Raw genomic sequence first — 455,111 nt, forward strand, 5'->3', positions numbered from 1 at the left:
ACCGTGATGAGCGCCTGGGCGCCACCATCCCGTTGGGGCGCCCGGCGGATCTCGACGAGATCACTGCCGCCGTCCTGTGGCTGGCCTCCGATGCGGCGAGCTTCGTCGTCGGCCATGATCTGGTCGCCGATGGCGGCGCCAGCGCCTGACACCGAACCCGCTGGGCAGGGGCAGGCCGCCTATTGGGACCTCAGCGCAACTCGCGCGGGCAACGCCACTGCCACGAGGGACGATCTCCGCAGCCCTCACGCACGCCCCGATCAAGCGCACCTGTGAACGCCCCGTGTAGCGAACGGGAGACGGCCAGCCGCACATGAGGGCGGTCGACCGTCGAAGCAGGCGGGGGCCCAAAGGCAGGCTCTGATCCCTACCCGCCGTTCAGGGTGCGCTCCAGCAGGGGCAGCAGCCGCTCCCAGTGCACCTTCAGTCCGGCCGCGCTGAAGGTCTCGGTGTCGGCCATGGTGAACCCGTGGACGGTGCCGGGATAGATCTCGGAGGTGTACGCGACCCCCGCGGCATCCAGCCCACGGTTGAGCTCGCCCAGCGCATCGGGCGTCAAGTCGCCCTCGGCGTGCCCGAGGTGGACCTGCGCGGTGACGGTCTCGAAGAGCCCGGGGCCGTCGACGCTGACAGGCGCGTGGAACGCGGCGAGGGCGCCGACCCGACCCGGATGGGCCGCGGCGGTACGCACGGCGTACAGCCCGCCGATGCAGTACCCGGTCACCCCGAGGGGCCCGGCGGCGACCTCGGCCTGGGCGCCGAGAAACCCGAGGTAGCCCTCGGCATCGCGCAGGACACGCTCGAGGGTGTGCGCCTGGATCAAGGGCATCACCGCGCCCATGACCCGCTCCCGGTCCCGCGCCCCGACGAACTCGGGAAGCTCGGCCACCGGCGCGGGCCCGTTTCGGTAGAAGACATTCGGCACGAGCACGTAGTACCCGTGCCCCGCCAACTCCGCGGCCATCTCCCGCAGTACGGGCCGAATCCCGAACCCGTCCGGGTACATCAGTACGCCTGGGTGCTTCCCGCCGCCCTCGGGGAAGGCGGCGAACCCGTCGGCCACGCCGTCCGCGGTCGGAATCTCCAGTGTCTTGACTGTCATGAACTCTCTCTTCGTCGTTGCCAGTTGAACCTGTGGTCAACACGACAAAGGTGGAGCTCGTGCAACGGGGCCCGCGTCGGCCCGTACGGCGCTCAGCGGAGCACCGGGTCACCGATCCGTGCGTGGCGCGAAGCCGTCCCGGTAGTCATGGTCGTGGAGCCTAGCCCACAGGATCAGCCTGACGCTACGGCTTCCACGGGCGGGCTACGTGGCCAAGGCCCGTTGGCTCACCAGGGGCTCAAAGACAGTCTCTGGCGGAGCGCGGCCGTCCTTCGGGTCGCCCCGGGCCCGCGGCGGCCACTGCCGCGACTTAAAGGCTCTAACAAAAGCTGCTGATCATGAGTGTTTCGGTCTGTCTGTCCGTAGGTCTGGTCATGGGAGAGCGTCAGTCGCGGCCATGGATCGTGTCGGACGAACTGTGGTCGATGATCGAGCCGTTGCTGCCGAAGCCGGGCCCGAAGAAGGTCGAGGGCAGACCACGGGTCCCGGACCGGCAGGCACTGTGCGGGATCCTCTTTGTGCTGCACACCGGCATCCAATGGGAGTACCTGCCGCAGGAGTTGGGCTTCGGCTCGGGCATGACCTGCTGGCGCCGGCTGGCCGCCTGGAACGAGGCGGGGGTGTGGGACGGACTGCACCTGGTGCTGCTGAAGAAGCTACGGTCGGCGGGCAAGCTGGACTGGTCCCGGGCGGTGATCGATTCCTCGCACGTGCGGGCCGCTCGGCGGGGCCCAAAAGCGGGCCGAGCCCGGTCGACCGCGCGCGGCCGGGCAGCAAGCACCACGTGCTCACCGACGGCCAGGGCATCCCGCTCGCCGTATCGCTGACCGGCGGCAACCGCAACGACGTCACTCAACTCCTGCCCCTGCTCGACAAGGTCCCCGCCGTGGCAGGCACGGTCGGACGGCCACGCAAGCGGCCGGACCTGTTGTTCGCTGACCGCGGCTACGACCACGACATCTACCGGCGCCAGGTACGACAGCGCGGCATCCGCCCGGTCATTGCCGAACGCGGTCAGCCGCACGGCACCGGACTGGGCACCTTCCGGTACGTGGTCGAGCGCACCATCGCGTGGCTGCACGGCTTCCGTCGTCTCCGCATCCGCTGGGAGCGGCGTGACGACATCCATGAAGCCTTCCTCGGGCTGGCCGCCTGCCTGATCACTCATCGGCACGTCCAACGCCTTTGTTAGCACCTCTTAATGGCAGGTATCTGTGGCGGTGGCCGGGTGCATCGGCAACCAGTGAGCATTCGGGCGCAGTTGGAGACTCCGTGGTGGCGCGGTGGAGGTCACTCGATTCGGTGGTCGCCCACGCATCGACGTTCAGTGAGCGGGTGGCGGGGACAAGGTGGCAGTGAGCCGCCTCCGGGGCTCTCGGGCTGGCGGTGCCGGGTGCGAAGGAGTGGGCAATTGAATCCGCGGGCCGCCGTCCGCGCATGCGACGACGGCGTGCGCCCCGCCGTCGCTGGGACGGGCCACTTCGACACCACTGCCGCGCACGGAGGCCGGGATGACGCGCTCCGCGGTTCACCGACCGTATCGACGCGACGTTCATCGACTGCTCCTCGCGGCCCGCGATCGTCTCCGGGCAGGGGAAGGTGATGATCGCGCAGGCCTCGCTGCAGTCTTGGCTCAGGCTGCGGATGGTTTCGATGACGCCGATCCACTGCAGGCGCCAGCGTCGTGGATCGTCCGTGAGGCAGCGGCTCTCCTGCTGCGGCATGCGGATCCCGACGGTCCTACGCGGCTGACGGACCCGGACCTGCTGCGCCATCTCGCCGTCCTGGACGGCCGTGCTGTAAAGGGGCTCGTGCGGCTGCTCGACGACGTGACCACCACGCTTTCAGTGCGCCCCGTTATCGAACTGGCCCTGCCGGAACCACCTCAGACAGACGGGACGGAACAGGACTACGACCGGCACGGTGAGCCCGGCCCCGGACGGTCGGGGGTGCAGCGTGGATGAGCAGGGTGAAGCGTCGGGAATCGGCCTGCAGTGCACCTCGCCGGCGACTGGGAAGCGGAGGCCGGCATGCTCGTGATCCTGGCAGGCGTGTACGGCCTCATCGCCGGGCTAGCGGGCCTGCGCGCTTCTCTGCGCTTCACCCGGAGGGGAGGCTGCGGACAGGTGCGAAGGCTGGGGGCCGAGCGAAAAGAAGGCGCACCGTCGTGAGTGACCGGCGCCCGGTCTCCCTTCGGCGATCGTGTCGGGCGACGCCTTGAGGTCCCCGTTGAAGTCACCGTTGAGGTCCCCGTTTTGGTCTTCTCCCGTCATGATCCATAAGATCCGCCGATGATCATCAGACAACGGCTGGCGGTGGGCCTGTGTGCTCTGTTCGCCGCCTTCGCCGTCGGCGGCCTGCCGCCCACCCAGGCGTATGCCGATGGAGCCGACGAAAGACCGGTGCCTCAGGTCGAACTCGTCCTGGACGCAAGCGGATCCATGCGCGCCCGCGACATCGACGGCGGCTCCAGGATGGCCGCGGCGAAGCAGGCGTTCAACGAGGTGCTCGACGCGACGCCCGACGAGGTGGAGCTCGGGATCAGGACGCTCGGGGCCAACTACCCTGGAGACGACCGGAAGACGGGCTGCAAGGACACCGAGCGGCTCTACCCGGTTGGCCCGTTGGACCGTACCGAGGCCAAGACGGCCGTGGCCACGCTTCAGCCCACCGGTTGGACGCCGATCGGTCCCGCCCTGCTCAAGTCCGCCGACGACTTCACGTCCGGCGCCGGCGCCAAGCGCATCGTCCTCATCAGCGACGGCGAGGACACCTGTCAGCCGCTCGACCCGTGCGAGGTGGCCCGCGAGATCGCCGCCAAGGGCATCGGTCTGACCATCGACACTCTCGGGCTTGTCGCCGACGTGAAGACGCGTGAGCAGCTGTCCTGCATTGCGGACGCGACCGGCGGCACCTACACCGCCGTGCACCACAAGAATCAACTTTCCGACAAGGTGGGACAGTTGGTCGACCGGGCGGCCGATCCGGTGACCACACCCGTGGCTGTCGACGGCGCCGCGCAGTGCGCCGACGCGCCGCAGCTCAAGGCCGGCCTCTACACCGACCGTGAGAAGTTCGGCGAGCATCGCTTCTACCGCGTCGACGTCGAACCGGGACAGGAGTTGCGCGCCTCGGTGAGCGTTGCGGCCGACCGTGCGGTCAACCAGGACTACGGTGTGCTGCTGCGCGCACTCACCACGAACGGCCGGGAGATCGTGCGCGGGCAGGAGGCGGGTGACGGGCGCACCGACGTCCTCTCGACAGGCTTGCGTTACCCGAAGCCCGAGCGCGACGACGACACGGACGAGACACGGGCGGAGTCGGTCTGCCTCCAGGTCTCGCACTCCTTCTCCGCGCCCGCCTCGGTGAAGACGACACCCGGCCTGCCGGTCGAGCTGACGGTCGACCTGGTGGACGGCCCGGACCAGGCGTCCGACGTGGCCGCGTTCGGGCTCGGCAACGGCTGGTGGCTACTGGCCGCCCTGGTCGTGGTCGGCTTCCTCGCAGGTGTGATCTGGGGCTGGCTCTCGCGCTGGCGTGTCGCTGTTTGGAGGACGAACTGATGCGGTTCGCAACGTTGTTGGGGCGTAGGAGACGGCTGGCCGGAGGTCTCCTGGGCGCCGCCACCGCACTGCTGGCGCTGGCCGGACCTGCCGCCGCGGACGAGAGTGACGGCACCGCCCAGAAGGCCCCGACGGAGGCAGGCACGTCGTTCCGTACGGCGGCGCAGACGCAGCAGGACCAGAAGGCCACGGCGAGTGCGTCGACGGGCGACTACCTGTACTGGTCGTTCCCGGCCGACGCCGGTCAGCGCCCGACGGTGAAGGCGACCGTCGAGCTGCCCGAGCCGCAGGCCCGGCACGGCGCGCAGACCTGGCGCATCGACGTCTACGACGGGCTGCGGCGCCGCCAGCCCTGCCAGTACGGCATGCAGGCACGTGCCGTTGAGGCCGGGGCTGACCGCGTGGAGCTCGCCTGCACGCTGCGTACGGTGCGGGCCTTGGCGGATGCCTGGAGCAACGCCCCGCTGCCCGGCACCTACTACGTCCGCCTCACGACGGCCTCGCTCGCCGACGCCGACCTGGGCCGGCCGGTGACGGCGTCGATGGAGGCCCACTCGAAGGACATCGGCGGCGCGGCGGCGGTCGACGGCAGCCTGTCCACCCCGCTGGTCCCGGGCACGACCGCCTCCGCCGAGCAGGCCGCACCGGCGGACGGTTGGGCCTCGGCCTGGTGGACGACCCGCTGGCTGTGGACGGCGGCGGGCGCGGTGCTCGCGGCGCTGGCGGGCATCGGAGGCTACGCGCTGACCCGAGGAGGAGGCCGCCCGGCGGGGGTCTGACAGGCCTCGGAAGCGACGCGCGACGGGAGGGCGGCGCCCTCGGTGCGGTCGGCGTTGATCTTTGGCGCGCGGCGTCAGGGGCATGGGCCCCTGACGCCGGGACGGTTACGCCTTGCGCAGTCGCAGCGTCACGATCTCGAAGGGACGGAGCGTGAGCTCGATCGGCTCGTCCTGCTCCCACCAACGTACCTGTACCGCACCGTTGTCGAGGCTCGCAGAGTCGCGCTCCAGGAGGTCGGTCGTCCAGGCGCGTGCGACGGCCTCCGACACGTCGACACGGGTGGTCGCCCGTCCGCCTCGTGCTTCGTAGAGACGCACGACGAGGTCGCCGGATCGGTCCTCGGCCAGCTTGACGGCCTCGACGACGACCGCGGGCGAGGTCACCGATACCAGAGGCGCCACCGCGCCCGCGCCGGTCACCGTGCGTACCGGGAGGTTCATCCGGTAGCCGGTGTCGAGGGCTTCGAGGACGGTGGGGGCCGGCCGCACTGCGGTGCGCAGCACATGGGTGCCCTGGTCGGCCTGCGGGTCAGGGAAGCGGGGTGCGCGCAGCAGCGACTGCCGTACGAGGGTGACGGTCGAGCCATCGGCGGCCCAGCGGCGGGTGATGTCGTGCCCGTACGTCGAGTCGTTGGCGACGGCCACGCCGAAGTCGGGTTCGCCGACGTGCACCCAGCGGTGGGCAGATGTCTCGAAGCGGGCCGCGTCCCAGGAGGTGTTGGAGTGCGTGGGGCGCTGCACGTGCCCGAACTGCACCTCGGACGAGGCGCGGTCGGCGTGCACGGCGAACGGGAAGGCCAGCTTGAGGAGCTTTTCCTGCTCCTTCCAGTCGACACGGGTTTCCAGTTCCAACTCGCGTGCGTGCGCCGCCAGTTGGAAGATCTGGGTGAACGTCGAGTTCTGGAAGGAGCGCCGTACGACGAGGCCTTCGGCGGTCGGCTCGACGGCGTCGGCCTCGCGCAGATCGGTGATGTTGTGGCGGTAGTGGACGTCGACGTCCCAGGCGTCCCACTGGTTGGGGGTGTCGCGGCAGACCTGGAGCAGCGCGGCGGCCTCCCCCTCGGCGATCAGTTCACGTCCGCAGGAGAGGTCGACGAGGGAGACGAGCAGGCCTGCCGTGTCGAAGGCGGCTCGGACGATGCCGTTGTCGAGGACCCAGCCGTCTTCCCCGACCGTGGGTGCGGTCCAGGCCGGGGCGCCGCCGGGAGCGGCGCCGAGCGCGGGGGCTCCGGCGGCGGCGACCGGCGCACCGTTGAAGACGACGGGGGTCTCGCCCGGGCCGGCGAGCGTCCGCTGCGCCTGTTCGATGACACCGTCCAGCGTCCGTGCCAGGGCCGCGTAGTCGCGTTCCGCCTCCTGGTACACCCAGGCGATCGAGGAGCCGGGCAGGATGTCGTGGAACTGCAGGAGCAGGACGGTCCGCCAGATCTCGTCGAGCGACTCGTAGGGGTAGTCGGCGAGGCCGCGCCACGCGGCGGTGGCGCTCCACAGTTCGGCCTCGCGCAGCAGGTGCTCGCTGCGGCGGTTTCCCTGCTTCGTCCTCGCCTGCGAGGTGTACGTGCCGCGGTGCAGTTCGAGGTACATCTCGCCGGACCAGGTGGCGGGCGCGGGATGGGTCTTCTTGGCGAGTTCGAAGAAGTGGCGGGGGGTGTCGACCTCGACGCGCGGCGAGCCCTCCAGGGACCGGGTGCGGGCGGCGGCCTCCATCATCTCGCGGGTGGGGCCGCCGCCTCCGTCGCCGAAGCCGAACGGGACGAGCGAGACGTTGGACAGCCCCTTCTCGGCGTACTGCCGCTCGGCGCGCGCCAGTTCGGCGCCGGAGAGCTCGGAGTTGTAGGTGTCGGCGGGCGGGAAGTGCGTGAAGATGCGGGTGCCGTCGATGCCCTCCCACCAGAACGTGTGGTGGGGCATCCTGTTGGTGTCGTTCCAGGAGATCTTCTGCGTGAGGAACGCGTCGGCGCCCGCCGCTCGGGCGATCTGCGGCAGCGCCGCGCTGTAGCCGAAGGAGTCGGGCAGCCACACGTCCTGGGGCTCGAAGCCGAACTCGCGCTGGAAGAAGCCCTTGCCCTGGACGAACTGGCGGGCGAGCGCCTCGCCGCCGGGCAGGTTGGTGTCGGACTCGACCCACATGCCGCCCACGGGGACGAAGCGGCCCTCGGCGACCCGCGCGCGGGTCCGTTCGAACAGCTCCGGGTAGTGCTCCTTGACCCACGCGTACTGCTGGGCGCTGGAGCAGGCGAACACGAACTCCGGATTCTCGTCCATGAGGGCGAGCACGTTGGAGAAGGTGCGGGCGCACTTGCGGATGGTCTCGCGGGTCGGCCACAGCCAGGCCGAGTCGATGTGCGCGTGGCCGACGGCGACGACCCGGTGGGCGCTCGCGCTCGCAGGTGCGGCGAGAACCGCGGCGAGCGTCTCGCATCCGGCGGTCGCGGTCTCGGCGACGCGGTCGGGATCCACGACGTCGCACATCCGCTCCAGAGCGCGCAGGATCTCCGCGCGGCGCGGCAGCGACGCCTCCAGCTCGCTCATCAGGCCGACCAGGGTCCACACGTCGCGCAGCAGGGCGTCGACGGTGAGGTCCCGTTCGACGAGGTCGACCCGGCGCAGCGTGTAGATCGGGTCGTTGCCGGCGGTCTTCTTGTCGCCCAGCGGAGTCGGCAGGTAGAAGTGGTGGCCGCCGACATCGGGGTTGGAGGCGCCCTCGATGTACAGGTCGACAGGTCCCGGGCCGACGGGGATCGCGTTGTTGAGCGGTTCGAGGCCCTTGGCGATGGTGCCGTCCGGGCGGTAGACGAGGCCCTCGGCCTGGAAGCCCGGCTGGCGGTCCGAGAAGCCGAGGTCGACGACGAGCTCCAGAGCGAGGCCGGGCCCGCCCCAGTCGGCGGGGATGTCGCCGGTGACGTGGAACCAGGTGGTGCCCCACGGCCTGCTCCACGGTGTACCGGGTGTGATCGGCGCGTACTCCTGCTTGACGGCCTCGGCGAAGGGGACGGGCTCGTCGGGCACGTCCCACGCCGTCACGTCGAGAGCGAGGTGTCGGCGTTCCAGGGCCGGGGCGATGCGCTCACGGACGAAGCGCTCGACGCGCGACTCGATCTGCGCGGTGCTGTCGTGCATCAACTCTCCATAAGAAGAAGGCTGTTGGACGCGTGCGGGAGGGTGGCTACACCGTGGCGGCGGCCGCGCGGCTCCAGTCGGCGCAGCGCTTGCCCCACCGCTCGACCTCCGCGCGCATCTCCTCGAAGCGTTCGGGGTGGGTGGGCGCCAGGTTGTGCTCCTCAGCGGGGTCGGCGTCGAGGTCATAGAGGCCTTCGGCCACGGCGACGGCCTCCTCCATGCTTTCGCAGCCGTTCAGGACGGCCTTCCAACGCCCCAGGCGACCGGAGAGCTGACCCTCGTACTTCCAGAAGTGCCAGCGGTCGGGTCCGGCCTCGCCCGCCGCCAGTTCGGCGAGCACCGAGCGGCCGTCGAGGTTCTCGTCGATCGGCTGTGTGCCGTCGACGGCTTCGAGGACGGTGGGCAGCACGTCGGACATGCAGCCGACGACGGCGCCGTCGCCGCCCGACGGGAGGCCGGCGGGCCAGGAGATGATCGTGGGTACGCGGACGCCGCCCTCGAACAGCGAGCCCTTGTGGCCGCGCAGACCGCCGGCCGAACCGCCGTCGTAGGAGATCTCCTCGCCGTCGAGCCAGTTGCGCTCCTCGATGGAGGGGCCGTTGTCGGAGGAGAAGAGAACGAGTGTGTTCTCGCGCAGCCCCAGGCGGTCCAGGGTGGCGAGGATTCCGGCGATCGCGTCGTCCATGGCCTTCACCATGGCGGCCATCATCTGCCGCCCGGCCGGCAGGTGCGCGAACTGGGCCACGTACTCCGCGGGGGCGTGCATCGGATAGTGCGGTGCGTTGAACGGGACGTAGCAGAGGAAGGGGTTCTCCGCGTTGCGCTCGATGAAGTCGGCGGCGCGGTGACCGATCACCGTGGTGAGGTACTCGCCGTTGTACCAGACCTCGTCCTCGCCCTCCCACAGGTCGTGCAGGGGGTTGTGATCGCCCCAGTAATAGATGTGGGAGTAGTAGTCGACGCAGCCGGCGAGGAATCCGAAGTGTTCGTCGAATCCCCGCTTGAGGGGCCCGTACTCGGGGTCGACGCCGAGGTGCCACTTGCCGAATATCCCGGTCGCGTAGCCGCGCCCTCGCAACTCGCTCGCGAGGGTGGGCTGGTCGGGCAGGCCGACGGTGCGCCGGGTGCCGCCGAGGATCGCCTCGACTCCGGCGTGCGCGGGGTGGCGCCCGGTGAGCAGGGAGGCCCGGGACGGAGAGCAGACAGGGGAGTTCACGTACCACTGCGGCAGGCGCACGCCGGAGGCGGCGAGACCGTCGAGGGCGGGTGTGTCGAAGTCGTCGGCGCCGAAGCAGCCGAGGTCTCCCCAGCCAAGGTCGTCGGCGTAGATGACGACGACGTTCGGGCGGTCGGTCGGTGTTGTCATTCCTTGACGCTCCCAGCAGCCATTCCGGCGACGAGTCGTTTCTGTGCGAAGGAAAAGAGCACGATGGTCGGGACCGTGGCCACTGTGGCGGCAGCCATGATCATTCCCCAGTCGCTGGCGTACTCCCCGAAGAACGAGGAGAGCCCGACCTGGACGGTCTTGTGGTCGTTGCTTGTCATCAGCACGCTGGAGAAGAAGTACTCCTCCCATGTCGCGATGAACGTGGTGATGACCACGGTGGAAATGCCGGGCAGCGCGACCGGCACGATGACCCGGAAGATGACGCCGACTGTCGAGCAGCCGTCGATGCGTGCCGCCTCGTCCAGGGCGAGCGGGATGGTGTTGAAGTAGCTCAGCGTCAGATAGATCGCGAGCGGCAGTGTCATCGCGACGTAGACGAGGGTCAGACCCACGTACGAGTCCAGTAGGCCGAGCTCGCCGAGCGCGATGTACATCGGCGTGATCAGCACGACGAAGGGCAGGAGCTGCGTCGCGAGGACCACCATCAGGATCGAGCCGCGCAGCCGGAAGCGGTAGCGGGACAGCCCGTACGCGGCGAGGCAGGCGAGCACCACGGTGCAGGCGGTGCTCGCGACGGAGACCAGGAGGCTGTTCGCGAGGTAGCGGCCGAAGTCGGAGTCGGCGAACAACCGCTGGTAGGCGCCGAAGCCCAGGCCGTGCAGGTACTCGCCGATCGGCACCTTCGCGGCGAGCGCCGTCGAGGGCCGCAGGGAGGTGAACACCATCCACAGCACCGGAAAGACGATCACCAGCAGGATCGCGAGGGTCGGAACGACCACCAGCAGGTCGCGGGCCCGGCGGCCCGAGGCGCGGGGGCGGACGGCCGCTCGGCCGGAGGCGCCGGCCGTCGTGGTCGGCCGTGTCGTGACGTCGGTGGTCATGCGGACCGCCCCTCTCGTTCTCCGGTCATCCGCAGGTACACCATCGCGAACAGAGCCATCACCAAGGTCATGACGATGCCGATCGCGGCACCCTCCCCGAGATGATTGGAGACGAACGCCGCCGAATACAGGCGGGTGGCGAGGACCTGGGTGTACGTACCGGGGCCTCCGGCGGTGGAGAGCCACACGTAGACGAAGTTGTTGAACGTCTGGATCACGGTCATCAGGACGACGATCACCATGACGGGGCGCAGGCCGGGCAGGGTGATGTACCGGAAGGACTGGAAGCGGCCCGCCGAGTCGAGGGCGGCGGCCTCGTACCGCTCTTTGGGTATGGACTGCAGGCCCGCCATCAACACGACGATGACAAAGGGCAGTTCGCGCCAGATGATGATGGTGGCCACGGCCCACCACGCCGTGCTCGTCTGCGCGAGGAACGCCTCGCCGTGCGGCAGGATGTGCAGGGCGACCAGGAACTGGTTGAGGACCCCGGTGTCCGCGTCGAAGATCCACTTCCAGCAGGCCACCGCCACCACGGGCGGCACCATCCAGGGGACCAGGACGAGGGTGCGGCTCAGGCCCCGCATTCGCCAGCGCTCCAGGACCGGGCTCTGCAACAGCAGGGCGAGTCCCAGGCCGATCGCGAGCCGGGCCACCACGGTGACGACGGTCAACCAGACGACCGTGTTGAACGTGGCGGAACCGGTCTCCGGATCCTGGAAGAGCTTCACGAAGTTGTGGAAGCCCACCCACTTGGCATCGCTCGGCAGGTCGTAGGGGGTCAGTTTCTGGAAGGCCAGCACCACGTTGTAGATGCCGGGGAAGAGGAAGAGGACGCCGATGACAATGAGCGCCGGGAGCGTCAGCGCGTAGGGGAGGCGGTTGGCCGAACGGGGAGCGTCGGTCTTACGGGAAGCCATCGGGCGCTCAGTCCTCCAGTGCCTGGTCGAGGCCGTCGAGGATCGTGCCCGCCGCGTCCTCGCTGGATCGCTGGCCGGAGTAGACGGCCGAGAAGTTCTGGTCCACCACCTCCTGGAACGAGGTGATCGTCGCGCCCGACCCCAGATAGCGTCCGAACGAGCGGGCGTGCGGCAGCTGGTCGGTGTAGGCCTTCTGCGACGCCGGTACGTCCACGGTCTCGAGCGTCGTCTTCGACGCCGGGAGCTGGTCGTAGGTCTTGAACGTCGTGGCGCTCATCAGGTACTTGACCACCTTCCACGCCGCGCCGGGGTGCGCGGTGTTGCGGTTGATCCCGAGCGCGCGGCCGCCGAGGTGCGTGGCGCCGGTCTTCAGCCCCTCGGGCATCACGGCGGCCCTCAGCTCCGTGCCCGATTTCTTGGCCTGCTGCCGCAGGGGTGCGAACGTGGACGGCGGCAGATAGCTCATCGCGCAGCTGCCGCGGGCGAGGCCGTTGACGATGGTGGGGTCGCTGTAGTCCTGCACCGCCTTGTTGCCGGCGGGGGTGGCGCCGGAGCGGAACAGGCCGGCGAAGTAGTCGATCGTGCGCGTCAGTTGGCGACGCGAGACGCCGGTTGTCCAGTTGCCGTCCGCGTCCTTCTTCACGAGCGTGCTGCCGTGCGACCAGAGGAAGTAGTTGATGGCGAACCACTGGGCGCTCGTGACGGACCCCGAGCCGGGGAAGCAGAACCCCTTGGTCGCGCCGGAGCCGTGTGCGCTGATCCGTTTGGCGTCGGCGGCCAACTCCTCCCACGTCGTGGGCGGGTGGGTGATGCCGGCGTCGGCGAGCGCCTTCGGGTTATGGACCAGGGCCATGGTGTCCGCGGTCCAGGGCATGGCCCAGGTCTTGCCCTCGAATCGGGTCGCGTCCGTGGCGAGGAGGCCGCTCGCGCCGGCCGGCGGATCCTTGTCGAGGTAGGAGTCCAGCGGCAGCAGGATCCTCGGCCTGGCCAGGAACTGGACGTCGCTGTAGCCGATCTGGTCGATGTCGGGGCCCGAGCCCGAGTTGGCCTCGCGTGCGAACTGCTGCACGTTGTTCGGGCTGAGCGTCTCCAACTCGACCTGGATGTGCGGGTGGCGCTCGTTCCAGGTGTGGATCGCGGCGGCGAGTCCCTTGGTCTCGCTCTCCGGGTCGAACTGCCGCAGCACCAGTTTCACCGGGCCGGAACCCGAGTCCGACCCGGAGCCCGAGCAGGCAGTGAGCGGGGCGACGAGGCAGAGCGCCAGGGCGGCCAGCGTCGGTTTCGGCAGTTTCATGATGCCTCTCCCTTGAAGATCATCACTGCGCGGCGGATGCTGGAAGCTAACACAATCAATTTGATTTGTACGAGCCCCAGTTGGTGCTTCCCGCCCCGACCTGCTGGTTTCTCATCTAGGATCTGGCGCACCCCGCGCACCGTTGCGGATCAAGGATGTTCGGCCCCCGTGGAGGTGCAGATCAGGATGGAACGACGTGGCTCCAACCTTCCGCGCGTCGGCGACTACAACCAGCTGCTCGTGCTGGACCTGGTGCGGCGCGGCGCGTGCATCAGTCGCGTCGAACTCACGCGGCGCACCGGCCTGTCGGGGCAGACCGTCTCCAACATCTGTGCGCGGCTCGTCGGCGCCGGACTCATCGAGCCCGCGGGGCGCACGGAGGTCGAGACCGGGGCGCGCAGGACGATGTTCAGGGTGGTGCCCGGCGGCCGGTACTCCGTCGGCCTGCACATCGACCCGGCCCGGATGACGGCGGTCCTGCTGAACCTTGCCGGAGAGGTGGTGGACCGGGCCTCCATCGCCACCCCGACCACGGACGGCCCCGAGGATGCGCTGGACGCGATCGTCGACGCCGTCGACGACCTCGCGCGCCGCAACCGGGTCCCACGCCAGCGCCTTTCGGGCCTCGGTGTCTCAACCCCCGGTCCAGTCCTGGCCGATGCTGTCGTCGGGCCGCCCAACCTGCGGGGCTGGGGCGTGGTGCGCCTGCGCGAGGAACTGGAGCGACGCACCGGCCTCCCCGTCGTGTTGGAGAAGGACACCATCGCCGCGGCCACGGGTGAACTCTGGGCGGGCGGCGGCGCGTTCACTGACTTCGCCTTCGTCTACCTGGGCACCGGAATCGGCGCGGGCGTCGTTCTGGACGGCGAGGTGAAACGCGGCTCCTCCAACAACCTCGGCGAGATCGGCCACCTCAGCGGCGACCCCGACGGCCCGCGATGTTCCTGCGGCGGCCGCGGCTGCATCGCGCTCACTTGCGCGCCGGCCCATTTGGTCGCGGCCGCCGTCGATCTCGGCGCACTCGCCCCTGTCGATCTCCAGGACCATCTCGGCGTAGAGACCGCACTCACTCGACTCTGCGCGCTCGCCGACGCCGGTGACGCGAATTGCACAGCCATCGTCGAACGGTCGGCGCGAGCCATCGGCCGCGCGGCGGGCCAGCTCGCGAACGTCCTGGATCTCGCCACGGTCGTGCTCGGCGGACCCAACTGGTCTGCCCTGTCCGCCATTTACCTCAGGGTGGTCCCTCCCATCGCCGCGTCCTTGCTGACGGTCGGCAACGTCCACGGTGTCCAGGTGTGCGGCACGACGCTGGGCGAGGACGGCGGGGCGATCGGGGCGGCGTCTCTGGTGATGTCGTCGATGGCCTCCGCACGGTCGGAGCGGTTGTTTCTTCCTGGGTGATCGGCGGTGCGGTCGGAGGCGAGTGGACCGGGGGAGCCCTGCCGGCTCCCCGCCGACGCATTCCGGCGCGACGCCGAGGGACGTGTCCGGCACATGCAAATCGTGTGCCGCTCGAGAACTCATCGCTGCTGGTCAAGCGGAACTCTGCGCCTGCCGAGAACTCCCCGCGACGGATTTCTCAAGTTTGTCCCTGTGCGTGCCGAAACCCCGTCCAGCCAGGTCGGGCCGCTGAGCGGTGGTACTCGTGGAGGATGCCTCCGAGGCGGTCGCGGTGGCGGATGTCGAGGTGGGTGTGCGGGATCGGGTCCGTGCTTGATGCCGAGGGTGGTGAGCTCGCCGTGGATGCGGCGGTAGCCCCAGGACGGGTTTTCGCCGGCCAGGCGCAGGCCGGCTCATCTGCCGGACGCCCTGACGATCCTCCGCGCGCCTGGTGTCATGTCCGCCACCCACACCCCATCCGGCTGTGCATCGACGTGACGAGCGGGGTGCGGCGCGTACCGCGGCAGACCCCGCTCGGGGGCGGGCGATCGCTAGGCGATCACCAGGGAAGTGGGCTCGTTGCTCAAGCCCAGGGGTGTGGTTGCCGAGACCGTGTTGGTCGTCGTGTCCACGCGGATGATCGTGCTGGACGTGTTGTTGGCGACCCATATGTCGGTGCCGTCGCCGATGATGCCGGTGGGTATGTGGCCGACCGTGAGGGTGCCGGTCACGGTCGGGCGGGACGTGTCGATGATCGACAGGGTGTCGTCGTTGGCGTTGGTGACGTACGCGTGCGAGCCGTCGCCGGTGAAGGCCACGTTCCACGGGGCGAGGCCGGTGGTGATGCGTTTGGTGACCCTGCCGGTGGCGGTGTCCACCACGGCTACCCGGTTGTCCATCGGCAGGGTGACGTAGCAGAACCTGCCGTCGGGGCTCAGCGTGGCGCCGCGGGCGCGGGACAGCTCGCGCAGGACGGTCAGCCGATGGCCGTCCGCCGCGTCCAGCACGTACAGGCCGTTGCTGCAGGGAACGTACAGACGGGAGCCGTCGGGTGACACCGCGACCGTGTACGGGGCCTCACCGGCCTGGTACGTGGCGGTCACCGTGTCGGTCGCGACGTCGATCACCGAGATGTCCCGCGAGCCGCCGGAGCCGGTGTCCGGGCCGGTGTCGGCCACGTATACGCGGGTGCCGTCCGGCGAGGCGGCGAGACCGTGCGGGTACACACCCACGGTGATCTTCTTCGTGATCTTGTTCGTGGACCGGTCGACCACCGCGACCGTGTTCGTGCCGGAGTTCGCCACGTACACCTTGCCCGCGGCGGCCGTGATGCCGTACGGGTTGGTGAACCCCTTGACCGCGGCGATCAGGGTGCCGGACGACCGGTCGAGGATCGCGAGTCCGCCGCCGAGCGACGCGACATACACGGCGGGCGTGGTCGTGTCCGCCGCGGCGTCCAGGTGGCTTTGGCTGGACACCGCCTCCATGATGCCGGGGAAGTTGGTGCCCTTGCCGCGGTCGGGATAGTCGTCGCGGGCGCTGGTGCGCACCTCGTCCAGGCGGCTGGGCGAGTCGCGCAGGGCGCCGCCCCGGCGCCTGCCCGGGTTCTTCTGGGACGGCATGGGGGACGGTGACTGCTGCTGGTGCGGCGGCGTCTGGCCGGTGCCGGGAAGGGTCGGCGCGGGCAGGTTCCCGGCCTCGTACTCCGCCAGCCAGAACGACGGCAGCGTAGGCGGCATGGGCGGGAACCGCTTGTTCACCTTCATGCCGAGCGCGGACGTCAGGTCGCCGAAGGTCTCGCGCCGCCAGTCCGTGATGTTGGCCGCGCGCACGCCGGTGACCTGTTCCAGGAACTGCAGGACGGACGTGTGGTCGAACGCCTCGCTCGCCACGTGCCCGCCGCGCGTCCACGGTGAAACGATCGTGCAGGGCACCCGGAAGCCGCCGCCGATGGGCAGCCCACCCACGAACTCGTGCGGCGTGCCGGCCGGCGGCGTGGGCGGCGGCACATGGTCGAACAGCCCGTCGTTCTCGTCGTAGTTGATGATGAAGACGGTCTTGGAGAACAGGTTCGGGTCGGACGCGACGGCCTCGAGCTTGCGCGCCACGAAGTCCGCCGCGGCGGCCGGGAGATACGCCGGGTGGGAGGACTGTTCCGACGTCGGGATGATCCACGAGACGGCGGGCAGCCGGCCGCGCTTGACGTCGTACTCGAACTGATCCGCCGGGCCGATCCGCATGCCCCGCGTGTGCAGCGGCGAGCCGGGTCTGGCGTCCTGGAACGTCTGGAAGAACTCCAGCGGGTTGCAGCCGTAGTCGTCCTCGTCCTGGTAGACGCGCCAGCTCACCCCCGCCTCCTCCAACTGCTCGGGGTAGGACTTCCAGCGGTACGGCTGCGGCACGGTGTTGTTGATGATCGGGCCGCCCGCCGTGCCGTCCGGATCGATGGTGCCGGACATGAGGTAGAGGCGGTTGGGCCAGGTGGGGCCCATGAGCGAGCAGAAGTAGCCGTCGCACAAGGTGAACGCGTGGGCCAGTGCGTAGTCGAAGGGTATGTCCTGCCATTCGTAGTAGCCCATGGTGTACGGCCCGACCGCGTCGCCATCGGCTCGCCGGTGAGCGGGCAGCCAGTTGTCCATCTTGCCGTTGTTCCAGGCCTCGTGCTGCACGGACCAGGCGTGGCTGGTGGAGGGGATGGCCTGGGCGCTCGTACGGTGCGTGTCCAGGTGCCAGGGCAGCAGGTAACCATCCGGATTCTTCGGATCCGGTTGATAGAAAACGGACTTGCCGTCAGGGAGTCTCAGCGCCTGCGGGTCGTCGAATCCGCGGACCCCGGCCAGCGAGCCGAAGTAGTGGTCGAACGAGCGGTTCTCCAGCGTCAGGATGACCACGTGCTCGATGTCGCCCAGGGAACCGGGCTTGCCGGTCGCGGCTGCCGCCGCTTGCAGATTGGGCGGCAGGTACGAGGCGATGAGCGTGCCGGCGGCGGTGCCTGCCAGGGACCCGAGCAGTCGACGGCGTGTGATCTCGGGCATGGGTGAGACCTTTCTGGCACGACAGTCGGGACGCGTTTCCCCGAGCGGACAGCAGGACTTTCGATTACTCGGCCGCATGCGGATGCCTGACCTGCTCCGGTCCGCGGCTGCGGTGACGTGGGGAACGAGAGATGACTTCGATGACCATTACACGGATGTGCCGCGAGGGGCAGTTGCGTGATCGGACTTTGCGGGCTTTTTGCGCACAGGCTGAGGGCCTGTCACCTCGTGTTGTATGCGGGTCGCGGGAGTGGCCGTAACGTGCCGTTCCGGTAGGGGACTTGACGGGGCGCTCCTCTGCGGCGGCGTCGCGGCCGCTCGCGTTCTGCGACCGCTGCGGCGTCGATCGGAGTCATCCACTCCGGGCTCCGGCCCCCTTTACTCGGGTGTACGGGTTCTAGCTGATCCGGGGGTTTGCTCCGGCACCGGGATGGTGCCTGCATAGATGAACGGCCCCGGGCGTGAGCGTCACGTCGACGTGAAGGAAGAATCCTGAGGCGCGTGCGACTGAACTTGCCTCACGGTGAGGGAAGTTGCCAGGATCGGGGCCAGGGTTCGGGCATCGGGGGAGGGGCGGCGATCGTGCGTGCGTGCGTGGGTGGTCAGGGCAGGGCGGCAGGGCGGCAGGGCGAGCGCGAGGCGGAGGCTCTGGAGCAGGGGTTGGCGATCGCCGGCTGGCAGGGAGTGCCGGATCTTTCCTCGTGTGCCGGACGCGGTGACGTCCGTCGTCTTGTGCAGCGTTGCGCCTGCCGAAAACCTCATCCGTCGAGGTCAGGCAGCATGTCGGTATTCGTGGAGTATGCCTGCGAGGTGGTCGTCGGCGTATGTTCAGGTGCGCGATTCGGTCGGGGTCGGTAATCGGTTCTGGTAATGCCCGCAGCGGGGTTGCCTGATTCATCGCCTGGTGGGGCGGTGCTTGTTGTGATGGGCCTCGAACTCGCGTAGAGCGTGGCGCAGGTGGTTCTCGTTCCAGATGAGCGTGCGGTCGAGGAGTTCGTGGCGGCAGGTCTGTATCCAGCGTTCCATGATCGAGTTCATGCGCGGGACGCGGATGCCGCTGAGGACGATCGCGATGCCGGCCTGGTTGAGGATCTGGTCGAACAGGGCGGGGAACTTCGCGTCGCGGTCGCGGATCAGGTACTTGACCTTGGTGCTTGCTTGTTCGAGGTCCATGGCGAGGTTCCTCGCGGCTTGGGTGACCCAGTCAGCGGTGGGGTGGGCGGTGGTGCCGAGTATGCGGATGCGGCGGGTCGCGTGTTCGATGACGGCGAGCATGTACTGGCGCTTGCCGGTCAGGGTGACGGTCTCAATGAAATCCGCCGCCAGGAGGGTGCCGGCCTGGGAGCGGAGGAAGGCGGCCCAGGTCGTGGTGGTCCGGTCTGGGGTCGGGTCGATGCCCTCGGCTTTCAGGATTTCCCGGACGGTGGAGGCGGCGATCTTGATGCCGAGGGTGACGAGCTCACCGTGGATACGGCGGTAGCCCCAGGACGGGTTCTCGCGGACCAGGCGCAGGATGAGCAGGCGGATGGAGCGCACGGTGCGCGGCCGACCCGGCCGATGCGGCAGGGAGGCATTCGCGTGGTGTTGTTTGATCGGGTCGCGGTGCCATCGCAGCACGGTGTCGGGTCGCACGAGCAACCGCAGGCTGCGCAGGAGCCGGCGCGGGAGGGGGTGGAGAAGCGCGGCGAGGAAGGCCCGGTCTGCTGGTCTGAGCTTCACCCGGGTGTCCCCGAGTTGACGTTGCAGGACGGTGATCTGGTGGCGCAGGGTGAGGATCTCGGCGTTTTTGGCTCGGCCGCTCATGGGGAGCAGTCGTAGCAGGGCGAAGACGTTGGCCATGGTCAGGTAGGCGAGCCGGAGCCGCACGTCGATCGTCATGCTCTGATGGTCGGCGATGTCAGCGGGCTGGGTGGCCTGCGCGGACAGGGATTTCGCCAGGCGCAAGGTCAGTCGGCGATGTCGACTCCGTAGCCGCGCGCGAGGGCGTCGAGTCCGTGGTCGTAGCCCTGTCCGACGGCGCGGAAACGCCAGAGTGGACCGCGGCGGTAGAGCTCGGCCAGGACCAGTGTGCGCTCGCTGGTGGCGGCGTCCAGTGTCGCGCGTGTCAGTGGGGCGGCGCTGTCGCCGGGTGCCGTGGCGACTTGGACGGCGCCGACGTCGCCGAAGGACAGACCGTCGTCGATGGCCGCGGCGATCACCACCCGGTGTGAGGACGGGGGCAGGGAAGCGACGTCGACGGTGATGGTCTGTTCGGCCGGGCCGTTGGTGAGCAGGTGGACGGTGCCGCCGGGGTTCTCCGGGGCGCCGTAGAACACAAAGTCTTCGTCGAAGGTGACCTGTTCGTCCTCGTCGAGTACGAAGGCGACGACATCGACCTCGCCGTGTTCCCAAGGTGCCCAGGACGCGGTGACATGCCACGGCGAGGTGGGGGTGGGCAGGTCGATGACGCCGCCGCGGGGGAGGGCATGGGGTGTAGTGGCGCCGACAGGCGTCTCCGATGTCCTGCCTGCGGCCACCTCGGAATCGGCGCCGGGGAGGGGGACGGTGGCGGGCATGGCCGGATCGACGAGCCAGCGCTCGTCGTGCACCGAAAGCCCCAGTTCCGTGATGCGGGGCATACGGCGGTCGTTGTCCCCGCCGGGGAGGAAGACGACGTCCGTGACGCTGCGCGAGAGATTGACCGCGGCGGAGCCGCCGAGTTCGACGACGAGGCTGCGCGCGCCGGCTGCCTCGGTGTGTGCGGCGCCCAGGACGAGGACGCGGCGCCCTGACAGTGGCCTTGCACCTGACCCGATGGGGGCGGGCTCGGCCTGGCGGGGGGCAGGGATGACCGGTGCCGGTCCGGGCGCCTGATGCCCCGCTCCGGCTTCTACGTCGCTGAGCAGCTGGAGGAAGGTGTCCTCGTCGATGACGGGTACCCCTTCGGTGGCGGCCCGTCGTGCCTTCGCCGATTCGGTCGTGGGCTCGTTGCTGACCAGGACGCTGGTGTGGTGGCTGACCGAGCCCATCATGTTGAGTCCGGCGGCAACGCCTCGGCCGATCAACTCGGCCCGCGCACAAACGGTTTCCCCGGTGATCGCGACTTTCATGCCCTGCCTCAGCGGTGAGCCCGGAGCCAGCCGGCCGGGATTGCGGTAGGCGCAGGGTGTCTTGGGCGGCGTGGGTGTGAACTGGGACTCGGCACGGGGCGGGCAGTTCACGAGGGGCAACTGCAGTGCGAGCCGGGCCGCCTCTTGCAGCGATGCTCGCAGGATTCCGGCCAGGACTCGCGTGTCGTCCAGCGCGTCGTGCGCGTGCCGCTGCGGTACGCCGTAGTGGGCGGCCAGGGTGCCCAGCTTCATGTCGGCTGTCGGTGGGTCCACTTGCCGGTTCAGGGCGAGGGTGCACAGCCGCTGCGAGACCGGCAGCCACGTGCGGGCCCGGGCGAACTCGTAGGCCAGGAAGTCGTAGTCGAACTGTGCGTTGTGGGCGACCAGAACACGGTTCTGCAGCATTGCGCCGATGCGCTCGGCCACCTGGTCGAAGGTGGGCGCGCCGCGCAGCCGCTCGGTGGTCAGCCCGTGCACATCGACCGGCCCCGGATCACACCCCGGATCGAGAAGTGTGGAGAACTCCCCGGTCTGTTCGCCGTCCCGGCCGATGGTGACCACGGCGACCGACAGCACCCGGTCGCGCCGGGGTATCAGCCCGGAGGTCTCCACGTCGACGAGGGCCCAGTCGTGGGCGTAGCCGTCCATGGGGGTGAGGTCGAAGGAGGGCGAGGCGAGACTCATGAGGCAAGGATGAGCGGGCATACACGGCACCTTCAACCTTCATGCACTTTTGTCTTCATATTGCAATTGTGTTCGTGGCGCTGCCAGATCAGGTGGTGGTGCCGGCGCAGTACGGTGTCGGGTCGGACCAGTAACCAGAGTCGACGCAGGGCCTGGCGTGGCAGGCGGGGGTCAGCAGGGCGGCGAGGAACGCCCGGTCCGCGGGTGTGAACTTGGTTCGGTCCGTGCCGAGTTGTCGTTCCGGGACGGTGGTCTGGCGGCGTAAGGCGAGGATCTCCGTGTCCTTGTCGCGATCGTTTATTGGTAGCAATCGCAGTGCGGAGAACAGGTTGGTGAGGGTCAGGTAGGCGGGACGGAGCGACACGAAATCATCCTGTCGCACCGTCGATGACGTTCCTGATCTGCATGGATGACATTTTCGGCAGGCGCAGGCGCAGGCGCAGGGCGAGGATTTCGATGTTCTTGTCGCGGTTGTTCGCCGGGAGCATCTGCAGCATGGCGAAGGCGTTGGTCGCGGTCAGATAGGTCGATCGAAGCAGCGCGGTCGTTCATCATGCCGGGCTGTCACGGCGCGATGACGGGGTGAGTGGCCTGCGCGGATGGGGTTCTTGGCACGCACACCGCCGGATGACAGAGGAACACCTGGCTATGGCCGTCCCGGACCAGAAAGCGCGGGCTCATGTCACCATCACCGTCACGGGGCTGATCTGACCGGTCGCGGTGTTGAAGGGCCGGCCGGTCCTTGGACCGGTCCGCTCGACCAAGCCGTTGCAGGGCGGGCGCCGAATGATCAGTAGCGAGCATTCCACGGTCATGCCGTGGAGTAGGGAGGGTGACGCATGGCTGATTTCGGACAGCCCGCCACTGTGGCGAGTGCTAGCGGTGCGTTGGTGCGGTGTCGAACCCCGCCCAAGGCGCGGGCCGCGGTGCTGTTCCTGCACGGCGGCCGTGCCGATGGCCGGTCTCCGTCACGGTCCTGGCACCTCGCGGCGCTGCGCATGCGGCCCTTCGTGCGCGCGGCCGCGGCGGCCCTCGCGGATGCCCCCGTCCTCTTGGCGCGGGTGCAGTACCGGGTGCGTGGCTGGAACGGATCCGACGCCGATGCCCTGCACGATGCGAATCGGGCACTGGACGAGCTGACCCGGCTCGTCGGCGACGTGCCAGTGGTGCTCGTGGGTCACTCGATGGGCGGCCGCGCCGCTCTGCGCGCCGCACGAGCTCCCCAGGTCGGGGCCGTTGTGGCGTTGGCCCCCTGGTGCCCGGAGGACGAACCAGTCGCACACCTGAGGGACAAGGACGTCCTCGTGCTCCACGGTGACCACGACCGCGTCACCGATCCGCAGGCCTCGGCCGAGTACGTCCGACGTGCGCGAGCGTCAGGCGCGCGGGCGGACATGTCCCTTGTGCCCGGTGGCGACCACGCGATGCTGCGCAACAGCAGGTGGTGGCACCGCACCACCGCCTCGGCGGTCGTGGACTTCACCTCCCACGGGTAGTCGCGGTGGGGCACTTCGTGGGAGACGGACACCGTCCGGTGCAACGCCGTGGTGGCGCCGGGTGGGTTCGACGGTGGATGCGGTGGAGGGCCTGCTGGGGCTGCGGTGTCGGGGGGATGGTCCATTTGCCGGCGATGAGTTGGTGGTGCCGGCGCAGCACGGCGTTCTTGTGCCGCAACGCCAACATCTCCGCGTCCTAGGCCAGGCAGCTGCGCAGTACGGCAGCGGGCACCTTGATCAGATTCCGGACCACCGTGGTGACGATCGACAGCCACATCGAAGGATCATCCCAGGCGCCATTGAGGCTGTTGCCTCGCGTGGAGAAGCTGCAGGCCAGAGCAGGAATCGTATTTCCGAGCGGGACAGGCACCCTTCTGACGTCAGCGCCGGCAGCCCTGTAGAGAGTCTCTGGCGCCAATGTCATCGTGGCGCTCTGTGGGCGTCTGCGCACGTCGTCGCACGGATCGGGGCGCCGCGCACCGCGCGCCGTCGCCTTGAGGCCGAGGTCGGAAGGCATGGATTTCCCAGTGCCGGTCGCGCTCGCCCGAGCCTTCGTTCACTCGAGAAGGGCGGCCGCAACGGCCTTGGCGCGGCGGGCGGGCTGTGGAGTGCGTTCGCGCAATGCGGTCACCATCGCTCCGTCGAAGAGCAGCATGAACTGTCGTGCCAGTTCGGCGTGTTGGGGTTGCCCAGCCGCAGCCAGCAGGCCGTCGAGGTAGCGGATGACGTCCTCTTTGTGCTCGGCGGCGACACGATGGGCCGCACTGTCCGGGTCGGCGTACTCCACGATGGTGTTGATCGCGACGCAGCCGCGGAAGCCGGAATGGGTGAAACGCTCGGCCAGGGCCTCGAACACGGCCAGCGGCTCACCTCCGCGCGCCTTCACCTCGTTCGTCAGCCACCGCAGGACGCGTTCGCCGGCGCCGCGCACAACGGCCACCACGAGGTCGTCCTTGCCGGGGAAATGCCGGTAGAACGAGGCGCGTCCCACGCCGGAGGCGGCGAGCAGTCGCTCGAGCCCCACAGCGCGGATGCCTTCCGCGTAGAAGAGCTCCTCTGCGGCCTTGATCAGGCGGTCGCGTGCGTGGGTCGGCATGCCGCAAGCCTAATCGACCTTGACGCGAAACGGAACCGACCAGTACCGTCCTGCGTCAGCAAGACGGAACCAATCGGTACCACCTTGGGGGTCGCATGGCTCGTTCGCGAGGAAACGCGGGCAACGGCGAAGAGATCGCGGAGGCGGGCGAACGGGTCACGTCCTCAGCCGCCAGGGACGCTTCGGCGGCACCAGCTGCGGACGGCCCTGCGCAGCGGCCCCCTTGGCGGGCACGCACGGCGATCCTGGCGCTCGGGGCCTTCGCGGTCGGCACGGACGGGTTCATCATCGTCGGACTGCTGCCCGAGATCCGCGCCACGCTGCACGTCAGCGCGGGCGCAGTGGGCCAGATGGTGAGCCTGTTCTCCCTCGCCTATGCGCTACTGGGGCCGGTGCTCGCCGCGTTGACGGGGAAGTGGTCCCGGCGCCGGGTGCTGGTGGCCGGGGTGATGCTGCTCGCTGTGGGCAACGCCGTCACCGCCACGGCGGACAACTTCGCCCTGGTGCTGAGCTCGAGAGTGCTGGCGGGCGCGGGCGCCTCGCTGTTCATGGCGAGTGCCGTGGCGACGGCCGCGCACCTGGCCGGGGAGGTGCGACGGGGCCGGGCCATCGCCATGGTGACCGCCGGGGCGACCCTCGCGCTGGTGCTGGGCGCTCCGCTGGGCACCCTGATCGGCGGGGCCTGGGGCTGGCGGGCGGCGATCTGGTTCGTTGCCGCGCTCGCCGCCGTGGTTGCGGCTGTTCTCGCCGCGCTGCTGCCACAGGTGCACCTGAGCGTCGGCGCCTCGCTGCGGGAGCGGATCGCACCGCTGACCGACGGGCGGGTGCTGCGGGTATTGGTGGTCACCCTGCTGGCGTTCGTCGCGATCTTCCTGCCCTTCACCTACATGAGCGCGGTCTTCGAGCCGGCCGTCGGCGGAGAGCAGTCCCGCCTCGCGCTGCTCCTGCTGGTCTTCGGTGTCGCTGCCACCTGCGGCAACCTGGGCGCCGGAGCGCTTGCCGACCGGTACGACCCGCGGCGCGTCGTCATCGGCGCCACCCTCGGGATCGCCGCGGTGTTCCTGGTCATGCTGCCGATCCGGGAGAGTTTCGTCCCCGTGGTGATTGCCACGGCCTTCAGCGGCGTCGTCTCCTACTCCGTGATCGGCCCGCAGCAGCACCGCATCATCGCCTACGCCCCGCCCGGCGGTGCCCCGGTGGTGACCTCTCTCAACACCTCCGCCGCCTACCTGGGCAACTTCCTTTCCAGTGCGCTGGGTGCGGCGGTCCTCACTCGCTCCGCGGCCCTCATGCTGCCGATCGCCGCGGCCTTCGCCGCCATCGCGTCACTGCTCACCTGGTGGCTCTCGCGCGGCCACACCCCGACAGGACGGAACTCCACCGCACGATCAGCGTGACGCTGTACAGCGTTGATCGCCCGATCGTTCCCCACAACTTCTCTGTAGGTCTGTAGGATCTCGCGCTCTGCGTCATGGTGCATCGACCACAACGGGACTCTGCGGGTGCTGACTAATCATCCGGCCTGGTCAAGCAGTATGTCGGTACCCGTGGAAGGTTCCGCCGAGCCGGTCTCGTCGACGGACTTCCAGGTGTCTGGTGTGCGCTGGCACGTTGATCGGTTCGGGTGGTGGGCGAAGGGGCGCGGCTTGTCTCAGGGTTCGGTGCGGCCGGTGCGCGTTGTGGAACGTGGCGAACTCGCGCGGCGCGTGGAGGAGGTGGTGCTGGTTCCAGATCAGGGTGCGGTCCAGGAGCTTGCGCCGGCAGGTCTGTATCCACCGTTCCGTGATCGAGTTCATGCGGGGCAGGCGGATGTCACACTCGATGACCGCCGGTCCGGCATCGATCAGGGTCGCGTCGAAGGCTGCGGTGAAGTTGGAATCTCGGTCGCGGATAAGAGAGTTGGCCCTGCTGCCCTCATCCTCCAAGTCCATGGTGAGGTTGCGCCCTGGCTGTGTGACCCGGGCGGCGGTGCCCAAGATCCGGATGCGCCGGGTGGCGTGCTCGATGACTGCGAAGACGTACAGGCGCGCCCCGGTCAGAGTGCGGGTCTCGAAGAAGTCGCAGGCCGGCAGGGTATTGGTCTGACTGCGCAGAAAGTCGGCCCAGGTGGTGTGCTGACGCTGGGGAGAGGGGGCGATGCGGTGGTCTTTGAGTATCTCCCAGGCGGTGGAGGCGGTGACGTCTGCAGTGCTGAGGCGCAGGGCGGCGACCATTGATTCGCTGTCGGTTGAGGTGAAGGGGCATCAACTACAGGCTTCCGTCGTGGTGTTGGGTGTCGCCCGCGTGAGCTGAAGACGGGGGGAGGCGTTGCTTCGAGTGGTCGCCGCCGGGTGTGAGGCCAGTGACAGAGTCGTGACACAAGTCAGGGCAACGGGTATGTAATGCCACTGGTCGTACAGGGCAGTCAGACCAATCGGAACCAGCATGTATGACGGCATGCGCGAGATATGGAGAATGCGCCGATGACGAACACTGGAACCCGTAGAGGCCTGTTGGCACTGATCGTCGTGGCGGCCGCCACGACGGGCGTCGCCGTGACGGCGATGGGGACCGCCTCCGCGTCCGGCACGCCGAGGTTCCTGTCCCCGTCCCAACTGCCGCCGCACCCCTCGTCGCCCTGGTACGCGAGTCCGGTCACGGCCGGGCAGCCGGATCCGCTGCCGATGTGCGTGGGCGAGGCGCTTCCGTCGATCTCCGTGCACCGCGCGTACCACACGGACCTCGATGCCACCGCACTTCAGGTGACCGTGGTGGAGCGCAACGCGCAGCGGGCCAAGGACTTCGCGGCGTTGCTGCGCGAGGACCTGGCCGGGTGCGCCGGTTCGCTGATGAAGCAGGACCCCGAGGTGAGCGCGACGCAGAAGTACTACGGCCGGCTCCCCGTCGAGGAAGGCGCCGTCGTGTACGGCGTGCACACCACGACCACGTGGGGCGCCTCAGACATCAACCTGTTCTCGGTGGGCCGGGACGGCAACATCGTGACGGTGGTCCGCTGGGGCCAGATGGGCTCCTACCGCGACGCCAAGGTGGCCGACTTCAAGAAGACGACGGTGACGGCGGTGAACAAGCTGCGCTGAACCCTGTATTGCCGCGACGGGTGATTACTGATCTCTTCGGGGCGTTGTCGGAGGGGGCGACGGGTTGTGATCCGTGCGGTAGGCCGGTGGTATGCGGTACGCGCAGGGCGGTGGGTTGACCGCCGAGCGGCCACCTGCTCGACCGTCACACCCGGACCGCGGTTCCTCGCGACCCGCACGACGTCCTCGCGGAACTCTTCCGGATAAGGCTTGGCACTGCGACATCCTTCCCACCCGCCCCATAGGGCAAGCCAGTTCAAGATGTCACCCGATCGTGCGGCAGACCCGCTTGAAGTTCACCCCCTGTCTGGGCACTTACCTACGGCCACAAAAAGATCCACATGCTCCGGATTGTAGAAAGCGCGCCCCGCAGCTGGGAGCTGCTTGCAGACCTGCCCTTTTACCTTCTGGAGCTGTGAACGATCCGTCTCCGCGCTTCCCCCGTAGTAGACACGAACGTCCTGGGCGGGATAGCCCATGGCCAGGACGGCCTTGTAAGCCTTGGCGAAGTCGTCCCCCACCAGGGAGGGTGTGTGCGGGGCCGGCGCCCGCTCTCCCCACTTCTTCGGACAGGACTCACCGGTGAGGACCACTCCGAAGTCCACGGAGCCGGGGCCCTTTCCGGGCCTTTTGAAGCAGACCCTCCATAGCCGGGGGGCGGTTTGGTCGGTCGCGCGGTCGAGGCTGGTCGCGTCTTCGACGCTGTAGCCCTTGTTGTCCGCGACTGCGACGCGTATCTGCGAGACCAGGCTGTTCTTGGCTGCGCCCGTGGAGCTCGGAGCGGGGCGCGCCGACTTCGAACTGTCCTTGGGGGCTCCGGTTGTGCAACCGGTGACCGCCAGAGCGAGAGCTGCGACTCCGACGAGCGACCTGACCAGAGGCCTTTTCATGAATGCGTCTCCCTGGGCGGAGGCGGGGCCAGGGCCGGCCCCGCCTCCGCGATGGTAGGGGCTACGCGTACGCGCCCTGCCAGTAGCCGTAGTCCCAGACGTGGTAGCCGTTGTACTCGCCGTAGCAGTGCACCTGCCGAAAACTCCATCCGGGCAGTTCAAGCAACGTGCTGGTACTCGTGGAGGACTCCGCCCAGGCGGTCTCTCCGGCGCACCTTGAGTTGGGTGATTTCTGGGCGGGTGAGTGGTTCAGGGGTGGCGTGCAGGGGCCGCGCCTGATCGATTGCTTGGTGGGGCCGGTGGTGGTTGTAGTGCAGTTCGAACTGGCGAGGCGCGTAGCGTAGATGGCGTTCGTTCGAGATGAGCGTGCGGTCCAGCAGTTCGTGGCGGCAGGTCTGGACCCAGCGCTCCATGAGGGCGTTCATGCGCGGTATCCGGACGCCGGTTCGCACGGCCTGGACGCCGGCGTTGCTGAGGATCTCGTCGAAGAGGGCGGGGTGCTTCGTGTCCCGGTCGCGGATCAGGTACGTGATGGTGGCTTCGGTGTCCGCCAGGTCCATGGCCAGGTTTTGGGCGGCCTGGATTACCCAGTCTGCGGTGGGGTGGGCGGTGGTGCCGAGGATCCGGATGTGGCGGGTGGCGTGGTCGATGACCGCGAGGATGTATTGGCGCCTGCCGGTCAGGGTTACGGTCTCGATGAAGTCGCAGGCCAGGAGAGCGTCGGCTTGAGAGCGCAGGAAGTCGGCCCAGGTGACGGCAGCACGGTCGGGGGAGGGGGCGATGCCCTCCGACGTAAGGATCTCCCAGACAGTGGAGGCGGCAACTTTGATGCCGAGGGTGGCGAGTTCGCCATGCACCCTGCGATAGCCCCACGACGGGTTCTCTCGGGCCAGGCGCAGGACCAGCGCGTGGATTGAGCGGATGGTGCGTGGTCGGCCTGGTCTTTTCGGCCGGCAGGTACGGGCGTGACGCCGTTTCATCAGATCGCGATGCCGGCGCAGCACGGTGTCGGGTCGGACCAGTATCCGGAGCCGGCACAGAACTTCACGGGGCATGGGCGCAAGTAGGGCGGCAATGAGGGCCCGCTCCTCCGGAGCGAACTTGGGCCGGTCTGCTCCGAGCTGTCGCTGAAGGACGGCGAGTGGTGACGCAGGGCGAGGATCTCCGCGTCCTTGTCGCGGTTGCTCATCGGCAGCAACCGCAGTGCGGCGAACATATTGGTGACCGTTAGGGAGGCGAGACGAGGCAGCACGAGTGCTCATCCTGCCGCACCGTTGGAGACGCTTCTGAGCTGTGTGGACGACATATTCGGCAGCCGCAGAGTCATCGAGGGATGGCCCGCTGTGACCAATCCGGGCAGCGCTGCTGTCCGTTGGCCTCCTGCGGGCGACATGGACGGGCAGTGCGTGGACCCGTCCGCTCAGCGCGGCGGCCCCGTGGAGGCCCGGACGACGAGTTCCGTGGCGAGTTCGATGTGGTGGGACTCGACCCGCTCGCCGTTCGCCAGGCGCAGCGCGGTGCGCAGTGCGATGCCGCCCATCTCGCGCAGTGGTTGGCGCACGGTGGTCAGGGGCGGTGACACCATCCGGGCCAGGAGTGTGTCGTCGAAGCCGACCACGCTCAGGTCCTCGGGGACGCGCAGGCCGCGGGAGCGGGCGGCCTCGATGATGCCGAGGGCGATCTCGTCGTTGCCCGCGAAGAGCGCCGTCGGTGGTTCGTCCAGGTCGAGGAGCGCGGCGGCGCCGAGCAGGCCGGTGCGGTGGGTGAACTCGCCGTGCCGGACGTACGCGGCGGGCGTCGGGGCGCCCGCCGCCTCCAGGGCGGCGCGGTAGCCGTGCATACGGGCCTGGTTGCACACGGCCAAGGTCGGTCCGCCGAGATAGCCGACGCGGCGGTGGCCGAGGCGGAGCAGATGCTCGGTCGCGGCCAGGCCGCCGGCGAAGTTCGTCGCCCCGACGCTGTGCACACGGCTGTGCGGCAGGTGCAGCGGATCGAGGACGACCAGCGGAAGTCCGGCCCTGGTCAGCTCCTTGACATGCGCGGCCGTGTACATGCTGGTGACCGCGATCAGCGCGCGCCGTCCGGCCGACACCAGGTCACGCGCCCAGTGCGGGGCGGGCGCCGACTTGCTGATCACGACCGAGGCGCCCAGTTCGGCGGCGGCGTCGACGATGCCTTCCAGCGCCTCCGCCGAATACGTCTTCAGGTCGTTGTTGAACTGCACCTCGATCGTCGGGTTCTCGGCGGTCTCGGTGTGCCGGAACACGGGCGCCAGGTAGTCGTGTTCATGCAGCAGCTCCAGCACCCGGGCGCGGGTCCCCGGCGCCACATCGCTGCGGTCGTTGACCACTTTCGACACGGTCGCGACGGAGACCCCCGCCTCGCGGGCGATGGTTGCCAGGGTGGTGCGTCTAGCGTGCGGTGGCATCGGCCTCTTCCAGGGTCACATCCACCGGAGTGGTGAGTCGCCGGTCGTGGCCGACCTCCCGGGTGGGGCCCGTCAATCGTACGACAGCCAGGCAGGGCAGCTCCTGTGACGAGGCGCCGACCTGCACCTCGATCGCGCCTGGCTCGACGATCCGGGTGAGATCGCGGCCGGTGAACGCGGTCCGGTCGGCGTGCACCCGGAAGCTCACCTGTGCGCTCGCCCCGGGGGTCAGGTCCACCTGTGCGAAGCCGGTCAACTGCCGTACGGGGCGGCTGACTTGTGCGACGGGGTCGCGCAGGTACAGCTGGACGACCTCGCGTCCCGGCCTGGTGCCGGTGTTGCGCACCCGCGCCGACACCGTGAACTCGCCGTCGGTGGGGATGTCGCTCGCACTCACGCGCAGGTCACCGATCTCGAACGTGGTGTACGACGCCCCGTACCCGAAGGGGAACAGCGGCGTCGGGTCGACGCTGCTGATGCCCTGCGTGTGCGCGCCCAGCGGCGGCTGCAGATAGGTGCCGGGCTGGCCGCCCGGGCGGCGCGGGATCTGCACCGGCAGCCGGCCCGCCGGCTGGACGCGTCCGGACAGCACACCCGCGATCGCCGCCGCACCCTCCTGCCCCGGCATGAAGGCCTGGACGAGGCCGGCGGCCCGCGGGTGCACCTCGCCCAGGGCGTAGGGGCGGCCGGAGAGCACGACCACGACCACGGGCGTCCCGGTGGCGAACAGCTCCGCCAGCAACTCGTCTTGTACGCCCGGCAGTTGCAGGTCCTCGACGTCGCAACCTTCGCCCGACGTGCCGTTGCCGAACAGGCCCGCACGGTCGCCCACCACCGCGATGCACAGCTCCGCCTCGCGGGCCGCGGCCGCCGCCGCGGCGAAACCGGACCGGTCCCGCTCGCGCACGTCGCAGCCCGGCTCGAAGACGACCTCAGAGTCCGGGAGTTCGGCGCGCAGCGCCTCCACGACGGTCGGTGCCGAGATGCCGAGCGGCAGGTCGGGATGGCGCGGCAGGACGTGGTTCGGGAAGGCGTAACAGCCCATCAACGTACGCGAGTCGGCCGCGCACGGCCCCACCACGGCGACCCGGCCCGGCGCCGCGCGCCCCGCGTCCGCGTCGACGAGCGGCAGCGCGCTGCCCGCGTCGAGCAGGACGACCGATCGCTCGGCCAACTCTCTTGCCAGCTCTCGGTTTTCCGGGGAGTTCAGGTCCCTCGTCGCGGCGGAGGCGACCGAGCCCTCGGGCGTCCAGTCGGCGTCGAGAAGGCCCAACTCGACCTTCTGGGTGAGCAGTCGGCGCACCGCCCGGTCGAGCAGAGACTCCTCGAGTTCGCCCCGCGCAACCCGTTCCTCCAGGTGCCGGCCGAAGGTGAGTGTGTCCGGCAGCTCCACGTCGATGCCCGCGCCGAGTGCCATGACGCCCGCCTCGTCGAGGTCGGCCGCGACGCCGTGCAGGCCGGCGAGGAACGCGAGTGACCCGTAGTCGGAGACGACCGTCCCGGTGAACCCCCAGTCCTCGCGCAGCAGTTGGGTCAGCAGCCACGGGTCGGCGCCGGCCGGTACGCCGTCGATGTCGGAGTAGGAGTTCATGACGGAGCGGGCGCCGCCCACCGCGATCGCGGTCTCGAACGGCGGCAGGATGACATCCAGCAGTTCGCGGCGGCCCATCGGTACGGGGCCGTGGTTGCGGGCGCCGCGGGCCGCCGAGTATCCGGCGAAGTGCTTCAGGGTGGCGACGACACCCGCGCCCTCCACCCCGGCGACGTACGCGGCACCGAGCATCGACACCAGGTAGGGGTCCTCGCCCATGGTCTCCTCGACCCGGCCCCACCGGTAGTCCCGCACCACGTCCAGGACCGGTGCGAGTCCCTGGTGCACGCCGAGCGCCCGCAGGTCCCGCCCGATCGCCCCGCCGATGCGGCGCACCAGGTCGGGGTCGAAGGCCGCCGCCCAGGCGAGCGGCGCGGGGTAGACGGTGGCGCCGTACGTGTTGAACCCGGTGAGGCACTCCTCGTGGGCCAGGGCCGGGATGCCGAGCCGGCAGCCCTTGACGACGGTGTGCTGCTGCGCGACCAGGAGTGCCGCGCCCTCCTCCGCGCTCACGGGACGGCTTCCGTATACGCGCGTGAGGTGGCCCAGTCCGTCGCGCGCCGCCTCCTCGAGGGAAACGTGCCCCGCATCCTTGAACAGGTCCTCCAGGGGTGCCACTTGAGGCCGTTCGCCCTCACGGTCGTTGCTGTTGAGGCCGTCGCCATCGTCGCCCGCGTCATGCCCCATGAAGTTGCCGAGCCAGCGGCTGCCGAGCTGTGCGACCTTCTCCGCCACCGTCATCTCGGCGAGCAGCGCGTCGACCCGCTCGGAGGCGGGCAGCGCCGGGTCCTGCCAGCGCTGCGCGGCCTGCCCCGTCGTCGCATGTGAATCAGCCGTGGACATCCGCATCCTCCTGTGTTTTTGTCCGCGGCATCTCGAAATATTTTCGAAGTCTGCTGCGGTTCAATGAGGGTCCTGCTCGTCCGACGTTATGCGGAAGTCCCTTGTCCCACAACGTTGTTGCGCATGTCTTGACAGCCCTGTGGCTGCTACCTAATTTGCAGTCACAGGGCTGAAAGTCAGCCGGATTTCGAAAAGTTTTCACAGCGGCTCATGAGTGGCCGGTGGCTCTCGAGTGCGGAGAACAGACATGGAAATCCCCATCTCACGGCGTCCCGTCTCAAGACGGAGCGTCCTCGGCGTCGCCGCCGCCGTCCCGCTCTCTGCGGCGCTCACGGCCTGCGGATCGTCAGGGCCGACCAAGGACGGTGCGAACGGCAAGGCGGGAGCCACGTACTGGTACCTGAGCGGACAGCCCGACGAGGGCGTCAGGGCCGATGCGGTGAAGGCCTTCAACAAGGCCCACCCCAAGAGTCAGATCGCAGGCACCTCGTTCCAGAACGACGCGTTCAAGACGAAGATCAAGACCGCGATCGGTGCCGGGAAGGCGCCCACCATCATCAAGAGTTGGGGCGGCGGGACGCTGCGCAGCTACGTGGAGGCGGGCCAGGTCGAGGATCTGACGCCGTGGCTCGACAAGCACCCCGAGGTCAAGGAGAAGATCTTCCCCACGGCGTTCCCTGCGGCGACCGTGAAGGGCAAGATCTACGCGATGCCCGTCGAGCGCGTGCAGCCCATCTTCCTCTACTACAACAAAAAGGTCTTCGACAAGGTCGGTGTGAAGCCGCCGCAGTCGTGGGACGACATCATGGCGCTCGTGCCCAAGTTCAACGCCGAGGGCATCGCGCCGTTCTCCCTCGGCGGGCAGTCCCGGTGGACGAACATGATGTGGCTGGAGTTCCTCTTCGACCGCATCGGCGGCCCCGAGGTGTTCCAGGCCATCTTCGACGGAGAGAAGAACGCGTGGTCCGACCCCGCGGCCATCAAGGCACTCGGCATGGTGCAGGACCTCGTCAAGGCCAAGGGCTTCATCAAGGGCTTCTCGTCGATCACCGCGGACTCCAACGCCGACCAGGCCCTCCTGTACACCGGCAAGGCCGCGATGATGCTGCACGGCTCCTGGTCATACGGAATCCAGAAGAACGACGGCGGTGACTTCGTCTCCAGCGGCGGCCTGGGCTACATGAACTTCCCGCCGGTCAAGGGCGGCAAGGGCGATCCGAGCAACACCGTCGGCAACCCCGGCGAGTACCTGTCCATCTCCTCGAAGGCCGGCGCCAAGGAGAAGAAGATCGCCGAGGAGTTCTTCGCCAAGGGCATGCTGCAGGACGCCGAGGTGAAGGCGTGGATCGACGGCGGCGGCGTCCCGGTCAAGCTGGGCACGGAGAAGTTGCTCGCCGCCTCCAAGGACTCCGACTTCCTGCAGTTCACCTACGACATCGCCACCAAGGCCAAGTCGTTCAGCCAGTCCTGGGACCAGGCGCTCAGCCCGACGGCGGCCGAGACGCTGCTCGACAACATCGTCAAGCTGTTCCAACTGTCGATCTCGCCGCGGCAGTTCGCCGCCAACCTCAACGAGGTCATCGGGAAATGACCTCGCTCACCGCCCGCCCGGCCCGTCGCGGTCCGCGCAGCGTCCTGCCGTGGCTGACTGCGCCGGCGCTCGTGGTCTTCGTCGGGTTCGCCGTCGTCCCGCTCGTCGGTGTCTTCGTGCTGTCCTTCACCACCTGGGACGGAATCGGCGCCATCCATCCCTCGGGCCTTACCAGTTGGCGGTCGGTGCTCAGCAACCCGGGCCTTCCGCATGCGGTGTTGGTGACCTTCGGGGTCATGATCGCCTCCTGGGCGTTCCAGACCCCGGTGAGCATTCTGCTCGGCACCTTCATGGCAGGACGACAGCGCTACCGGGCGATCCTCGGCGTGGTGTACTTCGTCCCGCTGCTGCTCAGCTCCGCCGCGATCGCCGTCGCATACAAGGCACTGCTCAACCCCACCTTCGGACTGGGCGCGGGCCTGGGGATCGAATGGCTCAGCAAGGACTGGCTGGGACAGCCGGGGCTCGCGTTCGGCGTCGTCGTCTTCATCGTCTCCTGGCAGTTCGTGCCGTTCCACTCGCTGATCTACCAGGGCGGGGTGCAGCAGATCCCCAAGTCCCTCTACGAGGCAGCCCAGTTGGACGGCGCGGGGCGCATCCGGCAGTTCTTCAGCATCACGCTGCCCCAGCTGAAATACACCATCATCACCTCGTCGACACTGATGGTGGTCGGCTCGCTGACCTTCTTCGACCTGATCTACGTCCTGACCGAGGGCGGGCCCGGGGATGCCACCCGCGTCCTCGCGCTCGACATGTACAAGCGGGGATTCCAGGCCAACCTGATGGGCCCGGCCAGCGCCATCGCAGTCATCCTCGTCCTGCTCGGCCTCGTCCTCGCCCTGCTGCTGCGCCGGCTCGGCGGCCGGGACGCCAGTGAGAGCCAGCTTGAGGGGGCCTGACATGACCGCCACACTGACCAAGGCACAACCGCGGAAGGACGACCACCGCGAACGCCGACGCGGCCGCCCCCGGGCGACCGCCCAGCGGCGCAACTGGGCGGGCGGCCTGGCCGGATGGTGCTGGCTCGTCGTCGTCATCATCCCTCTGTACTGGACCCTGATCACCAGCCTCAAGGACCAGAGCACCTACTACAGCGGCAACGCGCTGCTGCCGTCGGGCGACTCCACCTTCGACAACTACCGGTTGGTCATCGAATCCGACTTCCTCCACTACTTCCTCAACAGCGTCGTGGTCGCCGTCGGAGCGGTGGTTCCGGCGATCACGTTCTCCTTCATGGCCGCCTACGCGATCGTGCGCGGCTGGCGGATGCGGTTCCTGCGGATGGTGAACGGCCTCTTCCTCATGGGCCTCGCCATCCCACTGCAGGCCACGATCATCCCGATCTACCTGATCATCATCAAGCTGCACCTCTACGACAGCCTTTTGGCACTCATCCTCCCCTCCATCGCCTTCGCCATCCCGCTCTCCGTGCTGGTGCTGTCCAACTTCATCCGCGACGTGCCCGAGGAGCTCTTCGACTCGATGCGGGTTGACGGAGCCACCGAGTGGTCCACGCTGTGGCGCCTCGCGGCGCCGCTCACCCGCCCCGCCCTCATCACCGTGACCATCTACAACGCCCTGACGATCTGGAACGGATTCCTGCTGCCGCTGATCCTCACCCAGAGCCCGTCCCAGCGGACCCTGCCGCTCGCCGTGTGGACCCTGCAGGGCCAGTTCCAGGTCAACGTCCCCGCGATCCTCGCCGCGGTCATCCTCACGACCCTGCCGATCCTGATCCTGTACGCGTTCGGCCGCCGGCAACTGCTCAGCGGGCTGACGGCCGGGATCGGCAAGTGACGTGATCCACCTGTTGTCCACCGTGACGTCCGCGGGCGGGGGCGGCCGGGACGGTCGAGGGGTATCCAGTGTCCCGATCTCGTGGTCGCGACCTCGCTCATCGGGAGCAGCCGCATGACGGCGAACTTGCTGGACACGGCGAGGCGGGTCGGTCGCAGAAATACGATTCGGCGCCCGCCCCGCCGTGTCCCGGTTACGGTGGGCGGGTGAACGGACCGGATCCCGCGCCCGATCGTGACGTACCCGCTCAGCCCGGGGTCCTGTTGCCTCTGTTGAGCGCCGACAGCGAGGCCGTCGCCTTCTTCGCGGGAGTCGCGGATCTCGACGCGACGGACCCGACGGCTCATGAGCTCGAGGAAGGTGTCCGGCTCGCGTCCGGGGCGCGGCTGGAGCAGTTTGCGCGGGCCGGCTCGGGTGACGCGTTCTGTTTCGTCGGCGAGGGTGGGGAGGAACGACCCGTCGTGTACATCAGCCTCGACGGGGAGGCGGAACTCATCGCTCTCGGGCTGCCGGAGCTGGTGAGGCTGTGCCTTGTGGTCCCGTGGTGGCGGGACGCTCCTGGACGCAGCACCGAAGAGCTGTGGGCGCTCATCGGTGAGTACCTGGACGACATGCCCGACCTCGATCGGCGACGGGACCGCGCGGCCCGGGCTCTCGGCCTCGACCCGGTCGCGCTCCCCAACCAGGCGGAAGTTCTGAACCGGCTTCTCTTGGACCTCCCCCGGGAACCGATCGCGGACAGCTGCCTCGTTGTTGATGACCAGGGCGTTCCGCTCGACCCCCTGTTCTGCCACGCTGGGGACCGCACCTGACGCCTGCACCGGTGCGGTGCAGGCGGCGCCCGCCTGCCGGGGGACTACTGTCGGCGCCATGACGACTGACAACGCACTGCGCAGCGTGTCCATCGAACGTTCCGGCCCGGGCCGGTTCAGCGCGACCAACGTCCGTGGGGGCACGCTGACCTTCCGTACCGGCGAGGGCACGGACTTCACCCCGGTCGAGCTCTTCCTCGCCGCGCTCGGTGGCTGCACCGCCGTCGACGTGGAGGTCGCCACGACGCGGCACACCGAGCCGGACGGGTTCGTCGTCACGGCGTCCGGGGACAAGGTCGAGGACGAGGGCGGCAACCGGATGGCGGACCTCTCCGTCACCTTCCACGTCACCTTTCCCGACGGCCCGGAAGGGGACCGGGCCCGCGCGATCCTGCCGCGGGCCGTGAAGAGCTCGCACGACCGCCTGTGCACGGTGAGCCGCACCGTCGAGGCGGGCACCTCGGTCACCGCCACCGTGTCGGACGCCTGAGCGCCACTGCATCAACGCAGCGCTTAGTTAAGGGAATTGTGTGCCGTGTCCGGCAGGTACAGCGAGCTCTCCGAAGGCCCGGGAGATGTCCTTACCGTCTGGGCCGAGAGCTCGCTCGTCCGTGCCGTGTGACCAGGTCGGTCGTCGCGCACGCCCAGCAGTACCGCCGCCCCGAGGAACGGACCGACGGCGAGGACGGCGAAGGCCGCGCGGAACGAGCCCGTCGCGCTGAACACCGGGCCGATGACCGCCGGGACGGTGACACTGCCGAGCTGCCAGACGGCGTTGCAGGCTCCCGCCGCCGAACCTGCCAGCCTCGTGCCCGACAGGACGGGGATCATCGCGGCGGTGAGCGTGGAGTAGGCGTAGGCGCCGATCCCCAGGAGGGGTGCGACGAGGAGGAACAATGCGTAGCTGTGCAGCGAGCCGAAGGCGAGCAGGGTGGCGCTGAAGAGCAGCAGGATCGCCATGGTCGGCAGGCGCATGCCATAGCCGAGCCGGTCGGTGATCCATCCCATGAGCGGCTTCACGACGACCGCGACCGACGAAAAGATCACGACCACGATCCCCGCGTCCACGGGGTCGATTCCGCTCCCCTTGATCATCAGCGTGTTGGACCAGGTGACGAAGCCGTACGTACCCCACAGGCCGCCGAATCCGGCGGCACCGAGCAGGAGCAGGTCCCGATTGCGGGCCAGCGGCCTGATGTCGGGCAACGCCCGTCTGCGGACGCTCTGTTCGGCCGACACGTCCGGCTCGGCGGTGACGGGTCCGTTGCGCAGGAACACCGCGCACAGGACGGCCAGCACCACGGTCACGGAGCCGAAGAAGTGGTACGACGCGCCCCAGCCGGCACTGCTGGACAGGGTGGGCACCACCGCGTTGGCGACGACGGTGCCCAGCGACGTCGCAGTCATGAAGATGCCGCTGGCGCGGCCGATCTCCTGGGCCGGCATCCAGGTCGTGATCAGCTTCATGCCGGCGGAGAACTCCACCCCGGCGAACAGTCCGATCGCCGCCTGCACCGCCAGCCCGACCGGGACGGAGGCGGTGGAGCCGAACGCCACCATGAGCGAGCCGGAGGCCAGCAGGCTGACGCCGAGCACGAGTCGGCTGCCGACCCAGTCGGTGAGGAAGCCGCCGATGGCGTTGGATATCGCGTAGCCGATGAAGTAGCAGGTGGCGAAGATCCCGAGGGCGGAAAGCGGAACTCCCCAGGACTCGCTGACGGCGGGTGAGGCAGGCCCCCAGGTCGAGCGGTCGACGGACGTCATGGTGAACCCGGCCCAGCACAGCAGGAGCACGACCCAGCGATAGCGGGATGGCGCGGTCGTATCAGGGCGGGGCGGGGCAGAAGAAGCGGAACTCATCGTCGAACTCCGATATCGGCAAGAGGGGCTACGGAAAGGGGGACTACGGAAGGAGAAGGCCAGGAGAGGTTACGGAGGACCCGGCACAGGCGGGTGGGCCAGGTCCGGGCGAGGTGAGGTGTGGCGGGCGGGCCGCCGGTGTCACGAGTGAGGTGGGCCGGTTCAGACGATCGCGCCTTGGCCGCGCAGTTCGGCGCGGATCGCGGGCAGGTCGTGCGGGCGGCCGGAGGCGTACTGGGCCGCGGCGACGCCCGCCGCATGCCCGGTGGCCAGGGCGGTTCCCATGACCCGCACCGAGGCGTACGCGTCGGCCTGGGCACTGGTCAGACGGCCCACCGCCCAGAGGTTGTCCGTATCGGACGAGCAGATCGCGCCGTACGGCACGTCGTACCAGCTCTGTTCGGCGAGTGGCGCGTAGCGGGTGACGCCGCGACCGGCGTGGTCCTCGACGGGCCAGCCGCAGCGGGCGATCGACTCGTCTGGCTGCTTGCGCGAGGTGAGAACGTCCTCGGCGGTCAGGCTCGTGCGGCCCACCAGGTGGCGGGTCTCGCGGATGCCCATCTGGGGCCCGGTCTCGATCAGGTAGGCGCCGGACCAGCCCGGAAGGTGCTTGCGCAGCGCCTCCAGGTAGCGCCTCGACTGGCGCCGTCCGGCGGCCTCGTCGCGGCTCAGGGCCTCCGCGTCCAGTGCGTCGACCTGTTCGTCCACCAGGATCGCCATGATCTCGCCGGTGAGCGGCAGCCGCACCATGATCCCGTAGTCGCGCGGGAGTTGGACGCCGCCGGATGTGGCGTACTCGGCGACCGCGGCCCGGGTGCCTTCGCGGGACAGGTCCGCGTCCTCGGTGACGCCGCCGAACCGGCACACCAGCGAACTGGTCTGGCGCCGTTCGACCGGCTCCACCCGGATCTCCGCACCCGCCTCGGCGAGCAGCGCGCCGTCCCCGCTGCCGTCGACGAACGCCGCGGCGCGAACCGTCTCGCGCCCGCCGCGGTGGTGGAGTTCGAGGGCGGTGACGCGGTCCCCGAGCCGCTCCGCTCCGATCAGAGTGGAGTGCAGGCGGACGTCCACCCCGGCGGCCGCCGTCACCTCGTCGTAGGCGAGCTTGGTCGTCTCGGCGTCCAGCAGGACGATGCGGTTGCCGGTCCAGCCCATGGTCTTCTCGCGGTAGGCGCCGTGTTCGCGCAGCCGGTCGAGGAGTTGGTCGGCCACGCCGGCCACGACCTTCTCGCCGCGTTGGTCGAAGATGCCGCACAGAGACAGCACGGAACTGATCGTGGCCGCCCCGCCCAGGAACGGGTACTGCTCGATCAGCAGCACCTTCGCCCCGCTCTGCGCCGCGCCCACCGCCGCCCCGACACCGCCCGCGCCACCGCCGACAACGACCACGTCGTAGTCGCTGCTGCCGTCCGCGTCGTTTTGGGAACGACCGGCACTCGGCGCCACCGGCCGGCCCATGTCCGTCGAACTCATCGTCCTCGTCCACCCTCTCCACTCGGCATTGGCGCCGTCCGCAACAGGAGGCGCCGCGACCAGTAGGCACCGCGCCCCGGCGAGAGCGCCAATATCAACTGGACACAGGGGATATACCTTGAAGGTATGGCGATGGATCTGCGGCAGCTGCACTACTTCACTGTGATCTTCGAGCAGCGCTCTGTTTCACGGGCGGCCGAGCACCTGTGCATCTCGCAGCCGGCGCTCACCCGCCAACTGCGCCAGCTCGAACGGTCCCTGGACGCCGTGCTGTTCGAGCGCCTCCCCCAAGGCGTCAGCCCGACCGCCGCCGGCCAGGCCCTCTACGGACATGCCCGGCTCCTGTTGCGCCTGGCCGACACCACCCGCGAGGTCGTCCACTCCGCCGGGCCGGTCCGCGAATCCGTCCGTACGGGACTGCCTCCCGGCACACCGACTCCATGGCTCACCCAGGTCCTCACCTCGCTCCGCGAGACGGTGCCCGAGGCCGAACTCGTCCTCACCGACGCCAACAGCACCGGTCAGCTGCGCATGCTGCGCGAGGGCCACCTCGACCTCGCCCTCGTCCACCAGCGTCCGCCAGCCCAGCTCACCGCCAGGCTTCTGTACGAGCAGCGGATCGGCCTTGCCGTCCGCCCCGGACACTCCCTCGCGGCACGTACCGTGTGCCGTCTCGAGGATCTGGACGACGTACGTGTCCTCGTCCACAGTCGCGAGCAGGTCACCGAGGAGCACGACCAGATCCTCGGTGCGGCAGCGGCCTGCGGAGTCCAACCCCAATGGATCTTCGCGTGGTTCACCGAGAACGCCCTGGCCTGCGCGACCGCCGGCGACGCGGCAGCGGCCCTGCTGACCCGCCCCAGCGCCCACCGCCTCCTGCCGGACTGGACCTGGCATCCCCTGGCCGAGCCGGCGTTCCGCCTCCCCACCTGGATCGCCCACCAGCCACAGACCCGCGCCATCATCGCTCGCGTCGCCGCGGCCTTCGCAGCCATACCTTTCCAGCATGACGACCCCGGCTCCGACAACTCATCCGGCCCGGTCCGGCAGCCGGTTCAGCAGCCGGTTCAGTCGGCGGCGATGCGGGCCGCGGCGGTTTTGAGTGCGGTCGACAAGGCGGGCAGGAGCGCTCGGGACCAACGGGCCGACGGCATGGACAGGGAGATCGCGGCGGGTGGGTAGCCGGCCGTGCCGGTGGGCAGGGCGACGCCCAGCGCCGTGAGGCCGGTCTCGGTGGCCTCCTGGTTGAGGGCGTGGCCCTCGCGGCGGGCGCGTTGGATGGCACGCCGGTGTACGCCGCGCTGATCCGGGGCGAGTCCGCAGCGCTCCAGGACCGCCTCCACGGCGGCGTCGTCGTACCGGGCGAGCAGTGCACGGCCGCCGGAGGCGGCGTAGGCGGGCAGGATGCGCCCGGTGCGGTCGCCGACGCGGAGCACCTGGTCGGCCTCCTCGGTGGCGAGGAAGCGGACCCCGGTGCCCTCTTCGTCCAGCAGGAGAAGGTTGGCGGTCTCGTGCCAGTGGTCGCGCAGCGCGCGCAGCTCCGGGCCGGCGGCCTCGCGCAGCCGGGCCACGGGTGCCCGGGAGGGGGCCTGACCCATCTGGGGGCCGGCGTCGTAGCGGCGGTCGGGCAGCTGCACGGCGAAGTCGCGGTGCACGAGCGTGGAGAGCAGCCGGTGTGCGGTCGAGACGGACACCCCGGCCCGCTGTGCGGCGTCGGTGACCCGCATCGGACCCTCCTGGCGCAGCACGATCGCCAGCAGCAGGGCGGAGTCGACGGAGCCGACGGCGTAGGCAGGTTTGTTCCGCATGGCAGAAAAGTCTATCCCTCATGGTGGGACGTGCGGAGAATCGTGGCGTCATCCTGCCTCGTCTGCCCAGGAGTTCGCATCGTGCAGTTTCATCTCGACGGATACCGTCCCGGCGACCCTTCGGTGAAGGAGGCACACCCCGCCGCCCAGGACCTGGAGGCCGGCCTGCCCGAGACCGCCGATGTGCTGATCGTCGGCTGTGGTCCGGCCGGCCTGGTCCTGGCGGCGCAGCTGGCCGCCTTCCCCGGGATCCGGACATTGGTAGTGGATCGCAAGGACGGGCCGCTGCAGGTGGGGCAGGCCGACGGGGTCGCCTGCCGCACCGTGGAGATGTTCGAGGCCTTCGGCCTGGCCGAGCAACTGAAGCAGGAGGCCTACCAGGTCAACGAGGTGACCTTCTGGCGCCCCGACCCCACCGACCGCTCCTCGATCGTCCGCACCGGGCGGATCCAGGACGTCGAGGAGGGCATCTCCGAGATGCCGCACCTGATCGTGAACCAGGCCCGCATGCTGGACTTTCTGCGCGAGCACATGGCCGGTTCGGCCGCCCGCATCGCCCCGCACTACGGGCTGCGGGTGAGTGCGGTGGAGATCACCGGTGGTGCGGGCGCAGCGGAGGGCCCGGACGGCCCGGGGGAGTATCCGGTCGCCGTGACCCTGGAGCACCCCGGCGGCACATCCGTGGTGCGCGCCAAGTACGTGGTGGGCTGCGACGGTGCGCGCAGCGCGGTGCGCACCGCGATCGGGCGCCGGCTCGAGGGCGACGCGCTGAACCAGACCTGGGGTGTCCTGGACGTCCTGGTGGACACCGACTTCCCCGACATCCGGCTGAAGTCCGTGGTCCAGTCCGAGGCCGGCGCGCTCCTGATCATTCCGCGCGAAGGCGGCTACTTGGTGCGGCTCTACATCGAGCTGGACGCGGAGCGGTACGGGGATCTGCTGCGGGAGCGTGCAGTCACCCCTGAAGTCCTGGCCGCGGCCGCGAACCGGATCCTGCGTCCCTATCGGGTCGAGGTGAAGGACGTCGGCTGGTGGGCCGTCTACGAGGTCGGCCAACGGCTGTGCGCGAAGTTCGACGACGTGCCGGACGGTGAGACGGCCGACCGGCTGCCCCGTGTCTTCATCGCGGGCGACGCCTGCCACACCCACAGCGCCAAGGCCGGGCAGGGCATGAACGTGTCGATGGCCGACGCCTTCAACCTCGGCTGGAAGCTCGCCGGTGTGCTGACCGGCACGGCCGCCCCCGAACTGCTGCACACCTACTCCGCCGAGCGGCAGCAGGTCGCCCAGGACCTCATCGACTTCGACCGCGACTTCGCTTCCAAAATGGCTGCGGGCTCGGGCACCCCCGCAGCCGCATCGGAGGACGGTGAGGAGCAGTTCGCCGACTACTTCCGCGCCCAGGGCCGCTACACCGCCGGCCTGTCCGTCCGCTACGAGCCCTCGATGATCACGGGCGGCGGCGAGCACCAGGACCTCGCGAAGGGCTTCCCGATCGGGATGCGGTTCCACTCCGCGCCGGTGGTGCGACTCGCCGATGCCCGGCCCGTACAGCTGGGGCACGCGGCCCGGGCCGACGGCGCCTGGCGGCTGTACCTCTTCGCCGACCGGGTGGGGCCCCAGGCCGCCGACGGCCCGTTCCGCCGACTCTGCGACCATCTCGCCTCTGCGGCCTCCCCGTTGGCTCGCTTCACCCCCGTAGGCGCCGAACCGGATGCGGTCCTCGACGTCCGCGCGATCCTGCAGCAGCCGCACCGCACCCTTGAGTCGACCGCGCTGCCTGCGGTGCTGCGCCCCCGCAAGGGCCGCTTCGCCCTGGTGGACCACGAGAAGGCCTTCTGCCCGGACCCACAGCACACGGACATCTTCGACCTGCGCGGAATCGACCGGGACCGCGGCTGCATGGTGCTGGTCCGCCCCGACCAATACGTCGCCCACGTCCTTCCGCTGGACGCCACCGCGCAGCTGAACGACTTCCTCGACGGTGTCCTGCGCGAAGCCGACTGAGGCTGACGGGCGGGGGAGGCGACACCACTTCCGGATCCTTCGGGGTGAGGCCCACGCCCGCGTCCGGGGCAGGGTGGGAGCCGTCAGGGATGCAACGAGGGCGACCCTCCGAAGAAGGTCGCCCTCTGAAAGAACTAGCTGTTGCGCCTCAGGTGGCCAAGGATGTTCATCCCGGCCGTGAAGTCTCCGACGATCCACGCTACGGGTGCGTCGAGGACGGCAGGAGCACGGCGAACGCGCCTGCACCCGGGGCGTCGTAGTACGTGACGGTGCCGCCCTTGCGCGGGATGTCGAGGATGACGGTCCCTGTCGCGGACTGTCCCGGCGCGTACTCCGTATCGAGGTCCGGACCGTCGACGATCTCGAGCGTGGTGCAGTCCTGAGGCGCGGTCTTCGCGTCTTGCCACATCATTGCGCCGTACGCTGCGAACCGACCGGGCGCCTTGCCGACGTTCTTCAACGTCAGCTTGAGGGCGACGTATTGACCGTGCTCCGGTTTTTTCGACGTGTCGAGTTCCGATGCCGTCACGTACTTCGCTGACTCCACCTTGACGTTCATCTGCGTCTTCACGGCGTTGCCTGAGTCGTCGTGGACGTCGAAGGGGCCGTTTGTTCCGGCGACAAGCACCGGCGCCTGGGTGGCCGGCGGTTCCTCGGCCGGCGTGGCGGCGTCCATCTCTGCGAAGGACGCAGACGCTTTCGTCGGCTTCGCCTCACCCTTGGCTGCGTCCCCGCTGGAGCATCCCGTCAGCACTGCGACGAGGACGGCCGGAACGGCCAGGAAAACGGCACGCCGAATGTAGGTGCTCATGGAATCCCCCATGGAACAGCGGCCTCCCCAGACCGCGTGAAGCGCAAGCGTATGGCGTGCACGGAGAGCAGGAGGCGCAATGGCTGCCTGATCGAGCCTGTGCGATGCGCCTGATGGGAGTTCAACCGCTGGGTGTCAGAACGATGCCGCCCGGTAGCTCGCACCGGGCGGCATCAGGCGCACTTTGATCGGGCGCTCGGCTGAGGCCTTGGTGATTACTGACTTTGTTGTCGTGGTGTCGCCAGGGTGAGTCCGGTTGCGGCGAGACACCCATCGACGAGGTCCGGCCGGTACTGGATGACGCGAAGGTGTGTACGCAGGGCGCGCATCAGGTGGTCGGGGTCGGTGAAGGAGGTGTTGCACTGCGCTGCACGGCGGAGCAACGACCAGACACCTTCCACCGGGTTCAAGTCAGGTGCATAGGACGGTAGTTGGAGGGAGGCGATCCAGTCGTGTGTGTCGATGAACCGGCGGAGCCGGGCATCCAGGTGCACGTTCAGATTGTCCCAGACGAGGACCAGCGGGACGCCGAGCTGCTGGTGTGCACAGGTGAGCAGGTCGCGGTACTCGGTCCAGGCGAAGCTGCGCCGGCCTCCGCTCTTGTGGCCGCCGCTTCCAGACGGATGTCCTCGCGAAACGTCCGCCGCTCGGCCGTCAGGTCACCGCCTTGCGGATACCGCATACACCGGGCATACCGCCATCGCCACCATCTGTCAGCCCCCACGGCAACACGCCAACAAAGTCAGTAGCGCCGGGTCGGGCAACAGGCCTACGCCTGCGGCGTCGGAGGAATCTTCGTCTTCGCTGGTGCTGCGTGGTCGATGATGCCGTCCAGCAGGGAACGGGAGCGCTGCAAATCCTCGATCATCTTGTCGATGCGGGCGCGCTCCACCGTCAGCTCACTCACCAGGAAATCGTCCGCTGTCGCGGCCGGGCCGCCGTCACTGTCGCGCATGCAGGGCAGTAGCTTTGCGATCTTCGAGCTGCACAGACCCGCGGCGTAGAGTTCCTGAATTCGCTGCACCCGGGCCACCGCCGCCTCCGCGTAATCCCGGTGCCCGCCAGGGGTCCGCTCGGCCGACAGCAGGCCCTCCTGCTCGTAATAGCGCAGCGAGCGCTCACTGACACCCGTGCGCCGGGCCAGCCCACCGATTCGCATGACGCAGATCACATCGCTTCAGCTTGATTCTCACATTGGTGTCAGATTCTACGGTAACCGCATGACCAACGAAACGACGACTTCCCCGCTCCTGACCCCCGCCCGGCTCGGCTCCCGCGAATTGGCGAACCGCCTGGTTATTGCCCCTATGACCCGCAACCGCGCCGAGAGTGACGGCACCCCCACTCCGCTGATGGCCGAGTACTACGCCCAGCGCGCCACCGCCGGAGCGATCATCGCGGAGGCCTCCACCCCGAACGCGGTCGGCCAGACGTACCCGAACATCACCGCCCTGCACACGGACGCCCACACCGCCGGGTGGCGCCAGGTCACGAAGGCCGTCGAGGCGGCCGGCGGTGGCCCGATGTTTCTGCAGATCCAGCACGGTGGACGTGTCGGCCACCCTGACAACAGCAGCCTCACACCGATCGCTCCTTCTCCGATTCCGCTGCCCGAGCCGATCTACACCCCGTCCGGCTTCCAGGAAGCGGTCACCCCGCGCGAGATGACCAACGACGACATCCGGCAGGCCATCAGCGACTTCGCCGACGCTGCCCGCCGCGCCGTCGACGCCGGCTTCGCCGGAGTCGAGGTCCACAGCGCCAACGGCTACCTGCTCCACCAGTTCCTCGCCCCCAACACCAATCACCGCACCGACGCCTACGGCGGCAGCATCGAGAATCGCATCCGCTTCACCACCGAGGTCGTCGACGCCGTCATCGACGCCATCGGCGCGGAACGCACCGGCCTGCGCATCTCTCCCGGAAACACCGTCAACGGCATCACGGACACCGACGCCGACACCCTCTACCCGGCCCTGATCGAGGCCAACGCGGGCAAGAGCCTGGCCTACCTGCACATCGCGTTCGCCGACCCCGCGCAACCGCTCTTCGCCCGGCTGCGCGAACTCTGGACCGGCACACTCATCGCCAACCCCGTCCTGCCCGCCGACCAGATCCCCGCCGACGGCGGACGGGAAGCCGCCGAACGTCTCCTCGCGACCGGCGCCGACCTCATCGCGCTCGGCCGCCCGTTCCTCGCCAACCCCGACCTCGTCCACCGGATCCGCACCGGCGCACCGATCAACGCCGTCCGCGCCAAGTACGCGATGTACACCGGCGGCCCCACCGGATACACCGATTACCCCACCCTCGCTCTCCGGGACTGATCTCAACAGCCAAGGTCAGTCATCAACTTCGGTGATCGGCATGAGCAGAAGGAGAAGATCCTGCTCGCGCTGGGCGCGCTGTCGGCCGCCAACCGTCCCGTCGTGACCGACAGGGATGACATCCACCCCGGTCTGGTCCTGCGCACCCCGGCCTGAACCAGAGGGAGCGGCCTGTCATGTCCCTTGGGGGCAGTGCTGGGGTCATGCTGACAGGCGGGTGCCGCGACGCCAGATGGCGCGGGTGTTGAGGGTGTCGCTGATGTTGCTCGTCGGGTCGCCGTCGACCATCAGGAGGTCGGCGCGGAGTCCCTCGGCGATGCGGCCCCGGTCGCTGAGGCGGAAGCGCCGGGCCGTGGTCGCTGTGGCTGAGCGCAGGGCGCGTGCGGGCGTGAGGCCGGCCGCCACGAGGCACTGCAGTTCGTGGTGCAGGCTCGCTCCGTGTGCCAGGCCTCCGAAGAACGTCTCGGGACGGTGTCCGGGTCGTTCACCAGACTTCGCTATGTCTCATGAGACAGATCAGAGCCTGTGAACAAGCATGAGGGCGCTCGGGACCTGTTGTTCTTTGGTGCATGGCGCGCATCGGCCGAGCTCCGACGACGTCAACTGTCGCGTTCCAGTTTCTTCTTCGCTTTGGGTACACGGCCCAGCGTCGGCTTCAGGACCGGTGCATGGCGGGCCAAGAAGTCCCACAACTGGTCGGCGACCGGTCCGTGTGGCCGGTCGCGTCGGCGCGCTGCCGAGAGTTCCTCGACCACACCGGGAAAGTGCTGTCCGGCGATGGAAAGCAGGCTTCCGTTGCGCAGCTCGGTATCGATCATGAATCGCGGTACGTGCCCCCACGCCATGCCGTGCAAGATCAGCTCCTTCTTCATGAGGTGGTCCGGGACCGAGGTCTGGGGCGCGCCCTCGACCAGGAAATGGCCTTGCTCGGACGGATGTCGCGCCGAGTCCCGGACCACGCATTGGGTGAGGGCCTGCATCCGCTGCGGTGTGATGTCGGTGTCCGGGGGGAAGGGCAGGAAGCCGGGCGCCACGACGGGCACCAGCGCGATGCGACCGAGATCGATGCACTCCATCCGCATGTCGCTCTTGGGGACGCGGTGCACGATGAGGTCGGCTTCGTCCTCCAACAGCCGCTCCCAGGGGCCGGTGACGGTCTCGAACTGCAGGTGGAGTCGTGTCTGCGGGCGCCGCGCGAAGAAGCTGCTGAGTATCTCCAGCACCGGTGGAAGCGGACACAGGTCCCCGAGCACCACGCGCAGCTCGGCCTCTTCGCCCATCGCCAACTGCGCGGCGTAGGTCTGCAGTTCCTCGGCCTCATGCAGCAGGACGCGCACCTTGCGGTGGAAGGCGTGCCCGGCCTCGGTGAGCTGAACCCGATAACCCGAGCGATCCAGCAGGTCCACACCCAGCTGGCGCTCCAGCTTGGCGACCGCTGCGAACACGGAAGGGTGCGAGCGGTGCAGTAGATCGGCGGCGGCCTGGAAGCCGCCGCCGCACACAACGGCGTTGAAGCACTGCAATTCGTGGAGCGTGAAGTTCGACATTGTCCAGAGAACCTACGTTGTGAGTTCGATCTTTGTAATAGATCTCTGCAGATGGCGTCCATAGGCTGAGCTCATAGCCGCTGGATCACTGGAGCTGACATGACTTCTCAAACCCGTACCGCCATCACCACCGGAGATGGTGTCCGCATCGCCTACCAATTCGACGGCGATGAGAACAAGCCCGTGCTGCTGCTCTCGAACTCCATAGGAACCGACCTCCACATGTGGGATGGCCAGGTGCCGGTGCTGGCCGAGCACTTCCGGCTGCTGCGCTACGACGCGCGCGGCCACGGCGCCTCCGATGTCCCGAGCGGCCCGTATTCCATCGACCGGCTGGGGCGCGACGTGGTGGAGCTGTTGGATGCCCTGGGCCTGCAGCGGGTGCACGTGTTGGGGCTGTCTCTGGGTGGAATGGTCGCGCAGTGGTTGGGGATCCATGTTCCGGAGCGCGTCGACCGTCTGGTGCTCTCCAACACTGCCGCGTACCTCGGCCCGGCAAGTCAGTGGGATCAGCCGATCGCCGAACTGCTGGAGGCCCCCGACATGCAGGTCACCGCGGAGAGGTTCCTGCACAACTGGTTCCCGGCCCACATGCTGCGGGGCGACAACGAGGTTGTCGAGGGTTTCCGTCGCACACTGCTCGCCACGCGGCGCGAGGGCGTGGCCGGCAGCTGGGCTGCGGTGCGCGACTACGACCTGCGCCGCACGGCCACACTCATCCACAACCCGACCTTGGTCATCGCAGGCGAGCACGACACCGTCACGTCGGCCGACCACGGCAAGGAGCTCGCCGCGACCGTCCCCGGGGCGCGGTTCACTGTCCTGCCCACGGTGCACATGGCGAACGTCGAAGGGCAGGCGGAGTTCCTGGACGCTGTGGTGGCCTTCCTTGCAGAAGGGTCTTGACGTGTAGCGAGAAGCGGAGGGTGGCGTGGGCGTGGAGAATCTTCGTCCCGGGGCGTGGCGGTCTTGGTTTCTTCGAGATCCTGCCTGTCGGAGTCGCCTACGGGGGACGTGGCCCGGAAGGGGTCGGGGAGCGTGAGCGAGGGCCAGGGCGGCGACGGCCGGGAAAATGAAGGCGACGGGTCTGCTGCACGATCAGGGGATCGCGACGTACCCGTTTCAAAGAGTGCAAGGGGCCGGTGGAAGAGGCAAGAGGGTATCCAGTTCGGGTAGTTGGGGTGCGGAAGAGTCGTATCGGAGTTGAGGACAACTACCGCGAGCAGCAGGGGGAACCATGACAGGCCAGCCGCCCCACCCAGACGAGGACGACCTCGTCCGCTTCCACAACGGCGACACTCTCAGCAACATCCCGATCGTCCAGTTGCCGCAGAGCGACGAACCGCCGAGTTGGCGTCGCGTGCCTCTCATCGCCGTCGCGGTACTCGGCGCTGCCGTGATCGGCGGCCTCGCCGCGGTCGGTGTCCTCACCCTGGTCGACGGAGGGTTCGTCGACTCCGGCAGTCGAACCGGAGGCTGCCGCGTTGGAGCAGGTTCGGGTTGTTCAAGCGCCGTCTACGGGCGGTGATGCGGGGGCTTCGTTCTGCCTGGTCTACACGGGCTCGTCTTCCGGAGCTGAACGTGACGCGATCATGTTGTTGGAGCCGCCGGCCTATCAGTGTCAGGACATGTTGCCGGTCGACCGGACGGGCCAGAGGGCGCCGTTGGCGACGGAGGCTCCGGTTTGTGAACCCCCGTCGAGGGCCGCGGTGTTGAGCTTCGCTGAGACGGGTGGGTGGGAGGGCGAGGTGATGTGCACGTGTCTCACTGAGCATCGTGGTGCGTAGTGGTGGTGAGGTCGTCTAGGGGGTTCCGGTCGGTCATCCGGTGCTGCCCCTGCTCGTGTGGGTGGGGCACTGGGGGCTGTGCAGGCTGCCGCTGGTGATGAGCCACATTGAGCAGCACGCCCCGTCGAGGGCGGGGCCGGGCGGGCGCAGGCAGTCGGCGCCGTGGGTGTAGCCGGCGGAGCGCTCGGCGAGTCGGCAGCACGGCACGGCGGCGGGGTCCTTGCGGTGAGCAGCGCGGCGGGCCTGCTCTTGCTCGGCGAGGCGCCGGCGGTGATGCGCTCGCTCGCAGGCCGCGCACCACAGGAGGACCGCGGCGACGTACAGGCAGGCGAGGGTCAGCCACCAGTGGACGGTGATGCCGAGGTAGATGCCGCCGGCGGTGAGGAGGGTGGCGGTGGTGGTGAGGTAGCGGGCGGTGCGTTGTTCGGGGGTCATGGGTAGCTCCCGGCGAGGGGGAGGTCGTGGATGTCGTCGGGGTGGGTGCCGGGTGGGATGTGCTGGTGGCAGAAGTCGGGGGTGGTTCGGGTTCGTCTTCGTTCTCCTCATCGTCCCAGTCGGGTTCGCAGTTGGGGGCGAGTTGAGCGGTCACGGGGTCTCCTGGCGCGAGTGGTTGAGGAGGGTGCACGCTGCTCGGTGGCGTGCGAGCACGGAGGCGAACGGCCGGACGAGAACGAAGCGTCTTGGCCCACTGCTGTCCAGGGGAGGGACACAGGGGTGGGTGCTGTGGATGGGAGCGGAGCTGCTCAGGCCGCCGATGAGCTGCGGGCGACTTTGCGCGTGGCGGCAGGGCCGCATGCGAGGGGGACCTGAATTGGGGCCCGGACACCCAGTCCGGGTGACCGGACCGAGTGCCTTTTCGCGACTACGGAGTCCTTGCCGATCGCTCCAGACCTTCAGCTGTGCCGGTCGTATCTTCGAGACTGAGTTCCGGTGTGGGGCGACGGAACCCGCGTGTGAGCCAGGTCAGATAGGCGCATCCGGCTGTGAGCCACACCAGTCCTATGGTGAGCGCGTCTGTACTGAGTTGGGTGATCAGGTAGGTGGTGACGCAGGCTCCGAGTGTCGGCACGACGACATGTCCGAGGAACCCATGGCTCGAGTTGCGGTGGCGGACGTAGAAGACCACGACGCTTGCGTTGACCGCGGTGAATGCTGTGAAAGCGCCGAAGTTGATGAACGACGTGGCGGTCTGCAGATCGATGTTCAGGCCGGTTAGGCACATGGCCCCGGTGAGGAGGAGGCTGAGTACGGGGGTTTGCGTCCGCGGGTGCAACTTGCCGAAGATCCGCCGGGGCAGGACGCCGTCGCGGCCCATGCTGTACAGCAGGCGACTGGAACTGAGCTGCACTGCTAGGCCAGAGGCGAAGCCACCGATGATGGTTGCCATGTTCGTCCAGTCGGCGAAGGCCTGCCCGCCTACTTCGATGGACATGGTGTATCCGGCGACGTCTGGGTTCGTGAACTGTCCGCCGGGGTGCACGAGTTGCATGATGTAGGCGACGGCGGCAAACAGCAGGCCTCCGATCGCGACCACGAGGACTACGGCGCGCGGGATGGTGCGGTGAGCGTCACGCGTCTCCTCGGAGAGCGTCGTGACGGCGTCGAAGCCGAGGTAGGAATAGGCGGCGACGGCAGCGGCGGCCGACACTCCTGCCAGTCCGCTGTCCGAGTTCCACAGCGGGGCCGTGTACGAATGCGGTTCATGGCCTGCCAGGTGGATCAGGCAGTAGGCGACGAACAGCAGCACCAAGAACACCGCGAGTGCTGTCAGGAGTTTGTTGACACGGTCGGCGAGTGACACACCGATGATGTTGACCAGCGTGGTCAGTCCGGCGTTCAGAAGCATCCATGCCCAGACCGGGATGCTGGGGATCTGGACGTTGAGATACACGGATTGGACGAGCCAGGCGACCATCGGCAGGAACAGGTAGTCCAGCAGGACGAGCCAGCCGACGAGGAACCCGGCTCGGCCTCCCAAGACCTTGCGCACGTATCCGTACGCGGAGCCGGAGACGGGGAAGTGCCGGGCCATCTTGGCGTAGCTGAGAGCGGTGAGACACATGGCTGCTGTGGCAACAAGGAATGCGGTGGGGGCGGTGCCCCCGCTCGTGGAGGCGACGACGCCGAACAGCACCATCACCAGGCTGGGCGCCATGTAAGCGAGGCCGAAAGTCACCACGGAGGCCAACGACAATTTGCGGGAGGGCCCTGCGTGGTCACTGCTCATGGCTGCCGCCGTCCTTTGCTCCGGTTTCGGCGACGCCGCTGCCGGCGGTCGGACGCAGCACGGTGGAGGTCAGGGGCGGGGTCGTCGGGCGCCAGGTGGATGGATCGATGTAGCCGTTGTACAGGGGGAGTTCGAGGAGGCTGTCTCCCTCTCGGAAGTGGTCCCACGGCCAGGAGTCTCCGCTCGTGCCGTAGGTTCGGGCTGCTCCGACCCGGTCGAAGTCGACGATGCCGACGAGAGTGGCGTCCTCCATACCGGCGGCCGGGATCTGGAAGTGTCCTTCCGGATCGACGAGCAGGCTCCCGCCATGGGCGGTCGGGGAGGCGCCGTTGACGCTGGCGACCCAGACCTGATTGACGATGGCATTTGCTTGGTTGAGCGGGATCTCTTGTGTCCGGCCGGTGGTCGGGGTCTGGACCAGGTTGATCACCAACTCCGCGCCCATCCAGGCCAGATGCCGGGTGACTTCTGGATACCAGCTGTCGTAGCAGATCGACAGGCCGACCCGTCCGTGTCCAGGCATGTCGAACACGACGAACTCGCGTCCCGGGCAGAACGGCTCGTAGGGACGCCATGTGAAGACTTTCCGGTATTGGGCCGCCCGTTCCCCGTCCGGGTTGTAGACCACGGCGGTGTTGTAGACGGACCCGTCCTCCGCGCGTTCCAGGACTGTCCCGGGCACAAGCCATATGCCCAGCTCGCGAGCGAGCGATCGTAGAGCGCGGTCGCGTGGGCCGTCGAGCGGCTCCGCGTACGCATCGACGGCTTCCTGCTCGGACATCGACTCCACGCCCAGCGAGCACAGGTGCAGCTCTGGATAGATGACGAGCTGGGCGGCGTTGGGGGACTTCATGCGTTTGCGCAGTCCATCGGAAAAGTCCCGGAGGGACTGCGCGGGCGTCTGGACCAGGGCGACGCGTAGGTGGCGGCTCATGAGCACTCCTGAGGTGACGGACGGGCCCTGTCGGAAGCAATAACGCCAGGGGGAGGACGCCAGCGGCCGTCTGCCGGACGGGCCGCAGCGTGACCTGCGCTACAGAACCCGATTCAACTTCACGTTGTCAACGGTGTTGGCAACAGTGGTTGTGCATCGTTGGTAGGGTCGTTCCTCGACCGAGAGGACCGAACTCCATGGCGAAGCACCCCGCACCACCCACCGTGGGCACTGCCGGCAATACCGGCTCGCGTCAGCGCAGGAGCGTGCGCCGGGAAGCCGCCGTGAACGCCGCGTTCCGGCTCGCAGAACGGGAAGGAGTCGCCGGCTTGACCATGCGCCGGCTGGCGCACGAGCTCGAAGTGGATGTGTCCATCCTCTACCGGCTCTTCCGCGACAAGGACGCCCTTGTTCTCGCGCTGTGCGAGCGGACGATCGAGATCGAGCTCGATGAGATCGGTGACGTCCCCACCTCAGAAACCTGGCAGGACACTCTGCGGCGCATCGCCGACATCACCTGGGCTTACCAGAACCGGTTCCCGGCCATCACTCTGCTCAGCTTCGCCCGCACAACCGGCGGACCTGCCGAGTACCGCATGGTGGAGCTCCTGCTCTCCACTTTTGAACGCGCCGGCCTCCCTGCTGCCCAGGCGGTCCTCTTCTACCGCACGTTCATTGACACGGCCCTCGGCCTCTGCGCCCACTCCGCCTCGCTCAGCACGCTTGCCCCCGAGGACCGCGAAAAGGACGACTCCGCCTGGGCCCGCGTCTATTCGCACCTGCCCGAGCGCCAGTTCCCGGTGACCGCACGGCACATCAATGACCTCACCAGTGTGAGCCAGAAGCAGATCTATACCGCTGCTGTTGAAGCCGTCCTCGCTGCTGCTGAGCGCGCTGCAAGCGAGCACGCAAGGGCCGCTCACTGAGCAGCCAACAGTCGGAACCGACGGATGTCAGCTGCCCTTGGCGGTTCGCCTGCTTTCGCCCGTGTGGTTACCGAGGCGATAGGAGTCGGCGCCAAACGCCCAGCGAGTCCAGCCTGCAAGCGCGCGGACGCGACGCCGAATTGCCTATGCCGCTCGAAAACACGATTCGTGACCTGACCTGGTAGTTCCCAGACTAGAAGACCGGCCTGCACGGCATCTGCGACGATCCTTCGATGTCGTTGTCCACCGTCACCGCGCTCTCGCGGTTGGTCTCGCGCGAGCGCTGGGGCCAGGCCTTCGCGGTCACCCCCACCACACTGCTGGCCTGGCACCGCCAACTCGTCGCCCGGAAGGCGCACCACCGCCGGATCCTCACTGCGAAGCACTGAACCTGGCGGTCGAGGTGGGCAGTACGAGGCTGATGGGGCCGCTGCACTCATGGCTCGGCAAGTACGGGCGGCCGATCGAGGAGGTCGGCTTCGCCGCGCCCGTGCGCGAAGCGGGCGAGCGGCTCGGCTACGTCCACATCGGAGAGAGCCATCGGGGCCTTCCCGGCACCGGGACGATCGACTTCCCCGCGTTCTTCGGTGCCCTCGCCGGTATCGGCTACACCGGGCCGCTGACGTTCGAGAGCTTCGCGCCGGAGGTGGTCGGGGCGCAGCGGTAGGCGCCGAGGGGTCGCGAAGCCTCGGCGGGCAAAGAGATCGCATGGTCTAGTCCAAAGCATTCCCTGGTCCAGTCCAATTCGTTGACGGGCTGCCCTGATCCTCACGAAGCTGTCCGCACTCGACTCCCCATCGAGCGCCTCGATCCCCCGTGCAGGAGGAACAGAGTGAGACGACTTCGCGCATGTCTGGGCGCTGCCACCGCCGTCACCACCGTCGCGCTGGCCGCGAGCGCGCTGGTGGCGACCAACGCCGAGGGTGCGTCCGCCGCCCTCAGCAACCGCTGGTACGCCGCCGCTCCCTATCTGATGCCGCTCGACAACGACCCGCCGGACGCGGGCGCCATCATGGACGCCAGTGGGCTCAAAGCCTTCCAGCTGGCGTTCATCCTGGCGCCCAGCGGCGGTGGCTGCTCGCCGACGTGGGACGGCACCGCGCCGGTGTCCTCCGACACGGCCGTCAAGGCGAAGATCGACGCGATCCGCGCCAAGGGCGGCGACGTGTCGGTCTCCATCGGCGGGTACGGCGGCACCAAGCTCGGCCAGGCCTGCTCCGACCCGGCGTCCACCGCGGCCGCGTACCAGCAGGTCATCACCAAGTACGGGCTGAAGGCCATCGACTTCGACCTGGAGGAGCCGGAGTACGAGAACACGGCGGCCGTCAAGAACGAGATCGGCGCCGCGAAGATCCTCCAGCAGAACAACCCCGGCCTCTACGTCTCCGTGACCACCGCCGGCACGGCCGACGGCACCGGCTGGTTCGGCAAGCAGATGCTGCTGGAGGCGAAGTCGCAGGGTTTCACGCCGAACAACTTCTCCATCATGCCGTTCGACGGCGGGTTCAACGGCGCGGCCTCGCAGACCTCCGCGCTGACCAACTTCAACTCGATCCTGCAGTCCACGTTCGGCTGGGACCAGGCCACCGCCTACGCCCACGAGGGCTTCTCCGGCATGAACGGCCGCAGCGACACAGGGGAGATCTTCACCCAGGCCGACTTCCAGACGGTCCTCGACTACGCGACCAGTCACGGCATGGACCGCTTCACCTTCTGGTCCCTCAACCGCGACCGCCAGTGCACCCCGGCCGACAACGGCGGGCGCACCTCGGGTACGTGCTCCAGCGTCGCGCAGAACTCCTGGGACTTCGCGAAGTACTCGGTGAAGTTCGCGGGCGCCACCCCGCCCACCACGACCCCGCCCACGTCCGGCGGCACCACGACCCCGCCGGCCACCGGCTGCAAGACGGCGTGGAGCGCGTCGTCCGTATACACCGCGGGCAACGAGGTGAGCTCCAACAGCCACAACTGGAAGGCCAAGTGGTGGACGCAGAACGAGAAGCCCGCCGCCACCGACGGGAACCCGTGGCAGGACGAGGGAGCCTGCTGACCCGGATCTGAAACCTGGCGGCGTCCCACGGGGGGACGCCGCCAGGTTCTCGGCGACGTATCCGGAGAAGTAGGCCGGGTCGTCGGAGTTGCCCGTCACCTTCACGTCCTGGTCGAGCAGGGCGCGGACCTCCTTGGCCTGCATGCCGTCCGTGACATACGCGTTCGAGATCGGGCACACCGTCAGGCCGGGCCCGCGCTCCTGGATCGCGGCGATCAGCGCCGGGTCCTCAAGCGCGTTGACACCGTGGTCGATGCGGTCGACGCCGATCTCTTCGATGACCTGCCGGATGTGCTCGGTGGAGTTCTTCTGGTCGATGTCGCAGCGCATCGTCAGCCGGAAGCCCTCGGCACGGGCCCGCGCGAAGACGTCACGTAGTGGTCGTCGCTCTGATCTCCGTCATCGTCGGGCTCACCTCCGGGATCGGCCTTGCCGCTCTCGGACAGTCCCCGCTCGCCGCTGTCGCTTCAGGTGGGGCGGTCGTGCCGGTCGTCTTCTCCGCCGGCATGACCGCAGTCACGTAAGTGAAGCGGCAGGCTTGGCAGGCGACTTCGTGGGGTGGCTCCTTCAGGCCATCCCGGTGGTCCGGAGCGTGACCAAGCCGGGACTCCGGGGTTGAGCAGGCGATGTCCCGTCATCGTCGAAACAGGGAGAACTCCCAGATGCACATCCGCTTCGCCACCGGCGCCCTCCTCCTGGCCCTGGCCGCCTCCGTCGCCTGCTCCACCCCGGCTCTGGCCGCCGACCCCGAGCCGGGCACCGGCACGGTCGTCCTGTCCGACGAGGCGTACGACAGCCTTGTCCGCGCCGATGAGGACGAGCAGGAGCTGATCCTGACGAACCCGTCCTACCGCGAGGCATGGCTCTTCTGCCTCGGCTCCACGGAACCCAGCCACGTGGAACGGAACGCATGGGGCCAGGGGTACGTGTGCATTCCGGACGGCGCGGTGCAGTAACCGCGCCGTCCGGCTGACGGACACCGTGGAGGTTCCACCTCCGGCCGACCGATGTCCACCCGGAGGTCCACCCATGGGTCCAGGTGGTCGAGGCCCTGCCGCAGCAGTCTTATGGGCATGACTACGACCGAGTGGATCACCGACATCGCTCTTCTCCTTGTCGTCTTCCGGCAGCTGCGGGAGGGCCGACTGGACTGGCGGACCTTCCTCATCCCGCTGGGGATCGTGGCCTTCGTGGCCCACCAGTACCTCGAATCCGTACCGACCGGAGGCAACGACCTGGTGCTGATCGGCACCCTGGTGGCCACGGGCGCCGCACTCGGCATCGCCGGCGGCGTCTACACCAGGGTCCGGGTCTCCGGGGAGCACGTCCTGATCAAGGCCGGCGCGGTCTCGGCGGCGCTCTGGGTGATCGGGATGGGCGCGCGCATGGGATTCCAGCTGTGGACCGAGCACGGCGGCGGCGACGACGTCGCCCGCTTCAGCATCACCCACCAGATCACCAGCGACCAGGCGTGGGTCGCCGCGTTCGTCCTCATGGCCCTCACCGAGGTCGTCACCCGGCTGGCCACCATCTTCGTACGTGGCCGCATGGTGGCCGGGCGGCCGACGCCGGAGACGCGTCCTGCCCTGAGCGCCGATCGCAGCGCCTGATCGTGGGTTATCGTCGCGCCGTGCCAGTACCTGAGAGCCGTCCGGACTCCGCGCCCGTCCCGGAGTCCGAGCACCCGGCGGTTCCCCGCAGAGATCCCAGGATGCACTGGGCCGTCACGCTCGTGGTCATCGCCAGCGGCTTCCTGACGGTCCGTCCCCTCGGCCTCAGCGGCCGGGGCCTCGCGGTCGCCGCGCTCCTCGTGCTGTGCTCGGTGGCGCTGCTGGTCCGTCATCTGCCCGAAGCCAGGTTCTCCCCGCGCGTCGTCCTCGTAGGGATGTCGTTGGGTGTCGTCGCGTCCGCCGCGTTGATCGGGGTCAGTCGCACCGGCTCCAGCTATCTGTTCGCCTACTTCCTCGTCGGCCACATCGGCTACCGCTTCCCGCTCAAGTGGTCCCTCCCGCTGGCCGCGTCCAGCAGTCTCCTGTGCGCCGCGGTGCTCTACTTCCACATCGGCCCGGGGCACCACCAGTTGGCGTGGGGCCTGGGACTCACCACGGGCCTTCCGGTGGTGGCGGGCATCCTCAGCCGGAGCAAGCAGCGCGCGCTGGAGGCGGTGATCGTCGCGGCCGAGTCCTCCGAGCGTGCCGCACAAGCCGAGGCCCGGACCGCCGTGCTGACCGAGCGCAGCCGGATCGCCCGAGACGTGCACGACGTGCTGGCGCACTCGCTGGCGGGGATCAACATGCAACTGGAGCTCGCCGACGCGCTGTTGGACACCGGCGACTTGGACAAGGTCCGCGAGGCGAACCACAAGGCGCACAGCATGGTCAAGGAGAGCCTCAAGCAGGCGCAGTGGACGGTGCACGCGCTGCGCGAGGACGCACTGCCGCTGGTCGAGACCCTGACCGCGATGCTGGAGTCGTCCGGCCACCGGGACGCGCTCACGGTCATCGGCCCCGTCCGGCCGCTCTCGGCACGCGGCACCCAGAATCTGCTGCGGATCGCGCAGGAGGCCCTGACCAACGCCGGGCGGCACGCCCCCGGCGGAACCGTCGCGGTGCGGCTGACGTTTGCGCAGGCGTCGACGACGCTGACGGTCCGCAACGGGGCGGCCACCCGTGAAGTGACCGCGGGACTCGGCAGCGGGATGGGACTGATCGGGATGCGCGAACGGGTCGCTCTGCTGGATGGCACCCTTACAGCGGGACCGGTGCCGGAAGGACCGGACGCAGGTGGCTGGCAGGTGGAGGCAGTGATCCCGGATGAGAGTGATCCCCGATGAGTGAACAGGCCGATCAGCAGGGCCGGTTGAGAGTGATCGTCGCCGACGACCAGGCCGCCGTCCGTGAGCCTCTGGCCGCGGTCCTCGCCCTGTCCGAGGACATCGACGTGATCTTGGCCGCGGCCAACGGCACCGAGGTGCTGGCCGCGGTGGCGGCCGGGCCGGTCGACGTGGTGCTGATGGATCTGCGGATGCCTCGGATGGACGGCATCGAGGCCACCCGCAGGCTGAGCGAGGAACACCCCGGTGTGGCGGTGGTCGTGCTGACCACCTTCGCCGACGACGACTCCATCCTGGCCGCCCTGAGCGCCGGAGCCCGCGGGTACCTGACCAAGAACGCCGGGCGACAGGACATCCTCCGGGCGATCCGCGCGGCCGCCGCCGGCCAGTCCGTCCTCGACCGCGAGGTCCAGGACCGGCTCCTGGCCACGGTACGCACCACCGCACCGGCCGCCACCCAGTCGCTGCCCGCGGACCTCACCCCGCGCGAGCGCGAGGTCCTGACGCTCATCGGCCAGGGCCTGCCCAATCGCGCCATCGCCGAGAAGCTGTTCATCAGCGAGGCCACGGTCAAGACCCACATCAACAACCTGTTCGCCAAGGCCGACATCCGCGACCGCGCCGACGCCGTCCGCCGCGCCATCGCCGCGGGCCTGGCCTGACACGCCCGCCTCGGCGCGGCCGTCGCCGCCCAGCGCGCGTGCCAGCAGGTGCCCTCGTGTGTGTCCGGCGGCTGACCCCTCCCAACCCGGCGGCTGACTATTGAGCGACGAGTCACCAAATATCTTGCTTTCCGGCCAAATTGACGACGCCCTCTCGTCGCCCATTGCCTTCCGTCACGGCGGGACTACTTTCACCCGTGGAAGCACCATCCACGGTGAACGGAAGGGATTCCACATGTCCGGATTCGCAGTCCACCCCCTCGGTGCGACGCAAGCCCCCACGGAACCACGCGGCGGAATCCGCGTACCCGAGGCGACGTGGCAGCTCGACGGAGGCTGGGGCTGGGTGTACTTCGCCCAGGGACACGACGCCATCCAGCAGCCGATCATCCTCTCGGACGGCTTCCACCCGGGTGAGTCCGACCGCAACGCGCTCTACCTGGGGTTCAACGACCCGAACGGCTACCCGCTGATCAACGAGCTGAACCAGCGGGGCTACGACGTCATCATCCTCGGCTACCAGGACTGCACCGCCTCGATCTACGACAACGCCAGGACGGCGACCACCGCGATCATGCGGGCGAACGCCGAGAACCTCACCGACACGCCGCTGGTCGTCGGGGGCTTCAGCATGGGAGGGTTGATCCTGCGCTACGCGCTGCTGCGCCTCGAATTGATGAGGATGGACCACCGGGTCTCGGTCTACTTCTCCTTCGACACCCCGCACTCGGGCGCCTGGATCCCGGTCAGCCTGCAGTCCTTCGCGTACTACATCCAGCCCCTGTACTCCGGGCTGGCCGACATGATCGACAGCCCCGCCGCCCGGCAGATGCTGTGGCGGCACAAGACGAGCCTGGCCGCGGACCCCGTCGAGCACCCGGACCGCACGGAATTCGTGGCGCAGTTGAAGCGGATGGGCGACTGGCCGATGCGCCCGATGAAGATCGGCCTGGCGAACGGCCGCGGCGACGGCCGGGGCAACGGCAACCCGGCCGGCAGCGCCGCGTTCAAAGTCACCGGCGGGCTGTACACCGGCACCGAGCTGTATCTGCAGCCCAGCGGAGATGCGGAAACCGTCGCCAAGCTCTGCAGGCTGCTCGGCTTCCCGGTCTACAAGCGCACTTCGGGCTACCCCGAGCTCGACAGCGCCGCGGGCGGCACCCTCGACTCGTTCGGTATCGCCGCCGAGACACTGAATGCCCTCGCCGGGCAGGCCGCCGAAGCGCCGTATCCGACCATCACCTTCGTGCCCAGTATCAGCGCCCTCGCCGTCGACGGCGCCGACATCGGCCAGCAGCAGGACCTCGATCTGAACATCGGCCAGCTCGACGCGGGCCGCTTCCCCTTCGACGTCTGCAAGACGTCGCCCGACAACACCGGCCACACCGAGATCACCCGCGATCTGTGCGCGTGGCTCGTCGACCAGCTCCCGGTCAAGTAGCCAGCGCACAGTCTCCTCCCTGGTGCGGGCCCGCCTGCAGCTCGGTGCCGCGCCCCTTCGCCGTCAGCTGAAGGCGGGCCCAACTCATCGCGAAGCCGCCCCTTCGGAAGGGCACTTGACTGCGCTGCGGCGGCCTCGCACCGACCGGCCCAGCCGGGTCCGCCCTGGTTCGACCGCTGTGCTGAGGCGACCGCGCCCCCGGACACCTGCCTGGCCGACGCCGAGGGGTGAGTCCCGACGGCGGTGCCCCGATCAGCGGAGGCGGCCTGCGCCGTGGTGGCCACCGGGAGCGCCATTCCTCGTGCTCAGCCAATCCCTGACGGAGCATTGACCATGCCGCGCTGTGCTGACAACGTTGTCCCGCCTGCTCGTCGGAGATCCAGTGCGGAGGTCCCACCGTGTCACTGCCCCACCCCGGTCGGCGCAAGATGCTCGGCCTGCTCGCCGCCTCCGGTGCGGGTGCCGCCCTCGCCGGGGCGATGCCCGGTACCGCGTTGGCCGCGGCTCCGCCGGCGGGCGGCCTGTGGTGGCCGCGCGAGCGGATACTGCCCGGCTTCGCCGAACCACGCGCACTGGACGTCGCGGACCTGACGACGGCGGACGCCGACGAACAACTGCTCTTCGCCACGCTGCAGGGCAACGTGAATCGCAGTCGGCCGCGGATCGCTCTGCTGCGCGAGTCCGACGAGGGGGCGACCACCTGGCTGAAGACCGCTGGCCTGTCCTTCCGCACGGCCGGCGATCCGTGGTCGCTGCTGTCGAAGTACCACTCGGAGATCAGCGGCGTCATCGTCACCGACCCGGCCCAGCCCGCGACCGTCAACCTCGCCACCACGCTGGCCGGCCTGCGCAACGCCGTGGCCGCCTCCCCCGACCAGTTGCCCAAGCTGACCGCCGCGCCGTACAACCTGAAGGTCCTGGACGACCTGCGCGACCGGTTCACCGACGAACTGTCCGCCTACCGCTGGGCGGTGGACAACCTCTGGCCGCACGCCAGCCACCGCCTGCTGGTCGGGCTCGACCCCAGCGTCGGGGCCTATCTGCGCGACTACGCGGTCGCCACCCGGGCGTTGGTGCTGTGGATCCACGCCGACCAGCCCGACTCCCGTGAGCTGGGCGCCCGGGTGATGTCCCAGATGCGGGCCGGCTCCCCCTACATGGGCTGGTTCCCCTCCGGTGTGGGCGGCGAGAGCGACGGCACCGAACTGACCTCGGAGCACGGCCTGGTGGTGCTGGCCAGCGACTGGTCACAGAACCTGACGGTCTTCGGCGGAGTGCGGGCGCCACTGGCGAGAACTCAGGTGACGCTGCCGACGCCGCGACTTGGCAACCGTATCTACGTCACCTTCACCATGACGGAGGGCGACAACCTCCAGTACAACCAGCACCGCATGCGGGTGCTGTGGGACGATCCGGCGCGCGGCGCGGTGCCGATCAACTGGTCCACCACCCCGGTGCTCGCCGACGCCGCGCCCACCTTCCTGTCCTACTACCAGCGCACCGCCACCCGGCATGACTACCTGATGGCCGGGCCTTCCGGCGCGGGCTACGCGTATCCGACGCCCTGGCCGGACGACACCTTCCGGGTCTTCACCAAGACCAGCGCCCGGTACATGCGCCGGACCGGGCTGGACAGCGCGGTGATCCTCAACCGCAAGTCCGGCTCGGACGTCCCGCTCACCGGTGCGAAGGCCCGCCAGTACCTCCACGACGTGCGTCCGCTCGGCCTGCTGGAGGAGTGGACCACCCGAACCGAGATCAGCGCCCTGGAGGGCAAAGTGCCGCTGTCCGTCAGCTACTTGACCGACTCCGTGGCGGACGCCCGGGACGCGATCGCGAAGGCATCCGCCGACTGGGACGGGACCAAGCCCCTGTTCCTGTCGATCGGCACCCTCGCCTGGAACCTGACCCCGGCGGACGTGGTCACGATCGCCGGCTCGCTCGACTCCCGCTACCAGGTGGTCCGCGGCGACCAGTACTTCCGGCTCGCCCGCAAGGCGCTGAACCTTCCTCCCGCCTGACCGGCGAGGCCGGACAGCCCACCCGAGGCCGGGGCGGGCATCGACCGTGGAGCGGCGCCGCGGCCACCCGCAGCGGCGCCTCCCCGCTGTCGGGGTGCTGCTCGTCGCTCGCGCGTCCGAAGGCCTGGCCGCGTCCGGGTGGTGTCAGCCGGTCGGCGCCACCGCGCGTCCGGTCTGCGGGGAGATCATGCCGGCGCACAGGCCCTTCGCCGCCAAGGTCTGCGCGATGCGCGGGATCGCGGCGCGCGTGTTGGCGGGCCAGTCGTGCATGAGGATGACCTGGCCATTCGTGAGCCGGGCCGCCGCCTGCACGATCGCATCGGCGCCGGCGCCGTTCCAGTCCTGCGAGTCGACATCCCAAATGATCTCGGTCAGGCCGTACTTGGCCTCGACGGTCCGCACCGTCGCGTTGGTCTCGCCGTACGGAGGGCGGAACAGCCGCGGCGTGCCACCGCCCGCGTCGGCGATGGCCTGCTGGGTCCGGGAGAGCTCGGAGTCGATCTGCGCCTGGCCCAGCTGGGTCAGGTGGGGGTGGGTGTAGCTGTGGTTGCCGACCCACATGCCGGCGGCGACCTGTGTGCGTACCAGGGACGGATTGGCGGCGGCGTACTGCCCCTCGTTGAACATCGTGGCGCGCAGCCCGTTCTGCCGGAGCGTGTCGAGCAGCGCCGGCGTGCTGCTCGACGGGCCGTCGTCGAAGGTCAGGCCGACGTATCCGGTGCAGGTGGCGGCCTGCGCCGAGGCGCCGGTGTCGACGGTGAGGGTGCATGCGCCAAGTGCCGCGACGACGGCCAGTTTCACCATGAGGGAGGGGGACGACCGGTGGGGTCGCGTGGTTCCTGGTCGGGTTCTCATGCGGGTGCTCCTGCGGCCTGAGAGGGGGACAGGGACGGGGCGTGCCGACGTCGACAGGTTGGTGCCGGGCTCGTGGACTGTCAACTGTTTCGGCATGAAGAGCGAAACTTTTGATCCACGATGTCTCTCCGCTGTGCATCAACGTCCCTGAATACAGGCTTGTTTGGCGTGCAGGTCAAGGGTGGTGCGGGGGAGTGGTCGGATTGAGACGGCATGGCGATGCGTTGCCCGGAAGCGGCGTCTGAAACTGTTTCGAACGCGGATTTTCCCGAGTCACGCCGACAACTCCCTTGCCCTGTGCATCAGTTGACGACTGTTGTGCGCGTCGTTACTGTCCACCTCCCGTCCTCCGATCCATCGATCACTACGCGGGACATCGCCCATTGGGAGCGCTCCCAGATCCGGCGTCGCGCCCGGCCACGACAAGCATCGCCTGAGCATCCCCGCCATCGGCGCGGACCCCTGGCCACCCGGCGTTCCCGCTTCCCCCTGCCCAACTCCCTCTCCTGATCAGCATCGACAGAGGAGCCGCTCATGCCCACCGTTGCTTCGTTACCCCGCCCCAGACGCCTCGCCGCCACGCTGCTGACGAGTTCCCTCCTCGTCGGCGGCCTCCTCACCACGCCCGCCGCGGCAACCGTCGTCTCCGGTGCGGCGGCGACCACGGCCGTACGCGTCAACCAGGTCGGCTATCTGCCGGACGGCCCCAAGCGCGCCACCGTGGTCACCACGGCGACGCAGCCGCTCACCTGGCAGTTGCGCGATGCGTCAGGGACGGCGGTCGCCTCCGGTGCGACCGTCCCGCGCGGGGCGGACACCCCCTCCGGGCAGTCCGTCCAAGTGGCCGACTTCTCCTCGTTCCAGGGGTCGGGATCGGGATACGTCCTGACGGTGGACGGCAGCAGCAGCGTGCCCTTCGACCTGCGCGCGAACCTGTACGACGGCCTGCGCTCCGACGCGATGGCGTTCTTCCACCACCAACGCAGCGGCATACCCATCGACGCCTCCCTGGTGGGTTCCGCCTATGCGCGCCCGGCCGGACACCTCGGTGTCGCGCCCAACAAGGGCGACACCTCCGTCCCGTGCCAGGCAGGCGTGTGCGACTACACCCAGGACGTCAGGGGCGGCTGGTACGACGCGGGCGACCACGGCAAGTACGTGGTGAACGGCGGCATTTCGACCTGGCTGATGGTCAACTCCTTCGAGCGGGCCAAGCGCGCGGGCAAGGACGCCGCGCTCGGCGACTCCTCCCTGAAGGTCCCCGAGCGCGGCAACGGCGTACCCGACGTACTGGACGAGGCGCGCTGGGAACTGGACTTCCTGATGCGGATGCAGGTGCCCGAGGGCAAGCCGTACGCGGGCATGGCGTTCCACAAGATCCACGACGCGGCCTGGACCGGCATGCCGCTGCGCCCCGACCAGGACCCCCAGCCCCGTGAGCTGCACCGTCCCTCGACGGCGGCGACCCTCAACCTCGCGGCGGCCGCGGCGCAGTGCGCCCGGGTCTACCGGGCCTACGACCCTGCGTTCGCCGACCGTTGTCTGTCAGCAGCGCGGAAGGCCTGGACGGCGGCCCGCGCCAACCCGGCGCTGTACGCGCCGGATTCGGACAGCACCGGCGGCGGCGCCTACGGTGACACCACGGTCAGCGACGAGTTCTACTGGGCGGCGGCCGAGCTGTACGCCACGACCGGCGAGAGCGGCTACCGGGACGCGGCCACCGACTCGTCCTGGCACACCTCCTCAACTGCCTTCTCCGCCTACGGATTCGGCTGGGCGGACACGGCCGCACTCGGTCGGCTCACCCTGGCCACCGTTCCCAATGGCCTGCCCGCAGCCGACCGGGACCGGATCCGGACCTCGGTCACGGCAGCCGCCGACGGTTACCTGTCGCGGATGGCCGCCCAGGGCTACGCGGTGCCCGTACCGGCGGACGGCTACTTCTGGGGCTCCAACGGCGAGGTCGCGAACGACGCGATCGTCCTCGCCGTCGCCGGAGAGTTGACCGGAAAGGAGCGCTACCGCACCGGCGCGCTGGAGACGATGGACTACCTCCTCGGCCGCAACGCCCTCGGCCAGTCCTACGTATCCGGCTACGGCGAGACGTCCTCGCAGAACCAGCATCACCGCTTCTGGGCCCACCAGTTGGACGCCTCGCTGCCCCATCCTCCGGCGGGGTCACTGGCGGGCGGGCCCAACAGCGGCCTCCAGGACCCGGTGGCGGAGGAGAAGCTGGCCGGCTGCGCGCCCGCCGCCTGCTACGTCGACGACATCGGCTCGTACTCCACCAACGAGGTGGCGGTCAACTGGAACGCCCCGCTGGCCTGGCTCGCCGCCTACGCCGCCGAGCGGACCTCCACCGGTGAACACCCACCGGTGCCTGCGCGGTGACGTACAAGACCGACAGCGTGTGGAGCACCGGCTTCACCGCGACGGTCACCGCCAAGAACCGGGGCGCGCACGGCCGTGCGGCCTGGCCCGGGGCTTCACATGTTGGCGGAATGCCGACGGCCGAAACGACCGGTCCGTCGATTTTCGCCAGTCCACCCGCAAGTTTCGACACACCTCTTGACAGGTGCACCCCACTACAGCACTTTGGGAGCGCTCCCACGACTTCAAGGCTTGCACCATCTCCCCACTAGAGTCGCGGGGGAGGGAACGGCGCGCCGTGACCGGCGGGACCCCGGTCACAGGGCTTCGGTGACGCCCCGAGCGTCCCCCCTCCCGCATTTCGGAGAGAGGAACCAGCATGACGCTGGCGCCCATACCCCCCGCCCGAAGACGGGCCTCTCGGAGCATCGCCGCCCTGTTCGCCACCCTCGCCCTCGCGGCGGCCACGATCGGGCTCACGCCTTCGACGGCGTCCGCGGCCGAGCCGCCGACGCTGCATCAGCTCGCCGACGCCAAGGGCAGGTACTTCGGCTCGGCGACCGACAACGGGGAGCTGTCCGACGCCCCGTACACCCAGACCCTGGGTTCCCAGTTCGGGCCGATCACCCCCGGCAACTCCATGAAGTGGGACAGCACCGAGCGCGCCCAGGGGCAGTTCAGCTTCACGGGCGGCGACCAGGTCGTGGACTTCGCCCGGGCGCACGGCCAGAGCGTGCGCGGTCACACCCTGGTGTGGCACAGCCAACTACCCGGCTGGGTAGGGCAGTTGCCCGCCGCGCAGGTGCGCCCCGCCATGGAGAACCACATCGCCAACGTCGCCGGCCACTACCGCGGCAAGGTGTTCGCCTGGGACGTCGTCAACGAGCCCTTCAACGAGGACGGCAGCTACCGCACCTCGCCGTTCTACAACGCCATGGGCAAGGACTTCATCGCCCACGCCCTGCGCGCCGCCCGGGCCGCCGACCCCGACGCCAAGCTGTACATCAACGACTACAACGTCGAGGGGCTCGGCGCGAAGAGCGACGCCCTCTACACCCTCGCCCGCGACCTGAAGGCGGCCGGCGTGCCGCTCGACGGCGTCGGGATGCAGGCGCACCTGGCGATCCAGTACGGCTTCCCGAACCAGATGCAGCAGAACATCCAGCGCTTCGCCGATCTCGGCCTCGACGTGGCCGTCACCGAGCTCGACGTGCGGATGCAGCTGCCGAAGGACACGGCGAAGGAGGCCACCCAGGCCGACTACTACCGCCGGGTCACCGAGGCCTGCCTGGCCGTCACCCGGTGCGTCGGGATCACGGTCTGGGACTACACCGACAAGTACTCCTGGATCCCCGGCGTCTTCGACGGCGAGGGCTCGGCCCTCCCGTGGGACGGGAACCTGCAGCCCAAACCCGTCGTCATGGATGCGATCCGCAAGGCCCTCGGCGACACCGGCGCGGTCGACACCCAGGCCCCTAGCGTGCCGTCGGGGCTGCGGGTGACCGGCACCACCTCGGCCTCCGCCTCCCTGGCGTGGAACGCCGCCACCGACGACACGGGCGTCACCGGGTACGACGTCTACCGCGGCGGCACGAAGGTGGGGACGGCCTCCGGTACGTCCTTCACCGACAGCGGGCTCGCCGCCTCCACCGCGTACGCCTACACGGTGCGGGCCCGCGACGCCGCCGGGAACGTCTCGGCGCAGTCCGCCGCCGTGAGCGCCACGACGCAGCCGGCGGGCACGGGCGGCGGCGCCCTGAAGGTCCAGTACAAGAACAACGACCAGTCCGCCGGCGACAACTCGATCAAGCCCGGGCTGCAGTTGGTCAACACCGGCGACTCGGCCGTCGCTCTCTCCAAGGTGACCGTCCGCTACTACTTCAGTGGCGAGTCCGGTGCCACGACGTACAGCACCTGGTGCGACTGGGCGGTGCCCGGCTGCGGGACGCTCACGCACCGGGTCGTCGCGATGAGCAGCCCGAAGGCCGGCGCCGACCACTACCTGGAGCTGGGCTTCGCCGCTACGGCGGGCAGCCTCGCCCCTGGGGCCTCGAGCGGCGAGGCACAACTGCGGTTCAACAAGAGCGACTGGTCGAACTTCAGCGAGGCCGACGACTACAGCCGCGGTACGAACACCTCCTTCGCGGATGCGCCGAGGATCACCGTCCACCTCGACGGCCAGACGGTCTACGGCACCACCCCCTGAACCGCGGTCCGGGCGGTCGGCTCCGCCCGCCCGGACCGTTCCAGCGTGCCGCCGTGCCGGGATGGGGAGCTGCCCCGGCACGGCACCACCACCACTCCCACCCGGACCCCCTCTTGGAGGACCTGTGTCCGCACACCCCGAGGTGCCCGAAAGATCCGAAAGATCCGCGTTACTCTCCCGGCGTTCCTTCGTCGGCGTGGCCGGCGGCGCGCTCGTAGCCCTCGGCGCCGGGCAGGCGTTCGCCCAGGCTGCCGGGGCCCCGGCCGGTTCCGCCGCACAGGCGGCGGCCGCCGCCGACGGCCCCTACACGGAGGCCTTCCTCACCCAGTACAACAAGATCAAGAGCCCGGACAGCGGCTACTTCAGCCCGGACGGCATCCCGTACCACTGCGCCGAGACCCTGATCGTCGAGGCTCCCGACCACGGCCACCAGACGACCTCCGAGGCGTTCAGCTTCTGGATCTGGCTGGAGGCGGCGTACGGCCGGGTCACCGGCGACTGGGCCCCGTTCAACAAGTCCTGGGAGGTCGCCGAGGCCTCGATCATCCCGCCGCACATCGACCAGCCCACCAACGACTCGTACACCCCCTCCAAGCCCGCCACCTACGCGCCCGAGCACCCGCAGGTCACCAGCTACCCGTCCGAGCTGACCTCCTCCGTCTCCGTCGGCTCCGACCCCATCGCCGCCGAACTCGCCTCCGCGTACGGGACGATGGACGTCTACGGCATGCACTGGCTGATGGACCTCGACAACGTCTACGGCTTCGGCAACAAGCCCGGCACCGGCGACGAGCTCGGCCCCGGCAAGATGGCGTCCTTCGTCAACAGCTACCAGCGCGGCGCGCAGGAGTCGGTCTGGGAGACCGTCCCGCAGCCCAGCACCGACCTCTTCAAGTACGGCGGCGCCAACGGCTACCTCGACCTCTTCGTCAAGGACGCCTCGTACGCGAAGCAGTGGAAGTACACCAACGCCCCCGACGCCGACGCGCGCGCCGTGCAGGCCGCGTACTGGGCGCTGACGTGGGCGACGGCGCAGGGCAAGGTGAGCCAGGTCTCCGCCTCCGTGGCCAAGGCCGCGAAGATGGGCGACTACCTGCGCTACTCGATGTTCGACAAGTACTTCAAGAAAATCGGCGACTGCACCAGCCCGACCGGCTGCCAGCCCGCCTCCGGCCGCGATGCCCAGCACTACCTGCTGTCCTGGTACTACGCGTGGGGCGGCTCCGCAGGCACCGGCGGCGGCTGGGCCTGGCGCATCGGCGACGGCATCGCCCACCAGGGCTACCAGAACCCCCTCGCCGCCTGGGCGCTGTCCACCATCCCCGCCCTCACCCCCAAGTCGCCGACGGCGAAGGGCGATTGGCAGAAGTCGCTCACCCGGCAGCTGGAGTTCCTGCGCTGGCTGCAGTCCTCCGAAGGCGGGCTCGCCGGCGGCTGCTCCAACAGCTGGGACGGCCAGTACGGCACCCCGCCGGCCGGCACACCGACCTTCTACGGCATGGCGTACGACTGGCAGCCCGTCTACCACGACCCGCCGAGCAACAACTGGTTCGGCTTCCAGGTGTGGTGCATGGAGCGCGTCGCCCAGTACTACTACGTCACCAACAACGCGACCGCGAAGGCCGTCCTCGACAAGTGGGTGGCGTGGGCCTCGAAGCAGACCACCGTCGGCTCCGACGGCAGTTACCGCTTCCCCTCCACGCTGGGCTGGACCGGCGCCCCCGACACCTGGAACGCCACGAGCCCCGGCGCCAACACCGGCCTGCACGTGTCCGTCGTCGACTACAGCGACGACGTCGGCGTGGGTGCGGCGCTGGCCATGACGCTGATCTACTACGCCGCGAAGTCCGGGGACGCCGACTCCGCCGGACTCGCCAAGTCCCTGCTCGACGCCATGGCCGAGCACGCCGACGCCAAGGGCATCGCCGTCCCCGAGACCCGCCGCGACTACGACCGCTTCGACGATCCGGTGTACTTCCCGGCGGGCTGGTCCGGCACCTCCCCGCAAGGCGTGAAGCTGGGCTCCGGCACGACCTTCATCGGGATGCGGCCGTGGCTCAAGCAGGAGCCGGGCTGGTCGAAGGTGCAGACGTATCTCGACGGTGGCGCCCCGCCGGTCTTCACCTACCACCGCTTCTGGGCGCAGGCCGCGCTGGCGCTCTCCTTCGCCTCGTACGCCGAGCTCCTCGGCGACGAGGGCGGCCCCGGCGGCGGTGGCGACACCACCGCGCCGACCGTCCCGACCGGCCTGACCGTGACGGCGACGACCGGCACCAGCGTGTCGCTGAGCTGGACGGCGTCCACCGACGACACGGGCGTCGCGGCGTACGACGTCTACCGCGACGGCACCCCGGTCGGCACCCCGACCGCGACCACCTACAGCGACACCGGGCTCTCCGCCGCCACCGCCTACCACTACCGGGTCGCCGCCCGCGACGCCGCGGGCAACGCCTCCGCACTGTCCGCCGAGGTCACCGGCACCACCAAGACGGGCGGCGGTACGGGCGGGGCCAAGGTCCAGTACAAGAGCACCGACTCCAACGCCACCGACAACGCCCTGCGCATGTCCCTGAAGGTCGGCAACACCGGCGGCGGCGCGCTCAGCCTCTCCACGGTGACCGTCCGCTACTACTTCACCGGCGACGGCGGCCCGTCCACATACAGCACCTGGTGCGACTGGGCGATGCTCGGCGCCGCCAACATCACCCATCGCGTGGTCGCCCTGAGCAGCCCGAAGACCGGCGCGGACCACTACCTGGAGGTCGGCTTCAGCGCCGGCGCGGGCAGCGTCGCCGCGGGCGGCGACTCCGGCGAGATACAGCTGCGTGTGCACAAGAGCGACTGGTCGAACTTCAACGAGGCCGACGACTACAGCCGCGGTACGAACGCGGCCTTCGCGGACGCCTCGAAGATCACCGCGTACGTCGGCGGCGAGCTCGTCTGGGGGACGGCGCCGTGACGGGACGACACCCGCGTCGCGCCCTCGCCGCCACCGCCGCGGGCATCCTGCTCGCCGGGCTCGCGCTGTTCACCGGCGCGGTCCCGGCGGCGGCCGCGTCGGTCACCGACTGCACCCAGTGGGGCACCACCGAGACGCAGGGCGGCACGTACACGTACCAGCAGAACGAGTGGAACTCCTCGGCCCGCCAGTGCGCGAGCGTGGACACCGCGACCGGCGCCTGGAAGCTGACCGAGGCGAACTTCTCGCTCACCACGGCGGGACCGCCCGCCACCTACCCGTCCAGCTACAAGGGCTGCCACTGGGGCGTGTGCACCGCGAACAGCGGCCTGCCGATCCGGGTCGGCGAACTGGGCAGCGCCCGCTCGACGTTCGACACCACGCAGGTCGCCTCCGGCGCCTGGAACGCCTCGTACGACCTGTGGTTCAACTCCACGCCCACCACCGACGACCAGCCGGACGGCACCGAGGTGATGATCTGGATCAACCACCGCGGCGGCGTCCAGCCCATCGGCTCCCGCACGGCCACGGTCACGGCGGACGGCAGGACCTGGGACGTGTGGACCGGGCCCGGCGCCTCCGGGTGGAAGGTCATCTCGTACGTGCTGCAGGGCGGCGCCACCGCGGTGACCGACCTCGACGTGAAGCGCCTCGTCGACGACGCCACCGCGCGCGGCCAGATCAACCCCGCGCACTACCTGATCGACGCGGAGGCCGGCTTCGAGATCTGGCAGGGCGGCCAGGGTCTCGGCGTGAACTCCTTCTCGTTCGAGGCCAGTAAGGGCTCGGGCGGCGGGGACACCACGCCGCCGACCGCGCCCCGCAACTTGCGGTCCACCGGGGCGAGTTCGTCGTCCGCCTCGCTGGCCTGGGACCCCGCCACGGACGACGTCGGCGTCACGTCGTACGACGTCTACCGCGGCGGCACCCGCGTCGGTTCCACCGGCGGCACGACGTACACCGACACCGGGCTGACGGCGTCCACCGCGTACAGCTACACCGTGCGCGCCCTGGACGCGGCCGGGAACGCCTCGCCACCCACCGGTCCGGTGAGCGTCACCACTGAGCCCGGCGGCGGGACCGGCACCGGCAATCTGAAGGTGCAGTACAAGACGAGCGATACGGGCCTGACGGACAACGCCATCGGGATGAACCTGAAGGTGGTCAACACCGGTAGTGGTGCGCAGAGTCTGAAGGACGTCGAGATCCGCTACTGGTTCGACGACTCGGCCTCCTCGTACACGACGTGGTGCGATTGGGCGCAGATCGGCTGCTCGAACCTGACCCACTCGGTGTCGACGAACGGCACGGCGACCGGGGCCAATCGCTACCTGAAGGTCAACGTCACCGGCGGCACGCTCGCCGCGGGCGCCTCGACCGGCGACATCCAGTTGCGGCTGCACCGGGCCGACTGGTCGAACCTCAACGAGGCCGACGACTACAGCCACGGCACCGCGAGTTCGTACACGGACGCCCCGAAGATCGGCGTCTACTCCGGCGGCCAACTCCTGTGGGGCACCGCGCCCTGATCCACCCCCAGACACCCGGTGGCGGGAATCCTTCCCGCTGCCTCCCGCCACCGGGCCGTACCCCCGCACACCCTTATCCGAGAGGAACACCACACAACGATGAACACCACCACGCACCTCAGACGCAAGAGCCGCTTCAGGAGGCTCGCGGCGCTGCTGCCTGCGCTCGCCATGGGAGCCGCGCTCAGCGTCGCGCTGCCTACCGCACCGGCCTCGGCGGCCGCGGCGGCCCGGGTCGACAACCCGTACGTGGGCGCCAAGCCGTACGTCAACCCGGACTGGTCCGCCAAGGCGAAGGCCGAGCCCGGCGGCTCCGTCATCGCCGACGAGCCCAGCTTCGTCTGGATGGACCGGATCGCCGCGATCACCGGCACCTCCAACGGCCGTGGCCTGCGCGCCCACCTCGACCACGCGCTGACGCAGGGCGCCACGCTCTTCCAGGTCGTCATCTACGACCTGCCGGGCCGCGACTGCTCGGCGCTCGCCTCCAACGGCGAGCTGAAGGCGGAGGAGCTCGACCGGTACAAGTCGGAGTACATCGACCCGATCGCGGCGATCCTCGCCGACCCGAAGTACGCGGCACTGCGGATCTCCGCGCTGATCGAGCCGGACTCGCTGCCCAACATGGTCACCAACGCGGGCAGCGCGGCCGGCGCCACGGACGCCTGCCGGCACGTGAAGGAAGTGGGGTCGTACGAGAAGGGCGTCGGCTACGCGCTGAACAAGCTCGGCGACATCCCCAACGTCTACAACTACATCGACGCGGGCCACCACGGCTGGCTCGGCTGGGACACCAACTTCGACCCGGCAGTCGACGAGTTCAAGAAGGCCGCCACCTCCGAGGGCGCGACGGTCGACGACGTCGCCGGCTTCATCGTCAACACCGCCAACTACGGTGCGCTGCACGAGCCGAACTTCAAGGTCACCGACTCGGTGAACGGCACCACCGTGCGCCAGTCCAAGTGGGTCGACTGGAACTACTACGTCGACGAGCTGGGCTTCGCCCAGGCGCTGCGTGAGCGCCTGGTCAGCCGCGGCGGCTTCAACTCCGGCCTCGGCATGCTCATCGACACCGCCCGCAACGGCTGGGGCGGCACCGCACGGCCCACCGGCCCCGGCCCGCAGACCTCCGCCGACGCCTACGTCGACGGCGGCAGGGTGGACCGCCGCATCCACACCGGCAACTGGTGCAACCAGCAGGGAGCCGGAGTCGGCGAACGCCCGCAGACCGCGCCCGAGCCGGGCATCGACGCGTACGTGTGGGCCAAGCCCCCGGGCGAGTCGGACGGCAACAGCCAGCCCATCGACAACGACGAGGGCAAGGGCTTCGACCGGATGTGCGACCCGACCTACGAGGGCAACGCACGCAACGGCAACAATCCGACCGGCGCCATGGCCGACGCCCCGCTGGCCGGCCGCTGGTTCTCCGCACAGTTCCAGATGCTGCTGACCAACGCCTACCCGCCGCTGAACGGCGGCGGCGACCCGGGCCCCGACACCGAGGCGCCGAGCGTCCCGGCGGGGCTGAAGACGACGGGCGCCACCTCGTCGTCGGTGTCACTGTCCTGGACCGCTTCGACGGACAACGTGGGCGTCGCGTCGTACGACGTGTACCGCAACGGGACCCTCGTCGGCTCCACCGGCGGCACGACGTACACCGACAGCGCTCTGACCGCCTCCACCACCTACCAGTACAAGGTGCGGGCGCGGGACGCCGCCGGGAACGCCTCGGCCCAGTCCGCGCAGGTCGCCGGCACGACGACTTCGGGGGGTGGGTCGGGCACCGGCAATCTGAAGGTGCAGTACAAGACGAGCGATACGGGCCTGACGGACAACGCCATCGGGATGAACCTGAAGGTGGTCAACACCGGTAGTAGTGCGCAGAGTCTCAAGGACGTCGAGATCCGCTACTGGTTCGACGACTCGGCCTCCTCGTACACGACGTGGTGCGATTGGGCGCAGATCGGCTGCTCGAACCTGACCCACTCGGTGTCGACGAACGGCACGGCGACCGGGGCCAATCGCTACCTGAAGGTCAACGTCACCGGCGGCACGCTCGCCGCGGGTGCCTCGACCGGCGACATCCAGTTGCGGCTGCACCGGGCCGACTGGTCGAACCTCAACGAGGCCGACGACTACAGCCACGGCACCGCGAGTTCGTACACGGACGCCCCGAAGATCGGCGTCTACTCCGGCGGCCAACTCCTGTGGGGCACCGCCCCGTAACTGAGTGTTTGACGCTGATTCACGGCGATAGATTGCGGTTTGATGGCCCGGCCAGATCGAGGCTGAGGGGCCGGTGAGGTGAGGGGCTGCGATGTGGCGGGAGAGGGCTGTTCCATTCCAGCACCTCCCGTCTCGTCCCACCTCGCCTCGTGTCCCTGGCCTTTACCCCTGGTCGGGCCGTTCGCCGCGCGGTACACCGGAAACATGACCCCGCGCGACGGGTATCCCGGCGAACTGTCCGACGAATGCCGGATGTTGATCGAACCGGACCTCACCGCCTGGCGGACCCGGCGCCGCCGCGACGCCCTGGACATCGGCCGCCCACCCGAACACGACCTGCGGCAGATCATGAACGCCATCCTGTACGTGGACCGCACCGACATCAGGCTGGAGAGTGCGGCCGGCCAGAACCGGTCGGCGGGTTCGTAGTGGACCGGGCCGGTGATCTGACGCGGGAACACCGCATTCTCGTGGCGGAGGACAAGCAACTCGGCGTCCTTCGAGGTGTCGCGGCGTAGCAGCACCGCGGGGCGGACAGCAGCTTGCGGGCCACCTTGTACAGCATCGAGAGGATCACGGCGGACATGGTCCCAGCCGGGGCCGCTCTACCATTCCACCTGCGGCGATGACTTTGCGAGCCCCACAGGTGTGGAGTTCCGGGGCCGGAACCGGTGTCATGCCTTCCGAGCTACGTCAGCCACCTGGTCGAGCAGTCCTCGCAGCTGTGCCGCCTCCTTCCGGTCCAGCCCGTCGGTGATCTGCCGCTCGATGTCGGCGATCACCCTGTCTGCCGCGCGCAGCACGTCCCGCCCGGCATCGGTGAGGTGCAACTCCTGTACGTGGCGGTGGCGGGGGTGTTCGCGTCGCTCCAGCAATCCGCGGCCCTCCAAGCGGGTCACCAGTGAGGCGACGGCCTGGGGGGTGACGTTGAGCCGGCGGGCCAGCTCGGCGCCGGTCAGTCCGGGTTCGGAGTGCACCGATATCAGGAGCATGTAGTGCGAGGCAGCCAGGCCCAGCGGGCGCAACCGCTGTTCCTTGAGTGTCTGGACAGCCAGTTCCGCGCGGCGCAACGCCCAGGTAATCCGGTCGAGGGCGTTCGGCCCGACGGGGTCCTCATCGTGTCGTGTCACTCGACAAGGCTATGACACTTCATAGCCATCAAGCGTTTGACATTGGTTCAACGCTTGAGGATGGCGGCTTGCATGACTCGTACCCTTGCTCTGATCACTGGCGCTTCCTCCGGGATCGGTGCCGCTTACGCCCGGCTCCTGGCGGACGACCACGACCTCGTCCTGGTGGCGCGACGAGGGGACCGCCTCGCCGACCTCGCCGAGGAACTGCGCGCCTGTGGGGCGGCCGTCGAGGTGCTGCCCGCCGACCTTGCGTCCCACGACGGCATCGCCGTTGTCACCGACCGGCTGGCCACCGGGGACGTGGGCATGCTGATCAGCAATGCCGGCGCCGGCGGCTACGCACCGCTCACCGAAGTCGAGCCGGCCGACATCGAGGCGCTGCTCACCCTCAACGCCGTGGCCCCCATCCGGTTGGTCCGCGCCGCGCTTCCCGGAATGCTCGCGGCGGGCGAGGGCTCGATCATCACCGTCGCCTCGCTGCTCGCTTTCAGCGCGGGCCTCACGGACCCGCGGGCGCCCCGGCGCACCCTGTACGTCGCCGCGAAGGCCGCCACCTTGGGATTTACCCGCACCCTCGCCACCGAGATCGCAGACACCCCGGTCCGCGTCCAGGTTGTGTGTCCGGGTGTCGTGGCGACGGAATGGAACAGCGGCGCAGGCCACAACATCCCCTGGGCGATGACGCCTGAGGACGTCGCGTCGGCCAGCTTGACCGGCCTACGCCTGGGTGAGACCGTCTGCGCGCCTGGTCTGGAGGGGCAGGACTCCGCCCTGGCGGAGCTGCTCGCCGCGGAGGCCGCTTTCGTCACGGGCGGCAACCAGTCCGCTCTCGCCGCCCGCTACGCGCAAGCGGTCGCTGATCGCCTTTGACGGTCATTCCGAGGTCAGGTTAATAGGCGCTGACTGCAGACCGCGAACATCGTGAGCAGGTCCTTCGGGAGAGGGGTGTGGCGCGAGGTCTTGAGGATCTTGGCGCGCGCCAAGTCCGTGCGCAGTCACGCCGTGTCCACATTGATGCCCGCGGTCCATACCGAGCCGGACACGGCCGACCACGACGCGATGACCCGGCTCGACACGGCCGCTCAGCACTTTTCCTCCGGCCCGGGTGCCGCTGCCGAAGGCGCCTGAACGGGCTCGAACGCGGCCGGGTCGAGCAGCACCATCGCGTCGTGCTCGGGGGTGCCTGGCTCGGCGATCGGCGCTCTCCTGTACGTCCACGACCGGGCGGAGCAGCGCAACCGCGGCGGCGCGTACCTCTCCGTGGGCCTGGCCATGGTCGGCATGTTCGGCCAGTTCCTGTTCCTGACCTACTTCCTGCAACTGAACCTGGGCTACTCGCCGGTGGTCACCGGCATCGCCTTCCTGCCGCTGGTCGTCTGCCTGGTCATCGGCTCCACACAGTTCAGCACCCGTCTGGTCAACCGCGTCCCGGCACGGTGGCTGATGGGCCCCGGCTTCCTGCTCGCCGCCATCGGCATGCTGCTCCTGATCCGACCGATGGTCGACAGCTCCTACGCCGCCCACGTCCTGCCCGCCGAGATCCTGATCGGCATGGGCACGGCCACCATGCCCGGCATGAACCTGGCCACCGCCCGGATCCGCCCGCAGACCGCGGGTGTGGCCTGGCTCCGCCGACGGCGAGGTCACTGATGAGCAGACCGAGGGCCTCGTCACCGCGGGCTCCTGACACACCATGAAGTCGATGAGGTGGTGTCTCACTGCACCGAGGCGGCCGGGGACGGGGCCAGCAGGCTACGGCCGGCCGTCAGGGCGAGGTGGGCGGTGAAGGTGTCCTGGTCCACCGCCTCGGTGGCGAAGTCCGCGCCGTGGGCGGTGCGGACGACGCATGCGGAGAAGATCGTGGCGAAGCACTGGCGTGCGGCCGTCTCCGGATCGGGGTGGGTGATCTCGTCGCGGACGCCGAGCAGAAGCGCGGTGAAGGTATCGGCGAGGGTGTGGACGTGGGACCGGCCGCGGCGCAGTACTTCGGGGTGGGCGCCGGACAGCAGGAGAACGGGCTTGAGGAAGGCCGCGTGTCGCCTGAAGAGATCCGTCAGTTGAGCGACGGCAGCGGTGATCAACTCGTCCGCGGGCATGCCCCGCCAGCGGTCCGGGTTACGGAAGGGCTGCTGGTCGGCGACGATGCGGGCGATGCCGTGCTCGTAGACGGCGAGGAAGAGCGCGTCCTTGTTGGTGGTGCGGTCGTACAGCGCCCGGGGAGCGACCTGCGCCTTTTCGCAGAGGGCCGCGATGGTGAACGCCTCGTAGCCGCCCTCCTCGACGAGTGAGACACCTGCGTCCAGGATGCGGGCCCACGCGCGGCGGGTGCGCTCCTGGCGCGGCTCGCGGATCTCCAGGTCGTCGGTGCGCCGTTCGGTGGTGGACATGCGGGCCATTCTCGCTCCTGCTCCCGTACTGCCGAACTCACGGCCTCCTGGCGGAAAACCTGCCCGTACCCATTGACACATGGCCCGGTCCGGCCGATCTAATGTCCCCGGAACAGAAACCGTATCGCGCACTACGCTTTTGGTCATCGGGAGACGCTATATGCCGCACACCCCTTCCGCCGCAGGCCGACCGGGCCGGGTCGCCGTTGTCGGCGCCGGGCCCGCCGGTATGGCCGCCGCACTCTCCGCCCACCAGGCGGGCCATGAGGTCACGCTCTTCGAGCGGCACGCCCAGACCCGGCCGGCCGGCAACATCCTGAATCTGTGGCCCGCGCCCATCAAAGCCCTCGGCCTGCTCGGCGTGGACATCGAGGACCTCGGAGCCCCCTGTCAGAGCGAGTTCCGCAATGTGCGCGGCAAGCGGCGGGTACGGGTCCGGCTGCCCGAACATGTGGTGCGTGACTATGGGGGCGGCTTCATCGGTCTGCTCCGCCCCGACCTGTACGAGCGGCTGCTGGCCGCGCTCCCGCCGGGCGTGCTGCGCACCGGCCACACGGTGGAGAAAGTCGAGCAGGACGACCAAACGGCCCGGCTGTACATGGACGACGGAACCGTGCACGAGGCCGACGTCCTGATCGGTGCCGACGGGATCAACTCCCTTGTCCGCCGCACCCTTTGGGGCGACTCGCCCATCCGGCCGCACCATCTGCAGCTCTACGGGGGCTACACCCTCGCCGATACCGTCTCCGCGCCCAAGGGGCTGTGCGTGCTGACCCACAGCCCCACCGTTCAGGGCGCCTGGACCGCCATCCGCAGCAAGGGCCGTGACGGCTTCCAGTGGTGGGTGCTCAGCGCCCACGACATCGACCGCCCGGTGCCGGACGATCTGCACGGCGCCGCCGCCCGCCTCGCCCGCGGCTTCCCCGACCCGCTGCCGCAGCTCATCGCCGCCACCGACCCCGCCCATGTGCAGAGCTGGCCGCTGCGGGACCGTAAGCCGCTGAAGCAGTGGTCGAAGGGCCGGGTCACTCTGATCGGCGATGCCGCCCACCCCACCTCCCCGTACGCCGCCTACGGAGCCGGGATGGCGACCGAGGACGGCTACTTCCTCGGCCGGCGCCTCGCGGGTGTCGACCTCACCGATGGGGCGGCCGTACGCCGGGCTCTCGACGCCTTCGAGGCGCCGCGCAAGCCGCACACCGCCCGGCAGTCGCAGACGGCTTGGGCGCTCGGCAAGGTGTTCCACCACGCGCCGGCTCTGCTACGTCCGCTGCGCGACGCCGTCCTCGACCACACGCCGCTGCTCCAGAAGGTCGTCGGGGAGGGAACGCCGGGGGAGATCCTCAAGCAGTTGGAGGAGATCGAACGGACCGAGCGGGCCTTCACCGCCGCACGGGGTGACGCACGCTGAACTCCGCGCGGACAGCTCAGGTGAGTTCGGCCGAGAGCCGTTGAAGGGTGGTGGCGTGGCCGAGGGGGGTGCCGCTCTCCACCCAGTGGGTGAGCGGTCCCGTGGCGAAGAGCCCCGAAGCGGCGAGGAGGCCGGCGCCGGTGACACCTTCGAGATGGTCGAGGGACGCGGCGCGCACGGTCAGGCCGGCGGTGACGAGTCGGATGCACCGCGCGCGCACCGTCGACGAGACGAGGTCGACGAACCGGGGGCCGGTGCGCAGCACGCCGCCGCCCAGGACGAGGACTCCGGGGTTGCAGAAGTTGACCAGGTTGGCGATGACGTCGGCGACCAGATGGGACCGCTTGTCGATCATCTCCAGGGCCAGCGCGTCGCCGGTGACCGCGGCCGCGCCGATCTCGCCGAGGGTCAGCCGGCCTGTCCGCTCCAGCGTCTTGGTGAGGTAGGGGCTCTCCGTCACCCGGCGGTGGGACTCCTCGAGCATGGACCAGCCGCTCGCGACGGCTTCCAGGCAGCCGGTCTGCCCGCACCGGCAGACTGCTGACGGGTCGTCGGTGACGTGCGTGTGGCCGATGTCGCCGGCCGCTCCGCGGTCTCCTCGCAGCAGGCGGCCGCCGTTGACCAGGCCCGCTCCGATGCCCGTGCCGACCTTGATGAACAGCATGTCGCGGCCGTCGCGCGGGGTTCCGCACGTCCACTCGCCCAGGGCCATCAGGTTCACGTCGTTGTCGACCCAGACCGGCGCGTCGTAGTGCTCGCGCAACCAGGACCGGACACTGAAGCCGTCCCAGCCGGGCATGATCGGCGGCGCCACCAGGCGGCCGGTGGCGAACTCCACCGGTCCCGGCACCCCGATCCCGATGGCCCACGGCCTGCCGAGCCCGGTCTTGAGGGCCAGGGCGGAGAACGCCGACTGCACGCGCTCCATCGTGGGCCGGGGTCCGACCTCGACGTCCCAGTCCTCGTGGTGCGAGGCGATGACGGCGCCGGAGAGGTCCATGATCGCGACGGTGAACTCGGATGCGCCCATGACCGCGGCGTAGAGGTGTCCCGCTCCGGCCCGGAAGCGCAGGGTCCGTGCCTGCCGGCCACCGGACGACGCGGCCAGCTCACCGTCCTCGACGAGGCCCAGTGCGAGGGCCTGGTCGACGCGCTGGGTGACGACCTTGCGGCTGAGACCGGTGGCGGTGACCAGCTCGGGCCGGGTCGTCGCGCGGCCGGAGCGGACGAGGTTGACGACGATCGCGAGGGGCGCCGCTTCGAGCGGCGGCAGGGTGGCGGCAGGGGAGAACGGCATCGGCTGTCCCGGTGGCGGAGCGCTGCCGATCGGGACCGGGCGGTCCATGTCTTCCCCGTTCGTCGTTCCGCGTTCGCCGTCAGGGCGGTTGCCTTTGACGCGATGTTACGACAGCGCCGATGCGCCCCGAGGGCGGTGTCGCGGTGGCACCGCCGGCGGGGAGTCGACTGGTGTCAGTGCTCTCTGGCCTCGCGCTCCAGCTTCCGCAGCAGCGCGTGCTGGCGGCGGACCTGTTCGAGCGAGCGGTAGGGGATCCGGTCGCCTTCGTACTCGCTGGAGAGGTAGCCGGTGTAGCCGTGCTCGACGAGTGTCGTGACGATCTCCTGCCACGGGATGTGCGGATCGGTGAGGTCTTCGGTGATGTCGAAGAACTTCGCCTGGACGAAGGCGACATACGGCAGCACCGCCACCAGATCCGCCATCGGGACGGCCAAGGGGCGGCGCCATCCGGCCTCTTGGGCCTCCTCGTCGAGCCCGGCGTGATGTGCGTCGGTCGCGGCGCGCTGGAAGACGCCGGTGTCGATGAGCAGCCGGAAGTGGTCGGTCCCGGTGCGCTCGATGAACGCGAGGTAGTCGTCGACGACTTCGTGCTTGATGGGGGTGGGCGCGTGGATCTCGGGGCAGATGACGATGCCGAGTTCGGCCGCGCGGTCCAGTACGCGCTCGATGACCGCCTCCCAGATGGGGTGCGGCTTGAGGTCCATCGAGATCACGCCGATCTTGGGGCGCAGGGTGGTGAAGCCGAGGGCTGAGGCCAGTTCCAGATCCCGGCGGAGGATGGTGACACCCTCGTCGACCGTCAGGTCGCGGTGCTGCCACATGCGTGAGTCGATCCAGGACCCGTAGTTGGTGGGGGTGAGACTGTGGCGCTCCAGGCCGGTGTGCCAGTCGTCGATCCACCGGGTGCTCGGCGTGGGGTAGCCGCTGATGTTGCCCTCGCCGAGAATTTCGATGCCACTCGCGCCGAGGTCGGCGATCTCGGCCATGGCGTCGTCGAGGGTGAGCAGGGTGTTGATGTCTCCGGTGTAGCTGTAGAGGGAGACGCCGTACTTCAAGGTGTCGTGTCCGCTGTTGAGGGTGTCGTGTCCGCGCGTCACAGGAGCGTGACCTTTCGCTCGGCGTGGAAGACCGAGGGTTGGAACTCGGCCGGGATGTACGGGGCTTGGAGGGCGATGTCGACCTCGAGGAGGTGCACGCCCGCGGGCAGGCCGCCGAGGTGGGGGACGGTGATGGTGGCCGGCTCGTCGAGCTGCCAGCGGACATCGGTCGAGGTGCGCAGTTCGGCGCAGGTGAACTCGCGGCCCTGCAGCGTCCACCGTGGTGTCTCGCGGTCCCAGCGCAGGTCGCCGACCTGTACGGAGACACCTTCGATGAGGCTGCCCCACAGTCCTCGGTAGTTGGGCATCCGCAGGCGGAACTGGAAGCCGATGGTCTCCCCGTCGGCGTCGACGTTGCGTACGCCGCGGTTCTGGATGATGTCCCGGTCGAGCATGAAGCCTCCGGTGGTACGGATCGGGCAGGGGCGGTGAGGGCGGTGAGGTCAGCTTTCGGCGGCAGCGATGCTGCGCGCGCCACCGACGGCCAGGGCGACCGAGGTCAGGGTCGGGTTGCAGGCTGTGGCGGTGGGGATGACGCCGTTGCCGGCGACGAACAGGCCGCGTACGCACCAGACTTGGCTGCTCGGGTCGCAGACCGAGGTGCCGTCGTCGGTGGCGCCCATCCGGACGGTGCCCTGGTAGTGCAGGGAGGCGCCGGGCGGGAAGAGGAGGGGCGGGGTGTCGTCGAGGGGCTCGCCGAGGGCGGCGGCCGCGTGCAGGATCTCGGTCCGGGCACCGTCGATGGCCCCGTGGTCCGCCTCGGTGAGCCGGTAGTGGATGTCCATCGCCGGCATCCCGTAGCCGTCCAACTCGTCGTCCCGGAAGGCGATCCGGTCCTCGGCGTGCAGATCCTTGGCGCAGAACCAGCCGAGCCCGACGACGGAGCCGGGTGCCAGGTCGTCGTCGGCCAGGGGTACCGGTGAGGCGTCCAGCTGCATGACCTGGCCGTGGTACGGGTGGGTGTCGGTGAAGGGCACCCAGGCCACGCCGCTGCTGGCCGTGACACCCACGTCGTCGTCCGGGGTGGGAGGGAGATCCGGCAGGTCCCGCATGCGCACGGCGTACACGAGCTGCGGCTGGTCGTTGAGGTAGCGCCCGAGGGCGGTTGGGCGGATGCCGGACGCGTACAGCAGTTGCGGGGTGCGCAGGCTGTCGCCGGCCACCACGACGTAGCGGGCCGCGACCTGGTGTTCGGTGCCCGTACGCCGGTCACGGACCCGCACGCCGCGCACGGCTTGCCCGTCCTGCCCGTCCTTGGCCAGTAGCACCTGGGTCACCAGTGCTTCCGCGTGCAGCGAGAAGTTGGGGTTGGTCCGGGTGGCGTCACCGAACACCATGTCCGCGCCACACCAGAGGAGTTGGCCGTCCGGTGTGCGACGCACGGCCATCGGCATCGGCTGGATCTGCCGGTCCCCGGCGCGGTCGTGGTCGAGGGCCACCGAAAGGCGCTTGCGGACCTCGTCGGCGAACGGCGCGTCGGCCAGCACGTCGGCGGAGACAGCGAGCAGCCGCTCGGCCTCGCCCAGCCAGTCGGTCAACTCCGGTAGAAAATCGATGACTTCGCTGTCTCCGGGGCGCGGACACGCTCCGGTCCAGTGCGCGCCCATACCGCCGACGTTGCTCGACATCGCTGCGGCGGGCAGTCCGTCCGCGGAGGCACGCTGCCGTGACTTCTCCAGCAGGAAGGTCCCCGGACGCTGCAGTGTCGGCTGGTCACTGGCGTAGTCGTCCATGGTGTCGGTCGACACGGCCTCGGCGATCGGGCGGGGCCCCTCGGAGGCACGCTGGGCGCGGGCCCGCTGCTCGGGATCGGCGATGTTCTTCACGTGCGTACCCGGCGGGTCGCTGATCAGCGGACCGGCCTCGAAGACGGCGAGTCTCAGCTGCGGCGCGAGTTCGCTCAGGGCGCGGGCGTAGGCGGCTCCGGCCGGGCCACTGCCGACGATCGCGACATCGACCTCGTCGGGGAATCCACTGGCAGAACGGGGCATCCGGGCCTCCTCTGTCTGACGCATTCACAGGCGCTCAACTTAAGTGCCTATGGGACCTAAGGCAAGAGTGATCACGTGATGGCCCGCGAAGTGTCGGTTGAAGTGCTGCGCCCGAGCGGTTCTGTCCGAAGCGTTGACTTAGGTCCGCGAGGCACACAAGATGCGCTGCAAGCCATCCAGGCAATGACGCTGAGGTGAAGGACTCGATGATGAGCACCAGGCAGCCCAGAACGCCCGGCAGGGACTCCGTTCAACCGGACCCCGCCCGAGACGATGGCGTAGCCGGTGTGCCGCTCGGCGCGGCGGACGACCCGCGCGCGGTGCGCCGCAGTGAACGGGCAGCCTTCGCCCTCGGGGACGTGGCGTCCAACCTGACGTGGACCACGATCTCCAGCTACCTGCTCTTCTTCTACACCGACGTCGCCGGAATCGTGGCGGGGGCCGCCGGCACGCTGATGCTGATCGCGCGGCTGCTCGACGCCTTCTTCGATCCGGCGGTCGGCCTGGTCGTCGACCGTACGACCTCGCGGTGGGGGCGCGCCCGGCCCTACCTTCTGTTCGGTGCGCCGCTGCTCGGCGCGCTGACCCTGCTGACGTTCCTCACGCCGGGCGGCGGCGGTACAGCCGCGATCGTCTACGCGTACGTCACGTTCGTGCTCGTCGGGCTGGCGTACTCGCTGGTCAACGTCCCGTATGGGGCGCTCATGGCCATGGCCACGCGGGACTCCGGGACGCGGATGCAGCTGGCGGGGATGCGCTCGTTCGGTGTCGGCATCGGCCTGATCGTGGTCTCCACCGCGACGCAGCCGCTGATCGGTCTGTTCGGTGGCTCGTCGACCTCACGGTCAGGGTTCGCCTGGACCATGGCGCTGTACGCCGCGATCGGCATGATCCTCTTCTGGGCCGTGTTCGGCCTCGTCAAGGAGCGGGTCCCGGCCGCTCCGATCGCCGAGGAGGGGGCCGGAATCCGGGTCTCCATCAAGGCGCTGGCACGCAACCGGCCCTGGATGACGGTCTTTTCGTTCTCGATCCTGTCGTTCGCGCGGCTCGGCATCATCACCGGTGGCGCCGTCTACTTCGCTCTCCACGTCCTGCACAAGCCGTCGGCCGTCCCGGTCATCCTGCTCGCGTTCTCGCTGTCCGCGGTGCTCGGGTCCCTGGTCACCGCGAAAACCCTGCGGCTGCTGGGGCAGCGCCGGGGCATCCTGCTGGGCCTCATGGGGTGCATCGTCCTCAGCGGTCTGCTGTTCTTCCTGCGCGACAACCTCATCGCGTTCACCGTGGTGTTCTTCGTCGCCAACCTCGTCGGAGGCCTGGGTTTCGTCGCCGGCCCCGCGCTGGTGGCCGACACGGCGGAGTGGCACGAGTGGCGCAGCCGGCGCCGCGACGAGGGGCTGCTGTTCGCCGGCTACAGCATGAGCACGAAGATCGGCGCCGCCCTCGGGTCGGCCTGTCTCGCCTGGGGGCTGTCGGGCATCAACTACCGCCCCGGCGCTGTCACTTCCGACGTGAGCGACGGCATCGCCCTGCTGTTCATCGGCCTGCCCATCCTCGTCGCGGCGCTCCAGGCCGCGGTGATCGCCACGTACTCGCTGGAAGCGAAACTGCCCGGCGTCAAGGCGGACAACCTCCGCCTCCGCGAGGGGCGTTAGTCGGCGTGTGACATGTCGAACTCGCCGTGCCGCTAACGCAGTTGGTCAACGTAGAGATTGACGGCGTCCACACAGCTGTTCAACACCAACGTGCTCTGGTTGTTCAGTGGTCGGAATAGCTGAAGTCGCCCACGGTCCAGGCTTTGACGTCTTCAATCGCGACGCGGTACATGCCGCCGGTTTCCGGGATCCCCACCGTGCCCTGCAGGATCCGGGCGACGTGGAAGTGCAGATGCGTGGGCGGTCCGTTCTTCTCCGCGGCGGTATCGAAGATGACGGAGAACTCTCCCAGGTCGGTGGAGTCCGTCAGGACCTCCGCGACACGCTGGCGCCACACTTTTTCGGGGGCCAGCCGACCGGTGATGACAGCGCCACCGGTCACGACGGTCAGGGACATCTGATTGCTCTGCCCGGTCTCCACCAGGGCGGCCATGGCAACGAGCAGCTCATCATGCTTCGACATGGGCGAGATTGTATTCGCCGACGCTCGGGCTGCTGCAACGTTGGTGCTACCGGGCGAGACGCGCGCTCACGGTCTTGCCGCCTGAGGCCGGGCGGGTGACCGCGGTGGTTGCGGGCGAGGCGGTTGACCACCTTGCGCCCCGGAAGGCGGCCCGAAAACCAGGCGATGAACGCCTCGCTCCCACCCGCCGCCATCGGTCGAGGTCGATTGCCTCACTGGCGAACATCCAGAAATCTATGTCGGCCGGAGTAGACATTGGGTGGTGGTGTGGTTATGGTTTCTCTCGTAGCCGAGATCGAGCAAGCCCGGCAGGGATGAACTGCCGGGGAAGCAGTACCCGCAGTTGCAGTTCGCAGGACGGTGCGGTGGTGGAGTTTCGAAGCCAGGTTTGTTGCAGGACGGCGACGGGACTGACGACCGGACCGGGTGGCCCGCAGTGATCAGGGGCCACCGTGAGCAGTACCGCAGTAGCAGTACCGGCAAGTGCAGTACCCAGCAGTGCAGTTGAGTGAGCAGCACCTCGGTGAAGGCGTCGGCTGCGGACGCGCGCACTGGGAAGTTCGACAGTGGGGTTCTAAGCCGGAGCAGATGCAGGACGGGCGACGGGGCTGGCTGTCGAAGAGTGGCGCTACCGCAGGCCACTGAGCAGTACGCATCACCAGCAGTATCAGCAGTAAGCAGGAGAGCAGTACCGGCAGTTGGTAAGTGTTTGATCCCAGAGGGAAGAAACGGAGGAGCCGAGCGCCATCAGGATCGCCCGGGTGGATGTCTTGAGCCCGGGTACCGCAGGACATCGATAGTGAGGTGGTCTCCGGTCAAGCAACCGCGATCCCCGCATCCCCGACATCTTCCAGGTCGGGTCGGCGGACACAGAGGGCCGGTGCAGTATCAGGGCCGGCAGATGGTGTAGCAGTTCCTTCGGGGCCCGGGTGCCGTTCGGCACCCGGGCCCCTCGACGCGTTCCACACAGAGAACACAGAGAGGTGCAAGTGACAGCAGACGATTCGTTCGGCCGTCTCGACGACGACGACTACCCCGCCTACACCATGGGCCGGGCCACCGAGATACTCGGCACCACCCAGGGCTTCCTCCGCGCCATCGGCGAAGCCCGCCTCATCACCCCGCTGCGCTCCGAGGGCGGCCACCGCCGCTACTCCCGCTACCAGCTGCGCATCGCCGCCCGCGCCCGGGAACTCGTCGACCAGGGCACCCCCATCGAAGCCGCCTGCCGCATCATCATCCTCGAAGACCAACTCGAAGAGGCCCAGCGCATCAACGCCGAATACCGCGCCGCAGGATCAGGCGACCAGATGGCCGGGACTTGAGAGGACCGGAACCTGCAACTCTCTGCGGGAGCTTCGCGGTTACGGCCCCCGCATGTTGCTTGGACGCGCCGCCGGGGTGCGGTGTCCCAGGGACATCGCCTGTAGAGGCTGTCGTCCGCCGGGAGTGTCCGACGCTGTGCCAGTCCAGGCACATGACAGGCTCGCGCCTGCCCCGCCGATCAGGCGGGCGCGGGGGCGCCCAGCATGACGGAAGCCCGCTGGAGCGGACTGATGCCGGGCGCGGGCGCGGCCGCGGGCAGAGTCCGGCAGGTGAAGCCGAGCCGGGCCATGGCGCGGAGGACTTCGCCCGCGCTGAAGTCCCGGCGGTCCTGGCGGGTGATGACCTGGCCGACCTGTTTGGCGGGGTAGTGGCGGCGCCCGATGATCACGGACTCACCGGTGACCGGCTCGGGCTTGATGCCCTTCATCGTTTCCAGCACCCCGCTCTTGGTCAGGTCGAACGGGAAGCGGGCGATGACACAGCGCATGAGACCTCACAAGAAGAAGGGCAATCGTGGGGAGCTGGTTCAGCGGGCTAGAGCGAGGGCGAGGCCGCCGTCGCCGAGGTCGCGCAGGCGGATCCGATCCGTGTACGCGGAGCCGTCACGGACAGCCGTGAGCTTGGCCCGGGTGACCAGACCGGTGCGTCGGCCGTCCTGGTCGCAGACGAGCAGGTGCCCGACGCGGGCGCCGGCCATCACGGACAGGGCGACCTCGACCGTCATGTCGTCCCAGACCCGCGGCCCGGCTTCGTCAACGGTGTCGCCCAAGGTCGCGCGCACGGGGCCGCCGCTCATCGGGCGGGACTGCATCTGTACCAGCGTCAAAAGGTGCCTCCGGCAAAGGTTGGCCAGTGTTCTGATCACGAAGGTCTCTGGGCTCAGGCGGCCGCGTCGGCAGCAGCCCGCTGCGGCGCGGAGGTGCGTCGTGCCGCGGAAGCGGGGCGGCGACGGCCGCGGGAGGCGGTGCCGCGCTTGGGGCGTTCGGTGACCGGCGCGGTGATGACGACCGGGATGCCCGAGGGGGCCTGGGCTCCGGTGATGCGGTGCAGTTCCTGCTCGCCGGAGCGGACCTGGGTGATCTGGGGGCGGATCCCGGCGTCAGACATGAGGCGGATCATGCCGCGGCGCTGATTGGGGGTGACCAGGGTGACGACGCTGCCGGACTCACCGGCACGGGCGGTGCGGCCGCCGCGGTGCAGGTAGTCCTTGTGGTCGGTCGGCGGATCGACGTTGACGACGAGGTCGAGGTTGTCGACGTGGATGCCGCGGGCGGCGACGTTGGTGGCCACGAGCACGGTGACGTGCCCGGTCTTGAACTGCGTCAGGGTGCGGGTGCGCTGGGGCTGGGACTTGCCGCCGTGCAGCGCGGCGGCCCGTACACCGCTGTTGAGCAGGTCCTGGGTCAGCCGGTCGACGGCGTGCTTGGTGTCCAGGAACATGATCACGCGGCCGTCGCGGGCGGCGATCTCGGTGGTGGCCGTGTGCTTGTCGGCGCCGTGGACGTGCAGCACGTGGTGCTCCATCGTCGTGACCGCACCGGCCGAGGGGTCCACCGAGTGGACGACCGGGTCCGTCAGGTAGCGGCGCACCAGCAGGTCCACGTTGCGGTCCAGCGTCGCGGAGAACAGCATGCGCTGCCCCTCGGGGCGCACCTGGTCCAGGAGTGCGGTGACCTGCGGCATGAATCCCATGTCGGCCATCTGGTCTGCCTCGTCCAACACCGTGATGCCCACCTGGTTCAGGCGGCAGTCGCCACGGTCGATGAGGTCCTTGAGCCGGCCCGGGGTCGCCACGACGACCTCGGCCCCACCGCGCAGCGCGCTGGCCTGCCTGCCGATCGACATGCCGCCCACGACCGTGGTCAGGCGAAGCCTGACAGCGCGGGCGTACGGAGTGAGTGCGTCGGTCACCTGCTGGGCGAGCTCGCGGGTGGGGACCAGGATCAGCCCCAGCGGCTGGCGGGGCTCGGCGCGCTGCCCGGCGGTCCGGGAGAGCAGGGCGAGGCCGAAGGCGAGGGTCTTGCCGGAGCCGGTGCGCCCGCGGCCGAGGACGTCACGGCCCGCGAGGGAGTTCGGCAGCGTCGCGCCCTGGATCGGGAAGGGGGCGGCCACACCCTGCCTGCCGAGTTCGGCCAGCAGCGGCGCGGGCATGCCGAGTTCGGCGAAGCCGTCGACGGCGGGCAGAGCCGGGGTGATCGTCTTGGGGAGCGCGAACTCACCCTGCACGGCGGCGGGCCGACGGCCGTAGCCACCGGACCGGGCCGGCCCACCGGACCTGCTCCGGTTTCCGGCACCGGAATTGGCACCGCCACCGCCGTTACGGGTGCGGGCGAATCGGTCGTTTGTACGTGTGCGGTTCATGCGGAACCTTCCTTGATGCGGTGCATATCAAGGAATTCTTCCGGCGATGAACGGCGCGGAGAATCACGAGAAATGGACCGACGGTAAAAGCGAAAGCGGATCTGGCCGGCTGGTAATCCATGCGGGCGCAGGCGCTGAAAACGAGTGACGCGAAGAGAAAATCTCACCCGGAGCGTCGACTGCAGATATGGACGGATGTTATCCGAATCGCCCGCAGGTCGAATCACTGCGGGAAATGCCTGTAGCTGGGGCCCGCACCCCGAAGGATGCGGGCCCCAGCTACAAAGTACGCGTCAGCGTCAGGCGGGAACGATGTTCTCGGCCGTCGGGCCCTTCTGGCCCTGCGCGATGTCGAAGTTCACCTTCTGGCCTTCGAGCAGCTCGCGGAAGCCCTGGCCGGCGATGTTCGAGTAGTGGGCGAACACGTCAGCGCCGCCACCCTCCTGCTCGATGAAGCCGAAACCCTTTTCCGCGTTGAACCACTTCACGGTGCCAGTAGTCATGTCAATCTCCTTTGGGGCAGTACAACGGATATCCGCACTGCGCGGACACCGTGTCGCCGCGATGATTACCCCGCCCGGAAATGACCGGTAATACAAAAGTGCCCCCACCGCAGTATGCGGCCAGGAGCACTTGAAGTTTTCGGGAACCACAACTGCAACTGAGACGACAGTAGCACGCCATAGCGGCCCGCGGGTACGAACTAATCCCGCTCTACTCATTGCGCTAAAAACTCTCCCTGCCCGGATCGTTAAACCCTCACTTCGCGAACACAGACATTGGTTTGCCGAGCGCAGCGATTCGGAAGAGTGCCGGATGCCTGTTGCCGGGTTAACCGGTTTTGCCGCCACGCCAGGGTCAATGGCGTCTGGCGGCTACCGCCTCCACGCATCGACGCGGTCGTGCGCTCCCGGCGTGAGGACGGTCGGGTGTGCGTACGAGCCGGCCATGGCGCAGATCCGGGCCCCCGGCCGGTCGGCAGGCCGTGGACGGAGGCTCACTAGACGATGCGCGCCATCATGGTCGGGGTGGCGTGCGCCGCATCCGTGCCCGGTTTGTTACCGGCGGCTCCCCGTCCTATGGGGTGGCAAAAGGGGCGCCGACACCGGTCCGTCACCGGTCGACCGGCGGAAGACGGGTAGCAAGCACCACTTGATCTGTGACGGCCGCGGCACCCCGCTCAAAGTCATCAGCACCGCCGCGACCGTCAACGACATCACCCAGACCCTCGCGCTCGTCGACGGCATCCCGCCCGTCGCAGGACGTCCAGGCCGGCCAAGGAGACGCCCGGACGCCCTACTCGGTGACAAGGGCTACGAGTCGAACCCGAACCGGGCCGCACTTCGCAAGCGGAAGTTCCTGCCGGTCATCTCCCGAAAAGGCTGCCTGCAGTCTCATCTGCCGGCGCCGACTCAAGAAGACCCAACCATGACCGTATTGCGGGCCCGGACTCGACCCGTGGGATCTACGGGTCGGTGGCCTTGGCGAGCACCAGAGTCGGCGGCCCATCCGGATCGGGCTGGATCTCCACCTCCGGCTGGCTTCTCACGTAGAGCTGGAGGTCGCCGATCTTGCCGAGGCCACCGTTCTTGGTTTCCAGGTAGACGAAGTCGCTGGACTCCTCGTTGGCAACGAACTCCCATTCGCCACTGAAGTCGAGGGGGTCGGTACCTCCACTCCCCGTGGCTTCGTTTGCCGAGATGTCCGTGGCGGTGAACGTCTTGTCAGGGTTGAGGAGGACCTTGCCGCCAGTTTTGTCGTTGAGGTACACGCCGGGCAGCTCGTCGGGGTCGACCTGGGCCGCGCACCCTGAGATGAGTACCGCAGAGGCGGTCAACGCGGCGACGAGCCACCGCCCGCCCATCCCCCTGATGATCACGGACTCAGCATAACGGCATCACGAACAGCCGAACCGTCCCACTGGGCACACCGAACCAGGACACCTCAACAAGATCGTGTTCCGAGCTCCATGGGGCCATGCGAAATTTTGACCCCAGTTCCGAATTTGGGTGGGTGGTGTGCGGCCTTTTGGTGGTGGCCGTTGGGGGCTGCGGTGCCCCCGTTACCGAGCGGGGGCACCGGGACCCGGGGCTGACGCTTCGTCAAGCCCGTCGTCCGGTCAACATCCGTACGGGAGCCCACTCGTGATGCTCGATCGCGCCCAACTCGAGCGCCGGCGCCACTCCGTGCGCACCGCACCGCACCCCACTGACACCCTGCCGTCGGCAACGGTGACATCGCCATGACGGCCGACCTGTCGGGTTTGCAGACCTTCCTCGACCCCCGCCCGCCGCTACCCCGGCACGGCAGTCGTCCCGCTCAGTGCGGACCGCGGCGAGCCCCACTCCCGCAGTCGCGCCCCGACCCGGTCGTCCCGTTCATCGCGTACCGCCTCCTCGTAGGCCTTGGCCAGTACGTCGTCGATCAGGACACGCCGCCCCGCGCGGGCCGACTCGACCGCTGCCTCGACCATCGCGAGGCTGAGGATGTTCTCGTGGACCTCGCCCATCGGCACCGTGCCGGTGCGCAGGGCCGCCGTGAACACCTCGAGGGCGCCCGCGATGCCGTCAGGGGTGCGGACCGGGTCCAGAGGCGGGGCGGCCGGCGGGTCGGTCGTCGGGGGCGTCTCGCCGTCCCATAGGACTGTTCCCTTTTCGCCGGAGAGCCGCCAGCGGCCGTTCCAGGACGTCTCGTCGCCGCCCTGGCACCAGCTGCCGTGGTACGTGTAGCGCACGCCGCCGGCGAATTCGAAGACAGCGCTCGCCGCCGCGTCGCCCGCGTACCAGCTCCAGGGCGGGTTGTACGACTCGCAGTAGACCGCCACCGGTTCCGCGCCGATCAGGAAGCGGGCCGTGTCGAAGGGGTGGACCGCCATGTCCACCAGGAGCGGGTACGCCATGGCGTCGCGGAAACCGCCGAAGCGGGGCGCTCGGTAGAACTCCGTGGTCACGCCGCCGAGTTGGCCGAGGCGTTCCGTCACCTCCGACCGTAGTGCGAACACCTGTGGGTTCCAGCGCCGCGACTGGCTGACCATGAACAGCTCGCCGGTCACCTCCGCGGCCGCCGCGAGGGAGAGCGCGGACGCGACCGTGGGGGCCACCGGCTTCTCGCCGAGGACGGGAAGCCCGGCCGCGAGCGCGGCGGTCGTGACCGGGTGATGGGCCGCGGGGACGGTGACGTTCACGATCGCCTGCGCACCGGTCTCCACCGCGAGTCGCACCGCGTCCGCGCCGACCGGCAGGTCCCGGCGTCCCGTCTCGCGCGCCGCGTCCCGCGCCGCCTCCAGGTCGAGGTCGACGATGCCGACGAGCGCGGCCGTCGGCGAAGCGGCTAGCGCCCGGAGCCACGCGCGTCCCATCCCGCCGGCGCCGACCAGGAGCACGCGCAGCGGATCCTCGGGGCCGTTCGCGATGATCCGGTGGCTCATGTGGCTCATGACAGCGGCCCCTGGTACGAGCCGCCCTTGAAGAACTCGCCGGTGTCGTAGCGGAGCAGCTCCGGGTACGCCCGCTCCACCGGGCGGTCCGTGCGCGCCCATTGCACGCCGTTCGCGATGACCTTGCGGACGTGCTTGTGGTGGTACGTCGGGAAGTCCTGGTCGCCGGGGCGGAAGTAGAAGATCTTGCCGTGGCCGCGCCGGAAGGTGCAGCCGCTGCGGAAGACCTCGCCACCGCTGAACGACGACACGAAGACCAGCTCGTCGGGGGCCGGGATGTCGAAGTACTCGCCGTACATCTCGTCCTCGGGAATCTCGATGGGGTGCGGCACCCCTTGCGCGATCGGGTGCGTCGGGTCGACGGTCCAGATCAGCTCGCGGTCGTGCTCGCTGCGCCAGCGCAGGGTGCAGCTGGTGCCCATCAGCTTGGTGAAGATCTTCGACCAGTGCCCGGAGTGCAGCACGATCAGCCCCATGCCGGACAGAACGTGCCGGTGCACCCGCTCGACGACCGCGTCGCTGACGTCACCATGTGCGGCGTGCCCCCACCAGGTCAGCACGTCGGTGGCGGCGAGGACCTCCTCGGTGAGGCCGTGCTCGGGCTCGTCCAGGGTGGCGGTGCGCACGGTGCAGCCGTCGCCGAGGTTCTCGCGGATGCCGTCGGCGATGGTGGCGTGCATGCCGTCCGGGTAGATCTTCGCGACGTGCTCCTCGGTCTGCTCGTGGCGGTTCTCGCCCCAGACGGTCACACGGATCGGGGCGTTGTCCTGAGAAGAAGACTGGGATGGAGACATGTGGTGAATCACCTTTCTGGTGGGGGTGGTTGGAGCCCTGGCGCCGGGCTACTTGACCGATCCGCCGGCCACGCCCGCGGCCACGTACCGCTGCGCCGCGACCAGCAGCAGCACCGCAGGAATGCACGCGAGCGTCGCCGTCGCCATGACCGCGCTCCAGTCGTTCACGTGCGCGCCGAGGTACTGATAGAGGCCGAGCGTCACTGGGCGGACCGTCTTGGTGGTCGTCAGCGTGAGCGCGAACAGGAAGTCGCTCCAGGCGAACAGGAACGTGAACAGGCCTGCCGTGATCAGCGCGTTGCGGCTCATCGGGACGACGATCGAGAAGAAGGCACGCGTGTGCCCGGCCCCGTCCACTCGCGCCGCCTCGACGAGCGACGGTGGGATGGCGCGCATGAACGCCAGCATGATCAGGATCGCGAACGGCACGCCGTGCGAGGCGTCCGCGACGATCAGGCCGCCGACCGAGTTGAGAAGGCCGAGCTGGTTGTACGCGCTGTAGAGGGCGTTGGCGATGACGATGCCCGGGATCATCTGGCTGATGAGGATGCCGAGCAGGACCGGGCCCGCCCAGCGCAGCTTGAAGTGCGAGAGCACATACGCGGCCGGCGTCGCGATGAGCAGGCTGACCGCGACGCTGCCCAGGGCCACGGTCAGGCTGGTGATCAGGTTCTGGCCCTGGTCGCGGACGGCGGCCGCGTAGCCGCCGAAGTCGAAGGTGCTGGGGAACCAGTCGGTGGCGGTGGCCGCACTGCCGGGCTGGAAGGAGACATTCACCATCCAGTACACCGGGAACAGCATGAACACCATGAGCACGAGGCCGATCGCGGTGTTGCCCCAGGCCCGGCCGGCGTCGCCGCGGGCGGGGGAGTGTGTCGATGACGCCATGGCGGACCTCACTCGTCGACGGCACGCCGGTTGGCGCGCAGGTAGAGGACGGCGAAGACGAGGGACATCACGATGAGCACATTGCTCAGCGCGGCGCCCTGCCCGAAGTCGAAGGTCTGGAAGGAGAGTTGGTAGGACTGGGTGGCCAGCGTCTGGGTGGCGTTGGCAGGGCCGCCGCCGGTGAGACCGAGGATGATGTCGAGCACCTTGAGCGTGTAGACGATGCCGAGGACGAGGACGACGCTCACCACCGGGCGAAGCAGGGGCCATGTCACATGGCGGAAGGCGCGCCAACCGGTGGCTCCGTCGAGGGCCGCCGCTTCGTACAGCTCCTCGGGGATGTCCTGGAGCCCGCCGTACAGGATCGTCGCGTTGAAGGGGATGCCGATCCAGATGTTGACGCCGATGACGGCGACCAGGGCGAGGGATGTCGTGGACAGCCAGCCCGGGTGCCCTTCGGTGAGGTGGAGGGCGGCGAGGAATTGGTTGAGCGCGCCGTGGTCCTGGTCGAGGATCCAGCGCCACACCGCGCCGGAGACGATCAGCGGGATCAGCCACGGCAGCAGGAGCAGCGAGCGGAAGAGTCCGCTGAGCGGGAAGCGGCGCCGGAAGAAGACGGCGATGGCGAGGCCGATGACGAACTGCCCGAGCAGCGAACCCGCCGTGAACAGCAGCGTGTTGAGCAGCGCCTGGGTGAACACGGACGAGCCGAGCACGGCCGCGTAGTTGTCCAGGCCCACCCAGGGCGCCTCGCCGGTGTAGTACGTCTTCGTCGTGTAGTGCTGGAACCCCATGACGAGGTTGCGCACCACCGGATAGCCGAAGAACGCGAGCAGGTAGACGACGGCGGGGCCGAGGGCGAGGACCTGGAAGAGGCGGCTGCGGCCCGCCGACGTCTGCCACCAGCGGGGGCGCGGCGGGGCGCTGCCGGACCGCGCCGTGGATGCCGCGGGCCCTTCGGCGGTCAGCGTCGCGTCAGTCATTCTGGGCCTGCCTCACTGCCTGCGTCGGCGTGGCGCCGCCGGTGAGCGCGGTCTGCAGGGCGGTGTAGATACGGGTGGCGGCCTTCGGCCAGGCGGGGCCGAGCAGTGCGGTGCGGGCACGGGCGGCGCGCACCTGTTCCACGAAGGCACGGAGCCGGGGGTCGTCGGCGGCGAGCCGCTCGGCGAGGTCGGTGCGCGCGGGTACGAGATCGCGCAAGCGGCCCAGCTTCAGCTGCACACGCTCGGAGTTCATGCAGGCCACGAACCGGGCAGCCTTCTTCTGTGTGCGCCGGTCGCCGGTCTGCGGCAGCGTGAACGTCTCGCCGCCCAGCGGCGCCACGGACGTCTTCTTCCCCTCGGGCACGGGGATCTTGGCCAAGCCGAATTCGAGGCCCTTCTTCTTGTGCGCCTCGTCGAGCAACGGCAGCTGCCACGGGCCGTTGACCATCATCGCGAGGTTGCCGTTCTTGAACTGGTCGTTCACGTCTGCCTGCGACCAGTTCACGACCGATTTGGGCGCCGATCCGTCGGCGACGAGGTCGCGCCACAGACCCACGGCCTGCGCGGTGGCTGGGGTGGCGAGGTTGCGTTCGGTGCCGCCGTTGGACCACATGAACGGCAGGAACTGCCAGGCGCCCTCATAGGTGGCGACGGCGGAGAAGCCCACCCCGTACGTGTCCGATCCGGTCAACTCCTTTGCGGTGTGCTTGAGTTCGCTCCACGTTCCGGGCGGCTCGACTCCGGCCTCCTTCAGCAGCTTCTTGTTGTAGAAGAGCGCGAGGGTATTGGCCGCCGGCTGCAGCCCGTAGACCTTTCCGCGGTACGTCGACGACGCGACGACACCGCGCGCGTACCCCTTCGTACTCAGGCCGAAGTCGGCGATGGGCGCCAGCGCGCCGACGGAGGCGATCTGCTGCAGATCCGGGTTGTCGAGCATCAGGACGTCGGGCAGCGTGCGGGACGCGGCCTGCTGCAGTACACGCGGCATATAGCCCGCGCCGGCCACCGATTCGCGGTCGATACGGATCCCGAGGCGCCGGCCGCAGGCGGCGTACAGCCGCTGGTAGATCTTGGTGTCGGGTTGGTTGGTGTAGTAGTCGAGCACCCGCAGGCTGACGACGCGCCCCGAGGAGTCCACCCCGGGCTCGACGCCGTTGCCGCAGGCGGTGAGGGCGAGGGCGGCGGGCAGCAGGGTGCAGCCGATCAGCCGCCTTCGCCGCCTGCGTATCGTGCGCGCGGGTATATCTCGCCATTGAGACATGCGCTTCCTCCCGGTCGATGGTCCGGTCGATACGTATCGATGACGCGCTGCGTGGTGCGGGCGCCGGCCACGGGGCGGGCGTGGATCAGGGGGACGAGGACGTGACCGTGGGGCCTGGGGTGGGCGACGTGCCAGGGGTGTTGGTGTCGGGGACGGGCGACGTGACCGTGGTGTTGGTGTGCGGGACGGCCGTCGTGACGGTGGTGTCCGGGGCGGTCGACGTGACCGTCGTGACGGTGGTGTTGATGTCCGGGACGGTCGTCGTGGCCCGCCTGGTCAGCCGCGGTGCCACCAGCTCGACCGTGGACGAGGCCCCCGCACCCTCCTGGTCCAGGAGGCGGAACAGCAGGTCCATGGCACGGCGGGAGACCTCACGCGGCTCCGTGGAGACATTGCTCGGTTCCGAGGGCTCGGCGACGGCCCGCTCGTCGGTGCACAGCGCCACGACGGCGGCGTCCTCTCCGGGCACCCTGCCGAGCGCGCGCAGCGCCGCGAGCACGTGCGGCAGCGCGCGGTGCCCGGCGACGACGAACCCCACCGGCCCCTCCGCGTCCGCGAGTTGGCGTCGCACCTCCTCCGTCACCGGACCGTGCTCGGGCTCCAGCGGGCTGACCGAGCGGAAGCCGAGGCCCGCCACCGCGGCGGCCCGCTCGGCCCCGCGCGCGAACCGCGCCACATAGTTGAGGCCGCGTGCCACCTCCGACTCGGCGTGCCCGAGCAGGACGACCCTGCGCAGCCCGCAGGCGGCCAGCTCCTCCACGGCGAGCCGCCCCGCCATGCTGAAGTCCAGGTCCACGCAGTGCAGTTCGGACGGCACGTCGGGCACACCGATCGTCACCACGGGCACCGGGAGCGCGGCGGCGACCGGGATCCGCTCGTCGTCCGCCTCGATCCCCATCAGGACGACGGCGTCGCACAGCGCGCGCCCGGCGAGCCGGCGCAGCCCCTCGGCCCCCTCGTCGGCGGTGACCAGGAGCACATCGTGGTCCCGCTCACGGGCGCAGGTGGTGATCGTGTCGAGGAACGGGATCAGCCCCGCAGGATCGCCCGCGGTCCCGAAGGGCACCACCAGACCGATCACCCGCGTCCGCCTGCTCACCAGCGCCCGCGCCCCGGCATGCGGCTGGAAGCCCAGCTCCCGGATGGCGTCCTCGACCCGCCGCCGGGTGTCGGCGGAGACCGGGCGCCGGCTGTTGAGTACGTACGAGACGGTGCTCTGCGCGACTCCGGCGAGCCGCGCGACGTCCTTGCTGGTGGCCGACATCGTCCTGCCTCACCTGCCTCATCCGCGTCGCGGGCCGGAGGTACGCACGCCTCTCCTGCACGGTGCGCACGTCGCTACCCATCAATACGTACGTCGACACACGCGATGCATGCCGCGACACGTCGATGCGTATCGATGGCGTGTGTCCGGGACGCTAAAGGGGGCTTGCGACGGGCGTCAATCCCCTTGCAGCAAGCGGTGGTTGATGCCGACAGGGGCAGCACGGCGCTGCTGTTGCCGATAACGCCGTCCGCGCAGGTCATGTGGGACGGTGGTATTCGTGAGGGTGCGTCCAGAAGCTCGCGCCGGCAGGTCTGCATCGTCTCGAAGAAGTCGCAGGCCGGCAGGCCATTGGTCTGACTGCGCAGAAAGTCGGCCCAGGTGCTGGAGCAGCCCGGCGAACAGTAGTCGGTCGCCCGGCGTGAATGCCGGCGTGTCGACCTGGCGTTGCAAGACCGCGAGTTGGTGCCGCAGCACCAGGACCTCGATGTCCTTGTCGCGGTCGCCGTCCACCGCGTCCTGGAACAGCGCAGTCGTCGGCGACGTGACCTCCCATGACTGTGATCGACGATCAGGGTCTTCACCTGCGCGGATGATGTGTCGGGCACCCGCAGAGTTGGTGCGGTACTTCCATGCGATGGCATCGAGCGTGCCGCGGTGATCGGCCCAGCGCCGTCGCCGGACCGGATCGGCCGGCATGAGCGGCTCGTTCCGGTGATTTTCCCCATTTTTCAGGCGTAAGCGGTGGTGTTCGGGAATCCTGCCGAGGTACCTCTGAAAACCACCGTAAGGAGCCCCTCAGTGCGCCGCCCACCCCGGAAAGCCTTCGCTGCCCTCATCGCCGCAGCCGCCCTCGCCCTCCCCCTCCTCACCCCCGCACCCGCCTCGGCTGCCACCGCCACCAGCCGCTTCGCGAACTACCGCTACGGTGACTGCCTGCGCGAGACCGACGAAACCGGCCTCAAGGGCGACCGCTGCACCACCGGACGCGGCAGCCTCCTGTGGCAGTGGAACGGCCGCCTCAACACCAGCACGACTCTTAAGAACAACTACTGGGGCCGCTGCCTCGACAGCAATGACCGCGGTGACGTCTACCCCCTGCGCTGTAACGGCGGCTCGTACCAGAAGTGGCGCACCGTCCAGCCCGCCGCCCGCAGCGCCATCATGCTCCAAAGCGTCGGCACGGGCCGCTGCCTCTACCAGCAGGACAACGGCCTCTACCGCACTGCCCGCTGCGACCGGGGCGCCCAGAACCAGCGCTTCACCATCGGCTGAACGGATCTCTCGACCGCTTCAAGATGCCGCTGTGCGAGCGGGTGATGTCGGCGTGCCGGACCTGGACGGCGCGGAGTCGGGCGTGCACCGTGTGCGGCAAACCGACCACCGTGGGGAGACCCGTGAGCCGTGCCACCTCTGAAGCCTCGGACACGTTCGACTGGGCCGCACTCCGTGGCCGCCGGGTCGTCCTCGACGACGGCTGGATGAGCGAGGAGGACCGGCCCGGCCGCACTACTCGTCACCAGGGAGCAGTCAGCGACATCAAGACCAGTGACGCCGGCGCCGTGCTGTCCTCCGCAGCGTTCTCTTCCGGATGCCGGCCGGTTGGTAACCTGGCCGTCCCTGACCTTCACGTTCACGCAGTCGACGAAGACCATCGAGTAGACCGCGTCCAGGTCGACTTGGACACCTCGGTGCCGTACACCTCGGCCAGATGCGCGGAGATCTCGCCATGGCTGAGGCCCTTCGCGGACAGCGACAGCACCGTCTCGTCGACTCCACCGAACCGCTTCCGCCGCTTCTTGCCCACGGCCTCGGAAGCATCCGTGGCTGCCTTGCCGGCCTCGGTACCACTCCTCACATCAGTCATCAACTGTCGCTCTCTGCACGCGAGTTACACCACTCGCCGTACAGACCCTCCTCGCCGGCGTCGTCCCCACCACGCTGCCGATCCTGATGCTGTACGCGTTCGGCCGTCGGCAGTTGCTCGACGGCCTCACGGCAGGGTTCGGCAAGTAACCGGCTGGCGGTGGCCGGGAATTCCTATTCCTCGACCTGCTCCGGATCGATCGGAATCTCGCGTGCCGTGTTCTCGGCGCGCTCCTCGGCGCTCAACTCCCGCGCCATGGTCCCGCAGCAGCGGTTGAACTGGTTCTGCCAGTCCGTCTTGAACATGTCGTAGCTGGACTGGCCGACCAGCTTCAGGTCCGACTCGTCGTTGTGCCAGACGCCGTTGCTCGTCCAGTTCGAGGAGCCGACGAACACGAGTCTCGAGTTGGTCGCACCCGCGTAACCGCCGCTGACCATCATGTACTTGTCGTGCGTGTAGTGCAGAGCGTTGCCGTTCGCGTCGGTGCCGCGGCTGGTGTCGTGCACGGTGATATTGGGCCGGTCCTTCAGGTAGTTCTGCACGCTGCCGTCAACCTGGCCGGCGGTGAAGAGTATCTGTATCTTCACGCCGGTCTTTGCCAGGCTCACCAACTTCTTCGGCAGCTCCAGATAGTTCCGGTCGCCCGGCTGCCCGTGAGAGGTCCACTCGAACATGGCGATGTTGATCGTGGCCGGCGCCTTGATGTTGTTCAGGAAGTCGACCCAGGTGTCGCTTTTGGAGCGCGCCTTGGGCCACTGGTAGGAGGGCGGGGACAGTGTCGTCCTGGCGGCCTCACCGCTGGTGGAGTTGTAGTAGTCGGGCACCAACGGGCCCGGGCCGCCCAGCGCCCCCTTGGCCATGGCTGTGAAGTAGCGGACGTAGGAGTTGTACAGGTCGACGTTGCCCTTGACGGTGGCGCCACTGTTCCACGCGGTTCTGGCCTGGGCGGAGGTGGGGTTGGCGCTGCTGACGGTCACAGTCCTGTTCGCGTCGCTCCCGCCGCTGAGCATGTAGTACTTCGCGTGCAGGGCGGAGCCGGAGTAGTGGGTCAGGCAGCCGCCAGGGCACAGCGCGGCGAAGCTGGAGGCTTGCGGGTCGTTGCCCAGCTCGGTGACCATCGACTGCCAGATCGCATTGTCGCTGTGAGAGTCCATCAGCGCCTTGACGATGACGCCACGTTGGTGTGCAGCGATCAGGGCGTTGGCGAAGTCCGGGCCCGGCTGGGTGCTGCCGATCGAGTACATGGCGACGCGTATGGTCTGCCCGCAACTGGCGCTGTTGATCGATTCGATGATCGGGCCCATGACGTTCATCTGGGCGTCGGCGTCCTCCGGGTCGCTGAAGCTCGGGCCCGGTCTTGAGGTGAACGTCCGGGAGTCGCAACTGAGTGGCGGCTTGGCCTTCTTGACCGCCGCGTGCGCCGTTGTGGGCGTCAGCGCGGTGACGGCCAGCGCGGTGATCAACGTGAGCGTGCGCTTCATGGACGGGCCTTTCACTGGGGTTGTTGACGATGACGAGACGGGTGTTGCTGTGCTGATCGCCCCATGAGTGGTCGCCGAGGTGGGCCTGGTGGACGACGTCGCAGTACGGGCCTGTCCGGCAGTTCGGTGTGACGGGATCACCCGTCATCCGTCGGATGAACTACTCATGGCTTCGGATCAGTTGGCGGCGTTCGCCCCGAACATCGGGTAGCCGTGGCAGGTGATGTCGCTCGCGGCGAGGGCGGCGCCCCAGCGGTCGTGAGAGGAGGCCGCGGAGTCGGCGATGGCGGTGCCACCGGGCAGGCGGCAGGCCGAGCCCTGAAGGATCGCGACGGTGCCGCCGTCGAGGTCGGTACCGACCTTCTCGGTGTTCTGGCTGATGGAGGTGCGCTTGGCCGACGTGATGCGGTTCGCCGACTCGTACAGGGCGACGAAGTCCCCGGCGTTCTTCGGCCTGGACGCAGTGGTGTTGCCGGCGGAGAACGCGACGTCGCCGGTCAGGGGCGCCGCCGAGGCGTTCGCCGTGGCGACGCGGATGCGCGTCGGAGGCGGGGTGGTAGGGCGTATGTGCGTGGCCATGCGTTGAGCTCCTGCAGGGGACAGCGGCGTCCGGCGGACATCCCGCTTCGATGAGGTGTTGGACCGTTGGCGTTTGCCCGAATTTGTTCCAGGCGTGACCCACAGTTCGGCACACAGGAGACTCACGAAGGCGTCCGAGGGTTGCACGAGAAAGCAGGGAAGCGGCCGCGACGCTGCGCAAGTTGAGCCAGAGTGCGCGCCAGTGGGCCGGGGCGTTCGGTGGGCTGCTGGTGCGCGAACCAGTCGCGGGTGTCGGGTTGAGTGTCGTACTCGGACAGGTGGAGAGCTTGCCCGCGGAGGAGGAACTGGGGTTCGTGGCGGGGCGCGGTTGGTAGAGGGCGCTGTCGCGGAGCATCGCGAAGAGCACGTCGACGCGGCGGCGGGTGAGGCGGCGGCCACCACCAAGGTTCCTTCGCCGGGCTTCCACCTGTAGCGATGCCTCAACGCGCTTTACAGCATTGCCGTTGGAGTCCTCCATGCCTTACCTTCCTCTCAGATATAAGACATCAGAGAAGTTGGGGGAGTCGTGGAACGCATCGTCATGCGGAAGGTGATGTGGAGGATCGTGCCCCTCCTCGCCGTCTGCTACCTGGTCTCGTTCGTCGACAAGACCAACATCGGCGTCGCCCAGCTGGGCATGCAGGAGGGTCTCGGACTGTCGGACGCGGCGTTCGGGTTCGGCGCGGGCATCTTCTTCATCGGTTACTTCCTCTGTGAGGTACCCAGCAACCTGGCTCTCGTCCGCTTCGGTGCGCGGCGCTGGATCGCCCGCATCATGCTCACCTGGGGCGTCATCGTCGTGCTGACGGCGCTGGTGCAGGACGTGATGTCCTTCAACGCGCTGCGCTTCCTGCTCGGTGCCGCGGAGGCGGGGTTCTACCCGGGAGCGTTGTTCTATCTTTCGCAGTGGGTCCCGGCCGCACACCGCGGGAAGGTCATCGGCTTGTTCCTGCTGGCCAACCCGGTCTCGACCGTGGTCGGTGCGCCACTGATGGGCATCCTGCTGGACATGCACGGCTTCCTCGGTGTCGAGGGCTGGCAGTGGGTGTTCGTCATCACCGGACTGCCCGCCCTGGTGTTGGCCGTCGTGGTCTTTTTCGCACTGCCGGACTCGCCGCAGTCGGCGAAGTGGCTCACCGCGCAGGAACGCGCCTGGCTCGTGGGGGCATTGAACGCCGAGCGGGCGGCCGCGCCGGCCTCGCACGGCAGTGGCTGGCGGGCGCTGCTCGACCGGCGCGTGCTGTTCCTGTGCCTGTGGTTCGCGGCGTTCCCCACGGCGGCGTACGGACTCCGGCTGTGGCTGCCGACGCTGATCGCCGAGCTCGACGTCTCGGCCACCGTCAACGGACTCCTCAACGCCGTACCGTTCCTCTTCGCCGCGATCGCGCTGTACTTCTGGCCACGCATTGCCGCTCGTACGGGGCGCAGCTACCGGCAGATCGCCGGCTGCACACTCGTGGGCGCCGCCGGCCTCGCCGGTGCCGCGCTGAGCGAAAACGCCGTGGTGGAACTCGCGTTCATCAGTCTGGCGGCGGTCGGTATGTTCGCCGGGCAGCCGATCTTCTGGAGTCTTCCCTCCCGTCTGCTGGTGGGAGCGCAGGCCGCGGCAGGTCTCGCGCTGATCAACTCGGTCGGAAATCTCGGTGGTTTCGTCGGGCCGTACGCCGTCGGTGCCATCAAGGGCGCAACCGGTTCGCTCTCCGCGTCGATGCTCTTCCTGGCGGGGGTCATGGTGTTCGCCGCCGTCATGGCGGGCATCGCCCGCACCGTCTTCGGGTCCCCGCCGACCGTCCCGGCGCCCGCCCCCGACGTCTCCGCAACCCCTGCACGTAACGCCCAGGAGTCCTGAATGCCTGCCCGTCCCAACGTTCTGCTCATCACCGTCGACCACTGGTTCGGCCGGCTCCTGGGATGTGCCGGTCACCCCGTGATCCAGACGCCCACCCTCGACTCACTAGCCGCGGCCGGGACCCGCTACACCCGCGCCTACAGTGAATCCCCGGTGTGCGTGCCGGCCCGGCGCTCCATCATGACCGGAACCACGCCCCGCACCCACGGCGACCGGATCTTCCAGCAGGACCTTCCGATGCCCGAACTGCCCACGCTGGCGCAGACGTTCCGGGACAACGGCTATCAGGCGTACGCGGTGGGCAAGCTGCACGTCTTCCCGCAGCGCAGCCGCATCGGCTTCGACGATGTCTGGCTGAGCGAGGAGGGTCGCTCGCAGTGGGGTGTGGCCGACGACTACGAACGGTTCCTCGCCGCCAACGGACACGCCGGGCTGAGCTACGCCCACGGCATGAGCAACAACCAGTACACGTACCGTCCTTGGCACCTGCCCGAGACGATGCACGTCACCCACTGGGCCGCTCGGACGATGGCCGAGACCATCGTGCGCCGCGATCCCACCAAGCCGGCCTTCTGGTACCTGTCGTTCACCGCGCCGCACCCGCCGCTGACACCACCGGCGGCCTACCTGGACATGTACGCCGGACAGGAGATGGACGAACCGATCGTCGGCGACTGGGTCGTCCAGGGTGAGACGGCGCCGCCGCAGCTCCAGCGGCGCCGGCACGCCGACAGCCCGGTCGGAATGCGGGAGGCCGAGGAGCTGGCGGCCAAGCGTGCCTTCTACGCCCAGTGCACCTATGTCGACCACCAACTGCGGTTCGTCATCGGTACGTTGCGTGAGCAGGGGCTGCTCGACGACACCGTCATCATGTTCACCTCGGACCACGGCGACATGCTCGGCGATCACGATCTGTGGGCCAAGCGCGTCTTCTACGAGAAGTCCGCGAACGTCCCCATGCTCCTCGTCGGCGACACCACCTCCGGGCGTGTGCCGACGGGTGAGGTCGACGACCGACTCGTGGGCCTCCAGGACGTCATGCCGACGCTGCTCGGCCTCGCCGGGATCGAGGTGCCGGACGAGGTCGAGGGTGTGTCGATGGTCGAGGACACCCGCACGTTCCTGCATGGCGAGTACGGGGAGGGGGCGGAGGCCACGCGCATGGCCCACGACGGCCGTCACAAGCTCGTCTACTACCCCATGGGCAACGTCGTACAGCTCTTCGACGTCCCCGCGGACCCCTGGGACGAGCACGACCTGGCGGGCGTACCGGAGTTGGCGCCGGTTCGCGAACGGCTGCTCCGGAAGATCGCGGACGAGGCATACGGCACGGACCTGGAATGGATCACCGACGGGCTTCCGGCAGGGCTCCAGGCCCAGGCGCAGCGCCTCCCGGTCGACCGCGGGCTGTCCCAGCAGCGCGGACTACACTGACCGTCATGGGGACCTCAATCACGATCGGCGCGCTGCCCGGCGAGAAGTCCGGCACGCTCACGAACCGTGTCGAGGAAATGCTGCTGTCCGCCGTCGTCTCCGGTCGCTTCGAGGCCGACACCCGGCTGCCCCAGGAGGGCGAGCTCGCCGAGGAGCTGGGTGTCAGCCGCCTGACCCTGCGCGAGGCGTTGCGGTCGCTGCAGCGGATGGGTGTGCTGCGTGTCGAGCGGGGGCGTGGGACGTTCGTCAACGCCCGCGCCCGCTGGTCCCATCTGGACCCGACCGTGCTCGCGGCGATGATCGACGCGGGGCAGGGTACTGAGCTGTATCGCAGCCTCACCGAACTGCGCCGGATGGTCGAGACGGGCCTCGTCGGCCTGGCTGCCGAGCGCCGTGACGATGAGCACCTCGTCGGCCTCGAAGCGGCCGTGGAGCGCATGCAGCAAGCCTGTGACACGCACGACGTGCAGGAGTTTGCCGCCGCCGACATGGACTTCCACGGCATACTGCTGGACGCCGCGGACAACCCTTTGGTCCTGGGTATCTACGAGTTGATGAACGGCGCGCTGCGACGGGTCAGGGAGCAGACGACCCGCCGTACCATCGGCGACGCGTCCGCGGTCGTCATGCACCGAGGCATCTTCGACGCCGTCGCGGCCGGTGACGCCGCCGCCGCCGTGGCGGCGATGAACCGTCACTTCGACAACACCGACCGGTACGTGTCGGAGGTCATCGAGCTGATGACCTCCGGGGCGCGGAAGGACGAGGACGCCACGTCGGCGTGACGGCGCGGGAGCCGGTCAGCTGATCGAAGCCGCGCGGCGGACACCGAGGTTGCCGGCCGAACTGTCCGGGGTGTTCGAGGTGCGAGCGGCGACCCGGTACCGGTTGCAGTACGAGTAGTGGCACAGGTAGGAGCCGCCGCACCGGTCCTCCGTGGTCGGCCGCCCGGCCAAGCTGCCCCACGCGCCCGCCGCCAAAGCGGTCGTTGCCGCCGACCTCTCCGAGGAGGCGATCGGCGGCAGGGCCGACGTGCTCATCGACACCGTCGGCGGCACGGTGCTGCGCGACGCGCTGGCCCTGGTGCGCCCGCGGGACCGGGCCGCGCTCGTCGGCTACATCGCAGGCCGCGAACTCGCCGTGGATCTCGCCGACTTCTTCCTCGCCGACGTGTCGCTGCTGCCGGTCAACATGATCAGCCGCGGTAGGAAGGCCGCCCCGGAGGTCCTGCGACTTCTCCCGGCCCTGTCGTACGGCGAGCTGTCGCTGTCCGGTTCCACCCCTCGTCATCGAGTGTCGTGGCTCGGCGACAGGATGTCGTGGGCCCGGTGTCCCAGTACGAAGTCGTCGTCGCGGTCGATCCATTGGCGGCGCAGGACGGACAGGGCGATCAAGGTGTTGAGGCCGTTGAGGCCGGGGAGCGCGCCGAGGTCGTCCGTGACGAACCTCGACAAGTGGTCCTCGTCGGCGAAGACCCCGTGGTGGAGGATCGAGGCCGGTCCGGCGGTCATGACCGTGAACCGCCCGCAGGAGTGCTCGCCGAGTGTGGTCAGCACGGTGGGGACGTGCCGCGGCTGGACGTCCAGGGTGAACAGCGCGGTGATCGGGAACCCGAGGACGGCCGGTTCGATCTCCACCCGAGGGCGGACGGCCCCCGATTCCAGGAGTGACTGGATCGTCCGGTAGGCGGTGGACCGGCTGACGTCGAGTTCGCGGGCGACCTGTGCCGCGGAGATCCGGCTGTCCTCGACCAACAGCTGGAGCGTGCGGAACTCGACCTCGTTGAGAGGTCCGACGCTGGTGGGGGCCGCATCGGGAAGGGCGTCGGCCTGTCCGCGCAGTTCCTCGGTCTGCCGGTCGGTGAGCCGGTCGAGCCGCCAGGTGAACGCCTCGCGGGCGGAGCGCAGTACGAGGTGCGACTGGATGGACGCGATGCCGGGGATCTCGGGCAGCGTCCGGGTCAGCAGGCGCCGCTGGTCCGTGCCCGGCAGCGGATAGAGGGTGCAGTAGATGTCCGAGTCGCCGGTGGTGGTGATGAGCGACTGGGCCTGCGGCACCTTCTGGATGGCGGCTGCGACGTCGCCCGTGGCGCCGGGCCGGCACTTGATCCACACCACATAGGGATTGCCGGTGGTGAGGAGCGACCAGTGCACGGTGCTGATGAAACGCAGGAGCCCCAGCTGCTGCAGCCGCTGGATGCGCCGCCCCGCCGTGCTGGCCGAGGTGCCCAGGATCTCGGCGACGGTGTTCAGCGGCGCCCGGGGCGCGATCTGCAGCGCTGCCACCAGATCAAGGTCGGCGTCGTCGAGGCCGTGCTCCATCTCTTGCATGCGAGAAGCGTACAGGGAGCGATTCTGTCATTCACTGGACAGTGATTGACACAAACACGCATCACGCTGTCTTATGGCGAGCCATAACGCCACGGAACAGCAGCGGGAGGGCCTCATGGCCGAAGTGAAGGAACAACGGCAGCCGCCGGCCTCGGTGGTCCTGCGTGCGCTGGACTTCGTGGACCGGGCAGGGAACAAACTGCCCCACCCGTTCTGGCTCTTCCTGATCCTGAGCGGTCTGATCGTCCTGGCGAGCTGGCTGCTCGCCGCGCTCGGCGTCTCGGTGGTCTCGCCCGCCGACGGCTCGGTCATCGCCGTCAAGAGCATCGTGTCCGACGCGGGCGTGAAGATGGTCCTCGGCGATGCGATCACGAACTTCGTCGACTTCCCGCCGCTGGGTCTGATCGTGGTGGTCATGCTCGGCGTCGCGATCGCGGACGGCACCGGCCTGCTCCCCGCACTGATGCGTGCCGCGCTCGCCCGGGTCCCGGCCAAGATGGTGACCTTCGCCGTGGCCTACACCAGCATGTTCTCCCACGTGGCCGGAGACGCCGCGTTCGTGGTGATGATCCCGCTCGGCATGATCGCGTTCCGCGCGGTGGGCCGCAGCCCGATCATCGGTGCCGTCGTCTCCTACGTCGCGGTGGGCGGCGCGAGCAGCGTCAGCCCGGTCATCGAGGGCTCGGACGCGATCTTCGCGGGTCTGACCACCTCGGCGGCGCACACCATCGACCCGTCCTACGCGGTCACTCCGGTCTCGAACTGGTTCTTCTCCGTGGCGTCCACGCTGCTGCTCGCGATCACCATCACGATCGTCACCGAAGCCGTCGTCGTGCGCCGGGTCGCCGCGATGAACGCCGTCGAGCTGGAGCTGACCGACGTCGAAGAGCTGCCCGACATGACCCTGTCCGCCGAGGAGCGCAAGGGCGTGCGCCGGGCGATCACCGCCGGAGCGCTGTACGTGGCCGCGGTGGTCCTCGCGATGCTGCCCGCGGGTTCCCCGCTGCGCGGGGAGGGCGGTTCCGTCGTGGCATCGCCGCTGTTCGACAACATAGCCGTGATCCTGATGGTGTTCTTCATGCTCATCGGCATCGTGTACGGACTGACGGTGCGCACCATCACCGCCGCGCAGGACATCCCGGAGCTGATGGGCCGAGGGTTGCGCGAACTGGTCCCGGTCCTGGTGCTCTTCTTCGTGGTCGCGCAGTTCCTCGGCTACTTCAAGTGGAGCAACATCGGCCAGGTCATCGCGATCTCCGGGGCCGATGTGCTCGACTCGCTCGGCGCGCAGCCCGTGGTGATCTTCATCGGCGCGGTGCTCCTGATCAGCCTGCTCAACCTGTTCCTCACCAGCGGTTCGGCGATGTGGTCGCTGGTCGCCCCGATCCTGGTGCCGATGCTGATGCTGCTGCACATCCGGCCGGAGACCAGCCAGGCGCTGTTCCGGATCGCGGACGCGCCCACCAACAGCCTCAGTCCGATGAGCCCGTACTTCGTCATCGCGCTCGGATTCATCCGCCGCTACCGGCCCTCCGCGGGCATCGGCACGCTGATGTCCCTGGTGCTGCCCCTCGCGGTGGTCAACCTCGTCGTATGGGTGGTGCTGTTCCTCGCCTGGTACACCCTGGGCATCCCGCTCGGCCCGGGCGTCCCCGTCCGCTAGTCCCGCCTCAACTCCCGTACTCCACCCACAGATTGGCGCACCCTCATGTCCGCGAAGCCGCTCTCCACCTGGTTCCGCACCCACCTCGACGACCTGCTCGCCGACCTGTCGATGCTCGTCGGCCTCGAGTCGCCCAGCACCGAAAAGGCGCTCCTCGACACCACCGCCGACGCGCTCACCGCCTGGCTGCACGAGCGGCTCGGCCCGCCGGCCGAATGGGTCCGCCGCGAGCAGCCGGAGCGCGGTGACATCCTGGAGGCGACCTACCCCGGCACCTCGGGGGAGCGGGTGCTCCTGGTCTGCCACTACGACACGGTGTGGCCGGCGGGCACTCTCGCCGAATGGCCCTTCAGCGTGGAGAACGGCGTCGCCAGGGGCCCGGGCATCTACGACATGAAGGCAGGGATCGTCACGGGCGTCTGGGCGCTGCGTGCCCTGCGTGCCCTGGACCTGCCCCACCCGACGGTGACCTTCCAGCTCACCGGCGACGAGGAGACGGGCAGCGTGGCCTCGCGCGAACACATCGAGAACGCGGCCCGCGCGAGCGCGGCGGCCCTCGTCCTCGAGCCCGGTATCGGCTGGGACGTCAAGGCCGGACGCAAGGGTTGCGGCATCTTCGACGTCACCACCACCGGCATCGAGTCGCATGCGGGCAACGACCCGGCCGGCGGCGCCAGCGCGATCCACGCCATGGCGGAGCTGGTCACCCAGCTCGCCGCGGCGCAGAACCCCGAGGCAGGCACCACGATCAACGTCGGCGCCATCCAGGGCGGCACCGTCCGTAACGTCGTCGCGGGCCGTGCGCACTGCCTCGTCGACGTCCGCATCACGCAGCAGGACGAGGCCGACCGCGTCGACGCGGTGTTCGCCGCGCTCCGCGCCACCGACCCGCGCGTCGACGTGAAGGTCGGCGGCGGGTGGAGCCGCCCGCCGATGCGTCCGACGCCGGCGAGCAAGGAGCTGTTCGACCTGGCCGACGAGGTCGCCGGTGAGCTGCGCGGTCCCCTGGAGCCGATCAGCGTCGGTGGCGGCAGCGACGCCAACTTCATCTCCGCGCTCGGCATCCCGGTCCTCGACGGGCTCGGCTGCAGCGGCGCCGGCCCGCACGCCCGGCACGAGCACGTGATCGTCGACGACATCCCCGACCGGGTCGCGCTCGTCGCCGGTCTCCTGCACCGGATGGCCACCAAGGCTGCCTGAACACCCCCTGGTTCAGGCGCCGGTCAGGTCCAGGAGGACCTTGGGGGCGACGGGCCGGTCGTGGGCGAGGTCGCGTCCGCCTGTACGGTGGCGGTGGCCCCGGAGGCGGCGGCGATGCGCAGGGGCGGGTCGAGTAGGTGGCTGACGACGATCTCCGCCGCGCCCTCGTGTGTGCAGTACGGCGGTGACCAGGCAGCCGATGGGGCCCGCTCCGGTGACCAGGACCCGCTTGCCCCTGACGTCGCCCGTGCGGTGCACGGCGTGCAGGGCGACTGGCAGTGGCTCACCCAACACCTCACTTGTCAGGGCGAGTTGGGGCGACAGGGGGCGGATCTGCGACGCTGGCACAGTGACGATCTGAGCGCAGCTGCTCTGGACGTGCGGGGTGTGGGCGGCTCTGGCGAGGTAGCGGGCGTGGGCGCAGATGTTGCGGCGCCCCGCCACGCAGCCCGGGCACCGGTCGCAGGGGGCGGGCTGGACGGCCCCCGGCGTCCCGACGGCAGGTCCGTCGCTCTCGGGGCCGGGGGCATGCACATGGCCGACGATCTCGTGCCCGAGCACCATCGGTTCCTGGAGGGCGAAGTCGCCGACCCGGCCACGGTGGTACTAGAGCAGATCCGATCCGCAGATCCCACCGAGGGCAACCGCGACGGTGACGTCGCCGGGCGTGGGGCCGGGGCCCGGGGGAGTGGTCCTCGACCCGGAGACCTCCGGTCGCGTGGACGACGCAGGCTTGCATGGTGCTGGAGGTTCCCTCCAGTGAATGGCCCGGCCCGCACAGGGTGTTGAGGTTCGAAATGCTGGGCCCGGTACGGGTGTTGGGTGCGGACGGGCAGGAGGTGCCGCTGGGCCCGCCGCAGCAGCGGGCCGTCCTGGCCGTCCTGCTCCTGCAGGAAGGGTGCTCGATCTCGTACGACGCTCTGGTCGACGCCGTCTGGGGCAGTCAACCGCCGCGCCACGTAGGAAATGTGGTGCAGAAGTACGTCTCCGGGTTGCGTCGCTTCCTCGGCGACGCGGTCGACCTGACCTGTGCGGGCGGCGGATTGCGACTGACCGCGTGATCCCCCTTGTCCGCGCGGCCGGTTACCGGCCCCGCCCAGCTCAACAGAGGGTGAATGGTGTGCGGATTCAAGGGGTTGTGGATGTTGCTGTGCGCCCGCAGTCAACCGATCGCGTTCTTCAGTATCTGTAGCCCCGTATCAATGAGGGTCATGACAGCGGTGATATCCGCACAGCGCCTGGCGATACGACGCAGGGACGTGCGGGCCTCCTCGCGCCCCTCTTCGTCGGAGACATCCGTGGCAGCAGCCTCGTCCAGTTCGTGCACGGCCGCGTCGTACTCGGGGATGCTGTCGCGATGTTCGGCCAGCCCAGCCCGGATTCCCGCTATCACGGCGCCCCACTGCTCCTGCGTCGGAGGACCGGCGGAACCGATGTTGGTGTTGGCCGGAGGCGGGAGCCGGCATGGTCTGCGACGTCTTCATCCGCACCCTGGAGGTGTCCGGTCGATGCCTGGCCTCGCGCAGGCGCTCGCGACGGTCGTTGCCGACTTGTGCAGCAGACTCCTCATCTGGGGCGAGCGCCATCCTCGCATTGCGCTCCGCCAGTCGGAGCTCCACTACGGCACCTGCTGTCGCCGCCAAGCGCTGCTACAAGCGGCACCCCAGCGCGGCGACCCCGAACCGCTTACCTGCACACAGGTCACCCCGCCCCGCGATGTCACTGTCATCGGTTCCGGTGGCGGCGGTCGGCAGGGCCGGCGAGAGTCGGTCCTGCCGTTGTGTGTCGCGGGTCGGGTCAGCGGGTGACCATGAGCTTGCGTACGCCGTAGTTGGTGCCGGTGAAGTCCATGGGGACCTCATCCAGCGGGGTGGCGAGCCGCAGGTTGGGGAAGCGGGCGAAGAGTTTGGGCAGGACGGTCCTGAGTTCGGCGCGGGCGACGTTCTGGCCGAGGCAGGCGTGGACGCCGTAGCCGAAGCCCATGTGGCGGGCCATCTTGCGGTTGATGTCGAGGGTGTCGGGGTCCTGGAAGGCGCGGGGGTCGCGGTTGGCGGCGTTCATCGCGACGACGACCAGATCGCCCTTCTTGATCTGGGCGCCGCCCAGTTCCAGGTCCTCCTTGGCCACTCGGCCGAGGCCGAACTGGACGATGGTGAGGTACCGCATGAGTTCCTCGATCGCGGTCCCGATCTTCTCCGGGTGTTCGACCAGTTCGGTGCGCTGCTGGTCGTGGGTGAGCAGGGTGAGTGCGGACAGGCCCATCATGGCGGACGTGGTGTCGTGGCCGGCGAACAGCAACAGGACGCCGAGGCCGATGAGTTGGCGCTCGGACAGGATCGCGTCCTCGCCCTCGGCCTTGTCGATCAGTTCGGCGAGGATGCCGTCGGTGGCGCCGGTGCGGCGCTTGTCGGCCACCAGGTCGGTGATGTAGCCGATGAGCCAGTGGGCGCCCTTGTCGCGTTCCTCCCGGCTCTTGGCCATGTCCATCATGTCCACGGTGGCCTCGTGGAAGCTGTCGCGGTCCGCGTAGGGGACACCGAGCAGCTCGCAGATGACCAGGCACGGGATGGGCAGGGCCATGGCCTCGACGAAGTCGAAGGTCTCGGGCCCTGCCTCGATGGCGTCCAGGTGCTCGTCGACGATCTTGTCGAGGTAGGGCTGGAGCTTGTTCTGCACGGACTTCGGGGTGAAGCGGCCGGTGAGCAGCCGCCGGTAGGCGCCGTGTTCGGGCTCGTCCATCATCACGAAGCCCGCGTCGAACGGCGCCTCGTCCTCAGGTGACTCGGCGGCCTCACCCTCGGGGGTGTCGTGGCGCGGGCGCCGTGCGCTCAGCCTCGGGTCGCTGAAGACCTGGCTGCCCTCCTCGAAGCGGGTGACCAGCCAGCCGTTCGTACCGTTGGGGAAGCGCACTTTGGTGATGGGCTGTTCCTCGCGCAGCCGGTCGTACTCGGCGGGCGGGTCGAGGGGGTTGTGGGGGTCGCGGGCGACGGGCTGGTTGGTGAGGCTCTCGGTCATGCGTGCTCCTGTGCGGTGTGCGCGTCGATGGCGGCGGTGATGCCGGTGTGTGTGGCGGTGGCCTTGCACCAGCCGGTGTAGGCGGCGAGGTGGAGGGCGGCCTCGCGCAGCTCGTCGGGCGTCAACTCGCCATTGATGAGGCCCCCGTTGGCGATGATCTGGATGAGCTGCGACTGGCCGACAGTGGCGGCGACACCGAGCGTGAGGAGCCGGCGATCGCGCACGGACAGGCCTTCGCGGGACCACACTTGGGCGAAGAGATAGTCGATGGTCTGGTCGGTGAACGGGTCGCTGAATCCGTCGACGGCCTTACTGAAGCCGGGGCCGTAGACCTGGTCCATCATCTGCAGGCCGCGCTGATGCAGAGCGTCGCCTTCCGGACCGGCAGTGGGCGAGGAGGACTCGTCCGCCAGGTCGAGGGTGTCCCTGGCCCGGGTGCGGATGACCTCGACGAGCGGGGTGGCCACGCCGAGGGTGTCTCCCAGCTCGCGGGCGGCGGCGAGGTCCTTGGACATGAGGGGTTCGACCTTGCGGCCGATGGCCTCGGGCAGCGTCCCGTCGGGGCCCTGCATGCGCAGCAGTTGCAGCAGGGTGTGTCCCTCGGGGTCGGCGGTGTCGATGACCTCGGCGAGCCGGGCGGGGTCCACGCCCGCGGCGCGGGCGAGTCCGGCGGCCTCGGCGACGGTGCGCCAGCTGCCGTAGGTGACGACATTGCGGGCGATCTTGGTGGCCATGCCGGCGCCGAGCGGCCCGCAGTGCACGACCTTCTTGGCCCAGTCGTCCAGGACGGGCAGCGCGGTGTCGACGGTGGCCTGATCGCCGCCGAGGATCGCCACCATGCCGTTCTCCGCGGCCTTGTCGCCGGGGGTGACCCCGCAGTCGAGGAAGGCCACGCCGTGTCGGGCGCAGAGGGTGCCCAGCTCATGGACCACCGGCAGCGCGACAGTGGCCAGCAGGACGATGGTCAGGCCCGGGTGCGCGGCCGACAGGAGACCCTCATCACCGGCGATCACCGCACGTGCCTGCTCGGCATCGACAACGGCCACCATCACCACGTCACTTGCCTTCGCCACCTCGGCAGGGGAGGCGAGTGGGTCGGGGACACCGGCCAGTTCGGCCGAGGCGTCGGGGCGGACGTCGTGGACCGCCGGTACGCGCCCCCTGCGGGCCATGCTGACGGCGACACCGCCACCGATCATGCCCAGGCCGACCACCCCGGCCCGCAGTTCCTGACTGTCCGTCATGCGGCGCTCCTCGCTGGGAATTCGGCGGCCTCGGCCACTTGGGGCCGGTAACCGCGCAGGGCCCGCATCATGTTGATGCCGACCGCGGCACAGACCCGGCCGCCCTTGCCGTAGAGCGCGACAAGCCTGCGCTCGTCGTGGCTGCCCTCGACGATCCGCACCTCGTCGGCGCCCCGGGTGCGGCCGTAGATCTGGATCTTGAGGTCGTACTGGTCCGACCAGACGTACGGGACCGTCTCGAACGGCTTCGCGTGCTCCGGCCCGGCCAGGATGTTGCGTGCCACGGCCAGGCCCTGCTCGGCGGCGTTCGTACGGTGCTCGATGCGCACGGGCTCGCCGGTGTGCGGGTGCGGCCAGGCGGCGACGTCCCCGGCGGCCCAGGCGTCGCTGCCGGCGTGGAGCGTGGCGTCGCACACCACGCCGTTGGAGACAGGGACACCGCTGTCGGCGAGCCACTCCGTGTTGGGCTGGGCGCCGATGCCGACCAGGACCGCGTCCGCGGCGACGGTACGGCCGTCGAGGAGACGGACACCCGTGGCGCGGCCGTCCGCGGTGAGGACCCCGTCGACCCGCACCCCCGACATGACGCGTACGCCGTGCTCGGTGTGGACCGCGCGGAGCATCGCACCGAGGCCGTCGCCGAGCGCGTCGCCCATGGGCTGGGCGGTGTCGGTGACCAGGGTGACCTCGCAGCCGAGACCGCGGGCCACTGCTGCGGCTTCGGCGCCGACGAACCCGCCGCCGACCACCAACAGGTGCGGTCTCGCGGCCAGTTGGTCGCGCAGGGTCAGCGCGTCCTCCAGGGTGCGCAGGACGTGGACGCCCTCGACGCCTTCCGTGCCGGGCAGGCGGCGGGCGCGTGTGCCGGTGGCCACCACGAGGGCGTCGTAGCCGACCCGGCCGCCGTCGGCGAGGGTGACCTCGCGGGTGTCGGTGTCCAGGCCCACGGCGGGCGAGCCCAGACGCAGATCCAGGTCGAGGGCCCCGATGGCGTCGGCGTCCCGCAGCCGAAGCCGGTCGGCCTCCCATGCGCCGGACAGCACCTGCTTGGACAACGGCGGTCGGTCGTACGGGAGATGCTCCTCCTCGCCGATGAGGGACAGGCGCCCGGTGTAGCCCTCGCGCCGCAGGCCTTCCACGACGCTCAGGCCGGCGGCCGAGGTGCCGACGACGGCGATCCGGGAGGGAAGGCTCATCGCTCGACCTGGATGACGGCCGCGGGGCAGGCCGCGGCGGCCTGCTGTACGTACTCGAACTGCTCGGCGGGCGGGTTGGCGTCGAGCAGGACCACGACGCCGTCCTCGTCGCGCTGGTCGAAGACTTCGGGGGCCGCGAGTACGCACTGGCCTGCGCCGCAGCACTTGTCGAAATCGATGGAGATCTGCATGGGTCCACCTCTGTCCGGCCCCGCGAGGGGGTGACGCGAGTCAGGCACCAAGGAATGGTTGCCCTAGTAACCTAACTAAGTTCAGCGCCGGACTGTACTCCGCGAAAATCGGCACGGCAACCTGCCCGTGCGGTGTGCCCGCCGTGCGGATTTGACGCGTGGTGAAGGGTGTTGGCGCACGCGGGACGAAGGTGTGGCGTGCATGACAATTACGTGGGGAGGGGCGCGTCGAGGCGAGGGGGCCGGGAGGGCTTCTGGTCTCCTACTGCCCGTCCTTGAGGGGCGAGCCCGACAAGATGCTCTGGATCCGGCGCGAGGCATCAGTTTCACCACTCACCGTGGCGAAGGGCGGATTGGCCCCAGGAGTGCTCGCCACGAGTGAGTCGACCAGGCCGTCTGACAGGAGCAGCGTCAAGCTCTCCGACGCCTCGTCGTGGAACAAGCTGTGGTGCAGGGCGACCGTCCCGTGCAGTCCGGCCCACAGGGTCTGCGCCGCCTGGGCGACCGGCATGGAGAGCGCGTAGCCGGCATCCTGGCACTGGGCGAAGCCGCCACGGAGGCTGGCCGAGACATGACGGGCAGGGTGGGCGCTGATCCTCGAAGCCTCCACCTTCGGCTGATGGACCTCGAACATCAACCGATAGTGGCCAGGGTTGCGCATCGCGAACCGGCAGTAGGCGCGACCCTGGGCGTGCAGCCGCCGGCGGGCATCCCCGTCGGTATCGGACTCGGCGGCCGCCATCTGCGCCACCAGCTCGCCGTACTTGTCGGCCAGGGCCGCCCACACCAGCTCGGTCTTGTCGGTGAAGTGCAGGTAGATGCTCGGGGCCGAGATCCCTACCTCTTTGGCGACCGCACGCATCGTCAGCTTGTCGGCGCCGCCCCACTCGGCGAGCAGGTGCTGGACCCCGGCCAGGATCTCCCGCCGCAGTTGCTCCCCCTGCCCGCGTCGACTGCGCACGCGCGTGGGTTCCGCCCCGCTACCTGTCGGCTCCGACGCCATGATCTGCCCCTTCTCTCCGTCCCAGCCTAACCGGGTGTTGGGGGCGGAGGAGCGGGTCAGGTCGGCGCCTGGTCGGGTGCGGCGGGTCCGCGGATGTGGCCCGGGTCGATCGGCGTGCGGTTTGCTGGTGTCGCGTACCACCAGCCTCGGGCGGACGACCTCCTGCGGAGGGGAACAGGGGCGTCTTGGGTCCCTGCCTCATTCTCGTTGTCTGGGGGAGTGTTCGCCGATTCTGCCTTGGGGGCGGGCGCCTGTGCGGTTGCGTGCGTAGGGCGGTCGTTCGTGAGGGACGTGTGCGATGTCGTCGAAGGTGGATCTTGACGTGGCTCATCGGGTGTGCGAAGTGGCGGCCGGTGGCTCACTGCCGGCGGGTTCATCGGTGGTTGAGGTCCGGGCACGGGGTGTGCGGGTGGTGCTGTCGGTCCGGTTGAACACGGCGCGCGGGTTCGGCGGCGCCTCCACCGTCCTTACGCCGTGTCCTTGAAGTAATGGCCGTCCTCGATGTCTGCGATCAGCCCGGGGTGCGCGGGAACCCAGCCGAAGCGTTCTCGGGTCAGCGCGCTGGACGTCGGGTTGTCGAGCGACACCAGTGGGGCGAGAGGGCCGAAGTGGCCGCTCGCTTCCTCGGCCGTCAGACTCACCGCCGGAAGCTTCAACTGGCGGCCGATGGACCCGGCGATGTCCCGGAACCGCACACCCTCCTCCGCGACCGCGTGCACCGGAGTGCCGGGCGGGGCGGATTCCACGGCCAGCCGGAACAGGACCGCGGCATCCCGCCGGTGCACCGACGACCAGCGGTTCGCGCCCTCGCCGACAAAGGCCGAGACACCCTTCGCGCGAGCGATACCGATCAGCATCGAGACGAACCCGCGCGCGTCCCCCCGACCGTGCACGGTCGGCGCCAGCCGTACCGACGACGAGCGCACCCCGCGCCCGCCCAGGGCTAGAACGTACGTCTCAACCGGGAGCCGCAGGCCGGTGACGGCATTGGGAACAGCCGGGGTCTCCTCGATCAGCACCTGTCCCGGCGTGCGGCCGATAACCCCCGAGGTGACCACGAAGGGCTTGCCGGTCTGCTCCAACTCCGAACCGATCGCCTCCACAGCATTCAGCTCGACCCGCGCACGAGCGGCAGAGTCGGTGGTCTCGGAGATGTGCTGGTTGGCGGCGAAGACCACACCGTCCGCCTTCGCCGCGCCGGCGCGCAAGCTGTCCAGGTCCCCGAGGTCACCACGGTGCACCGCGATGCCTGCCCTGGCCAGAGTCGCGGCTGAGGCATCGGAACGGGCGAGACCCACGACCTCGTGGCCGGCTTGCAGCAACTCACTCACGATGGCCGATCCGACGTACCCGGTTGCCCCTGCGACGAAAATACGCACGATGAGAATCCCCCGATGATTTCAAGTGGCCCGCCGCACGGCGCCGGGTTCGTACCTTGACGGTAGAAGCGGCAGGAGCACGGCGTCCAAGACCTGTTCCGCACCACGCGATACGGATCAGGTATCACGATTACGATGCAGGAGTGCCCACAGCCCACGTACCCCCGGTCGACTTCGACCTTCGCCTGGTGCGGTACTTCACAGTCGTGGCCGAGCACGGCAACTTCCGCCGCGCAGCGGCCGAACTGCGGCTGGCGCAACCGTCGTTGAGTCGCCAGATCCAGAGCCTCGAAAAGCGGTTGGGCGTCCGCCTGCTCGACCGCACCACCAGGGGCTGCCGCCTCACCGCGGCCGGACAGGAGTTCCTGCCCCAGGCGGAAGCACTTCTGCGCTCCGCGGAACTGGCCGCGACGACGACCCGCGCCGCAGCGGCATCCGGCGCCGTCACCATCGGGTACGTGGGCGGACTCATCATCACCCCCGCAGTACGCGAACTGCGCAGCCGCCACCCTCACGCCCAGGTCACCACGCTGCACCTGGACTGGAGCGATGTCCACACGGCCCTGCTCGACCACCGCGTGGACGCGGTCATCGCCCGAGAGCCGTTCCCGACCGACCGGCTGCGGGTGACGCCCCTGTATCAGGAGCCCCGGGTGCTCCTGATGCCGACAACGCACCGCCTCGCGGGCAGGGAGTCGGTCACCCTCGACGACTTCGCCGACGAACCCCTCATCCGCTACCCGGACCCCGCCTACGACGCCTTCTGGCGCCTCGACCCCCGACCGGACGGACGCCCGGCACCCGACGGCCCGCTGGTCGCGGCGCACGCGGACAAACTCGAATCCATCGCCGGCGGCCAGGCCATCGCCCTGGCACCGGCCGCCGACGGGAACAGCACGCCCAGGAACGATCTGACGACCGTTCCCGTCCAAGGAATCGAACCGTGCGACGTGGTGATCGCCACCCGCACCCGCGAGCGCAACCGCCTGGTGCCGGCCTTCCTCGAAACAGCCCGATCGCATCTCACCGGTCGCGACATACCCCGAAGGGCGTAGCTCCTTTCAAGGGGCGGCCCTACCTGCGTGAACTGCGGCTTGGCGCGTGACCGGGTGATCGAGCCGGGTCCCCAGGAGGGCATCGCCGCGATCCTTGGCTTCCAGGCAGTCGATCTTGGCCCGGCCCCCAGCGTGACTTGCCGGTTTCGAAACGATCTATGCGGTGCTCGGCCCGGCCGGTCAGGCAAATGCCCAGCTCAGCCTGTCCCTTGAAGGAGCTGCACCCATCGATGGTTGTCTCGCCGGCACCGGATTCAGCCTTACCCACCACCCGACAACACCCCGAAAAGGTCAATAACCGCGGGCCTCACGGCCCGAGCGGCAACAGGGACAGGGGATGACAAGGGACAGGGGATGACAGTGGTCCGGGGAGAGGACCGAGCCAGGCAGCAGGGTGGGTGAGGGTGTGTCAGTCGTGCTTCCGGTCATCGACTTGCTTGAAACGGCACCCGATGCTGTTGTCCGGGTCGTCTCCTGGGGTCTGCAGGAGGATCAACCGGTCATCCCCCTGCAACAGGGTCAACGATTCCCGGGCTTTGTCCGTCTCCACCTCGACATACTGCTTGCCGTCCACTGTCTCCAGCGTCCAGCTCCCCTGGCCGTCCTCTCTGCCGGTGATGCGGGATTCACTCACGCTGTAGCCCGTCGCCCAGTGTTTCCACCGGGCCGAACCGCTCTTCTCCAACACGAGAGAGGAATCGCACGACCCGTCGGCATGCCAATGGCCCACGAGGTCGGAGCGGTTGACGTCTTCTGCTTCGGGCTCCGGGGAGCATCCGGCGACAAGGCCAGCGGCGAGGCAGAGGAGGATCGTGGCTGCCAAACGATGTTGCATTCATGCCCCCCGGCTTCATGTCTGCGGCAGACGATATACCTCGGCCAGAGGCGCCCTGACCTGCCCCATGTCCTGGGTTCCAGTTCTGGTGGCCAACTGACGGCCCTTCACGGAAGGCCGACAGTCATGCCTCGTCCCTGTCCTCCGGAGTTCCGGGCACGTGCCATCTCGCACTGGTCCGCGCTGGCAAGCAGGCCAAGCTGGCCGACTTCCTGGTCGCCGAGGGGATGGTCGACGACATCAGCCACGAGGGCCTGCGGGTCCTGCTCCGAAGGAGGGCGTCTCCTTTCAACGCGTGAAGACCTGGAAGGCCTCCCGAGACCCTGAGTACGCGGCGAAGAAGGCCCGGGTCGAGCACATCTATGTGATCGTCGACGGCGAGGTCATACCCGAGCCAGATGAGGCCGGGGTCGCCTTCTGCCTGGACGAGTTCGGCCCGATCAACCTCCAGCCCGACCCAGTCCGGCGAGCCGCCGTAATTCACACGCCCCGTCCTGGCCCCCACTCCCCAGGTCACCGCGGTCACGGCCGTCGAAGATCTGGACGAGCTGATGGACAGTGCCAAGTGCTCGTGCAACGCGGGGGACGACAACCCGCACTGACCTGGTCAGCGCGTGAACCGGTCGTGAGCGAACAGGCCCTGACGGGAAGCTTGTTAGGGCCTGCGACACGTGTGCCCGCTGAGTAGCGTGCAGGCATGCATTTCGACTGGGGCCGGATTGACTCCGTGATGCCTGTCCCGTATGTGCCGACACTGGGCCCCGTACGACCGCAGGACCCGATCCCCGACCTCTTCGAGGCCGTCGTCGAGGCCGCCGGGACCGGCCGGTTCCTCCCCTATGACAAGGACCGCCGCTGGTCCGAGACCAAGGCCGAACGCCTCCTGGTCGACGACATCGAGCACACCGCGCACCACACCCTGATCCCCACGCTCCTGGAGCGCGGCACAGGCACGGTGAAGGTTCACGTCTACGGGACCGGGGACAGCAGCCTGTCCGCCGGCGCCGACCTCGCGGGCAGGCTCGCCCCCGTCCACGGTGCGGGCAAGGCCCGCGTGGTCTGGTTCCGCGGCCCCGACGAGCCCGAGAACCGCGCCCACAGTGGCGCCACTCGGGTGCAGCTCAAGGACTTCACCGGTGGCCCCGGTGCGGCACCCCAAGTGCCTGTGCGGGACTCCAAGGAGTTGATCGACGAGGCCGGATTCGACGTGTTCGCCGAGGAAATGGCGGCGGACGGCTTCGCGTTCCTCTACGAGCAGATGCGGGCCGGCGCGGTCGGCCCGGTCCTCACCGTGCTGCACGACGGCCGCGTGGCCGGGGCCATCGGTCCGATGGAGACCATGACCGACGCGACGGGCGCGCTGCGGCTACTGCCGCAGTACTTCGGTGTCCTGCCGCAGTACCGCGGCACTGGCTACGGCCGGGCCTTGTGGCGGGCCGCGATGCAGTGGGGGCACCAACAGGGCGCCGAATACCAGCTGTTGCAGACCGAGGTGGGCGGCGCGTCCGACCGGCTGTGCATCACCGAGGGCCTGCAGTCCCTCGGCTTCGTCTACCAGATGCCCGTGTGAGCTGTGCTGGTCCGGCAACGGGCCAGCGCAACGGACCTGCTGAGCGACGGCCGGTGCCGCCGAACGAACCGTGGGATCCCTGGTCGCGGCCCAACAACCCCGTCCTCAAAGCTCTTGTACGAGGGCGGTTCCGCTCTTGTCCGGCACGACGGTGTGGTGGTCGCGTTCCATTCGCGATCAGCCAGAGGGGCCTGCTCATGGCGCCACTTGCACTCAGCACACTCATGCTCTGTACCGCGTTCGCCGGGGCCGGACCGTATGCCCTGGCCGATGTGCGGCTGTGCTTCACGGCGGGCAGCGGCCGCCATCGCAGGGGCGGCGCCCGCCATGCCGCGCGGGGAGTCCGGCGATGAACGACAAGCCGCCGCTGCCGCGCCGCGTGGGGAGCCGACCGGTGACCGTATGCCAGTGGACCGACCGCACCGCCGACGCCGCCGCGCTTGCCCGGAGCGCGCTGCGGCAGATGCTGGTGCCGCTGCACTTCGGTGAGGAGCAGGTCGACGATGTCGTGCTCGCCGTCTCCGAACTCGTCGCCAACGCCACCGAACACGCGCCGGGCCCTTACGTGTTGCGGCTGCGCCGCACCGGAACCGAGTACGTCTGCGAGGTCGAGGACACCGACCCGCACGCCCCGAAGGTGCCGGGCTTTCCCGCTGCCGTGCCTTTCGAGCCCGGGGCCGACGCGCGGGGCGGTGGTCTCGATGCGCTGCTGGCGGTGCTCGGCGAACGCGGGCGAGGACTGCACATCGTCGATGAACTGACCTGCGGGGCCTGGGGCTTCACCGTGCGGGAAGGGGTGAAGGTGGCGTGGATGGCTTTCCCCTGCCCGGCGCCGCGCATCCGGTGGGGATGTCCGCGGGGCGAGGTGCGTGACGGGGGTTCGTTGCGGGGTGACGATCCGGCGTGACACTGGGGAAGGGCCAGGGGCGGGCTTCCGGTTATGGGCGGAATGTGTTGTCCCGCCTTCAATGATCTGGTCTCCGTCTCAGATGAGTTGGTCTGATTCGCCTGCGGGCGCAGGTGATCCGGTCGCTGATGGCAGCCGCTCGAAGCGCCGGAAAACCGGTGGAGGCGTCGGAGTATGAGTCCGTACCGTCCGTGGGATGACCTATCTGAGCCCCCTGGGATATCTGCTGGGCGTCGAGGGTGCTGCTCTGCTGCGTGGGATCAGGGAGGGGAGGGCAGACCGGGCGTTCGTCGAGGCCCGGATCGCCGAGATCCGCACGCTGCTGGAGGTGCCCGCCCTTGCGCAGGCCGAGGGAGTCACGGCGAGTGAGGGAACGATCAGCGCAGCCGACGTCTACCAGGAGTGGGCGCCGCACTATGACGCTCCCGGCAACCAGATGATCGACGTCGAGCAGCCCGTTGTCCGGCGCATCCTGGACGGCCTGCCCGTCGGCACGGCGTTGGACGCGGCCTGCGGGACCGGCCGCCACACCGTCTACCTGCATGAACTCGGCCACGACGTGATCGGTGTCGACGCCTCACCCGAAATGCTCGCCCAGGCCCGCAACAGCCTGCCAGATGTGGACTTTCACGAGGCCGAGCTGCACCAGCTGCCGCTTCCCGACAACGCGGTCGACACGGTCGTCTGCGCGCTCGCCCTGACTCACGTCCCCGATCTGGCCGCCGTGCTGGCCGAGTTCGCGCGCGTTCTGCGCCCTGGCGGGAACCTTGTGATCTCGGATGCCCACCTGCTGGTGTCCTACCTCCGGCCGACCCTGGCCCGCCGTCCCGGCCCGGACGGCCGCCCGTCCCTCCTCACCGAGTACCACCGCCCGCTCAGCACCTATCTCGCCGCAGCCCTCCCACTGGGCTTCCAGGTCCGGCACTGCGAGGAACCCCGCCGCCCGCGCCACTCCCTGGACTCCGACACCGCCCCGGACCCACTCCCGACCTACATGTCCTGGGACCTGTTGCACTGGTGCTCGGACGCGTCGGCCGCGGCCTTGGACGATTCCCCGATCGTGGTCATCTGGCACTTCCAACTCGACAACAACGGGAAGAGCTGAGCTCGTTCGAAACAGCAGAGGCGGACCAGCGAAACAGCAGAGCCGGACCAGCGAAACAGCAGAGCCGGACCAGATCAGCTGAGACAGCGTCCGCCACCATCCAGCCGGCACCAACATCATCCGAGATTGCTGGCATCCCCCTGAAAGCGCGGGTGTTGGGCAAAGTCCGCAGGTGCATCCCCGACTACCTGCTGCTGACGGGGGAGGGCCCGCTGCTTGTCGATGTGAAGCCGAGGCGTCGGACGGGGCCCCGGCTTTCGGGCACGCCGTTGTACGTGGGATCAGCTGAGCGGCTTCTCCAGTACTGCCTTGCGGTGGCTGAACGTCTCGATCGAGTAGCGGCCGTGGTAACTGCCCATGCCGCTCTCGCCGACCCCGCCGAACGGGAGGTCGGAGACGGTCAGATGGGCGAGCGGCAGACCGAAGCCCAGGCCGCCGGACGAGGTCTCGGCTGCGAGCCGCTGCCGAGTGGTGTCCGAGTCGGTGAAGACGTACAGGGCGAGCGGCTTGTCGCGGTCGTTGATGAAGTCGATGGCCGTGCCGAGGTCCGTCGTCGTGACGATCGGGAGGATCGGGCCGAAGATCTCCTCCGCCATGACGGGCGACTTGGGGTCGACGTCGGTCAGGACCGTCGGCGCGATGTACTTGACGGTGCGGTCGCTGTCGCCGCCGGTGACCGTACGGCCCGAGTCGAGCAGCGCGCTGAGCCGGTCGAAGTGCCGCTCGTTGATGATCCGTCCGAACTCGGTGGACGTCTTCGGATCGGCGCCGAAGACCGCCTCGACGGCCCGGGTGAGCGCGGGCTCCAGCGCGCGGGCGGTCTCGGGGTCGGTCAGGACGTAGTCGGGTGCGACGCAAGTCTGCCCGGCGTTGAGGAACTTGCCGCGGACCAGGCGGTCGGCGACGACGCCCAGGTCGGTGCCGCGGTCGACGAACGCCGGGGACTTGCCGCCCAGTTCGAGGGCTACGGGGGTGAGGTGTTCCGCGGCGGCGCGCATCACGATGCGGCCCACCGCGCCGTTGCCGGTGTAGAAGATGTGGTCGAAGCGCTCGGCCAGCAGGGCGGTGGTCTCGGGGATGGCGCCTTCGACGACGGCGACCGCGTCGGTGTCGAGGTACTGCGGCAGCAGCCTGGCAAGAACCGTGGACGTGGCGGGGGCCAGTTCGCTGGGCTTGGCGACCACCGCGTTGCCTGCGGCGAGTGCGCCGAGGAGCGGGGTGAGCAGGAGCTGCACCGGATAGTTCCAGGGGGCGATGACCAGGACGACGCCGAGAGGGTCGTACTGCGTCCAGGCCGTCGCGTCGTCGCCGAGGTGCTGCGGGACCGGGGCGGGTTCGGGGCGCAGCCAGGCGTCGAGGTGGTCGAGCGTGTGGTCGATCTCGCGCACGGTGAAGTCGATCTCCGTGCGGAAGGCCTCGGTGGAGCTTTTGCCGAGGTCCGCGTGGAGGGCGGCGGCGATGTCCTGGCCGTGCGTGGTGAGCAGCTCGCGCAGTCGGTGCAGCTGGGTCGTACGCCAGGCGACGGGCTTGGTGCGACCCGAGTGGAAGGTCGCTCGCAGCCGGGAGACGACGTCTGCGGGCTGTTCGGGGGTGGAGTGGTTCACGGTGCCTCGCTGGTCGGGCGCGGACGGGTGGGGCGGCCGCGCGACGTACTCGGTAGCTGGACGTACAGCCGCACGTGCGACTGGATGTATATGCCAACCTTTCAAGTGTCTCAATAAATTCCGGAAATTCCGGGCGAACAGAGGCACTCTCCGTGAGGTTGGGAGTGGGGTCCAAGCGCCACGCGAAGATCTACGAAGCCGAAGCCGAGTGATCCCTCTGAACCAACTGTGTGGCAGGCGGATCTGGGGCGCACCCGCGCGGGCTCGACGACTCGGGTCAACGGTTCCGTGCGGACGTTGATACGAGAGCCGGCGAGCCCGGGAACGCCGAGCCCTGCTGACCGATGCCGCCGGTCCACGATCCGGTCCAGCACGGCCGTCGGTGCTCAGCTGGGGCGAGGGAGCCAGACAGGAGCGCTGCTGCCGCGCGGAAGCAGGACGTCACGGAAGCGGCCGGGAGTCCTGGACATGACGACCTGGTCGGTGACGCCCTGGTAGTGGCCGCAGGGGGTCTGGGCGGTGAAGGTGTCCGGGTCGAGGTAGGCGTGCGGCGATTCGAGGTCGGGGCTGAGGGCGACCTCGTGGGCGTAGTCGCGGTCGAAGACGCCGAGGCTGAGGATCCAGCTGGCGATGCGGGTGAGGTTGAGGGTGACGCGGTAGCTACCGCCTTCGGTGGCACGGCGCATCAGTGCGGCGAGCGCGCCGGTGGTGGCCAGCCAGGAGAGCACGTAGTCGTTGACGACGTTGATGTACGGCAGCGCCGGAGTGCTGGTCGGCCCGGCCGCGATGCCGTCCGCGCCCTCCATCAGCATGATGCCGCTGAGCGCCCCGGCGGTCTGGTCGAAGCCCACGCGGTGGGCCCACGGGCCGGTCTCGCCGGCGAGCGAGATGCTCACGTGGATGATGCCGGGCCGGACGGCCGCGGCTTCCTCGGCGCTCAGGCCGATCTGCTCCAGGTAGCCGGGGCGGCGGTTGGCGTAGAAGAGATCGGCGTCGCGCAGCAGTTCGCGGATCTTCGCCCGTCCCTCAGGACCGTAGGGGTCGAGGGTGGTGGAGCGTACGCCGACGTTGGCGGTGTTGTACGTGGAGTCGTGCTCCAGCTCGTTGGGGCGCCAGATGTTCAGCACGTCGGCGCCGTGCTGGGCCAGGTCCCTGCCCACCCCCGCGCCCGCGATGACGTGGCCCATGCCCAGAGCGCGTACACCTGAGAGCGGCTGGTCGGCGGCGCTGGACAGGGGTTCGGGCGCGCTGTCGCCGATCTTCTCGATCTTGACCAGCGGATCCTGGGCGATGTGCTCGTACGCCGGTTCCTTGAGGAACTCCTCGGTGGTGAGCAGCATCGGCATGACCACGCCGGCCTCCTGTCCTGCCTGCGCCAGATCGGCGGCGTTCCACTGGGAGACGGCGTCCGCGACGGCCTCCTTCTCGGGCCAGGTGCGCAGCAGCTTGTAGACCGCGTTCTTGATCTTCGGGTAGGGGTTGAGCGGCATGACCCAGCGGCTGTCGCGTGCCTGGTAGAAGCCGAAGCCGAGAGGGTTGACCGGGTCCGACGGCGCGCCGCCGGGGTAACCGTTGAGCAGCTCCCACTTCTTGTCGTAGAAGGGGCACAGCCGGTGCGGGGCCTTGCGCAGGTCCATCGTGATGTCCTGGCCCTCGCCGCCGCGCCGGCGCCACAGTGCCGCCAGGGCAACGGACTTGGCGGTCATGCCCAGGGCGGGGACGGCTCCCAGGCGCATGATGCTCGGGACGATCGGGTCGCTGCCGATGAAGGTGATCTCTCCGCCGCTGTCCTCGGGGCGGAGGCCGGCCGGGGAGAGTACCTCGCGCAGGGCCTGGTGGATGTCGAAGTCGTCCTCGTGGGCGATCGGGTTGGCGATGGCCTTCTTGATGCGGCCGGTGAGTTCTTCAGCGCTCATGAGCGGGACAGCCTTTGCGGTGGGGCGGGGGTGTCTGCGGTGGGGTGGGAGGAGGGTGGGCCGGATCAGTCGTCGAAGCTGTCGCCGGGGGCGCGCATGAGGGCGATCTGCTTGAGCTTCGCTCGCCCGGTACGACCTCCACCAGCGGCACCAGGTGCGGCGGGTCGAAGGGGTGGCCGACGACGAGCCGCAGCGGCTCCGGCACGACCCGCTCCAGGACCTCGGGATCCGTCCGGTACGTGATGTTCAGGTACTCGCGGTCCGTGAACCGGTACGCGCCCGCCGGGAAGGCCGAGGCATCCAGTGGTGTCGTCGGTGCACGGACGACGTCCTCGGCTCGCACAGCTCTCGCCTGCCTTTCCTGCCACGTCGGGGTAGAGAGGTGTTCACTCACAAAATGCCGCACACGTCTGGGCCGGTCATCCCGAGCGGGCGATCGAGGCGGGGCAACCCTCTTCAGTTGTAAAATGCAACAGAAATACTGTAGGTCCCGGCATCTTGTGTTGCAAATTGCAACCCTGAGTGTGGGATGCGCATGTGATCATGCGAGGGGCCGGGAAACCGCCCGGCGTGGGCGGATCGGCGAACGGGCCCGAGACGTCCAGCAGTTCACGGCGCAGGGGCTGGTGTCGCCGCTCGGTCTTTCCCGTCGTGGTCGGTGAGTACGGTTTGATCTGCTTGGCGGTGACGCCGTTCTCGCGGTAGACGCGTTCGAAGAGCACCTCGGCGGGCCGGAGCCTGGTGAAGCGTCCGGTGAACTGCTTGCCGTTGTCGGTGAAGACCTCGGCCGGCGCCCCGTAGGCCGCATCGCGCGCACGAAGCCGTCGGCCAGGAAGATCCCGCCGACCAGGTCCAGTTGCCACAGATACGTAGGTGTCACCGCACCGCAGATGAGCCAAGGCGAGCAGGGCCTGGCGTGCAGCAGGAAGGCGCCGCCGCCGCGTCCCGACCTGCTGCCGCCTGACTGTCAGTTGTCCGGTCAGGAACCGCAGGTCTGTCCAACTCGCGGTCAGCAACACCAGCTTGGAAACGGCTCAATGTCAGGGGGATTTACGAACCGAGACAGTCGGCTCTGCCGTGAAGGTGTTCGTCTACGGAGCCCATGACTCTGTGGGCCGGGACGGCGCCCCTTGTTCGCCGTTCCACCGGGGCTTCGTCGTCGACGGGGACTTCCTCGTTGTGAGTGCGGTCCGGGTCGGCCGGGCCGAAGTGGGCGTATGCGTACGCGAAGGGGTCGTCCATATTCATAGACTTAAGGTCGGCGAGGGGGTGGTGGTGTGGAGCGCCGGGCGGTAGGGGCGAGGGTTAACTCGCACGATCGCTTCCTCGTGGTCCGGTTGCCAAAGCGATCTGTTGCCTCCTTCGTTCCACCAGGCGGCAGGCCGGGATGTTCTTCCCGGTTGAGCTCGTCCGGCATCCGGTGATCACCGCCCACGTACTTCGCCCGCTGGTCAAAGGATCTCCACGAGTTCCCTGTACGGCGTCAGCGTGGCGTCGTCCGGGGCGAGTTCGGTGACCAGTAGATCCACCTCGTCCAGCCCGAGGCACTTGGCGACGGCGTGCCGGTTGAGCTTGGTGGAGTCGACGGCGAGAACGGTCCGTTTGGACACTGTCACCATCGCTCGCTTCACCGTGGCCTCCTCCGCGGTGAACTCGGTCGACCCCAGTGCCGGGTCGAGGTAGGTCGCCGACAAGAAGCAGGTCTCCAGGGCGAACTGCTGGAGGGTGAGTTGGGCCAGCGGGCCGACCAGGCTGCCGGTGTCGACGTCGCTGCTCCCGCCCGTGCTGTAGGCCCGGACGCCGGGGATCCGGGAGAGGCGGTGGAACGTCTCGAGTCCGGTGGTGACCGCGGTGAGGTCGCGCGGGGTACGGCTCTGCAGGGCGAGCGCGAGGTGGTGGGCGGTCGATGATCCGTCCAGCCCGATGCCGCCTTGGTCGGGCACGAGGGGCAGGAGCTTCTCCGCGATCCGCCACTTCGCCTCGGCGCCGCGGCCCAGTCGGTGCTCGAAGGTCCAGGTGTCGACGGGTACGGCACCACCGCGAATCCGTCGTACGGCCCCCTGCTCCTCGAGGAACTGGAGGTCGCGGCGGATGGTCATCGGGCTGACCCCGCAGCAGTCGGCGAGTTCGTCGACGCGTCGGACGCCCTCACGGAGGGCGGTGATGATCGCGGCGCGACGCGCGTCACTGGCTTCGCCGGTGTTCGAATCCATGGGAAATGTGTACCACAACGAACACAGGCACCCACCGAGTCGGATAACTTCGAGGGGGCTTCTGGTGCCGTTTCAACCCGCTGGATCAGGCACTTGGCGACCCTGGTCACGAGATCTCTAATACGTTTCAACCCTTGCCTTCGGCGTGAACTCCGTGTTTCATTTTTCATCGAATGAACACAGTGGGCGATGCTGTCCACCGGTCGAAGGAGACCTCTCGTGAACACTGACCATCTCGTCCGGGGCGGCGCAGCTCTTGAGCGCATCACCCACCGGAAGACCCGCATCGGCCTCGTCGCCGGTGGGCTCGGCGCCTACTGGCCACAGTTCCCTGGTCTGCTGGACGAGCTGCAACGTTGCGCGAGTGTCGTTCGCGACCGCTTCTCCGGCTGGGACTGTGAGGTCATCGACGCCGGATTCGTCTCCGACCCGCAGGACGCGGCGGCCGCTGCGGAGAAGCTGCGCAAGGCGGACTGCGACCTCGTCGTGGTGTACCTGACCACTTACCTGACGTCGTCGATGGTGCTTCCCATCGCGCAGCGGGCGCACGCTCCCGTGCTGCTGATCGACATGCAGCCGACCGAGGCCATGGACCATGCCTCTTTCGACACCGGCAAGTGGCTCGCGTACTGCGGCCAGTGCCCGCTGCCGGAGGTCGCCAACGTCTTCCGGCGTTCCGGCGTGCCCTTCCGCTCGGTCTCCGGCCACTTGAACGACACCAATGCCTGGAACCGCATCGAGCGCTGGATCCGCGCCGCGGATGTGCGCGGCACGCTCAGGCACGCCCGGCACGGCCTCATGGGCCACCTGTACCCGGGCATGCTCGATGTCTCCACCGACCTGACACTCGTGTCGAGCCAGTTCGGTTCGCACGTCGAGGTGTTGGAAGTCGACGACCTGCGTGTGCGGGTCGCAGAGGTGGAGAAGGAGCAGGTCGACGAGCGGGTCGAACTCGCGCGGCAGGTGTTCACCTTCGCCGAGTCGGTCAACGAGGAGGACTTGCGCTGGGGTGCCCAGGTCTCGGTCGGCCTGGACCGTCTGGTCGAGGACTTCCAGCTGGACACCCTCGCCTACTACCACCGAGGCCTCGGCGGTGAGCTCCACGAGCGGCTGGGAGCCGGCATGATCCTGGGTGCCTCGCTCCTCACCGCGCGCGGAATCCCGGTGGCCGGCGAGTACGAGCTGCGTACGAGCCTCGCCATGCTGATCGCCGACCGGATCGGTGCGGGGGGCTCGTTCACCGAGCTGCAAGCCCTCAACTTCACTGACGGAGTCGTCGAGATGGGCCACGACGGTCCCGCACATCTGGCGATCAGCGCCGCCGATCCCCTGCTGCGCGGGCTCGGTGTCTACCACGGCAAGCGTGGCTGGGGTGTCAGCGTCGAGTTCGACGTCAAGCACGGAGCGGTCACCACGTTCGGCATCGGCCAGGAGGCCGACGGTACCTACACCGTGATCGTGTCCGAGGGCGAGGTCGTTCCCGGTCCGCTCCTCGAGATCGGCAACACCACCTCACGCGTGGACTTCGGGTGCGACCCGGGCGAGTGGACCGATGCCTGGAGCGCCTCCGGGATCGGCCACCACTGGTCGCTCGCCGTCGGGCACCGCGCGCGTGACCTCAAGGCCGTCGCCGACCTGCTCGGCCTCCCGTTCACCCACGTTCGAGTCTGATTCTCCGCTCCCACGCCGCCGCTCCCACGCTGCTGTTCCCGACCCGGCGCCCGGGTCCGTCCCTCAGGAGAGCCATGTCCTTCACCGTGCAACGACGCGAGTTCCATCGGCCGCCGCATCCGCTCCAGCGGGTGGACGGCGTCACACCGAAGATCGGGTTCGTCTCCGGCGGACTGGGCGCCTACTGGCCCCAGTTCGACGGACTGCTCGATCAGCTCAAGGGCGTCTCCGACGTCATCCGGCAGCGCATCGAGGCGCTGGGGTCACGGGTGCAGGACTTCGGTTTCGTCTCCGACCCGGTCGAGGGCGACGCCGCCGCGTCGGCGATCCGCAGCGCCGACTGCGATCTTCTCGTCGTCTACGTCTCCACGTACATGACCTCCGGTCAGATCCTTCCTGTATTGCGGGACTGCGGGGCCCCCATCCTTCTGGTGCAACTGCAGCCGGGCCGGAAGATGGACCACGCCACGTTCGGAACGGGAGACTGGCTGGCCTACGCCGGGTCCGCCGGGCTGCCCGAGATCTGCGTGGGTCTCGAGCGGCTCGGGAAGCCCGTCCGGGTCGTCGCCGGGCATCTGGACGACGAGCGGGCCTGGCGCTCCATCGAGCGCTGGGTGGCCGCGACGGGCGTCATGGCCACACTCAAGCGAGCACGCCACGGGATGATGGGGCATCTGTACCCGGGCATGTTCGACATCGCCACCAGCATCACCTCCGTGCTGTCCACGTTCGGCGGGCACGCCGAGATCCTCGAACTCGACGATCTGCGCGTCCGGTACGAGGCGGTGACCGAGCCCGAAACCGAGCGCGCCCTCGAGACGATCCGGTCGTGCTTCGAGATCACACCGGGCATCGACTGGGACAACGTCCGCTTCCAGGCCAGGGTGTCGGCCGCGCTGGACACCCTGGTGCGGGACTACGACCTGTCGACCCTGGCCTACTTCCACTTCGGGCAGCCGAGCGACATCTACCAGAAGCTCGCCACCGGCTTCCCGATCGGCGCAACTCTGCTGACCTCACGCGGGATCCCTTCGGTCACCGAGTACGAGGTGCGCGCCGCGATCGCGATGTACGTGCTCAACCTGCTGGGCGGCGGTGGCACCCTCACCGAGGGACAGGCGCTGGACTTTGACGCCGGAGTCGCCGAGATCGGCCACAACGACGCCGCCGACATGGCGATCACCGCACGGAAGCCGGCCCTGCGTCAGCTGGACGTCTTCCACGGCAAGGGCGGCGGCGGCGCCTCCATCGAGGTCGACGTGGCACCCGGCCCCGTCACCCAGTTCTCCATCGGTGAACTGGGCAACGGGCGGCTGCGGTTCATCGCCTCGGAAGGCACCGTCGTCGACGGCCCGCACATCAAGATCGGAAACACGACCTCGCGGGTGGACTTCGGTTGCGACCCCGGAGTGTGGACAGAGGAATGGGCCAAGTCGGGCTCGACACACCACTGGGGCATGGGCGTCGGACATCTGGCCGACGACATCGAGGCACTCGCCGACCTGCTCGGCGCCGAGTTCCGCAGGGTGCAGCCGTGATGGGCGCCGCACAGTCGGCCCCGCCGAAGAAGCCGGTCGAGCGTGGTTCCGCCTTCTCCGTCTTCGTCGCGCTGGGCGCGAGTCTCGGTGGCCTGCTCTACGGGTACGACACCGGCATCATCGGTTCCGCCCTGCTGTTCCTGCGCGACGACTTCGGCATCGGGGACAACGCGTTCCTCCAGTCGGTCATCACTTCCATCACGCTGCTCGGCGCGATTGCGGGCGCGGTACTGACCGGGCCGCTCTCCGACCGGCTCGGCAGGCGCAAGACGGTCCTGGTCGTCTCTGCAGCGTTCATCGCGTTCGCGATCGGCTGTGCACTCGCACCGGACGTGGGCACCCTGATCGCTTTCCGATTCCTGCTCGGTGTGCCGGTCGGCGGCGCCTCGCAGATCATCCCGCTCTACATATCCGAGCTGGCACCACCCAAGAGCCGTGGCTCCCAGGCCGTGCTCTTCCAGGTGATGATCTGCGTCGGCACGCTGCTCGCCTACGCTTCCGGTCACGTGCTCGGGGCCGACGCGGCCTGGCGCGAGATGCTCGGCATCGCCGCGATACCGGCCGTACTGTTCCTGATCGCGATGACGCTGCTGCCGGAGAGCCCACGCTGGCTTGCCATACGCGGTCGTGAGGCGGAGGCCAGGGCAGTCCTGCGTCGTGTGCGCGCCGACGAAGCCTCGGTGGAGGCGGAGATCCACGACATCCGGCAGATCGACTCGAGTGACACCGGTACCTGGACGGACCTGCGCCGACGGTGGGTACGACCGGCGCTCGTCGCCGGGGTCGGGGTGGCGTTCTTCTCCCAGGCCACCGGGATCAGCGCGATCATCTATTACGCGCCCTCACTGCTCGAACTCGCCGGGTTCGGCACGGGGGCCGCGACACTCGCGTCCATCGGTGTCGGGGTGTCGCTGACCGTCTTCACGGTCCTCGGGATCTACCTGCTCGAACGCTGGGGCAGGCGCAGGCTCACGCTCATCGGACTGCCCGGTGCGGTCGTGGTGCTGGGCATCATGGCGGCGTTGCTGCCGTGGACGGCATCGGCATCGGCGTCGATCGGCTCAGGGGCACAGACCGTCGTCGTGGTGTGCCTGCTGGCCTACTTCGCGTTCAACGGCGGCAGCCTGTCCGTGGTCGCGTGGCTCTACTTCGCGGAGATCTTCCCGTTGACCGTGCGGGGGAAGGGCGTCAGCTTCTGCGCGTTCGTGCTGTGGGTGACCAACTTCCTGCTCACTCTCGTGCTGCTGTTCGCCGCCGACGGCTTGGGCGTCGGGATGGTGTTCGGTGCGCTCGCGGCACTGAACGCGTTGGCCTTCGTGTTCGTGTGGTTCTGGATGCCGGAGACCAAGGGACGAACCCTGGAAGAGATCGAAGCCAGCCTCCGCAACGGAACATTCACACCTCACCGCAACCGGCCCGTCGGCCGGTCCGCCTCTTCCGACCAGACACAGAAAGACCCGGTGTACGACCATGACTGACCACGGAGCACGGCCCGCGACCATGAAGTCGCTTGTGCTGCACGGCAAGCGGGACCTGAGGCTGGAGGAACGTCCGGTGCCCTCTCCGGGCCGCGGCGAGGTTCTGCTTGCCGTCGGCTCGGTCGGTGTGTGCGGCTCGGACAAGCACTTCTACACCGAGGGGCGCGCCAGCAGCGACGTCATGACGGAGCCCTTCGTCATGGGCCACGAATTCGGGGGCCGCATCACGGCCGTCGGAGAGGGCGTGGACGAGGGCAGGGTCGGAGAGCGCGTGGCGGTGGAGCCGCTGGTTCCGTGCGGCTCGTGCAGGCAGTGCACGCATGGCGAGTACAACATCTGCCCGACCCAGAAGTTCCACGGCGTCCCCGGAGCGGAAGGTGCGCTCCAGGAGTACGTCGTGGTACCGGCGGCCAACGCCTTCCCGATCCCGGACTCCGTGAGCGACGCCGCAGCGGCCATGGTGGAGACCATCTCCGTCTCTTTGTGGGCCGGCGAACGGGCCGGGATCACCATCGGGGAGAGCGTTCTCATCACCGGAGGAGGCCCGATCGGCCTGTTCGCCCTCCAGGTCGCGCGCAACAGGGGTGCCGCACACGTCGTCCTGGTCGAGCCGCAAGAGGCCCGCAGGGATCTCGCCAAGAGCCTCGGGGCCGAAACGGTCGCTTCGCTGGAGGAGGCCGAGGGAACCTTCGACGTGCTCATGGAATGCACAGGTGTACAGCAGGTCCGCCACGACGGATGCCTGTATGTCCGGCCCGGGGGCCGCGCAGTCTTCATCGGTGTCGGACACCAAGACGCCGGCGTGCCCATGCCGGCAGTCATCGAGCGTGAGGTGGAGATCCGCGGCGTCATGCGGTACCGCTTCACCTGGCCCACCGTCATCGCCGGTCTCCGCGACGGCCGCTTCCAGGCGGACGACCTCGTCACTCGCACACTTCCGTTGGAAGAAGCACACCTGGCATGGACGCAGGCCCCTCAGGGGCCGGACGTGAAGACCATCATCCGGGTGGGCACGCAGCCGTAGGCTCCGGCATCTGGTGCGGAGGGCGTCGGTGCCCTGAACGTCCTCAGGTGTGTTGATCGTCCTCCCGGCAGTGACGTGCGGGTTCGGAATGCGCTCGAGATGTTGGGGCACCACGCGGCGCGGGTACGAGCGTGATCAGGTGGCAGACTCGCTGAGGTACTCCCACACCGGCCCGTACACCTTGCAGCAGCGGAACACGCGGAAGAAGGGACACTCCCCGGCGCGCGTCCCGTCCGTCCGTACCGAAGCGGTTACCGTACGTGAGTACGAGTTTGGTCCACGCAGTGGGACGGGGCACTGATGTATCTGTACGGGGTGCTGGTCGCGTGCGGCGCGTTCGTGCTCGGCGCGACTGCGGCGTGGCTCTGGACTCGTCATGTCGACCGGCGGTGGCCCATCCAGAGCGGTCCGGTCGTAGCCGCTTCGTGCGGTGCCGTCGCGTCGCTGTATGTCCTCACGATCGCGTTCCTGATCGTCAACACCAGTGCGAGCCTGGGCAATGCCCGCGCGGGTGCTGTCGCCGAGTCCGGCGCGCTGCGTGACGCCTATCTGGTGGCCCAGCGCTACCCGGCTGCCGAGAGGCGCGAACTTCAGGCTTCCTTGCGTACGTACACCGACACGGTGATCGACGTGGAGTGGCCGCGCCTCGCCCGTGGTGAGGACTCGCCGGCCGCATGGAATCAGCTGGACGCTCTCCACAACCGCATCCTGGCGAGTCACGATGCCCCGGCCCTCGCTCAGGCGGATCTGCGCACCGCGCTGCACGAGGTCTACGTACAGCGGCGGCTCAGGGTCGCGGCAGCGGACGACGGCATCCCGCCCGTACTGCTCGGCTTCCTGATCTCCACCGCGGTCCTCGTCCCGCTGTACTTCCTGCTGATGGGGTGGCCCACCGGCGTGCGTGCCAGGGCAGGACTGGGGACGACCGCGGCGCTGTTCGCGGCGGGGATCTGGATCGTGCTGCAGCTCAACCACCCCTTCGCGAGCGGGATACGGGTCACCTCGGACAGCTTCAAGGACGCCTTGGCCCGCATGGAGCAGGTGGACAGCCGTGACGTTCCCGCGGCGTCGTTGCCCCGCTCATGACCCGAGCAGCCGGTCCAGGTAAGGGCTACGGAACACACGGTCCGGGTCGAACGCGTCGCGTGCGGCGCGGAAGTCGTGCCAGTGGCGGTAACGGTCGTGCAGAACCGAGGCGTCGAGGCTGTGCCGTTTCGCCCAGTGCGGGCGGCCCCCGGCCTCGACGAGGATCTCTTCGGCGGTTCGCAGCCAGCGGTCGCGGCCGGGCGTGCGCGGCGCCGCGAGGTTGATCCACGCGGTCGCGCGGCCCTGCGCCGGGCTCAGCCAGGCGGTTTCGGCCGGGCCCGGCCGAATCTCCAGCGGCAGGACGCTGGTGAAACCGGTACGCCGCAGCGCCACGCGCAGCCGCTCCACCGCTTCGGGCAGCCGCTCCAGAGGGATGCCGTACTCCAGGGCCGCGAACCGCAGGCGCTGCGGGAACACGCAGCAGGTGTGGGCCGGGCCCCGGTGCGGCGGGGCCGGAGCCGGGCGGCACAGTTCGGCCAGTCGTTGCGCGGCCGCCCGGGGGAGCGGGCTGCGGGCGACGGCGGCGCGCAGCGCCCAGCCGCGCAGCAGGTCGTCGCGGATCGTCACCACCGGCGAGACGGCGGCGGACGGCCGTGCGTCCGACGCAGGTTGCAGGGTGTGGTGGCGCACCCGGTCCTGCCAGGGGAACCAGAACGCCGACACGTGTTCGGCCGATGCCGCCCACCGCACCGGATCGGCCAGGAGGCCGCCCAACGCGCCGTCCGCCTCGCGGCGTTCCAGCAACTGCCCCGGCACGCAGCGAAGCACCAGCCGGGTCACCACGCCCAGCGCCCCCAGCGATACCCGGAACGCGGGCAACAGGTCACTCTCCAGGTCCACATCGCGCATGTCGCCCGTCCCCGTCACCACCCGGAACCCGACCACCTGCGCCGACAGCGACGCGTGCCGGCCGCCGCCGTGAGTGCCGGTGGCGACGGCGCCGGCGAGCGTGGGCGCGGTCGTCGTGGGCAGACCGTGGACCGTGAGTCCCCGCAGGTGCAGCGCCGCGGCCAACTCGCCCAGCGACGTACCGGCGCCCACGGTCACCGTGACCGCTCCGGTGGCCGCGTCGGCCCTGCCGATCGCCAGCACCCCGCGCAGTCGTCGTACGTCCACGAGCATCCCGGGCGTACAGGCCAGCGGTGCGAACGAGTGGCCCGCGCCGACCGCCCGCACCGGGACCCCGCGCTCCCGGGCGGCCCGGACCAGGGTGGCCACGTCCGCCTCGCTCCGCGCGATTGCGTACGTCTGCGGCGAACAGCGGGCTGTGCCGGCCCAGTTGGACCACGAGCGCGTCATGCTCCGAGCGTCGTGGAGGGCACCGGCGCCGCCGCGTCGACCTGTGCGGCGATCCACGCGTACGTCGGCCGCAGCCCCTCGGCCAGCGGGACGACCGGGGCCCAGCCGAGAGCGGCACGGATCAGCGTGTTGTCGCTGTTGCGGCCGTGCACACCCTGCGGGGCAGCTGTGTCGTAACGGTGGCGCAGGCGGACCCCTGCGGTCCGCGCGACCAGACGGGCCAGGTCGCCCACGGTGATCAGTTCAGAGGTGCCCAGATTCAACGGCTGTTCGACGTCACTGCGCATGATCCGGCGGATGCCCTCGATGCAGTCGTCGACGTACATGAAGCTTCGGGTACGGGTGCCGTCGCCCCACACCTCGATCTCCTCGCGCCCGTCCCGCACGGCCTCGGCCACCTTGCGGCAGAGCGCCGCCGGGGCCTTCTCGCGGCCGTCGTCCCACGATCCGTACGGGCCGTACACATTGTGGAACCGGGCGATGCGCACGGTCAGGCCGAAGTCCTCGGCGAAATGCCGGCCCATCCGCTCGGCGAACAGCTTCTCCCACCCGTACCCGTCCTCCGGCTCGGCCGGATACGCCATGTCCTCGCACAGCGCCTCGACCCGGGCGCTGCCCTGCCGGTACGCGGGGTACACGCACGCCGACGACGCATAGAAGTAGCGCCCCACCCCGCGGTCCCGCGCGGCCAACAGGAGGTGGGTGTTGATGAGCACGGACAGCATGCAGGCCGCTTTGTTGTTCTCGATGAACCCGATGCCGCCCATGTCGGCGGCGAGGTTGTAGATCTCGTCGACGCCGTCCGCCACCTCCTGGCACGCCTCGCGCAGCGCCAGGTCCGCACTCAAGTTCAGGGCCTTCGGGTGGAGTTGGTACCAGCGGTCGAGCGGTTTGACGTCGACGGCGGTGACCCGTTGCCCCTCGGCGAGCAGCCGGGCGACGAGGTGGCCGCCGATGAAGCCGCCCGAACCGGCGACGAGTGCATGCGGTTGGTCCGTGCCGAGAAGCGACGACATGGTGGTGCTCCGTTACGGTTCAGGCTGCGTGGCGGCGCCCGGAGGCGGGCCTCACAGCACACGGGTGAAGCGGTCGGCAATGTCGGTCAGACGGAAGGTGCGCCGGGCCCAGATGCGCCCCGCGGCACCGTGACGCGCACGGCGCCGCGGGTCGGTGAGCAACCGCACCGCGGCGGCGCAGAAGGCGGTGGCGTCCCGCGGGTCCGTCACCTCACCGCCCCCGGACTCCGCCACCACACGCGCCGTCTCGGTGCCGGGCGGGGCGGCCGTCAGCACGCAGCGGCCCGCGGCCAGGCAGGACAGCAGTTTCGACGGTGCCGAGACATCGGCCGCCTCGTGGGCCAGCGTCACCAGCAGGACGTCGGCGGCCGCCAGCATCGCCGGTACTTCGTCGTACGGGCGCAGGTCGAGCAGGGTCAGGCGCGTCAGGCGGCGTTCGGACCGCCACCGTTCGAGCAGTTCGCGTCCGGCGCCCTGGCTGACCACGACCACTTGCCCGAGGCCGGCCCGACCGCAGGCCGCGGCGAGGTGCGCGAGCAACCCGGGGGCGTGCCGCTCGTCCAGCGTGCCCGCGTACAACAGCACGGGATCGCCGGCCCGGCGGAAGGCGGCGACCGGCGGCCATGGTGCGGCGCCGGGCGGCACGTATTCCGCGGGCAGGGGAGCCCAGTTGGGCTCGACGGTGATCCGCTCGGGTGCCACTCCGAGCGCGCGGGCCGCCCGCGCGAAACCGTCCGTCACGGCGACGACGTGATCGCTGCCGCGCAGCGTGTGCGCCTCCCACGCGGCCTCGCACCGCCCGGACGAGGCGGCCGCGGAGTACACGTCCTGAAGCCAGTACACGTACCGCCATCCCTGCGCCCGGGCGACGCGCAGCAGTTCGCCCTGCACCCGGGGCGGCGCGTTTCCGGTGAGGAGCGTCGCGGGCGCCACGGCACCGGCTGCCCGCGCCTCGTGCACGGCGGCCAGAGCGGCCTGCCGCACCGCCCGGGCGTAGCGCACCGTCGTGTTCCCGGCCGGTCGTACGGCCCGACCGTTCCCGTGGCCCGTACTGTCCGCGCCTCCTGCGACAGCGCGCACGACGGCGTCCGCAGTGGTGCGGTGCAGATCGCCCCGGGGCCCGATCAGGTCCGCCCGGTAGAGGTGCGTCACCCGGCGCCCCCGCCGGGCCAGTTCGTTGCTCAGGCCGATCTGGAAGGGGTGTCCGAGGTAGTCGTGGACGATGAGCGTGCCTTCGTCCGCGCCTGTGTCATCGTGTGACTCAAACACATGGTCAGGCTATGTGCGCAGGTCAGGTACAGCGACTTGACCGCGGGCAGCTCGAACCGGCGTCCCCGTGCGGTGCGCTCACCCGCCGGACGCATCCACGAGGCGCAGATAGCCCGCCGCGACCAGCCAGGCCACCGTCAGGCGCTCGGGGGCATCGTTCAGCAGCTCCTGCTTCAGCTTGTACTGGATGCCGTAGCCGGATTGGGCGAACGCGGGGGCCGTCGGGCCGGCCAGTACGGAAAAGTCCCTCAACACCTCGTAGCGGTGGTAGTTCCAGGGGCGCTCGCCCTCGGCGTGGCGCAGAGTCTCCGGGGGGATCGCCCTGGCGGCGACAGGCGTGCCCACGGGGGCCAGGTAGGTGCCGTGCTCGCGGCCGTAGCGGTCGACCGTTTCGCGATGCAGCAGGACGGAGGGGAAGGCCACCGGCGCCCCGTCGGCCGTTCGCGCGAACCCGTCGGCCTCCGGGTACCGCCAGCCGCCGGACGGATTCCAGAAGGTCTGCAGGAACGACTGGACGGTGCCGGTCCCACAGGGCTGATAGCCGCTGAAGTCCGCCGCGGCGGCACCGCCGCTGGGCAGGGGCACCTCCACCAGTTCGGCGGGTCTCCGGGGGTGGGCGGGGACCGCGGGCGCTCCGTGTGCGTCCGCCGCCGTGGCGGGCTCCGCACCCCCGCCCGGTTGTACGCCGGTCTGCCCGGCCGATGAGTGCTCGTACGCCTCGTACTCGGCGAAGGTGATCTGGTTGTCGTCGTCGGTGTCCATGGCGGCCTGCATGGACCGCCACAGTGCGCGGAAACCGGTGCGCACCCGGAAGAGCCCCGCGCTGCCGATGCCCGGATCGGCTTGCGCGAGGGTGAGCAGCCGGTGTTCGAAGTCGTGCCAGGTGACAACCCCGTCGCCGTCCGCGTCCAGCAGCGCGAAACGAAGTGCGGTGTCCCTGTTGTCACGCGCCACGTCGCTGAAGTCCTCTCATCCGCCGATCGCGGCCCGAGGGCCGGGCGACACGTCGGTCACGGACAGTCGTTCACGAAAGCTTGTCCCACAAGGAGCCCGCAGGCGAGCCGCGGCCTCCGCGCCCGGAGCCCGACCCGGACGGCGCCGACCTCTACGACGTACGGGTACGCGACCCCGCCCTGCCCGGCGCCCGGATCCGCTGCCCCGGCGGCCGGGACCGGGTGCGGCTGCTGACAGGGCTGCACTCGGTGCGGTGCACGGCGACCGGGGCGGCACGGCCCGGCACCTGGATCGGGAAGGCCGACGCCACCGGCCGGCAGGCGTATTTGCGGGCCACGGCGCGGGCGTCGGCGCGGTCCGGGTACGCCGGGGTGGGCGCCGCGCTGGCGCTCGCCGAGACGGTGCGGGTGGCGGGGCCGGGCCGGGTGCTCGTCCGTTACGCCGTGACCAACACCGGCAACCGGCCCGTCCACGACGTCCGGCTCACCGACCCCGCGCTCACCGCGGCCACGGACCGGATCGACTGCGTGGCAGGGCGGCCCGTCGTGGCGCGGCTCGCTCCGCGCGAAAGTGCTTGGACACGCCAGGTCAGGAAGCGTGCGGGCGGCTCCGCGTCGTCCATTGCCTGTTGGCTGGCCGGGAGCCGACGTCACCGTCCCGCCGGGGCCCGGTCGTGTCGCCCGGCTGCCCCGGTCCGGTGGTGGGACATACCGCGCGCGGTGATGCTCGCGCTATGCCAGTTCGTTCCGGGTCGAGGGGGTCGCTCATGCCGCGGCTGGGCGCTGCCCTGGTGCACCACGCGTGGGCCTTCGCGGAGCGGTACGGGCGGGTGACGGCGCAGCGTCCGGGCCGCCACCGGTTCGCGCGGCTCGGCGACGGTGCATGCCTCGCCTTTCCGCCCGGGGCGGTCTTCGGCGAGCAGGTCATCGCCATCGGGGACGCCACTCTGGTGGGTCCGTACGTGAGCCTGTCGGCGGGCTACCCGTTCCAGCCCGTGCAGGCCCCGGGGCTCGTGGTGCGGATCGGCGCGCGCTGTCTGGTCGGCCGGGGCAGCCACATCGTCGGCCACCACCGGGTGGAGATCGGCGACGACGTGTACATCGCCCCGTACGCCTACATCACCGACCAGAACCACGGTTACGCCGACCCGGACCTGCCCATCGGCATCCAGCCGCCCGTGAACGCCCCGGTCGTCATCGGCGACGGCTGCTGGCTCGGCGCGGGCGTGACCGTGCTGCCCGGCACCCGTCTCGGCCGGGGCGTCACGGTCGCCGCGGGCGCCGTCGTGCGCGGCACCTTCCCCGACCGGTGCGTGATCGCGGGCGTCCCGGCGCGGATGGTGCGCATGCACGTACCGGGCGAGGGTTGGCAGAAGCCTCACCAGCAGCCATATAAGGAGGAACGCATGAAAAAGCCGCCCGAGGGTGACATCCCCATCATGGTCGTCGGTGATTCGATCAGTCACGGCAGCAGCGGCGACTGGACCTGGCGCTACTTCTTCTGGAAGCACCTGAAGAACGCGGGCCTGAGCATCGACCTGGTCGGCCCGAAGGACACCCTCGACAACATCCGCACGGAGGAGGTCGGCGACGACGACGCGACGTACGCGGACCCCGGCTTCGACCGCGACCACGACGCGCAGTGGGGCCGCCCGTACGTACAAGAGAAGGAGGTCATCGAGGAGAAGGTCGCCGAGCACGAACCGGAGTACCTGCTCGTACTCCTCGGCATCAATGATCTCTTCTGGTACGGGGTGACGCCCTCCCAATTCGCCGCGAATCTACGGGAGTTCCTGACCAATGCCCGGCGCGCGGCCCCTGACGTACGGATCGTGATCGGCACCGTACTGGAGACGCAGAAGGCCCTGGACGACACCGGGTTCGCGGAGCTCGTGGCGGAGACGAACGAGCAACTGCGTTCTGTGGCAGCCGAGATGGACGTGCCGGTCGCCGAGACGGCGGCCGAGTTCCGCGCCCTCGAGCACACCTGGGACGGCACGCATCCCAACCCCAACGGCGAGGTGCGCATCGCGGCCGCGTTCGCCGACCGGCTCGCCGAGTCGTACGGGCTGGGCGCGCCGTACCCGCGTCCCTATCCGGTCCTCGACGTGGTCGACCCGGTGGCGAAGGCCCCGATCGACGGCGCCGACTGAGTCACGGATGAGCCCGACACCTCCCGTTCGCCCTGGGCGGAGCGGGTACGGCCAGGGGGGGGGCACGGCCGTCGTGCGGGGCCTGATGCTGGATGGACGCCGGAGTCGGTCCAGGCGATGGCGTCGCGGCTGCCGGACGGCAGCGAGCAGAATCTGCAGCAGTCCGTGAACCGGTCCACCGGGCCCCGCTGCCGGTGCGGCGGCGTATCGCTGAGCGGATGACCGCGCGGATCAGCCCTGAGGCGTGGGACGACGGCGCCGAGCGGCATCGGGCACCGTGAGAAATGGCGGGCTCGCCCTGAGCATGCCGGGCGGGGAGTGCGCCCGGCGCGTGGAGCCGGACGCGTTCGGTTTCCCGTGAGGTGGGACGGCGATCCGCGGGGCGGAGGTGCGGCGGATGGGCGCTGGTCCGTATGGATGATCGTCAGGCCTGGTCGCCGGGCTGGTGCGGGCATTCCGGCAACACTCGTGATCATGGAACTCTGGCTGCTCAACCACCTGAACACCTTCGGTCTGGCCCTTCTCCTCGTCGGCGGTCTCGTCGCGTTCGCCCTCCTCGGCGCAGTCCATGTGCGTCGCAGATTCCCTCGGTCGGTGAACGGTGAGCAGAACGAGATGGTCGGTGTGCTGCTCGGGATGTACGGGGCGATCTACGGGATCTTCCTCGCGTTCGTGGTGGTCGCGGAGTGGGAGGGGCTCGGGGTGGCCGAGCAGGTCGTTGCCTCGGAGTCCGCCAACGCCGCCTCGATCGTCCGTGACGTGGCGGTCTTCCCCGAGAAGGACGAGCGGCACGTGGTGGACGCGGTCGGTCTCTACGTGCACGCGGTGGTGGACGACCAGTGGCCGAAGATGCGGCGCGGAGTTCCGGACAGCGCAGCCACCGAGCACGCGATGAGCTCCCTGTTCCACGCCCTGCAGTCGTACGAGCCGAAGACCGAGAGCCAGAAGGCTTACTACGAGACGGCTGCCGGGCATGTGAACGCCATGTCGGCCGACCGGCGCAGTCGACTGGCCATCGCGAGGTCCGGACTGCCGACGCTGCTGAAGATCCTCGTTTACGGCGGCGCGATCGTGATGATCCCGCTGACTCTTCTCCTCGGCATCCGTGACCGCAGGGCCCAACTGATGTTCGTGGGCTGCTCCACGGCGCTGATCGGATTGGCGCTGCTGCTCGCGGTGACCCTGGACCGGCCGTTCGCGGGCGAGCTGTCGGTGTCACCCGACCCGTACCAGACGGGGGTGCTCGCACAGTTTTGGGAGTAGGGCCGGCGCAGGGCGTGGTGACGCCTGCGCCGGCGTGATCACCGACGTCGATGGGTCGGTGGTCACACGCCCGTCTTGCTTCCCTCCTCGAAGTCCACCGGGATCTCCTTGCCGCGCATGTCGTCCAGGGTGAGCAGCTGGGCGGGCGGGGCCCGTGATCGACTCGACAACGTCGCCCAACGACTCCAGGTGCTGGATGTTGACCGTGGAGACGACATCGATGTGCGGCAGCTCGTCGACCATGGCGACGGCCGGGTGGCGGGCGATGACCGCGTCCACGTCCATCTCGGTGAACTGCGTTCCGCGGTACCCCAGTTGCTGCCGCTCGACCTGTTCGAGGCCGTGCAGCGTCACCTCGGTCCGCGGCCGGTCGTGGTGCTCGACGAAGGCCACCACGCAGTCGGTGCCGCGCTCGACGCGGCGGTGTGCCTCGGAGAGCATGGCGTACGTCTTGCCGACGCCCGGTGCGGAACCGAGGTGGATCCTGAGCTTGCCGCGCGCCATCAGCCTGTCAGTTCCCTGGATTCTCGAATCGGTAGCCCATGCCGGGCTCGGTGATCAGATAGCGCGGATGGGAGGGGTCCACTTCGAGCTTGCGCCGCAACTGGGCCATATAGACCCGGAGATAGTTCGTCTTGCTGCTCTGCGAGACTCCCCAGACCTCCTGGAGCAGCTGTTTCTGGGTGACCAGGCGGCCGGGGTTGCAGACGAGGATCTCCAGCAGATGCCATTCGGTGGGCGTCAGGCGTACGTCGTGGCCGTCCCGCTTCGTCTTCTTCGCGACGAGGTCGACCGTGAAGTCGGCCGTCTGCACGACGACGGTGTCGGGGGCTACGGGCGTGGTCTCGGTGCGGCGCACCGCGGCCCGCAGCCGGGCCAGCAACTCGTCCATGCTGAACGGCTTGGTGACGTAGTCGTCGGCGCCCGCGTCGAGGGCGGCGACCTTCTCCTCGGAGGCGCGGCGGGCCGAGAGCACCATGATCGGTACGCGGGTCCAGGCGCGCAGCCCCTTGATGACGTCGACGCCGTCCATGTCGGGCAGTCCAAGATCGAGGACGACCACGTCCGGCCGGCGGGCGGCGGCCACGCGGAGCGCGGTGGCTCCGTCGGGTGCCGCGTCGACGCCGAACTTGCGCGCCTGCAAATTGATCACGAGGGCCCGCACGAGCTGCGGATCGTCCTCGACCACCAGTATCCGCGTCAACGGCTCGTGCCTTCCTGTGCATGCAACTGTCACGGCGGCGGGAGTCGGCGGTCCGGGGGCGCTGCCCCGTCCGCCGACTCCCGCCGTGTCCGGTTGACCCCATCAGCTCTTCGACGTCAACTGCTTCAGTGCGACGTTGAGTTCGAGGACGTTGACCCGCGGCTCGCCCATGAAGCCGAGGGCCCGGCCGTCCTTGTGCGCGTCGACGAGCTTCTGGACCCGCGCGACGGAGAGGTGGTTTCGCTCCGCGATCCGGTGGACCTGGAGGTCGGCGTATTCGGGGGAGATGGCCGGGTCGAGGCCCGAGCCGGAGGAGGCGACGGCGTCGGCCGGGATGTCGGAGGCCTTCACCTTGTGCGTCGTCGTGGAGTTGTCCTTGATGACGGCGGCCTTGGCGGACTCGACCTGCTTGATCAGCTCCTTGTTGTCACCGGAGAGGTTGGTGGCGCCGGAGAGGATCAGCTTGTGCTGGGTGTTGACGCTGTTCTCGCCGAGACCGTTGGAGGGCCGCGGCTGGAACCACGCGAGGTCCGGCTTGCCGTCCTTGGTGAGGTAGGTCTGGCCTATGAGGGAGGAGCCGACGACCTTGCCCTCGGAGGTGATCTCGGATCCGTTGGCCTTGCCGTGGAAGGCCACCTGCGCGACGCCGGTGACCGCGAGCGGGTAGAGCACGCCGCACACCACGGTCAGGACGATCAGGGCGCGCAGCCCCGCCCACAGCAACCGGACCGTGTTTCCTAGGGAGTTGTTCATGACGATCGACACGCTTTCTGAAGGTCACAGCCCGGGGATGAGGGAGATGAGGAGGTCGATGATTTTGATGCCGATGAAGGGGGCGACGAGGCCGCCCAGGCCGTAGATCCCGAGGTTGCGGCGGAGCAGCCTGTCCGCGCTCACCGGCCGGTACTGGACGCCCTTGAGGGCGAGGGGGACCAGCGCGATGATGATGATCGCGTTGAAGATGACCGCGGAGAGGATCGCGGAGTCGGGGCTGGACAGGCCCATGATGTTGAGCTTGTCGAGGCCGGGGTAGACCGCCGCGAACAGCGCCGGGATGATCGCGAAGTACTTCGCGACGTCGTTGGCGATCGAGAAGGTCGTCAACGCGCCCCGGGTGATGAGGAGTTGCTTGCCGATCTCGACGATCTCGATGAGCTTGGTCGGGTTCGAGTCGAGGTCGACCATGTTGCCGGCCTCCTTCGCGGCCGATGTACCGGTGTTCATCGCGACACCCACATCCGCCTGCGCGAGGGCGGGCGCGTCGTTGGTGCCGTCGCCGGTCATCGCGACGAGCTTGCCGCCCGCCTGCTCCCGCTTGATGAGGGCCATCTTGTCCTCGGGCGTGGCCTCCGCGAGGAAGTCGTCGACGCCTGCCTCCTCGGCGATCGCCTTGGCGGTCAGCGGGTTGTCACCTGTGATCATCACGGTCTTGATGCCCATGCGGCGCAGCTCGGTGAACCGCTCGCGCATGCCGTCCTTGACGACGTCCTTGAGGCGGATGGCACCGAGGACGCGGGCACCCTCGGTGTCCTCGGCCGCGACGAGCAGCGGCGTGCCGCCCGCCTCGGAGATCCGGTCGGTCAACTCGCGCGCGTCCGGGGCCACTTCACCGCCCTGCTCCTTGACCCAGGTGATGACCGAACCGGCCGCCCCCTTGCGGATCTTGCGCCCGTCGACGTCCACACCCGACATGCGTGTCTGGGCGGTGAACTCGATCCACTCGGCGCCCGTCAGTTCGCCCTGGTGGCGCTCGCGCAGCCCGTACTTCTCCTTGGCGAGGACCACGATCGAGCGGCCCTCGGGTGTCTCGTCGGACAGTGACGAGAGCTGCGCGGCGTCGGCGAGCTCGGCCTCCGTGGTGCCGCGCACCGGCACGAACTCGGCGGCCTGGCGGTTGCCGAGGGTGATGGTGCCGGTCTTGTCGAGCAGCAGCGTGGACACGTCGCCCGCGGCCTCAACTGCCCTTCCGGACATGGCGAGTACGTTGCGCTGCACGAGCCGGTCCATGCCCGCGATGCCGATCGCGGAGAGCAGCGCGCCGATGGTGGTCGGGATCAGACACACCAACAGGGCCACCAGGACGACCATGCTGAGGTGTTTGCCCGCGTAGTTCGCGAACGGCGGCAGTGTGGCCACCGCGAGCAGGAAGACGATGGTGAGGGACGCGAGCAGGATGTTGAGGGCGATCTCGTTGGGCGTCTTCTGCCGGGCGGCGCCCTCGACCAGGTTGATCATGCGGTCGATGAACGTCTCGCCGGGCTTCGTCGTGATCTTTATGACGATGCGGTCGGAGAGCACCTTCGTACCGCCGGTGACCGCGCACCGGTCGCCGCCGGACTCGCGGATGACGGGGGCGGATTCGCCGGTGATGGCGGATTCGTCGACGGAGGCCACGCCCTCGACGACGTCACCGTCGCCGGGAATGATGTCACCGGCCTCGCAGACGACGAGGTCACCGATCGTCAGCTGGGTGCCGGCGACCTGCTCCTCGCGCTCCCCCACCAGACGCCGCGCCACGGTGTCGGTCTTCGCCTTGCGCAGTGTGTCGGCCTGCGCCTTGCCGCGGCCCTCGGCGACGGCCTCCGCCAGGTTCGCGAAGATCACCGTCAGCCACAGCCAGGCGCTGATCGCCCAGCCGAACCAGTCCGACGGGTCCTTGAAGGAGAACCCCGTCGTCAGGACCGAGCCGACCAGCACCACGAACATCACGGGCGACTTGACCATGACCCGCGGGTGGAGCTTGCGGCAGGCGTCGGGCAGCGACTTCAGCAGCTGCTTGGGGTCGAACAGGCCCCCGCCGACCTTGCCGCCGCCGGGCTTGTGCCCAGTGGGCACGTCCTGGTGGGGCGCCCTGGTGGGTGTGGCAGTGGACATCGTGTCCTCAAGATTCTCGGAACGTTCGGTACGTACGGTCGTCATGACGCGAGCCCTTCCGCGAGCGGGCCGAGCGCGAGCGCCGGGAAGTACGTCAGACCGGTGATGATCAGGAGCGTGCCCACCAACAGGCCGGTGAACAAAGGCTTGTTGGTACGCAGCGTGCCCGCCGTGGCCGGGATCGGCCGCTGCTCGGCCAGCGAGCCGGCGAGCGCGAGCACGAACACCATCGGCAGGAAGCGGCCGAGCAGCATCGCCAGACCGATCATGGTGTTGAACCAGTTCGTGTCGGCGCTCAGCCCCGCGAAGGCGGAGCCGTTGTTGTTGGCGCCGGACGTGAACGCGTACAGGATCTCGGAGAAGCCGTGCGCGCCGGGATTCAGCATGGAGTTCGGCGGGGTCGGCAGGGCCATCGACAGGGACGTGAAGACGAGGACGAGGGCCGGCGTGATGAGGATGTAGCAGGCCGCGAACTTGATCTCACGGGTGCCGATCTTCTTGCCGAGGTACTCGGGCGTGCGGCCCACCATCAGGCCGGCGATGAACACCGCGATGATCGCCATGATCAGCATGCCGTAGAGGCCGGATCCGGTGCCGCCGGGCGCGATCTCGCCGAGCTGCATGCCCAGCAGGTTGAGGCCGCCGCCGAGACCGGTGTTGGAGGAGTGGAAGGAGTTCACCGCGCCGGTCGAGGTGAGCGTCGTGGCGACCGAGAAGATCGCCGAGCCGCCGATGCCGAAGCGGGTCTCCTTGCCCTCCATCGCGCCGCCCGCCAGGTCGAACGCGGGGCCGTGGTGGGCGAACTCGGTCCACATCATCAGCGCGGTGAAGCCGACCCAGATCGTCGCCATCGTGGCGAGAATCGCGTAGCCCTGCTTGACCGAGCCGACCATCTTGCCGAACGTGCGGGTCAGCGCGAACGGGATGACGAGGATCAGGAAGACCTCGAAGAGGTTCGAGAAGCCGTTGGGGTTCTCGAAGGGGTGGGCCGAGTTGGCGTTGAAGTAGCCGCCACCGTTCGTGCCCAGCTCCTTGATGACCTCCTGGGAGGCGACCGCGCCGCCGTTCCACTGCTGCGAGCCGCCCATGAACTGGCCGACCGAGTGGATGCCGGAGAAGTTCTGGATGGCGCCGCAGGCGACGAGCGCGAGCGCGCCGACGACGGAGATCGGGATCAGGATGCGGACGGTGCCGCGGACCAGGTCGGACCAGAAGTTGCCCAGCTCACCGGTGTGGGAGCGGGCGAAGCCGCGCACGAGCGCGACCGCCACGGCGATCCCCACGGCCGCCGAGACGAAGTTCTGTACCGCGAGGCCGCCGGTCTGTACGACGTGGCCCATGGCCTGTTCGCCGTAGTACGACTGCCAGTTGGTGTTGGCGACGAAGGACGCGGCCGTGTTGAAGGCCTGGTCCGGGTCGATCGACGTGAAGCCGAGCGAGCCGGGCAGCGAGCCCTGGACCCGCTGAAGCAGGTAGAGGAACAGGACGCTCACCGCCGAGAAGGCGAGGACGCCGCGCAGGTAGGCGGTCCAGCGCATCTCGGCATCCGGGTTGGCGCCGATGCCCTTGTAGATCCACTTCTCCACCCGCAGGTGCTTCTCGGAGGAGTAGACCCGGGCCATGTAGTCGCCGAGGGGACGGTAGGCCAGCGCCAGCGCGACGCAGAGGGCGAGGAACTGAAGCACACCGGCAAGTACGGGGCTCATATCTGTACTCAGAACCTCTCCGGGTAGATGAGGGCGAGGACGAGATAGCCCAGCAGGGCGACGGCCACGACGAGGCCGACGATGTTCTCGGCGGTCACAGCTTGGTCACCCCCTTGGCGACGAGTGCCACCAGCGCGAAGACCGCGATCGTGATGACGACGAAGGCCACGTCGGCCATCGTGAGCTCCTGGATGAGGTTCGGAAGGGACAGGAAGTGCCCGGACGGTGGAACCACTGACCGGACGATTAGAGGAAACCCCTGGCAGTGGCCGGTTTCGAGCCCCGTTGACGGCTCCCATACGCCGCCGTGCACGCCCTTGACGCGTCTCATACGTGGACCAGGGCGCGCCGTGATTTACAAGGGATCTACGAGAGCCGGAACCGCAGCCGGCAGATGACGGCATCGGTGTCACGGCGCACCGCGTGCGCGACGACCGCGCCACGCTGGTTCTGCAGGATCCGCTGCCAGGCACGCCCCGGTTCGGCCTCCGGGATGAGGACGGTGACGCGCGTTCCGGGTTCGGCCGCCTCGCGTACGTAGGCGGCGACAGGCTTGCCGAGGGTGCGTCGCTCGGAGGGGATGTGGATCAGGTCGACGCCCGGGTTCCACAGCGCCCAGTCGCGGGTCAGGGCCTCGGTCTGCGCGCGGTCCTCCGGGTCGGTGTGGCAGACGGTGACGGCGCGGACCTCGTCGCCCAGCGAGTTCGCGGCGGTCAGCGCCTCGCTGGTGAGCCGGGAGATGCCGGAGACCGGCACGATGACGAGCGAGCGTGCGTGCGTGGGGCACTCCGGGATCCGGCCGAGGCCGAGGCGCTCGCCGATGCGGTCGTAGGCGCGGTGCACGGCCTGGAACGCGAGGACGAGCAGGGGCAGCGCGATCACGATGAGCCAGGCGCCGTCGTGGAACTTGGTGGCGGTGACGACGATCGCGGAGACCCCCGTGAGCAGCGCCCCGAGCCCGTTGAGGAGCTTCTTTCCGAGCGACCCGGGCACCCCGTGCCAGTGGATGACCATGCCGACCTGGGCGATGGTGAAGCCGACGAAGACACCGATGGCGAAGAGCGGCACGAGTGTGTTGGTGTCACCACCGGAGAAGACCAGCAGGGCGGCGGAGATCCCGGCGAGGGTGAGGACGCCGTGCCGGTGGACCTGGCGGTCGGCCTTGAGGGCGAACACGTGCGGCAGGTAGTTGTCGCGGGCCAGCAGTTTGAGCAGCACGGGGAGTCCACCGAACGACGTGTTCGCGGAGAGGGCCAGCAGGATCATCGTCGCGAACTGCACGACGTAGAAAGCCCAGTTGTGGCCGAGTGAGGCGTCCGCGAGCTGCGCGAGGACCGTGACGCCCTCGACCGGCTGGAGGTGGAAGCGGGAGATGAGCACGCTCAGCCCGATGAGCATCACACCGAGCACCGCGCCGAGCGCCACCTCGGCGTGCTGCGCCCGGCGGGCGCGCGGTGCACGGAACTGCGGCACCGCGTTCGCGATGGCCTCGACGCCGGTCAGTGCCGAGCAGCCGGACGCGAACGCCTTCAGCAGGAGCAGCGCGCCGACGGTGGTGGCGTTGTCGGCGAGGACCGAGGTGTGGCCGGTGGCGGCCGCCGTGGAGACGGGTGCGGAACGGAAGAGTCCCACCGCTATCAGGACGAGGATCGACACGACGAACACGGCTGTCGGCACGATGAACGCGCGGGCCGAGTCGACGATGCCGCGCAGGTTCACCGCGGTGATCAGGACGAGCACGGCCAGGCAGATCGCGAGCCGGTCGCCGTACAGCTCCGGGAACGCGGAGGTCAGGGCGGCCACCCCGGCGGTGACCGCGACGGCGACATTCAGCACGTAGTCAAGGACGAGGGACGCGGCGGCGACGAGGCTCGTCCGTGCCCCGAGGTGCTTCTTCGCCACGGCGTAGGAACCGCCACCATCCGGGAACGCGGCGATGACCTGCCGGTAGGAGGCGACCAGTACGGCAAGGAGCGCGGCGATCGCGAGAGTGACCGGCAGGGTGAAGCCCAGGCCGTGGGCGCCGGCGGCGGCCAGGACCAGGACGATCGCTTCCGGGCCGTACGCGACCGAGGCCATGGCGTCGAGCGAGAGCGCGGCGAGGCCGGTCACCGCGGTGAGCCGGTGCTTTTCGCCGGCGGCGTCGCGCGCGTCCGGCGGTTCCTCCTCGGACGGGGCCGCGCCGTACTCGGCGATCTGGGAAGCGGACATGAGGGTCTCCTTCGGACTGTGCTCGGCGCGGGCGGGGGCGGGCGGCCGCAGTGGGGCCGCGTGTCGCGCCGCGCCTTTCGAGGCCCGCTCAGGTTCTGTCCGGATCCGGCCGAGACCGACCGCTCCTTCCGCGTTCTTCGCGCATCGCAGGGCTTTCCTGACGCGACCTTGATGGGGTTCGTCCCGATGGATGGCTCGGCGTCAAAGGTGTGTCTCGGCGTCAAAGGTGTGTTCTGAGTTCCGTCTCGGGCGCGTCAAGATGCGAGGCACGGCGGGCGAAGGCGACCTACCGTCAGCGGCATGCGACACAGGACCCGGGCCGACCGCGACGACGCAGGTACTCACCCGACGCATTCCGAGCCCGTCTCCCGGGCCGCCGACGTGCACTGGGCGGGCGAGGCCCGCGGTGCGTTCGGATACGCACTCACCCTGTTCGGCCTGCCGCTCCTCATCGACACCTTCTCCGGTCAACTCGACCTGTGGCGCGGTCTGTTGTGGCTGTGCATCGGAACGCTGCTCGGTACCGTGCTGATGCCGCCGCGGGTCAGCGCCACCACCGATCGACTCGTCTCGCGCGGACTGCTGAGGGAGCACTCGGTGCGCACCGACCGCCTGGTGTCGGTGCGCTGCCTGGACGGAGTGGCCAGACGCCTGGTGTTGCGCGACGAGTTCGGTGGCCGTGTCGAGATCGACCCGCAGGTACTGACCGCCAATCCGCCGCTGTGGCGCCTGGTCGACGACGCGGCCCGGGTCTCGGTGGAACAGGGCCTGCTGCTGTGCGGCGAGACAGCGCTGCGCAAGCTGGCCCGACAGGTGGACGCCGAGCTGGCGCGGACGATATTCCGGGTGTCCGACTTCACGTGAGGTCGCTGTGCAGGACGTGAAGTGAGGCCATCGGCAGGCCTGTTGCTCTCATTCCTGGGCGGCCGCCCCTGATCTGCCGCTCGGTGGATGTCCGGATGCCGGCGACGTCGACGACGGTGAACTGCAGTGAGCCGTGCTCGGCGTGATGCCGGTCGAGCCGGCACTCGCGGTCACCACCGGCTTCCCACCGGAGAAGACCGTGATGCACGGCAACGCCAAGAGCCCGAGGACCTCGCCATGGCGCTACAGCTCGGGGTCGGCCGCATCGTCGTGGACAGCGCTTCCGAGATCACGCGACTCGCCGCCCTCGTGCCCGAGGGCTCCCGCCAGCAGGTCATGGTGCGGGTGGTGCCGGGCATCGAGGCGGACGGCCCAGGCCTTGGTGGGGGAGAGCCGCCGGCTACTTGCAACGAACTCTGAACTCCGTTGGGATCGCGCCCAGTTGATCCGGAGCAGTCAGGCATTCCGGGCTCCTGGGCAGGCCGGCCCGTCATCGGATGAAGTCCGATGACCGAGGAGTGTCAACGCGGCGCCGCAACTGGCCTGTCGGCTTCGGCGGCAGATTCGCGGCTCGGGCCCGCTCACGTGCGGGCAGTCGCTCGCCTCCTGGCGTAGTGGGCGCGCGCCGCCATGCCCAGCAGGGCCACGCCCGCGAGGCCGACCAGGAGTGTTGTCCACTCGGGCAGATGGGCCGCCCGCAGGAGGGCGGAGACACCAAAGGTCGTGTCCCATCCGGCCTCCGTGATGGCGGAACCGAAGCCCTGGACGACGAGGATGGCACCGAACAGCCACAGCAGGCCCTTGCTTGAGCTGCTGTTCGGCCTCTTGGGCTGCTTTGTCATGACGAGCTCCCCCTTCTGACGTCGACGCATCGATGTGATGCGTTCGCATCACATCGTGCAGTGCGGCCGGATATGATGCAAGTGCATCGCAACGAGGAAGGGGTGGACCGTGCCCAAGCAGGTCGACTACGAGGACCGGCGCCGACGCATCGCCGAGGCGGTCTGCGCCTTGATCGCATCCTCCGGAATGGAGGCCGTCAGCCTTCGCGACGTCGCCGCCCAGGCCCAGGTGTCCATGGGTGCTGTCCAGCGCTGCTTCCGCACCAAGCAGGACATGCTGCTGTTCGCCCTGGAACACATCACCGAACATGTCAGCGCACGCGCCAACCAGCGCATCGGCGCCACCTCCACGCCCGAGGCCGCTTCGACCCTGCTCTCCCACACCGTGGCCGAACTCGCCCTGCTGGATGAGGAATCGACGACCCTCGCGCACGTCTGGCTGGCCTTCGTCGCCCAGGCCCCAGCCAGCGAGAAACTGAGCGCGGTGCTCCACGAGACCTACGCCAAACTCCACGACCTCGTCGTGTGGCTCATCCGCTACGGCCAGGACACCCAGGAAGTCCGTCAGCACCTCGACCCGGACCTTGAGGCGCGAACGCTCCTCGCCCTGGCCGACGGCCTCACGGTCCACGTCGTGGCGGGCCATCACACCTCGGCTGCGGCGCTGGCCATCCTCCAACACCACATCGTCGGCTTGCTGGAAGCGCCACCCGCCCGCGGCTGACGCCACCACTGGCCAACGGTCCCGTCGGCATCGGACACCAGCTCCCGGGCAAGACGCCATGTGTCCTGATGAACCCAGGCATGACGGCCCTGCTGTTCGAACAGGCCGGCGTGCGCGGCGTCCTGAACGCCGACCCGCAGCAGCCCCGCCCCTGCCGAATATCTCGTCCGCCCTGGCGGGAGCGGGTGTGCCGGGGTTTGGTGGATGACGGCCGCGGCCACTGGAGTCGGCGCTCTCGCGCGGCTGTCGACCACGCGGCGGGATGATCGACGGTGCTGCTGCGACTGACCTGTCTGGGGGCGAACGCGCTCTACTGCGGGCGAGGTTCGCACCGCACTCGCAGAGCGGTCCGGGATGCTCCCGCTCGACTACCTCACGAGCCTGAGCCTGGCCACGCTCCCGGCCTGGCCGCTACCCGACGACGCAGAGGCTCACATCGTCGTCTACCGCCGTAACGGCACCGGCTTCGGACCCCTCTGGGCCGCGATCGGCAGCGGAGATGGCACCGAGGTCGACAGCGCCATCGCCAAGGTCGTCCGCGGGCCGAGCAGGTTCTGGGCCAGGGGTCTGGGCGACTGGGGCCCTTCTGATGGATCTTGCCGGAGTCGCGGGCCCTGGCACGTGCATCTGCGGCGTTGTCGTCGGTTGCCAACTTCCCCAAGCTCTCGGCTTCGCTCGAGCAGAGGAGGCCCCCATTACCCCGCTCGCGGAGCTGAATGGTGCGGCCTCCCGCATCCAGCCTGATCCGTCAGAAGGACCCTGGTGCCCTGTCGAAGTGCTGTCAGATTGCGGGCCGTTGACCCGCTGGGATGTCAGGTTGCTTGAGAGGACGGAGGCCCGGGGTTCTCAAATGACCTGGCTTTCGCGGAAGTCGCGATCTCGATAGAGGCAGAACCTCCGGCAGAAATGATCGGGTGAGGTATGGCGGGACGAGGGAGCAAGGACGGCTGTCACAAACCAAGCTGCCGTCCGGTCTTAGGGGATGACTGGACGGTGTGCCCATGGCGCCGTCGATGTCGTCGGTCCACGCGCTTCAATAGGAGAACACCATGAGCCAAGTGAACCTCGCACACTCCCATGCACCGGGGCATGACGACCTGGTTCCCTCGCGCTACGCGCTGAAGGTCGGTGACATCGACGTGATGGTGATCAGCGACGGCGTGCTGCCGATCACCACCACGACACTCGCCCACAACGCCGCCAAGGACGACCTGGCGGCCTGGCTCGGTGACATGTTCCTGCCGCTGGAGGTGTGCAACTGGCCGCTGAACGTCGCCGTGGTGCGCAGCGGCGACCGGACCATCCTCGTCGATTCCGGGCTGGGGACGGAGTTCCCGGGTTTCCCGCGAGCCGGACGGCTGGCCATGCGACTGGACGCCGCCGGGATCGATCCCGCGTCCGTGACCGACGTGGTGCTCACCCACCTGCACATGGACCACATCGGCGGGCTGCTCGTGGAGGGGCTGAGGGGCCGGCTGCGCCAGGACCTGCAAGTCCACCTGGCGGCGGCTGAGGCCGAGTTCTGGGACGCGCCCGACTTCTCCCACACCGTCATGCCGGGGCCGGTGCCGGACGTGCTGCGAAAGACCGCCTCGCAGTTCCTGGACGTGTACCGCAGCCAGTTGCGCCCGTTCGAGACGGAGTACGAGGTGGCGCCAGGAGTGGTGATGCAGCGCACGGGCGGGCACACCCCCGGCCACAGCATCATCCGCCTGGAGTCCGGCGGCGATCGGCTGACGTTCGCCGGCGACGCCGTGTTCCAGACCGGGTTCGACAAGCCCGACTGGCACAACGGCTTCGACCACGACCCCGAGGAAGCGGCCCGCGTCCGGTTCCGTCTCCTGACAGAGCTGGCGGCGAACGGCGGGCAACTGCTGGCCGCGCACCTGCCGTTCCCGGCTGCCTGCCACGTGGCGGTCGACGGCAGCGCCTTCCGTTTCGTACCGGCCGTCTGGGACTACTGAACCGCACTGCGGCTGGGGCCGACGCCTGAGCAGCGCCCGAGAGGCCGGCCCTGATATGTGGTCCTGGTTGTCAAGTGAGCAAGGTGGAGCGGTGCCCACGTGACATCACTGTGGGCACCGCCCCGACAACCCGGGACACCACCTCCGACGAGGACTTCCGCAGCCCGCGGCCCCCATCGTCAGCCCATTCGACATCGACCAGACCCGGATCCGTCGCGCCCCCCCGGCTTTGCGTACCTGCCGAAAACGGCCGTACAGATACAGCGAGAACCGGACGAGGAAGATGGGACCAAACCCCACCTACGGGGTATACGCCTTTACTCGGCGCGCTATGGAACGAGAATCCGACAGCACGAACGAGAAGCAGTGGGAATCCGACAGGCTCAGTGCGGCAGGACAACTAGCGCTATCGCGGGTCGGGCGGTGTGGCCAACTGAAGTGCTAAGTCACACTCGCCGACGTATAGGCCGGGGGCCTGTCCTGCCTTTCTCGGAGCGGCTGCGTCGCACAGAATGCCGTCATGACAACGATCTCGACTGGCGCGGAGCAGGTTGCCGCTGCGATCGATGCCCGAAGCCGCGAGGGGTTTGCCTTGGCCGCGCTCGACGGCATGGGAGGGTCCGGTAAATCAACCCTGGCGGCGGCCCTTGTCGAGTTGCGTGGCGCCGTGGTCGTGCACGGAGACGATTTCTACCGCGCGATGGACGCGGAGGAGCGTGCTCGGCTGGATCCTGTGCAGGGCTACCACCGCTACTTCGACTGGCAGCGGCTGCGCGAAGAGGTGCTGTCGCCGCTCGCCGGCGGTCGCGATGCCGGCTACCGGCGCTACGACTGGGGGACCGGGGCCCTGGCGCTGGACGAGGTCCACGCCGTCTCTCACTCCGGCATCGTCGTCGTTGAGGGTGTGTACACCGCCCGACCTGAACTCGCCCAGTTGTACGACCTGGTGGTCTACGTCGATACCCCGCGCGAGGAATCCCTGCGCCGGCTTCGCGAACGTGGCCACGACCACGGCCCGATCGACTGGGAGTCCCGCTGGCGCCTGGCCGAAGAGTACTCCCTGGCCGTGGAGCGCCCCCTTCTCCTCGACCGAGTACCAGTGTTCGCGGCCTCCGCCGAGCAGGGTGTCGACCGGCGCCCCCTTGTCGTAGCGGACGGTGCCATCGGGGCCGACGCCTGCGTTGTAGTAGGTGTGGGTGAAAGTGCAGGCGACCAGGGAGCTCCCGGTAGCGAGTTGGAAGACCGGCAGTGCGGTCCCGACCGTGCGGTGGCCCGCCTTTACCTGTGCTGGCCGTCCACCACCGACAGCACGACATCGACGAGCCGCTCGGCGGCATCGGGGCGGCCGTGCGCGCGAGCGCGTGCGGCCATCTCGCTGCGCTGCGTCTCATCGGCCAGCAGCGGGGTCACCGCCTCCTGCAACCGCTGCGGAGTCACGTCGCCCACCAGCGCGACCGCAGCACCAGCGTCCTCCAAGTGCCGGGCGTTGTGGGCCTGTTCGTTCCCGGCCGAGGTGGCGAGTGGCACGAGGACGGCGGCCTTGCCGAGTGCGGTGAGCTCCGCGATCGTTCCGGCTCCGCTGCGGGAGAGGACGACGTCGGCCAGGGCGAGTACATCTGGCAGCTCGGAGCCTACGTAAGCGGTCAGGTGGTGGCGTGCGGCCAGCTGCGCGGGCAGTCCGGTGGCCGCTTCGCGCAGGCCCTCGACATGATCGGGGCCGCACTGGTGGATGACGTTGGCCCGCTCCAACAGCCAGGGGAGCACGGACTTCACCAGCTCGTTGATCTGCTGTGAGCCCTGCGCCCCGCCGGTGACGTAGACGGTGGGCAGGCGGCGGTCGAAGCCGGTCAGGTTCAGTACGTCGATGGCCTTGTCCGGCTGCCCGGACAGGACTTCGGGGCGTACCGGGTTGCCGGTCACCACGGCCCGGTTGCGGACGGCTTCCGGCAGCAGCGGCAGCGTGGACTCCGAGGACACGGCAACCCTGCTTGCGGCGCCGGCCAACGTCTTGTTCGCCAGGCCGAGACGGACCGTCTGCTCGTGGACGACCAGCGGGACGCGGCACAACCGGGTCGCCGCGATACCCACGGGCACGGCCACGTATCCGCCGGTCGCCAGCACCACGTCCGGCCGGAAGGCGTTGATCGCCTTGCGGGCCTGCAGCACGCCGAGCGGAACCCGGCTCATATCGGCGACGTTCGCCGGCGATGCCAATTTGATCGGGTTCTTCGAGCGGCGGATCTTGCCCACGGCGACCGACGTGAACGCGATGCCCTCACCGGCCGCCACACGTGCCTCCAGGCTGTCCTCCTTGCCCACCCAGAGGACTTCCAGGCCGCGGCCCGCGGCAGCCAGGCGAGCCTGAAGGGTGCGCACAGCAGTCAGGGCCGGGTACGTATGCCCGCCGGTTCCGCCGCCTGTCACGATCAAGCGGAGTGGGGGGTGAACGCTGCTCACAGGGGTGGCTCCAGTCACTGTCGAACCTTGCTCGGAATCGTGCCGGATCCGCACCCGGCCAAGGCCGAGCCTCCCACAGCCGCATGACCGCCCGACGACCCAGCCGTCCGATCGGTGTGCATGTTCGAAGAATGTCACCGTCGATGCGCAGGCGTAACGTCGGCGGCCGTCCGTACAACGCCCGCCGGGGGATGGTCATTTGAGGCCGGGCGATGAGCGATCGATGAGCGGTCGAGGGGCGGTCGAGGGGCGCGTCCCCACGGACACCGTGGAGGTGTTCGTCCCCGGAGCGTTCGCCGCGGGTGACTGGGCGCAGCCTGACATCTTGCTGTTCGTCCGCCACCTCCATCTACTGGCAGGCTGCGGTCAGTTGGACTGAAGCTCGCCGATGAGCTGCGCGGCTTGCTTCCGCGCCGGCTCCGGCCTCGGGGAACATCGGTACAGCCGTTGGCGCCGAGAACGGTCACGGTCCGATCGGCGTGAGCGCGCTGACGCGGTTCTCGTACTCGCGACATCGGGGACATCAGCGACGCCCGCCCCGCGCAGTTCCCCATGCCCATGCACCAGATCGCGCTCGCACGACTCGGCCTTCCACCGGTCGACGCCGCCGATCTCGAGGCTCTCGCCCAGCGCTGCGAGGCGTCGAACCGCTGGAGTTTCGCGCTGGTCCTGGCACCGCCGCGCATCACCGGCACCACCGGACTCGTCGTCAATCCGATCGCCGTCTTCTGATCGGGCAGGCGACGTGCTCGGCACATCCGGTGCCGAGCGGTCGACTGTTGTTCGTCAGGTGTTGGTCCCGGCCACAGGTGCCCGGTGGCCGCGGCGGCCGGCCTCGTTCTCTTCTTCGGCGCCGACATCGTGACCCACCTGCGAGCTCGCGACCACTCCTTCGGTCTGCAGTACCCGTTCCTTCTGCTGGCCATACGGTGGAGCGATGCGGGACGACGCCGAGATGCGACAGGTTCTGGCCGGACAGACCGCGCTCGGCCGCGTCGGCGAACCTGAGGAGATCGGCGACGCCATCGCCACGCTGGCCTCCGAGGGCCTGCGCTGGGTCACCGCCCAGCGGATCGAGGTCTCCGGCGGCGCCCTCCTCTGAGCGACCGGGCGACGGCCTGTAGAGACGCAGGCAGCGACGGCCCCGACTCACTCCCAGCGGGTAACTGCATTCGCGGTGTGATGGAGTACCGCCACAAGATGTACGTCACCAAGTGGCGCTGCCCCTGAGCTCCCGGCATCGACCCAAGGAACCTCCGCCGTGTGGGAGATCGTCCTCCACCTGACCCCGCTGACCGTCGCGGGGTTCCTGCTACTGTGCGCCGTCCTGCCCTGGGCGGCGGTGGCGCTGCAAGCCCGTGCCCGGGATGTCGTCCCGGTGCTCTCCCGTGCTCTCCTGGTGCTCTGTCTCCTGGTGGTGCTGGCGGCGACCCTGATCCCCGACCAGTCGCTGGGCAGTGGCGGGCAGCGCTACGTCATCTGGCTGCCGGGCGAGGGGCTGTGGGGCGACCACATGAGCACGCTCGGAATGAGTGACACGGAACGTGGCATGATCGTGCGGCTGCAGTTGGCGAACGCATTGATGTTCGTCCCCCTCGGCCTCCTCCTCGTCCTCGCGAGCCGTCAACCACGCCTGGGCCGTGCGGCCTTGACCTGTCTGGCCCTGAGCCTTCTCATCGAGGCGGCGCAGTACGCGATGAACGCCGGCCGCACCGTCGACATCGACGACGTACTGTTCAACACGCTCGGCGGCATCCTCGGAGGTCTCCTCGCCTACCTGCCGCACCGGATGCTGAGCCCCGCATCGCAGCCGCGGCACGCCCAATGACCACACGGTGGTGGCTCAGGAGGTACGGGACATCACTGCCGACGGAGTCCGAGGAAGCCGTCTGGTCCATGTGCAGGCCGGTCATGACGCTCCGTCCGAACAGCCGGCAGCCATCGCCGCCCACATCCGTGCCCCTGACAGTGGCTGGTCGGCGACAATCGCCTCATGCGTGCACTCCTGACCACCGGCACACCACCCGCGTGGACCGTGACCGAGATCGCGCCGCCCGCCGTCGCCCCGGACCAGGTGCTGGTGGAGGTCGCCACCGCAGGGCTGAACCGTGCCGACCTGCTGATGCGCGAGGGTGCTTATGTCCCGTCCAGTGCCGACTGGAACGTGGGGCCGGACCGTGTCGTTTTCGAGATGGCCGGTCGCGTGCGGACGGTCGGTGACCGGGTCACCGGCATCGTGCCCGGTGACTGCGTCATGGCGCAGACGGGCGGCGCCTGCGCCGAGTTGGTCGCCGTGGACCACCGGCTCCTGCTGCCCGTGCCCGACCTCCAGGACCTCGTTGCCGCCGCCGGCCTGCCCAGCGCACTGCTCACCGAGTACGACGCCCTGACCGGGGCGGCCCGGTTCCGGCCCGGCGACCGTGTCCTGATCACCGGTGGCGCCGGCGGCGTCGGTCACATCGGTGTGCAGCTCGCCCGGGCCCTCGGCGCCGGCACGGTCATCGCTACCACCCGCTCCCGGGCCAAGGCGGGCCTGCTGCGCGAGTTGGGCGCCACCCGGGTCATCGACACGGCTTGCGAGGACATCGCGACGGCGCTGGGCCCCGACGCCTTTGACGTCTGCCTCGACCACCTGGGCGGCCCTGTCCTTGCAGGTCTCCTCGGCGCCGCCGCTCCTCGCGCCAGGATCGTGCAGATCGGGCGGCTCGCCGGGGCACATGTCCGTCTTGACCTCGAAACGCTCGCTGCCCGCCGGATACAGCTGATCGGCACCACCTTCCGCGGCCGCGAGGCCGACGAACTGCACGCCCTCACCGCCCGAGTGCGCGAAGCCCTGCCCGGTCTGCTGCGCACCCACGACGTGCGTCCTCTCGTCGACTCGGTCCTCGACCTCAGCGAGGCGGAACGCGCTGGGCAACTGCTCGACCGGCCCGGACTCACCGGCAAGGTGATCCTGCGCATCGGCGTCTGACGACAGCCCTGCGGTCTTCACGGCTTGGAGGCTGCACGAATGAGCCGCAGCTGCCCGATCTCAGCGACGTTCTTCATCAGCTCGGCGTTCAGCCAGGCGACCGGGGCTGCTGCCGCAGCATCACCGCTGTGCGGGAACCCTGGTTACCGAACACCACAGGAACTTCGGAGAAGAGGCGGTCCGGTCATCCGCAGGTAGAGCCACGCACCACGAGCCGGGGCGGGAAAACCCGGGTCTCGTGCACATGCTCGTCGCTCGCTTCGATCTCGTCGATGAGGAGATCTATGGCTGCGCGGCCCAGGTCTTCGACCGGCTGGTGGATGGTGGTCAGCGGCACGGCCGCCAACGTCGCGACGTCGAGGTCGCCGTAGCCGATCACGCGGATGTCGTCCGGGATGCTCAGGCCGCGCGCGGACAGTCCCTGGCACACGCCCACCGCGAGGAAGTCGTTCGTGCAGAACACCGCATCCGGTACGGAGTTCAGGCCTCGGGCGATGGCGGCTCCCGCCTCGATCGTCATCGTCTCGGCGACGACCTGCTCGAGTCGGGCGTCCGGAGAGCTGCGGATCGCCTTACGGGCTCCCTGGTAGCGGTCGGCGCACTGCCGGATCGTCCGGCTGCCGTTGACGACGAGGATGTGACGCGCTCCGTCGTTGAGCAGGTGGTCCACCGCCAGGCAGCCACCGCTGACGTCGTCGACGGCGACCGAGCAGCCGTCCTGTGCCGGCATCGTCCGGTCGGTCAGCACCAGGGGAATGCCGCGCTGACGCAGCCTGGTGAGCCGGTCCGGGTCGGCGCCGAGCGGCGCGACGACGACGCCGACCGCGCGTTGCTCGGCAAGCATGGTGAAGTAGCTGCGCTCGCGGTCGGGGTGGTCGCCGCTGTCGCACAGGACAAGGGAGAGACCGTGCCTGTATGCCGCGTCGGTGGCCCCCCTTGCGATGCGCGCATAGAAGGAGTTCGCGATATCGGGCAGGACCAGCCCCACCGACGAGGCACGACCGCTGCGCAGGCTGGCCGCCCCCGGGTGCGGCACATAGTCGAGGGCGGCGACCACGGTGCGTACCCGGGCGGCGGTGTCGGCGCTGACGCGCTCGGGACGGTTGAGGACGTTGGAAACCGTGGACGTGGAGACTCCGGCTGCCTCCGCGACATCCTGGATACGAGCGGGCGGCTTGCTGGACATCACGCCCCTTGTCCTCCGATCGCCCGGGTCTCACCAGATGGGGCAGCGCCTGTGCCGCACGGGCACGATGATTTCGGCTCCCGACCTTAACGAAAAAACTTTACATGGCCGCATCCGAAGCGCACAGGACCACCGGGCCCGGCACACGAAGGTGCTCCGACATCGCAGGGCATGCCCGTCCGGGCCGGGTGCAAGCCTTCTAAAAACGTTTTAGACGCGGCATCTCGCACCCGCCGTCAACCTCCATGTCCGCCTCAACCTTTGGTGGATCGTGGTGAATAGTGACGTTTGTTCATGGCCGATCACCTCGCCGAAGAAGTTGCTGCACGCGTCTTGTTTGAACGTTCCAAGCGTCCTACGGTCGTTCGCACCGAGCCCTCGACCGGGCTGTGCGGTTCACATCCCGGCAGGCACCGCTTTCCTCGCGCGACGCACCTTCATCCGTGCAGCTGTGCAGCCTCTTCGCCCTGGTATCTCCTGACTTCGAAGAAAGAGGGATCCAACCTTCATGACCTCGAACCAGATCGCCGACAAGCCGGACGTGGAGACCGCGAACGAGATGGGCGCGTTGCGACGGCTTCTGCCCCCGGTGTCGCGCAGGAAGACGCGTATCGGTCTGGTGGCAGGCGGGCTGGGGGCCTACTGGCCGCAATTCCCGCAGCTGCTGCCCCAGTTGAAGGAATCCGCCCGATACGTGACCGAGCGGTTCCAGGCCCTGGACGCCGAAGTCACCGATGTCGGCTTCGTGTCGGACGCCCGCGAGTCCGAAGTCGCCGCCGAGAAGCTGCGCATGGCCGACTGCGATCTCATCGTCGTGTTCCTCGCCACGTACCTGACGTCGTCCATGGTGCTTCCGATCGCGCAGCGTTCGGGTACTCCGGTGCTGGTGATCGATCTGCAACCGACGGAGAAGATGGATCACGCGTCCTTCGATACGGGCAGTTGGCTGGCGTATTGCGGGCAGTGTCCGGTGCCCGAGGTCGGGAATGTCTTCCGTCGCGCGGGCATACCGTTCCGCTCGGTATCAGGGTGGTTGCGCGATCCCAACGCCTGGCGGCGCATTGAGCGTTGGGTCGCCGCGTCGAAGGTCAGGGCGGCGCTCCGGCACGCGCGGCACGGTTTGATGGGGCATCTCTACCCCGGGATGCTCGATGTCTCCACGGACATGACGCTGCTGTCGGCCCAGTTCGGCTCCCACGTCGAAGTCCTGGAATTCGACGATCTCCGGGTCCGGGTCGCCGACGTCGGCGACGGACAGGCCAAGGAGCGGATGAACCTGGCCAGGGAGATCTTCTCCGTGGACGACTCCGTGGCCGACGAGGACTTCGAGTGGGCCGCCCGGGTCTCTGTCGGCCTCGACCGGCTGGTCGAGGACTTCGGGGTGACCACTCTCGCCTACTACCACCGTGGGCTCGACGGCGAGCAGCACGAACGGCTCGGCGCAGGAATGATCCTGGGGGCCTCACTGCTGACCGCGCGCGGCATCCCGGCGGCCGGCGAGTACGAACTGCGCACATCCGCCGCGCAGTTGGTGAGCGACAGTCTCGGCGCCGGAGGGTCGTTCACGGAGATCCAGGCTCTCAATTTCACAGACGGCGTCGTCGAGATGGGGCACGACGGACCGGCACACCTGGCCGTCAGCGCGCAGGAGCCCATGCTCCGAGGACTCGGCGTCTACCACGGCAAACGAGGCTGGGGCGTCAGCGTCGAGTTCGACGTCGAACACGGTCCCGTGACCGCTTTCGGTATCGGCCAGGACCGGGACGGAACGCTGGTGTTCGTCGCGTCCGAAGGGAAGACCGTCCCCGGACCCCTCCTGGCGATCGGCAATACCACCAGCCGTGTGGACTTCGGACGGGACCCCGGCGAGTGGGTGGACGCCTGGAGCGACACCGGCATCGGGCATCACTGGGCGCTGTCCACCGGCCATCGCGCCGCCGAGTACGAGGCCGCCGCCCACCTCATGGGTGTGCCGTTCCGGCAGGTGTGACGACCGTTCCCCGGACACATCTCCGTTGCCCTGAAAGACACCACACTTTCCCGACCGCGGGCTGGTCCCGCGAGGAGGCATGACGATGCGCATCGAACGACTGGTGGCCGAGTACGGCGCACCCGACCTCGGGATCGGCACGGCCCGCCCGCGGCTCTCCTGGACCCGTAGCGGTGGGGACGCGGAACAGAGCGCGTACGAAGTGCGGCTCCGGACCGCCGACGGCGGCACCGAGGTGGCGGGTGGAGCCGGGCCCGAACAGGTGCTTGTCGCCTGGCCGTTCCGGGAGTTGCGATCGAGGGAGCGCGTCGAGGTCCAGGTCCGGGCCGAGGCGGACGGCACATGGTCGGCGTGGAGCGACCCCCTCGTGATCGAGGCCGGGCTGCTGACACCCGAGGACATCGAGGCGCGGTTCATCGGCCCACGGGACATCGGCGGTCTCGACGGTGGCACGGTCGTGCTCGCCCGCGACCTCGAGCTGGACGGGGCGGTCGCCGACGCGCGGCTGTACATCACGGCACACGGCGTCTACGACGCGTGGATCGGCGACCGCCGGGTGGGCGACCACCAACTCGACCCGGGCTGGACGGCGTACGACACCCGCCTGCGCTACCAGACCTTCGACGTCACCGAGCACCTGCGGGCCCCGGGCGGGAACCGGATCGCGGTCGGCCTCGGCAACGGCTGGTACCGCGGACAGCTCACGTGGACGCTGCAACGCGACTCCTACGGTGACCGTCTCGGGCTCCTGGCCCAACTCGAGATCACCTACGCGGACGGCCGCCGGCAGACCGTCCTCACCGACGGCACCTGGTGCGCCGGGGAGACCGGGGTGCTCGCCGACGACCTCTACGACGGCCAGAGCACCGACCTGCGGGTGCCGCTCGCGCCCGAAGCCGTGGCGACCGGCCCGGTCGATGTCCTCGACGTCGACCTCGGCCGGCTCGTCGCGCCGATGGGCCCGCCGGTGCGCGAAGTCGCGACGGTGCCGGCGTGCGAACTGCTCACCTCGCCGACCGGAGCGCAGATCATCGACTTCGGAGAGAACGTGGTCGGCTGGGTACGTCTGCGTGTCACGGGGGAGCGCGGCGGCACCGTCACCGTGCGGCACGCGGAAGTACTCGAAGGCGGAGAGCTCGGCGTACGCCCGCTGCGCGAGGCCAAGGCGACCGACACCTACGTCCTCGCCGGCGGTCAGCAGGTGCTCGAACCGCGGTACACGTTCCACGGCTTCCGATACGCGGAGGTCACCGGCGCCGAGGTGCGCCCCGAGGACGCCGAGGCCGTGGTGGTCAGCTCCGACCTGCGCCGTACCGGATGGTTCGAGTGCTCCGAGCCGGACGTGAACCGACTGCACGAGAACGTGATCCGGGGCATGCGCGGCAACTTCGTCGACGTACCGACCGACTGCCCGCAGCGCGACGAGCGGCTCGGCTGGACCGGCGACATCCAGGTGTTCGCCCCCACCGCCGGCTTCCTCTTCGACGTGGGCGGGTTCCTCGGCTCGTGGCTGCGGGACCTCGCGGCGGAGCAACGACCCGACGGCGGCGTCCCGTTCGTGGTGCCGGACGTCGTGCGCGAGCACATCGGCGGCCCCCGGCCCGGTGACGCGCCGCACTCGCCGCCGGCCGGCTGGGCGGACGCGGCGGTCCACGTGCCGTGGACGCTGTACGAACGCTACGGCGACGTCGGCGTCCTCGAGAGGCAGTACGACTCCATGAAGGCATGGGTCGACAAGGCCCACGCCCTGGCGGGCGAGTCCCTTCTGTGGGACACGGGATTCCAGTTCGGCGACTGGCTGGACCCGGACGCGCCACCGCACGACGCGGCGGCCGCGAAGGCGGACCCCGCCGTCGTCGCCACCGCGTACCTGGCCCGCAGCGCCCATCTCATGGCCCGCACCGCCGAGATCCTCGGGCGCGACGCCGACGCCCGGCGGTACGCACAGCTGTCGGCCGACGTCGCGCAGGCCTTCCGCAAGGAGTACGTCGGACCGGACGGCACGGTGCGCAGCGACTGCCAGACGGTGTACGCGCTGGTGCTGGTCTGGGGCCTGCTCGACACGGACGCGCAGCGGCGTGGTGCGGGGGACCGGCTGGCGACGCTGGTCCGTGAGGCCGACTTTCACGTCAGTACCGGATTCCTGGGCACGCCGGTGATCCTGGACGCCCTGTGCGAGGCCGGGCACCCCGAGCTGGCGCACGCGATGCTCCTGACCCGTACCAACCCGTCGTGGCTGTACCCGGTCGGCATGGGCGCCACGACGATCTGGGAGCGCTGGGACTCGATGCTGCCGGACGGGTCGGTCAACCCCGGCGAGATGACGTCGTTCAACCACTACGCGTACGGGGCGGTCGCCGACTGGCTGCACCGGAGCGTGGCGGGACTCGCCCCGGCCGCGCCCGGCTACCGCGAGGTCACGGTGCGGCCTTTGGTGACCGGCCAGTTGGACAGTGCGTCGGCCCGGCTCGACAGCCCGTACGGCCCGGTCGGTGTCGCGTGGCGGCTGGCAGGCGAGCGGTTCGAGCTGGAGCTCGACGTGCCGCCCGGAGTCACGGCCCACCTCGACCTGCCGCTGGACGAGCCGGCCCGCAGCGTCGGGCCGGGCACGCACCACGTGGCCGGGGACTGGGTGCCGGTGGGGAATCCGCTGCCCGCCCGCTGAGGTGTCGGTCCGAACGTTCCATCCAGAGGGCGAGGCTCCCTCACCTCAGGTCGGTTTCTCAAAGGCGAGATCGGTTTCTCAAAGGCGAGAAGGGAGCGGCGATGAAGACGAAGTGGTTCGGAACGCTTCGTGGAGCAGGTTCCAGGTTGGCCGTCGCGGCGGTTGTCGCGTGTACCGCGCTGTCCGGGTGCGCGACCGGGCACCCTGCGGGAGGCTCCGCGGTCAAGGGCCAACGGACACTGACCCTTGGTGTGTCGGGAGAGCCGCAGTCGTTCGACCCCGCCCTGCAGCAGAGCGGCGGCGACCAGCGATGGCGATGGCAGGCGACCTTCGACACGCTGCTGCGCTGCGACGCCGATGGCAACGTTGTCCCCAACGCGGCCCAGAGCTACAAGCTCAGCAAGGACGCGAAGACCCTCACCATGAAGCTCCGCAAGGGGATGACCTTCTCGGACGGCACACCGGTGAACGCCGCCGCCGCGAAGGCGACCATCGAGCACATGAAGAAGGGCGGCGGTTCCGACGCCGGCCGCGTCGCCGAGGTCACCGTCAAGACGCCGGACGCCCACACCGTCGTACTCAAGGCACCGCGCCCCACCGGCCAGTTGCCCACGTTCATGTGCCTGGCGCCCGGCGCCATCGCGGAGCCGAAGCAGATATCCAGCGGCTCCGTCGCCTCGGTTCCCGTCAGCTCAGGGCCGTACAAGCTCGACCCGGGCGGATCGACCTCGGGGTCCGTCTACCGGTTCGTCAAGCGCGACGACTACTGGAACGCCGACGCCTACGCGTATGACACCGTCGAGTTCGTCACCATGTCGGACTCCACCGCTCGGCTCAACGCGCTCATGTCCGGTGAGATCGACGGCGCCGTCATCGACCAGGACCAGGCGGCCGAGGCACGCAACACCGGCCTCCACGTCCTGTCGAATCCCGGCACTTGGACCGGCATGTACATCAACGACCGGGCCGGCAAGAAGATCCCCGCACTCGGCGACGTACGGGTGCGCCGCGCGATGAACATGGTCTTCGACCGGAAGGCCATCGCCGACCACATGTTCGGCGGCGAGGCCGCGCCCACCACCCAGATCTTCAACCCGGGCTCCACCGCGTTCGAGGCGAAACTCGACAAGGCCTACCCGTACGACATCGCGCGGGCGCGCCGACTCATGAAGGAAGCGGGTCACGCGGACGGCTTCACGATCGAGGTGCCGAGCGAGGCCGACGGCAGCGCCGTCTACAACCCCCTGGTGATCCAGCAGCTCGGGCTGCTGAACATCCGCGTCAAGGAGGTCCCGCTCACGGGGCCGACCGCGATCTCCGACATCCTCGGCGGCCGGTTCCCCGTCATGTACGCACGGATGAGCACGTCGGCGTCGTCGCTGTTCAGCATCGTCGAGGCGCTCGAGCCCGGCTCCATCTGGAACGTCATGCGGACCAAGGACCCGAAGCTGCAGAAGCTCCTCGAAGAGGCTCAGGTCGCGCGCGGCAAGCGCGGCGACGAGGTCTACCGGGAGATCAACGAATACGTCGTGGACCAGGCCTGGTTCGTGCCCTGGGTCGCGGAGAACACGTTCTTCGCGACGCGGGACGCCTCGATGGTGCCCGAGATGACCGACCCGTTCCGCTTCAACCCGTACCTGAGCGACTTCAAGTAACCCCGGCCGCAAGGCTGTTGCCATCACGAGGAGGTGAGGCATCCCATGATCGGTTACACCCTGCGCCGGCTCGCCTCGGCGCTCCTGCTCACCGTCGCGGTCACGTTCGTGACGTTCGTTCTGATCTTCAGCGACAGCAACGCCATCGCCCGCGCCACGCTGGGCAAGGCCGCCACCCAGGCGGCCGTGGACCAGAAGGCCGCGCAACTCGGCCTCGACCGTCCCGTCCTGGTCCAGTACCTCGACTGGGTGGGCGACGTCCTGCACGGCTCGCTCGGCGTCAGCTTCTTCACCGGGGAGTCGGTGACGTCGATGCTGACGACCCGGCTGCCCGTGACGCTCTCGCTCACCGCCGTGGTCGTCGTCCTGACGGCACTCGTCAGCGTGCTCGTCGGCACCCTGGCCGCCGTGCGCGGCGGCTGGCTCGACCGGACCCTGCAGATGTTCGCCGTGTCCGGCGCGGCCGTGCCCGCGTTCATCGTCGCGATCTTCCTGGTGCTCCTGGTCGCGGTCGAATGGGGCTGGCTGCCCGCCACGGGGTACGTCCCCTTCGCCCGCGGCCCCGTGGAGTGGGCGAGGTCCCTCGCGCTGCCGGTGCTCGCCATCCTCGTCGGCTCGATCGGTGGCGCGGCACAGCAGTTCCGCGGCGCCGTCTCCGAGGTCCTCCAGCAGGACTTCGTCCGTACGCTGCGCTCGCGCGGCATCGGCGAGTTCGGCATCGTCTTCCGGCACGTGCTGCGCAGCGCGGCCGCCCCCGGCCTGACCATCCTCGGCCTGCAGACCATCGGCATGCTCGGCGGCGTCGTCCTCATCGAGCAGGTCTTCGCGCTGCCCGGCGTCGGCGACCTCGCGGTCGAGATGACGCTGCGCTCCGACATCCCCGTCGTCATGGGGTGCGTCGTGTTCACCGTCCTCGTCGTCGTGGTCGTCAACCTCGTCGCGGACATCGTCGGCGCCTGGCTCAACCCGAAGGTGAGGCTCGGATGAGCGCGGAACAGGTCGCCAGCCCCGTCGTCGACCGCGAGGCTCTCGCCGGCGGCACGGCTTCTGCCGGTGACGGCCGCGGCGGCGGGACCTCCATAGGGCGCCGCCTACTGCGCGACCCGCTGGCCGTCGCGGCCCTCGTGTACGTGACGCTCGTCGTGCTGGTCGGCATACTGGCGCCGCTGCTCGCCCCGAACGGGCCGAACCACGTCGACGTCAGCCAGGCCAACACCCCGCCGTTCGTAGGCGACTTCGTGCTCGGCGGCGACTCCTCGGGCCGCGACATCCTGTCCCGGCTGCTCTGGGCGACGCGCGGCACCCTGCTCTCCTGCGTCATCGTGCTGGCCGTCTCGACCGTCGTCGGCGTCGTCGGCGGCCTGCTCGCGGGCTACTTCCGGGGGCCCGCCGAGGCGATCGCCGGCTGGGTCGCCGACGCGGTCATGGCGCTGCCGGGCATCGTGCTGCTCATCGCCATGTACACCGTGATCGGCCCGTCAATCCCGATGGCCATGGCGGTGTTCGGCGTCCTCATCGCGCCCGCGAACTACCGGCTCGTACGGGCCGTCGTCGCCGAGGTGCGCGGCGAGCTCTACATCGACGCCGCGAAGGTCTCCGGCCTCTCCGACCTGCGGATCATCTTCCGGCACGTCCTGACCGCCGTACGGGCGCCGATCATCATCCAGTCCGGGTTCATCCTCGCGGCCGGTATCGGCATCCAGGCGGGACTGGAGTTCCTCGGCCTCGGCGACCCGCGCGACCCCTCGTGGGGCGGCGTCCTCCAACAGGCCTTCTCCACGGTGTACTTGAACCGCGGCGCGGTCGTCGCGCCGGCCCTCGTCGTCAGCCTCACCATCCTCGCGTTCGTCCTGCTCGGTAACGCGTTGCGCGACGCGCTCCAGGGCTCCGGACGGAATCGGCCCGCGACCACCGAACGCCTCGCGGCGGCCCGCGCCGCCCACCCCGCGTCGTCCCACACCCCGGAGGCCGACGCCCTCGTGAGCGTACGAGGCCTCGCGCTCGGCTACCCCGACGGCGAGGGCGGCGTAAGCGAAGTGGTCGAGAGCGTGGACCTGTGCGTACACCGTGGCGAGATCCACGGCCTGGTCGGCGAGTCCGGGTCGGGCAAGTCGCAGACGGCGTTCGCGATGCTCGGGCTGCTGCCCAAGGACGCGGTGGTGCTCGGCGGCGCGGTGTTGTTCGACGGCGCCGACCTGCTGGCCGACACCGCCGCGATGCGCCGGGCGCGCGGCACCCGCATCGCCTACGTGCCGCAGGAACCGATGAGCAACCTCGACCCGACGATCACCATCGGCCGCCAGCTCACACTCGGCCTGCGGGCAGTGAAGCGCATGCCGAAGGCGCAGGCGCGCACCCACCTCCTCGGCATCCTCGGCCGGGTCGGGATCGCCGACCCGGAGGCGGTCTTCGCCATGTACCCGCACCAGATCTCGGGCGGCATGGCGCAGCGCGTCCTCATCACCGGCGCGCTGGCGGGCGACCCGGACCTCATCGTCGCCGACGAGCCGACGACGGCCCTCGACGTCACCGTGCAGGCCGACGTGCTCGCACTCCTTCGCGAACTGCGGGACGAGCGCGGGCTCGGGATGCTCCTGGTCACCCACGACCTCGGGGTCGTGGCCGACATCTGCGACACCGTGAGCGTCATGCGCGGCGGCACGATCGTCGAGCAACAAGAGGTCAGGTCGTTGTTCGCCGACCCCGAACACCACTACACACGCGAGCTGTTGTCGTCCGCGCTCGACCCCGAGGAGGCGTGATGACGGACGCAACCCCGCTGCTGCGGGTGGAGAATCTCGTCGTCGAGTACCGGTCGGGGCGCCTGCGCTCGACGAAGCGGATCATCGACGACGTCAGCCTCGACATCGCACCGGGCGAAACGCTCGGCCTGGTCGGGGAATCCGGCTCGGGCAAGACGACGATCGGGCGCGCGGTCCTCGGGCTCGCCCCGGTCACGTCGGGCCGCATCCTGCTCGACGGCACGGACATCAGCGGCCTGCGCCGCCGCGAGCGGCGTGACCGTGCCCGCGACGTGCAGGCGATCTTCCAGGACCCGTACTCGTCGCTGAACCCGTCGATGTCGATCGCGGACATCCTCGCCGAGCCGATCCGCGAGGGGACCCCGGCCTCGCGACGGGGGCGGGTACGCGAACTCCTCGACGCCGTCGGTCTGCCCACGGACGCCGGGCGGCGGCGGGCGCGGGAGTTCTCCGGCGGCCAGCGCCAGCGCATCGCGATCGCGCGCGCCCTGGCACTGAGCCCGCGTCTCATCATCTGCGACGAACCGACCAGTGCCCTGGACATGAGCACCCAGACCCGCGTACTCGGCCTGCTCAAGGAGATCCAGCAACGCACCGACGTGTCCTACCTGTTCATCAGCCACGACCTGGGCGTCGTACGCGAGATGAGCGACCGCACCGCGGTGCTGCTCGGCGGCCGCATCGTGGAACAGGGCACGGCCGAGCAGATCGCCCGGGACCCCCAACACCCGTACAGCCGAAGGCTGCAGATGGCCACACCCGTCGCCGACCCCGTACTGCAGGCACGGCGCCGCGAGGAACGCCTGGCGATGCTGCGCGAGCAGGCGGCCGCGGGCTGACCACAACCGCCACACCCCTGACGGAAGGACCCCTGGTGGACCAGGACTTGACCGACCTCTTCGACAACCCGCCGGCACACAACGGCCCCGTCCCGCTGTGGTGGTGGAGCGGCGGCCCGGTCACGCGCGAGCGCGTGCGGTGGCAGCTGGAGCGCTTCGTCCAGGGTGCGATCCACGACGTCGTCCTCATGAACCTCGCGCCGAAGGGACCGACGTACGGGGCACAACCCGACGACCCGCCGTGGTTCAGCGAGCGGTGGTGGGACCTCGTCACCTACACATGCGACGTCGCCGACGAACTCGGCGTCCGCCTCTGGTTCTACGACCAGATCGGGTTCTCGGGGGCCAACGTCCAAGGCACCGTCGTGGCCACGCACCCGGAGGCGGCGGGGCGGGTGCTGCGCACCGCCGTGACCGAAGTCGGCGAGGACGGCACGCTGCCGCTCGCCGAACGCGACCACGTCGTGGGCGTGTACGGGGACCGCGCGGGGGACGGCTGGCAGCGGCTCGACGTGCGCGACAGCCGGGTGGACGCCGCCCCCGGCACCCGCATACGCGTCGTGACCTGGCGCGACACCGCCTTCGACTACCTCGACCCGCACGCCTGCTCCCTGCTGCTCGACGCCGTGCACGGCGAGTTCGAGCGCCGCCTCGGCGACCGCCTCGGCAACGTCATCACCGGCAGCTTCCAGGACGAGCTGCCCGCCATGCCCACGTGGTCGGCCCGGTTCGCGGCCGAGTTCCAGCGCCGCAGGGGTTACGACCTGCTCGATCACCTGCCGTCGTTGTGGGAACGAGGGGGTGACGCCGACGACGCCGTACGAGCCGACTACCACCTCGTGCGCACCGAACTGGCCGAGGAGGCGTTCTTCCGGCCGCTCGGTGAGTGGCACGAACGGTGGGGCATGCTCGTCGGCGCCGACCAGACCAACCCGGCCCGCGCCGGCTGGCCCACCCAGAGCTCGCAGCTCTACGGCGACTACTTCACGACCCACCGGTGGATCAACGCCGTCGGCAGCGACCACGAGGGCGACGCCCGCGTCCACTCCTCCATGGCCGACCTGTACGGGCATCCGCGCGTGTGGATCGAGTCGTTCCACTCCAGCGGCTGGGGCGGCACGCTCGAGGACACCTGGGACTGGCTGCTCCCGTTCTTCCGCAGCGGCGCCGACCTGTACAACCCGCACGCCGCCTACCTCGACACACGCGCCGGCTGGTTCGAATGGGCGCCGCCGGGAACCGACTTCAGGCAGCCGTACTACGCGGTCTACCCGAGCTTCGCCCGCGCGGTCGCGCGCACGTCGGCGCTGCTGACCTGGGGAGACCACGTCGTCGACGTCGGGGTGCTCTACCCCTCGACCACGGGGCACGCGGAACTGGCACCGGACGAGCCGATCGACTACTTCGGCGAGGGACCCATCGGCGGCCCGCACGAACGGGCCGACCGCGCGCACATCACGTACCAGGCACTCACCGGCACGAACAACTGGTTCCGCCACACCCCGAGCCTGCTCGACCGCGCCGGGATCGACTTCGACGTCGTCGACGAGGACTCCCTGCACCGCGCGACGGCAGGCGACGGGCAGTTGCGGGTCGGGGCGCTCGGGTTCCGCACCGTGCTTCTCCCGTCGGTCACCCACCTGCGACCCGGGACGGCGGAGCAACTCGTCGCACTGCTCGACGCCGGGGGACAGGTCGTGGTCGTGGGCGCCGACCCGGTGACGGTGACCGGCCGCGACTCTTCCCCGGCGCTCGCCGCCCTCGTCGAACACCCCAAGCTGGTCCACGCAGACACACCGGAGCAGGCGGTCCGGCTGACCGCGGACGCCGGCACCCCGGCATGGGCGCCGCACGGGCTGCGCGCCCGCCGCCGCGGCGATGTCACCGCCGCGTTCGTCCCGGCCGCCGAGCCGAACGCGACCGCGTACCCGCTGCGCCAGGACCCGGACTCACTGCACTGGGACGAGATCGACTTCGACCCCGGCCGGTACGCGGCACGCACCCACGTGGACGTGGCGGGTCCGGTGGCCGAGGCGGAGGTGTGGAACCCGGCGACGGGCGAACGCCGGCCGGCGCCGATCGCTCCCTCGTCGGCGGGCAGCCGTATCGAGGTCGACCTTGCCGGGGCGCCCGCCGTCTTCGTCGTCTGGCGCGCCGGCGAGCGTCGGCCCGAGCACCCGGCGCAGCCCGCCGCCGCGACACCCGCTCCTCCGGTCGTCGAAGAACCGCTCGACGACGGATGGACCCACGAACTCGTCCCCACCCTCGACAACACCTGGGGCGACATGGCGCTGCCCGCCGGCCCGGACGACGTACCACTCGAGGTGTGGCGGATGCGATGGCGCGACGGCGAGGCCGAACCGGTCGACGTCCGCGCCACGTTCGGCCAGCAGGTACTGGTGCACGGCCCGTCGGCCACGCCCCCCGGACCACTGGGCGAGCGAGACGCGGAGCGCGTACGCCAGGGTGCCGAACTCGCAGACCCTGACTGGCAGTTGCACCGTTTCTCGGCGTCCCGCGGACTCGACACCGACCACGGACACCGGTACGAGCCGAAGGGGTTCGTGCCCGAGGAATTCCTGGTGCTGCCCGCGCCCGGCGAGGGCGAACACCTCTCCGTCCGTACGGTGTTGAGGGTGGAAGAGCCCGGGCCGTACCTCCTCACCGTCGCCGCACCGGCGGCGAAGCAGGTGTGGTTCGACGGGGTGCCGTGCACGGCCGACGGCGACCGGTACGCCACGACGATGCCCGTACGGTTCTCCGGCCGAACCGCCGTACTGGAGTACCGGGTGGGCGCCGGTGAACTGCCGGCCACGGTGCACGGGAACCACCCCGAGACCCTCGGGTCGTGGTTCATGCTCGAACGCCCCCAACAGCACGTGGAGCGGCCCGAGTTCATCGCCCCCGGCCAGGTGGCAGGCGGCGAGGGCGACGTACGAACCCGGTTCCGCACACCGTCCGACGCCGACGGCGTCACCCTGGTCACCGGCTCCACTGCCGCGCTGCGCATCGAGCTCGACTCGGTGCCCGTCGCCCGCCAGGAGAAGGTGCAGTACTACGAGAACGACGCGGGCGACCGGCCCATGTTCTTCACCCACCACCTCGGCCCGCTGCCGGCCGGGGAACACGAGTTGCGGGTCGTCGCGGAGACCGCCGACCCCGAGCACGCGGTGTCCGTCGACGCCCTCGTGCACGGGAAGGGCCTCCGGCAGACCGTGGTCAGCGGCCCGGAGTGGACCAGCGGCGCGGATGGGCCGCCGGCCCGCGTGAAACGGGGCCTCGGCGCCGGACTCACCCACACGCACACGGCGCGCCGCCCGCACCCGCTGCCCGATGCCGCCTGGCTGACCGGGCGGCCGCAGGTCGGGGAGCCCGCGGTCCGCTTCTCGGCCGCCCGCTCCGCGGCCCCGCGCCTCCAGGAGTTCGAGGTCCTGCTGCCTGCGGGCGCGGTCGAGGCATCGCTCCCGGTGCCGGTCGAGAGCGCCGAGCTCGCCGGTGCCGCCGTGTCCGTCGAAGCCGGGCGCCTCACGCTGGACCGCCCCTTGGACCGCCCGGCCACGCTGATCGTGCGCACCGCCCCTCGCGCGTTCGACGTCGGCGGGGCGGCGTGGGACGGCCCGCTCGTGGTGCGCACGGAGTCCTTCGTGGGCCCGTTCGAGGACTGGCGGGACGCCGGACTCGGCGCCTGGAGCGGCGCCGTGCGCTCCACGCGGTCGATCCACGTGGCCGAGAGGGAGCGCGTCCGCCTCGACCTGGGCCGTGTCCGCGGTGCCGTCGTGATCGCGGTCGACGACAACGCGGTGGGCGAACTCTTCTGCAGCCCCTTCGCCCTGGATCTGGGTGAACTCGCCCCCGGAGAACACCGGTTGACGGTCACCGTGTACGGCACGCTCGCGCCACGCCTCGACTCGATCAGCCCGACCCACTTCCTGCGACCGTCTCAACTCCACACCGGTGTACGTGGCCCGGTCCGACTCACCCGCCGAAGCGTGGGCGGTGATGCCCACGTGACGTGATGCCGCGCACGGCGGCGGGGCGCGCCGCCGCGGGAGCGGTCGTCCGGAACGGTGTGAGCAACACTCGGTGAGGCTTCCCCAGCCGGTCTGTGGCGCTGTAGCGCCCAGGCCACAGACCCGGCACACCGTCCCGCGGTCCCCCATCACGGGAGAGCCACCGGGCGACATGTGCCCCGGAGCCTCGCCAAGGCCATGGGCGAGAACTGGCCACGCCTGAGGGCGGCCCGAATTCTCACTCCGGACGACTGGAAGAATGCCCGGCTGTGACGATTCGTGTGCTGATGGTGGATGACCAGGAGATGGTGCGCCGCGGAATGGGGCGGATCCTCGAGAGTCAACCGGACATCGAAGTGGTCGGTGAGGCCGCCGACGGAGTGGCCGCACTGGAACAGGCCCGCCTGCTGCGGCCCGATGTCGCTCTCATGGACGTGCGCATGCCCCGGATGGATGGACTCGAGGTCACCCGCAGGCTGCTCGAACCCGCCTCCGGGCTCACCACGAAGGTCGTCGTTGTGACGACCTTCGACCTGGACGAGTACGTGTATCCGGCGCTGCGCTACGGCGCTTCAGGCTTCCTGCTCAAGCGCTCGGGGCCCACGCTGCTCGTGGAGGCGGTCCGTGCGGCCATGGTGGGGGACAGCCTCATCAGTCCCTCGATCACGGTCCGGCTGCTGCGCCATGTCACAGGCAACGGAGCTTCCGCTGGGGCGGGTTCGGCGCGGCCGGCGATGGTCGAACCGCTCACCAAGCGGGAGATCGAGGTCGCTGGAAAGGTGGCCGAGGGCCTGACCAACGCCGACATCGCCGGCGAGATGTTCATCTCGCCGGGCACCGTCAAGACACATGTCGCGAGCATCCAGCGCAAGCTCGGTGTCCGCAACCGGGTCGGCATCGCCGTCCGGGCCTGGGAGATGGGGTACGCCCCTTCCTAGGCTGAGGCACATGATGCGAACCACACCCATCGGACTCGGGCGCCGGCGCGCCTTATGGTGCGGGCTGACGCTCGTCCTGCTGGGGCTGCCGGCGTTCCTCGGACCGCCCATGGCCCTGCTGCTCGCCCTGGTCGCGGTCGCCACCGTGCTGGCCGCCCTCGTGCCCTGGCCTCTGGGCCCGGTCACCCTGGTCCGGGCCGGATACGTGGTCGCCGTCCTCTCACTTGCCGTGGACCTCGGGTACCGGGGGCAGCAGGGGCTCACTCTGCTGTGGATGCCCTTCGAGTTCGCCGCACTGCTGGTGCTCACCGCACGCCTCGTACGCCGCGAACCCCGCCCGGTGCTCCCGGGTGCGACCCTCGCGATCGCCGCACTGGTGCTCCCACTGCGCTTCACCGTGCGCAACCCCGAGTCGGGCACCAACGGGTCCCTGCTCATGCTGGTGCTCACGCTGGTCCCCGTGCTCTGCGCGGTCGGCATCGGCATGCGGCTGCGTACCACGGACACCCGAAGCCGCCTGGCGGTTCTTGAGGCCCGCAGGGACCAGCGGCTGCACATGGCCCGCGTCCTGCACGACTTCGTCGCCCATGAACTGACCGGCATGGTCCTGGAGGTGCAGGCGGCACGCACCAGCGCCTACGACCCGGGCGAGTACGACGCCTTCCTCGCCCGGCTGGAGGAGTCGGGACTGCGGGCCCTCGATCAGATGGACCGCACCCTGGACACCCTGCGCCAGGCCGAGCAACTGCCCGCGCACGGCGGAGCCGCCGATGAGCCGGCCGAGGCTCCGACCCGGGTCCACGGACTCGTCGACCTGCCCGACCTCACGGAGCGCTTCTCGGCATCCACGTCCATTCCGACCGAACTCGACCTGGACGAGACGCTGGTGGGCACCCTGCGTCGGGAGAGCGACGAAACCGCGTACACCCTGGTCCTTGAGGCGCTGACGAACGTACGCCGTCATGCGGCGGGAGCGACCTCAGTGAGGGTCGGTGTACGCCGGGACGCCGAGGACCGGTTGTGCGTGAAGGTCATCGACAACGGTGGTCAGAGCAGCCCGCTGGTCGGGGACCGGGACGGCGGCGGCACCGGCCTCGCGGGTCTCGACGAGCGGTTCGCCCTGCTGGGCGGGGGACTTGAGGCCGGACCCGACGGCACGGGCTGGCAGGTCACCGGCATCCTGCCGCTCCTGTAGCGGCTCGACGACACCGGCTGAACCACGCCCGGGACGGGCCTCGCACAGACCCCGGCACCGGTCCCGAATCAGTCCCCGAATATCTGCCGAACGGCAGATGCCCAAAGGGGCGCGGCAGACGAGTCTTGGATCACTCACCGAGAGAGACAAGAACCCCGGAGGACACCGTGCTCCCTCGCAACTGGTCCCGCGCCCTGTTGGCCGCCCCCGCCGTAGCCGTTCTGGTCACAGCCACCGGATGCGCCAGCGCGAAGGACGCCGAACCCGAGAAGAAGACGTTCTCCTTCCAGGGGAACACCCTCGACGTCAGGTCTCACGGCATCCCCACCGATCTGGTCGCCTCGGGCCGCGACGACGTCCTTGTCACCCGGTGGTTCGACGTGGGCTTGGGCGCCGACGACGAGGCGAGCTGGGAACTGGCCAAGGGCACGCTCGATCTGCGGGCCATGTGCAGCAAGCTCGCCAACTGCGATGTGCGTTTCAAGGTCGAGGTGCCCAAGTCCGTGAAGGTGCTGCGCAACGGCCGCCCCACGGATCTCAAGGGGGCCAAGAGCCAGGCTGCGGGCAGCCCGTCGCAGGCCGCCACCGCCATCCGGACTCGGGTGTAAGGGAGCCACCGGCATGCTGGAACTCATCGACATCACGAAGGTCTACCGGGGCGGCAAGCGTGCCGTGGACGGGATGACCCTGCGCATGGAGAGCGGAATGGTCGGCCTGCTCGGCCCCAACGGCGCCGGCAAGTCCTCGCTCATGCGGATCGCCTCCACCGTCACCCGCCCCACCAGCGGGCAGGTCGTGTTCAACGGCACCGACGTGGTGGCCAAACCGGACGTGCTGCGTCAGGCCCTCGGCTACCTGCCGCAGGACTTCGGCGTCTACCCGAACCTGACCTCACGGGAGTTCCTCTCCTACCTGGCCGCGGCCAAGGGCCTGTCCGCCCGCTCCGCACGCGCACGTATCGACGAACTTCTCCAACTGGTCAACCTGACAGAGGCAGTCAAACGACCCCTGGGCAAGTACTCCGGGGGCATGATGCGCCGCGTCGGCATCGCCCAGGCATTGCTCGCCGACCCGCAAGTGATCATTGTCGACGAGCCCACCGCGGGCCTCGACCCCGAAGAACGCGTCCGCTTCCGCAACCTGCTCAGCGATCTGGCCGCGGACCGCGTGGTCATGCTCTCCACCCACATCGTCTCCGACGTCGAGTCGGTCGCCGCCGACATCGCGGTCGTCGCACAGGGGCGGCTACTGCGCCGTGGCTCCCCCGAGGACCTCCTCGCCGCGGTGGACGGCTGGGTGTGGGACGTCCTCGTGGACCCGGCCGATGTCGCCGCCGTACGGGAGCGTCACCTCGTCTCCCGGATGGTGCGCACCACCAGCGGTGTACGGGTGCGGCTGATCACTCATGTGCCGCCGTACGCCACGGCGCAGCCAGTCACTCCCGACCTTGAGGACGCCTATCTGGCGATCGTCAACCAAGTCGGCCCGAAGAGCAGCGAGTTCACCTCGCAGGACCGGACCGTGGACCTGAGGGGCGGCTGGTGATGGGTGCTCTCTTCCGGCTCGCGGCAGCCGACTTCTGGGACCGGGTGAGGCGCCCGGCGTACGCGGCGATCCTCTGCGCCGCGGTCGTTCTGGGCTACCTCGCAACGCCCGGCAAGGACGCCGGCTGGGTCGTGATGCAGATCGGCCGCTACCGAGGCGAGTACAACAGCGCCTACATCGGCATGGTCGTCGCCCTCGCGGGCGCGGTCTGGCTCTGTCTCGGTGGTTTCTATGTCGTACGCAATGCCATCTCCCGCGATGAGAGCACCGGTGTGGGACGGCTGCTCGCGGCCACCCCGATCAGCAACGCCACCTATCTCCTGGCGAAGTTCCTGAGCAGTGTGCTGGTCCTGGCCTCCATGCTGGGTGTGCTCGTGGTCACCGCGGTGGTCATGCAGCTGGCGCGTGGCGAGGTCCTGGCCATCGATCCCGTGGAACTGCTCAAGCCCTTCGTGCTGATCGCACTGCCCCTCATGGTGTTCACCGCGGCCGCGGCGCTCCTTTTCGAGACCATCCCGCTGCTGCGGGCGGGGCTCGGCAACATCCTCTGGTTCTTCATCTGGGCGTTCATCGCCATCGGCGGGCAGTCGCCCAACGCCCCGCTCGGCGGGATCGGTGTGCACGGCGTCGTGCAGTCGCTCGGCGGTGACATGAGGGCCCAGGGCATCGACCCCTCCAAGGTCGGCGAGTTCAGTCTCGGCCTGACCCTGGTGGACAAGCCGCTCGACACGTTCGTCTGGCACGGCTTCGGCCCCGATGCCGACTATCTGCTCTCGCGGTTCGCCCTGGTCCTGATCGCGGCAGCCCTTGTCCTCGTCCCGGCCTTGTGGTTCCCGCGCTTCGACCCGGCGCGCGGTCGTGAGGTGGCTGATCCGGCGCGGCAGAATCGTGCCGACGACTCCCGGACCTTCCCGGGCACCCCTGCCGTCGTCCTGTACGAGGAGCCCGGCGCCGCCGGCCCCGATGCCTTCGGTGGCGTCCCCAAGACGCCGGTCAAGCGCGGGAACGGGGCCCTGCGCCTGCTGTTCGGGGAGGTGCGCATCCTGATCCAGGGCGTTCCGCTCTGGTGGTGGGGCGGAGTCCTCGCACTCGCCGCGATCTCCCAGATGATCACCCCCGCGACGGGCGTCGCCAGGTTCCTGCTGCCGATGTGCTGGATCTGGCCCGTGCTGATCTGGTCCCGGCTCGGCACCCAGCGCCATGAATCCGGGGTCGAGGCGATCCTCGGCGCCTACCCCACAGCCCGTCGCCGCATCGCCTCCGAGTGGGCAGCAGGCTTCCTGCTCACCGCGGTCGCGGGCATCGGACCGGCCGTGCGGATGGCCACCGGATCGGACACCACGGGCCTCTTCCACTGGTTCCTCGGCGCGTTGTTCATTCCCTCCTTCGCTCTGGTCCTCGGCACGCTCAGCCGTACCCACCGCCTCTTCCAGGCCGCCTATCTGCCCCTCTGGTACGGCACGGTCAACGGCATCACGCCGCTCGACTTCATGGGCGCCCTCCGCGGGCCCGACGGAGTGCCGGTCGGCATGTCCCCGGGCCTGCTCATCGGCAGCACCGCGGTGATGCTCGCCATCGTCTTCGCCTCGAGCGCGGCCCGACGCGCGGCTTCGTGACGTCCGGAACTGCTCGGGCACCGCACAAAAGCCGGCCGGGGCCGCCCTTTTGCAGGGCGGCCCCGGCCGGTGCACCGGAGGCCCGATCGCTCTGTGGTGCACGTGCGGGGTACCACCCCTGCGCCCACGGCACTTTGCTGTCCCTAGGACTTGAGTGCGGCGCGCAGGCGCTCCGCGTAGGCGCGGCGGCGTTCGGCGGGGAGCGCGTCGGGCTGCGGAGCCGAAGCGTAGAGATCGTCGCCGGGGTAGCGAGGGAAGAGGTGTTGGTGGAAATGCCAGACGGTTTGGCCGCCGGCGGGCTCGTTCTGCTGGCGAGTGGAGACGCCCGCACAGTCGTATTCGGGCTCCAGGTTCGGTGACTGACCAGCAGCCAGGAGCAGCGCCAAGCCGCGCCCGTCGGAACACGCCTCGTCGACGCCAAGCCCGCAGCCCCAGCACACCGTCCCAAGCCACCCTTGTCCCCGCCCACCCATTCCGATACCGTATTTATTAAAGCCGGTTTCCATAAGGGGATGGGGGCGATGGACACCGCGATGGACACTGCACGGGAGGCCGTTCAGGCGGAGCGGGCGGCGAATCAGGTTGCGTGTCTGGGGGTGTTGGCCGAGGCCGATGGGGCGCGCACGATCGGTGTGATCAGTGAGGCCACCGGCCTGTCGCGGCCGACGGTGGGTGCCGTTCTCGACGACCTCGTCGACCTCGGAATGGTCGAGGGTGTCAGCGCTGCGACGGCAGGGCCCGGCCGGCCTGCCCGTGCTTTTCGGTTCGCGCGTGAGGGCGGCCTTGTCGCCGGGGTCGACCTGGGGCCCCGAGGGGCGCGCGCGGTCATCTGTGACCTGTCCGGTCGCCGGGCCGGTTACGCGGAAGTGCCGCCCCACAAGCACGCCGACCTCGCGTTGATTTCGCGCGCGCTCGACGCCGCGGCCGGTTCGTCCGACCTTGACCACGACCTCGGACGGCTGCGTGCGGTCGGTGTCGCGCTGCCCGGTGTCGTCGAGACGGACGGGCGGCTGCGTGCCAGTCTCGCGCTGCCGGACCTGGTCGGTCTGCCGGTCGCGGAGCTGCTGGCGAAGGACCTCGGCCGGCCCGTGGTCGTGGACAACGACATCAAGCTGGCCGGTCTCGCGGAGCAGCGCGCGGGCGCGGGCCGCGGATATTCCGATGTCGTCTATCTGCAGATCGGTCACCGGCTGTCCGTGTCGGTCGTGTTGGACGGTTCGATCCGGCAGGGCAGTCATCGCCTCGCGGGCGAACTCGGTGCGCAGCGCGGCATGCGCTGGACGCGGAACGCGCGGCGAGGGCAGTTGGTCTGGTCGTCGCGCCCGACGAGCGCGCAGGTGCTGAGCGCCGCCGCCGCGGGCGACGCCGACGCGCAGGCCGAAGTCGAGGACTTCTGCGCGCAGATCGCCGAGCGGGTCGCGACCGTGCTGCTGGTGGTCGACCCCGAGGTCGTGGTCGTGCGGGGCGGCGCGGCGAAGGACGTAGGAGCGCTGCTGCGGCCGCTCGAAGCCGCGATCGAGAAGGAGTTGGTCTTTCCCGAGCGTCCGTCGTTCGTCGCGTCCGGTCTGGGGCGCGAGGCAGTGGTGCTCGGTGCCGTCGGCAACGCGTTCGACCAGTGCGGTTCGGAGATCTACGGAGTCCACGGCTATCCCAGCCCATGGGCCCGCATCACACACGACGTGGAGGGGATCACCAAGTGAAGCTCGGAGTCAGTTCGTACTGCTTCCGCCAGCTCCTGAGCAGCGGCGAGATGGACCTGATCGGTGTTCTGGACTGGGTCGCGGCCTCGCGGGCCGGGCACATCGAGATCGCCGCGACGGACGGGGCGTACTACCTGGAGAACGAACGCGTCGTACGTGACACGGCGAAGCATGCCGAGGAAGTCGGCGTACCGATCGTCAATTACCTGGTGAGCGGCGATCTGAGGGAGGGCGACGGCAAGGAAGTCGACCTGCTGCGGCGGCAGTTGGACGTCGCGCAGCGCTTCGGCGCCGGGATCTTCCGGCACGACGTCGCACCGTGGGCATGGCGTGAGCGGGACCCGGGGGAGTTCGAGTCGACCTTCGAGAAGGTCGTCGAAGGCTGCCGCGCGGTCGCCGACCACGCGGCGGAGCTCGGCATGGTGTCGACCATCGAGAACCACGGCTTCTTCATGAACGGCAGCGACCGTCTCGCCCGGCTCGTGCACGCCGTGGACCGTCCGAACTTCCGCGTCACGCTCGACCTCGGCAACGGCCTGTGCGTCGGCGAGGTACCGGGGAAGACCGCCGCCGGCCTGATCGACGTGGCGGCGTCCATCGGCGTGAAGGACTTCCACATTCGCCGCTCCGCGGGGGAGGGCTGGCTGAAGACGCTCGCCGGCGACTACCTCCTCGGCACCGTCTCGGGCCACGGCGACGTCGATCTGCCCGGCCTCCTTGCCCTGGTCGCCACGAAGCCCGACGTGCCGGTGAGCCTGGAATTCGAGGGCATGGAAGCGCCACTGCCCGCCATCGAGCACTCCCTTGCGAACATTCTTCGACTGACGGAAGGCGTGGCCTGACATGACGACCCGTATCGCAGTGATCGGCCTCGGGGCCATCGCCACCGAGCACTTGAGTGCCTACCAGAAGAACGACCAGGCCGAGCTGGTCGCCGTGTGCGACATCGACCCGGAGCGGGCAAAGGCCCGGGCCGAGCAGTTCGACGTGGAGCGGGCCACGACCGACGTCGAGGAGATCCTCTCCGACCCGGACGTGGACGCCGTGAGTGTCTGCGTGCCGAACACCCTGCATGCCCCCATCGCCGAAGCGGCGCTGCGGGCCGGGAAGAACGTACTGATCGAGAAGCCGATGACGGTCACCGTCGCCGAGGCCGAGTCGCTGGTCCGGGCCGTCGAGGAGACCGGACAGGCACTACAGATCGGCTACGTACGCCGGTTCGCGCCGAACGCGCTGGTGACGAAGCGGTTCCTGGACGCGGGCGAGTTCGGTGACATCTACGCCGCACGCGCCACGCTGCTGCGCGCCGCCGGGAACCCGGGTGGGTGGTTCGGCGACGTGGAGCTGTCGGGCGGCGGTCCGCTGATCGACCTGGGCGTCCACATCATCGACCTGTGCTGGTACCTGATGGGCAGGCCGAAGGCGGTGTCCGCGTCCGGTGTCACGTTCGCGCCGCTGGGTGCGCGCGACAACATTCAGAACCTCAAGCGGTACCGCGCCGCATCGGCGGCCCGGCCCAACACCGTGGAGGACTACGTCACCGCGCAGCTCCGCTTCGAGGACGGTCAGGTGCTCGATGTGGACACGTCGTACTCGCTGCACGCGCGCAACGAGATCAGTGTGCGCATCCACGGTGACAAGGGTGGCGCGGAGATCGAGCCCGAACTGCTGATGCTCACCGAGCGGCACGACACACTCCTGCATGTGCGGCCGCAGATCGACTCGCTCGGCTTCGACTTCAAGGTCGGGTTCGCCAACCAGATCGACCACTTCCTGCGGATCTGCCGGGGCGAGATTCCGGCCGATGCCACCGCGGAACAGGGCCTGGAGATGGCCCGCATGCTGAGCGCGGTCTACGAGTCGGCGAAGAGCGGCGCCGAGGTGAAGATCGAGCGCTGACCTGGCCGATTCAGTTGCCCGGGATCGCCCCGTCCCGGGCAACTGGCATGCCTTCGCCGTTCCTTGGCGGCCGCCCGGAACCGACTGCACCACCTGCGTCGGCCGGTGCGCCAGATGCACGGTCTGCAACGCGGATCACAGTTCAGTCGCCACTTCCAAAGGGGTCTAGACCTCCTGGTGAGAACGTGGTGAGAATCTGCGTGCTCACGGGCAACAACACTTCCCTGCTGTACTGCTGCAAGAGGAGCCACCACCCATGAACCGACGCGTCATCGCAGCCACCAGCACCGCCCTGGCACTGGGGCTCACCGCTACCGCCTGTGGAGGGGGTGGCTCGGAGGCCGACGGCGGGACCGACGGCAAGGGCAGGACGCTCAGCGTGTGGGTCATGGAGGGGACCAACCCCGACGCGAAGCCCTTCTTCAAGGAGGCCTCCGCCGCTTTCGAGAAGAAGACCGGCGCCAAGGTCAAGGTCGAGTACCAGCAGTGGGCCAGCGCCCAGCGGAAGTTCACCACCGCGATCGAGGGCGGTGCCGATCAGGTGCCCGACGTCGCGGAGGTCGGCACCACCTGGGTTCCCGGCTTCGCGGACAAGGGGGCGCTCGTCGACGTCTCCAAGGAGGTCGAGAAGGCCGGCCTGTCCGACGACCTCGTCCCCGCCCTCAAGGACGCGGGCACCCTGGACGGCAAGCAGTACGGCATGCCCTGGTACGCGGGAGTCCGCTCGATCGTCTACCGCAAGGACATCTTCAAGAAGCACAACATCAAGCCCCCGACCAACTGGAAGGAGCTGCGCTCGGCCGCCAAGACCCTGAAGAAGGACGAGCCGAAGATGATCGCCTTCCCCGTCGCCAGCGGCGCGGAAATGTTCACAACTCCCTTCATCTGGGGCGCGGGTGGCGAACTCGCCGTGGAAAAGGGCGGTAAGTGGAAGTCGGCCATCAACTCGAAGAAGTCCGTCGAGGGCATCACCGCCTACACCGACCTCGCCCTCAAGGACAAGGTGTCCCCGGCCAAGGTCAACACCTGGACAGAGAAGGAGGTCGGCGACGCCTGGAACAAGGGCGAGGTCGCCATGTCCCTCTCCGGCAACTGGACCCCGAAGGCCTTTGCCGAGGCCAACCCCGACCTCAAGGGCAACCTCGGCGCCATTCCGATCCCCGGCCAGAACGGCGGCATGTCCCCGTCGTTCCTCGGCGGCTCCTACCTCTCCGCGTTCAAGACGGACAAGCAGGCGCTGTCGTGGGAGTTCATCAAGCTCCTCACCACCGGCAAGTTCGCCAAGAAGTGGGCCGAGCAGAGCAGCTACCTGCCGCCCACCAACAGCGACCTCGACAAGATGCCCGACAAGGACGACGCGCTGGTCAAGCCGTTCGTCAAGCAGTTCAAGGACGGCGGCGCGAGCGTGCCCAAGGCCAAGTCGTACACCGAGATCCAGGCCACCCAGGTCATCCCGAAGATGGTCCAGTCGATCCTCGCCGGCAAGGCCACGCCGCAGCAGGCGGCCGACAAGGCGGCCAAGGAAATGGACGCCATCTTCGCGCAGGGCGAGTGACACTCACGGTCGCACGGCCGAGCGGTGGGTAACTCCCACGCCGCACCCCTCAATCCCCCGTTATGTTTTCTGCGGTCCTGCAAGAGGGCCGCTGGCCTCCGGGCCCGGCATGACTGTGTCCCCCTGTCCAAGATGACCTGGGGGGTGGTGTTCACCGGGCCCGAGAGGTGCCGTCGGAGACGCTGATAAGAGGCCCGACCACCGTCCGGTCCGGCGCAATGCCGAGACAGTTCACGGACGGCAGGTCTGCATAACGTGGATGCGCGAGAACGACACCGACGCCAAGGCCAGCCGCACCAAAGGAGTTGAAGCACGATGTTCGACACCAGCGACGTCGGCGTGTTCCTCGGCCTGGACGTCGGCAAGAGCACTCACCACGGCCACGGGCTCACCCCGGCCGGCAAGAAGGTCTACGACAAGCCACTGCCCAACCGCGAGCCGAACCTGAGGGCCGTCTTCGACAAGCTGGCCGCCAAGTTCGGCACCGTGCTGGTGATCGTGGACCAGCCCGCCTCGATCGGCGCTCTACCGCTGACCGTCGCGAGAAACGCGGGCTGCAAGGTCGCCTACCTGCCGGGACTCGCGATGCGCCGAATCGCCGACCTCTACCCCGGCGAGGCGAAGACCGACGCAAAGGACGCCGCGGTCATCGCCGACGCGGCCCGCACCATGCCGCACACCCTGCGCTCGCTGGAGCTCACCGACGAGATCACCGCCGAGCTGACCGTGCTGGTCGGCTTCGACCAGGACCTCGCGGCCGAGGCCACCCGCACCAGCAACCGGATACGCGGCCTGCTCACCCAGTTCCACCCCAGCCTGGAACGCGTCCTCGGACCCCGGCTCGACCACCAGGCCATCCCCTGGCTCCTGGAACGCTACGGATCCCCGGCCACCCTGCGAAAAGCCGGACGCCGCAAGCTCGTTGAAGTGATCCGGCCCAAGGCCCCGCGGATGGCCGCCCGGCTGATCGACGACGTCTTCGACGCGCTCGACGAGCAGACCGTGGTGGTCCCCGGAACCGGCACGCTCGACATCGTCATCCCCTCCCTGGCCCGGCAACTCGCAACCGTCCACGACCAACGCCGCGCCCTGGAAGCCCAGATCAACACCCTGCTGGAACAACACCCTCTTTCCCAGGTCCTGACCTCGATGCCGGGGATCGCAGTCAGGACCGCCGCAGTCTTGCTGGTCACCGTCGGCGACGGCACCAGCTTCCCCACCGCCGCCCACCTCGCCTCCTACGCCGGCCTCGCACCGACCACGAAGTCGTCCGGGACCTCCATCCACGGCGAACACGCACCACGCGGCGGAAACCGCCAGCTCAAGAGAGCCATGTTCCTCTCCGCGTTCGCGGCCCTGCACGACTCCACCTCCCGCACCTACTACGACAAGTGCCGGGCCAGAGGAAAGACCCACACCCAGGCCCTCCTCCGCCTCGCCCGCCACCGCATCAGCGTGCTCTTCGCCATGCTCCGCGACGGCACCTTCTACGAACACCGAACCCCACGCCTCGCTTGACGAAAGACATAGAGGCACCCCCTCCGCACCCCTCAACCCTCCCCGCACATCCGACCATTGAGAGCTCCATGAACCGCTCGCTCGCCACCGGGACCGTGGATGCCCCGGAGCGCCAGGGCAGCCGGCCGTCCGTGCCCTCGCCCGAGTCCGAACGCCTGCTGAGGCGTAAGCGCCGGACCACCCTCACCCGGCCCTGGCTGCTGCTCGCCCCCTCCCTCGTCGTCCTCGCAGGACTGCTGCTCTGGCCGATGATCCAGGTCGGGATCCTGTCGCTGCAGGACTACGAGGTGAAGTTCGGCGGCGGCGTCGCCACCTTCACCGGCTTCGACCACTACGTCGAACTCCTCAGCGGCGATCTGCTCTGGAAGACGGTGCTGCCCAACACCGCGTTCTTCGCGGTGGCCTGTGTCGGCCTGACGGTGGTGCTCGGCACCGCGATCGCTCTGCTCCTGGCCAGGCTCGGCCCGGTCTGGCGGACCATCTGCTCCACCGCGATCATGGCTGCCTGGGCGATGCCCGCGGTGACCGGTACCTACGTGTGGATCTGGCTCTTCCAGCCGGGCGACGGCCTGTTCAGCGCTCTGGTGGGCGGCTCCGACTCCAGCAACTGGTTCACCGACCGCCTCTCCTTCTACGCCATCGGGACCCTCAACGTGGTCCACCACGGCTTCCCGTTCGTCGCGATCACCGTCTTCGCCGGACTCCTGACCATTCCCAAGGAGCTCTACGAAGCGGCGATGCTGGACGGCGCGAACGCCTGGCAGCGGTTCTGGAAGGTCACCGTGCCAGCCATCAAGCCGGTGTTCCTCGTGGTGACGATCCTGTCGACCATCTGGGACTTCAAGGTCTTCACGCAGATCTTCCTGATGCCCGGAGGCCAGGGCCAGAACGAGCAGGTCGAGAACCTCGGCGTCTACTCGTACCTCGAAGCCTTCGCCAAGGAAGACTATGGGACGGGCGCCGCAGCGGCGGTCCTGCTCACCCTCCTCCTTCTCGTGATCACCATCATCTACATCCGCACCCTGTTCAGGCAGGGGGAGGAGGACCTGTGAGCACCACCGACATGCCCGCCACGACGCGGTCCTCCCTCGGCTCCAAGGTCGGTCTGCCGGCAGCCGTCGCCGCACTCCTGATCTTCGCCCTCTTCCCGATCTACTGGATGGTCTCGACGGCTCTGGACCCGAGCGCCCAGAGCCGCGGAGCGAACCTCCTCCCCGGCGGCTTCACCTTCGACCACTTCAGTACGGTCTTCGAACGCGGCAACTTCGGTACGTACCTGGTGAATTCGGCGATCGTCGGCCTGGGTACGGTCGTGGTATCGGCGGCCCTCGCGCTGTTCGCGGCTGTCGCGGTCGCCCGCTTCAAGTTCAAGTTCCGCACATCCGTGCTGGTCATGGTCCTGATCGTGCAGATGGTGCCGCTCGAGGCGCTCGTCATCCCGCTGTTCATCCAGATGCGCGACTACGACATGCTCAACAGCCTCCTCGGCCTGACCATCGTCTACACCGCGCTCTCGCTGCCCTTCGCGATCTGGACCCTGCGCGGCTTCGTGCAGACCGTGCCCAAGGAGATCGAAGAGGCGGCGTACATCGACGGCTGCTCCTGGTGGCGGATGTTCCGCTCCGTACTGCTGCCGCTGGTCGCGCCCGGGCTCGTCGCCACGTCGATCTTCGCGTTCATCACCGCGTGGAACGAGTTCGTCTTCGCGTACACCTTCATGAAGAGCAGCGACAAGTACACGGCCGCGGTCGGCATCTTCCAGTTCTTCGGTGAGAACACCACCAGCTGGGGCCCGGTCATGGCCAGCTCCACGCTGGTCACGGTGCCGGTTCTGATCTTCTTCGTGGCGGTCCAGCACCGGCTCGCCTCCGGCCTTGCGGCAGGAGCGGTCAAGGGCTGACCCCCTACGCCCCAGCCTCACGGTCCGTTGTTGCCCGGTACTGTCCAGGGATGAGCGACGACATGGATCCCCTGCTGAAGCGCCTGACCGATCGAGTGGAGCGGGAGGGGCTCGCCCTGCCGATCACTCTGGTCGTGAACGGCACCACCATCACCGGAGAGGTCGTGCCGCACGCTGTGTGGGCCGGGCACATTGCGGAACAGCTTGCAGACTCGGAGAGCCGGGCGAGCATATTCGCCGACGACTTCACGTGGGAGCAGAAGCAGCCCGAGCGTGATGGTGACTATCTGCATCTGAACGGAGGGAAGGTTGCCAGCGCCGGGGCTGTATTCCCTGAGCGCGGTGGCCTGTTCCGTATCCGGTTGGCGCACGTGAACGGTTGGTTCCTGGGGGAGATCCAGTCCCACGGGTGAGGGTGAGAGCGGTGGCGTGCCCGCCACTGGGGCAAGGGTGAGTGGGAACTTCGTCCCCTCATGACACCGGGGCCGGCCGAAGAGCTCGGCCGGCCCCGGTGGTCGTGATGGTTCGGACGGTCAGATGCGGCCCTTGCCGTAGTAGGTGCTGATCTGGTCGTGGTACCCGGCGTCTCCGACGTGCTTGTCCTTGTCGAATTCGGGGGCGTCCTTGATCTGTGCCTTTGAGCGGTCGACGTGAATCGTCCTGTTGACCGTGTCGATCCGGGACACTGTGCCTGCGGGCAGCAGGACATGCTTGCCGAAGATCCACACGCCGGTGTCGACGACGAGGTAGGCGGAGCCGACCTCGTCCGAGTGCTTGTCGACCTTGCCGATGCTGCCGTCGGTGGCCTCCACCTTGAAGCCGATCAGATCGGCTCCCGTGGTGTGGTTGCTCGTCGGCGGATAGCCCCACATGTTCTCGTTCACGTTCGGCTCCTTCATCGACGATGTACGGCCCGGAGCGCCCTGTCCAACGGTTCCGGCGCTCCTCGGATCGGCGGGTGCCCCCGCCCCGGGAATGAACACAGATGACCAAGGAGCAACTGCGGCGCGGTTGCCGGGCGAACGTGAGGCCGCCGGATTCCCGGTCCGCCGAGTAGACGCTCCCCGCTGCGGTCCGACCTGCCGTGCCGCAGGCAGGGCGTGCCGGCTGTGAGGAACCTTCGGCGTGGGACTCTCACCGAGGTGCAGGCCGGGGGCCTGCCCTGCCTTTCTCGTTCTACCGCCCGAAGGACGCGCCCCCAGGAACGGGCTCACCAGCGCCGCCTGCTCGACCGGTGGTGCGGTGACCAGTTCGGTCTCATCGGCCCGCCACATGACCGGCTCATCCTCGTCGCGCCAGGTCAATCCCGTGTGCCACCGCGGCATGGCCACCCCGCACAAGGCAGCTGCCATCTCTGGTCCGTTGCCTCCCTGGGCCGCGATCCTGTCGATTCGGCCTCGCCCGCGCCTTGCCTGGCCACTGGACAGCTGACCCGCTCACGGGCCCTGTCCGTTCCCGTCCCTTCCGGATGCACGTGCGCAGGGGGTTGCCTTCGCGTGCACTTCAACTCCTAGCGTTCGCGGGCATGGAGACGACCAACGTGAAGAACGGGACGAGCACCACCGCGACGCACGCGCCGTACACCAGGGTCCTTGGACGCAGCGGGATCGAGGTCAGCGCGCTCGGTTTTGGCTGCTGGGCCATCGGCGGGCCCTGGCAGGGGCTTGGCGGGGAGCCGCTCGGCTGGGGCGAGGTCGATGATGCGGAGTCCGTGCGTGCCGTGCGCCGTGCGCTGGATCTCGGCGTGACCTTCTTCGACACCGCCGACGCGTACGGGACCGGGCACAGCGAGCGCGTGCTGGGGCGGGCGCTGGGCAAGCGACGGGCGGATGTCGTCGTGGCCACCAAGTGGGGCAACCTCTTCGACGAGGAGAGCAGGGTCCGCACGGGCGGCGACGACTCACCGGCGTACGTACGGCGCGCGTTGACCGCGTCGCTGGCCCGGCTGGGTACCGATTACGTGGACCTGTACCAGCTGCATCTGTCGGACGCTGATCCCGAGCGGGCCGCGCTGCTGCGGGACGCCTGCGAGGACCTCGTGGGGGAGGGGCTGATCCGGGCGTACGCGTGGAGCACCGATGACCCGGAGCGCGCGGCTGTCTTCGCCGCGGGCCCCCACTGCGCGGCCGTGCAGCACCGCTGCAACGTCTTGCAGGATGCGCCCGAAATGCTCGCCCTGTGCGAGGAGTTCGACCTCGCGAGCATCAACCGCAGCCCGCTCGCGATGGGCCTGCTGACGGGGAAGTTCGTGCCGGGCAACACGCTCGCGACCACGGACATCCGCAGCGCTCCGCCTGCCTGGCTGCCGGGGTTCGCGGTGGGTGGCGGCGTCGATCCGGAGTGGCTGTCGCGTGTGGAGGCGGTGCGGTCCGTCCTCACGAGCCGCGGCCGTACCCTCGCTCAGGGGGCGCTGGCTTGGTTGTGGGCGCGCAGTCCGCGCACGGTGCCGATCCCCGGATTCCGGACGGTTGCCCAGGCGGAGGAGAACGCCGGGGCGATGGAGTTCGGACCACTGTCGGCGGGCGAGCTCGCCGAGATCGATCGTGCCATGGTCTCGCGCAGCTCATGACGGGGCGGCCGGCCGAAGTCCAGAGCGCGAAGTCCAGAGCGCTGAACCGCTGTGTGTGAGGGAGCCAATTGGGGCCCTGAGACCTTGGGGCATAAGTTGACGGCATGGTTGAGGGGGCGAACTCCGCGGCGCAGACCATGCCGCAGGAGCAGCAGAACAGGGGACGGCATGCCGTCCGACCGAAGAAGGACAAGGGCGGGCTGGCTCGTTCGTCGTTGCTGATGGCTGTCGGCACGGTGGTGTCACGGGCAACGGGACTGATCCGTCAGGTACTTCAGGCCGCAGCGCTCGGCACGGGTCTGCTGGCCAGTACGTACAACACGGCGAACACCGTGCCGACGAGTCTGTACACGCTGCTGATCGGTGGCGCGCTCAACGCCGTGTTGGTGCCGCAGCTGGTTCGGGCCAGGGCAACGCAGCCTGATGGCGGACGCGCTTACGAGCAGCGTCTGGTCACGCTCGTGGTCTGTGTGCTGGGTGTGGGGACGGCGCTGGCGGTGTGGGCGGCGCCGCAGATCGTGGGCCTGTACATGCGGGACACCCCGGACAGTCACGAGGCGTTCGAGCTGACGGTGACGTTCGCGCGGTTCCTGTTGCCGCAGATCTTCTTCTATGGGCTCTTCAGCATCTACGGGCAGGTGTTGAACGCCCGCGAGAAGTTCGGCGCGATGATGTGGACGCCGGTGCTGAACAACGTCGTGCTGGTCGGCATGTTCGCCGCCTATCTGGGGCTGATGACGGTTCCCGACCGGGTGGAGGACATCACCGCCGACCAGGTGCTGTTGCTGGGGATCGGGACGACGGCAGGCATCGCCGTGCAGGCCTTGGCGCTGATCCCGTTCGCGCGGGCGGCCGGTTTCCGTTTCCGCCCGCGGTTCGACTGGCGCGGCACGGGCCTGGGCAAGAGCGTTCACGCGGCGAAGTGGACGCTGCTGTTCGTCCTGGCCAACCAGGTCGCCCTGACGGTGGTCACGAATTACGCCAACGCCGCCGACCAGGAGCTGCCGCAGGCCGGCGCGGGCTACTCGGCGTACACCTACGCGCAGACCATCTGGATGCTGCCGCAGTCGATCGTGACCGTGTCCCTGGTGACGGCCTTGCTGCCGCGCATGAGCCGCGCCGTCGCTGAGGGACGCATCCCGGATCTGCGCGCGGACCTGTCCCGGGCGCTGCGGATCAGCGGCGTGGTCATCGTGCCCGCCGCGTTCCTCTTCCTCGCTCTGGGGCCACAGATCTCCTCGCTGCTGTTCGCCCACGGCGCGGCGGACGCCGACTCGGCCCGCCCACTGGGGTACATGCTGCAGGCCTTCGGACTCGGCCTCATCCCCTTCTCCGCCCAGTACCTCCTGCTGCGCGGCTTCTACGCCAGCGAGGACACCCGCACCCCGTTCCTCATGGCCGCCTGGATCGCGGGCGTGAACATCGCCCTGGCCACCGCCTGTCATGTGCTCCTGCCCGCCCGCTGGGCGGTCGTCGGCATGGCCGGCGCCTACACCCTCTCCTACGTGGCCGGTCTCGCACTCACCGCGCATCTGCTGCGCAGGAGACTTGGGGACCGCATCGACGACGGCGACCTGCGCCGCACCTACGTGAAACTGTTCTGCGCCGCGGGACCGGCCGCAGGACTGGGCTGGGCCGCAGCGCGTGCGTGTGCGGGCCTGGGAAGCGGAACGTGGCCCACGGCCGTCGCACTGGCTACCGGGGCGCTGGCGACAGCCGTGGGGTACCTCCTCCTCGCCCGGCTGATGAAGGTCAACGAGCTGCGTCGCCTGCCCGGGATGCGCTGAGTCCAGGCGGGCCAGCGGTCGTCGTCGCGTGGGGCCGAGCCTGCCGGTCGTGCGCCGCTTCGTACGCGAAGATGGTCGCGTTTCCCGGTTCGACTCGGCGGAGGCCGCGTATGAGTACTCGTTTTCAGGAGATCGACTGGCGTCCCACGCCCCTGGGTGACATCAGCCTGCGCCGCAGAAGGGACCCGGCCACTGGTGAGGACGTGTACGAGGTGAAGCTGGGGGAGGAGTTCCTGATGTCGAGCCTCTTCACCGCGGCCGAGATCGAGCTTGCCCGGCTCGGCCTCGGCGTCCTTGCGGACACGGAGCTGGATGTCGCCGTGGGCGGTCTCGGCCTCGGATACACGGCTGGGGCCGCACTCGACGATCCGCGGGTGCGTTCGGTGACGGTGATCGAGGCGCTGGGAGAGGTGATCGATTGGCATCGGCGCGGGTACGTGCCACTGGGCAGTCGTCTCACGTCGGACGACCGGTGTCGGCTGGTCGAGGGCGACTTCTTCGCGAGGGTCGCCGAGGGCGGTGGCCTGGACCCGAGTGAACCGGACCGCCGCTTCCACGCCATCCTGCTCGACGTGGACCATTCTCCCCGGCACGTGCTGCATCCCCGGAACGCGGCCCTCTATCGGCCCGACGGGCTGCGCGCGCTTGCTCAACTGCTCGTTCCGGACGGTGTGTTCGCCCTCTGGTCGAACGACCCGCCGGACCGGGAGTTCGAAGCCGCGCTCGAGGAGGTCTTCTCGAGCGTGCGGAGCCACGTCGTGGAGTTTGCCAACCCCCTGCAAGGTGGGTCGTCCACCAACACGGTATACGTGGCGCGGTAGTTGGTGGAGCGAGAGGCGGAGCTGCTGTGCCGGGCGGGCAACAGCTCCGCCTCTCGCTCAGGGCGGCACCCCGGCCGATCAACACCGGGCGACCTTCGACCACTCACTGATCCCGCCGGTGGACGCTGGTGACGGCGATCGCACATGCGGCGCATGCCCACACCGCGTACACGGTCCAGGCTCCACCGATGGTCCAGGGGAAGAGCGTCGGGGAATCTCCGACCTCCACGAGCCGGAGCCACGCAGGGTAGGGCAAGGCGTGTTGGACGACCGCCGACCAGCGGCGGTCGTCGGTGAGGACGAGGGGCAGCACGAGGACGACCACCACCGAGGTGATCACGGTGGAGGCGGTGTACCGGATGGCGGCGCCGAACGCGAGGCCGGCGAGCGCGCACACCGGGGCCAGCAGCGCGGAGGCCAGGACGACACGGAAGGCTCCCGGAGCGCTGATGGAGACGCCCGCGTCCCGGCCGTCGAGGATCGCCTGCGTCACGGCGAACGAGACCCCTGCGACGAACGCGCCGAAGACGGTCGTGACCATGGTGACGACGACTGCCTTGGCTGCCATCACCGAGCGGCGGGCCGGGACGGCCGCGAACGTCGTCCGGATGGTGCCCGTGCTGCACTCGCCGATGATCGTGAGGGCGCCGATGACACTGAGGGCGAGGGCCATGAGCAGGGCCGCGTTCGCGCTGAAGGCCTGCTGCAGCGCGATCCCGTCGCCGGCGAAGGAGGCGCGGTCCTTGGACACCTGCAGTGTCCAGTGGCTGTACGTGTCGTAGGCGATGCCCGCGTTGAAGCCGACGACCGCCAGGGCGGTGGTCCCGTAGGCGATCCAGGTCGAGCGCAGCGACCGGTGTTTGATCCACTCGGCGGCGACCAAGTCCAGGAAGTGGGGGATGGGTTGGCGTTCGCGGGTGGCAAGTCCGCGACCGGGAACGTCCGTTGTCGTGATGGTCGCATTCATCGGGACTCTCCTCCGGGGAACTGGACACGGTCGGCGGTGAGTTCCATGAATGCCTCTTCCAGCGAGGCGGAGCGGGTAGCGAGTTCGTGCAGCGGGAGATCGTGCCGTCGGGCGATCTCGCCGGTCCGCACCGCGGTCAGGCCGGTCACGGTGAGCCGCTCTCCGTCCACGTGCACGGCCGCACCCTCGGCCGTCAGCAGGTCCCTCAGGGTGGTCGCGGCGGGTGTGGTCACGGTGACGTTCTGCCGGGTGCCGCGGGCCGAGAACTCGGCGAGGCTCTCTGCCGCGAGCAGCTCGCCACGGCCGATCACGACCAACTGGTCGGCGGTGTGCTCCATCTCCGACATCAGATGGCTGGAGACGAACACGGTACGACCCTCGGCGGCGAGCCGTCCGAACAGCTGACGCACCCACTTCACCCCTTCTGGGTCCAGGCCGTTGAGCGGCTCGTCGAAGAGCAGTACCGGTGGGTCTCCGAGCAGCGCGGACGCGATGCCGAGCCGTTGTTTCATGCCGAGCGAGAATCCGCCGATGCGGCGTCGGCCGACCTCGGCGAGACCTACCTCCTGCAGCACCTCGTCCACCCGGCCCCGCGGGATGCCGTTGCTGCGTGCCAGCGCAGACAGATGCGCCGCCGCGCTGCGCCCGCCGTGCACATCGTGCGCGTCGAGGAGGGAGCCGACATGACGCAGGCCGCGAGGGCGGTCACGGAAGGGCCGGCCCTCGATGGTGACTGTGCCGCTGGTGGGTTTGTCCAGGCCGAGGATCGCCCGGAGTGTGGTGCTCTTGCCGGAGCCGTTCGGCCCGAGAAATCCGGTCACCCGACCAGGGCGCACGGTGAAGGTCAGGTCTTTGACGGCTGTCGTGCCGCCGTATCGCTTCGTGAGTTCCTTGACTTCGATCACGGAGCCCACGGTGCCGTTCGGTGCCCCCGGTCGTCGTCGGACCAGTGCTGACAATCGTCGGGCGCGCGTGTCGACCCTGGTTGTACGACCACAGGCCGATGTTCCGTCGCGGGTACGCGCTTACGATCTCGGCATGTCCGCCTCCTCACCCTTACCGTCGCCGCTGTTCAAGCGCATTCCGCCAGGTCTGTGGACGGCGCTGGTGTGGGTCGTGGCAGCGGTACAGCCCATCGTCCAGTACGTCCTGGTGCCGCATCAGCATGCGTACTCCCGCAGCTATCCCCAGGACGGCCTTGACGCGCTCACGGCCCGGGCGCTGCTCGCTCTTGCTCTCCTGCTGGTCCTGTCGGGCAGCGCGCTGCTGCGTCGCCGGGCCGCGGTGGCGTACGGTCTGGTGCTCGTCGGTACGGTCGTCCTGTCGGTGGCCTGGCGGCAGGACGAAGCTCTGCCCCTGCAGTTTCTGGGCGTGGATGTCGCCCTCTGCTACGTCGCGGCCACCCGGCCTCGGCGCACCGCGATCACCGCGACCGCCGGAGCGCTGGGCGTGCTCACCGGATACCTCGCCCTGCGGTGGATCACGGGAGGGGAAGCCGGCACCGCCTCGGAACCGTTCATCGCCCTGACGGTCGTCATCGCCTGGCTCGTCGGCAACTCGATACACCAAGCCCGTACTCACACTGCGGAGTTGCACGCCCGGGTCGCGGCCCAGGCGGTCACCGCCGAACGGCTTCGTATCGCCCGCGAGATGCACGACACGGTCGCCCACAGCATCGGCATCATCGCCCTGCAGGCCGGAGCCGCGGCCCGAGTGGTGGAGACGCAGCCGGCCAGGGCCCGCGAGGCGATGATCACCGTGGAACACGTGGGGCGAGAGACGCTGGCGGGCCTGCGACGGATGCTGGGCGCACTGCGGCAGGCTGACCAGGGACAGGCCGACCAGGGACATGCACAGGCCCCTCTGCGGCCGGCCGTCGGTCTGGCGGATCTGGAACAACTCGCCGCGACGACCACGGCCGCCGGTGTCCGCGTGGAAGTGCGGTGGCAGGGCGAACGCCGACCGCTCCCCACGGACGTGGACCTCGCGGCGCTCCGGATCGTCCAGGAGGCGGTGACCAACGTCGTACGGCACGCGACTGTTGATCACTGTCAGGTGAAGGTCGAATACCGGGAGGACGAACTCCTCGTCGAGGTCGTCGACCGCGGGAAGGGCTGCGGCACAAACACGAAGAACATGACCACGAAGAACACGGACACGAACACGAAGAACACGGACACCGGATTCGGTCTGGTCGGCATGCGGGAGCGAGTCGCCCTACTGGACGGGCACTTCACCGCCGGGCCGCGTCCGGGAGGCGGCTTCCGGGTAGCCGCCCGGCTACCGGTACCGACAGCGGCAGGCACCGAACCCGCAGAGAAGGCTGGAGCCAGATGACCATCCGCGTGGTACTCGCCGACGACCAGCCCTTGGTCCGCGCCGCCCTGCAGATGGTCATCACCGACACCACGGACGTCCAGGTCGTGGGCGAGGCCGCTGACGGCGCCGAAGCGGTCCGACTGGCCGGGGAACTCACCCCCGACGTAGTGGTGATGGACATCCGGATGCCCGGCATGGACGGCATCGAAGCCACCCGCCTGATCACCACGGGCCCCGGCACCGCACGCATTGTTGTGCTGACGACCTTCGACGAGGACGACCACGTCTATGGGGCGCTGCGCGCCGGCGCATCCGGATTCCTGGTCAAGGACATGGACTTGGACGACATCCTCGCCGCGGTCCGCATCGTGGCCGCCGGCGACGCCCTCATCGCACCGAGCGTCACCCGCAGACTGATAAAGGAGTTCGCCGACCGCCCCACGGCAACAGCGCCGCCACGACGGACAGAGCTCGAGCGCATCACCCAGCGGGAACGCGAGGTGCTCACCCTGGTCGGCAACGGCCTCTCCAACGCCGAAATCGCCGACGAGCTCTCCATCAGCGTCGCCACCGCCAAGACCTATCTGACCCGGCTCCTCGCCAAGCTCGACGCACGTGACCGGGTGCAACTCGTGATCCTCGCTTACGAAGCGGGGCTGGTGGCACCGTCCTACTGAGCGAACTCCCCCACACTCCTTCGAAGTCGACGTCGAGTTTGGGGGCGTACGTGTCGGCGTCCGTGACGTCGCCGCGGATGGCACCTTGTTCGCGTGCCCGGGCGGTGAGTGCCTCGACCGCGACGCAGAGGTCGGCGATCGCGTCCCGCCTGGCAAGTCACCTCCTCGTTACCGCAGTTGCAGCTGGCGGCCCGTCCGGGCACCGGAGATGAGCAATCCCGTCCGGCTGACGCTCGTACGGCTCCAGGGCGGGGCGACCGAGTCCCACGCGCCGAACCTCAAGAGACGTCCACAACCAGGAGCCAACCCCGCTCCGGCGTACACCGTTCGGTGTATGACGTGCGCCAGAGGCGCAGGCGCAGGTGACCGCACGTGGACGACGACGTGAGGGGGCCGGACTTCTAGCTTGAGGGTGTCGGACTCGGGACCGGGTCCGACACCCCTCCTGTACGCCGGGCCCTGCGGTCATCGGGCTCGGCGGGGGAGGGGCCGGCCCCGATGGAAGGCAGGACTCCATGTTGACTCAGACCGAATCGTTCTCCCGCCGGGACACCGACCGCCGGACGAGGACGGCCCCGGGCCGTCGCCTCGCGCTGTGGCCTGCCGCCGCCGTCGCCGCCTCGGTGGCAGCCATCGTCGCCGCGGACCTGGTCAACCCCGCCTACAGCCCGGTCACCGAGGTGATCAGCCGGTACGTGAACGGGAACCACGGCTGGCTGATCACGGCCGCGCTGCTCACCATCGGCGTCGCCTCGGCGGCGAGCGCGGCGCGGCTGCGGAGCGCCGACGTGTCCCGGACGGGGCGGGTCGCGCTCCTGGTGTGGGCCGCCGGGGTGTTCGTCGCCGGGATCTTTCCCGCCGACCCGCCTGGGCTGTGGGGGCAGCCGTCGCCGGCGGACATGGTCCACGGGATGGCCGCCACCCTTGCGTTCGTGGCGCTGCCGCTCGCCGCGCTCCTGCTCCACCGCGGTCTCGCGGCCCGTTGGGCGAGAGGCGCCGCACTCCTGCGGGTCGTCTCCCGGTTCTCGTTGGTCTCCACGGCCGTTCTGGTGGTGTTTCTGGGCGACGTGATGGGCGGGCCGTCGCTGTCGATCGGTGGGTTCCCCACCGTGGTCGGGCTCGTCGAGCGGATCGCGTTCGGCGCAGATCTGCTCTGGGTCGCGCTCGCCGCGGTCGCCGTCTCCCGCCCCGCGACGCGGCGTACGAGGTGAACGGCGGTGCGGATAGGCACAATTGCCCGATGACCGGGGAACGGACCGCTACAGAGCCGACGGAATCGTACGCTGACGAGCCCACGGCACGGGAGGACGTCGTCGACGGCCGAGGCACGCGTCCGAGCCGGTCGTGGGCGTCGCCGGGACGGCCCGTGATCGCCCTGGCGGCCGCGACGGCGGTGGCCGTGCCCACCGGAGAGGCGCTGGCGGGCAGCGGCCCGACCGTGGCCGGGACGGCCCCGCTCGCCGCCGGACTCGCCCTGGCGCTGTTGGCCGGGTGGCGGTGGCCGCTGGCCGCGCTGCTGGTCAGTGCGCAGATGGTGATCGCATGCCGGGCCGCAGGCCTGTTCGACGCAGGCTGGATCTGGCCTGCCTCCGCCGCGTACTTCGTGGCGGCGGCGTCGGAGCGGCCCGTGCGAGGGCGCCTTCGCCGACTCATGAGCTCGGGGCCCGCGCTCGCCGTCGCGGTCGGCGTCTTCCAAGTCGCCTTCGCCGCCAACTGGCAGTTGTTCGTGGCGGGCGCGGAGGCCCGCCAGGTGGTCGCCGGGCTCGGTGCGGAGACACTGTGGCTGGGCCTGGTGCTCGCCGCCGCGACCGCGTACCGCAACTGGCGGCGCTGGCGCGCGGAGCTGTCCGCCGGTCTGGAACGGGAGGCCCGGGAGCGGGAGTTGAAGGCGCGTGGCCGCGCCGAGGCGGAACGGCTGCGGATCGCCCGCGAACTGCACGACGTGGTCGCCCACACCCTCACCGTGGTCGGAGTGCAACTCCGGGTCGCCGTCGAGGCGATGGAGGATTCGCCCGAGGAGGCGCGGGACGCCCTGGACACCGCCCAGCGAGTGCGGACCACGGCCGTCAACGATCTGCGCGCACTGCTCGGGGTGCTGCGGGACCCCTCCGACGCGGCGGGGCCGGCCATGGAACTCGCCCCGGAACGCGGGCTGGAGGGCATCGGCGACCTCCTCGCCCAGACCCGGGTCGCCGGCCTGAAGACCGGCGTCGAGATCTTCGGCGCCCCGGAGGCCGTTCCCGCGCCGGTGGCCCTCGCGGTCTACCGGATCGTGCAGGAGTCGCTGACCAACGCCATCCGGCACTCCGGTGGCGGGCGCGTCGACGTGACCCTGCGATGCGGGACGGACGTGGTGGACGTCCTGGTCCGCGACGACGGCAACGGCGGGGCGCCGCACGCGACCGCCGGATACGGCGTCCACGGAATGCGCGAGCGTGTCTCGGCCCTCGGCGGTACGTTTTCGGCTGGTCCCGCCGCATCGGACGACGGCCGCGGCGGTTACTCCGTCCGGGCCGTGATACCTGTGCCAAGGTACTGACCATGACCATTACGGTGCTGATCGCCGACGACCAGTCCCTGGTGCGGGCCGGATTCCGCAGCCTGCTGCGCAGGAGCCGGGACATCGACGTCGTGGGGGAGGCGGCCTCGGGCGGCGAGGCGGTGCAGACCGCGCGCGCCCTGCGCCCGGACATCGTCCTGATGGACATCCGGATGCCGGGAACCGACGGGCTGACCGCCACCGAGACCATCACCGGCGATCCGGGCCTGGCCGGATGCCGGGTCATCGTGCTGACCACCTTCGAGACCGACGAGTACGTGTTCGCCGCGCTGCGCGCCGGGGCCAGCGGCTTCCTCAGCAAGGAGATCGAGCCGGAAGACCTTCGTCAGGCGATCCGCGCGGTGGCCGGGGGCGATGCGCTGCTGTCGCCGAGCGCGACCCGCCGGGTGGTCGAGGAGTTCGCGCAGCGGCCCGCCGTGACCCCGTCCGTGCTCCCGGACCGCCTCGCCGTGCTGACGTCCCGTGAACGCGAGGTGGTGGGCCTGGTCGCGGCCGGACTCTCCAACGAGCAGATCGCCGCGCGGCTCATGATCAGCCCGATGACGGCCAAGACCCATGTCACCAGGGCCATTTCCAAGCTGGGTGTCCGCGACCGCGTCCAGCTCGTCGTGCTGGCCTACGAGACGCGGATGATCCAGCCGGGCCACACCGTGGCCGACGTGCTGCAGCGCGAGCACTGACGGCCGTCGACCCCCGGTACGGCGGAGCGCCGCGGCTCGGGGCGCCCGGCCCGTACGGCCACGCCTCTCAGGCGCCTCTCCCAGGTACGCCTCCCAAATACCTTTACGCCACCCAGGCCGGCCGTTGGCGACACCAATGAGCTCAGGCCCTCTGTCGGCCCTTGATCGGTACCGCCTCCTGGCCGCGCTCCCTAAGGCGTACGCTTCTGGCAAGATCCACATCTGCCCTGCTCCGGACACGGGCCTTGGGACGGGTATGCAGGTGTAGCGGCGGATGATCTCGTGTAGAACGGCGAGCAGTTCAACGTCGGCGAGGGAACTCGGAAGGCAGCGAGTGAGTTCCGGGACGTGTGTAGTGGAGCGACGGGGAGAGGTCATGGCGAAGGTAGTTCGAGCGTCGTTGGGCGAGAAGTCGATCACCTGTCAGGTCTGCGACGGTGACCTCTTTCGCGAACGAGGTGTGAAACTCAACAGCACCGGCGGCGAGTTCCTCGGACTGGCGTGGGCGGACGAGACCGCGACGGGGCTGATCTGCTGGCACTGCGGGTTCGTTCACCTCTTCGTCAACCGAGAGATCCAGTTGCATCGCGTCAAGGTGTGACCCGCTGATCCTTGGCCAACAGGTGATGCCTGCTCACACGGGCACCAGTGACAACCGAGTGGGAGATGGCCGGGCTCCGACTGTGAGGTGGCCCCCGGCAGGCTGTCACGCCTCCAGCACGCCGGTGACCAGCAGCCGCTGACTGGGCGGGGCTCCCTGCCCCAGCGGAGGGGGCCATCCGTGACCGATTCGCGCAGGGCGTGAGCTTGGCCCCGTACGGGCGGCTGGTGACGTACGGAGCCGCGAGCGGTGAGCGGTGAGCTCAGCAGTATCCCCGTCACCGACCTGTTCGCCCTGCGATCCGTCACCGGCTTCTCCCTGCCGGCCGCGCATACGGCCGTCCCGTAAACGGTCTCCGTCTCAGGGGCGTCGGTGGACCGCTTGTAAATCGTCTTCACGGGGTACCAGAGGTCCATGATCAACGATGCCTCCAAGTCCTCCGACGTCGACGTACAGGCCCTGACCGCGCTGCTTGACGGTGAGTACGCCGAGATCCGCGATCTGGTGCGCACGAATCTGTCGACGCACGCCTCCGTTCTCGAAGAGGCCGAGGAGCTCGGCATCGATGCGTTCCGTGAGCGGGTGCGCGAGCTCACGGTCGAACTGGCGGCCACCGGCCAGACGGGGATGGGGTTCCCGAAGGAGTACGGCGGGGGCGGTGACATCGGCGCCTCGATCGCCGCGTTCGAGACACTCGCCTACGGAGATCTGTCGCTCCTGGTGAAGGTGGGGGTGCAGTTCGGCCTCTTCGGCGGCGCGATCCTGCACCTCGGCACCGAGCGGCACCACCGGGCCCATCTACCGGATCTGATCACCGGGAAGCTGATGGGCTGCTTCGCGATGACCGAGACCGGGCACGGCTCCAACGTCCAGGCGCTCGGCACCGTGGCGACGTACGACACCGCGAGCCAGGAGTTCGTGATCACCACGCACGGCGACGCCGCGCGCAAGGATTACATCGGCAATGCCGCCCGGCATGCCGAACTGGCAGTCGTCTTCGCCCAGTTGGAGGTGGCTGGCAGGTCGGAAGGGGTGCACGCGTTCGTCGTGCCGATCCGTGTCGACGGCGCGACGGCACCGGGCGTACGGATCGAGGACGCCGGCCGCAAGATGGGGCTCAACGGAGTCGACAACGGTCGCCTCTGGTTCGACGGAGTGCGGGTGCCGCGCGAGGCGCTGCTCAACCGGTTCGCCGATGTCACGCCCGACGGCGCGTACGAGAGCCCGATCGAGAACCCCGGCCGCCGTTTCTTCACCATGCTCGGAACCCTGGTCCAGGGGCGGGTCAGCGTCGGTGGCGGCGCGATCAACGCGGCCAAGGTCGCCCTGGCGATCGCCACGAAGTACGCGGTGCGCCGTCGGCAGTTCGAGGCGGCGTCGGACGGCGAGGAGCAGCTGCTGCTCGACTACGGGATGCACCAGCGCCGCCTGCTGCCGTTGCTCGCCCGCACGTATGCCCTGCACTTCGCCCAGGATGTGGTGCGTACCCAGTTGCACGAGGTCTTCTCGGGAGACCGGGACGACGAGCAGGCGCGGCGGGAGCTGGAGGCACGGGCCGCCGGCACGAAGGCGCTGGGCACCTGGCACGCGACACGGACGATCCAGGAGTGCCGCGAGGCGTGCGGCGGCGCCGGCTACCTCGCCGTCAATCGGTTCGCCGCGCTCAAGGCCGACAGTGACGTCTTCACCACCTTCGAGGGCGACAACCACGTCCTGCTGCAGCTCGTGGCGAAGGGGCTCCTCACGAACTACGCGCACGAGTTCGAGGACCTCGACCAGCTCGGCATGGTCCGGTTCGTGACCGGTCAGGCCGTGGAGACGGTCATCGAGAGGACGTCGGTGCACAAGCTGCTGGAGCGCGTGCGCGACCTGCTGCCCGGCGGCGACGAGTGGGACCAGGAGGCCGGTCTGCTCGACCGGGACTACCAACTCGCCATGGTCCGTTTCCGCGAGGAGCACATGCTCGCCGGCCTGGCGCGGCGGCTCAAGCGCGGGTTGGACGAGAAGGGCGATCCCGGTGTCGTCTTCTCCCACGTACAGGACCACGTGATCTCGGTGGCCCGCGCGCACGTCGAACGCCTGGTCCTCGAGGCGTTCGTCGACAAACTGCGCACGCTGCCGGACGGCGGGGACGACGGGAACGACGACGGCAACAAGGTCGCACTGGGGTTGTTGTGCGACCTGTTCGCGCTGTCCACCATCGAGTCCGACCGGGCGTGGTTCATGGAGCACGGCCGGCTGACCGTCCAGCGTTCCAAGGCGATCAGCCGTGAGATCAACAACCTCTGCCGAAAGGTCAGGCCGCTCGCGGTCGATCTCGTCGACGCATGGGGCATCCCGTCGGCGATGCTGCGCTCTCCGGACCTGGTGGGCTGACCCACCAGGCTGTGCTCAGGGCGCGGTGTCGTGTTCGACTTCGAGTTCGCGCTTGAGGTTGTGCAGCGTCTTCTCGATGTTGCGTTGTTGGAACGTGGCGAACGTCTTCCCGGAGGTGGCGACACGGTCGAAGGCGTTGGCCACGAATGTCGGCCAGGCGCGCCGGTCGTCGGTCCAGGTCTCCGTCACGCGGGTGCCGCTGCCGACCTCCTCGAACCGGTACTCCCAGGTGGCGATGGGGCCGCGCAGGAACGGCCGGCTGAGCCCGATCGCATGCACGCGGAACGCGAAGCGGTGACCCGGCTCGGCCGCTGTGACCGTGCATCGGGTCGTCCACCGGAACGCTCCGCGCTTGTTGCGGCCGACGAACGTGGTGCCGGGGCCGGCCGGCCCCGCGGGTGACTCGTCCGTCGTGCCGAGGTTCTCGGGGCTCCAACGCCCCATGTCCGCGGGGCGGCTGACGGCCTCGTACGCGGCGTCCGGCGACACGGCGATGGTGATGCTGTCGCTCACGGTGAAGACGCGGGCCACGGGGTTCCTCCAACTGACGGCATTCGGCTTCCGACTCACGACGCGAACTTACTGCTGAGTAGGAGCATCGCATGTCGAGGGCATACCGAGCAGGAAGGGGGGTACGGGGTCGGGACAATCCCGTACGAGACAGGAGATATGACGTTGACCTCCGAGGCTGCCCCGAAGTACACCGTGCCCGGCATCACGGCCAAGGATGCCGGGACCATGATCTCGCTGCTCCAGCAGCGTCTGCATGCGCTGAACGACCTTCATCTGACGCTGAAGCACGTGCACTGGAACGTCGTGGGCCCGCATTTCATCGCCGTGCACGAAATGCTCGACCCGCAGGTCGACCGCGTCCGGGCCATGGCCGATGACGTCGCCGAGCGCATGGCCACCCTGGGCGGGGTCGCCCATGGCACGCCGGGCGCGCTGGTCGCGGAGCGCTCGTGGCAGGACTACAGCGTGGGCCGGGCCGATGCCATCGCCCATCTCGGTGCGCTCGATCTCGTCTACACCGGTGTGATCGGGGACCTGCGTGCCGCGGTCAAGGAGGTGGGAGCCGTCGACGCGGCCACCGAGGACCTGCTGATCGGGCAGCTGCGGGACCTGGAACAGTTCCAGTGGTTCGTGCGAGCCCATCTGGAGACCTCCGGCGGCACCCTCGCCACGGCCGACGCCTCCACCGAACTGGACGCGGCGCGTTCCAGCGCACGGTGACCGACACCGCGCCGACCGAGACAGGGCAGGTGCGTAACCCGGGCAACGTGTGGGGCCCTCCGGGTCGGGCAGACGAATACGGACCGATCCGATGAGAGCGGTGACCGCACATGTACGACGCCACAGCCGACGGCGTGATGACCGTTGTGGAAGCGGTGGGAACGGTGGAAACGGCACCAGAGCCGGAGTGCGAGGACATCAGCTGCGCGGACGCCCGAATGCAGGTCCGCTCGGTACTGAAGGAGGCGTGCGGCGGCCTGTCCCTGGCCCGCGCGCAGCAACTGCGTGACGACGCGCTGCTCGTGGTGAGCGAGTTGATCACGAACGCGCTGCTGCACGCGGGAGCCGTGACCGGCTTCCGCGCCCGACTGGCCGGGAACGAGCTGCAATTGCGGGTCAGTGATGCCAGCCCTGAGGTGCCGAAGGACCTGTCGCCGGTGCTCGGCCGCCAGGGCGGGTACGGCTGGACGATCGTCCAGCGCCTGTGCTCGCGCGTGCAGGTCGACAGGGAGCCGGGTGGGAAGACGGTCACTGCTGTCCTGGCTCTGGCGTGAACGCCGTGTGACAGGACACATCTGACCGTATGTATACGCGCATGACATGGGGGTAACCGCAGGCGTACGAGGATGGATGCCCGAAGCTCACACGACGAGAGACAGGGGACAACGGCAATGACCACCGCGGCAGTTCACCAGCAGACGCACATCACGGCCGACGAGGCCGAGGTGAATCTGATCGAGCGCGCCTATGCCGATCCTTCCTCTGTTCGCCCGAAGGACGCCCGAGAGATCGGGCGGCACTTCTTCGACCGCCTCGCTCGGCTGGAGGAGGGCACGCACGAGTACAGCTACGTGCGCAACGTGCTGATCGAGATGAATCTCTCTCTGGTGCGGTACGCGGCCGCCAGGTTCAGGCACCGTGGGCCCGAGGAGATGGAGGACATCGTCCAGGTCGGCACGATCGGCCTGATCAAGGCGATCGACCGGTTCGAGCTGACCCGCGAGGTCGAGTTCACGTCCTTCGCCGTGCCCTACATCGTCGGTGAGATCAAGCGGTTCTTCCGTGACACGTCCTGGGCCGTGCATGTGCCGCGCCGTCTGCAGGAGGCGCGGGTCGAACTGTCCAAGGCGAAGGAGGAGTTGAGCACCCGGCTGGGACGCTCGCCCTCGACGGCGGAGCTGGCGGAGCTGATGCAGCTCGACGTGGCGGAGGTGGCCGAGGCGCAGAAGGCGTCCAACGGCTACAACAGCGTCTCCCTGGACGCGGCGGTGAACGGGGCCGACGACGAGTCCGACACGATGCTTGCCGAGTTCATCGGCATCGATGAGGACCGCTTCGAGCTCGTGGAGAACTTCCACTCCCTCGCCCCGCTGATCGTGGACCTGAACGAGCGGGACCGGCGCCTGATCCATCTCCGCTTCGTCGAGGAGCGCACCCAGCAGGAGATCGCCGACGAGCTCGGCTGCTCCCAGATGCATGTGTCCCGCCTGATCTCGAAGGTGGTCGCCCGGCTCCGCGAGGGGCTGATGGCGGCGGAGTAAAGCCGTCTGGATGCCTTCTGGATGCCCACTGGATGCCTTCTGTAGAGAATTGAGTGCGCTGCGCCGCCCATTCCGGGCGGCGCAGCGCCATGTTCACGGTGAAGTCGTCCGCGATCCCCGAAACGAGCGCGCCCGTGGTGGGCCGCTCCATGAAAGGGGCGGACCACCACGGGCGCGAGCGCGGTGAATTACGGGCGCGAGCGTGGTGAATTCAGCGCTTGCCGATGTCCTTGGTCTTTTCCTTGGCCTGGCGGGCGTCGCCCTTCATTTGCTGGGCGCGGCCTTCTGCTGTGAGGCGTTCGTTGCCCACGGCGCGTCCGGCGGCTTCCTTGACGGCGCCAGTGACCTGCTCGGTCTTTGCCTTGGCCTTCTCGCCGGCGGTCATTTCCGCTCACACTCCTTGGCATCGACATCATGTGCTGCCCTCCGATTGGCCACTCTGCAGCGAGGCAAACATCCTCGAGGTCAGCCCGCGGCGAGCGGCGGCCGCAAGGGCCGGTGGTACCGATGGTGATGCGAGCCTGAACAAGGCGCCGAGCGGCGCGCGGCATGGGCAGTGGCGCGCGCTGAAGGGGTGGGCCCGGCCTGGGACGGCCGGGCCCACCTCGCGTGCGTGAGATGAAGTGGGCTTCTCGAGAGAAAGTGCGGGCTCTGTCGCCGATTTCGGTTTGTCTCCGCCGTCTTGGGTACCCGGCGCGTGCTCTTGACGGCTCGGCAGTTTTTGTCGAGTGGCGGGGCCGTGGGTGCGCAAGGTCGGACGTGGTTGTCAAGGGTTCCAACGAAGGGTGGTGGGGTCCCGCACTGTGCGGGACCCGCGTGATGAAGTCCCCAACGGAGCCGGTGAGTTCCCGAAGCGCCAGACCTGCTGCCGGCCTCGGCGCGACGTACCCGTCGGTCACGGTGGACGGGGCGGGCCGCGTGCTGTCCTGCAGCGGCGAGGCCGTCGCCCTCCTGGAGGGTGTGCGGACCGGTGCGTTGCTCGCGGACGTGGCGCCTTCCTGGCTGGCCGAAGCGCACGCCGACATCGCCGGGGCCGCCGCGGACGGCGGAGCGGGTCCGTCCGCGGCGGTGAGAGGCCGCATCGGCGAGGCGACGGTGGACGCGTTCCCGAGCCGCGCGGCCGACGGCGGAGTGTCGTGGCGACTGGTCAACGACCGTGAACTGCGCAACGTACAAGCGGAGTTGGCCCGCGAGAGGGCCCGCTCGCAAGTCCTGCGGGAGGTGTCCGGCGAGCTTCTGGCATCGCTGAACGTGGACCGATGCATGGAAGCGACCGCCCGCATGGCCGCGGCGCATCTCGCGGACGCGGCGGTCGTCGTCGGCGTCCGGTCCGGCCGCATGTATCCCGTCACCCGCTGCTCCACCGGCGGGCCGGTGGAGCAGGAGAAGGTCGAGCTGGATCCGCACAGCATGCCGGGCCTCGCGGAGGCGCTGGCGGGCTTCCCTCCCGTGCCCTCGCGATGGATCGACCCGGGCCTCGTCCCGGACTGGGTGGTCCCGGAGCAGTTCACGGCCGGGCGGGCGCAGATCGGCTCCATCGTGGTGGTGCCGCTGCCCGGGCACGGTCTGCCGGCCGGGGCCATCGTGCTGCTGCGGCAGAGCCGGGAAGCGGTGTTCAGCGAATCCGAGGAGGCCCTCGTCCGGCTCTTCGCCGCCCGAGCGGGCGTGGCCCTGTCCTCGGCGCGCGTCTATGCCGAGCAGGTCCACATCACGGACGTACTGATGCGGGAGCTGCTGCCCCCGGCCCTGGAGAGCGTGCACGGCATCGACTACTCCGGCCGCTACCGGGCGGCGTCGGCCACCGATCGGATCGGTGGCGACTTCTACGACGTGCATCCCGCCGACAGCGACGACGCGGAGACCTTCGTGGTCCTGGGCGACGTGTGCGGCAAGGGGCTCGAGGCCGCCGTACTGACCGGGAAGATCCGCAACACGATCGAGGCGCTGCTGCCGTTCGCCGCCGACCACCTCAAGCTGCTCGCGCTGCTCAACAACGCGCTGCTGTCCTCGCGCCATTCACGGTTCGTGACACTCGCCCTGGCCTCCGTCCGGCGTGATGGAAGCCGCGTGCGGCTGCGGGTCTCCAGCGCCGGACACCCCGCCCCGCTGATCCTGCGTGCCGACGGACGGGTGGAAGAGGTGGACACCAAGGGCGTGCTGATAGGAGTCCTCCCCACGGACCAAGTCACGATCACCACCGCGGCCGTAGACCTCGCACCGGGGGAGACCTGTTTCCTCTACTCCGACGGCGTCACCGAAGCCCGCGGCGGCCCGCTCGGCGATGTGATGTTCGGCGAACAGCGCCTGCACAACACGCTGTCCGAGTGCGCGGGCCTGCCCGCCCAAGCGGTCACCGAACGGCTCCAGATGGTCACCGCGCAATGGGTCGGCGACGGGCCGCACGACGACACGGCCGTACTGGCCATCACCGCGCCGCCCACCAGCCACCACGTGGCCGTGGACGGACACACCCGAGGCAGATTCGCTTCATGACCACATCAGACGTCACCACACACGCCACATCAGATGTCACCACACGCACCACATCAGGCGTCACCACACACACCGCATCACACGCCACGTCAGACATCACCGCACACACCGCATCAGGAGTCACCGCACACAGGGCGGCGCCCAGTCACGACGAACTCCGCGAGCAGTTGTGGCGCGCGGCGGTCGACTGCGACGTGATCCATGCCGTGGCCCTCGTACGGTATGCCGTGGGCGACGGCACTTCCTCGCAGGTGCTGGCCGCGGCGGAGCGGACGCTGCTGCAGCTGATCGCGCCGGTGCAGGAACGCGTCGGCATCCAATGGGCGGCCAACGCCATCACGGTGGCGCAGGAGCACGCGGCGACCGCCATCAACGAACGCTGCGTCTCTGCCGTCGCCGATCTGGCCGCTCCCGCACTGGCCGACGCGGCGCCGCTGGGCCGGGTGACGGTGGCCTGCGTGGACGGTGAATGGCACGCCCTGCCCGCCCGCCTGGTCGCCGAGGTGCTGCGCCTGCGCGGCTGGCACGTGGACTACTTGGGCGCACAGGTCCCCACCGAGCACCTCATGGCCCACCTCCACCAACGGCCGACCGACGCCGTACTGCTGTCCTCGTCGATCTCCGCGCATCTGCCCACCGCCCACACGGCGATCAGCGCCTGCCAGGCCTCCGGCGTCCCCGTCATGGCCGGCGGCGCCGCGTTCGGCCCCCAAGGCCGTTACGCCCACCGCATGCAGGCCGCCTGGGCCCCGGACGCCCTCGGTGCCCACACCCTGCTGAAGCAGGGCCTCGAACGGCCCACCGCGGACGCGGCCCGCCTGCCCGACCTGGACCTGCCGCATCTGAACGACCAGGAGTACACGCTAGTAAGGCAGACGAAACGGCAGCTGGTCACCCAGACCCTCACCGACATCGAGGACGCGTTCCCTCCCATGCGCTCCTACACCGAGTACCAACTCGAGCGCACCGCCGAGGACATCGACCACATCGTCACTCACCTGGCCACCGCCGTGTACGTCGACGACGCCGACCTGTTCACCGTCTTCATCACGTGGACCGCCGACATCCTCCGGGCCCGGAACGTCCCGCCGCAGAGCCTGCTGCCCGCCCTCGACTCCCTGCGGCGCCAACTGAACGACTTTCCGCGCGCCACCGGCATCCTCACCGCCGCGCGTACCGCCCTTGCCGTTCCCGCACCCGCTCCCGGACAGCCCGCATGACGGGGTCCTCGGCGCCCCTCAGCGGCGGCGCAGCCGAGCGAGCCATCCGCGAGCCTGGGCCTGCCTGCGGGGGTCCGATGCCGTCCGGCGCGCCCTCGCGATCGTCCGCCTGCCCTGCGGGCTGCGGCTGTACTGCTTGATCCGGTTGAGAATGCCGGCCATGAGTCCTCCATGATGTCTGTCGTTCTTCGACAAGAGCAGCGTCACTGCATCCTCGCTCTCTCTGCTGCTACCCGGGAAGCGGTACAGAACACAAAAGCGGGCACTCGGGAGTCAATGACGTCAACGACGTCAACTACACCGACGAGGAACAGGACTTCACATGTTCGCCATTGCCGCCGCCGTGCTGTTCTTCCTGGCATTTCTGATCAACGCCGCCGACATCTCGACGAACGACGTCTTCACCTCCGTGAACGTCATGCTCCTCGGACTCACCGTTCTGGCACTCCATCTGGCGGGAGCCGGAGGCTGGGCGAGCAGCAGGACGTCGCGTCGACGCTGAACTCGGGGGCTCATGACCCGGGGGCTCATGAAATGAGTCGCGTGGTGCGGCGGGTGCCGGAATACTGCCTCGGTGACTGCTGCCTCGGTGACCGCTACCGCGCTGCCCGAACTCCTTCGCCCCCGTGCCCTGAAGCCCGGAGATCTGGTCGTTGTCGCGTCGCTGTCCGGGCCGCTGCAGGCCCAGTACGAGCCCGACCTCGAGCAGGCGGTGGTCGTACTTGAGCGGATGGGATTCCGTGTGCGTCGGGCGCCGCTCCTCGAAGCGGGGCGGCACCATTGGTGGAGTGCGGCAACACCGGCGGAAACCGCCGGGGAATTCAACGCACTTCTGCGTGATCCCGAGGTGCGCGCCATCATCGCGCATGACGGCGGCAGTTCAGCACTCGGCTACCTCGACCTGATCGACGTCGAGGCGATCGTCGCCGACCCCAAGCCGATCCTCGGTTACAGCGACATCTCACTGCTGCACCTCGTGCTCTTCGCGCGCACGGGGCTGGTCGGCTTCCACGCCGACGTGGCCACGCCTGGACTCGGCGGGCACTGGCAGTCCGCGCCCGCGGCACGCAGGGCGGAACTCGAGAAGCTCTACTCGACGTTGCTGACCGGCGAGGAGGCGATCGGTGCGCTGCCGACCACCCCGTCGTGGGAGTGCTGGCGTGCCGGTCGCGCCGAGGGACGACTGATCGGCGGGCTGCTCAATCGCATCGTGCTGGCACAGGCAACGCGTTACGCGCTGCCGCTCGAGCGGTTCGACGGCGCGGTGCTGTTCTGGGAGGAGATGGGCTGCCAGGCGGCCCATGTGTGGAGCTACCTACAGGTGCTGCGGCACAGCGGCATCCTCGACCGCATCTCCGGCATGGTCGTGGGAATCCCGTGCGCGATCGACGGACTCGACTCGCCCGACGCCTCCCCGTCCCTGCCCGAGATGGTCCTCGACGTCCTCGGTGACCGCGACATCCCTGTCCTGGGCAACGTCGAGTTCGGACACGCCGGCCCGAACCTCCCGATGCCCGTCGGTACTCGCGTCGCCCTCGACGCGCAGCAGCGGACCTTGTCACTGCTCGAACCTGCGGTACGTCCGCTCAAAGTGACCGGCCCGGACGACTGAGCAACACGAACAGTGCATTTCTTTATGGCACCTGCGGATCCTGCGTTACTCGTCGGGCTTCAGTCAGCAAGGCGTCATCCGGCGCGAACGCAGCCTCACCGACCGGCGTGCCATCCAGATCGTCCTCACCGACCAGGGCCGGGACCTGGTGGTGGAGGCCCGCGAGCGATGGCGGGGGCGATGGGAGCGGGCACTGGGCGATGAGCCGGGGCGTGGAGATCCGCGGTCATGCGGAAGTCCTCGCCGTGGACGACCCGCCCGGCGCTCCGGGGATGACGGCCCAGGAGATCATCCGCATCCACCCCGCGCGGATCATCAGCTGGCACATCGACCCAGCCATGCCCGACGGCCGTTCCATCGACATCGGTTGAGGACGCCGCGCAGATCGTCGGCGAGGGCGGCGTCGAAGGCGTCGGCGGTGACGCCGGGCAAGTGCGCGCGGTGGCCGTCGCGTGTTGTGCGAGGCGAAGTGCCGCGTGCGGATCTCCTCGCTCAGTTGAAGGGTGGCGCCGAGCCGGTCCGCATCTCACCCGCGTTCGGCGGCTCGGCCCCCGCCCGCGAGCAGGTGATCGCCGCCGCGCGGGCGGCGAAGGCGAGCACTTCCCTCCAGGTGCGGCCCGGGGCCGAGGCGAGGGCCCGCGCCGAGAGGAGGTCCCGCTCGGACAGCGCGTACAGCAGCGCGGCGTTCACGGTGTCGCCCGCGCCGATCGTGTCCACGACGTCGACGCGTTCGCCGGGCACGGAGAACTCCCGGCCGTCCCGGGTGAAGACCGTCAGGCCGTCGCCGCCACGGGTGATCACGACGGCGGCCGGACCTGCCGCGAGCCACCCCTCGACATCGGGCCCCAGCCAGTCCGCGTCCTCCTCGCTCAGCTTCAGCAGGGAGACATACGGCAGCCAGCTCTTGAAACGGGCCCGGTAGGCGTCCGCGTCCGGGATGAGGCCGGCCCTGATGTTCGGGTCGAGGGCGATGAAGATCCCGCGCCCCGCCTCGCGCCGCATCAGCTCCTCGTACGCGCTCGCCCCCGGTTCGAGGATGAGCGAGCACGTCCCGAGCGACAACGCCCTTGTATCGGCCCCCAGTTCACCCGGCAGCTCGAAGAGCCGGTCCGCGCTGCCCTCGACGTAGAAGCTGAACGCGGCAGAGCCGCCCGCGTCGATCGAGGCGAGGGCGAGCGTGGTCGGCTCGGGGCCACGCTGGATGAGTCCGGTGCCCACCCGCTCGGCGCGCAGCCGCTCGACGAGCGCGGCGCCGAACGCGTCCGTCGAGATCCGCGAGCAGAAGGAGACCCCCGCCCCGAGCCGCCCGAGCGCGATGGCCGTGTTGTACGGGCCACCACCGCGCGCGGGCAGCAGGGACGCGGTCACGTCACCATGGGCCTGCGGCACCAGGTCGATCAATGCCTCACCGGCGACGACGATCACAGGGATGTTCCTTTCGCAAAACTGCTGGTGCTGAAACTGCTCGTGCTGAAACTGCTCGTGTTGAAGCTGCTCGTGCAGAGGGGGCGGGGCTCAGACCTTGGCCGGTTCGGGAGCCGGCTCCGTGACCACCGGCGCCACGGCCTCCGGCAACCCCTTCCCGTCGGTCCGCAGCGTGCGGACCGAGATCAGGGTGAACGCGGCGACGAAGCCCGACATGATCAGGTACGTGTGGGCGTAGCCGATGCTGTCGTAGCCGATGCCCGCGAGCGGGGAGATGACGGCCGCGCCGACCTGCGTCGCCAACTGGAAGCCGACGAGGTAGATCGAGGACGAGAGCCGGGGCTCGAAGTGCCGGTTGATGTACTTGAAGATCGCGATCAGCATGATCGGCAGCTCGACCGCGTGCAGGAGTTTCACCGCGGAGATCGCGACCGGATCGGTGACAAGGCCGGACAGACAGATCCGGGTCGCCATGATGCAGCCGGAGACGAGCAGTGACCGCTTCGGCCCCAACCGGTTGACCAGGAACGGCGCGAGCGCCATGCCGCCCGCCTCCAGGAAGACCTGGACGGAGTTGAGGTCGCTGTACATGCGGTTGCCGTCGGCGGTGGTGGAGAAGAGCGAGGCGAAGTACGAGGGGAACATCGCGTCGTACGTGTTGTACGTCGCCGTCACCGCGACCACGAAGAGCAGCAGCCCCCAGAACGCCGGGTACGCGAGGAGCGACTTCACGTCGGCGACCGAGACGGATGACGCGGCATGGTCGACGGCGGCGGCCCGGCGGCCGTTCGTCACGCGGATCGCCACCAGGAGCACGACGAAGACGGCGGCGGCGACGGAGGCGGCCCAGAAGTTCAGGTCCGGGTCGATGTTGAAGAGGCGCCCCGCGAAGAAGGTCGCCGCGGCCCAGCCGAGCGACCCGAACATCCTGGCCCGGCCGAACTCGAAGCCGTGGAAGCGGCCGAGCCGCTCGGCGTAGCTCTCCAGCGTGGCGACGGCGACCGCGAACGCCATGGCCAGATAGGCGGAGCCGACGATCAGGCCGAGCGCGAAATGGGTCTTCAGGAGCGGGCCGTAGACGTAGATGTACATCGGGCCGACGAGCAGCATCAGGCCGCCGACCCAGTACAGAAGGTTCTTGCGCAGGCCGAGGCGGTCCTGGATGAAGCCGTAGACCGGCATGGTCAGCAGGCAGCCGATGGCGTTGGCGCTGACAACCAGGGAGCTGCGGCCCGCGCTCAGTCCGATGTCCTGCGTGAGCCAGATGGAGAACAGTGACCAGGACAGCGACCAGGTCACGAAGAACATGAAGAGTGCCGCGCTGATCAGGGTGAAGTTCAGGCCGCGCCTGCTTCTCCCCGGGGCGGTCGCGGCGGGGCTCTGAGCCGCTCGGCTCTCGGTGGCCGGGCTCTGGGTGGTCATGGGCGCTCCCTCGCGCTGGGCACTGCGGTGTCCCGCGCAGCGCCGACTCATGATGCCGGAACAGACTGTTCCGGTCCTTTCCTCACACGTGTCCTTACACGTGCCCTTACACGTGCTAGGGCGGGTCAACTATCACGTGTTAGGTTCCGGTTGGCAAGAGGCCGATTTCAAGAAAGTGACATCACCATGACTGAGGCAGACGACCGGAACATCCCGAGTCACCATGTACGTCCTGCCGCCGGGCAGTGGTGCAACGACCCCAACGGGCCGCTCTTCCACGCCGACCGCTACCACCTCTTCTTCCAGCACAACCCCGGCGCCCCGGTCTGGGGAGACATCCACTGGGGCCATGCGTCGAGCCCCGACCTTGTCACCTGGACCGACGAGGGCATCGCGCTCGCACCGACACCCGGCGGCCGGGACGCACGCGGCGCCTGGTCCGGCTGCGCGGTCGTCGACGACGGGGTGCCCACCGCCGTCTACACGGGCATGGACCGCGACGACGGCATCGGCTCGGTGATGCTGGCCCGCGCCACGGACGACCTGATCACCGAGCTGAAGGCCGAGCCCCAGCCGGTCGTCGCGGGACCGCCGCCCGGCCTCGACCTCGTCGCCTTCCGCGACCCGTACCTCTTCTCGTACGAAGGGCAACGCTGGGCCCTGATCGGCGCGGGACACCGGGGGAGCGGGGCCGGGGACGTGCTGCTCTACCGCGTGGACTCGCTCACCGAGTGGACCTACGCCGGTTCGCTCGTCGACGCCGCCGACCCGGTGGCGGGCCGGATCGCCGGACCCGCCACGGCATGGGAGTGCCCGGCACTGCTGCCGACGGGCGACGGCCGCTGGGTGCTGCTCCTCTCGCTGTGGATCGACGACATCACGTACTCGACGTCGTATCTCGTCGGCGACCTGCGGGCGGCGGGCGACGGCCTGCGTTTCGTGCCCGCGACCGGCGGAATGCTCGACCACGGCAGGGACTTCTACGCCCCCACCGCCCTGGTCGAGGACGACCGCACCCTGCTGTGGGGCTGGAGCTGGGAGTCACGCACCGAGCAGGAGTCCGTGGCCGCGGGCTGGGCGGGCTGCCTCACCCACCCGCGCGAGATCGGCGTCCACCCGGACGGCACCCTGCGGCTCGCCCCCGCCCGCGAGTTGACCGCGCTGCGCGGGACACCGCTGCCCGTCGGCGCGGACCTTCCTGCGGCGTACGAGATCGAACTCGATGTACGGGTCGGCCTGCCCGACAGCGAGGTGGTCCTGAGCCTCGGCTCGGCGGTGTCCCTCAGGGTGAACCCGACCCGCGGGACGCTCGTCCTGGACCGCACCGGCACTCCCGCGACGGCGTCGCATCCACTGCCCCGGACGCCCGAGGCGATCGCGAGCGTGCCCGGCGGCACACGGTCCCACCTGCGGGTCCTGATGGACGGCCCGCTGATCGAGGCGTTCGTCGACGAGCGGGCGATGCTCACGGAGAAGGTGTATCCCGCTCCCGTGGGGCGTTACGAGGTGACGGTGGTGCGTGGCTCGGCGGAGGTGGAGACGCGGGCTTGGGAGTACGGCGGTCGGCACTGACGTGTCCAGTCGGAGACGGCGCGGCCGGGAACGCTCAGTCGGCTCCGGCTCCTTCAGCGGGCCCCCGTCGGCGGGCAAACCGAGTCCCGGGTGACCACGGGGCACGTCAGGCGGCGCGCGGTCTCCCGGTCCACCGGCTCGTCCGCCTCGGAGGCGTCGAGGAGCATACGGACCGCGGTCGCGCCCATCTCGTGGTGCGGGAGCGCGATCGTCGTCAGGGCGGGGACCAGGTGGCCGGCCATCTGGTCCTGGTCGTCGTAGCCGACGACCGACAGTTCGGTGGGTACGTCGATGCCCAGGCGGGCCGCGGCGAGCAGCGCGCCCGTGGCCATCCGGTCGTTCGCGCAGACCACGCCCGTCGGCCGGGCAGGACCGTCGAGCACCCGCATCGCCGCCGCGTACCCTTCGTCGATCTGCCAGCCCGCGCGGAGCACCCACTCCTCGCGCGCGGTGATCCCGGCGGCCCGCAGTCCGTCGCGGAAGCCGCGCGCCCGGTCCGACGCGGCGATGTCACCGGTCGAGCCGCCGAGCAGCGCGATGTCGCGGTGTCCCGCCTCGATGAGCACATTCACCGCGGAACGGCCGCCCTTGCGTTCGTTCGGCACCACCGAAGCGTACGAACCGGGCTTGCGCGGCAGGCAGTTGGCGAGCACGGCCCGAGACGGGTCGATGCCCTCGGGTACGGCGGTGCGGCGCATGGACATCGCCGCGTACACGATCCCGTCCACCCGGCGGGCCCGCAGCTCGGCGACCGCCTCCGCCTCGGCGGCCGGGTCGAGGCGGGACTCCATGAGCAGCACCTGGTGCCCGCGCTCACGGGCCGCCTCCATCGCGCCGAGCACCAGACGGCCGGCGAACGGGCTCGTCGCGATCTCGTCGCTGAGCAGTCCGATCACCGCGCTGCGCTGCTTGCGCAGCGAGCGCGCCACTTCGTCGGGGCGGTAACCGAGTTGATCGGCGGCCTTCCTGATCCGCGCTTGGGTCTTGGCGGAGAGGTTCCCCGCGGCGCGGCCGCTGAAGACGAAGGACACGGCGGCGCGTGACACCCCGGCAAGCTCGGCGACATCGAGGGCGGTGGGGCGGCTCACGTCGTGTCTTCTCCTGGTGGGTGGATTGGTGGGTGGATCGGTGGGTGGCCGCGGGCGACAATCGGCACCGCCAGTATCGCCGGAGCGCCCGGCCATGTCGGAGCGTCCGGCCATGTCGGGACGCAGGGGGCGCGGCTAGGGTGACGTGGATCAAGGCAGGTCACCCGTGCGGCATCGAAGGGGGCGGGGAACATCGAGAACGCCGACAGCCTGGGCAGGGACGCGGACAGGTCCGAGCGGCCGACGTCGAAGGACGTCGCGCGTCTCGCCGGTGTCTCGCACACCGCCGTCTCCTTCGTCTTCAACGGCCGGGCCGAAGGCAATCTCTCGCCCGCCACCCAGGCGCGCATCCGCAAGGCCGCCGAGCAACTCGGCTACCGGCCCAACGCCGTCGCCCGCGGCCTGCGCCGCCGTCGAACGGCCGTGATCGGCCTGGTCACCGACCACATTGCCTCGTCGCCTTTCGCCGGGGCGCTGCTGCGCGGCGCGATGGAGACCGCCTGGAACCGTGAACACCTGGTGCTCACCGTCGACTCCACCGGCGACCTCGCCAAGGAGGACGCGGCCGTCGCCGAGCTCCTGGACCGGCGGGTGGACGGCATCATCTACGCCGCCATGTCCCTGCGCTCCGCCCGTGTCCCCGCGGGCCTGAAGCGCACCTTCGCGGTGTTCGCCAACTGCCTTCCCGGCGACGGCTCGCTGGCCGCGGTGATCCCCGCCGAGCGGTCCGGTGGCCGGGCGGCGGCCAAGCTCCTCCTCGACGCGGGGCATCGCAGGGTCGCCCTGGTCGGCGGGCTCGACGACATCGCGTCGGCGGAGCGCCTGCGCGGTTTCCGGGACGCGCTGCGGACGGTGGGGGAGCGCGCGGGCGAGGACCGGATCGTGCGCGGCGGAGGCGAGATCTCTGCCGGCTACGCGGGAGCGATGCGCCTGCTGGACGGCGTGCCGGCCGAGCGGCGCCCCACGGGCATCGTCTGCTACAACGACCGGGTCGCGGCGGGTGTCCTGCACGCCGCGGCCCGGCTCGGCATCGACGTCCCCGGTGAGCTCTCGCTGGTCGGCTACGACGATCAGGAGCACATGGCGGGGTTCCTGGACCCGCCACTGACCACCGTCGCGTTGCCGCACCGTGCCATGGGGGAGGTGGCGACGGGGCTGCTTCTGGACGCCATCGAGAACGCCACGCCGCCTGCCGTGGAGGTCCGGCGTCTGGAGTGTCCCGTGGTGGTGCGTGACTCGGTGGGGCCGCCTCGTTCGTGAGGGCGCACATGTGGCAGCCCCGCGTCCCTGCGAAGCGCGCTTTGTCGAGGCCGAATCACTCGTGCCCCGGCGGTGTCACTTCCCAGCCGGTGACCCTCGCGCCTTCTCCGGCGACCGTCAGCTCGGCAATGTCGTCCGGGCGTGTGTAGATACGTTCTGTCGCCACCGCGCGGTCCGCCACGAAGAGTTCGAGCAAGGAGCCGTCGACCAGGATGCGGACGTCAAGTCCGGCTGGCGAGGCGGGAGTTGACGTCAGCGTGATCGATGCAGCGCCGTCGGGCCGTTCGCGGGGCCAGCCGGTGCGGTCCAGCGTCGCCGTGCCCGCCGCCGGGTCGAGCGTCAGCGTCAGCTCCGCGCCCGACGCGGCCCGTAGCAGCGTGATCGTGGTGGATGCGACGGCGGTGACCTCGATGTCGTACGCGAGAGGGAGTGGCGTACGACTACCTTGCTCCGTCACGAACGGTGTCCGTGCGCGCAGGAGTTGGAGCTCCGGTGCTGGTCTTACGCGTACCGTGCCGTCGGGGTGCGTGCCGACGACCCGCGGCGCCGTCAGGACACCGGACCAGCCGGCCTCGTCCACCTCCCGCTGTCCCCGAGCCTCCCAGGACCAGCCCCACAGCAGATTCCGGCCCGCTGCAGTGTCGTGCAGCACGGCCGGTGCGTAGCAGTCCCTGCCCAGATCGAGCGGGCCGCCGACGCGAGGAGTGAAGCCGGTCAAGTCCCCGTCGCGTCCAGTGGTGAGACGGCCCGTCAGGTACCCGGTCGACAACGGAGATCCGTCCCACAGCGACACCACCAGCGTCCAGTCGCCGCCGTCCCCCTCGAACAGCTGAGGGCACTCCCAGCCCACCGCGCCGTCGCCGAACGCCTTCTCCGCCACCGGATCGTGCCCATCCACCAACACCCCTGCGAAGCGCCAGGACTTGAGGTCGTCGCAGTCGTACAGGAGGACCGATGGTGTGCCGTCGGCGTGGCCCGCGCCGACCACCGCCCAGCGGCGCCCGCCGTGCCGGAAGACGAACGGGTCGCGGAACATCGTCACGTCAAGGCCCGGTGGCGGTCCGGAGACGACCGGCTCGGGCAGCGTGCGCCAGGTCGTCAACTCCCGGGAGTCGGGGGATGCCTGGGCCAGGCAGATGGTGCCGAGCCCGGTGTGTGCGTGGTCCACGCCGGTGTAGACGGCGGTCGGGACACCCGCGTCGGACACCACACAGCCCGACCAGCAACCACCCTCGTCCGGGCCGCCCGGTGTCGGGGTGAGCGCGATGGGGTGGTGCTCCCAGTGTGCGAGGTCGGCGCTGGAGACATGGCCCCAGTGCATGTTCGTGTGTATGGGGGCGTCGGGGTTGTGCTGGTAGAAGAGGTGGTAGCGGCCGCGCCAACGGAAGGGACCGTTGGGGTCGTTGATCCAGTTCGCGGGAGGTCTGACCCGGAAGCGCGGGGCGTGGGCATCGTTCTCGTCGGGTTCGAGGCGGTGCGTGCTCAACGGTTCACTCCAGCGGATGTGATGCCCTCGCGCAGCGGGCGCTGGCCGACGGCGAAGACGGCGATGGCGGGGATCATGGAGAGCACGACGCCCGCGAGAACCACGGACACGGATCCGGTGCCGAGGTTGCCCTGGAGCGAGACCAGGCCGAGCGGCAGCGTGAAGTTCTCGGTCGACGTCTCCAGGATCAGCGGGCGGAAGAACTCGTTCCAGTGGTAGTTGAAGGCGAGGACGCCCACGATCGCCAGGCCGGGCGCGGCCAGCGGCGCGTACACCGAGCGGAAGATCCGCCAGGGTCCCGCACCGTCGATCATCGCCGCCTCACCGAGATCCTTGGGCATGCCGAGGAAGTACTGCCGCATCAGGAACGTCCCGAACGCGGTGGGCCAGGCGGGGACGATCAGTCCGAGCAGTGTGTCGGTCAGGCCCATCGACTTCAGGACCAGGAACACCGGGACGATCGTGACCTGCAACGGCACCATCATCGTCGCGAGGACGAGCCCGAACAGCGGCTTCTTGAACCGGAATTCGAGGCGCGCGAAGGCGTATCCGGCGAGCCCCGCGGTGATCATCTGGCCGACCGCGATCAGCGCGGTCACCAGGGTCGAGTTGAGCGCGTACAGCCATACGTCGATCTCCGCGAAGACCTGACGGTACGCCTCGGTCGTCGGAGCGGACGGAATGAGCTGCGGGGGCAGGTCGAAGGACTCGGCGGGGGTCCGCAGCGAGGTGGACACGGTCCAGATCACCGGGCCGAGGGTGAGCAGCGCGACCACGGTCAGGCCGGTGATCCGTGCCCAGGAGGACAGGCCGTACTTCATACGGTTCACAGGGATCACCGGGCTCACTGGTAGTGGACGAATCGCCGGCTGAGCCGGAACTGGAGGGCCGTGACCGCGAGGATCAGGGCGAAGAGCAGCACGCCGACCGCCGAGGCCTCGCCGAACCGCAGCTGCTCGAAGGCGCTCTGGTAGATGACCATCACGACGGTGCGGGTGGAGTCGCCGGGCCCGCCGTCGGTCAGGACGTACGGCTGCTCGAAGACCTGAAGGGCGTTGATGATGCCCACCACGGAGGCGACGAGGAGGGTGGGCGAGAGCAGTGGCAGGGTGACGGCGAGGTGCTTGCGGATGCCGGTGGCCCCGTCCAGCGACGCGGCCTCGTGGATCTCCTTGGGGATGTTGTTGAGTCCCCCGATGAAGAGGAGGAAGGAGAAGCCGAACTGCTGCCAGACGTAGACCAGGACGACCGCCGCCATCGCGGAGTTCTCGGAGGTGAGCCAGGGGATCGGGTCGATGCCGACATGGCCGAGCAGCCAGTTGATCACCCCGAATTCCTGGTTGAAGAGGTACTTCATGACCACCGAGATGGATGCCGCGGACAGCACGAGCGGGAAGAAGAACGCCGAGCGGAACGCCGAACGAAGCCAGCCTGGCAGCCGGTTGTTGAGTGTCAGCGCGAGGGCGAGCGCGAGCAGCATCTGCAGGGCGACCGCGAAGAACATGAAGATGAGGGTGTTGGCGAAGGAGACGCGGACCGTGTCGTCGGTGAAGGCCTCGCGGTAGTTGTCGGTCCCTGCGAACGTCGGTGGGTCGATGACGTTCCAGTGGAAGAAGCTCAGGACGACGGACCCGACGATCGGTACGACGGTGAAGACGAGGACGCCGATGACGGTCGGCGCGAGGAAGAGCGTGGCAAGGAGGCGTGATCCACGGTCCCGGGCGGTGGGCCGGGGCTCCGGCTTCCCGACGGCGGCCTTCGCCTCTGCCCTGTGCTGGGTGGTCGTCATACGTCACGCTCCATGGCCTTCTCCAGATCGCCCTGCAGCCGCCGCAGTGCGGGACGCACCCCGCGTGGATCGGCGAGCGCGGTGCCGGTGTGCTTGAGGAGGAGCTGCTCGACCTCGGCGACCTGGGGCGGTGCCGGGATCGGTCCTGTGGTGGGGAACTTGTCGAGGGTGTCGTAGAAGACCTGCCAGTTCGTCGGCCCCGTCTTCGCGTAGCGGGCCGCCTGAACCATCGAACGACGGGCCGGAGTCGTCTGGTTGGCCACGAAGAGCTCGGCGAGGACGTCCTTGCGCACGGAGTACTTGATGAACTCCCAGGCCGCGTCCTGTTTCTTCGACGTACGCAGGAGCGCGAAGCCGGCGGCGCCGAACTGGTGGCGCTGGGTGCGCCAGCGGGGGAAGTACTGCACGTCGTACTCCGTGCGCCGCATGCCCGCGTCGTGCAGTCCGCCTGCCCAGAAGCCGCCCGCAGGGGTGACACCGACGCGGCCGGTGGAGAAGACACCGACCAGGTTGTCGCCGTTTCCGCCCTCGGGGCGTGAGCAGAGCCGGTCCTGGATGAGCGAGGCCAGATGGTCGTAGACCTCCTCCACGCGTTCATGGGTGGCCTGCGGGGTGCGCCAGCGGAAACCGCCGCCGCGGCCACGGCGTTGGGCCGCCGGATAGAAGCCGTCCCAGAGCCAGTCGCCGCCGGGCGCCTTGGACTCGGCGAGGATGTTCGTGTCGTTGGCGAACAGCCAGGGGACGACTCCGCCCCACAGCCGGTTCGTCCAGAAGTACGGCGTGAAGTGCGAGCCGCCGGTGCGCTTCATGTCCCGCAGCAGCGCCGTGAAGTCGTCCCGGGTCCAGTCGGGCGGCGGCAGTTCGGCCCCCGCCTTCTTCAGGACCTCGCTGTTGAGATACATGTCGGCCGCGTTGAACTCGACGGGGAGCTGATAGAGGCTCCCCTCGTACATCATCGACTCGACGAGGGACGGGTGGACGTCCGCGAAGTACTCGCGCAGCTCGTCCGCGTCGCGCCGCACCAGGCCGTCGAGCGGGACGCCGAGGCGCTGGGCGAAGAGCTGCACGCCCTCGGTGGCGACATAGACGAGGTCGGGTTCGGTGCCCGCGGCGATCTGGGTGAGGATCTTGGCGAAGAAGTCCGACCAGTCGGTGGCCTGGATCGGCAGCAGGCGCAGCTTGATGTCGGGGTGCAGCTTCCGGAAGCCCTCGCGCAGAGCGCGCTGTGCCGCCGGGTCGAAGGTGGAGCCGAGCGTGGCGACGACGAGCGAGTCGCCGTCCCGGCCGGGGATGTCGGCGCCGGTGAGCCGGTCCCAGCTCGCTGCGGTGCCGGCGAGTGCGGCGGCGCCGGCGCCGTAGCCGCCGTAGCGCAGCAGGGTGCGGCGGGGGAAGGTGCGGTCGGGAAGGTGGGGCGAGTCGGTCATCGGATGGCCTCACTCATGAAGGGCCTAACTCGTGTTAGTAAACTTCCGTGACCCAGATGATGAGAACCCTGTTACGCCGGTGTCAAGGCCCTTGCCGCGCTTGACCTTTAACGAGTTAGGTCTACAGTCCTGTCCCAGCGTGGACCGGCGCCGTCGAGCGAGGTCCCGCCTTGGGCCGCCAGTGTCACGAGCCAGAGCCGCCGTGTCAGAAAACGTGTCAGGAAACGTGTCAGGAAAGGGACGAGTGACGATGCGAGACATGACCAGAAGGACGCTGATCCGGGCCGGAGCCGTGGGCGCGGCGCTGGCCGCGATACCCGCGGGATCGGCGGCCGCCCTGAGCGGCAAGTCCCGTAAGCAGAGCGCGAGTTACCGCGCCGAGTACCATTTCACGGTCCCCGACCAGTGGAAGAACGACCCGCAGAAGCCGATCTGGATCGACGGCGAGTACCACTACTACTACCTCTACAACGCGGACTATCTGGCCGGCGGCACGTCCACCGGCACGGCCTGGCGCCTGGCCACCAGTACCGACCTGGTCTCGTTCAAGGACCGGGGCATCGCGATCCCCAAGGACACCACCTCCAACGGCGACGTCTGGTCCGGCTCCGCGGTGGTGGACACGGACAACACCGCGGGCTTCGGCGCGGGCGCGGTCGTCGTCCTTGCCACCATGCAGCCGGACGGGACCACCAACGGCCAGGCCCAGTACCTGTGGTACTCCACCGACAAGGGGCGCACCTTCAAGAACCACGGCACCGATCCGGCCGTCCCCAACCCGGGCGTGCAGGACTTCCGCGACCCCAAGGTGGTCCGGGACGAGGAGCGCGGCCGCTGGGTGATGGTGCTCGCCGAGGGCACCAAGGTCGGCTTCTACCACTCCGCGAACCTCAAGGACTGGACACACGTCGGCGACTTCGTGAAGGAGGGCATCGGCGTCCTGGAGTGCCCCGACCTGTTCCGCGTCACCACGGCCGCCGGCACCGCGAAGTGGGTGCTCGGGGTCAGCGCCAACGGCAAGGCGTCCGGTCTGCCCAACACCTACGCGTACTGGACGGGCGAGTTCGACGGCACCACGTTCACGCCCGACGCGCCGGAGCCGCAGTGGCTGGACCACGGCTTCGACTGGTACGGCGCCGTCACCTTCGAGAAGCACGCCCCGAGCGGCGCCGTCGACCCGGCAGTCCGCTACGCGATCGGCTGGCTCAACAACTGGGACTACCCCAACACCACTCCGACCATCGACGCCGACGGCTTCAACGGCACGGACTCGATCGTCCGCGAGATCACCCTGCACCGCGCCGCGTCGGGCACCCACTACCTGGCGTCCCGCCCGGTGCAGGCCCTGGACCAGCATGTCTCACGGACCGTCGACCTCGGCGACGTGACCGTCGACGGCCAACTGGTCCTCGACTACACGGGTACGGCGTACGAACTGTCCACCGAGATCACCTGGGACCAGCTGACCGGCGCGGGCGTCCAGCTGCGCAGGTCCGCCGACGGCAGCCGGCACATCGACGCGGGCGTGTACGGGGACTACGCCTTCGTGAACCGCCGGGGCGCCGCCAACCCCGACACCTCCGGCAAGTGGCAGGAGAGCAAGAGCCCCTTCGACGCATCGGCCCACAAGGTCACGCTGCGCGTCCTGGTCGACCGCACCTCGGTCGAGGTGTTCTTCGACGACGGCCGGCACACCCACTCGTTGGAGGCGTTCCCCTACCTCACGGACACCCGGCTCGCGCTGTTCACGGTCGACGGCAAGGCGGTCTTCAGGAACACCGTGATCCGGGAGTTCACCGTCTGAGCGGTCACGAGGACGGGGCGTCCCGCTGCTGCGGGAACGGGCTGGGCGGCCCTGGCGGAACGGCTCGGGGACGCCCCGACCCCGGCCGGCCACCCAGCCCTGTCCACGCACCGGCCATCAGCTGCGCACGCTCATGCGTATGGCCAGATCGGCCTTCGCCGACGCCTGGTGTCAGCGGAGCCACTGGCTCTGGTCGGCAGGGCGGTACAGGGTGATCGCGTTGGTGATCTTGTCGAGGACGAGGTGCCGGTAGGTCGCGTCCGTGACCTCGCCGTCGTATGCGAAGTGGGGGTCGCCCTGCAGTACTTGCAGGTCCAGGCGGCGTACCTGGGCGGTCGTCAGGACCCGGGAGTTGTGCAGGGTTCCGGTCAGGACGGCGAGGAGGAGGCGTGTGCGGGCCAGCGGGGTGCCGGCCTCGACGGCGCGGATGTCGAGCAGTCCGTCGTCGAGCTGGGTGCGGTAGGTCGGGGCGAAGCCGGCCGGGTGGTAGATGCCGTTGCCCGCGAAGAGCAGCCAGATGCTGCGGGGGCGGCCGTTGATGGCCACCGAGAGCGGGCTGCCGGTGGCCAGGACCTTGGCCAGGCCCACGGCCAGCGCGGGCCACTTGCCGATGCGCTTCTCCAGGAGTTCCCGGGCGTGGACGAGTTCGGAGTACACGCCGATGCTGAATGTGTTGAGGAACAGCTGCTGTTCGCCGCTGCTGTGAGGGGCGGAGGGTGCCCCTTCGGACGGGCCCTGTGTCGCACCGTCTTCCGGGTCTGCGTGGGGGTCCTCGGGCCGTGTTGCCCGGCCTGCGTCGGCGGTGACTGCCTCGCCTGCCTGGATCGCGCGGGCGACATCCTCCAGGGTCTGGTTGCCGAGGTCGCCTGCGAAGTGGTTGAAGGTGCCGCCGGGGAAGACTGCGAGCGGTACGTGATGGCGGGCGGCCGTCGCGCTGGCCGCGTTGACGGTGCCGTCGCCGCCGCAGACGCCCAGCGCGCCGCCGTCCGCGACGGCGCGCAGCGCTGCCGCGTGGAGTACGTCCACGAGGTCGTCACCCGGTTCGAACACGGTGATCGCGGCTTCGGGAAGGAGCGTGCGCAGCAGTGTCGCGGTGTCCTGGGACCAGGAGATGCCGGAGGACGGGTTGACCACCAGGTGCAGGCCCTTGCCGTCCTTGAGGGCGGGTGCCGGTTTGCGTGGGGGAGCGGCGGCCGCCGCGGTGTCCGGCTTCACCGGCCACCAGCGGCAGGTCAGCAGTGCGGCGCTCGCACCTGCGATGACGCCGGCCGCCAGACGGCCGCGGTGCTGAAGGCTCTCGCGGTCGCGTATGTAGGCGAGCCCCGCGGCGAAGGGCAGCACGGCGAGGCCGTGGCGGGGCGACTCCACGGCGACCGCGGAGGCGAACGCCGCGGCCGGCGCCAACGGGCTGGAGCGCAGAGGCGTGGCGCCCGGGCGGGGGACGTTCCTGGTGAGGGTATTCGTGCGGGGGCGGGTGGCGCGGGCGGCGGGTTTGGTCAGAGCCCGGTCCAGTACCGCGACGATGGCCACGGACCCGATGCCGCGCAGCGCGGCCCTGCGTCCGCTCCTGCCGCCCGAAAGCCCGAGCGCGGCAACCGCGCCCAGCCATACGGCGTCGTGTCCCGCGACTGTGCGGAGCATGCGGACCGCTGAGCTTCCGCGCAGGGGCCGCCCCTTCGTGGAGAAGGTGGAGAAGGCGGAGGAGGGGGAGGAAGCGGAGAAGGCGGAGAAGTACGCCTTCGGCCGCTTTCCCAGTCCTTGGATCTTTCCCAGACGTCCAGATTGATTCATGCGCTCGCTACACCTCTGCACATCCAGTCCACTGCGCGACGACCGGGCCGACCGTAGCGTCACGTCACCCTATCGGCGCCCGGCTTCCGTACGGTCGGCGGTTTACTGGAAGGCGGTGGCCAGGCGGGGCGATGTTCCGGGGGCAGGGCTGTGAGGGCCTGGCTCACGGTGGAGTAGGAGGGCAGCAGTTCGCTGCTGCCGGTTTGGGCGAGCAGATCGACCAGGCGGCGCCCGGAGCCGGCCAGCAGGAGCATCCCCTCGCGGCGCTCCAGCAGCCAGCGGGCGGCGAGCAGGCAGTTGAGGCCGCGTGAGTCACAGAACGTGAGCGCCGTGACGTCCAGCACCAGGTGCCGGTGCCCGGCCAGAACCCGGGACCCGATGGTGCGGAGGAAGAACTGCTCGCAGTCCTGGTCGAGTTCACCGCGCACCCGCAACACCGCGCAGTGCTCACAGTGCGTCAGGTCGGTGACGGACAGGCGGTTGGTCTGCGTGGACATCGCGGTTCCCTTTGGCCGTGTGGTCACGATGCGTGAGATGCGGCCGGCGCGGCCTCATCGTACGGAGTCTTCTTCCGGTTGCCCCGGTGGCTTCTTCCTACGCGCCGGAGTTCGCCAACAGGCGGTATTTTCCGTCTAGTTGGGTGCTGCAGGCTGTTGCGGTCGGTCGCTGTCCGCGGAAATGGGGGATACCGCCGCGGGCTTCGCGCATGTTACGGAGCGTCAAATTGCTGGTGTGCTCCGGAAGATTGCGGGTATGAGGCGTGCACGCCGCACTCCCGACCGGGGGAGTGCCTTCGGATTGAGGGAGCGACGACGATGCCCCAGGCCTCCAGCCATCCGGCACAGCGGACCGATGCACCCGAGCGACATATGGCCGGCCTCGGGAGCGCCGCCCCGTCGGCCGACGCCCCGGGCCTTCCGTCACTCTCCGACACCGACACCGACACCGATATGGACACGCTCGCGCCGGCGGACATCCGTGGCCTGTCGAAGTCGCTGTTCGCCCGGCTCGGCGAGGTGGAGGAGGGCACCCATGAGTACGCCTACGCGCGCAACACCCTCATCGAGCTCAACCTCAACCTCGTGCACTACGCCGCACGGCGCCTGCGTGCTCACGGCGATTCCTACGAGGATGTCGTGCAGGTCGGCACGATCGGTCTGATCAAGGCCATCGACCGGTTCGATCTGCAGCGCGGCGTGGAATTCACGAGCTTCGCCCTGCCCACCGTCATGGGTGAGATCAAGCGCTTCTTCCGCGACACCACCTGGGCCGTCCATGTCCCCCGGCGCCTGAAGGAACTCAGCCTGCACCTCGACCGGGCGAAGACCCTCCTCGAGCAGGTCGACGGGCGCGCCCCCACCGTCGCCGAACTCGCCGCCCACCTCGGACTGGACGAGCACGAGGTCGCCGAAGGGCTGAAGGCGACCAATGGCTGCACCGCTGCCTCGCTGGACCGATCGGTGGACGCCGGCGAGCCCGACGACACTCTGGCCGCCCACATCGGGTGCCACGACCCGGAGTTGGCCAAGGCCGAGAACCTTCAGGCTCTCAAGCCCCTGATCGCCGCCCTCGAGTCCCGGGACCGAGAGCTCCTCGCGCTGCGGTTCGTCGACGAGCTGACGCAGGCGGAGATCGGACGCGAACTGGGCGTCTCGCAGATGCAGGTCTCCCGCCGCCTCACCCGTGTCCTGGACCGGCTCCGGGTAAAGCTCAGCGTGTAGGAAGCGGCCGGCGGGCCCTCGGGAGGATCGGGATCCGTGGAGGCCCTGGGGAGCGGAGTCACTCCGCTCCCCAGGGCCTCCACGGCTGTGCGGCTACTCGCTGCTGCGGGCGCTGCTTCGGGGCAAGGTCGCTTGGATCGTCTTGCCGCTGGGGCCGGCGGTCACCGTGACCGACCGGGCCAGGTGGCGGACCATCGGCCAGCCGAAGCCACCGGTGCCGTCCGACATGTCGGGGGATCGTTCGTGGGGCGGTCGCCGATCGGCGTCGCTCACCGCGATCACGATGCTGTCCGCTCGGGCCTGCAGTTGCAGGGAGCAGCGGCTGCCGCGCGCGTGGCGGACGGTGTTGGTGACGAGCTCGGAGACGACGAGCTCGACACTGGCGGCGTCCTGCTCGTCGACTGACGGGTGCAGTCGGTCCAGAAAGTCGCGTGCCGTCAGCCGAGCCTGGGCTGCTGCTTCCGGTCGCTTGCGCAGTGCCACTCGTTCGTTGGCGCTGCTGTCTACTGTGTGTACCTGCTGCGTGGGCACTCTTGGACCCTCCTTGTGCGTGTGGGGGTTGAGGGCTCAGGACACGAGGGCGGCCGGTCGGCGGACGTCCGCCCGCGCCCCGGCGGGTTGCAGGACGCCGTCGCAGGTGTCGAGCAGCGACTCGTGCCGGCGCATGCTGGTGACCCGCAGCCAGGTCAGCGCCTCGCCGACCGGGCAGTCCTCGCGCGCGGCGACGTAACCGGCGGCCTGGTGGACGCGTTCCCAGCGCGCCGCACGGGTGTCGGTGGCCCACACCGGCTCGGGACCGGCGGCGTCGGCGTGCATGGGCCTCCAGCGCAGGAGTTCCTCACGGGCGACCGCGGTGGCCCGTTCGGCCTCGGCGATCTGCGCCGGGCTCGGCGGGGCGGAGCGGGTGTAGTACAGGCAGATCACACCGAGCGGCCCGTGCCTTCGGTGCAGCGGCAGCGCCAGAACGTGCCGGAGCGTGGGGAGTTCGTCGGACCAGCTCCGCAGACGCGTACTGCGGCCGTTGTCATGGACGTCGGGGACGAAGGTGGTCCGCGCCCCCAGCGCGGCGTCGACCGAGGGCCCCTCCGCGTGGGCGAACTGGGCGGCCTCGGCCTGCAGGGCGCCTTCGTCGCTGGCGTACAGCAATTGCCACTGCTCAAGCCGGGGGAGCAGGGACATCGTGGCGTGCTGCGCGCCCAGCGATTCGGCGAAGGCCGTGCACAACCTCCTCGGCAGGGCCCGGCGCCCCACGGCCGCCGCGAGCGACACGTCGTGAACGATCGACCGGTCTTCCTCCAGCATGCGCCTCACTTCCTTTCTGGACGGGCCTTTGCCCTCCAGCGTTTGCGTCGGCGCCGCTGCGGAACGTGCCTGCCGCGACGCGGGGATGGAGATCCGCCTACCACCCGCGCACCGGTTTCACTCGTCCAATTATTTGGATTGCACTCGCGTACGGGAACACGGCGATGCGCCACTCCGTCGGGCGAGTGTTCTTTGTGCGCAGGCGGGCAACCGAGAGTGCCGCGTGTGTCGGTGGGCGCCGCGGCTCAGGACCGGGAGGAGGTGGCGCTGCCGGCCTGGGCGCGGTTGGCGTGGATCTCGTCGTGGTGGCCGGCGACCCAGCCGATCAGCTGCGTGACGATCTCGTGCAGGCCGCGGCCGAGCGGGGCGAGGGCGTACTCCACGCGCGGCGGCACCTCGGCGTAGGCGGTGCGCGTGATCAGGCCGTCGTCCTGGAGCTGGCGCAGCGTGTGGGTGAGCATGCGCTGGGAGATGCCGGGGATCTGGCGCTGCAGGTCGGTGTAGCGCAACGGGCCGTGCTCCAGGACGGCGACGATCAACATGCTCCACTTGTCGCCGACCCGGTCAAGGACCTGCCGGACGAACGCCATGTGGTCGGCGGGGATGCTCGCGCACGGCCCGATCGCAGCCGCCATCTCCATATCGGTGCTGTCCTGCATGGCGCCCATTCCTCTCCGTCACGCACACCGGTGTGCCTTTTGTACCGGCTTCCATACTGGCGCATCATGGCGTTACGAACAAAAGAGAGGAATTGGAGGTCAGGGCATGAAAGTAGAGATCTGGGCCGAGGTCACCTGCCCCTGCCCCGTCCTTGACCCGCCACCCCACCCCGCCCCCACCCCATCTCCGTGAAAGGCACAACTGCCATGTCGTACCTGCTGCACATCGACTCTTCCTCGCTCGGCGAGGCGTCCGTCTCCCATCAGGTCGCTCAGTCCTTCCGTGACCAGTGGCAGGGTCCGGTCGTCCACCGCGACCTCGCCGCCTCGCCGGTGCCGCACCTGAGCGCCGCGGGCATCACAGCCCGCATCACCGACCGGGACCAGCACACTCCCGAGCAGGCGAAGGCGGCCGCGCTCCAGGACGAGCTGATCGAGGAGTTCCTGGGCGCCGACGCGTACCTGTTCACGGTGCCGATGTACAACCTCTCGATGCCGTCGGTGTTCAAGGCGTGGCTCGACCAGATCGTCGTCACGGACCGCACCCTGATCTTCAACGGCCCCTCCCCGGTCGCGGGCCGTCCGGCCCTGCTGATCTCCGCCCGGGGCGGCGGCTACGGCCCCGGCACCCCCAACGAGGGCCTCGACTACGTGGTGCCCACCCTGGAGGCCGTCCTGGGCCACGACCACCTCCTCGGCCTGGACGTCACCACCGTGATACCCGAGCTGACCATGGCCCCCGTGACTCCGGCCATGGCCCCGCTCCTTCCCCTGCACGAGGCGTCCATGACGACCGCCCACGACAAGGCCCGCACGCTCGCGACGACCTTTGACACGTCGCTCCAACAGGCCGTATGAGACACGGGAGTTGTACGTAAGCGGCCCTGCGCGATCAGCGTCTCGTACCAGGCGCGTACCAGGGCCGACCGCTACTCCCAGAGGCGTATGCGGCCCGGCCCGACAGCCCATACCGTGAAGGGCGTGACGACCCCCGACCGCCTGCCTCTTCGGGCGCTGCCGCCACGCGCGACCGACCTTCTCGTGGTGGCGGCGGTCGGCCTGCTCACCGGGTCGGATCTCGCGGTCAATGATCCCGGGTACACGCAGGCCGACTGGTTCAGCCGGCTGCTTCTCGGGGTCTCGCTCGGCGCGCTGGTGTGGCGCAGGAGCCTGCCCCTGCCGGTCGCGGCGATCACCGGAGCTGCTTGCGCGGCCTGGGCCCTGTACGGGCACATCGGTGAACTCCTGAATCTCCCGGTCATCGTCGCGCTGTACACCGTGGCGGTCACGGGCCGTCGGCGCCGCACCTGGTGGACCGGTGTGGTCGCGGCGCTGGTCTCGGGGGCGGTGGCGCTGCGGGTCGGGTTCGACGTGGCCAATCCGCAGGGGTTGCCGCTGCTGGAGATGATCTGGCCGCTGGTGCCGCTGCTGCTCGGTGAAGTAGTCCGTACGAGAAGGCAGTTGACGCAGGAGTACGCGGCCAGGGCCGCCCGCGCGGAGGAGGACCGGGAGCGGGAGGCGGCGCGGCGGGTGCGCGAGGAGCGGGTGCGGATCGCCCGCGAGCTGCACGACATCGTCGCCCACACGGTGACCGCGATGACGGTGCAGGCCGGGGTGGCGCTCGACGCGCTCGACGCGGAGCCGGAGGTGTCGCGGCGGGCGATGCGGCAGGTACGCGAGTCCGGAAAGGGGGCGGTCCGGGAGCTGAAGGCCACGGTCACCGTGCTCCGCGCGTCGGATGGCGAGGCGGCGGAGCCGGCCCCCGGTCTCGGCCAACTCCCCTCGCTGGTCGAGCGGTTCGGCGGCAGCGGTGTCGCCGTGACGCTGGCGCAGGAGGAGGCCATCACCGGAGTGCCGCAGATGGTGGAGCTGGCGACGTACCGGATCGTGCAGGAGGCGCTGACCAATGTCGTCAAGCACGCGGGGGCCCGGCACGCGGCGGTGTCGGTGCGGGCCCGAAGTGGCGTGCTGCGTGTGGAGGTCGTGGACGATGGCACCACCGCCATCGCCACCGCGGGCGGCGCAGGTGGTTTCGGGCTGGTCGGGATGCGTGAGCGGGCTGTCGCTGTGGGCGGCACCATCGAATACGGTCTGCTCCCCGGTGGCGGTTTCCGGGTCGCCGCCTGGCTGCCGACGGCGTCCGCCGATGGGCTCCCGCCCGCGTCCGAGGACATCCCCGATCCGCTCACCACCGACATCCCGGATCCGCTCACCACCGAAGGAGAAGCGCGATGACCGTCCGCGTGGTGCTGGCCGACGACCAGACAGTCGTCCGCGCGGGCTTTCGCGCCCTGCTGGATCTCACCGACGACCTGGTGGTGGTGGCCGAGGCGGCGGACGGGCTCAGGGCGGTCGAGGCCGTGCGCACGACCCGCCCGGACGTCGTGCTGATGGACATCCGGATGCCCGGCATCGACGGCATCGAGGCCACCCGGCGCATCGCCGCCGACCGCACCCTGGACGGCGTCCGCGTGCTCATGCTGACGACATACCGCGTCGACTCGTACGTCTTCGAGGCCTTGCGCCACGGAGCCGCCGGCTTTCTGCTCAAGGACATCGAGCCGGACGACCTGCGCTCGGCCATCAGGACGGTCGCCGCGGGGCAGAGCCTCCTCGCCCCCGCGGTCACCCGCTCCGTGGTCGAGGAGTTCGCCCGCCTCAAGGCCCCGGAGGCGGCAGGGGCACAGCGCCTGGCCCCGCTCACCGACCGCGAGCGGGAGGTGATGGCGCTGGTCGCGGCGGGACTCAGTAACGAGGAGATCGGCAAGGAGCTGATCATGAGCCCGCTCACCGCGAAGACCCACGTCAGCCGGGCCATGACGAAGCTTGGCGCGCGGGACCGGTCGCAGCTGGTCGTGATCGCGTACGAGACCGGTCTGGTCCGCGCCGGGGACCGCTGACCCCGCGCTCTTGTCCACTCCTGCGGGAGTAGTGACCGACTCCCGGCGCAGGCTACTCCTGCGGGAGTAGCGGCCGACTCCCGGCGCAGGACGTCGGAACGCTCCGCCGTCCCTAGCGTCGACGACATGATCGAGGCAACGGAACTCACCAAGCGATACGGCGACAAGACCGCCGTCGACCGACTCTCCTTCACCGTCCGCCCCGGGCGGGTGACCGGCTTCCTCGGCCCCAACGGCGCCGGGAAGTCGACCACCATGCGGCTCGTCCTGGGACTCGACGCCCCGACCGCCGGACGGGTCACGGTGGGCGGCAAGAGGTACGGGGATCTCGCCGCACCGCTGCGCACCGTCGGCTCGCTCCTGGACGCCAAGGGCGTGCACGGCGGCCGCTCCGCCTACCAGCACCTCGCCGGACTCGCGGCCGGCAACAACATCCCGCGCCGCCGCGTCGACGAGGTCCTGGACCTGGTCGGCCTGCCACAGGCGACCGCCAGGCGCCGCACCAAGGGCTTCTCGCTCGGCATGGGCCAGCGCCTGGGCATCGCCGCCGCGCTGATCGGCGATCCCGAGGTGCTGATCCTGGACGAGCCGGTCAACGGCCTGGACACCGAGGGCATCCGGTGGATCCGCGACCTGATGAAGTCGCTTGCCGCACAAGGCCGTACGGTCTTCCTCTCCTCGCACCTGATGAGCGAGATGGAGCTGACCGCCGACCACCTGATCGTGATCGGCAGGGGCCGCCTCCTCGCGGACACCACCATGCGCGACTTCATCGAGACCAACTCCCGCGCCCACACGCTGGTGCGCTCCCCGGAGCCGGAGAAGCTGCGCGCCCTGCTGGAAGCCAAGGGCGCCCGCGTACGTCTGGACCCCCGGGGCGACTGGCGGGTCGAGGGCCCCGGCGCCGCCACGATCGGCGACCTCGCCCGCGACAACGGCCTCGCCGTGCACCAACTGACCCCCGCTCACTCCTCGTTGGAGGAGGTCTACACCGCCCTGTCCCAGGACGCGGCCGAGTACCGCACCGCTTCCGTACGTAAGACCGAGGAGACCTTGCGATGACGACCACTCATGCCACCAACCCGGCCCCGGCACTCACCGGACTCACCGGCGCCCGCGCCGGATACGTACAGGCCCTCGCCTACGAGTGGATCAAGTTCCGCAGCGTTCGCTCCACGGTGTGGACGACCGCCGCGACCACCCTCCTGCCGGTCGTGGGCGCGGTGTTCGTGGCGGCGACCGGCAGCCTGCAGCGCGACGACACCGTCCTCGGCGGCAGCCTCACCCTGGCGGTCGTCGGGCAGATGCTGGCCGCCGTGGTCGGTGTGCTCCTGGTCACCGGCGAGTACAGCAGCGGCACCATCCGCACCACGTTCGCCGCCAACCCACGCCGCGCGACCGTCCTCGCGGCCAAGGGCACCCTGATCGCCGGACTGCTGTACGTCCTGTCGCTGGCCTCCTGCTCCCTCGCCTACTTGGCCGGCGACGCCATGCTCGACGACGGGACATACGCGCAGGGCCGACCGCTGCCCGCTCTGTTCGGCGTCGCGGGATCCTTCGCGGTGGCCGGGCTCCTCGGCCTCGCGGTCGGCACGCTCGTACGCCACTCCGCGGGCGCTGTGACCACCGTCATCGGCCTGCTGCTCCTGCCGTCCCTGTTCGGCCCGCTGTTCGGCGACGCGCAACGCTGGGTCGCGGGCATCTCGCCGACGGCGGCCCTGGAGAAGCTCACCCAGACCTCGGACGCCACGGCCGAGACGGTCGGCAGCCTCGGCCCCTGGCCCTCACTGTTGCTGGTCGCCGGATATACGGCGGCACTGGTGCTCGCCGCGGGGGCGGTGCTGCGCCGCCGTGACGCGTGAGCCGAGAGGCTGTCGACGGCGGCACAGCACGTGCCCGGGCATCGATGGCGGTGTCAGACCGCCATGCCTCCCATCTTCCAGACCGACAAGGACGTGACGGTGCTGCCCTCGCCGAAGAGTGTGTCGGCAGCCCCGTCAGCCGAGGGATGGGCTGTACGTGCGACCGATCCGGCGGATCTCCTCCACCGGATATGGGGTCTGCCTGCTCTCGCGCTGGAACTTGAGGTTGAAGTCCGATATCACGGCGGCGATCGGCGCGTGCCGGGCGAGGATCGCCGCGGCCTCCTCCGGGATCCCGGTGGGACGCTTGCCCTCTGCGTAGGCACGCACCAGCTCGTAGCGGCCGTCCCGGTCCTCCCGCCGGTATCCGTACAGAGCGGTGACCAGCCAGTTCACCAGATACGTGGCGGTGTAACAGCGGTCGTAGGTCTGATGCCGGTCGAAGAAGTCGGCCTCGTCCTGCGACAGTTCGAACTGGGAGGAGATTGCGAGGCCGTAGTCTGCGAAGTAGAGGTGCTGCCCGTCGGTCAGGATGTTCTCGAAGTGTGCGTCGAAGTGCAGGAGCCAGCGGTTGTTCATGAACGAGACACCGGCCGCAAGTTCCCTCTCCACCATGGCGCAGGCCCGGTTGGTGGCCTCGTCGCCTGCTTCGACCTGAGTGCCCAGCCACTGGTGCAGGTTCTGCGGGATGTACTCCAGGAACAGCGCGACGCTCGCCGAGGACTGCTGGAGAGCCTCGATCCGGCGGCGTACCTGCGATCCGCCGCCCCGGTAGGCAACAGCCCGTTCGACGTCGGCCAGGTCCTCGGGCAGGGGCGTCATGTCAGGCAACACCCGCCAGTGGTACATCAGGGGGAAGCCCTCGTGTTCCGCCGAGAGCACCCAGTTCGTCGTCATGGTGTGCGCGGCGAGCTCTCTCCAGGCTCCGAAGCCCGGCCCGGCGATGGTGCCGACGCCGTAGTGGCAGCAGACGGGCAGTTCGAACAGGTTTGCCGTGGACCGGACGTGCTCAGGTTGTCTCTCCAAGTCGGTGAGGGGCACCCGCTTTACGAAAACCGGGGTTCCGGCGACCTCCAGCAGGGACGACTTCCCGCCGATGCCGGATCCGATCGGCACGGCCGTGTCCACAAGCTCGCGCAGCGCGTGATCACTGCGCAGGGCGAGGGATGTGGAGACTGCGCTGTGGGCAGTGAGACGCGCACCGCGAGACATGTCAGGAACTCTCACTGTTGGCTCCACCTGGACCGCGTGTGATGACAGACCTGGATGCGCCGACCCAGCGGTGATAGGCGTCCACGTCGACGTTGCTGCCGCACACGATGGTGACGACATGTCGGCCGGCGAAGCGGTCACGGTCTTCGAGGATGGCCGCGATGCCGAGCGCGGCCGACGGTTCGACGACGAGGCCGGCGTGGTCGAGGAGCATCCGCATACCGGCGATGATCGACGCCTCCTGGACCAGGACGGCGTCGTCGGCGACCAGGAGGAGGTCGTGAAGGACGGCCGGGATGGGGCGCCGGCCGGCGACGCCGTCGGCGATGGTGTCGGTCGAGTCGGTGGTGACGACCCGTCGCCTGCGCCACGAGTGTGTCAACGCCGGTGCGCCGAGCGGCTGGACGCAGATCACCTCGACCTCGGGTGCCAACGCCTTCACCACATGACCCACGCCGGTGGCCAGCGCCCCGCCGCCGAGAGCGATCAGGACGGTGTCGAACGACGGCGCGGTGCCCACCAGTTCCAGACCGATGGTCGCCGCGCCTTCGCAGGTCTCGATGTCCAGGCTGTCCTCGACCAGCCGGATGCCGTCGTGCCGTGCGATGGCCGCCGCCCGCTCGCGAGCCATCTCGTGGTCGCCGTCCACCAGCTCCAACCCGGCGTCCAGTGCGCGAATGCGGTCAAGTTTGGCCCGCATCGCGAAGCGGGATGCGACGACTGTGACGTCGAGCCCCCGGCCGCGACCGGACCACGCGAGGGCTTGGCCGAGGTTGCCCGCGCTCGCGCACACCACGGCTCGTGAGGCCTTGCCGGCGAGCAGGCTCGCGACCACCTCGGTGCCACGGGCCTTGAAGCTGCGGACCGGGTTCGCCGTTTCGAGCTTGATGCTCACCGTGCACCCGAGGCCGGGCTCCAGCGCCTCGCAGCGGTACAGCGGAGTGTCGAGAAAGACCGGGTCGATCAACCGGCGGGCCGCCCGGATCCGAGCGATGTCGAGTCGCGTCTGCTGCACGACACAGCAGCGTAGCGCCACCGGTGTTGGCGCCATGAGCAACTGGCTGGATTTGCAGGGAGGTTGAGGTGTCGTGCTGCGGCGGGTTCCTCGGGGGGTTCGTTCGACGAGGTGATCGCACGCCGGCGCGGCTGGGCGGACTCGACAAGCTTGATCGCCATCGCCATCGCCATCGCCATCGCCATCGCCACCGCCGTCGCCAGGGCGGAGCGCGCTGTCCGAGCCCTAACCGAGCCGCGCGCCGAGTTCGGTGGCGGCCGCGACGACAGCGTCACCGAGGAGGGCGAGTTTGGCGTCGGTCCGCCTCGCCGGGCCGGATACGGACAGCGCACCGCAGGCCACGCCCTGCCGGTTCCGTACCGGGGCGGCCACCGCGCAGAGGTCCCGTTCGCTCTCTTCCAGGTTGGTGGCGTAGCCGGTCTCCCTCACCTTCTCGAGCTCGGCCTCGAGCGCCCGGCGCGTGCTGACCGCGTGCTCGGTTCCGCCTCGCAGTCGCGCGCCCGGATAGCGGCGCCGCAACTCTTCGCGGGAGAGCTCGGCGAGCAGAGCTTTCCCTGCGGCAGACGCGTGCGCCGGGCCTCGCTGCCCTGTACGCAGCCCGGCACGGATCACCTGCTGGCTCTCCACGCCTTCGATGAAGACGGTCTCCGTGCCTTCCAGGACGAGCAGATGCGCGGTCTCGGAGGTGGCTTCGACGAGCCTTTCGAGCAGGAGACGCGCTTCGTCGCGGAGGGAGACCGCCCCCATCACGGCGATGCCGAGCCTGGCCAGGGCGGGACCAGGTCCGTAGCCCTTGGTCTGGGCGTCCTGGCGGAGCAGGTCGCGGGCCTGCAGGGTGGTCAGCATCCGATGGGCGGTCGACCTGGCCACCCCCAACTCGGCGGACACGTCGGCGACTCGCAACGACGGTCTGTCCACCAGCATCAGCAGGATCCGCGCCGCGTTGTCGATCGATTCCACCGGGTAGGCGGCCGACACTGCCACGACCCCTCCATCTCGCCGTCGTCACCGCGGCTGTTCTGGTGATTGAACTGCATTTCGCCAGCCAGAATAGTCGCCACAGTGGCCTCCATGCCACCGATGCGCCGCCCATTCTGTGTTCTGCTGAGCAGAACGCAAGCGGCTCCGCGGAACACATCACCATTGACGGGGTGCCGTGGCGGAGTTACTTTGCAGAACATGATCTGCCCTGCAGAACACTGTTTAGGAGGATCGGCGTGACGACTTCAACGCCGTCCGTCGCGGAACTCGGCCATGTGGGCCTGCGCTGTCACGACGTAGGTCGGCAACTGGCGTTCTACACCGACGTACTCGGGCTGACGGTCACCGACCACGACGAACGGCTCGGCATCTGGTTCCTGTCCGCCCGGCCGGACACCGAGCATCACGAACTGCTCCTGGCCGAGGGCCGGGACGCACCACGCGGGATCGGACTCATCCAACAGGTGTCCTTCCGGTGCGCACGCTTCGAGGACGTCCTCGGCTTCCATCGGCGTTTCCGGGAGCACGACGTCCGGCTCGACATGATCGTCTCGCACGGCAATGCCGTCGGCGTCTACTTCTACGACCCCGAGGGCAACCGGTGTGAGGTCTATTGGCGGACCGGGCTCGTGGCACGACAGCCCTTCGTCGAGCACATCGACATCGAGACCGACCCAGACGAGCTTCTGGACGCCATCCGGGCTTCGGTCGAGCGCCACGGCGCGACGGGCTTCACCGAGCAGAGCTACCGCGCCTGGACGCGCGAGCAAGCGGTGGCAGCCGATGCCGCCACAGCCAAGGAGGTGGGGCAGTGAAGTTCGTTCGTTACGCGGACGGCACGTCCTCGCGCGTCGGCGTGGTGGACGGCGACCTGGTCCGGGTTGTCGACGGTCCGGCGGACCTGCTGCCTCTCATCGAGGCCGGCGAGGCCGAGTTGCTCGCTGCCGGACGGACCGCGTTGCGGCGCGGTGCGGCCGTGCCCCTGCCGGACATCGTTCCCTTGTCGCCGATCGCGACGCCTCCGACCGTCCGCGACTTCTACGCCTTCGAACAGCACGTCCGGGCAGGGCGCGCCTGGCGGGGCCTCGAGATGGACCCCGACTGGTACGAGCTGCCCGTCTTCTACTTCTCCAATCCCTACGCCGTGATGGGCTGCGGGCCGGTGCCGATGACACCGGGTGCGGAGCGTTTCGACTTCGAACTGGAGGTCGCCGCGGTGGTGGGGCGCGGCGGCCGCGACCTGACTGTCCAGGACGCCGAACAGGCCGTCGCCGGTTACTGCGTACTCAACGACTGGAGTGGCAGGGACGTTCAGCAGCGCGAGATGAAACTGTCGATGGGGCCGGTGAAAGGCAAGGACACCGCGACGAGCCTCGGCCCGTACTTCGTGACCCCGGACGAGATCGCCGACTTCCGCGAGGGCAACGGACACCGACTCGAAATGACCTGCGCGGTCAACGGCGTCCCCTACTCCCGCTCCCTGTGGTCGGACATCCACTGGTCGTTCGGCGAAATGATCGCCTACGCGTCCCGCGGCGCCGAAGTGCGGCCCGGTGATGTGATCGGCTCCGGCACCTGCGGCACCGGCTGCGTCATGGAGCTCTCCCGCACGCACGACTCGGCGACCTACCCCTGGTTGCAGCCGGGCGACGAGGTCGTCGCGGCGATCGAAGGTCTCGGCGAGTTGCGCAATACCGTCACCGAGGCGGCGCCGGTCATTCCGTTGCGCCGCTGCACCGACGGAGCCGCGCGCTGATGGAGGCTCCCATTTCGGTGGTGGACGATCCCGCCAAGCTTCGGGCCGCGTTGCTGCGTGCCATGCCGATGTCCCGCATGCTCGATTACGGCATGGACCACGGGGACGCCACCCACCTGGCCCATGCGGACGTCTCCGAACCGTGGCATGAAGTCGCGGATCGCCTGGCCGAGGCGCAGTTGACCCGTGCGGAGGCGGCCGCCGACCGAGGCGATGTCGAGACCGCGGTCGCGTGCTACCGCCGGGCAACGGCCTCCCTGATCTTTGCGCAGATGGCCTTCAACACCGACCACCCGGCCAAACGCGCGCTCTACGTCCGGCTCACCCGGGCCTACCAGGCCGCGGCCGAGCTAGACACCGAGCTGCGCGTGGAACGGCTGTCGATCCCGTTCCGGCAGAGCCACTGCACCGCCTGGTTCGTGAGTCGCTCCGGCGCCCGCCCTGGCCCCACGGTGGTCATCGTCGGCGGGCAGAGCGGTTGGGGCCCGGCCTTTCATCAGCAGGCCGAAGCCCTGGCCCGGCGCGGACTGTCCGCTGTCCTGCTCGAGACACCGGGCCAGGGTGATACACGCATGGCCGGCGGACTCCACCTCGACGGGCACGTGGACCGAGCCTTCAGCGCTGTCCTCGACGCCGTGCGCGCCCGTACTGGCTACGACGGCCCGTACGGAGTGTGGGGAAACAGCTTCGGCGGTCTGCTCGCCGCCCGCGCCGCGGTGTACGACAGCCGCTTCGGCGCGTGCTGCGTCAACGGGGCCACCACGAAGCCGGAGCCACTGCCGTTCCGGACCGCGCGCGAACAATCGCGGGCGCTCCTGGGCGTCGACACCGACGACGAAGCCGCGGCCGTCTTCCGCACCCTGTGGCTCGACCCGGCGGTCGGGCGCACGAGCGCCGCGATGCTCGTGCTGCACGGTGGCAACGACCCGCTGGTGAGCCTCGACCAGCAGAAGGTGTTCCTCGACCTGTCGGAGCATCACACCCTGCGGGTCTGGGACGACGGCGAGCACACCATGTACAACCACGCGGCCGAGCGCACGGAGTTCGTCGGTGACTGGTTCCGTGCCCAGCTCGGCCGTGCGTGACCCAGGTGGGCCACGCACGCCCAACTCCCCACACCTGAAAGGACATTGAGGTGACCATGAAAGCCATCGCACTCCCGCGTTACGGCGGCGCGGACGATCTGGAGCTCACCGAACAGCCGACACCGGCGGTCGCGCCCGGGGAATTCCTGGTCCGGGTCAAGGCAGCCGGAGTGAACCCGGCCGACGAGAAGATCGCCGTCGGCAATCTCGACGGCATCATGGTGACCCACTTTCCCCTCGTCCCGGGCTTCGAGATGGCCGGCGTCATCGAGGCTCGCGGTTTCGGCGCCACCGAGTTCGAGATCGGCGACGAGGTGATCGGCTTCATCCTCAAGGACTGGGCGCAGAACGGCACTTACGCCGAACTGGTGTCGGCCCCGGTCCGTACGCTGGCACGCAAGCCGGAGTCCTGGGACTGGCTGCATGCGGCGTGTCTGCCGCTGAACGGGCTGACGGCGTACCAGGCCATCAGACGCATCGACATCGGCGAGGGCGACACCGTCCTGATGCACGGGGCCTCAGGTGGGGTCGGCTCGCTCGCCGTGCAGCTCGCCGCCACCCGGGGTGCACACGTCATCGGCACCGCCGCCGAGCGCAACCACGACTACCTGCGTGAACTCGGCGCCACACCGGTCACCTACGGAGAAGGACTGGCTGATCGGGTGCGCGAGCTCGCGCCGGAGGGCGTCGACGCGGCGCTCGACTTCTACGGCGGGGACGCGGTGTCCGTCTCGCGGAAGGTCTTGAAGAACCCCGCGCGGGTCGCCTCCGTGGCCGACATCACCGCTCCCGAACAGGGTGGCCAGTTGGTGTGGGCCCGCGCGAATGCCGACGAGTTGGCGGAGGTGGCCGCGCTCGCCGAGTCCGGGAAGTTGTCCGTCTCCGTGCATCGCTCCTTCCCGCTGGAGCAGGCCGCCGACGCCTGGCGGATGCTCCACGCGGACAGCCGCGCCCGCGGCCGGATCGTGCTGGACGTCGAGGGCAGGGACGCGTGAAGTCTGCCGATGAACCCCGCACATCCACCATCACGCCGGATGCCGTGGATGCGGATGTCCTCATCATCGGGTACGGCCCGGTGGGTCAGACCCTGGCTGCTCTCCTGGGGGCGTCGGGGCACCGCGTACTGGTGTGTGAACGGCGAGTTGGGCGCTACGAGACACCACGAGCCGGACACTTCGATCACGAAATCATGCGCGTCTTTCAGTCCTTGGGCATCGCCGACGAAGTACGGCGCATCGCCGAACCGGCTCGGGTGTATGAATTCCTCGCTCCCGACGGAAGCGTGATCTCCCGTCTGCCGAGGCAATGGGCCGCGCCCTCGGGCTGGGACGCGTCGTACCACTTCTACCAGCCGGAACTCGAGGATGTCCTGGACGTGGCGGTCCGCGGAGCATCCACGGTGGACGTTCGTTTCGGTGCGGAGCTGGTCGACCTGCGCCAGGAGGCCGACCATGTGGTGGTGACGTTGGCGGACGGCGAGGTCGTCACCGCTCGCTATGTGGTGGGCGCGGACGGCGCCAACAGCGCGGTCCGCACGCTCTGCGGCATTCCGACGGATGACCTCGGGTTCCGGGGCGACTGGCTGGTCGTCGACGTCCGGCCGCGGCCCGGCGCCCCGAGGCTGGACATCCCCGACACCGGCCAGAACGCGTCTGGGAGTTGCTCGGGCCCTGGATCGGCCCGCAGGAGGGGGAGTTGATCCGGCAGACCGTCTATCAGTTCCGATCCCTCGTGGCCGATATATTCCGCCACCGGTCGGTTCTGCTCGCCGGCGACGCCGCTCACGTCATGCCGCCATTCCTCGGACAGGGCATGAGCTCCGGCATCCGAGACGCCGCGACCCTCGGCTGGATGCTCGACCTCGTACTGACCGGCGCCGCTGACCCGAAGCTGTTGGACCTGTACACGCACTCGCGAAGGCCACAAGTCATCGACTACATCGAGGAGTCGGTGCGGGTGGGGACCGTCGTCTGCGAGACCGACCCCGTTCGTGCGGCGCGTCGTCGTGAGGAGATGAGGTCGGCGGCCGAGCTTCCGCCACCGTTCGAGCCACCTGTCGGCGCAGGCTTCCGGCACGGACAACCGCTGGCCGGTCACTTGGCCGTACAGCCCCTTCTACGTAGTACGAGCGGCGGGAAGACGGAGCGGTCAGACGACGTGCTCGGCCGCGGGTTCACCCTGTTCAGCGTGGTCGAGCCGGACGCGGCGACGACCGCGGCCGTAACGGAACTCGAGCGCGCGATCGGGCTGCGGTCCGTGGTGGTTGGCGCCGAGGGGGTCCAGGAGGAGGGCGAGGCGCTGAGCGACTGGCTCAAGAAGTCCGGTGTCGTGGCCGTGCTGGTTCGCCCGGACTTCTACGTCTTCGGCACTGCTGCCGGACCCTTCGAGGTGGTGGATCTGCTCGCCTCGCTTCGCACGAGCCTGTCACTGGTGTAACGCCGTGACACCTGCTCGTACGGCGACCGACGACAGCCCGGACCACATGACACACGGAGGGATCCCATGCCGAAGACGCACAACGGTATCCACTACGAGGAGCGGGGAGACGGACCGGACTCGATCGTTCTGCTGCCCGGCCTCGGGTGCTCACTCAACTGCTGGTCCGAGGTGGCACCCCTGCTTGACGGCTATCGCCTCGTTCTCATGGACCTGCCGGGCCACGCGGGCTCCCTCGATGCGCCTGCCGACGGATCGAGCCTCACCCGGATCGCCGAAACGGTGATCGACGCTTGCGATGAGCTCGGCCTCGAACGCTTCGCCCTCGTCGGACTCTCCTTCGGCGGCGCGCTCAGCGTGCGGATTGCTCTCGACCGGCCCGGCCGGGTGTTCGCGGTCATGGCGCTCATGCCGTGGAACGCGGGCGGTACCGAGGCGGGCGATCCGGTCATCGAAGGGTTCCACGGGTCCTTCCGTGACGTCGAAGCCATCACAGAGGCCATCGGGGCCATCTCGCTGGACCCGAGCAGGACGACCGACGTCGTGCACACGATGACGAGTGCTGTCACAGAGCAGTTCTGGCGCAGCTGGCTCGGACCCGGTGGCGGTGCTTACACGAGCATGTACGAGGAGCTGTCCGGGATCGCCGTGCCGGCGTGCTACGTCATCGGCGGCAGAGACACCATCGCCCCGCAGGACAAGTTGATCACCGACGTCCGTGCGATGCCCGGCGGCCGACTGGTCTTCCTGTCGGACGCAGGTCATCTCGCCCCGTACGAATCTCCCGAACTGGTCGCCAGGGAGATCCACGAGTTCATCGGCCGCTACGCGAACACGCCGTCGCGGACCACGGGGCGAGTCGGCACCCCTCGAATGTCAGCGCAGCGCAGTCGCGTTGGCCGGTGAGCCGACTCCGCCGGTGAGGTGGAGGGGCTTCACGGTCAGGAGGCTGTCCCAGTGGCCGGTGGCACGGCAGTGCTCGGTGAGTGCGGTCAGGTTCCACAACTCGCCCAGGGGGAGGCCGAGTTTGGCGATGAGTTCCTGGTGCATCATGCCCGCGTCCTCGGGCGCGCTGTCGTGGAAGTCGCCGTCGGGCAGGACGGGCAGGACCTCGACGGCGAACGTGTCGGTGGCCATCAGCGCGATGCGGTGGTCCCAGCACCAGGCGGCGAACTCGCGTGACTGGGCGAAGCCGGTGGCACGGCGTGCGGCACGTGTCTCCGTACGTGTGTCGGGGTCGGTGGTGAGGTACCAGTGGGCCCAGCCGGTGTGGACGAGCACCAGATCACCGTCCTCGACGGTGCAGTGCTGTGCGGCGAGAGCCTCGTCGAGCAGGGCGGGGGTGAGGGCGGGGCCCGCGGTGTGGTCGAGCGGGGTGCCGCGCTCGCGCAGGTGGCCGTCGATGTCGATGAGCAGGCCGCGGCCCACCAGGGGTGTCTCGGCCCAGAGTTGGACGCCGAGGCGTGGGCTGCGCGGGGTGATGGCGTCGTCGGGTACGCCGTTGTAGAAGCCGTGTCCGGAGGCGCGGCGGTGGCGCAGCCCGTCGACCTGGGTGCTGGCCTGGAGGTGGAAGCCGTCCAGGGAGTCGTCGCGGGCCTGTTCGTGCTTGGCAGTGATGTGGTGTGTGGGGATGCCGCGGGCCCGGGACATGGGCGGGTCGAACGCGTCGAGGGCGTAGTCGAGGCTGATGGCCCGACCTTCGCGTACGCAGGGCGTGGCGCGCAGGATCTGCTCGGGGCCCGCGAAGTTGGCCATGCCGCGCTCGGGCTGCTCGGTGAAGAGGTGCCAACTGGAGCCGGCGGGCGCGTCGGTGCGGGCGAGGAGGTCTGCGTAGGTGGGTATCGGCTGGGGCACGGCGGCGCTTTCGGTCAGGCGCAGCGCACGGCGATGGCCTTCGCTGCGTGGCGGACTTCGGTGATGATGCTCTGGTGGTCGGCCTCGGGCAGATCCGTGCTGGGGCCGACGATGCTGAGGGCGCCGAGCAGGGTGTCGTCCTTGAGGATGGGGGCGCTGACGGAGGTGACACCCTGGACGCGTTCGTCCTGGGAGAGGGCGTAGCCGGCGGTGTGCACGCGGTGGAGTTCGGCGGTGAGGTCCTCGGCGGTGACCTGCTGGCCCGAGGCCCTGGTGAAGGGGGTCGCGGCGGTGACGTAGGCCGCCTGTTCGTCCTCGGGCAGCCAGGCGAGCAGGGCTTTCCCGGCTCCGAGGTGGAGGGTGAGCTTGTCGCCGATGGGGAGTTGGTAGCGCAGCGGGTTGCGGCCCTCGACGCGTGCGATCGGCACCCGCGAGTGGCCGACCCGGACGAACAGGGTCGGGGTGAGACCGGTGGTGGCGGCCAGCTCCTGAAGGATGGGCAGGGCGACCGGGCTGAGCCGGTTGTTGACCAGGAAGGCGTGGGCGGTGGCGACGGCCGCGGGCCCGGCGACGTACCCGGTGTCCTCCCTGGCCGCGTAGCCGCGGTCGACGAGGACGTTCAGGATGCGCTGGGCGGTGGCCACGTGCAGTTCCGCGCGGCGGGCGATGTCGCTGAGCCGCAGCGGGTGCCTGGCGTCCTCGAGGACTCCCAGTACGTCGAAGGCCCGGTCGAGCGAGCGCATGGGAGTGGCGGATGGGCTGGCCATGGGCTGGGGCTCCTGGTCGTCGTCGGCGCGGCACCCGGTGTGCCGCTGCCTGATAAGAGTTATCAGACTGTCGGCCGACGGCTGCGCGGGTCTCCCAAGAGCCTGCTCGCCCGCCCGCCAGAGGTCGCCGCCCGCCAGAGGTCGCCCGCCCGTCAGGGGGAGGTCGAGCCCGCGGCCGGTTGCAGGTCGTGCGCGGCGGCGGGGGCGTTCGGCTCGGGCTTCTCCTTGTCGACGTAGGACAGGATGAAGGCGAGCAGGCCGCTGACGCTCGCGGTGATGAAGGTGGGCGGCCCGGCGTGTTCGCCGACGGCGGCGACCCAGCCGGCGTCGCCGAGCGCGATCCCCAGGGCCTGGGCGATGACGACGACGAACCCGCCGGCCAGGAAGCCGATGACGCTGAGGCGGAAGAGGAACTGGAGTGTGCGGACGGTCATGGGACGGTCTCCGGTTCAGACGGGCAGGACGCCGGTGGCCACGGCGGCGCCGATGAGCAGGATGGGGATGCAGTAGTACGTGAGCAGAGGCATGAAGGTGCGTGACGGGTCGACGCCCGCGATGCCGCTGGCCACGTAGATGGGTGCGCCGGACGGAGGCGAGGCACCTTCGGTGGACGCGAAGATCAGCACGGCGACGCAGGCTGTGGCAGGCGAGACACCGGCGCCGATCAGCGCGGAGACGGCGACCGGTCCGATCGCGGCCATGGTGGCACTGGCCGTCAGCGGGATGGCGACACCCACCACCAGGAGGCCGACGACCAGGGCCAGCACCCACAGCGGGGCGTCCACTCCCGAGAGCAGGTCGGACAGCTGCGCGGGCAGGCCGAGTTCACCCAGCGCGTTGGCGGCGGAGAACGCGGCGACGATGGTGACACCGAGCACGCCGAACTTGGGTGCGGCCCCGCCGAGCAGCTCCCACCACGCCTGTCCGCCGCGCGGCAGATGACGTCGGCCGAGCACCAGCACGATCGCGATCATCAGGACGGGTATCCAGGTGATGAGGCTGATGGCGTCGGACATCTCCACGCCGTCCAGGTAGCGGCCGAGCGCCCCGGCGAGCGGCCCGCGCGTCAGCAGCAGCGGCACGACGATCCCGCCGAACAGGAGCAGGTTGGTCCAGCCCACGCCCATCGTGCGGCGCAGCGGCTTGAGTTCCTCGCCGGCCACCGGCTGGATACCGTGCCGACGCACCATGATGAACGCGGCGATCAGCCGGTAGCCGAGACACCACAGTCCGCCGATGAACAGCGGCAGCACGATGTCGTCGGTGGAGACCACGGAGGCGACGCCGGCCGAGCCCATGAGGATGAACATGGTGGAGCTGAAGGGGAAGGTGACACCCATCCCCGCCCCGCCGGCCGCGACGGTCGCGGCGAGTTCACCGCTGACGTTCGACCGCTTCATCCACGGGATCGTCACCGACCCGACGGCAGCGGTGACCGCGGCGCCGACGTGCGCGATGGCACCGAACACACCGGCGGCGACGGTGGACGTGTAGATGGGGCCACCGCGCAGCCGCCCGAGGAGTGAGTTGAGGATGTCCAGGAGGTGGTCGAGGACCGGGGTGCGGGCCAGGACGTAGCTCATGAACACGAAGGCGAGCGCGGCGAAGGTGACTTCCTCCTGCAACGCCTCGGCCAGGCCGCTCCACAGCACATGGGCGATGTCACCACCGGAGAACAGGCCGGTGACCAGGAAGCCGACGATCAGTGCCTCGCCGATGTTCCGCTTGAGCACGGAGTTCCAGATGAGGATGGCCGCGATGTAGCAGCCCAGCGCCCATACGGCGATCATGATGCGTCTCCCGTTCCTGCCGCCGCGGCCGCCGTGGCGCGGATCGTGGCGCGCCGGCCGGCCTCGTCGGCCTCGACCGCGCGCGCCGCGGCGAGCACCGACTCTGCCTCCTCGGCGGCCACCACGGCAATGCCGTCGCCGTCCGCGACCACCAGGTCACCGGGGCGACACACCAGGCCGCCCACCGAGACGGGCACATTCACATGTCCGGGGCCGAACTTGTACGGACCGGCCGGTGTCACCGCGCGCGCCCACACCGGGAACCCGATCTCGGCGAGTACGTCGATGTCACGGGCCGCTCCGTCGAGCACCATGCCCACCACACCCCGCGCCTTGGCCCGCTCGCAGATCAGCTCGCCGACCAGCGCCCGGGAGGTGTCGGCCTCCCCGTTGACGACGATGATGTCACCCGGCTTCGCGACCTTGATGGCCTCATGGATGGCCCGGTTGTCGCCGGCCCGCGTCCACACCGTCAGCGCCCGCCCGATGGCACGCGCCCCGCTCCACATGGGCCGAATCCCGGAGTCGAGCAGCCCCAGCCGGTCGACCGCGTCACCGATGTTCGCGGTGGCCACGTCCTGGTGTGCGGCCAGCAGTTCGTCCGACACCCGCGGCACATCACGCAGCCCCTCCGGGCGGGCGGCCAGCAGGTGTACGTGTCCGATCGCCCGGGCGAGCTCCGCGTCCAGGTCGAGGTCTGCCATCAGCTCGGCGGCGGCCGACGTCTCGAACGCCCGGCGCTCACCGTGCTTCGCGGTCCCCGTGTACAGCCGCTCCAACGTGCCCGCGCCGCCCGCGAGTTCGGCGGCGATCTGCTCGCGCACCCACCCCTCGTCCCCGGCTGCCCGGCCCGCCTCCACGGTCTGCACGATGATCGCGCCGAGCCCCTTCATGAACACACTGCGCAGCAACTTGCGGGCGGACGCCGCTCCCGGCTCGCCGCCCAGGTCCTCCACCGGAGCGCCGAGGGTGCCGAAGTGGTCCGCGACCACGGTGGCACCAGGACCACTGGCCACCAGGGCGGTGCGGTGCCGGTACGCGGGGACGGACCCGATCACCGACACATCCGCGAACACGGCCTCGGAGGCGGCACCCACCGCGTCCGCGATCCGGCCCTTCAACTGCGGGGCGCCCGCGTTCATGTCGGCGTAGACCGTGGCCTTCCCGAGGTGCGGCGCGGCCTCCTGGGCCACGGCCAGTGCGGCCTTCGCCCCGGTGAGTCCGAGCACCAGATCGCTCCCGGCCACCGCGGCCCCGACGCTGTCCGCCCGCTCCACACCGTCCGGCGTCGGTACGTCCCCCGGGTCGTATCCCGCGACCGACCAGCCGTTCTCCAGGAACCCGGTCGCATACAACGCTCCCGCCTCACCGAGTCCGAGCACCGCGACGCGCATCTGTGGCCTCCTTGCCACCCCACCAGGGGATTCTCATTGCGTGATAAGTCTTATCGCTTGATGAGTAGGGATGTTGCCTGGGCGTGAAGTGGGCGTCAAGGGCTGTTTCGTCGCGCGCCCCGAAGGGGTCCAGGTGGTTGGCGGCTGAACAAGGGTGTACGACGCCACCTTGAGAGTGCTATAGAAGTACAACGCATCGGCGAGAGCGGCGTTTGAGCCACTAAAACTCCGTGATTGTTCTTCTATTGCACGTTCCCGGCCGGTGGTCGGGCCTACCTCGAGAGATGGCGCACGGATGACTGAGATCGTGATTGTTGGCTGCGGCGAGGTCGGTCTCGCCTATGCCGAAGCCGTGCGGGAGACGCCGGTGTCGGGGCTGCACCTGCTGGATCCCGCTCCCGCGCCGACGGCGCTCGCCCTGGCCCACGAGGCAGATCTGGAACTGCACCGGGAGGCCGGCCCCTGGCTGCACCCGGCCGAGGTGGTGCTCCTGGCGACACCGGGCGGAGCGCTGGCATCGATTCTTGACGCGCTGCTGCCCCACGTGCCGACGGGCGCCGTCATCGGGGACCTGAGCACCGCCTCGGCCGAGGACAAACGGGCCGCCGCCGCACGGTGCCAGGAGGCGGGCGTGGGCTATGCCGACATCGCCATCACCGGATCCGTCGCACTGGGCAGGGCGCGGACACCACTGCTCTACGCGGGCGAGGAGTACCCGGAACTTGTCGGCCTGCTGAAGCGGTTCGACGCGCCGCTGACCGTGCTGGGCGACTCCCGTCCCGGGGACGCGATGCGCGTCAAACTGCTGCGCTCAGTGATCATGAAGGGGCTTGAGGGCCTGGCGGTGGAGTGCCTGCCGGCCGCCCAGGAGTACGGCGTGCTCGACCAGTTGTGGGCATCGCTGGCCGACGTCGACCGCACCGGCTTCGTTCCCCTGCTGAACGCCATGGTGCGCACCCACCCGCAGCACGCGACGCGCCGTGAGCACGAGGTGGCCCAGGCGGCCGAGCAACTGGAACAGCTCAGCTACCCGAGCACCATGACCCGTGCCACCGAGCAGCGCTTCGCCGCGACCAACACCGCTGCCCAGCAGTCTCGTTCCGTGCCGGAGACGGCCGACGCCGCCATCGACTGGCTGGCCGGCCTCGCCCGCACCGGCCAGCGATGACACGCGCCCACCCGTCCGCGTAACCCACCGTTCCCCTCCGGAGAGTCATGTCCATACACCCCAACGATGTGGCGGGACAGTACAGGCCGGCCGTCGTCAACAAGATCAAGATCCGTCTCGTGCCGTTCCTGGCACTCCTCTACGTCATCGCCTTCATCGACCGGGCCAACGTCGGCTACGCGGCGCTGGAGATGAACGCCGACCTCGGCATCACGTCCACCCAATTCGGCCTGATCGCAGGCCTGTTCTCGATCGGCTACTTCGTCTTCGAAGTGCCGAGCAACATGCTCATGCGCAAGGTCGGCGCCCGCCGCTGGATCGCCCGCATCCTGGTCAGCTGGGGCGCCGTCGCCGTCGCGACCGGGTTCGTCCACAACTTCACGCAGCTCGCCGCCGTCCGTGTCATCCTCGGGATCGCCGAAGCGGGATTCTTCCCCTGCGTCATCCTCTACCTCAGCCAGTGGTTCCCGGAGCGCGAACGGGCCCGCGTAGTGGCGCAGTTCATGGTGGCCCTGCCCGTCGCCACGCTCATCGCCGGCCCGCTGTCCGGCCTCATCCTGGACCACGTGCACTGGCTTGGTGTGTCCAGCTGGCGGTGGGTGTTCATCCTCGAAGGTGTGCCGGCCGTCCTGCTCGGCCTGGCGACGCTGTTCCTCCTCACCGACTCCCCGCAGTCCGCACGCTGGCTGACGGCCGACGAGAAGCAGTGGCTCAGCCGCACACTGGAAAAGGAGAACGCGGCCAAGGAAGCCCGGCACCGCCAAGTCGGCTTCTGGCGAAGCCTGGCGGGCTGGCGCACCCTCGCCCTGGCGCTGATCTACTACAGCAAGTCCGTCGCCATCTACGTCCTGGCCTTCTTCACCCCGCAGATCGTCAACGGGTTGCAGGACAGCCTCAGCAACACCTCCGTCGGCCTGCTCAGCGCCCTGCCCTACGCCGTGGCGGCCGTGTTCATGGTCTGGTGGGCCCGACGCTCGGACCGGCTGCGGGAACGCCGCTGGCACGTGGCCATTCCGCTGTTCATCGCCGCCGCGGGCCTGTGCGCCATGGTCCTGGTGGAGGACAGCCTCGTACTGTCCCTGCTGCTGCTCACCGTGATCACGGTTGCCGTGTACGCGACCTACGGACCGTTCTGGTCGCTGCCCTCGCTGTTCATGACCGGATCGGCGGCCGCCGTCGGAATGGCCTCGATCAACTCCATCGCCAACCTCGGCGGCTTCGTGGGCCCCTACGGGTTCGGCGCCCTGGAGAGCGCCACCGGCAGCATCTACACCGGCCTGGCCATCGTCGCCGCCGTCCTCGTCGTCTCCGGCCTGCTCGTCGTACGCCTCCGGTTCGTCCGCGAGGCCGAAGCAACCGTCCGCTCGGCATCCGCGCCCGACCGGACCGGCCTGCCCAAGGCCACTGCTCACGACGCTGCCTGACCACCCATCAGTAACGAAACGGAAGATCCATGTCCCTCACGCAAACAGTCCGCACGCAAGTAGCCCGCCCTGACCAGAACACTCTCGACCGGCTCGGCGAACTGGGAGCGGCCACGGTCTACGAGGCCAACGGCCAGTGCGGAGCCTTCGACGCCGGCCTCAAGCCCCTGGACCCCTCCCGCACCCTGGTCGGCACCGCGGTGACACTCGACCTGCCGCCCGCCGACAACTGGTACATCCACCTCGCCCTCCTGGAAGCCGGCCCCGGCGACGTCCTCGTCGTGGACGCCAAGGGGTACCTCGAAGCCGGACCCTGGGGTGACGTGCTGACCTGCGCCGCCCAGGAGCGCGGCCTGGCCGGACTGGTCATCGACGGAGCCGTCCGCGACAGCCGGGACATCATCGCCAGTGGCTTCCCCGTCTTCACCCGCGGACTGTCGATCAAGGGAACGAGCAAGGCGGTGCCCGGCCGGATCAACGTGCCCGTCCGCGTCGGCGGGGTCCGCGTCGAGCCCGGTGACATCATCCTCGGTGACGCCGACGGCCTCGTCCGCGTCCCGGCCCACCAGACGGACGAAGCCCTTGCCGCCTCCGAAGCCAGGGCCGCCAAGGAAGCCGGCTTCCGCGACCGCATCCGCACCGGTGCGAGCACACTGGACCTCCTCGGGCTGCCGCGGCCCTGACCAGTACGGGACGGTGATCCAGTCGACTAGGCTTGCCGGGGTTCACAACGGTTGAAGGAGGCGGGTGGAGATGGGACGACCGGCTGATGCCATCTATCTCGCGCTGAAGTCCGCCATCCAGACCGGACAGTTGGCCCCCGGCGCCCATCTCGTCGAGGACACCCTCCGCGAGCAGTACCAGGTGAGCCGCACCCCGGTCCGTAACGCGCTGCGGCGGCTCAGCGACGAGGGCCTGGTCACCATCGAGGCCAACCGCGGCGCCTTCGTCGCCTCCTGGACCAGCGACGACGCCGCCGAAGTCATGGCGATCCGAGCCATGCTGGAACCCTACGCGGCACAACTCGCCGCCCAGCGTCGCACCAGCGGACAGCTCGACCAGCTGATCAAGCTGTGCGACGCGATGGAGGCCTGCGAGCGGATCCGAGGCGACCGCTTCCGCGACGAACTCGCCCGCCAGAACCACGAGTTGCACCAGCTCGTACTGGAATGCGCGGCCTCCCCGCGGCTGTACAACATCGCCGCGAACCTGACCCGCGCCCCCCTCATGCTCGGCTCGTTCCAGTTCTACGACGACCTGCAACTCCAGCGGAGCCTGCAGGACCACCGGCAACTGGTCACCGCGATCGCGGCGCACGACAGCGCCACGGCCCGCGCCGTCATGGAAGCGCACCTGCGGCTGTCCTACATGGCACTGACCGCGTCACCCCAGCCCACCAACGCTCCTGGAACGTCGTCGGACGACACCTGAGACCGGGGTCGCTATCAGGCGCGCGGCGCCGAGTCGTACGACCAGAGCTCGTGCTGGAATCGTCCGGGCGACATGACCTCCTGGGCCTCCTTCAGGCGCCAGACGACGTCGCAGCGGCGCTGAGGACCCCGGCCGTGGCCGGGGTCCTCCGGAGTGCGCGAACAAGGGGCGTGGACCGGTCAGTTGGTGTCGCGGCGGTGCAGCAGGAAGGTTCCGATGATCAGGGCGACCACCGCGTAACCGCCGAAGACGAGTGCGTCCTGGGTCCGGGTGAGGGCGACGGCGACGGATTCAGCGGTGGCCGTGTCGGAGTCGATGGCCAGGAGTGCGTCGCCTGCGATGAAGGGCAGGAAGCGGGAGATCTGCGGCGACATGAAGAGGTTGAGGAGGTTCTCGACGACGAAGCCCCAGACCAGGAGCCCGGAGATCGCTGCGGCACCATGGCGGACGATCATGCCGATGCCCAGGCCGAGTACGGCGGCGAGCGCGGTGTACAACAGCGCCCACAGCGTGGTCACGGCCATGCCCGAGGTGTCACCCAGGTCGAGGCCGCTGACGAGCGCGCCACCGAGGCCGGCGGCCATCCCTGCCGCGCCGAGCACCAGACCGTACGCGGCGGCGGTGACCGTCTTGGCCAGTGCGACGACCCAGCGCGCCGGCTGCGCGGTCAGGGTGGCCGACAGGGTGCCGTGCTGTGCCTCGGAGGTGAAGAGGAGTACGCCGGCGACGGAGGCCACGACGGCTGTCAGCACGGTCGAGTAGGTGAAGACCTCGGTCGCCGTCAGTACCTCGTCGGTGACGAACGTCGCGACCGCCCAGGAGACGAAGGCGCCGACCAGGGTGGTGAGGGCGAGGACGGCCTGGTGGGAACGGAGCGAGGAGACCTTGAGCCACTCGCTCCTCAGGACGGCCGGGACCGCCCGGATGTTGTCGCCGGGTGATCGGGCGCCGGGGCTCCGGTGTTCCTTCGGTACGACGGAGGTGGTGTTGAGCGACGGCGGGTTCGTGGTTACAGGTGTGTAGGTCATCGGTTCGTCCCTTGTTGGGGTGGCGAGTTGGTGGGTTCGTGAGTGGTGAGTGGTGAGTGGTGGGTGCGTGGCGGGGGAGAGGGGCGTGCGGTTTACGCGGCGGCGAACTCGGCCGAGGCCTTGGTCATGTCGAGCAGGCGGTCCTCGAGCGAGGTGGTGATCTCGGTGATCTCCACCACGCGGACGTGGTGGTCGTACGCGATCTGGGACACGGCGGCCTTGGTGGTTCCGTGGACGAGCAGCCGGTCCCCGGTGGCCTCCGCGACGATGTGCTGTTCGGCCAACAGTCGTACGAGCTCGTTCGGTTGATGTGTCTCCACGACGACCCGGCTCTCGCCCCGCTCCAGGATCGAGGCGACCGACTCGGCCGCCAGCAGCCTCCCGCCGCCGATCACGATGAGGTCGTCGGCGAACATGCTCAGCTCGCTGATGACGTGGCTGGAGACGAAGACCGTGCCGCCCCGGCCCGCGAAGTCGGTGAGGAAGGTGCGCAGCCAGCGGATGCCGTCGGGGTCCAGGCCGTTGGACGGCTCGTCGAGCAGCAGTACCTGCGGGTCACCGAGGAGAGCCCCGGCCAGGGCGAGGCGCTGGCGCATGCCGAGGGAGAAGCCGCCCGCGCGCTGGCCGGCCGCCGTTTCGAGGCCGACCGCGACGAGCACCTCGTCGGCCCGCGCTGCGGGGATTCCGCTGATGGCCGCCATGGCCCGCAGGTGGTTGCGAGCCGTGCGGCCGGGGTGCATGGAGCGCGTTTCCAGTACCGCGCCGACGACGGTCGCGGGGTGCTTGAGGTCGGTGTAGTGGATGCCGTCGTAGCGGACGTCACCGGTGTCGGGCCGGGTCAGGCCGACCATGACGCGCATCGTGGTGGACTTCCCGGCGCCGTTGGGGCCGACGAATCCGGTGACGCGGCCGGCCTGGACGCCGAACGTCATGTCCTGGACGGCGGCGCGTTTGCCGTAGTGCTTGGTGACGCCTGAGACAGTGATCATGGGAGAGCTCCGTACGTGGGAGTGGTGGGAGTCGTGTGAGTGCTGTGAGTCGTACGGGTCGTGCAAGGCGTGGGAGTCGTGTGAGGGGAGCGGGGAGACGGACACGACCTCGGCGTTGAACGACGTCAAGTGGGCGAGGACTCCGTGCAGATGGGCCGGGTCGGTGATGTCACCGACGAGGCGGGTGAGGCCGGCGTCCGTGTGATCGACGACGAAGTCGTCCAGGAGCGGCCGCAGGAGCCGAGGGCCTGCCCGGCCCCGGACGACGATCTCGTACGTGCGCTGTGGGGTCGTGTTCTGTGGGGTCGAACTCTGCGGGGTCGTACTCTGCTGGGTCATGTCCTGAGCATCGCGACGAGCGGCATGAGATCGCCTCGTCCGGTTCGCCACCCCACCCGGGTGAGGTGGTGGCAGTAGGCTCGGTGAGGTGACCGTCCCACGGGAAATGGGCTTGGCAGCAACGAAGTTGAGGCCGCCTGTGCCGCCCCGGCACCTCGTGCGGCGCTCCCGTCTCGATGACATCCTGCGTGCCGGCTGTGCCGATCACATCCGGCTGATCCTGCTCAGCGCCCCGGCAGGATCCGGCAAGTCGACGCTGCTCGCCTCCTGGCTGGCGGAGCGGCCCGAAGCCGTCGCGTGGCTGCAGGCGGAACCGAGCGATTCGGACCCCGTACGGTTCTGGTCGCACCTGATCGCGGCGATCGGGCAGGCGCATCCGGTCGCGGTGAGCGAGCTGACGCCGATCGTGGCCGGTTCCAAGGGGAACGACCTGGTCGTCGTGTCGGCGCTGGTCAATGCGCTGGCGGGGGTGGCCGGGCCGCTCGTGGTCGTCATCGACGACTACCACCTGATCGACAACCACAGTGTCCAGGCAGGCATGGAACGCCTCATCGACCTCTGTCCCCGCCAGGTCACCGTCGTCCTGTCCACCCGGATCGACCCGCCGTTCCGGCTCGGCCGACTGCGCGTACGCGACCAGATCGCCGAGATCCGGGGCGCGGACCTCCGTTTCGACACCGACGAGGCGGCCGGGCTTCTCGGCGCGGCGGGCCGGTCCCTCGACCGCGCCCTTCTCGACCAGCTCTGCGGACGGACGGAAGGCTGGGCGGCCGCGCTCGTCCTCGCGGGGCTGACCCTCCAACGCGCCGCCGATCCGGGCGCGTTCATCGCGGCGTTCCGCGGCGACGACCACCTCGTGGTCGAGTACCTGCGGGACGAGTTCCTCGCCGCGGTCGACGCGGACGAGCGTCGACTCCTCCTGGAGACCTCGATCCTCGACCAGCTCAGCGGGGAACTCGTCGACGCGGTGACCGGCAACGGCAACGGCACGGTCACGGGCGCGGGAGGCGGCGGCGCGAAATGGCTGCGCGAGACCGCTGCCGCCAACCAGCTCCTGATCGGCCTGGACCGCACCGGCACCTGGTTCCGCTACCACCACCTGCTGCGGGACCTGCTCCGGCTGGAAGCCCACCAGGAAATCCCCTCCCGGATCCCCGCACTTCACGCACGCGCCGCGGCCTGGTTCACCGACCAGGGCGACCTCGGCCGGGCCATCGACCACCGCCTCAACGGAGACGACCCGCGCGAGGCGGCCCAACTGATGCTCGTCCACGGGCCACGCCTCCTCGCCGCCGGCCAGACCGACACCCTGCGGTCCTTCCTGGACCGGCTTGGTGACGTGGCGAAGACGCTGACCTGGTGCGCTCTCCTGTACGGCTGGTGCGAGTACCTGGCCGGCCGCTACTCGCCCGCGGAGCGCTGGATCGACGTCATGCACGACGTCGCGTACGAGGGCTTCGACACCACCCCGGCGATCTCCCTGCGCATGAACATCGCGCTGGCCCGGGGCGATGTCACCACCGCGATCGACTCCGCTCGCGAAGTCGCCGCAACCGAAGGCCTGTTGGGGTTCTCCTGTGATCTCGCAACGGCCACCGGGGCGGCCCACGCCTGGGCGGGGCAGGCCGTCGAAGCCCGGCGCATCCTGCGGTTCGCCGCAGAGAAGGCCGCCGCCGAGGAGTTCCGCACGGCACACGTTCTGGCTCTGGTCTACCTGTCCGTGGTCGCCTTCGACGACGCCTCCACGTCGAGCGCGCGAACCGCCGCCGCCACGGCGGTCGACACGGCCGGGCGGTTCGGCCTGGCCGCCTACCACGGCGTCGCCCCCGCCTACGCGATCCGCGCCCGCACCACCGACGACCCAGCCCGCGCCGGCGCGGACGCCCTGCACGCCCTCGGCTTGGTCCGCCGCTCCTCGACCGACCTGGCCCTCGGCTACGTCCTCACCCTCTGCGGAGACACCCTCGCCGCCCTCGGTGACCCCTCCGGCCCGCCTCTCCTCGCCGAGGCCCGTTCCGTCCTCTCCGCCTGCCCCGACCCCGGCATCGCCGGCCGCCAGCTGAAGCGGGCCGCGGCACGCCACGGCCTGGACGACGCCCAACCGGCGGACATCATCGAGCAGTTGACCGGCCGCGAGACCGCCGTCCTGCGCTACCTGCCCGCGAGTCTCTCGCAACGCGACATCGCGGCAGAACTGTACGTATCGCTCAACACCGTCAAGACCCACTGCCACGCGATCTACCGCAAGCTCGGCGTCAGCGACCGGAAGTCCGCGATCCAGGCCGCACGCGACCTGCACCTCCTCTGAGTGCGGCCGGGGCTCTGGCGCGAGCGCTGGACGGCGACAGGCCGCCGCGATGCGGGTTCGGCGACTGAGGTCGACTTCCTCCCGGCCCGACTCACGAAAATCTGTACTGGCCGGGGTAGACATTGGGTGGTGGTGTGGTTATGGTTTCTCTCGTAGCCGAGATCGAGCAAGCCCGGCAGGGATGAACTGCCGGGGAAGCAGTACCCGTAGTTGCAGTTCGCAGGGCGGTGCGGTGGTGGAGTTTCGAAGCCAGGTTTGTTGCAGGACGGCGACGGGACTGACGACCGGACCGGGTGGCCCGCAGTGATCAGGGGCCGCCGTGAGCAGTACCGCAGTAGCAGTACCAGTAGTAGGTAAGTGTTTGATCCCAGAGGGAAGAAACGGAGGAGCCGAGCGCCATCAGGATCGCCCGGGTGGATGTCTTGAGCCCGGGTACCGCAGGACATCGATAGTGAGGTGGTCTCCGGTCAAGCAACCGCGATCCCCGCATCCCCGACATCTTCCAGGTCGGGTCGGCGGACACAGAAGGCCGGCGCAGTATCAGGGCCGGCAGATGGTGTAGCAGTTCCTTCGGGGCCCGGGTGCCGTACGGCACCCGGGCCCCTCGACGCGTTCCACACAGAGAGGTGCAAGTGACAGCAGACGACTCGTTCGGCCGTCTCGACGACGACGACTACCCCGCCTACACCATGGGCCGGGCCACCGAGATACTCGGCACCACCCAGGGCTTCCTCCGCGCCATCGGCGAAGCCCGCCTCATCACCCCGCTGCGCTCCGAGGGCGGCCACCGCCGCTACTCCCGCTACCAACTGCGCATCGCCGCCCGCGCCCGCGAACTCGTCGACCAGGGCACCCCCATCGAAGCCGCCTGCCGCATCATCATCCTCGAAGACCAACTCGAAGAAGCCCAACGCATCAACGCCGAATACCGCGCCGCCGAAACCAAGAACCCCAAAACCCCGAGCTGAGACGCTGCACCTCCCAGCCGCAGGCGACAGCTCCTCGTGCGCGTGCTCCGTCTCCGGGTGGATAAATTACCTGCACTCGCGGGACGAGGGTTTCACGCACCGTGCGGCCAGCGTGTTTACCGCGGCGAACAGAGTGGAATCGTTGACCGTACTCCGGTTGCCGCCAAATGCTACGGTCGACCTCAGTTGCAGTCATGGTTCCCGCAAACTTCAACGCCCGCGTCGGTATTTTCTGCGGCAGGGCGCGTTTTGTGTTTCCGGTCATTCTCCGGGCGGGACATCATGCCGGCGACCCGGTGTCCGTGGACCGCGGATTCCGGCGCACTGCGCCAAAGGAGATATGGCATGGCATCCGGAACTGTGAAGTGGTTCAACCCGGCCAAGGGTTTCGGCTTCATCGAGCAGGACGGTGACGGCGCCGACGTGTTCGCCCACTTCTCGAACATCGCCACCCAGGACCTCCATGAGCTACTGGAAGGCCAGAAGGTCGTCTTCGACATCGCGCAGAACCAGAAGGGCCCGACTGCCGAAAACATCGTCCCTTTCTGACGCACAGCTTCTGACGCAGGGCTTCGCAGCTGGGGCCCGTATCCCTCGGGATGCGGGCCCCAGTCATGCCCGGAACTCCTTTTCAGGAATACGGAATACGGGCCTACCGTGCCGGTATCTGCTTTTGCATTCTATTTGACCCCGCTCTTGAACCCCCTGCCCCTGCATTGGTCTTCTGCTGCGAGAATTCCTTGATATGGCCACCGCCGTCCGCGGTCGGGCTATGCGCCGTATCCGCCGTCGATCCTCAGCACTGCACCGGTGACGTAGGAGGCCTGCGGGCCGGCGAGGAAGTCGCGGGCCGCGCCCCGGCTGAATCCCTCGAGGGCCGACCTCGTGCCCGCGTAGTACGCCATCCCCTGGAAACCGGCCCGAGCAGCCACACCCGAGCTGATGCTGACGATGCGCCCGCCATCGGGCAGCAACGGCACCACCGCCTCGATCCCGGCCACCACGCTGGTGTAGTTGACGGCGAGCTGCCGCTCGCGGCCTGTGACGGTGTCGGCTTCTGGCGGTGTCGGTACGGGAGGTGGCCGGGCCGGGGCCGCCGCCGTTGGATGGACGCTCCCGGCCGGGGATCACACGGCGGCGTGTCGGGTGTCGGCGGGGTCCTCGGTGGCGATGCCGTGGTGTTCGTCTTCGGGGCGCCCCTGCTTGGGCAGCAGGAACGTGATCGCGAGGAATGCCACGAGCAGACATGCCTGGACGATCAGCGCGCGGTGGAAGCCGCTCGTGAAGTCACCGGTCTTGGCCTGGGCGAAGAACACCGACCCGAAGATCGCGACGCCGATGGATCCGCCGACCGCCTGCACGGCCGACAGCACGCCGGAGGCGGAGCCGATCTCGTCGTCGTCGACCGCGGCGAGGATGAAGCTGAACAGGGCGGCGATCACCATGCCCGCTCCGATGCCTGCCACCGTGATGCCGGGGGCGATGTCCCAGATCGAGAACGAGGCGGAGTCGAGGCCGTCCAGTTCGAACCAGAGCAGAGCCGCTCCGGCCAGCTGGATCAGCGGGCCGATCTGCAGCACCTTGCGGCCGATCTTGTCGGCGAGGAACGCACCGCTGACGGCTCCGCCGATCGCGGTGCCGATGGCGAGCGGCAGGTTGCCGAGTCCCGCGTCTCCGGCGGTGAAGTGCTGACCGATCTGGAGGAACAGGGTGAGTACGAGCTGCGTGCCGATCAGGCCGCCGAAGAACAGGGCGATGCCGCCGAGTCCGACGGTGAAGGCGGGCTTGCGCAACAGGGCGGGGGTGACCAGCGGCTCCCGGCCCGCCGCGGCCGTGCGGCGCTGTTGCACGGCGAACAGGGCGAACCCGATCGCGGAGGCGGCCATGCACAGCCATGTCCACAGCGGCCAGCCGTTCTCCTGCCCTTGGTTGAGGGGCAGGACCAACAGGGCGCAGGAGAGCACGACCAGGGCCGCGCCGGTCATGTCGACCCGCACCGTGCGGTCGCCCGGCTTCTTGGGTACGAACTTCGCGGCGATGATCAGTGCCGCGAGGCCGATGGGCAGGTTGACCAGGAACACCGACCGCCAGCCCAGGCCGAAGAAGTCGCCCTCGATGAGGAAGCCGCCGAGGACCGGGCCGATGATGCCGCCCAGGCCGAGGACGGGGCCGAAGATCGCGAAGACCTTGGTGAGTTCGGGCCCGGAGAAGTTCTCCCGCAGCAGGCCGAGGCCCTGGGGCAGGAGCATCGCCCCGGCGGTGCCCTGGAGCAGCCGGAAGATGATCAGCGCCGCGATGTTCGGTGCGACTGCGCACAGAAGCGAGGCGGCGGTGAAGGCGGTCAGGCCGATCAGGAACATGCGGCGGCGCCCGTAGCGGTCACCGAGCCTGCCGCCGAGCACGAGCCCGGCTCCAAGGGTGAGGGCGTAACCGCCGATCACCCACTGCAGACCGACGGAACTGGCGCCGAGGGATTCCTCCAGCGCCGGCCCGGCGACGTTGACGATCGACGCGTCAAGGAGATCCATGATCTCCGCGATGATCATCACGACCAGGATCAGCCACCGCCATCGCTGGGGTTCGGTGGTCCCGTCGGTGGTGGGGGACGGGTCGCGCATGCTCGATACCTCCATGGTGAAACAATTCCATCATGAAGGTAAAGTGGCGACGGGAGGTTGTCAAAGCGGTCGCCGACGCGTGCGGGGTGCGCGGCAGAGGGGAGGGGGGAAGGCCCCCGTCCACTGATGGCTGCCCAACTACCCGGCCTACGCTCGGCGTTGACGTGGTCTCCCGGCCACGGGAGGATCGGAGCAATCGGCGCTGGTCGGCGAAACGGGGTTCACCGTGAGCGAGGACCGTAGGGAAGATTTCTCGGACGCGGACATCGATCGGCAGTTCGCCGCCATCGTCCAGGGCGTAGCCGCTGACATGGAGCCCGGAGGCCCATTCGATCGCGGTCGGCCCGCAGTGACCGCGGGCGCAGGCAAGCCGATGTGGTACCTGGTCCCACTGCGAATGGTCTGCTCGATCACGTTCTTCATGACCCTGTGCTCCTGCATCGCGGCCTATGGCTGCGTCATGAACGACGCGCGTTGGGGCACGGCCACGCTGATCAGTTTCTGCGTGTCGGTCGGGAGCGGCGTCTGCCGACGCGTCGCCAAGTCAAGGTACGACCGACACCACCGGTAGTCAGCGCCGACAAGTACTGCATCTGTTGCATCCCAATCTGTTGCATCCCAGCGGCTGACGGCTGCGGCCGGGGCGAGCGCGGCAGCGCGCGGAATTGCGTTGACAGCGCTGGATGCCGCTTGGAACATCGCCCCTGACCCATCGATCCCTGATCGACCGGTCCCTGATCAACCGAGAGAAACGGACTTCACCATGCGCGAACTCGTGTGCCCCGCCGTCGCCCCCGACCTGCACACGAGGAGCCATGAACCGTCCGAACCCTCCCACCCCCGTACGTCATGACACCGCCACCGCCGGCCCGGCAACCAGCGCCCGGCGGCTCAATCTGGGCGTGGTGGCCCACGTCGATGCCGGCAAGACCAGTCTGACCGAGGCGCTGCTGCATGTCGGCGGTGCCATCGAACAGGTCGGCCGGGTGGATGACGGCACGACCCAGACCGACACCCTCTCCCTGGAGCGGCAACGGGGCATCACGATCCGCTCTTCCGTCGCGGCATTCGCGATCGACGACGTAAGCGTCAATCTCGTCGACACCCCGGGCCATCCCGACTTCATCGCCGAGGTCGACCGCTCGCTGGCGGTCCTCGACGGCGCCGTGTTGGTGTTGTCCGCCGTGGAGGGTGTGCAGGCTCAGACCATCGTGCTGTACCGGGCGTTGCGCCGCCTCGGTATCCCCGTGGTCTTCTTCGTCAACAAGATCGACAGGACCGGTGCGGCTCCCGAGCGGGTCCTTGAGGGGATCCGGAGCCGCCTGAGTCCGGCACTCGTGCCGCTCGGTCACGTGTACAACCCGGGCACGGCCGCGGCCGAGGCGGCGCCGTGCGCGTGGGACGACCCGGTCGAGTCGGAGCGTCTGACGGAATTGATCGCGGAACATGACGAGGGTCTACTTGAGGACTGGCTCGCCCGGGACCGATCCATCGGACCGCGACGCTTGCGTGCGGCCCTCGGCGCGCTGACCCGTGCCGGTGGTGGTGTCCACCCGGTTCTGTTCGGTTCGGCCAGGACCGGTGCGGGCGTCCGTCCTCTGATCGAGTCCGTCATCGATCTGCTTCCCGTGGCGCTTCCCGTGGCGGTCGGTGACGACGACGCACCAGCGGTGGCGCAGGTGTTCAAGGTCGAACGGTCGGGAGGGCAGCGGGTCTGTACGGTGCGGTTGCGTGCCGGAACGCTCGGCGTCCGCGATCGGGTGTCGCTCGGCGGTGACCGGTCGGCGACGGTGACGGCGCTGGAGGTCTTCAAGCCCGGCGGTGCCATGCGGTGCGATCGCGCGACGGCCGGTGAGATCGCCCGCGTACGGGGCCTGGACGGTGCTCGGATCGGAGACTGGATCGGTTGCCGCCCGTACGCCACCGCGGCGGCGGCAGCATTGCCGGCGCCGGGCTTCGAGACCAGGGTGGTCGCCCAAGACCCGTCCCGGCAGGGCGAGTTGCATCGGGCCCTGTCCGAACTCGCCGACGTCGACCCGCTGATCGGCCTGCGGCCCGAGCGAGGTGCCGCGCGGATCAGGATCTACGGCGAGGTGCAACAGGAGGTGCTGGCCGACACGTTGGCAGCCGAATACGGCATCGACGTCGACTTCCGTGACACCGGCGTGGTCTGCATCGAACGTCCCTCCGGGACCGGCAGCGCGGCGCTGCACATGGGCGAACCCGGTCACCCGTACAACTACACGCTCGCCGTGACCGTCGAGCCGGCCGCACCCGGCACCGGAGTCGCACTCGTCATTGCTGCGGACCGGTCCACGCTGCCCCTGCACGTCTACGGCAACGTCGACGGATACCGGGCGGCGCTGCTGGACTACCTCCACGAACCCTTGGCCGTCGGCCCGCACGGCTGGCGGGTGACCGACGCACGGGTCACCGTTACCGGCAGCGACTACCAACCGCCGGCCCCACAGGCCGCAGAGGTCAGGCGCACCACCGGCGTGGTGGTCCGCCAGGCCCTCGAACGGGCCGGGACGACCGTCTGTGAACCCGTCGACCGGTTCGTACTCGAAGCGCCAACGCAGGATCTGTCACCGGTACTTGCTCTGCTGGCCCGCCACGGCGCCGTCCCCGATGCCCACCAGACCACGGGACCCCTCGCCGTGATCACTGGAACCCTGCGGAAAGCAGAAGTGAACGCGGTACGCGGAGGCTTGCACGGCGCGGCTCGTGGCGAGGGCGTCCTCGATTCCACCCACGACCACTACCGGCCCGTACGAACCACCGGCAGAAGGAGCGCGGCGATGAGTCCCGCGCCGGCGAGTCCAGCGCCTGTGAGGGCGACACCTGTGAAACCGGCAGAGTGAAGGACGACTCCGCCCGCAGCCGAGCCGCCCGCGATGCCGGCGTTGAACGCGGAGATATTGGCTGCTGCGGCGATGTCGGTGGCGGGATGGGCCTGCAGGGACACGTTGACCTGCGCGGTGGTGCTGAAGGCGTTGAAGGCTGCTGCCCAGAGCAAGGCGACGAGCCAGATCAGGACCGGGCTGGTCATCACCAGCGGGATGACGATCAGGCTGGTGGCCAGCAGCGCGACAGAGGTCACCAGAGCACGTCGGGTGTGTCGGTCGGCGGCTGTGCCGCCCACGAGGGTGCCGACTGTGCCGGAAACACCGCTGGTCAGCAGAAGGATGCTGGCCGTGGTGGTGCTGAGGCCGGTCTGTTGAGTCAGGAGCGTGACCAGATAGGTGAACGCCGTGTAGTGGCCGGCAGTGACAAGGGCATTGACCGAGAAGGTGACCAGCAGGCGGGGCTTCGCCAACACCTTGAGCCTGGTCGACAGACTGGACGCGGGCTCCGGCGGGGGTTCCGGCACCAGGCGGACGGCGGCTGTCAGGACTCCCACGGTCAGGGCGGACAACGCGCCATAGACGGCACGCCAACCGAACACGTCCCCCAGCAGCGTGCTCGCGGGAACCCCGACGACAGCGGAAACGGTGATCCCGGCGAAGACGACAGCGACAGCCCGTCCTCGACGCTCCGGTCCGGTCAGCGTCGTGGCCACGGTCAGGGCCGTCGCCGCATACATCGCCGCGGCGGTACCGGTGAGCGCCCCGGCCACCAACAGGGCTGGGAAATGGGTGGCGACGGCGGTGACGCCGTTCCCGACAGCAAGCGCCACCGATGCCCCCACGAGGACCTGACGACGCGACAGGTGACTGGTCATCGCGGTGAGCACGGGGCCCAGGAGCGCGACGGCCACGGCGTACACGGAGACGAGAGTGCCTGCGGCACCGGTGGAAATCTCCAGGTCGGCGCTGATGGCGGGCAGCAGTCCGGCGATGGCGAGCTCGCTCGTGCCGAGGACGAAAGCGCCCAGTGCCAGCACAATCAGGGCCGCCATGGCGGCTCGCTGGTGGGTACCGGTTTCGGAAGAGCACGTGCGCATGACACCTCTTGGAAGAGCGACAGTTACGGGTTGTGCGCAGCGCTGATGACCGGCACGGGGCAGACGAAGACGGCCGGGGGAGTTGTACGAGGACGCCGACGGACGTGGTCGGCAAGAAAGAGGGTCCGCGGAAGCGGTCACCCGGGAAACAGCGGGGAGGGCCCGGCCGTTGGCTGTTGTCGCAGAAGGCGATGCCGGGCTTAACGATAGAGCAGTGATGTCGGCCGTCGTGGGCTCAACGGCAAATCGCCGTGCGGTTCGCAGTGGGACGAAGCCGCTCGCACCACCTTGCCGGGCCGGTACGGGGGCTGTTCCGTACCGGCCCGGTCCTCACCTCACCTCACCTCACAGCATCAACAGTGTGCGGTTCGCCGCTCGGCCCGTGGCCCTGAGGGGGAGCACCGCGAGGCGTATCAGGACCAGGGCGTTGTCGTCGCCCGCGACGCGGTTGGTGGAGAGTTCGCCGCACGAGAGGCACTCGTGGACGATCAGCCACTCCCCGTCCGGGCGGCAGGACACCGTCAAGGCGTCCATCCGGCCCCGGCAGTCCGACGCGCGGTCGCCGGGGATCCGGGCGTCCACGTGCAGGCTGGTCAGGCAGTTCGGGCAATGGTTGCGGTGGCCGCTGCCCGGGGCGTCGAGGGAGACCTCCAGGCGGCAGCCCGCGCAGCGGAAGTCGCGGGTGCGGTGGCCGTCGCGCTGGTCGTGGAGGATGTCCTTTTCGCGCTGTCGGCGCCGCCGGGGGACGGGGCCTTCGGACGACGTTCGGTTACGGCGTGGCATGCCGGGCCTCCCCGCTCACAGTGTGCCGAACGTTTCGAGGGGGAAGGGCGGTTGGGCCAGTGGCCGTACCGCCATCCGCATCAGCACCAGTTGGTTGTCATCGGGGCTCACGGGGTTCGAGGTGAGCTCGTCGCACCGCACGCAGCGGTGGACGATCATCCAGTCGCCGGCCCGCAGGACGGCGATGGCGATCGGTGACATCCGGCCGTGGCACTCGGTGCGGCCACCCTGAACCTGGTCCAGGACATGGCGCGAGTGCAGACACGAAGGGCAGTGGTTACGGCTACGGCCGTCCGGATCGGCGATGGTCACGGTGAGACCGCACCAGGCGCAGACGAACGTACTGATCTTGAGGGTGGGACTGGGGTTCGGGCTGGGGGTGTGCTCGGACACCTGTGCTCCTTGCTGGGGAGTCGGTCATCGACAGCAAGAGCAGGCCGAGCGGCCTCGACGGCTGGATCGGTCGGTTACCCGCGGTGTGTACGTGCGGTACGTGCGGTACGTGTACGCGGTACGTCGCGGTGAGGCGCGCTCGGCGCGGGCCGGGTCATCAAGACACCCTCTCGGTGGGCGCGGGGCCCGGTGGTTCGGCCGCACGGGCAACGGATGCCGGTGCGGAAGGAAGCAGCGGGCCAAGGGTAGGCAGGCCGGTGGGGCGTATGCGAGCGAATATTTCCGCGCGCGCCAGGAGACAGCGGCCCGCGGTGCTGCGGCCAGCGGCCGGCGGCGAACGGGGTGAGGGTCGGCACCGGCAGGATCAGAAGCCGGAGAAGATGCGACGGAACAGATCCATGGACTCGTCGGCCCACCCGATGAGACGCAGGGTCGAAGTCAGGTTCCCCGGCGGCTGGTTGACCAGTGTGTCGTTGCGGATGAGACGGTCGAAGTCGATCAGTACCGGGTCCTGGCGCGGGGTGCGTCCGTCGGGCCTGAAGAACTGGACGCCTGCCAGCCGCATCACACTGATCACTTCCTGGGCGATGATGCCGTACCCGACCGTCGTCGGATGGACACCGTCGAGCGAGAACAGGCCGCCATCGGTGCGCCGTCCGTCCTTGCCGGCGAGGAAGTGCGAGTTCGGCGGCGGGGTCATCGCCCGCAGCGCGGGCGGCAACTCGTACGGCTGCCACCAGCCCGGACGCGCCGACAGGTCCTCCGCGTACCGGCGGGACGCGAGGCGGTCCAGCAGGCCGCAGGTCTCCAGCAGGTACCAGTCCTTTCCCTGGCGTCGGGCCTCCCGGACCTCCGCGGTGATCGCGTCGTTGTACTCGTCGATCGCGCTGTCGACCTGCTGCGCCTCCGAGCCGGTGATGCTCGGGTCCCGGCCGGGATCGAAGTCCCGGTCGCTGATCCATGGGCGGGTGTAGTACGGGTAGTACGCCGAGCCGGGCTCGGTCTTGCCCGCCACGCCGCGTGCGATCGGAGCGATGGTGACGTGCGGGACCGTGCACCAGATGACATGCCGTGCCTTGATGTCGGAGACCGCGGAGGCGACTTCACGCAGCTCTGCCCTGAAGTGCTCCGGCCGCCAGACGGTGAAGCGTCCCTTCTGATCCAGGTCGTCGAATCCGGGGTCCTCGCTCCAGACCACCTTGAGTTCGGTCACGGATTGCAGGGCGTTGTTCGCGCCCAGGAAGACGATCAGCGTCTCGATGCCGTGCTCGGCGTCGGTGCCGTCGGTGTCGTTGCCGAGCGCGGCAGCCGCACCCAGTTGACCGAGGGCCCCGGCCTCCGGCGGCCGGGTCGGCAACGCGCGCAGGGCGGCGCGCTCGCCGGCGTTCTGGACGATCTGGTTGATCGGGTCGTCCTTCGGTGTGTCGATCCGTTTGCGGCACTCGTCCGCCGACTTCGAGAGCGCGTCTCGCAGGTCCCACCCGAAGACGGCGAGGTTGTGCATGATGGCCGTGGTCGAGGGCACCGTCCGGCCGGGGCCCCGCTCCCAGTAGTCCTCCACCCGGTCCATGAGCCCCCGGGCCCGGAACGCCGCGAGCGGCACTTCCCACCAGTCCACGTCTTGCCCGTAGCGGGCTTCCAGGTCACGCAGGAGCAGCTCGATGTTGAGGGGCAGCCCGCCGACACCCTCGTACAGGGGGTACCTGAACCGTTCGATGCACCCCAACTCGTACGCGACGATTGCCGGATACGACAGACCGGTGTTGAAGATCGCGCCACTCTGGAACCCCTGTGTCAGCGAGTCTCCCATCGCCACCAGGCGGTGCCTCGGCTCTCCCTGCCAGTCGCGAGTGACCTCGACCCCCACCTTCGGGTCGGTCTCGGGCTCTCGCGGCCCCTGTCGGCGTACGGAATCGGCCATGATTCCCCCCCCTGGCCCATCGCGGCGCACGGGCTGTGCCGCCCTCGCGGGGCTCATTCCTGCGTAGCGCAGCCGGACTCCAAGTGGCACATCCCGTACGGGAGATACGCACAAGTTGGTGCTCACCGCGTGCTCACCGCATGCCCGCCGCGTGCTCATCGCGGGCCCGCCGCTGTCCTCCACGTGCCGGACATCGCGGCCGCGGTGACGTCGCGGTGACGGTCCGGTGACAGCCACCCGCCTAGGGTCGGCGGGTTGGTGACCGCGAGCATGCCGTTCAGAGGCGGCACCACAAAGTGTCCGGGGGAGAGACCCGTGGCCGAGGCCGAAGTCATCGTCCAACTGCGTACGTCGCCGGGTCCCGCGCCGGCGGGCACCGCCGACGTCCTGGACGTCCGGAGCCTGCTGGAGCGTCGCTTCGGCGTCGAGGCAGAGATGTTGTACCCGGGCGCGGATGCCCCGGACCTCATCGGATGGCAACGGATCGCCGTCCCCGCAGGCGTGGACGCCGAGGCAGTCGCCACGGCCCTGCGCGGCCACCCGGCAGTCGAGGCCGCCTATGTGAAACCACCGGCGGACCTTCCGTAACGCGGTGAAGGAGTCAGCTGTGCCACAGCGATCAGGTGCGGGGAACAGCCGGGGGACCGACCGCCCGGCTCCAGAATTCGGACCACTCTTCGGACGCCCCGAGCTGGTGTGTGTCACACGCGCCGACGCCGGGGTGCGCATCACACCGACCGGCGCGACCGTCACGGCGGACATCTCCGTGAGCGGTATCGACGCCGTGGCGGCCCAGGCCGACGTCACCATCAGTCCCCTGTTCGGCGCGGACCAGGAACGGCTGCGCGCCCAGGCGGGGGCTCCCGCGGAGCACATCGGCGCCGACGACGCCACGGCGGAGGTCCTCGACCGGATGGGGCTCTTCTTCCATGTGGACGCGCCGGCCGACCAGTTGGACGCGCTGGCCGAGCAGCTCCGCGCGTCGGACGCCGTGGAGGGCGCCTACGTCAAGCCCGGCGTCGTCCTCGCCGCCTCGCAGACCGCCTCGAAGAAGAAGGAGAGCGGGGAGGCCGAACTCCCGCCGCTCAACGACATGCAGCCGACGGGCGCGGACGCGCCGCCCGTGAGTCCGGACTTCACCGCCCGGCAGGGCTATCTCGACGCGGCTCCGGGCGGCATCGACGCCCGTTACGCCTGGACCCGGCCGGGCGGCCGCGGCGCCGGCGTCAGGGTGATCGACTGCGAGTGGGGCTGGCGCTTCACCCATGAGGACCTGCGGCTGAACCAGGGCGGCATCGTCTCCGGCACCGGGAGCACGGACACCGATCACGGCACCGCCGTCCTCGGCGAGATCGGTGGCGACGTCAACGCGATCGGGATCACCGGGATAGCGCCGGACGCCGTCACCAGCGCGTCCGCGTTCTCCATCCCCACGGCCACGGCGATCCGGAACGCCGCCGACCGCCTCGGACCCGGCGACATCATCCTGCTGGAGATCCACCGTCCCGGACCGCACGCGACCGGCGTCGGCCAGGTCGGGTTCATCGCCGTCGAATGGTGGCCGGACGACTATCTGGCCATCCGCTACGCCGTCAACCGGGGCATCACCGTCGTCGAGGCCGCGGGCAACGGAGCGGAGAACCTGGACCACGTCGACTACGACACCCCGAGGGCGGGCTTCCCGGCCTGGTGGCGCAACCCCTTCCGGCGCACCGCCCTCGACGCCGGCGCCGTGATCGTCGGTGCCGGGGCGCCGCCGCCCGGCACCCATGGCGCCCAGCACGGCCCGGACCGGTCCCGCCTCGACTTCTCCAACTACGGTGCCTGCGTGGACGCGCAGGGCTGGGGACGCGAGGTGACCACCACCGGGTACGGCGATCTCCAGGCGGGCACCAACGCGGACTTCTGGTACACCGACCGGTTCAGCGGCACGTCGAGCGCCTCACCGATCGTCGTGGGCGCACTGGCGAGCACCCAGGGCGTCCTGCGCGCGAACGGCCGTGTCCCACTGTCGCCTTCGCGGTCACGGCAGTTGCTGCGCTCCACCGGCTCGCCGCAGCAGGACGCGCCCGGACGCCCGGCGACCCAGCGCATCGGCACGCGACCCGACCTGCGGCAGCTCATCCCGGTGGCCCTCCAGACGAGCAGCTGGGTCGGCGTCCAGTTCCGGGGCACCCTCGCCGGGAAGCGCACCGGCCGCTGGTTCACCTTCAACTGGCCCGCGCACTGGCATGTGGTGTGGACGGTCGTCCCGACCAGTCCACGCACCGGCGCCCCGCAGATCAGCTGGAGGGTCCGGGTCGAGCGGGCCAACGACACCTACGCGACGTACTGGATCGACGTGACCAACCTCGTGGCCGACTCGGTCGACTTCGAGGCCCGGTTCGCGGTTCTCGGATGGTGAGAGGAAAACGACGATGCGAGTAGGCACACAGTTCACCGGAACACTCAACCCCGGGCAGACCGGACGCTGGTTCACCTTCGGCTGGCCGCAGGACTGGCACGTCGTCTGGTACTTCATGCCGACGACACCGCAGACGGGCAGCCCCCAGATCGAGTGGGAGACCGAAGTCGAGCGGGCCTCGGCCACGGCGGTCACGTACTGGCTGACGGTGAAGAACATCGGCAGTACCCAGATGAACTTCGAAGGCCGGTACGCGGTTCTCAACTAGGCGAGGAGAACGGCCATGAAGGTGCACATCACGATCGCCGATGACGCGGGCGCGGCACCGCCGCCGGGGGCCGGGCCGGGGCGGCAGCACTCCGAGACGCGCGAGACCGCCGCGACGGGCGCCGTCGACGCCGGATCCGCCCCCGCGGCGGGAGCCGAACAGGCCATGACGAACGGCCACCGCACCAGCCCGGTATCGGAATCGATGCGTCCGGCCGGGCCCGTCACGGACGGCGGCGAGGCTCCGGGCTGGCTCGCCGAACTCGTCCGGCTCGCCGACGCCGGACAGGTGTCCCGCCCCGGTGAGGACCCGCAGGAGACCCGTCACTCCTCCGAGAACGCGTCGTCCATGGACGCAGGGCGCGCGGCACCGGGCTGAGCGGCAGCCACCGGTCCGCTCCCACGGAGCCGTGCGGGTGGCACCGGACGATGATGGCGCGCAGGGCCGTCGCGGAGCGCGCGACGGCCCTGTCCGCTGCTCCCTGGCGGACCGCGGTGACGCCGCAAAGACGCCCGCCCGCCACACTTGCCCGATGGAGCGAACTCGCGGACACCAGGAAGGCGTGACCGTCCTGCGCGCCTGGGTCGAACGGGGTGATCCAACGACAGGCTTGCGGGTCAGGATCATCCGGGTCGCGGACAGCGAACGGTCGCTGACCACCGTCGAGACGACCGTTGACGCTGTATGCGCGGCCGTCCGTGTCTGGCTCCTGGAGCTGCTGGCCGACGAGGCGGCGGACACCACAGGAGGGACCCCCGCGGAGCCGGAGTGACGACCGGCGACAGCGTGCACAGGGCGCACGGATGAGGTCGGTCACACGACGGACGGGTGGCTGCGGCGCCCCTAGACTGACGGCCTGGTCCATGCCCACCGGTCACCGGTGAACCCCCGAAGTATGTGGGGAGAGGCGGATGGAGACGAGTTTTCCGGCCGGGCTCGCCCTCGGCCTGTTGAGCGGTTTCCGGCTGACGACCGGAGCCGGCAGAACCAGCGTGGTCCCCGGCGCACAGCGCCTCATCGCCCTGCTGGCCCTCCAGGAACGACCGCTGTCCCGGGCCTGTGTGGCCGATGCCCTGTGGCCCAGCGGGCGCCCGGACCGCGCGGGGGCGAACCTCCGCTCCTGCCTCTGGCGGGTCAACCGGCGCTGCGGTCCGCTGATCGAGACATCGGCGCAGCACCTGTCCCTGGCCGACGGCGTGGCCGTCGACGTCCGGGCCGTGAGCCGCCAGGCACACCGTCTGCTCGAGGGCCCCGACCCCTGCGAGGACTGCCTCACCGCGGCGACCCTGGCCGATCTGTCACTGGACGTCCTGCCCGACTGGTACGACGAGTGGGTACTCGTCGAGCGCGAGCAGTTCCACCAACTGCGCCTGCACGCCCTGGAAGCCATGAGCGGGCGGCTGGTCGCCGTCGGCCGCTTCGGCGTCGCGGTGGACGCCGGGCTGGCGGCGGTGCGCGCCGAGCCGCTCCGGGAAAGCTCGCACCGGGCGGTCATCCGGGCGCACCTGGCGGCAGGCAACGACTGGGAGGCGGCCCGGCAGTACGTACGGTGCTGCCGGGCTCTGCACCGGGAGTTGGGGATCGAGCCGTCGCCCGCGCTGCGGCGCCTGGTGCCGTTCCGGGACTCGACGTTGATGCTGCTGCACTGAGGGCGGCCGGCCAAGCGTTTGGGTGGCACAATCTCGCCCTGCGGCGCTCCGAAAGATTTTCGAAACTCTCGCCGTGCTGATGCCTCGTCATGCTGGCCGAATCCCGCTCCTGGTCGCCAACCCGCCTTCTGTGTAGCCGATTTGCGCCCATGACCAGGTCGGATGATGTGTGTGGCGGGTGCCGTCGAACTGCAAAGTTTCGCTCTCTACGTCGAAAGAGTTGACAGCGCAAAAGCCCGGCGCCAGCCTATCGACGTCGACACGCACCTCAATGGCTGAGCAGCCTCACGCTGGCCCCACCAGGAGGAAGCATGAACATGAGCGACCTGCCCCCCAGAAACCCCCCACGTCGTACGTCGCGCTCTTTGATGGCCGGGCTGGCCGTCGCCCTGATGGCAGGCGCGTGCACCCTCGGCGTCGACACCACCGCATCGGCGCGTGCCGCTGCCTGCACCGGCTACGTCGGGCTCACTTTCGACGACGGCCCGTCCAGCGGCACGCAGGCCCTGCTCGACGCGCTCAAGCAGAACGGGCTGCGCGCCACCATGTTCAACCAGGGGCAGAACGCCGCTGCCAACCCGTCCCTGGTCCGCGCACAAGTAGCCGCCGGTATGTGGGTGGGCAACCACAGCTACACCCACCCGCACCTGACCCAGCTCGGCCAGGCACAGGTCGACTCGGAGATCTCGCGCACCCAACAGGCCATAGCCAACGGCGGAGGCGGCCAACCCCGGCTGTTCCGTCCGCCGTACGGCGAGACCAACGCGACGGTGAAATCCGTCGCGACCAAGTACGGCCTGACCCAGATCATCTGGGACGTCGACTCGCAGGACTGGAACGGCGCCGGCACCGACGCGATCGTGCAGGCCGCCGCACGGCTCACCAACGGCCAGATCATCCTCATGCACGACTGGCCCGCCAACACACGCGCGGCGATCCCGCGCATCGCGCAAGGGCTTGCGGCTCGCGGTCTGTGTGCCGGCATGATCTCCCCGCAGACCGGCCGCGCAGTGGCTCCGTCCTGACGCCTCCACACCGGATGAGTGGTTCCGTGTACGAGAGTCAACGCCTCGTCGTGGGTGGGGTACACGGGACCACTCCCGTCACAGCTCTTACCGAAAATCCGTTACTGCGTCATGATCCACCGGAGCGCAGCGAAGAGAAATCCGAGCGATGTGCCCGTAGGAGTGATTGATGACGTCTCGCCGCCAGATCCTCGGTGTCCTGGGAGCCGCCCCCGCGATCGCCGCCCTCGGCAGCACCGGCGCGTACGCCGCCGCTGCCGCGCCGACGGGAGCACCGGCCGGTAGCAGGGCCCGCGTCCGCCCCGCCTCGATCATCCCGGTCGCGGGGGACGACACCCCGGAGCAGATCATCGCCAAGGCCGCGAACGTCGTACCCAGAAAAGGGCAGTTGGCGTGGCAGCGGCGGGAGATAACGGCGTTCACGCACTTCGGGATGAACACGTTCACCGATCGCGAGTGGGGGTCGGGCGCCGAGGACGCGGCGACGTTCGCGCCGACCGCCGTCGACGCCGACCAGTGGATCCGCACATACCAGGCGATGGGCGCCGAGCTCGCGATGATCACCGCCAAGCATCACGACGGGTTCACGCTGTTCCCCAGCAGGTACACGCCTCATTCGATCCTCAAGAGTCCCGGGCAGCCGAATGTCGTCCGCACGTACGTGGATGCGGCACGCGCCCACGGGATGCGTGTAGGGATCTATCTCTCGCCCTCCGACGGCGGCGAGTTGCCGCACGCCTGGCACGCCGAGTGGATCGAGTCACTGCGGAAGAAGCAGTCCGAGGGCGGGGAGTTGACCTCGGTGGAGCAGACCGCGCTCGACGACGGCGACCGCGCGCCCGGTGGTCTCGGCCGGTTCGGCAACGGCAGCGCGGTCAAGAAGCACACCATCCCCACCCTGGTGGAGGGCGACGACCGGGCCGACGACGTGCGCTCGGGGAAGCTGCCGACGTTCACCGTGCACGCCAACGATTACGACGCGTACTACCTGAACCTGGTCTACGAACTGTTCACCGAGTACGGGCCGTTGGACGAGTTCTGGCTGGATGGCGCCAACCCGTGGGCCGACGCCGGGATCACCCAGGAGTACCGCTTCGAGGAGTGGTTCCGGGTGATCGAGGCGCTGTCGCCGGACACCGTCGTCTTCGGCGGTCCGACGGGCGTGCGCTGGGTCGGCAACGAGGACGGGATCGCCCGCGAGACCGAGTGGAGCGTCGTGCCGACGACCGCCGACCCGTGGACGTACCACGGCGAATGGCTGCTGCCGCACGGCCCGACCGCCGACGACATCGGCTCACGGGCCCGCCTCACCGAGTCCGGCGTGACCCATCTGTCCTGGTTCCCCGCGGAGGCCGACGTCTCCAATCGGCCCGGCTGGTTCCACCACCCCGACCAGAAGTCGAAGACGGCCGCCCAGCTCTTCGACCTGTACGAGAAGAGTGTCGGGCGCAACGCGACCCTGCTGCTCAACGTGCCGCCGTCGAAGGCGGGAACGATCGATGCCGCGGATGTCGCCGAGCTGACGGCGTTCGGGCAACGCGTACGGAAGGTGTACGGCCGGCCGGTGGCCAAGAACGCCGACGGTACGACCACCTTCGACCGGGTCGCGGTCCGCGAGGACATCGAGCACGGGCAACGGGTGGAGAAATTCGCTGTGGAGGCCGAGATCGGCGGTGCCTGGCGGCAGATCGCCACCGGTACCACCATCGGCTACCAGCGTTTCCTGCCGCTGGACGCCCCCGTCACCGCGAGCCGCGTCCGCATCAAGGTCCTCGCGTCCCGCGCGGAACCCCACTTGGGCCGGACGACGCTTCACCGGGCGACGGACTGACCCACGCCGTGCCCGTCCAACTCGGCCTCCGCCAAGGTGTGTTGTCCAGCGGTACTGTTCGCCCTCACTTGTGTGATACCGAGGTCTGATGGGGTCCACCGACAGGGGTACGGTCAAGTAGCCCTGGAGCCGGACGTGTTGTGGAGAACCGGGGCCTAGCTTCGACTGTATGACCTCCAGACATCGCAGTGCCGCTGTGGCCACTCTGCTCACTCTGACCCTGTCCGCGCCGCTTTTGGGCGCCGCGCCGGCCGTCTCCGTCGGCACCGAGCAGGCTGCGCCCCGAGCTCAGTACAGCAGCGGGTTGGAACTGCCGCCCCTCACCGGTCCCTATCCCGTCGGTCGACGCACCCTGCACTTGGTCGATCGCAACCGCACCGACCCGTGGGTGCCGACGGCCGGCGGTCGGGAGCTGATGGTGACAGTGGCATACCCGGCGCGCTCGGCGAGGGGTCTGCCGGCGGCGTACATGACCGACGAAGAGGCGCAACTCCTCTTGGAGGCGAGGGGACTCGGCGGCGTCGTGCCGCGCGAAACCGTTGCCGGCGCGCGTACCCATGCGCACGTGGGCGCTCGCCCGGCGCCAGGGCATTTCCCCCTGGTACTGCTCTCCCCGGGCTTCTCGATGCCACGCACCACACTCACCTCCCTCGCCGACGATCTCGCGAGTCGCGGCTACGTCGTCGCCTCTGTGGACCACGCGTATGAATCCGTCGGCACGGCCTTCCCCGGGGGCCGGACGCTGACCTGTGTGGCCTGTGACCGGGTCGGCACGCAGGAGGAGCAGGCGGCCGTCGTGCGCGGCCGGGCCAAGGACATGTCCTTCGTGATCAGCGAGTTGACCAGCGGCCGACGGGCCGGGGCGCTGTCCCGTGTGATTGACCGGAGCCGGATCGGGATCGGCGGGCATTCGATCGGGGGTGCAACCGCGGCGGCGACCATGGCCGCCGACCGTCGTGTGCGGGCGGGGGTCGACCTGGACGGCGACTTTTTCCTGCACCCTGCCGCGGCAGGGCTCGGCAGGCGCCCGTTCATGATGCTCGGCACCGAGTCCACCCACAGCCCCAGCAACCGGACAAGTGACTGGCCCGAGGCGTGGAAGCATCTGAACGGCTGGAAACGCTGGTTCACCGTGGCCGGCGCCGAGCACTTCTCCTTCACGGACCTGCCGTACCTGGCCGGGCAGTTGGGCCTGTCAGACCCTGCCGTGCCGCTGTCCGGAGAACGCGGGTGGCGCATAACCCGCGACTACGTGTCGGCCTTCTTCGACCTTCACTTGCGGAGCATCGCGCAGCCGCTCCTCGATGGCCCCACGGCCACGCATCCCGAGGTCGCCCCGTATCCGGCGGGACGGGTCGTACGCTGACTCTACTGTGGGACACCAGGCGTCAGGGGAGGGGTCAGTGAAGATAGTGCTGCCCGGTGGGACCGGTCAGGTGGGCGGTGTGCTGCGGCGGGCGTTGACCGCTGCGGGCCACGAGGTTGTCGTTCTGACCAGACGCCCCGTGCGGGACGGCGAAGTCCAGTGGGACGGCAGGACGCTCGGCCCCTGGGCGGAGGTGGTCGACGGCAGTGACGTCATCATCAACCTTGCGGGCCGTAGCGTCAGTTGCCGCTACACCAACGAGAATCTGCGCGCCATGATGGACTCGCGTGTGGACTCCGCACGCGTCGTGGGCCAGGCGATCGCCGCCGCCCGGAAGCCACCCCGTATCTGGCTCCAGATGAGCACCGCCACCATCTACGCCCACCGTTTCGATGCGCCGAACGACGAGGCGAGCGGCGCGATCGGCGGAGCCGAGCCCGGCGTTCCCGGCTACTGGGCCTACAGCGTCGAGATCGCGAAGAACTGGGAGCGGGAGCAGGAGCGGGCCGCGACCCCGCAGACGCGCAAGGTGGCCTTGCGGTCGGCGATGGTGATGAGTCCTGATCGCGGTGGTGTCTTCGACTACCTGCTGTGGCTGGCGCGGCTCGGCCTGGGTGGGCCGGTCGCGGGCGGTGCGCAGTACGTGTCCTGGATCCACGACCGTGACTTCGTGCGTGCGGTGGAGTTCCTCATCGGCCGGGACGACATCAGTGGGGCGGTCAACCTCGCGGCTCCCGGCCCTCTGCCCCAGCGGGAGTTCATGCGAGTTCTGCGTGCTGCTTGGGGCGTGCGGGTCGGGTTGCCCGCGACGCGGTGGATGGCCGAAGTCGGGGCCTTGGCTCTCCGTTCCGACACCGAACTCCTCCTGAAGAGCCGACGGGTGGTGCCGGGGCGGCTGAGGGATGCCGGGTTCACTTTCGACCACGGCGCCTGGGCGGAGGCGGCGGCCGACCTTGTGGGGCGGACGCGCCGTGAGCGGTCCCGCTTCCGACGTGCAGCAGTAGGTGTCTGAGCCTGAGTTCGTGTGGGGCTCGAAGAATCATTCCTGGCGGCCTGGGTGACGCCAGGCGCGGGGCGCGGTGGGGTGGCCGGTCACGTCGCGTGAGGATATGGACGTGCCGGTTGGCGTGTTCGATCATCGCCATGATCTCGTGTAGAACTGCGAACAGTTCAGCGTCGGCGACGGAACTCGGAAGACTCGGAAGACAGCGGGTGAGTTCCGGGGCGTGTGTAGTGGAGCGACGGGGAGAGGTCATGGCGAAGGCAGTTCGGGCGTGGTTGGGGGAAAAGTGGATCACCTGCCAGGTCTGCGACGGTGATCTCTTTCGCGAACGGGGTGTGAAACTCAACAGTACCGGTGGCGAGTTCCTCGGGCTGGCGTGGGCGGACGAGACCGCGACGGGGCTGATCTGCTGGCACTGCGGGTTCGTTCACCTCTTCGTCAACCGGGACATCGAGCTGCATCGCGTCAAGGTGTGAGCCGCTGATCCTCGGTGCCACCGTGTCCGGCGGGCGCGCGGCCGCCGCCTACGGATCGCTCCGGCTACCAGTTCATGTGGCTTGGCATGCCGCAGGGTCGGGGTCCGTCCGTCGGCGGGCACCTGCCGTCCGGTCAGTGCTCTCGCACCACGGTGGTCGTGCGGCTGTCGGCGGGAGCGCCGTGGGTGTCGGTGGGGCGCAGTTCAGGCAGCGGGAGCCCGCCCCTGTCCACGAGGACCGAGCGGGGTTCGTCCGGGGTGAAGGCGTGCCGCTCGCCCCACTGGCGCATGGCCACGATGACGGTGAAGAGGTCGCGTCCCGTGTCGGTGAGGGCGTAGTGCTGACGGCGCCCCGAAGGGGCCGTCTGCCGGTCGAGGATGCCGCGTTCGACCAGGCGTCGGAGGCGGTCGGTGAGGATGTTGCGCGCGATTCCGGTGCGGTGCTGGAAGTCGGTGAACGCCCGCGCGCCGTCCATCGCGTCGCGAATGATCAGCAGACTCCAGCGGTCTCCCACCAGGTCGAGCGTGCGGGCGACCGGGCAGGTGGGGTCCGTCCAGTCCGGCACCGTCTCATCGGTGCGGGCCGTGGTCTGTGTCATCACTCTCCCTGAAGAGTTGCGGATCAAAACCATTCTGCCGTACCGTGGAATCGGTTGCAATTTGCTACTGATTGGCGGGGGTGGAGATGACGGTGACAGGGGCAGGGGCGATGTCTCTGACGGTCGGACGGAGGCTGCTGCTTGCGACGGTCTGCGCGGTGGCGGTGGCGACGGTCTATGTGGCGCAACCCGTACTGGCCCAGATCGGCGGTGACTTGGGCGTTCCGGAAGCTGCCCTGGGGTGGATCGTGACGGCGGGTCAGGTCGGCTATCTGGCCGGCCTTGCCTTCCTCGTACCGCTGGGAGACATGCTCGACCGTCGCAAGCTCATCGCCGGCCACCTGCTCCTCGCCGCGGTCGGCATGCTGCTGGCCGCGGTCGCTACCGGGCTCTGGTTCCTGCTCACCGGGCTGGCCGTTGCGGGGTTGTTCGCGGTCGTCGTGCAGACCACGGTCGCGTTCGCCGCCGACCTGTCGCCCGTGGCCGAACGGGGGCGCACGCTCGGCATCGTCACCTCCGGTGTCATCACCGGGATTCTCGGCGCCCGCGTGCTCGCGGGCGGTCTCGCCGGGCTCTGGGGGTGGCGAAGTGTCTACGTGGCGCTGGCCCTGCTCCTCGTCGTGCTTGCGCTCCTCGTGCTGAAGCTGCTGCCGGCCGACCCCCGCTCCGCTCACGCGACGTACGGCGGCGTACTGCTCTCGCTTGTTGGCCTCTTCCATGAGCGGCTGTTCCTCTCGCGCGGCCTGCTCGCGTTCTTCCTGTTCGCCTCCTTCGGCACGCTGTGGAGCGGCCTGGCGCTACCGCTCGCAGCCGAGCCGTGGCATTTGAGCCCGGCCCAGATCGGCCTCTTCGGAATCGCGGGACTGGCCGGCGCTCTCGGCGCCGCTCGTGCGGGGACATGGGCCGACGCCGGGCACACCAATCTCGTCACCGGAGGCGCGCTCGCGCTGCTCGCCGTGTCGTGGTGGGCATCCGGGCAGGCGTCCTGGTCGCTCTGGCTGGTCGTCGCCGGCGTGCTCGTCCTCGACTTCGCGGTCCAGGCGGTGCACGTCAGCAATCAGCACCTGCTCACCGCCGCGTACGCGCACCGGACGAGCAGTGTCATCGGCGGCTACATGCTCTTCTACTCCCTCGGCTCCGCGCTCGGAGCGACTGCCACCACGGCGGTGTACTCCGCGGTGGGGTGGGCGGGGACCGCGATTCTCGGAGTGACTTTCGCCGTCTGTGGGCTGGTTGTCTGGGCGGTCAGTCAGCGCGTGGTCGCTCGGCTGCGGCAAGACGTTCCTGTGTGATCGCGATCGACCCAGCTCGGCCGTGACTGACGGAGGTTGAGTCCTGCGATGTGTCCTGCGATGTGTCGTGCGCGGATGCCGGGAAAAGATTTTTGTGCGACGGCGGCAACCTGCCGTGGGTTCGCGCGTCGTGTGGGGGTGAAGGGAGCCGTCCGGCATCCTTCACCCCGACCGTGGAGTACGACCGTGAACCACTTTGTTCCTGTGCGCAGTGCCGTCGTGGCCACCGGCCTGTTGGCCGCTCTGGCCGCGATTCCCGCCGCCCACGCCACGCCGATGCAGTCGTCGGCCGGCCCCTCGGCCGCCGCCACCGCGACGCCTCGCCCGGCGCCCCCGGAGTCCGCCGGCAGCGTCCCGACGCAAGCGTCGAGCGCCCCGCCTTCGGCCGAGCCCGCCGCCCCCGGCGGCAAGGGAGACGAGGCCTCCTCGGCGGCGCCGAGTGCCGCCCCCGGCGGCAATGGAGACGAGGCCCCCTCAGCGGCGCCGAGCGCCGCCCCCACCGAGCCGGGCACGCCCGCGCCCGCCGCCACCGAGCCCGGCACACCCGCCCCCGCCGAGGACGAGCTCGCACATACTGGGTCCTCGAACACGACCAACACCGTCCTGGGCGCCGGGGCCGTCGCACTCGTCGCCGGTGGCGCGGGGACCCTCTTCGCCGTACGCCGCCGCTCGCACCGCTGACCCAGCACACCCGAGGAACCCTGTGCACACCCCCGTAGCCCACGAACTCGCCCCGCCACCACGGCCGTTCACCCTCCCGTACGGCCGGGTCCGCCCAGGGTGGCGGGACGTGCTGCGTGGGCTGCTGCGACGTGACCGGTCCGCTCTCGAAGGCGCACCCGGCATCGACGCGGCACCCGGCCCGGCCACCGATGCGCCGGGCCGGCCCTCACCCCCGTACGCGCACCCGCACGGCGTCACACCCCCGCCCCTCGACCGGCCGCCCACGATCGGCGAGCTCTACCACGCGCACCGGCTGCGCATGGTGCGGCTCGCGGTGCTGCTCGTGGACGACTTGGCCACCGCCGAGGATGTCGTGCAGGACGCGTTCACCGCCCTCTACCGCCGCCACGGCGAACACATCACGCAGGTGGACAACGCCCTCGGCTACCTGCGCACCGCGGTCGTCAACACCGCACGATCGGTGCTGCGCCGTCGCCGCACGGCCCGGGCGTGGACCCCGCCACCGGCCGGCGAAGCCCCGTCCGCGGAGGACTCCGTCGTCCTCGACGAGGCACACCGCGAAGTCCTCGCCGCCCTGTCCCGCCTCACACCGCGCCGCCGTGAAGTCCTCGTACTGCGCTACTGGGCCGACCTCAGCGAGGCCGAGATAGCCACCACCCTCGGCATCAGCAAAGGCGCAGTGAAGTCGAACGCCAGCCGCGCCCTGGACGCACTGGAAAAGATCCTGGAGGGCCGGATATGACTCCCCGCACACCACGTGCCCGTCCGGCCGACCAGGCCGAACGCCCGGTGGAGCAACGGTTGCGCGAGACGCTCGCCGTGCGCGCCGACAGCGTCACCGTACGGGCACTGCGCCCGGCCCGGCCGCCCGGACCGCATCTGCGCCGACTGCCTCGACTCCGCGACACCGCCCGGCGCTTCGTCCTCCCGGTCGCCGGGCTCGCCACTGCCGCAGCCATTGCCGTCGGCTACGTCGCCCTGGCCCCGGACGCGGACCCGCACCGCACCCCCGTGCCGCCCGCCGCGCCATCGTCGCCGACCGCCCCCGACCAGCGCCCGACGCCCAGCCCTTCGCCGTCGGATCCGTCCAGAACGGAGGTCCCGAACCCGGCTACGCCGTCGACCTCGTCCCCGTCCGCCGCGTCCCCGCCCATGTCGGCCCCATCCTCCGAGTCACCGTCCTCCGAGTCCCCGACCTCCGAGTCCTCGACCGCGACGGACGGCGAACGACCCACGGCCGGCGTGAGCGCACCCGGGTGAGTGGGGGCGGGCCCACTTCCAGGTGGTGTGGGCGTAGGGGTAGCCCGCCGAAACCGCTCCCGGTCAGCGCACCTCAGTCTCGACGCGGCCGCCACGACGTCAGCCCGTCCGTCGGGGTCGAGGCCTGCCAGGCACGGAACTCGTCGTAGGTGCGGATTCCGTGGTCAAGGGCCGCCTGGTAGACCCACACACCCTGTGTCGACTCGCCCCGTGCCGCTGCTTCTTCCTTGATGGCCAGGATGGTGTCGCGCGTCGAGGTGTCCAACGCGGTGCGTACCGGGGTGACAAGGTCAGCCGCGCGGGGGCCGGGGTGGTCGTCGGGCAGCCACCACATGTCGATCTTCCAGACCTCGGTGGGCGTGAACTCGTAGTCAAGGCGCCAGTACAGCCCCTGATCCGGCAGGTCGAGGGCGTTGGCGAAGCGCAGATTACGCACGCCCGGCAACTCTGCGCAGGGCACGAGCGCGGCGAACCCGTCGGCGACCGACGGGGCGGGGGAGTAGATCTCCATGTCGATGTCGGGCTCCACCACGAGGTCGAGAGCGACGGATCCGACGAGTACGGGCGACCCCAGCGGCCGCCACCGCTCGAACAGGCCGAGCCGGTCCAGGATGGTGTCCGCGGTCGCGCGTCGTCGACTGGCGCGCTCCAGGCGCGTGTTGGGGATCTGCATCCCAGGAGCGTAGTGCGCGAAACCGCGGCGTCAGCGACGTCATGCATGACGCAGCTGCTGTGCTGTACGTGTCGGTGGCGAGGCCGCGGGTGAACGCAACGCGTCGCGCAGGAGCGTGATGGCCGGAGGGATCTCGGTGTCGCTGATGTTGCCGTAGCCGAGGACGAGCGCGGGGTGTGTCGGCCGAGGCGCGCGGTAGTCGTCGAGGTCCGCCAGGCGCAGCCCCGCGGCGGCCGCCGCCCGGACCGTCCCACGCGGATCGGCGCCGTCCGGGAGGTGGAGCAGGATGTGCAGCCCGGCGGCGGTGCCGGATACCCGGCCCTCCGGCACCTGGGCGCCGAGGGTGCGGACCAGCAGGTCGCGGCGGGTGCGGAACCGCCGCCGTGCCGCGCGCAGATGGGCGTCGTACCACCCGCGGTCGATGAAGGTGGCGAGCGCGAGTTGGTCCAGCACCGGTGGCGCGGCGGCGACGGGGTTCGCCGCCCGGAGCACCGGGGTCATCGAGGCGGGCGAGACCAGCCAGCCCAGGCCGAGGGCCGGTGACAGGGTCTTGCTGACCGAGCCGAGGAGGAAGACCCGGCCCGGGGCCATGCCCTGCATGACGGCGACCGGATGGCGGTCGTAGCGGAACTCGGCGTCGTAGTCGTCCTCGATGACGAAGCCGTCGACCTCGCGGGCCCAGCGCACCAGACTCGCCCGGCGCTCCGGGGACAGCACCGTGCCGGTGGGGAATTGGTGTGCCGCGCCGACGATGACGGCCCGGGCCGGCGTGCGCGCGAGGTCGTCGACGTCGAGGCCGCCGTGGTCCACGGGCACCGGGTGCACGCGGAGACCTGCGCTGGTCGCGGCGTCCTGCAGCCGCCCCCACCCCGGGTGTTCAACGGCCACGTCGGCGATCCCCTCGGCGCGCAACGCCCGGCACGTACGCAGCAGACCGTCGGTGACGCCCGCGCACACCGTCACGGACTCGGCGTGCGCGTCCGCGCCGCGCGAGCGTCGCAGGTACTGCGCGACGGTGGTACGCAGCACGGTGTGTCCGGCGGCGTCGGGCAGGCCGAGGTCGTAGTGGACGGCCGAGCCGATGACCGCCCGGACGGCGTCCGCCCAGCGGCGGCGGGGAAACGCCCGCAGGTCGGGCAGGCCGGGCGCGAGGTCGTACCGGATGGGTGGTTGTGCCGGCGAGCGTCGGCCGCGGGGCAGCGGAGGTGTCGATCCCGACGCCTCCGGCGACCACGAGACACGCGTAGCGGAACCTACCCGGGCGGAGAGGTACCCCTCCGCGATGAGTTGCCCGTAAGCCTCCGTCACCACCCAACGGGAGAAGCCTAGTTCCTCGGCGAGCGCTCGGCTCGGTGGGACGGCGGCACCTTCCGCCAGCCGGCCGTCCCGGATCGCGGTGCGCAGCGCGTGAGCCAGACGGTCGTGCAGGCGGCGCCGCCCGCCCTCCGGCGCACCGATATCCAGCAGCGTCGCCCACGCGAAATTGGTCTGGGAATCAGCCACAACATTGGAGCGTACCGCCGAACCGAACGCGCCTAGCGTGAGGGACATGACGGAGAATCTGGCCCTTGGGGCCATGCTGTTCGGCACGGCTCAGGACGAGCACCGGTCGTTCGAGATACTGGACCGCTTCGTGGACGCCGGAGGCGTCTGGATCGACACCGCCAACTGCTATGCGTTCTGGGCGGATCCGACCGGATTCGGCGGGCGGAGCGAGGAGTTGATCGGGCGCTGGTTGGCACGTCGCCCGGGCGTCCGTGACCGGGTCAGGATCAGCACCAAGGTGGGCTGCGAGCCGACCGAGGCCGGACGATTCCCGGAGACCGCCGAGGGCCTGTCGGCCGGAGCCGTCAAGAGCGGGATCGAGGACAGTCTCCGACGCCTGGGAACGGACCATGTCGAGCTGTACTGGGCCCACATGCCCGATCCGGGCACACCGCTGGAGGAGACGGTCGCCGCCTTCGACGACCTCGTGTCCGCGGGCACGGTCGGGCGTCTCGGCTGCTCCAACTACCCTGTGTGGCAGGTCGATCGGGCACGGCGGATCGCGCGGGACCACGGTGGTGCCGGCTTCACCGCGCTGCAGCAACAGCACACATACCTCCAGCCGCGCCCCGCGACCCGGCCCAGCGTGTCGCACCGCTTCGGTGCGGTCGGCGACGAGGTGCTCCACTACCTGGAGCACCATCCGGACATGGAGCTATGGGCGTACACACCGCTGCTGAGCGGCGGCTACACCCGCGCGGACAAGCCACTGCCACAGGAGTACGACCACCCCGGCACGGTCCGCCGCCTCGCGGCGCTCGATGAGATCGCCGCGGAGACCGGCACGAACCGTAACCGGGTGGTGTTGGCGTGGCTGACCGGAGGAAATCCGGCTGCCACACCGATCGTCGGCGTCAGCTCGGTCGAGCAGTTGGACGAGGCGTTCGCGGGCGTGGCGCTGGAGTTGACGGGTGATCAGCGCGAACGGCTGGACTGTGCGGTGTGACCTGAGAGATGAGTTGAGAGGACGTGAGGCGGGGGCGGCTGCGATCGGTGACCAAGCCATGCCGGGCCCGAGGCCCGCGAGCCTCCAGATGTTGGCGTAATTGGCCGCCGTGTCACGGAAGTTGGCTGTCAAGCGGTCGCCGTGGTTTCTGTTGCCGCGCGTGCGATGAGCGCGGCGACCTCGCCGGCGTGGGAGACGTACAGGGCATGGCTGCCGGCGGTCTCGGACACCGTGGCTCCGGCCCGTTCGGCCATGGCGCGCTGGGCGGCGGGCGGGATCATCCGGTCGTCGCGGGCGACGAGATAGTGGCTCGGCTTGGCGCGCCAGGCCGGGCTGGTGATGGTGCCGGCCAGGGCGTCAAGACCCCACGGGACCTGCGAGTCGGCGAGGAAGCGCGCGTCGGCCTCGGGTAGATCCCCGGCGAAGGATGCCGCGAACTTGTCCCGGTCCAGGAAGAGGTGACCCCCGGCGGGCGGCAGGATCGGCGGGACGGGGGCGCCGGGCGGCGGGTCGGCGATCAGTGTGTTGACCGACTCGTCCTTGTCGGGTGCGAACGCGGCGACGTAGACGAGCGCGGACACCGCGGCGTGATGGCCCGCCTCGGTGATCACGGCGCCGCCGTAGGAGTGCCCGACCAGCACGGCGGGTCCATCGAGTCCGTCCAGCGCCTGGTTGACGGTGGCGACGTCACCCTGCAGGGACTCGGTGGCGTTCTGCACGACGGTGACGCGGTAGCCGTCCGCGCGGAGCAGGTCGTACACCCCGCGCCAGCCGGAACCGTCGACGAACCCGCCGTGCACCAGCACGACATCCCGGACCGCGCGCGTGGGGGATGTTGCGTCCATGAATGGTCAGCTCCCTCGGTCGGTGAACGAAGCCTGTGGCGAGCAGGAGTCCCTCGCGGGCCGGGTACCAACACGATGCGCGAAAAGCCGGAAAGTTTGACCAGGTCGATGTGGCGTGCATCCCGTACGCGTTGTGCGCATCCCGCCTATATGAACTGCCGTACACGCTTGGGTTCAGTACCCGCTTGGGTTCAGTCCGTGACCACGGAGGTGTTCAGTCCCTTGTCGTAGTGGTTGCCCGCGATCCGGATGCCCGAGCTGCCGTGGAAGACGAACAGCGGGGACGTGTACGGAGGTTGGGCCGCTCCGGCAAGGCGTCGCACCGTGTTGCCGGTGAAGGCGAACCCGCCGACGCTCTTGGCGTCGACGACGGTGACGTCACCGATGTCGAACGCGTTGTCCTCGACCGAGATGTTGCGGTGCACCGGGTGCGCCGGGTCGACGACCTGGTTCGTCGGCTCCACGAAGATGACAGGACCGGTGGGCCGGGTGAACGAGTTCCCGCGGATGGTGAGGTCGGCCACCGGCCCGGACTCGTACCACTGGTAGGCGTCGGCGGAGACGTAGACGCTGGCCATGGACATCGCGTCGAACCGGTTGCCCGTGATCCGGACCGGCTTGCGGGTGGTGACCAGGATGCCACGGGTCGGTACGTTGCGGAACACGTTGCCGGAGATGACGACCGAAGGTGTGGCCGTGATGTTCTCGACGACCGTTTCGTCGATCTTCACCCCGTCGGGGACGGGGCGGTCGAAGGTGACGGTCATCGTGGTCAGCGGCTTGTCGTGGTCCATTCCGCTCGGACCGTCCACCGCGGTGACCTTCGCGTGCGCGTCCTTCAGCGGGGACATCGTGGTCTTGGTGGCGAACTCGGCCTCGTCGCCCGGCGCGAACTGCGGGAATCCGGCGGTCTGAGGGTGTTCGTAGGCGAGAGTGAGAGTGTTCGGCCCCGGCTTCCCGACGACCTGGAGGTAGGTGCCGTGGATGTTGATCGGGTCGTCGTGCGGCCCGTCGAAGACGCTCCGGGTGATCGCGACCTTCCCCTTCACGCCGGACATTTGCACGAAGTCCGCGAAGGACGCCGTCGACCGGCCGGACCTCGGATCGGGGGCGAAGTTCACCTTGTCGATGGCGATGTTCTCGCTGAACTGACCTACTACACCGAAGGATTGGAGGTAGTAGGCGTTCATCGAGCGCATCGTGACGTCCTTCGACTGCCAGATGAACGCGCCCGGCTCCGTCCGCTCGATGAGGCGCATCTGGTAGACGAGTCCGGCGTCCGACGGACGTGCCGTGGTGCCGTAGTCGATCCGGATCCGGCGGCCGCCGAGGTCGGTGACCGAGGCGACGTCGTTGAACAAGGGGTTGTCCCCGCGCCAGGTGCGTTGCGCCTCGGGGTCGTGGATCTGCGTGTACTGGAGTCCGTCGACACCCGACCAGTACGGCTTCCCGGTGGCGGGGCTCTTCTCGCCGCGCCACGTGATGTGTGTGCCGTCGACCCGGTACGGGCTGCCGGCGGGGATCTTCAGGACCCGGTAGGCGTGCCCGTCGGTGACGCCGGTGTCGGTGACGGTCGCGTCGATGACCTCGGGGGCCGCGTAGTCGAAGGAGAAGTTCTGGAACGTCACACCGGTCGAGCGGATCGACGCGAACGCCGTCTGCAGGCCGTGGTAAATCAGCTTCGCCCCGCCGCCGTCGACGGTGACATCGTGCATGTCCTCGACGAGCAGACCGATCCTCTTGTCCCGGTAACGCTGGTCGGCACCAACGGTGTTGGACACGTACAACTCACGCTTCTCGGCCCGCTCCGGGTAGAGCTGGTAGGTGCCCCGCGAGAACTGGATCCGGGTCGGTCGATCGAGTGTCTTCGCATGCCGCAGCGCCGCCGCGACGGCGGGCGCCGAGTCCGTACGTCCCGTGGGATCGGCGCCGTATTCGTCGGCGTCGACCACCACCGGTCTCGGTGTCTGTGTCGGCACTGCGGAGACGGGGCTGCCGCCGCCGATGAGTAGCGCGAGCGCCACTCCGAGAAACAGTACGAACCGAGACCGAGCCATAGCCCCTCCAAAAGGATTCCGACCAAGAAGTTCCTGGTCAGACTCCGGCTGATACTTCAACGACACCTGGAGCGGCACCGGAAGCGGCGCCGACATTGGTGCGTGCCTACACCACCTCCGGCACCCCGGTCACCGGCTGGAGCAAGGAGGATCACCGTCGACGGTGTCCCGCAGCGCGTGCGCACCAAGACGGTCGACGGCGCGACGTATACGTACGTGACGCCCACGGTGCGGGCAGGGGCGACATCGGTGGTGCAGGTGACCGGCTGATGTGCCTGCGGGTGAGTCGCCCCGCCGTCTCATTCGCCCGGCCGCCTCACCCACACCGCCGCCTCAGTTGCCCCGCCGCCTCACCCGCCCCGCCGCCTCAGCCGCACCACGATGCTCGGCCGTTCCCCCGGCGCGGGGCGCAGCGGCAGGCCGTGCGTGAGCAGGGTCGCCGCATCGTGTTCGGCGCCGGTCGTGTCGTCGACGTAGAGCGCCGAGGGGGAGAGCCCGGCCAGGCGCAGGTTGCGGACCCGGCCCCAGGCGATCACCACGATGCGGTCGTCCGCCTGGTACTGCACGGCGTCGTCGAGGCGGTACTGCTCGCCGAACTGCACCACTGGGCGGATGTCCTTGTAGAGCGCCACCAGTTCGCGGGCCTCGGCGAGTTCCGTGTCGGTCCAGCGGGAGAGGTCGCCGCCGATGCCCAGTGCTCCGGTCATCGCCACGTGGAAGCGGTAGGGGAGCGGGGTGCTGCGGCCGGTGTGCGGGTTGGGGCTGTCGGTGACCCAGGCGGACATGGTGCGGGCCGGGTAGATCTGGCTGTAGCCCTGTTGGATGGCGACCCGGTCGTCGGCGTCCGTGTTGTCGGAGATCCAGATCTGGTCGGTGCGGGCCAGCATGCCGAGGTCCGCGCGGCCGCCACCGCCCGCGCAGCCCTCGACCCGTAGGCCGGGGTGGGCGCGGCGCAGCCGGTCGAGCACCGAGTAGACGCCCCGCGTGTGGTCGGTCCACAGTCGCTCGGCATCGGGGTGGCCGGGCCAGCCGGCCTCGGTGAACGCCCGGTTCATGTCCCACTTGAGGAAGTCGATCCCGTACGTGGCGACCAGACGGTCCAGCCACTTGAAGGCCCACTCCGTCACGTCGGTGCGGGCGAAGTTCAGCACGAGCTGGTTGCGGAGTTCGGTGCGGCGGCGGTGCGGCATGTGCAGCACCCAGTCGGGGTGTGCGCGGTACAGGTCGCTGTCCGGGTTGGTCATCTCCGGCTCGACCCACAGGCCGAAGCGCATACCGAGCCGGCGCACCTCGTCGACCAACGGGCCGAGTCCGTCCGGGAATTGCTCGGGATTCGGATGCCAGTCGCCGAGCCCGGCCCGGTCGCTGGTGCGCTGTCCGAACCAGCCGTCGTCCACCACGAACAGCTCGACGCCGAGGTCGGCGGCGCGCGCCGCGAGTGCGCTCTGGCCCGCCAGGGTGACGTCCCAGCCGGTCGCCTCCCAGCTGTTGTAGACCACGGGGCGCGGTTCGTCGGGGCGCGGCAGTACGTGTGCGGCGATGTAACGGTGCCAGCCGCGGCTCGTCGCACCGAATCCGCCGCCGCTGAACTGCCCTGCAAACACCGGGGTTTCGTGGCTATCGCCGGGTCGGAGCCGCCAGGTGAGACCCTCGTGCCCGGCGCCGCCGGTCACTGTGAACGGGCCGCCGGTGTGGTCGCGCTGCGCCGTGATCCGCCAACTCCCGGACCAGGCGAGGGCCATGCTCCACACCTCGCCGTGGCGCTCGTCCGCGTCACCCGCGTCGACCATCAGCCACGGATTGCCGAAGTGCCCGGACACGCCGCGCCGGCTCGTGAACACCGTCTCGGCGAAGGGGGCTTCAGTGCGACGCAGCTGTGTCTCGCCCGTCCACTCGCCGACCGTGTGGCTCAGTCGCACGCCCGATGCGGCGGGCACGGACCAGCTCGCGGCGTCACAGCGCAGGATCTCGATGGGCTCGTCGCCCTGTTCGTCACCCGGTTCTTCACCCTCCTCGACGTCCTGCTCGGCGGATCCCAAGTGGCGGAGCACCAGGGAGCGTTCAATGACATCGCCGTCCGGCCGAACCGAGTATTGCAGCGTGCAGCCGAGCGGGTAGTGCCGGTCGCGCAGCCGTACCTGGAGTCGGCCGCCGTCGATCTCGTGGCCCTCGTGCACCCACTCGACCCCGCGTGCTCCATCCGCGTATCGCACGAGCAGCGACGGCACCCCGAACCGGGCACCGCCCTCAACGCCTAGCTCCTCCCCGCCTGTTGACGCGAAACTGCTGGTCAATCCGTCGTGTGTGGGCAGCGCGGCCGCCTGGTCGAGGGTGAGGGGCGCGCCCCAGTGGACATGCCGTGGGCTGTCGTCCGCGTCGATGCGCAGCGCGTAGGCGGAGGCGGGGGTCGTGAGCAGGAACGTGCGACTGGGCTCGTCGAAGGACACCTGAGACATGAGCCGGAGCCTAGGTCGAAACTCCCTGGATTTAAATATTGACGAAGGAAATTAATACCCCTACGTTTCCCCCATGTTGCTGAACCGAGCGAAGCTGCTCGCGTCTCCGGCGGCCAACACGGTGTTCACGACAGTGCTCACCCGTGGCCCGGTCGTCCGTCCCGAGATCGCCCGTCTCACCGGTCTTTCCTCCGCCGCCGTCACCAAGGCGGTCAAGCCGATGATCGAAGCCGGTTACCTGGAGGAGCTCACGCTGGGGCCCCGGACCGCCGAGGGGGCGGGACGCCCCGCGCACCCCCTCGCCGTCCGCGCCGACCGGGAGTTCTTCGTGGGCGTCAAGGTCACGGCTGACGAACTCATCGGCGTGGTCACCGACTTGAGGGCGCAGGTCGTCGGCGCCGCCCACCGGATCGCCGTGACCGACCGGTCCGTCGAGGGGGTCGTGAGAGACATCGCCGCGCTCGTCACGGAGCTGACCCCCGCGCACGCCGAGCGGACCCACCACATCGGAGTGTCCGTCTCGGGCGACGTGGACCGGCCGGGCGGCGTCGTGCGCTACTCGCCGTTCCTCGGCTGGCACGACGTCCCGCTGGCCGAACTGGTCGGCTCGGCAACGGGGTTGGCGGTCACCGTCGAGAACGACGTGAAGGCGCTGACCGTCGCCGAGCAGTGGTTCGGCGAAGGCGTCGGCGCCGACTCGTTCGCCCTCGCCACGGTCGGCGTCGGCATCGGCTGCGGGCTCGTCGTCAACGGCCGTCTGGTGGCCGGGGGTTACGGCGTGGCCGGCGAGATCGGCCACATCCCGGTCGCCGCCGGGGACGGCCCGGAGTGCCACTGCGGCGCCCGGGGCTGCGTCGAGGCCATCGCCTCCGAGGCGGCCATCGTCTCCCGCGCCCGGCGCGCGGCGGACGATCCGGGCCTCGACATGGCCGGGGCGATCGACCGCGCCCACGGCGGGGACGCCGCCGTGCGCGCCGTGTTCGACGAGGCGGGCAAGGCCATCGGGCTCGGCCTCGCCGCAGTGGTCAACCTGGTCGGGCCCGAGCGGGTTGTCGTCTCCGGCGAGGGCGTGGCCGCGTATGACCTCTTCGAGGAGCAGATCCGCGCCGCCTTCACCATGCAGGCCTTCGGCGCCGCCGCCCGCTGCCCGCTCGTGGTGCGCCCGCTGCCCTGGGAGGAATGGGCGCGCGGTGCGGCCGCCGTCAGCATCCAGTCACTCTTCACCGCCTGAGCCTGCCTCCGTTCCCGGAAGTCCCCGGAAGGACCTTGTCATGACTGCCAGTTCCGCCCTGTCCCGCCGGGGATTCCTCGGCACGTCCCTGCTGTTCGTCGCCGGCGCCGCCGTCGGGTGCGCCGGCAACCCGCAGGAGACCGCGTCGGCCAAGGGCGCCAAGGTCACGCTCACGCAGTGGTACCACCAGTACGGGGAGGAGGGCACCCAGGCCGCGGTGAAGCGGTACGCCGAGGAGTTCACCAAGGCCAACCCGGACATCGCGATCAACGTCGTCTGGGGCGCCGACACCTCCCAGTACGAGACCAAGCTGAACGCCGCGCTGCTCGGCGCCGACGCCCCGGATGTCTTCGAACTCGGCGACTTCCGCGCCGAGATGGCCCGCAAGGGACAGCTCGAACCCCTCGACGACGTGTACGGCGCCGCCAAGAGCGGCTTCGTCAAGGCGGACCTCGACTACCTCACCGTCGACGGCAAGATCTACGGCATGAAGACCATCGACGACATCATGATGCTCTTCTACCGCAAGTCGATGCTGAAGAAGGCGGGCGTCGACGTGCCCACCACCTTCGCCGAACTCGCCGACGCCGCAAAGAAGTTGACCGACGGCAACGTGAAGGGGCTCTTCATAGGCAACGACGGGATCGGCGACAGCCCCTACCTGCTGGCCTGGTCCCAGGGCAAGGACCTCATCGACGGGAAGAAGGTCGTCTACGCCGACGCCGCCACGTCCATCGGTGGCCTGCGCGACCTGCACTCCGACAAGTCGGTGCTGCTCGGCTTCACCACCGACTGGTACGACGCGGGGGCGTTCACCCAGGGCGCCGCCGCCATGCAGTGGTGCGGCCTGTGGGCGCTGCCCACCGTCGAGAAGGCGCTCGGTGACGACTTCGGGGTCGCGCCCTGGCCCGCGTACGACTCCTCGGGCAAGCCCGTCGCCCGGCTCGGCGGCTGGACGCAGGCCGTCAACGCCAAGAGCAAGCACGTCGTGGAGGCCAAGAGGTACCTCAAGTGGCTGTGGATCAAGCAGGCCGACATCCAGATCGACTGGGCCGTCAAGTACGGCTCCCACGTGCCGCCGCAGACCGAAGTGGCGGCTAAGACACCGGAGTTGAGCAAGGGGCCGGCGAAGGACGCCGTCGCCATCGGCACCAAGTACGGCATCTCCTTCCCCGCCGAGTGGACGCAGGCCATGCAGGCCGAGTTCATCGCCGCCGCCGCGGACATCGCCAAGGGCTCGGCCCCGGAGAAGGCCCTCAACAAGGCCCAGTCCAAGGCGCAGTCCGAGCTCGACAAGCAGATGGGCTGACCGTCATGACGGCCACCGGTACCACGCCTTTGCGGGGGAGCAGCAAGAGTCCCGCCCGGCCGGCGCCCGCCACGGCGCCGCGCCGCCGGCGGCTGCTGACCGAGCGACGCTCGAAAATCCTCGCCTTCGTCGTCCTCACCGCGCCGATGCTGCTCGGCCTCGCGCTGTTCCGCTACGTCGCCATCGGCTGGAGCTTCCTGCTCAGCTTCAGCGAGGCCCGCCGCACCATCTCCCTCGGGAACTGGGTCGGCCTGGACAACTACCAACAGCTGCTGAGCGACGAGCGGTTCCGCGACTCGCTCACGATGATCGTGCTGTTCACGGCGATGATCGTGCCGATCACCTTCGCCGGGTCGCTGGGCCTCGCCGTCCTCGTCAACCGGGTACGTCGCGGGCGGGCCTTCTTCCGTACCGCCTTCCTGCTCCCGGCCGCGGTCAGTTACGTGGCCGCCGCGATGATCTGGAAGATGGCCCTGTTCAGCGGGGTCCCGTCCGGCCTCGCGAACACGCTCGGCGCGCTCTTCGGCGACGACCCGACCGCCTGGATCCAGACGCAGAGCCCGCCCCTGTACTGGATCGTGCTGGTCACCCTGCGGCTGTGGCTCCAGGTCGGTCTCTACATGATCCTCTTCATCGCCGGGCTCCAGTCCGTCCCGCCGCACCTGTACGAGGCCGCGTCCCTCGACGGCGCCGGCGCGTGGCGCACGTTCCGCAGCATCACCTTCCCCATGCTGCGCAACACATCGGTCGCGATCCTGCTGCTGATGCTCATCGCCGCGCTCCAGGCCTTCGACGAGTTCTACGCGATCTTCTCCACCGGCGCCTCGCTCGGCAGCGAGCCGGTACGCACCCCGCTGATGCATCTGTACGGAGTCGCTCTCCAAGACCAGGACTACGGCGTCGGCTCCGCCGGAGCCTTCCTGCTCACCCTGCTGATCGTGCTGGTCACGCTCCTCCAGGGCCGGATCCTCGGGTTCGCCCGCGACAAGGACTGAACGGACAAGGACTGACACCATGAACCGTTACCGAGGGAGCGTGCTCGGCTCCGCCGCCACGTACCTGGTCCTGTGCCTGCTGGCCGTGGTCTTCCTGATTCCGTTCTACGTCCTGCTGCGCAATGCCTTCATGACGACGCCGGAGGTCACCGCCACCGACTGGAACTGGCTGCCGTCCGCGCTGAACTGGGACAACTTCACGTCCCTGTTCGACAATCCAGAGCGACCCTTCGGCCGGTCCCTCGTCAACTCTCTTGTGATCGCGGTGATTTCGGCCCCGGTATCGACGCTGCTCGCCTCGATGGCGGGGTACGCGCTGGCCCGGATCAACGTGCCGGGCCGCGGGATCGTCCTGGCGCTGATCGTCGGTACGTTGATGATCCCGCAGGCGGTGACCTTCCTGCCCACGTTCGTCGTCGTCGGCTCCATGGGAGGCGTCAACACGATGTGGGGCCTGATCGCGCCGGGCCTGTTCAACGCGTTCGCGGTCGTGCTCTTCCGAAGCTTCTACCTGTCGTTCCCCGCCGAGATCGAGGAGGCGGGCCGCATCGACGGCCTCAGCTACCTCGGCGTCTACGGGCGCATCATCCTGCCGAACTCCGTCACGATGATCGCCTCGCTCGGGGCGTTGTCCTTCATCGAGGCGTGGAACTCCTTCCTCTGGCCGCTGATGATCGGCCAGGACCCGGACAGCTGGACCGTACAGATCGCCCTGTCCAGCTTCCTCACCTCCCAGACCGTCAACCTGCCCGAGCTGTTCGCGGGTACGGCCGTGGCGATCCTCCCTCTCGTGATCATGTTCCTGGTCGCCCAGCGCCACATCGTCCAGGGCATCGCGATGTCCGGTCTCAAGTCCTGAACTCCCTTCTTCCCGGAGGTACTTCCCGTGACCAGATCGATCCGACGCGCGGCTCTCGTCGCTGCCTGCACGCTGCCCCTCGCCCTCACCCTGTCCACCGGCACCGCCCAGGCCAAGACCCCGTACGTCAAGCCGTTCATGGGCTGGAGCAGCTGGAGCGTCGAGTCCTCCTCGCACAGCGACTACGGCACGCGCTGGCTGAACGAGGGCAACATCAAGAACGCCGCCGACGCGCTCAGCAGCAAGTTGGCCCCGGCGGGCTACAAGAACCTGAACATCGACGCCGGCTGGAACTTCGACTACGACTGGAACTTCCACACCGACGCCAACGGCATCCCGAACGCCGACAAGGACCGCTTCCCCAGCGGAATGCCGTCGCTCTCCGACTACGTGCACGGCAAGGGCCTCAAGCTGGGCCTGTACGGCGCCGCCGGTCTGGAGAAGGAGGTGTACGACAAGAACGCGCCGATCCTCGGTACGGACTGCCATGCCCAGGACATCGCCGCGCAGCCGCTGACCCCGACCAACAAGTGGGAGGGCGCCTGGAAGATCGACTACAGCAACCCCTGCGCCCAGGACTACATCGACTCCATCGTCGCCCGCTACGCCTCCTGGAACGTCGACTTCATCAAGATCGACGGCGTGACGAAGGACAACGTCGAGGACATCAAGGCCTGGTCCACCGCCATCGACCACAGCGGCCGCAAGATGTGGCTGAGCGCCAGCGCCTGGCCCGTCGACCTCGAGGCCGGCGACGGCCTGCGGCCCCACGCGAACGGCGTCCGCGTCGACACCGACATCGAGTGCTACTGCGACACCACCAGCACCTGGACCAGCTCCGTGGACGACCGCTGGACCGATCTTCCCAAGTGGCTGCCCAAGCTGTCCGCCCCCACCTACTTCGGCGACCTCGACTCCATGCCGATCAACAACAACTCCGGCAGCGGGCTGCAGGACGGCATCAACGACACCGAGCGGCAGAGCGTCATGACGTTCTGGTCGATGGCCTCGTCCCCGCTGTACGTCGGTGGTGACATCTACTTCCTCGACGACAAGGCCAAGGCCGTCCTGACCAACCCCGAGGTCATCGCCGTCGACCAGGCCGCCGTCCTGCCGAAGCAGCTCCGCTCCGGTGACACGCAGGTGTGGACGAAGCGCGTGGGTCACGACACGTACCTCGCGGTCTACAACATGGGCTCCTCGGCGACCGATATCCGCGTCAACTTCAAGGACCTGGGCGTGCACGGTCCGCAGCGGCTGCGTGACGTCGTCGCGCGCGAGAACCTCGGCTCCTTCAAGGGGAGTTGGACCGCCTCCTCCGTGCCGGCCCACGGCTCGCGGCTGATCAAGCTGTCGTAGGCCCCGCCCCTCAGACGCTCCCGGCGAAGCCCCGTCCCGCGATGGGGGCTTCGCCGTCCCATGGAAGGACACGCACATGAGCAACGGCCCACGGAATGACCCGCACATGAGCAACGGACCGTCCCGCCGCACGTTCCTCGGGCTCGGGGCCGGGCTCGGCGCCGCCTTCGCGCTGAGCACCCTGCCCGCCTTCACCGCCCACGCCGCGCCGAACCGCCCCACCATCTCCCCGCTCGTCCCCGCCGACGAGGCGACCACCCTCTGGTACCCCGAGCCCGCCGACGGCGACCTCCTTATCGAGCAGGGCCTGCCGCTGGGCAACGGTCGCCTCGGCGCCCTCGTCGGCGGCGATCCGGACAGCGAGCTGTTCCACGTCACCGACGCCTCGATGTGGACCGGCGGAGCCAACGCGACCCTCGACAGCGACGGCCAATTCCCGTACGGGCGCGACGACTTCGGCAGCCTCACTCTCCTCGCCCGACCCGTCCTGACCGTGCCGGGACACGGCCGCGCCGACGTGAGCGGCTACCGGCGCACCCTCGACCTCAGCAGCGGCGTGGTGACCACCTCGTACACGAAGGGCAAGGTGCGCTACCAGCGGGAGATGTTCATCAGCGCCCCCGACGACGCCCTCGTCATCAGACTCAGCCAGAGCGGCGGCGGCACCCTCACCGGCAGCCTCGCCCTCTCCGGTACGCACGGCGAGACGACCACCGCGGACGCCGCCCGCCGTCTCGCCTCCTTCTCCGACTCCTTCGCCAACGGCCTGCGCTACGCGGCCGCGGTCACCGCCACCGGCGACGGCGTCATCGCGGCGAAGGGTGCGCGCGTCACGTTCACCGACTGCACCGAGGTCGTGATCGTGATCAGCGGCGGCACCGACTACGCCCCCGACCATGCCGCCGGCTACCGCGACCCGGACCTCGACCCGGTGCACCTGGCCGAGTCCAAGGCCCTTGCGGCGGCGGAGAGTTCGGGCGTGCTGCTGCGTGACACGCACGTCGCGGACTACCGGCCCCGCTACGACCGGCTGGACCTCGACCTCGGCCCCTCCACCGGGCGGCAGCGCAGGCTCGACACCTGGTCGCGCCTGAAGGCGCGCGCCGCGGACGGATCCGCCCCCGACCCCGAACTCGAGGCCAGCTACCTCCAGTTCGGCCGCTACCTCACCATCTGCGGCTCGCGCGACGGGCTTCCCATGGGCCTGCAAGGGCTGTGGCTGGAGGGCAACACCCCCGACTGGATGGGCGATTACCACACCGACATCAACCTCCAGATGAACTACTGGCTGGCCGACCGGGCCGGTCTGGGCGAGACCTTCCCCGCGTTCGCCGACTACTGCCTCGCGCAGCTGCCCGCCTGGAACAAGGTCACCCAGGAACAGTTCCAGGACTCCCGCAACCGCTACCGCAACACGTCGGACAAGGTCGCCGGCTGGACCGTCGCCTTTTCTACGAACCCGTACGGCGGCCTGGGGTGGTGGTGGCACCCGGCGGGCAACGCCTGGCTGTGCGAATCCCTCTACGAACACTACGAGTTCACGCAGGACACGAAGTACCTCGATCGGATCATGCCGCTGTTGAAGGGCGCCTGCGCGTTCTGGGAGGCGCGCCTGATCACCACGACGGTCGACGGCCGCGAGGTCCTGATCGACGACCACGACTGGTCGCCCGAGCAGGGCCCGCAGGACGCCCGTGGCATCACCTACACCCAGGAACTCCTGTGGTCCCTCTTCGGCCACTACGCGGAGGCGTGCCGCACCCTCGGCCGCGACACCGACCACGCCGCCACCATCACGGGCCTGCGCGAACGCCTCTACCTGCCGAAGGTCAGCCCGACATCCGGCTGGCTGGAGGAGTGGATGAGCGAGGACAACCTCGGCGAGACGACCCACCGCCACCTCTCCCCGCTCATCAACCTGTTCCCCGGTGACCGCATCCGTCCCGACGCGGGTGACCCCGAGATCCTGAAGGGCGCGACAGCACTTCTCACCGCCCGCGGCATGGAGAGCTACGGGTGGGCCTGCGCCTGGCGGGCGGCGTGCTGGGCGCGACTCAAGGACGCCGAGAAGGCCTACCAACTGCTCCTGACGAACCTGAAGCCGTGGGCGGGCGGTGACACCGGCACGGCCATGAACTTCTTCGACATGTACCGGGTCTCCGACACCCGCGCCATCTTCCAGATCGACGCCAACCTCGGTACGCCCACGGCCATGCTGGAAACGATCGTCTACTCCCGGCCCGGCCACATCGAACTGCTCCCGGCCCTGCCGGACGCCTGGGCCGCGTCCGGTTCGCTGCGCGGAGCGGGCGCGCGCGGCGGGTTCACGGTCGACGTGGCCTGGGAGCACGGCCGCGTACGCCGGGCGACGCTGCACAGCGTGGGAGGCCGCAAGACCACGGTCACCGCGGGCGGCCGGAGCACGACCGTCACCCTGAAGCCAGGGGAGTCGAGGGTGCTGAGGGACCTCGTGGCCTGAGCGCGCGGACGCGGGGCGCCTGCCGGGCGCCCCGCGTCGCCGCCAGGGCGGTGTGTGTCCGTCGAACCACGAGAAGAGTCGAACCACGGGAACAGTCGAACCACGACAAGAACGGAGACAGCTCCGATGCTGTCCGACCCACCACGTCCCAACGGACAGTGGCGCACCCGCCGCGGATTCCTGCGGACCATGATCGGAGCGCCGGTCGTCCTCGCCGCGACGGCCGTCCCGATGACCGCCGCGTACGCGACCACACCCTCGCACCAGGACACGCGACGAAACCGGGTCGGTGCCTGGTCACCCAGCATGACGACCGGCGGCCCCGCCTTCGCGGACCAGACCATCCGGATGGTCGTGCACAGCAGCGTCGCGGGCTCGGACGCCCGCATCACCCTCTCGAACCGCTACAGCCCCGAACCGCTCGGCGCAGCGGCAGTGACGATGGCCGTGCAGGCGACCGGCGGCGAGGCGAAGCCCGGCACCACCCGGCGCATCACCTTCGGCGGGTCGGGCCGTGTCACCATCCCCGCCGGCAAGGAAGCGATCAGCGACACCGTCCCGATCACCGTCGAGGCCGAACAGAACCTGCTCGTCAGCCTGTACGTGCCCGCCGCGACCGGCATGTCGACCTGGCACTCGGACGCCTTCGACACGACCTACCTCGCCTCCGACGACCACACCGGCGACGACAACTCCTCTGCGTACACGGCCACTTCGACATCCTGGTACTACCTGGCGGGCCTCGACGTCCTGTCCCCGACGGCGCGGGGCACCGTCGTCGCCTTCGGTGACTCCATCACCGACGGCTACCACTCCTCGACCGGCACCTACACCCGCTGGCCCGACTTCCTCGCCCGCCGCCTGGCCGCCGAACCGGGCCCGCAGAGGCTGAGCGTCGTGAACGCCGGTCTTGGTGGCAACCGGGTCCTGACCGACGTACCCAACCTGTGGCAGGGTGTGAGCGCGCTCAAGCGGTTCGACCACGACGCCCTCGGCCGGCCGGGTGTCACGCACGTGATCCTCTTCGAGGGCATCAACGACATCGGCAACAACGCGGGGCCCGACGGCGGTCCACTCACCGCCCAGGACCTGATCGACGGCTACCGCACCCTGATCGGCCGGGCGCGCACCGCAGGCGTACGGGTCATCGGCGCGACCCTGATGCCCGACAAGGGCAACGGCTACTACACACCCGCCGCCGAAGTGATACGCCGTGACGTCAGTGCCTGGATCCGCACAGGCCGCGCGTACGACGGCGTCATCGACTTCGACCGGGCCATGCGCGACCCCGCGGACCCTGCCGCCCTCAACCCCGCCTACGACTCCGGCGATCACATCCACCCGAACGACGCGGGCATGAAGGCCATGGCGGATGCCGTCGACCTCGGACTGTTGCGGCGCTGACCCGGGGGCCGGAGGGAAGGGCCGGGCCCGCCACGAGCTTTGAGGTCGGGGCTACGAGGACGGCGCCGGCGGAGGCTCGGGCCAAGACCGGCGTACCTGACCATCGGTCATGGCGGACGTGCGTGCGTCGGCGGGCAGGTCCATGCCGAAACCACTCAGCAGGACCTCGGCGTGGCCTCCGAGCTCGTCCTGCATCCCGGAGACCGGCTTCGCTTCGAGGTCCGCGTGGGCGAGGACGATGTCCAACGCCTGGTCCCGCGCCCGCCATTGGGCTGCCGCGAGCAGATAGTGCAGCAGGGCCCGGCCGGGGTCCGGTACGGTTCGTCACCGCCTTCTCCCACAGCGCGGACGACATCGACCAGCTCCTTGACGCGGTCCGCCGTCACACTCGCTGACCGACGTACGGCTCCCGCGGTACGTCGACGAGCCTCGCGGCCGTCTTCAGATCCCGCCACATGGCGTCAGGGATGGGGCGGCGGAACTGGGCCGCCGCGTCGTGGACCTGCTCGGTGCTGCTCAGTCCGAGGAGGACGCCCGCGACAGCAGGGTGGCCGAGGGGGAAGCGGGCGGCGGCGCGCAGTGGGACGCCGTGGCTCCTGCACACCTCCTGGAGGTGAAGGGCCTGGTCGAGGAGGTGGGCGGGTGCCGTCGCGTAGTCGTACGTGGAGTCCGGGCAAGGGGCCGCGAGGAGGCCGGAGTTGAAGACACCGCCGGCGACGACCGAGACATGTCGGTGCAGTGCCTGCGGCAGCAGGTCGTCCCGAGCGCTCTGGTCGAGCAGGGTGTAGCGGCCGGCGAGGAGGACCACGTCGATGTCGGTGTCGCGGACGAAGCGGGTGGGCATGGCGGACTGGTTCATGCCGACGCCGATGGCCCTGATGACACCTTCGGCGCGCAGCTGTTCCAGTGCCGGGTAGGCCTCGTCCAGGGCCTGTCGCTCATGGTCGTCCGGGTCGTGCAGGTACACGATGTCGACCCGGTCCAGGCCGAGTCGGCCGAGGCTGTCCTCCAGGCTGCGGCGTACGCCGTCGGCGGTAAAGTCCTGCCTGCGGCGGTGGGTCGCGGGCACGGCGAAGCCATGGGCGAGGTCGTCGCCGTGCGGGGCGGGGAGCGGTTCGAGTACCCGGCCGACCTTGGTGGACAGCGTGTACGTGTCGCGGGGGCGGGCGCGCAGCGCGTCGCCCAGTCGGCGTTCGGACAGGCCGAGGCCGTAGTGCGGGGCCGTGTCGTAGGTGCGGAACCCCTCGTCCCAGGCGCACTCCAGGACGCGCGCGGCCTCCTCGTCGTCGATCGCGCGGAACAGGTTGCCGACGCCCGCGCCGCCGAAGGCGAGCGGGGTGGTCCACGCGGCGGAGCGACCCAGCGGGACACGGGGGAGCGGGCGGGGCGTGTCCGTGGCTCCGCCGTCGCCGTGCGGGGTCATGTCGCCGCTCCGGTAGGGGAGCGCACCGGCTGACGCAGCCAGAGTGCCTCGATCTCCTCCAGTGACTTGCCGGCGGTCTCCGGAACCTTCCGTGCCACGTACCAGGCGGCCACCGCGGACAGCAGCGCGAACACACCGAACACCGCGGCGCCGATCGCGTGCAGCACATCAGGGAAGACCAGCGAGAACAGGAAGTTCATCAGGTACTGCGTGAAGGTGATCACGGCCATGCCGACGGCGCGGGCGCGCAGCGGAAGTACCTCGGGGCAGTACAGCCAGAAGACGGGACCGAGGCCGATGCCGAAGGCGAAGGTGTACACGAAGACGCACGTCACGGCGACGACGGTGACGTCGGGGAACAATGCGAGCACGATCATCGGCGGCACCTGGGCGACCAGGGACAGCGTCAGCAGGCGGACCCGGCCGAGCCGCTCGATGAACGGCAGGGACACCGCGGTGGACACCACGAGGGCCGCGCCCACGCAGTAGTTGGCGATGGTCCCCGCGCTGCCGGAGTCGGCGGTGAGGTGCTCGAAGATGATCGGTGCGTAGTAGACGACCGCGTTGATGCCGGTGAAGACCTGGAAGAAGGTCAGGATCAGCGTGATGCGCAGGGGCGCGCGATAGTGGCCCGTGAACAACTCCCGCAGCCCGGTGTGCTGTTGGGCCAGGCTGCCGCGGATCTCGGCGACCTCGGCGGTCGCGTCCGCCGGGGTGGTGCGCAGGGTCGTGAGGACCGCCTCGGCGTCGGCCTCGCGACCGCGCATCATCAGCCAGCGCGGTCCCGCCGGGCTGGTGATCATGCCGATGAAGAAGACCACCGCCGGTATCGCCCCGAGTCCGAGCATCCACTCCCAGGCGCCCGACGCGGACAGTACGTCGCCGACGGTGAAGGCGAGCAGGATGCCTACGTTGACGGCGAGTTGGTACAGCGCGGTGATGCGGCCGCGCAGATGCTTGGGCGCGAGTTCGCTGAGGTAGATGAGGCCGAACATGTTGGCCAGGCCCACGGCGAAGCCGAGGATGAAGCGGGACGCCATGAGTACGGGGGCGTTCGGTGAGACCGCGCAGCCGATCGAGCCGAGGACGAAGATCGCCCCGGCGAGGATCAGCAGGTGGCGCCGGTCCCAGCGGCGCGCGGCGAAGGCTCCGGCGGCGATCGCGGGCAGCGCCCCGAGCAGCAGCAGGCTGGTCACCAGGCCCTGGCCGGTGGTGCTGAGCCCGAACTCCTCGGTGAGCGGGGCCAGCGCCCCGGAGATCGCCCCGGAGTCGTAGCCGTACAGGATGCCCGACAGGCCGCCGAGGACGGCGACCGCGTACACGCGACGCGGCAGGGGGCCCGGGCTGTCGGTGTGCTCGCGTGGCTCTGGCGGCCCTGGCTCCGGCTCTCGCCCTGGCTCGCTGTCCGCGTGGCGGGACGTGGGTGTCTGCGTCATGGTGTGGCCTCTCGTTGGGCACGGAGGTGAGAGAGGGGTGGGGCGGGGCAGCGACTGTCGGCCCGGCCCTCACTTCATGAGGAAGACCTGTTCCATCGGCGTCCACCAGCCGTCGGGGCCGGCCTCCTCGACCGGCTCCTGGCAGGGGTCGGTCAGCTTCCACCACTCCTGCGTCGCCTCGTCGGCGGCCATCCGCGCGACGTCCGCCCGCAGGTCGTCACCGTGGTACTCGAAGTAGCTGAACAGCCGGTCACCGAGCAGGTGGATGGAGTAGTTCGCGATGTGGCAGCGGCGCAAGGTGTCAAGGACTGCCTCGGGTACGTCGCGGTGCAGTGCGCGGTACTCGTCGATCCGCTCCGGACGCACCCGGATCACCTGTGCTACGCGTTCCATGCGGTGAAGTACCCCTTTCGGCGGCCCGCCGGTGAATGGGGATCGGTAGCGATCTCGAGGAGCGTCGACTCACTGGGCATGCCGCTCACTGGACATGCCACTCACTGGACATGCCACTCCGACGCAATCGACGCCGATCCTGTTCGTCTTCCGTGTCGTGGCCGGAAATCCAATACGATCTGGCTCGGCCATGCTGGGCCAGACTTCCGGGGCAGTCAACCCTTCCGGGCTGAAGTTCCAGTGGTGACAGGCGCGTTCGGGGTGTGGCGGGTCACGCCAGGCCCCTGGTCGGTTCAGGCGCGAGCGGATCCGGGGCGCCGGGGCGGGCGCGGCGAGGGGGCGTGCGGGCGGTGTCGGACCCGGCTCGAGCGCAGGTGGGCGGCCATCGCCTCGGCGGCCTTCTCCGGGTTGCGATGGGCCACGGCGTCCACGATCCGCTCGTGCTCGTCGATCGTCGGCTCGGCCGCTCCCGGTGCGCTGTTGAGGCGGAACATGTGCAGGTGTGCGTGGAGGCGGGTCACCGCCTCGGCCAGCAGCGGGCGGCCCGCCGCGTAGGCCAGTGCGTCGTGGAAGTCCTGGTCGAGCAGGGCGAATTGCCGGTAGGCGGAGTACTTGGCGCCGGTCTCCGGGTGTCGGCGCATCTCCTCGACGATGGACCGCAACTGCCGCAGATCCTCGTCGTCCGCGTTCTCGGCGGCGAGGGACGCGGCGCGGGGCTCCAGTAGCAGCCGCATCTCGAACAGATCCGTGAGGGCTTCCGGATCGAGCAGGTCGGTGGCGCGATAGCCGGCGTTCGGACGCTTGACGACCAGTCCGTCCGACTCGAGTCGGACCAGGGCCTCGCGGACGGGGGTGGCCGACACGTCCAGCCGACGGGCCAGGCCGTCGATGCTCATACGTGTGCCGGGCTCGATCTCATGGTCCATGACCATGGCCTTGACGGCCTCATACACGCGATCGGTCAGCACATCGTGTCGGTTCTCATCCACCATGCCAGGAATCATAGAGAATCCGGGACTCAACCGGGGTGGGGCATCGGGCTTCGGGTCGCCTGAGGGGTCGGCCGGAATGCACTGCGCGCAACCCATTGCCACGCGCCCATTCCTATAGCATTCTGTGCCGCGCATGCATTTCCTATAGGAACGCGAGGTGTGCGGTGAGGGGAAGTACGCCCCGGCTCGACCCCGTCGCGGTGGTCGGCCCCGGCTCCGTAGGCCTCGCGCTCGCGGCCCGACTCGCCGGGCAGGGGCACCCGGTGACCCTGTGCGGCAGACCCGGAAGCCCGCCGGTGTCCTCGGTGACGTGGAGCGACGGGCGCGAGACCCGGACCGTCGACGTGGAGTGGCGCGGCGACCCGGCCGAGGTACGTCCCTTCGCCCAGGTGGTGGTCGCGACGAAGCTGTACCAAGGGGAGGCGGCCCGGGCCTGGTTGGAGCGGCTGGTCGACCGGGACACCCTGGTGATCGTCGCGCAGAACGGGATCGAGCACCGCGAGCGGGTGGCTCCGCACGCCGCGGCGGGTCAAGTGGCCCCGGTTCTGGTGCACTTCAATGCCGAGCGGTGTGACCGGGACCTGGTGGACATCCGGCAGGACGGCCCGGGTCTGGTCGTCGGCGACGACGCACCGGGACGCCGTGCCCGCGCACTCCTCGACCGGACCGGACTCGGCGTGCACACCAGCGCCGACTTCACCACGGCGGCCTGGGAGAAGCTCATGGTCAACGCCGTCGCCAACCCCGTCACGGCACTCACCTGCCGTCGGGTCGAGGTCTTCGGTGACCCGTCCGTCCGGGACCTGTCGGCCGCCATGCTCACCGAAGTGGCCGCAGTGGGCCGGGCCGAGGGCGCCCGGCTGCCGGCCGAAGCCGTCGACGACGTACTCGCATGGATCAACGCCCGTCCGGCCGGGGCCGGTTCGTCGATGCTCGCCGACCGTGTCGCCGGCCGTCGCCTCGAGTACGACGGGCTGCTCGGGGCGGTGATCCGCCGGGCCCGCACACACTCGCTCGCCGTGCCGATGTGCACGGCGGTCCTCGCGCTCGTCGCCGCGCTCGACACCACGCCCTTCGCGGCCGCAACACCACATGACCCCTTCAAGCGTCAGGAGCAGTAGTGGCACACGTGATCAAGGCGGAGGCCTACCTCGTCGACATCGAGGTGGAGACCGTGCGTACGGATGCGACGCAGGCCTTCCTCAAGCAGGAGACCTTGTTCGTCGAGGTCGCCACGGACGACGGGCTGACCGGGACCGGCTACTCGTACACGATCGGCACCGGCGGCCGGGCCGTCCTCGCCATGCTCCGCGACCATCTGCTGCCCTCGCTCATCGGGCACGACTCCCGTGAGATCGAGGGTGCCTGGCGCACCATGTACAACAGCACGCGGGCCACGATGGTCGGCGCGATCACCGCCCTCGGCCTGGCCGCGGTGGACCTGGCGCTGTGGGACCTGCGCTGCCTGCGGGCGGGCGAGCCGCTGTGGCGCGTCGCCGGGGGACACCGGTCGGCGGTTCCGGTGTACGACACCGAGCACGGCTGGCTGCAGCTCGACGAGGACGAGTTGGTCGCGGGCGCCCTCGCGGCGCGTGACCAGGGCTTCTCCGGAGTCAAGGTGAAGATCGGCAAGCCGAACCCCGGCGAGGACGCGGCGCGCATCCGGGCGGTCCGCGAGGCCGCGGGCCCCGGCCTCGACATCATGGTCGACGCGAACCAGGCCTTCACCGCCGCCGAGGCCGTGCGCCGCGCCGCCCTCCTGGAGCCGTACGACGTCGGCTGGTTGGAGGAACCGCTCCCCGCCGAGGACGTGGCCGGGCACGAACGACTGGCCGCCTCGACGACGATCCCCGTGGCAGTCGGCGAGTCCATGTACTCACTGGGCCACTTCCGCGAGTACCTGCAGCGCGGCGCCGCCGGCATCGTGCAGCCCGACGTGTCCCGGATCGGTGGCATCACGCCGTGGCTGAAGGTGGCCCACCTCGCCGAGGCCTTCAACGTCGAGGTGTGTCCGCACTTCCTGATGGAGATCCACGTCAGCCTCACCGCCGCCGTGCCCAACGCCCGCTACGTCGAGTACATCCCGCAACTCCGGGCGGTGACGACACATCAGTTGCGGATCGCCGACGGCCTCGCACACGCCCCGTCCGAGCCGGGCCTCGGCATCGCCTGGGACCGCGACGCGATCGACGACCGCCGGGTCGCCTGACCCGCGTCCCTGACCTGCGCTTCTGGCCCCGCATCCCCACCCGTCCCGCTGTCCGCTCCCGCACCAGGAGGACGACGATGTCCACCTTGACCACGGTCGAACCCGCCACCGCGGCGGCCGTGCAGCGCCGCAGAGTGCTGCTGGCCTCGCTCGTGGGCTCGGCCCTCGAGTGGTACGACTTCTACCTCTACGGCACCGCCGCGGCCCTGGTATTCAACAAGGTCATTTTCCCGTCGTTCGACGCCACGGCCTCACTGTTCGCCTCGTTCGGCACGCTGGCCGTCGGCTACTTCGTACGGCCGCTCGGCGGCATCGTCTTCGGCCGCCTCGGCGACCTGTTCGGCCGCAAACGGGTCCTGGTCCTCACCCTGCTCGTGATGGGCGCCTCCACCGTCGGCATGGCGCTCGTCCCGACGTACGAGCAAGTGGGCGTGCTCGCCCCGATCCTGCTGGTCGTCCTGCGCGCGGTCCAAGGACTCGGCGCGGGCGCCGAGTACGGCGGGGCCGCCGTCCTTGCGGCGGAGTTCTCCGAGCCCCGAAAGCGCGGGCTGTTCGGGACGGCGCCCAGCATCGGCGTCTACATCGGCATCCTCCTGGCCTCGGGCGCGTTCGCGCTGGTCACTCAGCTTCCGGAGGACCAGTTCCTGGCCTGGGGCTGGCGTATCCCGTTCGCGGCCAGCGTCCTGGTCATCGCCCTGGCCCTGGTCATCCGGCTGCGGCTGACGGAGAGCCCCGCCTTCGAGGCGGCGCAGGAGCGCACCGAGACGCAGGAGGTCTCGCCGGTACGGGACGTCGTACGCCATGAATGGAAGGCCGGGCTCGTCCTCTTCGGCCTGCAGACCGCGCAGAACGTCGTCGCCTACCTCAACCTGACGTTCCTGGCCGCGTACCTCACCGACACCCTCAAGATGTCCAGCTCGACGGGACCGCTCGCCGTCACGGTCGGCACGGCGGTGACGGCCGTGTCGCTCCCGCTGTTCGGCTGGCTCACCGACCGTGTCGGCCGCAAGCCGGTGGCCCTGGCAGGGACCCTCTTCTCCGCCGTCTTCGTCTTCCCGTACTTCTGGATCATCGACCACGCGCACAGTTCGCTCCCCGTCACTCTTGCCGTGGTGGTGAGCATGGGCATCGGGGTGGGCTGCATGTTCGCCCCGCAGGCCGCCTACTTCAGCGAGCTGTTCACGGCGCGCTCACGCTTCAGCGGGCTCTCCCTGTACCGGGAGGTGGCCGGCGCGGTGACGGGCGGACTGACCCCGCTCATCGCCGTCGCCCTGGTCGCCGCGGCCGGGGGCCGCTCCTGGGGGCTCGCCCTGTTCGTCGTCGCCGCGTGTGTCGTCGGCAGCGCGGCGGTGGCCCTCGGACCCGAGACACGGGGCCGCGACCTCGCCGCGACGACCGTCTCCGAACTCCGTGCCTCGACCGGCACGTTCCGCTGAACCACCCCTCGAACAGGCCCTCTTGAGCGCCCGCCCGCAAGGACAGTGCTCAGGAGGAGACAGCAACGCATCAGCAAGACATCAGGAAGGCATCATGCGTATCGCCCGCCTCGGCCGCCCCGGCCAGGAGATCCCCGTCGTCCTCGACGGCGACCGCGTGCTCGATCTGCGCGGAGTGACCCCGGACGTGACACCGGAGTTCCTCGAACACGGTCTGAACAGCCTCGACGTGACCACCCTGCCGGAACTCCCGGACGCCGCCGGTCTGCGCCACGGCCCGCCGATCACCCGGCCCACCGCGGTCGTCTGCGTCGGCATGAACTACGCCAAGCACGCGGCCGAGTCCGGCGCCGAACCACCCACCGAGCCGGTGGTGTTCCTCAAACACCCCAACACGGTGGTCGGCCCCGACGACCCGGTCACCATCCCGCGGGGCAGCACCATGACGGACTGGGAGGTCGAACTCGGCGTCGTCATCGGCAAGCGCACGAGCTACCTCGACTCACCGGCCGACGCCGCGGCCCACATCGCCGGCTACGTCCTGGTCAACGATGTCTCCGAGCGCGAGCTGCAGCTGCACACCTCGGGCGGCCAGTGGTCCAAGGGCAAGTGCGCGCCGACGTTCACGCCGGTCGGACCCTGGTTGGTCACCGGCGACGCACTGGACCCGGCGGCGGTTCAGCTCCGCAGCCGCGTGGGCGGCGAGCCGCGGCAGGACTCAAGCACCGCGGACCTGATCTTCTCCGTGCCCGAAGTCCTGTACCGGCTCAGCCAGTTCATGACTCTGGAGCCCGGCGACCTGATCCTCACCGGCACCCCCGAGGGAGTCGCCCTGTCCGGACGCTTCCCCTACCTGACGGCCGGGGACGTCGTGGAGCTGGAGGGCGAAGGGCTCGGAAAGCAGCGCCAGACCATGGCCGCGGAGGGAACCCGATGAACGAGGAGACGACACCGATGACCGGGACCTCGCCGAGGGCGACACACACCTCCGAGTACGCGGGTCTCGTCGCCGTGGTGACCGGCGGTGCGTCCGGGATCGGCCTGGCCACGGCCCGCGAACTGCACGCCCGTGGCGCCGAGGTGGCCGTGCTCGACCTGGCCGAGTCGGACGAGCCGTTCCTGCACGTGCGCTGCGACGTGACGGACGACGACGCCGTCCGTACGGCCATCGAAACGGTCACCGACCGGCTCGGGGGCGTGAACGTCCTGGTCAACAACGCGGGGATGGGCGCCCAGGGCACGGTCGAGGACAACGCCCCCGACGAGTGGCACCGCGTGCTCGATGTCAACGTGGTCGGCATCGCCCGCGTGACGGCGGCGGCCCTGCCGGCCTTGCGCAAGGCGGCCGCCGGAGGGGAGGGGCACGCGGCGATCGTCAACATGTGCTCGATCGCGGCGACCGCCGGGCTGCCGCAGCGCGCCCTCTACTCGGCGAGCAAGGGCGCCGTCCTGGCACTCACTCGCGCCATGGCCGCCGACCACCTCCGCGAGGGCATCCGCGTCACCTGCGTGAACCCCGGCACGGCGGACACACCTTGGGTGAACCGCCTCCTGTCACTCGCGGACGACCCCGAGGCCGAACGCGCCGCCCTGGCCGCCCGCCAGCCCAGCGGCCGCCTGGTGAGCGCCACCGAAGTCGCGTACGCGGTCGCCTACTTGGCCAGCCCGCACTCCGGCGCCACCACCGGCACGGACCTTGCCGTGGACGGCGGGATGCAGGGGCTGCGGCTGCGGTCCGAGTGAGGTCGGGTCCGACGGCTCGGCACGTGCCCCAACCAGGACACGGCCGTGCCGTCGGCAAGCCCCTCAACCGGCTCGGTGGCAGGCGCAGAGTTCCGTCAATGGGCCTTCAGGTGGACACCCCGACGATCAGTCACGGCGGATCAGCGCCATCGCCATCTGCTGGACGGAGCGGGTGAAGCGGCGAGGGTCGTCAGGTGGTGTCATGTGACGGATCAGGTCGCCGTCAAAGGCCGCGAGTACGGCGTGGGCGAGGAAGTCGGCGTCGAGATCGGGGCGTTCGTCGGCGAACAGGGTGCTGAGATGGCCGTGCCAGAGCTGGTAGCTGGGGTCGCGGTACTTGTCCTCGGCGCAGGCCTGTCCGTGTGCGGACAGCAAAGTGGCGTTGCCTTCGGCGATCGCGCCGAGCGCGTCGAGAAAGGCGAGCAGTCGCTCCGGTGCGGGCGCTCCGGGCCCCAGGGGTGGGGGTCCGTTCCCGACCGCGTCGCGCAGTTCCCGGGACCTCTCTTCCAGCAGCGCTTGCAGTAGTCCGGCGCGGTTGGCGAAGCGCCGGAAGACGGTGCCTTTCCCGACTCCGGCAAGGGCGGCAACCCGGTCGAGTGACACATGGTCGCCGCCGCCCTCGCTCAGGAGTTGCTCGGTCGCGCGTAGCACCGCGCGACGGTTACGGGCCGCGTCGGCGCGTTCGGCCCGCTGTGCAGTCATGGGCATCCCTCGGCTAGACGGACTGTCGGTCCGCATACTACCGTGCATCAAACGGACTACTGGTCCGCATAATGCGCATCTACAGGCATGCCCACAGGCGTGTCTACAGGGAGGCATCATGGTCATGCGCGCGCTCATCGTCGATCCCGACGCTCCCGGCTCCCTGCGTCTGGGGACGACCGCGGAACCCCAGGCAGCACCACACCAGTTGGTCGTCGATGTCCGGCACATCTCGCTCAACCGTGGCGAGGTGGCGTTCGCAGGGCGACTCCCGGCCGGGACCGTTCACGGCTACGACGCTGCGGGTGTCGTCGTACGTGCCGCGACAGACGGCACGGGACCGTCCGTAGGAGCCAGGGTCACGGCGTTCGGTGCCGGCGCATGGGCCCAGCGGATGGCTGTGGACACCAGCGCGGTGGCCGAAGTACCTGCCCAGGTCGACCTCGCCGACGCCGCCGCACTTCCGATGGCCGGCATCACTGCGTTACGCACGCTGCGCTCCCGCTCCATCCTGGGCCGACGCGTACTGATCACCGGCGCGGCCGGCGGCGTCGGCCGCTACGCGGTCCAGCTCGCGGCCCTGGGAGGTGCCCAGGTGATCGCCTCGGTGGGCTCGTCGACACGAGCCGACGGCCTGGCCGAGCTGGGCGCCCACCAAGTGGTGGTCGGCCTGGAAGGCATCGACCGGCCGGTCGACCTCATCCTCGACAACGTCGGCGGCCAACAGCTGGCTGCCGCCTGGGAACTCCTCGCGCCGGGCGGGGGCGTGCAGAACATCGGCTGGGCTTCTGGCGAACCGGCGGTGTTCGCGCCGTACTCGCTGTTCTCCGTGGGGCCGGCCAAGACGATGACCACGTTCGGTGACGTCCATGAGGTCGGCCCGGACCTGGCAACCCTGCTTGATTTCGTGGCAGCGGGGAGGCTTTCACCGGAGGTCGACCGGCGCGGTTCCTGGGAACGTGTCGCCGAGGCCGCCCAAGCGCTGCTGGACCGGCGCATCGCGGGCAAGGTGGTTCTGGATGTGGAGCGGGCGGCGGCCGACTGACTGAGCCACAGCCGGGCGGTGGAATGCGGCTTGCCCTGGTTCGCGGGCACTGCGGGCTGAACGCGATCAAATGGGCTTCCGGGCTCCAGGTCAGTGGCTACGCCCTGGACGATGGCGGCGAACTACGCTGGACTGGATGGCCGTTTGTAGGTGGCCGTCACCGCGGCGGCGAGAGAACCGTTCAGGAACGACCGCCGGTGCAGGGCGCCTTCCTTTGGCTTTCTCTCGCCGGTGTCTCTGCCTTCGTTCTCGTGGCCTTCGTTCTCGTGCGTGTTGTCGTTCCTCGACTCCATTGACTCCTCCGTCGCGTCCGAACGGCCGGTAAGTCAAAGGGAATTGGGTTGCCGCAGTGGCGTGGGCCTATCGCGACTGGCGCATGATCCAGTCCCTGATGTCCGGGATGGAGTAGGCGATGTGCCAGGTGCCCATGTGGGCGCTGGCACCCGAGCCGGATGCCACGGTGGTGCCGGTTTCGAAGCCGGCGTAGTTGACCGGGGCCTGCTGCTTCTTCAGGGTGCGCACGTCCGCGGCGAACTGTGGTCGAGGTAGGTGATGTTCAGGCCCAGCGGCATCATCGCGCCCATCGACTGGCCGGTGGTGCAGCGCCGGGCCTTGGTGACGGTGTGGTCGGCGACGGCGAACGTCGAGGTGGTCAGCGTCGAGGTGTCGATGTCGCGGTCGTACTCGACCGCGACGGCGATCAGCTTCTGGCCGTCCCCGAAGACCTTGGTGATCGCGGTGGCACTGCGGACATGAGCGGACGGTGACGAACGTACGCCTGGCTACCAATGCAGACTCCTTGGCTGGCGGGAGGCCATCACGAGGTCCGGTGATGGTTCGCTTTCGAGGAGAACCGGACGTGGTCGCCCACTTCGAATTACCGTCCCTGCAGGGCTACTTGAACGTTCCGGTTCCCAGCGACGGGGAGACGCTACTGAGGAAACTTTTCAACTTGCTGTGCATGGCGGCACAGGCGGGGGCGATGCGCCTCCTCGCCATCAGCGTGGGTGCGCTCACTGCCGCGCAAGTCCGCCGTCCTGGACTGCTGCCGAGGCATCCCAGTCGATGTGGTGGCCGTACGTCTGCCGTGACTGTTCGCCGTTGGCCAGCCGGGGCAGGAGCAGTGGCATCAGCAGATCGCGGACGATCCGTCCGACCGGGCCTGCGGCCTTGTTGTTGTTGATCCGGGCGGCCTGCTTCACGATCCGTTCGACGCGCGGGCGGCGCAGTGCTTCGTACGCGGCGAAGGCACCCTCGATCGTGGGCAGATCGCGCAGCGCCTTGGCGAGCTCCACGGCGTCCTCGATGGACAGTGAGGCGCCCTGGCCGGATGTCGGCGAGGGGGCGTGGGCGGCGTCACCGATGACGATCATCCGGCCGCGGTGCCAGGCCGGGACGCCCAGCATGGCGTGCATCGGGCTCGCCGGGGTGATCTCCTGGCTCGCGCGGATCAACTCGGCGGCAGGGCCCGCGTCATCGGCGAACAGGGCGGTGAGTCGGCGTCGCCACTGCTCGGCGTCGATGGCCTCGACCTCGCCGCGGGCCGGTTCGTCCTGGCGCGGCAGGTTGGCGAACCACCAGACCTCACCGTCGGGCGCGGGGGCGTAGCCGAAGAAGGCGCGTTTGCCGAACACCATCTGGTAGCTGCCCACTTCCGTGTTCACCGGCACACCGCGGGTGTAGCCGCCGAGACCGATGAGGCCGGAGTAGGCGGGGGCGGGTGCCGCGGGGTCGATGAGCCCCCGGACCGTCGAGTGCAGCCCGTCGCAGCCGATCAGCAGATCGCCGTACTCCTCGCTGCCGTCGGCGAAGACCGCGCGGACGCCGTCGCCCGTGTCCTGTGCCTCGACCAGGCGCTTGCCGTGCTCGATGCGGATGCCGCGGCGCAGGGCCTCGTCGCGCAGCCCGCGATACAGGTCGGCGCGCTTGAGTGTCCGGCTGGTGATCTCCCCGTCCGGCCGACTGGTGCGCACCCGGCCCAGTGCCTTCCCGGTGGTGGAGACCATGTCGATGCCCGGGGTCTCGAACCCCGCGGCGCCGACCGCCGTGTCGGCCTCTATGGCGCGGAGGGCGTCGATGCCGTTCGAGCCCAGCGTCAGGAAGACGCCGACGTTCTCGGTGCCCCCGGCGTGGGCCTCGTGGACCGTCGCGTCGACGCCGGCCCGCTGGAGCGCCATGGCGGCGGCGGGCCCGGCTATGCCGCCGCCGATGATCAATGCCTTCACGTTGAGTCGCCTCTTCCATCTCGTTGATCACAGTAAGTTATTTAGATCTATCGAACTAAATAGTATGGCTACGATGCCGCTGTGACAAATCACGAGGAATCCGCACGGCCCACCGGTCGGGAGGAACTGGTGGACGAGGTGCTGCTGGCCGGCCGCGAACTGTCCACCGCCGCCGTTCTCTTCCACACCGCACTCGCCTCCCGCCAGGGGCTGAGCGCCACGGACACGAAGGCGCTGGACCTGGTCGCCCGGCTCGGACCGATGACGGCCGGCGACCTCGCTCGCCATCTGGCCCTCAAGCCCGCCTCCGTCACCGCCCTCATCGGCCGCCTGGAGGACAAGGACGCCCTGCGCAAGGCCCCGGACCCGGGGGACGGCCGCAAGGTGGTGCTGCACTTCAACGAGGAGTTCGCGGCCCGCAACCTGCACTACTTCGCCGACCTCGTCGGTTCACTGCGGGAGCTGTGCGAGCACTACACGGACGAGCAGCTGGCGACGATCGCGTCCTTCACGAGGGAGGCGGCACGCCGGCAGGCGGAGGCGACGCAGAGGTTGGCCTGATCCGGGGCCCGCGGGCCTCAGTGCCCGGTCCGCCGGGTCTGGCGGAAGATCCAGTCCCGGATGCCCGGGATGTCGTACGCGATCTGCCAGGTCCCCATGTGCGCGTTCGTCGCCGTGGAGTTGGCCGTCACCGTGCCGGTCTGGAAGGCCGCGTAGTTCACCGGCGCCTTCTGCTTCTCCAGGTTGCGGACGTCGGCGGCGAACTGTGCGGCGGTGGCTCCCGCGTCCCAGACCGCCTTGCCGACGCTCGTCCCCTGCGCCGCGATCACGTCGGTGATCGCGTTCTCGCCGGGATACGCCTTCGCGTCGTCCTGGGAGACCGCGATCCAGAGGTTCTTCCGCGCGAGCGGTGCGGCCTGCTCCGCCGGCCACTGCCCGGCGACGATGTACGCCGCCGCGAAGAGGTCCGGGTACGCGATGTTCAGGCCGAGCGACATCATCGCGCCCATCGACTGGCCGGTGGTGTAGCGGTGGTCGGCGTCGACGGCGTACGTCTCGGTGATCTCCTCGACGAGGTGCGCCGTGGTCTCGAAGAGCGCCATCGGCTCGTAGTCGTCGTCGACCACGACCGCCCCGTACTCGGGCGCGAGGACGAACGCCTCGTTCCTGGCCTGGTCCTCGGGGCTCGCCCAGCACACCGCGCCGTTGCCCTGGACCAGGGGCGAGATCGTGTCGATGTTGATCAGGCTCGCGTCGTGCATGAAGAGGACCAGCGGGTAGCGGCGTCCGGGGGAGCCGTGCCGGTGGCTCTTTGGTACGAAGAGGTTGTAGCGGAGCGTCTGGCCGGTGGCCGGGTCGTGGAAGGTGAACTGCCTGAAGTCGTCGACGACGAGGTTGGTGACGGAACTGGTGGTGACGGGCGTGGAGTTGGTCGGCAGGGTGCCGCCGTGGACGGTGGCGACGGGGCCGGTCTGGGTCACGGTGGCCGACGCGGGCGTGAGGGTGGCGTTGCTGGGGGTGGTGTCGCCGACCTTGGGGCCGCCGGCGCTGGCGCCGGTGCCCCCGCTCGGGCTCGGACTGGGGCTCGCACTCGCGCTCGTACTGGCGCTGGGGCTCGCCGTGTCGCCTCCGCCTCCGCCTCCCCCGTTATGTTTTCTGCGGTCCTGCAAGAGGGCCGCTGGCCTCCGGGCCCGGCATGACTGTGTCCCCCTGTCCAAGATGACCTGGGGGGTGGTGTTCACCGGGCCCGAGAGGTGCCGTCGGAGACGCTGATAAGAGGCCCGACCACCGTCCGGTCCGGCGCAATGCCGAGACAGTTCACGGACGGCAGGTCTGCATAACGTGGATGCGCGAGAACGACACCGACGCCAAGGCCAGCCGCACCAAAGGAGTTGAAGCACGATGTTCGACACCAGCGACGTCGGCGTGTTCCTCGGCCTGGACGTCGGCAAGAGCACTCACCACGGCCACGGGCTCACCCCGGCCGGCAAGAAGGTCTACGACAAGCCACTGCCCAACCGCGAGCCGAACCTGAGGGCCGTCTTCGACAAGCTGGCCGCCAAGTTCGGCACCGTGCTGGTGATCGTGGACCAGCCCGCCTCGATCGGCGCTCTACCGCTGACCGTCGCGAGAAACGCGGGCTGCAAGGTCGCCTACCTGCCGGGACTCGCGATGCGCCGAATCGCCGACCTCTACCCCGGCGAGGCGAAGACCGACGCAAAGGACGCCGCGGTCATCGCCGACGCGGCCCGCACCATGCCGCACACCCTGCGCTCGCTGGAGCTCACCGACGAGATCACCGCCGAGCTGACCGTGCTGGTCGGCTTCGACCAGGACCTCGCGGCCGAGGCCACCCGCACCAGCAACCGGATACGCGGCCTGCTCACCCAGTTCCACCCCAGCCTGGAACGCGTCCTCGGACCCCGGCTCGACCACCAGGCCATCCCCTGGCTCCTGGAACGCTACGGATCCCCGGCCACCCTGCGAAAAGCCGGACGCCGCAAGCTCGTTGAAGTGATCCGGCCCAAGGCCCCGCGGATGGCCGCCCGGCTGATCGACGACGTCTTCGACGCGCTCGACGAGCAGACCGTGGTGGTCCCCGGAACCGGCACGCTCGACATCGTCATCCCCTCCCTGGCCCGGCAACTCGCAACCGTCCACGACCAACGCCGCGCCCTGGAAGCCCAGATCAACACCCTGCTGGAACAACACCCTCTTTCCCAGGTCCTGACCTCGATGCCGGGGATCGCAGTCAGGACCGCCGCAGTCTTGCTGGTCACCGTCGGCGACGGCACCAGCTTCCCCACCGCCGCCCACCTCGCCTCCTACGCCGGCCTCGCACCGACCACGAAGTCGTCCGGGACCTCCATCCACGGCGAACACGCACCACGCGGCGGAAACCGCCAGCTCAAGAGAGCCATGTTCCTCTCCGCGTTCGCGGCCCTGCACGACTCCACCTCCCGCACCTACTACGACAAGTGCCGGGCCAGAGGAAAGACCCACACCCAGGCCCTCCTCCGCCTCGCCCGCCACCGCATCAGCGTGCTCTTCGCCATGCTCCGCGACGGCACCTTCTACGAACACCGAACCCCACGCCTCGCTTGACGAAAGACATAGAGGCACCCCCCCCCCGCCGCCCGTGCTCCATAGCAGTGCCCCGTCGTCGTCCGGGGAGAGCTCGACCATGACGTACCGGCCGTCCCTGCCGCGTTCGGCGAGCTCGGGTGTCCGGTTCGCATAGACCTTCGTCACCGTCCGGTCCGCGACCTCGAAGGCCGATCCGGAGAGCGCGGAGTTGTCGATGTCGCGGTCGTATTCGACCGTAAGGGCAATGAGCTTCTGCCCGGCGCCGTACACCTTGGTAATTGCTGTGGCGCCTTTTATGTGCCCGGCCTGTGAGGCCGCCGCATCCTGGGCGCTGGCATTGCTTACGGACAAACCGCCGGCCGCGGCAAGGCCGGAGACGGCCGCCGTACCGGCGATGAATGTGCGCCTGTCCACCATGACGACTCCTCGTTCGGAACGATCGCTGAGGCTGCTGGTCGATCGCGCCGGACATTACGCCGGATCATCGGGAACGTCTCCCGGCCACCTGTGAATTTCCATCGGGAAAACGGGCGCGCAGCAATTCCGTGCCAGGTGAAAGTGGGTGGCCGGTATTGATGACGAAGCATGCAATCTTTGGTTTCACTCCCTGGTCGTTGTTGCACGGCGAAAGTGCCTGTGATGCTGCCCGCCGTTACGTCTGCCGACCGAGTGCCGACCATGGAGGACCGCAGTGACCGAGCAGCAGGACGACACAGGCGACATGGGGCCGAGCCGCAGATCGTTCATGGCCCTCACCGCTCTGGCGGCGGCCGTGCCCACTCTCATGGGCGGCGCCACGGCGGCCGAGGCGGCTTCATCCGGCTCTGATCGATCCGGTTCCGATCGATCCGGTTCCGAGTTGAAGGCCGGCGCGGGCAAGGCGGTGTTCACGCCGTCCGCCGCGATCCTCCCGCTGGACAAGTTCACCTCGGTCCACGACGACCTGCACGCACGCGTCCTGCTTCTTGAGTCCGCGGGGAAGCGCATGGCCCTGGTCGTACTCGACCTCACCTCGGTCAGCGCGGAGGCGATCGGCCTGATCCGCGCGGCCGTCACCGGGGCCACCGGCGTCACCGCCGCCGACATCATGGTCACCGTCACGCACTGCTTCTCGGCGCCGCACGTGGCGGCCAGTACCTCCTCCGCGAGTGCGGCGGCCTACGCCCGGAACATCGTGGCCGCCACCAAGAGCGCCGCCGAGGACGCGGCCAACGGCCTGCGGTCGGCCCGGATCGGCTACGGCGAGGGCCGGGCCGACGTCAACGTCAACCGCAATGTCTCCACCGCCGACGGCTGGTGGCTCGGCGTCAACGAGCAACTCCCCTCCGACAAGGGCGTGTACGTCGCCCGCGTCGACGACCTCGACGGCAACCCCCTCGCCCTCCTCACCAACTACAACGTGCAGTCCTGCGTGATGCAGGACTCCGTGATGGCCGACGGCAATCTGCCGATCACCGCCGACCTGGCCGGCGCCGCCGTCGCCCACGTCGAGGAGGCCTACCCGGACGCCGTCGGCTTCTGGCTGGTCGGGGCGTGCGGCGACCAGTTCCCCGGCCTGCGCGCCAAGCGGTACACCATCGACAAGGACGGGCACTGGACATACGGCGTCGACCTGAAGGACGCGGGCTTCGCACTCCTGGAGACGCAGGGCGAGCGGCTCGGCAACGAGATCGTGCGGGTCTCCGAGACAATCACCCGTTACGCGAGCGGCAGCAGGGCCCCGGTGCGCCTGGTCACCGACTCGGTGACCACCACTCAGATCACGGGCCCCGGAGCCAGCGCCCCGGTCAAGACCGCCACGTTCACCCCGGGAGACAGCGCCGAGGTGCCGCTGTGGGTCTTCCGGGTCGGTGACATCGCCTTCGCGGGAGTGTCACCGGAGCTGTCCACCAGCACGGCGCAGGCGATCCGTGAGGCCTCCCCGTTCACGGGCACCTTCGTGATGTCGATGTTCGAAGGCGGCGCCAAGAACATGCCCGACCGGTGGAACTACGAGCACTTCACGTACGAGGCCCTGGACGGCTTCTACGTCGAGGGCACCGCGGAAAAGGTCGCGGCCAGGATCGAGCGCACGGTGAAGTCGCTGAAGTAGCTGAAGTCGCCTGCCTGGGCAGCCGGGCAGCCGGGCAGCCGGGCAGCCGGACCGTTGTGGCCGACCGGGCCGCTGCTTTCACGCCGCGGACCCGGTCGGCCACACCCTCGTCAGGCGGTGACGAGCGTCAGCCCGTAGGCGTTGAGGATCTCGTTGACCGGCTGGAACCAGGTCTGGCCACCGCTCGTGCAGTCGCCCCAGCCGCCCGAGGTCACGCCCTGCGCCTGGTCGCCGGAGATGAACGAGCCGCCCGAGTCGCCGGGTTCGGCGCAGACGCTGGTGCCGGTCATCTCGTAGACCGGTCCCTGGCTGTAGTTGACGGTTTCGTTCTGGGCCAGCACGGTGCCGCAGTGCCAGTGCGACGTCGAGCCGGAGCGGCAGATGGACGAGCCGACGGGGGCCACCGCCGAGCCACGCACCAGGACATCACTGACGGTGCCCCAGCCGAGCACGACCGGCGTGGTCCACCAGCCGTTGCCGATCGGGATGTAGGAGTAGTCGTTGCCCGGGAAGGACGAACCGGCGAACGTGCCCATCGCCGACCCGTCCCAGCCGACAACGGAGCTGCCCGCCGTGCCGCAGTGCCCCGCGCTGACGAAGCCGCCGACCACCGAGAACCCTATGGAGCAGCGGGTGTTGCCGTTGATGTAGTACGGGTCGCCGCCGACGGTGCCCGCGGCGAAGGTCCGTGGCGTCTGCCCTGCTCCGGCGCGGCGCACGCTGAGGAGCCCCGCCTTGCGTGCCGGGGCCAGGAACTCCCGGACAGCGGCGCTGTGTTCGGAGCCCTCGCGTATGTCTGCCACCACGCTGTTCGTGCGGGGATCGACGCGCCAACTGCGGACGGCCATGGGGGCGCCGTCCGTCTTGGCAACGTTGTCGAGTGTCGACTTCGCGGCGTCGAGCGCCCGGGCGCTGTGCGCCACCCGCACGACCGAGGCGCCGGTGTCGCGTACTGAATCAGCGGCCGGGCCACCGGATTTGGTGAGTCCGACGACGAGGGTGCCGCGTGCCGGGTCGTACCAGGTGCCGCCGAAGTCCTGACTGGCCGCACGCTCGGCCCGGGGCGCGAGTTCGGCTGCGGCGGCTTCCTGGTGCAGCCGGGCGCGGGCCTGTGAGGTGGTGAGCCCGAGGTCCCGCTGCATTGCGGTGGCCAGGCCGGGGGAGAGGGCGCGTGCGGACGAGGACTCCGTAGCCGCGTCGGCCGCGGCGGCGGGGGACGTCAGGCCCAGGGTGGCGGCGCCTAAGGTCAACAGGACGGCGAGAGCAGAGCGGAGTCCGGTCGTACGTCTCATGCGTGAGCTCCTTCATTTCCGTGTGGGGCGGGAATGGTACGGACCTGCGACGTACTGTCGACCTGATGTCGCGCGCATGTCAATGCCGTGGCGGGATGCACTGCTTACGACTCCGCCGCACACCCGGTCACGGCTGCCGTGGTGCAGGTGACCGACTGATGTGAGCGGCGGCCGGATCCCTCGGAGACGACGTGACCCTGATGTGCGACGCCAATCAGCGCTGGGACCTGTCGACCGCGCACCGGAGGATGCCGGTCCTCGAAGAGACGCGCATGGACTGGGTGGAGGAACCGCTGCACGCCGACGATCTCGACGGCCATGTCGCTCCGCAGCGCTCGACGACCCTCGACATCGCCGCGGGGCGAAAGTATCTACAGCTACCAGCAGTTCACCGGCTTCATCGCCCACGACGCCGTCCGTGTCGTCCAGCCCGACGCCACCCGGCTCGGCGGTGTGACCGAATGGCGGCAGGTGTCCACGGCCGTCGCGGCCCGGGCCCGCCGGGGCTGGCAGCTGCGCGGGGTCGGCGCGTTGCGTGGCGCATAAGGCTGCCTACGTGCCAGTGGACTCTTGTCCCTGCCCCTCGCCGGTGTCGGTGTCGGTGTCGGTGTCGGTGTCGGCGAGCTCGCGGGCGACGTCGTCCAGCAGGTGCAGAAATGCGCCGACCAGCGGAGTGAGGCTGGTGTCCGTGGGGGTCACCGCGTGGATGCGTCGGTGTGGGCGGGGCTCGGCGAGGTCGCGGTGGGTGGTGCCGGGGACGTGGGTGAGGGCGAGGCGTGAGACGAGGGCGACGCCGACGCCCGAGGCGACCAGGGCCTGCGCCACGTCGTAGGACTCGGTCTCGAAGCGCACGCGTGGCGCGAACCCGGCCTTGGCGGTGAGGAGTTCGAGCTGCTCGCGCGGGCCCTGCCCGGAGGTGATGGCCACCCACGAGGCGTCGCGCAGCTCCCGCAGCGTCAGGGCGGTGCCGGGTGGACGTTCGACGGCCAGCGGGTGGTCGTCGGGGAGTACGACCACCATGGGGTCGACAAGGAGTGGATGGACCGCTACTCCGGCAGGGGCGGTGAAGGACGGTCCCCACTGGGCGGCCACCGCCACGTCGAGTCGGCCTGCCGTGATCTGGTCGGTGGCGCGCGCCGAGATCACGTCGATGACGGACACGTCCGCGTCGGGGTGACGGTGGCGCAGTGCCGTGAGAGCCGGCGGCAGCAGGTGCAGTGCGGCCGCCTGGAACGCGCCCACCCGCAGCCGCAGGGCCAGGTGGCCAAGGAGGCCGGCCAGCCCTGCGGCGGCCTTGGCCGTCTCCGCCTCGATGACCTCGCCGTGCGCGGCAAGCAGCAGCCCCGCCTCGGTCAGCCGCGCTCCGCGTGCGCTCCTGGTCACCAGTGGCGCCGCACAGTCCCGCTCCCACCGGGCCACTCGCTGGGTCACCGCCGCCGGGGTGAGCCCGAGCGCGTGCGCCGCCCCGGTGAGGGAGCCGTGCCGGTCGATGAGGGCGAGGAGCCGCAGCTGGTCGGGTTCGACGTGCATTCACTCAACTTAACGCTGACCGTGACTGCGGTGACTTCCCTGAAGGCTCGGGGCGGGGAAACCTGGTGGCACCAACGAGTTCGACTCCCCTTCCGGCAAAGGAAAAGGCTGCCCCGTGCCCACCCACCTCCCCGCGTTCCTCGCCACCACCCTCCTGCTGTCGATGCTGCCGGGACCCGGCCAGGCACTCATGACCCGGCAGACACTCATGGGCGGGCCTCGCGCCGCTTGGGCGACCATCGCGGGCAACTCCACGGGGATCGTGCTCTGGTCACTCGCCGCGTCCGCCGGCCTCTCCGCTGTCCTGCTCGCCAACCCGCACGCGCTCGAGGTCGTCCGCCTCGTGGGCGGGGCCGTACTGGTGTGGCTGGGAATCTCCACCCTGCGGGCATCGAGGAAGAGCAACGCCACAGCCGAGGGCGGTGGGGCGGTGCGCTCCTGGAAGGGATTCGCCGTCGGGCTGGGAACGAACCTCGGCAACGCCAAGGCGGGAGTCTTCGCCGTCTCGATGCTGCCGCAGTTCGTCACGGACGGCGGGTCACTCCTCGTCTCCGGCACCGTCCTCGGCGTGGTCTGGGCGCTGGTCACGGCCGCCTGGTACGTGGCCTTCACCTGGGCCGTGGGCCGGGGGCGGCGGCTGGTGTCGAGGCCGGCCGTTCAGCGCGGCCTTCAGGTCACCACCGGAGGGGTGTTGCTGGTGCTCGGCGTGGCGGTGGCGTCGGGCCTGTGAGCGCCGACGTCCTGACCGCTACGCGCCGGAGGCCCCGTCGCCCGGGGCGGCGGCGCGCAGGAGTTTCGCCGCCACTGCCCGAAGGTCGCCGCGCTCCGTGGCTGTCAGCGGCTCGGTCAGTTCGGTGACGGCCTGGTCCATCTCTGCGGCGCACAGTTCCGCGAGGGCGCGGCCCGTCGGAGTGAGGGCGATCAGGACGCTGCGGCCGTCGTGCGGTGAGGGGCGGCGTTCCACCAGCCCGCGCTTCTCGGCGCGGCTCGCCAGTCCGGTCATGGAGGACTTGTCCAGGCCCAGGTGGCGGGCGAGTTCGAGCATGCCGGGTGTGCGGTCACGCAGGATGCCGAGGAGACGGACCTGAATCAGGGACAGGTCGTGGTCGGCGGCCATGCGGGAGAGGATCCCCTGGACCAGGAAGGAAAGCTGGACCAGGGCGTCGACGGTGTTCTGGGGTTCGTCCGCAGCCTGGGAGCCGTCCGTCCCCTGGGGAGTGGGGGTGGGTGTCACTGTGTCCGCCTCTGGCCGATCTGGTACGCGGCACGAACCACCTTGACTTGGTACGTGCCGCAAACTATCTTGAAAGTAGTACGTGTCGCAAACTATATGCGGTCACACTGCCTCGGGAGAACCCCTATGCACGCAGCCGTCGTCCATTCCTTCGACACCCCGCCCCGCTACGACACCGTCGACACCCCCACACCCCGGGGAGAGCGCGAAATCCTCGTGGACGTCGTCGCTGCCGGTCTGCACCCGCGCGTACGATCCTCCGCCGACGGCAGCCACTACACCTCCGAGGGTGTGCTGCCGCTCGTGCCGGGCATCGACGCCGTCGGTCGCACGGCGGAGGGGGAGTTGCTCTACTTCGTCGCCCCGGACACCGCGCTGGGCACGATGGCCGAGCAGGCCGTCGTGGACCGCCGTCGCGCCATCGCCCTGCCGCCCGACACCGACCCGGTCGCGGTGGCCGCGGCCATGAACCCCGGCATGTCCTCCTGGGTCGCCCTGCGCCGCCGCATCGCTCTCCCGGCGGGCGCACGCGTCCTGGTCCTGGGTGCGACCGGCAGCGCAGGCCGGCTCGCCGTGCAGATCGCGCGGCACCTCGGCGCCGAGCGTGTCGTGGCGGCCGGCCGCGATCCCGGGCGGCTGGCCCTGCTGCCCGGCCTGGGCGCGGACGAGACCGTCTCCCTGTCCGGCGGGCCCGAGCAGGTCGCCGAGCACCTCGGCAAGAGCGCCGGCGACGTGGACGTCGTCATCGACTACCTGTGGGGCGCGGCCACCGAGCATGCCCTGACCGCACTGCTGACCGCCCGACCCGACCGGAGCAGGCCCCTGGCCTGGATCCAGATCGGCTCCGTCGCCGGGCCGGACATCACCCTGCCGTCCTACCTCCTCCGCGCCGCCAATCTGCAGATCATGGGCAGCGGCCAAGGCTCGGTCACCACCGCAGGCATCCTCGCCGAACTCCCTTCCCTGGCAGCCGAGATCACCTCCGGAACCTTCTCGATCGACCCGTCCCCGCTACCCCTGTCGGAGGTCGAGCGGGCATGGACGATGCCGACGCCGCCTGGCCGGCGCGTTGTGCTGATCCCCTGAGGCGGTTTGGCGCACGACAAAGAGGGGCGGTGCCGCTGCGGCACTCCCCGAGACGAGACCTGCTGTGGCACGCCGTGCTGAGGAGCACTGCCGGCCATCGCCGTCTCAGCCGGATCACTGGGGGATGGTGACCAGGGTGCGGCCGCGGCCTCCGGCGTCGACGCGGTCGTGCGCTTTGGTGATCTCCTCCAGCGGGAAACGGGTCGCCGATGTCCACGGTGAGGGCGCCGACGGCGGCATCGTACGCGTGGCGGATGCGTGGGTCGGCGGCGTTGCCGTGCAGGAAGAACTCGGCGCAGCGGTAGTAGTTCGAGGCGCGCAGGAACCCGTCGCGGGCGCTGGTGTCGTGGCCGCCTTCCAGTGAGGTGCGGGCCTGGTCGGCGATCCGGTGGGCGGTGGCCAGCCACTGGTCGTGCCAGCTGTCGTAGTCACCGTCGGCGATGCCCTGGGCGGTGGTGGCGACTTCGCCGGAGTCGGCGCCGCCGTAGGCGATGTGACCGAGGGTCCGCAGCGTCTCGTACCAGAACGAGGGGTGGTCGGGGAAGAAGATCGGCTTCACCAAGGACTCCAGGGGTGTGGCCTGGCGTTGCGGCACCTTGATCACCGGCTTAGTTTCGCTCCATGGCGGAGACGGGATCTTTCGGGTTATTCGGCCGAGGTCTTGAGGGCCTGGTGGTGGAGGGGTTGGTGGCGGAGGGGGATCTGCCCCGCTGTGAGGACCCGCCGGGCCGGGGCTTCGACGAGCTCCACTTCCAGCCGGCGCGACGGGCGTGTTTGTGGGCGTGACACGGCCGAAGCCACCGAGGCTCCCGCGGCTCGGCAAGCCGCGGCCGTCCGACGTCTCCGCCGGGCTCGTCACCGGCCTGTTCTCCATCCCCGAAGGCATGGCGTACGCGGCGATCGGCGGCTTCAATCCGGTCGCCGGCATCTACGCGGGCGTCGTCCCGACCGTCCTCGGCTCGCTCTTCGCGCGCACCGTCCTGATGGTCACCACCCTCACCTCGGCGCTCGCGCTGACCTCGCAGAGCGCCATCAAGGAGGCCGGGCTCGACGCCAAGGACGTGGGCAACGTCGCCACGCTCGCCGTACTGGCCGGGACGGTCATGCTGCTGATGGGGGTGCTGCGGCTCGGCGTCGTCATGTCGTTCGTGTCGAACGCCGTGATGACCGGCTTCTCCACCGGCATCGCCCTCCAGATCATCACCGGCTCACTGAAGGACGCCACCGGCTACAAGCCGGGCCCGCACAACAAACTGGCTCAACTCGCCGACTGGGTCTGGCACATCGGAGACTGGCAGCTCGCCGCGACCCTCACCGCACTCGTCACCGTCGCCGCTTGGGCGCTGCTCCGGCTCGTCAAACGGCTGGAGGCGGTGGCCACCCTCATCGCGCTGCTCGCGGTCAGCGTCGGTGTCGCCGTCCTGGGCACGCACGTCGACCTGGCCCGCGACATCGGGCACATCCCGGCGGCGCTGCCCTCCTTCACCGCCCCAGACCTGTCCGCCGTCGGCGCGCTGCTGCCCGGAGCGTTCGCCGTCGCCCTCGTCGGCCTCGCCCAGGCCGCCTCCATCGGCCCGACCGTCCCCAACCCCGACGGCTCCAAGTCCTCCGTGAACGGCGACTTCGTCGCCCAGGGACTCGGCAACCTCGGCGGCGGACTGTTCGGCGCGCTGCCCACCGGCGGTTCCATGTCCCGCACGGGCGTCGCGGTCGGCGCCGGCGCCCGCACCCGCTGGACCGGTATCTTCGCCGGGCTGTGGCTGGCCCTCCTGGTCCTCACTCTCGGCTCCCTCGCCGAACGCATCCCGATGCCCGTCATCGGCGCCCTCATCATCGTCATCGGCTGCGAACTGGTCGTGGGCCGGCTGCCCGACATCCGCCTCGTACTGCGTACGTCACCGCTGTCGGCGGCGGCGATGGTGATCACGTTCCTGGCGACCACGCAGCTGCCGCTCCAGCAGGCCATCGTGATCGGCGCCGTGCTGTCGCTGCTGCTGTTCTGTGTGCAGGCGGCCCGGCAGACGCGGCTCGTCTCCCTGCACCGGGACACCGATGGCGGCCACTGGCGCACCGGCGATCCGCCGCGCCGCCTACCGCCCGGCGAGGTCACCGTCCTCGACTACGCGGGCACCTCACTGTTCGCCGAGCTGCCGCGCGTGGAGGCCGCGCTGCCCGACGTCCACGGGGCCCGGGACGCGGTCCTGGTGCTGGTGGTGCGCACGCTGCCCGATGTGCCCTCGTCGGCGGTGGTCAAGTTCCTCGACCGGTACGCCCGCTCCCTGTCCGACGAGGGCGGGCGGCTGGTCCTGGCCGGGGTGCAGCCCCCGCTCGCCCGCCTCCTTGAGGTGTCGGGGCTCGCCGAGCGCCTCGGCGAGGGCGGTGTCGTACCGGCGCAGCCCGAGATCTTCGCGCCGGTGGAGCGGGCGGTCGCGGAGGGCCGGGCCTGGATCACGTCGCACGAGAAGGCACCGGATGGGAGCCCGGAGGACCGGTCCGAGTCCGCCGGGCCTCGGCCGCCCGCCGCCGATCAGCCGCCATGATCCAGGCCCGGGCCGTAACAGGCAGCCCTGAGTCGTAACGGGCAGCCCTGAGCCTTCCTGAACTGAACGGCTCCCGCCCGACATGCGATCACCCCCGACCCACCCGATGCTGAGACGGACCGGCGCCGCCACGCGCCGGCCGGACCCGATCCGTGAAACGGAGCGCCAGATGACCGACGCCGCCGACCTGCCCTTCGACGACACCACCGACTTCGAGAACGCGGACCGGGGGTTCATCGACGCCCTCGTCCCCGCGGTCGTGAAGGGCGCCGACGGACAGGTCGTCTACGACAACGACGCGTACGCCTTCCTCAAGGCCGACTGCCCCGACACCGCGCACCCCAGCCTGTGGCGCCAGGCCCAGCTCTGCGCCCGCCAGGGACTGTACGAGGTCACCGAGGGCGTCTACCAGATCCGCGGCCTGGACCTGTCGAACATGACGCTCGTCGAGGGCGAGCGCGGTGTCATCGTCGTCGACCCGCTGCTGAGCGTGGAGACGGCCACCGCGGGCCTCGCCCTGTACCGGCAGCACCGCGGCGAACGCCCGGTCACCGGCCTCATCTACACGCACTCGCACGGCGACCACTTCGGCGGCTCGCGCGGCGTCCTGCCGCGTGGCACCGAGCAGGACGTGCCGATCCTCGCCCCGGCCGGTTTCCTGGAGCACGCGGTCAGCGAGAACGTGTACGCGGGCAACGCCATGACCCGCCGCGCGATCTTCATGTACGGCGACCGGCTGCCGAAGTCGCCCGAGGGCCAGATCAGCGCCGGCCTCGGCATGACCACCTCGAACGGCACGATCAGCCTCATCCCGCCGACCCTGGACATCACGCACACCGGGCAGGAGGAGACGATCGACGGTGTCCGCATCGTCTTCCAGCTCACCCCGGGCACCGAGGCACCGGCCGAGATGAACTTCCTCTTCCCCGAGAAGCGGGCCCTGTGCCTGGCCGAGAACGCCACGCACAACATGCACAACATCCTGACCCTGCGCGGTGCCGTCGTCCGCGACGCCCGTGTCTGGTCCCAGTACCTCGACGAGGCCATCGAGTACTTCGCCGACGCCTACGACGTCGCGTTCGCCTCGCACCACTGGCCGACCTGGGGCCACGACAACGTCGTCCAGTTCCTCGCCACCCAGCGCGACCTGTACGCGTACATGCACGACCAGACGCTGCGCATGCTGAACAACGGCCTGACCGCCCCGGAGATCGCCGAGGAGATCCAGCTGCCGCCGGCCCTGGAGAACTCCTGGCACGCGCGCGGCTACTACGGCTCCCTCTCCCACAACGTCAAGGCGATCTACCAGCGCTACCTCGGCTGGTTCGACGGCAACATCGCCCACCTCTGGGAGCACCCCCCGGCCCAACTGGCCCAGCGATACGTGGAGTTGGCGGGCGGAGCCGACGAGGCGTTGTCCAAGGCCCACGGCTACGTCGACGCGGGAGACCTGCGCTTCGCCGCCACCCTCCTCAATCACATCGTCTTCGCCGAGCCGTCCCGCGAGGACGCCAAGGAACTCCTCGCCCAGGTCTACGAGAAGCTCGGCCACGGCGCGGAGAACGGCACCTGGCGCAACTTCTTCCTGACCTCCGCGATGGAACTGCGCCACGGCGTGAACCCCATCGCCATCGACACCACCAACCCCGAGATGGCGATGGCGCTGACCACGGACATGCTCCTGGACTCCATCGCCATCCGCATCGACGGCCCCCGCGCCTGGGACGAGAACCTCACCGTCGACCTCGTCCTGACCGACGAGAACACCCGGCACCGCCTCACCCTCCACAACGGCGCCCTCACCCACCGCACGACGGCCGCCGCCAAGCCCTCCGCGGACCTGACCCTCACCCTCACCAAGCCCCAACTCCTGGGCATCCTCGCCGGAAAGGGCCTCGACGGCGTGAGCGTGGACGGCGACCCGAAGGCCCTCGCCACCCTCTTCTCGTACGTCACCGAACCCGACAAGGCGTTCCCGATCGTCACGCCCTGATCCAAACGACGGGCCCTGGATCAGACCTTGCGCCAGCGGGCGTTCGCCCAGGAGAACGCGCCGAAGGCCATGAGGCCGAGCGCGATCAACGCCAGCAGCCAGGGCCCGACGGGAGTATCGGTGAAGGCGCGCAGGGTGTCGTCCATGCCCTTGGCCTTGCCGGGCTCGTGGCGGACGGCCGCGACGATGGCGAAGGCGCCGGCGACACAGAAGACCGCGCCCCGTGCCGTGCCGCCGAAGACCCCGGTCACATCGACCGCCTGTCGGGGCCGCTTCGACATCTCGGACATCCTCAGATGCTTGTGGAACTTACGCAGAAGGGCCCTGACGGCGAGCCACAGGCCGGCCACGGCCAGCGCGGCACCGGCGACCCCCACGATCCACGTGCCGCCGGGCCAGTCCAGCGCCTTGGCCGTGACATCCTGCGAGTCCTTGTCCGAGCTGCCACTGCCGCTGCCCTTGCTCCCGGCCGCGTAGCTGAGCACGGAGTACGAGACGAATCCGTAGAACACGCAACGGGCCCCGGACATCGCCCGCTTGCTCGCCTTACGGCCGTCAGGTCCCGCCTGCCCGAACGCCGCCTCGGTCAGCCGCCACAGCGCCATCCCCGCCAGGGCGATGCCGAGAAGCCACAACAGGGCGGTACCGAAAGGCTTCTGGGCGATCTCGGTGACCGCGCCGCCCCGGTCCGCCTGCTGACCTTCGCTGTCGGAGAAGGCGATCCGCAGGGCCAGGACGCCGATCAGGACGTAGAGGACTCCCCGAGCGACGAAGCCCGCACGGGCTCCTGCCGCGACCGCGTTGCTGTTCGCTGCGCGACGCGCGTGACCGCGTCCGTGTGCTGGTGCCCATCGAGTGGCCATGTCCCACCGAATGCCCCGGGAACGGGAGGCGAAGCATCTGGCCGAACAGCAGTGAGGTCGCGGGACGAGCGTTACCCGATTCACGGCAACGGGCCGCGGTTCGTGGCCCGTTGACGCATGAACGACGGATGGCGGGGCACTCGGACCGGGCACGAGGAATCCAGCGGCCGCTGAACGCGCGGTCGGCTGGGATGCCACCCCGGCCCGGGACACACGGACGGGCAGGTACCGGGTGAGGCGGGTCCGGCAGGACGAGGATCCGTACGCACCGAAGAGCCTTTGAGATCGGAACCCGAAAATGATTGTCCTCGGCGCCATCTTGCTCATCATCGGCCTGCTGGTCGGTATTTCGCTGCTTACGATCGTCGGCAGTGTGCTCGTCGTGGTCGGCGCGGTTCTGTGGATCGCCGGTTCGACGGGCCGCGCGGTCGGCGGGCGCAAGCACTACTTCTGACAAGCGCTACTTCTGAGTTGCACCCTGTGTGGTTGTGGCACGGCGGGCGCGCCCTTTGCGCCCGCCGTGCCGTTGCGCTCAAGTGTGCATCGCTCGACGCAAGTTGAACTTCTCACCCGGCTCTGTACACCCGCAGTCAGGGTGAACGCAGGACTTGCATGAACTGGTCCGCAAGCGCCTTGGTGTCGATGCCGCTCGCGTCGTGCCCGGTGAGGATGCGGAAGAAGGGTGGCCCGATCAGGAGCGCGGTCGCCTGTTCCGCGGACAGGGCGGTGTTGCCGGCGGTGCGAGCCGTTTCCACTGTTGCCGCGGCGCTCTCTCCGAGGATGTCCCGGGAGGCCAGTAGAAGCGCGACGTCCGGATCGTGCTGGGCCTCCCCGATGAGGGCCCGGTAGGCCGCTCCAGCGTGCGAGTGCGCCAGGAAGGCGACGAGGGCGTCGAGGTAGGTCTCCACGTCCTTGCGGGCGTCACCGCTGCGAGGCACCGCCAGTTCTTGCTGGGCGTCGAGCACGCTCGCCTCGTACAGGACCTCTGCCTTGTTCGACCACCAGCGGTACACGGTCTGCCGGCCCACGCCTGCCCGCTCCGCGATGCCCTTCATCGTCAGTGCCGCATAGCCGACTTCGACCAAGAGGTCGTCAACGGCGTGCAGCACGGCGGTCCGTGCGCTCTCACTGCGCGGTCGTCCACGGCCGCTGCCATCCATCATGCCCTCACTATAAACGAGACACCGTGCACCGCATGTGCTACTTTGCGGTGCACGGTGTCTCGTAAATGTGAACGTCGTGACTGGCCCCACCACTCAAGGAGCGAACCATGACCGCATCGCCCTGCACCCTTGCCGAACCACGTGTCGCCGCGGCCCTGGACCGGATGTTCGAGGCCGCAGCGCGCGACGAACAGGCCGCGGGACCTCTCGGGGCCCAGCAGTTCGCCGAGCGGGACAAGCTGACGGCCCAGCAACTCGCCGACGTCGCACAGGACGTCTACATGCCGGTCTCCGCAGAGGGCGGCAAGCTGCTCTACAACCTGGTACGAGCCGCCAGGCCGGCCACGGTCGTCGAGTTCGGGACCTCGTACGGGATCTCCACGGTGCACTTGGCCGCGGCCGTCCGCGACAACGCGGTTGGTCAGGTCATCACCACTGAGATGAACCACGCCAAGGCGGCGGCTGCGCGGGACACCTTTACCGCCACCGGCCTCGACGACGTGATCACCGTGCTGGAGGGCGACGCCCTGGAAACGCTTGCCGGACTGCAAAAGCCGGTCGATTTCCTGTTCCTGGACGGGTGGAAGGACCTGTGCCTGCCCGTGCTGCAACTCCTCGAGCCGCATCTCGCCCCGGGAACCCTCGTCGTCGCCGACGACGTCGAACTGCCCGACCTCGGCCCCTACTTGGACCACATTCGCGACACCGCCAACGGCTACCACAGTGTCACCTTCCCTGTGGAGGACGGCTTGGAGATCAGCTGTCGCTTGTAAGTGAAATGGGGGAGGGGGAGTGGGCTCTTTCGTCCGGCGGCGGACTCCACGAGACTGAGGCCGTCCAGGACGCCGAAGACGGGGGCCTCGCGAAATGGCGAACTTTTTCATGACCGGCGCCGCGATGTTGGCTCGGCACGCAGATGAAAAGCTTGCTCAACGCAAGCGTGAGTCACGTCGTCGGGCCGGAGCCGAGGGGCGCCGCAGCGCCGAAGCGGCCAGACGCCAGAGCGTCAACAACACCCTGGACGAACTCCGCCGCAAGCTGACCCTCGGCATGATCAGCCGCAAGGAATTCGACGAAGCTGTCGCCTCTTCGGGGAACCAGGGGCTGAGCCCCAAAGGCGCGGCGTTCACGCCACCCCCACTGCAGCCGTAGAGGCGTACGCAGGTGGGAGCCCCGCGACGACGGGGGATGCATCGCGGGGCTCCGGTCCTATTCTGGCACGGACTTACTCGTGCGTAACCCCGGGGGAGCGGATGGATGGCCGGAGCCGCGCGGGCGGCGATGCGGCTCTGCCTCCCATGTCGACGCCGGTCCGTCCGGGCCCGCTGGAGCCGCGCCAAACCAATTCGGCGCGGACCCAGCAACCCCGCCCGTCTGCGCGAATACGAGCGGGGTACTCCCGCTCCCCGCTGTCGCAGAGGGCACCCGCGCGAGGAGACGGTGGGGGAGCTGTCCGTCCTCGCGCTCGACGGCCGCCATCGATCGCCATGACCGGTGGCGGCTGTTCCAACCCGACGAGTGCCCCTTCTGGTTGAGGGCATGCCGGGGGTCGGGTGGGCGAGACGAATGCCTCGCCCTGCATCGCTGCCTGTCACGGCAGGGCCGGTTCCGTGTCGGCGTCGGCCGTCTCGGTCCCGTCCGGCGCCTGTGGCGGCATGGCGGGGATGAGCAGCGAGGCGAGCAGGCCCAGAACGACGAACCCTGCCGCGATGCGGCCGCCGATGGCGACACCGTCGGACATCGCCGAGCGGGCCGCGTCGGCGACCGAGGCCGTCTGCGGATTCCCGGCCAGCGGGCCGATCGCGGCTCCCGCGCTGTCGGTGACGGCGTGGCTGAACTTGTCGGCGGCCCCGGGCAGGCCGGAAGAGACCAGGCTGTCGTGCAGCGTGGAACTGAGTGTCGTGAAGAACACCGTGGTGAGCGCGGCGATGCCGAGGGCGGAGCCGAGCTGACGGAACGCGCTCTGGATGCCGGAGCCCTGACCGCTGCTGTCGTCGGGGATGTCGGCGAGTACGACGTTGGTGACCTGGGCCGTGGCGAAGCCGACGCCGATGCCGTAGAGGAAGAGCATCGCCGAGATGGCCCACCAGGAGGTGTTCGGGGCGGCCACCAGGGCGACGCCGGCCAGGCCGACGACTTCGAGTGCGAGGCCGATGCGCAGCTGGATCAGCGGAGAGACCTTGGCGGCCATCCCGAAACTGGCCCCGCTGGCGACGAAGCTTCCGAGGGCCACCGGCACCAGGGCGAGCCCGGCCTGCAGCGCGCTGTAGCCGAGGGTGAACTGCAGCCACAGCGGGAGCACCGCGACGATGCCGAACTCCCCGACGCCGATGATCAGGGTGGCGATGTTGCCGCCCCGGAACGAGGCGATGGAGAAGAGTCGTACGTCCATCATCGCCATGGAGGCGTCGTCGCCGCGGGCCAGTTTCGACTGGCGGCGCACGAACAGGACCAGCGTGAGGGCGGCGAGGGCCAGTGCGACCAGAACGGGCGAGGGCCCGCTGCCCCAGGTGAAGCCGAGAACGTCGAGCGGGTGGACGGTGGCGACCCAGCCGTAGACGCGGCCCTCGACGAGCCCGAAGGCGAGCAGCCCGAGCCCGACGACGGACAGCACGGCGCCGGGCGCGTCGATACGCCCCTTGGCCCGGGGCGAGCGAGCCATGTAGCGCACCACACCGAACGCGACGAGCACGGACAACGGCACGTTGATACCGAACGCCCAGCGCCACGAGACGTGCTCGGACAGCCAGCCGCCGAGCAGCGGACCGAGTGCGGCGGCCGCGCCGATGGTCGAGCCCCAGACCGCGAAGGCCTGACCGCGGGCCTTTCCGGTGAAGTTGGCCTTCAGCAACGCCAGCGAGGTCGGCAGGATCATCGCCGCACCCGCGCCCTGCAGGAAGCGGGCCAGGATCAGCAGGCCGCCGTTCGGCGCAAGACCGGCGAGCACGCTGGTGGCGCCGAAGACCACGACACTCCAGGTGAAGACCTGGCGGGCGCCGAGCATGTCGGACAGTCGGCCGGTGAGCAGCAGCAGCGCGGCGAAGACGATCGCGTACGACTCCTGGATCCACTGCGCCTGCGAGGAGTTGACGCCCAGGTCCTCGACGACCGAGGGCGTGATCACGTTGACGATCGTCGTGTCCACGACGATCAACGCCACGCCCAGGGCGATGGCGATCAGTCCGAGCCACCGCCTGGTGGCTGTCGAGCCCCGCATCCCAATACCTCCATGGCGAAGTCTCTCCACGATGAAGGTATTAAGGTGTGGGTAGATTGTCAAAGGTGATCTGCGAGTGCAGGTCCGGCGATGGTGACGCAGACGCAGGGGAAGGACGGCCCGTTCGTGATGGAGGAGTCGGCGCTCGATGAGGTGGCGGAGCGGCGCGAGCTGCTGGTGGAAGCCCTGAGGGTCTATGGCGGCCACTACGCGGAACTCAGCCGCAGCTTCGCCGCGCATCTCGGCCTGTACTCCACGGACGCGGCCGCGCTCTTGGAGATCATCGCGGCCGAGGAGCGCGGCGCCCCGATCTCCCCGGCCCGCCTGAGCAAACGCATCCTGCTGTCGTCCGGGGCGACGACCTCCCTCCTCAACCGCCTCGAGGACGCCGGACACATCGTCCGCAGCCGCGAACACAGCGACCGCCGCGTGGTCACCCTGCGCAGCAGCCAGCACATCCAGGAGCGCGCCGACGAATTCTTCCGCCCCTTGGCGGCGCCCATGGACACCATCATCGGCCGCTACCCGCCGGAACTCCTGGAGCAGTTCGGGGAGTTGCTGGGGGAGATGTGCGTCGCGATGGACACTCACCTCACGCAGGTGAACCAGGACGTGTGACGGATACGTGGCCGCAGCCCGTCGGGGGATGTACGTCGTGTCGTACTGCTCCCGAATCAGTCGGCGCGGCCCGGCGCCCCCACGTCGGCAACCTCCGCAGGTGCCTTGGTCGCGGCGAGCCGGGCCCGGCGTGTGCGGGGACCGAAGAGTGCCAGGACGACGGCGCCGACCATCCACGTACCGGCGATGAAATAGAAGACCGTGCGGTAGCCGTGGTTGGTGTACAGGGACGCGACGATCAGCGGACCCGCGGCGTTCGACAGGCGGCCGAGGCCGTAGGAGACGCTCGTGCCCAGGGAGCGGCCGCGGGTGTCGAAGAGTTCGGGGGAGTAGGCGTACGCCAGGGCGGTGTAGCCGCGCTCGAAGAAGTTCACCAGGAAGCCGAACACGACGATGAAGACCGGGCTGAACGTGAGCCCGTACAGCAGTCCGCAGATCGCGATGACCGTGCCGAACACCGTCAGCGACCACTTGCGCTCGAAGCGGTCCGTGACCAGCGATGCCAGGTACGAGCCGAGCGGTGCGCCGACCGTGGTGAGTGCCACGTAGAAGACGGACTTCTCGACGCTGAGGCCCTCCTTGGCCAGCAGGGTCGGCGCCCAGCTCGAATAGCCGAAGAAGCCGATGGTCTGCGTCACCCACAGGACCGTGAGGAGAAGCGTCGGAAGCAGGTACTTCTTCTGCAGAAGCAGCCTCAACGGGGCTTTCTGCGCAGGGACTTCGTCGACCGGCGGCGCGGGCTCGGGGAGCGGGCCCTTCTCCGCGGCGACGTGCGCCTCGATCTCCCGGAGCACCGCGTCGGCCGCGGCGTGGTCGCCCCGGCTCTCGTGCCAGCGCGGCGACTCCTTGAGGTGCCGGGTGAACAGGACGAGCAGGATGCCCAGCGAACCCCACAGGTAGACCAGCCGCCATGACCAGTCGCTGAGCGGGACGACGAGGCTGGCGATGAGGTTGGTGACCGGGGTGCCGCAGATGCCGATGACGATGGCGTACGCCTGGTACTTTCCGCGGACCGCGGCCGGATACATCTCGCTGACGTAGACGACGGCCACGACGGTCATCGCGGACAGGCCCGCCGAGGTCAGCACGCGGAAGACACCGAGGGACACCAGGTCCCAGGAGAACACCGAGGCGAACGAGAAGACGGCGAAGAAGAGCGTCGTCTGCAGCAGCGCCCGCTTGCGCCCCCACCGGTCGGCGATGGCGCCGCCGACGATCGAGCCGATGAACATGCCGACGAAGGACAGCGAGGTCACGTAAGCGACCTGGTCGACCGAGATACCCCACAGGTCGACGAGTTTCGGTGCCGTGGTGGCGAAGCTGTTGATGTCCGCGAACTCGAAGAAGTACGCGAAGGCGACGGCGAGCAGGGTGAGCTTGTGGAAGCGGGATATGGGGAGCCGGTTGAGCCTGTTCAGCGCGTTGGAGTGGCTGGGCCGGTGGGCGTAGGTGGATGGGGACATGTGACGCCTTTGTCAGGTGGGCCTGGGGGAGGGGGTGGAGGGGGGCTTCGGGTTCAGACGTCCTCGCCGGGCCAGTACAGGCGCATCGGGTTGGCGACGAGGAGCTTGTGCCGCTGCTCCTCGGTGACGGCGATGTGCCGTACGTGGTCGACCAAGAGGCCGTCGTCGGGCATGTGGTCGGTGAGGTTGGGGTGGGGCCAGTCGGTGCCCCACAGCACCCGGTCGGGGAAGGTCTCGACGACGCGGCGGCCGAAGGGGACGACGTCGGTGTAGGCGTGCTGTTCGCCGTCGAGGGCGGCGGGCCCGGTGACGCTGAGGCGCTCGGGGCACGTCACCTTCACCCAGACGTCGTTGTGCTCGACGAAGCGCAGGAAGCGGGTGAACTCGGGGCCGTCCACGGGCCGGCTCACGTCCGGTCGCCCCATGTGGTCGATGACCAGCGGAGCGGGCAACGAGGCGAAGAACGCCTCCAGTTCGGGCAGATCGGCGCTCTCGAAGTACAGGACGATGTGCCAGCCGAGCGGTGCGATCTTCCGGGCGATGGTGTGCAGCGCGTCCTTGGGCGAGGTGTCCACCAGGCGTCGTACGAAGTTGAAGCGGACCCCGCGCACGCCCGCGGCGTCGAGCTCGCGCAGCTCGGCGTCGCTGATGTCCGGGCGGACGGTGGCGATGCCCCGCGCCCTGCCGCCCGCGGAACGGACGGCGTCGACCATGGCGGAGTTGTCCGCGCCGTGGCAGGTGGCCTGCACGATCACATTGCGGGCGAGGCCCAAGTGGTCCCGGAGCGCGAACAGTTGGTCCTTGCCGCCGTCGCAGGGCGTGTACTTGCGCTGCGGCGCGAAGGGGAACTCGGCCTGCGGGCCGAAGACATGACAGTGGGTGTCGACGGCTCCGGCCGGCAGCCGGAACGTCGGCTCGGACGGTCCCTCGTACCAGTCGAGCCATCCGGGGGTCTTGGGGGCAAGGGTGTGCACTGCTCTGCTCTCCGTACGAGGTGGGGGTGTCGGGTGACGTGTCGTGGGCGCCTCAGTGGGTCCGGCGCCTCAGTGGATCCCGCGCCTCAGCGGCCCTGGCGCTTCAGCAGCGCGTCGAGCCGGGGATACACGGCACGGGCGTTGTGCTCCTGGATCGCCGCGAGGTCGTCCGTGGGCAGCCCGGCCGCCTCGGTGTACCGACGTGTGTCGTCGAAGTGGTGTCCTGTGCACGGGTCGATGTCGCGGACGGCGCCGATCATCTCGGAGGCGAAGAGGATGTTCCGCGACGGCATGACGTCGAAGAGGAGGTCCGAGCCCGGCTGGTGGTAGACGCAGGTGTCGAAGAAGACGTTGCCGAGGACGTGCTCCTCCAGCGGCGGCTTGCCGAGTGCCATCGCCAGTCCGCGGAACCGGCCCCAGTGGTACGGGACGGCGCCGCCGCCGTGCGGGATGACCAGGCGCAGGGTCGGGAAGTCGGCGAACAGATCGCCCTGCACGAGCTGCATAAACGCGGTGGTGTCGGCGTTGAGGTAGTGGGCGCCCGTGGTGTGGAAGGCCGGGTTGACGCTCGTACTGACATGGACCATCGCCGGGATGTCGTACTCGACCATCTTCTCGTAGACGGGGTACCACGAGCGGTCGGTGAGCGGTGGCGCGGTCCAGTGGCCGCCGGACGGATCGGGGTTGAGGTTGAGCGCGACCGCGCCCAATTCCTCGACGCAGCGGGTGAGTTCGGGGATGCAGGTGGCCGGGTCGACGCCGGGGGACTGGGGGAGCATCGCGGCGGGGGCGAAGCGCTCGGGGTAGAGCTGTGCGACGCGGTGGCACAGGTCGTTGCAGATCGACGCCCAGGCCGCCGAGGTGTCGAAGTCACCGATGTGGTGTGCCATGAACGAGGCGCGCGGCGAGAAGACCGTCAGGTCGATGCCGCGTTCGTCCATGAGACGCAGCTGGTTCGGTTCGATGCTCTCGCGCAGCTCGTCGTCGCTGATCCGCAGCTCTGCCCGCGCAGGGGAGGGCGTGCCGTCGGTGAGTGAGGCGATCTGCCGCTTGCGCCAGGATTCGAGCGCCGACGGTGCGGTCGTGTAGTGGCCGTGGCAGTCGATGATCATGTGCTGTGTCCTTAGGGGCCGACTCTGTCGTCTTCGACGGCAGCAGCCTGACTCCGGACCGCGCGGCACCGCGACGGCCCCGCACACGGACCTAACCGTCCCTTAACATTCCGGGCCTGCCGACCCGCTCCGGCACACCGGCCACGGAGTGTGCTCAGGTACGTGGTCTACATTCGGACGTGGGCGGTATCCGCACAGACACCGCTGATGGGAGGCGGGAGACAGTGCAGATACTGCTTGCGGAGGACGACGACGGAGTGGCCGCGGCGCTCCTCGAGGTGCTGTATGACCACGGCCATGTCACCCGGCGGGTCACGCACGGCAGGGACGTCCTGACGTACCACCGCAGCTCCGATCTGCTCCTCCTCGACCTGGGCCTGCCCGACATCGACGGCCTCGACGTACTGCGTTCCCTGCGTGCGGTGAGTGACATGCCGGTGGTGGTGCTGACCGCGCGCGGCGACGAGCGTTCGGTGGTGCGCGGGCTGCGGCTCGGCGCGGACGACTACCTGGTGAAGCCGGTACGGCTCGCGGAATTGCTCGCCCGGATCGAGGCCGTCACCCGGCGCAGTGCCGCGAAGAGCGCCCCGGCGGCGAGCCGGATCCGGGCCGGTGACGTCGAGGTCGATCTCGACGCGCGGCGGGTCCGGGCAGGAGGGGCGGACGTGGAGCTGACCACCAAGGAGTTCGACATCCTCGCCGTGCTCGCCGCGCGTGCCGGAACAGCCGTGAGCCGCGAGCAGGTCCTCGACGAGGTGTGGGGCGACGCCCACCATGGTGTGTCCCGCTCGCTCGACGTGCACCTCACCCAGCTGCGGGCCAAGCTGTCCCGCCCCGAGCTGCTCACGACGATCCGCGGCTTCGGCTACCGCTTCGGCGACGACGCCACGTCCGGCACCACGGACTTCGGTGACAACGCCGCCTCCGGCCCCACGGACTTCGGTGACAACGCCGCGTCCGGCCCCACGGACTGAGGGAGCGGGCACGTGCGCAACCGGGTCCAGGCGGCACTCCTCGCGTTCGTGGTGCTCGCCGTGGCCGCGTTCGCCGTGCCGCTGCTGGTGTCCACCGCATCCGACCGCACACAGCAGCTGGTGCTCGCCCGCAGTTCCGACCTCGACCGTTTCGCCTCGCTGACGGACCAGGCGGCGACCACCGGGGACACCGCCGCGGTGGTCGCCGAGGCGCGGCGCTACACCCGGCTGTACGGGGAGGCGCTCGTGGTCACCGACGCCCGCCACAAGCCCGTGGTGGAGACCGGCGGGATGCGGGCCGCCGACCCGGCCGTGGCACGCCTCATCGACGCGGCCCTGCGCAACCAGACCGCGCATCGCACGGCCTCGCTGACGCCCTGGTCGGGAGGGCACCGGATGTTCGCCGAGCCCGCGGGCACCGGCACCCAGGTGTCCGGCGCCGTCGTCCTGCGGGCCTCCGTACGGGCCGCTGCCGGTGACATCGCCTGGCGCTGGGCCGTCGTCCTCGCCGCGGCAGCCGTGGTCGCCCTTGCCTGCGCGGCCCTCGCCCGCGCGGTGACCCGCTGGGTGGTCAGACCGCTGCGCCGCCTCGACCGCGCCGTCGGCCAGCTCGCCGCGGGACTGCCCCCGGAACACACCCACGCGTCCGGGCCGCCCGAACTGCGCCAACTGGCCACCGGATTCAACCGGATGGCGAGCACCGTCACCTCCGCCCTGGAACAACAGCGCCGGCTGGTCGCCGACACCTCCCACCAGATGCGCAACCCCATGGCCGCGCTCAGGCTCCGCGTGGACGCCCTGCACACCCACCTGCCCGCCGCGGCGGACCGCACGTACGCCGGAGTCACCACCGAACTCGACCGCCTGGAGACACTGCTCGACGACATGCTGGCACTCGCCACGGCGGAACACCGGGCCGGTGAACTGACCGTGAGTGACGGGCCGTACGCACCCTGCGACGCGGCGGCGGTCGCGGCCGAACAGCACCGGCTGTGGGAACCCGTCGCCCGCCGCTCCGGCACACACCTCACCACGCATCCCGCCGCCCCCGTCCTCGTCGCCTGCACGGAACACGAGCTCGCCCAGATCACCGACATCCTCCTCGACAACGCCATCAAATACGCGGGCGAGGACGCCGAGATCACGCTGCGCTGCACCGTCGAGGGGCCGCACGCGGTCCTCACGGTGACGGACGACGGCCCCGGCCTGGACGTCGAGGAACTCACCCGCGCCACGGAACGGTTCTGGCGTTCGGGCAAGCAGTCCGGCACGACGGGCACGGGCCTCGGCCTCGCCATCGCGGAACAGCTCCTCGCGGGGCGCGGCGGACGCCTGGAACTCGGCCCGGCGAGCCCTCGCGGACTGCGCGCGCGAGCGGTCGTGCCACGGGCCGCCGAAGAGGCCGCCGAGCCCGGTCAAGAGGTGTCCCCATGAATCGACCTACGGTCCTGATGAATCGGCGTACGGTCCTGCGCGCCGCGCTCGGCACCGCGGGCGCCGTCGCCCTCGGCGGCGCGCTCGCCGGCGACGTCTCCGGAATCGGCCGCGGTCCCAGCGGGGTGCTGCACCTGGCGACCGGGGAACCGACCGCCTTCTACGAGGCCTTCGGGCACCTCCTGGCCGATGAACTCACGGCGGCACACCCCGGCTTGCAATGCCGCGTCCGCACCACCGCGGGCAGCGTCGACAACATCGAGCGGCTGCGCGACGGCCGCGCCGATCTCGCCCTCGTCCTCACCGCCACCGCACGGGACGCCGCGGGCACCGACGTGTTCCCACGGCCCGTGCCGCTGCGCGCGATCGGCCGGGTCTACGAGACGTACCTCCAGTTCGCCGTGCGCGCCGACGCGGACGTGCGGACCGTGGCCGACCTGCGCGGACACGTCGTCTCGCTGGGCGCCCCGGGCTCGGGGGCGGCCGTGTTCGGGGAACGGCTGCTGCACGCCGCGGGGCTGTCCCCCAGGACGGACGTGCGCGTACGTCATCTGCCGTTGAACGACGCGGCGAGCGCCATGGCGGCCGGTTCCGTGGACGGGCTGCTCGTGGCGGGCGGCGTCCCCCTGCCCGCGCTCAAGGACCTCGACGAGCGGCCAGGCCTGCGTTTCCTGCCGCTGGCCGAGCTGCTGCCCCGGCTCGGCGGCCGGGACGCGCGGGCGGCTTCGGGCCTTGAACAGGTGGCGCTGCCGCAGGACGCGTACCGGGCTGCGGCCGGGGTCGCCACCATCGGTGTGTCCAACCTCCTGGTGTGCCGCCCCGACCTCGACCGTGACGTGGCCGACGCGCTCACCCGCCTGCTGGTCCGGCGCGCCACACACCTCGTCCCCGGCAACGCGGTGGGCACCCAGTTCCTCGACGTCCGCAGCCTGATCGGTACGGGAGGCGTCGCCCTGCATCCGGGGGCGCTCGCGGCGTACCGGTCGCTGCACGGCTGACCGTGGGGTCAGTGCGGACCGAGTGGGCGTCCCAGCCGTACGTTCCAGCGTCCCGACCGGCCGCTGAGTTCGGTGAGGGTCAGTGGTGGTACGTCGAGGCGCCAGAAGGTGGTGTGCGGCGCCCCCATCGCATGGACCACGGCGGCGCGCACCACCTCCGGTTCCACGATCGCGATCACCCGTCCGCTTCCGTGTTCGTCCGCCGCCGTCGCGTCGAGCCAGCGCCCGACGCGGGCGCAGACGGACGCCACCGGCTCCCCGCCGTCCGGCGCGAAGTGCGGATCGCTGAGCCAGCGGGCCAGCGCCTCCGGTTCGGCCGCGCCCACCTCCTCCAACGTCCTGCCCCGCCACGGCCCCATCGCCATGCCCGCCACATCCGGTGGCGAGGACGCCGGGCCGAGCCCGAGCTCGTGCGCGGTCTCCTCGCATCGGGCGCTCGGGGACCTCACGACGGAGTCGGCGGGCGGCAGCGATCCGGCCGCTGCCCGCGCGGCGTTCCGGCCGGAGTCGTCGAGCGGACCGTTGTCGTCGAAGCGGGCCCGGCGCAGGGACGGGTTCATGGCGGGCGAGACGAAGAGGATGCGGCGGGTCACCTTGAACTCCCTTGGAGGCGCAGCGGGCGCGTACTCACTCTGTGCGTCATTCGATGCATCACTCGTCGCATCACCCGTTGCGGAACGCGTCCAGGATGCGTTCCGCGGCCAGCGTGGCGGTGAGCGCGCCCTCGCGGACCTGCTGCTCCAACCCGGGTGCCAGGGAGCGGACCTCCGGGTCGGCGTGCAGGCGGCCCAGCAGGTCGTCGCGGACCATCGTCCAGGTCCAGTCGACCTGTTGGTCGCGGCGCCGCTCGGCGAGGCGGCCCGACGAGTCGAGGAGGGTGCGGTGCTGTTCCAGGCGGTCCCAGACCGTGTCGAGGCCGCTCGACTCCCGGGCGCTGCAGCTGAGCACCGGCGGCGTCCAGAACGCGTCCTTGCCGTGCATCAGCCGCAGTGCGCCCGCCAGTTCACGCGCGGCGGCCTGCGCATCGCGCGCGTGCGGGCCGTCGGCCTTGTTCACGCTGATCACGTCGGCGAGTTCCAGGACGCCCTTCTTGATGCCCTGGAGCTGGTCGCCGGTGCGGGCCAGGGTGAGGAGCAGGAACGTGTCGACCATGTTGGCGACGGCCGTCTCCGACTGGCCCACGCCGACGGTCTCTACGAGCACCACGTCGTGGCCCGCCGCCTCCATGACGACGATCGACTCGCGCGTCGCCTTCGCGACACCGCCTAGCGTGCCCGCCGTGGGGGAGGGGCGCACGAACGCCGCCGGGTCGACGGCGAGGCGCTCCATGCGCGTCTTGTCGCCGAGGATCGAACCGCCCGTCCGGCTGGACGACGGGTCGACGGCGAGCACCGCCACCTTGTGCCCGAGGCCGGTCAGCATGGTGCCGAACGCGTCGATGAACGTCGACTTGCCGACGCCCGGCACCCCGCTGATCCCGATGCGCCGGGACCGGCCGCTGTGCGGCAGCAGCTGGGTGAGCAACTGCTGCGCCAGCGCCCGGTGTTGGGGGCGGGTGGACTCGACGAGGGTGATCGCGCGGGCGACGACCGCCCGCTTCCCGTCGAGGACACCCTTGACGTACGTGTCGAGATCGATGGCCATCCTCCGTGTCACCGGCTCACAGGTCGTCGTGCCCGAGCTCGCCCGCGAGCCGTGCCACCAGGTCGTACGCCGCGTCCGGGATGACCGTGCCGGGCGGGAACACCGCGGCCGCGCCCATCTCCAGGAGCGTGGGCACGTCGGCCGGCGGGATGACGCCGCCCACGACGACCATGATGTCCTCGCGGCCCTCCTCGGCGAGTGCCTCGCGCAGCGCCGGTACGAGGGTGAGGTGACCGGCGGCGAGCGACGACACCCCGACGATGTGCACGTCCGCCTCGACGGCCTGGCGCGCGACCTCTCCCGGGGTCGAGAACAGCGGGCCGACGTCCACGTCGAAGCCGAGGTCGGCGAAGGCGGTCGCGATCACCTTCTGGCCCCGGTCGTGGCCGTCCTGGCCCATCTTGGCGACGAGGATGCGCGGCCGGCGCCCCTCCGCCTCGGCGAACTCGTCCACCCGGCCCCGGGTGCGGTCCACGTTCGGGGACTCGCCTGCTTCGTTGCGGTACACCCCGGAGATCGTACGGATCTGACCGGCATGCCGCCCGTAGACCTTCTCCAGAGCGTCGGAGATCTCGCCGACCGTCGCCTTCGCACGCGCCGCGTCCACCGCGAGTTCGAGGAGGTTGCCCTCGCCGCCGGCCGCGCGGGTCAGCGCCGCGAGCGCGTCCTGGCAGGCCGTCTCGTCGCGCTCCGCGCGCAGCCGCCGCAGCTTCTCGATCTGCTGCGCGCGCACCGAGGAGTTGTCGACCTTGAGGACCTCGATCTCCTCGTCGGTGTCCACCCGGTACTTGTTCACCCCGATCACCGGCTGCCGCCCGGAGTCGATGCGCGCCTGGGTGCGGGCCGCCGCCTCCTCCACGCGCAGCTTCGGGATTCCGGCGTCGATGGCCTGCGCCATCCCGCCGGCGGCCTCGACCTCCTGGATGTGCTGCCAGGCCCGCCGCGCCAGGTCGTACGTCAGCTTCTCGACGTACGCGCTGCCGCCCCACGGGTCGATCGACCGGGTCGTCCCCGACTCCTGCTGGATCAGCAGCTGCGTATTGCGGGCGATGCGGGCCGAGAAGTCGGTGGGCAGCGCGAGCGCCTCGTCGAGGGCGTTGGTGTGCAGCGACTGGGTGTGCCCCTGCGTCGCCGCCATCGCCTCCACACACGTACGCGTCACGTTGTTGAACACGTCCTGCGCGGTCAGCGACCAGCCCGACGTCTGCGAATGGGTGCGCAGGGAAAGGGACTTGGCGTTCTTCGGGTCGAACTGCTTGACCAGCTTCGCCCACAGCAGGCGCGCCGCGCGCAGCTTGGCGACCTCCATGAAGAAGTTCATCCCGATCGCCCAGAAGAACGACAGACGCGGTGCGAACGCGTCCACGTCGAGCCCCGCCTCCCGACCCGCCCGGATGTACTCCACGCCGTCGGCGAGCGTGTACGCCAGCTCCAAGTCGGCCGTCGCGCCCGCCTCTTGGATGTGGTAGCCGGAGATGGAGATCGAGTTGTAGCGCGGCATCCGCTGCGAGGTGTACGCGAAGATGTCGGAGATGATCCGCATCGACGGCTTCGGCGGATAGATGTAGGTGTTGCGGACCATGAACTCCTTGAGGATGTCGTTCTGAATGGTCCCGGCCAGCTTCTCCGGCGGCACGCCCTGCTCCTCGGCGGCCACGATGTACAGCGCGAGCACCGGCAGCACGGCGCCGTTCATCGTCATCGAGACGGTCATCTTGTCGAGGGGGATGCCCTCGAAGAGCTGACGCATGTCGTAGATCGAGTCGATGGCGACGCCCGCCATGCCGACGTCACCCGTGACGCGCGGGTGGTCGCTGTCGTAGCCGCGGTGCGTGGGCAGGTCGAACGCGACGGACAGGCCCTTCTGCCCGGCCGCGAGGTTGCGCCGGTAGAAGGCGTTCGACTCCTCGGCGGTGGAGAAGCCCGCGTACTGGCGGATCGTCCACGGCTGGTTCACGTACATCGTCGGGTACGGGCCGCGCAGATACGGCGCGATGCCCGGGTACGTGCCCAGGAAGTCCAGGCCCTCCAAGTCCTGCCCCGTGTAAAGGGGTTGGACAGTGATGCCCTCGGGCGTCTCCCACAGTAGGTCGTCGCCGCCTGCCCCCTTCTTCAGCGCCGTACGCCACTCGTCGGCGCTCCCGGCGCCCGGGGCCGGGGTTCCCAGGTCGATCGCCGAGAAGTCGGGGATGTTCGGGCCGGTCATCAGGACACTCCCATGCGGTCGAGCGTGGCGGTGAGCACGGCCACGGCGTCACAGCCGGCGAAGACGTAGGTGTCGACCCCCGCGTACGTTCCCGGGCGGCCCGCGAGGAACACCTGGCCGGCGCCCGCCCCGCGCAGGGCCCGCGCGGTGGCCTCGGCCTCCTCCTCGTACACGGTGTCGCTGGAGCACAGGCACGCCTCCAGCGCCCCGCTCTCCTCGAACGTGCCGTCCGTGACCGGTTCGATGCCGCCCGCCTGGAAGAGGTTGGCGGCGAAGCCGACGCGGGCGGTGTGTGCGGCGGCCGGGCCGAGCGCGGCCAGGTAGACGCGGGGGCGGGCGCCGGTCGCGGCGAGATGCGCGTCGGAACGGGCCCGCAGCGCCTCGAACGCCTCGTCGCGGCGTACGCGCGGCAGGCCGCCGGACGGCGGGGCCGGGGCCGGCTCACGCACGACGGTCTTCTCGGCGAGGCTCGGGAACTCGCTGACCCCGGTGACCGGTTCGCGGCGCGTGGCCAGCTTCTTGCTCCGCGCCTCCCAGGTCGCGGCCAGCCGCTCGCGGACCAGGCCCGAGCGCAGCGCCGCTGCCTGCCCGCCGGCCTTCTCGATCTCCTGGAAGAACTCCCAGCCCGCATGGGCGAGTTCGTCGGTCAGGCGCTCCACATACCAGGAGCCGCCCGCGGGGTCGACGACCCGCGCGAGGTGGGACTCCTCGATGAGGATGGTGGAGGTGTTGCGGGCGATACGGCGGGCGAAAGCGTCCGGCAGACCCAGCGCGTGATCGAACGGCAGCACGGTCACGGAGTCGGCCCCGCCCGCCCCGGCCGCCAGCGACGCGACGGTGGTCCGCAGCATGTTCACCCACGGGTCGCGCCGGCTCATCATCACCGGTGACGTCACCGCGTGCTGGAGCTGCGCACCCGAGGCGGTCGCCCCGCAGGCCTCCGCGACCCGCGCCCACAGGCGGCGCGCGGCACGGAACTTGGCGATGGTCAGGAACTGGTCGGCACTCGCCGCGTACCGGAACTCCAGCTGCCCCAGGGCCTGTTGGACGCTCAGTCCGGCGTCCGTCAGAGCCCGCAGGTAGGCGACGCCGGTCGCGAGGGACGCGCCGAGCTCCTGGGCGGCCGACCCACCGGCCTCGTGGTACGGCAGCGCGTCCACGGTCAGCGCCCGCAGGCCCGGGTACTCGTCGGTGCACAGCCGGGCCAGCGCGACGGCGGGCGCCGCGTCACCGGACTCGCCCGTACGCGCCTCGTGCCCCAGCGGGTCGGCGCCGAGGTTGCCCCGGGCGGCGTCGTGGGCGATGCCACATGTGTCGTAGAGCCGCAGCAGATCCCGCGCGGCGGCGTCGTACTCCGCTCCCGCGTCGAGTACGACGGGCGCCAGATCGAGGTGGACACCGTCGAGCGCGGACGCGAGCGCGGAGACGGGGAAGCGGGCCGATTCGCCCACGGCCAGCCACAGTGACGTGACGCCGTTCTCCAGATCGGCCAGGACCGCACCGGAGTCGGCGACCGTGTGCCGCTGCCGTACGTCCCAGCCGCCGGCCGCGTTGCCCTCGGCGCGCCCGCCGCGTACGAACGGCGCGAAGCCGGGCAGGCCGGGGTCGGGCGCGTTGCTGTCGGCTGTGTACAGGGGCGGGACGCGCAGCCCGTCCTCGAGCGCGGTGGACAGGGCGTACTCCGCCTCGGAGTCCGAGACTTCCTTGCCGGACTTGCGCAGAACACCCGCCACCAGGTGCTGCCATTGCTCAAGGGTCGCGTCAGGAAACTCGGCTGCCAGGGAGAGCCCGTCGTCAGGCAGGACCGTCATGCCCGGATGCTAGGTCAGTCGGCTGCTGAACAGGGCGGGGCGCGAGTGTGACCTTGTTTACCTTGTCCTGAACGCGTCGCCGTCGTATCGGCTGGGAACAACAGGTCCCTTCGGCTGGGAACAGCAGGTCCCTGTTCGCCGACCGGCACCCACGCGAGCGAGTCGTTCGCGCCCCATCTTGGCCATGCACGCGACACGCGGTACGGTCCCAGGGTTATCGACGACAGCACGACGGAAGCCGGTGAGATTCCGGCACGGTCGCGCCACTGTATGCGGGGGCCTTCGGGCCGCTCCGTGAGTCAGACCCGGGCTGTCGTCCCTTGCACCACCGATATGGGACGCGAACTCCCGAAGGAGGCCTTGCGCGATGGCGCAACACGTCGCCCAGCCGACTGCCACCACCCCCGCCATTCCGGCCAAGCTGCCGCTGAAGGTGATCGCCCCCTGGGCTGCCTTCTTCGGCATCCTGATGCTCGTCCTGCTCTACTTCGTCGGCGCCGAACAGGGCGCCACCTCCGTGTTCAGCGGTGCGGGGGTTCATGAATGGGTGCACGACGCCCGACACCTGCTCGGCTTCCCCTGCCACTGACCCAGAGGGATCCGACGCGCTCATGAACTCAACAACCGTACGCAACCTGCTCGTTCGCGGCATGCTCGCGGGCCTCGCAGCGGGTGTGCTCGCCCTGGTGATCGCCTACTGGCTCGGCGAGCCCAATGTGGACAGCGCCATCGGCTTCGAAGGGGCCCACGCGGGGCACTCCCACGGCGACGAGGTCGAACTCGTCTCCCGGAGCCTGCAGTCCACGGCCGGCCTCGCCACCGGAGTCCTCGTCTACGGGGTCTCGTTCGGCGGCATCGCCGCACTCGCCTACTGCTTCGCCCTCGGGCGCGTCGGCCGCTTCGGCCCGCGCGCCACGGCGCTGCTCCTGTCGGGCTGCGCCCTGCTCGCCGTGTACGTCGTGCCGTTCCTGAAATACCCGGCCAACCCGCCCGCCGTCGGCAACGGCGACACCATCGGCAAGCGCACCACCCTGTACTTCCTGATGATGGTGCTCAGCGTGCTCCTCGCCGTCGCCGCGACGATCCTCGGCAAGCGGCTCGCGCCGAGGATCGGCACCTGGTACGCCACCGTCGTGGCGGTCCTCGGCTTCGCCGTGGTGATCGGTCTCGCGTACGCGTTCCTGCCCGTGATCAACGAGGTGCCGGCCCACTTCCCCGCGGCACTGCTGTGGCGCTTCCGGCTGTCCGCGCTCGCCATGCAGATCGTGATGTGGGGCGGATTCGGCCTGCTCTTCGGCGAGTTGGCCGAACGCCTGCTGAACCCGAAGCCGAAGCCGACAACGGCTCCGCCCGCACAGGCGTCGGTGCCCTCGGGTAACTGACCTGCCCCCGAGGCACACGAGAGGGCCCCCGGCACCGACCGGGGGCCCTCTCGCGTTTCACGGACACCACCGATGGGTCGAAGAATCACCCGCGACCGGGCGCTCTGGAGTGAGTCGTATTCAGTGACGACTGGGCCAGGTCTTGTGGGCGCGAGCAGTGTCAGTGCCGGGACGTAGCCTCGGGGTCTCTGTTCGTTCGTGCGTCTTCTGCGTGTGATCGCAGGGGGCGATGTTCCGCAAGGGGTCTGAGCATGGGTTCTGACGTGTCGGTCGACGGGCGCGCCGACTTCGATTTTCTCTTCGGCCGCTGGCGGGTGCGCAACCGCAAGCTGGTGGACGTCGCCGACCTGGCGTGTGAGGAGTGGGTCGAGTTCGATGCGACGTCGGCGATCGAGCCGATCCTGGGTGGGTTGGGGCATGTCGATCGGATATGGACCGACAGCTTCGAGGGGTTCACGCTGCGCCAGTTCGATCCGGAAGCCAAGATCTGGCGGATCTGGTGGGCCTCCAGCACCCGGCCCGGCCATCTCGACCCGGCCATGGAGGGGGCCTTCAGCGACGGCTTGGGTCGTTTCTACTGTGACGACGTTCTGGGCGGTCATGCCGTGAAGGTCCGCTTCGACTGGACCAACTCCTCACCCGACGCGGCCCGGTGGGAGCAGGCGTTCTCCTACGACGGCGGAGCCACCTGGCGCACCAACTGGACCATGGACCTCAGCCGGATCGCGTAGCTGCGGTAGCAGTGGGCGATGGAGTCACGGGGGCCGAGGGGGATTTGGGGAAGCTGGTGGCAGACCCATTGCCCTTGGTCGCTACGGCAGTTACGGTCCAGTCGTATATGACATATGAGATTCCATTTGGGGGCTCGACCTTGCCTGCTTTCAGTCCGGCCACCTTGCCGTCGCGGACCGCGCACGTACTCGAGGCCATCAAGGCGGCGATCCTGAATGGGGAGTTCAAGCCGGGAACCGCGCTGGTGGAGAACGTGCTGGCGGGGGAGTTCGGTGTGTCGAAGACGCCCGTGCGTGAGGCGTTGAAGGCGCTGGAGGGCTCGGGGCTCGTCGTCATCCGGCCGTTCGCCGGCACCACGGTGCGGGAGCTGAGCGAGCAGGACGCGATGGCGGTCTACGACATGCGCCTGCTCCTGGAGCCGGAAGCGGTGCGGCGCAGCGTCGTCGCGGGCAGTGACTTCTCCGGCGCGGCACAGGCGTTGGAGCGCGCGGCGCTTGCCGAGGACGCCTCGACCCGCTCCACCGCCAACAGGGACTTCCACCGCGGTCTCTACGCCGGGTGCGGCAACCCGCTGCTGCTCCGCACGCTCGACGGGCTCCGCGATCAGACGGCGCTCGTCTCCGCGTCCTCCTGGGCCCGGTCACCGTCGTGGCAGGAGGAGTCCCGCGAGCACGCGGCTGTACTCGAGTGCGTGCGGTCAGGGAAGGGCGACGAGGCTGCCACGCTCGTCCGGCGTCACATCGAGGGATTCGTGGCCCGGCACCTTCAGGAGGAGACGCTCACTCACTGAACAGCCGGACAACTGAAGACGAGGTGCGGCCCGTTCACCGCCAAGATCCCGGGCCGCACCTCAGAGATCCACGCTCCACAAGGAGCGTCGCCGTTACCCACTAGGAGCAACGATGCCCCAGTCTAACGTGCGCACGTCCGCCCCAGCAGGGCCAGGTCCCGTTCGCGAGCGCAGCCGTATGCGCTGGACGATCGTCGGATTCTCGGCCCTCGGGCTGACCATCGCCTATCTCGACCGCGCCGCCATCAGCGTCGCGATGCCGTTCATGTCCAAAGAGTTCCACATCAGCTCGGCGGTGCAGGGGGTTCTGCTCTCCGCCTTCTTCTGGACGTACGCGATCTTCCAACTCCCGTCCGGCTGGCTGCTCGACCGCTTCGGTCCCCGGGTGATCTACCCGATCGCGGTCGGCTGGTGGTCGATCTGGACCGCCCTGACCGCGTTCTCCCAGGGGGTCGGATCGGTCATCGTGTTCCGGCTCGGCCTGGGCATCGGCGAGGCCCCGGTGCAGCCGGCGAACGTCAAGGTGGTCTCGCGGTGGTTCCCCCGCCGGGAGCGCGCCTTCGCGTCGAGCCTGTTCGACATGGGTCAGCAGATCGGAACGGCTCTCTCGGTCCCGATCGTGACCGCGCTGATCACGTTCAGCGGCTGGCGCACGGCCTTCGTCGTGATCGGCGTCGCCGGTCTGCTGTGGATCGTCGGCTGGAAGATGGTCTACCGCGATCCCGAGAAGCATCCGCGCGTCTCCGCCGCGGAGTTGGCGCACATCCAGTCCGACCAGGGCGAGATGGTGGCCGCGCAGAACGCGGACGTCGACCACCAGGCGTCGTGGCGCGTGCTGTTGCGCAACAACCAGGTGTGGGCGCTGATGACGGGATACGTCTTCCGCTCGCTCGCCGGCGCGTTCTTCCTCACCTGGTACCCGAGTTACCTCCTCGACGACCGCGGCTTCTCCGAGGCCGAGTTCGGGATGGTCGGCGCCATCCCACCCCTCATCGCCATCGGCTCCACGGTCCTCGGCGGCATCGTCTCCGACCGCATGCTGGCGTCCGGGATGTCCACGAACCTGGCACGCAAGATACCGATCGTCTCCGGGCTCGCACTCAGCGCCTGCATCGGGTTCTCTCCCTTCATCGAGAGCAACGTCGTGGTCATGACCGTGCTGACCGTCAGCAACGCGGCACATTCCTTCGCAGGCGCCGCGATCCTGAGCCTGCCGGCGGAGGTCGCCTCCTCGCCGGCGACCGTCGGCTCGGTCGCCGGGTTCCAGAACTTCGGCTCCCAGCTCGGCAATCTCACCAGCCCGATCGTGATCGGACTCTTCCTGACCTTCGGCAACGGTTCCTACCTCGGCCCGCTGCTCGGCTCCGCCGCCTGCTGTCTGATCAGCGCGGCCATCTACCTGTTCTGGGTCCGGATCAAGCCCGTCACACCCGTGAGCGCCCTTGCGTCAGCCACCGATTCCGACCCGGACCCCGACTCCGACTCCGCATCCAAGGGGGCCACTTCGTGAGCTCGATCCTGAACACCACTGATCTCGTCGAGCGGTTGAGCACCGTCATCGCAATCCCGGTGGTGCCCTACGGTGAGGACGGCGAGATCGACCACGACCGCGCCGGCGCACTGGCCGCCCGTCTCGTCGCAGGCGGCATCTCGGTCCTGACGCCGAACGGGAACACCGGAGAGTTCTACGCCCTCACCCCGGCCGAACGGCGGGCGGTCCTGACCACCGTCGCCGCGGCGTGCCCGGCCTCCACGACCCTCGTCGCCGGGGTCGGATTCGATGTGCACACCGCTCGCGCGGACGCCCGCTTCGCCCGTGACACCGGCGCGCACGCCATCATGATCCACCAGCCGGTGCTGCCCTACATGTCCCCGGAGGGCTGGGTCGAGTACAACGCGGCGATCGCTCACTCCGTACCGGAGCTGGGTGTCCTGCCCTATCTCAGCAACCCGGCGATCTCCGGCGCACACATCGCGGCCCTCGCCGAGCGCGCCCCCAATGTCGTCGGCCTCAAGTACTCGGTGCCCGACCCGGTGGTGTTCGCCGCTCATCGCGAACAGGCCGGGGACGGTCTGCTCTGGATCGCCGGTCTCGCGGAGTCCTATGCGTCCGCCTACTGGCAGGCCGGTGCTCGTGCGTTCACCTCGGGCCTGGCCAATGTCGCACCGGCCGTGCCCCTTCAGCTGCTCGCGTCCCTGCAAGCGGGGTGCTACGACGAGGCGGCGGCCCTATGGCGCCGGATCCGCCCCTTCGAGGAGATGCGGGCCCGCAACCAGTCGGCCGACAACGTGTCCGTGGTGAAGGAAGCCATGCACCAACTCGGCCTGTGCAGGCGCGAGGTGCGCCCGCCGAGCCACGCACTGTCCCGTGCCCGGGTGGCCGAGGTGACCGAGTCCGTCCGGCCCTGGCGGGAGCTCGTGCCCGCCCTCGACGAGGAGTTCAAGGAGTACGTGGCATGAAGATCGAATCCCTGGAGACCTTCCGCCAGCGGGTCGGCGACCGGCCCCGCGTCCTGGTGAAGATCACCACCGACAGTGGTGTGTCCGGCTGGTCCGAGGTGTACAACCACGGCCCCGACCTCGCCTACCTCCCGCTGCTTGACCACCTCTTCGACCAGATCAAGGGCATGGACCCGCTGCGGCCCACCGCGGTCAACCAGTTCCTGCACCAGTCCGCCCGCTTCCCGCAGGGGGCCCTGGGTACCGCCGCCGTCGCCGCGATCGACCACGCCCTGTGGGACATCGCCGGCAAGGCGCTCGGCGTGCCCGTGTACCAGCTGCTCGGCGGCGCGGTCCGGGACCGGGTGCGGGTCTACGCCGGGCTGTACAACGCCCCGGACGTCACCGAACTGCGGGACAGGACAGCCGACTTGCACGAGCGGTTCGGCTTCACGGCATTCAAGCTGAGCCCGTACCGTCGCAATCTGCACAACACCCGGTACGGGCTCGTCGTCCGCGAACTCGGCGACTACTTCGGCGACGTACGGCAACACCACCCCGAGGAATGGGAGTTCGCCTTCGACGCCCACGCCTGTCTCTGGGAGCCGCACCAGGCAGTCGAGTTGGGTGCCGCGCTCGCACCCAACCAGCCGCTGTTCCTCGAGGAGCCGATCCGTCCCGAGTACATTCCCGCGTGGGGCCGGATCCGCTCGGACCTGCGCGTGCCGCTGGCCACCGGTGAGTCGCTCTACACCACACAGGAGTTCCTCGCGCTGCTCACGGCAGGCGGCGCCGACATCGTGCAACCCGACATCTGTGTGGTCGGCGGGATGACGCAGATGGTGAAGATCGCCGCGATCGCCGAGGCACACTACGTTCCCGTGTCACCGCACAACCCCATGGGTCCGTTGGCCACGGCGGCGAACGTGCACTTCGCGGCGGCCACCACGAACTTCGGCATCCTCGAATACGGCACGGGCTACCAGGTCGACGACATCTCCTGGTGCCCCGACCCGTATCTCCCGGTCGACGGCCACCTGGAGCTGCGCCCCGAGCGGCCCGGCTGGGGCATCGAGATCGACGAGGACGCGCTCGTGGCCGACGACTGGGTGTCCTGGAACCGCAGGGTGCCCGTCCGTCCCGACGGGGCCACTGCCTGGATGTAGCCGAGCTCAACGGTGAAATAGATCAATTGCGCGACTTTGGGGTGGGTTCGTCGTTGAGACACGTGACCATGATCAACGTGTTCGAGGAGGCGACGGATGAGTAACAGGGCCAAGAAGAAGGGGCGCAAGCATCGCACGGTCAACCGCAGCCCGCGGCCGGTGACTCGACGGACGGCCGTCGCGGAGCCGGCGGTGGGCCGGGTGCCGCAGCAGGCGAGCGGCCCGGATCTGGACCGCGTGCTGGACAGGCTCGGCTACAGGCGTCTGCGCGTCCCGGCACCGGCAACACCTGAAACCAGCCCGGAGGCGGGCGCAGAGACAACTCCAGAGGTGGGCTCTGAGGCAAGCCCAGAAGTAGCCCCCGAGGTGAGCTCTGAGGTGAGCTCTGGGGCGAGCCCAGAGGTGAGGTCTGAGGCAGGCCCCGGGGCAAGCCCGGTCCTGGCGAAGAACACCCTGCTGACGTTGGAGCGGCTCCAAGAGGCATCCCACGGACTCACGCTTGAGCAACTGTGTGAGGAGGTCGGCTGGACACCCCGCACGGTGACACGCCACCTCAAGAAGCTCGCCGACAGCGGCCTCGCCGAACAGGCCGAGAACGGGTGCTGGCTCGCGAGCGCGACGGCCGCCACTCCCGTTCGCTAGTACGCGACGTGGAGACCGCCGGGCGGCGAACGCGGCCCGGCGGTCCAACATGCCCTCCGGGGTGGCAAGTTGTGCGGCCCGCCGAACATCGTGCGCAAGGTCTTGACGCTCGTTTCGGCCGTGTGAACGATGGCCTGACTACGTAGTCAGGCCATCGTTCACACGGCCGAGGACGATCGGGAGGGTGCATGCCGACCACCATGACCGACGTGGCCCGTGCCGCCGGCGTCTCCCAGAAGACGGTGTCCCGCGTCGTCAACGGTGAGCCGTACGTGAGCGCCGAAATCCGCGAGCGTGTGCACCGGGCCATCAGGGACCTCGACTTCCGCCCCAACAACACGGCCCGCGCGCTGCTCAAGGGAAGACACCGCCGCATCGGCGTGGTCTCGCTCGGCAGCGCGCACTACGGGCCCACGACTCTCCTCATGGCGCTGGAACGGGCCATGCAGCGGGCCGGTTACGCGTTCGCGCTGGCCGGCACCCGCGACGGCCGGGACAGGAGTCTCGCCGCGGCCGTCGCCTCGTTGCTGACCCAGGGCGTCGACGGCGTCGTGCTGTCCGAGCCGGTCGACGACGGCTCGCCGCTCCGGTTCCGCTGCGACGTGCCGATGGTCAGCCTGGGCGAACCCGTGGAGCTGTCCGGTGCCGCGGGCGCCGTGGTCTGCGCCGACGGGGTGGCCGACGCCCGATGCGCCACCGAACACCTCCTCGCCCTCGGCCACCGCACCGTGTGGCACATACCGGGCCCCGACAACTGGTTCAGCGCCCGTGACCGCGAACGAGGTTGGCGTGCGGCGCTGGCGGAGGCCGGCGTCGCGGCGCCGCCGCTCGCCCCCGCGGGCGACTGGACCCCCGCCTCCGGCTACCGCGCCGCCCGGCAACTGGCCCGCGACCCCGACGTCACCGCCGTCTTCGTGGCCAACGACGAGATGGCACTCGGCGCCCTGCGAGCCTTCACCGAGGCCGGGCGCCGCGTCCCCGAGGACGTCAGTGTCGTCGGCTTCGACGACATCCCGGCGGCCGCCTACCTCACCCCGCCGCTCACCACCGTCCGACAGGACTTCGCGACCGTCGCCACCCGCGCCGTCGACGTCCTGACCGCCATGATCGAGGACACCCCTCGACCGGCCGAACCACCTTACCTGGCAAGCCAGTTGGTCCTACGGGAGTCCACCGCGACGCGAGCCCGGACGACGTAAACCGCGCACACCCGTCCACCCATCCACCGACAGACCGGAATGCCCCCCCGGTCCGCCCCGCCATGCCCGCACACGGCCCCGCCGCCCCCGACACCCACCACCCACGCATCGCCCCCGTCCCCACCCGCACCACGTGAGGAGTCACGTGTGTTCACCCCGAGCCGCCACCTCCACCTCTACCGCCCACCCACGCCCCGCTCACCCTCACCCCGACCACCCTCCCGCCGCGCCCTGCTCCGAGGTGCCGCCGGGCTCGGTGTCACCGCCGCGCTCGCCGCCTGCGGGCAAGGTGCCACCACGCCCCGTACGTCCGGCGACGTCACCCTCGCCCTGTGGACCCACGACCAGAACTACGAGAAGTTCTTCACTCGTTCCATACCGGCCGCCGACCGGCTCACCGACTTCGCGTACCGCCTGAGCACCACGTTGGCGGGCGCCCCCGATCTGGTCACCAAGCTGCTCGCCCAGGCGGTCGCCGAGCGTGGTGTGCCGGACATGGTCGGCTTCGAGATGAGCGCCTTTCCGCGGATGCTGCGCGGTGACATCGCCGAGCGGCTGTTGCGCGACTTCGGCGAGGACGTGGCGAAAGTGCCGGGACTGAAGGAGGACCTGCTGCCCGCGCGCACCGCCCCGTTCAGCAAGGACGGCAAGCTCTACGGCCTGGACTCCGACACCCCACTGGTCGTGCACTACTACCGCAGGGACCTCTTCGAGAAGTACGGGCTGCCGGTCGCGGCCGACACCTGGGAGGAGTTCGCCAAGTTCGGCGAACGCGCCCACCGCAAGCACGACGTCGCGCTCAATGCGGTCGTCACCGGCCCCGACGTCAACCAGGTCGTGCAGTCCTTCCAGATGCTGTTCAACCAGCGCGGCGGCGGCCTCTTCGACAAGGACCAGAACCTCACCCTGGACTCGCCCGAGGCGGCGGAGGCCCTGGAGTTCATCTGCCGTGGTCTGCGGGCCGGCTTCATCACTCCTGTCTCCGACTACTTCGGCGGCCCGATGCAGGCCGCGCTCAAGCAGGGCAAGGTGATCGGTGTCCTCATGGCGACCTGGTTCAAGATCTACGGTCTGATGCCCAACGTGCCGGAACAGAAAGGGAGATGGGGCATGGCGGCCCCACCCCGGTTCTCCGCGGGCGGCCACGCCACCTCCACCAGCGGCGGCACCGGATTCGGCGTGCTGCGGGACAAGCCCAACTCCCGGGCCGCCGCGGAGTTTCTGCACAGCGCCTATCTCACCCACGAGGCCCAGGTCCGCCGCTTCCACGAGCTCGGCTATCTGCCCACCCGCGCCTCCGTCTACAAGGACAAGGCCCTGCTCCGCACCACCGACGCCTACCTCGGCGGGCAGCGCCCGTTCGACGTCTACACCGCGCTCCTCGACGACGCACCCCGCGTCTATGTCAGCCCCGATCAGTCGATCCTCAACGACGTGCTCGCCGGCTGTCTGCTCAGCGCCTACCGCGGCGACCTCACACCACGCGCCGCCATCCGCAAGGCCGCCGCCGACTTCCGCGACCAGGCGGGGAGGTAGCCATGACCTCGACATCCCTGCGCGCCCGCCCCGTCCGTGTCACCGAGACCGCCGCCACGGACGGCCGGAAGCGCCGCGCACCCCTCCACCCGTACCTCTTCATCGCCCCGTTCTACGTGCTGTACGTGCTGTTCATGCTGGTCCCCATCGCGGTGGCGATCTGGCTCAGCCTGTGCGAGTGGGTCGGGCTCGGCACCCCGCACTGGGTCGGCCTGCGCAACTACCAGCACCTGCTGACCGACGCGAGCTTCCACCGGGCGCTCGGCAACACAGGGATATATGTCCTGGTCAGCCTTCTGGTCATCGTGCCCGCCGCGCTGTTCGTCGCCCAGGCCATCAACGCCCGCGGGGTCCGCGCCCGCGACCTGTGGCGGACCGCGTACTTCGTGCCGATCGTGGTGTCACCGATCGTCGTCGCCCTGATCTTCGGGCTCATCTTCGACCAGCAATTCGGGCTGCTCAACTCGCTGCTGCGGGCGCTGTTCGGCACCGGCTCCGTCGACTGGCTGGGCGATCCGACCCTGTCCAAGGTCGCCATCTCCCTTGTCATGGTGTGGCGTTGGACCGGCTACCTCACCATCTTCTTCCTCGCCGGACTGCAGAACGTGCCGCGCGAACTGTACGAGGCCGCGGCCATCGACGGCGCCGGGCGGGTGCGCACCTTCGTCACCGTCACCCTGCCCTCGCTGAAGCCGGTGACCGCGTTCGTCGCGGTGACCTCGTTCATCGGCGCCGCGCAGATCTTCGACGAGCCGTATCTGCTCACCGGCGGCGGTCCTGCCGAAGCGACCCTGTCCGTGGCCATGTTCATCTACCGGGCCGCCTTCGAACGCCAGCAGTTCGGCTACGCGGCCGCTGCCGGGGTCGTGCTGTTCGTCGTCGTCTTCACCCTCAGCCGGATCTTCAACCGGCTGCTCGGCATCGGGAGGACCCAGTGAGCGCCCCAGTGAACGTCACGGTGCTGCGCCGTCCCCTCCTCTACACCACCCTCGGTGTGCTGCTGCTCGCCTTCACCGCCCCACTCCTCTGGGCGGTCAGTGGCTCCTTCAAGCGGCGCGGTGACATCTTCGGCTACCCGCCGAAACTCATCCCGTCCCCGGCCACACTCGCCAACTTCCGTTCCCTGCTCACCGAGCAGCCCTTCGGTCGCTGGTTCCTGATGAGCGCCGTGGTCGCGCTGCTCGCCACCGTGGTCTCGGTGTTCGTCTGCGCGCTTGCCGGATACGGCTTCGCCAAATTCCGTTTCGCCGGGAAACGGTTCCTGTTCGGCGTGATGTTCAGCTCGCTGTCGATCCCGTTCGCGGTGATCCTCGTGCCGCTGTTCGTGATCCTCGTGAAGACCGGACTCGGCAGCCCGTGGTTCGCGCTGATCGTGCCGTGGGTGGCACCCGCGTTCGGCATTTTCATGATGCAGCAATACATTGTGCAGAGCGTCCCGGACGAGATCCTTGAGGCCGCCCGTATCGACGGCGCGAGCGAGTTCGGGATCTTCCGGCGTGTGGTGCTGCCACTGCTGCGGCCCTCGCTCGGCGCGCTCGGTGTCTGGCAGTTCCTGCAGAGCTACAACAGCTTCCTGTGGCCGCTGGTCCTGGTCTCCGACAGCTCCCAGTACACCCTTCCCCTCGGCCTGCAGACCCTCTTCCGGGCCGAGAACCGCCAGTACGACCTGGTCCTCGCAGGATCCGTGCTCGCGGTGCTCCCCGCCGTCCTCGTCTTCGTCCTCCTGCGCAAACAGCTCCTGGAGGGCCTTTCCACAGGCGCGGTCAAGGGGTGAACGCCACCCGCCGATCCGCGTCACCTCACGCTCAACTCACTTATAGGAGAGCCATGTTCGACCTCCCGAACCGGGTCCTGTTCGGCGCCGCCTACTATCACGAGTACCAGCCCCACGACCGGCTCAAGGACGACCTCGACCAGATGGCCGAGGCGCACTTCACCGTCATCCGGGTCGGCGAGTCCGTCTGGTCGACGTGGGAACCGGACAATGGCCGCTTCGACCTCGACTGGCTGCAACCCGTCCTGGACGGCGCGCACGAGCGCGGCATCTCCGTCGTCCTGGGCACCCCGACGTACGCCGTACCGCCGTGGCTCGCCCGGCTCTACCCGGAGATCGCGGGGGAGCGGAAGACGGGACAGCGGATCGGCTGGGGCGCCCGCCAGGAAGTCGACTTCACCCACCCCGCGTTCCGCTTCCACGCCGAACGCGTCATCCGCAAAATCACCGAACGCTACGCCTCACACCCGGCCGTCATCGGCTTCCAGGTCGACAACGAACCCGGCAACGAACTCCTCCACAACCACGGCGTCTTCCAGCAGTTCACCGACCGGCTGCGCGCGCAGTACGGCGACGTGGAGACCCTGAACCGCGAATGGGGCCTGGTCTACTGGTCGCACCGGCTCGCCACCTGGGCCGACCTGTGGACCCCCGACAACAACGCGCAGCCCCAGTACGACCTGGCCTGGCGCCGCTTCCAGGCCGACCTCACCACCGAGTTCATCGGCTGGCAGGCGGACATCGTGCGCGAGTACGCGCGACCCGACCAGTTCGTCACCACGTGCATCGCCTACGAACGCCCGGGCATCGAGGACGATCAACTGACGCGCCGCCTCGACGTCACCGCCGGCAACCCCTACTACGCGATGCAGGACGGCCTCGCCCACCCCGAGGGACCGCAGTCCCCGCAGGGCTGGACCACCTCCGGCACCTGGGCCCTGTACCGCAGCGCGGACCGCATGTACTCCTCGCGACAGGAGTCGTTCCTCGTCACGGAGACCAACGCCCAGGCCATCGGCGGCAGTTGGCACAACCGCCCGGCGTACGACGGGCAGTGGCGGCAGGCGGCATGGGCGCTCATCTCACGCGGTGCCTCGATGATCGAGTACTGGCACTGGCACACGCTGCACTTCGGTACGGAGACGTACTGGGGCGGCATCCTGCCCCACAACGGCCGCCCCGGCCGCGCCTACCGCGAACTCGCCACGCTGGGCAGTGAATTGGAGACGGCGGGCGACCTGGTGGCAGGTCTCACCCCCGACGCGGATGTCGCCTTCCTCTACGCGGGCCCCAGCAAGTGGGCACTACAGGCCCAGCCCGCACTCGCCCGACCCGACGGGGGAGCGGACCCGAACTCGTACCAGACCATCTTCGACGCGTTCTACCGCGGCGCCTTCGACGCGGGCCTCCAGACGAGGGTGCTCCACCCAAGCCAACTGTCGGCCGCTGCCTCCGACTTGCCACCGATACTCGTGGCCCCGGCCTACTACGCGGCCGACGACATCACCCTCGACCTTCTCACCGCATACGCCGAACAAGGCGGCCATCTCATCATCGGCCCGCGCACGGCGTACGCCGACGAGGAGGCCCGCGCCCGCACGGACGCTCAACCCGCGCGTCTCGCCGAGGCCGCCGGAGTGACGTACGACGAGTTCAGCAACCTGTCCGCACCCCTCACGGTCCACGGCACGGACGCCTTCCCGCTGGAGGCCGACGCGCAGGCGTTGCACTGGGCGGACGGCCTGACACCGACGGACGCGCAGGCCCTGGCCTCGTACGAGCACCCGCACTTCGGGCGCTGGCCAGCCATCACCACGCGCGCGCACGGTGCCGGCCGCATCACGTACGTCGGCACGGTCCCGGACCCGGCGCTGGGGCGCGCCCTGTTCGGCTGGGCCGCACCCGATCCCGCGACGGCCTGGCGCCCCGAGGCCCCCAGCGTCACCACCACGTCCGCGACCGCCCGCGACGGCCGCCGGGTCCGCTTCCTGCACAACTGGTCCTGGGAGCCGCAGACCTTCACCGCGCCGGAGGCGGTGCGCGACGTGCTGACCGGGGACGTCCACGAGCGCGGAGGCGACATCACGCTCGGGGCGTGGGACGTGCGGGTGCTGGAGGTGACGGGGCGGTGACGTCGCGGGTGCCGCCCGAACGTGTGGCCGCCTTGCCTTCTTGAAGTCGCCATGATCAGGGGCATTGCTTTTCGGACGCGGATCGTTGCGTCATGGTGCGGGGCACACTTTCCCAGGGCTCTGTTCGGCCATACGGCACCTCTTGTGTGGGAGTTGGAGAGTAGCGATGCGCGTTCCGATGACGATCGAGGACTTCCTGTACCGGGCCGAGCTCGGCTTCGCCGCCAGTCCCGGGGTGATCGACGAACCGGACCAACCCGCGGCGCCCGTGCCGGTGTCGACGTACGGGCGGCTCGGCGAGCGGGTGCGGGCCTGGCAGGCGGGGTTCGACGCGCTGGGCGTGGGGGAGGGCGAACGGGTGGCGGTGGTCAGCCACAACTCTGCCCGGATGCTGGAGTTGCTGTTCGCGGTGCCGATGAGCGGCAGGGTCTGCGTGCCGGTCAACTTCCGTCTGAAGGCGGAGGAGATCGAGTACGTGGTGCGGCAGAGCGGCGCGTCGGTGCTGCTGTACGACCCCGAGGTCGAGGGCGCGGTGTCGGGCGTGAAGGTGCCACTCCGGTTCGTACTCGGCGAGCAGACGGAGACCGAGCTGATGCGCTTCGACGTTGCGCCGCGCCCGTGGTCGAGCCCGGACGAGAACGCGACGGCAACGATCAACTACACATCCGGAACGACCGCCCGCCCCAAGGGAGTTCAGCTCACCCATCGCAACATCTGGGTGAACGGCCTGACGTTCGGCCTGCACACGCGGGCGTGGGAGCGCGACGTGTACCTCCACACGCTGCCGATGTTCCACTGCAACGGCTGGGGGATGCCGTTCGTGATGGCAGGGCTCGGTGTGAAGCAGGTGGCGCTGCGGAAGGTGGACGGGGCGGAGATCCTGCGCCGGGTGGAGGAGCACGGGGTGACGCTGATGTGCGGCGCGCCGGCGGTGTGGAACACGGTCCTCGACGCGGCGTCCGGCTGGCAGGGCGAGATCCCGGGCCGGGACCGGGTGCGGATCGTGTGCGCGGGCGCGCCGCCGCCGAGCCGAACGATCCAGCGGGTGGAGGAGGAACTGGGCTGGGAGTTCACCCAGATCTACGGCCTGACGGAGACGTCCCCGATGCTGACGTTCAACCGTGCGCGGCCGGAGGACGCAGAGCTTCCGGCTGAGGAGCGAGCACGCAAGCTGTCGCGGGCGGGGGTCCCGGCGCTGGGCGTCCGCCTCCAAGTCGCCGACTCCGGTGAGGTGTTGGCCCGCTCCAACGTGGTCCTGGACGGCTACTGGGAAAAGCCGGAGGAGACCGAGGCGGTCCTGGAGGACGACTGGTTCCACACCGGCGACGGCGGTTGGGTCGACGAGTCGGACGGCCATCTCACGATCTCGGACCGGAAGAAGGACGTGATCATCACGGGCGGCGAGAACGTGTCGTCCATCGAGGTCGAGGACACCATCTTCAGCCACCCGGAGGTGGCGGAGGTCGCGGTGATCGGGGTGCCCCACACCAAGTGGGGCGAGACCATCAAGGCCTTGGTGGTCCCGGTGGCGGGCGCGACGGTGACGGAGGCCGACATCATCGCGCACTGCAAGGAACGGGTGGCCGGATACAAGGCGCCCACGAGCGTGGAGTTCCGGGAGGCGATCCCGCGCACGGCGACGGGCAAAATCCAAAAATTCAAGCTGCGGGAGCCGTACTGGGCCGGTCGGGGGCGGGACGTCAACTGACTGCGTTCCGCGGCTGCCGTGCAGGCGGGAACGGCACGGCAGCCGCGGGCCGTCACGGCCGCCCTCGCATCACATTCCGCCCATGCCGGAGTTGGCCAGGCCGTTGATGAACCTGCGCTGCAGGGCGAGGAACAGCACCAGCATGGGTGCGATCATGATGAATCCGGCCGCGCTGATCAGCGTGAAGTTCTGGGTGAAGCCCTGCTGGAACGTGAAGAACGTCGTCGACAGCGGCATCTTCGCGTCGGACTGGATCATCGTCACGGCGAACAGGAACTCGTTGTAGGCCGACAGTCCTGTGGTGAGCGCCACGGTCAGGATCCCGGGCAGCATGTTCGGGATGACGATCTTCACGAAGACCCGCAGCTCCCCGGCTCCGTCCACCCGAGCGGCCTCCTCCATCTCACGCGGGAAGCCGAGCATGAAGGAGCGCAACAGAAGGGTGGCGAAGGGGGAGAACATGCCGCAGTAGATGAGGACAAGGCCGAAGCGCGAGTCGTACAGTCCGGCCCTGGCCCACATGTAGAACAGCGGGACCAGGAACATCTGGGAGGGCAGCGAGGTCGCGACGAGCAGATACGTCATGAACCCCGACGCCCCGTGCACGTGGAGCCGTGCCAGTGCGTAGGCGGCCAGGCTCGCGACGACACATGTGAGCACGACGGTGCCGACCACGATGACGGCCGAGTTCCACAGGCCGGCGCCCATGTTCGCCTGGGTCCATGCGGTGGTGAAGTTGCTCCACGTCCAGCTCGTCGGCAGTCCGAGCGAGTCGGCCGCGTACTGACTGTTCGTCTTGAGGGAGTTGAAGAAGAACAGAACGATGGGGCCGATGGCGAAGATCGCCAGCGCGGTGAGTACGACGTAGACGGCGGTGCGGCCCACGGGGAGGCTGCGGCGACGGGCCCGCGCCGAGGTTGTGTGGCCGTCCGGCGCGTTTCTGGCTGCGGGCGTGCGCGAGGGGGCCGTGAGGCTCATGTCTCCCACTTCCTGGTCTTCCGGACGACGAGGTAGACCGTGATCACCAGTCCGCTGATGAGCGCCATGACGATGCCCATGGCCGAGGCATAGCCGCCTTGCAGGTTGGAGAAGGCGTTGCGGTAGGCCACGGTCGAGAGCAGGTCGGTCGAGCCGGCCGGGCCGCCCTGGGTGAGGATGTAGACGTAGTCGAAGGCGAGGAACGACCAGATGACCGTCATGAGGCCGAGGAAGGCGAAGGTCGGCCGGATGGCGGGCAGGGTCACCGAGAAGAACTGCCGCGTCACCCCGGCGCCGTCCATGGTGGCCGCCTCGTAGAGGCTCGGGTCCACGCCCTGCATGGCGGCGAGGAACACGACGACCAGGAACCCCCACCAGGCCCAGTTGTTCACGAACTCCACCGACCACAGGGCCAGTTGAGGGTCTCCGAGGGGGTTGATGTTCAGCAGGTTCCCCAGGCCGTTCTGCGGGTCGAGGATGCTCCTCCAGATGGAGGCGTTCACGACGCTGGCGACGATGTACGGGATGAAGTACAGCGTGCGGAACAGCAGGCGGAAACGCGTGATGCGGGAGAGGGCGTACGCGCCGAAGAGTCCCATGGCCATGGGGACGATCAGGAAGAAGAGCGTCCAGAGGATGTTGTGCCACAGGCCCTGGACGAATTCCGGGTCGCGGAACAGGCTGGTGTAGTTGTCCAGGCCGATGAAGTGGGCCTTGCTGCTGATCCCGGTCCAGTCGGTGAAGGAGTACCAGACGGAGAACGCGCTCGGGATGAGGACGACGAACAGGTTGAACCCGATCAGCGGCAGCAGGAACAGCCAGCCGGAGACCCTGCGGTCTCGAAGTCGGGCGCGGATGCCGCGAGATGGTGTCACCGGAGCGGTCGACTGCCGTCGGTCGGTGACGTGGTCCGGTCGTGCTCCCGGCGGGCGTGTGGTGTCGGGCATCGTCATGACAGCCCTCCGCCCGGCTTCGGGGCGGCGGGCACGCGCCCCAGGGACCGCTCCCGGGAGAAGCGGGACGCGATGCCTTCGCAGTACGCCTTCGCGCTCATCTGACCTGCGATGACGTTCTCGAAGTAGTCGATCATGTACGTCTCGGTCTGCTGCGGGAAGAACGTCCAGGTGGTGTAGCCGATCGACTTCGCGGCGGACAACTGGGAGTACAGCTGCACGATCCGCCGGTCCGCCCGTGCGGAGAAGTCGGAGGATTCGATGCGGATGGGCGGCGGCGCGAAGTTCATCTGCTCGATGCTCGCGATGATCGTCTTGAGGTCGGTCGTGAAGAAGTTGAGGTAGTCGGCGGCAGCGGCGGTGTCCTGGAAGTTCGTGTTGATGCCGACGGACTGGCCGATCGCCAGGTCCCAGACGACCGGCGGCACGCCGTCTCCCAGCGAGGGGACGGTGGTCCAGTCCCAGGTGGCGTCGTTGTGCGCCGCCTTGCCGAAGTAGGCGCCCAGATTGGCGAACTCCCAGCTGCCCGAGAACATCCCTGCGGCCTTTCCCGATGCCAACTGCTGGTAGACCGTGGGGGAGTTGTTCGTGAAGTACAGATCGACGCCCCCGCCGAACCACCCCTTCTTGAAGTACGTGGCCATCCGGTCGATCGCGTCGACGAACACCGGGTCCGTCCACTTCGTCTCACCCGTCAGCGCGGAGTACACCGCCTCGGGTCCCGCACCGTGATTGAGTGCCAGGCCGACGAACCACTCGTTGGTGCCTTTGTAGTCGGCCTTGCCCGCGGCGATCGGGACGTGTCCCTTGCCCTTCGCCTCCGCGCAGAAGTCCTCGAACTCCTCACGTGTGGTGGGAGCGGCCAGACGAAGTCCCTCGAGCGTGGCCGGGTTCGAGTAGAAGGCCATGGTCTCGTACGAGCTGGGCAGCGTGACGAGCTTGCCCTCGACCTTCGAGGCGGCCAGTGCCCAGGGCGCGAAATTCTCCGCCCAGCCGTAGTGGCTCAGGTAGGGGCCGAGATCGGCGAGATACCCGGCGGACCAGTACGAGGAGACAAAACTGGAGGGGCCAGGAGTGACGATGATGGACGGGCCCGATCCGGCGGCCAGAGCGGTCTGGATCAGACGGTCGATCGTGCTGCTCGCCTTCGGGCTGAACCGGACCGGGTACCTGCCCCGGTATCGCTCGGCGAACTGTCTGCGGAAATAGTCGTTCTGCTGAGCGTTGGACAGGTTGTTCCAGATGGTGATCGCGTGCTCGGATCCGCCGGGGTCCGCTGCCCCGCACGCGCTCAGGAGCGCGGTGACTCCCAGGGTGCCGCCGGCGCCCAGGAGTTGGCGGCGAGTGATCGTGGACATCCTCATCTCCATTGATTGAGGGTTCGCTGTCACGAGGCCCGCCCTGCGGACCGGAGATCGTCAGCCGGTCTGGGCGAAGTGCACGGTGCGGGCGGACAGATCGGAGATGACGGAGTTGTCGAAGCCGAAGAGGGCCGAGCGGGTGCGGTTGTGCAGCGGCTCGATCAGGTGCGCCGGGAGGGCCGCGGTGCCGGCGAGTACACCGGCGACCGAGCCGACGGTCGCGCCGTTGGAGTCGGTGTCCCAGCCACTCATGACGACCTTCCCGACGGCGTTCGTGAAGTCGCCCTCGGACCACAGCAGGGCGGCCGTGACGGCGGCGGCGTTGTTGATGGTGTGCACCCACGAGTAGCGGCCGTACGCGGAGTGGATCTCGGCCAGCGCCGACTCCCAGGTCGCTTCCTCTGCGCGTAGCCGGATGACGTGGCTGATCGCCTCGTGCAGTCGGGAGCAGGGCGGTACGACGGTGAGCGATGCGTCGACGGCCTCGGCTGCGCCGGACGCGGTGAAGGCGCTCGCGACGAGGGCCGCGGCCCACATCTCCCCGTAGACTCCGTTGGCGGTGTGGGACAACGAGGCGTCCTGATAGGCGAGTTCGGCAGCCGCCCACGGGTCGCCGGGGTTGACGTAGCCGAAGACGTCGCCACGGATCTGCGCGCCGATCCACTCGCGGTACGGGTTCCGGAACCGGGCGACCTGCGGAACGCGCAGCCCGTTGCTGAGGTTGACGTACGCAGCCCGCTCGGCAGTGAAGATCTGGCGCAGCGGGAACAGCTCGACCCAGGCCTTGCCCACGTGCTCGGGCCGCAGGCGGCGGCCGTGGGTCTCCAACAGGTGCAGGCCGAGGACGGTGTAGTCGATGTCGTCGTCGCGCGCCGAGCCGTTCACGTGCCCGCGCGTGGTCTCGGGCCAGTTGTCCCGGAATTCGAAGCCCTCCGGCATGGGGTCGAGGGCCACGAAGTAGTCGGTGAGCGGGTAGGAGTGGGTGAGTTCGAGGTAGTCCCGGATGCGTTGCGGTGTCCAGTGGTCGCCGGCCTCGACCGGCTTGCCGAGATTGCAGCCGGCTATGCGTCCCAGCCACGCCGCGTGCACCTTGTCGGCGTGAACGACCCGGTCGTGGGCGACAGCCGAAGCAGGCGCAACGGAGGCACGGATGTCGTCGAGCGTCTCCGGCTCCTCGTACTCCCATCCCGGCAGGCGAGCGCTGTCGCGCATCCCGTCGACCAGGGAGAGCAGGGCGGCACGGTCCTCGGGATCGGTGGCGTTGGCGGCGCGCACCACGTCGTCGACGTCGTACCCGGTCTCGCGACGCTGGGCGACCTCGTCCGAGAGGAGGTCCTGCGGCAGGCAGGCATCAGCGGTGGAGTGGCGGTAGCGGTCGTCGAGCTCTACGAAGGGGCGCGCGGGGGTCTGGGTCATGGAGGTTCGCGTCCTTGTCATTTGTCTGGTGCCGCAAATCGATTTGCGCTCGACTAGGGCGTACTGCGACTGCTGGACCGGGGTGGCTCAGGCCGACTGCCGGACGACCAGGTTGGTGGGGAGGACGACCCGCCGGTACGGGGCGTCGGGGCCGTTCTCCACCCGCCACAGGATGGTGCGCGCACAGGTGTCACCGATCGCCGAGGCCGGGTTGACGACCGTGGTGAGCCGCGGTGTGACGAGTTGCGCCGTCTCGATGTCGTCGAATCCGACGATCGCGACGTCCTCGGGAACCCGTAGACCCGCCTCACGGACGGACTGCATCGCACCGATCGCGATCAGGTCGTTGGCGCACAGGATCGCGCGGGGAGGATCGGCTCGGGCCAGCAGCCGTGCGGCCGCGGCCGCACCTCCCTCACGCCCGAACGGCGCGTACTCGATCCAGTGCTCCGGCACCTCCGTGCCCGCGGCGGCGGCGACGGCCCGGTAGGTGGCCAGTCGCATCGATCCGGTGGCGGTGTCCCGGGGTCCTGCGATGAATCCGAGGTCGCGTATGCCTTGCCGCGTCAGGTGGTCGACGACTTCGCTCAGGCCCTGGAAGTCGTCGGTCAGCACCGAGTCGGCGGGCACCTCGCCGGGGTGGGCCGTGGTGATGACGAGCGGCATCGTCGGGCCCGCGATCCGACGCACTTCAGCGGCGGAGAGCGCCATGGGTTGCATGACGACGCCGTCGACCCCGCGGGCCACCATCTCCTCCAGCAGCATCCGCTCGGTCCGGGCGTCGCCGTCGGTGTTGCCGATGAACGAGACGTAGCCCTCGGCCGCGAGCACGTCGTGCACGGCGCGGGCCACGGCCGGGTAGTACGGGTTGGCGATGTCGACGAGCAGGAGCGCCACCGAATGGGTCCGCTGACTGCGGAGGCTTTTGGCGACCATGTTGGGGCGGTAGTTCTGCTCCTCGACGGCCTCCATGATCCGTCGTCGCGTTTCGGCGGACACACTGCGCTTGCCGCTCAGAGCGTGAGAGACCGTCGTACGGCTGACGCCGGCGGCCGCGGCCACGCTCCCGATACTGGGGCGCTCGAATCTGCGTGACATCACGTCACCTTCTTCGACCCTAGGGTGCAAATCGATTTGCTTCGTGCGGTCCTCACTCTGGGAGGCGCAGGATTCACCTGTCAACGCCCGTGCACAGGGATTCCGGAACGAGGGATGGGAGAGGGCAGGGTTGGCAGTGACGGTTGACGAACCTAGGCTCGCCGACCATGACAGTTCTGATCACCGTGTGCGGAGCGTCCCCCGGCGTGGGCAAGTCGACGCTGTGTGCCGGACTGGCCCAGTGGCTGGCCGATTCGGGGCTGCGGGTGGATCACTTCCGCGAGGAGGAGATCCTGACCCGGCCTCAGTTCGCCACGGTGGCCGAGGAGTTCAAGGCGGCGGGCACGGTCGAGCTGGGGACGTTGATCGCGGCAACCAGGCAGTTCGTTGATTCGGTACTGGCGAGCAACGACGACGTGGTGGTCGCGGACGCACTGGTGCCGTTCGTGCCGACTCTGCTGGCCATGAGGCACGACGAAGAGACGATCGACGCCTTCATGATTGCCCTCACGGAGGTACTCGCGCCGGTTCGCCCCCTCATGGCGTATCTCGATGGGAACGCCGAGGCCGCCCTGTCCCGGGCCGCGCGAAGGGAAGGGGCGCAGTGGCTGGACTGGTACGTCGAAAAGCTCGCCCGGTACGAGGTGAGCCCTCCCGTGACCGACGTCGCGTCGGCAGTGACGTACCTGCGGCGGGAGCGTGCGGTCACCCTTGACGCGGTCGGCCGACGGGGCTGGGAGCTGGTCGTGATCGAGCGGGCCGATGAGCTGGCCCAGGATCAGGTGCTGCGCGTCGCTCAGCGGGGGCTGGGGCCGTACCTGGGCAGGGCGGTCGAAGACGGGTAGGGCAGCAGGGCTGGCAAGGCAGCGATCGGCGGGAGGCCCGGTGCTGGTGTGCAGCACCGGGCCTCCCGTGACAGGGGCGATTGCGGACGTCAGTGCTTCAGCGTCATCGCATAGATCCCGAGTTCGCTGTTGCGCTGCCAGTCGAGGCCTCCGGACCCGGGGGCCACCCATGCCGGTACGGACGGTGTCGCCAGGGAGAGGGACCGGACCTGCTTCCCGGGCTCCAGCGGGACGGTCGTCTCGTAGAGGGAGGCCTTGGTGGTGGTCTTCCCGGTTCCGGCCTTGAGCTGGTACGCGGTCGTCAGCGCGACGTCGTTGCCGAAGTCCGGAGCCTTGTTCGCCCAGCCGGTGAGCTTGAGCGGAACCGTCGCGGTGCTGCCGTCGGTGTACGTGACGACGGCGGTGGCCGACGCGGCGCCGGTGCTGCCGTTGTCGGATGCGCCCACGATGTGGAGGCTGTCGTAGTTGCCGGTGGGGAGGGCGATTGCCTGGCCGGTGGACTTGACGAAGTTCTTGCTGGTGCCGGAGGTCTTGGGCGCCTGGTAGGTCACCCCGCCGAAGGTGACCGGGCCCGGTGCGGGCAGTTGGTCGGCGGCGAAGCTCGTACCCGTGCCGTCGAAGTCGCCCTCGCCCGGCGCGGCGAGCGTGGCGACGCCGTCGTTGTTGTAGGCGGAGTTCAGGTCGACGGCGCACGAAGAGTCCGTCTTGATGGTGCAGTTCGCACCAGCCTTCTGGACAACGACGGTGACAGTCTTCTTGACCGGTGCGGCTCCGGGGAGTTCGGCGGTGACCGGCACCTTGTAGGTGCCTGCCTTGGTTCCGGCCGGGGCGGTGATCCGCAGACGCTTGTTCATCTGGGTGGGGAGCCCGTTCGAGTCGGCCTTCGCCGTCGTGTTCGACGGGGACACCGACCAGCCCTTCGGCGCCTTCGCGGTCACGGCGACCCGCGCGGTGTCCGGAGATGTGGCCAGCAGTGTCAGGTCGACCTGCTGCCGCGATGCGTGGTCTGCCGTGGGGTCGATGGCGACCTGGTCCGGCCCGACGTCGGCGCTGAGCTGGTGCTGCGTATTCGGCGTCGTGTTGATCGACGGCGGGGCGTTCTTCTTGTCCGTCGCCCATGCGGTGGGCTTGGTGCTCAGGGCGTAGTCGATGTGTCCGCCGTGTGCGATGTCGGCCTGGTCGACCCACGCCTTGTCCCAGGCCTTGCCGTTCACCGTCGCGGAGGCGATGTAACGATTGGCCATGCTGGTGCCGGGCGCCGAGATCGTCAGCGTCCCGCCCTGCGTCTTCCCGTAGTCACCGATCCGCACCCGGGCGTTCGGGAACTGCGGAGTGGTGATGACGTCGAAGTTGCCGCCGCTGGTCGTGGGGTAGAGGCCCAGCGACGACATCACGTACCAGGCAGACATCTCACCCATGTCGTCATTGCCGGGGATGCCGCCGGCGGTGTTCGTGAACAGGGTTTCCTGCGCCCTGATCACGGTCGCGGTGCGGCCGGGCTGCCCGGTCCACGCGTAGAGGTACGGCGCGATCATGTTCGGCTCGTTGTTCGGGTTGTAGTGCGTGGAGCCGTAGTAGTTGTACGGGTCGCTGACCCAGGTCTTGCGGGCGGTCCCCGCCGGGTCGGTGAGGAGGTCGTCGTAGGCGAAGAAGTCGTTCAGACGGCTGTTCGTCGCGTCCTTGCCGCCCAGCATGCTGATGAGCCCGGCCGGGTCCTGAGGCACCGACCACTGGTACTGGCTCGCGTTCTGCTCGTGGAACGCGTGGTTGCTGGTGACCGGGTCGTACGGGGTCAGCCAGGTGCCGTCGGCCGCGGTGCGCGGTCGGAACTGGCTGGTCTGCTTGTCGAAGACGTTCTTGTACGCCTGCCCGCGCTTGGCGAACATCTTGGCGTCGTCGGCGTGGCCGAGACCCTTCGCCATCAGCGCCAATGACGCGTCGGCCGCCGCGTACTCCAACGTCGCCGACGTGCCGTAGTAGCAGTCGTTGTCGTTCGACTTGGTCGGGCAGCAGTTGCCGCTCGTGTCCCTGCCGCAGTCGGCGGTGGACTTTACGTTGAGGCCGTAGGGGATGTAGCCGCGTTCCGCGTAATACGCGGCGCCGGCACGGCCGTTCTCACGGACGTCGGCGGGTGGCACCTCGGTCGCGTTCGCCCGGAGGTACTTGTACGCCTCTTGGGCGTCCGCTCCAGTGAGCAGCCCCTTTGACCAGCCCTCGACGAGGAACGGCGTGACCGGGTCGCCGGTCATGATGTTGCCTTCCTCGTCCTCCAGGTACCAGCGCGGCAGCGCGCCGCCCTCCCGTGCGATCGCGAGGATCGACTTGTCGACGTCACGTGCGACCTTGGGGACGAGCATCTCGAGGAGCTTGTTCTGCGTCCGGTACGTGTCCCACAGCGAGAGGTTGCTGTAGGGGGTGTAGTCGTCGGCGGTGTGGATCTTCTTGTCGGCTCCGACGTAGCGGCCGTCGACGTCACCGATGAGGTTCGGGTCGAGCATGGAGTGGTACAACGCCGTGTAGTACGCGACCTGTTGGTCGTGCGAGCCGCCACCGATCGCAGCCTTGTGCAGCATGGTGTTCCACTTCGCGTTCAACGCCTTGTGCACGGCGTCGAAGTCGAAGCCGAACTTCCCCGTCTCCGCCGCGAGGTTCTTGTGGGCGCCGGCGGGTCCGGTGAAGGAGAGCCCCACCTTCGCGACCACGGGATCGTCGTTCTTCGTCGTGTCGAACGTCGCCCACGCACCGTTGGAGCCCTTGGCGGCCGAAGTGCGGGACCCCGGGCTCCGGTCGTCGCCCTTCCACGTGCCGTACGAAGCGAACGGGCGGCTGAGCTCGGCGACGAAGTAGGTCTTCTTGGAGTCCTCGACCCATCCCTCGATCGTCCGGTCGCCGACGACGTGGATCTCTGAATTGCTCACGCCGGCACCGGCGTTGAACATCACGTTCGCCTGACGCGTCCGCGGGAACTTGTACTGCTGCCACCCGGTCCGGTCGGTCGCCGTCAGGCCGGCGGTCACGCCGTACTTGTCGAGCTTCGTCTCGTAGTAGTCGGGCCCCGTCGTCTCGTTCTCATGACTGAAGGTCGACGCGTACTGCGCCGGATCGGTCGAACTCACCTCGCCGGTCGTGGGCATCATCGGCAGGTAGTTGAACCGGCACCCGTTGATCGTCGTCTGACTGAACCCGACGACCGTGTCGGAGGACTCCTTGTCGCACCCCGTGCCACCGGCCGTCTTCATCAACGGACTCTGCTGAACCAGGCCGAACGGCGCGCCCGCGGCAGGGAAGGTCAGCCCCTCGTTCTCGGTCCCGATGAACGGATTGACCAGCTTCGTCAGATCGGCCCCCGCTCCAGGCGGCGCGTCGGACGACGCCGCCGCCGACGGCTGCGTGGCGGTGCTCGCGCTCACTGGCGTCGCGGCGGCAGTACCCGCGGCGGCGAGAGCCAGGCAGAGTGCGGCGGCCCCCAGTCGGCCCCTCAGGCGCTGTGCCGTCGATCTGTTCCGGGTTGGTGCGTATCGCGCTGATTGCATGCCACTCCCGCTGTGGTCCCGCTCGTGGACATCGTTGTCATAGGGCGGGCATGACGCTAGATCGTCTCCTCCGCGCCTGCAAGGGGGCTCCGCTCCTCGATCCACGGAGCGGAGCCCTGTGCAGGGACGGAAGCCGGAAACGGCTTTGCGTGCCTACGGGTAGGACGTCACCGTCGACGGCACCGTGGTGTCGCCCGAGGTGGCGGATCCGGTGTCGTTGATGACGTGTTCGTACTGGCCCTTGCCGCCCAGTGACACCACGAGCAGGTCGTGGAACTTCACGCCAGGTGTGTTCGGCGCGGTGAAGCCGCGGTCCTGGCGGATCGTCGGGTCGACGTTGAAGAAGCAGTACGAGCCCAGGCCCCAACCCTCGTGACTCGTCACGGAGTTGTCCACCTTGTAGGCGGCGAAGCCCTTGGTGGTGCCGTCCTGGATCGCGGCCTGATTGGGGGCGTCGTAGGCCTTCTCGTTCTGGAAGAAGATGGTGCGGCCGCCCTGCCCGAACCACTGCACGTCGTACTTGTTGAAGTGCTCCACGAACAGGCCCGTGGCCAGGACGTCGTCGCCGTTGACGACGAGTCCGTAGTCGGCGCGGTTGGTGTCCCAGCCGACGCCGTCGCCGTGGTCGGCGCGCCAGATCCAGGTGTGGTCGACGATGGTGTGCCGGGCGTTGACGACCAGGCTGGTGGTGGCCTTGCCCGCGCCTGCACCACCGATCCGTACGAACACGTCCTGCACGGTGATCGGGTCCGCGGAGTGGTCGGCGGACGCTCCCTTCGGGCCGATCTCCACCAGGGTGGAGGAGTTGACGGTGCCGGCGTCCACCAGGAACCCGGCAAGACGCACCCCGTTTACGTCGGCCACCTTCACGGCCGTCGCCCCGCCGTCGGGGATGAGTGTGGCGTAGCCGAGGCCGAGGACGACGGTGCCCGCACGGTTCACCTGGATCGGGGCGTCGAGGTGGTAAATGCCGGGCGTGAGAAGGAGGTTGAGGCCCTGGTCGAGGGCGGCGTTGAGGGTGCTCGCGCTGGCGCCGGGCTGAGCGACGTAGAACTGGCTCAGCGGGAGTGATGTGCCGCGCGGGGTGCCGTTGCCCCAGGTCGTGCCGCGGGCGTTCGTGCGCTTCTCCGGCAGGAACACCTTGTAGTCCGCGCCGTCCAGGTACAGGAACGGCTTCTCGCGGGAGACCGGGGTGGTGTCGAGCGTGGTGTACGGCGGGTCGGGGAAGCTCTGCGCGGGTGCGCCCTCGACGCCGGAGAACACCATGTTCCAGACGGCGTTCTGCCATCCGCCCACCGAGGAGTCGCGGGTGTACCACTGCTGCTGCGAGTACGGGCCGACGGTGCCGTCGATGCGGCTGTCGGCTATGTAGCCGCCGCTGGCCCAGCCGTAGCCGTCCGGCGAGAGGTTGAGGCCACCGCGGACGTGCATCCGGCGGAACGGGGCGGCCTGGGCGACCGCCCACCGGTTGGTCCCGTTCACCGGCACGAGCGCCAGGTTCTCGGCGCTGCGCCAGAAGTTCTGCGTGGCGTTGCCGTCGAACCAGCCCGCGTCGACGGTGACGTCGCCGTTGATGGTGGTGTCGTCGGGGGACAGGCCGAGGCCTGAGATCGAGGTGTAGAAGCCGAGTTGGGCGTTGAGCCCGTTGTAGGTGCCGGGCTTGAACAGCAGGGCGTAGCGGCCGGTGCCGAACTGAGCGGTCTCCTGCTGCTTGAAGATCTCGTCGAGCTTGGCCTGGATGCCGGGCGTGGACGGATCGAACACGATGACGTTGGGCCCGAGGTCGCCACCGGCGGCCAGCTTCTTGGCGGGCTTCGCCGACTTGGTGGACTTCTTCGTGGTGGCGGCGGACGCCGCCGCGTTGCCGAGCGCGGGCAGTGCCGCGGCGGCGACACCCGCGGCGAGCAGACCGCGGCGCGACGGAGGACGGGAAGGTTGGGTCACAGCGGCTCTCCTGGTTCATGAAATGAACAATGGGGGGTGTGGGAGCGCTCCCTTGGCGACGCATGCTTCAGGTTGGTGAATGTGGCGTCAAGAGATGCGGCAGAAGTCCACGGAGAGCCGGGTGCGGTAAGTCCAAGTAAGGCCACAGAAGGGGTGGTTGAGCCTTCAGGAAGTGACGGCATGGGGCGAGGGGGCGGGGGCCCGCACTCGGCCCGCACGCCAACTCGCGCCACCACCAACCGAGTTGGGTGCGGCACACGGCCCGGCTCCGCCGTCGCCGCGTGGCCCCGTCGCCGCGTGGTCACGTCGCCGTGGCTCGGCGAGAGGAATTCCGACATCGTTGTCAGATCCCTTGTCGCCCGCGGCTGATCTTTGTACGTTGCACAGGCACGACTGGACAGGAAGCGCTTTCAACGCTTGCCCTCGGGAGTGGACATGACGCCTGGAACCATAGTGCCGGCACGCCGACGCAGACCTCTGCGGCGGGGGTTGTGGCCCACCGCGACGGCGGCCGGGGTCGCCCTGCTCGCCACCGCGTTCATCACCCCGCCCGGGGCCGCGTCCACGCCGGACGCCCGCTCCGCGGTCACCGGGGCCGGCCTCGGCCAAAGCCTGGTCGCGGGCTACGACTTCGAGCATCCGGACCCCGCGGACGCCGGGCGCGAACGCGACGTGGGGCCGTCCGGCACCACTTTGTCGCTCGTCAACGGCGGCGCGGCGATGCGCGTGCGCGACGACGCCGATCCGCGCCGCGGCCACGTCCTGCAGACCCGGCAGGTGCAGCCGGGCGCGGCCGGCAACGACGACTGGAAGGCGGGCGTGTACGACCCGGCCGGCGCGGCCTCGATGCACGCCTTCAACGGGACCCGCCAGGCCACCGTGATGGGCTGGTTCCGCACCACCGGGCAGAACCCGAGCCCGAATTCGGGAACGGCCGACCCCTCCGACCTCTACAACGCCATCGGCCTCGCCGGCGTCCTGACCGGCGACTCCAACGGCCACGACGTCCGCGCCCTCCTCGAACTGATCGACGTCGACGGCGAGTTGCGGCTGGTCGCCCTCGGCCGCCGCGTGGACGGTTCCGCGTCGCAGACCTTCGCCGCGGACGGCGACTGGCGCAGGCACCTGCCGGACGGTCAGTGGGTCCACCTGGCCGCGACCTTCGACTTCGACACCGGCGAGCTGGCGCTGTACCGCAACGGCCGTGCCCTGCCGGGCAGTTACGTACGCGACGACGACCCGTGGGCGCTCGCCGGAGACCCGGAACCCGATCTCGCCTCGCCGACCGATCCGCGCGGCATCAAGATCGGCGGAAGCTTTCCGCAGAACACCCGCGAGGCCAACCCCTGCAACTGCCGCATGGACGACCTGCTGTTCCTGAACCGCGCCGCCACTGCCGGCCAGGTGCGGGCCGAGTACCGCCGCACCGGCGGGCACCCCGGATCTTGAGCGCCCGTCCCGATCCCGTCTCCTGCACACACCGCACGAAGCGTACGAAGGGAGCCCCCTTGTCCCCGTCGGCCCCGCACGTCCGGCCACGTAAGAGACCCCTCCTGATCCAACTCCTCACCGGCGCCCTGCTCGCCGCGACACTCGCCGCGGCACCGGCGGGCGCGGCCGAAGCGCCCGCCGACACCGGGGCGAGCGCCATCACCGACCCCATCCCCGGCAAACCCGTCACCTCCGGCCTCGGCCTCGAGGTCGAGGAGTTCGCCCAGCTCCCGAAGTCCGAGCCGCGCCCGGGCCCGGTCGAGGACGACCGTCTCATCCGCTACAACCGGATCAACTACCTGACCCCGTTCCCGGGCGGTTCCGGCCGGCTGGCCGTCGCGGACCAGAACGGCTCCATGTACTCCCTCAACAAGGACGGCTCCGGGCAGCACGTCTATCTGGACCTGTACAAGGAGTTCTCGTCCGCCTTCTACGCCAGCCGGGGCCTGGGCACCGGATTCGGCTACGTCACCTTCGACCCGGACTTCCGGCACAACGGCCGCTTCTACACGGTCCACACCGAGAAGCCCGAACTGACCGACGCCAAGCCGGACTTCGACCAACCCAGCGGAAACGGGTTCCACGGCATCGTCACCGAGTGGACCGCCGACGACCCGAGCGCCCCCACGTTCTCCGGCACCCACCGCGAACTGCTCCGCATCGGCTTCAACGGCCAGGTCCACGGCATCCAGCAGATCGACTTCAACCCGACCGCGAAGCCCGGCGACGCGGACTACGGGCTGCTCTACATCGCGGTCGGCGACGGAGGAAAGGGCAACGCCACCGGCGACCCGCAAAACCGTGCCCTCCCGCACGGCAAGCTCCTGCGCATCGACCCGCGCGGCCGCGACAGCGCGAACGGCCAGTACGGCATCCCCTCCGCCAACCCGTTCGTGAACCAGGCGGGCACCCTCGGCGAGATCTACGCGATCGGCATGCGCGACCCGCACCGCTTCAGCTGGGACACGCGTGGCAGCCACCGCATGTTCCTGTCCCACGTCGGCGAGCACGCCATCGAGTCCGTCTACGAGGTCAAGTCCGGCGACAACTACGGCTGGAGCGAACGCGAGGGCGCCTTCGTCTTCGACAAGAAGGCCACCGACCCGTGCGCCAAGATCCTCCCGCTCCCCGCCGACGACGCCAAGTACGGCTACACCTATCCGGTCGCCGCCTACGACCACGACCCGCCGGCCGACTGGGACTGCAAGTCCGACGTGGGCCGCGGCATCTCGGGCGGCTACGTCTACCGCGGCCACGATCTGCACGGCCTGCAGGGCAAGTACATCTTCGGTGACATCGTCGACGGCCGTCTGCTCTACACGGACGAGAGCGACATGCGGCGCGCGAAGCCGGGCACGGAACAGCAGCTGGCACAGCTGCACAGCCTGATGGTCTACGACGCGAAGTCCGGCAAGCGCGTCTCCATGCAGGAGCTGACCGGAGACAAGCGCGTCGACCTGCGATTCGGACAGGACGCCGACGGCGAGCTGTACATCCTCTCCAAGGCCGACGGCAAAATCTGGAAGGTGACAGGAACCCGCAAGTTCGCGAGCTGTGACACCGACGGGACGACCCTCACCGATGTGATGGGTGCGGAGAACTGGGCGCCCGTCACCCCGTCCAAGTGGCAGTTCAAGAACGGCGAGGCGGTGATGACCGAGCCTGGCGCCGAACGGCCCGGACCGCGCCGCCCCTACGAGTACGCGGTGCTGACCGCCGGCCCCACGTACCGCAATGTGCGGATCGACGCCCAGATCCGCATCGATACGCCGACCGACATCGACAACCGGGACGTGGTCGTCGTCTTCGGGCACGAGTCGGACACCCGATTCGGCTACGCGCATCTGTCCCAGGACAACTCCATCTACCCGCACAACGGCGTCTTCACGGTGGACGACGCCGACCGCCTCCGGGTGGAGGACCAGTGGGACGGCACCACCGGCGCTCCGCCCGCGATCAGCGACGCGGCCTGGCACCGGGTCCGGGTGATGCGCTGCGGCGACACGGGGGAGACGGCCGTCTACATGGACGGTTCGCACTACCCCTTGATGACGGCCGTCAGCACGCGACCCGGTGACGGGCGCGTCGGCTTCGGTTCGTTCGACAACGCCGGTCGGATACGCGGTCTGAAGGTGTCCGGCACGTCGTAGCGGCTATGTGTGTGGCGGTCCGCGGCAGGTGAAGTTTCCGGCCGCGGCCGCTGCACCGTCTCAGTGATCGTCTCGGAGCGGCTCACGCGCCCGCCGTCGCCATGAGCTGGTCCCGCATGCGGAGCATCCCCCGGCGGGCGTGGCTCTTGACGGTGCCCAGCGGCCATCCCGTGAGTTCGGCGATCTGGTTCTGCGTCAGGTCGTCGTAGAAGGTGAGCTCCAGGACGCGGCGCTGCGGCGCGGGCAGCTGTGCCAGTGCGTGGGTGACGACGACCTGGTCGAGTACGCGCTGGACGTCGCGCTCCTGCGCCGGGTGGTGGACCGCGAGCAACGCCCCGGCGGCGTCGATCAGTTCGGTGCGCCGGGTGCGCGCGCTGAGCGCGTCGGCCACCTTGCGGCGGGTGATGCCGACGAGCCAGCCGGCGAGCCGGCCGCGCCGGGGATCGAAGTTCTGTCGGCCGCGCCAAGCCGCGAGGAAGACCTGCTGGGTCACGTCCTCGGCCTCGCGGGCGTCGCCGAGCGAGCGGTGGGCCAGGGTGTGCACCAGCGTCGCCCAGCGACGGTAGGCACCTTCGAGGCCCGCCTCGTTCCCGCGCAGCAGTTCGACGGCGATCTCCTCGTCGGACTGCTCGTCGGTCTGCTCGTCGGGCGCCCCCGGTGCTGCGGCCTTCGTCATGGTCAGTAGGACAGACATGGCCCGGTCCTTTCGCCGTCGGCTGCCGGCCACCACTGTGCTGACGAAAAGAGCGCGCATCGACTTGCAGCGAAGTTGCATCGATATGTGCTCAGTGGCTGGTCGGGCCGCTGAACCGGTACGCCGGTCGGGCCTCAAAGCCTGCGGCGGATCTCCTGCCATGTGGACGCCGGCGGCGCGGTGGGACGGTCGGGTCCCGCCCGGGCGGCCCGCACCACCCGCACCATGAGGCTGAGGGTCAAGAGGCAGGCAGGGCAGCCCAGGACGTGTTCCGTGTCCACGGCGTCCAGGGCCTGTTCGTCTCCGCCCCACGTGTCGACCGGCCGCGAACCGGGAGCCCAGGACTTCTCGCTCAGCGCCACGAGGGCGAGGTCCTCGGCCGGTGGATGCCGGTCCCGGGGTGGCGTGGTCATGGCGCACCTCGCGCTTTCGTCGGGCGTGGGGCCGGGACGGGGCGCGGTACTGTCCGGCGGCTTGCAACTCCTCTTCCGTGCAGGCAGGCCGGTTGGATGCGTGGGCGCGCGGGCAAAACGACAACACGACGCGGTGCGGTGGTGCACTGCTCTTGCATCGATATGGTGCGTACATGGATCAGCAGGCGTACGACGCGCGGGCGGGCGCCCCGGACGACGCGGCCGATGGCGCCGGCCTCACGTCCGGCACCGTGGCCCGACGCCTCGGGGTGTCACCCACCACGCTGCGTTCCTGGGACCGGCGCTACGGACTGGGACCGGCCCGCAGGAGCGAAGGCCGCCACCGGCGGTGGTACCCGGGCGACGTCGCGATGCTGGAGGAAATGTGCCGGCTGACCGCGCAGGGTGTGCCGCCCGGCGAGGCCGCGCGGCTCGTCAAGAGCGCGAGCCCTGTGCAGCCATCCCCGCTCGACGGCGCGCCCCACCCTGGGGACGGCGACGGCGATGTCACCGACCCGGCCGCTGAGCACGCGGGCCTCGCCCTCGGTGTGGCGCGCCCCGAGTGCCGCGGACTCGCCCGTGCGGCCGCGCGCCTCGACTCCGACACCGTCGAGGACCGCCTCCACGGCTTCCTGCGTGAGCACGGTGTCGTCGCCACCTGGGAGGAGCTCATGATGCCGACGCTGAACGCCGTCGGCCGCAAGTGGGAGTCCGCGGGTGACCGTTACGTCGAGGTCGAGCACTTCCTGTCCTGGCATGTGTCCACGGCGCTGCGCTGTGTCCCCTTCCTCGACCGTCGACCGATCCGCCGCACGGGCGCTCCCGTCCTGCTGGCCTGCACCCCCGGCGAACAGCACACGCTGCCCCTTGAGGCGATGCACGCCGCTCTCACCATCGAGGGGCGCCCGGTACGGATGCTCGGAGCGGCCGTCCCCGCCGACGCCCTGGCCGAAGCGGTGCACCGAACCGGTCCCGCGGCGGTGATGCTCTGGTCCCAGACACGCTCCACGGCCGGCGCCTCGCTCGCCGAGCACCTCCTGCGCGTGGGCTGGGGCCTCAAGGGCGCACGCCAGAAACCCGTGGTCCAGCTCGGCGGCCCCGGCTGGCGGGGCGCGGCGGTCGCGGGCGCCGCGTACCCGCACAGCCTCAGCGACGCGGTGACCGCGCTGCGCGCCCGCTGACGCGAGGCCCCCGCCCCCTCCCGGATGACACCGCATCCGTCGGCACGCCTTCCGCCGAACACAGGGAACAGGCCGACAGACCGGCCGCGCCGACGGACGGAAGAGGTGATCGCATGTCCGCCACTGGCAAGCCCACGGGGCGTCGCACGTCCGCGGCCAGGGACGGTGCCGAGGTGCTCGTGGTCGGGGCAGGCGTCGCCGGGCTCGCCTGCGCCCGGGACCTGCTGTCGGCCGGCGTCGACGCCCAGGTCCTGGAGGCCGCGGACGAGGTGGGCGGCCGGATGCGCGCGGACCGGGTCGACGGCTTCGTGGTGGACCGCGGCTTCCAGGTCTGCAACACCTCCTACCCGCAGGTCCGGCGCAGAGTGTCGCTGCGGGGCCTGCGCCTGCGGCCCTTCACCCCCGGTGTCCTGATCCACGCCCCTGGCGGCCGGCTCCGCTTCAGCGACCCCACCCGCCGACCGCGCACGGTGCCCGACCTGCTGCCGGGCCGCCTCGCCGGTCCCCGGGACCTCGCCGCCCTCGGCGCGCTGTCCGCCCGGGACATGCTGGCGCCCGCCCGGCTGCTCAAGCGGTCCGCCGACACCACCACACGTACCGCGCTCGCGGCCGCCGGGATCTCGGAGGACCTCGTGGAGCGGTTCTTCCGCCCGTTCCTGTCGGGGGTGTTCCTGGAGGACGAGCTGGAGACATCCGCCCGGGTGTTCCACCTGGTGTGGCGGAGCATGCTGCGCGGCACGCTGTGCCTGCCGACCACGGGGGTCGGCGCGCTGCCGCGGGCCCTCGCGGCGGCCCTGCCCCCGTACGCCGTACGGCTGGAGACCCCCGTCGCCGAACTCACTGACGCAGGGGTGCTCACCACCGGTGGCGAGGAGATCCACGCGCGGGCGGTCGTGGTCGCCACCGGCCCGGGCGCCGTCCCGGGGCTGCTGCCGCAGGTCACCACGCCCGGCTCCCGCGTGGTGACGACGTACTACCACGTCGCCCCGCGCTCCCCGCTCGGCGAGCCGACCCTGCTCGTCGACACCGAACGCCGTTTCCTCAACACGTGTGTGCTCAGCGACGTCGTGCCCGAGTACGCGCCGCCCGGCCACACTCTCGTCGCCACCTCGGTGCTCGGCCGGGACACGGAGGGCCGTGAGCGGGCGGTGCGGGAGGCCGCCGGGGAGGCGTACGGCACCGGCTGCGACGGTTGGGACCTGCTGACCCACCGCACTGTGGAGGACGCGCTGCCCGCCATGACACCGCCGCAGCCGCTGACCCGGACCACGCGCGTGACGCCGGGCCGCTACGTGTGCGGCGACCACCGGGCCACCGGCTCGGTCCAGGGCGCGCTTGCCTCCGGCGCCCGAGCCGCCCGCGAGGTGCTGCAGGACTTGCGACGCTGACCCGACCGCGCCGCCGGAGCCCGCGCGACGTCGGGGCCCGGAGGGGCGCGATCACGGAGGACCGTCGCCGCGCTCCCGTTCGCCGCGCAGCAGCTCCTCCAGGTCCGCCGGCCGGTCCCCTTGGCCCGGTGGAAGCGGCGGCGTCGGAACGCCGAACGGGACTCGATGCCGAGCTGTGCGGTGTCATCCTGCTGGTCTTCGGCTGCCTCGGCTTCGCCGACCGGCTCAGCCCCTTCGACACGACGGCACGCAGATCGCCGGGATGTCCACCAACGGCGTGCTCAGCCTGATCTCGGTCGTCGTGGGTCTCGTGCTCATCGGCGGCGCGGTGATCGGCGGCAACGTCGCGTCCACACTCAACATGACGGTCGGCGCCCTGTTCGTCCTGAGTGGCTTCTTCCACCTCTTCGTCCTGGACCGCCCCGCCAATGTCCTGGACTTCGGCATGACGAACGTCGTCTTCAGCTTCGTGAGGGGCCTGCTCGTGGCCTCCTTCGGGATGTACGGCCGGGTGTCGGGCAAGCTGCCGCACGACAACCCGTACTGGCGCCGCCGCCACTCCCGCGAGGCCGCCCGCGAGTCCCTGCGGAGTGTCTCGGCGCCCGCGCTCCGTCCGGGCAGGTGATCTCTCACGCCTCCCCGCATCCATCCGTCAGGCGGCGTCGTTCGCCCTGCATGAAGAAGCTCATCGGTGTCGCCGGTCTCGCCCTCGCCATGACCGGACTCGCCGCACCTGCCCACGCCGTGAACGGCAGTAACCTCGGCTCCGGAGTCGGCGTCTCGGACGACTGGAACGCCGGCTCCGCAGCCACCTGTCTCCAGGAGGTCGCCGTCGCCCCCGTGCTCGGCGACCACGTGGGCGTCCACTCCGACCACTGCACCGACGGAAGCCTGATCACCGGGAGCAAGTGAGACGCCGCCCCCTTTTGGCGGGGCGGCGTCTCCGGGGCGGGCTACGCACCGTCGGTCGCGCGGCCGGTCCGTACGAACAGGTCCTTCTCGCGGAGCCGGGACGTCGCCCAGACACTGCCCGCCGCGGAGAGGACGAGGTACCCGCACGCCAGCCATGGTGTGCCGGACCCGAGTGCGAGAAACGCGGTGACCAGCAGCGGTGTGATGCCTGACGCGAAGATGCCGGACACCTGGTAGACGGCCGACATCCCCGTGTAGCGCACGTGCACCGGGAACAGCGCGGCGAACAGCGTGCCCTGCGCCCCGTAGAAGCAGGCGTGCACGATGCCCAGGGCGAGCACGAGCGCCACGGCGAAGCCCAGCATGCCGCCCGTCTGGAACAGCAGGAAGGCGGGAAAGACCGACACCCCGAACGCGGCCATGCCCGTCATATACGTGCGCCGTGCGCCGAACCGGTCCACCAGCCGCCCCGACACCGGGACGAGCACCGCCATCACCAGCGACGCACCGGTCACCGTCAACAACACGGGGGTGCGCGGCAGTTGGAGCGTCCCGGTCGCATACGTCAGCGCGAAGACGCCCCACGTGTTGAAGGCCACGCCCTCGCCCCAGCGGGCCACCATGCCAAGCAGCAGGTGACGGCGCGTCAGCCGCTCGCGCACCACCTCGACCAGGGGTACGGCCCTGGGCTCAGTCGTCCGGCCGAGCACGGCGCGGAAGGCGGGCGTCTCGTCGATCTTCAGCCGTACGGTCAGCCCGACCGCCACCAGGACAAGGCTGGCGAGGAACGCGACCCGCCACCCGTAGCCGAGGAACGCATCGTCGCTCAGTACGTTGCTCAGGAGCGCGAACACGCCCGTGCCGAGGGCGAGTCCGAGCGCCAGGCCGATCTGCGGGTAGCTGCCGAACCGGCCCTTGCGGCCCTCCGGTCCGTGCTCCACCGCCAGCAGGACGGCTCCCGCCCACTCGCCGCCGAGCGCCACGCCTTGCGCGACACGCAGGACCAGCAGCAGTACGGGGGCGAGCGCGCCCGCCTGTTCGTACGTGGGCAGGAGGCCGATCAGCGCGGTCGAGACGCCCATCAGGCCCATGGTGAACGCGAGGGTGCGCTTGCGGCCCACGCGGTCGCCGATGTGTCCGAAGAGCAGGCCGCCGAGCGGACGCGCGACGAAGCCCACCGCGAACGTGGCGAAGGCGAGCATGGTGCCGACGGTGCCGTTCGTCTCCGGGAAGAACAGCTTCCCGAAGACGAGGCTCGCGGCCGTGCTGTAGAGGAAGAAGTCGTACCACTCGACGGTGGTGCCCAGCAGGCTGGAGAGGACGACGGTCCGCAGTTTGCGTCCGGACGTGGTGCTGCTCTCTGTGCCCGTGTCCTGGGCGTGCGTCAGTGGTGTGTCTGTGCCCGTGTCCTGAGCGTGCGTCAGTGGTGTGTCCGTGGCCGTGTCCTGGGCGTGCGTCAGTGGTGTGTCCGTGTCCGTGTTCATGTCTGCGCTCACACGCCTGCGAACGCCACGGTGCCGGGCTCGACGGGGGCCGGTGCGGCCGGGTGGCGCCAGGCACCGCGGCGCTCCAGCAGCGGCAGGACGCCCTCCCCGAACCAGTACGCCTCTTCCAGGTGCGGCACGCCCGAGAGGACGAACTCGTCGATGCCCAGCCGGTGGTACTCCTCGATGCGGTCGGCGACCTCCGTGTGGCTGCCGACCAGGGCGGTACCGGCGCCGCCGCGCACCAGGCCGACACCGGCCCACAGGTTGGGGTAGATCTCCAGGTCGGAGCTGGTGCCGCTGGCGTGCAGCGCGCGCATCCGCTTCTGGCCCTCGGACTCGGAGGTCGCGAGGCCGCGCTGGACGGCGGCGACGCGCTCCGGGTCCATGCCCTGCAGCAGCCGCTCGGCCTCCGCCCATGCCTGCGCGGCGGTGTCGCGGGCGATGACGTGCAGCCGGATGCCGAACCGGACGGTGCGGCCGAGGAGTTCGGCCCGCCTGCGGACCTCGGCGATCTTCTCGGCGACGGCCGCCGGCGGCTCGCCCCAGGTCAGGTACGTGTCGGTGTGCCGGGCGGCGACGTCCAGGGCCGCGGGGGAGGAGCCGCCGAAGTAGACACTGGGCACCGGGTCAGGCAGCCGGTTCAGGCGGGCGCCCTCCACGCGGAGGTGCTCGCCGTGGTGGTCGACGGTCTGCCCGTCCCACAGGCGGCGCACGATGTCGAGGAACTCGCCCGTCCGTGCGTACCGCTGGTCCTTGTCGAGGAAGTCCCCGTAGGCACGCTGCTCGGCGCTCTCGCCGCCGGTCACCACGTTCAGCAACAGACGCCCGTGGGACTGCCGTTGATAGGTGGCGGCCATCTGGGCGGAGAGCGTGGGGGAGATCTGGCCGGGCCGGAAGGCGACGAGGAACTTCAGCCGCTCGGTGACCTGCGTCAGCATCGCCGTGGTCAGCCACGCGTCCTCGCACCAGGCGCCGGTGGGCGTCAACGCCCCCTCGAAGCCGAGCTGTTCGGCGGTACGGGCGATCTGGCCCAGGTACTCCACGGACGCCGGACGGTCGCCCCCTGCGGTGCCGGGGGTCGAGCCGTGACCGCCGCCGACGACGTGGCGGCTGTCGCCGGTGGTGGGCAGGAACCAGTGGAAGGTGAGTGTGGACATGACGGGGTGAGGACCTCACAGAGCGTGGAGCAGGGAACGGAACAGAGCGCGGGCCGCGCGAAGGGCGGGCCGTTCGGGCACGCCGAAACCACGGCGCGGCGCGCAAGGCAAAGGGGCGGCGTCAGTGCCGACAGCAGGCGCTGGCGCAGTGGCAGAGGTCGATGTGCCGACGGGCGACGAGTAGCGCGCCCGCGCCGGATGCGCAGGAGGGGGAGGGGCCCGCCGGGCGCGGGCGCTCCGAGGAGGATCCCGTCGCCGGGCCGGACCATGGCAGGTCGAGCGGATGCACGGGCCCCCTCCCTCCTTGCCTACAATTCCTACTGGATTACTAGGAAAATGTTCCGCATCGGTGTCCGCTGGTCAAGTTCCGTCTCAGTAGGCGGACGTGGAGGGGTACGTCGACACCCGGGCCAACTCACTGGTCCATGACATCGCACACGCCTGCGAGGCTTCCGTCGGCCACCATCGACGGCAGGGAGGCGGCGGACTCGGCACAGGTGCTTGCGTCGTTCCCGGTGAGGGGTGACGCGCTGTCGGCGGCCGAAGAGGGGGCCGCGAGGGACACCAGGGCCCCTGCGGTGAGAGCGGCGGCACCGACCGCAGAGCGAAGCGAGGATCCACGCATTGAGAACTCCAACCGTTCGAAAAGGCGCTGGGTGCGCAGGGCACGCCATGACGGTGCACCCAGCCCGAGTAACGGCCGCCCCGTTCCGCCGGACACGGGAGGCCGTCGAGAATCGGCGGGAGTGTGGTTCAGGAGGTGCGCAGCGCGGAGTTGGTGCGGTCGGCTTCGTCGCGCGCGAGCAGTGCCAGCAAGGAGGCCACGCTCACGTCCGCCTCGGCCGGGTGCCGCAGGATCTTCGCCGGGTCGATCTCGTAGACGTTGCTGCGGCCCTCGCGCACATGCGAGAGGTAGCCGGCCTCTTCGAGGTCCGTGATGATCCGCTGCACCGCACGCTCGGTCAGGCGGCAATGCGTGGCCAGGTCGCGGATGCGGACCTGGCGGTTGTCGGCAATGGCTGCGAGTACCCGGGCGTGGTTGGTCAAGAACGTCCACCCGGTGTGCGACGTCGTCTGCTCCTCCATGTGACCACTATAGGGCCTTCCCGCCAAACGAATCACGAATATCTTTTCAGGTATTGGTTGACGTGATTCAAAGTTCGTACCAAGCTATGGGCCACTCAATGGGCAGAGCGGGGAGGCGTGGCGGTGCTGGACGGCATGGAGACTTCGAACGCGACGTGGACGTCACTGCTCATGAGCGGCGCTTCGCGGCACACCCGCATTGCCCCCTCGGCCCCCGTCGTCGAGGTGTTCGAGCGCGGCGACCGCACTGTCGTGGCGGTCTACGGCGAAATCGACTTCGACGTCGCGCCCGGCTTCGACGAGGCGCTGCGCACGGCTGTGGAGCGGTCGATCTCGGGGCTGGATCTGGAGCTCGGGGCCATGACGTTCTGCGACGGCGCCGGCCTGGGAGTGCTGCTGCGGGCGCGGCGGGCGGCCCTGGAGGCGGACAAGACCGTGAGCCTCTGCTCCGCCAGTGCGCCTGTCGAGCGGCTGCTGCGCGTCACCCGCACCCACGGCCTGTTCGCCGGTGACATCGGCCTTGAGCCGGCGCACGGCGGGCCGAGCGGGGCGGGGGAGTCAGGGGCTCGGCGCGGACTGATCGAGCGTGCCTGTGAGGACCCGGTCTCGATCGCTCCCCGCGATGCGCGTGAGGTGGGCAAGTACTTCTTCGAGCACCTCGCCGGCCTCGAGGAAGGCACCCGCGAGTATCAGTACGTGCGCAACGCGCTGATCGAGATGAACCTCTCCTTCGTCAAGTACGCCGCCTCCCGCTTCAAGCATCGCGGCCAAGAGGAGATGGAGGACATCATCCAGGTCGGAACCATCGGCCTGATCAAGGCGATCGACCGCTTCGAGCTTTCTCGCGAGGTCGAGTTCACCACCTTCGCCCTGCCCTACATCACCGGGGAGATCAAGCGGTTCTTCCGTGACACCACCTGGGCGGTGCATGTCCCGCGGCGCCTGCAGGAGGCGCGCGTCGAACTGTCCAAGGCCACCGACGAGTTGCAGACCCGTCTGGGGCGGCAGCCCACCACCGCCGAACTCGCAGAGCTCATGCAGTTGGAGCCGGCCGAGATCGCCGAGGCGCAGAAGGCCGCCAACGGCTACAACGCCACTTCCCTCGACGCCACTTTCACCGGCCACGACACCGAGGGGGACTCCGCCCCGCTCGCCGACGTGATCGGTGTCGAGGAGGACATGTACGAACTGATCGACAACTACCGCTCCCTGGCGCCGCTCATGACCCGGCTCGACGCACGCGACCGCAGGATCATTCACCTCCGTTTCGTCGAGGAACGCACCCAGCAGGAGATCGCCGACGCCCTCGACGTCTCCCAGATGCACGTCTCCCGCCTCCTCACCCGCATCCTGGCCAAGCTCCGCACCGGCCTGATGGCCACGGCGTAGGAGCGGCGCCGTACGGGTCGGCCTCAGGTCCTCGGGTGGATCCGACCCGGTCGGCGTCTGCTTGATGGCCGTCTGTCTGATCAGTGCAGAAGTGCCGCCCGCCGCCGGAACAGTTCCTCCGCCGCCTCCTGCGCCCGCAGCCGTACCTGCTCCGTGTCCACGCTCAGCACCTTCCCGCCGGACACATGTAGTTCGCCGTCGACCCACACATGGTCGACGTCGGCGGCGGACGCGGAGAACACCAGGTGGGGGACGGCGTTGAAGTCGTCGCCGTGGAGGAGGGGAGTGGTGTGCAGCGCGCGCAGGTCGACGGTGACGACGTCGGCGCGCTTGCCCGCCACCAGTGACCCCGTGATGTCGTCGAGGCCGAGGGCGCGGGCGCCGTCGCGGGTGGCCATGTCGAGGATGTCCCACGGGTCGCCGGTCGTCGGGTCGAGCGAGGTCACCTTCTGCAGCAGCGAGGCGAACTTCATCTCCTCCAGCAGGTCGAGGTTGTTGTTCTCCTTCTCGCCGTCGCTGCCGATGCCGACGGCGATGCCGCGCCGGCGCATGTCGGCGACCCGGGCGGGGCCCGACGACAGCTTCATGTTGGAGCAGGGGCAGTGGGCGACGTTCGTGCCGGTCTCGGCCAGCAGGTCGAGTTCGCGGTCGTCGAGCCAGACACAGTGGGCGATGACGGTGCGCGGTCCGAGGATGCCGCGATGGTGGAACTCCTCGACGGGTCGGCGCCCGAACTGCCGTAGGGACTCCTCGACTTCCCACGTCGTCTCGGAGGAGTGGGTGTGCAGCCCGGTGTCGAATTCGTCCGCCAGCGCGGCGGCCGCGCGGAAGGCCTCCTCGCTGCAGTAGAAGAGGTGCTCAAGGCCCACCCACGAGCGCACCCGGCCGCCCGCGTACGTGCGGTACTCCTTCAGCAGGCGGCGGTTGGTCTCCAGCGTCTCGAAGTAGTCGTAGCCGGGGAGGTCGGCGACGTAGGGGACGAGCGTGGCGCGGATGCCGACCTGCTCGGCGGCGTGTGCCGAGCCCTCCATGTGGCGCCACATGTCCATCACGGACGTGGTGCCCGCGCGCAGGGATTCCGTGTAGCAGAGCAGCGACGCGGCTTCGGCGATGTCGGGGGTGAGGGCCTTGTGGGCCGGGTCCACGTAGTCGCGCAGCCAGTCCCACAGGGACTTGGACTCGGCGGTGCCGCGCAACAGGCCCGAGTGCAGGTGGGTGTTGTGCAGGCCGGGAATGACGGCATGGCCGGTGGCGTCGATGACCTGCGCGTCGGTGCCGGCGAAGGCCTCCGGGCGGTCGACGGCGACGATGCGGTCGCCCTCCAGGAGGACGGAGCCGGGGTCAAGGACCGTCTTCGTGCCGTCGCAGGGGATGACGATGCCGTTGTGGATGAGAGTGCGGCGGGGTGACATGTGGGTGTGGGCTCCTCGGTGCGGGCGCGGGGGAGTTGTCACGTAACGCGGGGGCGTTGTCACGTAAGAAGCGGGCTCAGGGGCGGGCTCAGTTCCAGAAGTCCGCGTGCACCGCCGCCGCCTCTTCGTGCAGGCACGGCCCGACGACATCCACCGGACGCTGCCCGGCCGCCAGCACCTCCCGACACGGCAGTGCCATCGTCGGGTTCTCGGGGTTCGCGCCGGTCAGGGCGAGGAGTTCGTCCTCGCCGAGGGCGTAGGCGACGCGGCCGATGCCGCTCCAGTAGACGGCTCCGGCGCACATCGCGCACGGCTCCGTGGAGGTGTAGAGCGTGGCGCGGTCCAGTGTGTCGCGGTCGTAGGTGCGGGTCGCCAGGCGTACGAGGTTGGTCTCGGCGTGGCCGGTGGCGTCCCGCTCGGTGACGACGGTGTTGCCGGCCTCCAGGACCTGCTCGCCGTCGAGGACGAGCAGCGCGCCGAAGGGATGGTTACCGGCGGCGCGGGACTGCGCCGCCGCGACGATGGCGGCCCGCAGGAACGCCTCGTCCTGTGCGCTGGGCACGGTGGTGGTCGCGGTCGTGGTGGTGCTCGTGGGCGTCATGCCTCACTCCTCAACTTCTCGTACGGTTCGGATGGTTGGGGTCGTTCGGACAGGCGGGGGCGTGGACACACCACGGTGTACGCGGCCCCCGCCACCGCGAACCCGACGAACAGGCCGAACGAGCCGAGCACCGGATGTGCCTCGGCGAGCGGCCCCGTATAGAGGGACTGGTTCATGAACGGCAGCTCGGCCGCGATGGCAAGCAGCACGCACGGCAGGCCCCGGCCGAAGCGGTGCCCCGGGTCGTACGGATCGGCGAGCGTGCGCCGCCCGCGGCCCCAGTACGCGACGATCATCACCGCGCCCCACGGCGCCAGCCAGTAACCCGTCATCAGGAGAAAGTCGTTGAGCTGCGTCGCGAAGTCGCCGTGCCCCGCGTACCAGGCGAGCGCCGTGCCGAGGCCACCGACGACGAGGACCGACACCCAGCGCGGAATGCTGAATCCGGCGACGAGCGCCGCCATCGCACCGGAGTACAGGTCGATGACCGTGGAGGCGAGCGTGGAGAGCAGCAGGCACAGCAGCACGACGGTGCCGAGGGCGCCCGGCAGCAGGCCGCTGACCATGGCGCTGGGGTCGTCGAGCGCGCCCACCGTGCCCAGCGCCGCGCCGAGCGAGCCGATCCACACCCCGGCGAGCGCACCGCCGCCGCCCGCCGCGAGGAACACCCGACGCGGCGAACTCTGCGCCGGCAGATAGCGGCTGTAGTCGGACGCGTACGCGGACCAGCCGAGCACGCGGGCCGAGGTGACGGCGACGACCAGCAGGAACGCGGAGGTCGAGCCGTCGGCCGGGTTCACGGGAGCGGTCGCGTGCGCCGCGCCGAAGCCGTACACCGACATCACCGCGAACACCACCACCAGGACCACGGCCAGGACCCGCTCCACGGTGTGGATCAACCGGTATCCCACGACCGCGATGCCGAGCTGGGCCACCGCCATCAGGACGAGCGCGGGTGCGAATCCCATGCCCGTCAGATCGCGCAGGATGAAGACCCCGAGCAGCGAGTCGACCACACACCAACCGACTCCGTTGACCACGGTGAACGCCGCCGACGGCAGATTCCCGAGCCGGCCGAACGGGCCCCGGGACTGGACGAGTTGGAGCACACCGGTGAGCGGCCCGCGCGTCGAGAACAGGCCGACAAGCGCCGAGCTGAGCAGCGTGCCAGTGACGATCGCGAGGACGGCCGGCAGCAGGTCGAGGCCGAACACCGACGTGGACAGGGCGCCCACGCTGAGCGTCGCGAACTGCACGTTCGCGCCGAACCATAGCGTGAAGAGCGACCAGGGGCGGCCGTGCCGCCGCGTGAGCGGCACGGGTTCGGCTCCCAGACGTTCGATGGTCGAGGTCGAGGTCGAGGTCGAGGGTCGTTCGGGGTCGGCGCGCATGGTGGGCTCCTCACCAGGACAGGACGGGAGTACGGAGCGGGGTGGTGCGGGTGCGGGGGCATGCGGCTCGTTGCGTGACTCGGTCGGTGTGGCTCAGCCGTCGCGTGACTGGGCCGTTGTGTGACTCAGCCGTCGCGTGGCTCAGTCGTTGTGATGACTCAGTGAACCGGCGTCGCGGCTCTTCCGGGATTGCAGATCTCTCCAGACGAGCGGCCCTTTTCGCGCGGCGGGCCCGTACTATGCTCCAAACCCCTTGCACGCCGGTGTGCATGCCTGTAACACGAGTCGCCCGCCCCTCCCTTGGGCGGTGCCGAGGAGGCCGACCGGTGGAGCTAGCCGAACTGCTCGCGATGCCACGACTCGGACTGCGGTCCGTCGTGGCAGCCCCCGTCGAGAGCCCGCGCATCCGGGGCGTCTACACCACCGACCTGCCCGACCCGGGGCGCTACCTCGACGGCGGGGAACTCGTCCTGACCAGCACCACCTGGTACCACGAGCCGCGTGACGCCGATGTGTTCGTCGCCGCACTGGCAGGAGCGGGCGTCGCCGCGCTCGTCGCCGGGACCGCGGACGTCGGCGCGGTGCCCACGCCGCTCGCCGACGCCTGCACCCGGCACGGCCTGACACTGCTCACCGTCGCCGACGAGGTCTCGTTCGCCGCGCTCACCGAGACCGTGCTCGCCGCGCTCGGGGGCGGCCATCGGCGCGCGCCCTCCGTGAACCTGCACCGGGGCCTGGTCGCCAGCATGGCCGCGGGGGAGGGGGCCGAAGGGCTCATCGACGTGTTCGCGCGGGCCACGGGTGTGTGGTGCGCGGTGCTCTCCGCGACCGGTGCGTCGCGCGCGGGCGGCGTTCCTCTGGTGAGCGAGCGGCAACTCGCCCGCGCCCACCACGACGCGCTCGGCGCGGGCGGCTTCCCCGCCGTACGGTCCGTCCCCGGCTGCGCTGAACTCACCCTGTTCCCCGTCCAGTCACCCGCCGCGCGCCGACCGCCTGCCGGGTACCTGGCCGCCTCGGGCGACTACCGCGACTGGGCACCGGGCGTGGCCGACGCCGCGTGGGAGGTGTGCGCGCTGCTCGCGCTCGACGGCGCCGCGGTCCAGGAACGCCGCCGCATCGAGGCGCGCTTCCTGCGCGAGGCCGTCGACCTTCTCACCGACGGCAGGGAAGAGGCGGCCGCCGACCGGCTGACCAGCCTCGGACTCGACCTCGACACACCACTCAGCGCCGTGTACGTGCGCACCACCGGAAGCCCGTACGGGGCCGAACTCGCGGCCACCGTCCTGGAGGACGTCGCCGAACGGATGCCCGGCTGCTCGGTGCCGATCCCCGCCGAGGACGGCGCCTACCTCATGCTCGTACCCGAAGGCGAGCACGATACGTCCGGCACCGCCGAACGGCTCGCGCCGCTCCTTGCGGACGGTCACGCCGCCATCGGTACGGGGGAGCCCGCCACGGGCCCGACCGGCCTGCGCCGCTCCCTGGACGAGGCCCGCAACGCACTCCGGGTCGCGGCCCTCGCCACCGGCACGGTACGCACCGCCGACCCCGGCTCCCTCTCCTCCTACGAACTCCTGCTCGCCGCCGTCCCCGACGACGTGCGCCGCTTCTATCGCGAGCGCCTGATCGGAGTCGTCGAGCGCTACGACGCCACACACGGCAGCGACCTCGTGGCCACCCTCAGCGCCTTCCTCGACGCCTCCGGCTCCTGGCAGCGCTGCGCCGAGCAACTCCACATCCACGTCAACACGTTGCGCTACCGGCTGCAGCGGGTGGAGCAGCTCACCGGCCACAGCCTCGCCACGCTGCGCGACCGCATCGACTTCTGTCTGGCGCTGAGCATCGGGTGAGGATCGGGTGAGGACGGACCGCCGTGCGGGGATGTATACGTCAGGCGTCCCAGAGGCTTTACTCGCCCAATGAGTGACACGACTGGAATGCTGGCCGGTAAGACCGTCATGATCACGGGTGCTTCGAGCGGTATCGGGGAAGCCGCTGCTCGCCTGTTCGCCGCCGAGGGGGCGGCAGTACTCCTGATGGCCCGCCGTGAGGACGTACTGAAGCAACTGGCCCAAGAGATAGTCGACTTGGGAGGTCGGGCGGCGATCAGCCCGGGCGATGTCTCGGTCCCCGAGGACACCCAGCGCGCCGTGGACGCGGCCTGTGAACACTTCGGCACCCTGGACGCGGCCTTCAACAACGCGGGCTTCGCCGGCGACGACCTGACGCCGCTGCACGAGCTCGACCAGGCCGTCTTCGACCGCACGATGGCCGTCAACGTCAGCGGCACCTGGAACTGTCTGCGCTCCCAGATCCCGGTGATGCTCGCGGCGGGAAAGGGCGCGATCGTCAACACGTCCAGCACCGCGGCCCTGGGGGCCACCGGGGCTCCCGTGCCCTACGTCGCCGCGAAGCACGCGGTGCTCGGCATGACCAGGGCCGCGGCGGCCGAGTACGCGGAACACGGCATCCGCATCAACTCCCTCGTCGTCGGCACCACCCGCACGGAAATGATCGAGCAAGCAGTGGAGGCCTACCCGGAGTTGGGCCCGGCCTTCGTCGCCCGCCAGATGCAGAAGCGCATGGCGGACCCCGTCGAGATCGCCCAGGCGGCCCTGTGGCTGTGCAGCGACCGCGCTTCGTTCGCCACGGGTTCGGGACTGGCCGTGGACGGCGGGTGGACGGCCGGCTGACGGCAGCCGGACGAGGGAGCCCCGCGGTGGTGACGCCCGACGCATCGGAGCCAACGACCGTCCCGTTGGCCGGCTGGGAGAGCCACTTCGCCGACGGCGAGGGCTTCCGTGCGTCTGATGACCGTGAGTTGCAACTCCTGACCCCGCATCTGCCGTCGTCTGCCGGGGCCCGTCTCCTGGACGTGGGGTGCGGGCTGGGAAGTTACGCCGCCGGCCTGGCCCGGTGGGGATACGACGTGCTCGCGGTGGACTGGGCGTCCTCCGCGGTGGCCGCCGTCCGTGACCGCTATCAGGATCTCGTGCCCAATCTGACGGCCCAGCGCCTGGACTTCACCGACGAGCAGGCCGTGGGCACGCTCGGGTCCGGCGCCTTCGACGTGGTGACGATGCGGCTCGTCTACCCGTTCTTCACGGACAAGCGACAGGTGGCCGAGCGGGTCCGGCGGCTGCTGAGACCGGGCGGCGCGTGTGCCGTGACGACGCCTCTGGCGGAGCGGCTGTCCGCGCGGCGGCACATCGCGCTGTCCGCGGGCGAGGTGGGGGAGCTGATGTCGGGGTGGGACAGCGGCGCGTGGGTGGACTTGGAGCCGGGTGGGCTGCGGTGCATCGTGCTTCGCCGGTGACGGTTCAGCTCGTTCCTCAACCTCTGGCTCCGGTGGGGGCCCATTCGTATCCGGTTCACCAGCGTCATGACTGCCGGTCCTGCTTGCCGTCGAGCCAGAGCGTGTCGGATTCGTCGCGGTGCGAGCCCGTGGTTCCGACGTGCTTGGCGTCGATCTTTGCGCCGTTCTTGATGACGTGGACCAGCGCCATCCCGTGTCCTCGGCCCAGGTCGTAGTCCTGCTTGAGCCATTCCAGGATCGCCCCGGCCTTCGTAGCCGGTTCATCGAACCCTCGCTCACCGGCCAGCGCGATGAACTCGCGCGGCGTCAGGCCGGTCTTGTCCTCGATCTTGTCCAGGTATGCCTGAAACGACATGCTCGCTCCTGCGGTAGTTGCTGTGCGATCACGTACTCGGCCTGTAGACCTCTCGCTGCCCGCAAACTCATCGGTGCTTCGAGCCGGTCTGGAACGGCGGCTCGTATTGACTCACTCGGTGCCACTGGACGTGGCTCGTGGTCGCCGCCCACACCCGCGCCGAAACCCTCAATGCCCCGCCCCGGTGGGCAAGTTGTGAAAAGCCCCCGGCCGGCGAGGGTGCTGCCGGGCGGGGGCTCGTTCACCTTCGGGGCCGGCTGTGGGCCCGCCCCGAAGTGCTCAAGCGGTCAGGCGTCAGCCGCCGATCGGGCCGGGGGCGTTGTCGTCGGCGTCCTGGCACTGCTGGATACGGTTCTGGATCGCCCGCGCCTTGGCGCGCTCCTTCGCGGCCGACTTGTGGTAGCCGAGGTTGTCCAGCTTGGCGGCCTTGGACTTGTGGCTGGCGACCTGCTGGCGCATCTTCGAGATGTTGCAGGTGATCGGGCCACGGACCGACACGCTGCCCTGCTCGGCAACGGGGGCCGCCTGCGCGGGGACGGCCGAGAACAGGACGCCGCCCGCGATGGCAGCGGACACGGCGAGTGTGGTGAAACGTCGGGTCAAGATTGTTCCTCTCCAAGTGACAGATCACAGCGACCTGTTGGGGGGTGGCTGATAGCAGTCGGTCACTGTATATGAAGAGATCGACATTTCCTGGTATCAATCGCCGCCCCGGTCGACGCCGCCCTACGTCGGAGAAGTCGGAGAAGCGGTGGGCTTGGGGCAGAGGAATGAGACTCCGGACAAGATCAGGGTCAGCACCAGCGCCCCCAACGCGTCCACCCGCGAGTCCGGCATCACGATCAGCGAGACGAACATCGCACCGACCACGAGGAGTACGGCCCAGCTCAACCAGGGGAACAGCCACATCCCGGTCCCCGGCTCGGGTGCCCGCCCGGCCCTCCGGTCCCGCCGCCCGAGCACGATCTGCGCCCCGGCCACACTCAGCCAGGTGACGAACATCGTGTCCCCGGCCATGCTCACCAGCCGGTCGAACGCCGTGGTGGGGTGCACGACTTCGAGCAACACGCAGGCGACGGCCAGCGACACCGTGAACAGGATCGCGTTGCGCGGCGCCGACGTCGCGGAGACCCGCCCGAGCGCGGCGGGCGCGTCCCGGTCGCGGGCGAGCGCGAACAGCATCCGCGAACTGGCGTACACCTGGGAGTTCATGGTGGACACCATGGCGGCGAAGAGCACGATCTGCAGCACGGCCGAGGCGTTGTCGAGCCCCAGGTGAGTGAGCGTGGCGGCGAACGGGCTCTCGCCGACGGCCCCCGCGTTCCACGGCAGAAGCAGCACCACGACCGCGAGCGAGCCGAGGTAGAAGACACTGACCCGCCACAGGATCGACCGGGTGCACCCTCGGATCGCCTTCGCCGGATCCTTCGCCTCGCCGGCCGCGATGGTCACGATCTCCGAGCCGGAGAACGAGAACATCGCCCCGGTCATGGCAAGTAGTACCCCGGCCATCCCGTGCGGGAGGAAGCCCCCGTGCCCGAGCAGGTTCGCGGTGCCCGGTGCATCGGTCCCCGGCAGCAGGCCGCCCACGGCGACGAGCCCGATCCCGATGAACGCCACGATCACCGCGACCTTCAGCCACACCACCCAGAACTCCATCTCGCCGTACGCCCTGACCGAGGTCAGATTGACCACGGTGACGACGGCGACCAGTACAAGTGCCGCCACCCATACGGGAATCGACGGCAGCCACCCGTGCACGATGGTGCCGGAGGCGATCGCGTCGATCGCGAGCCCCAGCGGCCACCCCACCCAGTACATCCAGCCGCCCGCGAACCCGGCCCACCGCCCGAACGCGAGCCGCGCGTACACGGCGAACGCCCCCGTGTCGGGCCTGGCCACCGCGAGTTCCGCGAGCATCCGCATGATCAGGACGACGATCAGCGAGGTCAGCGCGTACGCGAGCAGAATGCCCGGACCCGCCTGCCGGATACCGGCGCCGGAGCCGACGAACAGGCCGGCGCCGATCGCCCCGCCGATGCTGATCATCGTCATGTGCCGGCTGTGGAGCCCCTGGGCGAGGCCGCCGCGCGGGGCGCCGGCCGAGCTGTCGAGCCCGGGGCGCCCCTCGGTCAGCATGCCGCCACCGCTGGTGCCGCGGATGACGCCGCCCGGCTCAACGCCTCGAACAAGGGGGAGCGCAGGGCCGGTTCGGGGACCTCGGCCTCGGGGTGCCACTGCACGGCGACGACCCAGGCGTCGTCGGTGGTGTCTTCCAACCCCTCTACGCACCCGTCGGCGGCCTGCGCCGTGACCCGCAGCCCCTCGCCGACCCGGTCGACGGCCTGGTGGTGGCCGGAGGCGATGGGCAGCTCGGCCTTGCCGAAGGCCCGCGCGCACCGGCTGTCCGGCTCCAGGCGGACGTCGTGCAGCGCCCACTCCTCGCCGGTCTCCGCGGGCGGGTCGTGCACGACGGAGCTGGGCGTGAGGTCGATGTGCAGGGTGCCGCCCCGGACCACGTTGAGCAGCTGCAGGCCGCGGCAGATGCCGAGCAGAGGCAGCCGCGCGTCGAGCGCGTACCGGAGCACGGCCAGGTCGAGCCGGTCCTGCTCGTGGTTGACGTCGTACAGCGCGGGGTGGTCGGCGGGGGCGCCGTACAGGACGGGGTCCACATCGCCGCCGCCCGGGACGACGAAGCCGTCACACGCCTCCAACGGGTCGCCGGGCGCGAGCAGTCGGGGCGTCGCGCCGGATTCCCGGACGAGATCCACGATGGCGTCGAAGACGCGGGCCGCTCCGGCGACGCGCGGGTCGGTGCCGGGGGCGTCGGTGGCGCTCAATCGGACAGGTATGCCGATGACGGGCACAGAGGTGCTGCTCATAAGCTCTCCGCAGGGGTCTGGGCAGATCAAGCAAGACTCAATGCAGTGAAATCTAGAGGTTAGAGTTCATGAAAGACAAGGGGTCGATGATCGATGGATGAGACCGGCTGGAGCACGCACATCCGCCCCGTGCGCGCGGGCGGCGCCGCCGAGGCCATCGCGCGGCGCCTCAGTGAGCTGATCGGGGCGCGGATGCTGGTCGCGGGCGACCGCTTCCCGTCGGAGAAGGCGCTGGCCGAGATGTTCGGGGTCGCGCCCATGACGGTGCGTCACTCCGTGGCCGTGCTGCGCGCGGAGGGGCTCGTGGAGACGCGGCGCGGCTACAAGGGCGGCACGTACGTGTCCGAGGGTGTACTCACCCGCGTGAAGGAGCTCGTCGGCCTGCACCCCTACACGGTGGAGGAGATCGAGGAGCTGACGGCGTGGCGGCAGGCGATCTCCGGCGAGGCCTCCGCCCGCGCGGCCCGCCGTGCCGACGATTCCGCGCACGAGCGGCTGCGTGAACTGGCCGCTCGTACGCACGAGTTGCTGGCCGACGCGGACGCCTACCGGACCGCCGACGCCGCCCTCCACCTCTACATCGCCGAACTCTCCGGATCCCGGCGCCTGTTGGAGGCCGAGCAGGGTATCCAGGACGAGCTCACCCGGATCATCTCCACCCATCCCGGCGGCACCGAGGCCCGCTCCACCCCCGGTGAGCTGCACGATCCGCTGACCCGCGCCATCGTCGCGGGAGACGCCGGGCGGGCCCGCGAGGAGTTCCGCATCCACGCGCAGGCCACGGCGGACATGTGCCTGATCTTCACGACGGAGGCGTGACCGGCCTGGAAGACGCTGCTCGAGACCTCTTACGTTCGCTGCCCGCCCCGAGGAGCGATCCCAGCACCGCGCCGACGCCGATCGCGGCGACGGATGCCAGGGTCGTCGCCACGTACTGGTGGGCTCCGGGGACGCCGAGGACGAGTTGGAGCATGCTGCGGTACAGGTCCGGGCCGGGCAGCACGCTGCCGGCGATGCCAGGGATCAGTACCGCCCTCGCGGGCACCCCCGCGGGTGGGCCGATCGCGGCGGACACCGCGCCCATCACAGTCGTGGCAAGACCCGTCGCCAGCGGGACCGACCAGTCCAGCTGGGCCATGCCGAACATCTTCACGCCCGCGCCGACCAGCGCCGCGGCGATCGCCCATGGCACCAGGCGCGGGCCGCCGCCCATGAACACGGCGTTGCCCAGGGCGCCGATGCCGCTGGTGACCAGGGTGAGCCAGACGGGCAGCGCGGCGAGCGTCGTGTTGCGGGCGTCGCTGTCGAGGCCGCGCAGCAGGAACGCGATGGTGAGGATGCCTCCCGCCAGCGCGGCGAAGAAGAGGAGAAGGCTCACCGAACGGGCCGCCGCCATGGACCGGAAGCCGTCGATCGCGTCCTCGGTGAGCGAGACGACGGTCAGGATCGGCAGGATCAGGATGACGTTCGCGGCGACGGCGCTCGCCCCTTCACGCCCACTGAGCACCCCGAAGTCGACCAGCGCCATGGCACCCGCCATGAGGAGCGCCGTCTGCGCGGCCGTGACATAGAAGGACGGCAGGCCCGTGCGGCTCAGCGCCCACGCGGCCCTGTTGGCGACCAGGAACAGCAGGGGTGACAGCAGCGCCGCGCGCGTCGTACCGGACGCGAGTACGCACAGCATGGCCGCCAGCACCGCGCCACCGCCCAGGGTGAACCACCAGGGCCACCTCGTCGGCGCCGCCACCAGCCGGTCGAGGGCCGCTCGCGCATCCGCCGGTGCGAGCCGGGTGGCCACGATCCGCACGGTCAGCCGCTCCAGCGCGGTCAGCCGGCTGAGATCCCGCGTGTCCTCCGACCCCAGGACGATCAGCATGACGACCGGAGCGCGTCGCGGCGGCGCGTACTGCACCTGCAACGAACGCCCGGAGATGTCGACTTCCAGGTTCTGCAAGCCCCACGTGGCCGTCACCGCGACAACCGCCGTCTGGATGTCACGCGTCGACGACCCGGCCAGGAACAGCTCCCGGCCCAGGTGCAGGACGAAACGCAGCACCTCGGCCGCCTGCCCGTCCTCGAAGTCGCGCGGCGGCGGGAAGGAGACGCTCTCGTACGCGGTCCCGTACAGCCGGTCCAGCAGTGTCCCCTCGTTCTGCCGCAGCCGGTCCAACCGCGCCTGCCGGGCATGCGCCCGGGACCGGACTCGGGACAGGGCCCGCCGCATCCGCTCTCCGCTCGCTCGAATCGATCGAAACACCGCTCCGCGCTCCAGCCTCTCCCGGCGCGGCCGTCACCGCCGCCGGAAGCGGCTGCGGGAGCCCGTACGGTTCGCCGGACACACCACGCCCGCGATCGTCACGTGCACGATCACCACGTCAGCGATCACCACGCCCGCGATCACCACATCTCCGTCCCGGCGACATTCGTCCGCGCAGGCACCGCCTCACGTTCCTTCCCCCGCAACCGGAGGCCGAGCAGCGGGAAGACGAGGACGGACACCATGGCGGCGCCGACCATCGCGGCGGCCTCGCCCCTGCCGAGGAGTTCCTCCGCGAGGCCGATCGTCGTGATTGCGACGACCAGTGGCAGGCAGGTGGCCGAGTGGAGCGTCAGCGCCCGGCGGCTGAGCGGAGAGAGGTCGCGTGGGGCGAGCGCGTACGCCGGAAGTCCGCGGACGAGCAGGAACAGGACCAGGAACAGGACCAGGAACACGGGCAGCAGCACGAGTGGACGCCCACCGGAGAGAAGCGACGACAGGTCGAACTCGATCCCGGTCACGATGAAGAACAGGGGCACGAGAAAGCCGAAGCCCAGGCCCTCGATCTTGCTCAGGACGTCCTTACCGACCTCCGGCGCCGTGCCCTGGAGAACCAACCGGGTCAGCAGCCCGGCGGCGAAGGCGCCGAGCAGCACGTCGAGGCCGAAGGCCTGCGACAGGGCGAGCATCGAGACGAGCAGCAGCATGACGAAGCGGACCGCGAACTGGCCGCTCGTGTGCAGCGTCGTCTGGATGACCCGGGTGAACCAGGGCGGGCGCGGGCGGAGCGCCCAGAACACGGCCCCCGCGGTGATGGCGGCGAACACGGCGAGGATGACCGTCGACAGGCCGGGGTCACGGCCGCTGAGCAGGACGGAGATGGCGATGATGGGCCCGAACTCGCCGACCGCGCCGAACGCCGTCGTGACGGTGCCGAACCGGCCCTGCAGATCGCCGCTGTCGCGCAGGATGGGAACGACCGTGCCCAGCGCCGTGCTGGTGAGGGCCGTCCCGATGATCACGCTCTTGGGAAAGTCGAGGCCGGTCAGGGCCAGCGCCACCACGAGCCCCGCCGCCAGCGAGATCACCCAGGCCCACACGGACCGGCGCAGCGTGTCGCCGCGGATGGCGTCGAACTGGATCTCGTACCCCGCGAGAAAGATCAGCAGGGACAGGCCGAGGTTCGCGAGGATGTCGGTGATCTCCCCGGAGCGGGCCCACCCGAGAACGTCGGGGCCCATGAGAATACCGAGCACGATCTCGAAGATGATCACGGGAACCCGGACCCAGCGGCCGAGACCGTGCGCCAGCAAGGGGGCCAGCACCGCCGCGGCCATGATGAGGATCAGCGTTCCCGGATGCTCCACGACGATGTCCCCCTGGTGTGCGGCCGCTACCTGCTGGTTCCGAGGATCGGGGGAGCGGGCCGGTACGGCACCCATGGGCGGACCATGCGGGTGAACACGCCACGGCTCCAGGCGAGTTGAATCCTCGGATGCAGAGTGTGCGGGGTGTGCGGAGCGCGTCCGCCGATCGACACATCCTCCAAATTCGACGGTCCCGACACCTGGGGATTTGATGGATCCCCCAAGCATCTGCAAGCCCTCTATGGAAATCTGCCTTGCAGATGCAAGATGGATGATGTTGTTCGGGTAGCGAATACCGCAGTCCCGGCCGGTTCGAGCCCGCGAAGTGAGGTCCCCATGGTCATGCGCACACACGACGGCGGCGCCGGCGACGTCGACCACGCCACCGTCGGCTCCGGCCGTGCCTCCCACCGCCGACCCGACGCACGCATCGCCCACACCATCGCCGCGGCGCTCGGCGATGCGCGGGACATCCTCAACGTCGGCGCCGGCACCGGCTCCTACGAGACGGCCGCGCACACCATCACCGCGGTCGAGCCCTCCCTGGCCCTGCGCGCCCGACGGCCGGCCGAACTCGCCACCGCCATCGACGCCGTCGCCGAGAACCTCCCCTTCGACGACGGCCGGTTCGACGCCTCCATGGCCCTCTTCAGCGTCCACGAGTGGTCCGACCCCGCGGCGGGACTGCGCGAGATGCGGCGCGTCACCCGTGGCCCCGTCCTCGTCCTCACCTGCGACCCCGTCCGCGTGCGCGACTTCTGGCTCTACGAGTACGCCCCCGATGTGCTGGACATCGAGGCCCGCCGCTACCCGCGCCTCGGCGAGCTGGCCGACGCGCTCGGCGGCACGGTCGACATCCAGCCCGTACCCGTCCCGTTGGACTGCACCGACGGCTTCAACGAGGCGTACTACGGCCGCCCCGAACTGCTCCTCGACCCCGCGGCTCGCCAGGCCTGCTCGGCGTGGAGCTTCATCGACGACCGCGCTCGGCAGGACTTCGATACCTCGCTGCGCCACGCCCTGGGCTCCGGGGCCTGGGACGCGGCCTTCGGCCACCTGCGCCATCGACCGACCTACAGCGGATCCCTCGTCCTCCTGCGCGCCACGGTCTGACCAGAGGACCTGTACGGCACCTGAGCACGGCCCGGAAGGGAGACACCGGATGACGCCGCCCCGCCCGCGCGCGGCGCGATGCGACGCCGAGGGCAATCGCGTCCGCATCATCGAGACCGCGAGCGAGGCCTTCGCCCGCACCCCTGGTGCGACCCTCCAGTCGATCGCGAAGGCGGCCGGCGTGGGCCAGGGGACGATGTACCGGCACTTCCCGCACCGCGAGGCGTTGCTCCTCGCCGTGTACCGGGGCGACATCGAGACACTTGCCGAAGCCGCTCCGCGCCTCCTCGACGAACACGCACCGCTGGACGCACTGCGCCTGTGGCTCGGCCGGCTCGCCGCATACAGCCGCAGCCAACACGGGGCGGTCCAGGCCGTCGAGGCCGCCACCCGGGCGGACCTGGGCGGCCACTGCTACCCGCTGATCACCGCGGCGTTGAACCGGATACTCGCCGCCTGCAAGGACGCCGAACTCGTACGGCCCGACGTCCATGCCGACGAGGTGCTGCTGCTCGTGTCGTTCCTGTGGAAAGCCGGCAGCGGCCCCGATCGGCAGGAGCGCACCGAACGCATGCTTGCCATCGTCACTGACGGGCTGCGGGCCACGGCATGCGGTCGGGACCGCTCAGGCTGACCCGTCGGGGTGGCCGGGCGCTGCCCGTACCGGTCGCGTACGGTCGATGCGGTCGGCAGCCCGGACCCGGGTCCGAGGCGCTGACCAGCATTGTCAGGGCGGGGGCGGTCGTAAACGGCTGCCGGGAGAGCGGAGTTCGCGGATGCGTGCAGTGGTCTTCGAGGAGTTCGGCAAGGACGCGGAGGTACGGCAGGTCGCCGACCCCGCGCCGCCCCGGGACGGCGTCGTGGTGCGGGTCGGGGCGACTGGGCTGTGCCGCAGCGACTGGCACGCCTGGCAGGGCCACGACCCGGACGTCCGCCTCCCGCACATCCCCGGCCACGAACTGGCCGGCACCGTCGAGGCGGTCGGCGCCGACGTCACCGAGTGGCGGACCGGCGACCGTGTCACCGTCCCGTTCATCTGCGCCTGCGGGCGCTGCGCCTCCTGTGTCCGCGGCGATCACCAGGTGTGCGAGCGCCAGGAGCAGCCCGGCTTCACGCACGCCGGATCGTTCGCGGAGTACGTCGCGCTGCACCATGCCGACGTGAACCTCGTCGCCGTCCCCGAGGGCATGACCGACGCCACCGCCGCGAGTCTCGGCTGCCGCTTCGCCACCGCCTTTCGCGCCGTGGCCGACCAGGGGCGCGCGGCCGCGGGGGAGTGGGTGGCGGTGCACGGCTGCGGAGGCGTGGGCCTGTCCGCCGTGATGATCGCGGCGGCGGCCGGGGCCCGGGTGGTGGCGGTGGACGTCTCTCCAGAGGCCCTCGCCCTGGCCTCCGCCTTCGGCGCCACCGTCTGCGTCAACGCGGCAGAGGTCCCGGACACCGCCGCGGCGGTCCGCGACGCCACCCGCGGCGGAGCCCACGTCTCCCTCGACGCGCTCGGTTCCCCCACCACCAGCGCCGCCTCCGTCGCGAGCCTGCGCCGCCGCGGACGCCACATCCAGGTCGGCCTCCTGCCGGGCGGCGCCCACCTCCCGATGGACCGGGTCGTCGCCCTCGAACTCGAACTCCTCGGCAGCCACGGCATGGCGGCGCACGCCTACCCCCGCATGCTGGAACTGGTCACCGCCGGAACCCTGCGCCCCGACCGCCTCGTCACCGCCACGATCTCCCTGGACGAGGCCCCGTCCGCGCTCAACGCGATGGGCTCGGCGCCGGGCCGAGGGGTCACGATGATCGCGCCCTGACGCAAACCGCCGGGCGGAGGCGCACGCGCAGCGGCTCGCCGCGAACTCCATACGCACCTCGCCCGCGGCTCAGCGGCGCCCGCCGCCACCAGTGGTGCCGCCGTCCCCGCCCCCGTCTCCAGGGCGCACACACCCGGAGCAGTCCCCGGTCGAGTCCCGCAGATACCGATGCTGGTTCGCCAGGTCGACCACCCTGGTCATCGTGGGCTCCTCGGTGGGGAAGCCCACGCCGAACCGCTGGTAGAAGCCGAGCAGTTGGCCGTCGGCGCGCTCGACTGCGTCGCGGGCCCGGTCGTACGCCACCGAGGTCAGCCGGCGGAGGTCGATGCGCACGAGCCGCTCGCCGTCGGGCGGATGGGGCGCTGCGGGCCGCTCGTCGTCGGGTGGGGGAGGTGGTGCGGGCCGGTCGATCCGCTCGCCCCACCGGTAGAAGATCCGCTTCACCGGGCCGTCCTCCACCAGCCCGCCGAGGTACTCCTTGAGGATCTGCACGACCCCGTTGTCGCCCAGGTCGGGGATGTCGAAGGTGCGGGTGGCAGCCAGGGAGGCGAGTTCGGCGAAACGGTCGGTCCGCTGTTCGCGATCCGCGGCGAGCTGCTGGCTCTCGTCGAGCTGGGCGAGCTCTTCGTCGAGGCCGTCGGTCTCCGGCGGCACGGCAGGTTGCGGTGCGGCCGGGTCGTCGACGTCGAGTGAAGCGGCCTGGTAACGGCCGACCTGACGCGCGAGTTGGCGGGCCGCCGGGCTCGCAGGCTCCCCGGGTGGCGAGGGCGCCGCCCGGTACACGGCAAGGACCACGGATCGCAGGCGCGCCGCCGAGCGGGGATGCGCCGTCACCTGCTGATGGATCTCCCGGTACGCGGCCGCTGCCCCCGCCGCGTCCTCGCGGCGCTGCGTCTCCAGCGCGTACCTCTTGGCCACCGGCCGCTTCCACGTCCCCTCGGAGACCGGGGCCAGGACGACGGCGAACAGCAGCGTGACCATGAGGCCGAGGCTGAGCCCGCTGAGGACGCGCCGCCCGAAGTTGACCGCGGCGCCCAGCGGCAGCCGCGACTCGCGGAAGCGGGCCGGACGCAACCGCTCCCGCAAGCGCGTGACGCGCTCCGGCCACCGCAACACCGCGTAACTGCCGCAGGCCAGCACGGTGTACGCCACGAGCCAGTACAGCCAGGGCACTTCGGTCAGCCCTTGGATCGAGCTCAACACGCCCCGAACTGCGGCGACTTGGGCCGGTCTGAACGACAGTACGTTGCCCAGCCAGACCACGAACACGGCCAGGACCAGCCCGAGTTGCAGGGACACCACGACGTCGGCCGCCGCCTGCACCGTCGGCCGCGCCGAGTCCTTCAACCGGCGCCAGCCACGCCAGCAGAGCCAGATCGCGATCGGAAAGAACAGCCCGGCGGCCGGCAGCACGGTCAGTATGTCGCCGGCCACCAGCTGCTGGGCGGCCAGGAACACCAGCGCCACGCCGGGAAGATCCGGGAGATGCCGCACTACGGTGCGTTCCGACCGGTCGCACCGCTTGATGGCGAGCACCAGCGCCCAACCGCCGAAGAAGACCAGCACGAGCAGCGGGACAAGTCGGGACGGGAACGACCAGAACAGCGTGGCCAGCAGCGCGACCGGCGCGCCGAGGGCGACCAGCGCGAGGGCGAGGGCGGCGACGTACCGGCGGTGCCGGAACCAGCGGATCAGCGGTTCGACGACGAACTCGCCCACCGTTCGCGGCAGGATCCCGACGAACGCCGCGAGCCCCAGCCCGAAGACGGCCCCGAAGAACCCGCCGAAGACCGCCGCGAGGACGGCCATCAGGACGGGGCCGACCCCGTCCACCCCCTGCCGGTCACCGAGCCGCCAGGCGGCCCAGGCGCCGATGCCGAAGGTGACGTACCAGCTCAACTGATCTGCTACGTCGCTGGGTTCCTCGGTGTCATTGGTGTCATTGGTGCCATGAGGTTCCCCGGTTTCCTCGGTGTCATCGCCGGTCGCCGTCGGGGTGGGTCGTGGGGCGGCGTTCGGAGCCGGTGCGGGCGGTGGCCGGTCGGTGCGTTGGCGGTGTGCGATGGCGAGGAGGACCTCGAGGTGGGGGACCTGGTACTGCGGAATCACGTAGTGGGTCGGGAAGTCGGGGCCGCGTGAGGACATCTCCAGGCCGCCCTCGTCCGTGACGGTGATCGACACGACGTCCTGCCAGGTCGTGAAGTCGTCCCGCCCGCGCCTGCGCCGCACGGTCAACCCGTCCCGGCCCACCACGAGCACCCCGAACGGGACTTCGGCGCCGTCCAGAATCGCCGCGGTGGTCGGCGCCAGGACCGCGTCCCCAATGGCCTGCTGGATCGCCGGGCCCCACTCGTCCTCGTCCGGGAGCTGGAGGCCCTTGAGCAATGTGCGGGTGCGCAGGCCCCGGATGCGGGTCGCGTTGAGGAGGGGGCCGCGGTCGGCCGCCCCGAGCGTGATGACCGTCCCGTCAGGGTTGGCGAGCTTGTAGCGTCGCCTGCCGTCCGTGAAGAGCATCGTCGACGACCAGGGGTAGACGGCATCCCGCCCGTTGGAAGCGACGGCCATCACCCCGCGCTCGTACAGACGCAGCTCTGCGCGCGCGTGCCGCCAGCGCCACAGTCCCCGGACGGCGACCGGCCCCAACAGCGCCAGCACACCCAGGACTTGGGCCACGGTCGCATCGTCCCAGCTGAAGAACGCGCCGACGAGAATCGTCGCGAGGAAGGTCAGGGCAGAGAAGGGGATGAGCCGCAGCAGGAGGAGCAGATACGTCAAGGGGCCTCGGCGCGGCGGCCGGTAGGTGCGGCGATGCTGCCCCAGCACAGGGTGCTCCGCCTCGGCCTCTGCACTCCTGAGCTCATCCATCCCGGAGAGTGTTCCGCATAACAAGTCGCTCGACGACTGGATTGCGTGCGGGCGCCGGCAAGGAGTGCGTCGGGGACCTCGCCCCAGCTTGACCGGATGCTGCCTCCGTTTTAGTCTCGAATGAGAACGGAGGCTGCATCCGTTTTTAGCGTAGTGGAACCGTCGGCAGGGATCGGCAGGGATCGGGAGGGTGTATGAGCACCAGTGGGCAACAGGGGCGCAAACCCCGTGCCGATGTCCAGCGCAACCGCGCTGCCCTCCTGGAAGCGGCGCAACGACACTTTCTGCGGCACGGGGTCGGTACCTCCCTGGAGGCCGTGGCCAAGGAGGCGGGCGTGGGGCCCGCCACCTTGTACCGGCACTTCCCGACCCGGGAAGCGCTGCTGGCCGCCGTGCTGCAGACGCGCTCCGAAGAGCTGGTGAACCGCCAGGCGGACATCGCGAAGCTCGGTGACTCCGTCGAGGCGCTGGAGCAGTGGCTGCGGGCGCTGGAGGAGTACTTCAGTGCCTTCAGTGGGCTGCCGGAGCCGCTCATGGCCGCGGCCCGCGCGCACGAGCCGGACAATCCGCTCACGCTTCCCTGTGACACCCTCATCTCCGCCACGGACGAGTACCTGCGGACCGCCCAACTCGCGGGCCGGGTACGGGAGTCGGTGCAGGGGTACGACCTGTTCCTTGCGGCCGTCTCGGTCGCCTGGATCCAGGGCACCGGTGCCACCGACGAAGCGTCGCTGGACCGGTTGCGTGCGCTCATCGCCAGCGGTTACCGCGAGCGGGACGACCAGGCGTAGGCCTTCGACACACCCTTTCCGACACACCCTTCCGCTCGGCCGTCGGTCGCGCGGTGGCTCGGCGTGCCCCGGAGCAGTGGCACTCCACCCTTCGCACCCCCAAGTCTTCGCACCCTCAAGTCTTCGAGAGGACAAATCGTGAAAATCACCGTTATTGGTGCCGGTGCCATCGGCGGAAATCTCGCCCGCAAGCTCAGCACGGCCGGCCATGACGTCCAGGTCGCGGTCGCCCGAGGTCCCGAAGCCGTCGCCGGGCACGTGTTGGAGACCGGGGCCCGCGCGGTGGCGCTCGACAGCGCCGTCCAGGGCAGGGACGCCATCATCCTGGCCATCCCCTTCGGCAAGGCCCCGGAACTGGCCGAGCTGTTCACCACCGTGCCCGCCGAGACGGTGGTCATCGACGCCTCCAACTACTACCCGCACCTCAGCGGACGGATCGAGGAGGTGGACAACGGCGAGATCGAGAGCGTGTGGATCGCCAAGCAGCTGGGGCGGCCCGTGGCCAAGGCGTGGAACGCAGCCCTCGCCGAGACCCAGCGGACCAAGGGCGTCCCGGCCGGAACCCCGGGCCGCATCGCCCTCCCGGTCGCCGCGGACTCCGACGAGGCCCGGCGGGTGGCCATGCGCCTCGTGGACGACACCGGCTTCGACCCCTTCGACGCAGGGCCGCTGGCCGACTCCTGGCGTCAGCAGCCGATGGGCCCCGCCTACTGCACCGAGTTGACCCTCGATCAGCTGCCGGAGGCGCTGGCCGCGGCCGACCGCGTCAAGGACACCCAGGTGCGCGACAGCGTGATGGAACGCTTCGCCGCCCTGCCGGCCGACCCCACCGTGGAGGACGTCGTCGAGATGAACCGCGCCGCCCACCCCTGATATCCGAAACCCAACTCCCCCCGAAGGGAACCACGTTGACCACCGTCACCCCGCTGCCCGCCTCGTACTTCAGTGATCTCGTACGCGCCAGGCACTCCTCCCGGCAGTTCCTGCCCACCTCGCTGCCCGCCGCAGACATCCGCAGCATCCTGGAAGACGCCCAGTCGGCACCCTCGAACAGCAACACCCAGCCGTGGCACGTCCACATCGTCTCCGGCGCGGCGCGCGACGCCCTGAGCAAGGAGCTCCTCGCGGCGTACGAAGAGGGCCGGACCTCCCTCGACTTCACCTCCGGCTACGGCGAAGGCATCTACCAGGAGCGCTCGCACCAGCACGCGGCCACCGTCTACGGAGCCCGCGGCGTGGAGCGCTCCGACCTCGAAGGCAGGAAGGAGGTCATCCGCGAGAACCTGCGGTTCTACGGAGCACCCCATGTCGCCCTGCTCTTCATGCCGGTGCTCGGCGACGGTGTCCGCGCCGCCGGTGACATAGGCATGTACGCACAGAACTTCCTGCTCTCGCTGACAGCGCGGGGCTACCACGGCATCCCCCAGGCCGTCCTCGGTGTCTACGCCGACACGGTTCGCCAGTCCCTTGGTGTCACCGATGACCTCAAGCTGCTGTTCGGCGTCTCCTTCGGGATCGGCGACAGGACCTCACCGATGCATGGCATCGACGTGGGCCGCATCCCGCTGCAGCAGAGCGTGGCCCTGCATGACACCCCCGGCGTCCTCGATGGGTAGTACGCAACCACCCATCAACCACCGATCGACCACCCATCAGCCACTCATCAACCACCCATCAACTGCCCATCAAGGTCACCGGGACGAGGCCGGGGCCGGGGCGGCGGCCGGGGTGTCTTCCCGGGGTGCTGGTGCGGCCGTCCGGTTCGGCGGTCGTACGAGGGCCAGGACGATCAGTCCGCCGAGGGCTGCCGCGCAGGCGGCGAGCAGGAAGACCGTGTCGAGCCCGGTGGCGAAGGCCTGATGCACCAGGTGCTGTGCCTCCGCGCTGTGGGCGGCGGGCACGGCCTGCACCAGGTGCTGCGCCTGTCCCGCGGCGAGGGCGGCGGCGGCCTGATCGGGGTCAGGGACGGCGCCGGACGCGGTGAGTGCGTCGGCCGTACGGCTGGTGAAGACCGCGCCGAGGACGGCGATGGCCAGGGTCATGCCCAACTGGCGGAAAGTGTTGACGGCCCCGCCGGCCATGCCCGCCTGTCGTGGCGGCACGGCGGACGTTGCGGCCGAGACCAGCACCGGGGTGGCCAGACCCACGCCGATCCCGGTGACCACGAGGCCCCAGACGAGCGAGGTGGCCCCTGCGTCGGCCGTCATCCCCGCGCGCAACAGCAGCATGCCGGCGGCGATGGACAGGAGCCCGAGGCCGATCGGCAGGCGTGGGGAGAGCCGCTGGATGTGGCGTCCGGCGCCGGCGGCGACGAGGAACGACGCGCCGGCCAGCGGGGTCAGGGCGAGGCCCGCCGCGACCGGCCCAAGGCCCAGCACGGACTGCAGCCACACGGAGAGCAGCACCAGACAGCCGAAGGCGCCGCCCTGCAGCAGCAGCGCACCGCTCATCAGGCCCGCGAACGACGGGCGTCGCAGCAGGGTCAGGTCGAGCATCGGGGCACCGCCGCGTCGTGCCGTGCGGTGCTCGATCAGTACGAACGCGGCCAGAGCCAGGACACTGACGGCGAAGGTCGCCAGGATCTCGCCCGAGGCCCAGCCCGCCTCAGGTCCACGGATGAGGCCGTACGTGAGCGTGGTGGCGGCGACGGTGAAAGCCGTCGCGCCGGGGACGTCGATACGGGCCGGTGCACCGTTGCCGGACGGCTTGCCCGACTGGTCGGCGCGCACCACCCGCAGTGTCATGGCGATGGCGACGGCCGCGATGGGCAGGTTGACCCAGAAGATCGCCTGCCAGCTGAGGTGCTCGGTGAGCAGACCGCCGAGAAGCGGTCCCGCGGCGGCGGCCGCGCCGTTCGCGGCGCCCCATATGCCGAAGGCCGTGCCGCGGTCCCTGCCCTGGTACGAGGAGATCAGCAGGGCGGGGGTCGTGGCGAACATGGCGGCGCCTCCGACGCCCTGCACCACGCGGGCGGCGATCAGTACCCCGGCGTCGGGGGCGAGGCCGCAGACCAGCGAGGCCAGGCCGAAGAGCCCCAGGCCGTAGACGTAGAACCGCCGGTGCCCGAACCGGTCCGCCACGGAACCGGATGCCAGGAGCAGGGCGGCGAGGGCCAGGGCGTATCCGTCGATCACCCATTGCAGCGAGGTGAAGGAGGCGTCGAGATCGTCGGCCATGCTCGGCAGGGCGACGTTCACGATGGTCACGTCCACCAGCAGGATGAAGGCGCCGAGGCAGACGGCCAGCAGGGGCCACCACTTGCGCATGTCGTTTCTCCATTCGGATCGTGCGTGCTGTCGGAGGAGAGAGCCGGCCGGTGAATGCACGTATGTCACGCACGTATGTCACGCATGTGTGGCACGCACGTGTGTCACGCACGCATGTCCCCGGCGTCGTCCCTTCGACTGATCCTGGAACCCCCTCGGGCAATTCAATGAGCCAGAGATGCCCTGATGCTCAGATCCGACACAATGGAATCCATGAAGACGTATCTCGACACATCTGACGAAGCCGACCGTGAGCTGTCGGTCGAGGAGATGGCGCTCGCGCACGCCCTTCAGGTCAACGGACGGGCCTCGTTCAAGGAGATCGGCGAGGCCCTGGGGGTGTCCGACCAGACCGCGGCGCGCCGCTGGTCCCGCCTGCGGTCCGCCGGAAAGCTCAGGGTTCTGGGGCTGACCGATCCGATGCGGCTCGGCGACTCCTCGTGGGTCGTACGCATCCGGTGCACACCTGACGCGGCGGCCTCCATCGGGGAGGCACTGGCGCGGCGTCCGGACACGACGTGGGTCAGCCTCAGCTCCGGCGGCACCGAACTCGTCTGCTCGGTGCGAACCCGGGGACCGGGGCTGCGGGAGCCGCTGCTACTGCAGAAACTGCCGCGCACACCCCAGGTGATGGACGTGTCCGCGCACTGCCTGCTGCACGTCTGATCGGGCCACTGACACCCGCGCAGGTCGCGGCCCTCACGCCACCCTCCGTGCCGCAGCGCGCCACGGACGCGGCCCCCGCGGTGACCCTGGACGACGGCGACCGCCATCTGCTCGACCTGCTGGCCCGGGACGGCAGGGCGGCGCCGGGGGAGCTGGCTGCCGCGACGGGCCTGTCGCAGTCGACGGTGCGCCGCCGGATCACCGAGCTCAGGACGGCCGGAGTCCTCTACTTCGACGTCGAGTACCGCCTGGACGTTCTCCAGCGGAACTTCCGGGCGGCGCTGTGGCTGGAGATCGATCCGGCCCGCCTCGCCGAGGCGGGCGAGGCGTTGGCCACCCACCCTGAAGTGCCCTTCGCCGCCGCGGTGACGGGCACGGCCAACCTGTACGCCAGCGTGGACGCCACGAGCGCGCAGCACTTCTACCGCTACCTGACCGGGCCGGTGGCCACCTTGCCCGGTCTACGTCACACGACGACCGCCCCCGTCCACCGCACCTTGAAGGGCCCCGGCCCCTACCTCCCGGCTGCGGGATGAGCCCGTAAGGGCTGCGCCGCCCTGCCCTGGGCGGCGGTGGCGCCAGCCGTCATCCGTGAGGCCGACCGCCACCGCCTCACCTGTTGACGAAGCCCATGTGCGCGGCGTTGTAGCGGTCGCCGTGCACACCGACCCGGTCCGCCAGGGCGTCGAGGTCGGCGATCTCGTCGGCGGAGAGCGGGACTTGGGTCGCGGCGGCGTTCTCCTCGAGGCGTGCGGTGCGGCGCGTGCCGGGGATGGGGACGATCCACGGCTGCTTGACCAGGAGCCAGGCCAGGGCGATCTGGCCGGGGGAGGCGTTCTTGGTCTTGGCGAGGGTGGCGACGTGGTCGACGAGCGACTGGTTGGCGGCGAGGTTGTTCTGGTCGAAGCGCGGCACCCTGGACCGGATGTCGCCTTCGGTGAACGTGGTCGTGGTGTCGACGGTGCCGGTGAGGAAGCCCTTGCCGAGCGGGCTGAACGGTACGAAGCCGATGCCGAGTTCGGCGAGGGTGGGCAGGACCTCGGGTTCGGGGTCGCGGGTCCACAGCGAGTATTCGCTCTGCACGGCGGTCACGGGGTGCACGGCGTGCGCCCTGCGGATCGTGCCGGCCGCCGCCTCGGAGAGGCCGAAGTGGCGTACCTTGCCCGCCTGTACGAGTTCGGCGACCGTGTCGGCGACGTCCTCGATCGGGACGTCGGGGTCGACGCGGTGCTGGTAGAAGAGGTCGATGGTGTCGGTGCGCAGGCGGCGCAGCGAGGCGTCGGCGACGCGCCTGATCTGTTCGGGGCGGCTGTTGAGCCCGTTCATCGCGCCGTTGTCGATGTTCCAGCCGAACTTGGTGGCGAGGACGACCTGTTCGCGCACCGGGGCGAGTGCCTCGCCCACCAACTCCTCGTTGACGTAGGGGCCGTAGACCTCGGCGGTGTCGAAGAAGGTGACGCCGCGGTCGACGGCGCCGCGGAGTACGCCGATCATGTCCGCGCGGTCGCCGGGGTTGGGGCCGTAGCTCTGGGACATGCCCATGCAGCCCAGACCGATCGCCGAGACCTCGAGGCCCTGGCCGAGTGTGCGGGTGTGCATCGTGGTGCTCCTTGTCGGGTGACGTCGAGCGTGAGGTGACGCCGGGAACCTCCGGACGTCGCTCGCTGTACTCACGTGTTCCAGGCTAGATCGGACGGACGGTATGAGGGGGGCCCTGTTGGTACCTGGAACGGGAGTGCCCCCACTCGCGGGGCGCGGTCGCTGAACTCGCCCCTGGAGTACGTCAGTTGTCGGGCGGCCCGGGCGCGGCCACGGCCCGGAGGAAGTTCTGGGTGAAGGTCTATCGACAGGGCGGGGGAGGGGTTTGGTGTGTGGGGGATGTGTCCGGTGCCGCGGGTGGCTCTCCGGCCACCCGGCCGGGCGGCTCTCGTGTTCTCAGGTCATGGAGACGACGACCTTGCCGGCCTTCGCGCGGCCCTTCTCGACGTACTCCATGGCCTGGAGGGTCTCGTCGAACGGGAAGACGTGGTCGACGACCGGGTGGATCTTCCCTGCGTCGATGAGAGGGGTGAGCGCGCGGAGTTGCTCGCCGCTGGCCCTCATGAACAGGAAGGAGTACGTCACTCCGAGGCGCTTGGCCTGGCGACGGGTCTTGAAGCTGAGCGCGGTCATGGCCAGGCGCAGGACCGGGTTCGCGCCGAGTTCGCGGGCGAAGGACGGGTCGGGCGGGCCCGCGACGGAGATGGCGGTGCCGCCGGGCTTGAGGATGCGCAGGGACTTGGCGAGGTTGTCGCCGCCGAGGCTGTCCAGGACGACGTCGTAGCCGTCGAGGAGGGTCTCGAAGTCCTGCGTGCGGTAGTCGATGACCTCGTCGGCGCCGAGTTCCTTGGCGAGGTCGACCTTGGCGGTGCTCACGGTGGTGGCCACATGTGCGCCGAGCGCCTTCGCGAGCTGGACGGCGAGGGAACCGAGGCCACCGGCGCCCGCGTGGACGAGGACCTTCTGGCCGGGCTTTACGTGTGCCCGCTCGACCAGAGCCTGCCAGGCGGTGAGGGCGACCAGGGGGAGGGAGGCGGCCTCGGCCATGGTGAGGGTGGCGGGCTTGGGTGCCAGGTCGTCCTTGTGGACGGCGATGAGCTCGGCGAAGGTGCCGATGCGGTCCTTGTCGGGGCGGGCGTATACGTCATCGCCGACCGCGAACTCGCTGACTCCGGAGCCTACTTGGACGACCGTCCCGGCGAGGTCGTTGCCCAGGACGAGGGGGAGTCGGTAGGGCAGGAACGCCTTGAAGTCGCCGTTGCGGATCCTCGTGTCGAGCGGGTTGACGCCCGCCGCGTGGATCTTGACCAGGACGTCGTCGGCGCCGACGACGGGGTCGGGGACCTCGGCGGCACGCATGCCGCCCGCGTCGCCGTACTTCTCGACCCTGAAGGCCTTCATCGCCGTCTCCCTTTCTGTTCCCGTCCGTGCGAGGCCGGGGTTTCCGTTCGTCCCGTCACGGGTGTCCGTCGGTACGAGGCAGTCTGTGGTGCGTTCGTCGTTCGCGCGCGGCCCGGAGGCGCGGCCGGGGTCATCGCTGGTGGCTCAGGCCACCGGCGTGGCGGGGGCGATGACGTGGTCGGAGGCGCCGCCCTGGAGGCGGTCCAGCGAGCCGGCGATCCCCTCGTGGGGTACGCCGAGCTGCACCGCGCTGACCTCGGTGAGCCGGGCGTACTGCTCGTCGGTCAGCCGGACGTCGAGGGCGCCGAGGTAGCTGTCGAGCTGGGCGAGGCTGCGCGGGCCGATGATCGGGACGAGCGTGGCCACCGAGCGGGCCGCGCGCTCGCGCACCCAGGCCACCGCCACCTGGGCGGGTGTCACGCCGGTCTCCTCGGCGACGGCCAGGACGGTGTCGACGACGGCGGTCTTCTGACCGGTGTCCTCGGTGTGGATGACCATGCCCAGGTCGCTCAGACGACCGTCGGCGGAGGTGCGGTACTTGCCGGTGAGGAGTCCGCCGCCGAGCGGGGACCACAGGGCGGCGCCGAGCCCGAGGCTCTCGGCCATCGGCAGCAGCTCGCGGTCGGCGGTGCGCTCGACGAGGCTGTACTCGTGCTGGATCCCGATGATCGGGGCCTGGTTCCTGAGGTCTGCGAGGGTCACCGCGCGCGAGACGCGCCAGGCCGGGAAGTTGGACAGCGCGGCGTGGTGGATCTTGCCGGCGCTGACCAGGTCGTCGAGTCCGCGCAGGAGCTCTTCCATCGGCGTGAGCTCGTCGGGGAAGTGCACCCACAGCAGGTCGATGTGGTCGGTGCCCAGGCGCTTCAGGCTGGACTCCACCGAGGCGACCATGTTCTTGCGGCTGTTGCCCGTCTTGGAGATGTCCGGCTGCGGGGCGGCGCCGAGGGTGAACTTGGTGGCCAGGACGAAGTGGTCGCGGTCGGCCGAGATCAGCTTTCCGGTCAGCTCCTCCGACTCGCCGAACTGGTAGCCGTCCGCGCTGTCGAGGAAGGTGCCGCCGGCCTCGGCGAACCGGTCGAAGATCCGGCGGGCCTCGTCGGGTTCGGCCCCGGCACCCCAGCCGGTGCCGAAGTTCGCGGTGCCGAGCGCGTACTCGGACACGCGCAGTCCGGTCCGGTGGCCGAAGGTCGTGTAGCGCATGAGATGTCCTTGCGTAGGGGGATCGCGAGCGAGGGGGAGGAGAGCGTTTCGGGAGCGCCCCGGAAGACTGAGGAGCGCCCCGGAAGGCTCAGGCGGCGTTCGGCTGCGTCTGCGTCTGCGTCTGCGGCGTGATGGCCAGGCCCTGCTTGACCTGTCGGGTCAACTCATCGGCGAGGATCTCGGGCAGGCCCGCCTCGATGCCGTCGAGGGCCTGGGCGGCGACGTCGGAGGCGGAGACCTTCTGGTCGGCGGGGACCTCGGCGGCCATGTCGGTGTCCATGTATCCGACGTGCAGCGCGGAGACGGTGATGCCGCGCGGCGCCAGTTCCTCGCGGCTCGCGCCGCTCAGCGCCCAGGCGGCGGCCTTGGACGCGGCGTAGGAGCCGAGGCCTGCCGGGTGGTACCAGGACAGGACGGACAGGACATTGAGCACGGCGCCGCCGCCGTTGCCCTCGATCACGGGGGCGAAGGCGCGGGTCGCGGCGAGCGGCCCGAAGAAGTTGGTGTCCATCTCCCGGCGCACCTCGTCCAGGTCGCCGCCGACCAGCGTGGCGCCGGTGGAGATGCCCGCGTTGTTGATCAGCAGCGTCGCGTCGGAGGCGGTGCGGGCGGCCTCCCGGATCGACTCCCCGTCCGTGACGTCCAGGCGCAGCGGCGTGACACCCGGCAGGTCGACCGTCTCGGGGCGGCGGGCCGCCGCGTAGACCTTCGCGCCGCGCTCCACGAGCTGGGCGGCGAGGTGCCGGCCGAGACCCCGGTTGGCGCCGGTGACGACCGCGACCGTGTTCTTGAGCTCCATGTCTGATCCTGCTCCCGGTAGTGGCGGGCGCCGTCCGGGCACCCCCATCCATCAGATTTAGATTACGATGACAATCTAAACACTGGACTACGATAGATGCCAGTCGACATCCAAACCGGGTTCGCGGAACCGGGTTCACGTAGGAGCACGCAGGAGGTGGCCATGGGCCGCGTATCGCAGGCGCAGGCGGAGGAGAACCGCAGGCGGGTCGTGGACACCGCCTCCCGGCTGTTCAGGGAGCAGGGCACGCAGGTCAGCGTCGCCGACCTGATGAAGGCGGCCGGTCTGACCCACGGCGCGTTCTACAAGCAGTTCGCTTCCAAGGAGGCGCTCGTCGACGAGGCCACCGCCCACGCGATCGACGGACTCGCCCAGCGGTACGTCGCCGGGCTCGAGCAGTACGAGGGCCGGCGCGACGACGCCCAGCGCACGCTGATCGACACCTACCTCTCCGTCGAACACCGCGACAACATGGCGGACGGCTGCCCCGTCGCCGCGCTCGCCACCGACATCGCCCGCACCCCCGACGACCAGGAGGCCCGCCGCGTCTACGCCGACGGGGTGGCCGACTTCGCCGACTTCCTCGCCGATGACGACCAGGACGGCCTCGCCCGCCTGAGCACCCTGTTCGGCGCGCTCGTCCTGTCCCGCGCCACCAAGGGCTCACCGCTGTCGGAGCAGATCCTGGCCGCCGCGCACGCGGCCCTGACGGAAGCGGACTGATCGGCGGAGTGTTGACGCCCGCCACGGCAGAGGCCGGTGTCAGGTTTCCTCGAAGTGTGGGGCCGTCCCGTGGGAGGGCGTGCTGGTGGCCGGCCAGGAACGGGCCGGGTCGGCCGTGTGTGTGGTGTCGACCGTGAGGCGGAGCCTGGTTCCTCCGCCGGGCTCTGGGTAGCTGCGCTGCTCGCCACCGGCGAAGCAATGACGGAGAACGTCCGCCACCGCCCGGGCGGCATCCGATGGGGCGGCTACGATGCGGACTTCGGCGTGACCCGGCGTCGGCAGGGTCTCTGAGCCGTTGGGCCAAGGCTGAACACCGTGCTGGTCAGATCACCCGGGGCGACGAGGACTACTTCGCGCTCATGGGGTGCCACCCGGCACACCCGCAGACGCCGCCCGCACGGCCATGACTCACGCCGTCAGGGCCGACAACATCACCGAGGCCACCGAGATACTCATCGCCGCGCTTCCTGCGGCCAACAGCGAAGCCGAGAAGTCGGATTGGCGCAGTAGCCCTGCACCGTCCAAGCCTGGGCAGCCACCCCCGCTACGACGACTCCCGCACCACCAACTCCGTATCCAGCACAAGCCTCGTGCGCGCAACCGCCGGGTTCCCGATCTCGCGGAGGAGGGTGCGGGCGATCGTGGCGCCGATCTCCTCCGTGGGCTGGCGGACCGTCGTGAGCGGTGGGTTGGTGTGGCGGGCGAGGTAGGAGTCCTCGAATCCGACGACCGAGACATCCTCCGGCACGCGGCGACCCTGGGCGCGCAGTTCGAGGAGGGTGCCCGCGGCCATCAGGTCGGAGGCGGCGAACACGGCGTCCAGGTCCGGAGCACGTTCAAGTAGCGAACGCATCGCCGCGCGCGCTCCTTCCTCGGTGAAGTCGCCGACCTCGACCAGGTGTTCCTCAGCCGGGATGCCCGCCTGGACGAGTGCTTCCTGGCAGCCGCGCAACCGGCTGCGGCCGACCTCCATGTCCTGGGGGCCCGCGACAGTGGCGATCCGGCGCCGCCCGCGGTCCAGGAGGTGGCGCACGGCGGTGGCGGCCCCGCCCCGGTTGTCGGCGCAGACGTAACTGAGCGGGTCGTCCTCCCGGCGGCGGCCCGCGAGGACGGTTGGCAGCCCGGCCGATTCCAACAGGCCCGGCAGGACGTCGTGTTCGTGTATCGAGACCAACAGCACGCCGTCTACCCGGCGTTCGGCGACAGACTGGGTGAGCTGGTCGCGTTCGGCCTGGTCGCGGACGAGCGTCAGCTGGAGCTGGGTGCGCGTGTCGGCGAGCGCGGCGCTCACCCCGCGGATCACCGCCGAGAAGTAGGGCTCCGAGCCGAGCCGGCTCTCGGACTCGGGGATGACCAGGGCGACGGCGTTGGTACGGCTGGTGACCAGTCCGCGGGCCACCGAATTGGGGACGTAGCCCAGTTCCGCGATGGCGTTGAGGACGGCCTCCCGCGCCTTCTCGCTGACCAGCTCCGAGCCGTTCACCACACGGGAGACGGTGGTGCGCCCGACGCCGGCCCGCGCCGCCACGGTCTTGATGGTCGGCCGGGCGCCCGCCCCGCTCTGCTCGCGGTCCCGGCGTGCGGCCGGTTCTCGGGGTGTGTCCTGTTCTTGGCGTGCGGCCGGCTCCCGGCTGTCGGTCTGCGGATCGCTTCCGATGCGCAGACCCCGGCCCTCGCCTCGACCGCCGGCCCGGCCCCCGTCCCGCTCCCCGCCCGCCACTTCTCGTGTCGTGTCGCCGCTCATCGTTCCGGATCCTCCAATTCCCCTTCAGGGCCGCCCTGTTGGGGGTTCGACCCTCCCGGCCCCCTCCCGGCCTGCGCATTCTGTCAGCTGCCACCCCGATTCTGCCCGCTCCGTGGCCCCTTTCCGGAAGCGTCCGTCGATAACGAGGTGGAAACGAGCTGGATTCGACTTCTTGACACGGGAGTTGTCGGGCCGCCAGTCTTCCTGAAACTCAGTGGGTACGTTCCCACCAACTCACCAGCAGGCCGACCAGAGGCCGCGAATCCTGTCCGCGGCCCCCTGGAAAACCCGCTCTGAGCTGGGAACTTGATGATGCCTGCCGCGGGCGGCCGAGCTTCGGGCCGACTCGTGCCACCGGTGCGTCGGCGCCGTCTCATGGAGGACGTTCATGCTCAAGGTCGAGCGGAAACTGCGTACAAAAGTCACAGCTGTGCTGGCCTGTACGGCGGCGAGCGCCCTGCTCGCGGGCTGCGGCGGAGGGGGCGCGAGCGCCACCGGCGGCGGCGTCGAGGACGGCAAGGTCACCATCACCATGGGCCTGTACGGCGTGATGGGCTTCAAGGAGACCGGCCTGATCGAGAAGTACGAGAAGGAGCACCCCAACGTCACCGTCAAGGCCGAGGCGGCCGGCGACGAGCAGACGTACTACACCGCCCTGCAGACCCACCTCGCCAGCGGATCCGGGCTCAAGGACGTCCAGGGCATCGAGGTGGCGCGGGCGAAGGAGATCACCGAGACGCAGGCCGACAAGTTCGCGGACTTCGCCGGCACCAAGAACATCAAGCACTTCCAGCCGTGGAAGCAGGGCCAGATCACCACGAAGGACGGCAAGGTCCTGGGCCTCGGCACGGACACCGGGCCGATGGCGGTCTGTTATCGCAAGGACCTGTTCGAGCAGGCAGGGCTGCCCACCGACCGCGAGAAGGTCGGCAAGCTGTGGGCGGGTGACTGGAAGAAGTACGTGGAGACCGGCGAGAAGTTCGCCAAGGGCAACAAGAACAAGAAGGTCTCGTACCTGGACTCGGCCTCCGGCCTGTTCAACGCCATGGTCTACGGCAACTCCGAGCAGTACTACGACAAGTCCGGTCAGTTGATCTACAAGACCAACCCGGCGATCAAGGAGGCCTGGGACCTGTCGACCGAGGCCGCCCAGAAGGACCTGACCGCCAAGTTGCCGCAGTTCCAGCCGGGTTGGGACCCGGGGCTCGCCAACGGCACGTTCGCCACCACCGTCTGCCCGGCCTGGATGCTCGCGCACATCAGCGACAAGGCCGGGGACGCCAACAAGGGCAAGTGGGACGTCGCCAAGGCCCCCAAGGGCGCCAACTGGGGTGGTTCCTTCCTCGGGGTCACCGAGAAGAGCCCGGTGAAGGACGAGGCCAAGAAGCTCGTGGCGTGGCTGACCGCGCCCGCGCAACAGGCCTATCTCTTCGAGAAGTTGGGCAACTTCCCGTCCTCGAAGACCGCACTCGAGGACCCGAAGGTGAAGGACGCCAAGTCGGAGTACTTCTCCGGCGCCCCGACCGGCCAGATCTTCGGAGCGGCGGCCAACGAGGTGCCCGCCGAGCAGGTGCTCGGCCGTAAGGACGGCACCATCAAGGACAACTTCCAGCAGGGTCTCCAGCTGGTCGAGAACGGCAAGTCCCCGGCCGAGGCCTGGAAGACCACCGACGAGCGCGTCAAGAAGGCCGTCGGCTGACGCGTACGGAACCGAGCGGGTGCGGTCGGAGTTCTGCCGGCCGCCCCGCCGCCGCATCGTGCACCTCGCCCGCCCGATGGAAGGATCCTGGTGGCCTCCTCCACCCAGCTCGGCTCGTCCGCCCAGCCGCCCCCGACACGTAACTCACCCGTGCAGCCGGGCCGTTCGGACAAGGCCCGTTCGAAGATCCCGTTCCTGCACCGCCTCGATGTGAAGGGTGCGCCATACGCGTTCGTCGCCCCCTTTTTCGTCATCTTCGCCGCGTTCAGCTTCTACCCGCTGATCTACACCGCCTGGATCTCCCTCCACCAGGTCGAGCTGTCCACCTTCGACGTCATGACGTGGCGGGGCCTGGGCAACTACACGGCACTGTTCACCGACGAGCGGTTCTGGAACGCGCTGCGCAACACCGTCACCATCGGAGTGATCTCCACCGTTCCACAGCTGCTCATGGCCCTCGGCCTGGCGCATCTGCTCAACTACAAGATGCGCGGATCGACCTTCTTCCGGGTCGCCGCCATCACCCCGTACGCCACTTCGGTCGGCGCCGCCGCGCTCGTCTTCACGATGCTCTTCCAGCGCGACTTCGGCATGATCAACTGGGGTCTCGGTCTGATCGGCATCGACCCGATCGACTGGGAGAACTCCACCGGTGCCTCCCAGACCGCCATCTCCGCGATCGTGATCTGGCGCTGGACCGGCTACAACGCCCTGCTCTACCTGGCCGCCATGCAGGCCGTGCCGCTGGAGCGCTACGAGGCCGCCGCCATCGACGGCGCCAACCGCTGGCAGCAGTTCCTCACCGTCACGGTCCCCGGCATCAAGGCGACGATCGTCTTCACCATCGTCCTGTCGACGATCGGAGCCACCCAGCTCTTCGGCGAGCCACTGATCTTCGGCCAGGGCCCCAACGGCGTCACCGGTGGCACCAACAACCAGTACCAGACGCTCGGCCTGCTGCTCTACGAAGAGGGCTGGAAGAACTACCAGATGGGCCGCGCGGCCACCGTGGCCTGGGCGATGTTCCTACTGCTCGTCCTCGTCTTCGTCCTGCAGCGCGCCATCTCGCGCCTGCGCAACCGCACGCACTGACCGGGGGAGTCACACCATGACCACCGACACCGCTCCGGTCCGCACCGGCGCCCGAGGCCGCGACGTCGTCCAGCGCCCCGCTCCCGCCCGCCGCAGGCGCCTGAGGCAGGGCGCGGGCAAACAGCACCACGCCGGGCCACTCACCTACGTCCTGCTCGGATTCACCGCCCTGGTCTCGCTCTTCCCGCTCTACTGGACGCTGGTCGCGGCCTCCAGCGACAGCGCCCGGATCTCGCGAACCCCGCCCCCGTTCCTGCCGGGACCGAACCTCTTCAGCAACCTCTCCCGGGCCTGGACCGAGGCCGCCATGGGCAAGGCGATGATGAACTCGCTGATCGTGGCCGGCGCCATCTCGCTGTCCACCGTGCTCTTCGCGACCCTCGCCGGATTCGCCTTCGCCAAGCTCCGCTTCAAGGGTCGCAACGCCCTCCTCATGGTCGTCATCGGCACCATGATGGTGCCGCCGCAACTGGGCGTGGTCCCGCTGTTCATGATGATGAGCGACCTCGGCTGGGGCCAGCAGCTGCCGTCGGTCATCTTCCCCACGCTGGTCAGCGCGGTCGGCGTGTTCTTCATGCGGCAGTACTTCGCCGAGGCACTGCCCGACGAGCTCGTCGAGGCGGGCCGGGTCGACGGCGCGCACTCACTGCGGATCTTCTGGTCCATCGTGCTCCCGATCGCCCGCGCCCCCATGGCCGTGATCTTCATGATCACGTTCGTGCACGCCTGGAACGACTTCTTCTGGCCGTTCATCGCCCTCGACATGACCAACCCGACCGTGCCCGTGGCCCTCACGCAGCTGAGCGCCGGCTACGTCCGCGACCAGTCCCTGATCATGGCGGGCGCGCTGCTCGGCACGCTGCCGCTGCTCGCGATGTTCGTGGTCTTCGGCCGGCAGATCGTCGGCGGCATCATGCAGGGCGCCGTCAAGGGCTGACCCGCTCCGTCGCCGCCCCCGCCTCTGCCCCCCCAACTCCCGTACGCCATCCTGCTGTTCGCTCTCCTCTGGAGGAGTCCCATGTCATCCGCGCTCACCTTCCCCACCGACTTCCTCTGGGGTACGGCGACCGCCTCGTACCAGATCGAGGGCGCAGCCCAGGAGGACGGCCGCACCCCGTCCATCTGGGACACCTACGCGCGCACCCCCGGCAAGGTCCTCAACGGCGACACCGGCGACATGGCCTGCGACCACTACCACCGCTGGGCCGAGGACGTCGACATCATGGCCGACCTCGGCGTCAAGGCGTACCGCTTCTCGCTCGCCTGGCCGCGCATCCAGCCGACAGGCCGCGGCCCGGCCCTGCAAAAGGGCCTCGACTTCTACCGACGCCTCGCCGACGCGCTGCGCGAGAAGGGCATCAAGCCGGTCGCCACGCTCTACCACTGGGACCTGCCACAGGAGTTGGAGGACCTGGGCGGCTGGCCGGCCCGTGAGACCGCCGAGCGTTTCGCCGAGTACGCGAGCCTCGCCGCCGAGGGCCTTGGTGACCACGTCGACACCTGGACCACCCTCAACGAGCCCTGGTGCAGCGCCTTCCTCGGCTACGCGTCCGGCGTGCACGCCCCCGGCCGCACCGACCCGGTCGCCGCCCTGCGCGCCGCCCACCACCTCAACCTGGGCCACGGCCTGGCCGTGCAGGCGCTTCGGTCACAACTGCGCCCGGCCGCCCAGGTATCGGTGACACTCAACGTGCATCACGTGCGCCCGCTGACCGACGCGCCCGGGGACACCGACGCCGCCCGGCGCATCGACGCGCTGGCCAACCGGGTCTTCACCGGCCCCATGCTGCGCGGCGAGTACCCCGAGGACCTGCTGAAGGACACCGCGCCGCTGACCGACTGGTCCTTCGTCCAGGACGGCGATCTGGCAGACATCCACCAGCCGTTGGACTTCCTGGGCGTCAACTACTACTCGCCGACCCTCGTCTCCGAGGGCGACCCGGCGCACGGCAGCGACGGCCACGGCGCCAGCGCGCACAGCCCCTGGGTGGGCGCGGACCGCGTCGCCTTCCACCCCACGCCCGGTGACAGGACCGCGATGGGCTGGACGATCGACGCCTCGGGCCTCGAGGAACTCCTGCTCCGCCTCGGCGGCGACCACCCCGGCCTGCCCATGGTGATCACCGAGAACGGCGCCGCGTTCCACGACTACGCGGACCCCGAGGGCAACGTCAACGACCCGGAACGCATCGCCTACGTCCGCGACCACCTGGCCGCCGTGCACCGCGCGATGTCCGCAGGCGCCGACGTCCGCGGCTACTTCCTGTGGTCGCTGCTGGACAACTTCGAGTGGGGCTACGGCTACAGCAAGCGCTTCGGCATGGTCCACGTCGACTACCCGACCGGCACCCGTACCCCCAAGGCCAGCGCCCACTGGTACGCGAAGGTGGCGGCGACGGGGACGCTGCCGGTGTGACGCGCCGCCCCTGCCGGGGAGATCAGCCGTCGGCACCGACCTTCGCGGTGTCGACGGTCGCGGGCGGCGAGGGAGGCGTCTTGCCGGGGTGGAGCACCGACCGGGCCCGCGCCGTGTCGAAGTCGTTCTCCCACTTGCCGATGACGATGGTGGCGACCGCGTTGCCGAGGACGTTGATGAAGACGCGGCCCTCGTTGAGGATGCGGTCGACGCCGACGATCAGGGAGAGGGCGGCCAGCGGGATGTGGCCGACCGCGGTGACCGTGCTGGCCAGGACGATGAACGCGCCGCCGGCGATGCCCGCGGTGCCCTTGCTCGTGAGCATCATGACGCCGACCATGACGAGTTGCTGCTGCCAGGACAGGTCGATGCCCATGGCCTGGGCGAGGAACATCGACGCCATCGTGAGGTAGACGGCCGAGCCGTCCAGGTTGAAGGAGAACCCGGAGGGGATGACGATGCCGACCACCGGGCGGCCGACGCCTAGGGTCTCCAACTTGCGTACCAGCTGCGGCAGTACGGCCTCGCTGGAGCAGGTGCTCAGCGCGACGAGGAGTTCGGTCTTGAGGAAGCGCATGAGGCCGAACAGGCTCAGCCGGCAGGCGCGCATGACGGCGCCGAGCACGACCAGGACGTAGACGACACACGTCGCGGTGAACAGCAGGATCAGGTACGCGAGTTGCTTGAGGCTCTCGGCGCCGTACGTGGCGACCACCATGGCCAGGGCGCCGAAGGTGCCCAGCGGGGCAAGGCGCATCACCCAGCCGACGATGCGGAACACCACGTCGGACAGGGCCTTGATGCCTCGGGTGAGTGGGACACCGTCCTCGCCGGCCATGTTGAGGGCCACGCCGAAGACGATGGAGACCATCAGCGCGGCCAGGATCGCGTCACCCGTGATCGCCCCGAGGAGCGAGGTGGGGATCAGTGACGAGATGAAGCCGGTGAAGGTGGCGTGCTCGGTGGCCGTCTCCGGTACGTCCTCGGCGCGCAGCGTGGAGGGATCGACGTGCAGCCCCGCACCGGGCTGGAAGACGTTGGCGACCACAAGGCCGATCAGCATCGACACCAGGGACAGCACCAGGAAGTAGCCGATCGCCTTCACACCGATCCTGCCGGCCTTGCGCAGGTTGTCCATGGAGGCGATGCCGGTGGTGACCACGCAGAAGACGACCGGGACCACGATCATCTTGACCAGAGCGATGAACCAGTCGTTGAGCGGCTAGAGTTCCTCGCCCACGCCCGGCGCGAACAGTCCCACGGCGATGCCGAGAACGGCGGCCAGGACGACCTGGAACCACAGCTCACGCAGCAGCCGGTTCATCCTGGAGCGTGGTGGGCGGTCGGTGACGGCGGTGGATGTCATCGTAGGTGCTCCCTTGCACGACGATCGTGTGTTGCCCTGTCCCGTTGGTGCCTCGAGATGTGATGTGCGGAGAACGGCTCAGCTGTGCAGGGCGCGCAGCACCTTGTGGAAGGCGGCCTTGCCCTCGAAGCCGATGCCGGGGATGTCGGTCAGGCCGACGCGGCTCTTCTCCACGACGACGTCGTCGGCGAAGCCGCCGGTGGGCTGGAACTCGCCCGGGTAGGACTCGTTGCCGCCGAGCTTGAGTGCGGCCGCGATGTGCAGCGAGAACTGGTGGCCGCCGTGCGGGACGCAGCGGCGCGAGGACCAGCCGTGCTGCTTCAACATGTCCTGGATGCGCAGGTATTCGGTCAGCCCGTAGGAGAGCGCCGGGTCGAACTGGAGGGTGTCGCGGTCGGGGCGCATGCCGCCGTAGCGGATCAGGTTGCGGGCGTCCTGGAGGGAGAAGAGGTTCTCGCCGGTGGCGATGGGGCCTGCGTAGTGCTCGGCGACGGTGGCGTTGAGGTGGTAGTCGAGCGGGTCGCCGATCTCCTCGTACCAGAACAGTCCGTACGGCTCGATGGCCCGCCCGTACTCGAGGGCGGTGGCCAGGTCGAAGCGGCCGTTGACGTCGACGGCGAGGCGGGATCCTTCGCCGTCCAGGACCTCGATGACGGCCTCGATGCGGCGCAGGTCCTCGGCGAGGTCGGCGCCGCCGATCTTCATCTTGACGACGTCGTAGCCCTGGTCGAGGAAGCCGCGCATCTCGGCCTGGAGGTCGGCCAGTGTCTTGCCGGGGGCGTAGTAGCCGCCCGCCGCGTAGACGAACACCGAGTCGTCGGGCTCGCCGTCGCCGTGCCGCTCGGACAGGTACCGGTACAGCGGCTGACCCGCGATCTTCGCGGCCAGGTCGAACAGGGCCATGTCCACGACGCCGACGGCGACCGAGCGCTCGCCGTGCCCGCCGGGCTTCTCGTTGCGCATCATCAGCTCCCACGCCCGGGCGGGATCCAGCTCGCCGGCCTCGTTCAGGAGGTCCCCGGGCTCCGCCGCCATCAGGCGCGGCAGGACCCGGCGGCGCAGGATCTCGCCCGCGCTGTAACGGCCGTTGGAGTTGAAGCCATAGCCCACCACCGGCTTCCCGTCGCGGATGACATCGCTCTCGATCGCGACGATCGAGCAGTCCATGGAGGAGAAGTCGATCCACGCGTTGCGGATCGAGGAGCTGATCGGGACGACGCCCTCGTACACGTTGGTGATCTTCACGGTGGCCTTCCTTGTAACTTATAAGATGTGACGGCTGTTAGAGTGGGCGGCGCCACCGGGAGATGTCAAGGGGTGGGGGACCTCGGGAAAGGGACCGATCAAGAGGCCATGCCGAGCCAGAACACGTTCCTCAGCAAGAGCGATCTCGCCTACGCGGAACTGCGCGACCAGATCCTCACCGGCAGCCTCCCGGCCGGCTCACGGCTCGCCCAGTACGACCTCGCCGACTCGCTCAACATGAGCATCACGCCGCTGCGCGAGGCCATCCGGCGCCTCAGCAGCGAGGGGCTGCTCACCGTCGAGACCCACCGCGACGTACGGGTGTCGACCATGACCGCCGACGAGGCCCGCCAGCTCTTCGAGGTCCGCCTCTCCCTGGACCCCACCGCGGCCGAACTCGCCGCCACGCGCCGCACCGAGACCGACATCGCCGCGATGCGGGCCGCCGTCGCCGACCTGCTCCCGGTCACGCGCAAGTGGGGCGAGGAAGCCCTCACCGCCCACCGCGTCTTCCACCAGACGCTCTACCGGGCCTCGCACAACGACGTGCTCATCAAGATGCTCGACGACCTGTGGGACAAGTCCGACCGCTACCGCCGTCTCGGCCTCGACCTGCCGCCCGGCGACGAACCGCGCACCCGCGACCTCGAGGAACACCAGCGTCTGGTCGACCTCATCGTGGACGGCGAGGCGGCTCAGGCCGCGCAGCTGATGCGCGACCACATCACCAACAGCCTGACCGCCACGGCGATCAGCGCTCTTGAGGACCTCGAGAACCGTTCGTAGTTCGTAGGACGAGAGTGATACGCGCTGGACTACGCCTGACTGTTATTGCGGCCGCGCCGCCAGAGCGACGTCAACGGCCGTCCAGGCCATGCCGATTGCCCCGTCGAGTACGGCACGGTCCGCCGCCTGCGTGGTGCACGCGGCGGTGAATTCCGGTTGGTGGTTGACCGCGGGGCCGCAGTCGAGCCCGAGCATGGGGTGGATGGTCGGTACGACATGGGAGACGTTCCCCATGTCGGTGGCGGCGCCCGCGACACTGTTCGGCAGTTCGGGGAAGTGGCGGCCGAGCGCTGTCGCGTTGGCGACCCACAGGTCCAACAGGGCCTGGTCCGGCCGGAGATCGGCGTAGTCGGGGCCGACCGGCGTGGTGGACAGTTCGCAGCCGGTGGCCAGCGCGCCGGCCTCGAAGCACCGGTGCACCCGCTCCGCCAGCGGCCGCAGGGCGTCCAGGCTGTCGCTGCGTACGATCCAGTGGCCGCGGCTGGTGTCGGGGATGATGTTGGCGGCGGAGCCGGCCTGGGTGACGATGCCGTGGATGCGATCGGATGCGGCCGTCTGCTGGCGCAGCAGCCCGATGCCCATCTGGGCGAGGGTCATGGCGTCCGCCGCGTTGATGCCCAGCTCGGGGTAGGCACCGGCGTGCGCCGCCTTGCCTTTGTAGGTCACATCGAACTGGGTGACGGCCAGGCCGGGCATCGCCGCCATCTCGACCGCGGCCGGATGCACCATCATGGCCGCGTGCACGCCGTCGAAGGCGCCCTTGTCCAGCATCAGCACCTTGCCGCCGCCACCCTCCTCGGCGGGAGTGCCCAACACCCGTACCGTCAGGCCTAGTTCGTCCACCAAAGGGGCGAGCCCGATACCGGCGCCGACCGCCGCTGCGGCGATGATGTTGTGGCCGCAGGCGTGTCCGATGTCGGGCAGGGCGTCGTACTCCGCGCAGATCGCGATGTGGGTCGGCCCGTTGCCGATCGTTGCTTCCACGGCCGTCGGCAGCCCGCAGTACCCGTGCCGGACCTCGAACCCGGCGTCGCTGAGGGCGTCGGCGACCCATCGGCTGGCGAGGTACTCCTCGAAGGCCAGCTCCGGGTGGGCGTGGATGCGGTGGGACAGGGCGATCAGGTCGTCCGCCGCGGCTCGGATGTGCTGTGCCGCGGCCTGCTTCGTGGCGGTCATCGGGCGACCGCCGGGGCGGTGGCGGCGATGTGCACGGTGGCGGGCCGGGTCGCGGCGTCGTACGCGGCACGCGCCCCGGTGGCTCCCATGCCGCTGTCGCGGGCGGGTTCGTAGAGCCGCTCGGGGCCGCCGCCCTGCCACTGGTTGACCCAGACGACACCTACGGGAAGATGTGCGGCTGCCGCGATGTGCTCGGGGTCGTCGGTGTACACGGTGGCGGCGAGGCCGTAGCGGGAGGCGGCCGCGCGGGTGAGGCCCTCCTCGAAGTCGGCCACGACGGATATGGGAGCCACGGGTCCGAACGTCTCCTCGGTCATCACGAGCATGGTGTCGTCGACTCCGGTGAGCACGGTCGCCGGGTAGAAGTAGCCGGGACGCTCCGGTACAGCTCCGCCGGTGTGCACGGTGGCACCCTTGGTGACGGCGTCCTCGACATGGCGTCGTACGGTGTCGCGTTGTCGCGCGTCCACGAGCGGTCCGAGCACCGTGGCGGGGTCGAGACCGTCGCCGATGGTGAAGGTCCGCGCCGCGGCGACGAGGGCCTCTACGAACGCGTCCGCGATGCGCTCATGGACGTAGATCCGCTCCATGGAGGTGCAGATCTGGCCGGTGTTGATGAACGCGCCGAACGCGACGGCCTGCGCGATGGCGACCGGGTCCACTCCCGCGTCGATCACGACGGGGTCCTTGCCACCGAGTTCGAGCACGCAGCGGTTCAGACGCTGTCCGGTGGCCGTCCCCACGGCGCGGCCGGCCCCGACCGAGCCGGTGAAGTGGACGAGTCGTACGTCTTCGTGTTCCGCGAGCGCCGCGCCGGTGCGGCCGTCGCCCAGGACCAGGTTCAGCACGCCCGGGGGCAGCCCGGAGGAGGCGGCCAGCTCGAACAGCCGCACCGTGGACAGAGGGGACCGCTCGGAGGGCTTGACCACGACGGTGTTCCCCGCGGCGAGCAGCGGGCCGAGGGCGCCGAGGACCATGGCGACGGGAAAGTTCCACGGGGTGATGACGGCGGTGACGCCGAGCGGGTGGCGGACGATGTCGGTCCGCTCACCCTCGGGACCCGGACCGGCCACCGTTTCGCTGAACGGGTAGGTGAGCGCCTGGTCCGCGGCGGCCTTCAGCCCGGCCACCGCTCCGTCCACGAAAGTGCGCCCGATGCCGACCGGTTTGCCCATCTCCCGGCATTCCAGCTCGGCAAGTTCCGCGGCGTGCGCGGCGATTGCCTCGGCCCAGGCGTGAATGCGCTCCACGCGCCGAGCCACGGTGAGCGTGGCCCACTCGTGCTGGGCGGCGCCCGCCGCGGCCACGGCGTGGTCGACGTCTTCGGCGTTGCCCGCGCGGAAGTTCGCGATGGCTTCCTCGGTGGCGGGGTTGACCACGGCGACGACGTCCTCGCCGACCGGTTCTTCCCACCGGCCGCCGATGAGGTTCTGGAGGGTTTCCATGGGCGTGGCCGTTTCTGTTCGGGGCGGGGCTCTGTGCGGGGGTCTGTGCTTACGGCGTGGTGTCAGGTGTCTCGGTACGAGACGGGGGCGACATGTGTCAGGTGTCAGACGTCGAGCCGGTCGGCCATGAGTTCGCCGGTCATGATGGCGGCGAGATTGGTGTTGGCCCGGGGCACGGAAGGGAAGATCGAGGCGTCCACGACCCGCAGCCCCCGGACACCTTGCACCCGGCACGCCGGGTCGACGACCGTCCCGTCGGCGCCGGGCGCGCCCATCCGGCAGGTGCTCGTGCCGTGTTGGGCGTCGATGACCGTGGAGAGCAGGTGGTCGTCGAGGCTGCTGTCGTTCGCCAGGGCCGCGAACAGCGGGCCGTTCGCCTCTTCGACCGACCCGCCCAGGATGGTGGCCGTCTCCGCGCTGCCGCTCAACTCCACGAGGGCGCGCACACCTTCCCTCATCGGGGCGAGATCCCGCTCGTCGGACAGCATCCGCTGGGCGACGTACGGGTGCACCGAAGGGTCGGTGGAGACCAAAGTGAGCTCGCCGCGCGAGTGGGTTCGGTTCAGCCAGACACCGAAGGCACCTGCGTGGGCCTGGGTGTTGGCCGTGGCCATGGCCAGCACGTTCTGATTGAGCGAGACGAACATGAGGTCGTCGGAGTGCGTACCCGTCCGGCTGGACCAGCGCACGCACACATTGGTGTGCCGGTCGTGCGGTGACGTGATGGCGGCCTCGGCCCGCAACGGCAGCGAGAGCACCGTCATCGCGTGGTCCTGCATGCCGACACCGACCGGCAGGTCCTGTCGCACCTTGATGCCCAGAGCCCGCAGTTGTTCGGCGGGCCCGATGCCCGAGCGCAGCAGGACCGCGGGGGAGTGGATGACTCCCGCGCTGAGGATCACCTCGTCCGCGTACTCGGTGACGAGGGCTCCGTCGATCACCGCACGCACACCGATCGCGCGGTCGTTCTCGAAGACGACGGTGTCCACCAGCGCGTCGCCGCGGATGGTGAGGCCGGGCAGGTCGCGTGCCGGTTCGAGGTAGGCGTCGTTGACGGTGACGCGGCGGGCGGCGCGGGAGTTGATCGGGTAGGGGGAAACGCCGGTGGCGCCGGGGGCGTTGACGTCGGGCGCCCAGCCGAACCCCGCCGCCAGGGCCGAGTCGGCCAGGGCCCGGTCGACGCTTCCCCAGGCGTCCTTCGGGGCCCGGTGGATCGGTGTCGGTCCGCCGCGGCCGTGGTGCGGCTGGTCGCCGAATGCGTCGTCGTCCTCCAGCTTGGCGAAGTAGGGCAGCACGTCGTCGGGCGCCCATCCGGTACAGCCGAGCCGGGCCCACTCCTCGAAGTCCGCCATCGGCGGCCGGATCGCGATCTGGCCGTTGACGGACGAACTGCCGCCCACGCCTCGGCCGCGCCAGTACGGGACCTGAGGCTGCTTCTCGGTGCGCGAGGAGTTCAGGCCGGTCCATACGAGATGTTCCGAGGCCGCGGGATCCATGAGCGCCACCACGGGGTTGGGCGAGCGCCACGCCTCCGGCATCTGCGCCGAGCGGTAGTCGGGGCCCGCCTCCAGCAGGAGGACCCGTCGGCCGCGAGCGGCGGCGCGGGCGGCGATCGCCGCACCCGCGGAGCCCGCGCCGACGACGATCAGGTCGCGACCATGCCGTGCCGTCTCGTGCTGTGCGTGTGCCATCTCGACTCCTTGATGCGGGAGCGTCCCGCACCGGTGAGTCCTGCGCGGATGCTGGTAATCTGACGCACAAGGAAAGTTCAGTCAATAATGAATGTTCACTTTTTTCCGTACGGGGAGGATCGGTGCCGCCAGCCGCCGACAACGGCTCAGCCATGGGCGATGGGGCCTCGGCCATGGACGACGGGGCCTCAGCGGTGGGGACGGACGGGCCGCTGGTCGAGGACTTCGGCCGGCGGATCGGTCGCGCGATGGGATGGCCGCCGATAGCCGGACGGCTGGCGGGGGTCCTGATGCTCAGCCCCACCCCCATGACGCTGTCGGAACTCCAGGAGACGCTGGGGGCCAGCAAGGGTTCGACGTCGGAGATGACCCGCCTGCTCATCGCGAACGGCACGGTCGAACGGGTCAAGGTGCCCGGCGTGCGCCAAGCCGGTTACGTATGGCGCGACGACGCGTGGAGCGGCTGCCTCCAGCACCAGCTCGCCCAGACCGAGCAGCTGCTCGAACTCGCAAAGTCCGCGCAGGATCGGGGAGTTGGCATGCCGGAGGCCCAGCAGGCGCGGCTGCGCGACATGCACACCTACTACGACTTCATGGTGCGCCAGCTGCGACGCCTGCTGGACGAATACCGTCAACTGCACGCCGGATAGCGGTCAGTCGAGGTCGGACATGTCGAGCACGAACCGGTAGCGGACGTCGTTCCGTTCCAGGCGTTCGAGAGCCGTGTTCACCTGGGACGACGGCAGCAGCTCGATGTCGGCGGTGATGCCGTGTTCGGCGCAGAAGCGCAGCATGGCCGCGGTGGACGGGCGGCCACCGCTGCCGGCGGAGCTGAGCTTCTTGCGGCCGATGAGCAGGTCCAGGGTGTCCACGGTGACAGGCCCGAGGTGTCCGAGGTGGCTGAGCGTGCCGTCCATGGCGGTCACACGCAGGTACGGAGCCAGGTCGTGTGGCGCCGAGATGGTGTCGATGACGACATCGAACCGGTCGCGGACCGCTTCCATCTGCTTCGGGTCGGTGGACACCACGAACCCCTGCGCCCCCAGGGCGCGCGCCTCCTCGGCCTTGTCCGGGGTCCGGCTGATGACGGAGGTCGTGGCCCCGAGCGCGGCCGCCATCTTGACCGCGAGGTGTCCCAGGCCGCCAAGTCCGGCCACGGCGACGGTACTTCCAGGTCCCACGCCGAGCACCTGCAACGGTTCCCAGACGGTGACTCCCGCGCAGAGCAGTGGAGCCGTGGCGGCCGCGTCGAGCCCCGCGGGCAGGCGGTAGGCGAAGCGATGGCTCACGACGTACTCCCGTGAGTACCCGCCCAACGTGGTCGAGCCGTCCTGCCGGTCGGCTCCGCCATAGGTCAGTGTCGGGAACTCACGACAGAAGTTCTCCTGTCCCGCCTGGCACATGCGGCACTTTCCGCACGAGTCGACGATGTTGCCGACGGCCACGGGGTCGCCCGGAGCGAAGTCGGCGACCGCGCCACCGACCTCGGTCACCACGCCCGTGAACTCATGCCCGGGCACGAGCACGCCGTTCGCATCGCTCCCGTGTGCCTCCAGCGCGTGCAGGTCCGTATGGCAGACACCGCAGTACTCGATGCGCACCGCGATGTCGTCCGGGCGCAGGTCCCGGCGCTCCAGTGCTGCACGGCGCAGAGTCCGCGTCGTGCCGTCCGCCTGCCACCCGGTCGTGGAACGCATCGCCAACTCCTAAGACAGACTGTTCGGTCTGTTTCACGGTAGGCGCACACGGGCCGAGAAGCAAACAGACGAGTCGGTCTGTTACGGTGCGAGGCATGCCCGACCAGCCATCCAGCAGCCGCGGAGCGGCGACGTATCAGCGCATCGTCGACGTCGCCACACAGGAATTCGCCGAGTACGGCATCGCCGGTGCACGCATCGAGCGGATCATCGCCGCCGCGCGCACCAACAAGGCGCAGCTGTATGGCTACTTCGGCAACAAGGAACAGCTCTTCGACGCGATCTTCTTCGCCTCACTGGAACGGATCACCAACGTCGTCTCCATCGACGCCGAGGACCTCGCCGACTGGGCGGTGCGCCTCTACGACGAGTACCTCAGCCGCCCCGATCTGATCCGGCTCGCGACCTGGGCGCGCCTGGAGCGCCGCCCGACCGGGCACCTCGTGGCGGACCACGACCACTACGACGACCACAAACTCCGCGCCATCGCGGAGGCGCAGGCCGCCGGGCGCATCAGGCAGGGGGATCCCTTCGACGTGATGGCCATGGTCATCGCCATGTCCATGGCCTGGTCCCCGGTGAGCAATGTCTACGCAGCCTCCGCCGAGGAGCCGGCGAGCGTGCACGACCAGCGGCGCACCCTGCTCAGGGACTGTGTGAGCCGTGCCGTGGCCCCGGACCGGGGGGCCTGAGTACACGAGCCCCGGTCCGGGAGGGCTGAGCGGGCCACGACGGTTCGGGGCGTCAGTCCCAGACCAGGTTGAGGGTGCGTTCGAAGTTGATGTATCCGGCGCGGGCGAAGGACTTCGCCATGGGGACGTTGTCGAGGTCCGTCGATGCCCTGATCCGGTCGACGCCCTCGGCGGCCAGGACGCGGGTGCCCTCGGCGAGGATCTCGTCGATGTGGCCGTTGCCGCGGTGTGCGGGCAGGACACCGAGGTACGCGATGATCGGGTGGTAGCTGTTGCGCGCCGGGACGACGAAGCCCACCGGGCCGCCGCCGTCGGGGAGTTCGGCGATGCGCCACCATTCGTGCGGGCTCTTGAACCCGGCGAACTCTTCGTCGTAATGCCGTTCCGCCGCCTCGCGCCGACTCAGCCCGGACGCCAGGTCCGCCTGGCCGTGGGTATCGAGGGTGCCCTCCATGACCGGGGTCATCAGGGCGAGGAGGTCCTCCCGGTCGGCCACCGGGCGGAAGACGAGACGCCCCTTGGACTCCGGGAGCGGGGACGTCGGGGTCCACTGCAGGCGCAGCCGCTCGACCAGCAGCCGTGCGCCCGTGCTCTCCAGTACGCGCGTGCGGGACTCGACCACCTCGCGGGCCGCGGGGTCGTCGTGCCAGTCGGGCGGGACGAAGCGGCTGTACTCCGGCAGCTTCGCGCCCGCCGGGAAGACGGCCGCCGTCGCCGCCCTGAACAGCCGCAGGCCGATCTCGTCGCGGTCCGCCCGTGGCAGCGTGTCGTCGACGTCGAAGAAGTCGAACTGCAGCGGGACATCACCGCCCGGGCTCGTCCACCAGGCGAGCCGGGCAAGAAGACGGTCGCCGTCCAGGGCCACCCAGGTCCACTCCGGGCGACGGCGGCCGCCGTCGAAGTCGTCGGCCAGCTCGTGGTCGAGGACGTAGGGGAGCCGGCAGAAGAGATCGAGCTCCTCGGGGCCGGTCAGAGGTCTGTAATGCACCGATGCCAGGGCCGGGTTCACTTCAACTCCTTTGAAGGGGGACAGCGTTCAGGTCTCGGTGTGTGGTGGTGGCGGGCACGCCGGGGTTCCGGGCAGGACGCGGGCCAGCGCGCCCGTCTCCAGGGCCGTCCACAGTGCACCGTCCGGGCCCACCGTGATCCCGTGCGGCTCGGAGGCGGGCGTGGGCAGCCCGTGGACGGTGACCGAGCCTTCGCAAGTGATCGAGCCGACGCGGTTGCCGCCCCACTCGGTGAACCACGCCGTGCCGTCGGCGTCGGTGGTGACGGCGTGCGGCCGGGACGAGCGGTCGGGCAGCGGGTACTCGGTGATCCGGCCGTCGGGCGCCCGTCGGCCGATCTGACCGGCCGCGATCTCGGTGAACCAGACGCTTTCGTCCGGGCCCACGGCGATGCCCACCGGTGCGGCCGCCTCGGTGGGCAGCTCGTGGACGGTGATGTCGCCGCCCATGCCGATGCGGCCGATGGCGTTGGCCTGGTTCATCGTGAACCACATCGCGTCCCCGGCCGCGGCGATCGCGGAGGGGAACGCGCCGGTGAGCGGCAGCGGGTACTCCGTGACCGTTCCGTCGGTGGCGATGCGGCCGATGCGGTCGGCGGCGGTCTCGGTGAACCACAGCGCGCCGTCCGGCCCCGCGGCGATACCGAAGGGACCGCACTCCGCGGTCGGCAGCGCGAACTCCGTCACCCCGCCCGCCGTCGTGATCCGGCCGATCCGGTGCGCCCGGTACTCGGTGAACCACAGTGCGCCGTCCGGCCCGTTGCAGATGACCGTCGGACCGCTGTCCGGGGCGAGCCGATGACTGGTCGGCTCCTGTCCCGGCACGAGCCGACCGATCCTGCCGCTGTGCACCATGGTGAACCACAGCGCGCCGTCCGGTCCCGTGGTGATCGCGTACGGACCGCTGTCGCGACCGGACACCGCGTACTCCTCGACGCCCCGGGCGGTCACCACTGCCGCTCCAGGTCTTCGGCGGCGTCGAGCCGTTCGATGTCGCTGGGCTCGAGGAGGACGACCCGCTCGTGGGCAGGCAGCGGGTGGCTTGTGGACGGGCCGGGTGGCCGGGAAGCGCTCGGGGCGGATGTCACGCGGAATCTCTCCGTGGGGTTCGGCGGGCGGAGGTGTCCAGCATGTATATCGGGCAGCCCGGTAGCAACGGCCGATCTTGTCATGGTCGTTGACCCAGAGGTTCACGAATCAGGGAGACCGGGACGGACCCGCGGAACCAGGAAGGTGCGGCAGTCAGTGGCCCCGCGACCTCGCCGCTGCCGCCCGCATCTTGCGGGCGTCCGCACACATTCGCTGAGCCCGCTTGCCCTGCTGGAAGGCGCGCTCCCGCATCACGCGGGCGCGCTCCCGCATCCGTAGCTGCGCCGCGTACCCGGATGATTCACCTGAGCCCGAGGGCCTCATCGTGCCCCCTTAGCGGGTGGGATACGCCGCGCCCGAGCGCAGCGACAAGTACCTGATTGCACAGTACGCCCCTACGCCGGATCGCCCTCGTGCGCGCGGCGGCGCGCGCGGGCGGGCACCGCGATGTTCGTCGTGCTGGTGATGGTCACCCTTCGTGGGGCGAGGCTATTGGCGCAGCGTGGTTGTCGGGCCGTGTCCGTAGGTGGCGCGGTACTGGGCGGTGAAGCGGCCGGGATGGAGGAAGCCCCAGCGGGCGGAGACGGCGGTCACCGTGGTGGTGCTGGGGTCGGCTGCCAGGAGTTCGCGGTGCGCGTTGGCCAGACGCACGGCGCGCAGGTGGGCGAGGGGTGTCGTGTCCCGGTGGCGGCGGAAGGCGTACTGAAGGGCACGAGGGGTGACGTGGGCGGCGGCCGCGATGTCGGCGAGCCCGATGTCGCGGTGGGCGCCGGCCTCGATGAATGACATCGCCCGGCGCACGGTGGCGGGTGTGGGAGTGCTGGGCCGCCGTGACGGGGAAGGGGGCAGGGCGGTGTTGGGGATGACAGCGAGGGCGGTGGAAGCCAGTAGGCGGGCGGCGTTGCCGATGAGGAGCTCTTGGCCCGCAGCCTCGTCATTGGCGAGCAGATGGTCGGCGATGTAGGTGACGGTGTTCTTCCAGAGCGCGGCCAGGCGTGGGGAAGCAGGGCGGAGCCCGGTGAACTGCCAGGTGCCGGGCTGCCCGTTGGGCAGATTTCCGGCGGCCTCCTCTAGGAGGGCAGGACGCAGCAGAACTGCCTGCAAGGCGGCGTCGTGGGTAACGGACCGGTAGGGCCGTTCGGGCAGGGACTGGACGAAGACGTCGCCGGCGGCGAAGCGTTCGTCGAAGCCTGCGCACTGGCTCGCCAAGGTGCCTCGGTGCAGCCTGAGGATCAGTAACGAGTCCATGCTGGCGGCGACATCGAGATCCAGAGGCGTGACGACGTCGTCGACCGCGAACGAGCCGGCGTCGCTGCGCGCATGGTGGAAAACGCGCCCGTTGGCCGGGTTGTCCATACGCATGTTGAGCCCGTAGGCGCAGTCCAGGAACGTGCGCACTCTCTCCGGGTCGGCCGAGGAGAAGTGTGTACGTATAGGGGAGTTGTCCTGTGGGGGTGAGCTCGGGAGCGTCATGGGTGGCTGCCGTCTGTCGGGCGTTTGCCTTCGCGACCACGCGCGGAACGAGTGATCAACATGAGGAAGAGCCTGGCACAGCACCAGCGTGTGGGGCGAGGGTTTCGTGCAATGTACAGACGCCTTCGCTGTGTGCACTGTTCGCCATTGCGTGGCCTTGTGAGTATGGGGGCCTGCGGATCCTCTCCTGTGATGACAGCGGGGAGGCCAACCGCCGCCGAATGCCGTGGTGTGGGGGCCAGTCGGCGGGTCCCCACACCACGGCCGGCCAACCATCGGGCCGGCCTCACGTCGCGCTGCGTTCGCTTGCCTCGCGGTACTGGCGTTCCACGCCTCGCGTGTAGATGTCCTCCGGGCGTCCTGTGCGCAGGAGTTCGCGCCACTGCTCGATGCTCCAGTCGCCGGGCGTGGTGGTGGCGATGAACTCCTGGAGGAGCCGGACGAACCGTGCGGGGTCGGCGTGGTGCGGGAAGTGTCCTGCGCCCGGGAAGATCTCGAGGCGGCTGCCGGGCATCGCCAGGTGCGCGGTGTGGGCGTGGTCCACGGGCAGCACGCTGTCGCGGTCGCCCCAGACGAGGAGGGTGGGTATGCCCTGCGCCAGGTAGCAGCGGTCCAGCATGGTGACCACCTGGCCGCGCCAGTCGACGACGGCCCGCAGCGTACGGGTGAAGGCGTTGCGGGAGTTCTGGTCGGGCAGGGCGTCGACCAGGTTGACGAGGTCGACGGCGTCCACGCCGAGTCCGGTGTCCAGGAGTTGGAGGGCGCGGACGAACGCGGCGATCGACAACTGGGCGCCCGGCACCTTCAGTAGACCGAGGGCGAGCCCCGCACCGGGCAGGGTCGCGGCCCGCAGCACAGGAGTCACCTGGCGCCCGACCCCGCCGGTGGAGATCAGTACGAGCCGGTCGACGCGCTCGGGGAACTGGTACGCGAACTGCATCGCGACCCCACCACCGAAGGAGTGCCCGACGAGGGTGACCCGTTCGACGCCGAGCACGCCGAGGAGATCCCGCAGGCCGTTCGCGTACGCGGCGACCGAGTAGTCGGCGCGCGGCTTCGCCGAGTCGCCGTGGCCGAGCAGGTCGGGGGCGATGACGGTGTGCCGGCGCGCGAGGGCGGCGAAGCAGTCCTCCCAGTGCGCGGAGGACGCCCCGACTCCGTGGATGAGCAGAACGGCCGGGCCCTCACCGGCGATCCGATAGGCGCGGCGGTATCCGTGGACGGTGGAGAAGGTGAGCGTGCTGCCGGTCTCCGGCCCACGGCCGGCCGAGCCGCGGATCGGGATGACGTGCGCCATGGTCGTTCTCCCAGCGAGCGGTTCTCCGCAGGGGTGCGGGATCCCGGTGTCGTGTCCGGGGTCGGTGTGCCGAGTGTACGAAGCGCGGTGTGGCGGAGGGTTTCGTGCCGGTTGCGGGTGGATTCCGTTCCTGGGGTGGGCTCCGTGAGCTGGGCGATGGGCCGCGTGGTGAGGTCCGTTCTGACGTGAGTGGTCAGGACCGTTCCGGACTGATTCCTGTCAGTCCGTGCGTCAGCGCAGCAGCCGGTCGACCAGGCCGTCCAGGTACTCCGGGGTGAGCGGGCCCGCGCCGAACAGGACGCGGATGTACATCGGGGCCATGACGTGGTCGAGGACGTCCAATGCGTCGAGGGATCGCTCGCCGCGCTCGCACGCCCGGTCGAGCATGGACTGCATCTGACTTGCCCGTTCGCCGAGGAAGTCGTCGCGCAGGCGGAAGCCCTCGGGTCCCGAGCCGGACAGGGCGACGGTCAGGCGGAGTACGGCAAGGCCGTCGGGGCCGGTGATCTCCTGGGCCACCTGGGCCGCGTAGGTACGCAGGTCGCCGGCCAGGTCCCCGGTGTCGGGCATCGGTGACCGCGCGTTGAGGCGGGTCAGCGTCACGTCGGTGAGCAGCTCTTCGAGGCTGCCCCAGCGGCGGTAGACGGTGGTGTCGGCGACTCCCGCGCGGGCCGCGACCTCGCTGACGGTGAATCCGCCGTAACCGCGTTCTCCCACCAGGTCGGTGACGGCCTGATGCACCGCCGCGCCGACGCGGGCGCTGCGTCCGCCGGGCCGCCGGGTGCGCTGTTGCTCGTCCATGCCCCCACCTTAACGCAGTCCGCACTTGCTTTTATGTGGCGGGCTGCTCTATGGTCTCGCTTAATGCAGTCGCTGGCTGCGTTAAGCGAGTGGGAGGGGATTTCATGCTCGTGGTGACCTGTCTGGGGCAGTTCATGGTGCTGCTCGACAACACGATCGTCGGCGCGGCACTGCCCGACATGCAGCACCGCCTGGGTGCCGAACTGACCGGCCTGCAATGGATCGTCGACGCCTACGTCCTGCTGGTCGCCATGCTGTTGCTGTCCGGCGGAGTCTTCGCCGACCGCTTCGGCCGCAAGCGCGTGTACCTGAGCGGTGTCGCGGTGTTCACCGCGGCGTCCGTGCTGTGCAGCGTCGCGCCCTCGGTCGGCTGGCTGGTGGCCGGGCGGGTGCTGCAAGGGATCGGGGCCGCGGCGCTGAGCCCCGCCTCGCTCGCACTCCTGGTGGCCGCGCACCCCGCCCCGAAGGAGCGGGTCAGGGCGATCGGGCTGTGGGCAGGGCTCAGTGGCATCGGCCTGGCCGCCGGGCCCGTGGCCGGAGGCGTCCTTACGCAGGCGTTCGGCTGGCCTGCGATCTTCCTGGTCAACGTGCCCATCGGCGTGGTCCTGCTGGTGGCCGGCCGGCGCGTCCTGAAGGAGTCCCGCACCCCGGAGCCCGGCGCCCTCGACATCCCGGGCACGATCCTGTCCGTCCTCGGGGTCGGCACGCTGTCCTACGCCCTGATCGAAGGCGGCTCGCGCGGCTGGACCTCACCGGTGATCCTCGGTGGCTTCGCCGCGGCGGCCGTCCTCCTGGGCGCGTTCGTGGCCGTGGAACGGCGGCACCCCGCACCGATGCTGCCGCTGGGCCTGTTCCGTCAGCGGCTGTTCACCGTCTCCAACTCCGCGATGATCGTGGTGGGGTTCGCGCTCATGGGCTCGTACTTCTTCTTCTCGCAGTTCTTCGTGTATGTCCAGGGCAGCTCGATCCTGATGGCCGGACTGCAGACCCTGCCCGCCACGCTCGCCATGGTCGTCGTCAGCCCCTTCGCGGGCCGCCTCGCCGCCAGGTACGGCTACCGGTCCGTCGTCACCGGCGGCCTGGCGCTGGCCGGTCTCGGGCTCGTCGCGCTGGGCTGGGTGCACGCCGACACCGGTTACGCGAACGTGTGGTGGCGGCTCGCCATGGTCGGCATCGGCTTCGCCCTGACCATGTCCCCGCTGACCGGCGCCGCCATCCAGGCGGTCGACCCGCAGGAAGGCGGCCTCGCCTCGGGCGTCAGCAGCACCACGCGGCAGATCGGCGCGGTGCTCGGTGTGGCGGTGCTCGGGGCCGTGGTACGCGCCTTTCAGTCCGGTGGGGCCTCCTTCGAGGCGGGTCTCGAAGGCGCCTTCGTCGTGGCCGGAGCCGTCACCCTGGCCGCCGCGGTGTGCACCGGCCTGTGGCTGGTGAGCTCCCGGCCGACGCCTGAGCCCGCGCCCGTACTCGCGCCCGAGCTCGCGCCCGAGCCCGCTCCTGTGTCGCAGCAGCGCCCCGACCTCAGCGCGCGGTGAACCCCGTGAACTGCCTCCAGGTGTCCGCCTGGAGGCAGTTCACGGGGCGGAAGCTCGGCCGATCGGACGCGAAGCTCGGACGGTCGGCCGGCCACCTGCACCACGCAAGCGGAACGGCCTTCGTCGGACCCGTAACCGAACGCACCCGTAGGAGTACGGTGGAGGCACCGAGGGCATTTCGCACTCCGGCAGCCACGCGGGTCTCGTCCTCGGTGATCGGATACATCGGGGCGACCCCCGTGTCGCTCCGGAGACGGGTTCGCATCGTGATCGCGATCATCCCGCCCACCCGCACCACTCCACCCTCATCCTCCCCGCCGTCCGGTGCCCGCGTTGCGCTGAGGTCCCCGACGAGCCGCGGCCTGCTGGACGGCGCCTGGTGGCCCCACTCGCGCGACTTGACCGTCGAGCTTCCCGAACTCGTGGACGTACTCGACCCGTTGTGGGGCCGCATCACGCGTGTCGCCGTCAATCCGATGCTCTGGCCAGTCGTCCCGCGCAAGGTGACCGTCGGTCAGCGGGTGGTGAAGACCGGCTGGTTCACCCCCGAACTCGACCCGCACACACTGCTGTTGCTGTCCTACGGGACTCGCCGCTTCGATCTCCTGGTGATTCCGCCCGAGACGAGTGCCGCCTGCGCTGACCGGCTCATGGTCGCCGCCTGCGCCCCGGACGGTCCTCGGCTGAGCGCCACGGATCTCGTGGCGGCGGAAACCGCGCGCCTTCGTGGCGCCGCCGTGATCGACCGGCCGCAGATCTCGCAGGCTCCGCAGACCTCGCAGGGTTCACGGGAGTACGCGGGCGGCGCGACGTCCACGCACGTCGGCCCCACGGTGGCGGGGAGGTGAGGGGCATGGACGCCATGCTCACCTCGGTCGCCTTCCTGGTGCTGATCGCCATGGGCGTCTATCTGATCCATCGTCTCAACGCCCAGCACGCCGAAAGGATCGCCTTGCGCACCTACCGCCGCTTCCTGCCCGGCCGCCGGAATCCCGGCGAGGGCGCAGACGCCGGAACCCTGCCAGACCAGCCGCCGCCGACCGTCCCGGCCGACCGGCACGACCATCGCGACGGCGGCCGCGGCCGCTTCCGGGCACGCCGCCGCCACGACCGCACCACGCACAAGCAGTCCCACTGAGCCGTACCGCGTCGAGTGTTCCGGTTACGGGACGTCTATTCGGATCACGGGACGTCGGCCGCGTCCGGCGCCTTGGCGGGTGGCGCGGTGGCGGTCTGGTTCGGGTGGAGGCGGCGCAGCGCCCGGGGCGCCGTCTCCGGGAGGGCCGTCAGACACACCAGGGAGAGGACGCAGGTGCCGGCGAGGTAGTAGCCGACGTTCATCGCGTTTCCGGTCGCGGCGATGATCCGGTTCGCGACCAGCGGGGAGATGCCGCCGCCGAGGACCGCCCCGAGGTGGAAGGCGATGCCCATCCCGGACTGCCGCTGGTCACGGGGGAAGAGCTCGGTGAAGAAGGTGTACATCGGGCCGAAGAGCAGCCCGGTCGTCGCGAAGCCGAGCATCAGCGCGGCGGTGAGGGCGCCGATGGAGCCCATTCCGGCGATGGGGAAGATGACCAGCGCCGCGACCAGCGACGCGAGCGCTCCGGTGAACATGACCGGTCGCCGGCCGAACCGGTCCGATGCCCAGGCCCCGAGGACGTTGCTGGCCGCGTGGACCAGCAGGCCGAGGGTGCTGGCGTTGACCACTTCCTGCCGGGGCAGCCCGAGACCGTCCGGTGCGGCCGATGTCGCGTAGGACATCATGAAGGTGACCAGCGCGAACGTGCAGGAGTTCAGGCCGATGTTCACGCCCGCGGCCAGCAGTACGCGCCGCCAGTTGGAGCGGAAGACGTCGGCCACCGGTCGCCGGTCCTTGAGTGTCTCGCCCTCCTCGCGCACCATTTGCTGGAAGACCGGGCTCTCCGCCACACCCCGGCGGATCCAGATGCCGATGACGATGGCGATGCCACCGGCGAGGAAGGGCAGCCGCCAGCCCCATGACTCGACGCTGGAGTCCGGGAGGAAGAGCACGGCGGCGAACGCCAGGTTGGCGAGGATCGTCCCGAACGGCGAGCCGAGCGCGACGAACACGCCGTACCTGGCCCGCTTCTCATCGGGGGCGTGCTCGATGGCCAGGGCGGCAGCGCCGCCGGTCTCGCCGCCGCGGAACAGGCCGTGTGCCATCCGAAGTACGACCAGGAGCAGAGGCGCCGCGACACCGATCTGGGCGTAGGTCGGCAGCACACCCATCAGGACGGTCGCCGCGCCCATGCCGATGAAGGTGAGCAGAAGCGCGAAACGCCGCCCGTACCGGTCGCCGAGCCGGCCGAACCCGGCCGCGCCGAGCGGGGCCATCAGGAAGCCGATCGCGAAGGTCGCGAGCCCGAGGAAGGTGCCGAACCAGGCGTCGTCGGTCTGGAAGAAGGTGTCGGTGAGGACGAGCGTGGTCGCCGTCCCGTAGATGGCGAAGTCGTAGAACTCCAGGGAGGTGCCCACGCCACTGGCCATGGCGATGCGGACGATGCCGGTGCGGGACGGCTCCGGCGCGGTCGGTGTGTCCGCCGCCGATATCTGCTCGGTCATGTGTCTACCTCGGTGCCTGTGAGGGGAGTTTCGGCACGCAGTCGGAGGGTGGTGTGCCGCCGGTCAGTACAGCTCGATACGGAGCCGGTCGGAGCGCGCCCGTGACACGCAGAGGGCGATCTCCGCGCCGGCCGCGTGCTCGGCGGCCGACAGGCAGTGGTCGCGATGGTCGGCGGTGCCTTCCAGGAGGCCGGAGACACACGAGCCGCAGATGCCCTCCTCGCAGGACTTGCCGACCGGGATGCCCGCCTCCTCGAGCACGGAGAGGATCGACCGGTCCGCGGGGACCTCGAACTCCTCGCCGGTGTCGAGCTCCACCGTGAACGGCGTGTTGTCCGAGGCGTCGACCGGCTCCGCCGAGAAGTGCTCGACATGGACCTGCGCCTCGCCCACGACCGGCGCGAAGACGGCGGTGACCTGATCCATGAAGCCGACCGGGCCGCAGGTGTAGACATGGCTGGCAGTGCTCAGTGGGGCGGTCAACGGGCCCAGGATGTCCGGGTGTTCGGACCGCGGTCGGCCGATGTGCAGAGTGACCCGGTCGCGGAACTCGGCGCGGCGCTCCAGCAGGTCGCCGAAGGCGAGCTCGGCTCGGGAGCGTACGAAGTAGTGCAGCGCGAAGTCGGCGCCGCGGCGGTGGAGTTCGTAGGCCATGCTCAGCAGTGGCGTGACGCCGATGCCGCCGGCCACCAGCAGATGCCGGTCGGCCGCGTCCGCGATGCCCAGCAGGTTCCGTGGCGGTCCGATCGTCAACTCGTCGCCGACCGCCGTCCGGTGGAGCGCGGCCGAGCCGCCCCGGGACTCCGCCTCCCGCTTCACCGCGATGAGGACGGACGAGCGGTCGGCCGGGTCACCCGCCAGCGAGTACTGGCGCATGACCCCGGTCGGACCTGTCACGTCGACGTGCGCGCCGGCGGCGAAGGGGCCGAACGCGGCGCCGTCGGCCCTGCGCAGCCGCAGGGAGCGGACCGCCGCGCTCTCCTCCACGATCTCGGAGACCTGGACGGCGACGCTCACAGCAGGAACCCCGCGGCGGGCACGGCGTCCTCGGCGTCCACAAGGCGGATCACCTTGCGCACGATCCGGTCCTCCGACCGGTCCGCACCGAACCGGACTGTGAACTCGACGTCACCGGCCCACAGTTGGTGGCGACCCCGCTTGTAGGCGACGAGGACCTGGGCGGCGCGCAACGACACCGATCCGTCGGTGGTCTCCACGGGCACGAACCGCGACACGGTACGCACGGTCCTGGCCGAGTCGACCGCCGCGATGGCGTATCCCTCGGTGAGGCGCGCCACGCGCATGGCCCGCATCCGGGCGTCGTCGTAGACCATGTTCAGCTGGTCGTCGAAGTCCTCGGTGGTGGGATCGAGCGGGATGACGTAGATGCCGTCCTCTGCGTAGAGCTCGTTCCAGGCCCGGTACTCCTTGCGGTCGAGCAAGTCGGCCTCGTGCCAGAGGAGTTCGATGGCCCGCACGACGCGCGGGTCGGAGAGGGTGGCCCCGGGGGCGTCGGTGATCGTGGTGGCGGTGTCAGCCATTGCTCATCATCTTCTTCCACATCCGGTACGCGGCCCGCATACCGGTCTCGTCGGTGCTGTGCGAGGTGGCCCAGCCCTCGGGGGCGTCGGCCTCGCGCTTCAGGCCGCGGTTCACCATGATCGGCATCTCCGGGCAGGCCTGGGCGCCGCGCTGCACGCGGTCCCAGCCCTCGGCGTCGTCGGGGGTGCCGAAACCGAAGGGGCCCTGGAAGTGCTCGTGGATGCGCAGGCGTTCGCGGCGGATCGGGCCCGCGATCTCCTCGGGGGCGTCCACGCCGAGCGCCACGTGCTCGATGATCGTCTCGTCGACGCTGACCGGACGCAGCACCCGGAAGAACGCCGAGGACAGGCCGACGTTGGGGAACAGGTTCAGGTTCGATCCGGTGCCGTGCATCGCGCGCACCAGCTTGCGGATCTGCGCATCGTCGGCCCCGCCCTCCCTCAACTCGGCGACCAGGCCGTCGAATCGGGGCTGCAGGGGCTCGCTGCCGTCATCGGCGTCGAGGTCGATGTGTGCCGGCACCATGTGCATCACGCTGTGCCCGTTGCCGAGGTCGTGGCAGGTGGAGGCCGGGTCGGTCATGAAGCTCAGCATGTCGGCCGTCTCGCCGTCCACCGAGCTCATCCAGGAGCGGTGCACGATCGGGAAGTGGTAGCCGTCGGTGGTGTTCTCCAACTGGATCTTCCAGTTGCCCCGGAACCTGAAGCGGTGGGTGCCGAGCACCTTGAGCGGATAGCCGCCGCCCTGCTTGAAGAACCGGTCGGCCCACAGCCGCACATCGCCGAGGAACTCCTCCAGCGGCTCCGCGTCCTGGTCGAAGGTGGCGAAGATCAGGCCGCGGTAGCTCTCGGTGCGCAGCTTGTGCAGGCCCATCTCGTCCTTGCTCATCACCCCCTCGTAGCCATCGGGATACGGGATGCCGCGCAGCCGCCCGTCCAGGCCGTACGACCAGGCGTGGTACGGGCAGGTGAAGCCGTTGGCCTCGCCGCGCGGCTTCTCGCACAGGCTGGCGCCGCGGTGCCGGCAGCGGTTGACGAGGGTGTGGATGGCGCCTTTGCGGTCCCGGGTGACGATCACCGAATTGCGGCCCACGTACGTGGACTTGAAGCTGCCCGGCTTGGGCAGCTCGCTCTCGTGCGCCACCCAGATCCAGGTCTTCTCGAAGATCTGCGTCATCTCGCGCTCGAAGATCTCCGGGTCGGTGTAGACCCGTGCGGCGACACGGTCCTCCTGTACGAGATCGGACGGTTCCAGCTGATGGATGGTGGCCGGGGTGAAATCGATGGTCATGCTGTCTTCTCCTCGGTGTTGCTGCTCCTGGGGCGGTCCGGGTCGTTACGTGGGTGTGTGGGGCCCAGGAAGCCGGGGGTGGTCGGGTCGAGGCCCAGCAGGACGGCCCCGGCGTCGTCGTAGATGTGCTGGCTGAGCGAGGCGTGCAACTGGGGGACCTGCGCGTCGAGGCGGATCCGGTTCAGAGGGTGCGAGTTCTGGATGATCGCCGCCCCGGACACCTTGGACAGGTCGTGGACGACCTGGGCAGCGGTGTCGGCGATATGGACGGCGCTGAGCCGGATGCGCGCGATCTGATCGGCACTCGCCGCCTCCCCCGCGCTGACGGTCTCCCACACCTCCTCCGCGACGTCCAGGAAGTAGCGGCGTGCCGACTGCAGCGCCACGTAGGCCCGCGCGAACTCCGTGCGGTAGTACGCTCGTTCGCCGATCGGCGGAGCGCCCGTGATGCCCCGGTAGGAGCCCGATTGCTGCGCGTAATCAAGGGCGCCCAGGGCCACGCCGAGTCCGATGGCCGCATGGCACTGCGCCTGGTACGCCAACAGGGGGTAGCGGAAGAGGGGTTCGTCGATCTGTGAGGCGCCGCCGCGGATGTAGGTCCACTCCAGCGGGATCTCGACGTCCTCGAGCACCGTGTCGAAGGAGCCCGAGGCGCGCATCCCGCTCACGTCCCAGTCCTGGACGATGGCCACCTGATCGGCAGGGAGGAGAGCCGCACGCGGCTGCCCGCCCGCAGACTCGTCCAACAGGCCTACGTTGATGTAGTCGGCGGCCATGCATCCGCTGGCGAACTTCCACCGGCCGCTCACCCGGAAACCGTCCGCGGTCCGCTCGGCCTTCTGCATCGGGAAGAGGCCACCGGCCACGACGACGTCCGGGCCGTCGCGGTAGATCTCCTTCTGCGTCTCCACGGGGAGCGCGCCGAGGTAGGTGTTGGCGGAGGCGAAGCCCACCACCCAGGCGGTGGACCCGTCGACGCGGCCCACCTCCTCGACGAGCCTGAGGAACCGATGGGGCGGCAGCACACTTCCCCCGAACCGGATCGGGGTGGCGTGCCGGTACACACCGAACGGCATGAACTTCTCGATGAAGTCACGGGGGACGTACCCCTGGGCGTTGAACTCCGCCCGTCGCTCGCGGAGTTCCGAAAGCACCGCCTGCCACTTCGTGCCCGCTATGGGCTCGGGGGCGTCACCCATGTCGGCTCCTTCCGGCCGGTTCAGGGCCCCACGCTGGTTCGAGGCCCAACGGGATGCTCAGCCATCGAGTGGGCCGATGCGACGGGTCGGACCGGTGAGTGGACCGACCCGGCGGAAGTGGCAGGGCGATGTGGTCGGATCCAGAGGCGGAGCATGGAAAAGGAGGAGTGGCTGAGCATGAATGAGAACGAGCCGGTCGACCGCGCCCCGCGGATGACCCTCACCTGCTACAACGACAACCACGGCTACGGCTGGAAACACGTCGACCTGTTCGTCCACGACGCGGCGGGCCGTGAACTCGGCTGGGTGCACTGGGGTGTTCCCCAGGACGGCCCGGACGCGGCGGACGCGGAGACCGCGGCGGTCGAACCCGATCTGCGGCGCACCTCCGACTGGCGGCACGGTGTGAGCGCAGGTGGCGTGGACTTCTGGGAGGCGGATGCGCAGTGGGCGGCCGAGGGCCGGCGGGCGGCCGACGCGCAGGGGAGGGCACAGTGAGCGACAGCAGCGTCCGACAGCCCTGGTCCCTGAGTGAACTCGTCGCCGATCTGAGGTCCGGGCGGACCACGCCCGAGGCGGCCCTGCGGCGCAGCCGCGACCGTATCGCGGGGACCGAGGAGCGGGTACGTGCCTGGGTGGCCTTCGATGACAGCGCCGCGGACAGCCTCGCGGCCGTACGTACCGGGGCTCTGGGCGGCGTCCCGATGGGCGTCAAGGACATCATCGACCTGGGCGGGCTGCCCACCCGCTGCGGATCGGTGCTGCGGGCCGACGCCGGCCCCGCCGAGCGGGACGCCCCTGTCGTGGAGGCCTGGCGAGCGGCCGGGGCGATCCCCGTCGGCAAGACCGTGACCACGGAGTTCGCCTTCTTCGCACCCGGCCCGACCCGCAACCCCGCCAACCTGCGGCACACGCCCGGCGGTTCCTCCAGTGGCTCGGCCGCGGCGGTCGCCTCCGGGCAGGTCCCGCTGGCGATCGGCTCCCAGACCGCGGGGTCGGTGACCCGGCCGGCCGCGTACTGCGGTGTCGCCTCGCTCGTCCTGCGCCACGGGCACCTGTCCACCGACGGCGTCGCCGGCCTCAGCCCCAGCCTCGACGCCCACGGTGTGTACGCGGCGGGCGCCGCCGATGTCTCCCTCGCCTGGGCGGCCCTCACCGGCGAGCCGGACCCGGCCCGCGACGCACACACCACCCCACGGATCGCGCTCTGGAACGCGGCCCCCTTGGCAACCGTGTCCGACGAAATGGGTGCGGCGCTTGCCTCCGCCGAGGCCCGACTCACCGACCGTGGCGCGACGATCGATGTCTTCCCCCTGGAGGCACTGATCGCCGAAGTGACCACGGCGCACCCGGTGGTGATGGCCTACGAGGC

The 455,111-nt window shown here is 69.6% G+C and carries 399 protein-coding genes, 29 pseudogenes and 1 riboswitch (2 of these 429 only partly in view); of the genes and pseudogenes, 230 read left to right on the forward strand and 198 right to left on the reverse strand.

All coding sequences use genetic code 11. The annotated features are described in order from the left end of the window. Positions 1–149 carry the end of an SDR family NAD(P)-dependent oxidoreductase gene (locus OHA73_RS37640; protein WP_327657329.1) on the forward strand. The gene continues 625 nt to the left of window position 1, outside the view, so only the last 149 of its 774 coding nucleotides appear in the window; its start codon lies beyond the left edge, outside the window; its stop codon occupies positions 147–149. 218 nt (positions 150–367) lie between these two features. Here the strand turns inward: OHA73_RS37640 and OHA73_RS37645 are convergent, their stop codons facing one another. Continuing rightward, positions 368–1,102: a dienelactone hydrolase family protein gene (locus tag OHA73_RS37645; RefSeq protein WP_327657330.1), complete on the reverse strand. Its 735-nt coding sequence runs from the start codon at positions 1,100–1,102 to the stop codon at positions 368–370. Positions 1,103–1,476: 374 nt separating this feature from the next. On the opposite strand from OHA73_RS37645, the gene OHA73_RS37650 reads away from it, so the two are divergent. The 4 genes from OHA73_RS37650 (at position 1,477) to OHA73_RS37665 (ending at position 5,444) form a co-directional block, all read left to right on the forward strand. After that, positions 1,477–2,294, forward strand: a protein-coding gene (locus OHA73_RS37650) for an IS5 family transposase (protein WP_443063197.1) whose coding sequence is annotated in 2 segments (ribosomal slippage) — positions 1,477–1,806 and positions 1,809–2,294 — 816 coding nt in all. Because the reading frame shifts where the segments join, the coding sequence is not laid out codon by codon here. 319 nt (positions 2,295–2,613) lie between these two features. After that, positions 2,614–3,066, forward strand: coding sequence for a hypothetical protein (locus OHA73_RS37655; RefSeq protein ID WP_327657331.1), 453 nt, complete (start codon positions 2,614–2,616; stop codon positions 3,064–3,066). A gap of 327 nt (positions 3,067–3,393) precedes the next feature. Beyond that, on the forward strand, positions 3,394–4,665 hold the full coding sequence (locus OHA73_RS37660) for a VWA domain-containing protein (protein WP_327657332.1): 1,272 nt from the start codon (positions 3,394–3,396) through the stop codon (positions 4,663–4,665). Further along, on the forward strand, positions 4,665–5,444 hold the full coding sequence (locus tag OHA73_RS37665; protein ID WP_327657333.1) for a hypothetical protein: 780 nt from the start codon (positions 4,665–4,667) through the stop codon (positions 5,442–5,444). The genes OHA73_RS37660 and OHA73_RS37665 overlap by 1 nt, the downstream gene beginning before the upstream one ends. A gap of 105 nt (positions 5,445–5,549) precedes the next feature. Here OHA73_RS37665 and OHA73_RS37670 read toward each other — a convergent pair whose 3' ends face one another. From OHA73_RS37670 to OHA73_RS37690, 5 genes are read right to left on the reverse strand one after another with little or no spacing between them, the layout of a single operon-like run. Beyond that, positions 5,550–8,564 carry an alpha-mannosidase gene (locus OHA73_RS37670; protein WP_327657334.1) on the reverse strand — a complete coding sequence of 1,005 codons (3,015 nt, stop codon included), beginning with the start codon at positions 8,562–8,564 and terminating at the stop codon, positions 5,550–5,552. 46 nt (positions 8,565–8,610) lie between these two features. Then, positions 8,611–9,930 carry a sulfatase-like hydrolase/transferase gene (locus OHA73_RS37675; RefSeq protein ID WP_327657335.1) on the reverse strand — a complete coding sequence of 440 codons (1,320 nt, stop codon included), beginning with the start codon at positions 9,928–9,930 and terminating at the stop codon, positions 8,611–8,613. Next, the gene (locus OHA73_RS37680) at positions 9,927–10,832 is read right to left on the reverse strand and encodes a carbohydrate ABC transporter permease (RefSeq protein WP_327657336.1); all 906 of its coding nucleotides are present in this window, start codon (positions 10,830–10,832) and stop codon (positions 9,927–9,929) included. The genes OHA73_RS37675 and OHA73_RS37680 overlap by 4 nt, the downstream gene beginning before the upstream one ends. After that, complete coding sequence (locus tag OHA73_RS37685; protein WP_327657337.1) at positions 10,829–11,752, reverse strand: carbohydrate ABC transporter permease; 924 nt, start codon at positions 11,750–11,752, stop codon at positions 10,829–10,831. Before OHA73_RS37685 ends, OHA73_RS37680 begins: the two co-directional genes overlap by 4 nt. 7 nt (positions 11,753–11,759) lie before the next feature. Continuing rightward, complete coding sequence (locus tag OHA73_RS37690) at positions 11,760–13,046, reverse strand: ABC transporter substrate-binding protein (RefSeq protein ID WP_327657338.1); 1,287 nt, start codon at positions 13,044–13,046, stop codon at positions 11,760–11,762. A 186-nt stretch (positions 13,047–13,232) separates the two neighbouring features. Here OHA73_RS37690 and OHA73_RS37695 point away from each other — a divergent pair, with 186 nt between their 5' ends. Beyond that, positions 13,233–14,450, forward strand: a complete 1,218-nt coding sequence (locus OHA73_RS37695) for an ROK family transcriptional regulator (RefSeq protein WP_327657339.1) — start codon at positions 13,233–13,235, stop codon at positions 14,448–14,450. Positions 14,451–14,755: 305 nt separating this feature from the next. On the opposite strand, the pseudogene OHA73_RS45850 reads toward OHA73_RS37695, so the two are convergent. From OHA73_RS45850 to OHA73_RS37725, 7 genes and pseudogenes are all read right to left on the reverse strand, one after another. Beyond that, a pseudogene (locus OHA73_RS45850) lies at positions 14,756–14,836 on the reverse strand (integrase core domain-containing protein); the annotation flags it as partial. Between the two features lie 144 nt (positions 14,837–14,980). Then, positions 14,981–16,051: a YVTN family beta-propeller repeat protein gene (locus tag OHA73_RS37700; RefSeq protein ID WP_327658599.1), complete on the reverse strand. Its 1,071-nt coding sequence runs from the start codon at positions 16,049–16,051 to the stop codon at positions 14,981–14,983. Then, positions 16,052–17,464, reverse strand: a pseudogene (locus OHA73_RS37705) (alkaline phosphatase family protein); the annotation flags it as partial. Between the two features lie 771 nt (positions 17,465–18,235). Continuing rightward, positions 18,236–19,330 (reverse strand): annotated as a pseudogene (locus OHA73_RS37710) (integrase core domain-containing protein). 80 nt (positions 19,331–19,410) lie between these two features. Beyond that, a complete protein-coding gene (locus OHA73_RS37715; protein ID WP_327657340.1) occupies positions 19,411–21,237 on the reverse strand; it encodes a TerD family protein in 1,827 nt (608 codons plus the stop codon). Positions 21,238–21,325: 88 nt separating this feature from the next. Then, a complete protein-coding gene (locus tag OHA73_RS37720; RefSeq protein ID WP_327657341.1) occupies positions 21,326–21,601 on the reverse strand; it encodes a hypothetical protein in 276 nt (91 codons plus the stop codon). A 4-nt stretch (positions 21,602–21,605) separates the two neighbouring features. Beyond that, positions 21,606–21,734 (reverse strand): hypothetical protein, encoded by a 129-nt coding sequence (locus OHA73_RS37725; protein ID WP_327657342.1) that lies wholly within the window; start codon positions 21,732–21,734, stop codon positions 21,606–21,608. 342 nt (positions 21,735–22,076) lie between these two features. Here OHA73_RS37725 and OHA73_RS37730 point away from each other — a divergent pair, with 342 nt between their 5' ends. Continuing rightward, positions 22,077–22,733 carry an alpha/beta hydrolase gene (locus tag OHA73_RS37730; protein ID WP_327657343.1) on the forward strand — a complete coding sequence of 219 codons (657 nt, stop codon included), beginning with the start codon at positions 22,077–22,079 and terminating at the stop codon, positions 22,731–22,733. 556 nt (positions 22,734–23,289) lie between these two features. Here OHA73_RS37730 and OHA73_RS37735 read toward each other — a convergent pair. Continuing rightward, positions 23,290–23,829, reverse strand: coding sequence for a TetR/AcrR family transcriptional regulator (locus OHA73_RS37735; protein ID WP_327657344.1), 540 nt, complete (start codon positions 23,827–23,829; stop codon positions 23,290–23,292). A 95-nt stretch (positions 23,830–23,924) separates the two neighbouring features. Between OHA73_RS37735 and OHA73_RS37740 the strand changes: the two genes are divergently transcribed. Beyond that, a complete protein-coding gene (locus OHA73_RS37740; protein WP_327657345.1) occupies positions 23,925–25,226 on the forward strand; it encodes an MFS transporter in 1,302 nt (433 codons plus the stop codon). 129 nt (positions 25,227–25,355) lie between these two features. Here OHA73_RS37740 and OHA73_RS37745 read toward each other — a convergent pair. Continuing rightward, positions 25,356–26,009 (reverse strand): annotated as a pseudogene (locus tag OHA73_RS37745) (integrase); the annotation flags it as partial. Positions 26,010–26,291: 282 nt separating this feature from the next. Between OHA73_RS37745 and OHA73_RS37750 the strand changes: the two are divergent. Next, positions 26,292–26,906, forward strand: a complete 615-nt coding sequence (locus tag OHA73_RS37750) for a hypothetical protein (RefSeq protein WP_443063171.1) — start codon at positions 26,292–26,294, stop codon at positions 26,904–26,906. Positions 26,907–27,202: 296 nt separating this feature from the next. Here the strand turns inward: OHA73_RS37750 and OHA73_RS37755 are convergent, their stop codons facing one another. The 4 genes and pseudogenes from OHA73_RS37755 to OHA73_RS37770 all read right to left on the reverse strand — a co-directional run bounded on the left by OHA73_RS37755 (position 27,203) and on the right by OHA73_RS37770 (position 32,658). Further along, the gene (locus OHA73_RS37755) at positions 27,203–27,796 is read right to left on the reverse strand and encodes a hypothetical protein (RefSeq protein ID WP_327657346.1); all 594 of its coding nucleotides are present in this window, start codon (positions 27,794–27,796) and stop codon (positions 27,203–27,205) included. 158 nt (positions 27,797–27,954) lie between these two features. Further along, positions 27,955–29,048: pseudogene (locus OHA73_RS37760) on the reverse strand (integrase core domain-containing protein). A gap of 168 nt (positions 29,049–29,216) precedes the next feature. Further along, entirely contained in the window at positions 29,217–30,224 is a 1,008-nt protein-coding gene (locus tag OHA73_RS37765) for a LacI family DNA-binding transcriptional regulator (RefSeq protein WP_327657347.1), read from the reverse strand. Next, positions 30,208–32,658 carry a glycoside hydrolase family 3 N-terminal domain-containing protein gene (locus OHA73_RS37770; RefSeq protein WP_327657348.1) on the reverse strand — a complete coding sequence of 817 codons (2,451 nt, stop codon included), beginning with the start codon at positions 32,656–32,658 and terminating at the stop codon, positions 30,208–30,210. Before OHA73_RS37770 ends, OHA73_RS37765 begins: the two co-directional genes overlap by 17 nt. A 247-nt stretch (positions 32,659–32,905) precedes the next feature. Between OHA73_RS37770 and OHA73_RS37775 the strand changes: the two genes are divergently transcribed. The 5 genes from OHA73_RS37775 to OHA73_RS37795 all read left to right on the forward strand — a co-directional run bounded on the left by OHA73_RS37775 (position 32,906) and on the right by OHA73_RS37795 (position 37,348). After that, positions 32,906–34,249 (forward strand): extracellular solute-binding protein, encoded by a 1,344-nt coding sequence (locus OHA73_RS37775; protein ID WP_327657349.1) that lies wholly within the window; start codon positions 32,906–32,908, stop codon positions 34,247–34,249. Next, the gene (locus OHA73_RS37780; protein ID WP_267068225.1) at positions 34,246–35,148 is read left to right on the forward strand and encodes a carbohydrate ABC transporter permease; all 903 of its coding nucleotides are present in this window, start codon (positions 34,246–34,248) and stop codon (positions 35,146–35,148) included. Before OHA73_RS37775 ends, OHA73_RS37780 begins: the two co-directional genes overlap by 4 nt. A 1-nt stretch (position 35,149) precedes the next feature. Beyond that, positions 35,150–36,046 (forward strand): carbohydrate ABC transporter permease, encoded by an 897-nt coding sequence (locus tag OHA73_RS37785; RefSeq protein WP_266723024.1) that lies wholly within the window; start codon positions 35,150–35,152, stop codon positions 36,044–36,046. 206 nt (positions 36,047–36,252) lie between these two features. Beyond that, the gene (locus OHA73_RS37790; protein ID WP_327657350.1) at positions 36,253–36,858 is read left to right on the forward strand and encodes a hypothetical protein; all 606 of its coding nucleotides are present in this window, start codon (positions 36,253–36,255) and stop codon (positions 36,856–36,858) included. Positions 36,859–36,916: 58 nt separating this feature from the next. After that, positions 36,917–37,348, forward strand: coding sequence for an OsmC family protein (locus OHA73_RS37795; protein WP_327657351.1), 432 nt, complete (start codon positions 36,917–36,919; stop codon positions 37,346–37,348). A gap of 23 nt (positions 37,349–37,371) precedes the next feature. Here the strand turns inward: OHA73_RS37795 and OHA73_RS37800 are convergent, their stop codons facing one another. Continuing rightward, positions 37,372–38,718, reverse strand: a complete 1,347-nt coding sequence (locus tag OHA73_RS37800; protein WP_327657352.1) for an MFS transporter — start codon at positions 38,716–38,718, stop codon at positions 37,372–37,374. Between the two features lie 162 nt (positions 38,719–38,880). Then, positions 38,881–40,191, reverse strand: a complete 1,311-nt coding sequence (locus OHA73_RS37805) for an FAD-dependent oxidoreductase (protein WP_327657353.1) — start codon at positions 40,189–40,191, stop codon at positions 38,881–38,883. Between the two features lie 126 nt (positions 40,192–40,317). On the opposite strand from OHA73_RS37805, the gene OHA73_RS37810 reads away from it, so the two are divergent. Further along, complete coding sequence (locus OHA73_RS37810; RefSeq protein ID WP_327657354.1) at positions 40,318–41,373, forward strand: LysR family transcriptional regulator; 1,056 nt, start codon at positions 40,318–40,320, stop codon at positions 41,371–41,373. Here the strand turns inward: OHA73_RS37810 and OHA73_RS37815 are convergent. Then, positions 41,259–41,999, reverse strand: a complete 741-nt coding sequence (locus tag OHA73_RS37815; RefSeq protein WP_327657355.1) for an IclR family transcriptional regulator — start codon at positions 41,997–41,999, stop codon at positions 41,259–41,261. The two genes, OHA73_RS37810 and OHA73_RS37815, sit on opposite strands and share 115 nt — an antisense overlap. An 81-nt stretch (positions 42,000–42,080) precedes the next feature. Between OHA73_RS37815 and OHA73_RS37820 the strand changes: the two genes are divergently transcribed. Continuing rightward, positions 42,081–44,006 (forward strand): FAD-dependent monooxygenase, encoded by a 1,926-nt coding sequence (locus tag OHA73_RS37820; protein WP_327657356.1) that lies wholly within the window; start codon positions 42,081–42,083, stop codon positions 44,004–44,006. A gap of 199 nt (positions 44,007–44,205) precedes the next feature. On the opposite strand, the gene OHA73_RS37825 is transcribed toward OHA73_RS37820, so the two are convergent. From OHA73_RS37825 to OHA73_RS37835, 3 genes and pseudogenes are all read right to left on the reverse strand, one after another. Then, positions 44,206–44,829: a DUF4352 domain-containing protein gene (locus OHA73_RS37825; RefSeq protein WP_327657357.1), complete on the reverse strand. Its 624-nt coding sequence runs from the start codon at positions 44,827–44,829 to the stop codon at positions 44,206–44,208. Positions 44,830–45,032: 203 nt separating this feature from the next. Then, a pseudogene (locus OHA73_RS37830) lies at positions 45,033–45,422 on the reverse strand (transposase); the annotation flags it as partial. Positions 45,423–45,586: 164 nt separating this feature from the next. Next, positions 45,587–45,976, reverse strand: coding sequence for a MerR family transcriptional regulator (locus OHA73_RS37835; RefSeq protein WP_327657358.1), 390 nt, complete (start codon positions 45,974–45,976; stop codon positions 45,587–45,589). Between the two features lie 61 nt (positions 45,977–46,037). Between OHA73_RS37835 and OHA73_RS37840 the strand changes: the two genes are divergently transcribed. Next, positions 46,038–47,144: an alkene reductase gene (locus OHA73_RS37840; RefSeq protein ID WP_327657359.1), complete on the forward strand. Its 1,107-nt coding sequence runs from the start codon at positions 46,038–46,040 to the stop codon at positions 47,142–47,144. Positions 47,145–47,345: 201 nt separating this feature from the next. Here OHA73_RS37840 and OHA73_RS37845 read toward each other — a convergent pair. Together OHA73_RS37845 and OHA73_RS37850 are read right to left on the reverse strand one after the other, a co-directional pair. Continuing rightward, a pseudogene (locus OHA73_RS37845) lies at positions 47,346–47,612 on the reverse strand (amidohydrolase family protein); the annotation flags it as partial. Between the two features lie 131 nt (positions 47,613–47,743). Next, positions 47,744–48,691, reverse strand: a complete 948-nt coding sequence (locus OHA73_RS37850) for a LysR family transcriptional regulator (protein WP_327657360.1) — start codon at positions 48,689–48,691, stop codon at positions 47,744–47,746. Positions 48,692–48,790: 99 nt separating this feature from the next. Between OHA73_RS37850 and pcaD the strand changes: the two genes are divergently transcribed. Both pcaD and OHA73_RS37860 read left to right on the forward strand, forming a co-directional pair. Next, the gene (gene pcaD / locus OHA73_RS37855; RefSeq protein ID WP_327657361.1) at positions 48,791–49,597 is read left to right on the forward strand and encodes a 3-oxoadipate enol-lactonase; all 807 of its coding nucleotides are present in this window, start codon (positions 48,791–48,793) and stop codon (positions 49,595–49,597) included. 331 nt (positions 49,598–49,928) lie between these two features. Next, complete coding sequence (locus OHA73_RS37860; RefSeq protein ID WP_327657362.1) at positions 49,929–50,219, forward strand: hypothetical protein; 291 nt, start codon at positions 49,929–49,931, stop codon at positions 50,217–50,219. A gap of 292 nt (positions 50,220–50,511) precedes the next feature. Here OHA73_RS37860 and OHA73_RS37865 read toward each other — a convergent pair whose 3' ends face one another. From OHA73_RS37865 to OHA73_RS37875, 3 genes are all read right to left on the reverse strand, one after another. Next, a complete protein-coding gene (locus tag OHA73_RS37865) occupies positions 50,512–50,913 on the reverse strand; it encodes a hypothetical protein (protein ID WP_327657363.1) in 402 nt (133 codons plus the stop codon). A 427-nt stretch (positions 50,914–51,340) separates the two neighbouring features. Next, on the reverse strand, positions 51,341–52,705 hold the full coding sequence (locus OHA73_RS37870; RefSeq protein WP_327657364.1) for an APC family permease: 1,365 nt from the start codon (positions 52,703–52,705) through the stop codon (positions 51,341–51,343). After that, on the reverse strand, positions 52,695–53,639 hold the full coding sequence (locus OHA73_RS37875) for a carbon-nitrogen hydrolase family protein (protein ID WP_327657365.1): 945 nt from the start codon (positions 53,637–53,639) through the stop codon (positions 52,695–52,697). The genes OHA73_RS37870 and OHA73_RS37875 overlap by 11 nt, the downstream gene beginning before the upstream one ends. Positions 53,640–53,836: 197 nt before the next feature. Here OHA73_RS37875 and OHA73_RS37880 point away from each other — a divergent pair, with 197 nt between their 5' ends. The 4 genes from OHA73_RS37880 to OHA73_RS37895 all read left to right on the forward strand — a co-directional run bounded on the left by OHA73_RS37880 (position 53,837) and on the right by OHA73_RS37895 (position 56,615). Then, positions 53,837–54,565, forward strand: a complete 729-nt coding sequence (locus OHA73_RS37880; protein WP_327657366.1) for a TetR/AcrR family transcriptional regulator — start codon at positions 53,837–53,839, stop codon at positions 54,563–54,565. A 233-nt stretch (positions 54,566–54,798) separates the two neighbouring features. Next, positions 54,799–54,954, forward strand: a complete 156-nt coding sequence (locus tag OHA73_RS37885) for a hypothetical protein (RefSeq protein ID WP_327658650.1) — start codon at positions 54,799–54,801, stop codon at positions 54,952–54,954. A 14-nt stretch (positions 54,955–54,968) separates the two neighbouring features. Then, positions 54,969–55,232 (forward strand): sugar phosphate isomerase/epimerase family protein, encoded by a 264-nt coding sequence (locus OHA73_RS37890; RefSeq protein WP_327657367.1) that lies wholly within the window; start codon positions 54,969–54,971, stop codon positions 55,230–55,232. 165 nt (positions 55,233–55,397) lie between these two features. After that, positions 55,398–56,615 carry a chitinase gene (locus OHA73_RS37895; RefSeq protein WP_327657368.1) on the forward strand — a complete coding sequence of 406 codons (1,218 nt, stop codon included), beginning with the start codon at positions 55,398–55,400 and terminating at the stop codon, positions 56,613–56,615. Positions 56,616–56,714: 99 nt separating this feature from the next. Here the strand turns inward: OHA73_RS37895 and OHA73_RS37900 are convergent. Next, positions 56,715–56,945 (reverse strand): annotated as a pseudogene (locus OHA73_RS37900) (adenosine deaminase); the annotation flags it as partial. A 47-nt stretch (positions 56,946–56,992) separates the two neighbouring features. Between OHA73_RS37900 and OHA73_RS37905 the strand changes: the two are divergent. The 7 genes from OHA73_RS37905 to OHA73_RS37935 all read left to right on the forward strand — a co-directional run bounded on the left by OHA73_RS37905 (position 56,993) and on the right by OHA73_RS37935 (position 63,572). Beyond that, positions 56,993–57,139 carry a hypothetical protein gene (locus OHA73_RS37905; protein WP_266723072.1) on the forward strand — a complete coding sequence of 49 codons (147 nt, stop codon included), beginning with the start codon at positions 56,993–56,995 and terminating at the stop codon, positions 57,137–57,139. 138 nt (positions 57,140–57,277) lie between these two features. Then, positions 57,278–57,571: a hypothetical protein gene (locus tag OHA73_RS37910; RefSeq protein ID WP_327657369.1), complete on the forward strand. Its 294-nt coding sequence runs from the start codon at positions 57,278–57,280 to the stop codon at positions 57,569–57,571. A 117-nt stretch (positions 57,572–57,688) separates the two neighbouring features. After that, positions 57,689–58,225, forward strand: a complete 537-nt coding sequence (locus OHA73_RS37915; protein WP_266723076.1) for a hypothetical protein — start codon at positions 57,689–57,691, stop codon at positions 58,223–58,225. 101 nt (positions 58,226–58,326) lie between these two features. Continuing rightward, the gene (locus OHA73_RS37920; protein ID WP_443063236.1) at positions 58,327–59,448 is read left to right on the forward strand and encodes a sensor histidine kinase; all 1,122 of its coding nucleotides are present in this window, start codon (positions 58,327–58,329) and stop codon (positions 59,446–59,448) included. Beyond that, a complete protein-coding gene (locus OHA73_RS37925; protein WP_327657371.1) occupies positions 59,445–60,110 on the forward strand; it encodes a response regulator transcription factor in 666 nt (221 codons plus the stop codon). Before OHA73_RS37920 ends, OHA73_RS37925 begins: the two co-directional genes overlap by 4 nt. Before the next feature lie 235 nt (positions 60,111–60,345). Beyond that, complete coding sequence (locus OHA73_RS37930) at positions 60,346–61,551, forward strand: esterase/lipase family protein (protein WP_327657372.1); 1,206 nt, start codon at positions 60,346–60,348, stop codon at positions 61,549–61,551. Between the two features lie 398 nt (positions 61,552–61,949). Beyond that, positions 61,950–63,572 carry a GxGYxYP domain-containing protein gene (locus OHA73_RS37935; protein ID WP_327657373.1) on the forward strand — a complete coding sequence of 541 codons (1,623 nt, stop codon included), beginning with the start codon at positions 61,950–61,952 and terminating at the stop codon, positions 63,570–63,572. Between the two features lie 144 nt (positions 63,573–63,716). Here OHA73_RS37935 and OHA73_RS37940 read toward each other — a convergent pair whose 3' ends face one another. Next, positions 63,717–64,376 (reverse strand): polysaccharide deacetylase family protein, encoded by a 660-nt coding sequence (locus tag OHA73_RS37940; RefSeq protein WP_443063237.1) that lies wholly within the window; start codon positions 64,374–64,376, stop codon positions 63,717–63,719. A 585-nt stretch (positions 64,377–64,961) separates the two neighbouring features. Here OHA73_RS37940 and OHA73_RS37945 point away from each other — a divergent pair. The 6 genes and pseudogenes from OHA73_RS37945 to OHA73_RS37970 all read left to right on the forward strand — a co-directional run. Then, the gene (locus OHA73_RS37945) at positions 64,962–66,818 is read left to right on the forward strand and encodes a glycoside hydrolase family 9 protein (protein ID WP_327657375.1); all 1,857 of its coding nucleotides are present in this window, start codon (positions 64,962–64,964) and stop codon (positions 66,816–66,818) included. Between the two features lie 358 nt (positions 66,819–67,176). Continuing rightward, on the forward strand, positions 67,177–69,003 hold the full coding sequence (locus tag OHA73_RS37950) for an endo-1,4-beta-xylanase (RefSeq protein ID WP_327657376.1): 1,827 nt from the start codon (positions 67,177–67,179) through the stop codon (positions 69,001–69,003). Between the two features lie 196 nt (positions 69,004–69,199). Further along, positions 69,200–71,962, forward strand: a complete 2,763-nt coding sequence (locus OHA73_RS37955; protein WP_327657377.1) for a glycoside hydrolase family 48 protein — start codon at positions 69,200–69,202, stop codon at positions 71,960–71,962. Next, complete coding sequence (locus OHA73_RS37960) at positions 71,959–73,491, forward strand: GH12 family glycosyl hydrolase domain-containing protein (protein WP_327657378.1); 1,533 nt, start codon at positions 71,959–71,961, stop codon at positions 73,489–73,491. The genes OHA73_RS37955 and OHA73_RS37960 overlap by 4 nt, the downstream gene beginning before the upstream one ends. A gap of 171 nt (positions 73,492–73,662) precedes the next feature. Beyond that, positions 73,663–75,717, forward strand: coding sequence for a glycoside hydrolase family 6 protein (locus OHA73_RS37965; protein WP_327658601.1), 2,055 nt, complete (start codon positions 73,663–73,665; stop codon positions 75,715–75,717). Between the two features lie 204 nt (positions 75,718–75,921). Next, a pseudogene (locus tag OHA73_RS37970) lies at positions 75,922–76,101 on the forward strand (transposase); the annotation flags it as partial. Between the two features lie 290 nt (positions 76,102–76,391). On the opposite strand, the gene OHA73_RS37975 reads toward OHA73_RS37970, so the two are convergent. Then, positions 76,392–76,847: a MarR family winged helix-turn-helix transcriptional regulator gene (locus tag OHA73_RS37975; RefSeq protein WP_327657379.1), complete on the reverse strand. Its 456-nt coding sequence runs from the start codon at positions 76,845–76,847 to the stop codon at positions 76,392–76,394. A gap of 72 nt (positions 76,848–76,919) precedes the next feature. Here OHA73_RS37975 and OHA73_RS37980 point away from each other — a divergent pair, with 72 nt between their 5' ends. Further along, positions 76,920–77,720, forward strand: a complete 801-nt coding sequence (locus tag OHA73_RS37980) for an SDR family NAD(P)-dependent oxidoreductase (protein WP_327657380.1) — start codon at positions 76,920–76,922, stop codon at positions 77,718–77,720. A gap of 363 nt (positions 77,721–78,083) precedes the next feature. After that, a pseudogene (locus OHA73_RS37985) lies at positions 78,084–78,473 on the forward strand (MFS transporter); the annotation flags it as partial. A 92-nt stretch (positions 78,474–78,565) separates the two neighbouring features. On the opposite strand, the gene OHA73_RS37990 reads toward OHA73_RS37985, so the two are convergent. Beyond that, a complete protein-coding gene (locus OHA73_RS37990; protein ID WP_327657381.1) occupies positions 78,566–79,237 on the reverse strand; it encodes a TetR/AcrR family transcriptional regulator in 672 nt (223 codons plus the stop codon). 160 nt (positions 79,238–79,397) lie between these two features. On the opposite strand from OHA73_RS37990, the gene OHA73_RS37995 reads away from it, so the two are divergent. Then, positions 79,398–80,648, forward strand: a complete 1,251-nt coding sequence (locus OHA73_RS37995; RefSeq protein ID WP_327657382.1) for an FAD-dependent oxidoreductase — start codon at positions 79,398–79,400, stop codon at positions 80,646–80,648. Positions 80,649–80,664: 16 nt separating this feature from the next. Here OHA73_RS37995 and OHA73_RS38000 read toward each other — a convergent pair whose 3' ends face one another. The 4 genes from OHA73_RS38000 to OHA73_RS38015 all read right to left on the reverse strand — a co-directional run bounded on the left by OHA73_RS38000 (position 80,665) and on the right by OHA73_RS38015 (position 85,033). Then, on the reverse strand, positions 80,665–81,993 hold the full coding sequence (locus OHA73_RS38000; protein WP_327657383.1) for an ROK family protein: 1,329 nt from the start codon (positions 81,991–81,993) through the stop codon (positions 80,665–80,667). Between the two features lie 125 nt (positions 81,994–82,118). Beyond that, positions 82,119–83,042: a sugar phosphate isomerase/epimerase family protein gene (locus OHA73_RS38005; RefSeq protein ID WP_327657384.1), complete on the reverse strand. Its 924-nt coding sequence runs from the start codon at positions 83,040–83,042 to the stop codon at positions 82,119–82,121. After that, positions 83,039–83,437: a C-glycoside deglycosidase beta subunit domain-containing protein gene (locus tag OHA73_RS38010; protein ID WP_327657385.1), complete on the reverse strand. Its 399-nt coding sequence runs from the start codon at positions 83,435–83,437 to the stop codon at positions 83,039–83,041. Before OHA73_RS38010 ends, OHA73_RS38005 begins: the two co-directional genes overlap by 4 nt. Positions 83,438–83,485: 48 nt before the next feature. After that, entirely contained in the window at positions 83,486–85,033 is a 1,548-nt protein-coding gene (locus tag OHA73_RS38015) for a GMC oxidoreductase (protein WP_327657386.1), read from the reverse strand. Between the two features lie 209 nt (positions 85,034–85,242). Here OHA73_RS38015 and OHA73_RS38020 point away from each other — a divergent pair, with 209 nt between their 5' ends. Further along, positions 85,243–86,685, forward strand: coding sequence for an MFS transporter (locus tag OHA73_RS38020; protein ID WP_327657387.1), 1,443 nt, complete (start codon positions 85,243–85,245; stop codon positions 86,683–86,685). Positions 86,686–86,788: 103 nt separating this feature from the next. On the opposite strand, the gene OHA73_RS38025 is transcribed toward OHA73_RS38020, so the two are convergent. Continuing rightward, complete coding sequence (locus OHA73_RS38025; RefSeq protein WP_266723095.1) at positions 86,789–87,148, reverse strand: hypothetical protein; 360 nt, start codon at positions 87,146–87,148, stop codon at positions 86,789–86,791. Between the two features lie 989 nt (positions 87,149–88,137). Here OHA73_RS38025 and OHA73_RS38030 point away from each other — a divergent pair. Further along, complete coding sequence (locus tag OHA73_RS38030) at positions 88,138–88,473, forward strand: MerR family transcriptional regulator (protein WP_266723099.1); 336 nt, start codon at positions 88,138–88,140, stop codon at positions 88,471–88,473. A gap of 179 nt (positions 88,474–88,652) precedes the next feature. Here OHA73_RS38030 and OHA73_RS38035 read toward each other — a convergent pair whose 3' ends face one another. From OHA73_RS38035 to OHA73_RS38050, 4 genes and pseudogenes are all read right to left on the reverse strand, one after another. Further along, positions 88,653–88,961 carry an SCO5918 family protein gene (locus tag OHA73_RS38035; RefSeq protein WP_267068188.1) on the reverse strand — a complete coding sequence of 103 codons (309 nt, stop codon included), beginning with the start codon at positions 88,959–88,961 and terminating at the stop codon, positions 88,653–88,655. Positions 88,962–89,024: 63 nt separating this feature from the next. Further along, positions 89,025–89,300 (reverse strand): annotated as a pseudogene (locus tag OHA73_RS38040) (CBS domain-containing protein); the annotation flags it as partial. A 53-nt stretch (positions 89,301–89,353) separates the two neighbouring features. After that, positions 89,354–90,835 carry a DEAD/DEAH box helicase gene (locus OHA73_RS38045; protein WP_267068186.1) on the reverse strand — a complete coding sequence of 494 codons (1,482 nt, stop codon included), beginning with the start codon at positions 90,833–90,835 and terminating at the stop codon, positions 89,354–89,356. A 299-nt stretch (positions 90,836–91,134) separates the two neighbouring features. Next, a complete protein-coding gene (locus OHA73_RS38050; protein ID WP_266723107.1) occupies positions 91,135–91,338 on the reverse strand; it encodes a cold-shock protein in 204 nt (67 codons plus the stop codon). Between the two features lie 445 nt (positions 91,339–91,783). Between OHA73_RS38050 and OHA73_RS45855 the strand changes: the two are divergent. Continuing rightward, positions 91,784–92,200: pseudogene (locus OHA73_RS45855) on the forward strand (transposase); the annotation flags it as partial. A 100-nt stretch (positions 92,201–92,300) separates the two neighbouring features. On the opposite strand, the gene OHA73_RS38055 reads toward OHA73_RS45855, so the two are convergent. The 8 genes from OHA73_RS38055 to OHA73_RS38090 form a co-directional block, all read right to left on the reverse strand. Further along, positions 92,301–92,714 carry a hypothetical protein gene (locus tag OHA73_RS38055; RefSeq protein ID WP_266723109.1) on the reverse strand — a complete coding sequence of 138 codons (414 nt, stop codon included), beginning with the start codon at positions 92,712–92,714 and terminating at the stop codon, positions 92,301–92,303. 414 nt (positions 92,715–93,128) lie between these two features. Continuing rightward, complete coding sequence (locus tag OHA73_RS38060) at positions 93,129–94,271, reverse strand: Gfo/Idh/MocA family protein (protein WP_327657388.1); 1,143 nt, start codon at positions 94,269–94,271, stop codon at positions 93,129–93,131. Beyond that, the gene (locus tag OHA73_RS38065; RefSeq protein ID WP_266723113.1) at positions 94,268–95,065 is read right to left on the reverse strand and encodes a ThuA domain-containing protein; all 798 of its coding nucleotides are present in this window, start codon (positions 95,063–95,065) and stop codon (positions 94,268–94,270) included. Before OHA73_RS38065 ends, OHA73_RS38060 begins: the two co-directional genes overlap by 4 nt. A gap of 48 nt (positions 95,066–95,113) precedes the next feature. Then, positions 95,114–95,953 (reverse strand): carbohydrate ABC transporter permease, encoded by an 840-nt coding sequence (locus tag OHA73_RS38070; RefSeq protein ID WP_327657389.1) that lies wholly within the window; start codon positions 95,951–95,953, stop codon positions 95,114–95,116. A gap of 8 nt (positions 95,954–95,961) precedes the next feature. After that, positions 95,962–96,936, reverse strand: coding sequence for a carbohydrate ABC transporter permease (locus OHA73_RS38075; protein ID WP_327657390.1), 975 nt, complete (start codon positions 96,934–96,936; stop codon positions 95,962–95,964). Continuing rightward, a complete protein-coding gene (locus OHA73_RS38080) occupies positions 96,929–98,197 on the reverse strand; it encodes a sugar ABC transporter substrate-binding protein (RefSeq protein ID WP_327657391.1) in 1,269 nt (422 codons plus the stop codon). The genes OHA73_RS38075 and OHA73_RS38080 overlap by 8 nt, the downstream gene beginning before the upstream one ends. Before the next feature lie 85 nt (positions 98,198–98,282). Further along, a complete protein-coding gene (locus OHA73_RS38085; protein WP_327657392.1) occupies positions 98,283–99,461 on the reverse strand; it encodes a LacI family DNA-binding transcriptional regulator in 1,179 nt (392 codons plus the stop codon). 177 nt (positions 99,462–99,638) lie between these two features. Next, complete coding sequence (locus OHA73_RS38090; RefSeq protein WP_443063172.1) at positions 99,639–100,160, reverse strand: hypothetical protein; 522 nt, start codon at positions 100,158–100,160, stop codon at positions 99,639–99,641. A gap of 102 nt (positions 100,161–100,262) precedes the next feature. On the opposite strand from OHA73_RS38090, the gene OHA73_RS38095 reads away from it, so the two are divergent. Next, positions 100,263–100,736: an RICIN domain-containing protein gene (locus OHA73_RS38095; protein ID WP_327657393.1), complete on the forward strand. Its 474-nt coding sequence runs from the start codon at positions 100,263–100,265 to the stop codon at positions 100,734–100,736. Between the two features lie 320 nt (positions 100,737–101,056). Here OHA73_RS38095 and OHA73_RS38100 read toward each other — a convergent pair. Then, a pseudogene (locus OHA73_RS38100) lies at positions 101,057–101,262 on the reverse strand (transposase); the annotation flags it as partial. Between the two features lie 104 nt (positions 101,263–101,366). On the opposite strand from OHA73_RS38100, the pseudogene OHA73_RS38105 reads away from it, so the two are divergent. Further along, positions 101,367–101,477 (forward strand): annotated as a pseudogene (locus tag OHA73_RS38105) (carbohydrate ABC transporter permease); the annotation flags it as partial. 24 nt (positions 101,478–101,501) lie between these two features. On the opposite strand, the gene OHA73_RS38110 reads toward OHA73_RS38105, so the two are convergent. Next, positions 101,502–102,809, reverse strand: coding sequence for a phospholipase D-like domain-containing protein (locus OHA73_RS38110; protein ID WP_267068178.1), 1,308 nt, complete (start codon positions 102,807–102,809; stop codon positions 101,502–101,504). 177 nt (positions 102,810–102,986) lie between these two features. Continuing rightward, positions 102,987–103,388 (reverse strand): hypothetical protein, encoded by a 402-nt coding sequence (locus OHA73_RS38115; protein ID WP_266723127.1) that lies wholly within the window; start codon positions 103,386–103,388, stop codon positions 102,987–102,989. 526 nt (positions 103,389–103,914) lie between these two features. On the opposite strand from OHA73_RS38115, the gene OHA73_RS38120 reads away from it, so the two are divergent. Genes OHA73_RS38120 through OHA73_RS38130 form a run of 3 tightly spaced genes read left to right on the forward strand, consistent with a single transcriptional unit; the run spans position 103,915 to position 107,456 of the window. After that, entirely contained in the window at positions 103,915–105,237 is a 1,323-nt protein-coding gene (locus OHA73_RS38120; RefSeq protein WP_327657394.1) for an MFS transporter, read from the forward strand. Beyond that, entirely contained in the window at positions 105,238–106,671 is a 1,434-nt protein-coding gene (locus OHA73_RS38125) for a sulfatase-like hydrolase/transferase (RefSeq protein ID WP_327657395.1), read from the forward strand. Between the two features lie 5 nt (positions 106,672–106,676). Continuing rightward, on the forward strand, positions 106,677–107,456 hold the full coding sequence (locus OHA73_RS38130) for a FadR/GntR family transcriptional regulator (protein WP_327657396.1): 780 nt from the start codon (positions 106,677–106,679) through the stop codon (positions 107,454–107,456). A 15-nt stretch (positions 107,457–107,471) separates the two neighbouring features. Here OHA73_RS38130 and OHA73_RS38135 read toward each other — a convergent pair. After that, positions 107,472–107,597, reverse strand: a pseudogene (locus OHA73_RS38135) (SUMF1/EgtB/PvdO family nonheme iron enzyme); the annotation flags it as partial. 360 nt (positions 107,598–107,957) lie between these two features. Then, the gene (locus tag OHA73_RS38140) at positions 107,958–109,001 is read right to left on the reverse strand and encodes an Lrp/AsnC family transcriptional regulator (protein ID WP_267068173.1); all 1,044 of its coding nucleotides are present in this window, start codon (positions 108,999–109,001) and stop codon (positions 107,958–107,960) included. A gap of 115 nt (positions 109,002–109,116) precedes the next feature. On the opposite strand from OHA73_RS38140, the gene OHA73_RS38145 reads away from it, so the two are divergent. Together OHA73_RS38145 and OHA73_RS38150 are read left to right on the forward strand one after the other, a co-directional pair. Beyond that, the gene (locus OHA73_RS38145) at positions 109,117–110,664 is read left to right on the forward strand and encodes an AbgT family transporter (protein ID WP_327657397.1); all 1,548 of its coding nucleotides are present in this window, start codon (positions 109,117–109,119) and stop codon (positions 110,662–110,664) included. A 45-nt stretch (positions 110,665–110,709) separates the two neighbouring features. Next, positions 110,710–111,864 (forward strand): M20 family metallopeptidase, encoded by a 1,155-nt coding sequence (locus OHA73_RS38150; protein WP_327657398.1) that lies wholly within the window; start codon positions 110,710–110,712, stop codon positions 111,862–111,864. Positions 111,865–111,876: 12 nt separating this feature from the next. Here OHA73_RS38150 and OHA73_RS38155 read toward each other — a convergent pair whose 3' ends face one another. Beyond that, on the reverse strand, positions 111,877–112,428 hold the full coding sequence (locus OHA73_RS38155) for an alcohol dehydrogenase catalytic domain-containing protein (RefSeq protein WP_327657399.1): 552 nt from the start codon (positions 112,426–112,428) through the stop codon (positions 111,877–111,879). Positions 112,429–112,661: 233 nt separating this feature from the next. Here OHA73_RS38155 and OHA73_RS38160 point away from each other — a divergent pair, with 233 nt between their 5' ends. After that, positions 112,662–112,925, forward strand: coding sequence for an AfsR/SARP family transcriptional regulator (locus tag OHA73_RS38160; RefSeq protein ID WP_327657400.1), 264 nt, complete (start codon positions 112,662–112,664; stop codon positions 112,923–112,925). A gap of 101 nt (positions 112,926–113,026) precedes the next feature. Here the strand turns inward: OHA73_RS38160 and OHA73_RS38165 are convergent, their stop codons facing one another. The 7 genes from OHA73_RS38165 to OHA73_RS38195 form a co-directional block, all read right to left on the reverse strand. After that, positions 113,027–113,257 carry a hypothetical protein gene (locus OHA73_RS38165; protein WP_266723144.1) on the reverse strand — a complete coding sequence of 77 codons (231 nt, stop codon included), beginning with the start codon at positions 113,255–113,257 and terminating at the stop codon, positions 113,027–113,029. A 404-nt stretch (positions 113,258–113,661) separates the two neighbouring features. Next, positions 113,662–114,879, reverse strand: coding sequence for a cytochrome P450 (locus tag OHA73_RS38170; protein ID WP_327657401.1), 1,218 nt, complete (start codon positions 114,877–114,879; stop codon positions 113,662–113,664). Then, a complete protein-coding gene (locus tag OHA73_RS38175; protein WP_327657402.1) occupies positions 114,876–116,123 on the reverse strand; it encodes an NAD(P)-binding domain-containing protein in 1,248 nt (415 codons plus the stop codon). The genes OHA73_RS38170 and OHA73_RS38175 overlap by 4 nt, the downstream gene beginning before the upstream one ends. Further along, positions 116,120–117,319 carry an NAD(P)/FAD-dependent oxidoreductase gene (locus OHA73_RS38180; RefSeq protein ID WP_327657403.1) on the reverse strand — a complete coding sequence of 400 codons (1,200 nt, stop codon included), beginning with the start codon at positions 117,317–117,319 and terminating at the stop codon, positions 116,120–116,122. The genes OHA73_RS38175 and OHA73_RS38180 overlap by 4 nt, the downstream gene beginning before the upstream one ends. Then, entirely contained in the window at positions 117,316–117,510 is a 195-nt protein-coding gene (locus OHA73_RS38185; RefSeq protein WP_327657404.1) for a ferredoxin, read from the reverse strand. The genes OHA73_RS38180 and OHA73_RS38185 overlap by 4 nt, the downstream gene beginning before the upstream one ends. A 262-nt stretch (positions 117,511–117,772) precedes the next feature. Then, positions 117,773–118,471, reverse strand: a complete 699-nt coding sequence (locus OHA73_RS38190) for a TetR/AcrR family transcriptional regulator (RefSeq protein WP_327657405.1) — start codon at positions 118,469–118,471, stop codon at positions 117,773–117,775. A 509-nt stretch (positions 118,472–118,980) separates the two neighbouring features. Next, complete coding sequence (locus tag OHA73_RS38195) at positions 118,981–119,892, reverse strand: SDR family oxidoreductase (RefSeq protein WP_327657406.1); 912 nt, start codon at positions 119,890–119,892, stop codon at positions 118,981–118,983. Positions 119,893–120,035: 143 nt separating this feature from the next. On the opposite strand from OHA73_RS38195, the gene OHA73_RS38200 reads away from it, so the two are divergent. Continuing rightward, positions 120,036–120,947, forward strand: coding sequence for a LysR family transcriptional regulator (locus tag OHA73_RS38200; protein ID WP_327657407.1), 912 nt, complete (start codon positions 120,036–120,038; stop codon positions 120,945–120,947). A gap of 409 nt (positions 120,948–121,356) precedes the next feature. On the opposite strand, the gene OHA73_RS38205 is transcribed toward OHA73_RS38200, so the two are convergent. Next, positions 121,357–121,770, reverse strand: coding sequence for a hypothetical protein (locus OHA73_RS38205; RefSeq protein WP_266723150.1), 414 nt, complete (start codon positions 121,768–121,770; stop codon positions 121,357–121,359). Positions 121,771–121,976: 206 nt separating this feature from the next. Here OHA73_RS38205 and OHA73_RS38210 point away from each other — a divergent pair. From OHA73_RS38210 to OHA73_RS38225, 4 genes and pseudogenes are all read left to right on the forward strand, one after another. Further along, positions 121,977–122,320 (forward strand): annotated as a pseudogene (locus OHA73_RS38210) (IS630 family transposase); the annotation flags it as partial. Between the two features lie 159 nt (positions 122,321–122,479). Further along, positions 122,480–123,352 carry a GNAT family N-acetyltransferase gene (locus OHA73_RS38215; RefSeq protein ID WP_327657408.1) on the forward strand — a complete coding sequence of 291 codons (873 nt, stop codon included), beginning with the start codon at positions 122,480–122,482 and terminating at the stop codon, positions 123,350–123,352. Positions 123,353–123,701: 349 nt separating this feature from the next. Beyond that, positions 123,702–124,259 carry an ATP-binding protein gene (locus OHA73_RS38220; RefSeq protein ID WP_327657409.1) on the forward strand — a complete coding sequence of 186 codons (558 nt, stop codon included), beginning with the start codon at positions 123,702–123,704 and terminating at the stop codon, positions 124,257–124,259. A 196-nt stretch (positions 124,260–124,455) separates the two neighbouring features. After that, positions 124,456–125,364 (forward strand): class I SAM-dependent methyltransferase, encoded by a 909-nt coding sequence (locus OHA73_RS38225; RefSeq protein ID WP_327657410.1) that lies wholly within the window; start codon positions 124,456–124,458, stop codon positions 125,362–125,364. A 281-nt stretch (positions 125,365–125,645) separates the two neighbouring features. Here OHA73_RS38225 and OHA73_RS38230 read toward each other — a convergent pair whose 3' ends face one another. The 5 genes and pseudogenes from OHA73_RS38230 to OHA73_RS38255 form a co-directional block, all read right to left on the reverse strand. Then, a complete protein-coding gene (locus OHA73_RS38230) occupies positions 125,646–127,115 on the reverse strand; it encodes an aldehyde dehydrogenase family protein (RefSeq protein ID WP_327657411.1) in 1,470 nt (489 codons plus the stop codon). A 239-nt stretch (positions 127,116–127,354) separates the two neighbouring features. Continuing rightward, positions 127,355–128,884 (reverse strand): CoA transferase, encoded by a 1,530-nt coding sequence (locus OHA73_RS38235; protein WP_327657412.1) that lies wholly within the window; start codon positions 128,882–128,884, stop codon positions 127,355–127,357. Next, positions 128,874–129,227 (reverse strand): acetoacetate decarboxylase family protein, encoded by a 354-nt coding sequence (locus tag OHA73_RS45860; protein WP_443063173.1) that lies wholly within the window; start codon positions 129,225–129,227, stop codon positions 128,874–128,876. The genes OHA73_RS38235 and OHA73_RS45860 overlap by 11 nt, the downstream gene beginning before the upstream one ends. A 238-nt stretch (positions 129,228–129,465) precedes the next feature. After that, positions 129,466–129,758, reverse strand: a pseudogene (locus tag OHA73_RS38245) (IS481-like element ISMva2 family transposase); the annotation flags it as partial. A gap of 577 nt (positions 129,759–130,335) precedes the next feature. Then, a complete protein-coding gene (locus OHA73_RS38255) occupies positions 130,336–131,097 on the reverse strand; it encodes a DeoR/GlpR family DNA-binding transcription regulator (RefSeq protein WP_327657413.1) in 762 nt (253 codons plus the stop codon). Positions 131,098–131,316: 219 nt separating this feature from the next. On the opposite strand from OHA73_RS38255, the gene OHA73_RS38260 reads away from it, so the two are divergent. The 5 genes from OHA73_RS38260 to OHA73_RS38280 all read left to right on the forward strand — a co-directional run bounded on the left by OHA73_RS38260 (position 131,317) and on the right by OHA73_RS38280 (position 137,894). Beyond that, a complete protein-coding gene (locus tag OHA73_RS38260) occupies positions 131,317–132,768 on the forward strand; it encodes an L-fucose/L-arabinose isomerase family protein (protein WP_327657414.1) in 1,452 nt (483 codons plus the stop codon). Positions 132,769–132,842: 74 nt separating this feature from the next. Beyond that, entirely contained in the window at positions 132,843–134,306 is a 1,464-nt protein-coding gene (locus OHA73_RS38265) for an L-fucose/L-arabinose isomerase family protein (RefSeq protein WP_327657415.1), read from the forward strand. Next, positions 134,306–135,784, forward strand: a complete 1,479-nt coding sequence (locus tag OHA73_RS38270; protein WP_267068158.1) for a sugar porter family MFS transporter — start codon at positions 134,306–134,308, stop codon at positions 135,782–135,784. The genes OHA73_RS38265 and OHA73_RS38270 overlap by 1 nt, the downstream gene beginning before the upstream one ends. Continuing rightward, positions 135,777–136,808, forward strand: a complete 1,032-nt coding sequence (locus tag OHA73_RS38275; RefSeq protein ID WP_327657416.1) for an alcohol dehydrogenase catalytic domain-containing protein — start codon at positions 135,777–135,779, stop codon at positions 136,806–136,808. The genes OHA73_RS38270 and OHA73_RS38275 overlap by 8 nt, the downstream gene beginning before the upstream one ends. A gap of 300 nt (positions 136,809–137,108) precedes the next feature. Beyond that, the gene (locus OHA73_RS38280) at positions 137,109–137,894 is read left to right on the forward strand and encodes a bestrophin-like domain (protein WP_266723161.1); all 786 of its coding nucleotides are present in this window, start codon (positions 137,109–137,111) and stop codon (positions 137,892–137,894) included. Here OHA73_RS38280 and OHA73_RS38285 read toward each other — a convergent pair. The 4 genes from OHA73_RS38285 to OHA73_RS38300 form a co-directional block, all read right to left on the reverse strand. After that, a complete protein-coding gene (locus tag OHA73_RS38285; protein WP_327657417.1) occupies positions 137,889–139,193 on the reverse strand; it encodes a D-arabinono-1,4-lactone oxidase in 1,305 nt (434 codons plus the stop codon). The genes OHA73_RS38280 and OHA73_RS38285 overlap by 6 nt on opposite strands. After that, a complete protein-coding gene (locus OHA73_RS38290; protein ID WP_327657418.1) occupies positions 139,190–140,209 on the reverse strand; it encodes an NAD-dependent epimerase/dehydratase family protein in 1,020 nt (339 codons plus the stop codon). The genes OHA73_RS38285 and OHA73_RS38290 overlap by 4 nt, the downstream gene beginning before the upstream one ends. Positions 140,210–140,260: 51 nt before the next feature. Then, complete coding sequence (locus tag OHA73_RS38295) at positions 140,261–141,478, reverse strand: glycosyltransferase (RefSeq protein ID WP_327657419.1); 1,218 nt, start codon at positions 141,476–141,478, stop codon at positions 140,261–140,263. Positions 141,479–141,556: 78 nt separating this feature from the next. Continuing rightward, positions 141,557–142,432 (reverse strand): glycohydrolase toxin TNT-related protein, encoded by an 876-nt coding sequence (locus tag OHA73_RS38300; RefSeq protein ID WP_327657420.1) that lies wholly within the window; start codon positions 142,430–142,432, stop codon positions 141,557–141,559. A gap of 80 nt (positions 142,433–142,512) precedes the next feature. On the opposite strand from OHA73_RS38300, the gene OHA73_RS38305 reads away from it, so the two are divergent. The 4 genes and pseudogenes from OHA73_RS38305 to OHA73_RS38320 all read left to right on the forward strand — a co-directional run bounded on the left by OHA73_RS38305 (position 142,513) and on the right by OHA73_RS38320 (position 145,847). Further along, a complete protein-coding gene (locus tag OHA73_RS38305) occupies positions 142,513–143,265 on the forward strand; it encodes a hypothetical protein (protein WP_327657421.1) in 753 nt (250 codons plus the stop codon). Continuing rightward, entirely contained in the window at positions 143,199–144,584 is a 1,386-nt protein-coding gene (locus OHA73_RS38310) for a GDSL-type esterase/lipase family protein (protein ID WP_327657422.1), read from the forward strand. Before OHA73_RS38305 ends, OHA73_RS38310 begins: the two co-directional genes overlap by 67 nt. A 61-nt stretch (positions 144,585–144,645) precedes the next feature. Then, positions 144,646–144,832, forward strand: a pseudogene (locus tag OHA73_RS38315) (transposase); the annotation flags it as partial. A gap of 226 nt (positions 144,833–145,058) precedes the next feature. Beyond that, positions 145,059–145,847, forward strand: a complete 789-nt coding sequence (locus tag OHA73_RS38320; RefSeq protein ID WP_327657423.1) for a bestrophin-like domain — start codon at positions 145,059–145,061, stop codon at positions 145,845–145,847. A gap of 102 nt (positions 145,848–145,949) precedes the next feature. Here the strand turns inward: OHA73_RS38320 and OHA73_RS38325 are convergent. From OHA73_RS38325 to OHA73_RS38360, 8 genes and pseudogenes are all read right to left on the reverse strand, one after another. After that, positions 145,950–146,351: pseudogene (locus OHA73_RS38325) on the reverse strand (histidine kinase); the annotation flags it as partial. Between the two features lie 7 nt (positions 146,352–146,358). After that, on the reverse strand, positions 146,359–147,051 hold the full coding sequence (locus OHA73_RS38330) for a response regulator (RefSeq protein ID WP_327657424.1): 693 nt from the start codon (positions 147,049–147,051) through the stop codon (positions 146,359–146,361). A 102-nt stretch (positions 147,052–147,153) separates the two neighbouring features. Then, the gene (locus tag OHA73_RS38335) at positions 147,154–147,804 is read right to left on the reverse strand and encodes a potassium-transporting ATPase subunit C (protein ID WP_327658603.1); all 651 of its coding nucleotides are present in this window, start codon (positions 147,802–147,804) and stop codon (positions 147,154–147,156) included. A gap of 24 nt (positions 147,805–147,828) precedes the next feature. Then, entirely contained in the window at positions 147,829–149,925 is a 2,097-nt protein-coding gene (kdpB, locus tag OHA73_RS38340) for a potassium-transporting ATPase subunit KdpB (protein ID WP_327658604.1), read from the reverse strand. Between the two features lie 41 nt (positions 149,926–149,966). Further along, on the reverse strand, positions 149,967–151,631 hold the full coding sequence (gene kdpA, locus OHA73_RS38345; RefSeq protein ID WP_327657425.1) for a potassium-transporting ATPase subunit KdpA: 1,665 nt from the start codon (positions 151,629–151,631) through the stop codon (positions 149,967–149,969). Between the two features lie 8 nt (positions 151,632–151,639). Next, positions 151,640–151,729 (reverse strand): K(+)-transporting ATPase subunit F, encoded by a 90-nt coding sequence (gene kdpF / locus OHA73_RS38350; protein ID WP_018533641.1) that lies wholly within the window; start codon positions 151,727–151,729, stop codon positions 151,640–151,642. Next, a complete protein-coding gene (locus OHA73_RS38355) occupies positions 151,726–151,866 on the reverse strand; it encodes a hypothetical protein (RefSeq protein WP_267068147.1) in 141 nt (46 codons plus the stop codon). Before OHA73_RS38355 ends, kdpF begins: the two co-directional genes overlap by 4 nt. Before the next feature lie 131 nt (positions 151,867–151,997). After that, positions 151,998–153,842 (reverse strand): APC family permease, encoded by a 1,845-nt coding sequence (locus tag OHA73_RS38360; protein WP_327657426.1) that lies wholly within the window; start codon positions 153,840–153,842, stop codon positions 151,998–152,000. Between the two features lie 300 nt (positions 153,843–154,142). On the opposite strand from OHA73_RS38360, the gene OHA73_RS38365 reads away from it, so the two are divergent. Both OHA73_RS38365 and OHA73_RS38370 read left to right on the forward strand, forming a co-directional pair. Beyond that, positions 154,143–154,706 carry a hypothetical protein gene (locus OHA73_RS38365; protein ID WP_327657427.1) on the forward strand — a complete coding sequence of 188 codons (564 nt, stop codon included), beginning with the start codon at positions 154,143–154,145 and terminating at the stop codon, positions 154,704–154,706. Positions 154,707–154,860: 154 nt separating this feature from the next. After that, positions 154,861–155,078 (forward strand): annotated as a pseudogene (locus OHA73_RS38370) (diaminopimelate decarboxylase); the annotation flags it as partial. Between the two features lie 209 nt (positions 155,079–155,287). Here the strand turns inward: OHA73_RS38370 and OHA73_RS38375 are convergent. Next, positions 155,288–155,548: a hypothetical protein gene (locus OHA73_RS38375; RefSeq protein ID WP_327657428.1), complete on the reverse strand. Its 261-nt coding sequence runs from the start codon at positions 155,546–155,548 to the stop codon at positions 155,288–155,290. 109 nt (positions 155,549–155,657) lie between these two features. Between OHA73_RS38375 and OHA73_RS38380 the strand changes: the two genes are divergently transcribed. From OHA73_RS38380 to OHA73_RS45865, 3 genes and pseudogenes are all read left to right on the forward strand, one after another. Next, positions 155,658–156,272 carry a TetR/AcrR family transcriptional regulator gene (locus OHA73_RS38380; RefSeq protein WP_327657429.1) on the forward strand — a complete coding sequence of 205 codons (615 nt, stop codon included), beginning with the start codon at positions 155,658–155,660 and terminating at the stop codon, positions 156,270–156,272. 1,049 nt (positions 156,273–157,321) lie between these two features. After that, the gene (locus OHA73_RS38385; protein WP_327657430.1) at positions 157,322–158,236 is read left to right on the forward strand and encodes an MBL fold metallo-hydrolase; all 915 of its coding nucleotides are present in this window, start codon (positions 157,322–157,324) and stop codon (positions 158,234–158,236) included. Between the two features lie 610 nt (positions 158,237–158,846). After that, positions 158,847–159,185, forward strand: a pseudogene (locus tag OHA73_RS45865) (uridine kinase family protein); the annotation flags it as partial. A 329-nt stretch (positions 159,186–159,514) separates the two neighbouring features. Here OHA73_RS45865 and OHA73_RS38395 read toward each other — a convergent pair. Then, positions 159,515–160,660: a UDP-N-acetylglucosamine--N-acetylmuramyl-(pentapeptide) pyrophosphoryl-undecaprenol N-acetylglucosamine transferase gene (locus tag OHA73_RS38395; protein WP_443063238.1), complete on the reverse strand. Its 1,146-nt coding sequence runs from the start codon at positions 160,658–160,660 to the stop codon at positions 159,515–159,517. Positions 160,661–160,916: 256 nt separating this feature from the next. On the opposite strand from OHA73_RS38395, the gene OHA73_RS38400 reads away from it, so the two are divergent. From OHA73_RS38400 to OHA73_RS38420, 5 genes are all read left to right on the forward strand, one after another. After that, complete coding sequence (locus tag OHA73_RS38400) at positions 160,917–161,072, forward strand: hypothetical protein (RefSeq protein WP_327657433.1); 156 nt, start codon at positions 160,917–160,919, stop codon at positions 161,070–161,072. A gap of 173 nt (positions 161,073–161,245) precedes the next feature. Continuing rightward, on the forward strand, positions 161,246–161,425 hold the full coding sequence (locus OHA73_RS38405) for a hypothetical protein (protein ID WP_327657434.1): 180 nt from the start codon (positions 161,246–161,248) through the stop codon (positions 161,423–161,425). A gap of 205 nt (positions 161,426–161,630) precedes the next feature. Beyond that, positions 161,631–161,795, forward strand: a complete 165-nt coding sequence (locus OHA73_RS38410) for an SDR family oxidoreductase (RefSeq protein ID WP_443063174.1) — start codon at positions 161,631–161,633, stop codon at positions 161,793–161,795. A 159-nt stretch (positions 161,796–161,954) separates the two neighbouring features. Beyond that, positions 161,955–162,521, forward strand: a complete 567-nt coding sequence (locus OHA73_RS38415) for a VanZ family protein (RefSeq protein WP_327657435.1) — start codon at positions 161,955–161,957, stop codon at positions 162,519–162,521. A gap of 165 nt (positions 162,522–162,686) precedes the next feature. Further along, positions 162,687–163,664 (forward strand): zinc-binding dehydrogenase, encoded by a 978-nt coding sequence (locus tag OHA73_RS38420; RefSeq protein WP_327657436.1) that lies wholly within the window; start codon positions 162,687–162,689, stop codon positions 163,662–163,664. A 17-nt stretch (positions 163,665–163,681) separates the two neighbouring features. Here OHA73_RS38420 and OHA73_RS38425 read toward each other — a convergent pair. Both OHA73_RS38425 and OHA73_RS38430 read right to left on the reverse strand, forming a co-directional pair. Then, positions 163,682–163,768, reverse strand: a pseudogene (locus OHA73_RS38425) (DinB family protein); the annotation flags it as partial. Positions 163,769–163,848: 80 nt separating this feature from the next. Next, positions 163,849–164,850 carry a LacI family DNA-binding transcriptional regulator gene (locus OHA73_RS38430; RefSeq protein ID WP_327657437.1) on the reverse strand — a complete coding sequence of 334 codons (1,002 nt, stop codon included), beginning with the start codon at positions 164,848–164,850 and terminating at the stop codon, positions 163,849–163,851. A 559-nt stretch (positions 164,851–165,409) separates the two neighbouring features. On the opposite strand from OHA73_RS38430, the gene OHA73_RS38435 reads away from it, so the two are divergent. From OHA73_RS38435 to OHA73_RS38490, 12 genes are all read left to right on the forward strand, one after another. After that, entirely contained in the window at positions 165,410–166,840 is a 1,431-nt protein-coding gene (locus OHA73_RS38435) for an L-fucose/L-arabinose isomerase family protein (protein ID WP_327658605.1), read from the forward strand. 85 nt (positions 166,841–166,925) lie between these two features. After that, the gene (locus tag OHA73_RS38440) at positions 166,926–169,505 is read left to right on the forward strand and encodes a family 78 glycoside hydrolase catalytic domain (RefSeq protein ID WP_327657438.1); all 2,580 of its coding nucleotides are present in this window, start codon (positions 166,926–166,928) and stop codon (positions 169,503–169,505) included. 251 nt (positions 169,506–169,756) lie between these two features. Further along, on the forward strand, positions 169,757–171,160 hold the full coding sequence (locus OHA73_RS38445; protein ID WP_327657439.1) for an ABC transporter substrate-binding protein: 1,404 nt from the start codon (positions 169,757–169,759) through the stop codon (positions 171,158–171,160). A 45-nt stretch (positions 171,161–171,205) separates the two neighbouring features. Further along, positions 171,206–172,147 carry an ABC transporter permease gene (locus OHA73_RS38450; protein WP_266723207.1) on the forward strand — a complete coding sequence of 314 codons (942 nt, stop codon included), beginning with the start codon at positions 171,206–171,208 and terminating at the stop codon, positions 172,145–172,147. After that, entirely contained in the window at positions 172,144–173,922 is a 1,779-nt protein-coding gene (locus OHA73_RS38455; RefSeq protein WP_327657440.1) for a dipeptide/oligopeptide/nickel ABC transporter permease/ATP-binding protein, read from the forward strand. The genes OHA73_RS38450 and OHA73_RS38455 overlap by 4 nt, the downstream gene beginning before the upstream one ends. Then, the gene (locus OHA73_RS38460; RefSeq protein WP_327657441.1) at positions 173,922–174,761 is read left to right on the forward strand and encodes an ATP-binding cassette domain-containing protein; all 840 of its coding nucleotides are present in this window, start codon (positions 173,922–173,924) and stop codon (positions 174,759–174,761) included. The genes OHA73_RS38455 and OHA73_RS38460 overlap by 1 nt, the downstream gene beginning before the upstream one ends. A gap of 35 nt (positions 174,762–174,796) precedes the next feature. After that, entirely contained in the window at positions 174,797–178,777 is a 3,981-nt protein-coding gene (locus OHA73_RS38465; RefSeq protein ID WP_327657442.1) for a glycosyl hydrolase, read from the forward strand. Between the two features lie 263 nt (positions 178,778–179,040). Next, positions 179,041–179,709 carry a response regulator transcription factor gene (locus OHA73_RS38470; RefSeq protein WP_327657443.1) on the forward strand — a complete coding sequence of 223 codons (669 nt, stop codon included), beginning with the start codon at positions 179,041–179,043 and terminating at the stop codon, positions 179,707–179,709. Between the two features lie 10 nt (positions 179,710–179,719). Beyond that, a complete protein-coding gene (locus OHA73_RS38475) occupies positions 179,720–180,904 on the forward strand; it encodes a sensor histidine kinase (protein ID WP_327657444.1) in 1,185 nt (394 codons plus the stop codon). Between the two features lie 167 nt (positions 180,905–181,071). Then, the gene (locus OHA73_RS38480; protein WP_327657445.1) at positions 181,072–181,512 is read left to right on the forward strand and encodes a hypothetical protein; all 441 of its coding nucleotides are present in this window, start codon (positions 181,072–181,074) and stop codon (positions 181,510–181,512) included. Positions 181,513–181,525: 13 nt separating this feature from the next. Further along, positions 181,526–182,449, forward strand: a complete 924-nt coding sequence (locus tag OHA73_RS38485; protein WP_327657446.1) for an ABC transporter ATP-binding protein — start codon at positions 181,526–181,528, stop codon at positions 182,447–182,449. Beyond that, on the forward strand, positions 182,449–184,065 hold the full coding sequence (locus OHA73_RS38490; RefSeq protein ID WP_327657447.1) for an ABC transporter permease: 1,617 nt from the start codon (positions 182,449–182,451) through the stop codon (positions 184,063–184,065). The genes OHA73_RS38485 and OHA73_RS38490 overlap by 1 nt, the downstream gene beginning before the upstream one ends. Positions 184,066–184,208: 143 nt before the next feature. Here the strand turns inward: OHA73_RS38490 and OHA73_RS38495 are convergent, their stop codons facing one another. Continuing rightward, positions 184,209–184,538, reverse strand: a complete 330-nt coding sequence (locus OHA73_RS38495; RefSeq protein ID WP_327657448.1) for an HIT family protein — start codon at positions 184,536–184,538, stop codon at positions 184,209–184,211. A gap of 60 nt (positions 184,539–184,598) precedes the next feature. Here OHA73_RS38495 and OHA73_RS38500 point away from each other — a divergent pair, with 60 nt between their 5' ends. The 8 genes from OHA73_RS38500 (at position 184,599) to OHA73_RS38535 (ending at position 193,050) form a co-directional block, all read left to right on the forward strand. Next, positions 184,599–185,765 (forward strand): ROK family transcriptional regulator, encoded by a 1,167-nt coding sequence (locus tag OHA73_RS38500; RefSeq protein WP_327657449.1) that lies wholly within the window; start codon positions 184,599–184,601, stop codon positions 185,763–185,765. Next, a complete protein-coding gene (locus tag OHA73_RS38505) occupies positions 185,762–186,607 on the forward strand; it encodes a sugar phosphate isomerase/epimerase family protein (protein WP_267068124.1) in 846 nt (281 codons plus the stop codon). Before OHA73_RS38500 ends, OHA73_RS38505 begins: the two co-directional genes overlap by 4 nt. 1 nt (position 186,608) lies before the next feature. Next, positions 186,609–187,664: a Gfo/Idh/MocA family protein gene (locus OHA73_RS38510; RefSeq protein ID WP_266723229.1), complete on the forward strand. Its 1,056-nt coding sequence runs from the start codon at positions 186,609–186,611 to the stop codon at positions 187,662–187,664. A 256-nt stretch (positions 187,665–187,920) separates the two neighbouring features. Beyond that, positions 187,921–189,219 carry a sugar ABC transporter substrate-binding protein gene (locus OHA73_RS38515; RefSeq protein WP_327657450.1) on the forward strand — a complete coding sequence of 433 codons (1,299 nt, stop codon included), beginning with the start codon at positions 187,921–187,923 and terminating at the stop codon, positions 189,217–189,219. Positions 189,220–189,534: 315 nt separating this feature from the next. After that, positions 189,535–190,737 carry an IS110 family transposase gene (locus OHA73_RS38520; RefSeq protein WP_327657451.1) on the forward strand — a complete coding sequence of 401 codons (1,203 nt, stop codon included), beginning with the start codon at positions 189,535–189,537 and terminating at the stop codon, positions 190,735–190,737. 68 nt (positions 190,738–190,805) lie between these two features. Continuing rightward, positions 190,806–191,789: a carbohydrate ABC transporter permease gene (locus OHA73_RS38525; protein ID WP_266723232.1), complete on the forward strand. Its 984-nt coding sequence runs from the start codon at positions 190,806–190,808 to the stop codon at positions 191,787–191,789. Between the two features lie 11 nt (positions 191,790–191,800). Further along, entirely contained in the window at positions 191,801–192,637 is an 837-nt protein-coding gene (locus OHA73_RS38530) for a carbohydrate ABC transporter permease (RefSeq protein WP_327658606.1), read from the forward strand. A 50-nt stretch (positions 192,638–192,687) separates the two neighbouring features. Next, positions 192,688–193,050, forward strand: coding sequence for a hypothetical protein (locus OHA73_RS38535; RefSeq protein ID WP_327657452.1), 363 nt, complete (start codon positions 192,688–192,690; stop codon positions 193,048–193,050). Positions 193,051–193,170: 120 nt separating this feature from the next. Here OHA73_RS38535 and OHA73_RS38540 read toward each other — a convergent pair whose 3' ends face one another. Beyond that, positions 193,171–193,521, reverse strand: coding sequence for a PRC-barrel domain-containing protein (locus tag OHA73_RS38540; protein WP_266723236.1), 351 nt, complete (start codon positions 193,519–193,521; stop codon positions 193,171–193,173). A 641-nt stretch (positions 193,522–194,162) separates the two neighbouring features. On the opposite strand from OHA73_RS38540, the gene OHA73_RS38545 reads away from it, so the two are divergent. The 3 genes from OHA73_RS38545 (at position 194,163) to OHA73_RS38555 (ending at position 197,814) form a co-directional block, all read left to right on the forward strand. Beyond that, a complete protein-coding gene (locus tag OHA73_RS38545) occupies positions 194,163–195,206 on the forward strand; it encodes an aldo/keto reductase (RefSeq protein WP_327657453.1) in 1,044 nt (347 codons plus the stop codon). Positions 195,207–195,310: 104 nt separating this feature from the next. Further along, positions 195,311–196,993, forward strand: a complete 1,683-nt coding sequence (gene murJ / locus OHA73_RS38550) for a murein biosynthesis integral membrane protein MurJ (RefSeq protein ID WP_327657454.1) — start codon at positions 195,311–195,313, stop codon at positions 196,991–196,993. A gap of 110 nt (positions 196,994–197,103) precedes the next feature. After that, on the forward strand, positions 197,104–197,814 hold the full coding sequence (locus OHA73_RS38555; protein WP_266723240.1) for a spermidine synthase: 711 nt from the start codon (positions 197,104–197,106) through the stop codon (positions 197,812–197,814). Between the two features lie 103 nt (positions 197,815–197,917). Here the strand turns inward: OHA73_RS38555 and OHA73_RS38560 are convergent, their stop codons facing one another. Next, positions 197,918–198,781 (reverse strand): ABC transporter permease, encoded by an 864-nt coding sequence (locus OHA73_RS38560; RefSeq protein ID WP_327657455.1) that lies wholly within the window; start codon positions 198,779–198,781, stop codon positions 197,918–197,920. Next, entirely contained in the window at positions 198,778–199,686 is a 909-nt protein-coding gene (locus OHA73_RS38565) for an ABC transporter ATP-binding protein (RefSeq protein WP_267068114.1), read from the reverse strand. The genes OHA73_RS38560 and OHA73_RS38565 overlap by 4 nt, the downstream gene beginning before the upstream one ends. Before the next feature lie 133 nt (positions 199,687–199,819). On the opposite strand from OHA73_RS38565, the gene OHA73_RS38570 reads away from it, so the two are divergent. The 7 genes from OHA73_RS38570 (at position 199,820) to OHA73_RS38600 (ending at position 207,994) form a co-directional block, all read left to right on the forward strand. Continuing rightward, positions 199,820–201,118 (forward strand): sensor histidine kinase, encoded by a 1,299-nt coding sequence (locus tag OHA73_RS38570; protein ID WP_267068113.1) that lies wholly within the window; start codon positions 199,820–199,822, stop codon positions 201,116–201,118. After that, positions 201,115–201,777 (forward strand): response regulator transcription factor, encoded by a 663-nt coding sequence (locus OHA73_RS38575; RefSeq protein ID WP_327657456.1) that lies wholly within the window; start codon positions 201,115–201,117, stop codon positions 201,775–201,777. The genes OHA73_RS38570 and OHA73_RS38575 overlap by 4 nt, the downstream gene beginning before the upstream one ends. Positions 201,778–202,292: 515 nt before the next feature. Next, the gene (locus tag OHA73_RS38580; RefSeq protein ID WP_327657457.1) at positions 202,293–202,988 is read left to right on the forward strand and encodes a DUF998 domain-containing protein; all 696 of its coding nucleotides are present in this window, start codon (positions 202,293–202,295) and stop codon (positions 202,986–202,988) included. A 29-nt stretch (positions 202,989–203,017) separates the two neighbouring features. Beyond that, positions 203,018–204,316: a sensor histidine kinase gene (locus OHA73_RS38585; RefSeq protein ID WP_327657458.1), complete on the forward strand. Its 1,299-nt coding sequence runs from the start codon at positions 203,018–203,020 to the stop codon at positions 204,314–204,316. 2 nt (positions 204,317–204,318) lie between these two features. Next, entirely contained in the window at positions 204,319–205,017 is a 699-nt protein-coding gene (locus OHA73_RS38590; RefSeq protein ID WP_327657459.1) for a response regulator transcription factor, read from the forward strand. Between the two features lie 376 nt (positions 205,018–205,393). Beyond that, positions 205,394–205,618: a hypothetical protein gene (locus OHA73_RS38595; RefSeq protein ID WP_327657460.1), complete on the forward strand. Its 225-nt coding sequence runs from the start codon at positions 205,394–205,396 to the stop codon at positions 205,616–205,618. Positions 205,619–206,032: 414 nt separating this feature from the next. Further along, positions 206,033–207,994 (forward strand): acyl-CoA dehydrogenase family protein, encoded by a 1,962-nt coding sequence (locus OHA73_RS38600; RefSeq protein WP_327657461.1) that lies wholly within the window; start codon positions 206,033–206,035, stop codon positions 207,992–207,994. A 15-nt stretch (positions 207,995–208,009) separates the two neighbouring features. Here OHA73_RS38600 and OHA73_RS38605 read toward each other — a convergent pair whose 3' ends face one another. Continuing rightward, the gene (locus OHA73_RS38605) at positions 208,010–208,525 is read right to left on the reverse strand and encodes an SRPBCC family protein (protein WP_327657462.1); all 516 of its coding nucleotides are present in this window, start codon (positions 208,523–208,525) and stop codon (positions 208,010–208,012) included. Between the two features lie 144 nt (positions 208,526–208,669). Here OHA73_RS38605 and OHA73_RS38610 point away from each other — a divergent pair, with 144 nt between their 5' ends. The 3 genes from OHA73_RS38610 (at position 208,670) to OHA73_RS38620 (ending at position 210,768) form a co-directional block, all read left to right on the forward strand. Then, entirely contained in the window at positions 208,670–209,227 is a 558-nt protein-coding gene (locus OHA73_RS38610) for a Dps family protein (RefSeq protein WP_327658607.1), read from the forward strand. Between the two features lie 110 nt (positions 209,228–209,337). After that, positions 209,338–209,781 (forward strand): ATP-binding protein, encoded by a 444-nt coding sequence (locus OHA73_RS38615; protein WP_327657463.1) that lies wholly within the window; start codon positions 209,338–209,340, stop codon positions 209,779–209,781. A gap of 117 nt (positions 209,782–209,898) precedes the next feature. After that, positions 209,899–210,768 carry a SigB/SigF/SigG family RNA polymerase sigma factor gene (locus OHA73_RS38620; protein WP_267068101.1) on the forward strand — a complete coding sequence of 290 codons (870 nt, stop codon included), beginning with the start codon at positions 209,899–209,901 and terminating at the stop codon, positions 210,766–210,768. 211 nt (positions 210,769–210,979) lie between these two features. Here OHA73_RS38620 and OHA73_RS38625 read toward each other — a convergent pair whose 3' ends face one another. Next, positions 210,980–211,153: a CsbD family protein gene (locus tag OHA73_RS38625; protein WP_327657464.1), complete on the reverse strand. Its 174-nt coding sequence runs from the start codon at positions 211,151–211,153 to the stop codon at positions 210,980–210,982. A 455-nt stretch (positions 211,154–211,608) separates the two neighbouring features. Between OHA73_RS38625 and OHA73_RS38630 the strand changes: the two genes are divergently transcribed. Both OHA73_RS38630 and OHA73_RS38635 read left to right on the forward strand, forming a co-directional pair. Next, positions 211,609–213,261 carry a PP2C family protein-serine/threonine phosphatase gene (locus OHA73_RS38630; RefSeq protein ID WP_327657465.1) on the forward strand — a complete coding sequence of 551 codons (1,653 nt, stop codon included), beginning with the start codon at positions 211,609–211,611 and terminating at the stop codon, positions 213,259–213,261. Beyond that, on the forward strand, positions 213,258–214,481 hold the full coding sequence (locus OHA73_RS38635; protein WP_327657466.1) for a cobalamin B12-binding domain-containing protein: 1,224 nt from the start codon (positions 213,258–213,260) through the stop codon (positions 214,479–214,481). The genes OHA73_RS38630 and OHA73_RS38635 overlap by 4 nt, the downstream gene beginning before the upstream one ends. An 18-nt stretch (positions 214,482–214,499) precedes the next feature. On the opposite strand, the gene OHA73_RS38640 is transcribed toward OHA73_RS38635, so the two are convergent. Beyond that, a complete protein-coding gene (locus OHA73_RS38640; RefSeq protein WP_266723258.1) occupies positions 214,500–214,643 on the reverse strand; it encodes a hypothetical protein in 144 nt (47 codons plus the stop codon). A 160-nt stretch (positions 214,644–214,803) separates the two neighbouring features. On the opposite strand from OHA73_RS38640, the gene OHA73_RS38645 reads away from it, so the two are divergent. From OHA73_RS38645 to OHA73_RS38655, 3 genes are all read left to right on the forward strand, one after another. Continuing rightward, entirely contained in the window at positions 214,804–214,983 is a 180-nt protein-coding gene (locus tag OHA73_RS38645) for a hypothetical protein (protein WP_266723260.1), read from the forward strand. 87 nt (positions 214,984–215,070) lie between these two features. Next, positions 215,071–216,093 (forward strand): S66 peptidase family protein, encoded by a 1,023-nt coding sequence (locus tag OHA73_RS38650; protein ID WP_327658608.1) that lies wholly within the window; start codon positions 215,071–215,073, stop codon positions 216,091–216,093. Positions 216,094–216,305: 212 nt separating this feature from the next. Next, a complete protein-coding gene (locus tag OHA73_RS38655; RefSeq protein ID WP_327657467.1) occupies positions 216,306–216,464 on the forward strand; it encodes a hypothetical protein in 159 nt (52 codons plus the stop codon). A gap of 121 nt (positions 216,465–216,585) precedes the next feature. On the opposite strand, the gene OHA73_RS38660 is transcribed toward OHA73_RS38655, so the two are convergent. Both OHA73_RS38660 and OHA73_RS38665 read right to left on the reverse strand, forming a co-directional pair. Then, positions 216,586–217,518: a carbohydrate kinase family protein gene (locus tag OHA73_RS38660; RefSeq protein WP_327657468.1), complete on the reverse strand. Its 933-nt coding sequence runs from the start codon at positions 217,516–217,518 to the stop codon at positions 216,586–216,588. Positions 217,519–217,608: 90 nt separating this feature from the next. After that, a complete protein-coding gene (locus OHA73_RS38665; RefSeq protein WP_267068097.1) occupies positions 217,609–218,940 on the reverse strand; it encodes an oligosaccharide MFS transporter in 1,332 nt (443 codons plus the stop codon). 186 nt (positions 218,941–219,126) lie between these two features. Here OHA73_RS38665 and OHA73_RS38670 point away from each other — a divergent pair, with 186 nt between their 5' ends. After that, entirely contained in the window at positions 219,127–220,512 is a 1,386-nt protein-coding gene (locus OHA73_RS38670) for a glycoside hydrolase family 32 protein (RefSeq protein WP_327657469.1), read from the forward strand. A 53-nt stretch (positions 220,513–220,565) separates the two neighbouring features. On the opposite strand, the gene OHA73_RS38675 is transcribed toward OHA73_RS38670, so the two are convergent. Next, positions 220,566–221,600, reverse strand: a complete 1,035-nt coding sequence (locus tag OHA73_RS38675; protein WP_327657470.1) for a LacI family DNA-binding transcriptional regulator — start codon at positions 221,598–221,600, stop codon at positions 220,566–220,568. 210 nt (positions 221,601–221,810) lie between these two features. Between OHA73_RS38675 and OHA73_RS38680 the strand changes: the two genes are divergently transcribed. After that, positions 221,811–222,860 (forward strand): LacI family DNA-binding transcriptional regulator, encoded by a 1,050-nt coding sequence (locus OHA73_RS38680; RefSeq protein WP_327658609.1) that lies wholly within the window; start codon positions 221,811–221,813, stop codon positions 222,858–222,860. A gap of 55 nt (positions 222,861–222,915) precedes the next feature. Here OHA73_RS38680 and OHA73_RS38685 read toward each other — a convergent pair whose 3' ends face one another. Genes OHA73_RS38685 through OHA73_RS38700 form a run of 4 tightly spaced genes read right to left on the reverse strand, consistent with a single transcriptional unit; the run spans position 222,916 to position 227,559 of the window. After that, entirely contained in the window at positions 222,916–224,346 is a 1,431-nt protein-coding gene (locus OHA73_RS38685) for a glycoside hydrolase family 32 protein (RefSeq protein ID WP_327657471.1), read from the reverse strand. Beyond that, positions 224,343–225,167: a carbohydrate ABC transporter permease gene (locus OHA73_RS38690; RefSeq protein ID WP_327658610.1), complete on the reverse strand. Its 825-nt coding sequence runs from the start codon at positions 225,165–225,167 to the stop codon at positions 224,343–224,345. The genes OHA73_RS38685 and OHA73_RS38690 overlap by 4 nt, the downstream gene beginning before the upstream one ends. Before the next feature lie 23 nt (positions 225,168–225,190). Next, on the reverse strand, positions 225,191–226,135 hold the full coding sequence (locus OHA73_RS38695) for a carbohydrate ABC transporter permease (protein ID WP_266723270.1): 945 nt from the start codon (positions 226,133–226,135) through the stop codon (positions 225,191–225,193). Continuing rightward, positions 226,132–227,559 carry an extracellular solute-binding protein gene (locus OHA73_RS38700; RefSeq protein ID WP_327657472.1) on the reverse strand — a complete coding sequence of 476 codons (1,428 nt, stop codon included), beginning with the start codon at positions 227,557–227,559 and terminating at the stop codon, positions 226,132–226,134. The genes OHA73_RS38695 and OHA73_RS38700 overlap by 4 nt, the downstream gene beginning before the upstream one ends. 250 nt (positions 227,560–227,809) lie before the next feature. Here OHA73_RS38700 and OHA73_RS38705 point away from each other — a divergent pair, with 250 nt between their 5' ends. Then, positions 227,810–229,363 carry a glycoside hydrolase family 32 protein gene (locus OHA73_RS38705; RefSeq protein ID WP_327657473.1) on the forward strand — a complete coding sequence of 518 codons (1,554 nt, stop codon included), beginning with the start codon at positions 227,810–227,812 and terminating at the stop codon, positions 229,361–229,363. A 171-nt stretch (positions 229,364–229,534) separates the two neighbouring features. Here the strand turns inward: OHA73_RS38705 and OHA73_RS38710 are convergent, their stop codons facing one another. Continuing rightward, positions 229,535–231,004: a diacylglycerol/lipid kinase family protein gene (locus OHA73_RS38710; protein WP_327657474.1), complete on the reverse strand. Its 1,470-nt coding sequence runs from the start codon at positions 231,002–231,004 to the stop codon at positions 229,535–229,537. On the opposite strand from OHA73_RS38710, the gene OHA73_RS38715 reads away from it, so the two are divergent. Then, positions 231,003–231,149, forward strand: a complete 147-nt coding sequence (locus OHA73_RS38715) for a hypothetical protein (RefSeq protein WP_327657475.1) — start codon at positions 231,003–231,005, stop codon at positions 231,147–231,149. The two genes, OHA73_RS38710 and OHA73_RS38715, sit on opposite strands and share 2 nt — an antisense overlap. A 64-nt stretch (positions 231,150–231,213) precedes the next feature. On the opposite strand, the gene OHA73_RS38720 is transcribed toward OHA73_RS38715, so the two are convergent. Further along, positions 231,214–231,651: an STAS domain-containing protein gene (locus OHA73_RS38720; protein ID WP_266723274.1), complete on the reverse strand. Its 438-nt coding sequence runs from the start codon at positions 231,649–231,651 to the stop codon at positions 231,214–231,216. Positions 231,652–231,969: 318 nt separating this feature from the next. On the opposite strand from OHA73_RS38720, the gene OHA73_RS38725 reads away from it, so the two are divergent. Further along, complete coding sequence (locus tag OHA73_RS38725) at positions 231,970–232,875, forward strand: SigB/SigF/SigG family RNA polymerase sigma factor (protein ID WP_327657476.1); 906 nt, start codon at positions 231,970–231,972, stop codon at positions 232,873–232,875. Between the two features lie 93 nt (positions 232,876–232,968). Here OHA73_RS38725 and OHA73_RS38730 read toward each other — a convergent pair whose 3' ends face one another. From OHA73_RS38730 to OHA73_RS38740, 3 genes are all read right to left on the reverse strand, one after another. Further along, on the reverse strand, positions 232,969–233,406 hold the full coding sequence (locus OHA73_RS38730; RefSeq protein ID WP_327657477.1) for an ATP-binding protein: 438 nt from the start codon (positions 233,404–233,406) through the stop codon (positions 232,969–232,971). A gap of 36 nt (positions 233,407–233,442) precedes the next feature. Then, the gene (locus OHA73_RS38735) at positions 233,443–234,177 is read right to left on the reverse strand and encodes a GAF domain-containing protein (RefSeq protein ID WP_266723278.1); all 735 of its coding nucleotides are present in this window, start codon (positions 234,175–234,177) and stop codon (positions 233,443–233,445) included. A gap of 245 nt (positions 234,178–234,422) precedes the next feature. Next, positions 234,423–234,845 (reverse strand): winged helix-turn-helix transcriptional regulator, encoded by a 423-nt coding sequence (locus tag OHA73_RS38740; protein ID WP_266723280.1) that lies wholly within the window; start codon positions 234,843–234,845, stop codon positions 234,423–234,425. Between the two features lie 198 nt (positions 234,846–235,043). Between OHA73_RS38740 and OHA73_RS38745 the strand changes: the two genes are divergently transcribed. The 5 genes from OHA73_RS38745 to OHA73_RS38765 all read left to right on the forward strand — a co-directional run bounded on the left by OHA73_RS38745 (position 235,044) and on the right by OHA73_RS38765 (position 239,598). Then, positions 235,044–235,694, forward strand: a complete 651-nt coding sequence (locus OHA73_RS38745; RefSeq protein ID WP_327658611.1) for an FMN-dependent NADH-azoreductase — start codon at positions 235,044–235,046, stop codon at positions 235,692–235,694. Between the two features lie 123 nt (positions 235,695–235,817). After that, entirely contained in the window at positions 235,818–237,071 is a 1,254-nt protein-coding gene (locus tag OHA73_RS38750; RefSeq protein ID WP_327657478.1) for a sensor histidine kinase, read from the forward strand. Beyond that, a complete protein-coding gene (locus tag OHA73_RS38755; protein ID WP_327657479.1) occupies positions 237,068–237,736 on the forward strand; it encodes a response regulator transcription factor in 669 nt (222 codons plus the stop codon). The genes OHA73_RS38750 and OHA73_RS38755 overlap by 4 nt, the downstream gene beginning before the upstream one ends. A 126-nt stretch (positions 237,737–237,862) precedes the next feature. Continuing rightward, the gene (locus tag OHA73_RS38760) at positions 237,863–238,798 is read left to right on the forward strand and encodes an ATP-binding cassette domain-containing protein (protein WP_267068083.1); all 936 of its coding nucleotides are present in this window, start codon (positions 237,863–237,865) and stop codon (positions 238,796–238,798) included. Continuing rightward, complete coding sequence (locus OHA73_RS38765; protein ID WP_327657480.1) at positions 238,795–239,598, forward strand: ABC transporter permease subunit; 804 nt, start codon at positions 238,795–238,797, stop codon at positions 239,596–239,598. The genes OHA73_RS38760 and OHA73_RS38765 overlap by 4 nt, the downstream gene beginning before the upstream one ends. Before the next feature lie 135 nt (positions 239,599–239,733). Here OHA73_RS38765 and OHA73_RS38770 read toward each other — a convergent pair whose 3' ends face one another. The 3 genes from OHA73_RS38770 to OHA73_RS38780 form a co-directional block, all read right to left on the reverse strand. After that, on the reverse strand, positions 239,734–240,810 hold the full coding sequence (locus OHA73_RS38770; protein ID WP_327657481.1) for a protein kinase family protein: 1,077 nt from the start codon (positions 240,808–240,810) through the stop codon (positions 239,734–239,736). Position 240,811: 1 nt separating this feature from the next. Further along, on the reverse strand, positions 240,812–241,825 hold the full coding sequence (locus OHA73_RS38775; RefSeq protein WP_327657482.1) for a threonine ammonia-lyase: 1,014 nt from the start codon (positions 241,823–241,825) through the stop codon (positions 240,812–240,814). Positions 241,826–242,050: 225 nt separating this feature from the next. Further along, entirely contained in the window at positions 242,051–242,809 is a 759-nt protein-coding gene (locus tag OHA73_RS38780; protein ID WP_327657483.1) for an IclR family transcriptional regulator, read from the reverse strand. Between the two features lie 233 nt (positions 242,810–243,042). On the opposite strand from OHA73_RS38780, the gene OHA73_RS38785 reads away from it, so the two are divergent. The 7 genes from OHA73_RS38785 to OHA73_RS38815 all read left to right on the forward strand — a co-directional run bounded on the left by OHA73_RS38785 (position 243,043) and on the right by OHA73_RS38815 (position 248,989). Continuing rightward, positions 243,043–243,621 carry a VOC family protein gene (locus OHA73_RS38785; protein ID WP_327657484.1) on the forward strand — a complete coding sequence of 193 codons (579 nt, stop codon included), beginning with the start codon at positions 243,043–243,045 and terminating at the stop codon, positions 243,619–243,621. Next, a complete protein-coding gene (locus OHA73_RS38790; RefSeq protein WP_327657485.1) occupies positions 243,618–244,562 on the forward strand; it encodes a fumarylacetoacetate hydrolase family protein in 945 nt (314 codons plus the stop codon). The genes OHA73_RS38785 and OHA73_RS38790 overlap by 4 nt, the downstream gene beginning before the upstream one ends. Then, positions 244,562–245,647, forward strand: coding sequence for an alpha/beta hydrolase (locus OHA73_RS38795; RefSeq protein WP_327657486.1), 1,086 nt, complete (start codon positions 244,562–244,564; stop codon positions 245,645–245,647). Before OHA73_RS38790 ends, OHA73_RS38795 begins: the two co-directional genes overlap by 1 nt. Positions 245,648–245,703: 56 nt before the next feature. Next, complete coding sequence (locus OHA73_RS38800) at positions 245,704–246,642, forward strand: NADP-dependent oxidoreductase (protein WP_327657487.1); 939 nt, start codon at positions 245,704–245,706, stop codon at positions 246,640–246,642. A 44-nt stretch (positions 246,643–246,686) separates the two neighbouring features. Next, the gene (locus OHA73_RS38805) at positions 246,687–247,346 is read left to right on the forward strand and encodes an FAD-dependent monooxygenase (protein WP_327658612.1); all 660 of its coding nucleotides are present in this window, start codon (positions 246,687–246,689) and stop codon (positions 247,344–247,346) included. Further along, a complete protein-coding gene (locus tag OHA73_RS38810; RefSeq protein ID WP_327657488.1) occupies positions 247,343–248,083 on the forward strand; it encodes an FAD-dependent monooxygenase in 741 nt (246 codons plus the stop codon). Before OHA73_RS38805 ends, OHA73_RS38810 begins: the two co-directional genes overlap by 4 nt. A 66-nt stretch (positions 248,084–248,149) precedes the next feature. Next, positions 248,150–248,989 (forward strand): alpha/beta fold hydrolase, encoded by an 840-nt coding sequence (locus OHA73_RS38815; protein ID WP_327657489.1) that lies wholly within the window; start codon positions 248,150–248,152, stop codon positions 248,987–248,989. Here OHA73_RS38815 and OHA73_RS38820 read toward each other — a convergent pair. The 5 genes from OHA73_RS38820 to OHA73_RS38840 form a co-directional block, all read right to left on the reverse strand. Continuing rightward, a complete protein-coding gene (locus OHA73_RS38820) occupies positions 248,960–249,937 on the reverse strand; it encodes a cyclase family protein (RefSeq protein ID WP_327657490.1) in 978 nt (325 codons plus the stop codon). The genes OHA73_RS38815 and OHA73_RS38820 overlap by 30 nt on opposite strands. Before the next feature lie 14 nt (positions 249,938–249,951). Then, the gene (locus OHA73_RS38825) at positions 249,952–250,704 is read right to left on the reverse strand and encodes an IclR family transcriptional regulator (RefSeq protein ID WP_327657491.1); all 753 of its coding nucleotides are present in this window, start codon (positions 250,702–250,704) and stop codon (positions 249,952–249,954) included. A 152-nt stretch (positions 250,705–250,856) separates the two neighbouring features. After that, complete coding sequence (locus tag OHA73_RS38830) at positions 250,857–251,138, reverse strand: hypothetical protein (RefSeq protein WP_266723298.1); 282 nt, start codon at positions 251,136–251,138, stop codon at positions 250,857–250,859. Positions 251,139–251,153: 15 nt separating this feature from the next. Further along, a complete protein-coding gene (locus tag OHA73_RS38835; RefSeq protein ID WP_327657492.1) occupies positions 251,154–252,494 on the reverse strand; it encodes a TRAP transporter large permease subunit in 1,341 nt (446 codons plus the stop codon). Beyond that, positions 252,491–253,888, reverse strand: coding sequence for a DUF1932 domain-containing protein (locus OHA73_RS38840; RefSeq protein ID WP_266723300.1), 1,398 nt, complete (start codon positions 253,886–253,888; stop codon positions 252,491–252,493). The genes OHA73_RS38835 and OHA73_RS38840 overlap by 4 nt, the downstream gene beginning before the upstream one ends. 295 nt (positions 253,889–254,183) lie before the next feature. On the opposite strand from OHA73_RS38840, the gene OHA73_RS38845 reads away from it, so the two are divergent. The 4 genes from OHA73_RS38845 to OHA73_RS38860 all read left to right on the forward strand — a co-directional run bounded on the left by OHA73_RS38845 (position 254,184) and on the right by OHA73_RS38860 (position 257,911). Further along, entirely contained in the window at positions 254,184–255,056 is an 873-nt protein-coding gene (locus OHA73_RS38845) for an NAD(P)-dependent oxidoreductase (protein WP_266723302.1), read from the forward strand. A 47-nt stretch (positions 255,057–255,103) separates the two neighbouring features. After that, positions 255,104–256,480: an MFS transporter gene (locus OHA73_RS38850; protein ID WP_327657493.1), complete on the forward strand. Its 1,377-nt coding sequence runs from the start codon at positions 255,104–255,106 to the stop codon at positions 256,478–256,480. Positions 256,481–256,509: 29 nt separating this feature from the next. Next, a complete protein-coding gene (locus tag OHA73_RS38855) occupies positions 256,510–257,163 on the forward strand; it encodes a 4-carboxy-4-hydroxy-2-oxoadipate aldolase/oxaloacetate decarboxylase (protein ID WP_327657494.1) in 654 nt (217 codons plus the stop codon). Between the two features lie 70 nt (positions 257,164–257,233). Next, complete coding sequence (locus OHA73_RS38860; RefSeq protein WP_266723306.1) at positions 257,234–257,911, forward strand: GntR family transcriptional regulator; 678 nt, start codon at positions 257,234–257,236, stop codon at positions 257,909–257,911. Between the two features lie 179 nt (positions 257,912–258,090). On the opposite strand, the gene OHA73_RS38865 is transcribed toward OHA73_RS38860, so the two are convergent. After that, positions 258,091–258,939, reverse strand: coding sequence for a hypothetical protein (locus OHA73_RS38865; RefSeq protein WP_327657495.1), 849 nt, complete (start codon positions 258,937–258,939; stop codon positions 258,091–258,093). Between the two features lie 92 nt (positions 258,940–259,031). Further along, a complete protein-coding gene (locus tag OHA73_RS38870) occupies positions 259,032–260,267 on the reverse strand; it encodes an ATP-binding cassette domain-containing protein (RefSeq protein ID WP_327657496.1) in 1,236 nt (411 codons plus the stop codon). A 112-nt stretch (positions 260,268–260,379) separates the two neighbouring features. On the opposite strand from OHA73_RS38870, the gene OHA73_RS38875 reads away from it, so the two are divergent. The 3 genes from OHA73_RS38875 to OHA73_RS38885 all read left to right on the forward strand — a co-directional run bounded on the left by OHA73_RS38875 (position 260,380) and on the right by OHA73_RS38885 (position 264,092). Then, complete coding sequence (locus OHA73_RS38875; protein ID WP_327657497.1) at positions 260,380–262,575, forward strand: LuxR C-terminal-related transcriptional regulator; 2,196 nt, start codon at positions 260,380–260,382, stop codon at positions 262,573–262,575. 632 nt (positions 262,576–263,207) lie between these two features. Continuing rightward, a complete protein-coding gene (locus OHA73_RS38880) occupies positions 263,208–263,543 on the forward strand; it encodes a MerR family transcriptional regulator (RefSeq protein WP_266723308.1) in 336 nt (111 codons plus the stop codon). Between the two features lie 345 nt (positions 263,544–263,888). Further along, positions 263,889–264,092 (forward strand): cold-shock protein, encoded by a 204-nt coding sequence (locus OHA73_RS38885; protein WP_266723310.1) that lies wholly within the window; start codon positions 263,889–263,891, stop codon positions 264,090–264,092. Positions 264,093–264,313: 221 nt separating this feature from the next. On the opposite strand, the pseudogene OHA73_RS38890 reads toward OHA73_RS38885, so the two are convergent. Next, a pseudogene (locus tag OHA73_RS38890) lies at positions 264,314–264,577 on the reverse strand (SDR family oxidoreductase); the annotation flags it as partial. 93 nt (positions 264,578–264,670) lie between these two features. Next, positions 264,671–266,161 carry an MFS transporter gene (locus OHA73_RS38895; protein ID WP_327657498.1) on the reverse strand — a complete coding sequence of 497 codons (1,491 nt, stop codon included), beginning with the start codon at positions 266,159–266,161 and terminating at the stop codon, positions 264,671–264,673. Between the two features lie 226 nt (positions 266,162–266,387). On the opposite strand from OHA73_RS38895, the gene OHA73_RS38900 reads away from it, so the two are divergent. Together OHA73_RS38900 and OHA73_RS38905 are read left to right on the forward strand one after the other, a co-directional pair. Beyond that, a complete protein-coding gene (locus OHA73_RS38900; RefSeq protein ID WP_327657499.1) occupies positions 266,388–266,732 on the forward strand; it encodes a hypothetical protein in 345 nt (114 codons plus the stop codon). Between the two features lie 244 nt (positions 266,733–266,976). Next, complete coding sequence (locus OHA73_RS38905) at positions 266,977–269,025, forward strand: GTP-binding protein (protein WP_327657500.1); 2,049 nt, start codon at positions 266,977–266,979, stop codon at positions 269,023–269,025. Here OHA73_RS38905 and OHA73_RS38910 read toward each other — a convergent pair. The 4 genes from OHA73_RS38910 to OHA73_RS38925 form a co-directional block, all read right to left on the reverse strand. After that, positions 268,923–270,062 (reverse strand): MFS transporter, encoded by a 1,140-nt coding sequence (locus OHA73_RS38910; protein WP_327657501.1) that lies wholly within the window; start codon positions 270,060–270,062, stop codon positions 268,923–268,925. The two genes, OHA73_RS38905 and OHA73_RS38910, sit on opposite strands and share 103 nt — an antisense overlap. Positions 270,063–270,452: 390 nt before the next feature. After that, on the reverse strand, positions 270,453–270,890 hold the full coding sequence (locus tag OHA73_RS38915) for an RNHCP domain-containing protein (protein WP_266723319.1): 438 nt from the start codon (positions 270,888–270,890) through the stop codon (positions 270,453–270,455). Between the two features lie 15 nt (positions 270,891–270,905). Beyond that, entirely contained in the window at positions 270,906–271,283 is a 378-nt protein-coding gene (locus OHA73_RS38920) for an RNHCP domain-containing protein (protein ID WP_327657502.1), read from the reverse strand. A 364-nt stretch (positions 271,284–271,647) separates the two neighbouring features. Continuing rightward, entirely contained in the window at positions 271,648–273,204 is a 1,557-nt protein-coding gene (locus OHA73_RS38925) for a hypothetical protein (RefSeq protein WP_266723323.1), read from the reverse strand. A gap of 315 nt (positions 273,205–273,519) precedes the next feature. Between OHA73_RS38925 and OHA73_RS38930 the strand changes: the two genes are divergently transcribed. The 11 genes from OHA73_RS38930 (at position 273,520) to OHA73_RS38980 (ending at position 283,226) form a co-directional block, all read left to right on the forward strand. Then, complete coding sequence (locus OHA73_RS38930) at positions 273,520–273,792, forward strand: hypothetical protein (RefSeq protein ID WP_266723325.1); 273 nt, start codon at positions 273,520–273,522, stop codon at positions 273,790–273,792. A gap of 19 nt (positions 273,793–273,811) precedes the next feature. Continuing rightward, a complete protein-coding gene (locus OHA73_RS38935; protein WP_266723327.1) occupies positions 273,812–275,608 on the forward strand; it encodes a S8 family peptidase in 1,797 nt (598 codons plus the stop codon). A gap of 13 nt (positions 275,609–275,621) precedes the next feature. Then, entirely contained in the window at positions 275,622–275,876 is a 255-nt protein-coding gene (locus tag OHA73_RS38940; protein WP_160503574.1) for a hypothetical protein, read from the forward strand. A 15-nt stretch (positions 275,877–275,891) separates the two neighbouring features. Then, entirely contained in the window at positions 275,892–276,254 is a 363-nt protein-coding gene (locus OHA73_RS38945; RefSeq protein WP_266723330.1) for a hypothetical protein, read from the forward strand. Positions 276,255–276,408: 154 nt separating this feature from the next. Continuing rightward, positions 276,409–276,648 (forward strand): hypothetical protein, encoded by a 240-nt coding sequence (locus OHA73_RS38950; RefSeq protein WP_266723331.1) that lies wholly within the window; start codon positions 276,409–276,411, stop codon positions 276,646–276,648. A gap of 139 nt (positions 276,649–276,787) precedes the next feature. Beyond that, positions 276,788–277,525: an AfsR/SARP family transcriptional regulator gene (locus tag OHA73_RS38955; protein WP_327657503.1), complete on the forward strand. Its 738-nt coding sequence runs from the start codon at positions 276,788–276,790 to the stop codon at positions 277,523–277,525. Positions 277,526–277,842: 317 nt separating this feature from the next. Then, complete coding sequence (locus tag OHA73_RS38960) at positions 277,843–278,550, forward strand: polysaccharide deacetylase family protein (RefSeq protein ID WP_327657504.1); 708 nt, start codon at positions 277,843–277,845, stop codon at positions 278,548–278,550. 169 nt (positions 278,551–278,719) lie between these two features. Continuing rightward, the gene (locus tag OHA73_RS38965; RefSeq protein WP_327657505.1) at positions 278,720–280,381 is read left to right on the forward strand and encodes an alpha-L-fucosidase; all 1,662 of its coding nucleotides are present in this window, start codon (positions 278,720–278,722) and stop codon (positions 280,379–280,381) included. Between the two features lie 169 nt (positions 280,382–280,550). Next, positions 280,551–281,747, forward strand: a complete 1,197-nt coding sequence (locus OHA73_RS38970; protein WP_327657506.1) for an alpha/beta hydrolase family protein — start codon at positions 280,551–280,553, stop codon at positions 281,745–281,747. Positions 281,748–281,784: 37 nt separating this feature from the next. Continuing rightward, a complete protein-coding gene (locus OHA73_RS38975) occupies positions 281,785–282,759 on the forward strand; it encodes an epimerase (protein ID WP_266723338.1) in 975 nt (324 codons plus the stop codon). A 242-nt stretch (positions 282,760–283,001) separates the two neighbouring features. Then, entirely contained in the window at positions 283,002–283,226 is a 225-nt protein-coding gene (locus OHA73_RS38980) for a hypothetical protein (protein WP_266723340.1), read from the forward strand. A 133-nt stretch (positions 283,227–283,359) separates the two neighbouring features. Here OHA73_RS38980 and OHA73_RS38985 read toward each other — a convergent pair whose 3' ends face one another. Continuing rightward, a complete protein-coding gene (locus tag OHA73_RS38985; RefSeq protein WP_327657507.1) occupies positions 283,360–283,824 on the reverse strand; it encodes a winged helix-turn-helix transcriptional regulator in 465 nt (154 codons plus the stop codon). Positions 283,825–283,940: 116 nt separating this feature from the next. On the opposite strand from OHA73_RS38985, the gene OHA73_RS38990 reads away from it, so the two are divergent. The 4 genes from OHA73_RS38990 to OHA73_RS39005 all read left to right on the forward strand — a co-directional run bounded on the left by OHA73_RS38990 (position 283,941) and on the right by OHA73_RS39005 (position 287,060). Further along, on the forward strand, positions 283,941–285,116 hold the full coding sequence (locus tag OHA73_RS38990; protein ID WP_327658613.1) for an MFS transporter: 1,176 nt from the start codon (positions 283,941–283,943) through the stop codon (positions 285,114–285,116). Between the two features lie 204 nt (positions 285,117–285,320). Beyond that, positions 285,321–285,797: an LAETG motif-containing sortase-dependent surface protein gene (locus OHA73_RS38995; protein ID WP_327657508.1), complete on the forward strand. Its 477-nt coding sequence runs from the start codon at positions 285,321–285,323 to the stop codon at positions 285,795–285,797. Positions 285,798–285,819: 22 nt separating this feature from the next. Next, complete coding sequence (locus OHA73_RS39000; protein WP_266723346.1) at positions 285,820–286,542, forward strand: RNA polymerase sigma factor; 723 nt, start codon at positions 285,820–285,822, stop codon at positions 286,540–286,542. Continuing rightward, entirely contained in the window at positions 286,539–287,060 is a 522-nt protein-coding gene (locus OHA73_RS39005; protein WP_327657509.1) for a hypothetical protein, read from the forward strand. Before OHA73_RS39000 ends, OHA73_RS39005 begins: the two co-directional genes overlap by 4 nt. A gap of 73 nt (positions 287,061–287,133) precedes the next feature. On the opposite strand, the gene OHA73_RS39010 is transcribed toward OHA73_RS39005, so the two are convergent. Beyond that, positions 287,134–287,733: a hypothetical protein gene (locus OHA73_RS39010; RefSeq protein ID WP_267068050.1), complete on the reverse strand. Its 600-nt coding sequence runs from the start codon at positions 287,731–287,733 to the stop codon at positions 287,134–287,136. A 39-nt stretch (positions 287,734–287,772) separates the two neighbouring features. Beyond that, a complete protein-coding gene (gene pdxR, locus OHA73_RS39015) occupies positions 287,773–289,236 on the reverse strand; it encodes a MocR-like pyridoxine biosynthesis transcription factor PdxR (protein WP_327657510.1) in 1,464 nt (487 codons plus the stop codon). Positions 289,237–289,282: 46 nt separating this feature from the next. Here pdxR and OHA73_RS39020 point away from each other — a divergent pair, with 46 nt between their 5' ends. Next, positions 289,283–290,224, forward strand: a complete 942-nt coding sequence (locus tag OHA73_RS39020) for an aldo/keto reductase (protein ID WP_327657511.1) — start codon at positions 289,283–289,285, stop codon at positions 290,222–290,224. 128 nt (positions 290,225–290,352) lie between these two features. Here OHA73_RS39020 and OHA73_RS39025 read toward each other — a convergent pair whose 3' ends face one another. The 3 genes from OHA73_RS39025 to OHA73_RS39035 form a co-directional block, all read right to left on the reverse strand. Next, positions 290,353–291,069, reverse strand: a complete 717-nt coding sequence (locus OHA73_RS39025; protein ID WP_267068047.1) for an alpha/beta fold hydrolase — start codon at positions 291,067–291,069, stop codon at positions 290,353–290,355. A gap of 191 nt (positions 291,070–291,260) precedes the next feature. After that, entirely contained in the window at positions 291,261–293,093 is a 1,833-nt protein-coding gene (locus OHA73_RS39030; protein WP_327657512.1) for a right-handed parallel beta-helix repeat-containing protein, read from the reverse strand. Positions 293,094–293,476: 383 nt separating this feature from the next. Further along, positions 293,477–295,582 carry an alpha-galactosidase gene (locus OHA73_RS39035; protein ID WP_327657513.1) on the reverse strand — a complete coding sequence of 702 codons (2,106 nt, stop codon included), beginning with the start codon at positions 295,580–295,582 and terminating at the stop codon, positions 293,477–293,479. Positions 295,583–295,655: 73 nt separating this feature from the next. Between OHA73_RS39035 and OHA73_RS39040 the strand changes: the two genes are divergently transcribed. The 7 genes from OHA73_RS39040 to OHA73_RS39070 all read left to right on the forward strand — a co-directional run bounded on the left by OHA73_RS39040 (position 295,656) and on the right by OHA73_RS39070 (position 305,218). Continuing rightward, on the forward strand, positions 295,656–296,813 hold the full coding sequence (locus OHA73_RS39040) for an ROK family protein (protein ID WP_327657514.1): 1,158 nt from the start codon (positions 295,656–295,658) through the stop codon (positions 296,811–296,813). Positions 296,814–296,853: 40 nt separating this feature from the next. Next, complete coding sequence (locus tag OHA73_RS39045) at positions 296,854–298,122, forward strand: ABC transporter substrate-binding protein (RefSeq protein ID WP_327657515.1); 1,269 nt, start codon at positions 296,854–296,856, stop codon at positions 298,120–298,122. A gap of 5 nt (positions 298,123–298,127) precedes the next feature. Next, complete coding sequence (locus OHA73_RS39050) at positions 298,128–299,117, forward strand: carbohydrate ABC transporter permease (RefSeq protein ID WP_327657516.1); 990 nt, start codon at positions 298,128–298,130, stop codon at positions 299,115–299,117. 19 nt (positions 299,118–299,136) lie between these two features. After that, positions 299,137–299,976: a carbohydrate ABC transporter permease gene (locus OHA73_RS39055; RefSeq protein WP_267068041.1), complete on the forward strand. Its 840-nt coding sequence runs from the start codon at positions 299,137–299,139 to the stop codon at positions 299,974–299,976. Positions 299,977–300,003: 27 nt separating this feature from the next. Then, positions 300,004–301,335, forward strand: a complete 1,332-nt coding sequence (locus OHA73_RS39060; RefSeq protein WP_327657517.1) for a glycoside hydrolase family 27 protein — start codon at positions 300,004–300,006, stop codon at positions 301,333–301,335. A gap of 106 nt (positions 301,336–301,441) precedes the next feature. Continuing rightward, a complete protein-coding gene (locus OHA73_RS39065) occupies positions 301,442–303,814 on the forward strand; it encodes a glycosyl hydrolase family 95 catalytic domain-containing protein (RefSeq protein ID WP_327657518.1) in 2,373 nt (790 codons plus the stop codon). A gap of 126 nt (positions 303,815–303,940) precedes the next feature. After that, positions 303,941–305,218 carry an SGNH/GDSL hydrolase family protein gene (locus tag OHA73_RS39070; protein ID WP_327657519.1) on the forward strand — a complete coding sequence of 426 codons (1,278 nt, stop codon included), beginning with the start codon at positions 303,941–303,943 and terminating at the stop codon, positions 305,216–305,218. Positions 305,219–305,269: 51 nt separating this feature from the next. On the opposite strand, the gene OHA73_RS39075 is transcribed toward OHA73_RS39070, so the two are convergent. The 5 genes from OHA73_RS39075 to OHA73_RS39095 form a co-directional block, all read right to left on the reverse strand. After that, positions 305,270–305,464: a hypothetical protein gene (locus OHA73_RS39075; protein WP_327657520.1), complete on the reverse strand. Its 195-nt coding sequence runs from the start codon at positions 305,462–305,464 to the stop codon at positions 305,270–305,272. A gap of 136 nt (positions 305,465–305,600) precedes the next feature. Then, the gene (locus OHA73_RS39080) at positions 305,601–306,641 is read right to left on the reverse strand and encodes an aldo/keto reductase (RefSeq protein WP_327657521.1); all 1,041 of its coding nucleotides are present in this window, start codon (positions 306,639–306,641) and stop codon (positions 305,601–305,603) included. Then, positions 306,638–308,077, reverse strand: a complete 1,440-nt coding sequence (locus OHA73_RS39085) for a sugar porter family MFS transporter (RefSeq protein WP_327657522.1) — start codon at positions 308,075–308,077, stop codon at positions 306,638–306,640. Before OHA73_RS39085 ends, OHA73_RS39080 begins: the two co-directional genes overlap by 4 nt. Before the next feature lie 69 nt (positions 308,078–308,146). After that, positions 308,147–308,470: an L-rhamnose mutarotase gene (locus tag OHA73_RS39090; RefSeq protein ID WP_267068036.1), complete on the reverse strand. Its 324-nt coding sequence runs from the start codon at positions 308,468–308,470 to the stop codon at positions 308,147–308,149. 293 nt (positions 308,471–308,763) lie between these two features. Further along, a complete protein-coding gene (locus OHA73_RS39095) occupies positions 308,764–309,462 on the reverse strand; it encodes a GntR family transcriptional regulator (RefSeq protein WP_327657523.1) in 699 nt (232 codons plus the stop codon). 164 nt (positions 309,463–309,626) lie between these two features. Here OHA73_RS39095 and OHA73_RS39100 point away from each other — a divergent pair, with 164 nt between their 5' ends. The 5 genes from OHA73_RS39100 to OHA73_RS39120 all read left to right on the forward strand — a co-directional run bounded on the left by OHA73_RS39100 (position 309,627) and on the right by OHA73_RS39120 (position 314,850). Next, the gene (locus OHA73_RS39100) at positions 309,627–310,583 is read left to right on the forward strand and encodes a ketopantoate reductase family protein (protein WP_327657524.1); all 957 of its coding nucleotides are present in this window, start codon (positions 309,627–309,629) and stop codon (positions 310,581–310,583) included. Continuing rightward, positions 310,583–311,671 carry a mandelate racemase/muconate lactonizing enzyme family protein gene (locus OHA73_RS39105; RefSeq protein ID WP_327657525.1) on the forward strand — a complete coding sequence of 363 codons (1,089 nt, stop codon included), beginning with the start codon at positions 310,583–310,585 and terminating at the stop codon, positions 311,669–311,671. The genes OHA73_RS39100 and OHA73_RS39105 overlap by 1 nt, the downstream gene beginning before the upstream one ends. Positions 311,672–311,748: 77 nt before the next feature. After that, the gene (locus tag OHA73_RS39110; protein ID WP_327657526.1) at positions 311,749–313,107 is read left to right on the forward strand and encodes an MFS transporter; all 1,359 of its coding nucleotides are present in this window, start codon (positions 311,749–311,751) and stop codon (positions 313,105–313,107) included. Between the two features lie 94 nt (positions 313,108–313,201). Continuing rightward, complete coding sequence (locus OHA73_RS39115) at positions 313,202–314,044, forward strand: fumarylacetoacetate hydrolase family protein (RefSeq protein ID WP_266723373.1); 843 nt, start codon at positions 313,202–313,204, stop codon at positions 314,042–314,044. Beyond that, positions 314,041–314,850 (forward strand): SDR family NAD(P)-dependent oxidoreductase, encoded by an 810-nt coding sequence (locus OHA73_RS39120; RefSeq protein WP_266723375.1) that lies wholly within the window; start codon positions 314,041–314,043, stop codon positions 314,848–314,850. The genes OHA73_RS39115 and OHA73_RS39120 overlap by 4 nt, the downstream gene beginning before the upstream one ends. Before the next feature lie 126 nt (positions 314,851–314,976). Here OHA73_RS39120 and OHA73_RS39125 read toward each other — a convergent pair whose 3' ends face one another. Next, positions 314,977–315,552: a TetR/AcrR family transcriptional regulator gene (locus OHA73_RS39125; RefSeq protein WP_327657527.1), complete on the reverse strand. Its 576-nt coding sequence runs from the start codon at positions 315,550–315,552 to the stop codon at positions 314,977–314,979. A 124-nt stretch (positions 315,553–315,676) separates the two neighbouring features. Between OHA73_RS39125 and OHA73_RS39130 the strand changes: the two genes are divergently transcribed. Further along, positions 315,677–316,597 carry a zinc-binding dehydrogenase gene (locus OHA73_RS39130; protein WP_327657528.1) on the forward strand — a complete coding sequence of 307 codons (921 nt, stop codon included), beginning with the start codon at positions 315,677–315,679 and terminating at the stop codon, positions 316,595–316,597. Positions 316,598–316,957: 360 nt separating this feature from the next. Here the strand turns inward: OHA73_RS39130 and OHA73_RS39135 are convergent, their stop codons facing one another. From OHA73_RS39135 to OHA73_RS39145, 3 genes are all read right to left on the reverse strand, one after another. Beyond that, positions 316,958–317,119 (reverse strand): hypothetical protein, encoded by a 162-nt coding sequence (locus OHA73_RS39135; RefSeq protein ID WP_327657529.1) that lies wholly within the window; start codon positions 317,117–317,119, stop codon positions 316,958–316,960. Then, positions 317,107–317,331 carry a hypothetical protein gene (locus OHA73_RS39140; RefSeq protein ID WP_327658614.1) on the reverse strand — a complete coding sequence of 75 codons (225 nt, stop codon included), beginning with the start codon at positions 317,329–317,331 and terminating at the stop codon, positions 317,107–317,109. Before OHA73_RS39140 ends, OHA73_RS39135 begins: the two co-directional genes overlap by 13 nt. Positions 317,332–317,610: 279 nt before the next feature. Continuing rightward, positions 317,611–318,822, reverse strand: coding sequence for an FAD-dependent monooxygenase (locus OHA73_RS39145; protein WP_327657530.1), 1,212 nt, complete (start codon positions 318,820–318,822; stop codon positions 317,611–317,613). A gap of 81 nt (positions 318,823–318,903) precedes the next feature. Between OHA73_RS39145 and OHA73_RS39150 the strand changes: the two genes are divergently transcribed. Next, on the forward strand, positions 318,904–319,383 hold the full coding sequence (locus tag OHA73_RS39150; RefSeq protein ID WP_327657531.1) for a MarR family transcriptional regulator: 480 nt from the start codon (positions 318,904–318,906) through the stop codon (positions 319,381–319,383). A gap of 17 nt (positions 319,384–319,400) precedes the next feature. Here the strand turns inward: OHA73_RS39150 and OHA73_RS39155 are convergent, their stop codons facing one another. Continuing rightward, positions 319,401–320,303, reverse strand: a complete 903-nt coding sequence (locus tag OHA73_RS39155; protein WP_327657532.1) for an alpha/beta hydrolase-fold protein — start codon at positions 320,301–320,303, stop codon at positions 319,401–319,403. A 421-nt stretch (positions 320,304–320,724) separates the two neighbouring features. On the opposite strand from OHA73_RS39155, the gene OHA73_RS39160 reads away from it, so the two are divergent. Further along, positions 320,725–321,927, forward strand: coding sequence for an IS110 family transposase (locus OHA73_RS39160; protein WP_327657451.1), 1,203 nt, complete (start codon positions 320,725–320,727; stop codon positions 321,925–321,927). 39 nt (positions 321,928–321,966) lie between these two features. Here OHA73_RS39160 and OHA73_RS39165 read toward each other — a convergent pair. Continuing rightward, positions 321,967–322,326: pseudogene (locus OHA73_RS39165) on the reverse strand (hypothetical protein); the annotation flags it as partial. 274 nt (positions 322,327–322,600) lie between these two features. Here OHA73_RS39165 and OHA73_RS39170 point away from each other — a divergent pair. Next, a complete protein-coding gene (locus OHA73_RS39170; protein ID WP_327657533.1) occupies positions 322,601–324,001 on the forward strand; it encodes a hypothetical protein in 1,401 nt (466 codons plus the stop codon). A 110-nt stretch (positions 324,002–324,111) separates the two neighbouring features. On the opposite strand, the gene OHA73_RS39175 is transcribed toward OHA73_RS39170, so the two are convergent. Next, positions 324,112–325,293, reverse strand: coding sequence for a S1 family peptidase (locus OHA73_RS39175; RefSeq protein WP_327657534.1), 1,182 nt, complete (start codon positions 325,291–325,293; stop codon positions 324,112–324,114). A 200-nt stretch (positions 325,294–325,493) separates the two neighbouring features. Between OHA73_RS39175 and OHA73_RS39180 the strand changes: the two are divergent. Both OHA73_RS39180 and OHA73_RS39185 read left to right on the forward strand, forming a co-directional pair. Continuing rightward, a pseudogene (locus tag OHA73_RS39180) lies at positions 325,494–325,592 on the forward strand (enolase C-terminal domain-like protein); the annotation flags it as partial. A gap of 19 nt (positions 325,593–325,611) precedes the next feature. Further along, entirely contained in the window at positions 325,612–325,839 is a 228-nt protein-coding gene (locus tag OHA73_RS39185) for an enolase C-terminal domain-like protein (protein WP_327657535.1), read from the forward strand. A gap of 6 nt (positions 325,840–325,845) precedes the next feature. Here OHA73_RS39185 and OHA73_RS39190 read toward each other — a convergent pair whose 3' ends face one another. Further along, positions 325,846–326,823: a LysR family transcriptional regulator gene (locus OHA73_RS39190; protein ID WP_327657536.1), complete on the reverse strand. Its 978-nt coding sequence runs from the start codon at positions 326,821–326,823 to the stop codon at positions 325,846–325,848. 115 nt (positions 326,824–326,938) lie between these two features. Between OHA73_RS39190 and OHA73_RS39195 the strand changes: the two genes are divergently transcribed. Then, positions 326,939–327,553: a LysE family translocator gene (locus tag OHA73_RS39195; RefSeq protein WP_266723392.1), complete on the forward strand. Its 615-nt coding sequence runs from the start codon at positions 326,939–326,941 to the stop codon at positions 327,551–327,553. 18 nt (positions 327,554–327,571) lie between these two features. On the opposite strand, the gene OHA73_RS39200 is transcribed toward OHA73_RS39195, so the two are convergent. After that, positions 327,572–328,057 (reverse strand): MarR family winged helix-turn-helix transcriptional regulator, encoded by a 486-nt coding sequence (locus tag OHA73_RS39200; RefSeq protein WP_266723394.1) that lies wholly within the window; start codon positions 328,055–328,057, stop codon positions 327,572–327,574. Positions 328,058–328,183: 126 nt separating this feature from the next. On the opposite strand from OHA73_RS39200, the gene OHA73_RS39205 reads away from it, so the two are divergent. The 3 genes from OHA73_RS39205 (at position 328,184) to OHA73_RS39215 (ending at position 333,676) form a co-directional block, all read left to right on the forward strand. Continuing rightward, positions 328,184–329,143, forward strand: coding sequence for a quinone oxidoreductase family protein (locus OHA73_RS39205; protein WP_266723396.1), 960 nt, complete (start codon positions 328,184–328,186; stop codon positions 329,141–329,143). Between the two features lie 782 nt (positions 329,144–329,925). Further along, positions 329,926–331,683, forward strand: a complete 1,758-nt coding sequence (locus OHA73_RS39210) for a SulP family inorganic anion transporter (protein WP_327657537.1) — start codon at positions 329,926–329,928, stop codon at positions 331,681–331,683. 169 nt (positions 331,684–331,852) lie between these two features. Next, the gene (locus tag OHA73_RS39215; protein ID WP_266723400.1) at positions 331,853–333,676 is read left to right on the forward strand and encodes an alkyl/aryl-sulfatase; all 1,824 of its coding nucleotides are present in this window, start codon (positions 331,853–331,855) and stop codon (positions 333,674–333,676) included. A 20-nt stretch (positions 333,677–333,696) separates the two neighbouring features. Here OHA73_RS39215 and OHA73_RS39220 read toward each other — a convergent pair whose 3' ends face one another. Next, positions 333,697–334,539 (reverse strand): DUF1206 domain-containing protein, encoded by an 843-nt coding sequence (locus OHA73_RS39220; protein ID WP_266723402.1) that lies wholly within the window; start codon positions 334,537–334,539, stop codon positions 333,697–333,699. A 298-nt stretch (positions 334,540–334,837) separates the two neighbouring features. Here OHA73_RS39220 and OHA73_RS39225 point away from each other — a divergent pair, with 298 nt between their 5' ends. Beyond that, a complete protein-coding gene (locus OHA73_RS39225) occupies positions 334,838–334,993 on the forward strand; it encodes a DUF6131 family protein (protein WP_266723404.1) in 156 nt (51 codons plus the stop codon). A gap of 136 nt (positions 334,994–335,129) precedes the next feature. On the opposite strand, the gene OHA73_RS39230 is transcribed toward OHA73_RS39225, so the two are convergent. Further along, on the reverse strand, positions 335,130–335,699 hold the full coding sequence (locus OHA73_RS39230; protein WP_266725694.1) for a TetR/AcrR family transcriptional regulator: 570 nt from the start codon (positions 335,697–335,699) through the stop codon (positions 335,130–335,132). Between the two features lie 110 nt (positions 335,700–335,809). Here OHA73_RS39230 and OHA73_RS39235 point away from each other — a divergent pair, with 110 nt between their 5' ends. Further along, positions 335,810–336,475, forward strand: coding sequence for an O-methyltransferase (locus tag OHA73_RS39235; protein WP_267068017.1), 666 nt, complete (start codon positions 335,810–335,812; stop codon positions 336,473–336,475). Positions 336,476–336,569: 94 nt separating this feature from the next. Continuing rightward, on the forward strand, positions 336,570–336,854 hold the full coding sequence (locus OHA73_RS39240; RefSeq protein WP_327657538.1) for a hypothetical protein: 285 nt from the start codon (positions 336,570–336,572) through the stop codon (positions 336,852–336,854). Positions 336,855–337,293: 439 nt separating this feature from the next. On the opposite strand, the gene OHA73_RS39245 is transcribed toward OHA73_RS39240, so the two are convergent. Further along, positions 337,294–338,919, reverse strand: a complete 1,626-nt coding sequence (locus tag OHA73_RS39245; RefSeq protein ID WP_327657539.1) for a DHA2 family efflux MFS transporter permease subunit — start codon at positions 338,917–338,919, stop codon at positions 337,294–337,296. Between the two features lie 129 nt (positions 338,920–339,048). Between OHA73_RS39245 and OHA73_RS39250 the strand changes: the two genes are divergently transcribed. Continuing rightward, positions 339,049–339,537, forward strand: coding sequence for a MarR family winged helix-turn-helix transcriptional regulator (locus OHA73_RS39250; protein ID WP_327658615.1), 489 nt, complete (start codon positions 339,049–339,051; stop codon positions 339,535–339,537). A gap of 56 nt (positions 339,538–339,593) precedes the next feature. Here OHA73_RS39250 and OHA73_RS39255 read toward each other — a convergent pair whose 3' ends face one another. From OHA73_RS39255 to OHA73_RS39265, 3 genes are all read right to left on the reverse strand, one after another. Then, positions 339,594–341,000 carry an MFS transporter gene (locus OHA73_RS39255; protein WP_327657540.1) on the reverse strand — a complete coding sequence of 469 codons (1,407 nt, stop codon included), beginning with the start codon at positions 340,998–341,000 and terminating at the stop codon, positions 339,594–339,596. 53 nt (positions 341,001–341,053) lie between these two features. Beyond that, positions 341,054–341,974 (reverse strand): amidohydrolase family protein, encoded by a 921-nt coding sequence (locus OHA73_RS39260; RefSeq protein ID WP_266723413.1) that lies wholly within the window; start codon positions 341,972–341,974, stop codon positions 341,054–341,056. Positions 341,975–342,060: 86 nt separating this feature from the next. Continuing rightward, positions 342,061–343,086 (reverse strand): amidohydrolase family protein, encoded by a 1,026-nt coding sequence (locus OHA73_RS39265; RefSeq protein WP_327657541.1) that lies wholly within the window; start codon positions 343,084–343,086, stop codon positions 342,061–342,063. A 224-nt stretch (positions 343,087–343,310) separates the two neighbouring features. On the opposite strand from OHA73_RS39265, the gene OHA73_RS39270 reads away from it, so the two are divergent. Genes OHA73_RS39270 through OHA73_RS39280 form a run of 3 tightly spaced genes read left to right on the forward strand, consistent with a single transcriptional unit; the run spans position 343,311 to position 346,492 of the window. Beyond that, complete coding sequence (locus tag OHA73_RS39270) at positions 343,311–344,060, forward strand: response regulator transcription factor (RefSeq protein WP_327657542.1); 750 nt, start codon at positions 343,311–343,313, stop codon at positions 344,058–344,060. A gap of 12 nt (positions 344,061–344,072) precedes the next feature. Beyond that, a complete protein-coding gene (locus OHA73_RS39275; protein WP_327657543.1) occupies positions 344,073–345,494 on the forward strand; it encodes a sensor histidine kinase in 1,422 nt (473 codons plus the stop codon). Continuing rightward, positions 345,491–346,492 carry a TAXI family TRAP transporter solute-binding subunit gene (locus tag OHA73_RS39280; protein WP_327657544.1) on the forward strand — a complete coding sequence of 334 codons (1,002 nt, stop codon included), beginning with the start codon at positions 345,491–345,493 and terminating at the stop codon, positions 346,490–346,492. Before OHA73_RS39275 ends, OHA73_RS39280 begins: the two co-directional genes overlap by 4 nt. Positions 346,493–346,500: 8 nt before the next feature. On the opposite strand, the gene OHA73_RS39285 is transcribed toward OHA73_RS39280, so the two are convergent. From OHA73_RS39285 to OHA73_RS39300, 4 genes are all read right to left on the reverse strand, one after another. Next, positions 346,501–347,085: a histidine phosphatase family protein gene (locus OHA73_RS39285; protein ID WP_327657545.1), complete on the reverse strand. Its 585-nt coding sequence runs from the start codon at positions 347,083–347,085 to the stop codon at positions 346,501–346,503. 70 nt (positions 347,086–347,155) lie between these two features. After that, a complete protein-coding gene (gene meaB / locus OHA73_RS39290) occupies positions 347,156–348,136 on the reverse strand; it encodes a methylmalonyl Co-A mutase-associated GTPase MeaB (RefSeq protein ID WP_327657546.1) in 981 nt (326 codons plus the stop codon). Between the two features lie 16 nt (positions 348,137–348,152). Then, positions 348,153–350,342 (reverse strand): methylmalonyl-CoA mutase, encoded by a 2,190-nt coding sequence (gene scpA, locus OHA73_RS39295; protein WP_327657547.1) that lies wholly within the window; start codon positions 350,340–350,342, stop codon positions 348,153–348,155. Beyond that, a complete protein-coding gene (locus OHA73_RS39300; protein ID WP_327657548.1) occupies positions 350,342–352,153 on the reverse strand; it encodes a methylmalonyl-CoA mutase family protein in 1,812 nt (603 codons plus the stop codon). The genes scpA and OHA73_RS39300 overlap by 1 nt, the downstream gene beginning before the upstream one ends. A 207-nt stretch (positions 352,154–352,360) precedes the next feature. Next, a riboswitch (cobalamin riboswitch) is annotated at positions 352,361–352,482 on the forward strand. A gap of 38 nt (positions 352,483–352,520) precedes the next feature. Between OHA73_RS39300 and OHA73_RS39305 the strand changes: the two genes are divergently transcribed. The 14 genes from OHA73_RS39305 to OHA73_RS39370 all read left to right on the forward strand — a co-directional run bounded on the left by OHA73_RS39305 (position 352,521) and on the right by OHA73_RS39370 (position 367,653). Then, complete coding sequence (locus OHA73_RS39305; RefSeq protein WP_266723430.1) at positions 352,521–352,742, forward strand: CbtB domain-containing protein; 222 nt, start codon at positions 352,521–352,523, stop codon at positions 352,740–352,742. A 22-nt stretch (positions 352,743–352,764) separates the two neighbouring features. Beyond that, positions 352,765–353,535, forward strand: coding sequence for a CbtA family protein (locus tag OHA73_RS39310; RefSeq protein WP_266723432.1), 771 nt, complete (start codon positions 352,765–352,767; stop codon positions 353,533–353,535). Between the two features lie 251 nt (positions 353,536–353,786). Next, complete coding sequence (locus tag OHA73_RS39315; protein WP_266723434.1) at positions 353,787–354,266, forward strand: hypothetical protein; 480 nt, start codon at positions 353,787–353,789, stop codon at positions 354,264–354,266. Positions 354,267–354,373: 107 nt separating this feature from the next. Next, positions 354,374–355,057, forward strand: coding sequence for a GntR family transcriptional regulator (locus tag OHA73_RS39320; protein ID WP_406514635.1), 684 nt, complete (start codon positions 354,374–354,376; stop codon positions 355,055–355,057). Between the two features lie 178 nt (positions 355,058–355,235). Continuing rightward, entirely contained in the window at positions 355,236–356,567 is a 1,332-nt protein-coding gene (locus tag OHA73_RS39325) for an MFS transporter (protein ID WP_327657549.1), read from the forward strand. A gap of 8 nt (positions 356,568–356,575) precedes the next feature. Then, positions 356,576–357,517, forward strand: coding sequence for a dihydrodipicolinate synthase family protein (locus OHA73_RS39330; RefSeq protein ID WP_443063239.1), 942 nt, complete (start codon positions 356,576–356,578; stop codon positions 357,515–357,517). Then, the gene (locus OHA73_RS39335) at positions 357,514–358,662 is read left to right on the forward strand and encodes a mandelate racemase/muconate lactonizing enzyme family protein (RefSeq protein WP_327657551.1); all 1,149 of its coding nucleotides are present in this window, start codon (positions 357,514–357,516) and stop codon (positions 358,660–358,662) included. The genes OHA73_RS39330 and OHA73_RS39335 overlap by 4 nt, the downstream gene beginning before the upstream one ends. A gap of 96 nt (positions 358,663–358,758) precedes the next feature. Continuing rightward, a complete protein-coding gene (locus OHA73_RS39340; RefSeq protein ID WP_327657552.1) occupies positions 358,759–359,304 on the forward strand; it encodes a winged helix-turn-helix domain-containing protein in 546 nt (181 codons plus the stop codon). A 188-nt stretch (positions 359,305–359,492) separates the two neighbouring features. Continuing rightward, on the forward strand, positions 359,493–360,503 hold the full coding sequence (locus tag OHA73_RS39345) for a LacI family DNA-binding transcriptional regulator (RefSeq protein ID WP_327657553.1): 1,011 nt from the start codon (positions 359,493–359,495) through the stop codon (positions 360,501–360,503). A 147-nt stretch (positions 360,504–360,650) separates the two neighbouring features. Then, positions 360,651–362,039, forward strand: coding sequence for an ABC transporter substrate-binding protein (locus tag OHA73_RS39350; RefSeq protein ID WP_327657554.1), 1,389 nt, complete (start codon positions 360,651–360,653; stop codon positions 362,037–362,039). A 2-nt stretch (positions 362,040–362,041) separates the two neighbouring features. Beyond that, the gene (locus OHA73_RS39355) at positions 362,042–362,977 is read left to right on the forward strand and encodes a carbohydrate ABC transporter permease (protein ID WP_267067957.1); all 936 of its coding nucleotides are present in this window, start codon (positions 362,042–362,044) and stop codon (positions 362,975–362,977) included. Beyond that, complete coding sequence (locus OHA73_RS39360; protein ID WP_266723449.1) at positions 362,974–363,813, forward strand: carbohydrate ABC transporter permease; 840 nt, start codon at positions 362,974–362,976, stop codon at positions 363,811–363,813. The genes OHA73_RS39355 and OHA73_RS39360 overlap by 4 nt, the downstream gene beginning before the upstream one ends. Before the next feature lie 53 nt (positions 363,814–363,866). Beyond that, entirely contained in the window at positions 363,867–365,945 is a 2,079-nt protein-coding gene (locus OHA73_RS39365; protein ID WP_327657555.1) for a beta-galactosidase, read from the forward strand. A 166-nt stretch (positions 365,946–366,111) separates the two neighbouring features. Continuing rightward, a complete protein-coding gene (locus tag OHA73_RS39370; RefSeq protein ID WP_327657556.1) occupies positions 366,112–367,653 on the forward strand; it encodes an AMP-binding protein in 1,542 nt (513 codons plus the stop codon). A gap of 69 nt (positions 367,654–367,722) precedes the next feature. On the opposite strand, the gene OHA73_RS39375 is transcribed toward OHA73_RS39370, so the two are convergent. The 5 genes from OHA73_RS39375 to OHA73_RS39395 all read right to left on the reverse strand — a co-directional run bounded on the left by OHA73_RS39375 (position 367,723) and on the right by OHA73_RS39395 (position 373,459). Continuing rightward, a complete protein-coding gene (locus OHA73_RS39375; protein WP_327657557.1) occupies positions 367,723–368,631 on the reverse strand; it encodes a carbohydrate ABC transporter permease in 909 nt (302 codons plus the stop codon). Then, positions 368,628–369,584 (reverse strand): carbohydrate ABC transporter permease, encoded by a 957-nt coding sequence (locus tag OHA73_RS39380; RefSeq protein WP_327657558.1) that lies wholly within the window; start codon positions 369,582–369,584, stop codon positions 368,628–368,630. The genes OHA73_RS39375 and OHA73_RS39380 overlap by 4 nt, the downstream gene beginning before the upstream one ends. Beyond that, complete coding sequence (locus OHA73_RS39385) at positions 369,581–370,942, reverse strand: ABC transporter substrate-binding protein (RefSeq protein WP_327657559.1); 1,362 nt, start codon at positions 370,940–370,942, stop codon at positions 369,581–369,583. The genes OHA73_RS39380 and OHA73_RS39385 overlap by 4 nt, the downstream gene beginning before the upstream one ends. Positions 370,943–371,002: 60 nt before the next feature. After that, a complete protein-coding gene (locus tag OHA73_RS39390; protein ID WP_327657560.1) occupies positions 371,003–372,361 on the reverse strand; it encodes an ADP-ribosylglycohydrolase family protein in 1,359 nt (452 codons plus the stop codon). Positions 372,362–372,448: 87 nt separating this feature from the next. Further along, positions 372,449–373,459 carry a LacI family DNA-binding transcriptional regulator gene (locus tag OHA73_RS39395; RefSeq protein WP_327657561.1) on the reverse strand — a complete coding sequence of 337 codons (1,011 nt, stop codon included), beginning with the start codon at positions 373,457–373,459 and terminating at the stop codon, positions 372,449–372,451. Positions 373,460–373,626: 167 nt separating this feature from the next. Here OHA73_RS39395 and OHA73_RS39400 point away from each other — a divergent pair, with 167 nt between their 5' ends. Next, positions 373,627–374,304, forward strand: a complete 678-nt coding sequence (locus OHA73_RS39400; protein ID WP_327657562.1) for a hypothetical protein — start codon at positions 373,627–373,629, stop codon at positions 374,302–374,304. Positions 374,305–374,393: 89 nt separating this feature from the next. Here OHA73_RS39400 and OHA73_RS39405 read toward each other — a convergent pair whose 3' ends face one another. Next, a complete protein-coding gene (locus OHA73_RS39405; protein ID WP_327657563.1) occupies positions 374,394–377,714 on the reverse strand; it encodes a GH92 family glycosyl hydrolase in 3,321 nt (1,106 codons plus the stop codon). A 276-nt stretch (positions 377,715–377,990) separates the two neighbouring features. Further along, positions 377,991–379,781, reverse strand: coding sequence for a coagulation factor 5/8 type domain-containing protein (locus OHA73_RS39410; protein ID WP_327657564.1), 1,791 nt, complete (start codon positions 379,779–379,781; stop codon positions 377,991–377,993). Positions 379,782–380,216: 435 nt separating this feature from the next. On the opposite strand from OHA73_RS39410, the gene OHA73_RS39415 reads away from it, so the two are divergent. Together OHA73_RS39415 and OHA73_RS39420 are read left to right on the forward strand one after the other, a co-directional pair. Continuing rightward, positions 380,217–381,230 carry a LamG-like jellyroll fold domain-containing protein gene (locus OHA73_RS39415; RefSeq protein WP_327657565.1) on the forward strand — a complete coding sequence of 338 codons (1,014 nt, stop codon included), beginning with the start codon at positions 380,217–380,219 and terminating at the stop codon, positions 381,228–381,230. 59 nt (positions 381,231–381,289) lie between these two features. Then, the gene (locus tag OHA73_RS39420; protein WP_327657566.1) at positions 381,290–383,422 is read left to right on the forward strand and encodes a PQQ-dependent sugar dehydrogenase; all 2,133 of its coding nucleotides are present in this window, start codon (positions 381,290–381,292) and stop codon (positions 383,420–383,422) included. Positions 383,423–383,504: 82 nt separating this feature from the next. On the opposite strand, the gene OHA73_RS39425 is transcribed toward OHA73_RS39420, so the two are convergent. Continuing rightward, positions 383,505–384,116: a sigma-70 family RNA polymerase sigma factor gene (locus OHA73_RS39425; RefSeq protein WP_327657567.1), complete on the reverse strand. Its 612-nt coding sequence runs from the start codon at positions 384,114–384,116 to the stop codon at positions 383,505–383,507. 134 nt (positions 384,117–384,250) lie between these two features. Then, positions 384,251–384,529, reverse strand: a complete 279-nt coding sequence (locus OHA73_RS39430) for a hypothetical protein (protein ID WP_327657568.1) — start codon at positions 384,527–384,529, stop codon at positions 384,251–384,253. A 173-nt stretch (positions 384,530–384,702) separates the two neighbouring features. Here OHA73_RS39430 and OHA73_RS39435 point away from each other — a divergent pair, with 173 nt between their 5' ends. The 4 genes and pseudogenes from OHA73_RS39435 to OHA73_RS39450 all read left to right on the forward strand — a co-directional run bounded on the left by OHA73_RS39435 (position 384,703) and on the right by OHA73_RS39450 (position 388,010). Further along, positions 384,703–385,710: a MerR family transcriptional regulator gene (locus OHA73_RS39435; RefSeq protein WP_327657569.1), complete on the forward strand. Its 1,008-nt coding sequence runs from the start codon at positions 384,703–384,705 to the stop codon at positions 385,708–385,710. A gap of 113 nt (positions 385,711–385,823) precedes the next feature. Continuing rightward, complete coding sequence (locus tag OHA73_RS39440; RefSeq protein ID WP_327657570.1) at positions 385,824–387,098, forward strand: NAD(P)/FAD-dependent oxidoreductase; 1,275 nt, start codon at positions 385,824–385,826, stop codon at positions 387,096–387,098. Between the two features lie 128 nt (positions 387,099–387,226). Beyond that, positions 387,227–387,723 (forward strand): annotated as a pseudogene (locus OHA73_RS39445) (DUF4383 domain-containing protein). A gap of 50 nt (positions 387,724–387,773) precedes the next feature. Beyond that, a complete protein-coding gene (locus tag OHA73_RS39450; RefSeq protein ID WP_267067947.1) occupies positions 387,774–388,010 on the forward strand; it encodes a hypothetical protein in 237 nt (78 codons plus the stop codon). Between the two features lie 41 nt (positions 388,011–388,051). Here the strand turns inward: OHA73_RS39450 and OHA73_RS39455 are convergent, their stop codons facing one another. From OHA73_RS39455 to OHA73_RS39470, 4 genes are all read right to left on the reverse strand, one after another. Continuing rightward, the gene (locus OHA73_RS39455) at positions 388,052–389,494 is read right to left on the reverse strand and encodes an MFS transporter (RefSeq protein ID WP_327657571.1); all 1,443 of its coding nucleotides are present in this window, start codon (positions 389,492–389,494) and stop codon (positions 388,052–388,054) included. Between the two features lie 8 nt (positions 389,495–389,502). After that, positions 389,503–390,654, reverse strand: a complete 1,152-nt coding sequence (locus tag OHA73_RS39460) for an LLM class flavin-dependent oxidoreductase (protein ID WP_266723477.1) — start codon at positions 390,652–390,654, stop codon at positions 389,503–389,505. A 415-nt stretch (positions 390,655–391,069) separates the two neighbouring features. After that, on the reverse strand, positions 391,070–391,279 hold the full coding sequence (locus tag OHA73_RS39465; protein WP_327657572.1) for a hypothetical protein: 210 nt from the start codon (positions 391,277–391,279) through the stop codon (positions 391,070–391,072). Between the two features lie 128 nt (positions 391,280–391,407). After that, on the reverse strand, positions 391,408–391,740 hold the full coding sequence (locus OHA73_RS39470) for a helix-turn-helix transcriptional regulator (protein ID WP_327657573.1): 333 nt from the start codon (positions 391,738–391,740) through the stop codon (positions 391,408–391,410). A gap of 171 nt (positions 391,741–391,911) precedes the next feature. Here OHA73_RS39470 and OHA73_RS39475 point away from each other — a divergent pair. Together OHA73_RS39475 and OHA73_RS39480 are read left to right on the forward strand one after the other, a co-directional pair. Then, positions 391,912–392,223, forward strand: a pseudogene (locus OHA73_RS39475) (STAS domain-containing protein); the annotation flags it as partial. Positions 392,224–392,316: 93 nt separating this feature from the next. After that, entirely contained in the window at positions 392,317–393,129 is an 813-nt protein-coding gene (locus OHA73_RS39480) for a SigB/SigF/SigG family RNA polymerase sigma factor (protein WP_327658616.1), read from the forward strand. 80 nt (positions 393,130–393,209) lie between these two features. On the opposite strand, the gene OHA73_RS39485 is transcribed toward OHA73_RS39480, so the two are convergent. The 3 genes from OHA73_RS39485 to OHA73_RS39495 form a co-directional block, all read right to left on the reverse strand. Then, a complete protein-coding gene (locus tag OHA73_RS39485) occupies positions 393,210–394,541 on the reverse strand; it encodes an amidohydrolase family protein (protein WP_327657574.1) in 1,332 nt (443 codons plus the stop codon). Positions 394,542–394,629: 88 nt separating this feature from the next. Continuing rightward, on the reverse strand, positions 394,630–395,142 hold the full coding sequence (locus OHA73_RS39490; protein ID WP_327657575.1) for a nucleoside deaminase: 513 nt from the start codon (positions 395,140–395,142) through the stop codon (positions 394,630–394,632). Further along, positions 395,139–396,533, reverse strand: coding sequence for a purine-cytosine permease family protein (locus OHA73_RS39495; RefSeq protein ID WP_327657576.1), 1,395 nt, complete (start codon positions 396,531–396,533; stop codon positions 395,139–395,141). The genes OHA73_RS39490 and OHA73_RS39495 overlap by 4 nt, the downstream gene beginning before the upstream one ends. Positions 396,534–396,859: 326 nt before the next feature. Here OHA73_RS39495 and OHA73_RS39500 point away from each other — a divergent pair, with 326 nt between their 5' ends. From OHA73_RS39500 to OHA73_RS39510, 3 genes are all read left to right on the forward strand, one after another. After that, complete coding sequence (locus OHA73_RS39500; RefSeq protein ID WP_327657577.1) at positions 396,860–398,383, forward strand: helix-turn-helix domain-containing protein; 1,524 nt, start codon at positions 396,860–396,862, stop codon at positions 398,381–398,383. 69 nt (positions 398,384–398,452) lie between these two features. Next, entirely contained in the window at positions 398,453–399,226 is a 774-nt protein-coding gene (locus OHA73_RS39505) for an SDR family NAD(P)-dependent oxidoreductase (RefSeq protein ID WP_267067938.1), read from the forward strand. A 29-nt stretch (positions 399,227–399,255) separates the two neighbouring features. After that, on the forward strand, positions 399,256–399,849 hold the full coding sequence (locus OHA73_RS39510; protein ID WP_327657578.1) for a class I SAM-dependent methyltransferase: 594 nt from the start codon (positions 399,256–399,258) through the stop codon (positions 399,847–399,849). A gap of 64 nt (positions 399,850–399,913) precedes the next feature. Here the strand turns inward: OHA73_RS39510 and OHA73_RS39515 are convergent, their stop codons facing one another. The 4 genes from OHA73_RS39515 to OHA73_RS39530 all read right to left on the reverse strand — a co-directional run bounded on the left by OHA73_RS39515 (position 399,914) and on the right by OHA73_RS39530 (position 403,086). Continuing rightward, positions 399,914–400,204, reverse strand: a complete 291-nt coding sequence (locus OHA73_RS39515; protein ID WP_327657579.1) for a DUF4287 domain-containing protein — start codon at positions 400,202–400,204, stop codon at positions 399,914–399,916. 294 nt (positions 400,205–400,498) lie between these two features. Continuing rightward, positions 400,499–400,807, reverse strand: coding sequence for a hypothetical protein (locus OHA73_RS39520; RefSeq protein WP_267067935.1), 309 nt, complete (start codon positions 400,805–400,807; stop codon positions 400,499–400,501). A gap of 123 nt (positions 400,808–400,930) precedes the next feature. After that, positions 400,931–402,343: an amino acid permease gene (locus tag OHA73_RS39525; protein ID WP_327657580.1), complete on the reverse strand. Its 1,413-nt coding sequence runs from the start codon at positions 402,341–402,343 to the stop codon at positions 400,931–400,933. Further along, positions 402,337–403,086, reverse strand: a complete 750-nt coding sequence (locus OHA73_RS39530; protein WP_327657581.1) for a gamma-glutamyl-gamma-aminobutyrate hydrolase family protein — start codon at positions 403,084–403,086, stop codon at positions 402,337–402,339. Before OHA73_RS39530 ends, OHA73_RS39525 begins: the two co-directional genes overlap by 7 nt. A 93-nt stretch (positions 403,087–403,179) precedes the next feature. On the opposite strand from OHA73_RS39530, the gene OHA73_RS39535 reads away from it, so the two are divergent. Next, positions 403,180–403,905, forward strand: a complete 726-nt coding sequence (locus OHA73_RS39535) for a FadR/GntR family transcriptional regulator (protein ID WP_327657582.1) — start codon at positions 403,180–403,182, stop codon at positions 403,903–403,905. Here OHA73_RS39535 and OHA73_RS39540 read toward each other — a convergent pair. Both OHA73_RS39540 and OHA73_RS39545 read right to left on the reverse strand, forming a co-directional pair. Continuing rightward, entirely contained in the window at positions 403,889–405,310 is a 1,422-nt protein-coding gene (locus OHA73_RS39540; RefSeq protein WP_327657583.1) for a threonine/serine exporter family protein, read from the reverse strand. The two genes, OHA73_RS39535 and OHA73_RS39540, sit on opposite strands and share 17 nt — an antisense overlap. Before the next feature lie 173 nt (positions 405,311–405,483). Next, positions 405,484–406,710, reverse strand: a complete 1,227-nt coding sequence (locus OHA73_RS39545; protein ID WP_327658617.1) for a cation:proton antiporter — start codon at positions 406,708–406,710, stop codon at positions 405,484–405,486. Between the two features lie 342 nt (positions 406,711–407,052). On the opposite strand from OHA73_RS39545, the gene OHA73_RS39550 reads away from it, so the two are divergent. The 3 genes from OHA73_RS39550 (at position 407,053) to OHA73_RS39560 (ending at position 409,628) form a co-directional block, all read left to right on the forward strand. Next, positions 407,053–407,823: a class I SAM-dependent methyltransferase gene (locus OHA73_RS39550; protein WP_327657584.1), complete on the forward strand. Its 771-nt coding sequence runs from the start codon at positions 407,053–407,055 to the stop codon at positions 407,821–407,823. A gap of 49 nt (positions 407,824–407,872) precedes the next feature. Beyond that, positions 407,873–408,457 carry a TetR/AcrR family transcriptional regulator gene (locus OHA73_RS39555; protein WP_327657585.1) on the forward strand — a complete coding sequence of 195 codons (585 nt, stop codon included), beginning with the start codon at positions 407,873–407,875 and terminating at the stop codon, positions 408,455–408,457. A 142-nt stretch (positions 408,458–408,599) separates the two neighbouring features. Beyond that, entirely contained in the window at positions 408,600–409,628 is a 1,029-nt protein-coding gene (locus tag OHA73_RS39560; RefSeq protein WP_327657586.1) for a zinc-dependent alcohol dehydrogenase family protein, read from the forward strand. A gap of 69 nt (positions 409,629–409,697) precedes the next feature. On the opposite strand, the gene OHA73_RS39565 is transcribed toward OHA73_RS39560, so the two are convergent. Further along, positions 409,698–412,493, reverse strand: coding sequence for a hypothetical protein (locus tag OHA73_RS39565; RefSeq protein ID WP_327657587.1), 2,796 nt, complete (start codon positions 412,491–412,493; stop codon positions 409,698–409,700). Between the two features lie 194 nt (positions 412,494–412,687). Here OHA73_RS39565 and OHA73_RS39570 point away from each other — a divergent pair, with 194 nt between their 5' ends. The 3 genes from OHA73_RS39570 (at position 412,688) to OHA73_RS39580 (ending at position 414,900) form a co-directional block, all read left to right on the forward strand. After that, positions 412,688–413,284: a TetR/AcrR family transcriptional regulator gene (locus OHA73_RS39570; RefSeq protein WP_327657588.1), complete on the forward strand. Its 597-nt coding sequence runs from the start codon at positions 412,688–412,690 to the stop codon at positions 413,282–413,284. A gap of 138 nt (positions 413,285–413,422) precedes the next feature. Then, positions 413,423–414,157: an NADPH-dependent F420 reductase gene (locus tag OHA73_RS39575; RefSeq protein WP_327657589.1), complete on the forward strand. Its 735-nt coding sequence runs from the start codon at positions 413,423–413,425 to the stop codon at positions 414,155–414,157. A gap of 35 nt (positions 414,158–414,192) precedes the next feature. Beyond that, on the forward strand, positions 414,193–414,900 hold the full coding sequence (locus OHA73_RS39580; RefSeq protein WP_327657590.1) for a nitroreductase: 708 nt from the start codon (positions 414,193–414,195) through the stop codon (positions 414,898–414,900). Positions 414,901–414,975: 75 nt separating this feature from the next. Here OHA73_RS39580 and OHA73_RS39585 read toward each other — a convergent pair whose 3' ends face one another. After that, the gene (locus tag OHA73_RS39585) at positions 414,976–416,550 is read right to left on the reverse strand and encodes an MFS transporter (protein ID WP_327657591.1); all 1,575 of its coding nucleotides are present in this window, start codon (positions 416,548–416,550) and stop codon (positions 414,976–414,978) included. Positions 416,551–416,763: 213 nt separating this feature from the next. Between OHA73_RS39585 and OHA73_RS39590 the strand changes: the two are divergent. Next, positions 416,764–417,752: pseudogene (locus OHA73_RS39590) on the forward strand (Lrp/AsnC family transcriptional regulator). Positions 417,753–417,828: 76 nt separating this feature from the next. Here the strand turns inward: OHA73_RS39590 and OHA73_RS39595 are convergent. The 4 genes from OHA73_RS39595 to OHA73_RS39610 form a co-directional block, all read right to left on the reverse strand. Continuing rightward, positions 417,829–418,815 (reverse strand): aldo/keto reductase, encoded by a 987-nt coding sequence (locus OHA73_RS39595; RefSeq protein ID WP_327657592.1) that lies wholly within the window; start codon positions 418,813–418,815, stop codon positions 417,829–417,831. Positions 418,816–419,151: 336 nt separating this feature from the next. After that, positions 419,152–420,156, reverse strand: coding sequence for an NADP-dependent oxidoreductase (locus OHA73_RS39600; RefSeq protein WP_327657593.1), 1,005 nt, complete (start codon positions 420,154–420,156; stop codon positions 419,152–419,154). 144 nt (positions 420,157–420,300) lie between these two features. Then, a complete protein-coding gene (locus OHA73_RS39605) occupies positions 420,301–421,356 on the reverse strand; it encodes an aldo/keto reductase (RefSeq protein ID WP_327657594.1) in 1,056 nt (351 codons plus the stop codon). A gap of 88 nt (positions 421,357–421,444) precedes the next feature. After that, the gene (locus OHA73_RS39610; protein WP_327657595.1) at positions 421,445–422,155 is read right to left on the reverse strand and encodes an SDR family oxidoreductase; all 711 of its coding nucleotides are present in this window, start codon (positions 422,153–422,155) and stop codon (positions 421,445–421,447) included. Between the two features lie 162 nt (positions 422,156–422,317). Between OHA73_RS39610 and OHA73_RS39615 the strand changes: the two genes are divergently transcribed. After that, positions 422,318–422,878, forward strand: coding sequence for a TetR/AcrR family transcriptional regulator (locus tag OHA73_RS39615; protein WP_327657596.1), 561 nt, complete (start codon positions 422,318–422,320; stop codon positions 422,876–422,878). Between the two features lie 544 nt (positions 422,879–423,422). On the opposite strand, the gene OHA73_RS39625 is transcribed toward OHA73_RS39615, so the two are convergent. After that, positions 423,423–424,622 (reverse strand): LacI family DNA-binding transcriptional regulator, encoded by a 1,200-nt coding sequence (locus OHA73_RS39625; protein WP_327657597.1) that lies wholly within the window; start codon positions 424,620–424,622, stop codon positions 423,423–423,425. A 388-nt stretch (positions 424,623–425,010) separates the two neighbouring features. Between OHA73_RS39625 and OHA73_RS39630 the strand changes: the two genes are divergently transcribed. From OHA73_RS39630 to OHA73_RS39645, 4 genes are all read left to right on the forward strand, one after another. Further along, the gene (locus tag OHA73_RS39630; protein WP_267067918.1) at positions 425,011–426,321 is read left to right on the forward strand and encodes an extracellular solute-binding protein; all 1,311 of its coding nucleotides are present in this window, start codon (positions 425,011–425,013) and stop codon (positions 426,319–426,321) included. A 90-nt stretch (positions 426,322–426,411) separates the two neighbouring features. Continuing rightward, positions 426,412–427,413, forward strand: a complete 1,002-nt coding sequence (locus OHA73_RS39635; RefSeq protein ID WP_443063175.1) for a carbohydrate ABC transporter permease — start codon at positions 426,412–426,414, stop codon at positions 427,411–427,413. 16 nt (positions 427,414–427,429) lie between these two features. Then, complete coding sequence (locus OHA73_RS39640; protein WP_266723524.1) at positions 427,430–428,350, forward strand: carbohydrate ABC transporter permease; 921 nt, start codon at positions 427,430–427,432, stop codon at positions 428,348–428,350. Between the two features lie 81 nt (positions 428,351–428,431). Beyond that, complete coding sequence (locus tag OHA73_RS39645; RefSeq protein WP_267067917.1) at positions 428,432–429,829, forward strand: GH1 family beta-glucosidase; 1,398 nt, start codon at positions 428,432–428,434, stop codon at positions 429,827–429,829. A 22-nt stretch (positions 429,830–429,851) separates the two neighbouring features. Here OHA73_RS39645 and OHA73_RS39650 read toward each other — a convergent pair. The 3 genes and pseudogenes from OHA73_RS39650 to OHA73_RS39660 form a co-directional block, all read right to left on the reverse strand. Beyond that, positions 429,852–431,036 (reverse strand): annotated as a pseudogene (locus OHA73_RS39650) (cation:dicarboxylate symporter family transporter); the annotation flags it as partial. A 15-nt stretch (positions 431,037–431,051) separates the two neighbouring features. Then, positions 431,052–431,195: a hypothetical protein gene (locus OHA73_RS39655; protein ID WP_327657598.1), complete on the reverse strand. Its 144-nt coding sequence runs from the start codon at positions 431,193–431,195 to the stop codon at positions 431,052–431,054. Positions 431,196–431,273: 78 nt separating this feature from the next. Next, entirely contained in the window at positions 431,274–432,440 is a 1,167-nt protein-coding gene (locus OHA73_RS39660) for a mandelate racemase/muconate lactonizing enzyme family protein (protein WP_327657599.1), read from the reverse strand. Positions 432,441–432,548: 108 nt separating this feature from the next. Here OHA73_RS39660 and OHA73_RS39665 point away from each other — a divergent pair, with 108 nt between their 5' ends. Further along, entirely contained in the window at positions 432,549–433,226 is a 678-nt protein-coding gene (locus OHA73_RS39665; RefSeq protein ID WP_327657600.1) for a GntR family transcriptional regulator, read from the forward strand. Positions 433,227–433,268: 42 nt separating this feature from the next. Here OHA73_RS39665 and OHA73_RS39670 read toward each other — a convergent pair whose 3' ends face one another. The 3 genes from OHA73_RS39670 to OHA73_RS39680 all read right to left on the reverse strand — a co-directional run bounded on the left by OHA73_RS39670 (position 433,269) and on the right by OHA73_RS39680 (position 437,538). Then, positions 433,269–434,402, reverse strand: coding sequence for a M20 family metallopeptidase (locus OHA73_RS39670; protein ID WP_327657601.1), 1,134 nt, complete (start codon positions 434,400–434,402; stop codon positions 433,269–433,271). Further along, positions 434,399–435,847: an aldehyde dehydrogenase family protein gene (locus tag OHA73_RS39675; RefSeq protein WP_327657602.1), complete on the reverse strand. Its 1,449-nt coding sequence runs from the start codon at positions 435,845–435,847 to the stop codon at positions 434,399–434,401. Before OHA73_RS39675 ends, OHA73_RS39670 begins: the two co-directional genes overlap by 4 nt. A 104-nt stretch (positions 435,848–435,951) precedes the next feature. Continuing rightward, on the reverse strand, positions 435,952–437,538 hold the full coding sequence (locus OHA73_RS39680) for a GMC family oxidoreductase (protein ID WP_327657603.1): 1,587 nt from the start codon (positions 437,536–437,538) through the stop codon (positions 435,952–435,954). A 122-nt stretch (positions 437,539–437,660) separates the two neighbouring features. On the opposite strand from OHA73_RS39680, the gene OHA73_RS39685 reads away from it, so the two are divergent. Then, on the forward strand, positions 437,661–438,188 hold the full coding sequence (locus tag OHA73_RS39685) for a GbsR/MarR family transcriptional regulator (protein ID WP_327657604.1): 528 nt from the start codon (positions 437,661–437,663) through the stop codon (positions 438,186–438,188). Positions 438,189–438,191: 3 nt separating this feature from the next. On the opposite strand, the gene OHA73_RS39690 is transcribed toward OHA73_RS39685, so the two are convergent. Next, a complete protein-coding gene (locus tag OHA73_RS39690; RefSeq protein WP_327657605.1) occupies positions 438,192–439,235 on the reverse strand; it encodes an NAD(P)-dependent alcohol dehydrogenase in 1,044 nt (347 codons plus the stop codon). A 95-nt stretch (positions 439,236–439,330) separates the two neighbouring features. On the opposite strand from OHA73_RS39690, the gene OHA73_RS39695 reads away from it, so the two are divergent. Next, positions 439,331–439,927 (forward strand): TetR family transcriptional regulator, encoded by a 597-nt coding sequence (locus OHA73_RS39695; protein WP_327657606.1) that lies wholly within the window; start codon positions 439,331–439,333, stop codon positions 439,925–439,927. Between the two features lie 52 nt (positions 439,928–439,979). On the opposite strand, the gene OHA73_RS39700 is transcribed toward OHA73_RS39695, so the two are convergent. The 6 genes from OHA73_RS39700 to OHA73_RS39725 form a co-directional block, all read right to left on the reverse strand. Then, on the reverse strand, positions 439,980–440,936 hold the full coding sequence (locus OHA73_RS39700; protein ID WP_267067910.1) for a GNAT family N-acetyltransferase: 957 nt from the start codon (positions 440,934–440,936) through the stop codon (positions 439,980–439,982). 27 nt (positions 440,937–440,963) lie between these two features. Further along, a complete protein-coding gene (locus OHA73_RS39705; RefSeq protein ID WP_327657607.1) occupies positions 440,964–441,884 on the reverse strand; it encodes a Vgb family protein in 921 nt (306 codons plus the stop codon). After that, positions 441,881–442,021: a hypothetical protein gene (locus OHA73_RS39710; RefSeq protein WP_327657608.1), complete on the reverse strand. Its 141-nt coding sequence runs from the start codon at positions 442,019–442,021 to the stop codon at positions 441,881–441,883. Before OHA73_RS39710 ends, OHA73_RS39705 begins: the two co-directional genes overlap by 4 nt. 490 nt (positions 442,022–442,511) lie before the next feature. Beyond that, positions 442,512–443,420 carry an AraC family transcriptional regulator gene (locus tag OHA73_RS39715; protein ID WP_327657609.1) on the reverse strand — a complete coding sequence of 303 codons (909 nt, stop codon included), beginning with the start codon at positions 443,418–443,420 and terminating at the stop codon, positions 442,512–442,514. A gap of 361 nt (positions 443,421–443,781) precedes the next feature. Continuing rightward, positions 443,782–444,792: an alpha/beta fold hydrolase gene (locus tag OHA73_RS39720; RefSeq protein WP_266723549.1), complete on the reverse strand. Its 1,011-nt coding sequence runs from the start codon at positions 444,790–444,792 to the stop codon at positions 443,782–443,784. A gap of 231 nt (positions 444,793–445,023) precedes the next feature. Continuing rightward, positions 445,024–445,593, reverse strand: a complete 570-nt coding sequence (locus tag OHA73_RS39725) for a TetR/AcrR family transcriptional regulator (RefSeq protein ID WP_327657610.1) — start codon at positions 445,591–445,593, stop codon at positions 445,024–445,026. 104 nt (positions 445,594–445,697) lie between these two features. Between OHA73_RS39725 and OHA73_RS39730 the strand changes: the two genes are divergently transcribed. The 3 genes from OHA73_RS39730 (at position 445,698) to OHA73_RS39740 (ending at position 448,263) form a co-directional block, all read left to right on the forward strand. After that, entirely contained in the window at positions 445,698–447,125 is a 1,428-nt protein-coding gene (locus OHA73_RS39730; protein WP_327657611.1) for an MFS transporter, read from the forward strand. Between the two features lie 365 nt (positions 447,126–447,490). Then, positions 447,491–447,973 carry a DUF5994 family protein gene (locus OHA73_RS39735; RefSeq protein ID WP_443063240.1) on the forward strand — a complete coding sequence of 161 codons (483 nt, stop codon included), beginning with the start codon at positions 447,491–447,493 and terminating at the stop codon, positions 447,971–447,973. 5 nt (positions 447,974–447,978) lie between these two features. Then, positions 447,979–448,263: a hypothetical protein gene (locus tag OHA73_RS39740; RefSeq protein ID WP_266723553.1), complete on the forward strand. Its 285-nt coding sequence runs from the start codon at positions 447,979–447,981 to the stop codon at positions 448,261–448,263. Between the two features lie 44 nt (positions 448,264–448,307). Here OHA73_RS39740 and OHA73_RS39745 read toward each other — a convergent pair whose 3' ends face one another. The 5 genes from OHA73_RS39745 to OHA73_RS39765 form a co-directional block, all read right to left on the reverse strand. Continuing rightward, a complete protein-coding gene (locus OHA73_RS39745; RefSeq protein WP_327657613.1) occupies positions 448,308–449,708 on the reverse strand; it encodes an MFS transporter in 1,401 nt (466 codons plus the stop codon). A 63-nt stretch (positions 449,709–449,771) separates the two neighbouring features. Further along, entirely contained in the window at positions 449,772–450,725 is a 954-nt protein-coding gene (locus OHA73_RS39750; RefSeq protein ID WP_327657614.1) for a PDR/VanB family oxidoreductase, read from the reverse strand. Then, positions 450,722–451,249, reverse strand: a complete 528-nt coding sequence (locus OHA73_RS39755) for an aromatic-ring-hydroxylating dioxygenase subunit beta (RefSeq protein ID WP_267067902.1) — start codon at positions 451,247–451,249, stop codon at positions 450,722–450,724. Before OHA73_RS39755 ends, OHA73_RS39750 begins: the two co-directional genes overlap by 4 nt. Further along, positions 451,242–452,540, reverse strand: a complete 1,299-nt coding sequence (locus OHA73_RS39760) for an aromatic ring-hydroxylating oxygenase subunit alpha (RefSeq protein ID WP_266723559.1) — start codon at positions 452,538–452,540, stop codon at positions 451,242–451,244. Before OHA73_RS39760 ends, OHA73_RS39755 begins: the two co-directional genes overlap by 8 nt. Beyond that, a complete protein-coding gene (locus OHA73_RS39765) occupies positions 452,537–453,739 on the reverse strand; it encodes an acyl-CoA dehydrogenase family protein (protein ID WP_327657615.1) in 1,203 nt (400 codons plus the stop codon). The genes OHA73_RS39760 and OHA73_RS39765 overlap by 4 nt, the downstream gene beginning before the upstream one ends. 177 nt (positions 453,740–453,916) lie before the next feature. Here OHA73_RS39765 and OHA73_RS39770 point away from each other — a divergent pair, with 177 nt between their 5' ends. Both OHA73_RS39770 and OHA73_RS39775 read left to right on the forward strand, forming a co-directional pair. Beyond that, positions 453,917–454,237 carry a hypothetical protein gene (locus OHA73_RS39770; RefSeq protein WP_327657616.1) on the forward strand — a complete coding sequence of 107 codons (321 nt, stop codon included), beginning with the start codon at positions 453,917–453,919 and terminating at the stop codon, positions 454,235–454,237. Beyond that, on the forward strand, positions 454,234–455,111 hold the 5' portion of the coding sequence (locus OHA73_RS39775; RefSeq protein WP_327657617.1) for an amidase. It continues 388 nt past the right edge of the window; 878 of the gene's 1,266 nt are visible here — the first part of the coding sequence; the start codon lies at positions 454,234–454,236; its stop codon lies off the right edge, out of view. Before OHA73_RS39770 ends, OHA73_RS39775 begins: the two co-directional genes overlap by 4 nt.

Source organism: Streptomyces sp. NBC_00483 (assembly GCF_036013745.1).
GTDB lineage: Bacteria > Actinomycetota > Actinomycetes > Streptomycetales > Streptomycetaceae > Streptomyces.

What these genes read in the sequence shown, in the direction of transcription:
- OHA73_RS37645 (WP_327657330.1), bottom strand. Translation starts at nt 1,102, where the DNA reads ATGACAGTCAAGACACTGGAGATTCCGACCGCGGACGGCGTGGCCGAC.
- OHA73_RS37655 (WP_327657331.1), top strand. Translation starts at nt 2,614, where the DNA reads ATGACGCGCTCCGCGGTTCACCGACCGTATCGACGCGACGTTCATCGA.
- OHA73_RS37660 (WP_327657332.1), top strand. Translation starts at nt 3,394, where the DNA reads ATGATCATCAGACAACGGCTGGCGGTGGGCCTGTGTGCTCTGTTCGCC.
- OHA73_RS37665 (WP_327657333.1), top strand. Translation starts at nt 4,665, where the DNA reads ATGCGGTTCGCAACGTTGTTGGGGCGTAGGAGACGGCTGGCCGGAGGT.
- OHA73_RS37670 (WP_327657334.1), bottom strand. Translation starts at nt 8,564, where the DNA reads ATGCACGACAGCACCGCGCAGATCGAGTCGCGCGTCGAGCGCTTCGTC.
- OHA73_RS37675 (WP_327657335.1), bottom strand. Translation starts at nt 9,930, where the DNA reads ATGACAACACCGACCGACCGCCCGAACGTCGTCGTCATCTACGCCGAC.
- OHA73_RS37680 (WP_327657336.1), bottom strand. Translation starts at nt 10,832, where the DNA reads ATGACCACCGACGTCACGACACGGCCGACCACGACGGCCGGCGCCTCC.
- OHA73_RS37685 (WP_327657337.1), bottom strand. Translation starts at nt 11,752, where the DNA reads ATGGCTTCCCGTAAGACCGACGCTCCCCGTTCGGCCAACCGCCTCCCC.
- OHA73_RS37690 (WP_327657338.1), bottom strand. Translation starts at nt 13,046, where the DNA reads ATGAAACTGCCGAAACCGACGCTGGCCGCCCTGGCGCTCTGCCTCGTC.
- OHA73_RS37695 (WP_327657339.1), top strand. Translation starts at nt 13,233, where the DNA reads ATGGAACGACGTGGCTCCAACCTTCCGCGCGTCGGCGACTACAACCAG.
- OHA73_RS37700 (WP_327658599.1), bottom strand. Translation starts at nt 16,051, where the DNA reads ATGCCGTCCCAGAAGAACCCGGGCAGGCGCCGGGGCGGCGCCCTGCGC.
- OHA73_RS37715 (WP_327657340.1), bottom strand. Translation starts at nt 21,237, where the DNA reads ATGAGTCTCGCCTCGCCCTCCTTCGACCTCACCCCCATGGACGGCTAC.
- OHA73_RS37725 (WP_327657342.1), bottom strand. Translation starts at nt 21,734, where the DNA reads ATGCTGCAGATGCTCCCGGCGAACAACCGCGACAAGAACATCGAAATC.
- OHA73_RS37730 (WP_327657343.1), top strand. Translation starts at nt 22,077, where the DNA reads ATGGCTGATTTCGGACAGCCCGCCACTGTGGCGAGTGCTAGCGGTGCG.
- OHA73_RS37735 (WP_327657344.1), bottom strand. Translation starts at nt 23,829, where the DNA reads ATGCCGACCCACGCACGCGACCGCCTGATCAAGGCCGCAGAGGAGCTC.
- OHA73_RS37740 (WP_327657345.1), top strand. Translation starts at nt 23,925, where the DNA reads ATGGCTCGTTCGCGAGGAAACGCGGGCAACGGCGAAGAGATCGCGGAG.
- OHA73_RS37750 (WP_443063171.1), top strand. Translation starts at nt 26,292, where the DNA reads ATGACGAACACTGGAACCCGTAGAGGCCTGTTGGCACTGATCGTCGTG.
- OHA73_RS37755 (WP_327657346.1), bottom strand. Translation starts at nt 27,796, where the DNA reads ATGAAAAGGCCTCTGGTCAGGTCGCTCGTCGGAGTCGCAGCTCTCGCT.
- OHA73_RS37765 (WP_327657347.1), bottom strand. Translation starts at nt 30,224, where the DNA reads ATGCCACCGCACGCTAGACGCACCACCCTGGCAACCATCGCCCGCGAG.
- OHA73_RS37770 (WP_327657348.1), bottom strand. Translation starts at nt 32,658, where the DNA reads ATGTCCACGGCTGATTCACATGCGACGACGGGGCAGGCCGCGCAGCGC.
- OHA73_RS37775 (WP_327657349.1), top strand. Translation starts at nt 32,906, where the DNA reads ATGGAAATCCCCATCTCACGGCGTCCCGTCTCAAGACGGAGCGTCCTC.
- OHA73_RS37780 (WP_267068225.1), top strand. Translation starts at nt 34,246, where the DNA reads ATGACCTCGCTCACCGCCCGCCCGGCCCGTCGCGGTCCGCGCAGCGTC.
- OHA73_RS37785 (WP_266723024.1), top strand. Translation starts at nt 35,150, where the DNA reads ATGACCGCCACACTGACCAAGGCACAACCGCGGAAGGACGACCACCGC.
- OHA73_RS37795 (WP_327657351.1), top strand. Translation starts at nt 36,917, where the DNA reads ATGACGACTGACAACGCACTGCGCAGCGTGTCCATCGAACGTTCCGGC.
- OHA73_RS37800 (WP_327657352.1), bottom strand. Translation starts at nt 38,718, where the DNA reads ATGAGTTCCGCTTCTTCTGCCCCGCCCCGCCCTGATACGACCGCGCCA.
- OHA73_RS37805 (WP_327657353.1), bottom strand. Translation starts at nt 40,191, where the DNA reads ATGAGTTCGACGGACATGGGCCGGCCGGTGGCGCCGAGTGCCGGTCGT.
- OHA73_RS37810 (WP_327657354.1), top strand. Translation starts at nt 40,318, where the DNA reads ATGGCGATGGATCTGCGGCAGCTGCACTACTTCACTGTGATCTTCGAG.
- OHA73_RS37815 (WP_327657355.1), bottom strand. Translation starts at nt 41,999, where the DNA reads ATGCGGAACAAACCTGCCTACGCCGTCGGCTCCGTCGACTCCGCCCTG.
- OHA73_RS37825 (WP_327657357.1), bottom strand. Translation starts at nt 44,829, where the DNA reads ATGGGGGATTCCATGAGCACCTACATTCGGCGTGCCGTTTTCCTGGCC.
- OHA73_RS37835 (WP_327657358.1), bottom strand. Translation starts at nt 45,976, where the DNA reads ATGCGAATCGGTGGGCTGGCCCGGCGCACGGGTGTCAGTGAGCGCTCG.
- OHA73_RS37840 (WP_327657359.1), top strand. Translation starts at nt 46,038, where the DNA reads ATGACCAACGAAACGACGACTTCCCCGCTCCTGACCCCCGCCCGGCTC.
- OHA73_RS37850 (WP_327657360.1), bottom strand. Translation starts at nt 48,691, where the DNA reads ATGTCGAACTTCACGCTCCACGAATTGCAGTGCTTCAACGCCGTTGTG.
- pcaD (WP_327657361.1), top strand. Translation starts at nt 48,791, where the DNA reads ATGACTTCTCAAACCCGTACCGCCATCACCACCGGAGATGGTGTCCGC.
- OHA73_RS37860 (WP_327657362.1), top strand. Translation starts at nt 49,929, where the DNA reads ATGACAGGCCAGCCGCCCCACCCAGACGAGGACGACCTCGTCCGCTTC.
- OHA73_RS37865 (WP_327657363.1), bottom strand. Translation starts at nt 50,913, where the DNA reads ATGACCCCCGAACAACGCACCGCCCGCTACCTCACCACCACCGCCACC.
- OHA73_RS37870 (WP_327657364.1), bottom strand. Translation starts at nt 52,705, where the DNA reads ATGAGCAGTGACCACGCAGGGCCCTCCCGCAAATTGTCGTTGGCCTCC.
- OHA73_RS37875 (WP_327657365.1), bottom strand. Translation starts at nt 53,639, where the DNA reads ATGAGCCGCCACCTACGCGTCGCCCTGGTCCAGACGCCCGCGCAGTCC.
- OHA73_RS37880 (WP_327657366.1), top strand. Translation starts at nt 53,837, where the DNA reads ATGGCGAAGCACCCCGCACCACCCACCGTGGGCACTGCCGGCAATACC.
- OHA73_RS37885 (WP_327658650.1), top strand. Translation starts at nt 54,799, where the DNA reads ATGTCGTTGTCCACCGTCACCGCGCTCTCGCGGTTGGTCTCGCGCGAG.
- OHA73_RS37910 (WP_327657369.1), top strand. Translation starts at nt 57,278, where the DNA reads ATGCACATCCGCTTCGCCACCGGCGCCCTCCTCCTGGCCCTGGCCGCC.
- OHA73_RS37915 (WP_266723076.1), top strand. Translation starts at nt 57,689, where the DNA reads ATGACTACGACCGAGTGGATCACCGACATCGCTCTTCTCCTTGTCGTC.
- OHA73_RS37920 (WP_443063236.1), top strand. Translation starts at nt 58,327, where the DNA reads ATGCACTGGGCCGTCACGCTCGTGGTCATCGCCAGCGGCTTCCTGACG.
- OHA73_RS37925 (WP_327657371.1), top strand. Translation starts at nt 59,445, where the DNA reads ATGAGTGAACAGGCCGATCAGCAGGGCCGGTTGAGAGTGATCGTCGCC.
- OHA73_RS37930 (WP_327657372.1), top strand. Translation starts at nt 60,346, where the DNA reads ATGTCCGGATTCGCAGTCCACCCCCTCGGTGCGACGCAAGCCCCCACG.
- OHA73_RS37940 (WP_443063237.1), bottom strand. Translation starts at nt 64,376, where the DNA reads ATGGTGAAACTGGCCGTCGTCGCGGCACTTGGCGCATGCACCCTCACC.
- OHA73_RS37945 (WP_327657375.1), top strand. Translation starts at nt 64,962, where the DNA reads ATGCCCACCGTTGCTTCGTTACCCCGCCCCAGACGCCTCGCCGCCACG.
- OHA73_RS37950 (WP_327657376.1), top strand. Translation starts at nt 67,177, where the DNA reads ATGACGCTGGCGCCCATACCCCCCGCCCGAAGACGGGCCTCTCGGAGC.
- OHA73_RS37965 (WP_327658601.1), top strand. Translation starts at nt 73,663, where the DNA reads ATGGGAGCCGCGCTCAGCGTCGCGCTGCCTACCGCACCGGCCTCGGCG.
- OHA73_RS37980 (WP_327657380.1), top strand. Translation starts at nt 76,920, where the DNA reads ATGACTCGTACCCTTGCTCTGATCACTGGCGCTTCCTCCGGGATCGGT.
- OHA73_RS37990 (WP_327657381.1), bottom strand. Translation starts at nt 79,237, where the DNA reads ATGTCCACCACCGAACGGCGCACCGACGACCTGGAGATCCGCGAGCCG.
- OHA73_RS37995 (WP_327657382.1), top strand. Translation starts at nt 79,398, where the DNA reads ATGCCGCACACCCCTTCCGCCGCAGGCCGACCGGGCCGGGTCGCCGTT.
- OHA73_RS38000 (WP_327657383.1), bottom strand. Translation starts at nt 81,993, where the DNA reads ATGGACCGCCCGGTCCCGATCGGCAGCGCTCCGCCACCGGGACAGCCG.
- OHA73_RS38010 (WP_327657385.1), bottom strand. Translation starts at nt 83,437, where the DNA reads ATGCTCGACCGGGACATCATCCAGAACCGCGGCGTACGCAACGTCGAC.
- OHA73_RS38015 (WP_327657386.1), bottom strand. Translation starts at nt 85,033, where the DNA reads ATGCCCCGTTCTGCCAGTGGATTCCCCGACGAGGTCGATGTCGCGATC.
- OHA73_RS38020 (WP_327657387.1), top strand. Translation starts at nt 85,243, where the DNA reads ATGAGCACCAGGCAGCCCAGAACGCCCGGCAGGGACTCCGTTCAACCG.
- OHA73_RS38025 (WP_266723095.1), bottom strand. Translation starts at nt 87,148, where the DNA reads ATGTCGAAGCATGATGAGCTGCTCGTTGCCATGGCCGCCCTGGTGGAG.
- OHA73_RS38035 (WP_267068188.1), bottom strand. Translation starts at nt 88,961, where the DNA reads ATGCGCTGTGTCATCGCCCGCTTCCCGTTCGACCTGACCAAGAGCGGG.
- OHA73_RS38045 (WP_267068186.1), bottom strand. Translation starts at nt 90,835, where the DNA reads ATGAACCGCACACGTACAAACGACCGATTCGCCCGCACCCGTAACGGC.
- OHA73_RS38050 (WP_266723107.1), bottom strand. Translation starts at nt 91,338, where the DNA reads ATGACTACTGGCACCGTGAAGTGGTTCAACGCGGAAAAGGGTTTCGGC.
- OHA73_RS38060 (WP_327657388.1), bottom strand. Translation starts at nt 94,271, where the DNA reads ATGAGCCACATGAGCCACCGGATCATCGCGAACGGCCCCGAGGATCCG.
- OHA73_RS38065 (WP_266723113.1), bottom strand. Translation starts at nt 95,065, where the DNA reads ATGTCTCCATCCCAGTCTTCTTCTCAGGACAACGCCCCGATCCGTGTG.
- OHA73_RS38070 (WP_327657389.1), bottom strand. Translation starts at nt 95,953, where the DNA reads ATGGCGTCATCGACACACTCCCCCGCCCGCGGCGACGCCGGCCGGGCC.
- OHA73_RS38075 (WP_327657390.1), bottom strand. Translation starts at nt 96,936, where the DNA reads ATGACTGACGCGACGCTGACCGCCGAAGGGCCCGCGGCATCCACGGCG.
- OHA73_RS38080 (WP_327657391.1), bottom strand. Translation starts at nt 98,197, where the DNA reads ATGTCTCAATGGCGAGATATACCCGCGCGCACGATACGCAGGCGGCGA.
- OHA73_RS38085 (WP_327657392.1), bottom strand. Translation starts at nt 99,461, where the DNA reads ATGTCGGCCACCAGCAAGGACGTCGCGCGGCTCGCCGGAGTCGCGCAG.
- OHA73_RS38090 (WP_443063172.1), bottom strand. Translation starts at nt 100,160, where the DNA reads ATGCCGGCCGATCCGGTCCGGCGACGGCGCTGGGCCGATCACCGCGGC.
- OHA73_RS38110 (WP_267068178.1), bottom strand. Translation starts at nt 102,809, where the DNA reads ATGAAGCGCACGCTCACGTTGATCACCGCGCTGGCCGTCACCGCGCTG.
- OHA73_RS38115 (WP_266723127.1), bottom strand. Translation starts at nt 103,388, where the DNA reads ATGGCCACGCACATACGCCCTACCACCCCGCCTCCGACGCGCATCCGC.
- OHA73_RS38125 (WP_327657395.1), top strand. Translation starts at nt 105,238, where the DNA reads ATGCCTGCCCGTCCCAACGTTCTGCTCATCACCGTCGACCACTGGTTC.
- OHA73_RS38130 (WP_327657396.1), top strand. Translation starts at nt 106,677, where the DNA reads ATGGGGACCTCAATCACGATCGGCGCGCTGCCCGGCGAGAAGTCCGGC.
- OHA73_RS38140 (WP_267068173.1), bottom strand. Translation starts at nt 109,001, where the DNA reads ATGCAAGAGATGGAGCACGGCCTCGACGACGCCGACCTTGATCTGGTG.
- OHA73_RS38145 (WP_327657397.1), top strand. Translation starts at nt 109,117, where the DNA reads ATGGCCGAAGTGAAGGAACAACGGCAGCCGCCGGCCTCGGTGGTCCTG.
- OHA73_RS38150 (WP_327657398.1), top strand. Translation starts at nt 110,710, where the DNA reads ATGTCCGCGAAGCCGCTCTCCACCTGGTTCCGCACCCACCTCGACGAC.
- OHA73_RS38155 (WP_327657399.1), bottom strand. Translation starts at nt 112,428, where the DNA reads ATGGTGCTCGGGCACGAGATCGTCGGCCATGTGCATGCCCCCGGCCCC.
- OHA73_RS38160 (WP_327657400.1), top strand. Translation starts at nt 112,662, where the DNA reads ATGCTGGGCCCGGTACGGGTGTTGGGTGCGGACGGGCAGGAGGTGCCG.
- OHA73_RS38170 (WP_327657401.1), bottom strand. Translation starts at nt 114,879, where the DNA reads ATGACCGAGAGCCTCACCAACCAGCCCGTCGCCCGCGACCCCCACAAC.
- OHA73_RS38175 (WP_327657402.1), bottom strand. Translation starts at nt 116,123, where the DNA reads ATGACGGACAGTCAGGAACTGCGGGCCGGGGTGGTCGGCCTGGGCATG.
- OHA73_RS38180 (WP_327657403.1), bottom strand. Translation starts at nt 117,319, where the DNA reads ATGAGCCTTCCCTCCCGGATCGCCGTCGTCGGCACCTCGGCCGCCGGC.
- OHA73_RS38185 (WP_327657404.1), bottom strand. Translation starts at nt 117,510, where the DNA reads ATGCAGATCTCCATCGATTTCGACAAGTGCTGCGGCGCAGGCCAGTGC.
- OHA73_RS38215 (WP_327657408.1), top strand. Translation starts at nt 122,480, where the DNA reads ATGCATTTCGACTGGGGCCGGATTGACTCCGTGATGCCTGTCCCGTAT.
- OHA73_RS38220 (WP_327657409.1), top strand. Translation starts at nt 123,702, where the DNA reads ATGAACGACAAGCCGCCGCTGCCGCGCCGCGTGGGGAGCCGACCGGTG.
- OHA73_RS38225 (WP_327657410.1), top strand. Translation starts at nt 124,456, where the DNA reads ATGACCTATCTGAGCCCCCTGGGATATCTGCTGGGCGTCGAGGGTGCT.
- OHA73_RS38235 (WP_327657412.1), bottom strand. Translation starts at nt 128,884, where the DNA reads ATGAGCGCTGAAGAACTCACCGGCCGCATCAAGAAGGCCATCGCCAAC.
- OHA73_RS38255 (WP_327657413.1), bottom strand. Translation starts at nt 131,097, where the DNA reads ATGGATTCGAACACCGGCGAAGCCAGTGACGCGCGTCGCGCCGCGATC.
- OHA73_RS38265 (WP_327657415.1), top strand. Translation starts at nt 132,843, where the DNA reads ATGTCCTTCACCGTGCAACGACGCGAGTTCCATCGGCCGCCGCATCCG.
- OHA73_RS38270 (WP_267068158.1), top strand. Translation starts at nt 134,306, where the DNA reads ATGGGCGCCGCACAGTCGGCCCCGCCGAAGAAGCCGGTCGAGCGTGGT.
- OHA73_RS38275 (WP_327657416.1), top strand. Translation starts at nt 135,777, where the DNA reads ATGACTGACCACGGAGCACGGCCCGCGACCATGAAGTCGCTTGTGCTG.
- OHA73_RS38280 (WP_266723161.1), top strand. Translation starts at nt 137,109, where the DNA reads ATGTATCTGTACGGGGTGCTGGTCGCGTGCGGCGCGTTCGTGCTCGGC.
- OHA73_RS38285 (WP_327657417.1), bottom strand. Translation starts at nt 139,193, where the DNA reads ATGACGCGCTCGTGGTCCAACTGGGCCGGCACAGCCCGCTGTTCGCCG.
- OHA73_RS38290 (WP_327657418.1), bottom strand. Translation starts at nt 140,209, where the DNA reads ATGTCGTCGCTTCTCGGCACGGACCAACCGCATGCACTCGTCGCCGGT.
- OHA73_RS38310 (WP_327657422.1), top strand. Translation starts at nt 143,199, where the DNA reads ATGCCGCGGCTGGGCGCTGCCCTGGTGCACCACGCGTGGGCCTTCGCG.
- OHA73_RS38320 (WP_327657423.1), top strand. Translation starts at nt 145,059, where the DNA reads ATGGAACTCTGGCTGCTCAACCACCTGAACACCTTCGGTCTGGCCCTT.
- OHA73_RS38335 (WP_327658603.1), bottom strand. Translation starts at nt 147,804, where the DNA reads ATGAACAACTCCCTAGGAAACACGGTCCGGTTGCTGTGGGCGGGGCTG.
- kdpB (WP_327658604.1), bottom strand. Translation starts at nt 149,925, where the DNA reads ATGTCCACTGCCACACCCACCAGGGCGCCCCACCAGGACGTGCCCACT.
- kdpA (WP_327657425.1), bottom strand. Translation starts at nt 151,631, where the DNA reads ATGAGCCCCGTACTTGCCGGTGTGCTTCAGTTCCTCGCCCTCTGCGTC.
- OHA73_RS38360 (WP_327657426.1), bottom strand. Translation starts at nt 153,842, where the DNA reads ATGTCCGCTTCCCAGATCGCCGAGTACGGCGCGGCCCCGTCCGAGGAG.
- OHA73_RS38365 (WP_327657427.1), top strand. Translation starts at nt 154,143, where the DNA reads ATGCGACACAGGACCCGGGCCGACCGCGACGACGCAGGTACTCACCCG.
- OHA73_RS38375 (WP_327657428.1), bottom strand. Translation starts at nt 155,548, where the DNA reads ATGACAAAGCAGCCCAAGAGGCCGAACAGCAGCTCAAGCAAGGGCCTG.
- OHA73_RS38385 (WP_327657430.1), top strand. Translation starts at nt 157,322, where the DNA reads ATGAGCCAAGTGAACCTCGCACACTCCCATGCACCGGGGCATGACGAC.
- OHA73_RS38400 (WP_327657433.1), top strand. Translation starts at nt 160,917, where the DNA reads ATGAGCGGTCGAGGGGCGGTCGAGGGGCGCGTCCCCACGGACACCGTG.
- OHA73_RS38405 (WP_327657434.1), top strand. Translation starts at nt 161,246, where the DNA reads ATGCCCATGCACCAGATCGCGCTCGCACGACTCGGCCTTCCACCGGTC.
- OHA73_RS38410 (WP_443063174.1), top strand. Translation starts at nt 161,631, where the DNA reads ATGCGGGACGACGCCGAGATGCGACAGGTTCTGGCCGGACAGACCGCG.
- OHA73_RS38420 (WP_327657436.1), top strand. Translation starts at nt 162,687, where the DNA reads ATGCGTGCACTCCTGACCACCGGCACACCACCCGCGTGGACCGTGACC.
- OHA73_RS38430 (WP_327657437.1), bottom strand. Translation starts at nt 164,850, where the DNA reads ATGTCCAGCAAGCCGCCCGCTCGTATCCAGGATGTCGCGGAGGCAGCC.
- OHA73_RS38435 (WP_327658605.1), top strand. Translation starts at nt 165,410, where the DNA reads ATGGGCGCGTTGCGACGGCTTCTGCCCCCGGTGTCGCGCAGGAAGACG.
- OHA73_RS38440 (WP_327657438.1), top strand. Translation starts at nt 166,926, where the DNA reads ATGCGCATCGAACGACTGGTGGCCGAGTACGGCGCACCCGACCTCGGG.
- OHA73_RS38450 (WP_266723207.1), top strand. Translation starts at nt 171,206, where the DNA reads ATGATCGGTTACACCCTGCGCCGGCTCGCCTCGGCGCTCCTGCTCACC.
- OHA73_RS38455 (WP_327657440.1), top strand. Translation starts at nt 172,144, where the DNA reads ATGAGCGCGGAACAGGTCGCCAGCCCCGTCGTCGACCGCGAGGCTCTC.
- OHA73_RS38460 (WP_327657441.1), top strand. Translation starts at nt 173,922, where the DNA reads ATGACGGACGCAACCCCGCTGCTGCGGGTGGAGAATCTCGTCGTCGAG.
- OHA73_RS38475 (WP_327657444.1), top strand. Translation starts at nt 179,720, where the DNA reads ATGATGCGAACCACACCCATCGGACTCGGGCGCCGGCGCGCCTTATGG.
- OHA73_RS38485 (WP_327657446.1), top strand. Translation starts at nt 181,526, where the DNA reads ATGCTGGAACTCATCGACATCACGAAGGTCTACCGGGGCGGCAAGCGT.
- OHA73_RS38490 (WP_327657447.1), top strand. Translation starts at nt 182,449, where the DNA reads ATGGGTGCTCTCTTCCGGCTCGCGGCAGCCGACTTCTGGGACCGGGTG.
- OHA73_RS38495 (WP_327657448.1), bottom strand. Translation starts at nt 184,538, where the DNA reads ATGGGTGGGCGGGGACAAGGGTGGCTTGGGACGGTGTGCTGGGGCTGC.
- OHA73_RS38500 (WP_327657449.1), top strand. Translation starts at nt 184,599, where the DNA reads ATGGACACTGCACGGGAGGCCGTTCAGGCGGAGCGGGCGGCGAATCAG.
- OHA73_RS38510 (WP_266723229.1), top strand. Translation starts at nt 186,609, where the DNA reads ATGACGACCCGTATCGCAGTGATCGGCCTCGGGGCCATCGCCACCGAG.
- OHA73_RS38515 (WP_327657450.1), top strand. Translation starts at nt 187,921, where the DNA reads ATGAACCGACGCGTCATCGCAGCCACCAGCACCGCCCTGGCACTGGGG.
- OHA73_RS38520 (WP_327657451.1), top strand. Translation starts at nt 189,535, where the DNA reads ATGTTCGACACCAGCGACGTCGGCGTGTTCCTCGGCCTGGACGTCGGC.
- OHA73_RS38525 (WP_266723232.1), top strand. Translation starts at nt 190,806, where the DNA reads ATGAACCGCTCGCTCGCCACCGGGACCGTGGATGCCCCGGAGCGCCAG.
- OHA73_RS38530 (WP_327658606.1), top strand. Translation starts at nt 191,801, where the DNA reads ATGCCCGCCACGACGCGGTCCTCCCTCGGCTCCAAGGTCGGTCTGCCG.
- OHA73_RS38535 (WP_327657452.1), top strand. Translation starts at nt 192,688, where the DNA reads ATGAGCGACGACATGGATCCCCTGCTGAAGCGCCTGACCGATCGAGTG.
- OHA73_RS38545 (WP_327657453.1), top strand. Translation starts at nt 194,163, where the DNA reads ATGGAGACGACCAACGTGAAGAACGGGACGAGCACCACCGCGACGCAC.
- murJ (WP_327657454.1), top strand. Translation starts at nt 195,311, where the DNA reads ATGGTTGAGGGGGCGAACTCCGCGGCGCAGACCATGCCGCAGGAGCAG.
- OHA73_RS38555 (WP_266723240.1), top strand. Translation starts at nt 197,104, where the DNA reads ATGAGTACTCGTTTTCAGGAGATCGACTGGCGTCCCACGCCCCTGGGT.
- OHA73_RS38560 (WP_327657455.1), bottom strand. Translation starts at nt 198,781, where the DNA reads ATGAATGCGACCATCACGACAACGGACGTTCCCGGTCGCGGACTTGCC.
- OHA73_RS38570 (WP_267068113.1), top strand. Translation starts at nt 199,820, where the DNA reads ATGTCCGCCTCCTCACCCTTACCGTCGCCGCTGTTCAAGCGCATTCCG.
- OHA73_RS38575 (WP_327657456.1), top strand. Translation starts at nt 201,115, where the DNA reads ATGACCATCCGCGTGGTACTCGCCGACGACCAGCCCTTGGTCCGCGCC.
- OHA73_RS38580 (WP_327657457.1), top strand. Translation starts at nt 202,293, where the DNA reads ATGTTGACTCAGACCGAATCGTTCTCCCGCCGGGACACCGACCGCCGG.
- OHA73_RS38585 (WP_327657458.1), top strand. Translation starts at nt 203,018, where the DNA reads ATGACCGGGGAACGGACCGCTACAGAGCCGACGGAATCGTACGCTGAC.
- OHA73_RS38590 (WP_327657459.1), top strand. Translation starts at nt 204,319, where the DNA reads ATGACCATTACGGTGCTGATCGCCGACGACCAGTCCCTGGTGCGGGCC.
- OHA73_RS38595 (WP_327657460.1), top strand. Translation starts at nt 205,394, where the DNA reads ATGGCGAAGGTAGTTCGAGCGTCGTTGGGCGAGAAGTCGATCACCTGT.
- OHA73_RS38600 (WP_327657461.1), top strand. Translation starts at nt 206,033, where the DNA reads ATGATCAACGATGCCTCCAAGTCCTCCGACGTCGACGTACAGGCCCTG.
- OHA73_RS38615 (WP_327657463.1), top strand. Translation starts at nt 209,338, where the DNA reads ATGTACGACGCCACAGCCGACGGCGTGATGACCGTTGTGGAAGCGGTG.
- OHA73_RS38620 (WP_267068101.1), top strand. Translation starts at nt 209,899, where the DNA reads ATGACCACCGCGGCAGTTCACCAGCAGACGCACATCACGGCCGACGAG.
- OHA73_RS38625 (WP_327657464.1), bottom strand. Translation starts at nt 211,153, where the DNA reads ATGACCGCCGGCGAGAAGGCCAAGGCAAAGACCGAGCAGGTCACTGGC.
- OHA73_RS38635 (WP_327657466.1), top strand. Translation starts at nt 213,258, where the DNA reads ATGACCACATCAGACGTCACCACACACGCCACATCAGATGTCACCACA.
- OHA73_RS38640 (WP_266723258.1), bottom strand. Translation starts at nt 214,643, where the DNA reads ATGGCCGGCATTCTCAACCGGATCAAGCAGTACAGCCGCAGCCCGCAG.
- OHA73_RS38645 (WP_266723260.1), top strand. Translation starts at nt 214,804, where the DNA reads ATGTTCGCCATTGCCGCCGCCGTGCTGTTCTTCCTGGCATTTCTGATC.
- OHA73_RS38665 (WP_267068097.1), bottom strand. Translation starts at nt 218,940, where the DNA reads ATGACCACCCAGAGCCCGGCCACCGAGAGCCGAGCGGCTCAGAGCCCC.
- OHA73_RS38670 (WP_327657469.1), top strand. Translation starts at nt 219,127, where the DNA reads ATGACTGAGGCAGACGACCGGAACATCCCGAGTCACCATGTACGTCCT.
- OHA73_RS38690 (WP_327658610.1), bottom strand. Translation starts at nt 225,167, where the DNA reads ATGAAGTACGGCCTGTCCTCCTGGGCACGGATCACCGGCCTGACCGTG.
- OHA73_RS38695 (WP_266723270.1), bottom strand. Translation starts at nt 226,135, where the DNA reads ATGACGACCACCCAGCACAGGGCAGAGGCGAAGGCCGCCGTCGGGAAG.
- OHA73_RS38700 (WP_327657472.1), bottom strand. Translation starts at nt 227,559, where the DNA reads ATGACCGACTCGCCCCACCTTCCCGACCGCACCTTCCCCCGCCGCACC.
- OHA73_RS38705 (WP_327657473.1), top strand. Translation starts at nt 227,810, where the DNA reads ATGCGAGACATGACCAGAAGGACGCTGATCCGGGCCGGAGCCGTGGGC.
- OHA73_RS38715 (WP_327657475.1), top strand. Translation starts at nt 231,003, where the DNA reads ATGCGGACCGCTGAGCTTCCGCGCAGGGGCCGCCCCTTCGTGGAGAAG.
- OHA73_RS38710 (WP_327657474.1), bottom strand. Translation starts at nt 231,004, where the DNA reads ATGCTCCGCACAGTCGCGGGACACGACGCCGTATGGCTGGGCGCGGTT.
- OHA73_RS38720 (WP_266723274.1), bottom strand. Translation starts at nt 231,651, where the DNA reads ATGTCCACGCAGACCAACCGCCTGTCCGTCACCGACCTGACGCACTGT.
- OHA73_RS38725 (WP_327657476.1), top strand. Translation starts at nt 231,970, where the DNA reads ATGCCCCAGGCCTCCAGCCATCCGGCACAGCGGACCGATGCACCCGAG.
- OHA73_RS38735 (WP_266723278.1), bottom strand. Translation starts at nt 234,177, where the DNA reads ATGCTGGAGGAAGACCGGTCGATCGTTCACGACGTGTCGCTCGCGGCG.
- OHA73_RS38740 (WP_266723280.1), bottom strand. Translation starts at nt 234,845, where the DNA reads ATGGGCGCCATGCAGGACAGCACCGATATGGAGATGGCGGCTGCGATC.
- OHA73_RS38745 (WP_327658611.1), top strand. Translation starts at nt 235,044, where the DNA reads ATGTCGTACCTGCTGCACATCGACTCTTCCTCGCTCGGCGAGGCGTCC.
- OHA73_RS38755 (WP_327657479.1), top strand. Translation starts at nt 237,068, where the DNA reads ATGACCGTCCGCGTGGTGCTGGCCGACGACCAGACAGTCGTCCGCGCG.
- OHA73_RS38760 (WP_267068083.1), top strand. Translation starts at nt 237,863, where the DNA reads ATGATCGAGGCAACGGAACTCACCAAGCGATACGGCGACAAGACCGCC.
- OHA73_RS38765 (WP_327657480.1), top strand. Translation starts at nt 238,795, where the DNA reads ATGACGACCACTCATGCCACCAACCCGGCCCCGGCACTCACCGGACTC.
- OHA73_RS38770 (WP_327657481.1), bottom strand. Translation starts at nt 240,810, where the DNA reads ATGTCTCGCGGTGCGCGTCTCACTGCCCACAGCGCAGTCTCCACATCC.
- OHA73_RS38795 (WP_327657486.1), top strand. Translation starts at nt 244,562, where the DNA reads ATGGAGGCTCCCATTTCGGTGGTGGACGATCCCGCCAAGCTTCGGGCC.
- OHA73_RS38800 (WP_327657487.1), top strand. Translation starts at nt 245,704, where the DNA reads ATGAAAGCCATCGCACTCCCGCGTTACGGCGGCGCGGACGATCTGGAG.
- OHA73_RS38815 (WP_327657489.1), top strand. Translation starts at nt 248,150, where the DNA reads ATGCCGAAGACGCACAACGGTATCCACTACGAGGAGCGGGGAGACGGA.
- OHA73_RS38825 (WP_327657491.1), bottom strand. Translation starts at nt 250,704, where the DNA reads ATGGCCAGCCCATCCGCCACTCCCATGCGCTCGCTCGACCGGGCCTTC.
- OHA73_RS38830 (WP_266723298.1), bottom strand. Translation starts at nt 251,138, where the DNA reads ATGACCGTCCGCACACTCCAGTTCCTCTTCCGCCTCAGCGTCATCGGC.
- OHA73_RS38835 (WP_327657492.1), bottom strand. Translation starts at nt 252,494, where the DNA reads ATGATCGCCGTATGGGCGCTGGGCTGCTACATCGCGGCCATCCTCATC.
- OHA73_RS38840 (WP_266723300.1), bottom strand. Translation starts at nt 253,888, where the DNA reads ATGCGCGTCGCGGTGCTCGGACTCGGTGAGGCGGGAGCGTTGTATGCG.
- OHA73_RS38845 (WP_266723302.1), top strand. Translation starts at nt 254,184, where the DNA reads ATGACTGAGATCGTGATTGTTGGCTGCGGCGAGGTCGGTCTCGCCTAT.
- OHA73_RS38850 (WP_327657493.1), top strand. Translation starts at nt 255,104, where the DNA reads ATGTCCATACACCCCAACGATGTGGCGGGACAGTACAGGCCGGCCGTC.
- OHA73_RS38855 (WP_327657494.1), top strand. Translation starts at nt 256,510, where the DNA reads ATGTCCCTCACGCAAACAGTCCGCACGCAAGTAGCCCGCCCTGACCAG.
- OHA73_RS38860 (WP_266723306.1), top strand. Translation starts at nt 257,234, where the DNA reads ATGGGACGACCGGCTGATGCCATCTATCTCGCGCTGAAGTCCGCCATC.
- OHA73_RS38865 (WP_327657495.1), bottom strand. Translation starts at nt 258,939, where the DNA reads ATGACCTACACACCTGTAACCACGAACCCGCCGTCGCTCAACACCACC.
- OHA73_RS38870 (WP_327657496.1), bottom strand. Translation starts at nt 260,267, where the DNA reads ATGACCCAGCAGAGTACGACCCCGCAGAGTTCGACCCCACAGAACACG.
- OHA73_RS38885 (WP_266723310.1), top strand. Translation starts at nt 263,889, where the DNA reads ATGGCATCCGGAACTGTGAAGTGGTTCAACCCGGCCAAGGGTTTCGGC.
- OHA73_RS38895 (WP_327657498.1), bottom strand. Translation starts at nt 266,161, where the DNA reads ATGCGCGACCCGTCCCCCACCACCGACGGGACCACCGAACCCCAGCGA.
- OHA73_RS38905 (WP_327657500.1), top strand. Translation starts at nt 266,977, where the DNA reads ATGAACCGTCCGAACCCTCCCACCCCCGTACGTCATGACACCGCCACC.
- OHA73_RS38910 (WP_327657501.1), bottom strand. Translation starts at nt 270,062, where the DNA reads ATGGCGGCCCTGATTGTGCTGGCACTGGGCGCTTTCGTCCTCGGCACG.
- OHA73_RS38915 (WP_266723319.1), bottom strand. Translation starts at nt 270,890, where the DNA reads ATGCCACGCCGTAACCGAACGTCGTCCGAAGGCCCCGTCCCCCGGCGG.
- OHA73_RS38925 (WP_266723323.1), bottom strand. Translation starts at nt 273,204, where the DNA reads ATGGCCGATTCCGTACGCCGACAGGGGCCGCGAGAGCCCGAGACCGAC.
- OHA73_RS38940 (WP_160503574.1), top strand. Translation starts at nt 275,622, where the DNA reads ATGCGAGTAGGCACACAGTTCACCGGAACACTCAACCCCGGGCAGACC.
- OHA73_RS38945 (WP_266723330.1), top strand. Translation starts at nt 275,892, where the DNA reads ATGAAGGTGCACATCACGATCGCCGATGACGCGGGCGCGGCACCGCCG.
- OHA73_RS38950 (WP_266723331.1), top strand. Translation starts at nt 276,409, where the DNA reads ATGGAGCGAACTCGCGGACACCAGGAAGGCGTGACCGTCCTGCGCGCC.
- OHA73_RS38955 (WP_327657503.1), top strand. Translation starts at nt 276,788, where the DNA reads ATGGAGACGAGTTTTCCGGCCGGGCTCGCCCTCGGCCTGTTGAGCGGT.
- OHA73_RS38960 (WP_327657504.1), top strand. Translation starts at nt 277,843, where the DNA reads ATGAGCGACCTGCCCCCCAGAAACCCCCCACGTCGTACGTCGCGCTCT.
- OHA73_RS38965 (WP_327657505.1), top strand. Translation starts at nt 278,720, where the DNA reads ATGACGTCTCGCCGCCAGATCCTCGGTGTCCTGGGAGCCGCCCCCGCG.
- OHA73_RS38970 (WP_327657506.1), top strand. Translation starts at nt 280,551, where the DNA reads ATGACCTCCAGACATCGCAGTGCCGCTGTGGCCACTCTGCTCACTCTG.
- OHA73_RS38980 (WP_266723340.1), top strand. Translation starts at nt 283,002, where the DNA reads ATGGCGAAGGCAGTTCGGGCGTGGTTGGGGGAAAAGTGGATCACCTGC.
- OHA73_RS38985 (WP_327657507.1), bottom strand. Translation starts at nt 283,824, where the DNA reads ATGACACAGACCACGGCCCGCACCGATGAGACGGTGCCGGACTGGACG.
- OHA73_RS39005 (WP_327657509.1), top strand. Translation starts at nt 286,539, where the DNA reads ATGACTCCCCGCACACCACGTGCCCGTCCGGCCGACCAGGCCGAACGC.
- OHA73_RS39010 (WP_267068050.1), bottom strand. Translation starts at nt 287,733, where the DNA reads ATGCAGATCCCCAACACGCGCCTGGAGCGCGCCAGTCGACGACGCGCG.
- OHA73_RS39020 (WP_327657511.1), top strand. Translation starts at nt 289,283, where the DNA reads ATGACGGAGAATCTGGCCCTTGGGGCCATGCTGTTCGGCACGGCTCAG.
- OHA73_RS39025 (WP_267068047.1), bottom strand. Translation starts at nt 291,069, where the DNA reads ATGGACGCAACATCCCCCACGCGCGCGGTCCGGGATGTCGTGCTGGTG.
- OHA73_RS39035 (WP_327657513.1), bottom strand. Translation starts at nt 295,582, where the DNA reads ATGTCTCAGGTGTCCTTCGACGAGCCCAGTCGCACGTTCCTGCTCACG.
- OHA73_RS39040 (WP_327657514.1), top strand. Translation starts at nt 295,656, where the DNA reads ATGTTGCTGAACCGAGCGAAGCTGCTCGCGTCTCCGGCGGCCAACACG.
- OHA73_RS39045 (WP_327657515.1), top strand. Translation starts at nt 296,854, where the DNA reads ATGACTGCCAGTTCCGCCCTGTCCCGCCGGGGATTCCTCGGCACGTCC.
- OHA73_RS39050 (WP_327657516.1), top strand. Translation starts at nt 298,128, where the DNA reads ATGACGGCCACCGGTACCACGCCTTTGCGGGGGAGCAGCAAGAGTCCC.
- OHA73_RS39055 (WP_267068041.1), top strand. Translation starts at nt 299,137, where the DNA reads ATGAACCGTTACCGAGGGAGCGTGCTCGGCTCCGCCGCCACGTACCTG.
- OHA73_RS39065 (WP_327657518.1), top strand. Translation starts at nt 301,442, where the DNA reads ATGAGCAACGGACCGTCCCGCCGCACGTTCCTCGGGCTCGGGGCCGGG.
- OHA73_RS39070 (WP_327657519.1), top strand. Translation starts at nt 303,941, where the DNA reads ATGCTGTCCGACCCACCACGTCCCAACGGACAGTGGCGCACCCGCCGC.
- OHA73_RS39080 (WP_327657521.1), bottom strand. Translation starts at nt 306,641, where the DNA reads ATGACCCCGCACGGCGACGGCGGAGCCACGGACACGCCCCGCCCGCTC.
- OHA73_RS39085 (WP_327657522.1), bottom strand. Translation starts at nt 308,077, where the DNA reads ATGACGCAGACACCCACGTCCCGCCACGCGGACAGCGAGCCAGGGCGA.
- OHA73_RS39090 (WP_267068036.1), bottom strand. Translation starts at nt 308,470, where the DNA reads ATGGAACGCGTAGCACAGGTGATCCGGGTGCGTCCGGAGCGGATCGAC.
- OHA73_RS39095 (WP_327657523.1), bottom strand. Translation starts at nt 309,462, where the DNA reads ATGGTGGATGAGAACCGACACGATGTGCTGACCGATCGCGTGTATGAG.
- OHA73_RS39110 (WP_327657526.1), top strand. Translation starts at nt 311,749, where the DNA reads ATGTCCACCTTGACCACGGTCGAACCCGCCACCGCGGCGGCCGTGCAG.
- OHA73_RS39115 (WP_266723373.1), top strand. Translation starts at nt 313,202, where the DNA reads ATGCGTATCGCCCGCCTCGGCCGCCCCGGCCAGGAGATCCCCGTCGTC.
- OHA73_RS39120 (WP_266723375.1), top strand. Translation starts at nt 314,041, where the DNA reads ATGAACGAGGAGACGACACCGATGACCGGGACCTCGCCGAGGGCGACA.
- OHA73_RS39125 (WP_327657527.1), bottom strand. Translation starts at nt 315,552, where the DNA reads ATGACTGCACAGCGGGCCGAACGCGCCGACGCGGCCCGTAACCGTCGC.
- OHA73_RS39130 (WP_327657528.1), top strand. Translation starts at nt 315,677, where the DNA reads ATGCGCGCGCTCATCGTCGATCCCGACGCTCCCGGCTCCCTGCGTCTG.
- OHA73_RS39160 (WP_327657451.1), top strand. Translation starts at nt 320,725, where the DNA reads ATGTTCGACACCAGCGACGTCGGCGTGTTCCTCGGCCTGGACGTCGGC.
- OHA73_RS39175 (WP_327657534.1), bottom strand. Translation starts at nt 325,293, where the DNA reads ATGAGACGTACGACCGGACTCCGCTCTGCTCTCGCCGTCCTGTTGACC.
- OHA73_RS39185 (WP_327657535.1), top strand. Translation starts at nt 325,612, where the DNA reads ATGTCGCTCCGCAGCGCTCGACGACCCTCGACATCGCCGCGGGGCGAA.
- OHA73_RS39190 (WP_327657536.1), bottom strand. Translation starts at nt 326,823, where the DNA reads ATGCACGTCGAACCCGACCAGCTGCGGCTCCTCGCCCTCATCGACCGG.
- OHA73_RS39205 (WP_266723396.1), top strand. Translation starts at nt 328,184, where the DNA reads ATGCACGCAGCCGTCGTCCATTCCTTCGACACCCCGCCCCGCTACGAC.
- OHA73_RS39215 (WP_266723400.1), top strand. Translation starts at nt 331,853, where the DNA reads ATGACCGACGCCGCCGACCTGCCCTTCGACGACACCACCGACTTCGAG.
- OHA73_RS39220 (WP_266723402.1), bottom strand. Translation starts at nt 334,539, where the DNA reads ATGGCCACTCGATGGGCACCAGCACACGGACGCGGTCACGCGCGTCGC.
- OHA73_RS39225 (WP_266723404.1), top strand. Translation starts at nt 334,838, where the DNA reads ATGATTGTCCTCGGCGCCATCTTGCTCATCATCGGCCTGCTGGTCGGT.
- OHA73_RS39230 (WP_266725694.1), bottom strand. Translation starts at nt 335,699, where the DNA reads ATGGATGGCAGCGGCCGTGGACGACCGCGCAGTGAGAGCGCACGGACC.
- OHA73_RS39235 (WP_267068017.1), top strand. Translation starts at nt 335,810, where the DNA reads ATGACCGCATCGCCCTGCACCCTTGCCGAACCACGTGTCGCCGCGGCC.
- OHA73_RS39240 (WP_327657538.1), top strand. Translation starts at nt 336,570, where the DNA reads ATGGCGAACTTTTTCATGACCGGCGCCGCGATGTTGGCTCGGCACGCA.
- OHA73_RS39245 (WP_327657539.1), bottom strand. Translation starts at nt 338,919, where the DNA reads ATGCGGGGCTCGACAGCCACCAGGCGGTGGCTCGGACTGATCGCCATC.
- OHA73_RS39250 (WP_327658615.1), top strand. Translation starts at nt 339,049, where the DNA reads ATGGAGGAGTCGGCGCTCGATGAGGTGGCGGAGCGGCGCGAGCTGCTG.
- OHA73_RS39255 (WP_327657540.1), bottom strand. Translation starts at nt 341,000, where the DNA reads ATGTCCCCATCCACCTACGCCCACCGGCCCAGCCACTCCAACGCGCTG.
- OHA73_RS39265 (WP_327657541.1), bottom strand. Translation starts at nt 343,086, where the DNA reads ATGATCATCGACTGCCACGGCCACTACACGACCGCACCGTCGGCGCTC.
- OHA73_RS39280 (WP_327657544.1), top strand. Translation starts at nt 345,491, where the DNA reads ATGAATCGACCTACGGTCCTGATGAATCGGCGTACGGTCCTGCGCGCC.
- meaB (WP_327657546.1), bottom strand. Translation starts at nt 348,136, where the DNA reads ATGGCCATCGATCTCGACACGTACGTCAAGGGTGTCCTCGACGGGAAG.
- scpA (WP_327657547.1), bottom strand. Translation starts at nt 350,342, where the DNA reads ATGACCGGCCCGAACATCCCCGACTTCTCGGCGATCGACCTGGGAACC.
- OHA73_RS39300 (WP_327657548.1), bottom strand. Translation starts at nt 352,153, where the DNA reads ATGACGGTCCTGCCTGACGACGGGCTCTCCCTGGCAGCCGAGTTTCCT.
- OHA73_RS39305 (WP_266723430.1), top strand. Translation starts at nt 352,521, where the DNA reads ATGGCGCAACACGTCGCCCAGCCGACTGCCACCACCCCCGCCATTCCG.
- OHA73_RS39310 (WP_266723432.1), top strand. Translation starts at nt 352,765, where the DNA reads ATGAACTCAACAACCGTACGCAACCTGCTCGTTCGCGGCATGCTCGCG.
- OHA73_RS39315 (WP_266723434.1), top strand. Translation starts at nt 353,787, where the DNA reads ATGGGTTCTGACGTGTCGGTCGACGGGCGCGCCGACTTCGATTTTCTC.
- OHA73_RS39320 (WP_406514635.1), top strand. Translation starts at nt 354,374, where the DNA reads ATGACATATGAGATTCCATTTGGGGGCTCGACCTTGCCTGCTTTCAGT.
- OHA73_RS39325 (WP_327657549.1), top strand. Translation starts at nt 355,236, where the DNA reads ATGCGCTGGACGATCGTCGGATTCTCGGCCCTCGGGCTGACCATCGCC.
- OHA73_RS39335 (WP_327657551.1), top strand. Translation starts at nt 357,514, where the DNA reads ATGAAGATCGAATCCCTGGAGACCTTCCGCCAGCGGGTCGGCGACCGG.
- OHA73_RS39340 (WP_327657552.1), top strand. Translation starts at nt 358,759, where the DNA reads ATGAGTAACAGGGCCAAGAAGAAGGGGCGCAAGCATCGCACGGTCAAC.
- OHA73_RS39345 (WP_327657553.1), top strand. Translation starts at nt 359,493, where the DNA reads ATGCCGACCACCATGACCGACGTGGCCCGTGCCGCCGGCGTCTCCCAG.
- OHA73_RS39355 (WP_267067957.1), top strand. Translation starts at nt 362,042, where the DNA reads ATGACCTCGACATCCCTGCGCGCCCGCCCCGTCCGTGTCACCGAGACC.
- OHA73_RS39365 (WP_327657555.1), top strand. Translation starts at nt 363,867, where the DNA reads ATGTTCGACCTCCCGAACCGGGTCCTGTTCGGCGCCGCCTACTATCAC.
- OHA73_RS39370 (WP_327657556.1), top strand. Translation starts at nt 366,112, where the DNA reads ATGCGCGTTCCGATGACGATCGAGGACTTCCTGTACCGGGCCGAGCTC.
- OHA73_RS39375 (WP_327657557.1), bottom strand. Translation starts at nt 368,631, where the DNA reads ATGAGCCTCACGGCCCCCTCGCGCACGCCCGCAGCCAGAAACGCGCCG.
- OHA73_RS39380 (WP_327657558.1), bottom strand. Translation starts at nt 369,584, where the DNA reads ATGACGATGCCCGACACCACACGCCCGCCGGGAGCACGACCGGACCAC.
- OHA73_RS39385 (WP_327657559.1), bottom strand. Translation starts at nt 370,942, where the DNA reads ATGTCCACGATCACTCGCCGCCAACTCCTGGGCGCCGGCGGCACCCTG.
- OHA73_RS39390 (WP_327657560.1), bottom strand. Translation starts at nt 372,361, where the DNA reads ATGACCCAGACCCCCGCGCGCCCCTTCGTAGAGCTCGACGACCGCTAC.
- OHA73_RS39395 (WP_327657561.1), bottom strand. Translation starts at nt 373,459, where the DNA reads ATGTCACGCAGATTCGAGCGCCCCAGTATCGGGAGCGTGGCCGCGGCC.
- OHA73_RS39400 (WP_327657562.1), top strand. Translation starts at nt 373,627, where the DNA reads ATGACAGTTCTGATCACCGTGTGCGGAGCGTCCCCCGGCGTGGGCAAG.
- OHA73_RS39415 (WP_327657565.1), top strand. Translation starts at nt 380,217, where the DNA reads ATGACGCCTGGAACCATAGTGCCGGCACGCCGACGCAGACCTCTGCGG.
- OHA73_RS39425 (WP_327657567.1), bottom strand. Translation starts at nt 384,116, where the DNA reads ATGTCTGTCCTACTGACCATGACGAAGGCCGCAGCACCGGGGGCGCCC.
- OHA73_RS39430 (WP_327657568.1), bottom strand. Translation starts at nt 384,529, where the DNA reads ATGACCACGCCACCCCGGGACCGGCATCCACCGGCCGAGGACCTCGCC.
- OHA73_RS39435 (WP_327657569.1), top strand. Translation starts at nt 384,703, where the DNA reads ATGGATCAGCAGGCGTACGACGCGCGGGCGGGCGCCCCGGACGACGCG.
- OHA73_RS39440 (WP_327657570.1), top strand. Translation starts at nt 385,824, where the DNA reads ATGTCCGCCACTGGCAAGCCCACGGGGCGTCGCACGTCCGCGGCCAGG.
- OHA73_RS39450 (WP_267067947.1), top strand. Translation starts at nt 387,774, where the DNA reads ATGAAGAAGCTCATCGGTGTCGCCGGTCTCGCCCTCGCCATGACCGGA.
- OHA73_RS39455 (WP_327657571.1), bottom strand. Translation starts at nt 389,494, where the DNA reads ATGAACACGGACACGGACACACCACTGACGCACGCCCAGGACACGGCC.
- OHA73_RS39460 (WP_266723477.1), bottom strand. Translation starts at nt 390,654, where the DNA reads ATGTCCACACTCACCTTCCACTGGTTCCTGCCCACCACCGGCGACAGC.
- OHA73_RS39465 (WP_327657572.1), bottom strand. Translation starts at nt 391,279, where the DNA reads ATGCGTGGATCCTCGCTTCGCTCTGCGGTCGGTGCCGCCGCTCTCACC.
- OHA73_RS39470 (WP_327657573.1), bottom strand. Translation starts at nt 391,740, where the DNA reads ATGGAGGAGCAGACGACGTCGCACACCGGGTGGACGTTCTTGACCAAC.
- OHA73_RS39485 (WP_327657574.1), bottom strand. Translation starts at nt 394,541, where the DNA reads ATGTCACCCCGCCGCACTCTCATCCACAACGGCATCGTCATCCCCTGC.
- OHA73_RS39490 (WP_327657575.1), bottom strand. Translation starts at nt 395,142, where the DNA reads ATGACGCCCACGAGCACCACCACGACCGCGACCACCACCGTGCCCAGC.
- OHA73_RS39495 (WP_327657576.1), bottom strand. Translation starts at nt 396,533, where the DNA reads ATGCGCGCCGACCCCGAACGACCCTCGACCTCGACCTCGACCTCGACC.
- OHA73_RS39505 (WP_267067938.1), top strand. Translation starts at nt 398,453, where the DNA reads ATGAGTGACACGACTGGAATGCTGGCCGGTAAGACCGTCATGATCACG.
- OHA73_RS39515 (WP_327657579.1), bottom strand. Translation starts at nt 400,204, where the DNA reads ATGTCGTTTCAGGCATACCTGGACAAGATCGAGGACAAGACCGGCCTG.
- OHA73_RS39525 (WP_327657580.1), bottom strand. Translation starts at nt 402,343, where the DNA reads ATGCTGACCGAGGGGCGCCCCGGGCTCGACAGCTCGGCCGGCGCCCCG.
- OHA73_RS39530 (WP_327657581.1), bottom strand. Translation starts at nt 403,086, where the DNA reads ATGAGCAGCACCTCTGTGCCCGTCATCGGCATACCTGTCCGATTGAGC.
- OHA73_RS39535 (WP_327657582.1), top strand. Translation starts at nt 403,180, where the DNA reads ATGGATGAGACCGGCTGGAGCACGCACATCCGCCCCGTGCGCGCGGGC.
- OHA73_RS39540 (WP_327657583.1), bottom strand. Translation starts at nt 405,310, where the DNA reads ATGCGGCGGGCCCTGTCCCGAGTCCGGTCCCGGGCGCATGCCCGGCAG.
- OHA73_RS39550 (WP_327657584.1), top strand. Translation starts at nt 407,053, where the DNA reads ATGCGCACACACGACGGCGGCGCCGGCGACGTCGACCACGCCACCGTC.
- OHA73_RS39555 (WP_327657585.1), top strand. Translation starts at nt 407,873, where the DNA reads ATGACGCCGCCCCGCCCGCGCGCGGCGCGATGCGACGCCGAGGGCAAT.
- OHA73_RS39560 (WP_327657586.1), top strand. Translation starts at nt 408,600, where the DNA reads ATGCGTGCAGTGGTCTTCGAGGAGTTCGGCAAGGACGCGGAGGTACGG.
- OHA73_RS39565 (WP_327657587.1), bottom strand. Translation starts at nt 412,493, where the DNA reads ATGGATGAGCTCAGGAGTGCAGAGGCCGAGGCGGAGCACCCTGTGCTG.
- OHA73_RS39570 (WP_327657588.1), top strand. Translation starts at nt 412,688, where the DNA reads ATGAGCACCAGTGGGCAACAGGGGCGCAAACCCCGTGCCGATGTCCAG.
- OHA73_RS39585 (WP_327657591.1), bottom strand. Translation starts at nt 416,550, where the DNA reads ATGCGCAAGTGGTGGCCCCTGCTGGCCGTCTGCCTCGGCGCCTTCATC.
- OHA73_RS39595 (WP_327657592.1), bottom strand. Translation starts at nt 418,815, where the DNA reads ATGCACACCCGCACACTCGGCCAGGGCCTCGAGGTCTCGGCGATCGGT.
- OHA73_RS39600 (WP_327657593.1), bottom strand. Translation starts at nt 420,156, where the DNA reads ATGAAGGCCTTCAGGGTCGAGAAGTACGGCGACGCGGGCGGCATGCGT.
- OHA73_RS39605 (WP_327657594.1), bottom strand. Translation starts at nt 421,356, where the DNA reads ATGCGCTACACGACCTTCGGCCACCGGACCGGACTGCGCGTGTCCGAG.
- OHA73_RS39610 (WP_327657595.1), bottom strand. Translation starts at nt 422,155, where the DNA reads ATGGAGCTCAAGAACACGGTCGCGGTCGTCACCGGCGCCAACCGGGGT.
- OHA73_RS39615 (WP_327657596.1), top strand. Translation starts at nt 422,318, where the DNA reads ATGGGCCGCGTATCGCAGGCGCAGGCGGAGGAGAACCGCAGGCGGGTC.
- OHA73_RS39625 (WP_327657597.1), bottom strand. Translation starts at nt 424,622, where the DNA reads ATGAGCGGCGACACGACACGAGAAGTGGCGGGCGGGGAGCGGGACGGG.
- OHA73_RS39630 (WP_267067918.1), top strand. Translation starts at nt 425,011, where the DNA reads ATGCTCAAGGTCGAGCGGAAACTGCGTACAAAAGTCACAGCTGTGCTG.
- OHA73_RS39640 (WP_266723524.1), top strand. Translation starts at nt 427,430, where the DNA reads ATGACCACCGACACCGCTCCGGTCCGCACCGGCGCCCGAGGCCGCGAC.
- OHA73_RS39645 (WP_267067917.1), top strand. Translation starts at nt 428,432, where the DNA reads ATGTCATCCGCGCTCACCTTCCCCACCGACTTCCTCTGGGGTACGGCG.
- OHA73_RS39655 (WP_327657598.1), bottom strand. Translation starts at nt 431,195, where the DNA reads ATGACATCCACCGCCGTCACCGACCGCCCACCACGCTCCAGGATGAAC.
- OHA73_RS39665 (WP_327657600.1), top strand. Translation starts at nt 432,549, where the DNA reads ATGCCGAGCCAGAACACGTTCCTCAGCAAGAGCGATCTCGCCTACGCG.
- OHA73_RS39670 (WP_327657601.1), bottom strand. Translation starts at nt 434,402, where the DNA reads ATGACCGCCACGAAGCAGGCCGCGGCACAGCACATCCGAGCCGCGGCG.
- OHA73_RS39675 (WP_327657602.1), bottom strand. Translation starts at nt 435,847, where the DNA reads ATGGAAACCCTCCAGAACCTCATCGGCGGCCGGTGGGAAGAACCGGTC.
- OHA73_RS39680 (WP_327657603.1), bottom strand. Translation starts at nt 437,538, where the DNA reads ATGGCACACGCACAGCACGAGACGGCACGGCATGGTCGCGACCTGATC.
- OHA73_RS39690 (WP_327657605.1), bottom strand. Translation starts at nt 439,235, where the DNA reads ATGCGTTCCACGACCGGGTGGCAGGCGGACGGCACGACGCGGACTCTG.
- OHA73_RS39695 (WP_327657606.1), top strand. Translation starts at nt 439,331, where the DNA reads ATGCCCGACCAGCCATCCAGCAGCCGCGGAGCGGCGACGTATCAGCGC.
- OHA73_RS39720 (WP_266723549.1), bottom strand. Translation starts at nt 444,792, where the DNA reads ATGGCGCACGTCATCCCGATCCGCGGCTCGGCCGGCCGTGGGCCGGAG.
- OHA73_RS39725 (WP_327657610.1), bottom strand. Translation starts at nt 445,593, where the DNA reads ATGGACGAGCAACAGCGCACCCGGCGGCCCGGCGGACGCAGCGCCCGC.
- OHA73_RS39730 (WP_327657611.1), top strand. Translation starts at nt 445,698, where the DNA reads ATGCTCGTGGTGACCTGTCTGGGGCAGTTCATGGTGCTGCTCGACAAC.
- OHA73_RS39740 (WP_266723553.1), top strand. Translation starts at nt 447,979, where the DNA reads ATGGACGCCATGCTCACCTCGGTCGCCTTCCTGGTGCTGATCGCCATG.
- OHA73_RS39745 (WP_327657613.1), bottom strand. Translation starts at nt 449,708, where the DNA reads ATGACCGAGCAGATATCGGCGGCGGACACACCGACCGCGCCGGAGCCG.
- OHA73_RS39755 (WP_267067902.1), bottom strand. Translation starts at nt 451,249, where the DNA reads ATGGCTGACACCGCCACCACGATCACCGACGCCCCCGGGGCCACCCTC.
- OHA73_RS39760 (WP_266723559.1), bottom strand. Translation starts at nt 452,540, where the DNA reads ATGACCATCGATTTCACCCCGGCCACCATCCATCAGCTGGAACCGTCC.
- OHA73_RS39765 (WP_327657615.1), bottom strand. Translation starts at nt 453,739, where the DNA reads ATGGGTGACGCCCCCGAGCCCATAGCGGGCACGAAGTGGCAGGCGGTG.
- OHA73_RS39770 (WP_327657616.1), top strand. Translation starts at nt 453,917, where the DNA reads ATGAATGAGAACGAGCCGGTCGACCGCGCCCCGCGGATGACCCTCACC.